We start from the raw sequence: 461,373 nt of genomic DNA on the forward strand, positions 1-461,373 counted from the left end.
ACCGTCACCCAGCTGTCGAAGACCGTCGAGGCGCTGCGTGAACAGCAGTGCTGGACCGAGCCGCGGGCCTGGGAGAGCATGCAGCGCGGCTGGCACGTGGTCGGGCTGGCGGTGCGCCCCGAGCATTCGATGCGCGGCCACACCGCGTTCCTGATCAGCGCCCGCCGGCTGGCGCCCGGCGCGGTCGCGCCGGTGCCACTGCGCAAGAAACGACTCACCTAGCGGTCGGGTCAGTCCTCGTCGGTGCTCTTCGCCAGCCCCCGCCGGGTGGACAGCAGGTCGAACTCCGGCCGCGCGGCGACCAGCCGCTCGGCCGTGTCGAGGACGTCGACCACGTGGGCCCGGTCCGCGGCGACCAGGGCGATGCCAATTCCGGCGCGCCGATGCAGATCCTGGGTGGCGGTCTCGGCGGCCGACACCCCGAACCGGCGGGTCAGCTCGGCGATGACCGGCCGGACCGCCGAACGTTTCTGCTTCAACGACCGCACATCGCCGAGCAGGATGTCGAACTCCATCCACCCGATCCACATGCTCACCTCGGCGGGTCGTCCACGCTGAGCAGCAGATCGGCGGTATCGCGGGTCAGCTGCCACGACGGCCCGGCAGGCGCGAACTCCAGCGGATAGCTGAACTCGCCGCGCTGCCGATCGGCGGGCCGGATCACCACGGTGGCGAGAACGTGCCCGGGCGCGGACTGCGACCACGCGAGGTCATGCGCCTCGAACGTCCATGGGTACGACCCGTTGTCGCGCAGCGCGACGACGAACCGGTCCAGCCCGGCCCCTTCGGCGGCGGTGCCCTGTTCGATCAGCGAGATTTTTTCCATGCCGGGCACCGCCGGGTCGGTGAGCCTGGCCATCACGTCGGTCAGCGCCGCGGCCGGGGGCAGCGGCGGACCGCCGGGGGAGTCCGGGATCGGTTCGGGGCGCGGCGTCGTCGTGGCAGACGGTGGCGGAGTGAACGGGGTGGCCGCCGGATGATCGGACTGACCGCACCCACTCACGCCGAACGCCGCCACAAGAGTGTGGCGGCGCTGCGGACGAAGAGGTGCGGGAGATCAACCCACCGCGGACATCAGGGCCATCGCCGACTGCTTCGACAGCTGCCAGCCGGTCGGGCTCGGGCCTGCGATGAAGGTCAGCGGCTGGGTCGCCACGGCGCCGCTCGCGGCTGCCGCGGTGACGTTGGCGGTCACCACCGGGCCGTTCTGGTCGATGTCGGCGACGGTGAAGTTCAGCGGGAAGTACCCCTGGGCCGCGGCGTTGGCGTAGCCGCTGTCGGCCACGCGGGCCTCGATCCGGCCCAGGCCACCCTGGATGAAGCTGGCCTTACCGCCCGCGAACGAGCCCGGTCCGGACAGCGCGCTCAGCGTCGATACGAGTGCGCCTTCGAGTTCGGGGCCGGTGCGGCCGGAACAGGAGCGTTGAGGACCGGTGACGCAGACGCGATTCCCGCGCCCGCTGCAATGGAGGTCACACCCGCAGCCGCAGCTCCGACGAATGCGGCGGCTGCTGCTCCAGCGGTCAAGCTGGTAACGAGGGATTTCAGGGTCACGGCGGTCCTTCCGTTCGGACGAACTGATCTACAGAGGCTAACAGGGTCGCTGGTGTGTCGAATTCCCAGAGCACACACAATGTCTGAATCGCCGGTAGCTTTGAAGTTGTTACCGCACCAACATCGGGTGTGCGAAAGGAGCTCAGCATGAGTGAGTCCGAGCGTCCAGAAGCCAGCGACGGCCCTGAAGCCTTTGGAACGTCCCCTGAAAGCCACCTGTCCAGCGAAGATGCGGCAGAACTCGAACAGCTGCGGCGCGAGGCCGCGCTCCTGCGCGACCAACTGGAGAACTCCGCCGGGTCCGGCGGCGCGCGTACGCGTGACGTCCACCAGCTCGAAGCGCGTATCGACTCGCTGGCCGCGCGTAACGCGAAACTGATGGACACCCTCAAAGAGGCGCGCCAGCAGTTGCTGGCGCTGCGCGAAGAGGTCGACCGGCTGGGCCAGCCGCCCAGCGGCTACGGCGTGCTGCTGGCCGTCCAGGAGGACGACACCGTCGACGTGTTCACCTCGGGCCGCAAGATGCGCCTGACCTGCTCCCCGAACATCGACACCAAGACCCTCAAGCAGGGCCAGACGGTGCGTCTCAACGAGGCGCTGACCGTGGTCGAGGCCGGTCACTTCGAGTCGGTCGGTGAGATCAGCACGCTGCGCGAGATCCTGGCCGACGGCCGGCGCGCCCTGGTGGTGGGCCACGCCGACGAGGAGCGCATCGTCTGGCTGGCCGAGCCGCTGGTCGCCGCGGAGAACCTGCCCGACGAGCAGGAGGACGACAGCGGCAACGACGATCGGCCTCGCCGGCTGCGTCCCGGCGACTCGCTGCTGGTCGACACCAAGGCCGGCTACGCGTTCGAGCGGGTGCCCAAGGCTGAGGTCGAGGACCTGGTGCTCGAAGAGGTCCCCGACGTCAGCTACAGCGACATCGGCGGTCTCGGCCGCCAGATCGAGCAGATCCGCGACGCGGTCGAGCTGCCGTTCCTGCACAAGGAGCTCTACCGCGAGTACTCGCTGCGCCCGCCGAAGGGGGTGCTGCTCTACGGGCCCCCAGGCTGCGGCAAGACGCTGATCGCCAAGGCGGTGGCCAACTCGCTGGCCAAGAAGATGGCCGAGGTCCGCGGCGACGACGCCCGCGAGGCCAAGAGCTACTTCCTCAACATCAAGGGCCCCGAGCTGCTGAACAAGTTCGTCGGTGAGACCGAGCGTCACATCCGGCTGATCTTCCAGCGCGCCCGGGAGAAGGCCTCCGAGGGCACCCCGGTGATCGTGTTCTTCGACGAGATGGACTCGATCTTCCGCACCCGCGGCACCGGCGTGAGCTCCGATGTCGAAACCACCGTGGTGCCGCAGCTTCTCAGTGAGATCGACGGTGTCGAAGGCCTGGAGAACGTCATCGTGATCGGCGCCTCCAACCGCGAGGACATGATCGACCCGGCGATCCTGCGGCCCGGCCGCCTGGACGTCAAGATCAAGATCGAGCGGCCGGACGCCGAGTCGGCGATGGACATCTTCAGCAAGTACCTGACCGAGGAACTGCCGGTGCACGCCGACGACCTCGCCGAGTTCAACGGCGACCGCGGGCTGACCATCAAGGCGATGATCGAGCGGGTCGTGGACCGGATGTACGCCGAGATCGACGAGAACCGGTTCCTGGAGGTCACCTACGCCAACGGTGACAAAGAGGTCATGTACTTCAAGGACTTCAACTCCGGTGCGATGATCCAGAACGTCGTCGACCGGGCCAAGAAGTACGCGATCAAGTCGGTGCTGGAGACCGGGCAGCGGGGTCTTCGGATCCAGCATCTGCTCGACTCGATCGTCGACGAGTTCGCCGAGAACGAGGACCTGCCCAACACGACCAACCCGGACGACTGGGCCAGGATCTCGGGCAAGAAGGGTGAGCGGATCGTCTACATCCGCACGCTGGTCACCGGCAAGAGTTCGTCGGCCAGCCGCGCGATCGACACCGAATCCAACCTGGGCCAGTACCTGTAACGTCGAACCCGGCTCGGCCGGGGCCGCACAGGCGTACCTTCGAAGAAGGTAGTGCTCAGCGACCCTGGAGAAGTGCCATGAAGAATCAGGCTGTGCGAGTCCTGGGGACGACGTCGCTGTTCGCCGCCGCCGCGATCGTGGCGGCGGCGCCGGCAGCCGCCGACCAGTGGGTGATGCCCGATGTAACGGGTCAGGTTCTGCAGGACGCCCGGAATGCGGTGCTGGCGGCCAGCGAAGGTGTCGTCGAGCCTGCGACCACCACCGCCGAGGGCCCGCCGTTCGAGCAGGAGAACCTGACCAACTGGGAGGTGTGCGCGCAGGCGCCGTCGGCCGGGACCATCATCCCCGACGACACCCCGCCGACGCTCATCGTGGCCCGGCCCGGCGAGTGCCCGTCAGGTGAGTAGCGAGTAGCTGTTGGCCAGATCGTCCTGCAGCACACTGGCTTTCCGAGTCGAGGTGTCCGCCCGCAGCGGCTGCTCCAGCGTCTGCGCTCGATAGCTCCAGCCGTCGGGCAGGTTCAGCCGGTCGCCGAGTGCGGTGAGGTCGTCCAAGTCAGGCCGGGGTCGACGGTCTGGCTGTAGGTCTGCATCACCCACCGGCGGCCGTCCGGGTCGACGAGTTCGAAAACCGTTGTGCCGGAGTCGTAGACGAACACCGCCTTCCGGTCCACCTCGTTGACCGAATAGGGGCCCGGATTCATCGATGACAGCGACACGGTGGCCTGCTGCAGCATTTCGATACCGCCGAAGGTCTCCCGCGGTGTCTCGGTGCCGCCGTCTTTCTCGATGCGGCTCATCAACCAGTAGCGGGGGCCGTTGAGCAGTGCGGCCGCGGCACCGTGTTCGGCGGCGATGGCCTGAGCGTCGAGCTTGGCCCACAGTTCGGCGGGGCAGTCGTTGAGCGGAAAGGTGTTGTACACGGTGGCTTCCGGACCGGTGGCGCCGATGCGCACCAGCAGGACCTCACCATAGCGTTCACCGAACACGGTGCTCATCGCTGAACCTCCAGATAGGCGTCACGGCCCGCCAAGCTTACTGCGACGTCGGCGATCAGCGGGTCGAAGAACCTCTGCCGGTACAGCGGGTCGACGCTGGTGCTGACGGTGAAGTACAGCCCGGACAGCACCGCCACGAACAGCGAGGTGTGTACCACCGTCTGCGGGACCGGGATGTGGATGCCGAACCACGTTCCCGCACAGGGCGGTACGCCCACCGCGCAGCTCTGCTCGCTCGCCCACAGCACCGTGACATCGTCGGGAATGGCGATCAGGCCGAGGGCGAGGAAGAACCCGAACAGTCCGGCGGTGAACAGCACCACCTGGATCGCCTGCGCGACAACCATCACCGCGACCACGTTCGCCTGTTCGGCCAGCGACAGCGGGGTGCGCGCGACGGGACCGGTAGGGGTGGCCGCCAACGGGGTGTCTGCCAGCAGCGCGGTGGAATCCTCGCGCTCGGACCGGTCCTGGCGCAGCGCCGCGACCTCGTCGCGGATCGTGGCCACCATGAACAGCAGCGCTACCAGGCTCAGGAAACCGATGGTCTGCCAAAGCCTTTCGCGCGACATGCGGGCAGACAGCTGCCACAGCTCGCCGGTGAAATACACCACGACGGTCAGCATCAGCAGCGGAAGAGCCCGGCTCATCAACGTTCCGAGCGCGCCGAGCTGAACCCACGCGAACCTGAACGCCCACAACGCGATCGAGCCGAAACCGAGATACGTCAACCACACCGCGATCAGCGAGATCACGATGAACACCGGCGTCTCGGCGGCGGCCGCGCCGGACCAGCCGCTGACCGTCAGCGGCATGATCACCACGAAGATCGTCATCACCAGCACGGCGGCCCACCGGCGCAGCACCTCGCCGACACGGGTACCGAGCCGATGCAGGAGCTCCAGCACGAACGGCGCCGCGATGAGCACCAGCGCGATCACCCCCAGCCGGGCCGCATAACCGTAGTCGGGGCTGTCGCCGGTCAGGTTCGCCAACAGCATCGTCAGCGCGGTCAGCGCGCCGACGGCGCTGACCATCGGCGCCGAGCGTTGCACCAGCTTGCGGGCGCGGACGCGGCGCGGCAGCACCAGGGCAGCCCCCGGTGCAGGAACCACTCGTGCACCTGCCGCATGTCGGCCACCTCAGCGGGCCGGGGTGGGCGGGCCCAGCGCGATGACCGTCAGCGCGGGACTCCTGGCCAGATCGGCGACGGTGTAGCGGTCGAGTTCGCGGTAGAAGGCCTCCTTGGCCTGGGCCAGTGCGTGGCGCAGCCGGCAGGCCGCGATCAGTGGGCAGGCCGTCAGCCCCTGGCAGTCGACGACCTCCCGGTCGCCTTCGAGTTCCCGCACCAGCCGGCCCACCGACGCGGTGCGGCCCGCATCGGTCAGCGACAGCCCGCCGATCCGGCCGCGGCGCTTCCACCAGCCCGAGTTCGACCAACCGGGACACGGCTTTGGCGATGTGGTTCTCCGACGCGCCCGCGTTCGCCGCGATCTGGCCGGTGGTGACCCGCCTGTCGGCGGACTCGCCGGCGGCCAGAAGCATCATCGCCCGCAGCCCCAGATCGGTGAACCTGGTCAGTTGCATGGGCGAAGAGTACTAATTCCGCCTTCGCGTTGCGTATTTTCGGGATCGGCGGTGACGGTCCGGTACCGGTCCCGGGCGACGAGCGTGAGCCGCAGATCGTCGATCAGCGGATCCACAAAGCGCTCCCGGTACTCCTTGTCGCCGACCGCGCGGGCGGCCAGGTACATGAACGTCAGCGCGATCAGGAACATCGTCACCTGGATCAGCGCGTCGGGCACCGGCAGCGTCATACCGAGGAACTGGCCGTCGGGGGAGCCGTGGTTCGTCAGCGCGGCGAGCAACTCCGGGCTGACCAGGATCAGCCCCAGCACGAAGAACAGCAGCCCGGTCACGATCGAGACCGTCATCACCTGCACGATCTGCGACATCGCCAGCACGAACCCGACGTTGAGGCGTTCGGGGCGGGACAGATCGACGCGGCGCGGGCGGTCCGGCATCGCCTCGAACGGCGTCCCGACCAGGCGGGCGGCGTCTTCGGGTTGCTTGGCGTCCGGCGCCAGGATCGGCCGCACCCGCGACATCGTGCTGGAGAGCAGGAATGTGCCTGCGATCAGCATCAGGAACAGCAGCGCGAACCACAACCGCGGCCTGCTCACGGTCGACGCCATCGTCCACACCGGTCCGTTGAAGAACACCAGCACCGTCAACAGCATCACCGGCAGCGCGCCGAGCAGGAGGTTGCCGATCGAGGCGAGGTTGGCCAGCGTCATCCGGACCGCCCAGCCCAGGATCGCGCCGGCTCCGGTCGCGGTGCAGACCACGATGACCGCGACGATCACGATCTCGGTGACGATGTCGACCCACACCCGGGGCTGGGACCGGCGTACACGCCGCCGAGGGTGGCGATGCCCAGCGACGCCCCGACACGATGGCACGGATCCGGATGTCGTCGGTGCGCGAGACCAGCCAGCCGACGACCGCCGCGGCGGGCAACACCAGCACGATCACCGCGAGGACGAACCATTCGGTCCGGTTCGGCGTGCCGTCGATATCGATCGTGTACTTGGTGACCCCGACGATGATCATCGAGAACGCCATCATCACCGCGAGCGCGGCCAGCGCGGGCGCCGAGCGGGTCCACACGCGCTGTACCAGCACCCCGGGCGCAGCACGGCGGGCAGCCCGCGCTGCAGGAACCAGCGCTCGGCGGCCAGGCGGGATGCGGACTGCGCGGACATAGCGGGTAGATCTCACCACGACGGACCGCGCAGGGCTCGTGACCTCGTCCGGCGCGGCGACCTCTAGGCTGGTCGCCATGCAACGGATCATCGGAACAGAGGTCGAATACGGCATCTCGTCGCCGTCTGACCCGACCGCGAATCCGATCCTCACCTCCACCCAGGCGGTGCTCGCCTATGCGGCCGCGGCCGGGATCCAGCGGGCCAAGCGGACCCGCTGGGATTACGAGGTGGAGTCGCCGCTGCGCGACGCCCGCGGATTCGATCTGAGCCGCTCGTCGGGACCGCCGCCGGTGGTCGACGCCGACGAGGTCGGCGCCGCCAACATGATCCTGACCAACGGCGCCCGGCTCTACGTCGACCATGCCCACCCCGAGTACTCGGCACCCGAATGCACCGACCCGATGGACGCGGTGATCTGGGACAAGGCCGGCGAGCGGGTGATGGAAGCCGCCGCCCGGCACGTCGCCAGCGTGCCAGGAGCCGCGAAACTGCAGCTGTACAAGAACAACGTCGACGGCAAGGGTGCGTCCTACGGGTCGCATGAGAACTACCTGATGAGCCGGCAGACGCCGTTCTCCGCGGTGATCGCGGGTCTGACCCGTTCCTGGTGTCGCGGCAGGTCGTGACCGGCTCGGGCCGTGTCGGGATCGGTCCCTCGGGGACGAGGCCGGCTTCCAGCTCTCGCAGCGCTCCGACTACATCGAGGTCGAGGTCGGGCTGGAGACCACGCTCAAGCGCGGCATCATCAACACCCGGGACGAACCGCACGCCGACGCGGACAAGTACCGCAGGCTGCACGTGATCATCGGCGATGCCAACCTGGCCGAGACGTCGACCTATCTGAAGCTCGGCGCCACCTCGCTGGTCCTCGACCTGATCGAGGAGGGTCCGCAGATCGGGCTGGAACTGACCGATCTGGCGCTCGCCCGGCCGGTGCACGCCGTGCACGTGGTCTCGCGGGATCCGTCGCTGCGCGCGACGGTGGCACTGGCCGACGGCCGCGAGATGACGGCGCTGGCGTTGCAGCGGATCTACCTGGACCGCGTCGCCAAACTCGTCGACGCCCGCGACCCGGATCCCCGGGCCTCGCATGTGCTCGAAACCTGGGCGCACGTCCTGGACCTGCTGGAACGCGATCCGATGGAGTGCGCCGACCTGCTCGATTGGCCGGCCAAACTGCGGCTGCTGGAGGGCTTCCGGCACCGGGAGAACCTGGGCTGGAACGCGCCGCGGCTGCACCTGGTCGACCTGCAGTATTCCGATGTCCGGCTCGACAAGGGCCTCTACAACCGGTTGGTGGCCCGCGGATCGATGAAGCGACTGGTCACCGAGCAGCAGGTGCTCGACGCCGTCGAGAACCCGCCCACCGACACCCGCGCCTACTTCCGCGGCGAGTGCCTGCGACGGTTCGGCGCCGACATCGCCGCGGCCAGCTGGGATTCGGTGATCTTCGATCTGGGCGGTGACTCGCTGGTGCGGATTCCGACCCTGGAGCCGCTGCGCGGGAGCAAAGCTCACGTCGGGGCCTGCTGGATTCTGTCGACAGCGCAGCCGAACTCGTCGAACAGCTGACGACCTGACCCAGCTATCCCCGGTAATCCGCGAACCGGACGGTAGGGTGGGGAGACCATACTTACCAGGAGGCAGCAATGGCTCAGGAGCAGACCAAGCGTGGCGGCGGGGGCGGGGAGGACGACGACCCCACCGGCAGCACGGCCGCCGGGCAGGAGCGCCGCGAGAAGCTGACGGAAGAAACCGACGACCTGCTGGACGAGATCGACGACGTCCTGGAGGAGAACGCCGAGGACTTCGTCCGTGCATACGTGCAGAAGGGTGGACAGTGACCTGGCCGGATCGAGATAAGTCCGCCTTCCCGTCCGCTTTACCCGGCGCCTTCAGCGCGTCCTCGGCCATGACGCATGGCGGGGTGAACTTGTCGTCGTTCTCCGATTTCCTGCGTCAGCAGGCGCCGCATCTACTGCCGGGTGCGGTGCAACCGACCGGCGCGCCCACCGACGTGGTGCCGCACGGCACCACGATCGTGGCGCTCAAGTTCCCCGGCGGAGTGGTGATGGCCGGTGACCGGCGCGCCACCCAGGGGCACATGATCGCCAGCCGTGACGTCCAGAAGGTGTACATCACCGACGATTACACGGTCACCGGCATTGCCGGCACTGCGGCGATCGCCGTCGAGTTCGCGCGCCTGTACGCCGTCGAACTCGAGCATTACGAGAAGCTCGAAGGTGTGGCGCTGACCTTCCCGGGCAAGGTGAACCGGCTGGCCACCATGGTGCGCGGCAATCTCGGTGCGGCCCTGCAGGGTTTCGTCGCGCTGCCGTTGCTCGCCGGATACGACCTCGACGACCCCAATCCCGAGGCCGCCGGGCGCATCGTGTCCTTCGACGCCGCGGGCGGGCACAACCTCGAAGAAGAGGGTTACCAGTCCGTCGGGTCCGGCTCGATCTTCGCGAAGTCGTCGATGAAGAAGCTGTATTCCCAGGTCACCGACGCCGACTCGGCGCTGCGGGTCGCGATCGAGGCGCTCTACGATGCGGCCGACGACGACTCGGCCACCGGCGGCCCGGATCTGGTGCGGGGCATCTTCCCGACTGCCGTCGTGATCACCGCCGACGGGGCGGTCGAGATCTCCGAGCAGCAGATCGCCGACACATGTCGTGAGATCATCCAGAGCCGTTCGCGGGCAGATACTTTCGGTCCTGACGCCAAGCCCGTTCGAGGTGACGAGCAGTGAGCTTCCCGTATTTCATCTCGCCCGAGCAGGCGATGCGCGAGCGTTCCGAGCTCGCCCGCAAGGGAATCGCGCGGCCGCAGCGTGATCGCGCTGGCCTACGCCGACGGTGTGCTGTTCGTCGCGGAGAACCCGTCGCGGTCGCTGCAGAAGGTCAGCGAACTCTACGACCGGGTCGGCTTCGCCGCCGTCGGCCGGTTCAACGAGTTCAACAACCTGCGCAGTGGCGGCATCCGGTTCGCCGACACCCAGGGCTACGCGTACTCGCGCCGCGACGTGACCGGGCGTCAGCTCGCCAACGTGTACGCCCAGACGCTGGGCACCATCTTCACCGAGCAGGCCAAACCTTACGAGGTCGAGCTCTGCGTGGCAGAGGTCGCCCACTACGGCGAGACGAAACCCCTGAGCTGTACCGGATCACCTACGACGGGTCGATCGCCGACGAGCCGCATTTCGTGGTGATGGGCGGCACCACCGAGCCGATCTCGGCGGCGCTCAACGAGTCCTACACCGAGAACGCCGATCTCGCCGATGCGGTGCGGATCGCCGTCGCCGCGCTCGGCGCAGGCGGCAACGGCGCCGAACCCCGGACCCTCAGCCCGGCGACGCTGGAAGTCGCGATCCTCGACGCCAACCGGCCGAGGCGCGCCTTCCGCCGGATCACCGGGTCCGCGCTGGAGGCGCTGCTACCGGAGCCGGACTCCGGCGCTGCGGCCGACGCAGACAAGGCCCACGCAGACAAGCCCGACGCCCCCGACAACTAGTCGGAACTCGGTCCCGCACGCACCCTGGCGCGTTCTCGAACGCCAGGGTGCGTTCTGCTTTTCCGGCAACCCTTGCGCAGTGGCCGCATTGGGTGAATGATTTGTTGCGTATGACGAATCACGTTGCGTAATACGCAACTCCCTGGGATACCTTCACAACACTCACTGTCGGAAGCTCACTGTCGGAAGCTCACTGTCGGAAGCCCCACTGTCGGAAGCGGTCAAGCCATGCCAAAAGTCGTGATCATCGGTGCGGGCATCGTCGGTACCTCACTCGCCGACGAACTGACCGCCCGCGGCTGGACCGATCTGACCGTCGTCGACCGCGGGCCCTGTTCGCCACCGGCGGCTCGACCTCGCATGCCCCCGGCCTGGTCTTCCAGACGAATCCGTCCAAGACGATGACCGCGTTCGCGCGGTACACGTCGAGAAGTTCCGGACGCTCGACCACCCTGAAGGCTGGGCGTTCAACCCGGTCGGCGGACTCGAAGTCGCCACCACACCGGAACGACTGGCCGACCTGCACCGCAAAGTCGGCTGGGCCCAGTCCTGGGGGATCGAGGGCCGACTGCTCACCCCGGCCGAATGCGTGCGCTTGCACCCCTGATCGACCGCGACCGCATCCTCGGCGGATTCCACACCCCCGATGACGGTCTGGCCAAGGCGCTGCGCGCCGCCGAGGCCCAGGCCCTGCGCGCCCGCGCCCGGGGAGCGACCTTCCGTCCCCACACCGAGGTGCTCGGAATCCTCGACGACGGCAGGCGGGTCACCGGGGTGCGCACCGCCGAGGGTGTCCTCGATGCGGACGTCGTGGTGTGTGCCGCCGGATTCTGGGGTGCGCACCTGGCCAGGCAGGTCGGGCTCACCCTTCCGCTGGTGCCCATGGCGCACCAGTACGCGCGCACCGGACAGATCTCCGCTCGTCGGACGCAACACCGAACTCGCCGAGGCCGGCCTGCCGATCCTGCGTCACCAGGACCAGGACCTGTACTTCCGGGAGCACGTCGACCGTCTCGGTATCGGCTCCTACAGCCATCGGCCGATGCCGGTCGACATGGACACCCTGTCCGCCGACACCGCGGGTGAGCCGATGCCGTCGATGCTGCCGTTCACCGAGGAGGACTTCGCACCCGCGTGGACGGCGGCCGCCGATCTGCTTCCGGCGCTGCATGATTCGAAGATCGAAGAGGCCTTCAACGGCATCTTCTCGTTCACCCCGACGGCTTCTCGATCATGGGTGAGCACCGCGAGCTCCCGGGGTTCTGGGTCGCCGAGGCGGTGTGGGTCACCCATTCGGCGGGGTGGCCAAGGCGACTGCCGAATGGATCGTCGACGGCACCCCGTCGATCGATACCCACGAGTGCGATCTGTATCGCTTCGAGGACGCGGCCCGCAGCCCGAAGTTCATCATGCAGACCAGCTCGCAGGCGTTCGTCGAGGTCTACGACATCGTCCACCCGCACCAGTACCGCAGCGCACTGCGCGGCCTGCGTACCAGCCCGTTCCATGCCCGGCACACCGAACTCGGCGCCTATTTCTATGAGGGCGGCGGCTGGGAACGGCCGGCCTGGTTCGAATCCAATGCCCAACTGGCGCAACGGCTTTTCGACGACGGACTGGCCGTACCCCACCGAGAAGGCTGGGCGGCGCGGTTCTGGTCGCCGATCTCTGTGGCCGAAGCGCACTGGACCCGCGAGCACGTGGCGATGTACGACATGACCCCGCTGACCCGCTACGAGGTGGCCGGACCGGGCGCCGCGGCCTTCCTGCAGGAGATGACCACCAACAACGTCGACAAGAGCGTCGGCTCGGTGACCTACACCCTGCTGCTCGACCACGACGGCGGAATCCGCAGCGATCTGACCGTGGCCCGGATGGCGCCGCAGACCTTCCAGGTCGGCGCGAACTCGCCGATGGACTTCGACTGGTTGTCCCGGCACAAGCCGGCCGACGTCACGCTGCGCGACATCACCGGCGGCACCTGCTGCGTCGGGGTGTGGGGGCCGTCGGCGCGTGACGTGGTCGCACCGCTGTGCCCCGACGATCTGTCCCACGAGGCTTCAAGTACTTCCGGGCGCTGCACACCCACCTCGACGCGATCCCGGTGACGATGATGCGGGTCTCCTATGTCGGCGAACTCGGCTGGGAGATCTACGCCAGCGCCGAATACGGCGCTGCGCTGTGGGATCTGCTGGCCGACGCCGGTGCCGCGCACGGGATCATCCCGGCGGGCCGGCTCGCGTTCAACAGCCTGCGTATCGAGAAGGGTTACCGCAGTTGGGGTACCGATATGACCACCGAACACCGGCCGGCCGCCGCGGGCCTGGAGTTCGCCGTCCGTCTCGACAAGACAGGCCGAGTTCGTCGGCAAGGCCGCGCTGCGTGACGCGCCGCCGCCGGCGTCGGTGTTGCGCAGCATCGTGTTCGACGATCCCGACGCCGCCGTCCTGGGCAAGGAACCTGTGTCGGTGGGGGAGCACTGCGTCGGATACGTGACCAGCGCCGGGTATTCGCCCACCCTCGGGCGCACCGTCGCCTACGCGTGGCTGCCCGCCGGCGTGCGGCCCGGTGACCCGGTCACCGTCGCGTACCGGGGGGCCACCCACACCGCGGCGGTGCACGCCGAACCCGTCGTGGACCCGGGCATGTCACGGATCAAGAGGTAGTCGATGAGCTACGACGTCATCGTCATCGGGCTCGGTGGGATGGGCAGCGCGGCCGCCTACCACCTGGCCGCGCGCGGACAACGGGTCCTCGGGTTGGAGAAGTTCACCCCGGCCCACGACAAGGGCTCCAGCCATGGCGGATCCCGGATCATCCGGCAGTCCTATTTCGAGGACCCCGCCTACGTGCCGCTGCTGCTGCGCTCCTACGAGCTGTGGGGGAAACTCGCCGCCGACAGCGGGCGCGACGTGTACCGGATGACCGGCGGCCTGTTCATCGGACCCCCGGACTGTCTGACCGTCGCGGGCAGTCTGCGCGCGGCCAGGGAATGGGATCTGCCGCACGAACTGCTCGACGCCGCCGAGATCCGTTCGCGCTACCCGAACTTCACGCCGAACTCCGGCGACGTCGCGCTGTTCGAGGCGAAGGCCGGTTTCGCCCGCCCGGAGCTGACCGTGCAAGCCCACCTCGACCTGGCCCAGAAGGCCGGAGTCACACTGCGGTTCGATGAACAGGTGCTGGACTGGTCGGAGACGGCCGACGGGGTCGCGGTGCGCACCGCGACCGGGACCTTCACCGCCGGGCAGGTGGTGATCTGCCCCGGAGCGTGGGCACCGCAACTGCTCGCGGAGTTCGGCATCCCGATCAGCGTCGAGCGCCAGGTGCTGTACTGGCTGGATCCCGTCGGCGGCACGGCGGCGTTCGCCGACCATCCGATCTTCATCGACGAGAACGCCTCCGGGATGCAGATCTACGGCTTCCCGGCCATCGACGGCCCGCGCGGCGGAGTCAAGGTCGCGTTCTTCCGCAAGGGCGTGCCGTGCACCCCGGAGACGATCGACCGCACGGTCGGCGATCACGAGATCCGCGAGATGCGGGACCGGGTCCGTGAACTGTTGCCCGCGCTCGACGGCCCGTGCGTGCATTCGGCGACGTGCATGTACGCCAACACCCCGGACCAGCACTTCGTGATCGCCCGGCACCCGGACAGCAGGCACGTGACGGTCGCGTGCGGATTCTCCGGGCACGGCTTCAAATTCGTACCCGTGGTCGGCGAGATCCTCGCCGACCTCGCCATCTCCGGTGCGACGGCGCACCCGATCTCGCTGTTCGACCCCCGCAGATTGGTGACGACCCGATGAGCGCACTGCTGGCCACCCTGCCCGGCCACTACTACACCAGCGGTGACCTCTTCGCCGCCGAGCAGGCGAACATCTTCGAGAGCAGATGGTTCTGCACGGTCCGCTCGGCGGACCTCGCCGAGCCGGGCCGGTTCAGGAAGGTTCAGGTCGGCCGCGAGAGCGTGCTGCTGGTGCGCGGACGCGACGGGCTGTTGCGGGCGTTCCTCAACGTGTGCCGACACCGCGGTGCCCAACTGTGTACCGAATCCGAGGGGCAGGTGAGACGGAGCCTGCGATGCCCGTACCACTCGTGGACCTACGGGCTGGACGGCCGGTTGATGGCCGCGCCCAACATCGGCACGCTGACCGACGACGCCGGATCGCCGATCGACCGGCAGCGCTACGGGCTGGTGCCGGTCGCGCTGACCGAATGGCTCGGCTACGCATGGGTGTGCCTGGCCGACGTCCCACCGCCGTTCGAGGACGTGGTGGCCGAGGCCACCGCCACGCTCGGCGATGCCGACGCGATCAACCGCTACGGCATCGGCGGGCTCGACGTCGGGCACCGCGTCGTCTACGAGGTCGCGGCCAACTGGAAACTGATCGTCGAGAACTTCATGGAGTGCTACCACTGCAGCTCCATCCACCCGGAACTGGTCGGCGTGCTGCCCGAGTTCACGAAAGGCGTGGCGGCGCAGGCCAATGTCGGACGCGGGGCCGAATTCGGTTCTCAGGTACAGGGTTTCACGGTGGACGGGGCGGCCGGCTTCGGGCGACTGCCCGGTCTGACCGAGGATCAGGATCGGCGGTACTACGCGATCACCGTCAAGCCGACGGTCTTCGTCAACCTGGTGCCCGACCATGTGATCTTCCACCGCATGTATCCGCTGGCCGCGGATCGCACCGTGGTGGAATGCGATTGGCTCTACCCCCGCGACGTGCTGAACTCCGGGCAGGACATGTCCCGCTCGGTCGAGTTGTTCCACCGGGTCAACGAACAGGATTTCGCCGCGTGCGAGCGCACCCAGCCGGCGATGTCCTCGCGTGCATACCGCAACGGCGGGGTACTCGTTCCGGCAGAACACCACCTCGCCGTGTTCCACGAATGGGTACTGTCGAGGCTGGCGGCTGCGGTGTAGGACGACGCGAGAGGGCCAGAGACATGGACGGCGAACCCGATCTGTGGATCGGCGGAACGTGGCGGCATGCCTCCGACGGCGGAACCCGCGACATCATCAATCCTGCCACCGGCGGCATCGCCGCGGTGGTCGACGAGGCCACCCCGGACGACGCGGGGACGGCGGTGGCCGCGGCCCGCGCCGCATTCGACGACGGCCCGTGGCGCGCCACCACGGCCGCCGAACGCGCCGCGCTGCTCGATCGCGTCGCGGATCTGCTTCAGCGCGACAAGGAGTCGCTGGCCCGGCTGGAAACCGTGGACACCGGCAAGACACTGGCCGAGAGCCGCATCGACATCGACGACGTGACGACGGTGTTCCGTTACTACGCCAAACTCGTCGGCGTCGAAGCCGACCGGGTGGTCGACGTCGGCGATCCCGCCGTGATCAGCCGTGTCGTGCGCGAGCCGATCGGGGTATGCGTGCTGATCGCCCCGTGGAACTACCCGCTGCTGCAGATGTCGTGGAAGGTCGCACCCGCGCTGGCCGCCGGATGCACGATGGTCGCCAAACCCAGCGAGGTCACCCCGCTGTCCACGATCGCGTTCGCCCGCCTGCTCGACGAGGCCGGCGTGCCTGCCGGTGTGGTCAACCTGATCCAGGGCAGTGGCGCGACGCTCGGGCCTGCGCTCACCGACAATCCCGACGTCGACTTCATCTCGTTCACCGGCGGTCTGGCCACCGGCCGCACCATCGCCAGGACCGCGGCCGAACACGTCACCAAGGTCGCGCTCGAACTCGGCGGCAAGAACCCGCACATCGTGTTCGCCGACATCAGGGACGGGGACGACGGCTCGAGTTGGGACGCCGCCGTCGACCACGTGCTGACCGGGGTGTTCCTGCACTCGGGCCAGGTCTGTTCGTCGGGCACCCGGCTGATCGTCGAGGAGTCCATCGCCGACGAGTTCGTCGCCGCGGTGGCCGCGCGGGCGGCCAGGATCACGATGGGCGACGGCCTGGACCCGGCCAGCGAAACCGGGCCGCTGGTCTCCGAGCAGCACCGCGACAAGGTGGAACAGTATGTGCAACTGGGGATCTCGGAGGGTGCGCAGCTTGTCACCGGAGGGGCCCGGCCCACCGATCCCGCGCTCGCCGACGGCTTCTTCTACCTCCCGACCGTCTTCGACCGCTGCGATCGCTCGATGCGCATCGTCACCGAGGAGACCTTCGGGCCGATCCTGACCGTCGAGCGGTTCGGCACCGAAGCCGAGGCGATCGCGCTCGGCAACGACACCGAATACGGTCTGGCCGCCGGGGTGCGCACCTCCGATGCGGCGCGCGGCGAACGTGTGGTGCGGGCGCTGCGGCACGGGACCGTATGGCTCAACGATTTCGGCTACTACACCGCCGCGGCGGAGTGGGGCGGATTCGGCAAGTCGGGCAACGGCCGCGAGCTCGGCCCCACCGGCCTGGCGGAATACCAAGAGCTCAAGCACATCTGGCACAACACCGCTCCCGGCGCCGCGGGCTGGTTTAAAAATTAGACCGTCCGGGAAAGGACAGGCCCGACATGGTGATCAGACAACCGCATGCCGACAGCGGCATGGAGGACTTCGGGTACAAGGAGTCGCTGGACCGCAGCATCGGGAAGTTCGCCAGCTTCGCGGCGGGCGTCAGCTACATCTCGATTCTGACCGGCACGTTCCAGCTCTTCTACTGGGGCTTCGGCACGGCCGGGCCGGCCTATCTGTGGTCGTGGCCGATCGTGTTCGTCGGGCAGATGGCCGTCGCGCTGTGCTTCATGGAGCTCGCCGCCAAGTATCCGGTGGCGGGGTCGGTGTACAACTGGAGCAAGAAGCTCGCCAGCCGACTGGTCGGGTGGACGTCGGGCTGGCTGATGCTCACCGCGTCGATCGTGACGATCTCCGCGGTCGCGCTGGCCTACCAACTCAACCTGCCGCGACTGTGGAGCGGCTTCCAGATCATCGGCGACGGGTCCGACGCCAGGTCGTATGCGGCCAACGCGGTGCTGCTCGGCACCGTCCTGATCGCGTTCACCACGCTGGTGAACGCGCTCGGAGTGCGCCTGATGTCGATGATCAACTCCAGCGGCGTGTTCATCGAGTTGATCGCCGCCGTGCTCATCGTGTTCCTGTTGGCGATCAACGTCCAGCACACGCCCGAGATCTTCTTCTCCACCAACGGATACGGTGAGGGCCAGAGCCTGGGCTTCCTCGGTGCGTTCCTGATCGCGTCGCTGGCCTCGGGATACGTGATGTACGGCTTCGACACCGCCAGCTCGCTGGGGGAGGAGACGGTCGAACCACGACGAACCGCACCCAAGGCGATCGCCCGTGCGATCCTCGCGTCGTTCGTGATCGGCGGCGGCATCCTGGTTTTCGCGGTGATGGCCGCGCCGAACCTTCAGGACCCGCAGCTCGGGGAGAGCAGCGGTGGCCTGCAGTACATCGTCGAGCAGGTGATGTGGGGACCGCTCGGCAAGATCTTCCTGGTCTGCATCGTCATCGCCGTGACGGTCTGCACGCTGGCGGTGCACACCGCGGCGATCCGCCTTACGTTCGCGATGGCGCGTGACAATGCGCTGCCGTTCGGCGAGAAGCTGGCCACCGTGAACCCGAAGACCCAGACGCCGATCGTGCCCGCCGTGACCATCGGGGTGATCGCGGTGGCCATCCTGGTGCTCAACGTCGGCAACGCGCAGATCTTCACCGTGTTGACCTCGATCGCGATCATCATGATCTACCTGGCCTACCTGATGGTGACCGGGCCGCTGCTGAAGAAGCGTCTCCAAGGGCAGTGGCCGCCAAAGGATCTCAAGGAGGGTGGCTACTTCACCATGGGTCGCTGGGGCCTACCGGTGAACATCGTCGCGGTGGTGTGGGGCGTCGGGATGGCGCTGAACCTGGCCTGGCCGCGCACCGAGGTGTACGGCGAGCCCTGGTACAACACCTGGGGTGCGTTCGTCTACATCGGGGTCATCCTCGGCTCCGGTCTGGTGTGGTACGCGGTGAAGGGCCGCCATCACATCGGGACCTTGAAATCGCATGCCGCGGAGTCGCTCGATGGGTGACTCGGGCACATTCGATTACGTGATCGCCGGGGGCGGCACCGCGGGGTGCGTGCTGGCGGCGCGGTTGTCCGAGGACCCCGACGTGACCGTGTGCCTGCTGGAGGCGGGACCGTCCGACGTCGACGACGACGCGATCCTGGTGTTGTCGGACTGGATGCGGCTGCTCGACTCCGGATACGACTGGGACTACCCGATCGAACCGCAGGAGCGCGGCAACTCGTTCATGCGCCACGCCAGAGCCAAGGTGCTGGGCGGGTGTTCGTCGCACAACTCGTGCATCGCGTTCCTCCCGCCTGCCGAAGCGCTCGACGAGTGGGCGGCGATGGGTGCGACCGGCTGGAGCGCCGCCGAGGTGCTTCCGCTGGCCCGCCGGCTGACCGAGACGGTGCTGCTGCGTGACGTTCCACCCGACGACCCTTGCGGCACAGCGGTTCTGGAGTCCGCCGCGCTGCTCGGCATCCCGACGGTCAAGTTCAACCGCGGTGAGACGGTTCGCAACGGAGCCGGCTGGTTCCAGATCAACGCCGGCGAGGACGGTATCCGCAATTCGACGTCGAAGGCGTTTCTGCACCCGATCCTCGGCACCCGCGGGAATCTCGAGGTCCGCACCGACTCATGGGTGTCGGAGATCCTGTTCGACGACGCGTCCCGTGCGACGGGAGTGCGCTATCAGCGCGCGGACCTGACCGGCTACGACACGGTGTCGGCGCGCCGCGAGGTGATCGTCACCGCCGGTGCGATCGACACCCCGAAGTTGTTGATGCTCTCCGGGATCGGACCCACCGCGCACCTGCGCGAGATCGGTGTCGACGTCCGCGTCGACTCGCCCGGGGTCGGCGCCAACCTCGACGACCACGTCGAGGGGCTGGTGTTCTGGGAAGCGGCCGAGCCGATGGTCACGAGCTCGACACAATGGTGGGAGATCGGACTGTTCACCACCGTCGACCCGGTGCCCGACGGGACCCCGGCCCAGCCGGACCTGATGATGCACTACGGCAGCGTGCCGTTCGACATGAACACGCTGCGGCACGGCTATCCGACCACCGACAACGGATTCTGCCTGACGCCCAACGTGACCCAGGGCCGGTCTCGGGGCACGGTGCGACTGCGCTCGCGCGATTTCCGCGACCGGGCCCGGGTGGATCCGCGGTATTTCACCGACCCCGACGGTTACGACGAGCGGATCATGCTGGCCGGTGTCCGGCTGGCCCGCCGGATCGCCGAGCAGGCGCCGCTGGCACCGTGGGTGGCCCGGGAACTGGCCCCCGGGCCGGCCGCGACGACCGACGACGAGCTGCTCGACTACATCCACCGGTGCCACAACACCGTGTACCACCCGGCCGGGACCGCCCGGATGGGAGCGGCAGGGATCCGATGGCGGTCCTCGACCCGCAGCTGAGGGTCAAGGGTGTGACGGGTCTGCGCGTCGTGGACGCATCGGCGATGCCGAAACTGCCTGCGGTCAATCCGAACATCACCGTGATGACGATGGCGGAGAAGTGTGCCGACCTCATCCGAACCGCCTGACGGCGCCGATCTCTTGCCTGACGGCCCCGATCTCTTGCCTGACGGCCGCGATCTGCCGGCCTTCCTGGCCGAACACACCCCGTTCCAGGGGGCGACGGACGACGAACTCGCGGCGCTGGCCGCCGGTGCCGTGCTCGAACGCTTCCCGGCCGCCGCGGTGGTCGCGGACTATTCGGCGCGGGTGCCCGACGAGGTGTGGATGGTGTGCGACGGCGGCGTCGCGTTGCGCTCGGTCGGCGACGGCTCCCTGATCGACGTCGTGACGCCGGGCGGCATCTTCGGCTACATGCCGCTGCTGGCTGGAGCCGGAATGGATTTCGAGGCCCGCACCACCGTGCCCAGCACCCTGGTCAAGTTGCCGGGTGCGCTGGTGCGGGCCCAGTTCGCCAAACCCGCGGGGCTGGCGTTCCTGGCGTCGGGATGGAATCTCGGCCGGGAGCGGCCGGCGATCGCGCCCGCCGTCGACAGCAGGCCGGTCGCCGGGCTCATCGGTGCCGACGCGCTGCTGGTCGCGCCGACCGATTCGGTACGCGACGTGGTCGTGCGGATGACCGAGCGCCACGTGTCCTGCGCGTTGATCCGGCTGCCCGGCGGCGGCCTCGGTATCTTCACCGACCGCGACCTGCGCACCCGGGTGGTCGCGGCCGGGCTGCCGGTCGACGTCGCCGTCGAGCGGGTGATGAGCGCCGGCGCGCACCGTCACCGCCGACCTGACCGCCGACAGCGTGCTGATGGAGATGCTCGAATGCGGTCTGCGGCACATGCCTGTGCTGACCGCGCGCGGCGAGGTGCTCGGCGTCCTCGAGGATGCCGACCTGCTGGCCGCCTCCGCGCGGCAGAGTTTCCAGCTGCGCCGCGCGATCGCGCAGCCGGTGACGCGGACCAGCTGCAGCAGGTCGGCGAGCGGGTCACCGCCACCGCGGTCGAACTGTTCGCCAACGGCACCAACGCCGCGGCGACCAGCGCGATCCTGTCGGTGGTCATCGACAGCCTGATCCGCCGCGCCCTCGAACTCGTACTCGCACGGCCCGAGAACTCCGGCGCGGACGGCTTCGCGTGGCTGACGCTGGGCAGCATCGCGCGGCGTGAGGCGATGCCGTCCTCGGACGTCGACAGCGCGCTGTCGTGGCGCGACGACCTGGCCGGGCAAGATGGGCGGCTGCGCTCCGTGGCCGCCGAGGTGCACCGGTTGCTCGACGGTTGCGGACTGCCGGCCGACAGCAACGGCGCCATCGCCGCCGAGCCGGCCTTCGCGCGGTCGCAGTCGCAGTGGTCACGCGCGGCGCACGCGTGGGTCGAAGATCCGCTGCGCAACCGCGGCCTGATCATGTCGTCACTGCTGTTGGATGCGCGGGTGGGGTGGGGTGACACCGCGCTGCACACCGCCGCGGAGGCCTTCCAGCGGATCCGCAGGCGGCACCCGGAGACGCTGCGACTGCAGCTGCTCGACGCGCTGGCGGGCAAGATCCGGACATGGTCGCTGCGGGATGTGTTGGCGCGCCGCGGCGGGACGTTCGACGTGAAGAATCACGCGCTGACCCCGATCGTGAACCTCGCCCGCTGGGGCGGACTTTCGGCCGGGATGACCTCGGCGAGCACCCCGGCGCGGCTGGCAGCCGCCGCGCAGGCCGGTGCGCTCACCGAGGCCGACAGCCGCACGCTGTGCGATGTGTTCGCGATGCTGCAGCGGCTGCGGATGACCCACCAGGTCGAACAGATCGCCGCCGGGCGCACCCCGGGCGACGTCGTCACGATGTCGGAACTGTCCCCGCTGCACCGCAGTCTGCTCGGCGATGGGGTGCGTGAGATCGCCGCGGTGCGCCGACGTGTCGTCAACCTCGGCCGCATCGGCGTATAAGGTGGCCCGGTAATGCCTGCGCACCTCGACACGTCCTCTGCGGACCAGCCCGCCGCGGTTCAATCGGTCGATCGCGCACTGCTGGTGCTCGAGATCGTCGCGCAACTCGGTCAGGCCGGTGTCACCGAGATCGCCGCCGAACTCGGGTGCACAAGTCGACCGTGTCGCGGTTGGTCGCGGTGCTGGAATCCCGCGGCTACGTCGAACAGGTCTCCGAGCGCGGCAAGTACCGGCTCGGGTTCGCGATCCCGCGGTTGGCGCACGTCGCCGGCGGGCAGAACGATCTGGTCAAACTCGGCCAGGCCGCATGCGACATGCTCAGCGTCTCGGTCGGCGAGACCGCCAATCTGGCTGTGCTGGACCAGGATCGAATCGTCAACATCGTCGAGGCCATCGGGCCCGCGGAGATCACGCTGCGCACCTGGGTGGGGCAGAGCTGTCCGGCGCATGCGACCTCCAGCGGCAAGGTGCTGCTCGCCGGGCTGGACCCCAACGACGTGCGGGCACGGCTGACGGCCCGCTGCCGTCGTTCACCGAGTCGACGATCACCGATATGGCCGGGCTGCAGAACCAGTTGGCCGCCGTGCGTGAACGTGGATGGGCCAGTGTCAGTGAAGAACTCGAAGTCGGGCTCAACGCGGTCGCCGCGCCGGTCCACGACCGGCACTCGCAAGTGGTTGCGGCGCTCAGTGTTTCCGGCCCGTCCTACCGGCTGTCGGTGGAGCGCTTCGACGAAGTCGCCGGCCAGATCGTCGAGGCGGCCGACCAGATCAGCACGCGGTTAGGCTGGCGCGGCCGCCACTGAGTCCCCGGTGATGACGGACAGGATCGTCCGCCACGAGTCCGACGGCCGGTTCAGCATGCCGGAGTGCGCATCCCAGCCGGCCACCGGTGTGCCGTCGTCGTAATCGCCTACGCGCAGCGGGATCACGTCGGCCATCTCGTCGGGTCGGCGCCGTGCGGCCCACCGGGGATGCCCTGCACCAGCTCGATGAAGTCGCCGGGCGCGGTCATCGAATAGCGTTCGACGAACGGGTTGCGGTTGTGCCAGTCCCCGGCGTCGTCCACCCCGACCCCGGCGCCCGCCGCGGCCAGGAACAGGGTGCGGTCCGAGGTCAGGCCGAGGGTCTCGGCGGTACCGACGATCGACCCGCCGTAGGAGTGCCCGATCACCGTCACCAGCGCCCCGTCGGGTGCCTGCCGGGCGACGTCCTCGCTGAACGCGACCAGGCGCGGCGCCATCTCCACCGCATAGCGCGGATCAGCTGCGTCCAGCACCGAGGCGACGTCGGGCACCTGCGGGAACGGGCCACCCAGATAGGTGATCATCGCGACCTGCCCGCCGGACCCGGCGACGAACCTTCGCGCGGTCGCGGTGTTCGCCGCCGAGCGCTCGATCGCGGTGTTCACGCCCGGCACCAGCACCGCGACGTTGCGCGCGGCGCCCAGATCGCCGTGCAGTTCCACCAGGGACGCGCGGGCGGGATCGAAAGCCAGGATCTGGCGGGAGATCCGCGCGCCGCCTGCCGGGTCGTCGACCTCGCCGAGCAGACCGCGATAGAACTCGATCCGGCGGGTGGACGGCTCGTCGGCACCGGACTCGGCGAGGATCGCCGCGGCGATGTTGGTCCGGTTGGCCGCGACCCGCATCGGCCATGGCACCCCGTCGGTGTTACCCACCTGCTGCGGGAACCGCGCGATCAACTCGCGGCGCTGCGCGTCGGTCATCGCGTCGATCTGGGCGGCGATACGGTCCTGGCCCATCGCGGGCCAGCCGGCCACCACGTCGCCGGCGCCGACCGGCCAGGCGCCCGCGGGCACCGTCGCCGCCGGAGGCGCGGGTTCGGGGCCGCGCAGCGCCGCCGCGAGATCGGCGGCGGCGTCGGCGTCGGCGGCATCGAGCCGGTGCAGCGCCCCGGTCAGCCGGGCCGTCAGCTCACCGGCCCGCATCCGCAGCAGGTCGGCGGCGACCGCGTCCGAACCGCCGGAGAGCAGCACCAGCAGCGGAGTCGGGCCGGCGCCGACGGCCACGGATCCGTCCTCGGACACCGCGAAGCCCTCCAGCGTCGCGGTATCCGCGAGATCCAGCACGGTGTCGCGCGCCGACCCGATCTGCGCGGCGCCGTCGCGGGCGGCCGCCGACGCCGTCACCATCCGCGCCGCCACCGTGTCCGCCTGCTCCTCCAGCTCCCGGGCACGAGCGCGGGCCGCGTCGGCAGCGTCGCCGATCCAGTGCTCGCGGCTGCGATCGGCCTCGCCGACCGCGTCGTCGACATGGGCGCACAGCCTGCGTGCCGCGTCGTCGCAATCCCTGGCCAGGGTCAGTAGCGCCTCCGGATTCCATTGCCGCGCCAGCGAACCGTCGGGCTCATCGCGGACCGAACCGGGCTACGTTGGCGGTATCGGTCTGCCGGAACGACTCGGCGTCGCACTGGCGGCGCCAGCCCAGTCGTTCAAGCCCGCGATCACCGCCGTGACCGCGTCCGCGAGCAGGCCGTCGACGTCGACGGCGGCCACCGCGGCGCCGGCCAGCGCCGCCGGGTCGAGGGCGGGCCGGCGTTCGCGCGCGACGTCGTCGGCAACGCGGCCGAAGCAGGTCGGCCGCGGCGATCAGCCGGTCCGGGTCGACATGTGCGATTTCCCCCATGGCTCATGCTGACACCGGCCGCAGGGGCTCGACCCCGGTTATCCACAGGGGCGCCCTCGTGATGAGTGTCCGGCCGACCTGTGAGGCAGACAACAAGTAGTCTCGATGAGGTGCAGCGACGAATCATGGGCATCGAGACCGAATTCGGGGTGACCTGCACGTTCCACGGCCACCGACGACTGAGTCCCGACGAGGTCGCCCGCTACCTTTTCCGCCGGGTGGTGTCGTGGGGACGTAGCAGCAACGTCTTCCTCCGCAACGGTGCGCGCCTGTATCTGGACGTGGGCAGCCACCCGGAGTATGCGACGGCCGAATGCGACAGCCTCACCCAACTGGTCACCCACGACCGCGCCGGTGAACGCGTCCTCGAAGATCTGCTCATCGACGCCGAGCAGCGCCTCGCCGACGAGGGCATCGGCGGCGACATCTACCTGTTCAAGAACAACACCGACTCGGCGGGCAACTCGTACGGCTGCCACGAGAACTACCTGATCGTGCGGGCCGGCGAGTTCTCCCGGATCTCCGATGTGCTGCTGCCGTTCCTGGTCACCCGCCAGCTGATCTGCGGTGCGGGCAAGGTGCTGCAGACGCCCAAGGCGGCGACCTACTGCCTGTCGCAGCGCGCCGAACACATCTGGGAGGGCGTCTCCTCGGCGACGACCCGGTCGCGCCCGATCATCAACACCCGCGACGAGCCGCACGCCGACGCCGAGAAGTACCGCCGGCTGCACGTGATCGTCGGCGACTCGAACATGAGCGAATCCACCACGATGCTCAAGGTCGGGTCGGCGTCGCTGGTGCTGGAGATGATCGAAGCCGGTGTCGCGTTCCGCGACTTCTCGCTGGACAACCCGATCCGCGCGATCCGCGAGGTCAGCCACGACCTGACCGGGCGGCGCCCGGTGCGGCTGGCGGGCGGGCGGCAGGCCAGCGCGCTCGACATCCAGCGCGAGTACTACGCCCGCGCGGTGGAGTACCTGCAGAGCCGCGAGCCCAACACCCAGATCGAGCAGGTCGTCGACCTGTGGGGCCGCCAGCTCGACGCGGTGGAGAGTCAGGACTTCGCGAAGGTCGACACCGAGATCGACTGGGTGATCAAGCGCAAGCTGTTCCAGCGCTATCAGGACCGCTACAACATGGAGCTGTCCGACCCGAAGATCAGCCAGCTCGACCTGGCCTACCACGACATCAAGCGCGGCCGCGGCGTGTTCGACCTGCTGCAGCGCAAGGGGCTGGCCGCCCGCATCACCACCGACGAGGAGATCGAGGCGGCGGTCAACACCCCGCCGCAGACCACCCGGGCGAAGCTGCGTGGCGAGTTCATCAGCGCAGCGCAGGAGGCGGGACGGGATTTCACCGTCGACTGGGTGCACCTCAAGCTCAACGACCAGGCTCAGCGCACCGTGCTGTGCAAGGACCCGTTCCGCTCGGTCGACGAGCGGGTGAAGCGGCTTCATCGCTGGGCGTCTATGTGAGCCGGGCGTCTATGTGAGCCGGTGCACGCTCACCGCGTAGTCACCACCGTCGTACGGGGCTCGGTCCCACGTCGACCAGCGGTCGGTGAGCGTCAAGCCCGCCGCGGCGGCGATCTCGTCGTAGCGCTGCAACGTCAGCCGTCCCGTCGCGAGCTGGAAGCCCGCGACCAGCAGACCGCCGGGCGCCAGCCGGCGCGCCAGCGCCGCGACCACCGCCGCCTCGGTGCCGCGGGCCAGGAAGATCATCACGTTGCCCGGCAGCGCGACCACGTCGAACGTCTCGTGCAGATGTCTGTCGGCGTCCACGAGGTCCGCCTCCACCCACCGCAGCGCCGGCGCCTTGGCCCGCGCGGCGTCCAGCATCCCCGGGTCGGCGTCGACACCGACGACCGAGTAGCCGCGTGCGGCGAGTTCGATTGCGACCCTTCCGGTTCCGCAGCCCGCGTCCAGGACGCGGGTGCCGCCGGTGCGGCGCAGCAGCTCCTCGATCAGGTCCGCCTCGCCGTGCACGTTCGCCCCGGACGCCGCCAGCTGCTGCCAGCGGGCGTCGTAATCGCGGCCGCGCGGCCGGTCGGACTGCTGCCATCGAGTGCCCATCGCCGTTGATTGTGCCCGGACGCGCACATCGCCTGTCGAGCGGGATGTGCCGCACCCTAAGCTCGTAGCCGTGGCGATCTCGAAAGTCGAACGCTTGATGAACCTGGTCATCGCGTTGCTGTCGACGCGGTCCTTCATCACCGCCGACCGCATCCGCGAAACCGTGTACGGCTATTCGGGTGAGGCCAGCGACGAAGCGTTCTCGCGGATGTTCGAGCGCGACAAGAACGAACTGCGCGACCTGGGCATCCCGCTGGAGACCGGCCGGGTGTCCCCGTCTGACCCGACCGAGGGCTACCGGATCAACCGCGATGCGTACGCGCTGCCCGCGGTGGAACTCACCCCGGACGAGGCCGCCGCGGTCGCCGTGGCCACCCAACTGTGGGAATCCCCGGAGCTGATCACCGCCACCCAGGGGGCGCTGCTGAAACTGCGCGCCGCGGGCGTCGACGTCGAGGCGCCCGACGGTGACGTGGCCATCACCTCCACCGGTGCGCTGCCCGGTCTGCGCGGCTCCGAGGAGGTGCTCGGAATCCTGTTGTCGGCCATCGACTCCGGCCGTGCGGTCACCTTCCCGTACCGTCCGTCGCGCAGCGAGCCGTATACGACGCGCACGCTGGAGCCGTGGGGTGTGGTCACCGACCGGGGCCGCTGGTATGTCGTCGGCCACGACCGCGACCGGGATGCGGTCCGGACCTTCCGGCTGTCCCGCATCGGCCCCGAGGTGCGGCCGACCGGGCCCGAGGGCGCGGTGCACAAACCCGAGGACGTCGACCTGCGCGGCATCGTCGCCAAGGTGGTCGGTGAGTGGCCGACGGCGGGCAGGCCACGGTGTGGGTGGCCGACGGGCGTGCCACCGCGCTGCGCCGCCGCGGCACGGTGGTCCGGCCCAGGACGATCGGGGGACGCGCGGGGGAGGAGATCACCATCGACATCGGCATGTTCGACCGGCTCGCCAGGGAGGTCGCCGGCTACGGCGCCGACGCGCTGGCGCTGGAACCGGCATCGCTGCGCGACGAAGTCATCGCGCGGCTGGAGGCGCATCTGCGACGCGCCTGGAGGCGCATCTGTGACCGCCATCAGTGCCCGGCTGGTGCGGCTGCTCAACATGGTGCCGTACTTCCAGGCCAACCCGAAGATCACCTACACCGAGGCCGCCTCCGATCTCGGGGTCAGCGTCAAACAGTTGCGCGACGATCTCAACCAGCTGTGGATGTGCGGGTTGCCCGGCTACGGACCCGGTGACCTGATCGACTTCGAGTTCTCCGGCGACACCATCGAGGTCACCTTCTCGGCCGGTATCGACCACCCGTTGCGGCTGACCTCGCCCGAGGCGACCGGTGTGCTGGTGGCGCTGCGCGCGCTGGTCGACGTGCCGGGGATGGTCGACCCGGAGGCCGCCCGCAGCGCGATCGCCAAGATCGAATCCGCGGCAGGGGCCGTCGGCCACGTCGAGGGCGCGGCCGTCGACGAGCCCGCACCGGTCGAGAGCGAGGCCGCCGCGGCGGTGCGCACCGCGGTGCGCGACGACCGGGCGCTGGCCATCGAGTACTACTCGGCGTCGCGCGACATGCTGTCGGGCCGGGTGGTCGACCCGATCCGGGTGGTGCTCGTCGCCGACCACAGCTATCTGGAGGCGTGGTGCCGGACCGCTGAAGCGGTGCGGCTGTTCCGGTTCGACCGCATCGTCGACGCGCGCGTGCTCGACGAACCGGCGGTGCCGCCGCCCCGGCGGTGCGGTCCGGTCCGGACACCTCGCTGTTCGACCCGGACACCGCCGATCCGTCGCTGCCGACGGCGACGCTGCTGATCGACCGTTCGGCGTCGTGGATGTTCGACTACTACCCGCTGCGGGTGCTCAAGGAGTTCCCCGACGGGTCCTGTGAAGCCTCGATGACGTACGCCTCCGAGCAGTGGATGACGCGGTTCGTACTGGGCTTCGGCGCCGCGGTCCGGGTACTGGCGCCCGCCGGGCTCGCCGAGCAGGTCCGGCAGTCCGCATCGGCCGCGCTCGCGGCGTATCGGGTCGGCATCGACTCCGCCGGCGAGTAAGCTGAGCGCCAGACGTCTGGAGGTAATCAAATTGGGTGGTCTACAACCCTGGCACTGGGTGATCGTGATTGCCGTGTTCGTCCTGCTGTTCGGCGCCAAGAAGCTCCCGGACGCGGCACGCTCACTGGGCAAGTCGATGCGCATCTTCAAGTCCGAGATCAAGGAGATGCAGTCGGATTCGAATCCGGCATCCCATTCGACCGCGCCGGAGCAGTCCGTGCAGCCGACGCAGATCACATCCGAGCGGGTCGCGGAGCCGTCGACGAACCCCAGCTCGGACAAACGCCCGGCCTGACCGGACAATTCGCAGGACGCGGCTACGGCCGCGTTCGTGATTTCGCGGCTGTGAGCAGCAATTAGGCCCCCTGTGCAGATACCCGGACTCTTCAAGAAGCTCGACCCCCGGCAGCGGCGGTCCCGGGTCAACCCCGACGGCACGATGTCGCTGGTCGACCATCTGACCGAACTGCGCAGCCGGCTGCTGATCTCGGTGGCCGCGGTGCTGCTGACCACCATCCTCGGATTCCTGTGGTACAGCCACGGCGTGCTCGGCCTGCCCAGCCTCGGTGACTGGCTGCGGGGTCCGTACTGTTCGCTGCCCGACTCGGCGCGCGCGACCATCGCACCCGACGGCGAATGCCGGCTGCTGGCCACCGCGCCGTTCGACCAGTTCATGCTGCGACTCAAGGTGGGCATGACCGCGGGCATCGTGCTGGCCTGCCCGGTGTGGCTCTATCAGATGTGGGCCTTCATCACCCCCGGGCTGTACGCCAAGGAGCGCCGGTTCGCGGTCGCGTTCGTCACGGTCGGTGCGGGTCTGTTCGTCGCGGGCGCCCTGCTGGCCTACATCGTGCTGGCCAAGGCGTTGGGGTTCCTGCTCACCGTCGGCAGCGACGTGCAGATCACGGCCCTGTCCGGCGACCAGTACTTCGGATTCCTGATCAACCTGCTGCTGGTGTTCGGGATCAGCTTCGAGTTCCCGCTGCTGATCATCATGCTGAACCTGGTCGGCGTGCTGACCTACGAGCGGCTGCGCGCGTGGCGGCGCGGCCTGATCATGGGTCTGTTCGTGTTCTGCGCGTTCGTCACCCCCGGCTCGGATCCGTTCTCGATGCTCGCGCTGGCGCTGGCGATGACGGCGCTGATGGAGGTCGCGATCCAGATCGCGCGGATCAGCGACAAGCGCAAGGCCCGCCGCGCCGCTCTCGACGACGTCCCCGACGACGAGGCCGCCCCGATCGGCACCGCCGAACCCGTCGAGGCGCCGACCGCGGTGCCCGCCCCGTCGCGACTTGTGATTGATGACGACGCGACCTGAGGTGTCCGACGGTTCGTCCGCGGACAGTCTCGCGGCGTTCACCGCGCTGTTGCCGTTCTCGCTGGACGACTTCCAGGTGCGCGCCTGTGAGGCGCTGGCCCAGGGGCACGGCGTGCTGGTCTGCGCACCCACCGGTGCGGGTAAGACGATCGTCGGCGAGTTCGCGGTGCATCTGGCCCTGGCCGCCGGGCGCAAATGCTTCTACACCACCCCGATCAAGGCGCTGAGCAATCAGAAACACAACGACCTGGTGGCCCGGTACGGGCCCGAACGCATCGGCCTGCTGACCGGTGACCAGTCGATCAACGGTGACGCCGATGTCGTGGTGATGACCACCGAGGTGCTCCGCAACATGCTCTACGCGGATTCGCCGGCCCTGCACGGCCTTTCCTACGTCGTGATGGACGAGGTGCACTTCCTCGCCGACCGGATGCGCGGTGCGGTGTGGGAGGAGGTGATCCTGCACCTGCCCGAGGAGGTGCGGCTGGTGAGCCTGTCGGCGACGGTCAGCAACGCCGAGGAGTTCGGCGGCTGGATCAAGGCGGTGCGCGGCGACACCACGGTGGTGGTCGACGAGCACCGGCCGGTGCCGTTGTGGCAGCACGTCCTGGTCGGCAAGCGACTGCTCGACCTGTTCGACTACCGCGCGTCCGGTCCGGCCGGACGCAACCTGCTCGTCGACCCGGAGCTGCTGCGCCACATCGCGCACCGCCGCGAGGCCGACCGGCTGCTGGACTGGCAGCCCCGCGGCCGCGGCAGACAGGGCCGCCCGCAGGGGGTGTACCGCACGCCCGGGCGGCCCGAGGTGATCACCGTGCTCGAGCAGGCGCGGCTGCTGCCCGCGATCACCTTCATCTTCTCCCGCGCGGGCTGCGACGCCGCGGTCAAGCAGTGCCTGCGGTCGTCGCTGCGGTTGACCACGCACGAGGAGCGGGCCCGCATCGCCGAGATCGTCGACCGCCGCACCGCCGACCTCAACGACACCGACCTGATCGTGCTCGACTTCCACGAGTGGCGCGAAGGGCTGCTGCGCGGCCTGGCCGCCCACCACGCGGGCATGCTCCCGACGTTCCGCCACACCGTCGAAGAGCTGTTCACCGCCGGTCTGGTGAAAGCCGTGTTCGCCACGGAGACGTTGGCGCTGGGCATCAACATGCCGGCCCGCACGGTGGTGCTGGAGCGGCTGGTGAAGTACAACGGCGAGCAGCACATGCCGTTGACGCCGGGGGAGTACACCCAGCTGACCGGCAGGGCCGGGCGGCGCGGCATCGACGTCGAGGGCCACGCCGTGGTGCTGTGGAACCCTGACGTCGACCCCGCCGAGGTCGCCGGGCTCGCGTCGACCCGGACGTTCCCGCTGCGCAGTTCGTTCACCCCGACCTACAACATGACGATCAACCTGGTCCACCAGATGGGTCCCGAGCAGGCGCACCGGCTGCTGGAGCGGTCGTTCGCGCAGTACCAGGCGGACCGTTCGGTGCTCGGCCTGGTGCGCGGGGTCGAGCGCGGGGAACGGATGCTCACCGAACTCGCCGCCGAGATGGGCGGCCGCGACGCGCCGATCCTGGATTACGTTCGTCTGCGCGGAAAGATCACCGAACGCGAACGCGCACAGTCGCGGGCGTCGCGGTTGCAGCGCAGGCAGGCCACCAACGACGCGCTGGCGGCGCTGCGCCGTGGCGACATCATCTCGATCTCGCACGGCAAGCACGGCGGGCTGGCCGTGGTGCTCGAACCCGCGCGCGACGACGACGATCCGCGGCCGCTGGTGCTCTCCGAACATCGGTGGGCCGGCCGGATCTCGTCGGCCGACTACGCAGGCGCGGCCGGTCCGCTCGGCAGGATGTCGCTGCCCAAGCACGTCGAGCTCCGTAACCCGCGGGCCCGGCGTGACCTGGCCTCCGCGCTGCGGTCGGCGGCCGGCAACCTCGACGTCCCGTCGGCCCGGCGGCGCAGCGGTCCGGCACCCGAGGGCGACATCGACCCCGAGCTCATCGCGCTGCGGAACCGGGTCAAGGCCCACTCGGCGCATTCGCTGCCCGACCGGGAGGAGCGGGCCCGGCTGGCGGAGCGCTATCTGCGGGTCGAGCGCGACAACGCGCAACTGCGCCAGAAGATCTCGGCGGCGACGAACTCGCTGGCGCAGACCTTCGACCGGATCGTGGTGCTGCTGACCGAGCGCGGATTCATCACGACCACCGATGACAGCCCCGCGGTCACCGACGACGGCCGGCTGCTGGCCCGCATCTACAGCGAGAGCGACCTGCTGGTCGCCGAATGTCTGCGCACCGGGGTGTGGGAGGGCCTGGACGCCGCCGAACTGGCGGCCGCGCTGTCCTCGGTGCTCTACGAGTCCCGCCGCGACGGTCCGGGTGCGCAGGACGGTTCGGACATCCCGACCGGACGGCTGCGCCGCGCCCTGAACCGCACCCGCGCGCTGTCGGGTGAGTTGCGCGCCGACGAGCACCGCCACCGGCTCCCGCCCAGCCGCGAACCCGACACCGGTTTCGTCGCCGCGATCCATCGGTGGGCCGCGACCGGGGACCTGGCCTCGGCGCTGGCCGCCGGGGACACCGGGGGAACCGGCGCGTCGATGTCGGCGGGTGATTTCGTGCGCTGGTGCAGGCAGGTGCTCGATCTCGCTGATCAGGTGCGCAACGCCGCGCCGACACCGGCTTTGCGGGCGACCGCGAAACGCGCTATCAACGACGTTCGGCGCGGCGTCGTAGCTGTTGATGCCGGGTAGTGTGTTGTCGCAGCAGGCCCCCGTCGCACCAGGCGCGCGGATGACCAAGGAGAGAAATGAGCGGACCGCAGGGATCTGACCCGACGCAGCCGTGGCCGGGTCAGCAGCCTGAGCAGGGCGACCAACCGGCCGGCGACGCGAATCAGGGCGCGGCGAATCAGGGTTGGCAGCCGCCCAGCACCGAGCAGCCGGCTTGGCAGCCGCCTGCCTACCAGCCGCAGCAGTATCCGCAGTATCAGCAGCCGACGCAGCCGCCGACCTATTCGCCGCAGCAGTACCCGGCGCCGGATCAGTACGGCCAGCAGCAGCCGACCGAATACAACCCGGCCGCGTATCCGCAGCCCGGTCAGTACAGCCAGCCCGGCGGTTACCCGCAGCAGCCCGGCCAGTACGGGCAGCCCGGCCAGTACGGACAGCCGGGGCAGTACGGACAGCCCGGACAGCCCGGTCAGTACGGCCAGTACCCGGGGGCGCCGGGGTATCCGGCGCCGGGCCAGGAGGGCGGGTCGAAGCGCTCGATGGCGGTCATCGGCGGTGTCGTCGGTGTGCTCGTCGCCATCGTGCTGGCAGCGGTGCTGGTGCTCGGTTTCTGGAAGCCGGGCTTCTTCGTGACCACCAAGCTCGACATCGACGCCGCCCAGACCGGTGTCCGTCAGATCCTCACCGACGAGACCAACGGTTACGGCGCCAAGAACGTCAACGACGTCAAGTGCAACGACGGGGTGAGCCCGACGGTCAAGAAGGGCGACAGCTTCAACTGCGAGGTCAGCATCGACGGCACGAAGCGCCAGGTGACGGTGACCTTCCAGGACGACAACGGCACCTACGAGGTGGGACGCCCGAAGTAGCGCCCCGGCGTCACCCGGGCAGCGCGTCCAGCGCTGCCTGGAGACGCCCGATCGACGACGACACGCCGTAGCGTTCCGCGAGTTCGACGACTTTGCGCGGGTCGCGGGCGGACAGGGGCAGCTTGTCGCCGTCGGTGGACCAGTCCACTTCAGCGTCGGTGGCCACCCGCACCACCGGCTCGGCCTTGCCGATGTAGTCGGCGGCGGCCAGCAGCTTGTTGCGGTGCGCCTTCGACAGTTTCGACGACGGGTCTTGGGCCGCAACGAGAATGCGGTCCAGGGAGCCGTGCTGGGCCAGCAGGGTCGCCGCGGTCTTCTCCCCGATGCCGGGGACCCCGGGCAGCCCGTCGGACGGGTCTCCGCGCAGCAGCGCCAGCTCGGCGTAGGCAGGCCCGGCGCGGTCGATCGGCACGCCGTAGGTCTCGGCGACCTCGTGCGGGCCGTACTTGACCGCCTTGGCCAGGCCGCGCCCCAGGTACAGCACCCGGACGGGGACCGGTTCGTCGCGAACCAGTTGCAGCAGGTCGCGGTCGCCGCTGACGACCACCACCGGATCTCGGCGTTCCCGCTCGGCGAGCGTGCCGAGCACGTCGTCGGCCTCGCACTGCGGCGCACCCGCGGTGGCGATCCCGAACGCGTCGAGGATCTCCATGATCATGTCGACCTGCGGGGTCAGCTCGTCGGGAACCTCCTCGACATCCGGTTCGCCGGAAGGGTTCTCCTCCAACACCCGATGCGCCTTGTAGGACGGGATCGCATCGACACGCCACTGCGGCCGCCAGTCGTCGTCACGGCACACCACGAGCCGGTGCGGGCGTTCCCGGGTGATCACGGTCGCGACGGCGTCGAGGAATCCGCGCAGCGCGTTGACGGGCCGCCCATCCGGCGCGGTGATCGAGGACGGGACACCGAAGAACGAACGGAACCACATGCTCGCGCCGTCGAGGAGCACCAGTGAGGGTTGGGTGGCCATGCGCGCCATCCTGCCAGGTCGCCTTTCCCCGCGAGCAGACACAAACTCGCACACTCTCGCGGCGTGTCATGCGAGTTTGTGTCTGCTCGCGGAGGAGTCCGGCCCGGCACTAGCCTGGACGGTATGACGGAAGCTCGTTTCGGGACCGCCGTGTACGCGAACCGACTGCGCGCCGCCGCGTCCGCCGCCGCGGATGCCGGGCTGGCCGGTCTGGTCATCACCCCCGGCTACGACCTGCGCTATCTGACCGGATCGCGGGCGCAGACCTTCGAGCGGCTCACCGCGCTGGTGCTGCCGGCCGTGGGGGACCCGACGATCGTGGTGCCCCGTCTGGAACTCGCCGCGCTGAAGGAGTCGGCCGTGGCCGAACTCGGTGTGGCGGTTCGTGATTGGGTCGACGGTGAGGACCCGTACCGGATGGTGGCCGAGACCCTCGGCGGGCACGGGCCACAGCAGGTTGCGGTGACGGATTCGATGACCGCGCTGCACCTGTTGCCGCTGGCCGAGGTGCTGGGCACGGTGCCGGTGCTGGCCACCGACGTGCTGCGCCGGCTGCGGATGATCAAGGATCCCGCCGAGATCGACGCGCTGCGCAAGGCGGGCGCCGCGATCGACCGGGTGCACGCGCGGGTCCCGGAGTTTCTCGTCCCCGGCCGCACCGAGGCCGACGTGGCTGCCGACATCGCCGAAGCGATTGTCGCGGAAGGACATTCAGAGGTCGCCTTCATCATCGTCGGATCGGGGCCGCACGGCGCCGACCCGCACCACGAGTGCTCCGACCGCGAGTTGCAGGCCGGTGACATCGTCGTGGTCGACATCGGCGGTCCCTACGATCCAGGCTACAACTCCGATTCGACACGCACCTACAGCCTCGGCGAGCCCGACCCTGAGGTCGCACGCCGGTACGCGGTGCTCCAGCGGGCCCAGCGCGCCGCGGTCGACGCGGTGCGTCCCGGGGTCACCGCCGAGCAGATCGACGCGGCCGCCCGCGATGTGCTCGCCGCCGAGGGCCTGGCGGATGCGTTCGTGCACCGCACCGGACACGGTATCGGGCTGTCCGTGCACGAGGAGCCCTACATCGTCGCCGGGAACACGCTGCCGTTGGCCGAGGGCATGGCCTTCTCGGTGGAGCCGGGGATCTACTTCCCGGGACAGTGGGGCGCGCGCATCGAGGACATCGTGGTGGTGACCGCCGACGGTGCCCTGTCGGTCAACAACCGGCCGCACGACCTGGTCGTGGTGCCGGTGCCCTGAGCCCGGTCAGGCCTCGCCGCGGTCGAGCAGCCGGGACGAGCCCAGCACCCGCTGAACCCGAACCTCGATCACGACGCGCTTCGGGTTCGGCCGCGGGGTGCGGTAGCGCTGCGCGTAGCGCCGTTCGGCGTCGCGGACCGCGTCGGGGTCGGAGTTCACGGTGGCTGCACCCTCCAACGACAGCCAGCGGGCGCCGTCGACCTGGCTGAGCACCGCGACGCCGCGTTGCTCGGCGTTGACGGCCTTCTGGGAGCCGCCGGTGGTGATGACCCGGGCGATGTGGGTGGCCGGGTCGAAGGTGAACCCGACGGCGACGACGTGCGGCGAGCCGTCCGCGCGCAGGGTGGTCAGCATCGCCAGATGGCGTTCGGTCAGGAACTCGAGCGCATCGTCGGTCAGTCGTGTCGTCGGCTTCGGCATCGGGGTCCACGCTAGCGCAGGAGATAATCGGCGCTGTGAGCGATACCGGCCTGGTCGTCGTGTTCGGCGGCCGCAGTGAGATCGGTGGGGAGCTGGCGCAGCGGCTGGCCCCCGGAGTGACGGTGGTGCTGGCCGCCCGCAGGTCCGCGGATCTGCAGGCGGAGATCGCCGCGGTGCGGCAGGCGGGGGCGACTGCGATGCACGCGGTCGAGTTCGACGCCGACGACCTGGCCGCACACGAGGCCGTCGTCGACGCGATCATCGCCGAGCACGGGCCGATCGGCACCGCGGTGCTGGCGTTCGGGATCCTCGGCGACCAGTCCCGCGCCGAGAAGGACGCCGCGCACGCCGCGTCCATCGCGCACACCGACTACGTCGCGCAGGTGAGCTTGTTGACGGTGCTCGCCGACCGGATGCGCACAGCGGGTTCGGGGACGCTGGTGGCGTTCTCGTCGATCGCCGGGTACCGGGTGCGCCGCGCCAACTACGTGTACGGTTCGGCCAAGGCGGGGCTGGACGGATTCTGCAACGGGCTTTCCGACGCGCTGCACGGCACCGGGGTGCGGCTGCTGCTGGTGCGGCCGGGATTCGTGATCGGAAGGATGACCGAGGGAATGTCGCCCGCGCCGTTGTCGAGCACGCCCGCGCAGGTCGCCGACGCGACGGTGAGGGCGCTGCGCAAGGGCCGGACCACGGTGTGGATCCCGGCGTCGCTGGCGGTGCTGGCTTGCGTGTTCCGGATGATGCCGAGGTGGATGTGGCGGAGGCTGCCGCGGTGATGAGCGCTTGCGCGAAGAACAAACAGCTGATGAGCGCTTGCGCGAAGAACAAAAAGCTACTGATGAGCGCTTGCGCGAAGAACAGACGGTCATGATCGTCGTCGTGGGTATCGGCGCCGACGGGATGTCGGGGCTTCCGGCCGCGTCGAAGGACGAGTTGGCCAGGGCGACAGTCGTCTACGGGTCGCGGCGGCAGCTCGAGCTGCTCGACGACAGCGTCACCGCGACACGTCGCGCGTGGCCGTCGCCGCTGCTGCCCGCCTTGCGCGCACTTGGTGACGACACCGACGGCGACGTCCACGTGGTCGCCAGCGGCGACCCGTTGCTGCACGGCATCGGCAGCACGTTGATCAGGATGTTCGGCGCCGACCGGGTCGCCGTGCTGCCGCACGTGTCGTCGGTGACGCTGGCGTGTTCGCGGGTCGGCTGGCCGGTTCAGGACACCGAGATCATCAGCCTGGTCACCAACGATGTGCACACCGCGGTGCGCCGCGGCGGTCAGGCCGTGGTGTTGTCGCGCGACGGTTCCAGCCCGGTGGCGCTGGCGCGGTTGCTGACCGCGACCGGCCGCGGCGACTCGGAGCTGACGATCCTCGAACAGCTCGGCGGCCCAAGGGAATTGCGGCGTTCGTCCACGGCGCGGGAATGGGCGGCCCGGCCACCCGGGGACGTCGACGACCTCAACGTGATGGCGGTGCGGTACCTGCCCGACGAGCGGCGTTACGGCGCGCTGCCCGACGACGCGTTCGCCCACGACGGACAGATCACCAAACAGGCGGTCCGGGCGGCCACCCTGGCGGCGCTGGGGCCGCGGCCCGGCGAACTGCTGTGGGACGTCGGGGCCGGATCCGGCAGTGTCGCGATCGAGTGGTGCCTGTCCGGGCCGGGTTGTCGCGCCGTGGCGTTCGAACGCGATGAGACCCGGCGGGCACGGATCACCGGAAACGCCGATACGTTCGGCGCGCGCGTCGACACGGCGGCGGGAGCGCCCGAGGCGTTCGCGTCGGTGCCTCCGCCGGATGCGGTGTTCGTCGGCGGCGGGGTCAGCAGCCCTGGCCTGATCGAGGCCTGCTGGGAACACCTCCGTGCTGGCGGCCGGATCGTGGTCAACGCTGTCACCGTCGAGTCCGAAGCCGTGCTGGCGCAGTGGTATTCACGACACGGCGGCGAGTTGCGGCGCTACCAGCACTACCGCGGGGACGCGGTCGGCTCGTTCACCGGATGGCGTCCGGCGATGCCGGTCACGCAGTGGTCGACGACGAAGCCTCATACGACCTGACCAGGTCGATCGCGCCGAGCTCGCGGATCGCGCGACAACCGCGGTGCAGCATGGTCAGGATCATCTCGTCGCCGCGTTCGGTCGACGCCGCGAACGCGAACCCCAGCGTGGTGATCAGCGGCGCCTGGAACACGCCGAGCCGATAGTCCTGCCAACAGGTTTCGACGTCGTACCCGGTGACGCCGTGCCCGACGAGTGCGGCGTGGTAGCGCTCGACGAGGTCGCGTTCGACGGTCGCGCGGTCCTCGGGAAGCAGGCTGGTCGCGGTGAAGTATGCCAGATCCCTTGTCGGCAAACCGATCCCGACGGTCTGCCAGTCGACGACGGTGACGCGGGTGCGGTCGGGGTCGTAGAGCAGGTTGTCGAGCCGGTAGTCGCCGTGCATCAGCGAGAATCGGTCCGGTTCGGCCATCAGCCACGGCGTGACCAGGCCCATCGAGGTCAGCAGCGTGTCGCGGTCCTCGTCGCTGACCGAGCCGCCGAGCTTGTCGAGCGTCATGTTCGCCGCCATCACCGCGACGTCCCCGAGGCCCTTCGAGGCGGCCTCGTCTCCCGGCTTGGGCATCACGATCGACGGCAGGTCGAAGAAGCGGCGGTCACCCCAGCTGGGGCCGTGCAGACCGGCCAGCGCCTCGACGGCCAGCGTGGCCTCCGCGGTGCTGCATCCGGCGATCTGGTCACCCTGTTCGGCCGGCGCCATGTCGGCCAGGATGAGCACGAAATCCGAACCGTCCGAGGAGATCTCGCTGTGGAAGCAGTCCGGGACGGGAACCGCGACATGGGTGGTGATCGACGAGTAGAAGTCGACCTCGGACAGGTAGCCCAGCGCGACCCGCTCACGCACCGCGTCGTCCTGGGCGGGCAACTTGACCGCGAACGTGGTGGGCCGATCCGCCGACGGTGACGGGTAGGCCGCGCTCACCCGGTACGTCGCGCCGGTCTGCCCGGTGCCGATCGCGGTCACGGTGACGTCGTCGACCTCGGTTCCGAGTGCCGAGCCCAGCCACTGTGGGGTGATGTCTTCCGGGGTGCGGGGGATGCTCACGGCGCCGTCCTTCGGGGTTTGATGCTCTTCGCGCAAGCGCTCATCGGTGGTTGTCCTCGTCGTTGAGGTAAATCGTGCGCAGCCATACGGATTCGGCCGCGGTCAGCAGGTCTTCGCGGCTGAGCCGGCCGCCGACGGTGTAGCGCTCCATCAGGCGGTCGTTGAACTCCAGCAGGATGCTGGCAAGGATCTCGGGTGCGGGCCCGCCCGGCGCGCGCCCGCCGTCGCGTTCGGCGGTGATCATCTGCGCGACGGTCGGGACGAAGGTCTCTCGGGCCTGATCCCACACGTCACGGATCGACGGGCTGGTCGCGCGTGCCTCGAGCATGGCCTGCAGCAGGTAGCGGTGCTCGTCGACGGTGTCGAGCAGGGCCTCGAGCATGCCGCGGATGCGCCGACGCGGGGGTCGGGTGGTGTCGGTGAGGATGTCGCCGGCCAGGAAGCCGTCGTCGTACATCGGCTCGAGCAGAGCGGCCACACCCGCGGCCTTGTTCTCGAAGTAGAAGTAGAACGCCGAGCGGGTCACCCCGGCGCGGCGGGTGACGTCGGCGATGTTGAGTGCGTCGAAACCCGATTCCCGCAGATGATGGTTCAGGGATTCCAGGATCGCGACGCGGCGCAGGTCGCTCTTCTGTGGTTGACGCCGGTCGGTCGGGGACCGCACCGGTAGTCCTCGCTGCACGCGCGGAGATTAACCTGCGGTTCTGACGACTGTCAATTATGTACGACGCTTGTCAACTCGGCGGATAGCGGCGCAGCGTGAACACCCGGTCCGCGCCGTCGGCGCTGCGGTGCCAGCGGGTCTGGGTGGAGCCGATGATCAGCAGACAGCGCATGTCGACGGCGGCCGGGTCCAGGTCGCCCAGCGCGGTCACCGTGACCGACTCGTGCGGACCGCCGACGTCGCGCCCGATCACCACCGGGGTGGCCGGATCGCGGTGCTCGAGGAGCAGATCGCGCATCGCGCCGACCTGCCAGGTGCGCGACTTCGACGCCGGGTTGTAGATCGCCAGCACCATGTCGGCCGCCGCGGCCGCCGACAGCCGGCGCACGATCACGTCCCAGGGCTTGAGCCGGTCCGACAGCGAGATCACCGCGTAGTCGTGCCCGAGCGGCGCACCGACCCGGCTCGCCACGGCCTGGGCGGCGGTCATCGCCGGGATCACCCGGACCTCGACGCCCGGCCACTGCTCGGCCTCTTCGAGCACCGCGGTCGCCATCGCGAACACCCCGGGGTCCCCGGAGGACACCACCGCGACCGCGCGGCCCTGCTGGGCGAGTTCGCACGCCAGCCGGGCCCGCGCGGGTTCGTCGGTGTTGTCGGAAGGATGTCTGCGCTGCCCGTCGCGCAGTCCGACCCGGTCCAGGTACGGCCCGTACCCGATCAGGTCGGTCGCCGCGGCGAGCTCGTGGCGGCTCTGCGAGGTCATCCACCCGGTGTCGCCGGGGCCGAGCCCGACGACCGCGACCGAGCCGGTGCCCGCGCGTCTGCGCCCGTCACCGGGGAGCATCGCGAGTGCGAAGTACGGCACCGATCCGTCGTCGACATCGGCGGCGGGCAGCACCCGCTGCCGTTCGGTGCTGGCGCGCTCGACGTAGAACGCGTCGTCGAGCCGGCCCGCCCCCGAAAGCGCTTGCCGGACAGCGGGGTAGGAGCGGCCGAGCTTGAGGATCACCGCGGCGTCGGTGTCGGCGAGGCGGCGTTGCAGCTCGGCCTGCGGCAGTGTGCCGGGCAGGATCGTCAGCACCTGGTCGCCCTGCACCAGCGGTGTCGACACCGCGGCCGACGCCGCGCTGACCGACGTCACCCCGGGCACGATGACCGCGTCGAATCGCTGCGTCAACCGCGTGTGCATGTGCATGTAGGAGCTGTAGAACAGCGGGTCACCCTCGGCGAGCAACGCGACGTCGCGCCCGGCGTCGAGGTGCGCGGCGATCCGGTCGGCGGACTCGCGGTAGAAGTCCTCCATCGCGCCGGCGTAGCCGCCCGGATGGTCGGACGTCTCGGTGGTCACCGGGTAGACGAGGTGCTCCTCGATCTGGCCGTCCCGCAGGTACGGCTCGGCGATACCGCGTGCGATGCTGCGGCCGTGGCGGGCGCTGTGGTAGGCGACCACATCGGCCGCACCGATCACCCGGGCCGCCTTGACGGTGACCAGTTCAGGGTCGCCGGGCCCGAGCCCGACACCCCAGAGTGTTCCCTGACGAGTGCTCATTCTTCCTCTGCCGCAATCGAGTTCACCGCGGCGGCGGCCATCGCGCTGCCGCCGCGCCTGCCCGTAACCACGAGGTAGGACATGCCTCGCGGACGGTCGATGAGTTCCTGTTTGGACTGCGCGGAGCCGACGAACCCGACCGGTCCGCCGAGCACCGCCGCCGGTGCGGCCAGCCCGTCGTCGACGAGCTCGAGCAGGCGGAACAGCGCGGTCGGCGCATTGCCGACCGCGAACACCGCGCCGGGGATGCGTTCGGCCCACAGGTCGACCGCGGCGGCCGACCGGGTGCTGCCCAGCTCGGCGGCGAGGTCGCGGGCACGCGGATCGGCCACCAGCGACACCACCTCGTTGTCGGCGGGCAGCCGCGACCGGGTGATGCCGGCGGCCACCATCGACGAGTCGCACAGGATCGGGGCGCCGGCCGCCAGCGCGGCATGCGTGCGTGCCACCACGTCGGGGGTGAAGGCGACGTGCTCGGCGACGTCGACCTGCCCGCAGGTGTGGATCAGCCGCACCACCACGCGGGCCACGTCCTCGGGGAACCGCGCCAGATCCGCCTCGGCACGGATGGTCGCGAACGACTGGCGATAGATCTCCGCGGCGTCGCGGATGTAGTCGAGCACCCGATCACCCTACGGGTGGGCTTTTCGGCTCCGGTAGCCGTCTCCGGTCGCCACCAGGACCTCGGCGTGTGCCGGACTGCCGCAGGCGCGTTCGCACCCGACGAAGTGCCGGTGCCCGGGACGGCGGGATCCACCGCGGCGGCGGCATCGGCCCGCACGTCGGCGGCCGACTGGGCGCAGCCCGGGCTGCCGGTGCACGCCGACACCGACAGCCACGGCGAGTTCTCGTCGAAGATCAGCCCGAGCGGGGCCAGCACCCGCAGCGCCACATCGGCGACCTCCTCCTCGAGGTCGAACAGCAGCATCGACCGCCACGGCGTCACCGCCATCGGCGCCTCGACCGCGGCGAGGTAACGCGCCACCTGGGCGTCGAGCACCCCCAGCGGCACCGCCGCGCCGAGCGCGATCCGGCCGTCATCCTGCTCGATCCAGCCGACCGGGGGCGGGTCACCGGCGGCCAGGCGGCCCCGGGCGGCGCCTCGGCGTCCAGGTCGCGCACCAGCAGCATCGGGTCGTCGAGTTCGCGGACCCGCCAGTGCTTTCCGCGCAGCTCGAGGAACCGCCGGGCCACGCCGAGAAGTTCGTCGACGGCGGCATCCAGCGGGATCCGCACACCGGTGTCGCGGCCGGCGAGAAGCAGTGCCGCGGTGGAGGTGTCGAGGGCGTGCACACCAGCGTCGGCGCCGAGACCGGAGATGTCGCCGCGGCCGTCGTCGATGCCGAACAGGAACCGGCCGGGCAGCGCGGCCAGGGCCGGATCGGCCTGCACGGCCGTGTCGAGCGCGGTGACCAGCCCGCGGACGTCGCACGCGCCGCCGGCACGTCCCGACAGCGGAGACGCGACGATGTTGCGGACCCGCTCGTGGGACGTCGACGGCAGCAACCCGGCGTCGGTCAGCAGCGCGGCGACCGCGGCGGGGTCACGCACCCCGCGGATCTGCAGGTTCGCCCGCGATGTCAGCTCGAGCGTCGAAGCGGCCAACTCGATGGCCGCCAGCGCGACGGTCTCCATCTGGGCTGCGGTGATCGCCCCGCCGGGCAACCGGATGCGGACCAGGTCCCCGTCGGCCGCGCGATGGGTCTGCAGCGCCCCCGGACATGCGTCCGTCTCACGCGCTCTGACCACGCGTCCACGGTACTCGCCGGCCCGACGGACCGTCAGCTCGCGAGGCTGGCCGGGGCCGCGGGCCGGACCGGGTCGACCACCGGCGAGTACGACGACGCGTCGCCGGCGATCACCCGGCTGGGCCGGCCTGCGACGTCGACGGGGATGTCGCCGGCCAGCGTGACCCGGCTCAGGCGGCGGAACTGGTCGTCGTAGTCGGACACCGCGTAGTGCTGGGTGGCCCGGTTGTCCCAGATGGCGAGGTCGCCCAGCTCCCAGTTCCACCGGATGGTGTTCTCCAGCTTGGTGATCCGGGCCTGCAGCAGGTTCAACAGCGTGGCGGACTCGGCGTGCCCGAGCCCGACGAAGTGCTTGACGAACAGGCCGACCAGCAGCACCTTGCGCCCCGTCTCCGGGTGCACCCGCACCACCGGGTGCTCGGTCTCGTAGTAGTCGGAGACGAACTCCTCGAGGTACTGGCGTTCGGTGTCGGCGAGCGGGCGCAGGCGCGCGTCGGCGTCGCCGGCGTAGTCGTACTGATTGGTGTGCACCGCCCACAGATTCTCGGCGAGCACGCGCAGCGGCTCCGGAAGCTGGTCGTAGGCGGCCTCGGTCGACGCCCACGCGGTGGTGCCGCCGTAGGGCGGCAGCGTGACCGCGCGCAACAACGACGCCTTCGGGATGCGGTCGACGAACGTCACATCGGTGTGCCAGGCGTTCGCCTTGTCGTAGCGCGAGTCGATCGGCAGCACCTTGGCCCCGCGGGAGGTCACCGTCGGGTGGGCGGTGGTCGGCGTACCCAGCGCGCGGGCCAGCTCCAGCTGCCCCTCGTCGTCCAGATCGTGCTGACCCCGGAAGAAGATCACCTTGTGCTCCAGCAGGGCGGCGTTGATCCGCGCCGCCGTGTCGGGGTCGACCCCGCGGGCGAGATCCACCCCGTCGATACGCGCCCCGATATGGGCGCCGAGCTTGACCACGTGCAGTGTTGACATCCGTTCTCCTCCGTAGATCCCGCTCGAATACCGTGCCTGGATCGGGGCCCGCGGACCATCCTTTGATTCAGCACGAATCGAATCGGACCCGTTTCGACCACTTCAAGATCGGGTACGTGCAGCCGTCATGACCGGGCTGTGGGATTACGTGTCCACGCACTACCCGCAGCTCGCGTTCGACTCCTATCAGCACGTCAGCGCGGTGGTGCAAAGCGTGCTGATCGCGACCGTGATCGGCGTGGCGATCGGGGTGCTGACCTACCGCAACGCGCTGGCGGCCAACATCGCTACCGCGACGTCCAGCGTGATCCTGACGGTGCCTGCGTTCGCGCTGCTGGGCCTGCTGATCCCGCTGTTCGGCCTGGGTGTGATCCCGAGCGTCGCGGCGCTGGTGCTCTATTCGCTGCTGCCGATCGTGCGCAACACCATCGTCGGGCTCAACGCGGTCGACCCGGCGCTGACCGATGCGGCACGCGGCATCGGGATGAGCCGCCTGCAGACGCTGGGCCGGGTCGAGCTGCGGCTGGTCTGGCCGGCCGTGCTGTCGGCGATGCGGCTGGCCACCCAGATGTCGATGGGCGTGCTCGCGATCGCGGCGTACGTCAAAGGCCCCGGCCTCGGAAACCTGATCTTCGCCGGGCTGGCCAGGGTGGGCAGCCCGACCGCGCTGCCGATGGCGTTGAGCGGAACGCTGCTCATCGTGATCCTGGCGCTCGTTCTCGACGCCGCCCTGGTTCTGCTCGGGCGGCTCACGACGTCGAAAGGCATTCGGTGACAGCACAATCCGCGCAATCCGGCACCCAATCAGGCCCGAGCGGGGCGCGCATCGAACTCGACCACGTGTCGAAGGTCTACCCGGGCGCCAAAACGCCTGCCGTCGAAGACGTCTCGCTGGAGATCCCGGCCGGGGAGATCGTGGTCCTGGTCGGGCCGTCCGGTTGCGGCAAGACCACCACGATGCGGATGATCAACCGGCTCAGCGAACCCACCTCGGGGCGGATCCTGATCGGCGACCGGGACGCGCTGGCGATCAAGCCCACCGAACTGCGGCGCTCGATCGGCTACGCGATCCAGCAGGCGGGTCTGTTCCCGCACATGACGATCCGCCAGAACGTCGGCCTGGTTCCCGGGCTGCTCGGCTGGGACCGCCGCCGGATCAACGACCGGGTCGACGAACTGCTCGACCTGGTCGGGCTCGAACCCGCCCAGTACGCCGACCGCTACCCGCGTCAGCTCTCCGGTGGACAGCAGCAGCGCGTCGGGGTGGCCCGGGCACTGGCGGCCGACCCGCCCGTGCTGTTGATGGACGAACCGTTCGGCGCCGTCGACCCGATCACCCGCAGCACCCTCCAGGACGAGCTGCTGCGGCTGCAGACCGAACTGCGCAAGACCATCGTGTTCGTCACCCACGACTTCGGCGAGGCCGTCAAACTCGGCGACCGCATCGCGGTGCTGGGCCAGCAGTCCAAGGTGCTGCAGTACGACACCCCGCAGAACATCCTGGCCAACCCCGCCGACGACACCGTCGCCGGCTTCGTCGGGTCGGGGGCCTCGCTGCAGCAACTGGGGCTGTTGCGGGTCAAGGACGTCGCGCTGGAACCTCGGCCGTCCGTGCACCGCGGCGACAGCGTCGAGGCGGTGCGCGCGGTGATCGCGGCCACCGAGCACGACTGGGCGGTGGTGCTCGACGACCGGCAACGGCCGGTCAACTGGGTGCGTGAGAGCCGGCTGCGGCACGCCGCCACCCTGGCCGACGCGGTCGAGAAGCTCGACGTGGTCAGCACCTACTCCACGCTGGAGGACGCCCTCGAGGCGATCCTGGCCGAACAACACGCCTCGGCCGTCGTCGCCGGCCCCGGCAACCGCTACGAGGGCGTGGTCACGCTCGACACCCTGATCGACACCATCACCAGCCTGCGCGCCAAGGCGGAGTCTTCCGCGGCGTCGGCGGCCGCCGGGGACGACCCGTCGTGACCTCGACAGTGACGGCGCCCGCCGACGCACCCGGCGCCCCGGCGGCCGCGCGGGGCGAGCGGCTGCGGCTGTTCGTGCAGCCGGTGCTGGTCCTGATCGTCGCGGCGGCCGTGGTGTTCTGGGCGTTCGACCGCGACCTGACCGCCACCCAGCAGGAGAACATCAACCCGGCCAATGTGGCGACGCTGATCTGGCAGCACCTGTTGATCACCGCCGCGGTGACCGCGATCGTGCTGCTGATCGGGATACCGCTCGGGGTGCTGGTCACCCGCCCCGGCGCAAAGATGTTGCGGCCGTTGTTCGTCGGGATCGCGAACGTCGGCCAGGCCGCACCCGCCATCGGCCTGCTCGTGCTGCTGTTCCTGGTGACCGCCAAGACCGGATTCTGGATCGGGGTACTGCCGATCGCGCTGTACTCGCTGCTCCCGGTGCTGTCGAGCACCATCCTGGGCATCGACCAGGTCGACCGGTCGCTGATCGACGCCGGACTGGGGCAGGGGATGTCGCGACGCTCGCTGCTGCTGCGGGTGGAACTGCCGCTGGCCGTGCCGTACATCCTTGCGGGACTGCGCACCTCGCTGGTGCTCGCGGTCGGTACCGCGACGCTGTCGTTCCTCGTCAATGCCGGCGGGCTGGGCATCCTGATCGACACCGGCTACAAGCTGCAGGACGACGTCACGCTGATCCTCGGCAGCGTGCTCGCGGTGTGCCTGGCGCTGCTGGTGGACTGGCTCGGCGGACTCGCCGAACACTTCATCAGCCCGAAGGGGTTGCGCTGATGAGGATGCGCACGGTGCTCGTCCTGGCGACCGCGATCGCGGTCGTGCTGTCCGGCTGTGGGCTCGGATCGGGCAGCACGGTGCCGCTGCGGGTCGGGCCCGGGACCATCCAGCCCACCCCCGGTCTTGAAGGCGTGCAGATCACCGTCGGGTCCAAGGAATACACCGAGCAGGTGATCATGGGCTACATCCTGGAGTTCACGCTGGCCGCCGCGGGCGCCGACGTCCGCGACCTGACCGGCATCGTCGGCTCCCGAAGTACAAGGGAGGCACAGCTTTCCGGGCAGGTCGACGTCGCCTACGAGTTCACCGGCAACGCGTGGATCAACTACCTCGGCCACGAGAAACCCATCCCGGACACCCGGGAACAGTACGAGGCTGTCCGCGACGAGGACCTCCGGCGCAACGACATGGTGTGGCTGGAACCCGGACCGATGGACGACACCTACGCGCTGGCCGCCAGCCCGCAGACCGTCGAGCGGACCGGCGTGCGGACCCTGTCGGACTACGCGGCGCTGGTGCTGCGCGATCCCGCCGCGGCGCGCACCTGCGTGGACACCGAATTCCGGGCCCGCCAGGACGGTTTCCCGGGGATGGCCGCCGCCTACGGTTTCGACCCGGCGCGGGCGCAGACCCCGATCCTGCAGGTCGGGATCATCTATCAGGCCACCGCCGACGGCACCGAATGCGACTTCGGCGAGGTGTTCACCACCGACGGCCGCATCGCCGCGCTGAACCTCGTGGTGCTGACCGACGACAAGCAGTTCTTCGCGCACTACAACCCGTCGGTGACGATGAAGCGCGAGTTCTTCGAGGCCCATCCCGAGATCGCCGAGGTGACCGCGCCTGTCACGGCGGCACTGACCAATGACGCGATCATGGCGATGAACAAGGCCGTCGACGTCGACGGCCTCGACCCCAGCGTCGTCGCCCGCGACTGGATGGTCGAGCAGGGCTTCATCACCGCCGAGTAGCTCCGGGATTCCGCTGTGCCGGCACCGTGTTCGTGACCTACGTCACTCGGCGCGACGAGTCGTCTCCTCGCGCACACAACCCGCAATTTACCCAGTACCGGCGGTACCGTCCGCGTAGTCATTCGAACACGTGAAAGGAACGCCGATGTTCGAACTCATCGTCTTCGCCGCCATCGTCGCCGCACTCGTCGCCGCGCTCGGTTTGCCCTACCGCCAGACCTGGTACAGCCGCTGGCACGGCTGAGCCGAGACCGCGCTCAGCGGCCCGACCCCGGTCCGGTACGAATGAGGGGTGACCGAACCCGCCGCCAGCCCGACCGTTCTGCTGCTCTCGACGTCGGACACCGACCTGATCACCGCCAGGGCCAGCGGAGCGGCCTACCGGTGGGCGAACCCGGCCCGGCTGGTCGACGGGGAACTCGACGAACTGCTGCGCGGCGCTGACATCGCGATCGTGCGCATCCTCGGCGGCTACCGCGCCTGGGAGGACGGTATCGACGCCGTGGTGGCCAGCGGGGTGCCGACCGTGGTGGTCAGCGGCGAGCAGACCCCCGACGCCGACCTGATGGCCCATTCGACGACGCCGGCCGGGGTCGCGGTGCAGACGCACATCTACCTCGCGCAGGGCGGTACCGAGAACCTGGCCAACCTGCACGCGTTCCTGTCGGACACGGTGCTGATGACCGGCTTCGGTTTCGCCGAACCCGTCACCACCCCGAACTGGGGTGTGCTGCAACGCCCCTCGGTAACCGCTGACGGACCGACGGTCGCGGTGCTGTACTACCGCGCCCAGCACCTGGCGGGCAACACCCGCTACATCGAGGCGCTCTGCGAGGCGATCGAACACGCCGGGGGAGTGGCACTTCCGGTGTTCTGCGCGTCGCTGCGCACCGCCGACGACGCGCTGATCGAGCTGCTCGGCACCGCCGACGCGCTGATCACCACGGTGCTCGCCGCAGGTGGCGCGACACCCGCCGCCGTCGGCGCGGGCGGTGCGGACGACACCTGGAACGTCGCTCACCTTGCCGCCCTTGACATCCCGATCCTGCAGGGATTGTGCCTGACCAGTTCGAAGGGGCAGTGGGACGCGAACGACGACGGGCTCTCGCCGCTCGACGTCGCGACCCAGGTCGCGGTGCCCGAGTTCGACGGCCGCATCATCACGGTCCCGTTCTCGTTCAAGGAGATCGACGACGAAGGGCTGATCTCCTACGTCCCCGATCCCGAACGGTGCGCACGGGTCGCGGGCCTGGCGGTCCGCCACGCCCGGCTGCGCTCGATCGCCCCGGCCGACAAACGCATCGCGGTGGTGTTCTCGGCGTATCCGACCAAGCACGCCCGCATCGGCAACGCGGTCGGCCTCGACACCCCGGCCAGCGCCATCCGGCTGCTGACCGCGATGCGCGACGCCGGCTACGACGTCGGTGAGGTTCCGGGTCTGGAAGCCCGCGATGGTGACGCGCTGATCCACGCCCTGATCGAGCGCGGTGGACAGGACGCCGACTGGCTCACCGAGGGGCAGCTGGCCGGAAACCCGATCCGGGTGTCCGCCAAGGACTATCGCGACTGGTTCGCGACGTTGCCCGCCGACCTGGCCGATGCGGTCACCGAGCACTGGGGCCCGCCGCCGGGCGAGTTGTTCGTCGACCGCAGCCGTGACCCCGACGGTGAGATCGTGATCGCGGCGATGCGATCGGGCAATGTGGTGCTGATGGTTCAGCCGCCGCGCGGCTTCGGCGAGAACCCGGTGGCGATCTATCACGATCCGGACCTGCCGCCGAGCCACCACTACCTGGCCGCCTACCGCTGGCTCGATCGCGGCTTCTCCAACGGCTTCGAAGCCGACGCGATCGTGCACCTGGGCAAGCACGGCAACCTGGAATGGCTGCCCGGCAAGACCCTGGGCATGTCCGCGGGCTGCGGCACCGACGCCGCCCTGGGCGATCAGCCGCTGATCTACCCGTTCCTGGTCAACGACCCCGGCGAGGGTACGCAGGCCAAACGCCGCGCCCATGCGACGCTGGTCGACCACCTGATCCCGCCGATGGCCCGCGCCGAAACCTACGGCGACATCGCGCGTCTGGAGCAACTGCTCGACGAGCACGCCAACATCTCCGCGCTCGACCCGGGCAAGCTGCCCGCGATCCGCCAGCAGATCTGGACGTTGATGCGCGCGGCGAAGATGGACCACGACCTCGGGCTGGAAGACCGCCCCGACGAGGACTCGTTCGACGACATGCTGCTGCACGTCGACGGCTGGCTGTGTGAGATCAAGGATGTGCAGATTCGCGACGGCCTGCACATCCTCGGTGAAACCCCAACTGGTGAGGCGCAAGTCGACCTGGTGCTGGCGATCCTGCGGGCGCGCCAGCTGTTCGGCGGCGAACAGACGGTGCCGGGCCTGCGCCAGGCGCTGGGCCTGACCGAGGACGGCAGCGACGAACGCGCCGCCGTCGACGCCGCCGAGGCCCGCGCCCGCGAACTCGTCGCGGCGCTGCAGGCCACCGGCTGGGACGCCGCGGCCGTCGACAGCCTCACCGAGGACCCCGACGTCGCGGCGATCCTGCGGTTCGCCGCCACCGAGGTGGTGCCGCGGCTGGCGGGCACCGCCGGTGAGGTCGAGCAGATCCTGCGCGCCCTCGACGGCCGGTTCATCGAGTCCGGGCCGTCCGGCTCACCGCTGCGCGGTCTGGTCAACGTGCTGCCCACCGGGCGCAATTTCTACTCCGTCGACCCGAAGGCGGTGCCGTCCCGGCTGGCATGGGAAACCGGTGTCGCGATGGCGGATTCGCTGCTGGAGCGCTACCGCACCGACTACGGCCGCTGGCCTGAGTCGGTCGGGCTGTCGGTGTGGGGCACCTCGGCGATGCGCACCGCGGGCGACGACATCGCCGAAGTCCTCGCGCTGCTCGGGGTCCGGCCGATCTGGGACGACGCATCACGGCGTGTCGTGGACCTGGAGGCGATCCCGCTCGCCGAGCTGGGCCGCCCCCGCATCGACGTCACCGTGCGCATCTCCGGGTTCTTCCGCGACGCGTTCCCGCACGTCGTCACGATGCTCGACGACGCGGTGCAGCTCGTCGCCGGCCTCGACGAGCCGGCCGAGGACAACTACGTGCGCGCGCACGCCGAGGTCGACCTGGCCGAGCACGGTGACCAGAGGCGCGCCACCACAAGGATTTTCGGCTCCAAGCCGGGAACCTACGGCGCCGGTCTGCTGCAGCTGATCGACAGCCGCAACTGGCGCGACGACGCCGACCTCGCGCAGGTGTACACCGCCTGGGGCGGCTTCGCCTATGGTCGCGGCCTCGACGGGGCGCCCGCCACCGACGACATGAACCGGGCCTACCGGCGAATCGCGGTGGCCGCCAAGAATACCGACACCCGCGAGCACGACATCGCCGATTCCGACGACTACTTCCAGTACCACGGCGGCATGGTCGCCACGGTGCGCGCGCTGACCGGTAAGGACCCGGCCGCCTACATCGGCGACAACACCAGGCCCGACGCGGTGCGCACCCGGACGCTGAACGAGGAGACCACCCGGGTGTTCCGCGCCCGCGTCGTCAACCCGCGCTGGATCAACGCGATGCGCAGGCACGGCTACAAGGGCGCGTTCGAGATGGCCGCGACCGTCGACTACCTGTTCGGCTACGACGCCACCGCCGGGGTGATGGCCGACTGGATGTACGAACAGCTCACCCAGAGCTACGTGCTCGACCCGGAGAACCGCAAGTTCATGAACGAGTCGAACCCGTGGGCGCTGCACGGGATGGCCGAACGGCTGCTGGAGGCCGCCGGCCGCGGCATGTGGGCCGCGCCGGAGCAGTCCACTCTCGACGGTCTTCGGCAGGTGCTGCTGGAAACCGAGGGCGACCTCGAGGGCTGACGTTCACTAGATTGGTCGGTATGCCTGTGACCTTCGCCGACGTCGCCAAGTCGGAATACATCCTGCTGACCACCTTCACCAAGGACGGCAGGCCGAAGCCGACAGCGATCTGGGCCGCCCCGGCCGGAGAGGCGCTGATCGCGATCACCCAGGAGTCGTCCTGGAAGGTCAAGCGCATCCGCAACACCCCTCGGGTGACGATCGCCGAGTGCGACCGCTCCGGCAAGCCGAAGAGCGAGGCCGTCGAGGCCACCGCGGTGATCCTGCCCAAGGCGATGAACGCCAAGACCTACGACGCCCTCGGCAAGCGCTACGGCCTGCTGGGCAAGACGTTCAACTTCTTCTCGAAGCTGCGCGGCGGGATGGAGAAGAACGTTTCGATCGAGATCAGACCGGTCAACTAGAAGGTTCATGGCGCACCCCGGGGACCGGCACCCGACGTTCACCGACGTCTACACCGCGAAATACCTGCTGCTGACCACCTTCACCAAGGACGGTAGAGCCAAGCCGACCCCGGTGTGGGGTGTCCCGCACGGCGACAAACTGCTGATCAGCACCGACGCCGGGTCCTGGAAGACCAAACGCATCCGCAACACCCCTCGGGTCACGATCTGCGAGTGCGGGGTGCTCGGCAAGCCGAAGGGTGAACCCGTCGAGGCGGTGGCGCGCAATCTCCCCGCCTCCGAGACCCGGCGGGTGTTCGACATGGTCACCCGGCGCTACTGGTGGCATGCGTGGTGGTGGGTGCCGCAGGCGCTCATCCGCGGCGGGGTCGACAAGGTGCACGCCGCGATCGAGGTCGAGGCCGCCTCGCAGTGAGCTGAACGCGCCCCCGGAACCGTCACCGCGTCCCATCCGTTGGCACACTATGGCGATGCGAGTGTTCCTTGTCTACGTGCTGGCCGAGCTGGCGGTGCTGGTCGCGCTGATCTCGACGATCGGCTTCGGCTGGACGATGCTGCTGGTCGCCGGCGCGTTCCTGCTGGGCCTGGCACTCGCCGGTTCGCAGCTGCGCCGCCATCTGCAGAAGCTGCGGTCCGGGCTGACGCTGGCCGACGCGCAGGGCGCCGTCACCGACAGCGTGCTCGTGGCACTCGGTACCGTGCTCGTCGTGATTCCCGGCCTGGCCAGTTCCGTCCTCGGTGCGCTGCTGCTGTTGCCGCCGACCCGCGCCGCCGCGCGGCCCGTCCTCACCGCGATGGCGGCCCGGCGCGCGCCGCTGATCGTCGGTGTCAGCACCGTCGGTTCGGCAGCCACCCGCCGGTCGGGCCGCGGCGAGTACGTCGACGGTGAGGTCATCGAGGTCATCGATGACGTCCCGGGCGACTTCCGAAGCGACGTCCCGCCCGCCGGACCCGCACTGCCGCGCTCGCCGGAGTGAGCACCACCCTTCTGCTCAACGGCCGCGTCCACAGCCCGGCGATGCCGGATGCGACGGCGATGGCCGTGCGCGACGGCGTCGTGGCCTGGCTGGGCAGCGACGACGTTGGCCGGGCACAGTTCCCCGACGCGACCGAAACCGACCTCGACGGTGCCTTCGTCGCCCCCGCCTTCGTCGACAGCCACGTCCACACCACGGCCACCGGCCTGGCCCTGACCGGACTCGGCCTGCGCGGCGCCACCTCGCTGCGGCACTGCCTGACGCTGCTGCGGGAGTTCGCCGCCGCGCATCCCGACGGGGTGATCTGGGGCCACGGCTGGGACGAGACGGCCTGGCCGGAGCGCAGCGCGCCCAGCACCGCCGATATCGACGCCGCGATCGGACCGCGGTCGGCCTACCTGTCCCGCGTCGACGTCCACTCCGCCGTCGCATCGACACCGCTGCGCCACGCCGCCGGCATCGCCGACGACCTGCCCCTGATCGCCGAGGCACACCACCGGGTGCGCCGCGTCGCTCGCGAGCAGCTGACCGCCGGCCAGCGCGCGCAGGCCCGCACCGCCGCGCTGGACGCCGCCGCGGCGTCCGGCATCGTCGCCGTGCACGAATGCGCGGGTCCGCAGATCGGCGGCCTGGACGACTGGCACGAACTGCGCACCCACGAGCACGGAGTCGAGGTCGTCGGCTACTGGGGCGAACACGTCGGCACCGCCGCCGAGGCCCGGGACCTGATCGCGCAGACCCAGGCCCGCGGACTGGCCGGCGACCTGTTCGTCGACGGCGCGCTCGGATCGCGCACCGCGTGGCTGCACGACCCCTACACCGACGCCGGACCGGAGTGCGCGGCCCCGCACGGCAACAGCTACCTCGACGTCGACGCGATCACCGCGCACCTGTGCGCCTGCACCGAGGCCGGGGTGACCGCGGGCTTCCACGTCATCGGCGACGCCGCGGTCGCCGCGGTGACGGCGGCCCTGCAGGCCACCGTGGACCGCTTCGGCGGGCCCGCGGTCGCGCGCTGCGGCCACCGGCTCGAACACCTGGAGATGGTCACCGAGGAGCAGGCCGCCAAGCTCGGCAGCTGGGGCGTGATCGCCAGCATGCAGCCGAATTTCGACGCGCTGTGGGGCGGGCCCACCGGCATGTACGCCGAGCGGCTCGGTGCCGATCGAGCCGCCGGGTTGAACCGGTTCGCGCTGTTAGCATCCCAAGGCGTGCCCCTAGCGTTCGGGTCCGACAGCCCGGTCACCGACATCAACCCGTGGGCGACGGTCCGCGCGGCGACCACCCACCACACCCCGGGCAGCGCGATCTCGGCGCGGGCGGCGTTCGCCGCGGCGACCAAGGGAGCGTGGCGGGCCGGCGGAGTCCGCGACGGCATCACCGGCACCCTGGTGCCGGGAGCGCCCGCGAGCTACGCGGTGTGGGAAGCCGACGCGTTCGACGTCAGCGCCCCCACCGATGCCGTGCAGCGCTGGTCCACCGATCCGCGGTCCCGGGTGCCGGTCCTGCCCAGCCTCACCGACGACCTCCCGCGGTGCAGGCAGACCGTGCACCGGGGCGAAGTCATCCATGGCTGAGACCGAGACGGCTGAGGCCGAGACGCCCTCGCGCATACGGCGTCTCGGGCAGGCGATCGTCGATCGCCTGCCCGTGTTGAGTGTCACCATCGTGGCGGGGCTGGCGCTGTGCGTCAGCTTCCCGCCGTTCGGCTGGTGGTATCTGGCGATCCTCGCGTTCGCGCTTCTCGGATGGGTGCTGACCCGCGAGCGCACCACCGCCGCAGGCGGCTTCGGCTACGGGTTCCTGTTCGGGCTCGCGTTCTACGTGCCACTGCTGCCCTGGATCAGCGGGCTGGTCGGGGCGCTGCCGTGGCTGGCGCTCAGCGCCGCGCAGGCGCTGTTCCCAGCGCTGTTCGGGCTGCTGGCCGTGGTCGTGCGGCGGCTGCCCGGCAGGCCGGTGTGGTTCGCGGCGTTGTGGGTGGCCCAGGAATGGCTGAAATCGAGCGTCCCGTTCGGCGGCTTCCCGTGGGGGGTGGTCGGGTTCTCCCAGAGCCACAGCCCGCTGCTGCCGCTGGCCCACGTCGGCGGCGCCCCGCTGGTCTCGTTCGCCGTGGTGCTGATCGGCTTCAGCCTGGCCGCGCTGGTGCTGGAGACGGCCTCGTGGTGGCGGCGCGATGCCACCGCCCGGGCCGCCGCGCCCCCGGCGGTCGTGCTGCCCGGCTTGTGCATCACGCTGGTGCTGATCGTGTCGACGCTGGCCTGGCCGCACGTGCGCAAGGCCGGCCTCGGCGCCGGAGACGAGCCCCCGGTCACGGTCGCCGCCGTGCAGGGCAACGTCCCGCGCCTCGGCCTGGACTTCAACGCCCAGCGCCGCGCGGTGCTCGACAACCACGTCCGCGAGACGCTGCGCCTGGCCGACGACGTCCGGGCCGGACGCGCCCCGCAACCGATGGTGGTGGTGTGGCCGGAGAATTCCTCCGACATCGATCCGATCGCGAACCCCGATGCCGCGCAGGAGATCTCCATGGCTGCCGCGGCGGTCAACGCGCCGATCCTGGTCGGGGGAGTCGTCGCCGCGCCCGGCTACAGCCGCACCAACCCGGTCTCGCATAACACCGTCATCGTGTGGAACCCGCAGGGCGGCCCGGCCGAGCGCCACGACAAACGCATCGTGCAGCCGTTCGGTGAATACCTGCCGTGGCGTGGCTTCTTCAGCAAGCTGTCGTCCTACGCCGACCGGGCGGGCTACTTCGTGCCCGGCGACGGTGACGGCGTGGTGGAGGCGGCGGGGATCCCGATCGGGATCACCACCTGCTGGGAGGTCATCTTCGACCGCGCCGCCCGCGACGCCGTCCGCAACGGCGCCCAGCTGCTGGCTGTGCCGAGCAACAACGCGACCTTCGACCAAGCGATGAGCGAACAGCAGCTGGCGTTCGGCAAGCTGCGCGCCGTCGAACACGACCGCTACGTCGTCGTCGCGGGCACCACCGGCATCAGCGCGGTGATCGCCCCCGACGGCCACGAGGTGGCCCGCACCGGCTGGTTCGAGCCGGCCTACCTCGATCAGCAGGTGCGGCTGAAGACGACCGTCACACCGGCCACCCGGTTCGGCCCGTACCTGCAGGCGTTGCTGGCGGCCATCGGCGTTTCGGCTGTTCTGGGGGCGATACTGCACAATGGATCATTCGTGCCCACCAGACTGAGAGGTCGGCGATCGACCAGCGACGAAGGAGCCACATGAGCGTCCCCGACGGCTCGAACGGTCAAGCCGAACCCGTCTGGCGTCCCAGCGCCCGGACCCTGGTCATCATCCCGACGTACAACGAGCGCGACAACCTGCTCTCGATCGTGTCCCGCGTCACCGACGCGACCCCCGACGTGCACGTGCTGATCGTCGACGACGGCAGCCCCGACGGCACCGGCGAGCTGGCCGACGAACTCGCGCTCGCCGACCCCGACCGTGTGCACGTCATGCACCGCACGTCCAAGGACGGGCTCGGCGCGGCCTACCTCGCCGGCTTCGCGTGGGGGCTGAGCCGCCAGTACACGGTGCTGGTCGAGATGGACGCCGACGGCAGTCACGCCCCGGAAGACCTGCACCGGTTGCTCGACGAGATCGACGCGGGCGCGGACGTGGTGATCGGGTCGCGGTATGTGCCCGGCGGAAACGTGCGTAACTGGCCGCGCCGGCGGCTGGTGCTGTCGCGGACCGCGAACGCGTACTCGCGGATCCTGCTCGGCGTCGACATCCACGACATCACCGCGGGATACCGCGCCTACCGGCGTGAGGTGCTGGAGAAGATCGAGCTCGGCGCCGTCGACTCGAAGGGTTACGGCTTCCAGGTGGATCTGACCTGGCGGTCCATCAATGCCGGCTTCACCGTGGTCGAGGTGCCGATCACGTTCACCGAACGTGAGCACGGTGTGTCCAAGATGGACGGGTCGACGATCCGCGAGGCGATCGTCAAGGTCGCGCAGTGGGGAATCCGGGCGCGCATCGACCGCGCCCGCGGCGCCGCGCGCTGAGGCGCGGCGCCAGGCACTATCCGCGGCGGCGCGCCTTCACGATCTCCATGCGCTCCTTGAGCAGCTCGTCGAGCTCTTCGATCGAACGACGCTCCAGCAGCATGTCCCAGTGCGTGCGCGGCGGCTTGACCTTCTTGGGCTCGGGGACGTCACCCTCGATCAGGGTGCCCTCGAGGCCGTTGCGGCACAGCCAGGTGCCGGGGATCTCGGCGTCGTCGGCGAACGGTACGTCGAACTCCTCACCGTTCTCGGTGCGGTAGCGGGCGACCTGACGCGGCGCCAGGTCGTGGTTGCGGTCCGTCTCGTAGCTCACTGCTCCGAGGCGGCTGCCCCTCAAGACACGATCAGCCATCGTCAACTCCTCTGCGAATGCTTTTGGTCCGGGATCGTCAACGTCAAACGTGTGCGAAGAGTTCCCGACTCGTCGGTTGATGATACCGGGATTACCCAACGCCCCCGTCTACAGTCACCCACGTGACCTCGCTGAGCCCCGCGACCGGGACCCGCCGGCGACCCCAGACGTGTCGCTGGTGCGGCCGCGAAGTGGCCGACGCCGGCATGGGCCGGCGCCGGCAGTACTGCAGGCAGTCGTGCCGGCAGCGCGCCTACGAACAACGGGCCCTCGTGAAGGGCACCTCGGTGCCCGAGGACGCCGTGGTGCTGTCCGCCGAGGAGGCCTCGGTGCTCGCCGACCGCGTCTACCAGGTCCGGTGTGCGGCCGAAGACATGGCGACAGCACTCGAGGAGGGGGCCGGCACGGCCGAACTGCGCGAGCTGTGCGACGCGGTGATGCAGGCCGCCCGCGCGGCCGACGGCTGGCGCTGATCAACCGCCCCCGAGGGCGTGATTGTCGGTACTGTTAGCGCGTGAGCAGCGCTGATTCCGCGCTTTCCTCGTCGCCACGGGTCTGGTGCTTCGACGACTACGTCCTCGATGCCGCCCGCTACGAACTGCGCTCCGGTGAGACGGTGATCAAGGTCGAACCCCAGGTGTTCGACGTGCTGACCCTCCTGGTGAGCAACCACGACCGCTTCGTCACCAAGGAAGAACTCTTCGACAGCGTCTGGGGTGGGCGTTTCGTCGGGGAGGCGGCGCTGACCAGCAGGATCAAGGCCGCGCGGCGCGCGCTGGGCGACGACGGCGAATCGCAGCGCTACATCCGCACCGTGCGCGGCCGCGGATACCAGTTCGTGGGCCGGGTGCGCGACGCGCAGACCGCCGGGACGCCGGAGGCCGAACCCGAGGCGCCGATCCCCGCGCAGCACATCGCGTTCACCCGCGCCGCCGACGGGGTGCGTCTGGCGTACGCAGTCTCCGGTGACGGGCCGCCGTTGGTGAAGGCCGCGAACTGGATGACGCACCTGAGCTACGACAGCGAGAGCCCGGTGTGGCGGCACGGCGTGCGCGAGATGTCGTTGCGGTACCGGTTCGTCCGCTACGACGAGCGCGGCTGCGGGCTGTCCGACTGGGACGTCGGCGCGTTCACGTTCGACGACTGGGTCACCGATCTGGAGACCGTCGTCGACGCCGTGGGATTGGACCGGTTCGCACTGCTGGGGGTGTCGCAGGGCGGTGCCGTCGCGGTCGCCTACGCGGCGCGCCACCCCGACCACGTCAGCCACCTGGTGCTGTGCGGCGCGTACGCCAGGGGTCGTGCCGTCAGAGCCCAGAACGAGGACGAAAAGCGCGCTGCGGCATTGGATCTCGAGCTCGCCCGGGTGGGCTGGGGCCGCGACGATCCCGCCTTCCGGCAGGTGTTCGCCGCGCAGTTCCGCCCGGACGGCACCCGCGAGGACTGGGCCGCGTTCGACCAGTTGCAGCGCCGCACCACCTCACCGGAGAACGCGGTGCACTTCCTCGAGGAGTTCGGTCGCATCGACGTGCGCGAACTGTGTGCGCAGGTGCGGTGCCCGACGCTGGTGCTGCACTCGCGCGACGACCGCCGGGTCCCGCTGCGCTACGGGGAGGAACTGGCGGCACTGATCCCGGACGCCCGCCTGGTCGCGCTGCCGAGCAACAACCATCTGCTCACCGCGACCGAGCCCGCCTGGCCGATGTTCTGCGACGAGGTGGCCGCATTCCTGCGCGGACCGTAGGGACGATCTCCACGCAATCTCCACACAATCTCCAAGTACGCCGTCGCGGCGAAGATCATGCTGGCCCCATGAGAAAAACCACCCGTTCCCTGCTCGCGGCGGTCGGTGCGACGATGGCGTTCGGGACGCTGTCCGGTTGCACCAGCACGTCGACGACGGACACCACCACACCCGCGCAGCCCGCGCCCGAGACCACCAGCGTCGTCGCATTTCCGGCCACCGCCCGCTACATGGCCGACATGGCCGCCCCCGACGGCAAGACCATGACGATCGGCGTCAGCGTCGACGGAGCCGAGGTCGCGGCCTACGCCTGCAACGGAATCGACGACGAGGCATGGTTCTTCGGCAACCAGACCGACGGGGCGATCGACCTGAAGTCCCGATTCCGCGACACGTTGGCCGCCGACTTCGACGGCACCGACCTCGTCGGCACCGTCAGGATGAACGACGTCGACTACACCTTCACCGCCGCGTCGGTCTCCGGCGTCGCCGGCATGTACACCGCCGAATCCGACGGTGTGCGGGCGTCTTGGGTGGTGCGGCCCGACGGCACCGCCACCGGGGTGCAGTTCAGCGGATTCGCCGAGGGCAACCGCGACTTCGACCCGTTCCACCTCGACGAGTTCAGCGATTTCGACGTGCGCAACAACGTCCGCAACAAGCGCAACCTCTCACCCGCGGGCCCGATCGAATTCCTGCCCGACGGCCGTCCCCAGGCGTCCATCAACGGCGTCAGCGTGACGCCCACCTTGGTCACCGGAACCTTCCGGCTCGGCTGAGGGTTCGATACGGAGACGCAAACGTGTCGCCCGACCCGGACTCTGTAATGCTTTCGGCGTGGACCAATGGTTCGAGCGCAGTCCGTTCATCGGGTTCATCCCGTGGATCATCTACTGGGTCGTCGCCGACGGGCCGAGCACCTGGATGTTCGGCGCGATCTGCGCGGTGCTCTCGACGCTGCTCCTCGGGGTGTCGGTCGGATTCGCCGGGCTACGGCTCCTCGACATCGTCACCGCGGTGTTCTTCACCGCGGTCACGGTGGCCGGGCTGTTCGTCGGCGCGCAGGATCTCGACTGGATGGACACCTACGCGACCACGCTGTCGAGCGGGGTGCTGGCCGTGATGGCGTTGGCGTCGCTGGGATTCGAACCGTTCACCGCGCAGTACGCACCTCCGAGCGCGGCGCGCCAGGATTGGGAGGAAACCGCGTTCCGGCGCACCAACCAGGTGCTGACGTTGATGTGGGCGCTGGTGTTCGCGCTCATCGCGGTCCTGGGCTACCTGGCGGTGATGGCTCCGGCCACCGTGCACGTGACCAAAGCGGTGATCCCGGTCGTCGTGATCGTCGGCGCCGTCGGTATGACCCTGACCTATCCGGACAAGGCCCGCGAGAAGGCCCGTCTCGGCGCGGAGTGACGCGCCTTCAGCAGCTGAACCGGGCCGCGGCCTCGGGTGGGGCGGCGGTCTCGGCCAGGCAGCCGTACGGCGCCACCCCGTCGGCGGCGATCCGCACCGCGCCGCGGTGTGCGTAGTTCACGCAGTACAGACCGGACACGTCGCTGCGGCATCGGGTGTCGCCGAACGTCAACGACTGCCCGGCCGGCAGTTCGGCTCCGGATCCGTTCAGGAACGGACCGGGGTCGCCGCGCAGCGCGCCGACCGTCAGATCGGTGCCGGAGAACTCGATCCAGCCCGGCTTCCACTGGCCTTCGGCCTGCGCCGGGCGCGGCGGAGGTGAGGTGAGATCGAGGAGGCACGTCAACGTGCCCGCGCCGGTGATGCACTGCGTGTAGCTGTGCGGCGTGCCGGACGCGGCGACGAAGGCGGTCTCCTCGCCGAGCCGGGTGGTCACCCCGTCGCGGAACGTGACGTGGAAGGACTCGGCGTCGGCCGGGGTGCCCGCCTCGATCCAGGCGATGACCTCGTCGATCGACGCGGTCGCCGCGGGCGCGCCGGACGGCGCGGCCGGACCCTGCGTCGAGGGCGAAACCGACGGCTGCGTCGACGGTGGAGGCGGCGGGGAGGAGGACGGCTGCGACGATTCGGCCTGGCCGCCCACCGATTGAGAGCAGGCAGCAACCAGGACGCTCACCGCGAGCAAGCCAGCGATACGCATTCGGCCAGGTTAGCCATCGGACACGGGTGGGATCGTCAGGCAGGCCGCGTGGGAGTTCGCTACGGTCGCAGAATGCACGAGCACACCGTCCGAGTGAAGATCGCCTCGGGCACCGTCGAGGGCTTCACCCGCGACGGCGTCAACCGCTGGCGATCCATCCCGTACGCGCGGCCGCCGGTCGGCCCGTTGCGCCTGCGTGCCCCCCAGCCGGTTCAGCCCTGGCCCGGGGTGCGGTATTGCCATGGCTACGGTGCCTGCTCGCCGCAGCAGCGGATGTACACGATCCTCGCCCCTGGCAAATACCAGCCGATGAGCGAGGACTGCCTGACCCTGAACGTGGTGGCCCCGGTGGGCGCCGAAACCCGTGGGGCCGGTGATCCGCTGCCGGTGATGGTGTTCATCCACGGCGGCGGATACCTGCTGGGTAGTTCGGCGACCCCGATCTACGACGGCGCTTCGCTGGCCCGCAAGGGTTGTGTGTACGTGTCGGTGAACTACCGGCTCGGTGCCCTCGGGTGCCTGGACCTGTCGTCGCTGTCCACCGAGGGGATCCGGATCGACGACAACCTGTTCCTGCGCGACCTGGTGATGGCGTTGCGCTGGGTGCGCGAGAACATCTCGGCGTTCGGCGGGGACGCGGACAACGTCACGATCTTCGGCGAGAGCGCGGGGGCCCACGCGGTCGCCACGCTGATGGCCACACCGGAGGCCAAAGGCCTTTTCGCGCAGGCGATCTCGCAGAGCCCGGCAGCCGGGATGATCAGCGACGTCGACACCGCCGCCGAGTATGCGACCCGGTTCGCCCGCCGGCTCGGCGCGAGCGGTTCCGACGCCGCGCAGGCGTTGATGGCGGCGCGGCCCGCCGAACTCGTCGACGCCCTCGATCAGGTGATCCTCGACGGGCAGCGGGACATGCTGGGCGCGTTCGCGATCGGGCCGACCTACGGCACCGAGTATCTGCCCCAGGATCCGATCGAGGCGATGCGCGAGGGTACGGCGCACCGGGTGCCGCTGATCGTCGGCACCAACGCCGACGAGGGCCGGCTGTTCACCCGCTTCCTCAAACTGCTGCCGACCAACCAGGCGGCCATCGAGAAGCTGCTCGCCGCCGTGGATCCGGAAGCACGCCAACAGATTCTGGCCGCCTACCCGGGCTATCCGGCCGCCGACGCGTGCGTGAGGTTCGGCGGGGACTTCATCTTCGGGTCGGCGGTGTGGCAGATGGCGCACGGGCATTCGGCGCATGCGCCGACGTACGTCTACCGCTACGACTACGCGACCGCCGCGCTGCGCCTGTCCGGCATGGGGGCGACCCACGCGACCGAGCTGCTCGCGGTGTTCGACGTCTACCGGTCGCGGTTCGGCAGGCTGCTGGCCGCGGGGCTGGACTCGCGCAGCGCCAAGAAGGTCACCGACGATGTGCAGGGGAGATGGCTGTCGTTCGCCGAGCGCGCGGTACCCGGCCCGGACTGGCCGCAGTACACCCGCGAGGAGCGGCCGGTTCTGGTGCTCGACCGGCGCCGCCGCGTCGAACTCGACCCGCACTCCGAGCGCCGCCGGGCCTGGGAGGGTTTCTTCCTGGCCCATCGCTGACGCGTTGGCCGAATCACCCCGCCGCGGGTCGGCTGATGTGGTTGCGTTGATCCGTGTCGTATCCGCTCGATCCGCTCGGCGCCGACGAGTTCACCGCGGTCGCCGAGACACTGCGCCGCGAGCACGGTGTCGCCCCGGCCTCCGGAACCGAACCTGGGTGGCGTTTCGCGTCCATCGAGTTGGTCGAGCCGTCCAAGGCCGAGCTCGCCGACTTCGATCAGGGTGGGCCGCGGCCGCCGCGCCGCGCACAGGCCCTGTGCCTCAACCGCTCCGCCAACGCCACCTACAAGGCCGTGGTGAACCTGACCGACGCGCGGGTCGAGGTGCTCGAGCACATCCCCGGGGTGCAGGCGAACTTCACCGTCGACGAGTTCGTGGAGTGCGATCAACTGCTGCGCACCCACCCCGACGTCGTCGCCGCCCTGCGCGGCCGCGGCATCACCGACATGGACCTGGTGTTCTTCGACACCTGGACCTACGGTGAGGCCGTCGCCCCGCCGGAGTTCCGGGACCGCCGCATCGGCTGGTCGGACAGCTGGGTCAAGGCCGCACCCGGGGCCAACCCGTACGCGCGGCTGATCAGCGGGCTGCACTGCGTGATCGACCTGAACACGATGGAACTGCTGCGGGTCGAGGACGACGGACCGTTCGCGGCGGGCCGGGAGGCGATGCCGGAGGTGATGGGGGAGTACGTGCCCGCGCACATCCCCGAGCGCATCCTCGGCCGCGGCCGCCGCGAACCGCTCAAGCCACTCCACATCACCCAGCCCGAGGGCCCGTCGTTCACCCTCGACGGCCGGCTCCTGAGCTGGCAGAACTGGTCGCTGCGTATCGGATTCAACCACCGCGAGGGCATGACCCTGCACACCGTGCGCTACCGCGACGGCGACCGGGACCGCTCGATCGCGCACCGCATGTCGTTCGCCGAGATGATCGTTCCCTACCGCGACCCGTCGCCGGATCACTACCGCCGCACCGCATTCGACATCGGCGAATGGGGACTGGGGTTCATGACGACCTCGCTGGAACTCGGCTGCGACTGCCTCGGCGAGATCCGCTACCTCGACGCGGTGCTGCACAACAGCAAGGGTGAGCCGTACACGATCACCAACGCGATCTGCATCCACGAGGAAGACAACGCCGTGCTGTGGAAGCACGTCGACCACGAGATCGGTGCCGAGGTGCGGCGCATGCGCCGGCTGACGATCTCGTTCCACGTCACGGTCGCCAACTACGAATACCTGGTCTATTGGCGGCTTTATCAGGACGGCAACATCGAATGCGAGGTGCGCGCGACCGGCATCATGGTCACCACGCCACTGCCCGCCGGCGCGCCGAACCCGAACGGCACCCTGGTCGACGAACGAACCTACGCGCCGTTCCACCAGCACTTCCTGGTCGCCCGTCTCGACATGGACATCGACGGTCCCGACAACACCGTGGTGATGTCGGAGTCGTTCGCCGAACCGGTCGGACCGGACAATCCGCACGGTCTGTCGCTGGTGGTGCACAACATTCCGCTGCGCACCGAGGGGGAGGCCAAGCAGGACGTCAGCTTCGCGACCCAGCGTGCGTGGAAGGTGGTCAACCCCAACGTCGTCACCGCCCTCGGGGCGCACCCGGCGTACAAACTGGTGCCCAGCGGCGCGATCCCGGCGATGTTCGAGCCGGGATCGCCGGTCCTGGAGCGCGCGGGCGTGATCGCCCATACCCTGTGGGTCACCCCGAACCGACCCGACGAACGTTGGCCCGCAGGCGAATTCGTCAATCAGTCGGCGCGCGACACCGGGCTGACGCGCTGGACCGCGGCGGATCGCCCGATCGAGAACACCGACGTGGTGCTGTGGTACGTGTTCGGCATCCACCACATCACCCGCGCCGAGGACTGGCCGGTGATGCCCGTCGACGTGGTGTCGTTCTGGCTCAAACCTTTCGGCTTCTTCGACCGCAATCCCGCGCTCGACGTCGTCGGCACCCCGCCGGACGCGTGCCACACCGACACCACCAGCGCCCCCCACTGAGACTCAGCACCGCGAGCGCGCGTGTCTGTCCGCCGGCGCGCCGCACTTTCTGGCATTCCGCGCGCGCTCGTCGCCGACGAAGTCAGTCGATGCGGAAGCGTTTGACGCGCGACGTCGCGCCGGACACCAGTGCGATCCGACTGCGCGGCACACCGAAATGATCGGCGAGAAGCTTGGTCACGGCCGCGGTGGCTTTGCCGTCGACAGCGCGCTCGCGGACATAGACGGTCAACTCGCCGTCGGCGCCGGCTTCCACCAGCGGGCCCTTGGCGCTACCGGGCTTCACACGCACGGTGATGAGTTCCGACATGGCTCGTCGAAACCGTCCGTGTCAGCGGGCGATGATGACGGAGCTGCCGTGGCCGAAGAGTCCTTGGTTGGCGGTGATGCCGACGGTGGCGCCCTCGACTTGGCGGCCGGTGGCTTGGCCTTTGAGTTGCCAGGTGAGTTCGCAGATTTGGGCGATGGCTTGGGCGGGGATGGCTTCGCCGAAGCTGGCGAGGCCGCCGGAGGGGTTGACGGGGATGCGGCCGCCGAGGGTGGTGGCTCCGGAGCGTAGGAGGTGTTCGGCCTCGCCGCGGGCGCAGAGGCCGAGGTGTTCGTACCAGTCGAGTTCTAGGGCGGTGGACAGGTCGTAGACCTCGGCCATCGACAGGTCTTCGGGGCCGATGCCGGCTTCGGTGTAGGCGGCGTCGAGGATTTGGTCTTTGAAGACGCGGTCGGGGCCGGGTACGACGGCGGTGGAGTCGGTGGCGATGTCGGGTAGTTCGGGGAGGTGTTGGGGGTATTGGGGTGATTGCAGGCTGATTGCGCGCACGCTGGGGACGCCGTGGACGGATCCGAGGTGTTTTTCGGTGAAGTCTTTGGAGGCGACGATGAGTGCGGCGGCGCCATCGCTGGTGGCGCAGATGTCGAGCAGGCGCAGGGGGTCGGAGACGACGGGGGAGGCCAGGACGTCGTCGATGGTGGCTTCTTTGCGGTAGCGGGCGTACGGGTTGTTGATGCCGTGGCGGGCGTTTTTGACTTTCACGGCGGCGAAGTCGTCGACGGTGGCGCCGTAGAGGTCCATGCGGCGGCGCGCGAGGAGGGCGAAGTAGACGGTGTTGGTGGCCCCGATGAGGTGGAAGCGTTGCCAGTCGGGGTCGTTGCGGCGTTCGCCGCCGACGGGGGCGAAGAAGCCTTTGGGGGTGGTGTCGGCGCCGATGACCAGGGCGACGTCGCACAGGCCGGCCAGGATTTGGGCGCGTGCGGATTGCAGGGCTTGGGAGCCGGAGGCGCAGGCGGCGTAACTGGAGGTGACGGGGATGCCGTTCCAGCCGAGTTTTTGGGCGAAGGTGGCTCCGGCGACGAAGCCGGGGTAGCCGTTGCGGATGGTGTCCGCACCGGCGACGAGTTGGATTTGTTGCCAGTCGAGGTTGGCCTCGGTCAGGGCGGCCCGGGCGGCCACGACGCCGTATTCGGTGAAGTCGCGGCCCCATTTGCCCCAGGGGTGCATGCCCGCGCCGAGGATGTAGACCGGGTCGGGGCTCATTGGGCGATCCTCCAGGCGTGGGTGGTGTGTTCGACACCGTTGTCGTCGGTGTAGAGGGTCATGGTGGTCAGTTCCATGGTCATGCCGATGGTCAGGTCGGCGGCCAGGGTGCCTTCGACGACCTTGCCCAGCACGATCAGGCCTTCGTCGGCCAGTTCCACGGCCGCGACGGCGAACGGTTCGAACGGGTCCGGGGACGGGTACGGCGGGGGTGGGGCGTAGCGGTTTTCGGTGTAGGACCACAGGGTGCCCTGCCGCGAGAGTGGCACCAACGCCAACTCGTCACTGGCACACCCGGGGTTGGGGCAGTTGTTCTCCCGTGGCGGGAACACAAACGTCCCACACCCGGTGCACTTACCACCGATCAAATGCGTCGCACCGGACTCATCAGTCGCAAACCACCCGTCGATCGCGGGCTGAACAGAAGCGGACACGCGGTCAGCGTACCGACTCCGCGGCCGAATACTGAAACGTGTTCCAGTTTTCTGCCGAGTGGCGATCGTCGGCGGGCACCTCGGCCCCCGCGAGAGTGCGATGAGAGCGCCGCCGCAGCGAGGAGCGCGATCTGTGCGCACTCTCGTCGCACGACGGCGCCGGTCTTCCCGCCTCGGATCAACTCTCGGCGGTTTCCCGCAGGATGCGGACGAGATCCTCGGGACAGTCCCGCATCAGGTTGTGCTTGCCGTCGAGCTCATGGCAGCACCACCCCGGATCGTCGCGGACCCGGTCGTATGACGGCTGCAACGGTGATTCGCCCGGCCAGTCGCGCGCATAGACGAACACCCGGCGCCGGAACCGGTTCAGGTCTCCGCGCAGCCGCACCGGCTGCAGCACCGACGCCAGCGGATGCGCGGTCGCGCGCGGGTCGAAGAACGGCAGCGGTGGGACGCCGAACCCGGACGCGTCGACTTTGACGTACCACTGACGTTCCTCGTCGTTGACGATGTCCCAGCAGGCCTCGCCGTCGCGGGGGACCACCGCGTCGAGGAACACCAGCGAGTCGACCCGGTCCGGGATGCGGTCGGCGACCCCCGCGATCACCATGCCGCCGTAGCTGTGTCCGACCAGGATCAGATCGTCGCCGGCGTCCTCGTCGTGGTCGACGGCGGCCAGCACATCGGTGATGTGGGTGTCGAGGTTGACGCCGCCCGGCAGCAGGTGGCCCCGCTCGGCCACCCCGGTCAGGGTCAGCGCGAGGACGTGGTGACCGACCTCGCGCAGCGAGGCTGACAGTTCGTCGAAACACCATGCCCCGTGACACATTCCCGGGATCAGAACCAACGTCGCCATGGGTTCAGCGTGTGCCGGGAGCCGGCATAAGTCCAATAGCGATTCATTCCTGATCCCATAATCGATGGTTATGGAGTTCCGTCAGCTGGAGTACTTCGTCGCGGTGGTCGAGGAGCGGGGCTTCACCAGGGCCGCGCACCGGGAGCGGGTGGCTCAGCCGGCGGTCAGCGCCCAGATCCGGCAGTTGGAACGTCGCGTCGGACAACCGTTGTTCATTCGCGGGACGCGGGAGGTCCGGCTGACGCAGGCCGGGGCGGCGTTGCTTCCGCACGCCCGGGCGGCCCTCGGTGCGGTGCGGGCGTGCCGGGCCGCGGTCGACGCCGTCGCCGGGGTGGTCCGCGGCACCGTCGCGATCGGCACGGTGACCCTGCATCCGGTCGACATCGCGGCGTTGATCGCCGCCTTCCACACCGACCATCCCGATGTCGAGATCACGTTGACCACCGACAGTTCCGACGTGCTGCTGACCAAGCTGGACGACGGCCGGCTCGACGTGGCCATGGTGTCGATCGGTGCCGTGGAGGATCCCACTGGACTGGACTACGCGGTGGTCACCGAGGAGACCTTCGAGGCGGCGGTCGCGCAGCGGCACCCGCTGGCGCGGCGCAAGACCCTGACGTTGGCGGCGTTGTGTGACCACCCGCTGATCTCGCTGCCGGTGGGTACCGGGATGCGTCATCGGCTCGACACCGCTTGCGCTGCAGCGGGACTGCGGCCAAGGATGTCGTTCGAGGCGACCAGCCCCGCAGAGCTCGCCGAGCTCGCCCGCCGCGGTCTCGGCGTCGCGGTACTGCCGGCGTCGATGGCGCGCAACACTCCGGGCCTGCACGCCCTGCGATTGACGCCCGAACTGCGCGGCAGGCTGGTGTGGGCCTGGCGCCGGGAACCCGCGAGCACGGCGGCGCGGCTGTTCCGCGAACAGGCAGCCCGGGTGGGCGCCCGCTGATCGCCAGAGGTGCGGGTAGCCCCGCCCCGGGTGTCACCCCGCTTGAATAGAGTGAACTCCGTGAGCCCTGCCAAGACTGCATCGGAGACCACGACCGGTAAACCGGAGGCGGGCGGCAAGCCCACCCTGATGCTGCTGGACGGCAACTCCCTGGCCTTTCGCGCCTTCTACGCGCTGCCCGCCGAGAACTTCAAGACCCAGGGCGGCCTGACCACCAACGCGGTCTACGGGTTCACCGCGATGCTGATCAACCTGCTCCGCGACGAGCAGCCCACCCACATCGCCGCGGCCTTCGACGTCTCCCGCCAGACGTTCCGCAAGGAGAAATACCCGGAGTACAAGGAGGGCCGGTCGGCGACTCCCGACGAGTTCCGCGGCCAGATCGACATCACCAAAGAGGTGCTCGGCGCGCTCGGTATCACGGTGCTCGCCGAAGCGGGCTTCGAAGCCGACGACATCATCGCGACGCTGGCCACCCAGGCCGAGGGCGAGGGCTACCGGGTGCTCGTCGTCACCGGCGACCGTGACTCGTTGCAGTTGGTCAGCGACGACGTGACGGTGCTCTACCCGCGCAAGGGCGTCAGCGAGCTGACCCGGTTCACCCCGGAGGCGGTGCAGGAGAAGTACGGGCTCAGCCCGACGCAGTACCCGGATTTTGCGGCGCTGCGCGGGGACCCCAGCGACAACCTGCCCGGCATCCCCGGGGTCGGGGAGAAGACCGCGACCAAGTGGATCGCCGAGTACGGGTCGCTGCAGGCGCTGGTCGACAACGTCGACAAGGTCAAGGGCAAGGTGGGCGATGCGCTGCGGGCGAACCTGTCCAGCGTGATCCTCAACCGCGAGCTCACCGACCTGGTCCGCGACGTCCCGCTGCCCCAGACCCCTGACACGCTGCGGATGCAGCCGTGGAACCGCGACCACATCCACCGGCTCTTCGATGATCTGGAGTTCCGGGTCCTGCGGGATCGCCTGTTCGACACCCTGGCGTCGGCGGACCCCGAGGTCGAGGAAGGGTTCGACGTCCGCGGCGGCGCGCTGGAGGCCGGGACGTTGGCCCCGTGGCTGGCCGAGAACAGCGACGGGCGCCGGTTCGGGCTGGCGGTGGTCGGCAACCACCTCGCGTTCGACAGTGACGCGACCGCACTGGCCATCGTCGCCTCGGGCGGCGACGGCCGCTACATCGACACCGCCGCCCTCGACCCCGAGGACGAGAAAGCACTGGCCTCCTGGCTGGCCGATCCGAGCGTGCCCAAGGCGCTGCACGAGGCCAAGCTCGCGATGCACGATCTGCAGGGTCGCGGCTGGACGCTGGCCGGCGTCACCTCCGACACCGCCCTGGCCGCCTACCTGGTGCGACCGGGGCAGCGCAGCTTCGCGCTCGACGACCTGTCGCTGCGATATCTGAAACGTGAATTGCGCGCGGACAACCCTGAGCAGCAACAGCTTTCGCTGCTCGACGACAGTGAGGGCGTCGACGATCAGGCCGTGCAGACCCTGCTGCTGCGCGCCAGCGCGGTCACCGACCTCGCCGACGCGCTCGACGAGGAGCTGGCCCGCATCGATTCCTCGGCGCTGCTGGGCGGTATGGAGCTGCCGGTGCAGCGGGTGCTGGCGGAGCTGGAAACGGCCGGCATCGCCGTCGACGTCGACAAGCTGTCGGAGCTGCAGAGCGAGTTCGCCGGCCGGATCCGCGACGCGGCCGAGGCGGCCTACGCGGTGATCGGCAAGCAGATCAACCTCGGCTCGCCCAAGCAGCTGCAGGTGGTCCTGTTCGACGAACTCGGCATGCCGAAGACCAAGAAGACCAAGACGGGCTACACCACCGACGCCGACGCGCTGCAGTCGCTGTTCGACAAGACCGGGCATCCGTTCCTGCAGCACCTGCTGGATCACCGCGACGTGACCCGGCTGAAGGTGACGGTCGACGGCCTGCTCAACGCGGTCGCCTCCGACGGGCGGATCCACACCACGTTCAACCAGACGATCGCCGCGACCGGGCGGCTCTCGTCGACCGAACCGAACCTGCAGAACATCCCGATCCGCACCGAGGCCGGCCGCCGGATCCGCGACGCGTTCGTGGTGGGAGATCGCTACGCCGAGCTGATGACCGCGGACTACAGCCAGATCGAGATGCGCATCATGGCGCACCTGTCGCAGGACGAGGGGCTCATCGAGGCGTTCAACACCGGCGAGGATCTGCACTCGTTCGTCGCGTCGCGCGCGTTCTCGGTGCCGATCGACGAGGTGACCCCAGAGTTGCGCCGCCGGGTCAAGGCGATGTCGTACGGGCTGGCCTACGGGCTGAGCGCCTACGGACTGTCCCAGCAGCTCAAGATCTCCACTGAAGAGGCCAAGGAGCAGATGGAGCAGTACTTCGCCCGGTTCGGCGGGGTGCGCGACTACCTGCGCGACGTGGTCGACCAGGCGCGCAAGGACGGCTACACCTCCACGGTGTTCGGTCGCCGCCGCTACCTGCCCGAGCTCGACAGCAGCAACCGGCAGGTCCGCGAGGCCGCCGAGCGGGCCGCGCTGAACGCGCCGATCCAGGGCAGCGCCGCCGACATCATCAAAGTCGCGATGATCAACGTCGACCAGGCCATCAAGGACGCCGGGCTGGAGTCCCGCACGCTGCTTCAGGTGCACGACGAACTGCTCTTCGAAGTCGCCGACGGCGAGCGCGAAACCCTCGACGCGCTGGTGCGCGAGCACATGGGCAATGCGTATGCGCTCGACGTGCCGCTGGAGGTCTCGGTCGGATACGGCCGCAGTTGGGACGCCGCGGCGCACTGACAGATCCGCCGCTCAGGTTGACGGCGCCGCCCGCCGCCGACGATTATGTAAGTCGTCATACTTAGTTCGCCGGGGAAAGGGCGCAGTCGTGGCCACTCATCCGTTCGACGAAGCACTCGAGCTCAGTCCTGGGGACGCCGGCACGCTGACCGGCAAGACGTCCCCGGACTGGGCCAACATGGTCGGGCCGTTCGGCGGGATGACGGCCGCGACGCTGCTTCGCGCCGTGGAGGTGCAGCCCGAGCGCCTCGGACACCCGGTCGCCCTGACGGTGAACTTCACCGCCCCGGTCGCCGACGGGGCGTTCGACGTCAGGGCGACGGCGGTGCGCACCAACCGCAGCAATCAGCACTGGTCCGTCGAGTTGTCCCAGGACGGCGAGATCAAGACCACCGCCACCGCGGTGTTCGGGCACCGGCGCGACACCTGGGCCGACATCGAACGGCAGCGGCCGCCGGCCCCGGGGCCCGAGGAGGTTCCCGCCGAAGGCCTGCCCGAGGCGATCGTGTGGGCGCGCAACTACGACATGCGTCACGTCGACGGGGCGCCGCCGCTGGACGGACAACCGCGGCCGTCGTCGGCCTCCACGCTTTGGGTGCGCGACAGTCGTGGCCGCGCAATGGATTACGCCGCCCTGACCGCGTTCAGCGACATCTTCTATCCCCGCGTGTACCGCCGCCTCGGCGCGCCGCTGCCCGCCGGGACGATCTCGATGACCGCGTACTTCCACGCCGACGCCCCCGAAATCGCGTCCGTCGGCGATGACTTCATCCTCGGCCGGGCCCAGGCCAACCGGTTCGCCGGCGGCTACTTCGACCAGTCCGCCGAGCTCTGGAGCCGCAGCGGCGACCTTCTGGCCACCACCCACCAGCTGGTCTACTTCAAAACCTGACGGTCCGGCGCGCCCGTCGCCGTGAAATGGCTGAGCCCGCGCAGCAGCCACGGTGTGTGCCGTGCCATCACGGCCACCGCCCGGTCGGTCCGGTGCATACCGGCGCCCGGCGCGGGAGTGGTCTGCGCGGCCAGCACGGCCTCTCGCGACGTCGACGTCCCGGTCCGGTCGACGGCCAGCAGCCGCCAGGTACCGGGGACGCCGCGCAGCGCCACGACGCCGCGGTCCTCGAAGCCGGTGCCCGAGCCGACCACCAGGTCGCGGACTGTGCTGGAGACGACGATGTCGCCGGCTCCGGCATGACCGAGGATCCGGGCCGCTATGTGGACGGCGATGCCGCCGATGTCGGCGTCGAGCAGTTCGCACTCGCCGGTGTGGATGCCCGCCCGCAGTTCGATGCCCAGCGCCTCGGCGTCGGCGAGCACGGCCTCGGCGCACCGGATCGCCTGCGTGGGCCCGTCGAACGTTGCGAGATGGCCGTCGCCGGTGCTCTTGACGACGGTTCCGCCGTGCCGGGTGGTCAGGTCGCCGGTGATCTCGTTGAACCGCTGCAACACCACCCGCCACTGCTGGTCCCCGCAGGCCGCCGCGCGTTCGGTGGACGCGATGATGTCGGTGAACAGCACTGTCCGCAGCGCCCGGTGCGCCTGCCTGGGAGTGTGATGGGTGCCGGTGACGAGGTTCTCCACCTCGGCCAGGATCCGGTTCGGTTCGGTGTGCCACGGTGCGTGGTCGGCGCCGCCCACCTCCAGATAGCGAGCGCCGGGGATGTGATCGGCGAGGTATCGTCCGCAGGGGACGGGGATGACCTTGTCGTCGCGGGAGTGGATCACCAGCGTCGGTATCGCGATGGTGGGCAGCACGGCGCGGATGTCGATGTGGAACAAGGACTCGATCGTCGCCCGGACCATGCCGGGGCTGGCGCTCATCCGCTCGAACATCGCGAGCTGACGCCGGCCGTGGATCGACGGAAAGCCGATGCCCGCCGCCATGCCGGTGCCCCAGTGATCGCGGACGGCGAGGCCCATCTGCAACAGCAGGGCGAGCTGATCGGTGGTGGGCAGGTAGCGGACGTCGGTCTCGTCGGCATCGGCGAGCAGACGCGCGTAGACCTCGCCGGGGTCGGAATCGAGGTCCTCCCAGTCCGCCGACATGAACGGGTATGACGCGTAGACCACCAGCGCGCGTGTCCGCTGGGGTCGCGTCGCCGCGAAAAGCATTGCCGCCGTGCCGCCTTCGCTCATACCGAAGATCACCGCGGTGGAGAAGCCGACGGCGTCCATGACGGCCTCGATCTCTTCGGCGCGCTGGTCGAGGGTGCGAATGCCGTGGATCGGGTCCGACAATCCGAGACCGGCCTTGTCGAAGATCACCACCCGGCAGAACGTCGCCAGATGATCGAAGAACGATTTGAACTCGGGCAGTGTCCAGAACAGTTCGATGTGACTCACGAACGGTCCGACGAAGACCATCTCGATGGGCCCGTCGCCGAACACCTGATACGCCAGGCTGAGATCCCCGCACGGCGCGTATGACGTCTCCGCCATCGCCTGAGCGTAACTGGCGGAGGTGCCGGTTATCTGTGGATCGGTGCCTGCGCGCGGTAGTAGGCCATCTGGTGCAGTGCGGGGGATTCGGCCCTGGCCGCGTAGACCGCATAGGTCTCCTCGTGCAGCAGCGCGGTCACCCGGGGGTCCCCGAATCCCCGGTCGATGCGGTCGCGGACGAACGCCAGCTCGGTGACCTGCTGGGCGAACCTCCGCACCGACGTCGCGGCGGGTTTACCGCCGAAGCGGGCCGCCTCGGCCACGGCCTGCTTGCGGGTTTTCATCGAGCCGAGCCACGTCGCCTCGTTGGGGCTGATCACCCCGGCGGCGACCATGCCCGGCAGTTTCTCGGCCACGATGCGCTGTTCGCGGCGCCGGCTGTGCACGGCCAGCGCGATGGTCAGCCCGAAGATCGGCACCATCCAGAACACGTAGGTGCCGAAGTAGGCGCCGGCCCCGAGCAGCGACGACCCGTTCCACATCGCGTGCAGCACCACCGCACCGGCGTAACCGAGCAGCACGCAGCCCGCCTTCGCGACCCCACTGCGCCGGTGCAGGGCGAACCACACTCCGAGCGCGAACATCGTGGTGAACAGCGAATGCGCGAACGGCCCCATCACCAGCCGCAGCGCGGCGGTGAACAGCGACTCCGCCAACGACTCGCCGTTGGCGATGTAGAGGATGTCCTCCAGCCAGGCGAATCCGGCACCGACCAGCCCGGCATAGACCAGGCAGTCGGTCAGCGAGTTCAGTTCCCTGCGGCGCGCCCCCGTCATCATCAACAGCAGGAACAGGCCCTTGGCCGCCTCCTCGGTCATCGGCGCCCCGACGACCAGGGTGAACGCGCTGGTCCCGGTGGCATCCGGGTCCACGCCGGGATTGAGCCAGGTGTCGAGGACGACCTGCAGGATCGCCGACACGACCACGGCGACCGACGTGCCCCAGATGAACGCGAAGATCAACAGCCGGGGCGGTTCGGGTTCCCAGCGGTCCAGCCACAGGTAGGCCAGCACCACGACGGCCATCGCGACGCTGGACAACACGAAACCGACGGCGGTGCCGACCGGGTTCGCCAGCGTCAGCACGATGACGATCAGGCCCGCCACCGTGCCCAGCGCGATGAGCACCCCCAGCGGCGCCCCGACCTTGCGGATCTGGCGCGTGAACGGCGCTCCATAGAGGTGCGGGGCAGGCGGGACCGGTTGCGCCGGACGGAACGACATCCTCGCAGGCTAAACCGCGGGGTCGGGTACGGTCGGGAAAGGCCGCCGACGGCGCCGGACTCATCCCTATGGAAACCACACGCGCAGACGCACACATCCAGTTCCTTGCGCGTCTGGGTGCCTCGATGGCGGCGGCCAACTATCCGGTCACGCTGATCCGGCAGATGCTGCAACGCGCATCGGCGGCGTACGGCATCACCACCGAATCCGTTGTGCTGCCCAACAACGTCCAGGTGATCGGTCCGGCCGGCCCCAACGGCACGACCATCAAATCGGCGGCCGTCGACACCGATTTGCGGTTCGACCAGACCTTCCCGCTGGCCCGTCTGGTCTCCGCGGCGCGCAGAGGCGCCGTCGAGCCGGCCGCCGGCGAGGCCGAACTGCGCCGGATCACGGCCGCCCCGCACCGGCTGCCCTCCTGGGTCAGCGTCATCGGCTACGGCATCCAGAGCGCCGGGCTGGCGCTGGTCCTCGAGCCGACACCGCTGAACCTGCTCGGAGCGACGGTGTTCGGACTTCTCGTCGGTGCCATCGCCACGGCGTCGCGGGGGCGGCCGCTGCTGGCCCAGCTCGTCCCGGTGATCAGCGCGTTCGCCGTGACTTCGCTGGCGATCCTGGCTGCGCACCGGCTCGGTCTCGACCACGTGGGCCTGCGGGCGCTGATCCCTCCGCTGGCGATGTTCCTGCCGGGGGTCGCGATGACCCTGGCCGTCGTCGAGCTCACCTCACGCGACATGATCTCCGGGACCAGTCGGCTGGTGGCGGGGTTCGCGCAACTCGCCCAACTGGCGTTCGGGATCTTCATCGCCGTCCAGATCCTGGGGGAGAGCGAATCTCAGCTGACCTCGATCGCCGTCAACAAACTGGGTCCCTGGGCGCCGTGGGTCGGGGTGGCGGTCTACACCCTCGGGATCATGCTGTTCCTCGGGCCGCCGGTGCGCTTCGTCCCGTGGCTGCTGATCGTCGTCTACGCCGCCTACGCCGCGCAGTTCTTCGGCGACCTGGCGTTCGGCAGCTACGTCAGCGGGGTCACCGGAGGGTTTGCGCTGACGCTGTGCGCGATGGCGATGGCCAGCCGCCCCGGCGCACCACCGGCGATCTCGCTGATCCTGCCCGGCTTCTGGTTGCTGGTGCCGGGCTCGATGGGGCTGATCGGCATCGCCGAACTCTTCGGCGCCGACGGCGATTCTGCGATCACCGTCACGTTCGTGTCGATGTTCTCGGTGGCGTTCGGCCTCCAGGCCGGACTGGTGGGCTGGCAGCTGGCGCGGCGGGTGCGCAGGCGCGGACGGGGCGGGTTTGGCCTGCGTGAGCATGTCGCGTAAGCTCGACAAGCACCTGTGTGTTCGATCTCAGGTGCCAAAAATCACAAAACTGTCCCTACGATAAAACCTGTCCGGAGCAACCCACCACATGCCAAGTCCCTCCGTCACGTCCCCGCAAGTTGCCGTCAACGACATCGGCTCCGCGGAAGACTTCCTCGCCGCCATCGACAAGACCATCAAGTACTTCAACGATGGCGACATCGTCGAAGGGACCATCGTCAAGGTGGACCGCGACGAAGTCCTGCTCGATATCGGCTACAAGACCGAAGGTGTCATCCCTTCGCGCGAACTCTCCATCAAGCACGACGTCGACCCCAATGAGGTCGTTTCCGTGGGCGATGAGGTCGAGGCCCTCGTTCTCACCAAAGAGGACAAAGAAGGCCGTCTGATCCTGTCCAAGAAGCGCGCTCAGTACGAGCGGGCCTGGGGCACCATCGAAGAGCTCAAGGAGAAGGACGAGGCCGTCAAGGGCACCGTCATCGAGGTCGTCAAGGGCGGCCTGATCCTCGACATCGGCCTGCGCGGCTTCCTGCCCGCATCGCTGGTCGAGATGCGTCGCGTCCGCGATCTGCAGCCGTACATCGGCAAGGAGATCGAGGCCAAGATCATCGAGCTCGACAAGAACCGCAACAACGTGGTGCTCTCGCGCCGCGCCTGGCTGGAGCAGACGCAGTCCGAGGTGCGCAGCGAGTTCCTCAACCAGCTCACCAAGGGCGCCATCCGCAAGGGTGTCGTGTCCTCGATCGTCAACTTCGGCGCCTTCGTCGATCTCGGCGGCGTCGACGGCCTGGTGCACGTCTCCGAGCTGTCGTGGAAGCACATCGACCACCCGTCCGAGGTCGTCCAGGTCGGCGACGAGGTCACCGTCGAGGTGCTCGACGTCGACATGGACCGCGAGCGGGTTTCGCTGTCGCTCAAGGCGACTCAGGAAGATCCGTGGCGCCACTTCGCGCGTACCCACGCGATCGGCCAGATCGTCCCGGGCAAGGTCACCAAGCTCGTCCCGTTCGGCGCGTTCGTGCGTGTCGAGGAGGGCATCGAGGGCCTGGTGCACATCTCGGAGCTGTCCGAGCGCCACGTCGAGGTCCCGGACCAGGTGGTCCAGGTCGGCGACGACGCGATGGTCAAGGTCATCGACATCGACCTGGAGCGTCGCCGGATCTCGCTGAGCCTCAAGCAGGCCAACGAGGACTACTCCGACGAGTTCGAGGCCTGGAAGTACGGCATGGCCGACAGCTACGACGACCAGGGCAACTACATCTTCCCCGAGGGCTTCGACGCCGAGACCAACGAATGGCTCGAAGGCTTCGAGAAGCAGCGTGACGAGTGGGAGGCGCGCTACGCCGAGGCCGAGCGCCGCCACAAGATGCACACTGCGCAGATGGAGAAGTTCGCCAAGGCTGAGGCCGAAGCGGTCGCCGAGGCCGCGACGCGGCCGACCAGCAGCAGCAGCTCGTCCCGCTCCGAGGAGTCGGCGGGCGGATCGCTGGCCAGCGATGCGCAGCTGGCTGCTCTGCGGGAGAAGCTCGCAGGCAACGCCTAAGCACGAATACCGATCGATGGCCCGGCTCGCAGAGCCGGGCCATCGTCGTTTTCCGGCGACATGTGCACGTATCGCTTTTTGACAATGATTTTCATTAAGCGGTTGGATCGTGGCCATGATGACCTCTCGCCTCCTCGCGCTGCTGTCCGTCGTCGCCTTCGGGGCCGGGTGCACCGCGGCGCCCGACAGTCCCGCCCCACCCGGCCCGAGTGCGCCGAGTGCGCCGAGTGCGCCGACCGAGGAATCGTCCGCGACGCCACGGCTGGCGCTCAGCTACGACGGGGGCGTCCTGGTCCTCGACGCCCGGACGTTGAACCAGGTCGCCGACATCCCGATCGACGGCTTCGTGCGGCTGAACAGCGCGGGCAACGGCCGCCACGTGCTGGTCTCGCAGGGCGACGGATTCGCGGTACTCGACATGGGCACCTGGACCGACACCCACGGTGACCACGGACACCACTACACCGCGGCGCCCGCGATGACCGAGATGCGGTTCGGCGGGCAGGAACCCGGGCACGTCGTCGCCCACGACGACCGGCTGACCCTGTTCAGCGACGGCACCGGGACGGTCGACGTCGTGGACCCGGGTGAGCTGCTCCACGGTCACGCGACAGCGGACACCGTGGTGACGACCGCGCCGCACCACGGTGTGGCGGTCGCGCGTGCCGACGGCAGCGTCGTCGTCAGCGTCGGCGACGAGCAGGGGCGCAGCGGCCTGGAGATCCTGGATGCGGCAGGGACGCGGATCGCCGTGAGCGACCGGTGCCCGAACCTGCACGGCGAAGCCGCCGCGTCCGGTGGCGCGCTGACGTTCGGCTGCGAGGACGGCGTGCTGATCGTGCGGGGCAACACCATCGAGAAGCTCACGAGCCCGGACCCGTACGGGCGGATCGGGAACCAGGCCGGCAGCGCGGCCTCCCCGGTCGTCCTCGGCGACTACAAGACCGACCCGGACGCGGAAATCGAACGGCCCCAGCGGATCACGCTGATCGACACGGCCACGGGCGCACTGCGGGTGGTCCCGCTGCAGGCGAGCTACAGCTTCCGCTCGCTGGACCGCGGACCCGGCGGCGAAGCCGTCGTCCTGGGCACCGACGGAGCCCTGCACGTGTTCGATCCCGTCAGCGCCCGGCGCATCGCGCACTATCCCGCCATCGGCGCGTGGACGGAACCACGGCAGTGGCAGGCGCCGATGCCGAATCTGCACGTGCAGGACGGCGTCGCCTACGTCAGCGACCCCGCCACGCAGCGTGTCGTGGCGATCGGTCTCGCCGACGGTGCGGTGGTCGCCGAGGCTACCGTCGGCCGGCCCACGATCGAGCTGACGGGCGTCGAAGGATGAGCGGCGGGCCTGACACACTGGTGCGGTGCTGCGCATTGGATTGACCGGAGGTATCGGGGCGGGCAAGTCGACGGTGTCGGCCACCTTCAGCGACCTGGGAGCCGTCGTCGTCGACGGCGACGTGATCGCCCGCGAGGTCGTCGAGCCCGGAACGCCGGGCCTGGCCAAGCTCGTCGATGCGTTCGGCGACGAGATCCTGCTCCCCGACGGCGCGCTGAACCGCCCGGCGCTGGCGGCGATCGCGTTCAGCGACGACGAGAAGCGGGCCACGTTGAACGGGATCGTGCATCCCCTTGTGGCGCACCGGCGTTCGGAGCTGATCGCTGCGGCCCACGATGACGCCGTGATCGTCGAGGACATCCCGCTGCTGGTGGAATCGCAGATGGCGCCGATGTTCCCGCTCGTGATCATCGTGCACGCGGACGCGGAGCTGCGGGTCCGGCGACTCATCGAATACCGCAACTTCTCCGAGGAGGACGCGCGGGCGCGCATCGCCGCGCAGGCCACCGAGGAGCAGCGGCGCGCGGTCGCCGATGTGTGGCTGGACAATTCCGGAAGCGCCGGCGAGCTCGTCGAGAAGGCCAGGGCGCTGTGGCACGAGCGGATCCAGCCGTTCGCGCACAACCTGAAAGCGGGACAGCCGGCCCCCGCGAAGCCGCACATCGTCCCCCCCGATCCGCAGTGGGCCGCGCAGGCGCAGCGCATCCTGGCCCGGCTGCGCACCGCGTGCGGTCACCGCGCGGTGCGCGTCGACCACATCGGCTCCACCGCGGTGCCGGACCTGGACGCCAAGGACGTCATCGACATCCAGGTCACCGTTGCGTCCCTGCAGGTCGCCGACGAACTGGCCGACGCGATGTCGGCCGCCGGATACGTCCAGGTACCGATCACCGCCGACGTCGCCAAACCGGACGCCCGCAGCACCGTCGCCGGGTTCGACCACGTCACCGATGATTCACACTGGCAGAAGCGGCTGTTCTGCTCGGCCGACCCGGGTCGGCCGACCAACGTGCACGTGCGGGTGGACGGCTGGCCGGGTCAGCAGTTCGCGCTGCTGTTCGTCGACTGGGTGACCGCCAACCCCGAGGTACGCGCCGAATATCTCGCCCTCAAGCGCCGGGTGTCGGCTCAGGAGCACGCGACGACGGGCGCCTATGCCGACGCCAAGGAACCGTGGTTCCTCGACGCCTATCGCAGGGCGTGGGAATGGGCCGACACCACGGGATGGCGTCCCGGCGGTCCGGCTCAGGCAGGTGGCGGAGCCGGCTGATCGGGCGGCCCCGCGTCCGGGGACGGCGCGGCGGGATCGCCGGCCACGGGCACCGCAATACCCGTCGGGCTGACCGGCGCCTCGCAGGTCAGCGCACCGTAGTCCGGATCGTCACGCTGGGGCAGCACCCGTGGTGCGATGAAGTCGTCGGCCTGGGCGACCAACTGGTCGTCGACCAGGATCTCGCAGTGCAGGTTGGCCGAGTACGGCCATTCGATCGACACCCGCATGTTCGCGACCTGGGACTCCGGGAGCACCGCCATCGCCTCGAAGACCCGGCCCGGCACCATCGTCGGATTCGCGGCCTGGATCTTGTCGCCCTCGGTCCGGTAGGTGATCGACGCGCCGCGGGAGACTCCGTCGACCCGGGCGCGGTAGGTGATGTTGCGCAGGATCTCGGGGGTCTGTGCCTCGATCTGGGGCTGCGGCTCGGGCTGCGCCGGCGCCGGGGCGGGGAAGGCCAGCACGCCCGCGGTCGCCAGGATGGCAGCTCCGGCCGCCGCGCGTGCGGCACGCATACGTCTCCTCGGACTCACAGCAGGAGTCTATTAGTCCCGCCACGTGAGGAACATGCCGTTCGCGCCAAGCCAACGATGCAGGTCGTAGTCGTGCCGGGCCAGCGCCTCGACCGTCGAGACGGCGACGCGGACGGCCCGCTCACCCGCCTCGGGTGACAACCTCCCGGCCGCGACCGCGGCGAGCAGTTCGTCGACGTCGACGATCCGCACGTCCCGCCCGGTGCGCAGCACCAGGTCCAGGTAGTGGTCCACGCCCACCCAACGGTCGCCGTCGCGGGTGTATTCGCCGACGTCGAGGTAGAAGTCCTGGTCCTTTTCGTGGCCCGGGTTGAAATGGAACACCGTCACCCGTAACCCCAACGACGGCAGCACCCACGACTCCAGGTAGTGGAACTGCGCGCGGCCGGGAGCCGGCCGCGCCATGTAGAGGCCCCAGGGCTGTTCGGTGTACGTCTCGACGTCGCGGACGATGCCCTTCGGGTCGGTGTTGGTGCGGGCCCGGACGTCGAACACCTCGCGCTTGGGGGCGTGCACCGTCACGGCCTCCACTTCCTCAGGCCGGCGAGCATCAGCACCAGGCTCAGCGGACGGAGTGCGATCCGCAGCGGTTCGGGCACGGCGTCACGGTAACCTGCCTGGTCGCCCCGGCGGGGAATGAACATGTCGGCGGGCGCGCTTAACCTGGGAACATGGCTTTCGCTACCGAACATCCTGTGCTCGCGCATTCGGAGTACCGCCCCGTCGACGAGGTGGTCCGCAGTGGCGCGCGCTTCGAGGTGGTCAGTGAGTACGAGCCCGCCGGTGACCAGCCCGCCGCCATCGACGAGCTGGAGCGCCGGATCCGCGCGGGCGAGAAGGATGTGGTGCTGCTTGGCGCGACCGGAACGGGCAAGTCGGCGACCACCGCGTGGCTGATCGAACGGCTGCAGCGGCCGACGCTGGTGATGGCGCCGAACAAGACCCTGGCCGCGCAGCTGGCGAACGAGCTGCGGGAGATGTTGCCCAACAACGCGGTCGAATACTTCGTCTCGTACTACGACTACTACCAACCCGAGGCGTACATCGCCCAGACCGACACCTACATCGAGAAGGACAGCTCGATCAACGACGACGTCGAGCGGCTCCGGCACTCGGCCACGTCGAATCTGCTGTCCCGGCGCGACGTGGTGGTGGTCGCATCCGTGTCGTGCATCTACGGCCTGGGCACGCCGCAGTCGTACATGGACCGCTCCGTCGAGCTGAAGGTCGGCGACGAGGTGCCCAGGGACTCGCTGCTGAGGCTGCTGGTCGACGTGCAGTACACCCGCAATGACATGTCCTTCACGCGCGGGACGTTCCGGGTGCGCGGCGACACGGTCGAGATCATCCCGTCGTACGAGGAGCTCGCGGTGCGCATCGAGTACTTCGGTGACGAGATCGAGGCCCTGTACTACATGCACCCGCTGACCGGCGACGTGATCCGGAAGGTGGACTCGCTGCGGGTCTTCCCGGCCACCCACTACGTCGCCGGACCGGAGCGCATGGCGCAGGCCATCTCCTCCATCGAGGCCGAACTCGAGGAGCGCCTCGCCGAACTGGAGGGTCAGGGCAAGCTGCTGGAGGCGCAGCGGCTGCGGATGCGCACCAACTACGACATCGAGATGATGCGCCAGGTCGGATTCTGCTCCGGCATCGAGAACTACTCGCGGCACATCGACGGACGGCCCGCGGGTTCGGCGCCCGCCACCCTGCTCGATTATTTCCCCGAGGACTTCCTGCTCGTCATCGACGAGTCGCACGTCACCGTGCCCCAGATCGGCGGCATGTACGAGGGCGACATGTCCCGCAAACGCAACCTGGTCGACTTCGGCTTCCGGCTGCCGTCCGCGGTCGACAACCGACCGCTGACGTGGGAGGAGTTCGCCGACCGGATCGGCCAGACGGTGTACCTGTCGGCGACGCCGGGCAACTTCGAGCTGGCCCAGACCGGCGGCGAGTTCGTCGAGCAGGTGATCCGCCCGACCGGCCTGGTGGATCCGCAGGTCATCGTCAAGCCGACGAAGGGCCAGATCGACGATCTGATCGCCGAGATCCGCAAACGCACCGAACGCGACGAGCGGGTGCTGGTGACGACGCTGACCAAGAAGATGGCCGAGGATCTCACCGATTACCTGCTCGAGATGGGCATCAGGGTCCGGTATCTGCACTCCGAGGTCGACACGCTGCGCCGCGTCGAGCTGCTGCGCCAGCTGCGGCTCGGTGAGTACGACGTGCTCGTCGGCATCAACCTGCTGCGTGAGGGTCTCGACCTTCCCGAGGTGTCGCTGGTCGCGATCCTCGACGCCGACAAGGAAGGGTTCCTGCGCTCGCCGCGCAGCCTGATCCAGACCATCGGCCGCGCGGCCCGCAACGTGTCCGGCGAGGTGCACATGTACGCCGACAAGATCACCGACTCGATGAAGCAGGCCATCGACGAGACCGAACGCCGGCGCGACAAGCAGATCGCCTACAACAAAGAACACGGCATCGACCCGCAACCGTTGCGCAAGAAGATCGCCGACATCCTCGACCAGGTGTACCGGGAGGCCGACGACACCGAAGCCGTCGAGGTCGGCGGGTCCGGGCGCAACGCGTCCCGGGGCCGGCGCGCCCAGGGCGAGCCGGGCCGCGCCGTCAGCGCCGGGGTGTTCGAGGGCCGCGACACGTCGAACATGCCGCGCGCTGAACTGGCCGACCTGATCAAGGATCTGACCGACCAGATGATGGCGGCCGCCCGCGATCTGCAGTTCGAGTTGGCCGCTCGCATCCGCGACGAGATCCAGGATCTGAAGAAGGAATTGCGCGGCATGGACGCCGCCGGTCTGAAATAGCTTGATCTCAACCGCCGTTGAGGTCCTACGGTCGACGCCGTGACCCACACCGGAACAAACAGCAGGACCGTCGCCTCGGGCGGTTGGCGGGAACTGCTCGGACCCAGGAACCTCGGTGCGTCGCTGGTGCTGGCCGGCGGTGTCGCGCTGTACGCGACCAACGAGTTCCTGACGATCAGCCTGATGCCCAGCGCCGTCGCCGACATCGGCGGTCAGCGCTTCTACGCGTGGGTGACGACGGTGTATCTGGTCGGCTCGGTGATGGCCGCGACCACCGTGCATGCGGTGCTGATGCGGCTCGGGCCGCGGCTGGCGTACCTGCTCGGCCTCACCGTGTTCGGACTGGGCAGCCTGGGGTGTGCGGTGGCGCCCAGCATGGAGGTGCTGCTGGTGGGTCGGACGGTGCAGGGCGCCGCGGGCGGCATGCTGGCCGGTCTGGGATACGCGGTGATCAATACGGCGCTGCCGAGCGTGCTGTGGACCAAGGCGTCGGCGCTGGTGTCGGCGATGTGGGGGGTGGGCACGCTGGTCGGCCCGGCCGCCGGTGGGCTGTTCGCCCAATACGGTTCGTGGCGTTGGGCTTTCGGAGTGCTGGTGGTGATGACCACGGCGATGTCGGTGCTCGTGCCGATCGCGCTCCCGGCCCGCGGTGACACCGGGGGAGCGGTGCCTACCGCCCGGGTGCGCATTCCGGTCTGGTCGCTGCTGCTGCTTGGCGCGGCGGCGCTGCTGGTCAGCATCGCCGGTATCCCGCGCGACCTTCGGGTCACCGCGGTGCTGGTCGCCGTCGGAGCCGGGCTTGTCGCGGTGTTCGTGGTCGTGGACCGGCGCATGAGTGCGTCGGTGCTGCCGCCGAGTGCGTTCGGTCCGGGTCCGCTGAAGTGGATCTACCTGACGCTGGGCGCGTTGATGGCCGCGACGATGGTGGACATGTACGTGCCGCTCTACGGCCAGCGGCTCGCCCACCTGACGCCGGTCGCGGCGGGGTTCCTCGGCGCCGGCCTGGCGATCGGCTGGACGGTGGGGGAGATCAGCAGCGCGTCGCTGAACCGGCCCCGGGTGATCGTGCGAACCGTGGCGGTGGCGCCGCTGGTGATGGCCACGGGGCTGGCCATCGGTGCGCTGACGTTGCACGAGGACGCGTCGGCCTTACGGGTGGCGGTGTGGGCGATCGGCCTGGTGATCACCGGAGCCGGAATCGGCATCGCGTGGCCGCATCTGTCGGCGTGGGCGATGAGCAAGGTGGACGATCCGGCGGAGGGCCCCGCGGCTGCCGCGGCGATCAACACGGTGCAGGTGATCTGCGCGGCCCTCGGTGCCGCGCTTGCCGGGGTCATCGTCAACGTCGCCGACCGCGGCGACGCCGGCGGGGCGCGGTGGCTGTTCGCCTGCTTTGCGGTGCTGGCCGCGCTGGCGGTGATCGCCTCCACCCGCAGCGGCCGGCCTGCGCCGGCCGGGTAACGATCACGCCGATCGGAAACCTGTTCGCGGCGTTGGGGACCTGGCAACCTCAGGTGCAGTGCGGGTGTGGCCGAGTGGCTAGGCACCGGCCTGCAAAGCCGTTTACGCGGGTTCGAATCCCGCCACTCGCTCGCACGACACCGGACGGTAAAGTGTGCCGGTGCCAACTGAAGTCCGGCCCCGCCGGTGACGAAACTCGAACGGCCGCGCGTCGTTTCAGGTGCGCGAGGGTTGCCGCGGTGACCTGGCTGCTGCTCGGTCTGGCGATCTGCAGTGAGGTCGCGGCGACGCTGTCGTTGAAGGGTTCGGCGACCGTTCCCGCGCTGTACGCCGTGGTGGTGTTCGGTTATCTCGCATCGTTCGTGCTGCTGGCGCTCGTGCTGCGCCGTGGCATGGCCCTCGGTGTGGCATACGGGATTTGGGGTGCCGCCGGGGTGGCGCTGACCGCGGTGCTGTCCGCGATCGTGTTCGGCGAGGCGCTGACCGCGGTGATGGTCCTCGGGCTGGCCTGCATCATCGGCGGCGTCGTCCTGGTGGAGAACGGCTCTCGCGTGGACCACGAATGATCGGCTACCTCCTCCTCGTCGCGGCCATCGTCAGCGAGGTCGCCGGAACCTTGGCGCTGAGGGTGGCCGCCCGCGGAGGCGTCTCCTTCTACGCCGTGGTCGTCGTCGGTTACATGCTGGCGTTCACCCTGTTGTGGGGCACGCTGCGACACGGAATTCCACTGGGCGTCGCGTACGGCATCTGGGCCGCCGCCGGAGTGGCCCTGACGGCGGTGATGTCGCGGGTGCTGTTCGGCGAGCCGCTGACCCGGACGATGCTGGGCGGAATCGCGTTGATCGCCGTCGGCGTGCTGCTCGTCGAACTCGGCGCCAACCATTGATTTGTGAAGGAGTCGGCGGATTATCCACATGCCGGCGGTGTCGGACACCGGCGATCCGACACGGATTCGCAACCGTTGGATCACCATTGGATCGCGGGACGGTTCAGATTTGCTGAAATTGTGACAGCGTTGTCAGGTGCTCGCACGCCAGGTTGCCCGTCTCCTCGGTGTAGCGGTGGTGACAGCGTGGGCCCTGTCGTTCGCCACCGTCCGTGCTCCCGTTGCTGAAGCCGCATCCTGCCCGGATGTCGAGGTGGTCTTCGCGCGGGGCACCGCCGACAAACCTGGCATCGGCTTCACCGGGCGGCAGTTCGTCACCGCGCTGAAGAAGCGCCTGCCCGGCAAGACGGTGTCGGTGTACGCCGTCAACTATCCGGCGAGCTGGAACTTCCCGAAGTCCACCAGTCAGGGCGCCGTCGACGCGAACAAGCACGTCCAGTACGTCGCCGCGATCTGCCCGAAGACGAAGATCGTGCTCGGCGGAATGTCCCAGGGCGCCGGGGTGATCGACCTGATCACGATCGGCAACCGGGTCATCTGGTTCTTCAAGCCCGCGCCGCTGCCGGACACCATGGTCAATCATGTTGCGGCGATTGCGGTGTTCGGCAATCCGTCGCGCGATGTGTCGACCCTGGGGCCGCTGACGAAGATCAGCCCGCTGTACGGTTCCAGGACCATCGACCTGTGTGCCCCGGGCGATCCGTACTGCTCGTCGGGTAACAACTTCTTCGCCCACTTCGCGTATCCGTGGAACGGCATGGTCAACGAGGCGGCGACGTATGTCGCCGGGCGGGTGCTCGGCACCCAGAGCTGACTGTAGACCTCCTCTGGGGCAACACTTCTCGGCGTCTCCGTCGAACCCACCCCGGGGATGCTCTGCCTGGCGATGATGCCGCGATTGGGGCGTCGCCTGCCATACCCGCCACAGATTCCTTGCTGCAGAACCTGTTTCCGCCGCGCCACCGGAGGAACCGCGGTCCGCCCCGCCGGTCGCCGGAGAGGCACCGGTCCTCGGACTCGCATCCGGCCGTCCGGGTCCGGTCGTGCCTGTCGCGGGGGTCACCGCCGATTCCCGCTGTCCCGTCCGGTGACGCGCCGGCCGGTGTGCCGTTGCCTGCCCGCGACCCTGCCGATGCCGACGATGGCCGCCACGCCCGACGAACACGCGGTTGCCGTCGCACGGCCGGAAGATCTCGGCGAGGCCATGTGATCCGTGGCTCGGCCGTCGCCAACGGCGAGCCAGTTTTCTTGCCGCAGCATCACTTTGCGCCGTCGTGTACCCGGCGTCACGTCCGTGCGATCGAGTGATCTTGATCGTGGTTCAGCACACGGATCCTGGGTAAAAGCCTTCGATGTGTGGTGAATCGCACCCATGTTCGGCGCTGAGCGGGTTACTGTCTCCGTTGGCGTTGCAACCGACACTGGGAGGATATTGATGACCGGCTATCAGACGGTGGTGGTTGGTACAGACGGATCTGATTCGTCGTTGCGTGCCGTGGACCGCGCCGGTCAGATCGCGGCAGGCGCGAACGCGAGGCTCGTCGTCGCGACGGCCTACTTCCCGCAGAACGAGGATGCGCGCGCGGCCGACGTCCTCAAGGACGAGGGCTACAAGATGTCCGGCAACGCGCCGATCTACGCGATCCTGCGTGAGGCGCGGGACCGGGCCAAGGCCGCCGGAGCCCAGAACATCGAGGAGAAGGCTGTTGTCGGGGCACCCGTCGACGCGCTAGTCGAACTGGCCGAAGAGGTCAAGGCGGACCTGCTCGTCGTCGGCAACGTCGGCTTGAGCACGATCGCCGGACGCCTGCTCGGATCGGTGCCCGCGAATGTGGCACGGCGGTCCAAGACCGACGTGCTCATCGTGCACACCTCCTGACAGGGCACAACACGCGAAAAACCCTGGGCCGGCCGCAGCCGACCCAGGGTTTTCGCATGTCAGCGCCCCTGTGTCAGGAGGCCCCGGATCAGGAGGCCCCGGATCAGGAAGCGGAGGCCTTCGCGATCGCGGTGATCGCGGCGTCCAGCGCGGCGTCGAACTCGTCGTCGCTCTGCTGGGCGGTCAGGCCCTCCGTCAGCGCCCGCGAGAAGCTGGCGATGACACCCTGGTTGGCGGCGAGCTTGTCGCACGCCTGCTCGCGGTTGTAGCCACCGGACAGCGCCACCACCCGCAGCACCTTCGGATGCTCGACGAGCTCGCGATAGTGGTTGTCGACGTCGGGCAGCGTGAGCTTGAGCATCACGGCCTGGTCGTCGGCGAGACCGTCCAGTTCCTTGAGGATCGCGGCCTTGAGCTGATCCTCGGCCTTGGCCTTCTCGGGGCTGTGGATGTCGACCTCGGGCTCGATGATCGGCACCAGGCCGGCGGCCAGGATCTGCTTGCCGACCTCGAACTGCTGGGCGACGACCTCGTCGAGACCGGCGCCGGGCAGCTTGACGACCGAGCGCATCTTGGTGCCGAACACACCCTTGTCCTTGGCGCGCGCCAGCAGATCGTCGAGGCCGGGAATCGGCTTCATGACCTGGGCGCCGTCCTTCTCCTCGGCAAGGCCCTTGTCCACCTTCAGGAACGGCACGATCTGCTTGACGTTCCACAGGTAGTCCGCGGTGTCGCGGCCCTCGATCTGGCGGTCCATCGTGTCCTCGAAGAGGATCGCCCCGAGGATGCGCTCGCCGTCGAAGCTCGGGCTGGTGATGATGCGAGTGCGCATCTGATGCACCATGTCGAACATCGCCGCGTCGTCGACTTCACCAGCGTCGCTGGAGTACGCGTCCTCGGCGATCCCGTAGAGCTTCAGCGCCTTGGGCGTGCTTCCCCCGCTCTGGTCCAGCGCGGCAATGAAGCCGGCGCCACTGCGCGCCTTGTTGTACTGATCGCTGCTCATGATCCCTTTCCTGATTTCTTTCGATTAACGGCGGGTCACCAACCGCGCTCGCGCCATTCGCCGAGATGCGGGCGTTCGGTCCCGAGCGTCGTATCGTCGCCGTGCCCTGGATACACGACGGTTGAATCGGAGAAGACGTCGAACACCCGGCTGGTCACGTCGCCGAGGAGTTGTTCGAAGTCTCCTTCCTTCCAGGTCTTGCCGACGCCGCCGGGAAACAGGCAGTCGCCGGTGAACAGGTGCACCCGGTCGTCGGTGGCCGGGCCGCGCAGCGCCAGGGCGACCGAGCCGGGGGTGTGGCCGCGCAGGTGGATCACGTCGAAGGTCAGCTCACCGATGGTGACCGTGTCACCGCCGGCCAGCAGCCGGTCCGGAGTCACGGGCAGTGCCCCGGCGTCGAGGCTGTGGGCGGCGGTCGGCGCGCCGGTCGAGGCGGCCACCTCCTGGAGCGCCAGCCAGTGGTCCTGGTGCTGGTGACTGGTCACGATCAGCGACAGCGTCGGCGCGTAACGCTCGATCAGCTCGAGCAGGAGCGCCGCATCGTTGGCGGCGTCGATGAGTAGCGTCTCGCCGGTCTGGGAACACGTGACGAGGTAGGCGTTGTTGTCCATCGGGCCCACCGACACCTTGACGATCGAGGCGCCGGGCAGCACCCGGCGGGCCGCTTTCCGCGGCTCGACGTGGCCGGTGTAGTTGTCGTCGGCGGTGGTCATGGTCACTCACGTTACTTCCCTGCTCGCGCGCGTCGGCGAGGCCTGGGAGAAACCTGTGGCCAATCTCGGGAGGGGACTTGTCGGTGGTCGGACCTAGCATGGGTCTGTACTGCGCCCACCGCACGGAATGTGGGCTGAGTTTGCAAACCAGAAAGGGCATCGGTGGCTGACCGCCTAGTTGTCAAAGGTGCCCGGGAGCACAATCTTCGTGGCGTCGACCTGGAACTGCCGCGTGACGCGATGATCGTGTTCACCGGGCTGTCGGGCTCCGGGAAATCGTCGCTGGCATTCGACACCATCTTCGCCGAGGGGCAGCGCCGCTACGTCGAGTCGCTGTCGGCGTACGCCCGGCAGTTCCTCGGCCAGATGGACAAACCCGACGTCGACTTCATCGAGGGCCTCTCGCCCGCGGTGTCGATCGACCAGAAGTCCACCAACCGCAACCCGCGCTCGACCGTCGGCACCATCACCGAGGTGTACGACTACCTGCGTCTGCTCTACGCGCGCGCGGGCACCCCACACTGCCCGGTGTGCGGTGAGCGCATCGCCCGGCAGACCCCGCAGCAGATCGTCGACCAGGTCCTCGCGATGGACGAGGGCCTGCGCTTCCAGGTCCTGGCCCCGGTCGTGCGCACCCGCAAGGGCGAGTTCGTCGACCTGTTCGACAAGCTGAACACCCAGGGCTACAGCCGGGTGCGGGTGGACGGAGTGGTGCATTCGCTGACCGATCCGCCGAAGCTGAAGAAGCAGGAGAAGCACGACATCGAGGTCGTCGTCGACCGGTTGACGGTCAAGGCGTCGTCCAAGCAGCGCCTCACCGACTCGATCGAGACCGCGCTGAACCTCGCCGACGGCATCGTGGTGCTGGAGTTCGTCGATCGTGAGGACGACCATCCGCACCGCGAGCAGCGCTTCTCCGAGAAGCTGGCCTGCCCCAACGGGCACCCGCTGGCCGTCGACGACCTGGAGCCGCGGTCGTTCTCGTTCAACTCGCCCTACGGCGCCTGCCCGGAATGCCTGGGTCTGGGCATCCGCAAGGAGGTCGATCCCGACCTGGTCGTCCCCGACCCCGACCTGACGCTGGCCGAGGGCGCCGTCGCGCCGTGGTCGATGGGAAACACCGCCGAATACTTCACCCGGATGCTGTCCGGTCTCGGCGATCAGCTCGGGTTCGACGTCAACACCCCGTGGAAGAAGCTGCCGGCGAAGGCCCGCAGGGCGATCCTGGAGGGCTGCGACGAGCAGGTGCACGTCCGGTACAAGAACCGGTACGGCCGCACCCGGTCCTACTACGCCGACTTCGAGGGCGTGATGGCGTTCCTGCAGCGCCGCATGGAGCAGACCGATTCCGAGCAGACCAAGGAACGCCTCGAAGGGTTCATGCGCGACGTGCCGTGCCCGGAGTGCGACGGCACCCGTCTGAAGCCGGAGATCCTCGCGGTGACGATGTCGGCGGGCAACTTCGGTGCGAAGTCGATCGCCGAGGTCGCCGAACTGTCCATCGCGCAGTGCGCCGAGTTCCTCAACGCGTTGACCCTGGGGACCCGCGAGGCCGCGATCGCCGGCCAGGTGCTCAAGGAGATCCAGTCGCGGCTGGGGTTCCTGCTCGACGTCGGGCTCGACTATCTGTCCCTGTCCCGCGCCGCGGGCACCCTCTCCGGCGGCGAGGCGCAACGCATCCGGCTCGCCACCCAGATCGGTTCGGGTCTGGTCGGTGTGCTCTACGTGCTCGACGAACCGTCCATCGGTCTGCACCAGCGCGACAACCGCCGCCTGATCGACACCCTGGTGCGGCTGCGCGACCTCGGCAACACGCTGATCGTCGTCGAGCACGACCTCGACACCATCGCCCACGCCGACTGGGTCGTCGACATCGGCCCGGCCGCGGGGGAGCACGGCGGCCAGATCGTGCACAGCGGCACCTACGTCGACCTGCTGAAGAACCCGGAGTCGATCACCGGCGCCTACCTGTCCGGCAAGGAGCAGATCGAGATCCCGGAGCTGCGCCGCGTCGTCGACAAGAAACGCCAGCTGACGGTCGTCGGTGCGCGCGAGCACAATCTGCGCGACATCGACGTGTCGTTCCCGCTCGGTGTGTTGACCTCGGTGACCGGGGTGTCCGGCTCGGGTAAGTCCACGCTGGTCAACGACATCCTGGCCACGGTGCTGGCCAACAAGCTCAACGGTGCGCGGCTGGTGCCGGGCCGGCACACCCGCATCAACGGGCTCGACCATCTCGACAAGCTCGTCCGTGTCGACCAGTCGCCGATCGGGCGCACCCCGCGCTCCAATCCCGCGACCTACACCGGGGTGTTCGACAAGATCCGGACGTTGTTCGCGGCCACCACCGAGGCCAAGGTCCGCGGATACCAGCCGGGCCGGTTCTCGTTCAACGTCAAGGGCGGCCGCTGCGAGGCGTGCTCCGGCGACGGCACCATCAAGATCGAGATGAACTTCCTGCCCGACGTGTACGTGCCGTGCGAGGTGTGCCACGGCGCCCGCTACAACCGCGAGACGCTCGAAGTGCACTACAAGGGCAAGACCATCGCCGAAGTGCTCGACATGTCGATCGAGGAGGCGGCCGAGTTCTTCGCGCCGATCAGCTCGATCCACCGCTACCTGAAGACCCTCGTCGACGTCGGTCTCGGGTACGTGCGGCTGGGGCAGCCCGCCCCGACGCTGTCCGGCGGTGAGGCCCAGCGCGTCAAGCTCGCCTCGGAACTGCAGAAGCGTTCCACCGGCCGGACGATCTACATCCTGGACGAGCCGACCACCGGTCTGCACTTCGAGGACATCCGCAAGCTGCTCACGGTGATCAACGGCCTTGTCGACAAAGGCAATTCGGTGATCGTCATCGAACACAACCTGGATGTCATCAAGACCTCGGACTGGATCATCGACATGGGTCCCGAGGGTGGGTCCGGCGGCGGAACCGTCGTCGCGACGGGCACGCCCGAAGACGTCGCGGCCAACCCGGACAGCTACACCGGCCACTTCCTGGCCGAGATCCTCGACGTCGACCGGCCCAAGCCCAAGCCCAAGGCGCGCAGCCGGCGCAAGGTCAGCGCCTGAGCGATGGCCGACCCCGTGACCGTGCGGGCCGCCACCCCGGACGACGCCGACGCGATCTGTGCGATCTACGCGCACTACGTGACGTCGGGCGTCGCGACGTTCGAGGTCGAACCGCCGACGCGCGACGAGATACTGCGGCGGATCGACGCCGTGACCGCGGCCGGATTGCCCTACCTGGTGGCCACCCTCGACGGTGCGGTGGCCGGCTACGCGTACTGCGCGCCGTGGAAGACCCGGCCGGCCTACCGGTTCACCGTGGAGGACTCGGTCTACGTCGCACCTGACGCCCTCGGCCGCGGTGTCGGCGGCGCGCTGCTCGACGGGCTGATCGCGTGGTGCGGCCAGGTCGGGGTGCGCCAGATGATCGCGGTGGTGGTCGACGCCGACGCCGACGGCTCGTTGACACTGCACCGGCGGCGCGGCTTCACCGACGCGGGCCGTCTGGTGCGGGTCGGCTTCAAGCACGACCGGTGGCTGGACACCATCCTGCTGCAGAAGAGTTTCGACTAGCACTTGCTCAGCGGTGACGGGAACCGCGGGCTGACCCGCACCCCGCCCAGCCACGCCGTGAGCTCCGCGGCGCGCGCCTTCAGCTCCCGCCCGGCCGCCCCGCCCACCTTCTCCAGCAGCAGCAACTCCACGTGCCCGTCGGCGTCCTGACGCCACGCCCCGACAACCCTGCCGTCCACCCACACGGTCGGGCCCGCATTGCCGTTGCGGTCGAACACCTGGGACCGGTGCGCACCCAGGTACCAGTCCCGGTCGAACCACCCCATCACGGTCACATCCAGACCGGGCAGCAGTGCGCACCACGGTTCGACGGCCGGTTCCGCGGTGTCGTCGCCGGGCAGGACGTACCCGGGGCTGCCGTCACGGCTGTCCGCCAACTCGACCTCGACCGCCCCGACCTCGGCGAGGGCCTGGCGCGCCCAGCCGAGGGTGGTCCCGAACCACCATTTGAGGTCGGTGACGGTCGCCGGACCGAACGCGTACAGCCACCGCCGGACCAACGCCGCGCGGGCGTCGTCCGGACCCGTCGGTTCGGTGCCGGGCAGCCACTGGTCGGCCGCCGCCCACAGCGGGCGCGATGCCGTCCATCCGCCGTCGTTGGGGCCGCGCACGATCCGGCCGCGCGCCGACAGCACGGTCAACACCCGGGGTGCGAGGTGGCCCTGCCCGCCGTAGGACTTGCCGGGGGCCGGATCGTAGGTCCCGGTCAGCTCCGGCAGCGCCTCCCGCAGGTCCCGCGCCGAGCACGGCCCGTGGTCGCGCAGGTGGCGCTCGACCGCAGCGCACGCGGTCTCCAGCCACACGTGCCCGTCGGCGGCGACCCCGGCCCGCGCCACGTCGGCGGCCAGCCTGCGCGTCTCGTTGGCCGCGACCCGGTCGGCGGCCGTGGACTGGATCGCGGCCAGGTCGTCGCGGTGCACCAGCCACAGCGTGCGCCGCATCGCGAGCTGCTTGACCACCGAACGCCGTTGGTAGAGTTCGGAGTTCAGATCGGCGGTGGTGAACCCGGGCAGCCGCGCCCACAGTGACAGGTACGGCGTCGACGGGTCGGTGGCGTGCAGCCCGACCAGTCCCGCCGTGACGGCACCGATCGACGCGGCGGGGTCCGCGCCGGGCGCCAGGTGGTGACGTCTGGCCAGCCGGGCACGCCGCTCGTCGGTGGAGAAGGACCGCACAGACCCCATGGACGCAGAACGTACCGGGTCACCCCGACAGCCCCGCCGAAGAGCGACTACTGACCGGTCTCGGGCTTCTGGGTCATCGACTCGCGGATCTGGGCCAGGCGTTCGGCGGCGGCGCGTTGTCGCGCGTCGTACTGCTCCTCGATCGTGCGGCCCTCGACGGTCTCGGCGTCGAGTTCGGCCGCACCGATCGAGGTCGTGTAGCGCGTCTCGATCTTCTCGCGCACCGAGTCGAACGTCGGGACGCCGTCGGCGGTGTACCCGGTGTCGACCGGCGCGGAGGGCTCGGCGGTGGGTTCGTCCGGCATGGCCCCACGTTACCCGCGCAGCGTCGGCGGGAAGCCGATCCGGGGAACGCCGGGGGTGCCGATCGAACCTGCGAGCCACGGCAACGCGGTCGCGAACGCGTTGGACGCGAACGGCCAGTCGTGGTTGCCGGGCTGGCGCACGACCGCACATCCGATCCCCGTGCGGGCACCCAGGCCGCACAGCTGGTCGGCGGCGCGGGCCTGATCGTTGGGTCCACGATCGCCTGCGGCCGTGTTGACCGCGAACCAGCCCGTCAGTCCCCAGTAGGGGCCGTGTGCGGTCATCACCGCGCTCGGATCGAACGCCACGTACGCCGCGCTGTTGCCGCCGAAAAGCCGCTGCACGGTTTCGTTCTGGTTGCCCGAATTGGGTGCGGCGTCACCGGCGATGTCGACGAACGCGCCGAACAGGTCTGGATGCATGACCCCGAGGTCGACGGCGCAGGTGCCACCCATCGACCAGCCCACCACACCCCAGCCCGCCGGGCGCGTGCTCACGCCGTAGTGCGATTCGATATACGGCACAACGTCTTTGACGAGATGATCGGCGGAGTTCCCGCGCGGGCCGTTCACGCACTCGGTGTCGTTGTTGAACGTGCCGCCCGGGTCGGCGAACACGAACACCGGTGCGTAGCCGCCGTGCGCGGCGGCGAAGTCGTCGAGGATCTTGATCGCCCCGCCCGCGCGCAGCCAGTCGGCGGGGGTGTTGAACTCGCCGCCGATCATCATCACCGCGGGCAGTGCCGGCGGCGGGTCGGCGGCGAACCAGGCCGGCGGCAGATACACGAACTCCTGCCGGTGTTTGAAACCCGATGCGGTGTCCGGGATGTCGACCGGGACCACACTGCCCTTGATCGGCACCGCGTGCCGCTTCTGCATCGACGCGACCGCGACCGGATCGGTCTGGTCGGGAACGGGTCCCGCGGTGAGCTGGTCCCAGGCCGTGGCGGCGGTGGGGAAGTAGCCCACCCACAGGTTCAGCGACAGCGCCGCGGCCAGCACGCACAACGGCACGGCCAGCATCGACACCGCCCGCAATCCCCACCGGGCGCCCCGCCAGCCGGACAACAGAATCCCGACGGCCAACCCCGACAACGCGATCCACAGCCACAGGGTGACCGGTGCCGGATTGCTGTCGTCGGCGATGCCCGCGGACTCGATGTAGGCGTAGACCGCCGCGGCCAGGCATGCCCCGATCAACGCCGACCAGGGCAGCCACACCCTGCGCCAGCGCCCTGCCCGCCGGCCCACCGCGAGCACCACGGCCAGCCCGGCGAGGACCTGCACGGTCATCGGCAGCCACCCGTGCATCAACGAGACATGCGTCACGGGGTCCAGACTGGATCGCCGACCTTGGTGCCGGCTGTGACATCGCTGCGAGGTGTTAGCGAGGCTTGGCCAGCGGGAACGGCAGCGTCTCGCGGATGCTGCGGCCGGTGATCAGCATGACCACACGGTCCACCCCCATGCCGAGCCCGCCCGTCGGCGGCATCGCGTACTCTATCGCCTGCAGGAAGTCCTCGTCGAGTTCCATCGCCTCCGGATCACCGCCCGCCGCCAGCAGCGACTGCGCCTGCAACCGGCGGCGCTGTTCCACCGGGTCGGTGAGTTCGCTGTACGCGGTGCCCAACTCGACACCCCACGCGACCAGGTCCCACCGTTCGGCGACGCCGGGGGTGCTGCGGTGCGGCCGGGTCAGCGGCGACACCGACGTCGGGAAGTCCTTGTAGAACGTCGGCTCGGTGGTCTGGTCCTCGACGAGGTGCTCGTACATCTCCAGCACCACCGCGCCGGCGTCCCAGTGCGTCAGGTACGGGATGCCGGCCTTGTCGCACAGCGTGCGCAGCGTGGCGAGGCCGGTGTCGACGTCGATGTGCTCGCCGAGCGCCTCGGACACCGCGCCGTGCACGGTCTTGACCGCCCACTGACCGGAGATGTCCACGGGTTCGAGGACCCCGTCCTCGCGGGGCCGCATGAACACGTGGGAGCCGTTGGCGGCCATCGCCGCGTTCTGGATCAGCTCCCGGCACCCGTCGATCCACACGTTGTAGTCCGCATGCGCCTGATACGCCTCCAGCAGCGTGAACTCCGGGTTGTGGCTGAAGTCGACCCCCTCGTTGCGGAACGCGCGGCCGAGCTCGAAGACGCGCTCGACGCCACCGACGCACAGCCGCTTCAGATACAGCTCCGGGGCGATGCGCAGGTACAGGTCGAGGTCGTAGGCGTTGATGTGGGTCAGGAACGGACGGGCGTTCGCCCCGCCGTGGATCTGCTGCAGGATCGGGGTCTCGACCTCCAGGAATCCCTTGGAGACAAGGGTTTCCCGGATCGCGTGCAGCACACCGCTGCGGGCCCGGATCAGGTCGCGGGCCTCGGTGTTGACCGCGAGGTCGACGTAGCGGGCGCGAACCCGCGCCTCCTGGTCGGTCAGGCCCTTCCATTTGTCGGGCAGCGGGCGCAGGCACTTGCCGATCAACCGCCACCGGGTCACCAGCACCGACCACTTCCCGGATCGGGTGCGGCCCATCGTGCCGGTCACCTCGATCAGATCGCCGAGGTCGATGCTCCGGGTGAAATCCGCGGTTGTCGCGTCGGTGAGTGTCGAATTGTCCAGGGCCAACTGGGTTTCCCCGGACCAGTCGCGCAGCTGCGCGAACAGCACCCCGCCGTAGTCACGCATCCGCAGCACCCGGCCCGCGACGGTGACCTCCGTGCCCTCGCCGGCGTCCAGCGCCTGCGCGACGGTGTGGCTCGGTGGGCTGCCCACCGGGTAGGCGTCCACACCTTCAGCCTGCAGGGCTTTGAGTTTCGCCATCCGGACCCGCACCTGCTCGGGCAGGCGGGGCGCCGGCCCGTCCCGAATGTCGTCGTCCTGGATGCCCATGCCGTCGGGTGCGGTGCCGTCACTGTGCAGCAGTCCCGTCTCGACCAGCGACCCCGGCGCGGCGATGTGATGCCCGGTGTGCGGCTGCTCGTGCCTGCGCGAGAACGGCAGTACCAGAAAGCCTTCGGCGATCACCGACGCGACACCGACGCGCGGCACCAATCGCGCGTCCTCGAAACATGCGTACCGCGGCACCCACTCCGGCTGGTACTTCATGTTCGAGCGGTACAGCGTCTCCAGCTGCCACCACCGCGAGAAGAACACCAGCAGCCAGCGCCACAGCCGCGCGACCGGACCGGCCCCGAGCTGGGCGCCCTGTTCGAACGCCGACCGGAACATCGCGAAGTTCAACGAGATCCGGGTGACGCCGATGTCCTCGGCGCGCAGGCACAACTCGCTGACCATCAGCTCGATGGTGCCGTTGGGGGACTGCGGGGAGCGGCGCATCAGGTCCAGCGACACCCCGGTGCTGCCCCACGGCACCAGCGACAGCATCGCCACGACGCGCTCGTCCTGCACCGCCTCGACCAGCAGGCAGTCGCCGTCGGCCGGATCGCCGAGCCTGCCCAGCGCCATCGAGAAGCCTCGTTCGTCCTCGGTGTCGCGCCAGGCGTCGGCGTTGGCGATCACCTCGGCCATCTCCTCGGCCGACAGTTCGCGGTGCCTGCGGAACCGCACCGTCACCCCGGACCGCCGCGCGCGGGTGACGGCCTGGCGCACCGCGCGCATGTCGGGCCCCGACAGCCGGAAGTTCTCCGGGTGCAGGATCGCCTCGTCGCCGAGTTGCAGCGCATGCAACCCGGCGTCGCGGAACGCCTCGGCGCCGCCCGCGCTGGCACCCATCACCCCCGGGGCCCAGCCGTAGGTCTCGCAGAGCTTGAGCCACGCGCCGATGGCCTGCGGCCAGGCCTTCGGGTCGCCGACCGGGTCACCGCTGGCCAGGCAGACGCCGACCTCGACCCGGTAGGTGATCGCGGCGCGGCCGTTCGGCGCGAACACCACGGACTTGTCGCGCCGGGTCGCGAAGTAGCCCAGCGAATCGTTCTTGCCGTAGACGTCCAGCAGCCCGCGGATGGCGGATTCGTCCTCGCCGGTCAACGCGTTGTCGGCGCGCTGGGACTGGAACAGCACCACCGCGGCGACCATCAGCGCCATCGCGCCGAACAGACCGAGCAGCGCGTTGACGAAGACGTGCGGGTGGCCGGAGAAGTTACTGGCGTCGGCGCCCGCGAACGCGCTGACGCGGTTCAGCGCGTACAGGAAGCGGTCCGACCGGGCCAGCGTGCCCGGGAACAGTTCGAGCAGACCCCAGCCGACCAGCGTTCCGACGGCCATGCCCGCGACCAGCGTCGCCGCGGCCTTGAGCAGTGCGCCGCGGCGCACCCGGGCCCAGAACTCCTTGCGGGCCAGCAGCAGGAACACGATCGCGGCCAGGTGGAACGCCAGGCCGACCAGCTCGCCGGCCTCGGCGCCCCAGCGTCCGTCGTCGCCGATCAGGCCCGCGACATTCCAGAACACCGCCGCGACCATGTAACCGGTCAGGATCCACCAGGCGATGCGTTTGCGTGCCGCCAGCGCAGCGGCCAGCAGCACCAGCACGAACGCCCACGCGAAGCTGGTGTCCGGGAAGTTGAAGATGTAGTCGTCGACGAATTCGCGCGGCACCCGGATGATCGACCGGACCAGTGGTGACACGCTCGCCAGCAGCGACAGCGTCGCGATGACGCCCACGATCCAGCCCGCAGCCGCGGGCACCCACCGATGGCTGGACTTCGGATCCGCCCTGACGAGGCTGGTGGGTGTCATAGCCGGGGAGGATATTCGCTCGACGACCCCGTCGCGGGGATGTTCGTGGCGTGGGGAGTGGCGTTACCAGACCGGGCCGGTGTATTTCTCTCCCGGGCCCTTCCCTGGCTCATCGGGTGCGGCGCTGGCCTCGCGGAACGCCAGCTGCAAGCTCTTGAGCCCGTCACGCACCGGCCCGGCGTGCGGGCCGAGGTACTCGACGGATGCGGTGACGAGCCCGGCCAGCGCGGTGATCAGCCGACGCGCCTCGTCGAGGTCCCGGCGCGGGCTCTCGTCCGGATCGGGGTCCGACAGGCCGAGCTTTTCGGCGGCCGCGCTCATCAGCATGACCGCGGAACGGGTGATGACTTCGACGGCCGGGATCTCGGCCAGCTCGCGCACGGCGGGATCCGCCGCTTCGGGGATGTCGGAACTATCGGTCATGCCTGCTAGACTTGCATGCGCGACCGTCCCGGCTTAAGCCAGGGACAGCAAGTGGAGTCCCAACTCCCACCGCCGGCCACGGGTTACCCGAAGGCTACGCGGTCCGGTCACAGACATCTGCGATGTCTGTCCTGGTCGGCTTGGGCCCTGCGTTGAGCAGGGCTTATCTGTTCCTTGAGGAACAGCGCCGGCGGATCGAGGGGCTCCTGAGGACAGCAGGAACTATCCAGGGAGGCCCCATCAGCACTGAGACCCGCGTCAACGAGCGTATCCGCGTACCTGAAGTCCGCCTGATCGGACCGGGCGGTGAACAGGTAGGCATCGTGCGCATCGAAGATGCACTCCGCGTCGCCGCGGATGCCGATCTCGACCTTGTCGAAGTAGCCCCGGATGCCAAGCCTCCGGTGTGCAAGATCATGGACTACGGCAAGTTCAAGTACGAGACGGCACAGAAGGCTCGCGAGTCTCGCAAGAACCAGCAGCAGACCGTCGTCAAGGAACAGAAGCTGCGTCCCAAGATCGATCCGCACGATTACGAGACCAAGAAGGGTCACGTCATCCGCTTCCTCGAAGCCGGATCCAAGGTCAAGGTGACGATCATGTTCCGCGGGCGCGAGCAGTCGCGACCCGAACTCGGGTTCCGCCTCCTGCAGCGCCTGGGCGCCGATGTCGCCGATTACGGCTTCGTCGAGACGTCCGCCAAGCAGGACGGCCGCAACATGACGATGGTGCTGGCACCGCATCGCGGCGCGAAGACTCGCGCCAAGGCGGCTCACGATGCAGACGCCCCGGCCCCGCGGGTGAACGCGCCGGCCGACGAAGCACCCACCGAAACACAGAACTGAGGACACCAATGCCCAAGGCGAAGACCCACAGCGGCGCGTCGAAGCGGTTCCGCACCACCGGGACCGGAAAGATCGTGCGCCAGAAGGCCAACCGCAGGCACCTGCTCGAGCACAAGCCCACCAAGCGCACCCGTCGCCTCGACGGCCGCACCGTGGTCGCCCCGAACGACGCGAAGCGCGTCGCGAAGATGCTCAACGGCTAGACCGCCAGAACTCGAACCTGACCCGACCGAGATAGGACTACCCCATGGCACGCGTGAAGCGCGCTCTGAATGCGCAGAAGAAGCGGCGCACAGTACTGAAGGCCTCGAAGGGCTACCGCGGGCAGCGGTCGCGCCTCTACCGCAAGGCCAAGGAGCAGCAGCTCCATTCGTTGACCTACGCCTACCGTGACCGCAAGGCACGCAAGGGCGACTTCCGCCGGCTGTGGATCACCCGTATCAACGCCGCCGCGCGCGCCAACGACATCACCTACAACCGGCTGATCCAGGGCCTGAAGGCCGCCGGTGTCGAGGTCGACCGCAAGAACCTCGCCGAGATCGCGGTCAGCGATGCCGCCGCGTTCACCGCGCTGGTCGAGGTCGCCAAGGCTGCGCTGCCGGAGGACGTGAACGCGCCGTCGGGCGAGGCTGCCTGACCCTCACCGAGCGTTCTGCCCGGGTGGCAGCTGCGGTCAAACTGCACCGCCACACCGGGCGCCGCCGCGCCGCACGCTTTCTCGCCGAAGGTCCCAACCTCGTCGAGGCAGCGTTGCGGCGCGGACGTGTTTGTGAGGTCTTCGCCACCGAGGCCGCGGCGGACAAGTTCGGTGCGCTGCTGTCCGGGACGCAGGTGGACCTGGTCACCGACAAAGCGGCAAAGGTGTTGTCCGACACCGTGACCCCGGTCGGCCTGGTCGCCGTGTGCGCGATGCCGGAGACCACCCTGGCCGATGTGCTGGCCACCGCACCGACGTTGGTGGCGGTGCCGGTGGGGATCTCCGAGCCCGGCAATGCGGGCACGTTGATCCGGGTCGCCGACGCGATGGGCGCCGACGCGGTGGTGCTCGCCGGTGACAGCGTGGATCCCTACAACGGCAAGTGTCTGCGCGCGTCGGCGGGCAGCATCTTCTCGATTCCGGTGGTCAGTCACCAGGATGCCGCGGGCGCTGTGGTGGCGCTCAAAGACGCCGGCCTGCAGGCGCTCGCGACGGTGCTCGGCGGCTCCGTGTCCCTCGACGACGTCGATCTGTCCGGCCCGACCGCGTGGTTGTTCGGTCCAGAGGCGCACGGCCTTCCCGACGACGTGGTCGCACTCGCGAGCGCCGGTGTGGAGATCCCGATGGCCGGCGGCGCGGAGAGCCTCAACGTCGCATCGGCCGCGGCGATCTGTCTGTACCAGAGCGCGGCCGCCCGCCGCCGTGCCCGTTAGGTCGACTTCAGCATCCGCTCCGACACCGCCAGCAGCAGTTTGCGCGGCGCGATCCGGTAGCCCGACGCCAGCAGTGCGTTGCGGAAGCCCGAGATCACGGTCGGGTCGGACTTGTCGAGTGCGGAGAACGCGTTGTCGACGACCTGCGCGGCACTCTGCCTGCCGTCGGTGAGGAACTGTTCGCCGGTGCGGTCGAAGAACTCGGTCTCCGTCGCTCCCGGGCACAACGCCAGGATCTTGACCCCGGTGCCGCGGCATTCCTGCCACAGCGCCTCGGTGTAGGACAGCACGAACGCCTTGGTGGCGCCGTAGACCGCCATGCCGGGAGTCGGCTGGAACGCCGCCGTCGACGCGACGTTGAGCACCACGCCCTGCCGGCGCTCTGCCATCGCGGGCAGGAACCGCGCGGTCAGGTCCACCAATGTGCCGCAGTTCAACTGGATCTGGGCGGCGTTGGGATCGGGTTCCTGGTCGACGAACTTGCCGTGCAACCCGATGCCCGCGTTGTTGATCAGCACGTCGATCGATCGGCCGAGCGTGCGCACCTGCGCCTCGACGTCGGCCCCCGAGCCCGGCACGGACAGGTCGGCGGTGACGATGTCGACGACGATGCCGGGATGCCGTGCGGTGAGGGTCTGCCGCAGCGCCTCCAGCTTCTCAGCGCGCCGCGCGACCAGGACCAGATGGGCGCCGCGGCGGGCGAGCTGCACGGCGAACTCCTCGCCGATGCCTCCGCTCGCGCCGGTGACCAGTGCGGTGGTGTTGCTGAACTCCATGGGTGCTCCTCGGTCGGGCCCCATCCAGGCTAGCGCTCGCCCGCGAGCTGCGCGCCGTCTCGCGAAACCGCCCTCACGGTAGTGATTCCAGCCCGGCCACTACCGTGGTGGCGGTCTCGCGAAACCGCGGGGTCAGCCGTTCAGCAGGCCCTTGGCGACGTGGGTGATCTGCACCTCGTTGCTTCCGGCGTAGATCATCAGCGACTTCGCATCGCGGGCCAGCTGCTCGACGCGGTATTCGGTCATGTAGCCGTTGCCGCCGAACAGCTGCACGGCATCCATCGCGACGTCGGTGGCGGCCTGCGAGCAGTACCACTTGATCGCCGACGCCTCGGCCAGCGAGATCGGCGAACCGCTCTGCGAAGACTCGATGACCCGGAACAGCATGTTGCGCACGTTCATCCGCGCGACTTCCATGTTGGCGAGCTTGAGTTGGATCAGCTGGAACTGACCGATCTCCTGGCCCCACAGCTTGCGGGTCTTGGCGTAGTCGACGCTCAGGCGCAGGCACTCCTCGATGACGCCGAGGGCCATCGCCGCCACACCGATCCGCTCGGCGGAGAAGCTGGACCGGGCGCTGTCGCGCCCGTCGCCGGCTTCATTGTTCTCGGTCTCGCCGAGCAGCCGGTCGCGGCCGAGCCGGACGTTGTTGAAGAACAGCTCGCCGGTGCGTGAGCTGTGAATTCCCATCTTGCGGAACGGCTTCGACTGCACAAAGCCCTCCATGCCCTTGTCGAGCACGAAGGTCAGGACCTTGCGGTCACGCTTGTCCGCGCCGTCACCCTCGTCGAGCTTCGCGTAGACGACGACGACGTCGGCGTCGGGTCCGTTGGTGATGAACGTCTTCTGGCCGTTGAGGATGTAGTCGTCCCCGTCGCGGACCACATAGGACTTCATGCCGCCGAAGGCATCCGAACCCGAATCGGGCTCGGTGATCGCCCACGCGCCGATCTTCTCGTAGGTGACCAGGCCGGGCAGCCAGCGCTCCTGCTGCGCGAGGGTGCCGCGGCTCTGGATGGTCGGCACGGTCAGGCCCAGGCTCACACCCATCCCGGTCACCAGGCCCATCGACACCCGGCACAGTTCACTGATCAGCACGAAACCCATTCCGGGGGAACCGCCCCCGAACATGCCGCCGCCCGCGCTCTTGGACGGCTTGTCGCCGCCCTCGCGCATCCGGGTCAGTCTCTTGTCGAGGGCCTCCTTGGCCATCGCGTCGATCCCGAACGTCGAGAACAACTTCCGGATGATCGGGTAGGGCTCCATGTCGCCGTCTTCGAGCTCGTCGAGGTGCGGGCGCACCTCTTTGTCGACGAACTCGCGAACGGCGTCGCGCACGGCAATGTCAACGTCTGACCAATCAAGCATGTGCCTAGGCTGCCTTACCGGTTCCGCGCGCCGGACGCCGCCCCGCCAAAGAGAACGTCGTGTGCACCAGCGAGCCGACCTTGTCGAGCAACGATTTGTGCGGCGGCAGGTAGTGCATCGGCATGTTCCGGCGGTCGCGTGGCGGCGCCATGAACGCCGGCGCCTCCACCAGCGGGGCGTCGGCGGGGATCTTGCCCTCGGCCCGGCGGTAGGCCGCCACGGCGCGGGGGTGCAGCCGGATCTCGTCCGGCACGGCGGCGAACGCCAGCTCGACGGCTTTGCCGAACAGCCGCAGCACGACCTCGTCGCCGGGCGTCCACCGCAGTCCGGCCCGCTCGCGCACCACCGGGTCGAACACGCCGGCGGCGATCCAGCGCTGGGCGCCGATCATCGGTTTGAACATCTGGTCCCACACCGGGGTCGGCATCAGCACGAACCACGGTTTCGGGATCCGCATCTCGAAGATGTCCAGCGTCGCGCGGTTGATCTCCAACTCCTCGCGGCACTTGCGATCCCAGTACTCGCAGAACGCCTCCCACGACTCGGGCACCGGTTTCATGCTCATCCCGTACATCCGGTACCACTGCACGTGCTCGTCGAACAGCTGATGTTTCTCGGCCTCGGTGAGACCGCCGCAGAAGTACTCGGCGGTCTTGATGATCAGCATGAAGAACGTCGCGTGCGCCCAGTAGAAGGTGTCGGGGTTCAGTGCGTGGTAGCGCCTGCCCTCGCCGTCCACGCCCTTGATGGTCTGGTGGTAGCCGCGGATCTGCGCCCCGGTCTCGGCGGCGCGGTCGCCGTCGTACACCACGCCCATGATCGGGTAGACCGACCGGGCGACCCGCTGCAGCGGTTCACGCAGCAGGATCGAGTGGTCCTCGACGCCGGCGCCCAGCTGCGGGTACATGTTCTGGATCGCGCCGATCCACACCCCGAGCATGCCGGTGCGGACGTCGCCGAAGTATTTCCATGTCAGGGAGTCGGGCCCGAGCGGGAAATCGTCGGGAACGACGGAGGATTCGGACGCGTCGGCGCCAGAACCGGCGCCCGGGGAAGTGTTTGCCATCGCCTTTGATCGCACCCTTCCCAAGATAAGCTTGACAACACTCGTTGTCTACGAAATCGGGTCGGCGCGGCCGGGCTGTTACGGAGATTCCACCGTGGTGCCATCCGTGCGTGACCTGGCTGTTTAACCCGGATTCGGCGCTCGTTTAGGCTTGACGCCGTGGAGGATGAGCCGCCGGGTGAGCCAGAGGGCGGGCGGCCTGGCGGGCCGCTGTCGTGGTTCAGGAGTGTCAACCACCACGACGGCGTGGTCTCGTTCCTCCGGCGCACCCGCCGCGCCCTGCCCGGTGACCCCGAATTCGGCGACCCGTTGTCGGTCGACGGGGTCGGCGGTCCCCGGGCCGCGGCCCGCGCCGCCGACCGGCTGCTGGAGCGCAACGCCGCGACCCGTGAGGTGAGCCTCGGAGCGCTGCAGGTGTGGCAGGCGCTGACCGAACGGGTCTCCGGCCGCCCGGCCAATGCCGAGGCCACCCTGGTGTTCACCGACCTGGTGGGTTTCTCGGCCTGGTCGCTCGACGCCGGCGACGACGCCACGCTGCGCCTGCTGCGCCGTGTCTCGCAGGTCGTCGAGCCGCCGCTTTTGGAAGCCGGCGGGCACATCGTCAAACGGATGGGGGACGGTCTGATGGCGGTCTTCACCGATCCGATCACCGCCGTGGCCGCGGCCGTCGAGGCCCGGCGCGCCGTGAAACTCGTTGACGTGGACGGCTACACACCCCGGATGCGGGTCGGCGTCCACACCGGACGTCCGCAACGGATCGGTTCGGACTGGCTCGGCATCGACGTCAACCTCGCGGCGCGGGTGATGGAGCGGGCCACCCGCGGCGAACTGGTGGTGTCGGAGGCGACGCTGGAACGGATTCCCGACGGGGAACTCGACGCACTCGGGGTGACGGCGAAGAAGCTGCGCCGGCAGGTGTTCGCGCCCAAACCCGACGGGGTGCCCGCCGACTTCACCATGTACCGGCTCAGGACGCGATACCAGCGGGCGGTCAGCGGGGACGACGGGGACCAGGTGTACTGACAGCCAGGCCGGTCACATCCAGACGGTGGCCTTCGCGTCCTCGCGGGGCTGCGCCAGCGGGTGATCGGGCCCCAGGAGATTCCCGGTGATCGTCGCGCAGAACCGGTACAGCGGCAGGTCGAAGATCCGGTTGCTCATCGGCTCTTCGATGAAGTGTCCCAACCGTTCTGCGGTGATGAACACCGCCATGATCACCAGCCCGATCGCGATGCTGCCGGGATGGTGGCTGGCGGCGTCGAGCCGGTTGAACGCCACGATCGCGAAAACCCACGCCAGCAGTCGGATGAAACCGTCGTAGTGGACCGGGATCGGCTGGTTGCGGATGCGTTCCAGCCCGCTCTGCGCAGTCACCACCGCGGTGTTGAGCGACATCAGCATCATCCGGCTCTGCGAGTCGATGTGCCCGTCGCGCGCGAGCAGCTGGACGTCGTGGGCCTGTCGGGTGAGGAGTTCGGTGGCGCTGATCTCGGCGGGATCCTCCGGGGTCAGATCGGTGACGCCGGCCGGGGGCCGCACCCCGCGCAGCTCGGCGGCCAGTTGCCAGGCGTGCCTGACCTGGCGCCGGCGCAGACGATCCAGGACCGGGGCCATCGCCGGTGAACCATCGTCGAGGCTGACGAGGTCGTTGTCGAGCGCCCGGTCGTTGATGATCACCCCGCCCCACAGCGTGCGCGCCTCCCACCATCGGCTGTAGGCGTTGCTGTTGCGGAAGCCGATGAAGATCGTCGCGCAGATGCCGAGCACGGACAGCACCGCGGTGGCGTTCTCGTCCTGCAGCGAGTCCGGGATGGGCGCCATCACCGCTGCCACGGTGACCATGACCAGCAGGTCGACACGCAGCGCCCAGATCACCCGCGCCGACACCTTGACCGGCCCGGCCGGGCCCACCGATCTGATCACCTGTCACCCGGCCGGACCGCGGAAACCCGCAGGCGGTGTCGACGGATGGAGAGCCGGATCACCATCGCGCGAGGGTATCGCCGACGAGTGCCAAATGCAGGCGAAGTGCGCCCGAACGCGTCCCCTAGGATGGCCGGGTGGCTGATCAGCCTGTGGACCTCTCAGACAACGCGCTGGCCGAAGCGGTCAGCGCAGCCCGGCGTGCGTTCGACGCGGCGTCCAGCCTCGACGAGCTCGCGAAAGCCAAGACCGAGCACCTCGGGGACCGGTCGCCGATCGCGCTCGCCCGGCAGGCGCTCGGCGCGCTGCCGAAGGCCGAGCGCGCCGATGCGGGCAAACGCGTCAACGTGGCGCGCACCGGTGCGCAGGCCGCGTACGACGAGCGTCTGGCGGCACTGCGCGCCGAGCGGGACGCCGCCGTGCTGGTCGCCGAGCGCATCGACGTCACGCTGCCGTCGACGCGGCAGCCGGTCGGCGCGCGGCACCCGATCACCATCCTGTCCGAGCGCATCGCCGACACGTTCGTCGCGATGGGCTGGGAGGTGGCCGAGGGGCCCGAGGTCGAGACCGAGCAGTTCAACTTCGACGCACTGAACTTCCCTCCCGACCATCCCGCGCGCAGCGAGCAGGACACGTTCCAGGTCGCGCCCGAGGGGTCGCGGCAGGTGCTGCGCACCCACACCTCGCCGGTGCAGATCCGGGCCCTGCTCGAACGTGACCTGCCCGTCTACATCGTGGCGATGGGGCGCACCTTCCGCACCGACGAGCTCGACTCCACCCACACCCCGGTGTTCCACCAGGTCGAAGGGCTCGCCGTGGACAAGGGGCTGACCATGGCCAATCTGCGCGGCACGCTGGACGCACTGGCGCGCTCGGAGTTCGGGCCGGAGGGGCGGACCCGGTTCCGGCCGCACTTCTTCCCGTTCACCGAACCGTCGGCCGAGGTCGACATCTGGTTCCCGGACAAGAAGGGCGGGCCCGGCTGGGTGGAATGGGGCGGTTGCGGCATGGTCAACCCGAATGTGTTGCGCGCGTGCGGTATCGACCCGGACGTGTATTCGGGCTTCGCGTTCGGCATGGGCCTGGAACGCACCCTGCAGTTCCGCAACGGCATCCCCGACATGCGCGACATGGTCGAGGGTGACGTCCGGTTCTCGTTGCCGTTCGGAGTGGGGGCCTGATGCGCGTTCCGTACAGCTGGCTGCGTGACACCGTCCAGGCCGGCGCGCCCGGCTGGGACGTCTCTGCCGAGGAGCTCGAGCAGGCGCTGATCCGCATCGGGCACGAGGTCGAGGAGATCATCCCGGTCGGCCCGGTCAGTGGTCCGCTGACCATCGGCCGCGTCGTCGAGATCGAGGAACTCACCGAGTTCAAGAAGCCGATCCGAGCGTGCAAGGTCGACGTCGGATCCGAGAACCTCGACGGGGCGCCGCGCGACATCGTCTGCGGGGCAACCAACTTCGCGGTCGGTGACCTGGTGGTCGTCGCGCTGCCCGGCACCGTGCTGCCCGGCGATTTCACCATCGCGACCCGCAAGACCTACGGGCGCACCTCCGACGGCATGATCTGCTCGGTGTCCGAACTCAACCTCGGCTCGGACCACTCCGGGATCCTGGTGCTGCCGCCGGGCACCGCCGAACCCGGAACTCCCGCGCACGGCGTACTGGGCCTCGACGACGTGGTGTTCCACCTCGCGATCACCCCCGACCGCGGCTACTGCCTGTCGGTGCGGGGGCTGGCACGCGAGATCTCCAACGCGTTCGACCTCGACTACGTCGACCCCGCCGACGTCACCCCGCTGCCCGCCACCGGCGAGGCGTTGCCGGTGACCATCGATCCGGGCACCGGTGTGCAGCGGTTCGGGCTGCGCCCCGTGACCGGCATCGACCCGAAGGCCGTGTCACCGTGGTGGTTGCAACGGCGCCTGGTGCTCAGCGGGATCCGGGCGATCTCGCCGGCGGTGGATGTGACGAACTACGTGATGCTCGAGCTCGGGCATCCGATGCACGCCCACGACCGCAGCCTGATCACCGGCGGATTCCGGGTCCGGTTCGCCGAGCCGGGGGAGACCGTCGTGACCCTCGACGACGTGGAACGCAAACTCGACCCGGTCGACGTGCTGATCGTCGACGACGTCGCCACCGCCGCGATCGGCGGCGTGATGGGCGCGGGCACCACCGAGGTCCGCGACAGCACCACCGACGTCATGCTGGAGGCGGCGGTCTGGGATCCGGCGGCGGTGTCGCGGACGCAGCGCCGCCTGCACCTGCACAGCGAGGCGGGCCGGCGCTACGAACGCACCGTCGATCCCGCGGTGTCGGTCGCCGCGCTCGATCGCTGCGCGACACTGCTGGCCGAGATCGCGGGCGGCACAGTCGAACCCACGCTGACCGACTGGCGCGGCGATCCGCCGCGCGACGACTGGTCACCGGCGCCGGTGAGTATGCCCGTCGACCTGCCCGACCGAACCGCGGGCGTCGAGTACGCGCCCGGCGCCGCGGTGAAGCGGCTGACGCAGATCGGCGCCCGTGTCGAGGTCGACGGCGACCGGCTGACCGCGACCCCGCCGAGCTGGCGCCCCGACATCCGCCAGCCCGCCGACCTCGTCGAAGAGGTGCTGCGCCTCGAGGGGCTCGACCTCATCCCGTCCGTGCTGCCGAGCGCGCCGGCGGGCAGAGGTCTCACACCGGACCAGAAGCGTCGTCGTGCGGTCGGAAAGTCCTTGGCGCTCAGCGGTTTCGTCGAGATCCTGCCGACCCCGTTCCTGCCCGCGGGCGTCTTCGACCAGTGGGGACTGGACGCCGACGATCCACGCCGCAACACCACCAAGGTGCTCAACCCGCTGGAATCCGACCGGCCCGGCCTGGCGACAACCCTGCTGCCGGGACTGCTGGAAGCGTTGCACCGCAACGTCTCCCGGGGTGCGGTGGACGTGGCGCTGTTCGCCATCGCCCAGGTGGTGGAGCCGACACCGGACACCCGCGCGGTCGAGCGGATCCCGAACGATCGCAGGCCCACCGACGAGGAGATCGCCACGCTGGACGCGTCGCTGCCACGTCAGCCCCGGCACGTCGCCGCGGTGCTGGCGGGTCTGCGCGAGGCTGCCGGACCGTGGGGTGCCGGGCGTGCCGTCGAGGCGGCTGACGCGTTCGAGGCCGTGCGGGTGATCGGTCGCGCCGCGGGCGTCGAGTTCACGCTGCGCTCCGCGCAGGTCCTGCCGTGGCATCCGGGACGGTGCGCGGAGGTGCTGCTCGGCGACGTCGTCGTCGGTCATGCGGGTCAGCTGCACCCGGCCGTGATCGAGCGGACCGGGCTGCCGAAGGGGACCTGCGCCCTCGAGATCGACCTCGACGCGGTGCCGATCACCGAAACCCTTCCCGCGCCCAAGGTCTCACCGTTCCCGGCGGTGTTCCAGGACGTCGCGCTCGTCGTCGCCGAGGACGTCGCCGCGCAGAGTGTCGTCGAGGCCGTGCGGGCCGGCGCGGGAGACCTGCTCGAAGACGTCCGGATCTTCGACGTCTACACCGGTCCGCAGATCGGCGAGGGACGGAAGTCGCTGGCGCTCGCGCTGCGGTTCCGCGCGGCCGACCGCACACTGACCGAGGAGGAGGCCAGCGCCGCCCGCGAGGCCGCGGTGGCTGTTGCCGGGGAGCGGGTCGGCGCGGTTCAGCGCTGAATTTGGTCGTCGCCTCCGCCTCGTTCGACGGGACCTCTGGCGCCTGTCAGTGGCCTGCATAATGAATTTGCATATCGATGCATAACCATTCATCATGGTAGTCATGACTTCTGTGGCTGTCGCCGGTGCCAGCGGATATGCAGGAGGCGAGATCCTTCGTCTGCTCCTCGGCCATCCCGCCTACGCCGACGGCAGGCTGACCATCGGTGCGCTGACCGCCGCCGCCAGCGCCGGGTCCCTGCTCGCCGAGCATCATCCGCATCTGCTGCCGCTCGCCGGCCGGACCTTGGAGCCGACCGAGCTCGACATTCTCGCCGGGCACGACGTGGTGTTCCTCGCGTTGCCGCACGGACATTCGGCAGCCCTGGCCGAGCAACTGGGCCCGGACACCCTGATCATCGACTGCGGTGCCGACTTCCGGCTCACCGATGCCGGCGACTGGGAGCGGTTCTACGGCTCCGAGCACGCCGGCAGCTGGCCCTACGGCCTGCCCGAACTCCCCGGGGGCCGGGACCGGCTGCGCGGGACCAGGCGGGTCGCGGTGCCCGGCTGCTATCCGACCGCCGCGCTGCTGGCGCTGTGGCCCGCCCTGGCCGCGGGTCTGGTCGAGCCCGCGGTCACCGTCGTCGCGGTCAGCGGCACCTCGGGCGCCGGCCGCTCCGCGAAGGTGGATCTGCTCGGCTCCGAGGTGATCGGTTCGGCGCGCGCCTACAACATCGGCGGCAAGCACCGGCACACGCCCGAGATCGCCCAGGGGCTGCGCGGCGTCTCCGGCGTCGACGTCACGGTGTCGTTCACCCCGGTGCTGATCCCGACGTCGCGCGGCATCCTCGCGACGTGCACCGCGCGCACCCAGGCCTCCGTCGACGAGCTGCGTGCCGCGTACGAGAAGGCCTACAGCGACGAGCCTTTCGTGTACCTGCTGCCCGACGGACAGCTGCCCAAGACCGGAGCGGTGACCGGCAGCAACGCCGCGCAGCTCGCCATCGCGGTCGACGAGGACGCTTCGACGTTCATCGCGATCGCCGCCATCGACAATCTCGTGAAGGGAACCGGAGGAGCGGCTGTGCAGTCGATGAACCTCGCCCTGGGCTGGCCCGAGGCCGAGGGCCTCTCGACGGTGGGGGTCGCGCCGTGACGCGGCTGCTGCGCACCCAGGGTGTCACCGCGCCCGCGGGTTTCCGGGCCACCGGCATCGCCGCGGGCATCAAGGCGTCCGGCAAGCTCGACCTGGCGCTGGTCTTCAACGAAGGGCCCGACCATGCGGCCGCGGGCGTGTTCACCCGCAACAAGATCAAGGCCGCCCCGGTGCTGTGGTCACAGCAGGTGCTCACCACCGGTCGGCTGCGCGCGGTGCTGCTGAACTCCGGCGGCGCCAACGCCTGCACCGGCCCCGGAGGATTCCAGGACACGCACGCCACCGCCGAGGCCGTCGCGTCCGCACTGTCCAACTGGGGCACCGAGACCGGGGCTGTCGAGGTCGCGGTGTGCTCGACCGGGCTCATCGGCGACCGGCTGCCGATGGACAAGGTGCTCGCCGGCGTCGAGGAGATCGTGCGCGAGATGGCCGGCGGGCTGAGCGGCGGGGAAGAGGCCGCCCGGGCCATCATGACCACCGACACCGTGCCCAAACAGGCCGCGCTCCACCACAGGGACCAATGGACCGTCGGCGGGATGGCCAAGGGCGCCGGCATGCTGGCGCCGTCGCTGGCGACGATGCTGTGCGTGATCACCACCGACGCCGTCGCGAGCCCGCAGGCGCTGCAGTCCGCGCTGAAGAACGCCGCCGCAAGGACTTTCGACCGGCTCGACATCGACGGCAGCTGCTCGACGAACGACACCGTGCTGCTGCTGTCCTCGGGGGCCAGTGAGGTCACCCCGAGCCAGGAGGCGCTCGACGACGCGGTGCTGCAGGTGTGCGAAGACCTGTGCGCGCAGCTGCAGGCCGACGCCGAGGGTGTCACCAAGCGGATCATCGTCACCGTCACCGGCGCCGAAAGCGAGGACGACGCGGTGACCGCGGCACGCGTGATCGCCCGCGACAGCCTGGTCAAGACCGCACTGTTCGGTTCCGACCCGAACTGGGGCCGGGTGCTCGCCGCGGTCGGGATGGCCCCGGTCAAGCTCGACGCCGGGCGGATCGCGGTGTCGTTCAACGGTTTCCCGGTGTGCGTGGACAGTACGGGGACGCCCGGCGCACGCGAGGTCGACCTGTCGGGTGAGGACATCGGCGTCGTGGTGGATCTCGGTGTCGGGTCCGCGTCGGCGTCGATCCGCACCACCGACCTGTCGCACGCCTACGTCGAAGAGAACTCGGCCTACAGCTCATGAGCCTGACGACACCCGAGAAGGCGCAGGTGCTCGCCGACGCGCTGCCATGGCTGACCGCGCTGAACGGCAAGATCGTCGTGGTCAAGTACGGCGGCAACGCGATGGTCGACGATCGGCTCAAGGCCGCGTTCGCCGCCGACATGGTGTTTCTGCGCAACTGCGGGATCCACCCGGTCGTGGTGCACGGCGGCGGGCCGCAGATCTCGGCCATGCTCAAGAAGCTGGGCATCCCAGGCGATTTCAAGGGCGGCTTCCGCGTCACCACCCCTGAGGTGCTCGACGTCGCGCGCATGGTGCTGTTCGGTCAGGTCGGCCGCGAGCTGGTCAATCTGATCAACGCGTACGGTCCCTACGCGGTGGGCATCACCGGCGAGGACGCCCATCTGTTCACCGCGGTGCGGCGCACCGTGCTGGTCGACGGTGTCGCCACCGACATCGGCCTGGTCGGCGATGTGGAGAAGGTCAACACCGGCGCCGTATTGGACCTGATCGCCGCGGGCCGGATCCCGGTGGTCTCGACGATCGCGCCCGACGCCTCGGGGCTGGTCTACAACATCAACGCCGACACCGCCGCCGCCGCGCTGGCCGAAGCCCTCGGGGCCGAGAAGCTGCTGATGCTCACCGATGTCGAAGGCCTCTACACGCGCTGGCCCGACCGCGATTCGCTGGTCAGCCAGATCAACTCCGATGCGCTGACCGAGCTGCTCCCGACGCTGGAAGAGGGCATGGTGCCCAAGATCGAGGCGTGCCTGCGCGCGATCAACGGCGGCGTGCCGAGCGCCCATGTGATCGACGGCCGGGTGGAGCACTGCGTGCTGGTCGAACTGTTCACCGATGAAGGCGCGGGGACGAAGGTGATGCGTTCGGCGACGAAGGAGCCGGACAAGGAGGCTGGAGCGTGAGCAACCTGCTGGACCGCTGGTCGGCGGTCATGATGGACAACTACGGCACCCCGCCGCTGGCGCTGGCCAGCGGGCACGGCGCGGTGGTGACCGACGTCGACGGTAAGAGCTACATCGACCTGCTCGGCGGCATCGCCGTCAACGTGCTCGGCCACGGCCATCCGGCGGTGATCGAGGCGGTCACCCGTCAGATGAGCACGCTGGGACACACCTCGAACCTGTACGCCACCGAACCGGGTGTCGCGCTCGCCGAAGCGCTGGTCGCCCAGCTCGGCGCGCCGGCCAAGGTGTTCTTCTGTAATTCCGGAACCGAGGCCAACGAGGTCGCCTTCAAGATCACCCGGCTCACCGGCAAGACGAAGATCATTGCGGCGCAAGGCGCTTTCCACGGCAGGACGATGGGATCGCTGGCGCTGACCGGCCAGCCGGCCAAGCAGGCGCCGTTCGAGCCGCTGCCCGGCTACGTCACGCACGTGCCGTACGGGGACGTCGACGCGTTGCGCGCCGTCGTCGATTCGGAGACCGCCGCGGTGTTCCTCGAGCCGATCATGGGGGAGGGCGGCGTGGTCGTGCCGCCGGCCGGCTATCTGGTGGCGGCCCGCGAGATCACCGCCGCGCACGGCGCGCTGCTCGTCCTCGACGAGGTGCAGACGGGGGTCGGGCGTACCGGGGCGTTCTTCGCCCACCAGCATGACGGCATCACCCCGGATGTCGTGACCATGGCCAAGGGCCTCGGCGGCGGTCTGCCGATCGGCGCGTGCCTGGCCGTCGGTGACACCGCGGCCCTGCTCACTCCCGGCCTGCACGGCAGCACCTTCGGCGGTAACCCGGTGTGCACCGCGGCCGCGCTCGCGGTGCTCAAGGTGCTCGCCGACGAAGGTCTCGTCGAGCGTGCCGACGTGCTCGGCAAGACCATCGCGCACGGCGTGGAGGAGCTGAACCATCCGCTGGTCGACCATGTCCGCGGTCGCGGCCTGCTGCGCGGGATCGTGCTGACGGCCGACGTGGCCAAAGCGGTCGAGGCCGGCGCGCGCGAAGCGGGTTTCCTCGTCAACGCCGCGGCGGGTGACGTGATCCGGCTGGCGCCGCCGCTGGTGATCACCGAGGCCGAGGTCGAATCGTTCCTGGCGGCCCTGCCGCGAATCCTCAACCAGGTGGAGAGTTCCCGATGATCCGGCATTTCCTTCGTGACGACGACTTCTCGCCCGACGAGCAGGCCGAGGTGCTCGCCCTGGCGGCGGAGCTGAAGAAGAACCCGGTCAGCCGGCGGCCCCTCGAAGGCCCGCGCGGCGTCGCGGTGATCTTCGAGAAGAACTCCACCCGCACCCGGTTCTCGTTCGAGATGGGGATCGCGCAGCTCGGTGGGCACGCCGTCGTCGTCGACGGCCGCAGCACCCAACTCGGCCGTGAGGAGACCCTCGAGGACACCGGTGCGGTGCTGTCGCGGTACGTCGACGCGATCGTGTGGCGCACGTTCGCGCAGGAGCGGCTCACCGCGATGGCCAGCGGCGCGACCGTGCCGATCATCAATGCGCTGTCCGACGAGTTCCATCCGTGCCAGGTGCTCGCCGATCTGCAGACCCTGGCCGAGCGCAAGGGCTCGCTGAAGGGCCTGCGGCTGTCGTACTTCGGCGACGGCGCCAACAACATGGCGCACTCGCTGATGCTGGGCGGGGTGACCGCGGGTATCGACGTGACGATCGCGGCGCCGCCCGGTTTCGCACCGCACCCGATGTTCGTCGCGGCCGCGGAGACCCGCGCGCACCAGACGGGCGCGAAGGTCACGCTGACCGACGATCCGATCGCCGCCGCATCCGGGGCCGACGTGCTGGTGACCGACACCTGGACGTCGATGGGCCAGGAGAACGACGGGCTCGACCGGGTCCGGCCGTTCCGGCCGTTCCAGCTCAACGCCGAACTGCTCGGCCACGCCGACTCCGAAGCCGTGGTGCTGCACTGCCTTCCGGCGCACCGCGGCCACGAGATCACCGACGACGTGATCGACGGACCGCAGAGCGCGGTGTGGGACGAGGCCGAGAACCGGCTGCACGCGCAGAAAGCGCTGATGGTGTGGCTGCTGGAGAGCTCCGGGGTCGGGCCGTGACAGCCGCCACCACCCGGGCGGGCAGGCAGGCCCGCATCGTCGCGCTGCTGTCGTCGAACTCGGTGCGCAGCCAGACCGAACTGGCCGCGCTGCTCGCCGACGAGGGGATCGACGTCACCCAGGCCACGCTGTCGCGCGACCTCGAAGAACTCGGCGCGGTGAAGCTGCGCGGCGCCGACGGCGGTGTCGGGGTCTACGTGGTGCCCGAGGACGGCAGCCCCGTCCGCGGCGTCGCCGGCGGTACCGAACGGGTCACCCGGTTACTCGGCGACCTGTTGGTGTCCACCGATGCCAGCGGCAACCTCGCGGTGCTGCGCACGCCTCCCGGCGCCGCGCACTACCTGGCCAGCGCGATCGACCGTGCGGTGCTGCCTTACGTGGTCGGCACGGTCGCCGGGGACGACACGATCCTCGTGATCGCCCGCGAGCCGATGACCGGCGCCGAACTGGCCGTCGCCATCGAGAACCTGTCCAAAACTTGATATTGCAGACCTGAACTAGCCCTTAGAAGAAGGAGTTTCGTTATGTCCGACCGCGTCATCCTGGCCTATTCCGGTGGCCTGGACACCTCGGTTGCGATCAGCTGGATCGCCAAGGAGACCGGTAAAGAGGTCGTCGCCGTCGCCATCGATCTCGGTCAGGGCGGCGAGGACATGGAGGTGGTGCGCCAGCGCGCCCTCGACTGCGGCGCCGTCGAGGCGGTCGTCGTCGACGCCCGCGACGAGTTCGCCGAGCAGTACTGCTTGCCGGCCATCCAGTCCAACGCGCTCTACATGGACCGCTACCCGCTGGTGTCGGCGCTGAGCCGGCCCTTGATCGTCAAGCACCTGGTGGAGGCCGCGCGCGAGCACGGCGGCGGCGTCGTCGCCCACGGCTGCACCGGCAAGGGCAACGACCAGGTTCGCTTCGAGGTCGGATTCGCGTCGCTGGCACCGGATCTCAAGGTGCTCGCCCCGGTGCGCGACTACGCGTGGACCCGTGAGAAGGCCATCGCGTTCGCCGAGGAGAACGCGATCCCGATCAACGTCACCAAGCGGTCGCCGTTCTCGATCGACCAGAACGTGTGGGGCCGTGCGGTGGAGACCGGCTTCCTGGAGCACCTGTGGAACGCCCCGACCAAGGACGTCTACGACTACACCGAGGACCCGACGGTCAACTGGAACAGCCCCGACGAGGTCATCATCGGCTTCGAGAAGGGTGTCCCGGTCTCGATCGACGGCAAGCCGGTCACCGTGCTGGAGGCCATCGAAGAGCTCAACGCGCGCGCTGGCGCCCAGGGCGTGGGCCGGCTCGACGTCGTCGAGGACCGGCTGGTGGGCATCAAGAGCCGCGAGATCTACGAGGCGCCGGGCGCGATGGTGCTGATCACCGCGCACACCGAGCTCGAGCACGTCACGCTGGAGCGTGAGCTCGGCCGGTTCAAGCGCACCACCGACCAGAAGTGGGGCGAGCTGGTGTACGACGGCCTCTGGTTCTCGCCGCTCAAGCGGGCGCTGGAGTCCTTCGTGGCGAACACCCAGGAGCACGTCAGCGGTGAGATCCGGCTGGTGCTGCACGGCGGGCACATCGCGGTCAACGGCAGGCGCAGCAGCGAGTCGCTGTACGACTTCAACCTCGCCACCTACGACGAGGGCGACAGCTTCGACCAGTCGTCGGCCAAGGGCTTCGTGCACGTGCACGGCCTGTCGTCGAGCCTGTCGGCGCGCCGGGACCTGGCGGGGAAGTAGCGCCGTGAGCACCAACGAGGGTTCGCTGTGGGGCGGCCGGTTCGCCGACGGGCCCGCGGACGCCCTTGCCGCACTGAGCAAGTCGACGCACTTCGACTGGGTGCTCGCGCCGTATGACGTGCAGGCGTCGAAAGCCCATGCCCGCGTGCTGTTCCGGGCGGGGCTGCTGACCGAGGAGCAGCGCGACGGACTGCTCGCCGGGCTGGACAGCCTCGGATCCGACGTCGCCGACGGCAGCTTCGGCCCGCTGGTCACCGACGAGGATGTGCACGGCGCGCTGGAGCGCGGCCTGATCGACCGGGTCGGTCCGGACCTGGGCGGCCGGTTGCGGGCCGGCCGGTCCCGTAACGACCAGGTGGCCACGCTGTTCCGGCTGTGGCTGCGTGACGCGGTGCGGCGGGTCGCCGACGGTGTCCTCGAGGTGGTGTCGGCGTTGGCGACCCAGGCCGCCGCGCACCCCACCGCGATCATGCCGGGCAAGACCCACCTGCAGTCGGCGCAGCCGGTGCTGCTGGCGCACCAGCTGCTGGCGCATGCGCACCCGCTGCTGCGCGACGTCGACCGGCTGGTCGACCTCGACAAGCGGACGGCGGTGTCGCCGTACGGATCCGGCGCGCTGGCCGGATCGTCGCTGGGGCTCGATCCCGACGCGATCGCCGAGGAGCTCGGCTTCACCGCCGCGGCGGACAACTCGATCGACGCCACCGCGTCCCGGGACTTCGCGGCCGAGGCCGCGTTTGTCCTCACGATGATCGGGGTCGACCTGTCTCGGCTGGCCGAGGACATCATCCTGTGGAGCACAACCGAATTCGGGTATGTCACGCTGCACGACGCGTGGTCGACGGGCAGTTCGATCATGCCGCAGAAGAAGAACCCCGACATCGCCGAGCTCGCGCGCGGCAAGGCAGGCCGCCTGATCGGTAACCTCACCGGTCTGCTGGCCACGCTCAAGGCGCAGCCGCTGGCCTACAACCGGGATCTGCAGGAGGACAAGGAACCCGTCTTCGACTCGGTCGCCCAGCTCGAGCTGGTGCTGCCCGCGATGGCGGGTCTGGTCGGCACGCTGCGCTTCGACGTCGACCGCATGGCCGAGCTGGCCCCGCTGGGATACACACTGGCCACCGACGTCGCCGAATGGCTGGTGCGCCGCGGGGTGCCGTTCCGCGTCGCGCACGAGGCCGCGGGTGCGGCGGTGCGCGCCGCCGAGGCGCGCGGCGTCGGCCTGGAGGACCTCGCCGATGCCGAACTGGCGGGTATCCACCCCGAGCTGACGGCCGAGGTGCGTGACGTGCTGACCATCGACGGCTCGGTGAACTCGCGCGATGCGCGCGGTGGTACCGCGCCCGTCCAGGTGGCCCGGCAACTCGGTGCCGTGCACGAGACCGCGGACGCCCTGAGGTCGCGGTTGCGCCGCTAGCATTCAGCGGTATGGACCCCCAGCCCGCCGCACCGGCGGTGTCCGCCGGCCGACGGTCGCGGGTGGGGCAGTGGCTGGCGAGCCGCAGGGTGAGCCAGTGGTCGAAAGCCGCGGTGGCCGCGTTCGTCGCATTCACGGCGTTGTTCGGCGGGCTGGACCGGGTGGACAACGGCGCGACACCGTTCGCGCCCGGTGAGGAGTTCAGCGACGGGCAGTACACCGTCACCGTCGATCGGGCGAGACTGCTCGAGACGATCCAGGGTGGGGGTCTGACCGTCGGTCCGGCCACCCCGGGACAGCTCTATCTGGGCGTGGTCGCGACGCTGCGCAACGACGGAACCATCCCCGGGCGGCTGCGCGACGAGCTGGATCTGCGCGGCGTGCCGGGGGAGAGGTTCTACGGCGTGTTCCGGTTCCGGGACGGCTCGCCGATCACCAACCTCGGTCCCGGCCTGACCGAGCAGGTGGTGTTCGCCTGGCAGGTCCCCGCCGACGCGCTGGCGCAGGGCAGCACCGTCACCGTCCGGGTGTGGAAGAAGAGCTTCAAGCAGCTGATGGTCACCTACGGCGGTAAGGAGTGGCTGGACAGTCTCACCGATTACGGGGTCACCGAGCTGGTGGTCGGGGCGCCGTCACCGTGAGGACATCACCGTGAGGACCCTGAACGCGAACGTCAAGGCGCTGCTGTCCACCCTCTGCGTCGTCGTGACCGTGGCCGCCGCGGCGCTGGTGTGGCACCACCTTCCGACGACGCTGGACATCTACGGCCCGTTCGAGGTCCGCGGCCGCGCGGGAGAACCGGTACAGGGCAGCGCGCTGCGCGCCACGGTCACCGCGGTGCGCATCGGGCCCCGGCTGGATTCCGTTCCGGCAGCAGGCATGTGGGTCGTCATCGACACCACCCTGGAGGCGGTGCGGGCCACCGAGCTGCCGCGCGCGGACCTGATCGTCGGACCGAACACGTACGCCAGATCCGATCAGTTCTCTCTGGACACGCTCGGCGAGGAGATCTCGCCGGGGATCGCCCAGCACGGCAGCTGGCTGTTCGAGGTCGACCCACCGCTCGTCGAGGCGGGGTCCTCGACGCCGCTGTTGCTCAGGGTGTGGGCAGGCAGCGACTACCTGGGATCCCGGTTGGTCATCGACATCCCGGCCGACGACCCGCTGATCACCCGCGCCGACGACGTCGGACTCGCCGAGCGCACGGAGAGCGGGCGGTGATGCGGATGCCGGCGCTGTGGCAGCGCAACGCGATCGGTGCCGTCGTCGTCGCATGCGCTCTCGGCGCCTACACCGCCATCGACTTTGGACCGGCCTGGTCGGCGTATCGCCACACGCAGACACCCCAGCTGGTCGTGCCCGCCGGTCAGAGCGGCGCCGCCGACGGGCAGACCTGGGAGATCGAATCCATCCGGCAGCTGAACCGCAGACCGTTGAACTTCGGGCCGCAGCTTCCCGACGGCACGGTGATCACGGTGATCGTCGTGGACTGGTCCGGCACGGCGCTGCCCGGACTGTGTACCGGGGTCCTCACCGACGGTGAACGTCGTTGGGATGCCGAAAGGCTCGGCGGATTCGCGCCGATCCCGCCGGACGGGATGAAGGCCCGATGCGATGCACCGGGACGCATTCAGTTCGCGTTCGTGCTGCCCGAGGATGCCGTACCCACCGCACTGGACGTCACCCACAACGACGCGATCACGGTGCGGATGCTGCTGTAGGTGCGCTCGGCCGCACGTTCTCCAGGCAGTAGGCGACGGTCGACGCGATCAGGCACACCCGGAGCGGCTCGACGATCAGGTGGGATATCAGGACCAGCACCGGTTGCGCGAAGTTCCAGAACGCCAGAGGGTTCGGGCCGAACAGTTCGGCCGCGCCCCGGAAGAGATATCCGGCCCGCATCTCGGGACGGTAGAAACTGCCCGCCATGTCCAGCCACGCCAGACCGAGATATCCGAGGACGTACAACGACAACGCCAGCACCCCGCCGTGCAGGATCAGTCGAGCGGCGTCGGTGATGGTCCGGTAGTTGCCCAGTTTCGACACGAACCAGTCCCGGGCGTCCGCGCGGTGCACCTCGGGCAGCCGCGACCACCGTTCCCGGACCCGCTTCTGCCGCCCGGCGGTGCGTTCGAAGACCCAGTCGGCGCGCTGGCCGGCCACGCGGCGCGCGGCTCCCCGCCAGTCCCGGGGCGCGGTGACCCCGTAGACGATCGCCGCGACCGCGAGCCACAGCAGCGGTATCGTCGCGCCGCCGAACACGGTGCGTACCGCCCACATCATGGCGTCCCAGACCGCGTCGAGCGGTCCCAGATACGAGAACAGGCCCGCACGGGTCTCGTTGAACCAGACCACGATCCGCCGCTCGGAGAGCCATCCGGTGGGATTGAGGAAGAACGTCAGGTCCTTGCTGGCGGCGAAGCTGACACCGAGGAACACCCACAGGGTGTCCACGTAGACCCGGACGCCGATCATCCATCCCGGCAGCCGGTCCTTGACCATACTCAGCACGTACCGCGCCACCAGCGCGGCCAGGATCAGCACCCAGGTCAGATTGCTGATCGGCAGCGTCTCCGGATGCAGTTCGGTCGGGGCCGGGGACGTCATCGCGTCGCCGATCCGGTAGTCGAGCGCGCGCGCCTCGAACGCGATCCAGTCCTCGGCGAACATCTTCCACGCGAGATAGATCGCGAAGAACGGCACGATGACGGTCGAGAACACGTCGATGCTCCGTGCGGAACGCGACGGCACCGCGGCCAGCGCCGGGATGGCCCGCCGCAGCACGAAGAACATCGCGACATACGAACCCAGGCGGGACAGGCCGGCCAGCGGCATGATCAGCGACGCCCACACGTCGTTGTCCCAGCCCGCCCACGCCGCCAGTTCGATGGCGCCGCGGCGGCCGAGCAGCCCGAGCAGATAACACGCGGCCAGCTGCGGCCAGTATCGAACGAACAGTACGAACGGCCGCAGCAGATAGGTCATCTAGCCCTCGAGTCTCTCCGAGAGCTCGATCCAGCGTGACTCCTGTTCGGCCACCTGGGTTTCGAGCTCACGCAGTTCTTCGGTGAGCTTACCCAGACCGACATGGTCCGACTGGTCGTGGCGCGCCATCTCGTCGTGCTTGGCGCTGATGCGGTCCGCGAGCTTGGCCAGCGACCGGTCGACCGACGAGATCTCCTTCTCGATGCTGCGCAGCTCGGCACCCGAGAGCTGCTCTGTGACAGCGGGTTTCGCTTGGGCCGCGGCGGGCTCGGGCCGGTCGGCGGTCAGCCGCAGATACTCGGGGATGCCGCCGGGCAGGTGGCGCAGCCGTCCGTCGAGGATCGCGTACTGCTGATCGGTGATGCGCTCGAGCAGGTAGCGGTCGTGGGAGACCACGATCAGGGTTCCGGGCCAGGAGTCCAGCAGATCCTCGGTCGCGGTGAGCATGTCGGTGTCGACGTCGTTGGTCGGCTCGTCGAGCACCAGCACGTTGGGCTCCGACAGCAGCACGAGCATCAACTGCAGCCGCCGCCGTTGCCCGCCGGACAGTTCACCGACCCGCGCCGACAGGTGCGCGCGCGGAAAGCCCAGGCGCTCCAGCAGTTGCGCGGGGGTGACGTCCTTGCCGTCGATCTGGTAGGTGGTCTGCAGCCGCCCGAGCACCTCGCGCACCATGTCACCGGCCAGCGCGTCGAGCTCGCGCGACTCCTGGTCCAGCACCGCCAGCTGCACGGTCTTACCGCGTTTGACCCGGCCGGCCGTCGGCGTCACGGTGCCCGCGATCAGGCCTAGCAGCGTCGACTTCCCGGCGCCGTTGGCGCCGAGGATGCCGGTGCGCTCACCGGGGGCGATACGCCATTCGATGTCGCGCAACACTTCCCGGCCGCCGGGGTAGGTCACCGACACGTCGAGCAGGTCGATGACGTCCTTGCCCAGGCGCGCCATCGCCGCACGGGACAGCTCGACGCTGTTGCGCAGCGGCGGGACATCGGAGATCAGCGCGTTGGCCGCGTCGATGCGGAACTTCGGTTTCGACGTCCGGGCCGGCGGTCCGCGACGCAGCCACGCGAGCTCTTTGCGCATCAGGTTCTGCCGTTTGGCCTCCACGGCCGCGGCCTGGCGGTCCCGCTCGACGCGCTGCAGCACGTACGCCGCGTAGCCGCCCTCGAACGGTTCGACGATGCTGCCCGGCACGCCGCTGCCGCCCGGATGAACCTCCCAGGTGGCCGTCGCGACCTCGTCGAGGAACCAGCGGTCGTGGGTGACCAGCAGCAGCCCGCCCGTTCCGCGCGCCCACCGCTGCTTGAGGTGTTCGGCGAGCCAGGTGATGCCCTGGATGTCGAGATGGTTGGTCGGCTCGTCGAGCGCGACGACGTCCCATTCGTCGATCAGCAACGCGGCCAGCTGTACCCGGCGGCGCTGCCCGCCCGACAGCGTGCCCACAGGTGCGTCGAACGGGATGTCGGCGACCAGACCGCCGATCACGTCGCGGATCCGGGCGTCGCCGGCCCATTCGTGCTCGGCGCGGCCACCCACCAGCGACCAGCCGACGGTGCGGTCGGGATCCAGGATGTCGGACTGGTCCAGCGCGCCGACCCGCACACCGCCGCGGCGGGTGACCCGTCCGCCGTGCGGTTCGATCTGGCCGGTCAACAACCCCAGCAGGGTGGACTTGCCGTCGCCGTTTCGACCCACGATGCCGATCCGGTCGCCGTCGCTGACGCCGACGGTCACCGAATCGAACACCACCCCGGTGGGGTACTCCAGGTGGAGGTTCTCGCCCCCGAGCAGGTGTGCCATCGATTTTCGAGACTAGTGGGCCCGCGGTCGATAGCAGAAACCGGCGGTCGGCCCTGTGCGATCATGACCAGGTCTCGATCGGTGGAGCGAACAGCAAAGTGGGGAGCGTGCAGTGGTGGACCTCTCGGCGATCACCAAGCCGGTAGGACGATTGGTCGCTACGGCCCAGAACGGTCTCGAGGTGCTGCGCTACGGCGGACTCGAAACCGGCGCCGTGCCGTCGCCGTTCCAGATCATCGAGAGCGTGCCGATGTACCGGCTGCGGCGCTACTTCCCGCCGGACTCGCGACCGGGCGCCACCAAGCCGGGACCGCCGGTGCTGATGGTGCACCCGATGATGATGTCGGCCGACATGTGGGACGTCACCCGCGAAGACGGCGCCGTCGGCATCCTGCACCGGGCCGGCGTGGACCCGTGGGTCATCGACTTCGGTTCGCCGGACAAGATCGAGGGCGGGATGCAGCGCACCCTCGCCGACCACATCGTGGGGCTGAGCGAGGCCATCGACACCGTCAAGACGGTGACGGGCCGCGACGTGCACCTCGCCGGCTACTCCCAGGGCGGGATGTTCGCCTACCAGACCGCGGCGTACCGCCGGTCCAAAGACCTCGCCAGCATCGTCGCGTTCGGTTCGCCGGTCGACACGCTGGCCGCGCTGCCGATGAACCTGCCGGCGAGCATCGCACCGGCGGCCGCGGACTTCATGGCCGACCACGTGTTCAGCCGGATCGACATTCCGGGCTGGTTGGCGCGCACCGGATTCCAGATGCTCGACCCGGTCAAGACGGCCCAGTCGCGCATCGACTTCCTGCGCCAGCTGCACGACCGGGAGGCATTGCTGCCGCGGGAGCAGCAGCGCCGGTTCCTCGCGTCCGACGGCTGGATCGCCTGGTCGGGCCCGGCGATCTCGGAGCTGCTCAAACAGTTCATCGCCCACAACCGGATGATGAGCGGCGGCTTCGCGATCCACGGTGACCTGGTCACGCTCTCCGACATCGACATCCCGGTTCTGGCTGTCATCGGTGAGGTCGACGACATCGGTCAGCCGGCGTCGGTGCGCGGCATCAAGAGGGCCGCACCGAAAGCGGACGTCTACGAATTCCTGATCCGCGCAGGGCATTTCGGTCTGGTCGTCGGATCCAAGGCCAGCACCCAGACCTGGCCCACCGTCGCCGACTGGGTGCGCTGGCTCGACAGCGGCGGCCCGATGCCCGAGGGTGTGTCGCCGATGCCGGTGCAGCCGTCCGCGCCGTCCGAGAGCGGCGTGACGCTCGCGTCGCGGCTGGCGCACAGCACCGCGGCGGCCACCGAGATGGCGCTGACCCTGGCTAAGTCGGCCGCCGACGCGCTGGTCGCGGCGAACCGGTCCGCCCGCACCCTGGCCGTCGAGACCGCACGCACGCTGCCACGGCTGGCCCGTCTGGGACAGGTCAACGACCACACCAGGATCTCGCTGGGCCGCATCATGACCGAGCAGGCTCGCGACATGCCGCACAACGAGGGACTGCTGTTCGACGGGCGGGTGCACACCATCGAGGCGGTCGACCGCCGCGTGAACAACGTGGTGCGCGGCCTGATCGAGGTCGGTGTCCGGCAGGGCGCGCGCGTCGGTGTGCTGATGGAGACCCGGCCCAGCGCGCTGGTCGCGATCGCGGCACTGTCCCGGCTCGGTGCCGTGGCGGTGCTGATGCCGCCCGACGCGGACCTGGCCGAGGCCGCGCGCCTGGGCGCGGTCACCGAGATCATCGCCGACCCCACCCACCTCGCCGCGGCCAGCGCACTGGACATGCGGGTGCTCGTGCTCGGTGGCGGCGAATCCCGCGACCTGGACGTGCCGGAGTCCGGTGCCCGCGCGCAGATCATCGACATGGAGAAGATCGACCCCGACCGCGTCGAACTGCCCGGCTGGTACCGGCCCAATCCCGGTCTGGCGCGGGACCTGGCGTTCATCGGGTTCAGCACGGTCAGCGGCGAACTCGTCGCCCGCCAGATCACCAACTACCGGTGGGCGCTGTCGGCGTTCGGCACCGCGTCGGCGGCCAACCTGAGCCGTAACGACACGGTCTACTGCCTGACGCCGCTGCATCACCAGTCCGGGCTGCTGGTCAGCCTCGGCGGCGCGGTCGTCGGCGGCTCCCGCATCGCGTTGTCGCGCGAACTGCGCCCCGACCGCTTCGTCCAGGAGATCCGTCAGTACGGCGTCACCGTCGTGTCCTATACGTGGGCGATGCTGCGCGAGGTCATCGACGATCCGGGCTTCTCGCTCAACGGCAACCATCCCATGCGGCTGTTCATCGGCGCCGGTATGCCCGCCGGGCTGTGGCAGCGCGTCGTGGACGTGTTCGCCCCGGCGAACGTCGTCGAGTTCTTCGCGACCACCGACGGCCAGGCCGTGCTCGCCAACGTCAAGGGCGCCAAGATCGGCAGCAAGGGCAGGCCGCTGCCCGGCGGCGGGGAGATCGCGCTGGCCGCCTACGACCCCGAGGACAACCTGATCCTCGAAGACAAGCAGGGGTTCGTCCGGCGCGCGGACGTCGGCGAGGTGGGTGTGCTGCTGGCTCACCCGCGCGGGCCGGTCGACCCGTTGGCGTCGGTGAAGCGGGGCGTGTTCGCGCCCGCGGACACCTGGGTGTCCACCGAGTACCTGTTCCGCCGCGACGAGGACGGCGACTACTGGCTGGTCGACAACCGCGCAGCGGTGATCCGCACCCCGCGGGGGGTGGTGTTCGCCGCGACGGTCAACGACGCCGTCGGCAGGCTGGACGCGGTCGACATGGCGGTCACCTATGAGGTGCAGAGCAACGGCAGGACGCTGGCCGTCACGGCGCTGGCGCTGCGACCCGGCGGAAGCGTCCCGTCGGCGGACCTGTCGGAGGCGCTGGCCGACCTTCCGGTCGGGTCACCGCCCGACATCGTGCACGTCGCCCCGGACATGACGCTGACCGCGACGTTCCGGCCGCTGGCCGGGCCGCTGCAGAAGAAGGGCCTGCCGAGAGCGTCGCGTAACGCCTGGTACCTGGACCCCGATACCCATCGGTACAAGCGGTTGACCGTTGCCGTGCGCAGCGAGCTCGCGGGCACTTCACAGTGATGCCGGGCCCGACGCGCACTGTTACGCTCGCCGGGTCGGCTGCCCCAACGCGCTGGAGGATTGAATGACTTCGCACAACAGCACCGACGGTGTGTCTCTGCCCCGCATCGCGGCGGGGGCAGTCCTCGGTGCCGCTCTGGCCTTCGGCACGGTCACCGGCATCGCGCCGCTCGCGGCCGCGCAGCCGACCACCAAGGCCGAGGTCCCGCCGCCCCCGCGGGTCAACCCCGACCAGGTGCTGATGGCGATCTCGCAGGAGTACCAGACCGGAGCCAGCGGCGGCCAGGTGTCGAAGCTGATCGAGCAGGTGATGACGCTGCGCAAGCGCGGCATCCGTCCGTCGGTCGCCAACACCCAGGCCTTGCTCGCCGGGCTCGACGCCCGCCCGAACCAGAAGCCGCTGATCGACGCGCTTCAGTCCACGCTGATCTACCAGCGCAAGGTGATGGCGCAGGGGGCGAACCAGATGCCGTCGGGCGGCGGTGCACCGCCGGTCGCCACGCCGGGCAGCCCCGGTGGCGGCATGGGTTCGCCGGCCTGGTCTCCCGGTAATCCGATGCAGCAGGGCGGCGAGACCATTTTCCCGATGCCCGGTCGCTGACCGATGGCGCTCGATGACACGTTGCTCGCCATCCTGGTCTGCCCGCAGGACCGCGGGCCACTGCTGGCGGTCGACGGATGCCTGTACAACCCGAGGCTGAAGCGGAAGTACCGCATCGACGACGGAATCCCGGTGCTGCTCATCGACGAGGCCGTCTCGGTCGACGATGACGAGCACCGGCGCCTTGTCGCCGCTGCCGAACAGTCGTAACCGGGCGGTTCCGCCTCTCGATGAGTTCCGCGGACCTGGAGATCGATCCGCTCAGTGCGGCGCGTCTGTTGCTCGGTGCCGAGTTGACCGGCCGCGGTGTGACAGCGACGGTCGTCGAGGTGGAGGCCTACGGCGGCCCCGCCGACGGTCCGTGGCCGGATGCGGCCGCCCACTCGTACCGGGGCCCCGGGCTGCGTAACTCGGTGATGTTCGGTCCGCCCGGTCGGCTCTACACCTATCGAAGCCACGGCATCCATGTGTGCGCGAACGTTGTATGTGCCTCCGACGGCGTCGCCGCAGCGGTCTTGCTCCGCGCGGCGGTCGTCGACACCGGCCTCGATGTGGCCTGGTCCCGACGGGGTGCGGCGGTGCGCGAATCCGGGTTGGCGCGCGGACCAGGCAATCTGTGCTCGGCGTTGGGCATCACCATGGACGACAACGGGACCGACCTGTTCGATCCGCGATCCCCGGTGCGGCTGAGGCTCGGCGAACTGCGGGTCGGGGACGCCGGCCCGCGGGTCGGGGTCAGCAAGGCGGCCGACCGGCCGTGGCGGATGTGGCTTCCCGGTCACCCCGAGGTGTCGGCGTATCGGCGCAGCCCGCGGGCACCGGCTCCGGGGGAGAGCGACTAGTACGGAAAGATCGGGGCCATGAGCACGCCGGACATCCTGGACGAGTTGGAATGGCGTGGACTGGTCGCCCAGTCCACCGACCGTGACGCGCTGGCCGAGGCGCTCGCCGCCGGCCCGATCACCGTCTACTCCGGTTTCGATCCGACCGCGCCGAGCCTGCACGCCGGGCATCTGATCCCGCTGCTGACCCTGCGCCGGTTCCAGCAGGCCGGGCACCGGCCGATCGTCCTCGCCGGCGGCGCCACCGGAATGATCGGTGACCCGCGCGATGTGGGGGAGCGCACCCTGAACACCGCCGACACTGTCGCCGACTGGGCCGGGCGCATCCGCGGTCAGCTCGAGCGCTTCGTGGAGTTCGACGAATCCCCAACCGGCGCCGTGATCGCCGACAACCTGTCGTGGACGGCTGAGCTGTCGGCCATCGAGTTCCTGCGTGACGTCGGTAAGTACTTCTCGGTGAATGTGATGTTGGACCGCGACACCGTCCGGCGCAGGCTGGAGGGGGACGGCATCTCCTACACCGAGTTCAGCTACATGCTGCTGCAGGCCAACGACTACGTGGAGTTGCATCAGCGGTACGGCTGCACGCTGCAGATCGGTGGCTCGGACCAGTGGGGCAACATCATCGCCGGGGTGCGATTGGTGCGCCAGAAAGCCGGCGCGCCGGTGCACGCGATGACGACACCGCTGGTCACCGACTCCGAGGGCAAGAAGTTCGGGAAGTCCACCGGCGGGGGCAGTCTGTGGCTCGACCCCGACATGACCAGCCCGTACGCCTGGTACCAGTACTTCATCAACACCGCGGACGCCGACGTGATCCCGTACCTGCGGTGGTTCACGTTCCTGACCGCCGACGAGTTGGCCGAACTGGAGCAGGCCACCGCGGAGCGTCCGCACGAACGCGCGGCGCAGCGCCGACTCGCGCGCGAGCTGACCAACCTGGTGCACGGCGAGGACGCGACCGCCGCGGTCGAGCACGCCAGCCAGGCGCTGTTCGGCCGGGCCGAGCTCGCCGATCTCGACGAGGCGACGTTGGCCGGCGCGGTCCGCGAGGCATCGGTCGCGCAGCTGGAACCCGGGGGTCCCGACTCGATTGTCGATCTCTTGGTCGCCACCGGACTGTCGGCGAGTAAGGGCGCCGCGCGGCGGACCGTCGCCGAAGGCGGGGCGTACGTCAACAACGTGAAGATCGACCGTGACGACTGGGTTCCGCAGGCGTCGGACTTCCTGCACGGCAAGTGGTTGGTGCTGCGTCGAGGTAAGCGGAATATCGCCGGGGTCGAGCGCGTTGGATGACGGCGGAGTCGCCAGCCTTCTGTGCCGGTTGAAAAACCGGCTCTACCAGGCGATTTGACTCTGAGTTATCCCTGACGTAACTTTACCGAGTCGCTGCGACACGGGCCAGAAACCCGGAGAGCGCGGCGGCCTCCAGAAGGTGATCCGCTTCGGTGGGTTCCTTCAACTGTCCGCACAGAGACCACGGCTTTTGGCCGGGGATTTGTTGCGCGGCCAGTGGGGCGTGTTGTTTGAGAACTCAATAGTGTGTTTGGTGGTTTTTGTTTGTTGTTTTTTGACTCACCTCTTTTTCCCGTTTAGGGGTGGGTTGTTTTTTGATGCCAGTTTGTTTGGTGTCTTTTGTTTGTGATCGGATTTTTCTGATTCGAATTCTGCCTGGCCTTTTTGGTTGGGAAGTTTTTGTTTGGAGAGTTTGATCCTGGCTCAGGACGAACGCTGGCGGCGTGCTTAACACATGCAAGTCGAACGGAAAGGCCCTTCGGGGTACTCGAGTGGCGAACGGGTGAGTAACACGTGGGTGATCTGCCCTGCACTTTGGGATAAGCCTGGGAAACTGGGTCTAATACCGAATAGGATCACTGGCTTCATGGTCGGTGGTGGAAAGCTTTTGCGGTGTGGGATGGGCCCGCGGCCTATCAGCTTGTTGGTGGGGTAATGGCCTACCAAGGCGACGACGGGTAGCCGGCCTGAGAGGGTGACCGGCCACACTGGGACTGAGATACGGCCCAGACTCCTACGGGAGGCAGCAGTGGGGAATATTGCACAATGGGCGCAAGCCTGATGCAGCGACGCCGCGTGAGGGATGACGGCCTTCGGGTTGTAAACCTCTTTCGCCAGGGACGAAGCGCAAGTGACGGTACCTGGAGAAGAAGGACCGGCCAACTACGTGCCAGCAGCCGCGGTAATACGTAGGGTCCGAGCGTTGTCCGGAATTACTGGGCGTAAAGAGCTCGTAGGTGGTTTGTCGCGTTGTTCGTGAAAACTCACAGCTTAACTGTGGGCGTGCGGGCGATACGGGCAGACTAGAGTACTGCAGGGGAGACTGGAATTCCTGGTGTAGCGGTGGAATGCGCAGATATCAGGAGGAACACCGGTGGCGAAGGCGGGTCTCTGGGCAGTAACTGACGCTGAGGAGCGAAAGCGTGGGGAGCGAACAGGATTAGATACCCTGGTAGTCCACGCCGTAAACGGTGGGTACTAGGTGTGGGTTTCCTTCCTTGGGATCCGTGCCGTAGCTAACGCATTAAGTACCCCGCCTGGGGAGTACGGCCGCAAGGCTAAAACTCAAAGGAATTGACGGGGGCCCGCACAAGCGGCGGAGCATGTGGATTAATTCGATGCAACGCGAAGAACCTTACCTGGGTTTGACATGCACAGGACGCCGGCAGAGATGTCGGTTCCCTTGTGGCCTGTGTGCAGGTGGTGCATGGCTGTCGTCAGCTCGTGTCGTGAGATGTTGGGTTAAGTCCCGCAACGAGCGCAACCCTTGTCTCATGTTGCCAGCACGTAATGGTGGGGACTCGTGAGAGACTGCCGGGGTCAACTCGGAGGAAGGTGGGGATGACGTCAAGTCATCATGCCCCTTATGTCCAGGGCTTCACACATGCTACAATGGCCGGTACAAAGGGCTGCGATGCCGTGAGGTGGAGCGAATCCTTTCAAAGCCGGTCTCAGTTCGGATCGGGGTCTGCAACTCGACCCCGTGAAGTCGGAGTCGCTAGTAATCGCAGATCAGCAACGCTGCGGTGAATACGTTCCCGGGCCTTGTACACACCGCCCGTCACGTCATGAAAGTCGGTAACACCCGAAGCCGGTGGCCTAACCCTTGTGGAGGGAGCCGTCGAAGGTGGGATCGGCGATTGGGACGAAGTCGTAACAAGGTAGCCGTACCGGAAGGTGCGGCTGGATCACCTCCTTTCTAAGGAGCACCACGAGAATCAGGCCCGCCCACATCGTGTGGGGGTTCGGTGATCTGATCGATTCGTTGGATGGCCTCGCACCTGTAGTGGGTGGGGGTCTGGTGCAACAACAAACGTTGAGCCGGCGTGGGAAAACCGTCGGTGAAGGAAATTGCCGGACACACTATTGGGCTTTGAGACAACAGGCCCTGCGACCCGTTGGGGTCGGCCATCGCCCGTTGGGGTGGTGGAGCGTGTTGTTGCCCTGCTTTGGTGGTGGGGTGTGGTGTTTGATTCGTGGATAGTGGTTGCGAGCATCGAAGGATGCGCCGGCTTTCGGGTTGGTGTGTCTTTCATGTAATGCAAATTTCTGATTGATCCCAGCCTTTCGGGGTTGGGTGACTCATTTTTTGGTTTTGTGTTGTAAGTGTTTAAGGGCGCATGGTGGATGCCTTGGCACTAGGAGCCGATGAAGGACGTGGGAGGCTGCGATATGCCTCGGGGAGCTGCCAACCGAGCGTTGATCCGAGGATGTCCGAATGGGGAAACCCGGCACGAGTGATGTCGTGTCACCCAGCGCTGAATATATAGGCGTTGGGGGGGAACGCGGGGAAGTGAAACATCTCAGTACCCGTAGGAAGAGAAAACAACAGTGATTCCGTGAGTAGTGGCGAGCGAAAGCGGAGGATGGCTAAACCGTGTGCATGTGATACCCGGCGGGGGTGTGTGCGTGTTGTGGGGCGTTCCTTCTTCTCCGCCGAGAGGAGCGAGAGTGATAAACCGTTGGGTTAGTTGAAGTGGCCTGGGATGGCCTGCCGTAGTGGGTGAGAGCCCCGTAGATGAAAACTCAATGGCTTTCGTGGAATGTTTTCCCCGAGTAGCAGCGGGCCCGTGGAATCTGCTGTGAATCTGCCGGGACCACCCGGTAAGCCTGAATACTTCCTAGTGACCGATAGCGGATTAGTACCGTGAGGGAATGGTGAAAAGTACCCCGGGAGGGGAGTGAAATAGTACCTGAAACCGTGCGCTTACAATCCGTCAGAGCCCTCCTTCGTGGTGGGGTGATGGCGTGCCTTTTGAAGAATGAGCCTGCGAGTCAGGGACATGTCGCGAGGTTAACCCGGGTGGGGTAGCCGTAGCGAAAGCGAGTCTGAATAGGGCGTATCCACACAGGAGTGTGTGGTGTAGTGGTGTGTTCTGGACCCGAAGCGGAGTGATCTACCCATGGCCAGGGTGAAGCGCGGGTAAGACCGCGTGGAGGCCCGAACCCACTTAGGTTGAAGACTGAGGGGATGAGTTGTGGGTAGGGGTGAAAGGCCAATCAAACTCCGTGATAGCTGGTTCTCCCCGAAATGCATTTAGGTGCAGCGTCGCAGTGTTCGTGTTGGAGGTAGAGCTACTGGATGGCCGATGGGCCCCACAGGGTTACTGACGTCAGCCAAACCCGAATGCCGACACGGTGTAATGCGGCAGTGAGACGGCGGGGGATAAGCTCCGTGCGTCGAGAGGGAAACAGCCCAGATCGCCGGCTAAGGCCCCTAAGCGTGTGCTAAGTGGAAAAGGATGTGCAGTCGCGAAGACAACCAGGAGGTTGGCTTAGAAGCAGCCACCCTTGAAAGAGTGCGTAATAGCTCACTGGTCAAGTGATTGTGCGCCGATAATGTAGCGGGGCTCAAGCACACCGCCGAAGCCGCGGCAGCTGACTTTTGTTGGCTGGGTAGGGGAGCGTCCTGCATCCGGTGAAGCAGCCGAGTAATCGAGTTGTGGAGGGTGTGGGAGTGAGAATGCAGGCATGAGTAGCGATAAGGCAAGTGAGAACCTTGCCCGCCGGAAGACCAAGGGTTCCTGGGCCAGGCCAGTCCGCCCAGGGTGAGTCGGGACCTAAGGCGAGGCCGACAGGCGTAGTCGATGGACAACGGGTTGATATTCCCGTACCCGTGTGTGAGCGTCCCTGATGAATCCATCTTGCTAACCGCCCAAAACCAGGGCCACTGATCCCTTCGGGGTGACGGGTTCTGGGGCTGCGCGGGACCCAGGTGGGTAGTAGTCAAGCGATGGGGTGACGCAGGAAGGTAGCCGTACCGGTCAGTGGTAATACCGGGGTAAACCTGTAGGGAGAAACCTAGGCAAATCCGGGTTTCATAGATCCTGAGAGGTGATGCATAGCCGATTGAGGCGAATTCGGTGATCCTATGCTGTCGAGAAAAGCCTCTAGCGAGCGCACACACGGCCCGTACCCCAAACCAACACAGGTGGTCAGGTAGAGAATACCGAGGCGTACGAGTGAACTATGGTTAAGGAACTCGGCAAAATGCCCCCGTAACTTCGGGAGAAGGGGGACCCACATACCGTCAACACCCTTGCGGTGGGCAGCGGGAGTGGGTGGCACAAACCAGTGAGAAGCGACTGTTTACTAAAAACACAGGTCCGTGCGAAGTCGCAAGACGATGTATACGGACTGACGCCTGCCCGGTGCTGGAAGGTTAAGAGGACCCGTTAACCCTTGGGTGAAGCGGAGAATTTAAGCCCCAGTAAACGGCGGTGGTAACTATAACCATCCTAAGGTAGCGAAATTCCTTGTCGGGTAAGTTCCGACCTGCACGAATGGCGTAACGACTTCTCAACTGTCTCAACCATAGACTCGGCGAAATTGCATTACGAGTAAAGATGCTCGTTACGCGCGGCAGGACGAAAAGACCCCGGGACCTTCACTACAACTTGGTATTGGTGCTCGATACGGTTTGTGTAGGATAGGTGGGAGACTGTGAAGCTGAAACGCCAGTTTTGGTGGAGTCGTTGTTGAAATACCACTCTGATCGTATTGGGCCTCTAACCTCGGACCGTCTATCCGGTCCAGGGACAGTGCCTGGTGGGTAGTTTAACTGGGGCGGTTGCCTCCTAAAATGTAACGGAGGCGCCCAAAGGTTCCCTCAACCTGGACGGCAATCAGGTGTTGAGTGTAAGTGCACAAGGGAGCTTGACTGCGAGACGGACATGTCAAGCAGGGACGAAAGTCGGGACTAGTGATCCGGCACCTCTGAGTGGAAGGGGTGTCGCTCAACGGATAAAAGGTACCCCGGGGATAACAGGCTGATCTTCCCAAGAGTCCATATCGACGGGATGGTTTGGCACCTCGATGTCGGCTCGTCGCATCCTGGGGCTGGAGCAGGTCCCAAGGGTTGGGCTGTTCGCCCATTAAAGCGGCACGCGAGCTGGGTTTAGAACGTCGTGAGACAGTTCGGTCTCTATCCGCCGCGCGCGTCAGAAGCTTGAGGAAATCTGTCCCTAGTACGAGAGGACCGGGACGGACGAACCTCTGGTCCACCAGTTGTTCCACCAGGAGCATTGCTGGATAGCCACGTTCGGACAGGATAACCGCTGAAAGCATCTAAGCGGGAAACCCCCTCCAAGACCAGGCTTCTCACCCATTAAGTGGGATAAGGCCCCCCGCAGACCACGGGATCGATAGACCAGACCTAGAAGACCAGCAATGGTCGCAGGGAACTGGCACTAACCGGCCGAAAACTTACAACAAACACAACAAAACCTCGCAACCACATCCACAGTCACACAGACTGCACCCCACCACCAAAAACAGGGGCTACAAAACTTCCCCCAACGGGGGATCACTGAAAAGTGAATAAAGTTACGGCGGCCATAGCGGCAGGGAAACGCCCGGTCCCATCCCGAACCCGGAAGCTAAGCCTACCAGCGCCGATGATACTGCCCACACGGGTGGAAAAGTAGGACACCGCCGAACACAAATTGGAATAACCCCCCACCTCGCGTGGGGGGTTATTTCCTATTTCGGCCCCTTTGCTTGCCATTTCGTCGTGATTGGTCGAAAAGCGTATTCGAATTCGGCATTCTGAATTCATTAATTATGAGTCGTCAGAGCTTGGCCGTATCCTTTCTTCGTGCAGAACAACCAGGGTGGCCGCGGCGAACGTCGGCCCGACCGCGCCTCCAACGGCGGCGGCGGTCAGCAGGGCCCGCGCGGTGGCAACCGTTCGGCCCCGCGCCGGTCCGGTCCCCAGCGCGCACGTCCGGTGCAGCCCCGCACCGACGGTGACGACTCACGCCACAGCGGTCCGCCGATCCCGCCCGAGATCGAGGCCAAGCAGCTCTCACCCGAGATCCGGGGTGAACTGACCACCCTCGATCGCGCGACCGCCGACGCGGTGGCCCGCCATCTCGTCGCCGCCGGCGAACTGCTCGAGGAAGACCCGCAGGCCGCTCTGGAGCATGCCCGCGCCGCTCGCGCCCGGTCCGGGCGCATCGCCGCGGTCCGTGAAGCCGTCGGGATCGCCGCCTATCAGTGCGGTGACTGGGCCCAGGCGCTCGCTGAGCTGCGCGCCGCGCGCCGAATGGGAAGTCGCTCACCGCTGTTGGCGCTGATCGCCGACTGCGAGCGCGGCGTCGGCCGTCCCGAGCGGGCGATCGAACTCGCCCGCAGTGAGGAAGCCGCGGCGCTGACCGGGGAGGATGCCGACGAATTACGCATCGTCGTTGCCGGTGCACGGTCCGATCTCGGCCAGCACGAGCAGGCACTTGCCGTGCTGTCGACTCCGACGCTCGATCCCACCCAGACCGGGCAGACCGCGGCACGGCTGTTCTACGTCTATGCCGATACGCTGCTCGCCCTCGACCGGCGCGACGAGGCGCTGCAATGGTTCCTGCATGCCGCCAAGGCCGATGTCGACGGTGTGACCGACGCCGAAGAGCGCATCACGGAGCTGTCCTGACGTGAGGACCCTTGCGCAGCAGCATGATTGCCTGCTGCTCGACCTCGACGGCACGGTGTTCCGCGGACACGAGCCGACCCCCGGGGCCGTGCAGACGCTGGCCGCGATCGACGCGCGAGTTCTCTACGTGACCAACAACGCGTCCCGCAGTGCCGGGCAGGTCGCCGACCATCTGCGCGAGCTGGGCTTCACCGCTACCTCGGCCGATGTGGTGACCAGCGCCCAGAGCGCGGCCCGGCTGCTCGCCGAACAGGTGCCGGGCGGAGCGAAAGTACTTGTGGTCGGCACAGACTCGCTGGCCGACGAGGTCCGCGCCGTCGGCCTGGCCCCGGTGCGGGAATGGTCCGAGGACCCGGTGGCCGTGGTGCAGGGGCACAACCCGGAGACCGGCTGGCAGAACCTCGCCGAGGCGGCGCTGGCCATCCGGGCCGGGGCACTGTGGATCGCCGCCAATGTCGACAAGACGCTGCCGTCGGAGCGCGGCCTGCTTCCCGGTAACGGGTCGATGGTGGCCGCGCTGCGCGTGGCCACCGAGACCGAACCGCAGGTCGCCGGCAAGCCCGCACCCGCGCTGATGGCCGATGCGCTCTCCCGGGGAGAGTTCGCCCACCCGCTGGTCGTCGGTGACCGCCTCGACACCGACATCGCCGGCGCCAACGCCGCGGCGCTGCCCAGCCTGATGGTGCTGTGCGGTGTGAACACCGCCGCCGACTTGATCTGGGCCGACGAGGACCAGCGGCCCGGGTTCCTGGCCGAGGATCTGCGTGCCCTGACCGGCGCGGCAGTAGACACCCTGCGGATCGCCGAGCATCCCGGCTGGCACGTCGAGGTCTCACCGGAGGCGGTCACGCTGTCGTCCACCGGCGATGATCCCGGCGACGCGCTGTCGCCCGTGCGCGCGATCGCCGCGGCCGTGTGGCGCGCCGGGACGTCCGGCCGCCGGCCCGTCACCGGTGCCGACAGCGCCGCGCGACAGGCCGTCGCACAGTGGTCTCTGGCGCCCGCCTCCATCGGCTAGCGTGAACCCCGACATGAGTAACGATCCCGACCAGATCCGCGCCCAGGTCGCCGAACTCCTCGGTGAGCATTCGGACCTGTCGGCAGCCGACCTGGACTCCGTCGCCGCGCGCCTGGACGAGGCGCACGATCTGCTGGTGCGCGCGCTGGAATCCGTCGAGAAGGGCTGACCCGCGTGACGCGGCGCGCACGTGTGGACGCCGAACTCGTCCGCCGGGGGCTGGCCCGGTCGCGGCAGCAGGCCGCCGAGCTGATCAACGCGGGCCGGGTCCGTGTCGACGGCATGCCGGCGACCAAACCCGCCACCGCGGTGACCGTCACCGCGAACCTGACCGTCGAGGGCGGCGACGAAGACTCCTGGGTGTCCCGGGGAGCCCACAAACTGATCGGCGCTCTCGACGCGTTCGGCGTCGACGTCGCGGGCCGGCGCTGTCTGGATGCGGGGGCCTCGACCGGCGGGTTCACGCAGGTGCTTCTGCACCGCGGCGCCCGTGAGGTCGTCGCCGTGGACGTCGGCTACGGCCAGCTCGCGTGGCCGGTGCGCACCGACCCCCGGGTGACGGTGATGGAACGTACCAACGTCCGCGACCTCACCGCCGACGCGATCGGCGGGCCCGTCGACCTCGTGGTGGCCGATCTGTCGTTCATCTCGCTGGCGACGGTGCTGCCCGCACTGACCGCGTGCTCGTCACCCGGCGCGGATATCGTTCCCATGGTGAAACCGCAGTTCGAGGTCGGCAAAGACCGGGTCGGCACCGGCGGCGTGGTGTCCGATCCGCTGCTGCGTGCCGACGCGGTGCTGTCGGTCGCCCGCCGCGCCGCCGAACTGAACTGGCACGCTGTGGCGGTGACCGCCAGCCCGCTGCCCGGACCCGCAGGCAATGTCGAGTACTTCCTCCGGTTGCGGGCCGACGCCGAACCCATGCCGGCCGACGCGCTCGACGCCGCCGTCCGGCAGGCCGTCGAAGAAGGGCCGCAATGAGCACCAATCCGTCGGAGCGCACCATCTTGCTGGTCGTGCACACCGGCCGTCCCGAGGCCACAGAGGTCGCGCGCCGTGTCGAGAAGGTGCTGGCCGACAACGGGATCGGTCTGCGGGCGCTGTCCGCGCAGGCGGTCGACCGCGGGCCGGTGCCGCTGTCCCCGGACGACATGCGGGCCCTCGGTGCCGGGATCGAAGTGGTCGATATCGACGAACGCGCCGCCGAGGGCTGCGAGCTGGTGCTCGTGCTGGGCGGCGACGGCACCTTCCTGCGGGCGGCCGAGCTGGCCCGCAACGCCGAGATCCCGGTGCTCGGGGTCAACCTGGGCAAGATCGGATTCCTCGCCGAGGCCGAAGCCGAGGCCATCGACACGGTGCTCGACCACATCATCCGGCGCGACTACCGGGTCGAGGAACGCATGACGCTCGACGTGTCGGTGCGCGCCGGCGGGGAAGTGCTCGACCGCGGCTGGGCGCTGAACGAGGCCAGCCTGGAGAAGGGGCCACGCCTGGGTGTGCTCGGTGTGGTCGTCGAGGTCGACGGCCGCCCGGTGTCGTCGTTCGGCTGCGACGGGGTGCTGGTCTCGACCCCGACAGGGTCGACCGCGTATGCGTTCTCCGCGGGCGGCCCGGTGCTCTGGCCCGATCTGGAGGCCATCATCGTGGTGCCCAACAACGCCCACGCGCTGTTCGCCCGGCCGATGGTCACCAGCCCTGACGCGGCGATCGCGATCGAGATCGAGGCGTCCGGCCACGACGCGCTGGTGTTCTGCGACGGCAGGCGGCAGATGATCCTGCCCGCCGGCGGCCGGCTCGAGGTGACCCGGTGCAGCACCCCGCTCAAGTGGGTGCGGCTGGACAGTGCGCCGTTCACCGACCGTCTGGTGCGCAAGTTCCGGTTGCCGGTCACGGGGTGGCGCGGACAGTAGTGCTAGCCGAAATCCGAATCGAGGCGCTGGGAGCCATCAGCGCGGCGACCGCAGAGTTCGACGGCGGTTTGACCGTGCTCACCGGTGAGACCGGCGCGGGCAAGACGATGGTCGTGACCGGCCTGCACCTGCTCGGCGGGGCGCGCGCCGACGCGACCAAGGTGCGGTCGGGGTCCGAACGCGCGGTGGTCGAGGGCCGGTTCACCACCACCGAGATCGGGGACGCGGTCAGCACAAGGGTGGACGAGATCCTCGACTCGTGCGGCGCCGACCGCGACGACGACGGCAGCGTCATCGCCGCCCGCTCGGTCAGCCGCGACGGGCCGTCGCGCGCCTACCTCGGTGGGCGCAGCGTGCCGGCCAAGTCGCTGAGCGGGTTCACCAACGAACTGCTCGCGCTGCACGGGCAGAACGACCAGCTGCGGCTGATGCGGCCCGACGAACAGCGCGCCGCACTGGACCGCTACGCCGACGTGTCCCGCCCGCTGCAGCGTTACCGCGCGGCACGCGATACCTGGCTGGAGGCGCGGCGCGATCTGGAGGACCGCCGACGTCGCGCCCGCGAACTCGCCCAGGAGGCCGACCGGCTGCAGTTCGCGCTGAACGAGATCGACGTGGTCGACCCGCAGCCGGGCGAGGATGAGGCCCTGGTTGCCGACATCCGGCGGCTCTCGGAGCTCGACGCGCTGCGGGAGGCGGTGCAGACCGCGCGCGCGGCGCTCTCCGGTGACGGAGACGACGCCGCGGCGGACGGTTTCTCCGCGGCCGCCGCGGTCGGACGGGCCCGCGCCGCGCTGGACGGCACCGACGACGCCCCGCTGCGGGCGCTCGGCGATCAGCTGGGGGCGGCGCTGACGGTCCTGGTCGACGTGTCCGGCGAACTCAGCCAGTACCTGGACGATTTGCCCAGCGATGCAAGCACTTTGGAGTCCAAGCTGGCGCGCCAGGCCGAGCTGCGGACGCTGACGCGTAAATACGCCCCGGACGTCGACGGCGTACTGGCCTGGGCGAAGGACGCCAGGGATCGGCTTTCGGCGCTCGACGTTTCCGAGGAGACGCTCTCGGAGCTGCAGCGCCAGGTCGACGAGCTGCAGGTGACGGTCGGGGCCGCCGCGCAGGACGTCACCAAGGCGCGCGCCAAGGCGGCCAAGGGGCTGTCCAAGGCGGTCACCGCGGAACTGGCCGGGCTGGCGATGTCGGGGGCGCAGTTCGCGATCTCGGTCTCCCCGTTGCTCGCCCGCGCCGACGACAGCGCCCCGCTGGTGCTGCCGTCGGGCGAGACGGTGCACGCGGGCCGGGACGGGGTCGACGCCGTCGAGTTCGGGTTCGCCGCCCATAACGGCTCCGACCTGCTGCCGCTGCACAAGAGCGCCTCCGGTGGCGAGCTGTCCCGGGTGATGCTGGCGCTGGAGGTGGTGCTCTCGGCATCGGCCGAGGGCACGACGATGGTGTTCGACGAGGTCGACGCCGGGGTCGGCGGTCGCGCCGCCGTGCAGATCGGCCGCAGGCTGGCGCGGTTGGCGCGCACCCACCAGGTCATCGTCGTCACCCACCTGCCGCAGGTCGCCGCATACGCCGATGTGCACCTGGTGGTCGAAGGGGTGTCGGGCGGCGAGGACGGTAAGAAGGCCGGCACGAAATCCAAGGGGGCGAAATCCAGCGGCGTGCGTCGCCTCGACGACGACGACCGGGTCGCCGAGCTGGCCCGCATGCTCGCCGGGCTGGGGGAGTCCGACAGCGGTCGGGCGCATGCCCGTGAGCTACTCGACGCCGCCCGCGCCGAACGCGCCGCCGTCGACTGATCAGCCGCACGCCAACTGTTCACCAAGACTGATGTTGCGACTCGTCGCTTGTTACTCATGTGACAGAAGCGAACTTCTGAGGCTGGTGTTACGGCGCGCCTCCGACGGATTTCGGCCGCCGCTGGCCAGAATCGGCCCATGAAGATGTCAGCGCTGCTGTCCCGTAATGCCAGCTCACGGCCAGGTATCACCGGCACCGCCCGAGTGGACCGCGACATCGATCGACTTCTGCGGCGCGTCACCCCCGGTGACATCGTCGTCCTCGACGCGCTCGATCTCGACCGCGTGACCGCCGACGCCCTCGTCGACGCCGGCGTCGCGGCCGTGGTGAACGCGTCACCGTCGATCTCCGGCCGGTACCCGAACCTCGGCCCCGAGGTGCTGGTCGCCAACGGCATCACCCTCGTCGACGACACCGGGCCCGAGGTGTTCAAGAAGGTCAAGGACGGTGCCCGGGTCCGGATCAACGAGGGCGGCGTGTACAACGGCGACCGCCGCCTGATCCTGGGCACCGAGCGCACCGACGCCGACATCCACGAGCTCATGCAGGAGGCCAAGGGCGGGCTGGTCGCGCACCTGGAGGCCTTCGCGGGCAACACAATCGAGTTCATCCGCAGCGAGAGCCCGCTGCTGATCGACGGCATCGGCATCCCCGACATCGACGTCGACATGAACCGGCGCCATGTGGTGATCGTGGCCGAGGAGGAGCACGCGGCCGCCGATCTGAAGGCCCTCAAGCCGTTCATCAAGGAGTACCAGCCGGTGCTGGTCGGCGTCGGCGCCGGCGCGGACACGCTGCGCAAGGCCGGGTACCGGCCCGCGCTGATCGTGGGCGACCCCGACAAGATCAGCACCGAGGTGCTGCGGTGCGGCGCCCAGGTGGTGCTGCCCGCCGACGCCGACGGGCACGCCGCCGGGCTGGAGCGGATCCAGGACCTCGGGGTCGGCGCGATGACGTTCCCGGCTGCCGGGTCGGCCGCCGATCTCGCTCTGCTGCTGTGCGACCACCACGGCGCGGCGCTGATCGTCACGGTCGGTCACGCCGCCAGCATCGAGGAGTTCTTCGATCGCAACCGGCAGCAGAGCAACCCGTCGACGTTCCTGACCCGGATGAAGGTGGGCGAGAAGCTGGTCGACGCCAAGGCGGTCGCGACGCTGTACCGCAGCCGGGTCTCCGGCGGTGCGATCGCGATGCTCGTGCTGGCGATGCTGATCGCGGTGATCGCCGCGCTGTGGGTGTCGCGCGCCGACGCGGCACTGCTGGAGTGGGTCTCGCAGTACTGGAACCAGTTCCTGCTGTGGGCCCAGGGCCTGGTGTCGTAGAGGGCTGACGTGATCTCACTGCGCACCCACGCCATCTCGCTCGCCGCGGTCTTCCTGGCGCTCGCCATCGGCGTGGCGCTGGGGTCGGGGCTGCTGTCCAACACGGTGCTGTCCGGCTTGCGTGACGACAAACAGGACATGCAGCAGCAGATCCACAGCTTGACCGACGAACGCAACGCGTTGAACGAGAAGCTCAGTGCAGCAGGGGATTTCGATGCGCAAATGGCGCCGCGCATTCTGCGTGACACCCTGGCGAACAAGTCGGTGGTGATCTTTCGCACCCCCGACGCCACCGACGGCGACGTCGACGGTCTGGTCCGGATGGTCGGTGCCGCGGGCGGGTCGGTCGCCGGCACCGTCGGGCTGACCCAGGAGTTCGTGGACGCGAACTCCGCCGAGAAACTGCTGTCGGTGGTCAACTCGCCGATCGTGCCCGCCGGCGCGCAGTTGAGCACGGCCACCGTCGACCAGGGCTCGCAGGCCGGTGACCTGCTCGGCATCACGCTGTTGGTGAACAAGGATCCGAAGGCGCCCCCGATCGACGACGGCCAGCGCGAGACCGTGCTGCGCGCGCTGCGCGACACCGGGTTCCTGACCTACGGCACCGAACGGGTCGGCGCGGCCAACACCGCGCTCGTGGTCACCGGCGGTCCGCTCGGCGAGGACGCCGGCAACCAGGGCGCCACGGTGGCGCGGTTCGCGTCCGGCCTGGCCAGGCACGGATCTGGCACCGTGCTCGTCGGCCGCGACGGCTCGGCCACCGGGACCGCCGCGATCGCGGTGACCCGCTCGGATGCCGCGCTGAAGAACGCGGTCAGCACCGTCGACGACGTCAACGCCGAATCGGGACGCATCACCGCCGTGCTGGCGCTCGGCGCGTTGATCAACGGCGCCCGGCCCGATCAGTTCGGCGTCGGCCCGGGAGCGACTTCGGTCACCGTCCCGCAATAGCCACCGGCGCGCCGGGAACAGTGAGCCGCTGTCGGTGTTAGGGTGAGATTCCGTGGGTCGGCAGGCCCCAACAGGGTCCTGAACTCGTTGAAGACCCGAACCGAACGAAGCCCTGCCCGGTCATCACGGAGGTAGTTCTTGCCAGCGTTACGCAAGCACCCGCAAACGGCCACCAAGCACATCTTTGTCACTGGTGGTGTCGTGTCGTCGCTCGGTAAGGGGCTCACGGCGTCCAGCCTCGGCCAGCTGCTGACCGCGCGGGGCCTGCAGGTCACCATGCAGAAGCTCGACCCGTACCTCAACGTCGACCCGGGCACGATGAACCCGTTCCAGCACGGGGAGGTCTTCGTCACCGAGGACGGGGCCGAGACCGACCTCGACGTCGGCCACTACGAGCGCTTCCTCGACCGGGACCTGTCCGGGTCGGCGAATGTGACCACCGGGCAGGTGTATTCGACGGTCATCGCCAAGGAGCGTCGCGGCGAGTACCTCGGCGACACGGTGCAGGTGATCCCGCACATCACCGACGAGATCAAGCGGCGGGTGCTGGAGATGGCCGCCCCCGACGCCGGCGGCAACCGGCCCGACGTGGTGATCACCGAGGTCGGCGGCACCGTCGGCGACATCGAATCGCTGCCGTTCCTGGAGGCGGCCCGCCAGGTCCGCCACGAGGTGGGTCGCGACAACTGCTTCTTCCTGCACTGCTCGCTGGTGCCCTACATGGCGCCCTCGGGTGAGCTCAAGACCAAGCCGACCCAGCACTCGGTCGCCGCGCTGCGCAGCATCGGTATCCAGCCCGACGCGCTGATCCTGCGCTGCGACCGCGACGTGCCCGAGCCGTTGAAGGTCAAGATCGCGCTGATGTGCGACGTCGACATCGACGGCGTCATCTCGACCCCGGACGCGCCGTCGATCTACGACATCCCCAAGGTGCTGCACCGCGAGGAGCTCGACGCGTATGTCGTGCGCCGGCTCAACCTGCCGTTCCGCGACGTCGACTGGACGCAGTGGAACGATCTGCTGCACCGCGTCCACGAGCCCCGCGAGACCGTCCGAATCGCGTTGGTGGGCAAGTACATCGACCTGTCCGACGCGTACCTGTCGGTCGCCGAGGCGTTGCGGGCCGGCGGGTTCGCCCACCACGCCAAGGTGGACATCCGCTGGATCCCGTCGGATGACTGCGAGACCGAGGCCGGCGCCGCCGCGGCGCTGGCCGACGTCGACGGGGTGCTGATCCCCGGCGGGTTCGGGATTCGCGGCATCGAGGGCAAGGTCGGTGCCATCCGGTATGCGCGCAGGCGCGGCCTGCCGGTGCTGGGGCTGTGCCTGGGCCTGCAGTGCATCGTGATCGAGGCCGCCCGCTCGGTCGGGCTGACCGAGGCGAACTCCGCGGAGTTCGATCCCGACACCCCCGACCCGGTGATCTCCACGATGGCCGATCAGCGCGATGCCGTCGCCGGTGAGGCCGACCTCGGCGGCACCATGCGCCTGGGCGCGTATCCCGCTGTGCTGGAAAAGGATTCGCTGGTCGCCAAGGCCTACGGGGCCACCCAGGTCTCGGAGCGGCACCGGCACCGCTACGAGGTGAACAACACCTACCGCGAGCGGATCGCCGAGAGCGGGCTGCGGTTCTCCGGCACCTCACCCGACGGGCACCTCGTCGAGTTCGTCGAGTATCCCGCCGACGTGCACCCGTTCCTCGTCGGCACCCAGGCCCACCCGGAGCTCAAGAGCAGGCCGACGCGCCCGCATCCGTTGTTCATCGCGTTCGTCGGCGCGGCCGTCGAGTACAACAACGGGGAACGGCTGCCCGTAGAACTTCCTGCGATTCCGGACTCCCAGGCCAACGGTGCCGAGCACGCACTCGAGGACGCCCCGGCCCGTGGCTGAGGACGACCCGGGCACCCACGAGTTCTCCACCGCACGTTCGGAAACCCTGCACGTCGGCAAGATCCTGGCGATGCGCGCCGACGAGGTGCGGATGCCCGGCGGGGGAACCGCCCGGCGCGAGGTGGTGGAGCACTTCGGCGCGGTGGCCGTGGTCGCACTCGACGAGGACGGTCGGGTGGTTCTGGTCTATCAGTACCGTCACGCGCTCGGCAGGCGGCTGTGGGAGCTGCCCGCCGGTCTGCTGGATTTCGGCGGCGAGGAGCCGCACGTGACCGCGGCCCGCGAACTCGTCGAGGAGGTCGGGCTGGCGGCCCGCGAGTGGCACACGCTGGTCGACATCGTGTCGGCGCCGGGCTTCTGCGACGAGAGCGTCCGGATCTTCCTGGCCACCGGCCTGAGCGATGTGGAGCGCCCCGAGGCCCACGACGAGGAGGCCGACCTGACCGTGACCCGGGTCGACCTCGCCGATGCGGTGGCCCGGGTGTACTCCGGGGACATCGTCAACTCCATCGCGGTGGCCGGCATCCTGGCCGCGCACGCGCTGCCGGACCCCTCGTCGTTGCGGCCGGTCGACGCGCCGTGGGTGGACCGGCCCTGGGCGTTCGCCCGCCGGATCGGGCGTACGTGAGCGAGACGGCGGCGATGGGCGTCGGAACCGCCCTCGACGATCAACTCCAGGGCTACCTCGATCACCTGGCGATCGAGCGTGGGGTCGCCGCCAACACGCTGAGCTCCTACCGACGCGATCTTCGCCGCTATGCCGAACACCTGCGGGCGCGGGAGATCGCCGACCTCGCCGATGTCGCCGAGACCGACGTCAGCGAGTTCCTGGTCGCGCTGCGCCAGGGCGACCCCGACAACGGTGTGGTGCCGCTGTCGGCGGTGTCGGCGGCGCGGGCGCTGATCGCGGTGCGGGGTCTGCACCGGTTCGCCGCATCCGAGGGTTTCGCCGCGATCGACGTGGCCCGCGACGTCAAACCGCCGACCCCGAGCAGGCGGCTGCCGAAGAGCCTGACCATCGACGAGGTGCTGGCGCTGCTGGAGGCCGCCGGCGGTGACAGCGACGCCGACTCCCCGCTGACATTGCGCAACCGGGCGCTGCTGGAACTGCTGTACTCGACCGGCGCCCGGATCTCCGAGGCGGTCGGGCTCGACGTCGACGACGTGGACACCGAGGCCCGGTCGGTGCTGCTGCGCGGTAAGGGTGGCAAGCAGCGGCTGATCCCGATCGGGCGCCCCGCGGTCAGCGCGCTGGACACCTACCTGGTGCGGGGGCGCCCCGACCTGGCCCGCCGCGGGCGCGGCACCCCGGCGATCTTCCTCAACGCCCGCGGTGGCCGGTTGTCGCGGCAGAGCGCGTGGCAGGTGTTGCAGGACGCCGCCGAACGCGCGGGCGTCACCGCGACGGTGTCCCCGCACGTGCTGCGGCACTCGTTCGCGACGCACCTGCTCGACGGCGGCGCGGACGTGCGGGTGGTGCAGGAGCTGCTCGGCCATGCCTCGGTGACGACCACGCAGATCTACACGATGGTCACCGTGAACGCCCTGCGCGAGGTGTGGGCCGGCGCCCATCCGCGGGCCCGCTAACCGACCAGATACTCCGATTCGAGCACCAGGTCGGGCAGCAGTGACTGGTATTCGACATGGGTCTTGTGCTCGACGGTGTCCCACCGCGTGCCCTGCTGTTCGCGCATGTGGCGCCGGTAGCCCGGTGCGCCCGGGATGCGCACGTTGTCGGCGACGACGATCGAGCCCCGGTGCAGCCAGCCGCGTTCCTCGATGGCGAGCAGATCCGACAGGTACGCGCTCTTGTCGTGGTCGATGAACAGCAGGTCGACGCTGCCCGCGGTGACGTCGTGCTCGCCGGCCAGCGCGTCGAGGGTGCGCCCGCCGTCCCCGATCGTGCCGACGACGCAGGTGACCCGGTCGGCGACTCCGGCGTGGGCCCAGATGCGGCGCGCGACCTCGGCGTTGGCCGCGGAAAACTCCACCGACAGCACCCGGGCCGACGGCGCCGCCCGCGCGATGCGCAGCGCGCTGTAGCCGCAGTAGGTGCCGAGCTCCACGGCCAGGGCGGGATGGGCGCGGCGCACCGCCGCGTCGAGCAGCGCGCCCTTCTCGACACCCACGTTGACGAGCATCGCCTCGCGGGTGGCGAAGGTGTCGATCGCGGCGAGCGCCGCATCCACGTCTCCGCGCGGTGCCGTGGCCTCGACGAAGTCCGCGCACGCGTTCTCGCGGCCGTCACCGATCTGGCCGGTACGCACGAACGACGGCATGCCGAGCGCCAGCCGGGCCCATCTCCGTAGACCGTTCATGGCGTGAGATTAGCGGCGATATCCGGCGTTGCGTGCGGGTCTGCCTCACCGATTGGTCTCTCCCCGTTAAACTTGCCCGGATGTCCGCCATGCCTGCAGGTTGCCTGACCAGCGAAGGTCTGGCATGACCGACCCGACAGGCGCTCCGGACCCCGAACCCACCCCCGGTCTGACCGGCCGGCTGCCACGCCAGATCCCTGAACCCACGCCCCGCACCTCGCACGGACCGGCGAAGGTCATCGCGATGTGCAACCAGAAGGGCGGCGTCGGAAAGACCACCTCGACGATCAACCTCGGCGCCAGCCTGGCCGAGTACGGCCGGCGCGTGCTGCTGGTCGACCTGGATCCGCAGGGCGCATTGTCGGCCGGGCTGGGCGTGCCGCACTACGAGCTCGAGCACACCGTGCACAACCTGCTGGTGGAGCCCCGGGTCTCGATCGACCAGGTGCTGATCAAGACCCGGGTGCCGGGGCTGGACCTGGTGCCCAGCAACATCGACCTGTCCGCCGCCGAGATCCAGCTCGTCAACGAGGTCGGCCGCGAGCAGACGCTCGCCCGGGCGCTGTATCCGGTGCTGGACCGCTACGACTACGTGCTGATCGACTGCCAGCCGTCGCTGGGCCTGCTCACCGTCAACGGGCTGGCCTGCAGCGACGGGGTGATCATCCCGACCGAGTGTGAGTTCTTCTCGCTGCGCGGGCTGGCGCTGCTCACCGACACCGTCGAGAAGGTGCACGACCGGCTGAACCCGAAGCTGGAGATCAGCGGCATCCTGATCACCCGCTACGACCCCCGCACGGTGAACTCGCGTGAGGTGATGGCCCGCGTCGTGGAACGCTTCGGGGACCTGGTGTTCGACACCGTGGTGACCCGCACCGTGCGGTTCCCCGAGACCAGCGTGGCCGGCGAACCGATCACCACGTGGGCGCCGAAATCTGCTGGCGCCGAGGCATATCGGGCGCTGGCGCGTGAGGTCATCTACCGGTTCGGCGCGTGAGCGAGACCACGACCGCGGATCAGCCCACCGACGCGTCGCCCCAGGCCGGGTTCAAGGTCCGGCTCAGCAACTTCGAGGGTCCGTTCGATCTGCTGCTGCAGCTGATCTTCGCGCACCGGCTCGACGTCACCGAGGTCGCGCTGCACCAGGTGACCGACGAGTTCATCGCATACACCAAGCAGATCGGGCCGCAGCTGGGCCTCGACGAGACCACCTCGTTCCTGGTCGTCGCCGCGACACTACTGGACCTGAAGGCCGCGCGGTTGCTGCCGGCGGGTGAAATCCACGACGAGGAGGATCTCGCGCTGCTGGAGGTCCGTGACCTGCTGTTCGCGCGGCTACTCCAGTACCGGGCGTTCAAGCACGTCGCCGAGATGTTCGCCGAGCTGGAAGCCGCGGCGATGCGCAGCTACCCGCGGGCGGTGTCCCTGGAGGATCGTTATTCCGAACTGCTTCCCGAGGTGATGCTCGGCGTCGACGCGGCCCGGTTCGCCGAGATCGCGGCCGCGGCGTTCACGCCGCGCCCGGTTCCGTCCGTGCGCCTCGACCACCTGCACCAGGTGTCGGTGTCGGTTCCCGAGCAGGCGGCCAAGCTGGTGTCGCTGCTGGAGCAGCGTGGCATCGGGGAGTGGGCGTCGTTCTCCGAGCTGGTCTCCGACTGCGAGGTGCCGATCGAGATCGTCGGGCGGTTCCTCGCGCTCCTCGAGCTCTACCGGGCGCGGGCGGTAACATTTGAGCAGCCCGAGGCGCTTGGCGTGCTCCAGATCGCGTGGACCGGAGAGCGGCCGACCAGCCAACAGTTGGCGACCGCGGACGCGGAATAGAAAAGATTATGACAGAAGAGATCTCGACGGACAGCCCCTCGGATGTGGAGATCGTCGACACCGACGGCCATGACCCGGCCGCGGATGACGGCGACGAACTCGACGACGCCGCGCCGGTCGAACTGGACAACGCCGAACTGGATTCCGTGCTCGAAGCGCTTCTGCTGGTGGTCGACACCCCGGTGACAATCGACACACTGGCCACCGTCACCGAGCAGCCCGCCGAACGCATCACCGACCGCCTGCGGCTGCTCGCCGACGGGTACGTCGCCCGCGACAGTGGCATCGACCTGCGCGAGGCCGGCGGTGGCTGGCGGATGTACACCAGGGCCCGCTATGCGCCGTATGTGGAGAAACTGCTGCTCGACGGAGCCCGCTCGAAGCTGACCCGCGCGGCGCTGGAGACCCTGGCGGTGGTCGCGTACCGGCAGCCCGTGACGCGGGCCCGGGTCAGCGCGGTGCGCGGGGTCAACGTCGATGCGGTGATGCGCACGCTGCTGGCGCGCGGGCTCATCACCGAGGCGGGCACCGATCCGGATTCGGGTGCGGTGACCTTCGCGACGACCGAATTGTTCCTCGAGCGGCTCGGGCTGACATCGCTGACCGATCTGCCCGACATCGCACCGCTGCTACCGGACGTCGACGTGATCGACGACATCAGCGAAAACCTCGGTGAGGAACCGCGATTCATGAAACTCAACGGCGCCCAGGCCCCCGAAGCCCCGGCCGCCATCGACGTCGACCAGGACTGAGGATGACAGACAACGACGGAGTACGCCTGCAAAAGGTGTTGTCCCAGGCCGGCATCGCGTCACGGCGCGTCGCTGAGAAGATGATCCGCGACGGCCGGGTGGAGGTCGACGACCAGATAGTCACCGAACTCGGCACCCGTGTCGACCCCGCCGAGCAGGTGATCCGCGTCGACGGCGCCAGGATCACCGTCGACGACGAGCGGGTGTACCTCGCGATCAACAAGCCGCGCGGCATGCACTCCACGATGTCGGACGACCGTGGCAGGCCGTGTGTCGGCGATCTGGTCGAACACCGGGTCCGTGGCACCAAGAAGCTGTTCCACGTCGGGCGACTCGACGCCGACACCGAGGGATTGCTGTTGCTGACCAACGACGGTGAGCTCGCGCACCGGCTGATGCACCCGTCCTACGAAGTGCCCAAGTCCTATGTCGCCACCGTGCTCGGATCGGTGCCGAAGGGGCTGGGCCGCAAGCTGCGCGACGGAGTCGTGCTCGACGACGGTCCGGTGCGGGTCGACGATTTCGCATTGGTGGACACGGTGCCCGGACGCACCCTGGTGCGGGTCACGCTGCACGAGGGCCGCAAGCACATCGTGCGCCGGGTGCTGGCCGAAGTCGGTTTCCCCGTGCAGGAACTCGTCCGCACCGACATCGGCTCGGTGACGCTGGGCGACCAGCGCCCGGGCAGCATCCGCGTGTTGACACAGAAGGAGATCGGCGAACTGTACAAGGCGGTGGGCCTGTGAGCCCCTCTGTGGTGATCGCGATCGACGGACCTGCTGGAACCGGAAAGTCCTCGGTGGCACGAGGTTTGGCCCGTGCGCTGAATGCCCGCTATCTGGACACCGGTGCGATGTACCGCATCGTGACCCTCGGTGTGCTGCGCGCCGGCATCGATCTGGCCGACACCACGGCGATCGCGGACGTCGCTCAACGAGTGGATCTGGCGGTCGGTTTCGATCCGGACGGGGACCGCTCGTATCTGGCCGGTGAGGACGTCTCGGCCGAGATCCGTGGCGATGCCGTCACCAAGGCCGTCTCGGCGGTGTCGGCGGTGCCGCAGGTCCGGGCTCGGCTGGTGGAGCTACAGCGTGAACTCGCTTCTGCGCCGGGCAGTGTCGTCGTCGAGGGGCGCGACATCGGCACCGTGGTGCTGCCGGCCGCGGACGTGAAGATCTTCCTGACCGCCTCGGCGGAGGTGCGTGCGCGGCGGCGCACCGACCAGAACATCGCCAACGGCAGGCCCGCCGACTACGACGCGGTGCTCGCCGACGTCAAACGCCGGGACCACCTGGACTCCACCAGGGCGGTGTCACCGCTGCGGGCGGCCGACGACGCGATCGTCGTCGACACCAGCGAGATGAATCAGGACGAGGTCGTGGCGTACCTGACCGAACTCGTCGCACAGAGAGCAGGAGTGTCCCGATGACCGAGGACGGCGCCGGCGACGGCGTGTGGTTCGACGAGGGCGACTGGGAGCTGGGCGCAGAAGAGGTGGCCGAGGCCATCGAGGAGGCCTCGGCGCCGCCGCCGGTGGTCGCCGTCGTGGGCCGGCCCAACGTCGGCAAATCCACTCTGGTGAACCGGATCCTGGGCCGGCGCGAAGCCGTCGTGCAGGACGTCCCCGGCGTCACTCGGGACCGGGTGTCCTATGACGCGTCCTGGGGCACCCAGCGATTCGTCGTGCAGGACACCGGCGGGTGGGAGCCCGACGCCAAGGGGCTGCAGCAGCTGGTGGCCGAGCAGGCGTCGGTCGCGATGCGCACCGCCGACGCGATCATCTTCGTCGTCGACGCCGTGGTCGGGGCCACCACCGCCGACGAGGCCGCGGCAAAACTGTTGCAGCGCTCCGGAAAACCGGTGTTCCTGGCCGCCAACAAGGTCGACAACGAGCGCGGCGAGGCCGACGCGGCCGCGCTGTGGTCGCTGGGGCTGGGGGAGCCGCATCCGATCAGCGCGATGCACGGCCGCGGCGTCGCCGACCTGCTCGACTCCGTTGTCGCGGAGCTGCCGTCGGTCTCCGAGGTTTCCGGAGCAGGAGGCGGCGGCCCGCGCCGGGTCGCGCTGGTGGGTAAGCCCAACGTCGGGAAATCGTCTCTGCTGAACCGGCTTTCGGGTGACGTCCGCTCGGTGGTGCACGATGTCGCGGGCACCACCGTCGACCCGGTCGACTCGCTGATCGAGATGGACGGCAAGCTCTGGCGTTTCGTCGACACCGCGGGCTTGCGCCGCAAGGTCGGGCAGGCCAGCGGCCACGAGTTCTACGCGTCGGTGCGCACCCACGGTGCGATCGACGCGGCCGAGGTCGCGATCGTGCTCGTCGACGCGTCCCAGCCGCTGACCGAACAGGACCAGCGGGTGCTGTCGATGGTGATCGAGGCGGGCCGGGCGCTGGTGCTGGCTTTCAACAAGTGGGACCTGGTCGACGAGGACCGCCGCTACCTGCTGGACCGCGAGATCGACCTGCAGCTGGCCCAGATCCAGTGGGCGCCGCGGGTGAACATCTCGGCCAAGACCGGCCGCGCCGTGCAGAAACTGGTGCCCGCGCTGGAGACGTCGTTGGCGTCCTGGGACAAGCGCATCACCACCGGGCAGCTGAACTCCTTCCTCAAGGAGGTCGTCGCCGCGACCCCGCCGCCGGTTCGTGGCGGCAAGCAGCCCCGCATCCTGTTCGCCACCCAGGCGGCGTCGCGTCCGCCGACGTTCGTGTTGTTCACCTCCGGCTTCCTGGAGGCCGGATACCGGCGCTTCCTGGAGCGCCGACTCCGCGAGACGTTCGGTTTCGAGGGCAGCCCGATCCGGATCAACGTGCGGGTGCGTGAGAAAAGGGGTTCGAAGTCGCGGCGGTGACTTCGCTAGGGTCGGTTGAGTGTCCGTACTCGACATGGTCCTCATCGCGCTCGCGGGTGTCGGGGCGGGAGCCATCAACGCCGTCGTCGGTTCCGGCACGCTGATCACGTTTCCCACCCTGGTGACGCTGGGTTTCCCGCCGGTCACGGCGACGATGTCGAACGCGGTGGGCCTGGTCGCCGGCGGGGTGTCGGGGACCTGGGGTTACCGCCGCGAGCTGCGCGGTCAGTGGCACCGGCTGCGCTGGCAGCTGCCGGCATCGTTCATCGGCGCCGCCGGCGGTGCGTGGCTGCTGCTGCACCTGCCGGAGAAGGTCTTCATCCAGGTGGTGCCCGGGCTGCTGATATTGGCCCTGGTGCTGGTGGTGCTCGGTCCGCGGATCCAGAACTGGGCCAAACAGCGCGCCGAAGCCGCGGGCCGGTCCGTCGACCACGTCTCGACGGCCCGGATGATCGCGCTGGTGGCCGGGACGTTCGCGGTCGGCGTCTACGGCGGCTATTTCACCGCGGCACAAGGCATTCTGCTGATCGCGGTGATGGGTGCGCTGCTGCCCGAGGACATGCAGCGGATGAACGCCGCGAAGAACCTGCTGTCGCTGATCGTGAACATCGTCGCGGCGCTCGCCTACACGGTGGTCGCGTTCGACCGGATCAGCTGGGCCGCGGCAGGGCTGATCGCGGTCGGGTCGCTCGCCGGCGGATTCCTCGGCGCGCACTACGGGCGTCGGCTCTCGCCGGCCGCGCTGCGCGCGGTGATCGTCGTGGTGGGGCTGATCGGGTTGTGGCGCCTGCTGGCGGTGTAGCTCAGAACGTGCGGCGGTGCGCCTCCTGCTCCAGCACGGCGTCGAGGTCGCCGAGCCGCTCCATCGAGGACACCGCGCGGCGGGTGCGCATGTTGGCCGCCAGCAGTTCGCGGTGGCGATGGGTGAACGCCCAGTAGCCGGCGGTGAACGGGCACGCGTCGTCGCCGAGGCGCTTCTTCGGGTCGTAGGCGCAGTCGCGGCAGAGGTCGCTCATCTTGTTGATGTAGGCGCCGCCGGAGGTGTACGGCTTGGTGGCCAGGCGCCCGCCGTCGGCGTGCTGGCTCATGCCGACGACGTTGGTCGGCATCACCCAGCGGAAGCCGTCGACGAACGCGGTGGCGAACCACTCGGTGAGGTCGTCGGGGCGGTAACCGCGCTGCAGCGCGTGGCTGCCGAGGATCATCAGGCGCTGGATGTGGTGCGTCCAGCCGCGGTCGCGGACGCCTGCGAGCGCGTCGTGCAGGCACCGTGCGGTGACGGCGTCGGCGTCGAGGTCAGCCCACCAATCAGGCAGCTCGGTGCGGGAGTTCAGTTCGTTGGCCTCGGTGTAGCCGGGTCCGAAGTGCCAGTACAGGTGCCACATGTATTCGCGCCAGCCCAGGATCTGGCGGATGAAACCCTCGACGGCCGCCAGCGGGGCCGCACCGTCGCGGTAGGCGCGCTCGGCTTTGTCCACGGCGTCCAGCGGGTGCAGCACACCGAGGTTCAGCGGCACGGACAGCAGCGAGTGCGACATGGCCCAGTCTTCGGCCAGGATCGCGTCCTCGTAGCGGCCGAAGTGGGGGAGGCGGTGCTCGATGAAGCGGGCGAGCGCGCGTTGCGCCTCGGCCGGGGTGACGGCGAACAGTCGCGGTCCGTCGGCGCCGACGGTGTCGAGGTCCATCGTGTCGAGGTCGCGGCGGACCTGCGCGTCGATAACGTCCTCGCGCGGTCGGTACGGGGCCGGTACGCCGAGGGTAGGCGCCTTGGGTGGCGGTTCGCGGTTGTCTTCGTCGTAGTTCCACCGGTTGCCGACGGGGTCGGCGCCGTTCATCAACACGTCGAAGCGGCGCCGCTGATCGCGGTAGAAGTCCTCCATCCGGAACCGGGTGCGCGCCCCGGCCCATTCGGCGAAGTCGTTGCGCAACAGCGCGAAGGTGGGTGTGGGCAGCACGTCGGCGACGAGGCCCTGCCGCATGAGCCGCTGCACGAACCGTTCGGCGGCGTGCGAGGTGGGCTGGTGCACCAGTACCGGCCGGCCGACGCGTCGCAGCCCCTCGGTGTAGGTGCCGGCCTGGATCAGGGTGGCCCGGTCGCCGAGGTCGCGTGCGGCGTGGCGCAGCGCGGACAGCACCAGGTGCAGTTTCTGCCGGTGATAACGGCGCTTGCGCAGCGCGGAGGCGGCCTCGATGAGCACGACCTCCCGGTGGGCGTGCTCGCCCCCGTACACGGCGGGGCCGAGCTGATCGGCGAACAGCCACAGCGGAGCGTCGTCGGTGGGCACGGTCTCGGGATGCCCGATCTGCGCGGCGGCACGCGGTTGGGATTCCGGTGTCACGCTGATGTAAGCTTTCGACCGCCTACCGGCGATCCCGGAAGGCACCGCGGGCTGTGGCGCAGCTTGGTAGCGCACTTGACTGGGGGTCAAGTGGTCGCAGGTTCAAATCCTGTCAGCCCGACGCAGGTCAAAGGCGGTTTCCGATCACCGGGAACCGCCTTTTTCATGCCCGTACCCAAACGCTATACCCAAACCAGGATCACAGGCCGAGCGCAGCGCCGAGGCCGTCGACCGCTGCCCGCGCAGTGTCGTCGGATGTGTGGCCATAGAGGTCGCCGGTGATCGCGATAGACGAGTGCCCGAGCAGGTCGGCCGCGGCCTTGATATGAACTCCCGACTCCAGCCACGCGACCGCTGCAGAGTGGCGCATCGTGTGCGCGCCGACGCCCTCGATGCCGGCCTTCTTGGCAGCCAGTTCGACCGTGCGCAACAGGTTGCGAGGATCCACCATCGTGCCGAACTCGGTCGCAAACACCACCCCGGTATCGGTCCACAGGTCGCCCGCCGCTAGGCGCTCCTCGAGCTGCTGAGTCCGCCACGCCTTGAGCGCGGCCACCACTCCGGAATGCAGCGGCACACGACGTCGCGACCGATCGGTTTTCGGCTCGGTCAGTACCAGGTCGCCGTCGACCCGGGACAGTGTGTGCCGGACCGTCAGTTCGCCCTTCTGCAAGTCCACGTCCGACCACAGCAGGCCGGCTACCTCGCCGCGGCGCAGACCGGTAGTCGCCATAACGAGCACTGCCACGTAGTAGCGCAGGTCGCGCGCCGCATCGAGCAAGCGCGCGACGTCGGCCGCCGATAAGTACTTCGCCTCTCGGTGCGCGACCGCGGGCCGCTTCACCTTGGCCGCGGGATTCGATGCGACCAGGCCGTCCCGGACCGCGACGTCGAGCGCCTGGCGCAGCACCGCGTACACCGCCCGCACCGTCGAATCCGAGAGCTCGTCGCCGCGCAGTTTCACAATCAGCGCCTCGATGTCGGACGGCTTCAGCCTGTCCAGCCGCTTGGCCCCGATCGTCGCGCCTTCGAGGTGCTTGCGGCTCAACGTGGCGTAGAGCGATTTCGTCGTAGCCTTGCGGTCCGAGGCCGCCAGGGACGTTTCCCGCCAACGCTCCAACCAGGAAGTCAGGGTGTCGGGCGCATCTTTGGCCGGCTGGCCGTCTTCGAGCCGCCGCCGGACCTTCTTCAGCTCTTTGCGGCACTCAGTCGCCGTCGTCGCGTAGACCGAAACGGATCGCCGTTTGTCGGTGGCTGGGTCTAGATAGGAGACGCGGCCCTCCCAGCGACCGTTCGCGCGCTGCCGCACGTTGCCCTCCCCGTTCGCGCGTTTCGTCATTTCGGACCCCCCAATTCGGAACCAATTTTTCTGGCCGTCTACGTGCCAACTACCCGCGCTGCGAATAGAGCTCGCGCACACAGTAAGTCGAGCCGTGTCTAACTGACTGTAACCGCGCCGCAGTTCAGGCGAACAACAACGAACGGAGACGACATGGCTCACAGCGATCTCACCCCCAAGGAACCGACCCGGCTTCTGCTGCCGTACACCGAGGCTCAAGTGATGCTCGGGAACATTGGGCGTACGACTCTTTGGGAGCTCGTACGGGCCGGCGAGCTCGTCCGGGTGAACATCGGGCGTCGCGGCTTCATCACTGCGGAATCCATTGCGGCGTATGTGGATCGACTCAGTGAGGCCGCGACGGCGTGACCAGTCACGCATGCCGTCACCAGTTGGATGGACGGACCGGCCTGCGTCGGTGAGACATGAACAAGTTCGCGTGGCTTAAAGCAGCGCTGTCGGACGCGGAGTTGACCGACAGAGAGCTCCGACTGGCCGTCCTCCTCGGCGTGACGTACACGCGCAGCGACGGCGTCGGCTGGGCGGTCGAACTCGACGAGATCGCCACACACCTGCGCGGAGGCATGTCCCGGCGGAGACTCATCGACGCGCTCGGACGGTTGGCGGACCGTGGCTATCTGGTGGAGACGGGGCGGTGGGGCGGTGGGCGCGGCCAGCGTGCGCGACGGTCGTTCAATCTCCGATTACCCCTGACGCCAACGTCGGGGGTATTGAATGAAACCCCGGACGCCAGCGGTACGGGTTTGAATGAAGAAACCCCTGACGCCAGCGTCCGAAACCCACGACGCCAGCGTCCGAAACCCCTGACGCCAGCGTCCAACAAAACACCCTCTGAACTGCGCGGAACACCCCCTACAGGGATTCCTACAGGGATTCCTACAGGGATTCCTACAGGGGGCGTCAGGCGCGGGCCGTACGGCCCACGGTGCGACGACCACCTCTTGAACCCCCACCCCCCGAAGTGCTCAGCATGCCGTGACGCCCGGCTGGCCGACGAGAGCCAGCAGCAAGTCGAGGCCGACCGAACCGAGCAAGAGCGCGAGGCGATCCGCAAAGCGATCAATGACTGCCCCGACTGCGACCAGTACGGCCGGGACTGGATCGACCCTCTCGTCGATTGCCCGAAGCATCCGAACTTCCGCAGGAAGAAGTCAGCGTGAGAAGCCGAGACCGCGTCATTGTGCGTGCCTACGTCGACACCGGGGCGCTCGACCGGCCCTGTCCGGGCTGCGGTGCCGACCCCGCTCAGTGGTGCCAGACACCAGACGGCCGAGATCGCCGCGTCCCATACGTCCAGCGAGTTACAACGACCGACACGAAAGAGGTTCGATGAACGACTACGACGAAGTCCCGGGCGCAGAGGCCGCCGGCCGAGCAATGTTGGCGCGCGAGTTCGCGTTCCGATGCGTCACCGCGCAGCACGACGAAACACAGCCGATCGCGTTCCGCCCAACGACGGTCGACGAACGCGACGCCATCCGGGACCAGGCCGTCACAGCGGTCTATCGCGACGCGCTGGCGGCCGGCCTCACGTTGGCTGACGTTGACGCCGCCGAGCTCGAAATACGGCGGATCTACCTAAACCGATCCGGCTGCGATTACCTCCTGGCAATCGCTCGCCAGCACCTCACGCTGCTGCAGCTCGACGAACCAGACGGCCCGGGGCAGGACGCCGAGGATCACCGGGCAGACGACGGAACGCCGCTGTGATCGCGGCCGTCAACGGCGTCATGCTCGCCGCCGACGACGCCGAAACGCTGCTCGGTGCACTGGATCTGCTCGAACGGCTGCTCGCTGAGCGCCGTTCGCGGCCCTCGGCGAAGCTCGTCCACACGACCGCGCAGCTGCGCAGAGCGACACGAAAGTGTGCCGCGCAGGCCGCAGCCGCCACAGCGGCAGGTAGTTCACCAGCAGACCAAACGAATCGCCGCCACGATGGCGGCTATGCGACCGTCACCAGCTCCGAAGCTGCGCGGATCCTCGGCGTCACCACGAACGCCGTTCGCGCGCTCGCGCGCCGCAACCCGCGGCGACTCGGCAGCCAGCGCGTCGGGAACCGCTGGGTGCACGACCTCGCCCGCGTCGAGCACCGCGCCGCACGCCGCAAGGGCCGCTGATGCCTGAACCCGACGTCGTGACGATCCCGAACGTCGACCTCGTCCGCGTCGGTGTCCACGAAATCAGCACCGGCACATGGCGCGTCACCCCGGAAGACCTCGCCGACGCTGTCGCCGCGCACCGAGCCGGCGCGATCCGCGACGCCGTGATCAAACTCGGCCACACCGGGATGGGTGACGCCGCACCGGCGCTCGGCCGCGTCAGCAACCTGCAGCTCGGCGAGAGCGGCAACGTCCTCATCGGCGACTTCCACGGCGTCCCGAAAGCCGTCGCGGCGGTAATCCGCCGCGCCTACCCACAGCGCAGCGTCGAAGGCTGGGTGAACTACACCGACCCCGTCAGCGGACGCGGGTTCCGCTTCGTGCTGACCGCCGTCGCGTTGCTCGGCGCGGAGCTCCCCGGCGTCGACGGCCTGGCCGACCTCGGCGACGTCGCCGCCCTCTACGGAGTCGCAGCTAGCCGCGTTGCCCTGCCGAGTGCGACCACGCCCAACGCCACCGAAGCACCCCGCACCGATACCCGTGCCCGCGCCGTCAAAGTCGCCGCCGCCCGCCGGCGACGAAGCAACCGAACGAACGGAGACTGACCATGCCCAACGCACTGCTGCCCGAACTGAATGGCCGCAAGCTCACCGTCGACGTCGCGCTGAAGACGCCCAGCGTCATCGCGGCGCGGATCGCCAAGCTCGCTGACACGGCCCTTCTGCTGCCACAGTTCACGCACCAGCTCGGCTCGCCCGTGCTCGGCGGCGGAATGCTGTTCTCGACAGTGACAGCGGCGAACTTCTACACCGCCGACGACGTCGAACAGCGCGCCCCGGGCGACCAGTACCGCACCACGGTCGGTGTAGACCCGGTGCCGGACCTGGCGAAGGTCGAGGACTGGGGTGGCAAGGTCCAGGTGCCCGACGAGTACATCATCCGCAACAACGTGTCCTACATGGACCAGCAGATCATCCAGCTCGCGAACACGATCGCCCGCAAGCTCGATCAACGCCTCATGGCCAAGATCGAGGCGGCCGCCGCGGGCGGCGTGATCACCGTCCCTGGACACGACTGGAGCGACCTGGTCACCGTGGGCCCGGAAGCCGAGCTGACGCCGTCTGGCGAACTGCCGACCGCTGACCTTGCCGACGCGCAGATGGTCGCCGACCTCGATGAACTCGGCGTCGTGCACGACCTGCTCATCGTCCACCCCGAACAGGCCCGAGCGCTCAAGGTTGCCTACGCCGACAAGCTCGACGCGATGCTCAAATCCGCTGGCGTAGAACTGTTCTCCAACCCGCGCGTCACCGCTGGCACCGCATGGGCAATCCAGAAGGGCGCTGTCGGCACCGTCGGATTCGAAATCGGCCTCACCGTCGACATCATCGACGACCGCCAAACCCGATCGAAGTGGGTCCAGGCCTACGTCGTCCCGGCCATCGCGATCGACAACATCCGGGCCGCCAAGAAACTGACCGGCCTCGCCGGATAGCCGACCCCGCACAGACACGGAAAGGAACCCGGAGATGGCTTTCACGCTCACCGACGTACAACAGGCCGCGCTGCTCGAGGCGCTCGGACTGCCCGCCGACACTACCGACCCCGAGCTCGTCGTCGACACCGTCACCGACCTCGTGGCACAGGCCGAGGCCCTCGACCCCGCCAAGCCGTCCACCGTTGCCGCAGCAGCCAAGAAGGCCGGCATGGAGCTGCTCGACAAGGACGCCGCCAACGCGCTGCGCCGAGACGCCGCAGAGGGCCGCAAGATGGCCGCCGCCGCGGCACAGGAACGCATCGCGGCGTCCGTCGATGACGCCATCCGCAAGGGCAAGATCACGCCGGGCCGGCGCAAGCACTGGGTCAATCTGATCAGCGCCGACCCCGAGATGGCCGACGTACTCGCCAAGGTGCCCGACGAGACCGCAGCCCCTATGTCCGAGACCGGGCACTCGATGAACCCTGAACCCGGATCGGATCTGGCCGAACCCGGCGAGTGGTTCTACTGAGACTCGCGACCCAATGCGGCGGGTCGCGACGGTAGCGCAGCGCACGTTTGGCCGGACACTTTCGTGCGCTGCGCCGCCCCCACATCCTCTGGAAGGCGCATCCACATGAAGACGCCCGCGACCGGACGTAGACGCACCACAACCCAGCGCGGCCTGGGCTACACACACCGCGAGCAGGTCGCACGCCTGCGTGCAGCACACGTCGACGGCACGCCGTGCTGGTGGTGCGGCCTACCCATGTACCGGGATCGCACGAAGAACCCCGACTACGACCCGCACGCGACGCGTCGCGATGGCAAGCCCGACACCCTCACGGGCGTCCTGGCCGGCGATCACACCAACCCGCGATCCGCCGGCGGTACGCAAGCCGACCGACTGCTGCACGGCCTGTGCAATACGCAGCGCGGAGACGGCCGCCGCGACCATGAACGCCCCGCGCTGCGGCAGCTGCCGCGTCAGCACCCGCTCGGCGATCTGCAGATGGGGTGGCCAGCAATATGACCCGGCTCGCCGCGGCGACACCCCCGGATTTTCTTGAGGGGGCGGGGTAGGTGACTCCCACGGCGGTGGTCACGAATTTTTTTGGGGGAGCCGGAATTTTCGCGTGTTGCCTGTCACCCGAGACTCGCGAAGCGGTCCAGAATGCCGGCGACGTGGTCGATGAGATCGCCGAGGCCCTCCATTCCGATCATGTCTCCGTCCTCAGTGGCGAATCCTGTTCGCAACTGAGGCGGAGGAGGGTCCGACATCTCAATGCCGTCAGCCCATGGAATCGGATCGCCGGAACTGTTCGCATCGCCTTCACGGTTTCGACGTAGCTCCACGTACGCGATGATCCACGTCGCCGCGACCGGCCCGCTGAGTCCCTGCGCGAGTGCCCTACCGCGCATCTCTTGAAGCGCTTCGGCGATGTGGAGCGTCGGAATTGGCCAGGTGGCAGCCAGGATCATGCTCATGTCGTCATCGAGCTCCGGTGACCGCGCAGAAACCGCGAATGCACCGGTTGCGAACAGACTGAGTCGGCGATGTTTGTCGCGGTTGATGAACGCCGCAAGGGTTGGGAGTGCTGCGCGGTGTTGCTCTGCCTGTGCAAAGGGCTGGGACGCGTGGAGTGCACTCGCGTGGTCGTTGGATGCGCCGGGGACCTTGCTCTGCAGTTGCTGTTCCCACCCGGCTGGATCGGTGACGATCGGGAAGTAGATGGTCCTATCACGCTTCTCGGACCTTTCGGCCGTTCCAGTTGCGTAGACCTGCCAGGCGATGTAATCCAACGCGCGCCGTAGTGCATCGAATATCTCACCGGCCAGGATGCTCAAGTTCGGTTTGGGCTCGCTGGTTATCACCACGTCGAACTCCCAACGCATCACTTCGGAGTTCCGTTGGCCCAGCAGGCTAATGCCACCAGACGCACTCCAATCGGCAAACGTCGATTTCAGTGTTTCGTGCTGGGCTCTGGCGCGGTTGATCCACTCGCGGGCATCGCCAAGGTTGAGCGCCATCGCGATCAATCCTCCTCATCTGTTGCCGAGCCCCCGTCGACGATTTCGACAAGTTCAACCAGATCATCGGACCTGATCGGCCGTTGGCTGACCCGAGGCCGCTTTCCGGGCAGTGGTGCCCAGTGGATAGTCGCGAGCCACGATCGGCTGGTGTCGGTGATCACGGGCGTGAGGTCGAGGATCCGACCCATGATGTTGTAGCTGCCTCGGCCTTCCGCGACCAGGCGGCCAACGTGTTGGCGCGTCAGCTCTGCGCCTTTCACTACCTCGGTCCGGATCCGAACCGAGCTTCCATGCTCACCAACGACTTCCACGTCCCGTTCGCGCGCCGGAGGCGCTTCCGGATTGGGTGGCAGTTCGTCCTTTTCGATCACGTCTTCTGCCGGCGCGTCGGCGGCCGGAGGTGTCGAAGGGTTAGTTTTCTCCCCCTTATTCTGACGGCGACGGCCGACCTTCGTGGCCTCCAGCTCGGCTCGGCCCTTGTTGCTCGCCACCTTGACTGTTGGACGGCGGGACAGCAGGGGGCGGGTCGGCGATAGCCGGCCTTCTCCGAGATCGACCAATTCGGCCAGCAATGTGTCGAGGGCATTCGATGTCTCGCTCATTTCTCGAATGAACTCGTCGAATCCTGCTTGAGTCGCCATAGCTGGGTTGTTGGCTAGCTTCCGGAGCTCTGAAAACCGGACGTAGGCGGTGAGCATTTTGTCCCGGCAGGGGCCGTCGACCACCGTCAGACGTCCGATAGAGAACTGCTCATCGAGAGCGAGAAGCCTTCGGAGGAAGGTGTTCAGGCTGGCCACGGCTGCGTCATCGGTGGTCTGCCTCCCGGTCAGACCCATGTGTTCGAGTGCATCAGACAGGCTGACTTTCATGTCGTTGGCCGCCGCGATGATCGCGCCGATCGCCTCCCGTTGCGGCGCGCGGTAGGCGTCGCGATTGCGTTTCCGCTCGGCAAGCGACGTCAGGATCCTTGCGGTCACAGCGCCAGCCAGCGCACCCCATATGCCGGCCGGAATCGTCCCGAGCCACTCGACGAATGGCGTCATAGGTCAAGACGATATCGGCACGCACTGCCAGTTGAGCTGACCTTAGCCCGAGTGTCGCAACTCAGAAAGCGCCCTCTGTCATGACGCAGGTTGCGCATCTGGCGAATGCACTCACCGCATAAACGATGCGTTCAGCGGTTGGATCTTGCGCACAGCGAATAGTTCGAAAATAGCTGTTTACCAATGGATTACCGCGATCTAATGTCTTAAGTATGACCGCTCAGCACATTGCCTCGGCGCGGGCCGCAGCAACCATGCATCCACCCGCGGATGCCTTTCGTGTATTCGATTGGGAACATCACGACGGACTCTCGACGCGCGAGTTCGTCGGCCGAACCCGCGAGGCGGCCGGGTTCCTCGTCACCGTCGAAGGTGTCCAGCGGTCCAACGACACCTGCCGGCGCTGGCTCACCATCGAGGCACCCAACCGCGGCGAGCTACTCGACCCCGAGATCGCGCGCCAGCTCACCGCCGCGATCAACGCCGCCGCCGACGAAATCGACGCGTTGAGATGACCAGCGGGCCCGTCCGATACACGCTGCCACCCGCGTGGGAGACCGCGATCCGCGGCTGGGTGGGCTGGCTCAAGCTCGGCGGAATGGCACCATCAACGGCCGCCCTCCGACGCGGCCACATCCGCGCCTTCGCACGCGTATCCGAGCTCAGCGCACCGAGCGATGTGACCGTTCCGCTCGTCGTCGCCTACTGCAGCGGCCGGTCCTGGTCCAACGACCACCGCAAGAGCGTCCGCGGCTCCCTCGTCAGCTTCTTCGACTGGTGCGTCGACAACGGCCTCGCAACCGCCAACCCCGCCGCCAGCCTGCCGAGAGTGCCCGGAGCCAAGCCGAGGCCACGACCGGCCACCGACGAGATATGGAACGACCTGCTGTCTTCCGCAGGCCCGCGCGAACGCATGATGGCGCGCCTGGCCGGTGAGGTCGGGATGCGGCGCGCTGAGGTCGCGGTGTGCCAGCGTGAAGACCTCGTGCGCGACACGGACGGGTGGTCGCTCATCGTGCACGGCAAAGGCGGAAAGCAGCGCGTGGTCCCCGTGACGGACAGCCTCGCGGAGGAGATCCGCGAGTTCTGTCCCCGCGGGTTCCTGTTCCCGTCGCGCGACCAGTGGGGCAACCTGCTTTCGCCGCACGTGTCGGCGGACTGCGTGGGCCGTCTCATCTCCGCTCTGATGCCGCCGGGCTGGTCGATGCACAAGCTGCGGCACCGCTTCGCCACCCGCGGACTGGCCGGCACCGGGAACTTGATCGCGGTCCGGGACGCCCTCGGCCACGCCAGCGTTGCCACGACGCAGATCTACACCGCAGTGGCACCCCGCGCTGTCCGAGCCGTTGTGGAGGCCCCCGCCGACGAACGGATCGCCCCACGACCACCGCACGGAGTGGGCAACGTCGTCAGCCTGGGCGACCGCAGGCGCGACGCAGGCTGAACGGCGGCGAAGTGTACGGCCGCGACCACCGCGGCACGGTCAAGTGGTCGCGCCGTACCCAAATCTGTACCCAAACCAGGTCGGAAATCCGCCTGAATCCGCTACTGTCCGCCAGCGTCCGTAGCTGTCGAATCATGCTGTCCCGCAGGGCAATAGTGAGCAGTCGCGAACATGTGCGAACATGCTTGCGATGCCTGGGGGTCAAGTGGTCGCAGGTTCAAATCCTGTCAGCCCGACGCGAGAACGAAGGCCAGGACCGGCGTAAGCCGGCCTGGCCTTCGTGTTGCGAGTGCGCACCATTCCCCGTCGCTTACTCACGTCGCGCTGTCCTGTAGGACGCGCACGACGTGGTGGAGGGGTTCGGGCACCGTGGAGACCGCGCCGACGTACGGGTGGGAGAGTTCGACGACGAGAAACAGTTGCGCGCCGACAAGGGTTCCGATGATGGCGACCATGGCGTAGTGGTTGGTGGCTTTCTCGACGCCGTAGATGATCGCGCAGCCCAGAAGCAGACCGCTGGTGACGAAGATGACCGCCCACAGCGACCAGGGTGGGCCGGTGTCCGTACGGGCCTGCAGAATGCGTTCGGCGCGATTCTTGCTGGCATCGTTCAGATTGCTGAACGACGATGCGAGAAGCGTCTTTTGGGCATCTGTGCTCGCTTGGACGTTTTCGTAGGCGGCGTAGAGGCGATCGAGGGCTCGGTCCGCCTCGGGAAAGGAGCGCCCGTCGTTGATTTCGTCCCATTCGGTGATAGCTGCCTGCTCGTATTCCAGCAGGGCTTGCCGAATCCGGTCCCTGTCGGGCTGGTCGAAGATATGGGAGTCCCTGGCCAGTTGAGCGGCAGCGGTGCCCTCCGTGCGCACGAGGTCATCGGCGTGGCTGATCTGTCCCCACATCGCCGAGACGACGAAGCCGATGAAGAACGCGAAAACGAAACCCACGACGCCGAAGGCGAACTTGATGACGTCGTTGTGTTCCTCGCCTCGCAGGTGGGGGAATCGACGACGCACGACGGTCTGGGCCAGGATCGCGATGCCCGCCGTGCAGGTGACGATGAGAAGCAGGAGTAGCCACGGCGGCACGTGCGAGACCAACCACTGACTCAAGTTTCCCCCTTCAGTTCAGCAGCGATCCGCCCGGCTGGGTGTGGCGCCGAAACATGACTGTAGGGGTGGGACGCCCAGGGTGGGGGTGATCCGGGATTCTGTCCCTGGCCGGCCTTACGACCGATTCGCGGGGTCTCGGTGCTGGGATAGCGCGTCGAGTTCGGCCGCGAGCGCCCGTACACGCTGCTCGATGTCGTCACGGATGGCGCGGACGGCGTCGATGCCCTGGCCCGCCGGGTCGGCGAGCTCCCATTTCTCGTAACGCTTTCCGGGAATGTACGGACATTCGTCGCCGCACCCCATGGAGATGACGACCTGGACGGCTTCGAGGTCGTCCAGGGTCCAGCGCCGGGGTTGTTCTCCGCTGATGTCGATACCCTTCTCGGCCATGGCTTCGACGGCGGCGGGGTTGACCTCGTCGGCTGGTTCAGAGCCCCCTGAGTAGACGGCGACGCCATCGCCCGAGAAGTGTTTGAGAAAGCCCATGGCCATCTGGGAACGCCCGGCGTTGTGGGTGCACAGGAACAGCACGGCTGGTCTTCCGTCAATCATCGGTGGGGACTTTCTGTCGGTGCGGTGGCGCTTGGGTCTCTGTACCTCTTGCGGAGCAGTAGGGACACATAGACGAGGCCGACGAGGACGGGCACCTCGATGAGCGGGCCGACGACACCGGCCAACGCTTGACCGGAGGTCGCGCCGTAGGTGGCGATGGCGACAGCGATGGCGAGTTCGAAATTGTTTCCCGCGGCGGTGAACGCCAGGGTGGTGGTGCGCTCATAGCCGAGCCCGAGCGCAGCCCCCAGCAGGTAGCCGCCGCCCCACATGATCGCGAAGTACGCCAGCAGGGGGATCGCGATGCGGATGACATCCATTGGGTTGGTGGTGATCTGAGCGCCTTGCAGTGCGAACAGGATCACGATGGTGAAGAGAAGGCCGTAGAGGGCCCAGGGCCCGACTTTGGGGAGGAAGTTCGTCTCGTACCAGTGCCTGCCCTTGGCTCGCTCACCGATCCGTCGAGACAGGTAGCCCGCAGCGAGTGGGATGCCCAGGAAGATCAGCACGGATTTGGCGATCTGCCACGGTGATGTGCTGATCGTGGTCTGTTCCAGACCGAGCCAACCCGGCAGCACCGAGAGGTAGAACCACCCCAGCACCGCGAACATCGCCACTTGAAAAACCGAGTTCAGCGCCACCAGCACGGCGGCTGCTTCGCGGTCGCCGCAGGCGAGGTCGTTCCAGACGATGACCATGGCGATACAGCGCGCCAGACCCACAATGATCAGCCCGGTGCGGTACTCGGGAAGGTCGGGTAGGAACAGCCACGCCAACGCGAACATCAGCGCCGGGCCCAGCACCCAGTTCAGCACCAGGGAACTGACAAGGAGTCTGCGGTCGCCGGTGACGGTGTCGAGGCGGTCGTAGCGGACCTTGGCCAGCACCGGATACATCATGACGAGCAGCCCGAGGGCGATCGGCACGGAGACGCCGTCGATCTGGACACTGTCAAGCCACGTATCCAGACCTGGCACCCACCTGCCGACGAGCAGGCCCACAACCATGGCAATGCCGATCCAGACCGGCAGTAGCCGGTCCAGAGTCGACATCTTGTCCACGACTGCGATCCGCGGCGTGGGCCCGCTGCTATGGGGTGTCGCCGCCATCAGCAGCAGGACTGCGCGGATTCGGTCCCGGCTGCCTCGGCAGCGGGACCGCCGCAGCACACACCCGACGCATCGGCGTTGCCGTCGTCGAGATGCTGCGGGCTGGTTCCGAATGTCTCTGAATCGGCGAGGACGGTGTAGACCTCCCACTTCTCCCCGGCGGGGCCGGTCACCCAGACCTTGTCCTGCGTGGCGAAGCAGCAGGTGGTGTTGATCTCCTCTTCGGTGAACAGGCCCTCGTCGGCGAGGCGCGCGATCTCAGCGTGAACGGTCTCGCTGGACTCGACCTCGACGCCAAGGTGGTTGATCGTTCCGCCCTTGCCGGGGTTCTCCAAGAGCACGAGCTTAAGCGGCGGCTCGGTGACCGCGAAGTTGGCGTAGCCCGGCTTCACTTTGGCGGGGGCGGTGTTGAACAGTTTCGAGTAGAACGTGATCGCCTCGTCGAGGTCGTCGACGTTGAGGGCGAGTTGCATGCGGGACATGGAAACCTCCACACCTGTGTGACATATATCGAAATACCGACGGAGGCCAGAATGCCACCTTTTTGATGAATGTCAATCTAGTGGCACACTGTGTTGGTGCCCAAAGCTCTGCCAACGATCGACATGTCGGCTCCGGTGTGCTGCGCCCCCGTGGCCTCGGGTCCGATGAGCGAGGACGACGCTCTGCAGGTGGCATTGCGGCTGAAGGCACTCGCGGACCCGGTGCGCGTCAGGATCATGTCGATGCTGTTCAGTTCCTCAGCGGGCGAGGAGAACAGCGGCGATCTGGCGGCGGCGCTGGAGTTGGCCGAGTCCACGATCAGTCACCATCTCGCCCAACTGAGGCGTGCAGGATTTGTCGTGTCAGATCGCCGAGGAATGAACGTCTTTCATCGGCCGGCCTCCGATGCGCTGGGCGCGCTGTGCGCCGTGCTCGACCCGAACTGCTGCCGCTGACTCATCCTCCAGCGGTGTCGGCCTGCACGAGTCTCGACGTGCCTGCGCAACAGTGATATTCGAAGCTCCCCGCCCGCGGTCGTGCCGCGTTGCCTTTCGGCTTCCGCCGACTGACGACGGGACATGGTCGAGGGCAAGGGGTGGTCGGCGGAGATGGCGCGATGATCGCCCCGCGTCGGGGGTGCTGATCGAGGAATCATGCGACGCACAATTGCTCGTTGTGGGCAGTCGCGGCCGGGGCGGGTTCGCCGGCATGCTCCTGGGTTCGGTCAGCCGGGCGGTCGCCCAGGATGCGCGGGTGCCGGTGATGGTGGCGCGTCCTTCCTGGCCACGACGATGGCGCTTGCGGCCGCATCTTCGTGACCGCTTTCGATGGGTCGGAGGCGCCGACCCAGGTCGCACGCCAGGGTGATGACGGCGCCGTGATCAGTGGGACCGAGGCGGCCCGGCAACGGGACCATCGGCCCTAGCGCGGCAGTTCTTGTCAGTCGTAGCGTCGAGATTCCTGAGAACACATCGGCGAGGAGGTTCACATGAATGCGCTTATTGCAGTCTCGGTGTTTGACGCCGCGGGAGTGACGACTGCTGACGGCGATCCGACAAGACCCCGCAGATGAGCAGCGAGCGAGCGCGATTCGGGATCGTCGTCGGTGTCGACGGGTCGCAGGAAGCGGTGGCGGCAGTCCGCTGGGCCGCGCGTGAGGCTCAACTGGCCGGCAAGCCGATCACTCTTCTGTTTGCGGTGCCGCAACCGATTGTCACGTGGCCACTGGCGCCGTCGGACGGTACGGTCGACGACGAACTTCGCTACGCCGAAACCGTGTTGAAGGAGGCGGGTGAACTGGTCGCCGAGGTAGCCGACGGCGATCCTCCCGCTATTCGTACCGAGATTGTTCGCTCCGGAGCCGTTGAGGCTCTCGTGGAGGCCTCGCGATCGGCGCACATGGTCGTCGTCGGCAGTCGTGGGACGGGAGCGGTGGGGCGGTTGCTGCTGGGCTCGGTGAGCTCCGGGATCCTGCACCACGGCTCCGGCCCAGTGGCCGTAGTTCACAACCAGAACGGAATTGCGCCCACGGCAACCGAACCGGTGTTGTTGGGAATCGACGGTCCGGCGTCGTACGCGGCCACCGCACTGGCTTTTGAGGAGGCGTCCCGGCGGGGAGTGAGTGTGCTGGCGGTCCACGTCATCAGCGACATCGGCGAAGCGCTCAGCCGGGGTGGCGAGTGGAGCAACGCCAGAAGGCACGGTGAGGAGTATCTTTCCCAGCGTCTGGCGCCCTGGAAGGAACGCTACCCGGAGGTGCCAGTTCATGCTGAGGTGGAGTTCGACCGACCCCTCCATCGTCTGGTGGAACGCTGCGGCGCAGCACAACTCGCCGTGGTGGGGAGTCACGGTCGCGGCGGTTTCGCCGACATGCTGCTCGGCTCCGTCAGTTCAGCGCTGGCGCAACTGGCTGATATCCCCGTCATCGTGGTCAGACCGCGCTGAGTCCCCGAGGGCGCACCGCCGCAACGCGGTGGGTCAAACGCCGACCTGATCTGCCGGCGGAGCCGCTTTCCGTGCCGCCGCCCGCGTCAGGTCGGCCACGGCATCCGCAATTCCGTCCGCCAGCTGGGCTACGTCCGGGAAGGCATCGAAATCGGTGGTGATGCCGAAGACGAGGTCGTCGCCATAGCTCAGGATCCCCACGGCGGCGCGAAGGCGTAACGCGACAGGAGGTATTGGAAGCATGCGCACGACGTCGTGACCCATAAGCCGCAGCCGATCTCGGGGCCCGGGAACATTCGTCGCCAACGCCACAACGCCACGCTGGGGTAGGGCCGTCACCGTTCTGATCACCCGGGAGGCCACTGCGAACGGCACCGATTTGACGATGCTGACCGCGGTACTGCCGGCGCTTCGTTGGCCACCCGCTTTCACCCGTGTCAGCGTGCGGTGCACCGCACGCAGTTGCTCCAACCGGTCGGATTCATCCACCGGTAGATAGGGCAAGATCACCGACACCTGATTGTCGGCACGGTTCATCGCATCTGCTGGGCGCACCGAGACCGGGACGAGCGTGCGCAGCGAGTGGTGCAGGGGTTCAGCGCCACGCCGTATCAGAGCCGCGCGGAAGCTGTCGGTAATCGCCGCTAGCGCTACATCATTGAGGGTGACATCGAAAGTTCGACATACCGTCAGCGCGTCGGCCAAGGACACCTGGACGGCGCTGTAGCGGCGCATCGAGGTGATCGAACCGTTGAACACGGAGTCGTCGCCGTGCCGGACGAGGCTGTCAAGGATTTCGATACCGCCGACCAGCGTTGTGGTCGCGGTGGAGGCCACTGCTGAGGCCGTGCTCCACGCGTCCTGCGCCCAGCGAATCGGGTTGAGCGACAGTCGTCGCGCGGTCTCTGGACGGGGCTGCTGCGCGGGCTGCGTGGCGCCGACATATGTGGTGTGCTCACCACCGTCACACAGCCCGGTCAGCATGTGCAATGCGGCGATGCCGTCGGCGATGCAGTGATGCACTTTCATCAGGATCGCCCATTGTCCGCGGGGTAGTCCTTCGATGACCCAGCACTGCCATAGTGGGCGTTCGCGGTCTAATCGGGACTCCATCGCTTCTGCGGTGAATCGGAAGAGCGCCTCGTCGTCGCCGGGGTGCGGTAACGCAGCTCGCCGAATGTGGTGGGCAAGATCCGGCGCGGGATCGGCCACCCACTGCGGAGCCGACAGGTCGAATGGCGCACGACGGACAACTTGGCTCAGCCGGGGGATGGCCGGAATGCGTGCAGCCAGCGCGGTGACGATCTCGTCCTGAGGCGGAACCGGGCCCTCCAGGACCGAAACCGCGCCGACCGCAAGACTGATATGCGGATCAGCGTCCTCGGCATCGAGGAATCCCGCATCAAAGGCCGACAAGCGCTCCACAGATCCACTATCTGCTCGATCAGAATCAATGCGCAGGGTCTGAGGCCATAAAGGGTGAGGACTTGCGGCCCTATTGTGCCGCGACCTGCTCCCGGGGATTGGCGACTGACGGCATGGGGGTCGGTTTGCGGATCATCCCCAGCTCGAGGTGATCGCGAGCGCGATGACACAGATCAGGACGACTGCCGTCGTCGCCCCGTAGGACACAATTCCTGTTGTACTCAAACGATATTGGACACCGAACTATCGCAGTCTCTTCGGTTCCGAACGACGGTCCCGCCCGGAGGTGAGACGACGTAGGCGTCGAGATTGTGATGGAGATGCCCGAGGAAAGCCGGCGGCATCACAAACGTGACTCCGGCTTGGTCCTGGTTGCAGCGGCAAGATTGCCCGATGCCGCGGATCTGACGAAACGGCTGAAGCTCCGCGCGCCCTACCTCCCGTGGATATCGGAAACCGCTGATGCCGGACCCCGTCGCTCACAACGCTTTGTTCGAGCGCGCCTGCACTGCCGGCGCTATCCAGTTGTACAGGTAGGCGCGCAGGTCGTTTCCTTCACGTGGGGGCCGGCCGGGGTCGATGATCAGGGACTGGAGTATTCGCAGCATGAACTCGACAAGTTCGGTCAAGGTCTTGTCGTCGATGCCATGGCCGTGCCAGTCCACGTTGAATCTGTTCAGGATGGACCGTCCGAAGGTGATGGCGACGTCGCCGGTGACACCGGCGGTGAATGCGCTGGCCTTCCCGGGTTGCATCACCATGCTGAGATAGCGGTCGTGTGAGAGTTGTTCGAGGGTGAAGGCGATGCCCTCGACCACGGCGTCGGTAGGTGTTGTGTACGCCTTGAGGTGTACCGCGAGGTTGTCGAGGAACGCTGACACCGCGGACATCGCGGTGGCGTGCAGCAGCGCCTCCACATTCGGGAAGTACCGGTAGAGGGTTGGCCGGGTGATGCCGAGGTCTTCGGCGACCCGCGAGATGCTGACTGTTCTGTCTTCGTCGATGACGCGTCGCGCGGCTGCCACGATGCGGGCGACGGCCTCGTCATCGTCGGCCGGTATGTCGCCGGCCCACCCATGTCTACGCACCAGAGCATCGTTGCATCTCGTCATCCGATTCTTGACTTTACAGTGACTGTCCACTGTATTGTCAGCCTCAGTCCGTGATCTCAAGTGGTGAGGAGCGTCCGAAGTGACCTCGACGATCGATCCCGTGGCGAGTGCCCAAGACGATGCGCTCACCCGTCGGGCGCTGCGCCTGGCTCTGGACAAGACCACCGATATGGCCGAGCGTGAACTGCGCGTCCCACTGCACTACTACCGCGACCCGAAGCTCACCGAGATCGAGGAGTCACAGATCCTGCGGCGCGTACCGCTGGCGGTAATTCCGTCCGCGCAGATCGCGAATGCCAACGACTACGTCGTGAGATCGGTGCTGGGCGACTCGCTGCTGATCACCCGTGACCGCGACGGCGCCAGTCACGTGCTGCTCAACTACTGCAGGCACCGGGGAGCCATGCCTGCCTGCGGAGCGGGCAACGCGTCACGCTTCACCTGCCCCTACCATGCGTGGACCTATCGCAACACCGGCGAGCTGCTGACCGTGCCGGGCAGTGGTGGTTTCGATTCGATGGACAAAACCGACTACGGGCTCGTCGAGCTGCCCTCTCAGGAGCGGCATGGATTCATTTGGGCTGTGCTCAGCGCCGACGCCTCGATCGACGTCGACGCACACCTCGGGGATATGGGATCCGAACTGGCGCAGTTCAACTACGCGTCGTATGGCTATCACACCGAGCGCGAATTCGAGTCAGACGTGTCCTGGAAGGGCGCTCTGGAGGCTTTCGCCGAGGCCTACCACTTCCCATTTGTGCACGGAGAGAGCGTGATCGGACAGAACACCCTGGCCAACACGTCGATATACGACGAATTCGGCAAGCATCACCGCATGGGGTTTCCGTTCAACTGGATCGTCAACCTCGACGCGGATCCGTCCGGGGCATGGGATCCCGCCGCAAACATGGGACTGATCTATTGGATCTACCCGAACCTGATCCTGGCCAACAGCCCGGTCGGTGTGGAAATCATCGACATCTTGCCGGCCGGCCAACCCACGCGGTGCACGGTCAGGCACAGTTGGATGGGTAAGGTTCCGGCGAGCACCGACGAGATGCGGGCGGCTTACGACCAGGTGTACGAGAGCGTCCACGCCGCGGTTCGCGATGAGGACTTCGCCATGCTGCCCCAATGCGGACAAGGCGTGCGGCACGGCCAACACGATCACATGGTCATCGGCCGCAACGAAATCGGCGTACAACACATGATCCGTGTCTTCGCCCAGGAACTCGGGATAGCGCTGCAATAGCGCATGTGCTCGGCGAGCGGTCCGAGTGCCGTGCGGCCACGGCGACGCTCGAGGCGGATCAAACGCCGATTCGCGTCAAAATGATTGAATGCGCGATTTTTTGTGGCAGGGTGAACTCTCGCGACGGGGATGGACGCATCGCTGGCCCCGCACATCCGCCGACTGTCCACCGTCGATACGGCACAGGGAGATTCGACATGGGATTGCTCAACGGGCGAGTGGCCGTGGTAACCGGAACCAGCAGGGGAGTGGGCGTCGGTATCGCTCGGGAACTGCTGTTGGAAGGCGCGACGGTCATCGGGTGCTCGCGCTCGGCACTGCCGGCATTACCGGCCGCTGACGGGATTGCCGGAGCGGCCGAGCGTTCGGCGCAGTGGGTCTGCGACCAAGGCGATCACGGCTCGATCGATCAGTTCGTCGGTCGGGTCGTCGACACCTACGGGCGGATCGACATCCTGGTCAACAATGCCGGGGGGACGGTCCCATCGCCCAGCGTCGAAAGTGTCCCCTCGCTGGTGTCACGGATTCAGGGGGCACCGACCAGCGACGACGACTACGAACGCAGCGTGCTGTTCCACGCCTTCGCAATCCAGATGAACCTCATCAGCCCACTGTGGTTCGCCATCCGCGTCTACCGGCAGATGAAGGAGCAGGAGGGCACCGGGTCGATCGTCAACATCTCCAGCGGCGCCGGTCATCCAGCGGGGTCGCCGACCCTGGTCTCCTACGGTGCCGCCAAATCCGGACTCAATCACCTGACGCGATCGCTCGCCCAAGAATGGGGGCCGAAGGTGCGAGTGAACTGCCTTGCGCTCGGCCCGACCATGACCGAGAACTTCCAGAGCTTCGTCCTGCCCGATGACGACAAATCGGGCAGGCAGTACTTCCAAAAGGTGCCTCTCCAGCGGGCCGGAGAGCCCCGTGAAGTCGGGCGGGCATGCGTGTTCCTCTGCAGTGGACAAGCTGACTTCGTCAACGGCACCACCATCGAGATCGATGGCGGCATGTTGCCCGGCGTGCTCTACGAAGCGGGATTGAAGACCATCACGGATCTTCTCTAGGAAGGCAGTGCCCATGAGCCTCCGGGTAATCCAAGTATCGACAGGTAACGTCGGTGTCCACGCGCTGCGCCAGATCATCGAGAGTCCACACCTGGATCTGGTCGGGCTGCACGCCAACAATCCCGCCAAGATCGGCCGCGACGCCGGCGAACTGTGCGGCCTCGGCGACACCGGCGTCGTCGCGACCGACGACATTGCGGAGCTGGTCGCGCTGAACGCGGACTGCGTCGTCTACACCTCTCAAGCGGAGACGCGGCCGCAGCACGCGTTGGCCGAACTCGTCGCGTTCTTGGAAGCGGGCACCAACGTCGTCGCCACCTCCATGGTCTGGTTCATCCACCCACCCCACGCCGACGCGTGGCTGCGCGAACCCCTGGAGGCGGCGTGCGCCGCCGGCGGTGCCTCGCTGTACATCAACGGCATCGACCCAGGATTCTCCGGCGATACGTTGCCGCTGGCGGCGTTGACGTTGTGCCAATCGGTCGAACGTGTCTGTGTGCAGGAGATCTTCGACTACGCCACGTACGACGATGCGGAATTCACCGGCATCAGTTTCGGTTTCGGGTTCGCGGCAGATGACGACCCGCCGATGATCCTGCTACCCGGTGTCTTGACGTCGATTTGGGGAGGACCGGTGAAACTCGTCGCCGATGCGCTGGGTGTCGAGCTCGACGAGATACGAGAAAGCCATGACACCTGGCTGGCGACCGAAGCGATCGACTGCGCGATGATGCGGGTCGAACCCGGACATGTCGCGGCCGTCCGATTCAGTGTGGAGGGCATCAAGGACGGGCGTTCGATCATCGCGATGGAACACGTGAACCGGCTGACCGCGGCTGCGGCGCCTGATTGGCCCTACCCGCCGGACGGCCGCCCCGGGGTGCACCGAGTCATCGTCACCGGACGGCCCGGGGTCGAGATGAACACCCACGTGGGACTCGGCGGCATCGACCTCAACGAGGGTGGCGTCATCGCGACGGCAGCACGAGTGGTCAACGCCATCCCTGCCGTGGTGGCCGCCCGGCCGGGCGTGCTCGAGCTGCGAGACCTGCCCGTCGCGCAGGCCCAGGGACTTCTGCGGTGAGCCACTACTTCTGATGCTGCTCGATGTAGCTGACGATGACGTCGACGAGCTCGCGGCGGTCCCGCGTCGTGTCGATCGGATCGCGAATCACCATCTGCGCCATCACCATTCCCCGCATGGCCGCCCACAGCAGGTTTCCGACGGCGCCGGCGTGTGAGGACCGCAGCCCGCGCCCGATCTGCCTGCCCAATCGGCTGAGCGCAGTGCCGAGTTCTGCCAGATGTCTGGTCGCATCGGGGCCGCGGCTCGCACGGGTGGCGATGAGGATCTCCAGCGCGGCCATCGATGTCGGTGTGGAGAAGGCCGCCCAGGCCGCCGTCACGATCTCGTCGGCCATTTTGCGCAGGTCTGCAGACTCCGCCGAGACCACCTTCGTCTGTAGTGACCTCAACAGGTGTGTGAAGCCCTCGTCGACCACAGCCATCATCAACGCCTCACGGTCGCCGAAGTGGTATTGAATACCGCCCCACGTCAATCCTGCCCTTTCGGCGATGTGGCGGGCACTGGCCGCTGCGTAGCCCTCCTCCACGATGCACCGCACCGTTTCGTCGATGACCAGTGCACGGGTGCGGTCAGCGCGCTCCTGACTGCCGGTAACCGGGCGCCGAGGGGCTCGGCGTGGAATCTCCATGCCCATAGGTGAACATACGAAGCGTCCGCGCGACACGAAGTACCCCACGGAATTCCTGCGCGGTGCCGTTGCGGACGGCTACTGCGCCAGATAGCCGCCGTCGACGGGAAGCACGGCGCCGGTGATGAAGGACGCGTCGTCGGAGGCGAGGAAGGCGATGGCGGCGGCGACCTCGGCCGGTTCACCCATGCGGCCCATCGGATGCTGGGCCTCGACCGCAGCCAGGTATTCGGCGCCGCCCGGCTCGTCTCGCATCTGCTCGACCCGCTCGGTGGTGATCGTCCCGGGGGCGACGGCGTTGACTCTGATGCCCCGGTCGGCCCATTCGACCGCCAGGTGCTTGGCCAACCCGGTGGCGACGAACTTGGCCGGCCCATAGGCCGCCTGCCGTTTCTGTCCGGCCACCCCCGAGATCGAGGACAGGCACACGATGGAGCCCCCGCCGGTCGCCAGCATCGCCTCGATCCCGAACTTGCACGACAGGAACATGCCTCGGCCGTCGATGGCCAAAACGTCGTCCCAGGCGGCGGCCGTCATCTCCTGCACATCACCGAGCGGGATGATGCCGGCGTTGGCGACCAGGACGTCGAGGCGGCCGAAGCGCTCGGTCGCCGCGGTGATCATCCGGCGCGCATCGTCCTCGACGGAAACGTCGCCGACGACCGTCTCGACCTCCGCGCCGGTCTGGCGCAGTTCCGCGGCGAACGCCAGCAGCGGCTCGCCCTGGATGTCGGTCACCGTCAGCCGTGCACCTTCACGCGCGAACAGCGAAGCGGTCGCCCGGCCGATGCCGAACGCGGCTCCGGTGATCACCGCGGATTTTCCGAGAAGTCGTCCTGCTTCGTGAGTCACGGCGCGCCGTTCTTGTCGTGGCGGTGTGTCGTGGACACCGCGTCTGGCACAGCGTTGCATGACAACCGAATGCGTGGGCGAAAATTCAGAGTGCGGGCGGTGCACGTTCGGCCGGCAACACCTACAGCGGGTTGCCGCGATCGTCGCAGGGAACCTGACCGCCGTCGTCGATGCGGGCCAGCGTGCGGGTCATCTCGGTCGGTTCGACGCTGCCGTGCTCACCTGAGTAGGGACGGTCGAGGAAGAAGACCACGAGCAGACCCGCGGAGATGAGGGCGGACACGCAGCCGATGGGCAGAGCCTGAATCTTGCGGCTCTCGCGTGAATCCGCCTGAACAACCATGTAGGTCAACGTCAGCGTGGCGCCCACCGCCAACGCGAACCACAACGGCGCGGGAAGCGTCGGAGTCGACTCGGACAGCCGCTCGCGCCGTCCGTCGCGGCGCTGCGCCTCTTGATCGAACCACTGTCCGTAGGCCGCCTCCTGGCGCCCATCCGACAGCGGCGCCGCCGCGAAGTCGTTGTGCAGCCTGTCCACCCACGACTCCGTCACATCGCTCGGGTGGCCGTCGCGCATGGCGGGCCATTCGTCCTGGATCACTGCTCTCGCGTAGCACACCAGATCGCCGCGCAGGCGTTCTCCGACCGGGTCGGGGAGGATGTTGGCGACGGACGCCAGTTCGGTGGTGGCCACCGCCTCGATGCTGGCGCCCTCGCGGGCGCGCTGAAAACTCTGCAGCGCGAACAGGATCACGAACGCGAGCATTACCGCGAACATCGTGCCGATCACCGTCAGCGAGCCCGCGCTGCGCGTCAGGTCGGTGAACCATCCACCTTCGGGTGCGCGTGTGCGCACATAGAGTTTCGCGGACACCGCGATCGCGACCACGGCGAGAACGATCAGAGGCATCAGCCAGACGGGCACGGCCACTGACTCTATGGGGGAGCGGCCCCGTTGCCGGCGTAGGCGCGCGGAAAGCCCGAGGCGACATCCGTGGTCAGTACGTTTGGCCGAATACGCGCGGCGGCCCCGCCGCCCAGCCCGGAGACCCGGTCCGCGCGAAGCGGATCCACGCACCATGCATGTCATCGGCCAGGTGCTGTGGAGGTGTGCCGGCACCCAGCAGCGCGTCCGGCCCACCGACCGCGGGCAGGCCCAAGCGGTCGAACACGAACGGCAACTCGACGGTGTGCGCGGCGCCGAGGCGCCCGCCGATCGCCGTGGAGCGCCACGCGAATTCGTACCGATAGGTGCTGCCGCCACAGTGAGCGTCGGCCAGCCGATTCGACCCCCGGACGAACAGCGCGTCACCGAGGAGCGCCGAGCGCACCTCACCCCAGTCGGCCGACGGCGCTTGCGCCCGGTATTCGCAGATCACGGCGGCTGGATCGTCGTGGGTCTGCGCGGCCAGCTCGAAGACGTCGTCCTCGGTCGATGTTTCGAGCGCACCGGTCGGCGCGAGATACAGGTTGCCCTCCTCGGTGTTGGTGCCGATCAGCAGCGGGATGTCGGCACCGTGTCCCGACGCGGCCGCGTCGGCGGGCTGGGTGTCGAGTACCAGGCTGAACGCGCTGAGCCCGACCAGCGGGTCGAACCGGTCCGATGTGCGTAGCGAGATGCCGGTCAGACCTGTTGCGGTCCGGGTCAACTCGCCGTCGGGGATCGAGGCCAACGCGGCGGCGGTCAGTTCGACGCCCAACAGCGCTGCGGCACGGTGGGCCACCCGGGCGGCCTGCTCGCGGGAGAAGGCGCCGAGTCCGTTCCCGCTCTGGACGATCGCCCGCGTGATCAGAGCCGAGGCGCCGGGCGTCGTCAGCGCCGCCGACACCAGCGTCGCCCCCGCCGACTGCCCGAACAGGGTGACATTTCCCGGATCTCCGCCGAAGGCGGCAATATTGGTCTGCACCCACTCCAGCGCCGCCAGCACGTCGAGTAGGCCGCGGTTGGGCGGCGCATCCGGCAGATCCAGGAACCCGGGGATGCCGAGACGATAGGTGACGGTCACCAGGATCACCCCGTCGCGCGCGAACGCCACCCCGTCGTACAGTGGTGCGCGCGGTGACCCCGACACGAAACCTCCGCCGTGCACGAAAACCATCACCGGGCATCGCGACGCGTCGGTTGGTGCCCACACATTCAGGGTCAGGTAGTCGGCGCCGCACGCCGCATCGCCGAAAGACGCTGCGTCACCGAAATACGCTGCCATGTTCAGGCTTCCGAATCCGGTGCGCGGGGCCTGCGGGGCGGCGGGCCCGAAATCGACGGCGTCGCGCACGCCTGGCCAGCTGTCGTGCGGTGCCGGCGCGGCGAAGCGGTTCGCGCCGGTGGGCGGCGCCGCGTACGGGATGCCCAGATACGCCCGGTATCCGGGATGCGCCCGGCCCCGCACCGCGCCGGTCGCGATCTGCACGCAGGGGTCAGACATCGGTGATCCGGTCGAACGGCGCCCACCGCGTGATCGTCAGGCGGCTCCCGTCGCGGCGGAGTTCCGCTGCGCCGTGACCGCCGAGGTGCGCCGGAAACACCAGCGTGTGGGTGTCGGCGGCATGATTAAGGACCCGCCGGCGGGTGGCGATCGCCTCGTCGGGTTCCACGCAGAAGCAGCTGTTCACATCGGGTTCGAGGAACTGCAGCGGCGTGTGCAGCATGTCGCCGACGAACAGGGCACGGTCGGTGCCCGAGCGCAGCGAGACCAGCGACGAGCCGGGCGTGTGACCCGGCGCCGGTTCCAGACGGATGTTCGCGTCGATCCAGAAACCGTCCTCCCACAACGTCACCAGCCCCGCGTCGTACACGGGAGCAACGCTGTCCTCGAAAACGTTCAGATGACCGCGCCCGCGGTAGGTGTTGCCGCTGTCGGGATGCCAGTACTCGAACTCGGGACGGGGGATCAGGTAGGTCGCGTTCGGGAAGGTCGGGATCCACCGGCGGTCGTGCAGCACGGTGTTCCAGCCGACGTGGTCGTTGTGCAGGTGGGTGTTGATCACGATGTCGACGTCCCCGGGGCGGATGCCGGCCGCCGCGAGGTTGCCGAGGAAGCCGGATTCGCGGTGGCTCCACAATGGGGCGTACGGACGCTCCTTGTGGTCACCGACGCCGGTGTCGACGAGGATGGTTCTGCCCTCGCTGCGCAGCACCCAGGTCTGGATGGCGCTGATGCACACGTCGGCGGTGGGATCCCAGAAGTCCGGGACAAGAAGGTCCCGGTTGTCGTCCCACGACGACTGAGCACTGTCCGGGAAGAATGTCGCCGGGGCCAACTCGACCGAGCCGTAGTACTCCGGTACGCGGGTGATCGTGACGTCACCCAACACGATGTCGTTCATGCGAACCAGCGTGCGGTGAAAGCAGTTCGGGTAACCAGCCCCGGCGGTGACTACCCCTGGCAGTGACAGGCAGGCGTATCGGCCGCGGGCGCATAGTGGAGTCATGACCGTCAACGGCCTGGCTGAGTTCCTGCGCACCCGGCGTGCCCAGCTGACCCCCGAAGACGTCGGGCTGACCCCGTTTCCCGAACGCCGCCGCGTCGCCGGTCTGCGGCGCGAGGAATTGGCGCAGCTTGCGGGCGTCAGCGTGTCCTACTACACCCGGCTGGAACAGGGGCAGGCCTTACATGCCTCGGAGGCGGTACTCGACGCGATCGCCACGGCGCTGCGCCTCGACGACCACGAACGCCGGCACCTGCACGCGCTGGCCGCAGTGCGGCCGCAGCGACCGCGGAAGCCACCGGTCGAACGGGTCGACGCGGCCACCCAGGACCTGCTCCGCACACTGACCGACGTTCCCGCCCTGGTGCTGGGCCGGCGCACCGACATCCTGGCCTGGAACGACCTCGGCCACGCGCTGCTGGCCGGGCACATCGACCGGCACGCCGTCGACCACCCCACTCAGCGACCGAACCTCGCGCGCCTGCTGTTCCTGGATTCGCACACTCGGGAGCTCTATGTGGACTGGCCGGCGAAGGCGCGCACGGTCGTCGGACACCTGCGCCACGTCGCCGGCCAGTTTCCCGACGACGCGCTGCTGGCCGCCCTCGTCGGTGAACTCTCGGTCAAGAGCAACGATTTCGCGGCCCTGTGGAGCGACCACCGGGTCAAGCCCTGTGAGGCCGGGTCGTACCGGATGCGCCATCCCACCGTGGGTCCGCTGACCGTCACCCAACAGAACCTGGTGATCGCGCGGTCCCCGGAGCAGTCGTTGTGTCTGGTGACCACGGCGGACGGGTCGAGTTCGGCCGACACGATCGCGCTGCTGCGCAACTCGCTCGGACAGCGCCGCGACTCAGCCCCCGCAGCGGTTGCGGAAGTCCACCATGGGCTGGCGGATCCCCTGTAATTCGGCACGAACCTGCGGATTCTGATCCATGAACGTCTGCAGTGCGGCGCGCCGGTCCTCCGGGGGCTGGCCCTTGAGGCTGGAGAAGAACTCGTTGACCTGCGGATGGGTGAACAGGTACGCCGACGTGGCCGCCATCACCCCGGTCATGGTTCCCGTGAGATCCGCCGAGGAGCAGTTCGGGGGTTCGGGCGGCGGTTGGGCCGCGGCCGGTGCGGCGGCGCCGAACACCGCGGCGCAGCCGATCACGGCGAGCACAGGCGCCAGATAACGGGGTGACATAGATATCTCCTTCGTGTTCATCGTCCGCCGCGGCCTCCACCGCCGCCGGGCCGGCCTCCGCCTCCACCGCCGCCGGGTCGTCCCGGGTTACCGAAGTCTGGGCGTCCGGGCCGTCCGAAGTCGGGAGGATTGGGTGGGCGGGGCCCCGGGTCGACGATGACGTCGAAGTCGGTTTCCCACCAGGCTTCGCAGTCGTAGTAGTTGACGTCGCACGGATACGGGGCGTACGGACCCGACCCGCTCGGTCCGTCCCCGGTGTTCGAGCCGCGTACGGTGCCCTGCGAGCAGATCGTCGTCCCACCCGCGCTCGTGCAGTCCGCCACGGCGGGCGGGGCTATGGCGATCCCGGTGGATATCGCCACCGGGGGCACGATCATCAATACCCACCGCATGTGTGACTCCTATGCGTTGGTTCGGAAGCAGCCACCGATCCGCGACTGCCTACCGGCACCGTAGGCACGCGGGAGGGTGGGCGGCGTCCCCCACATCGGGGGAAAACCGGCATGAACTCCCGTTTCCGGGTTTCCCCCGAAACGGGGGAGTCCGGCCGGAATCGACCGGCCTACGGTCATGAGCGTCAACCCTTCCGGAGGTCAGCATGGTTGCACGGGAAAACAATTGGTCACAACCGTCGGCCATGGCGATCCCGCCCGAGGGCTATTTCGAACTTGAGCGGGGGCGCTACGGCCCCACGTATCCACGCACCCCGGCCTGTCACGGCTTCTCTATCATCGCCAAGGTCAAAGAAGGCCGCGAAGATGCGGTGCGCGCCTACGGCAAACAGATCGAGGATGCCGTCGCCGGCAGCCCGGAGGTGCTGGCGCCGCTGCGCTTGCACTACCTGCGCTGGGTGCTCTTCGACGTCGGATCAGGTCTGCACTTCCAGTATCAGGGCATCTTCGACACTGATTTCGACAAGTACACCGAAGACGCCGTGCGCCTGTTCAGCGCCACCGGGATCACGACCGTGTTCACCAATCTCGAAGGCTTTCCCGAGGATTGGCAGACCAACCCGGAGGCGTTCATCACGTTCGTCCGCGACCACCAATACCCGAGCTTCCTCGAATACGGGGAGTACCCCTACGTGACCGCCGACGAGATCAAGAAGGCGTTGCGCTTGAAGTCTGCCTTCTCGACGATGCTCGATCAGATGCAGTGAGCACATTGGAACTGGACGACATCCAGCACATCCTGCTCACCCGGACACCGGCGATGACGGGACGCTACGAGTTCCTGACCTTCGATCACCCCGAGGGCGGGCGGGCATGGCTGACCGAACTTCTCGACGTCGTCCAATCCGCGGCCGACGTCACGGCGACCATGGACGATGCGAAACGATGGGTGACGCTGGCGTTCACCTGGAACGGATTGCGCGCCCTCGGCGTGCCCGAGTCTGCGCTGGCGACGTTCCCCGCCGCGTTCCGCGAGGGAATGGCCGCGCGTGCCGACATCCTCGGCGACACCGGCATCAACGCGCCGCAGCACTGGCTCGGCGGACTCGCCGGAGATGACCTGCACGCCATCGCGATCCTGTTCGCCCGCGACGACGACGAGCATGCCCGGTGCGTGGGCGCACACGACGATCTGGTGGCCCGCTGCGACGGTGTCCGCACGCTGTCGTACCTGGATCTGAACGCTCATCCGCCGTTCAACTACGCGCACGATCATTTCGGCTTCCGTGACCGGTTGTCCCAGCCCGTCATGAAGGGCTCGGGCGAAGAACCGACTCCGGGGTCCGGGCCGGCGTTGGAGCCCGGGGAATTCATCCTCGGTTACCCCGATGAAGACGGCCCCGTAGCCGGCCTTCCCGAACCGGTTGAACTGTCCCGCAACGGAAGCTACATGGCCTATCGACGGCTCGAAGAACACGTCGGCCTGTTTCGTGACTACCTGTCCGACAACGCGCAGACTCCTGAGGAGCAGGAGCTGCTGGCGGCAAAGTTCATGGGCCGCTGGCGTAGCGGTGCGCCGCTGGTACTCGCGCCCGAGCGCGACGACCCCGGGCTTGGTGCCGACCCGATGCGCAACAACGACTTCAACTACAAGGAGATGGATCCGTTCGGATATGCCTGCCCGCTGGGTTCTCACGCTCGCCGGCTCAATCCGCGCGACACCGCGCACTTCATGAACCGGCGCAGGATGATCCGCAGGGGCGCGACCTACGGGCCTGCGCTGCCCGACGGCGCACCCGAGGACGACATCGAACGCGGCATCGCGGCGTTCATCATCTGCGCGGACCTGGTGCGGCAGTTCGAGTTCGCGCAAAACGTCTGGATCAACGACAGGTCGTTCCACGAACTCGGCAACGAACGCGACCCGATCTGCGGCACGCAGGACGGAACGCTCGATTTCACCGTGCCGAAACGTCCCATCCGTAAGGTGCACAAAGGCATACCGGCATTCACCACGCTGCGCGGCGGCGCCTACTTCTTCCTGCCCGGCCTTGCCGCACTGCGCCATCTCGCCGCCCTCGGCACCCGGGAGTGATGATGGCGCTGCGTCCGGCCCGAACCTACAACCAGGACCATGTGGCACGGCCCCTGGACGGTCGACGGCGTGTCAGCATCTACTGGACCTGGAGTTATCCCTGGGAGGCGCAGCGTGATCCGGCCGCGATGAGCAACCGTTTCTCGACGATGACCGAAGTGCGTAACGTGGCCTACCCCAACTACGAGACACCCGAATTCGGTGCCGCGAACTTCCTTCAGGGCATCGCCGGAACGCTGGAGTTGTTCCACCGCTCGACCCTGGCCTTTCAGGATCTGGTCACAGAGCTCACCGAGCACCCGGTCGGTGTCTTCCAGCGGGTCGACCAGGCCGGCTACGCCCAACCCATCGACGAACGCATCCTGGCCGATACCGACACGCTGATGGTGTTTGGTCTGGACCACCTGAACTCCGAACTGGAGGCGACCCGGGGCGAAGTGGAGGCACTGCGGGAATGGTTGCGCCGCGAGGGCACATGCCTGCTGCTGGCCCCCCACCACGATGTCGGGTTCACCGACGACCTGAACCAACGGCAGATCGAGTACGAACACCACGGAGACCGGCTGGTGCCCCGCCAGCAACGGTTCAGCAGATACACCCGGTCCCTGATGCGCGCGCTCGGGGTGCCCGTGCACAACATCTGGGGTCTGCGGCCCGCGGTTGTCGACGGCACACGAGATCCGTTGGCGCTGAATGCCTATCGTGACTTCGACGAGAAGGGGCTTCTCGACGGTGTGCCCGCCCTGAGCTTCCACCAACACCTTCCGCACTATGAACTGACCGCCCCGGAGGGTGCCAATCTGCGCGTGCTGGCCCGCCAGCCGATCGACCCGTATCGACCTCACCCGTTCACCGACGCCGGTAACACCGCGTTCAACGCGGTCATCTGGATGCCTCCCGATGGGGACAGAGCCGGTGACATCGTGCTGCTGGACTCCACGCACTCGGCGCGTCGGCCGGCCTGCGCAACCTGTGGCGCAACCTCGCGACGATGGCCTACTGAGCGTCAATCCGGGATCAGTCCGACCCTTTTCGCCTCGGCCACTGCCTCGCTGCGAGACGTCACCCCGAGCTTGCGGTAGATCGACCCTGCCTGGGTCTTGACCGTCTCCCGTCCGATCACCAGATCCGCGGCGATCTGCTGCAAGGAGAGGTGCCTGGCGAGATAGGGCAGCAGGCGCAGTTCGGCCGCGGTCAACGGGCGTGCGCCCCCGGCGACCATGGCCTTGACCCGATCGACCCGCTGGATCAGTGCCACCGCGTCCGGCTCGCGGTGGCAGAGGCGCTCCGCCACCGGCAAGTGCCTGCGCAGCAGGTCGGCGTCCTGGAGGACTACTGCCGTCCACGCGAGCAGGCCGTGCCCCAGCAGCGCGGTGCGCGCTGCCAGATGGCCGAGGCGAGACAGCAGGGTCTCGGTGACTTCCGCCGATTGCCGGGCAGCGGTTTCGTCGCCGGTGCGGGCGGCCATCACCGCGCTCGTCGCGTACACGACGATCATCGGCACGACGTCGCACAGGTCGTACTTGTCGACCAGCATCCGGGCGGACTCGCTGCGTTCCACAGCCGATTCGTCGTCACCCGCTACCAGATCGAGCAACGAAAGGTGGGCCAGCGCCGCGGCGTGGAAGCCCGGCAGATCGTCGATGACGGCCAGCGCCGATTCCAAGAGGTTGCGTGCGTGCGACACCTGCCCGCGCATCGCCTCCGCCGCTCCCTTCATCACGGTGGCGGCTCCCCACCACGGGTTCACCAGCTGTCCACCCGCCGCGCGTACGACGTCCGCCTGGTGCGCCACGTCGATGACACCGCCGGCCCCGACCAGTGAATTGATCAGTGCCACAGCCACCTTCACCGATGGAGTGCCGTCGGACAGGACCCGTCCCTGGTCGGCGCGCACCGCGAGCATCAACGATCGCTGGATCAACTCGGCGTCGGCGGTCGTCACCCCCAACCACGCCCGCGCCACCGCGGCATCCGGATGTTCGGCGAATGTCCGGGGATCCAGCCTCGCCAGCCGTCTGGCCAACACCCCGGCGCGGCCGTCGAATCCGAGCCGGACCGCCTCGCGGCCCACCAACGCGGCCGCGCGGGCGCGGTCCCCGGCGTCCAGGGCTTGGACCAGTGCGCCGTCGATGTCACCGTCGCGCTCGAGGAGGTCGGCCGCGCGGGTGGCGAGTTCACGGAAGCGTGTCGGCGCCGTATCGCGCAGCCGGGCCCGCAGCACGTCACCGAAAAGATGGTGATACCGGTGCCACACCCTGTGGTGATCCAGCGCGATCAGGAACGGATTCCCCAGTCCGGACAGCACAGCCAGCATGTGGGCCGAATCGTCGCGTTCGAGGACGGCATCGAGCTGCTCGGCGGTGAAGCGTTCGAGCACCGCCGATTCCGTCAGGAACGTCGCGGTCGCGTCATCGAGGCGATCGATGACCTCTTCGACGACGTAATCGACCACCAGGTTGTCGCGGCGGACCAACCCCTCCAGCGAGGTGCCGTCCCGCAGCGCCATCGCCGTCAGGATCACCCCGGCAGGCCACCCTTCACACAGATCGATGACCCGCGCGACCACCGCCTCGTCGTGGACCCCACCGGCCATGTCGAGAGCCTGCGCGGCCTCGGCGGCGGAGAACCGCAGCACCTCCTGGTCGATCTGCACCGTGGTGTTCTGTAGCCGGCGGCGGCCGAGTCCCAGCGGCAGCATGAACCGGCCCACCAGAGCGGGGATCACGGTGGCGGGTAGTTCCTGCAGCAGCATCCGCAGTGTGGTCACCGCGGTGGGATCGCAGAGTTTGTGCACGTCGTCGAGGACGAGCACCATCGGTGCGGACTGTTCGAACAGGTCCACCACCGCGGGCAACAGCTGGTTCACCGGACTGCGGCCGGGCCCGCCCAGATAGCGCAGCAACTCAGGCGCGTCGCCCGAGGACCGGACCAGAGCAGTCGCGATGTGCAGCAGCAGGTGAGCGGGATCGTCGTCGAGGTGGTCGATCCGAGCCCAGACGAACGGTCGCCCGTCGGAGGTGTCCCACAGTGCGACGGTCGTGGTCTTGCCGTAGCCAGCCGCACCGCAGACCACCACGACGTCGCCGTCGGCAGCCGCCGCCATCCGCCGAAGGGCGTCAGGGCGGCCGACCACACGGTCGGCGATGCGTGGCCGGCCGACGGTCGCGGCCGGAACACGGGGTCGCCAGTCTCCCGCCACCACATCAAGAGCGTAAGCCGGTGAGTGAACGTCTGACATGCATTTTTTCGTTTTAGGGATAGATGTCTTCTGGCCGCATCTCACGTTCGGCGGCGCGGCGACGTCTTCCCGGTATGCACACGTTCACCGATTGCACCCGCCTGCTGCGCGGCATGTACGCCGCCGAACGCGAATACCTGGCCCTGGGTGGGTCTGACCATGGCGATTTCGCCGTTCTCGCAACGTATTTCGCCGAGGACGTGGTCCTGTGCCAGGCCGCGGCGCTTCCGTACGGCGGGGTGTGGCGCGGTCACGACGGGCTGCGGGCCTTCTTCGCGGCCATGGCCGCCACCTGGTCCGAGTTCCAGATGCTCGATCAGCAGTTCCTGGCCACCGCCGAGACCGCCGTGGTCCGGACCCGGGTCCGCGCCCGGGCGCGGACGAGTCGCCGCGAGGTGAGCTTCCCGATCCTGCAGACCCTGCGCATCGCCGACGGACGGATCTCCGAGGTGTGGCCGTTCTACTGGGACACCGCCGCGATCGTCGCCGCGATCGCCCCGACTCGGTGACCCCCCTGGGGGAGTACGGGCCGGCCTAAGTGGTGGGCAGGCGCACGACGTACCCGGCTTCGAGAGCAGCCCACAGCGCCCCGTCGGCGGCCATCGCCAGGCCACGGGGCTCGCTGCCGGCGGGCAGGTCGATCATCGTGACCTCGCCGTCGGCGCTGACACGGGCGAGCTGGTCGGATTCGCAGAGGCTGACCCAGACTCCGTCCGCCTGATCGGCTATCACCGCGTGCGGTTTGCCCGGTAGGTCGAGTTCCTGAATCGCCTCGTTGAGCGGAATGCGGCCCAGCTTGCCGGCTCGAGTCTCGGTGAACCACAGCGCATCGTCGTGCGTCGCGGTGATGCCGACGGGCCCCGCAGACGGGGTCGGGGTCTGCCGGACGCTCACCGTCCCAGCCATGTCGAGCCGTCCGATGGCGCTGCTTCGGTTGAGGGTGAACCACAGTGCGCCGTCGGGGCCCGCGGTGATCATCGTCGGGTCGCCACGGGGGACGGCCACCACGTCCACCTCATCGTCGGCACCGATTCGGCTCACCGTGCCCGATGCCGTCGTGGTGAACCACAGTGCACCCTCGGGTCCGACGCACAGTCCCGAGGGTGCGCTCCCGTCGGGCAGTTTGATCTCGCGCTGCGCGCCGTCCACGGCGATACGGCCGATCCGGTCGTCGCCGCTGCGGGTGAACCACAGGGCGCCGTCAGGCGCGGCGACGATGATCGCGGGCTTGCTGTGCGGGTGCACCGGAAAGACGTCCAATCCACCGTCCGGCGCGATGCGGGCGATCTCCCCGGACTGAACCAGCGTCACCCAGATGGCGCCGTCCGGGCCCGGAGCGAGCGCATACGGACCACCGGACACCGCGATATCGAGGACCCCACTCACGCCCCGACGGTACGTCACCCCCGATCCGGCACGGGCGGTGACCGGGCGCTCAGAGGCCGTTCGCAATACTTGCTGCGAAGCTCGCGTCCGTCTTGTCGGTGACGTTCTGGCCCGCGGTGATTCTGGGGTACCTCGACGGCCTCAGCGCGCTGACACACGTTGGGACGGTTTCGATCACGGCGTCGTAGTTGGGTTGGCAGAAGAACGGCAGCGACAGCCGGCGGCTCGCGGGGCCGGTGAGGGTGGGGTTCTGGACACGGTGGAGAGTCGAGATCCACTTGTCGTTGGTCCACCGCGCCATGAGGTCGCCGATGTTGACGACGAAGCTGTCGGGGATCGGCGCGATGGGAACCCAGTTGTCGTCGAGGCGCACCTCGAGACCACCTACCGCATCGCGTTGGTAGAGCAGGGTGAGACTGCCGTAGTCGGTGTGTTCGCCGATGCGAAGTTGGTCGGGTTCTGGCCGGCGGTCCAGCGGCGGGTAGTGATTGGCGAACAGATTGCTGATCGGCTTGTCGACTTTGTCGTCGAACCAGTGCTCATCGAGACCGAGCGCCAGCGCGAAGAGCCGCATCATGTCGAACGCCAGTGAGGCCATTTCGGCGTAGTAGTGCTCCCACACTTCGCGGAACCCGGGCAGGGATGGCCAGACGTTGTCGTGAAAGTGCCCGCACCGGCGTGCCTGGGTGAACCATGGGTCCCCGGCGGGAACGTCGGGCAGTCCGATGGAGAAGAATTCGACGAGGTCACCCGGCGTCATCTTCCCGCGGGTTCGTGCCAGCGCTCGTGATTTCGGCGGCATGTAACCCCGGCTGGTGCCGGGTTGAGCGCGAACCGTCATCTTCTGGTCCTCGTCGCTGTCGAAGAACTCCGCGGTGACGTCGTACATGTCGTCGAGTAGTCGGGCCGAGATCCCGTGGTTGACCACCGCGAGAAATCCGATGTGGGAGTTGGCATCATCGATCTGTCGGGCCAGTCGTAGGCGGTCCTCCTTGCTGCCGCGGGCCTGGCCGAGGTCGATGAGTGGGACGGAGTCGGGCATCAGTGTTTTCCTGCCTGAGAAGAGATGGGCCAACCTGGCCGCCGCTTGGGGCGGGGGGCGGCGTAGGTGTGAATCTTGCTGGTGGTGAGCGACATTGCGACGAGACTTTCGGCGAGTGCCACGGCCGCGGCGATGCCGTCGACGACGGGGACCCCGAGTTTGGCGGCGAGGCGCTTGCTCATCCCGGCCATGCCCGCACATCCGAGCACCAGAACTTCGGCGCCGGCATCGATTGCTCGACGCCCCGCTGAGTGCATGGCATCGAGAGCGGCCTCGGTGTCGCCGTCTAGGTCCAGCACGGCCAACTCCGCGGCCTCGATGGCGGCGCAGCGGTCCGCCAACCCGGCTACGGTCAGGCTGTCCCGAATCTGTGCACACGCCCGCCCGAGCGTGGTGACGACGCCGTAACGCGGTGCCAGGAGCATCGCGAATTGTGCTGCGGCTTCGGTGATGTCGACGACCGGGATGTCGAGTAACTCTCTGGCACCTTCACGGCCGTGTTCACCGAATCCGGCCATGACCACCGCGTCCACGTCGGGTGGCAGTTCGTGCAGGCGGTCGAGCACAGCGGCCGCGGTGATGAAGCTGTCGTAGTACCCCTCGGCGGATTCGGGGCCCCAGTGCGGGCGCCAGGCCTCGATGTGTGTACCGGGACGGGCAGCCGACTGGGCTTGGCGGCCGATGTCGGCGGTCATCGTTTCGCTGGTGTTGCAGTTCATGACCACGATGCGGGTCATGGTGCGACCGCCGTTGCGGCCTGACGGGTGGACCAGGTGATGGGGAGGTAGAACAGGGCGGCAAGAACGGCGCCGATCGCCCACGAGAAGGGGGCCCACGCACCGAAGGTGGGTACCAGAGCCAGGATTGCGGCGACCACCGTGGCCGGGACCAGCGCGATGAACGCTCGTGGATTGAATCCGCGGGTGAAGTAGTACTTGCCGTCGGGGTCCGCGCGGAAGAGGTGGTCGACGTCGACGTGACCGCGACGGATGACCCAGTAGTCCGACATCAGCACACCGAACAGTGGGCCGAGGAAGGCACCGAGGCCCCCGACGAAGTAGGCGATCGACTCGGGGTTGTTGTAGAGGTGCCACGGCAGGGGCAGCACAGACAGGACGGCGGCAATGAGCCCGCCGCGGAAGAAGTCGATGTGTTTGGGCGCGACGTTGGAGAAGTCGTAGGCACAGGAGATGAAGTCCGCCACGATGTTGATCCCGATCGTGGCGATGGTGAAGACCAGGGCGCCGAAAAGGATGACCGCGGTGCTGTCGGTCTTCTCGATGAGGGTCACCGGGTCGGTGATCGCCTCCCCGAACACCACGATGCTGGCGGACGTGACGGTGACGGCGACCAGCGCGAAGAGGATGAAGTTCACCGGCAGGCCATAGAAGTTCCCTCGGGTTATCGTCTTTTTGTCGGGGGCGAGTCGGCCGAAGTCGGCGAAGTTGACCAGGAACGTCGCAAAGAAGGACACGTTGAGCGCAATCGCGGCGAACATCTCGTAGGTGAGATCCCAGCCGTGTGCCTGGTTCGGGCTGAGGCTGAAGGACACGTCCCCTCCGGCTCTCATCACCATCCAGATGGTGAGCGCGAACATGACCAACCAGACCGCGGGGCCTGCCCAGTCTTGGAAGCGGCGGACGGCATCCATGCCGTGGCGCACGACGACAAGCTGGATCACCCACATGAGCGCAAAGCAGATCCAGCCGAGCGCATGCAGCCCGAGAAACGTGGGATGGGTCAAGGGTTCCGCAACGGAGTGGGCGATCCGCAGCGCCGCGATCTGCAAGCCCGTGGAGCCCAGGTAGGTCAGGATCCCGTAGTAGATGACCGCGATGCCGGCTCGGATGAGCGCAGGGACGTTGGCGCCCCAGACCCCGAAGCTCGAGCGGGCCAGGACCGGGAAGGGGACTCCGGTGCGCTGCCCGGCGATCCCGCTGAGGTTCATCAGTCCCCAGATGATCAAGACGCTGACCGTGAGCGCGATGAACACCTGACCGCCGTTGAGACCCATGAAGAACAACGACGCGGCGAATGTGTAGACCGTGATGCTGTGGATGTCCTGCATCCACATGGCGAAAAAGTTGTAGACGCCCCAGTTCCGCTTGACAGCGGGTGCGAGGTCCTCATTGTAGAGGCGCGTCGATCGCACTGGAGCAGTGTTGGTGGGCAAATCTGGATGATCTTGTAAAGGACTGATGGACATAGGATTTCACTTCCGGAAGACAGTTTGCACTGTGGAGCTGGCGAAGATGTCGGCATGACGGTGCGGCTCGAATACGGATGAACACGGCAGCGAGTCGACCGTCCGCGCGGCAGCAGAGAATCGTGAGCAGCGCGCAGAGGTGCAGCTGCGGGCCACCCGAAGCGATGGGTGTTCGCGCGGAGTGTCTGCCTAGTGGAGGCAGACGGGTGACGCGATTAGCGGTCTTCGCGCTCTTTCGACAAGGAGAGGAGGGCGAGCGGAACCCGATGGGACGCGATGGCTCGTAGGCACTCTTCGACCGTGAAGGTGACGCCCCACGCCACCATCGCGAATGAGATACCACGTACAACCATGTGGTGCGTCGCTCCTGTCTGGGGAATTCAAGCCTTCGAGCACAAGCCCTATGGGCGAAGCTAGCTCCTGTGTGCTACCGCTGCGTTACGCCGTGAAACGCCAGCGTGAATGGTCGTCGCGCCTCGTCCTCGTCATCACCGCCAAGGCCCTGCCAGCTGCACATACCCCCGTCGATGCGCCTGGCCGTCATCCTGGTGCTGCGGACGCGGTCATCCGGCGTGTTCTCCCAACCGGGCATCGACGATAATTCCCGGGTGAACCCTGAGACCTCCGGACCCGCCGGCACGGCCCGCTTCGGTCGCCTGGAGTGGCGGGACCTGACGCAGGCCGCGGTGTTCGCCGGTCTGCTCGCCGCCCTGGGCCTGCCGGGCACCCTGACCCTCGGGCCCACCGGGGTGCCGATCACCCTGCAGACCCTGGGTGTGATGCTCGCCGGATCGATCCTCGGCCCGCGCAAAGGACTGCTGGCCGTGGCGCTGTTCGCGGCCCTGGCCGTCGCCGGGTTACCGATCCTGGCCGGCGGCCGGACCGGACTGGTGTCGTTGTCGTCGCCGACCGCGGGCTTCTTCGTCGGCTGGTTACCCGCCGTCGTGGTGATCGGGGTCCTGACCGCGCTGATGATGCCGCGCTACCGGGTGGCGTGGGGCATCCTGATCAACGTCGTGGGCGGCATGGGTGTCATCTACCTGTGTGGCACGGTCGGGCTGATGCTGCGCACCGACCTGACCTGGTGGGCGGCGTTGTCCACCAACGGGATCTACATTCCCGGCGACATCGCCAAAGCCGTGGTGTGCGCCTACGTCGCCGCCCAGGTGCACCGTGCCCGGCCGGGCCTGATCACGCCGTGGCGGGCCCGCCGATCCGATGCCTGACGACCCGCCCGGCGCCCTCGTCGTCGACGGGGTGTCCCACGCATTCGGCGACCGCCGGGTGCTGCGCGACGTGTCGCTGACACTGACCGAGCGCCGGATCGCGATCGTCGGCGCCAACGGCAGCGGCAAGTCGACACTGGCGCGCATGTTCAACGGCCTGGTGATGCCCGACCGGGGTTCGGTGCGGGTGCACGGCCTGGACACCAAGCGGTCCACCCGGCAGGTGCGCCGCACGGTCGGGTTCGTGTTCACCGATCCGGACCGCCAGATCCTGATGCCCACCGTCGCCGAGGACGTGGAACTGTCGCTGTCGCGGCACCGGCTGGACCGCAGCGCGCGCGCCGAACGGGTGGCCGCGGTGCTCGACCGGTTCGGCCTCGCCGGGCATGCGGACCAGCCCGCACATCTGCTCTCCGGCGGCCAGAAGCAACTGCTCGCGCTGGCCACGGTCCTGGTCACCGAACCGTCGGTGGTGATCGCCGACGAACCGACCACGCTGCTCGACCTGCGCAATGCGCGGATGCTGCGCGGCGCGTTCGCCACGCTGGACACCCAACTCGTGCTGGTCACCCACGACCTGGAGCTGGCGGGCGACGCCGACCGGGTCGTCGTGCTCGACGACGGCCGGGTGGTGGCCGACGACGAGCCCGCCGCGGCGCTGGCGGTCTATCGGGAGTTGATGTCGTGACGGTGCTGGGGGACTACCGGCCCGGACGGTCCTGGCTGCACCGGATGCCCGCCGGGGTGAAGTTGGTCGGCCTCGGCGTGGTCATCGTCGCGATGACGGTGGCGGTCGACTCTCCGGTGCGGTTGGCCATGGCCGCCGCCGGGGTGGCCGCGGTGATCGTCTGTGCCCGGCTGCCGGTGGGCGCGCTGGCAGCCCAACTGCGGCCGGTGCTGTGGGTGGTCGCGGCGATCTTCGTGCTCCAGGTGCTGCTCACGGGCTGGCGCCGGGCCCTGGTGGTGTGTGGGGTGCTGCTGCTGGCCGTGTGCCTGGCCGCGATCGTGACGACGACGACGCGGACCACCGACATGCTGGACGCGGCGACGCGGGCGATGGCCCCGCTGGCGCGGTTCGGCTTCCCGGTCCGGCAGGTGGCGATCGCGCTGGCGCTGACGATCCGCTCGATCCCGCTGCTGGTGGACATCATTCGTCAGGTCGAGGAGGCCCGCCGGGCACGCGGGCTGCGGATGTCGCCGCGCATCGTGTTCGTCCCCGTGGTGGTGGCGGCGCTGCGCGCGGCCGACGACTTCAGTGAGGCGCTGATCGCCCGCGGGATCGATTGACCCCTCGATCACCGCGTTCGCCGCGTGCAGCGGTCGCCGGTCACGCACAATGTGGCGAGGCGCCCACCTGGAGCCGGCTGCGGACCACGGAAGGCGTCGATGATCGAGACAGCGGGAGCCGGAAGGCCGGCCCAGCGGGTACCGCCCGACACACTGCGCCGAGCCCTGCGCCTGGCCGGGATGCGGCCGTTGCCCCGCCCGCGCCGCCCTTCCCGTATCGATCTGCACGGCAAGCGGATTCTCATCACGGGCGCCTCGTCAGGGATCGGTGAGGCCGCCGCCTGCCGGCTCGCGGACCGGGGCGCCGTGGTGATCCTGGCGGCCCGCCGCGAAGACCTGCTGACCGGCGTCGCCGACCGGATCACCGCCCGTGGTGGTCAGGCCGTCGCGGTACCTACCGACCTCTCCGATTTGGAGGCCGTCGACGCACTCGTGCACAGCGCCGGCCGGGTGGATGTCCTCGTCAACAACGCCGGCCGATCGATCCGCCGTCCCCTGCTCGAATCCCTGGACCGCTGGCACGATGTCGAGCGCACCATCGCGCTGAACTATTACGCGCCGCTGCGGCTGATCCGCGGGATCGCGCCCGGCATGGTGGAGCGCGGCGACGGGCACATCATCAACATCTCCAGCTGGCGCGTGATGCCGGAGTCCTCACCGCTGTTCGGCGTCTACAACGCGTCCAAGGCCGCGCTCAGTGCGGTGAGCAGAGTGATCGACAACGAACTCGCCGACTCCGGTGTGCAATCGACGACGATCTACTACCCGTTGGTGGCGACTCCGATGATCGCGCCGACCCGCGCCTACGACGGTCTCGCCGCGTTGAGCGCCGACGAGGCGGCGGACTGGATCGTGACCGCCGCGCGGACCCGCCCGGTGCGGATCATGCCGCGCAAGATGATCCCGCTGCGTGCGCTCGACCTCATCTCGCCGCGGCTGCTCAACAGCGTGATGAAGCGCTCCACACCGCAGACCGGACGCGCACGCGCTGAATGCTGAGCGCGGCGGCTACCGCGACGAAAACCTGGTTCTCGGAGCGTTTCTCACCACTGCGGCGTTCTTCTGCGTGGCCATGGTCGGCACGCTGGCCAAGATCTCGGGCCAGTACACCTCCACCGGTGTGCTGCTGCTGTTCCAGAACGCGATCTGCCTGATGTTCATCGTGCCGGTCGCCGCGCGTGACGGGTGGGCGTCGGTGCGGACCGCGAAGTTCGGCTTGCACGCGCTGCGCGCGGCTACCGGGACGGGATGCTGGTATGCGCTGTTCTTCGCGATCACGCAGATACCGCTGGCCAATGCCACATTGCTGACCTACAGCGCTCCACTCTGGATGCCGCTGATCGCATGGGCGGTGACGCGCCAACACGTCCCGGTGCCGACCTGGATCGGTGCCGGCGTCGGCTTCGCCGGAATCATGCTGGTGCTCCAACCCCAGGGGCGCAGCTTCTCCGCGGGTGAGGCGTCCGCGCTCGCCGCCGCCGCCCTGCTGGCCATCGCCATGATGTCGGTGCGCTGGCTCGGCGCCACCGAACCCCCGCGGCGAATCCTGTTTTATTACTTCCTGTTGTCCACCGCGATGTCGGTGCCGATCGCGGTGGCCGACTGGGAGCCGGTGGCCCCGGCGGGGTGGCCGTGGCTCGTGGGTCTGGGCTTGGCCCAACTGATTTCCCAAGCGTTGATCGTCGCCGCCTACCGGCATGCGTCGGCGGAGAAGCTCGGCCCGTTCATCTACACCGTCATCGTGTTCACCGCTGTCATCGACTGGATCGTGTGGAATCACAGACCCACACTCGCGGCGTACCTGGGCATGGCCTTGGTCATCGGCGGCGGGCTCTTCGCCATGCGCGCCAAACGTGACACAATCAGCGCCGCAGGGCCTCCCCGGCGTGGCCCGTGATCGGCGGTTGCCCATGAGATTGTTGGTCGGTTATCTGGCCACACCCGGCGGCGCGGACGCGCTGGCGCTCGCCGTGCGGCTGGCCCGGACGCTCGACGCCGAGATCGACATCTGTCTGGTGTTGGCGCGGCACGGGCATCTCGGCAGCGTCGTCGCGACCGGCGGATACGACAAGCTCCTCAGCGAGCAGGCACAGGAGTGGCTGTCGGACGCGCTGGCCGCCGTGCCCGGGGACGTGATGGCCCGCACTCACGCCCATTTCCATGACTCGTTCGCCGCCGGGTTGATCGACGCGGCCGGCCAACTCGACGCGTCCGCGATCGTGGTCGGCGGTTCTGGCGGCGGTCTGGCGGCGAACTACACCCTCGGCGCGGTGGTCAACGAGCTTCTTAACTCGTCTCCGCTGCCGGTGGTGGTGGCTCCGCGCGGGGCCCGCGACTCGACGGTCGAGCGGGTCCGCGAGGTGACGTGCGCTCTCGGCGAACGTCCCGGCGCCGACCTGTTGCTGGACACCGCGTTCCGGTTCGCCAGGGCCGCGCAGACCCCGCTGCGGCTGGTGTCGCTGGTGGCGCTCGACCGGGACTCGGCGAGCGCGAGCGCCGGCCCCGGGCAGCACCCCGCGGTGGATCACGCCTTCCGCACGCTGGACGCCGCCAAGAAGTCGCTGCCCGCGGGATTCCCGGTGACCGCGACGGTGGTCGAAGGCGGCACCGTCGAGCAAGCCGTCCAGAGTCTGGCCTGGCACGACGGCGACCTGATCATGGTCGGTTCGAGCCGACTCGGCGCCCCGCGGCGGACCTTCCTGGGTTCGACGGCCGCGAAGATGCTGCGGGTGCTCGACGTCCCGATGGTGGTGGTGCCCAAGGCGGAGGTCGGTGCCACGCACTCCGGGTGGTGACCGCCGAGCCGTTACGGCTCGTCCACTAGGGCTCGTCCGCTATGGCTCGTCCACGATGAGGACCGGGGTGTCCTTGCGTAGCGTCTCACCGCGGAAGAACTCCGGTTGCCGGGCGCGCATGACCATCATGAACACGATGCCGAGCAGGATCAGCCCGAGGCCGAGGATCAGCACCAGACCCACGCCGCCGATGCTCGCGCCGCTGCCGTAGTCCGGGGACGCGCTGTCGCGCAGGGTCACCGCGAAGACGCCGAGCAGACCGAGGCCGCCGAGTAGTGGGAACAGCAGCTTGAACACGAATCCGCGTGCGCTGGAGAACAATTCGCGTCGGAAGTACCAGATGCAGGCGAACGCGGTCAGGCCGTAATAGAAGCAGATCATGATGCCCAGCGAGTAGATCGTGTCGGTGAGCACGTTCTCACTGGTCAGCGTCAGCACCGAGTAGAACAACGCCGAGCCGACCCCCGCGACGACCAGCGCGTAGGACGGCGTCATGAACCGGGGGTGGATCTTGGCGAACCGTGCCGGGAAGGCCTTGTAGGCGCCCATCGCCAGCATGGTCCGAGAGGTCGGCAGAAACGTGGTGATCAGGCTCGCGGCGCTGGACGCCACCACGGCGAGGAACAGGAACAGGTGCAGCGGGCCGCCCATCACCGGTTCCGCGAGCGCCCCGAAGACGTTCTCGGAGTTCTCCTCGTTACCGAGACCCAGGCCGTCGGTGCCGACGCCGGCATACATCTGGGTCGCGACGGCGACCAGCAGGTAGGTGAGCAGGATCGACACCACGCACAACAGCGCTGCACGGCCCGGCGTCTTGTCGGAGTCCTTGGACTCCTCGTTGACCGTCAGCGCGGTGTCCCAGCCCCAGAACGCGAAGATCGACCCGGACAGGCCCGCGATGAACATCGACATCGTCAGACCGGCCGGGCTGAACCAGTCCCAGCTGAACGACAAGCCGGTCTCCGACGAGCCGGATTTCGCGAACGCCATCCCCGCGAACACCAGCAGCACCACCATCTGGAAGCCGACCAGCACGTACTGGACCCGTTCGGTGGTGGTGATGCCCCGGTAGGACACCGCGGTGGCGATCGCCAGGAACGCCACACAGGTCACCACGTTGATCGCCTTGTTCTCCCACAGCGCGCCGACGGATTCGCTGCTGAACAGGTCGCCGATGAACTGGTAGAAGAACTGCACCGCGACACCGGCCAAATTGGACAACACGATGACCGTCGCGAGCACCGCCGCCCACCCGCCGAGCCATCCGATGTACGGCCCGAACGCCTTGGTGGTCCAGGTGAATGACGTCCCGCAGTCGGGGGCGACCTTGTTGAACTCGCGATACGCGTAGGCAGCGAAGAACATCGGCAGGAAGCCGGCGATGATCACCACCGGCATCTTCATGCCCGCCTCGGCGACGAGGATGCCGATGGTGGCCGTCAGCGCGTAGGCGGGGGCCACCGAGGACACCCCGAGAACCGTTCCGCCCAGCAGGCCGACGGCGTTGTGTGACAGTCCCTTGTCCTGGATGTCCGCTTCGGGGCGGTGCAGGGGGTCGTGGGCCTCGATCCGCATGATGACCTCACCAGGGTGAACAATGAATGGTGCTCAAGCTAAGCACGCACGCACCCGCGGGGGAGCGCTTTCATTCACAGGTTCGGCGCAGCAGCCCGAGCACGACCTCACGTGTCAGCGGCGCGAGCTCGAGGTCCCCGGGCCGGTCCGGATCGATCCACGCGATCTCGTCGATCTCGGCCCGCGCGGACGGTTCCGCGCGCAACGTCACGGCGAACAGTTCCGCGGACACCCGGTGCCCGGGTTCGTTGGCCGCCGCGGCGGTGTAGGTCCCGAGCGGGCTGATATCCGGTGGCGCCACGTGCACTCCGAGTTCCTCGGCGAGCTCGCGGCGCAGCGCCTCCGGAGCGGACTCGCCCGGGTCGAGTTTGCCGCCCGGCTGCATGAACGCCGCCGTCCCGCGCTTTCGGACCACGAGCGTCCGGCCGGCGGCGTCGACCACCACTGCGGCGACCACCCTGATCTGCGGGGGCGTGTCCTGTTGTGCGGCAAGGGCTTGCGCGATGGTCGCGGTGTCGGCGAGCGTGACCCCGATCAGGGTGAGGTCGGCGAGCCGCTCCGGGGTGGTCTGCGACGTCGCGTCGGTGGCCAGCACGGTCCGGTAGTCGAGCTCCGACGCGTCGAACAACGTGGCCCGCGGGCAGTTCGGCAGATTGCACCCCGCGACGACGACGGTGTTCACGCCCATTGTGCGTAACTGGGTGTCCAGCGCGGTCCGGAAAAACGCCGACCACCGCGGCTTGTAGACGACGTACTCGCCGGGACCGACGGTTTGGATCTCCCCGGCGAGCAGCGCCGTGCAGTCGAGCTCGACCGGCTGCGGCAGCAGGGGTTGCGCGATCTGCGCGCCGGCGGTCCCCGGAGCGGCGATGTGCGCACCGGCTTCGACCGCGGCGCGGCGTACGGCGTCGACGTCGGACCCGCCCGGCTCGTACAGCCGCACGACGTGGATGACCGGTCGCCCCGCGGCGCGAAACGCCGCCGCGAGGCGGGCCATCGCCGGCAGCCGTTCGGCGGTTCCACTCACCACCGACGATCCCGCGACGAAGTCGTGCTGGACGTCGATGAGCAGCAACGCCGAGTGCGGCCACTGCGGCGTCAGGTATCGGTCAGAATCCACCCGACGATTCTGGCACCAGCCCGGCGCGGGTCAGAAGATGAGGCCCTGGGCCTTCGATGTCGCGGCGGCGAAACGGTTTTGGACGTCCTCCCAGTTGACGACGTTCCAGAACGCCTTCACGTAGTCGGCTTTGACGTTCTTGTACTGCAGGTAGTAGGCGTGCTCCCACATGTCCACCTGCAACAGCGGGATGATCCCGAGCGGCACGTTGGCCTGCTGGTCGTAGAGCTGGAAGGTCAGCAGCCGGTCACCGAGGGTGTCGTAGCCCAGCACCGCCCAGCCGGAGCCCTGCAGGCCGTTGGCCGCGGCGGTGAACTGCGCGCGGAATTTGTCGAACGATCCGAACTGGTCGTCGATGGCCGCGGCGAGGTCTCCCGTCGGCTTGTCGCCGCCGTGGGGGGACAGGTTCTTCCACCAGATCGTGTGGTTGACGTGCCCGCCGAGGTGGAACGCGAGGTTCTTCTCGTGCAGGAAGATCGCGCCGTGATCGTCACCGGCGCGTGCCTCTTCGAGTTTGGCGATCGCGTCGTTGACGCCCTTGACGTAGGTGGCGTGGTGCTTGCTGTGGTGAATCTCGTTGATCTGTCCCGAAATATGCGGTTCGAGCGCGCCGTAGTCGTAGTCCAGATCCGGCAACGTGTACTCAGCCATCAGGTTCCTCTCTGTATTCACTCGGCCATCTGCGCCCACCATACCTGTCCAGCACAACACATATTCAGGTGTGTATGAGTGTGCGCGGGTGCCGAGGCTGTGGCAGTACCACGACAGGTCGGTGCGAAACACGGCCGCCGGAAACAGCCGTACCGCGGAGGACTACTTTGCGGTGTGGGCGGGAATCCCGGCACGCGATATGACCGGTGACGACGCAGTCGTGCAGGACTGCCCCAAGCGGATGACGTTCGGCCCGTGCGGTGGCGTCCATCCCGACGGCCGCTGCGAGATGCGGCCCGGCCCGTGCGCGTTCCCCGAGGTCGTGCTCTGGCCGTCGGGCTCGACACCTCTGGTGCCGGCACCGCAGTCGCCGGCGGCGCCGCTGATCCTGACCGACTTCAGCTGCGCGCCATACGATCCGGTGGACGTGGCGGCGACCGCGACGGCGTTGTCGGCGTCGTGCGATGCGGTCCTGGTCGGTGAGCACCAGAACCGTCCCGACTTCCCTCCGACACTGATGGGCCGCCTGCTGTTGGACGCGGGTGTCACCCCCTGGATCACGCTGTCGTGCCGCGACCGTAATCGGGTGGTGCTCGAACAGGAGCTGCGGGGACTGTCGCTGCTCGGGGTGCGTACGGTGCTGTGCGTCACCGGCGACGGACGCGGCTACGACGTGCACCCCGACATCACCCAGACCTTCGACCTCGACGGGCCGCGGCTGGTCGAACTGGCCACCTCGCTGGGGATGACCGCGGCCGTGCCGGAGACCCCGACGGCCCCACCCGTGGCGGGGCGCCCGCTGCGTCTGGTCCAGAAACAGCGGGCCGGCGCGCGCGTCGCCGTACTCAACCACGTCTGCACTCCGGAGCTGATCGCACGCTTCATGTCGGACGCCCGGGCAGCCGGACTGACCATCCCGGTGCTCGCGGCCGTCGCGGTGTTCACCGACGAGGTCTCGGCCGCCGTGCTGCAGGGCCTGCCCGGGCTGGCGCTCGATCCGGACGTGGTCGAGCGCGTGCTGGCCGCCCCGGACCCGGTCGAGGCCGGCATCGAGGCCGCGGTCGCAGAGGCCCGCGCGTTACTGGCCATCGACGGTGTCGACGGGGTCAACGTCTCCGGGTTGGCGTCGGCGGCGGGGACTCGCGCCGGCGCGCAGATCAAGGCCGAGGTCGGTGCGCGGATCCGCGCGGAAGGGTGGGGACGATGACCGAGGCGATGGACGCCGAATTCGACACGGTGGCCGAATGGACCGCGCAGGCGGCACGCCACCTCGGCCGCGATTACTACATCCCGGCCGGCTGCCGGGGCAGTGGCAACCCAGCTGCGCTGGACTGGCTGGTCGAGCGTCTCGAACTCGGCCCCGGCGACTCGCTGCTCGACTGCGGGGCCGGTGTCGGGGGACCGGCCGCCTACGCGGAGTCGAGGAGTCCGGTGTCGCCGGTGCTCGTCGAACCCCAGGCCGGCGCGTGCAGGGCGGCCCGCTCACTGTTCCCGTATCCCGTCTTTCAGGCCGTCGCCGATGCACTTCCGTTCTCCGACAACGCATTCGATGCGGCGTGGTGTCTCGGGGTGCTGTGCACGACTGCCGCGCAGCGCGAGGTGCTCACCGAATTGCGCCGGGTGGTGCGGGCACCGGGGCGCATCGGGCTGCTGGTGTTCGTCGCACAGGCCGAGCTGACCGAGGATCAGCAACCCGAGGGCAACAACTTCCCGACCGAGCGGTCCCTACAGCGCCTGCTCGATGAGGCCGGACTGCGCGTCGAGGACCGGCTGCGCACCGCCGATCTGCCGCCGATTCCCCAGGGCTGGCAGGACCGAGTCGCGGCGATCGACGCTGCGCTGGAGAGCAGGCACCGAGACGACGACGCGTGGAAGGTTTCCGAGGAGAATTCCGGGCAGATGGGCCGGCTGCTCGATGACGGACTGGTCTCCGGCGAGGTGCTCAGTCTGCGGCACGCTGACCAGGTGTCCTGACAACTAGGTGCCGGGCTCTCGGCCGGAATTTTTCCGCGAGTTGTTGCCCTGATGCACGGGGGACTCCCAGGTGTAGGGCTCCTCGGGGTGGCCGGACCCACCCAGGATGAACGTGCGGTCGCTGCGGTTGGATCGCGCGATCGTCGCCAACCAGGTTCCGACCGTGCTGAACCGGTTGCGCACGCCGGTGAGGAACGCGATGTGGACGAAGCCCCAGCCGAGCCAGCCGGGCATACCGGTCAACCTGATCGGGCCCGCCTGCAGCAATGCGTGCCCGCGGCTGATGTAGGCGGCCGAGCCCAGATCCCGGTAGCGGTAGTTCTTGCGGCGTTTGCCTTCCAGGTCCCGCCGGATGCATGCCGCGGCGTGCAGGCCGCCCTGCATGGCGTTCTCGGCGACCCCGGGCAGCCCGTCGCGTCCGGCCAGGTCTCCGATCACGAACACCTCCGGATGCCCCGGCACCGACAGGTCGGTCTCGACCGCGATGCGTCCGGAGCGGTCGGTCGAGGCGCCCAGCACCTCAGCGGTGTGGTTCGCGAACGGCACCGCTTCCACGCCTGCGGTCCACAGCACCGTCCGTGTCGCGTAATCGACTTCGGCGCCAGCACCTTTCGGCCGCACGGTGATTCCGTCGCGGCGCACATCGCTGACGTGCACACCGAAATGCAACTCGACACCGAGGTCGGTGAGTACCCGAGCGGCGCCCTCGGACAGCGCCGGTGCGAAGCTCTTCAGCACCCGGTCACCGCCGTCGAAGAGCAGCACCCTGGCGTCTTCGGGCTCGATGCTGTGGAACTCGTTGGCCAACGCCCGTGTCGCCAATTCCCGGATCTGCCCGGCGATCTCGACTCCGGTCGGCCCGCCGCCGGCCACCGCGAAGGTCAGCCACTGGTCACGTTCTGGCCCCGGGGGCAGGGTCTCGGCGATCTCGAACGCGGCGAAGACGCGGCGCCTGATGCTCAGCGCGTCGTCCAGGGTCTTCATCCCGGGCGCCCAGGCGGCGAACTCCTCCTTGCCGAAGTAGGACTGGCGCATGCCCGCGGCGAGGACGAGGTAGTCGTAGTCGACATCGAAGGTGGAGTCGTCGGGGCGGCGGGCCGTGACACGGCGCGCGTCGGCATCGAGACGGATCGCCTCACCGAGCAACGGCTTCACATTGTGGTGGTCTTGGAGCTCCTCGCGCAACGACCGGCTGATCTGGCCGATACTCAGCGTTCCCGTGGCGCACTGGTACAGCAGCGGCTGGAACACATGGCAGGCCGCCCTGTCGAGCAGCGTCACGTCGACTCCGACCCGGCCGAGGCGGCGAGCGCAGAACAGGCCGCCGAACCCTCCGCCGATGATCACTACTCTCGGGCGTTTCTCAGTCATCCCGGCCAGGATAGTTCCCGCGGCCCACCCTCCGATCGCGGCAGCGCTCAGAATCCCGCTTCGGCCGGACTCTGGAACTCGAAATATGCACAGGGACAGGGGATTCGGGCTTTTTCCTGGGAGATGGGGATTCGGCCGATTGCACGTCCCGGCACGGAATGCCATCATTTCGTTGTTGGTGCACACCCCTGCGGTTCCGGCCTGCCCCGCCAGACAGGCCGATCGCGATGGGAGGTATGCGTGACAATCGAAGACAGGCCCCGAGGCGCCCCGCCGGACCCCCGGCGGCAGACCTTGTTCGAGCGCACACAGCTCAACGACCTCGTGGTGCAGATCAACGAACTCCAGCGTCGCGCCGACGTGAACCCCGAGGACGCTCTGCTCGACATCATCGAAAACGGGGTCGCGTCGGTGCCGGGTGCCCGCTATGCCGGCGTCACGCTGATCGACAAGCACGCCGTGGTGACGACCGCGGCGGCGACCCACGAACACGTCCGACTGCTGGACCGGATCCAGGCCGAGACCCGCGAGGGGCCGTGTCTGGCGAGCGCGTGGTCCCACCACACCCTCCGCATCGACGATCTGTCCGCAGAGCGGCGGTGGCCGCGGTACTGCCGGTCCGCCGTCGAGCGCACGCCGGTGCGGTCGGTGCTGTCGATCCGGCTCTATCACGACGGTCCCAGCCTCGCCGCGCTGACCTTCTACTCAGACGAGGTCGAGGTGTTCGACGACGACTCGGTGGAACTGGCGCTGATCTTCGCAGCCCACACCGCCGCCGCGCTGACGCTGACCCAGCGCGAGGACCAGTTCCGCAGCGCCCTGGCCAGTCGCGACGTCATCGGCCAGGCCAAAGGGATGCTCATGGAGCGCTTCGGTATCGACGCCCATGCCGCGTTCGAACTGTTGCGCCGGATCTCCCAGGAGAAGAACGTGAAGCTGGTCGATATCGCCGAGAACCTGGTCGCCTCGCACCGGACGGCGGATTAGCCGGCCGACGCTCTCAAGGAGTCCTCGCCGAGCGGATCAACGACATGTCCGCCGGGCCGGCGTCGGCGGGCCACCACGGCGGCGCCGCGATCTCGCACGCATCGAGGTCGGTCTGACCGTGCACCTGGGTGACCGTGTCGACACAGTCGGCGACGGTCGCATGCTCGATCTCGGAGATCTGGTCGTGTGCGTTCGACGCGAACCAGGCGCCGAAGCCCACGATCGCCGCCGACGCGGCCACGCAGGCCGCCAGTGGCCAGTCCAGACGATCCCTCACGCCCATAGCGGCTGACGCTAGCGCAAATATCTGGGTTTTCGCTGAGTGAGTTATGAGAAGTCCCGGCTCGACACGGCACGGCAAACTCTGCCAATCGTGCCCAGCGAACACGCTCACGGCGTAATTTACGTCCGTAACAATCAGGTCACAGCCAGTCCGAGGGTGAGGGAATCTCATGGGTTACGCCGCCAACGTCGGTCGTGTCGGAGCGCTCGCGGTGACGCTGGGGGTGGGCTGGGCCGTCGCGTCGGCACCCGGCGTCGCGTACGCCGACACCTCGGATTCTTCGTCTTCTGGCGAGTCCTCATCGGTGAGCTCGTCGGCCCGCGAGTCGGCCAAGCCGGGCAGGGCGTCCCGTGCGGACTCCGACGGCACCGCGGACAGCTCCCCGTCGTCGGGTTCATCGGCGGCATCGGACTCCGGCGACGACGACGCCGCGTCGCGCGCGTCCAAGGCATCGCCGCGGGCGGCGGGCGCGGCGCGCGACGACGCAGAAGACGCAGAAGACGCAGAAGACCCAGCCGACGGAGACGAGTCGGAAGACACGGAAGACACAGAAGGCACAGAAGGCACGGAAGGCACGGAAGACACGGCCGACGCCGTCGCGGTGAGCTCGGTCGCCACCTCTGCGACGCCGTCGAAGCCGCCGGCCGACGCGCCCAGGACCAAACCCGCGCCGACCACACCCTCACCGACCACGACCTCGCCGGCACCCGAGCCGGCCGCCGCGGTACCGCAGTCGGTGGTGAAACCGACGCTGGTCAGCATCATCAGCGATGTGCTCGCCTCGATCCTGACGCCACCGGCGAAACCCGCCCCGGCGACGCCGCTGCAGGGAGCGACGATGCTCGCCTCGCTGGCGGCCGCCCGCGACGAACTGGAGCGCACGGCGGCACGTCGGTACGGCGCGTCGGTGGCGGAGGCCGTCGCACAACTCGTCGACGACACCCCCAACGTGCTGGTGATCGGCGTCGACGGCACCAACCTGAGCCGGGTGCTCGCCCATCCCGAGCTCACCCAGAACTTCTTCAAGCTGATCCAGGGCGGCACCACCGCCGCGTCCACCATCGTCGGGCACACCACGATCTCGAACCCGTCGTGGTCGTCGATCCTGACCGGCCTGTGGGGCGAGACGACAGGTGTCGTCAACAACGTCTTCACACCGTGGACCTACGAGAAGTGGCCGACGCTGTTCACCCAGCTCGAATCGCTCGACCCGTCCATCGTGACCACCTCGATCGCGAACTGGGACGTCATCTCGGCGATCGCCGCGACCGGCCTGGGCGTCGACAACCTCGTCAACGTCCCCGAGCAGGAGGACGATCCGCTGTGGTTCAAGGCCGACGACCTGGTCGGTGATTTCACCGAAGCCGCGATCGCCGACGCGAACGCCGCGGTCGCGAACCTGATCTTCAGCTACTTCGTCGGTGTCGACGAGGCCGGCCACGCGTTCGGCGGAGAGTCGCCGGAGTACCTGGAGGCGCTGGCCAACTTCGACCGCAATCTCGGCGAGATCATGGCCGCCGTCGACGCGTGGGAGGCCGCGACCGGTGAGCAGTGGACCATCCTGATGGTCACCGACCACGGCCACCAACCGCAGCTCGGGTTCGGCCACGGCTTCCAATCACCGGCCGAGACAACAACATTCGTCGTTGCCAACAATCCTGACCTGTTCCAGCAGGGCGGGGTGAACCTGAAGTACTCGATCGTCGACGTCACCGCCACGGTGCTCGACCTCTTCGGCTATCAACCCGGCGTGACCGAGGGCGTCTCGCTGCTCGACCTCGACGACAGCACCGTCACACCGGGCGACGACGACGCGTTGCTGCGCAAGGCGCTGCAGGACGCGATCGCGATGTACGGCTACCCCGACATCGCGACCAACCTCGCGCTCAGTGTGCGGACCATCGCCACGACCATCCCGTATTACGTCAACAACGTCTTCAACGGCATCCAGTCGGGTCTGCAGTCGCTGGCAGACGCGGACATCTTCCTGATCAGCCCGCTGGCCGCGCTGGCGATCATCCCGGTCCGCATCATTGGCGATCTCACCTACATCGCGGTGAACATCCCGGCCCAGATCATCGCGCGCCTCACCGGCGTCACCGGCGCGTCGATCTTCCCGTTGGTGCGGCCGCAGACGCCGGTCTTCCCGGTTCCCGAAGCCGGCGATCAGACCCCGACCCTGCTCGCGGCGGCGTGCACCGAGGGCCGCGTGACCAGCGCCGTGTTCTCCTGCGGGGCAGCCGCTCTCGCGTCCTGAGCGCTCAGCGCTTGAGCGAGGAGATGTAGTACGTCTCCTTGCCGGTCGGATATCCGCCGCCGTCGGTCGCGATGTGGACGTGGTCGAAATGGTTCAGGGTCTCGGAGCCGTAATCGGCCGTCCAGCTCGGCGCGCCGATGCCGGGGTAGAAGCCCTGGCGCCAGATCACGTGGATGACGCCCATCCGCTCGGCGTTCGCCAGTGCGTAGCCGGCGATCTGATTGCCCAGCGCGATCCCTTCCTCACTGTTGTGGTTCGGGATCATCACATCGATCGCCAGCCCGTTGGGATGCCACTTAAGCGCGTCCTGGCGGTAGCCGCCGATCGTCGTGATCTCCGGGAACATCACCGAGATCGCCCGGGCGACCCAGATCGTGTGCACCTGGAGTCCGCCCTCGGGAGCGATCCCCTTCGGCAGCGCGAAGTCGAAGACCCGGGCATCGACCGGCGCGCTGGCTGCGAGCAGTTCGGCCTCGGTGGGCACCGGCGCCGCCAGTATCGGGGGCTGCTGGTTCGGGGCCGAAGTCGGTGCGCCGGCCACGGACGTCTCGGGCTGCGGGGCGCGCGGCGGAGTGGTCTGCTGGGCGTAGACCATCGCCGCCGACAGCGCGACGGACGCGGCGATCGCCAGCCAGCGACCCCGGCCGTTGGCCAACAGATTCCTGCCCACGAAACAGCACCTTAATCTCCGCGCCGACCCGCAGACGGCAATTGGCGTCACCGCGTCGCAAACCGCGGTTTGGCGGCGGCGCGAATCGGGAAATCCCCGCCCTGTCCTGGTGCAGCCACAGAGAGGCGCTGGAGATGGAGAAAAGTGGGCAACTCGGCACCAGCCTGAAACCCCGGCATATCACCATGATCTCCATCGCCGGCATCATCGGCGCGGGCCTGTTCGTCGGGTCGGCCAACGCGATCGCCGAAGCCGGACCCGCGGTGATCCTGTCCTATCTGATGGCCGGCACGCTCGTGGTGTTGGTGATGAGAATGCTCGGCGAGATGGCCGTCGCCAATCCGGACACCGGGTCGTTCTCGGTATATGCCGACCGGGCGCTCGGCGGCTGGGCCGGCTTCTCGATCGGGTGGCTTTACTGGTGGTTCTGGGTGCTGGTGATCCCGGTGGAGGCCACCGCGGCTGCGGAGATCCTGTCGCATCTGGTCGGTGGCGCGCAGTGGTTCTGGGCGCTGGCGGTGACCCTGTTGCTGACCGTCACCAACCTGATCAGCGTCGGCAACTACGGCGAGTTCGAGTTCTGGTTCGCGTTGATCAAGGTCGTCGCGATCGTCGCGTTCATCGGTATCGGCGTCGCCGCGATCCTCGGGGTCATCCCCGATTCCCAGGTGAGCGGACTGCATCAACTGTGGGAGCCGGATGGCTTCATGCCCAACGGATTCGGGGCCGTCGTCGCCGCGATGCTGATCACGATGTTCTCGTTCATGGGCACCGAGATCGTCACCATCGCGGCCGCCGAGTCGCCCGACCCGGAGACCGGGATCTCGCGCGCGGTGAACTCGGTGATCTGGCGGATCTCGCTGTTCTACGTCGGGTCGATCTTCGTGATCGTGGCCCTGATGCCGTACGACCGGCTCGAGGACGGCTCCTACCAGTCCACGCTGCAGGCGATCGGTATTCCGGGATCGAAGCTGATCATGGACCTGGTCATCCTGACCGCGGTGGCGTCCTGCCTGAACTCGGCGCTCTACACCGCATCGCGGATGTTGTTCTCGCTGGCCGAACGCCGCGACGCGCCGCAGGCGGTGAAAAGGCTGACAGGCAACGGCGTTCCGTGGGTCGCGGTGCTCGCGTCCATGGTGGTCGGCTTCCTCGCGGTCCTCGGGAACTACCTGCTGCCGGACAAGATCTTCGGCTACCTGCTGGCGACCAGCGGTGCGGTGGCGTTGTTCGTCTATCTCGTGATCGCGGCCAGCCAGTTCGTCCTGGGCCGGTCGATGCGTGAGGCAGGGGAGAAGCCGTCGGTGCGGATGTGGCTGTTCCCGTACCTCACGGTGGCCGTGATCGCCGCGATCGTCGTCGTGCTGGTGCTGATGGCATTCGACCCCGACCAGCAGCAGGCCATCGCGCTGTCGGTGGTGTCGGCGGTGTTCATCGTCGGGACCGGGGTGGTCGTGCACCGCAGGCACGCCGCCAGGGAGGCCGACGATCTCCTCTCGCAGGCGTGAGATCCGCTGGCGTCAGGGGAGTTTGGCGACGGTCAGCAGTAGCGCCGCATCCGTCAGCGCGAGCAGAGAGTGCCGGGAGTCGGGGATCATGAGCAGGTCCCCGGTGCGCCCGTCCCACTGCTGATCTCCGGCGATCAGGCGGACCGAGCCCCTGAGGACGTAGAGCGTCGCCTCCCCGGGGTTCTCGTGCTCGCCGAGCTCGGAGCCGGCGACCATGCCGATCACCGTCTGGCGCAGCACCTTCTCGTGGCCGCCGACGACCGTGTCGGCGGCGTTACGGCCGGCCGCGGTCGCCTGATCGATTTGTTGACGCGCCAGCGCTTCGAGCGACACCTTCTGCATGACAGTCATTCCATGCCTGATGCCGCGCACCGTCAACCCAAGATCAGAAGGTCTGCACCTTCTGGACGCTGACGATGCCGCCGTGACCGGTCTTGTCGTTGGTGAACCGCATCCCCGACGGCGAGGACACGATCGTCCAGCCCATGGCCCGGTAGGTGCGATTGCCGAGCGTCACCGCCTCAGGCACGCCGAGATTGCCGTCCACCCAGGAGCCCGTGCCGTCGGCGTTGATCCGCACGCCGTGATACGGCCCGCTGCCGTCGACATGCTGGGCCCAGTTCATCCCGTCGGTCTCACAGCCCACATAGCCGGTGTCGACGAGGCACTGGGTCTCCCCGCCCGCGGTCTGCACCACCACGTAGCCGTACTCGTTCGGCGGGATCGTCTCGACGTCGGCCGAGCTCACCGCCGCGGGCAGGTCGCCCACGGGCTGTGCCAGCGCCGGCGATTCGTAGGCGGCCAGGGTGAAGCCGTATTCCTTGAGCGGTTCCAGATCCTCGGCCTCGCCCGACGGGGTCCAGATCGCCAGCGGGCGGTTGTCGACGACGGCGTGCGCGACGTAGGTGGACGGCTGCCACGACAGCATGGACTGCATGGACGGCTCGGAATCGAAATGGTCGAAGTTCACGACGCCGTCGCCGTCGTGGGGTACACACGTGCTGCCCGCGACGGTGTGGCGGGTGTCCGACGCGGTGGTGGAGTCGCCCCGGCACACCGCCGACTGCCATTGCTCGAGTGACCCCGTGACGGCGCCCGGCGTGGCCGCGGAGTTTGCCGAACCTTCTGTCGCGGGAGCCGATGAGCACGCGGTCGCAGCGGCGGCGAGCAGCAGCGCCGCGGCGGCGCACCGTACGGGGCGCAACGGCGCCGCCAGTGTCCGATGGGTGATCTCCATGCCTACCTTTCGCCGGCGACGTCGGGCGTTGCTCGGCAACCGCGAATGTACTGGCGGGATTTTCACCTGCGTCAATCACTTGCCAAGTCCTGACCCAACCGTGATCGCCGCGTGTCCTGACGACCGGCCTAGTGGGCCGACCCGGCGTAGTGGCACTTCGGTACGCTGCGCCTGAAGGGTGGCGCAGCTCTCACAAGAGCCGGCCGCCGTAATCGAGCGAACACACACGCGGGAGAGAGATACACATGAGCGCCGAGCAGCCGTCCATCATCTACACGTTGACCGACGAGGCGCCGCTGCTTGCGACCTACGCGTTCCTGCCTGTGGTCCGCACCTTCGCCTCCGCGGCGGGCATCGACGTCAAGTCCACCGACATCTCCGTCGCCGCGCGCATCCTGGCCGAATTCAGCGACCGCCTCCCCGACGACCAGAAGGTGCCCGACAACCTCGCCGAACTCGGCGAGCTGACCCAGCTGCCCGAGACCAACATCATCAAGCTGCCGAACATCAGCGCGTCGGTGCCGCAGCTGCTGGCCGCGATCAAGGAACTCCGGGCCAAGGGTTACGACCTGCCGGACTACCCGGGTGACCCGAAGACCGACGAAGAGCGCGAGATCCGCGCCCGCTACCAGAAGGTACTCGGCAGCGCCGTCAATCCGGTTCTGCGCCAGGGCAACTCGGACCGTCGCGCGCCCAAGGCGGTCAAGGAGTACGCCCGCAAGCATCCGCACAGCATGGGCGAGTGGTCGCAGGCCTCGCGCACCCACGTCGCGACGATGAAGACCGGCGACTTCTACCACGGCGAGAAGTCGATGACCCTGGACAAGGACCGCAAGGTCAAGATGGTGCTCACCACCAACGGTGGCGAGACGGTCGTGCTCAAGCCCGAGGTGGCGCTGGAGGCCGGCGACGTCATCGACAGCATGTACATGAGCAAGAAGGCGCTGATCGAGTTCTACGAGGAGCAGATCGAGGACGCCTACAAGACCGGCGTGATGTTCTCGCTGCACGTCAAGGCGACCATGATGAAGGTCAGCCACCCGATCGTGTTCGGCCACGCCGTCAAGGTGTTCTACAAGGACGCGTTCGAGAAGCACGGCAAGCTCTTCGATGAGCTCGGCGTCAACGTCAACAACGGCATGTCCGATCTGTACGACAAGATCGAGTCGCTGCCCGCGTCGCAGCGCGAGGAGATCATCGAGGACATCCACCGCTGCCACGAGCACCGGCCCGAGCTCGCGATGGTCGACTCGGCCCGCGGCATCACGAACTTCCACTCGCCGTCCGATGTGATCGTCGACGCGTCGATGCCGGCGATGATCCGGCTCGGCGGCAAGATGTACGGTGCCGACGGCCGCACCAAGGACACCAAGGCGGTCAACCCCGAGTCCACCTTCTCCCGGATCTACCAGGAGATGATCAACTTCTGTAAGACCCACGGCCAGTTCGACCCGACGACGATGGGCACCGTCCCCAACGTGGGTCTGATGGCGATGAAGGCCGAGGAGTACGGCAGCCACGACAAGACCTTCGAGATCCCCGAGGACGGCGTCGCCGACATCGTCGACATCGACACCGGCGAGGTACTGCTGAGCCAGAACGTCGAAGAGGGCGATATCTGGCGCATGCCCATCGTCAAGGACGCCGCGATTCGCGACTGGGTCAAGCTCGCCGTCACCCGGGCCCGCGCGTCCGGCATGCCCGCGGTGTTCTGGCTCGACACCGAGCGCCCGCACGAGGTGGAGCTGCGCAAGAAGGTCAAGGAGTACCTCAAGGACGAGGACACCGAAGGCCTGCAGATCCAGATCATGCCCCAGGTCTGGGCCATGCGGTACACGATCGAGCGGGTGATCCGCGGCGAGGACACCATCGCGGTGACCGGCAACATCCTGCGTGACTACCTGACCGACCTGTTCCCGATCCTCGAGCTCGGCACCAGCGCCAAGATGCTGTCGATCGTGCCGCTGATGGCCGGTGGCGGCATGTACGAGACCGGTGCCGGCGGCTCGGCGCCCAAGCACGTGAGCCAGCTGCTCGAGGAGAACCACCTGCGCTGGGATTCGCTCGGCGAGTTCCTGGCCCTCGGCGCGAGCTTCGAGGACATGGGCCGCAAGGCCGGCAACAAGAAAGCCGAGCTGCTGGGCAAGACCCTCGACTCGGCGATCGGCAAACTTCTCGACAACAACAAGAGCCCGTCGCGCAAGGCCGGTGAGCTCGACAACCGCGGCAGCCAGTTCTACCTGAGCATGTACTGGGCTCAGGAGCTGGCCCAGCAGACCGAGGACAGCGAGCTGGCCGACTACTTCAAGCCGTTGGCTCAGACGCTGGCCGACAACGAGTCGACCATCGTCGAGGAGCTCAATGCCGTGCAAGGCAAGCCGGCCGACATCGGTGGCTACTACTATCCAGATGCAGAGAAGACGACTGCGGTGATGCGGCCCAGCAAGACGTTCAACGAGGCACTCGAGGCAGCCCGTACCTAGGCAGCGTTTTCCGGCAAAGTGATCGATCGTGATCCGTGCGTAACATCTCGCGCGGACACGCCGATTACAAGCCATCATCCGGCTGTCGTCTGGGAGTTGTTATGCGCGTGGTAATGGGTCTGTCGTTAACCGCAGGCAGCGCCGTCTGGGTGCTCGTGGACACCTACGACGGCAGCATCATCGCCGATGAGGTCGTCGACCTCGACTCCGTCGGTGAGATCTCCCGCGCGGCGGCGCGCAGCGTGCAGGAGTACGCGCTGCAGAGCGAGCGGTTGATCGACGGGGTGCGGCTGGTGTGGACCGAGGACGCCCGCCACGAGGGCGTGCGGTTGCGGACCAAACTCCGGTTGTTCGGCTTCGAGTCCATCGAGACCGTCAGCGAGGAAGAGGCCCGGGAAGGCCGGAACCGGACCGCGCGGCACATCGCCCCGCACATGGTGCTGGCCTATGGCGCCGCCCGGGCGGATCTCGACGACCCCGCCGACAAGAGTGTGCTGCTGCGCCTTGCCGAAAAGGTGCCCAGCAGGAACGCCGAGTACGGCGCCGGCGCCCCGGTGATCGCCGAGCGGGTGGCCGCGGTGCGCGTCGCGGGCAGCGAGGCCGCGATGCGGACCTCCGACCGGGCCCGCCAGCTCATGTCGGCGCTGCCGGGCGGAGTGGGGGCCCGCGCCGCTGCGGCGGTCTTCGCCGTCGCGGTGACCGGTGTCGTCGGCTACGCGTTGTTCGGATACTCACCGAAGCACGACGTTCCGCAGCCGGCGGTCGCCGAGGCGGTGGCTCCGGCACCCGCCGCGATCCCGGAACCGGTGCTGCCCGCGCCGCTGCCCGCGGCTGTCGAGCCCGCCCCCGTCATGGTCGACGAGGTCGCGATCCCCGCGGCCGTACCCGAGACCGCGACGAGCCCGCAGTACAGCGCCGCGGTGCCCGAGACCGCCGTCGAAGCAGAGGTCTCCGACGAGACCAGCACCGAGACCTATGCCGCGGCGGTGCCGCAGACGACGTCCGACGTCCCCGCGGCGACGGTGTCGCCGGGACTGCGGACCCCCGAGCCGAGCACGGCCCAGACCGTGGGGGCCGCCGAGATCGGTCAGCAGCTGCCGGCACAGACCGGGGTGCCGCATCTGACGGGTCCCGGCCCGGCCGCCGGACCGGCCCAGCCGTACACGGCCCCGGCCCAGGCGTCGCCCGGGATGATCCCCCCGCCGGCGCCACCCGCGCCGGGTCCGCTGGGTGCGCTGTTCGGCGCGCTGCCCTGATCCGGTAGTACTACTCATGGCCGCGCTGCCGTAGACGCGCCATGCTGGGCAGATGACACCGCCCACGCGTGACCGCGCCGTCGACGTCATCCGCCTCGCCGCGCTCGTGGTGGTGATGTTCGGGCACTGCGCGCTGTTGCTGGCCACCGTCGACTCGGGCGGCGTCCGTATCGCCAACCTGATCGGTGCGGTTCCCGCAGTCGCGCCCGCCACCTGGCTCGCTCAAGTGATGCCTCTGTTCTTCCTCGCAGGCGGCGCGGCGGGCGCCTACGGCTACCGCGCCGGGACCGCCTGGGGCGCTTGGGTGTTCGCTCGCGCACAGCGCCTGTTCCGGCCGGTGTTCTGGTATCTGGCGGCCTGGACGGTGGGGCTCGCCGCAACGTGGGTGGTGCTGGGAGCGGACTCCGCGGTCGGCCTCGGCGCCGAGAGCGTGGCGCTGCTGTGGTTCCTCGGCGTCTACGTCGTGACTCTGGCGTTCGTCCCGGCGCTGGTGCGGCTGGGCAGCGGCCGCACCGTCGCCATGGTGCTCGCGGCACTGCTCACCGCCGCCGCGGCCACCGATGCGATGCGGCTCGGTACCGGCGAACTCGCCGCCGGCCTGCCCAACTTCCTGTTCGTGTGGCTGATCCCGATCGTCATCGGGGTCGGTTATGCGCGCGGGCTGATCCGCCCGGGGCGCGCCGCCGTCACCGCCGCCGCGGCGTTCGCGGCGGCGCTCGTGCTCGTCACCGCCGGACCGTACGAGGTGTCGCTGGTGGTGACCGGCGCCGAGCGCATCTCCAACGTCTCCCCGCCCACGCTGTTGCTGGCGCTGCACTGTGTGTGGATGTCGTGCGCGTTCGTCGCGCTCTCTGGGCCGATCGGGCGGTGGGCGCAGCGCACCCGGCTCTGGGGCGCCATCGCCGCCGGCAATGCCGGGGCGATGACGCTGTACCTGTGGCACATCGTCGCGATCGCGATCGCGGCGTTCGCGCTGAACGCGTTCGGTCTGGACGCCTACGACGTGCACGCCGGCGACTTCGTCGGGATGCTCGTGTTGCGCGCCGCGGTGTTCGCGGTGGTGATGCTGGTGCTGTTCCGGCTGCTCTCGCCGTTGGAGCGCAGGCCGCTGCCGTGGTGGGACACCACGGTCACCGCCACCGGACGACGTGCCACGACAGCGGGCGCGCTGGTGTGCGCGGCCGGTGTGGTGCTGGTCGTGATGGCGAAGTTCGGACTCGGCGACCCGGCAGGCTGGGCCGCGTGCGCGGCGTTCCTGACCGGCGCGGCCGCCGCGCGGCACTTCGCGGCCGCCCCGCTGCGAATCCGCACCGCAACAACGTTGAGTTCGTAACCACCCCTTGGTATTTCGCGCGCAGTCTCGGTGTGGCCGGCGCGATGAGAGGTCCGGCGTTTCGCGGATCGACATCCAGAAAGCGAAAACATCGCCACTCCGGTCAACTGATCTTGATGATTTCTTGATCCCATCCAGATTAGGGGCCAGTATCGAGGAGATGGCTGACGACCGCGACTACGCAAGCGTGCTCAGGTCGGCGGCGATGCGAGTCACCAGGCCCCGCATCGCCGTGCTGAGCGCCGTTGCACAGCACCCACACGCCGATACCGAGGTCATCATCCAGGCCGCCCGCGACCAGCTACCCGACATCTCCCGCCAGACGGTCTACGACGCGCTGAACGCCCTCACCGCAACGGGTTTGGTGCGCAGAATCCAGCCCGCCGGGTCGCTGGCGCGGTACGAGACCCGGGTGGGGGACAACCACCATCACATCGTGTGCCGCTCCTGCGGGGTGATTGCCGACGTCGACTGCGCAATCGGCGAGGCACCCTGCCTGACGGCATCCGACGATCTCGGGTTCGAGGTCGACGAGGCCGAGGTCATCTACTGGGGCCTGTGCCCGAAGTGTTCTACAGCCCAATATTCACCGATGAAATGAAAGATGAAGGGATACAACGTGTCTTCTGATACTTCTGATGCCCGGCCCCCGCACTCCGACGACAAGACCCGTAGCAACAGCGAGTCCGAGAACCCGGTGATCGATTCGCCCGAGCCCAAGGTGCACGCGCCGCTGACCAACAAGGACTGGTGGCCCGACCAGGTCGACGTCTCGGTGCTGCACAGGCAGAACGAGAAGGGCAATCCGCTCGGCCAGGACTTCGACTACGCGAGCGAGTTCGCCAAGCTCGACGTCGAGGCGTTCAAGGCCGACGTCATCGAGCTGATCAGAACCTCACAGGACTGGTGGCCCGCCGATTACGGCAACTACGCCGGCCTGTTCATCCGGATGAGCTGGCATGCCGCGGGCACCTACCGAATCTTCGACGGCCGCGGCGGCGCCGGGCAGGGCGCGCAGCGCTTCGCCCCGCTCAACAGCTGGCCGGACAACGCGAACCTGGACAAGGCCCGCCGCCTGTTGTGGCCGATCAAGCAGAAGTACGGCAACAAGATCTCCTGGGCCGACCTGATCGCTTATGCCGGCAACGCCGCGCTCGAGCAGTCCGGTTTCCAGACGGCCGGATTCGGCTTCGGTCGTGAGGACATCTGGGAGCCCGAGGAGATGCTGTGGGGCCAGGAGGACACCTGGCTGGGCACCGACAAGCGCTACGGCGGTACCAACGACAGCGACCGCCACCTCGCCGAACCGTTCGGTGCCACCACCATGGGCCTGATCTACGTCAATCCCGAGGGCCCCGAAGGCAAGCCGGATCCGCTGGCCGCCGCCCACGACATCCGGGAGACGTTCGGCCGGATGGCGATGAACGACGAGGAGACCGCCGCGCTGATCGTCGGTGGTCACACCCTGGGCAAGACCCATGGTGCCGCCGACGTCAACGTCGGCCCCGAGCCCGAAGGCGCCCCGATCGAGGATCAGGGCCTGGGCTGGAAATGCCCGTTCGGCACCGGCAATGCCAACGACACCGTCACCAGCGGTCTCGAGGTCATCTGGACCGGCACGAACTCGCAGTGGAGCAACGCGTTCCTGGAGAACCTGTACGGCAACGAATGGGAGCTGACCAAGAGCCCCGCGGGCGCCTGGCAGTTCGAGGCCAAGAACGCCGAGGCCACCATCCCGGATCCGTTCGGCGGTCCGCCGCGTAAGCCCACCATGCTGGTCACCGATGTGGCGATGCGCGAAGACCCGATCTACGGCCAGATCACGCGCCGCTGGCTCGAGCACCCCGAAGAGATGGACGCGGCCTTCGCCCGGGCCTGGTACAAGCTGATGCATCGCGACATGGGTCCGATCAGCCGCTACCTCGGCCCGTGGGTGGCCGAACCGCAGCTGTGGCAGGATCCGGTGCCCGCGGTCGACCACGCGCTGATCGACGAGTCCGACATCGCGGCCCTCAAGAGCCAGGTACTGCAGTCGGGGCTGTCGGTTCCGCAGCTGGTGAAGACCGCATGGGCCGCCGCGTCCAGCTTCCGCAGCACCGACAAGCGCGGCGGGGCCAACGGCGCCCGGCTTCGCCTTGAGCCGCAGCGCAATTGGGAGGCCAACGAGCCCGCAGAGCTGGACAAGGTGCTGCCGGTGCTGGAGAAGATCCAGCAGGACTTCAACAGCAGCGCCACCGGGGGAAAGAAGGTCTCGCTGGCCGACGTGATCGTGCTCGCCGGTTCCGCCGCGGTCGAGAAGGCCGCCAAGGACGGCGGATACGAGATCAACGTGCACTTCGCACCCGGTCGCACCGATGCCTCGCAGGAGGACACCGACGTGGAGTCGTTCGCGGTGCTCGAGCCCCGTGCCGACGGGTTCCGCAACTTCATCATGCCCGGGGAGAAGGAGAAGCCGGAGCAGCTGCTCGTCGACAAGGCCTACTTCCTCGACCTGACGGCACCGGAGATGACCGCGCTGCTCGGCGGTCTGCGCGTGATCGGCGCCAACCACGGCGGCACCAAGCACGGCGTCTTCACCCAGACGCCGGGTGCGCTGACCAACGACTTCTTCACCAACCTGCTCGACATGGGCACCAAGTGGAAGCCGTCGCAGCACACCGAGAACGTCTACGAGGGCCATGACCGCGCCAGCGGCGAGCTCAAGTGGACGGCCACCGCCAACGACCTCGTTTTCGGGTCGAACTCGGTGCTGCGCGGTATCGCCGAGGTCTATGCCCAGCAGGACAGCAAGGGCAAGTTCATCGAGGACTTCGTCGCCGCGTGGGTCAAGGTGATGAACAACGACCGGTTCGATCTGCTCCGCTGACGGACTAGAGCCGGTTCTCGGGACCGAGCAACGCCCACACCGTCTTACCGGACGCCGTCGGGATGACTCCCCACGCATGGCTGAGCGCCGTGACGATGGCGAGCCCGGAGACGGTGTGGGTGCCTGCGCCCGGATCCTCCCGACGCGTCGGGGTGGCCGGGTCGTCGTCGCTGACCGCGACCGCGACCCGGCCGTCCTGCGTTTCGAGGATCAGCGTGGGACAGCTGGTGGTGTGTTCGAGCACGTTCTCGACCAGCACGGTGGCCACGGTGCATACGCTGACCGCCAGCGAGGGGAAGCCCCAATCGGACACGCACCGGGTCACCGGCGCCCGGATGCCGCGCAGCGCCCCCGAGTCGGCGTCCACGGGAACGGTGGCTTGGCGTACCTGCGGCGGCGCGGGCGCCGCCCGCGCCGCGGAGTCGACGTCGGGAAGCAGCGGTACGTGGCGGGTGATCCCGCTGCGGGCGATCGCCGCCCGGCGCGCAGGGTCCGCGCACGCCAGCAGGATCGGGACACCGGGCCAGGTCCGCACATGCCAGCGTGCGCTAGCGAATACGGTCCATGCGCTGTCGGCCGGAACGGTGAGACGGTCGACAGCGGCCACCACCGCCCCTGACCCGCCGAGGGCCGCCTCGACGACGCCGTCGCGCACCTCGAGGTAGGTCGAGTCGTCCAGCGTGCCTGCGATCTGCAGCGCCGACACCCGCTCCGGCGCCGGGACCGCCGAGACCCGAACTCCATCGCGTCGCTTCATCGCAGGCACTGTTCCCGCCGACGGGCGCGGTCAACCGTCCGGCCGATATCAGTCCGCGGCACGAAGGACACCGGACAGCAGACGAAGACCTCGCCGGTGTCGCGTTTGAGCCGGCGGCCGGCGGGCCTTACCAATCGATTGACGGGGTAGACGAAAGGACCGCATGAAGATCGCAGTCGTAGGTGATCCGGCGCACCGCAGTTCGACCGACCGGGACGGTGGCGGACATTACGGCCTCGCCGAGCTGTCCGGCGCTCTCGTCCGGCGCGGCCACGAGGTCCGCGTCCATTCCGCGGCGGAGTCGATCCCTGTCGACATCCCGGATCTGCGGAACTCCACGGACCTGATGCCGGCGATCGGGGAGATCGCGCGGCACCTCGAGAACGTCTGGGGCCGAGACCGCCCCGACGTGGTGCACTGCCACGGGTGGGTGTACGGGATGGCTGCGCAACTGGCCGCCAAACGGTCTCCGCTGCCTACGGTGCAGACCTTCCACGAGCTGTCCACCACAGCGCGCCGGCACCGCGGTACCGGCGCGGCTTCGGAGACCGCCGTCAAGCTCGAGGCGCTGCTGGCGCGGAACGCGAGCGCGGTGACGGTCGCGTGCCACGACGACATGCACGAACTCATCCGGCTCGGCTGCGCGCGCACGAAGATCACGGTGCTCGCGCCCGGTGTCGAGGTCGACGACGTCATCGTCGAGGGGACCGGCCGCCCGGTGGACGGGCCGTGGAGCATCGTGGCGGTTGCGCGGGACTTCTCCACCGGACACGGACTGGGCGACGTGCTGAGGATGCTGCCGTCGCTTGGCGACACGCGGCTGGTCCTGGTCGCGACGGACGGCGACACCGGCGGGCAGGCCGCCGGCCTGCGTGCCATGGCCGACCAGCGCAGGATCGGCGAGCGCGTCGAGTTGATCTGCGGTGCGGACCACGCCGGCCTGGCCGCCCTGTTCCGCACGGCCGATCTGGTGGTCAGCCCGTCGCGCTACGAACCGAGCGCCGCGACCCTGCTGCACGCGATGGCTTGCGGCGCACCGATTGTCGCGGTCGCGCACGGCGGGGCCAACGACGCCGTCATCGACGATGTCACCGGCATCCTCGCGCCGCCGGGGGACCTGCCCGCGCTGAACCGCGCGCTGCGCTCGGCGCTGAGCCAGACCGTGTTGCGGCAGGGGATGGGTCTCGCGGGACGCTCCCGGGCACGGTCACGGTACAACTGGGGCGTCGTCGCCTCCGACGCCGAGGCCGCCTACACCGCGGCGGTCAGCCGGCATGCGGCAACGACCGCGCTGCCTATCTGAGCATCGGCGGATCGCCGGCGTGCCGCGGCTCGTCCGTCGGGCAGAGCTGCTCGCCGGTCGCGCGGAAGTACACCCGCCGCGCGATCTCGACGCAGTGGTCGGCGAACCGCTCGTAGAACCGTCCGACCAGCACCAGATCTGCCGCGACCCTCGCGCCGTGCTGCCAATGCGGCCCGATCAATTCGGCGAACAGTTCGCGGTGCAACTCGTTCATCCGCTCGTCCCCGTCGCAGACGCGGCGCGCCTGTTCGGGATCACCGCTTCTCACCGTCCCCCGCACCTGCTCGGCCAGTTCGGTTGCGGTATAAGCCATATCGGCGAACAGCGGATACACCTGCTCGGGAATGACCCGCTGGGGAAGTCTGCGGCGCGCCGTGCGCGCGATATGGGCCGCCAGCCCGCCCATCCGATCCGCGTCGGACGCGATGTACAGCGCCGAAACCACCGTGCGCAGATCACGGGCGACGGGAGCCTGCAGCGCCAGCAGCCCGTAGGTGCGTTCCTGTACCGCGTTGCCGAGCCTGGTCAGGCGCTTCATCTCGAACACCGCCCGGTCGGCGCTGGCCTCGTCACCATCGAGCAGGGCGGCCGAAGCGGTCTGGATGAGCTCGGCGGCACGTCCGCACATATCGGCGAGATCGACGGTGAGGGCGTCCAGGGACTCGTGAAACTCGTTGCGCATGCTCTCTCTACTGTTCGGAGAAACCGATGCGTACCCAGGCCATGGTTCGGCAAACCCGGGGTTCACGCAGGCAGCAGGTCGCCGGCCAAGCGGAGATCGGCCACCAGGGAGCGAAAGGATTCCTCCCGGGCGTCCGACGGGCCGCGCAGTACGGCCGACGGGTGGATGGTGGCGACCACCGCGGCGTCCCGCACCGTGGCCGGGATCCCGTCCAGCGCCGGCAGGCGCAGCGCCTCACCCCGGTGGGCGGTGACCCGGAAGTCGCTGCCCATCAACGCCTTTGCTGCGGTGGCGCCGAGCAGCACCACCACCTGGGGTTCGACCGCCTCCAGTTCGGCGAACAGCCACGGCCGGCAGGCCACCACCTCGGTCCGGCTCGGGGTCTTGTGGATCCGGCGCTTACCGCGTTCGGACGCGACGAACTTGAAATGCTTGACCGCGTTCGTCAAATACAGCGGGGCGCGCTCTAGGCCCGCCTCGTCGATCGCCTTGTCCAGCAGCCGGCCCGCCGGTCCGACGAACGGTTCACCCGCGAGGTCCTCCCGGTCGCCGGGCTGCTCACCGACCAGCATCATCCGGGCCGCCGCGGGCCCGCTGCCGAACACCGCCTGGGTGGCGTTCTCGTAGAGTCCGCAGCCGCGGCAGGTCTGCACGGCGGCGGCGAGCCTGGGCACGTCGTGCACCGGAGGGATGAATTCGGCGGCGGTCCGGGTCGTCATCCGGCACGGGTACCCGCTTCAGCGGCCCAGGGTTTGATGCGGGCTCTCCCCGTAGGTCTGCCGGTACAACACCGCGAACCGGCCCGTGTGCCCGAATCCCCACCTGGCGGCGGTCGCGGTGACCGTCGCCTCCGAGCGGTGTGCGGTCAGCAGCTCCTGACGCGCCGCGGCCAGCCGGAGCTGCCGCACATAGGCCGTCGGCGTCACGTCCAGGTAGCGCCGGAACAGGTACTGCACCGTGCGCGGGGTGGTGAACGCCGCGCCGGCGAGCTCCGTCAGCGTGACGCGGCGCCCAAGGTTGGCATCGATGTAGGCCAGCGCGGCCAGCAGGGACTTGGGGAAGGACCCGGCGCGGTCGGCGCCGTCGCCCGGCATCGCCGGGAATCCCGTCAGCGCGGTGGCGCGCAGCAGTCCGGTCAGTGCGTCGGTTAGCGAGTCCGCCGCGGAGGGGTGATCGGCGGACGCGTCGAGGTCGACCATCTCGCTGACGTAGCTCACGGTGCGCCGGACCACGTCGGCCGACGCCGCGGTGAGGGGGAGCAGCCATGCCGGCGGGGACGGCGGCGGCGGCAGCGCGGTGCGCAGGTGCACCACCGTCATCCGTGCGTCGACGGTGCGCAACGAGACCGGCCGAGCCCCCGGGGTCAGCAGCCGCACATCTCCACCCGCGGCCGTCGGCGTCTCGGCCTGTTCTCCGAAGCGGACCTCGCCCTCCTGCACCCACAGCAGGGTGTCATCGCGGATCTCGTCCACGCTCAGCGTCGCAACGCCCGGATGCTCGATCCGGTCGAGATGGAAGCCGGGTGCCGAACGCCGGACATGCCGGTAGACGCTGTCCGGATCGTCAGCAGTGAACTCGAACCGCGCCGGCCGGCGCGGGTGATCGGCGGTCAACGAGCTAGACGCGGGTCCAGGTCCCGACGTCGAACACGGGCAGCCCGGCGGGCTCCGCGTCCGACGGCAGAATGCTCAACTCCACCAGCGCCTTTCGTGTGCCGACACCCCATGTCTGGCAGATGGTGTCATATTCGGCATCTCCGCACAGCGCGGCAAACGAAAGACCGACGATCAGGCTATCCGGAAAACGAAGACCCGGCTAGCCCTTCCTGTTGCGCCGGCCCTTCTTCACCTCTGCGCGCACCGGCGGCACTTCGGAGGACATCACGAGTTCTGCCCGGTCCCACACCCGATGCAGCCCGAGTGCGGCCAGCAGCTCCGCTCCGAAGCTGTTGCTGACATCGTCGGCGGTGAGCACGCCGGGATCCGACAGGCTGATTCCGGCCGCCTCGAGCGCGGCGGCGCCGCTGCCCCACGCGCCCAGAGCCTTGCAGTGCCGGAGCATCTCGTGCAGCAGGACGACCATCTTGATGTCATTGCGCTGCAACGCGCCGTCGGCGACGACCACCGCGTCGAACTCGATCGAGCGGGCCGTGTCGAAGGTGCGTTCCACGATGACCGAGCGGCGACCCGATTTCAGCGTGCCGCCGACCGGCGCGGTCACCATCGGCACCACACCGGCCTTGTCGAGTGCCTTGATCAGCTTGGTCACGCCCGCCAGATCGGAGTCCTGGTCGGCGATGATCGCGACCTTGCGGCCCGCGACCGGGCCGGGCGTCGTGACCACCTGAGACAGCGCGGGGGACAGCGTGACCTCCTCGGGCGGAGAGCCTTGCGGCGCAGGCAGTCCGAGCCCTTCGGCGACCCGCGTGCACAGGTCGGTGTCGACGTTGGCGAGCACCTCCAGCTCGCGTTCCTTGATCGCCTGCTCGTAGCACTTGCCGAGTTCGAACGTGAACGCCTCGACGATGTGGTCCTGTTCGACCTTGGTCAGCGACCGGTAGAACATCGCGGCCTGGCTGAAGTGGTCGTCGAACGACACCGGCGCGACCCGGCCGACCCGGCCCTCGACCGGACGCGGCGTCTGCACGTAGCCGCCCTCGTCGGCGTCGGCGACCAGCGGTTCACCGCCGTCGATGCTGTTGGGCAGGTACGGCGCCTGCCCGGTGTGGACCGCGGTCTGGTGCATGCCGTCGCGCAGCATGTCGTTGACCGGGCAGCGCGGCCGGTTGATCGGCAGCTGCGTGAAGTTCGGCCCACCGAGCCGGGTCAACTGCGTGTCCAGGTACGAGAACAGCCTGGCCTGCATCAGCGGGTCGTTGGTCACCTCGATGCCGGGTACCAGGTTGCCGGTGTGGAACGCGACCTGCTCGGTCTCGGCGAAGTAGTTCGTCGGATTGCGGTTCAGGGTGAGCTTGCCGATCAGCTGCACCGGCACCAGTTCTTCGGGCACGATCTTGGTGGGGTCCAGCAGGTCGATGCCTTCGAAGGTCTCGGTGCCGTCGTCGGGCATCACCTGCACGCCGAGCTCGTACTCCAGCGGCGCGCCGGCCTCGATGCCGTCGGCCATGTCGCGGCGGTGGAAGTCCGGGTCGAACCCTGCGGCGAGCTGCGCCTCCTCCCACACCAGCGAGTGCACGCCGGCCACCGGCTTCCAGTGGAACTTCGCCAGGCTGGTCTCACCCTTCTTGTTGACCAGCCGGAAGGTGTGGACGCCGAACCCCTCCATGGTGCGGTAGGAGCGGGGGATGCCGCGGTCGCTCATGTTCCACAACACGTGGTGGGTGGCCTCGGTGTGCAGCGACACGAAATCCCAGAACGTGTCGTGCGCGGACTGCGCCTGCGGGATCTCCCGGTCCGGATGCGGTTTGCCTGCGTGGATCACGTCGGGGAACTTGATGCCGTCCTGGATGAAGAACACCGGGATGTTGTTGCCGACGAGGTCGAAGACACCCTCCTCGGTGTAGAACTTGACCGCGAATCCGCGGGTGTCGCGGACGGTGTCGGCTGAACCGCGGGAGCCGAGCACGGTCGAGAACCGGCAGAAGACGTCGGTCTGCTGACCCTTCTTGGCCAGGAACCCCGCCTTGGTGACGGAGGCCGCATTGCCGTAGGCCTCGAACACGCCGTGGGCTGCCGCACCGCGGGCATGCACCACCCGCTCGGGGATGCGTTCGTGGTCGAAGTGGGTGATCTTCTCGCGCAGATGGAAGTCCTCCATCAGCGTCGGGCCGCGGCCGCCCGCCTTGAGTGAATGATCGGTGTCGGGCAACCGGACACCCTGAGCCGAGGTCAGGTAACGACCGGACTGCGACCGCGGATCCTGTTGCTCCTGAGTATCTTTGGGCGCGCCGGTCGGGCTGACTTTGGCGGGAGCGGACTGGTCACGCTTACGCGCAGGGGGCATTACGAACCTCCGTGGTGGGCTGTACGAGCTCACCCGCAATACCCTGCGCACACGTCCTCAAACTCATCCTCGGACGCTCGCTAGGAGCGGGTGAAGAACTCGGCCGCCTTGGTCTTGACCGTCTGGTACATCAGATGACGGGCATTCGGATCGCCTTTGGCGACCGCGCGAGTCATGTTCAGCACCTGGTCCAGCGTGACGTGCGGCGGTATCGGCGGTACCTCCGGATCGCACCGCACGTCCAGCAGTGTCGGGCCGGGCGTGGACAGCGCCCACTCCCACGCGTTGCCCAGTTCGTCGTCGGCGGCCACGGTCATCGCGTCGATTCCCATCGCCCGCGCCACCTCGGCGTAGCTCACCGCGGGCAGGCTCTGTGACTCCTCGAACTTCGGCGCCCCGCCCATCGCCCGCAGTTCCCAGGTGACCTGGTTCAGGTCGCCGTTGCCGAACACGCACACCACGAACGGCAGCTCGTCCCACTCCGTGCGGTAGCGGTGGATGGTGAGCAGTTCGGCCAGCCCGTTCATCTGCATCGCGCCGTCGCCGACGAACGCGACGACCGGCCGGTCCGGGTGTCCGAACTTCGCGCCGAGCGCGTACGGCACCGCGCAGCCCATCGTGGCCAGCGTCCCGGACACCGACCCTCGGACCCCCTCGGTGAACTTCAGGCAGCGTGCGTACCACGTCGTCGACGACCCGGAATCGGCGGTCACGATCGCGTTGGCGGGCAGTCGTTTCGACAGCTCCCACGCCACCCGCATCGGGTTGACGGGATCTGCCGGGACGGTGCTCTGTTCCTCCAGCACCGACCACCAGCGACGCACGTTCGTCTCCACGGTGTCCCGCCACGCCGTGTCGATCCGGCGGCGCAGGTGCGGAAGCATCGCGGTCAGGGTCGCCTTCGCGTCGGCGACGATGTTCAGCTCGGTCGGGTACCGCATCCCGATCGACGCGCCGTCGTCGTCGATCTGCACCGCGCGGGCCTGACCGAACTGCGGAAGGAACTGTGTATAAGGAAAATTCGACCCGACGATGAGCAGCGTGTCGCAGTCGCGCATCAACTCGTAGCTCGGCCGGGTGCCGAGCAACCCGATGGCCCCGGTCACGAACGGCAGATCGTCGGCCAGAACATCCTTGCCCAGCAACGCTTTCGCGACCCCCGCGCCGGTGAGCTCGGCGACCCGGGCGATCTCCTCGTGCGCCCCGCGCGCACCCTGGCCGATCAGGATCGCGACCCGCTGCCCGTCGTTGAGGATCTCGGCGGCCTGACGCGCCTGCGCCTCGGTCGGCGTGATCACCCCGACCACGTCGCCGGGGTCGCTGGACGGCACATGCTTGAACTGGTGCTCCGGCGGGGTGTACTCCTGCTCCTGCACATCCGACGGCACGATGACCACCGTCGGCGCGCGCCGGGTCCGCGCGGTGCGGATCGCGCGGTCCAGCGCGGCGGGCAGCTGCTCGGAGGCGTTGACCTCCACCACGTAACCGGCCGCGACGTCGGCGAAGGCCGCCTGCAGATCGACCTCCTGCTGGTAGCTGCCGCCCATCGCGGTGCGCGCGGTCTGCCCGATGATCGCCACCACCGGCACGTGGTCGAGCTTCGCGTCGTAGAGGCCGTTGAGCAGGTGCACCGCACCCGGGCCCGAGGTCGCCATGCACACGCCGACCTCGCCGGAGAACTTCGCGTAGCCGACCGCGGCGAACGCCGCCATCTCCTCATGGCGGGTCTGCACGAACATCGGGTCGTTGTCGGCCCGGCCGAGCGCGGAGATCAGGCCGTTGATCCCGTCTCCCGGGTAGCCGAAGATGTGGGTCACGTTCCACTGGCGCAGGCGGTCCAGGATGAAGTCGGCGACATCGGTGCTCATGAGCACCGCGGCTACCCCGGAGTCGCTCCGTCAAACTGTCCGCCCGATTGGGTAGGGTTCCGCGGGTGATCACGTCTGGCCCGGTCAAACCTGTTGCAGTTAAATCCGTAACCGCCCGTCTCGCTGAGGAACTGGCCGTCGCAGAAGGCCAGGTCACGGCCGCTGTGCGACTCCTCGACGATGGGGCGACGGTGCCGTTCATCGCCCGCTACCGCAAAGAGGTGACCGGCAGCCTCGACGACGGCCAGCTGCGCCTGCTCGAGGAGCGGCTCGGTTACCTGCGCGAGCTCGACGACCGCCGCAACGCGGTGCTGGCCTCGATCAAGGAACAGGGCAAACTCACCCCCGAACTGACCGGCGCGCTGCTGGCCGCGGACACCAAGGCCAAGGTCGAGGACATCTACCTGCCGTACAAGCCCAAGCGCCGCACCAAGGCGCAGATCGCGCGCGAAGCGGGCCTGGAACCGCTGGCCGAGCAGCTGCTGGCCGACCCGGGCCGGGCGCCGGACGAACTGGCGGCCGGGTACGTCACCGATGAGGTCGCCGACACCGCCGCAGCGCTCGACGGGGCCCGCCACATCATCGTCGAGCGCGCGGCCGAGGACGCCGAGCTCGTCGGCGCGCTGCGCGAGCGGTTCTGGGACAACGCGGCCGTGCGGACCCGGCCGGCCTCGGATGCCGCCGCGGCCTCGGAGAAGGGCCAGAAGTTCCGCGACTACTTCGACCACAGCGAGGCGCTGACCGAGATGCCGTCGCACCGGGTGCTCGCGGTGCTGCGCGGCGAGAAGGAGGGTGTGCTCTCGCTGGCGCTGGACGGGGGAGACGACGACGCGTACCAGGCGATGATCGCCTCGGCGCTCGGAGTCGATCTCACCGCGAAGGCTCCTGCGACGCCGTGGCTGGCCTCCACCGTCGGGTTCGCCTGGCGGACCCGGCTGTCGGTGTCGGCGTCCGTGGACGCCCGGGTGCGGTTGCGGATGCGCGCCGAGGAGGACGCCGTCACGGTGTTCGCCAAGAACCTCAAGGATCTGCTGCTGGCCGCCCCGGCGGGCAACCGGACCACGTTGGGTCTGGACCCGGGGTTCCGCACCGGCGTCAAGGTCGCCGTCGTCGACGGCACCGGCAAGGTCCTCGACACGTGCGCGATCTTCCCGCACCAGCCGCAGAACCAGTGGGACACCGCCAAGGCGACGCTGGCCGCGCTGGTCGCCCGTCACGGCGTGGAGCTGATCGCCGTCGGCAACGGCACCGCATCACGCGAAACCGACGCGCTGGCAGGTGAACTCATCGCCGACATCCGCAAGGCGGGCGCACCGGCGCCGGCCAAGGCGATGGTCAGCGAGGCCGGTGCATCGGTATACTCGGCGTCGGCCTACGCCGCGCGGGAGCTGCCCGACCTCGACGTCACGCTGCGCGGCGCGGTGTCCATCGCGCGCCGGCTGCAGGATCCGCTCGCCGAACTGGTCAAAATCGAGCCGAAGTCCATCGGCGTCGGCCAGTACCAGCACGACGTCACGCCGGGAATCCTGGCCAAGAGCCTCGGCGCGGTCGTCGAGGACGCGGTGAACGCCGTCGGCGTCGACCTGAACACCGCGTCGGTGCCGCTGCTGTCGCGGGTCTCCGGGATCACCGAGTCGCTGGCCGAGGCGATCGTCGCGCACCGCGACAAGGCGGGCCGGTTCCAGAACAGGAGCAGCCTGCTCGAGGTTCCGAGGTTGGGGCCCAAGGCTTTCGAGCAGTGTGCCGGCTTCCTGCGGATCCGTGACGGGGACGACCCGCTCGACGCGTCCGGTGTGCACCCCGAGGCGTACCCGGTGGTCCGGCGCATTCTGGACCGGACCAACCTGACGCTGGGCGAGATCATCGGCGACGCCCGGGCGCTGCGCACCCTCAAGCCGGCCGAATTCGCCGACGACCGGTTCGGCATCCCGACCGTGACCGACATCCTCGGCGAACTGGAGAAGCCCGGCCGCGACCCGCGGCCGGCGTTCACCACCGCGACCTTCGCCGCAGGGGTGGAGAAGGTGTCCGACCTCAAGCCCGGCATGGTGCTCGAGGGGGTCGTCACCAACGTCGCCGCGTTCGGGGCATTCGTCGACGTCGGCGTGCACCAGGACGGTCTGGTGCACGTCTCGGCGATGGCCGACCGCTACGTCTCGGATCCGCACGAGGTGGTGAAGTCAGGACAGGTGGTCCGGGTGAAGGTGGTCGACGTCGACGTCGAACGTCAACGCATCGGCCTGAGCCTGCGCCTCGGCGACGAGACGAAGCCCGACCGCGGACCCCGCAAGACCGACAAGCCGCGCGGCCCGCAGCGGAAACCGCAGCGCACCAACGACTCCCGGGGCCGCGACATCAACCGGGCGGGCGGCTCGATGGCGCAGGCGCTGCGCGACGCGGGCTTCGGGCGATGACGACGGCAGCGCGGCGCGCGACGGTGCTCACCGCCGTCTGCGCCGCCGCGCTGCTGACCGGATGTACCCGGCACGTCGACAATCCGCAGGCCCGTCCCGCGGCCTTGGCCGCCCCGATCACCGAGATCCAGGTGGTGGATCTGCTCAGCCCGAAGGTGCTCGGTGAGGACGGCAACCTGTTCGTCGTCGCCGACCCGGAACGCTGCGCCGGGCTGGCCCGCGAGGTGGACCCGCCGCTGATCGAGGCGGGCGGGCCGCTGGCCACCGACGGCGGCCACTGGATCACCGAGGACGGCCAGTTCTACATCGAGGAGATGGTCGCGGTGTACCGCTCCGATTTCGACGCGGCCGCCGCGGTGCAGTCGGCGCGTCGCCTTGTCGACGAGTGCAGCGGTGAGCGGCTGTCGGTCACCACGATGCGCGACCGTGTGTACGACTTCACCGTGCAACCCGCCGCCGGCGACGGCCCCGACGGCAGTGCGCTGTGGGGGTTGCGGGCCGCGGACTGGAACTGCGACAACCTGTTCGTGGCCGCCCACAACGCGGCCGTCGAGATCACGACGTGCGGAACCTCGCCCGGCTATGACGTGGCGAGCCTGGCCGAGGACGCCCTGGAGCGGATCAACCGGCTCGCCAACACCACCGCATAGCCGCCGCCGTCAGCGCAGTTCGTCCTCGGCCGAGGCCAGCGCCGCGAACTCCTCGTCGGGGGAGTTCGCCACCAGGTGATGCCGGCTGTAGAGGCCGAAGTAGGCCATGAACGCCGCGAACACCAGCAGGCAGCCCAGCGCCGCGACGTAGTCGACCAGGAACGTCGCGATGACCGCGATCGCGGCGATCACCAGCGCGAAGCCGGTGGTGGCGATGCCACCGGGGGTGCGGTATGGGCGGTGCATCTCGGGGGCGCGCAGCCGCAGCACGATGTGGCTGACCATCATCAGCACGTAGCTGACCGCGGCGCCGAACACCGCCATGTTCAACAGCAGGTCACCCTTGCCGATCAGCGACAGCAGGAAACCGATGACGCCCGGCACGATCAGCGCCAGCGTCGGCGCCTTGCGCCGGTTGGTCACCGACAGCACCTTGGGCAGATAGCCGGCTCGCGACAGCGCGAACAACTGGCGTGAGTACGCGTAGATGATGGAGAAGAAGCTCGCGATCAGTCCGGCCAGCCCGATGTAGTTGACCACCTTGGCCCAGCTGCTGTCGCCGAGCGCCTCGACCAGCGGATTGCCGGACTCCGACATCGCCGACGCGCCGCCCGCACCCGTGGTCAGCACCAGCACCGTCACGCAGGTGACCAGCAACACCGCCATGCCGGCGATGATGCCCTTGGGCATGTTGCGTTCCGGCTCCTCGGCCTCCTCGGCGGCCAACGGCACACCCTCGATGGCGAGGAAGAACCAGATCGCGAACGGGATCGCGGCCCAGATGCCCAACAGCCCGAACGGCAGCAGCGACGACGCACCGGCGGCGTCGGTGACGGCGATGTCGGTGAGGTTCGCGGCGTCGAACCGGGGGATGGCCGCGACGGCGAACACGACGATGCCGATGAGCGCGATCACCGTGATCACGAACATCACCTTCAGCGCCTCGCCGACGCCGGACAGGTGGATGCCGATGAAGATTGCGTAGGCCACCAGGTACACCCACCAGCCGTCGGTGATCCCGAAGAGATTCAGCGACTCGACGTAGGCGCCGATGAACGTCGCGATCGCGGCTGGTGCGATGGCGTACTCGATCAGGATGGCGGTCCCGGTCGCGAACCCGCCCCATGGGCCGAGGGCGCGCCGCGCGAACGTGTAGCCGCCGCCGGCCGCGGGCAGCGCCGACGACATCTCGGCCATCCCCAGCACCATGGCCAGGTACATCGCGGCGATGATGACCGCGGCGATGGCCAGGCCACCGAACCCGCCCTGTCCCAACCCGAAGTTCCAGCCCGAGTAGTCCCCGGACACGACGTAGCTGACCCCGAGCCCGGCGAGCAGGATCCAGCCCGCGCTACCGCTCTTCAGCTGACGTTTCTGCAGGTAAGCCTCGGATTCCCGATGTTCCTCGACGCCCCTCATGCTGCCGCCCCATTCCCTCCGGTGTGACCCGGCTCACTGCCAGAGGCTGATTGTATGCACGGCTCTGCACAAGCATTGCCGATCAACGCGATACAGCCCCCGGCAAATCCATCCCGGTGATTACGCTGCACGGCGTCGCGCACGCCGAGCGAGAACCCGACCACGGCGTTACGCTTCCGCCGAACAACGGGGGCGGTGTCCACAGCCGTACACACGCACCCCAGCGGTAACAACTACCCGCATCTGTCCGATACATCACACAACTACCGGGGAGCGGGAAGGGAGACGGCGTGGGTGTCGTGCTGGGTTTGTCGCTGACCTCGGAGGATGTCGCCTGGGTGCTGGTCGACGAGGCCGGCGCCGTTCTCGACCACGATGTGATCGAGGTGCACGCCGACGATCAGATCGCGGGCGCTGCCGCCCGCGGCGCACATGCCATCGCCACCAACGCCGGCGTCGACGTCGACCGGGTCCGACTCACCTGGAGCAAAGACGCCGCCGGCGACGGCCCGCGACTGCAGAACCGTTTGCGTGGCCTGGGTTTCGAGGCCGAGGCAGTTCCGTACGCCGACGCCGTCGCCGTGATGGTGCGCCCGGACACCGAGGCCGGTGTCGCGCTCGCATACGGCGCCGCGTCCGCCGTCACCACCACGACCACCACCGTGCGCGCCACGGGCAGGCGCCGCATGACGCGTGCCCGGATCGCGGTCGCGGTGCTCGGCGCTGCTGCCGCCGCCGCGGCAGCCGGCCTGTTGCTCACCTCGGGCTCGGTGCCGGCGATCGAGCAGACCGCGGCCGACGTGACCCCGGCCGTCGAGGCGGGTTGGGTTTCGGTGCCGGTCTCCAGCGGCGGAGCGGCCGGCGTCGTCCGCAAGGTCGTCCCGGCACAAGCCTCATCACCACAAGTGACGGCCGAACCGGTGCGCCGGGTGTACGCCGTCGCGCCTGCGGCAGTGCCCTCGGCCGCGCCCGCGGCAGTGCCCTCGGCCGCGCCCGCGGCAGTGCCCGCGGCAGTTCCGCATCTCCCCGAAGGCGTTCCGCACCACATGGCCGCGCCTGCCGCCCCAGCCGTGCCTGTTGTGACCGTGCCTGTCGAGACCGTGCCGGAGGCCGTCACCGACACCGCCGCGACCGGACAGGCCCACCTGCCCGACGCCGCCGCGACCGCGGGCCCCGGCGAGGTCGCGCCGCTGCTGCCCGACACCGACATGACAGTTCCGGTGAATCTGTTCAGTGCGCTGCCCTGACGGGCTAACGTCGAGGCCGTGACGGCGGTCGAGAAGGCGCATTCGCTGCGCGACGTGGTTCGTGACCATGCAGCCGAATCCGAACAACTGCGAACCCTGGCGCCGGCTGTCGTCGACGCGATGTGGAGCAGCGGGCTGATGTCGGCGTTCAATCCGCGCGAGGCAGGCGGCTCCGAGCCGTCGTTCGCCGAGATGATCGAGACCTGGATCGAAATGGCCTGGCAGGACGGGTCGTTCGGCTGGGTCGGGATCGCGAACTTCCCGTCGGCGTTCGCCGCGGCGACCTACCTGCCCGACGACGGGTTCGCCGAGGTGTTCACCGCCAACGACCACCGCGTCACGATGGGCGGCCAGTTCTTCCCCAACGGCCAGGGCGTCGCCGTCGACGGCGGTTACCGGCTGACCGGGGCGTGGAGTTTCGGATCGGGCACCGGCCACGCCGAATACGTCGCCGCCGGGTTCATGCCGATGGTCGACGGTGAGATCCGGTGGGTCGCCGAGGGGATCCCGGATATGCAGATCGCGATCGTGCCGCGGTCGGAGGTGTCGTTCAAAGACGGCTGGCACGTCCAGGGGCTGCGCGGCACCGGCTCCTACGACTACGCGATCGACGACGTGTTCGTCCCGCACGGGCGCACGTTCGCGCTGTTCACCCGTGAGCCGAGGCGGGGGAGTTCGGCCGCGGGCCGGATGGGCATGATGCCGGTGACCGCCGCGGGCCACGCCGCATGGGCGCTCGGGGTGGCCAAGAGCATGCTCGACGATGTCGCCGAACTGGCCGAGACGAAATTCCGGATGAGCGATATGGCCGCGCTCGCCAGCCGGCCGACTTTCCAGAAGGACCTGGCGCACCACGTCGCCGCATGGCGAGCGGCGCGACTGCTGGTACTCGACGCGTTCGGCACCGCCGAGGCCGCCGTCGCCGCCGGCGCGGACCTGACGCCGACGCAGCGGGCCGATATGCGGGTGGCGGCGGTCTTCGCCACCGACACCGCCCGCGCCTGCGCCGAATGGGCGCATCTGGCCGCGGGCACCACGTCGATCCGCGAGGGCAGCCGCCTCGAGCGCGCGTTCCGCGACGTCTACACCGGCACCCAGCACGCCTTCATCAGCGAGAAGGTCGCCATGGACGCCGCCCAGGTGTGGCTCGGCATCGTCGAGGACCACTTCGGGCTCTGACGTTCACGCGACGATCTCGCGCAGGTAGCGGCGGCTCGCCAGCAGGTAGCACCCGATCGCGACCAGATGCATCACCGGCACCACGTACAGCAGCGCCCGGCCCAGCGACATGGTGCCGAGATCGTCCTTGAGGGCATCGCTGATCAGCCCTGCGACGAACGGGCCCGCCGAACCGAGGATCGCACTGAAGAACAGGAAGATCGCCGACGCGGTGGCGCGCTGTTCGGCGGGCACCAGGCGCTGGATCGCCGCGATCGACGGTGCCATGTAGGCCGTGCCGACCACGTAACTCAGCGCGATGAACAGCACCGCCAGCCCGGGGCTGCCGACGATGAAGCCGAGGGTGGAGAACGGGATCAGCACGGCGGTCATCACCGCGACCAGCCACAGCAGCCAGCGCGGGTCGACCCGGGACAGCCGGTCGGCGACCCTGCCGACGACCAGCAGGCCGAGGATTCCGGTCAGGCCGCTGGCGATGCCGTACTGCAGACCGACGTCGCCGAGGGACATGCCCCGAGCGCGCATCAGGAACGCGGGCGCGAACGTCGTCACCGCGTAGCCGGCGATCGAGATCGACGCCGCCCCCGCGACGATCATCAGATAGCTTGGCTTGCGCAGGATGTCCCACCAGTTCGCCGGGACCTGCTGTGTGACAACCGGTTCGGCGGTCGGCGGCTGCCTGCGGCCGACGACGGCGAGCACCACCGGGACGAACAGCACGCTCAGTGCGCCCATCACCACGAACGCGGTGCGCCAGCCCAGCGCCTGGGCGAGCAGGCCGCCTCCGATCAGGCTGGCCGCGCTGGCCAGCGGGATCGCCAGCGTGATGACGGCCAGCGGCGCCGCGCGCCGTTCCGGGGGGAAGTTACGCGCGACGTAGGCATGCGCGGCCGGAGTCGACCCTGCCTCGCCGACCGCCACGCCGACGCGGGTGAGCGCGAGCTGGAACCCGGACTGCACGGCGCCGCCGAGCATGGTCATCACGCCCCACAGCGACAGGCAACCCGAGATCACCAGCCCGTACGCGCCGCGGTCCGAGACGCGTGCGATCGGGATGCCGATCAGCGCGTAGACGGCCAGGAAACCGAACCCGTTGATCAGCCCGATCGCGGTGTCGGACAGGGCGAGATCCTCGCGGATCGGTTCGGCGAGGACCGCGGGCAGGAACCGGTCGGCGTAGTTCAGCGTGCCGACGACCGCGAGCGTGCCGACGGCCGCCCAGGCCCGTCTGGGGCTGTGGGTCTGGCTGGTGGCCTCCGCCGCCGACGGTGCCGACATTCAGTTCTCCTCGCTGCCGATCCGTTACAGACAGCTCCCAGAATGTCATGCACCGGGCGTGCGGGGGTGGCAAATCCGAGCGGCGCGTGGGCGACGAGTCCGGGCCCGGGTTGGCCATCGGGCGCGCTGGTTATATATGCTAATTACTCTGCTCGCGATCGATGTGGGAGTTCATGCATGGGCTCGTTCAAGACCCTGATCAAGACCGCGCTGCCCGCGGCCGTATTGGTGGGCGGGTTGGCGATCGGGGCGGTGGGTTCTGTTGCCGCTCCGGCCTTCGCGCAACCCGCCCCACCGCCCGCGCCGGTCGGTGAGGTACCGCCCGCATGGGCCCCGCCGAAGCCCTCCGAGTTCTGGAACGGGCATCCGGTCGTGTGGTTCTCGGGATGGGGCGGCCGCTGGGGCGTCTGGATCAACGGCTCCTTCATCTCGCTGACGTCGAATCCCGTCACGGGCGGCGGTTAATCCGGTGATGAAGACCAAAAAGCTGTCTAGCTGCGCTATACACTCACTGCGGGTACTGCCCGCGCCATCGCGGATCGATCGAACGACAACACAGGAGCAACGATGACCGGACTGAAGAGCCGCATCGCGCGGATGGGTCTAGGTCTCATCGGCGCCGCGGCGATGTGCGTCGGTACCGCCGGGCCGGCGCTCGCCGACTCCACCGACGATTATCCGATCCCGCGCCGCATCATCCACACCCAGTGCGACGTCGAGCAGTACATGGCCGCTGTGCGCGACACCAACCCGGTGTACTTCGAGCGCTACATGATCGACCGCAGCAACCGGCCGCTCGATGTGCAGCAGGCCGCGTTCGACCGCATCCACTGGTTCTTCTCGCTGGACCCGGTCGGGCGCCGTCAGTACTCGGAGAACACCGCGACCAACATCTACTACGAGCAGGTCGCGACCCGCTGGGGCAACTGGGCCAAGCTGTTCTTCAACAACAAGGGCGTCGTCGCGCATGCCACCGATGTCTGCATGAACTACCCCCGCGGCGACATGTCCGTGTGGAACTGGGCGGGTCGGTAGTACAGAGTTTCCACGGTTCGGCGGCGCTACGGCGCCGCCGAACTTTTTTGTGCCGCAGTCGCTTCGGTGAGCGCGCGTGAAATGCCACCGCGAGCGGCGTGTCCCTGTGCAGACACGCGCGCTCGCGGTGGGGAGGTGGGGCGTACTAGGCCGGGGCTTCGGCGGCTCCGGCCGCCTGGCCGAGGATCGGCAGCCGGTCCGGGCAGTAGGTCCGCAGCGCCGCGGCGAGGAACTTGTAGGCCTGATCGGTCGACGAGTCGGTCTGCAGCTGGTCGTGCACGAACTTCGCCGACGCGAACACGTCGGGGTCGACGTTGGTCCGTAGCCGCTTACACGCGATCTTGCCGATCCAGGCGTTGTAGTCCTTCTGACCGTAGATCCCGTATGTGTTCAGCTCGTTGGCGAACGCGGTATCGGGATCGGCCGCGGCGGGTGCCGCGGTTCCCAGTGCTCCCAGCGTCACAGCCGCCGCAGCGACACCGACCATGAGGCGCCTCATGCCCTCACTCCTTCCGACGGATCCGATTGCAGCCCGCCGGGTCTCGGCCAGGGTGCGGGAACAGGACGGGTGCGAACCCGTTGCGGCCACCAGAACCACGGGCCCAGCAGCGCGGCGATGGACGGGGTCATGAACGCTCGGATCACCAGGGTGTCGAACAACAGACCCAGACCGATCGTCGTACCGACCTGTCCGATGACGGTCAATTCGCTGACCGACATTGACATCATCGTAAGCGCGAAGACCAAACCTGCGGCCGTTACGACGGAACCGCTTCCGCCCATCGCGCGGATGATGCCTGTGCCGATGCCGGCGTGGATCTCCTCCTTGAGCCGGGAGACCAGCAACAGGTTGTAGTCGGCGCCCACCGCGAGCAGGATGATCACCGCCATCGCGAGCACCATCCAGTGCAGGGGCTGGCCCAGGATGTGCTGCCAGAACAACACCGACAGCCCGAACGACGCGGCCAGAGACAGCACCACCGTGCCGACGATCACCGCTGCGGCGACCACCGCGCGGGTCAGGATCAGCATGATGATGAAGATCAGGCCCAGCGCCGAGATCCCGGCGATCAGCAGGTCGTAATTGTTGCCGTCCTGCATGTCCTTGAACACCGATGCGGTGCCGCCGAGGTAGATCTTCGACCCCTCCAGCGGAGTGCCCTTGACCGCCTCCTTGGCCGCGGTCTTGATCTTGTCGATCTTGGCCACGCCCTCGGGGCTCAGCGGATCACCCTCGTGGGAGATGATGAAGCGCACCGCGTGCCCGTCGGGGGACAGGAACTGCTCCAGACCGCGCTGGAAGTCGGCATTCTCGAAGATCTCCGGCGGTAGATAGAACGAGTCGTCGTTCATCGAGTTGTCGAAGGCCTCGCCCATGGCATCGGCATCCTCCGACATCGCCGCCATCTGATCCTGCTGACCCTTCTGCGACTGATACATCGTCAGCATCATGGTCCGCATCGTCTTCATGGTCTGGATCATCTCGGGCATCAGCGCGACCATCTGGGGCATCAATGCGTCCAGACGCTTCATGTCCGGGATGATCTCCTTGAAGTCATCGGTCATGATGTTGATGCCGTCGAGGGTGTCGAACACCGACCGCAGCGCCCAGCACACCGGGATGTTGTAGCAGTGCGGTTCCCAGTAGAAGTAGTTGCGGATCGGGCGGAAGAAGTCGTCGAAGTTCGCGATGCTGTCGCGCAGGTCCTCGATGTCGACGACCATGCCCTCCATCTTGGTGACCATGCTGTGGGTGATGTCGGCCATCTGCTCGGTCAGGCTCGACATCTTCTCCATCGTCTTGATGGTGTTGGCCATCTCGTCGGCCTGGACCAGCATGTCGGCCATCCGGTCCTGCATGTACTTCTCGTTGAGCCGCTGGGTGGTGCCCTGCATGCTCATCTGGAACGGGATGGAGGTGTGCTTGATCGGCTTGCCGTCGGGCCGGGTGATGGCCTGCACCCGGGCGATGCCCTCGACCCGGAAGATCGCCTTGGCGATCTTGTCGATGACGAGGAAGTCGGCCGAGTTGCGCAGGTCATGATCGCTTTCGATCATCAGCAACTCGGGGTTCATCCGGGCCTGGTCGAAGTGGCGATCGGCGACGGCGTACCCCTGGTTGGCCGGCAGGTCGGCGGGCAGGTACTCACGGTCGTTGTAGTTGGTCTTGTAGCCGGGCAGGGCCAGCAGACCGATCAGCGTGATCGCCATCGTCGCGACCAGGATCGGGCCGGGCCACCGCACGATCGCGGCGCCGATCTTGCGCCAGCCGCGGATGCGCATCGCGCGCTTGGGCTCGAGGAGTTTGCCGAAGCGGGTCGCGACGCTGATGATCGCGACCATCAGCACCACGCCGGCCATCACGACCACGAACATGCCGATCGCCAGCGGGACACCCATGGTCTGGAAGTACGGCAGCCGGGTGAAGCTCAGGCAGAACGTCGCGCCGGCGATGGTCAGACCGGACCCCAACACCACGTGCGCGGTGCCGTGGAACATCGTGTAGTAGGCGGACTCCTTGTCCTCGCCCTGCGTTCTGGCCTCCTGATATCGGCCTATCAGGAAGATCGCATAGTCCGTCGCCGCGGCGATGGCCAGCGTCACCAGCAGGTTGGTGGCGAAGGTGGAGAGGCCGATGATCTCGTGATAGCCGAGGAACGCGACGATGCCGCGCGCGGTGGCCAGCGAGAGCACCACCATCACCAACGTGATCAGCACCGTGACGATCGACCGGTACACCAGCAGCAGCATCACGATGATCACCGTGAACGTCGCCAACTCGATCACGCGCATGCTGCGGTCGCCGGCGATGTGCTGGTCGGCGGCCAGCGCGGCGGGGCCGGTGACGAAGGCCTTCACCCCCGGCGGCGGCTCCAGGCTGTTGACGATGGCCTGGACGGCCTTGACTGACTCGTTGGCCAGTGCCTCGCCCTGGTTGCCGGAGAGCTTGACCTGGACGTAGGCGGACAGCCCGTCGTTGCTCTGGGAGCCGGACGCGGTGAGGGGGTCGCTCCAGAAGTCCTGCACCGACTGCACGTGTTCGGTGTCGGCCTCCAGCCGGTCGACCAGTTCGTCATACCAGGCGTGCTCGGCGTCGCCGAGGGGTTTCTCGCCCTCGAAGACGATCATCACGGAGCTGTCGGAATCGCCTTCCTCGAACAGCTCGCCGACCTTCTTCATCGAGATCATCGACGGCGCGTCGTTGGGGCTCATCGACACGGCCTGCATCTCGCCGACCGTCTCGAGCTGCGGCACGGTGACGTTGACGACGACGATCAGCGCGATCCAGCCGAGGATGATCGGCAGCGCGAACAGCCGGATCATCCTGGGGATGAACGGGCGGTGCTGTTGCCGTGCGGTCGGGAACTCGTCGGTGCGGGCGTCGGAAGCGGGTGCGCTCATGCGGATTTCACAAAGCAGAAGGTCTGGGCATTCAGGCCGTCGGTCGTTCGCTCGTCCTTCAGTTCGTCATCGACGTAGATGCGGCACGTGATCGAGCTGCTGTCACCCTGGGCGACGATGTTCGGCGCCGCCGACGGCTCGGTGGTCTCCAGCGTCAGCGACCAGGGCAGTGTGGCGCCGTCGACCCGCTGCGGCTTCGCGTCGAGGTCGAGGTAGTTCACGTCCGCGTAGCTCCCGTTGCCGATGATCTCGTAGCGAACAACCTTGGGATCGAACGGTTCCGGCAGGTCGGCGAAGTTCCGCGGCGTCTCGATGATGCCCTCGGCGCCGAAGAACGTCCGGATGCGGGACACGGTCAGGCCTGCGACCACGACGACGACGATGATGAGCAGCGGAAGCCACACCTTTTTACCTATGGCGATCACGACAGCTGACCCCGCGTGGTGGCGCGCATTTGACCCCTGGAAATCGTTTCGAATGTTCTGCTGATCGTAACTTAGCCAATATAAGTTCCCACCGGCGCTCAGATTAACTCAAGGCAATGTGTTGCTGCTAACTCATATTTCGCCGCTGCGATCCAGGTCACAAAATAACGCCAAGGCTGATTCTCGGGCGGTTTTCTTGACCCGTCGCGAACCCCGCTGCTAGACATAGCCACAGCTGCGTGCTGAGCGATCGCACAGTCATTTGAGGAGCGTGTCCGCGTGACGGTGGCCGAGCTTTACTACGACCCATACGACCTGGCGATCGTCGCCGACCCGTATCCGACCTACGCCCGGCTGCGGGATGAGGCGCCGCTCTATTACAACGAACGCTACGACTTCTGGGCGTTGTCGCGGCACACCGACGTCGAGAGCGCACTGCTGAACTGGTCGACGTTCTCGAACCGGCGCAGTGACATCCTCGAGCTGGTCAAATCCGACTTCGACATGCCCAAGGGCGTGATGATGTTCGAGGACCCGCCCGAACACACCCTGCTGCGCGGGCTGATGTCGCGGGTGTTCACCCCGCGGCGGATGGCCGAGATCGAAGACCAGATTCGGCAGTACTGCGTGAACTGCCTCGACCCGCTGGTCGGCAGCGACGGCTTCGACGTGATCGCCGAACTCGCCGCGATGATGCCGATGCGCGTGATCGGCATGCTCCTCGGGATCCCGGAGTCAGAACAGGTGTCCGTGCGCGATGCCAACGACGCGAACCTGCGCACCAAGCCCGGCGCACCGATGAAGGTCGCCGATCCCGACCGGATCGCCGACGGCCGCATCTACGCCGACTATGTCGAGTGGCGGGCGGCCAACCCGTCCGACGACCTGATGACCGCCCTGCTCAACGTCGAGTTCACCGATGAGACGGGCGTGCACCGCAAGCTCAGCCGCAAAGAGGTGCTGCACTATACCCAGGTGGTTGCCGGTGCGGGCAACGAGACGACGGGCCGGCTCATCGGGTGGCTGGCCAAGGTGCTCGCCGAACATCCCGAGCAGCGGCGTCAGATCGTCGAGGACCGCACGCTACTGGGCAGGACGGTCGACGAGACCCTTCGGTTCGAACCCACCGGCCCGCACGTCGCGCGTTACCTCGCGACCGATTTCGAGTATGCGGGCACCACGGTGCCCGCGGGCAGCGCGATCCTGCTGCTGTTCGGTGCCGCCAACCGTGACGAGCGGCGCTATCAGAACCCGGACACGTTCGACATCCACCGCGACAACATCAGCCACCTCACGTTCGGCAAGGGGCTGCACTACTGTCTCGGCGCGAACCTGGCCCGGCTGGAGGGCCGCGTCGCGCTCGACGAACTGCTCAACCGGTGGCCCGAATGGGACATCGACTACGACACCGCCCGGTTGGCGCCCACCTCGACCGTGCGTGGTTGGGAGCACCTACGCATGGTCGTCGGCTGATTCACCGCCGTCAGGAGCCGTGTCGAGCACGCTGACCGCGATGCCGTACGGCAGGAACCGCACCCGCCGCGACGGATCGGTGTTGTCCTTGTTCGCCCGCAACGCGTCGAGTTCGGTCGGGTAGACCTGCTCGATATGGGCGCCGCCGTCGTCGTCGACGGTGTAGATCGCCCATACGCCGTCGCCGGTCTCCCCGGTGGTCTCCGGTCGCGACCGCGGCCTGCCGCCGCGGGCGAACTCGTCGAACAGCACCGACCAGCCGGCCTTCTCGCCGGGCGTGTTCACGAAACGGCCGAGGCCGTCGAGCGCCTCACGCAATCCCTCGCCCGCCTCGCGGACCACACGATCGAAATCCTCCGGGTCGAATCCGAACGGCCCGCTGTTTCTGCTCATGAGACCAGTGTGCCCGCGACGGCAGGTCTGGTCGACTGCCGCTCGCCGAGGTGGTAGGCAACCATATGCCCTTCACACGAGCCGATGTGCTGACCGCGGCGCAGCGGTCGCTCGCCGCCGCGGGATCCCACGACCGTGCCGGCTGGGTCGGCCTGTTCACCGCCGACGGCAGGGTCGAGGATCCGGTGGGCTCCGCACCGCACCACGGCCGGGTCGCGATCGGGCGGTTCTACGACACGTTCATCGGGCCGCGGACGATCACCGCGCACGTGGACGGGGACATCGTCGTGGGTGGGGTGATGAGTGGCAACACCGGCGGCACCGTGATCCGCGACGTCGAGCTGGAGATCGAGATGGCCGACGCGCTGACCATGCGGGTACCCACCTACATCCGCTACGACCTGCGCACCGACGGCGACCAGCTGAGGATCAGCGCGCTGTCGGCGTTCTGGGAGCTACCCGCGATGGCCGGACAGTTCGCCACCGGCGGGCTGGCCGCGGTGCCCGCAGGGATCTCGCTGGGCCGGGCGATGTTCGGCAACCAGGGGCTGCGCGGCAGCCTCGGTTTCCTCACCGGTTTCCGCGGGCCCGGACGCAGCGGTAAGGACGTCTTCACGCGATTCCTCGACGGCGCGTGCGCCGGCGACGAGGTCGGCATGCGGCGGCTGCTGTCCGACAGCTCCGTCACCCTCGGCGACAGCGATCCGATCACCACGTCGGATCTGCTCAAACACGTCTCGGGCGGGGTCTGGGACAAACTCATCGCGTCGGGCCGCTACGTCGCGGCGCGGGTTCTGCGCGACGGGCAGCGCCTGGTGCTGATCGGTGAGATAGCGGCAGGACCCGGGGACGATCGCGTCAGGATCAGCCAGGTCCGGATGTTCGCGGAGGTCGCGCCCGGCGCATCAGACGTGAGAACGTAGCAGCACCATGTCCGTGCCCCCGCAAGATCCGGTCCCCGCCGACTACATGACCTACGAGGAGTTCGGCAGGCGATTCTTCGAGATCGCCGTCTCGGAGGACCGTGTCGCCGCCGCGATCGGCGCGATCGCCGGTGACGAGTTCGAGATGGGTCCGATGGCGCAGGGGCCCGGCCGGATTGCCAAGGTCACCGCCAGGGTGCGCATCCAGCAGCCCCGGGTCAGCCGCGAACTCGGCGAGCTCATCACGTTCGCGATCAAGATCCCGCTGGAGATCGACATGGTTGTCGACCTGCGGATCGACAAACCGAAGTTCATGGTCTTCGGCGAGATCTCGTTGCGGGCCACCGCCAAGGCCGCCGCGCCGCTGCTGCTGATCCTCGACGTGGAGAAACCGCGGGCCGCCGACATCGCGATCCACGTGACGTCGAAGACGCTGCGCGCGGAGGTGGTGCGGATCATCGGCGGCATCGACGCCGAGGTGAAGCGGTTCATCGCGCTGCACGTGGCCGGCGAGATCGACAGCCCGGACTCCCAGAAAGCCAAGGTCATCAACGTCGCCGACACCATCGACGAGGCCTGGACCGGTATCTGACCGGCCGTCAGAGCACCTCACCCAGGTCGGCGCGCCACTGCGGCAGGGTGCCCGAGACCCGCACGATCCCGGGTGCGAACGCGACCCCGGTCAGCTGCAGACCGCCGGCCATCTCGGGCAGCCGCACCGGATATGCCGGGGTGCGGGTGGGCAGGCGCCAGCGCCTGGCGCCGATCCCGATCCGGCGTGCGGTCAGCCACAGCGCCGCATCGTCGAGCCGCGCCTCGACCTCCACGTAGCCGAGCCGCGGTCGACGGGTCAGGCCCACCCGCGCCACCCCGTCGGCGCCGATCGCGCCCGCGAGCCGCGGTGCGGAGGCACGGAGCAGATCGGCCAGGGTCGGCGCCGGTACGTCCAGCGTCACGTCCACTGGACCGGCGACCACCGCCAACGGCGCACCGGGCTTCATCCTCATGTTCTGCAGCCGGACCGTGGCACGATCGAAATGACTTGTCCGCCAATTGATGTCCTCAGCAGTGGCGGTGATGTCGGTGAGCTGGTCGGCGGCGTCGAGCGCGGTGACGGTCATGGTGAGATCGGCGTCGTCGACGCGGAGGGTGAGCCGGCGCCCGACCGCGAACCTGCGCACCGTCATGAACAGCGGCCGGTATGCCGCCGCCGACCACAGCGAGGTGAGCAACCGCCGGGGACTGGTCATCGTGGCGCCATACTATCGTCGGACGCGTGCCCAAGCTCAGCGCCGGATTGCTGCTCTACCGGGAGACCGGCGGTGGCCTCGAAGTGCTCATCGGCCATCCCGGCGGGCCGTTCTGGGCGCGCAAAGACGAAGGCGCATGGTCGATTCCGAAGGGCGAGTACGCCGACGGGGAGGACCCGTGGCTCGCGGCGCAGCGCGAGTTCACCGAGGAGATCGGCAAGCCGCCCCCGCCGGGGCCGCGCATCGACCTCGCCCCGGTGCGCCAGCCCGGCGGCAAGGTGGTCACCGCATTCGCGGTGCGTGGCGACCTCGATCTCGACGGCGCCGTCAGCAACACGTTCACCATGGAATGGCCGCGCGGTTCCGGCAAGGTCAAGGAGTTCCCGGAGATCGACCGGGTGGGTTGGTTCGACGTGGCGACGGCGCGCGAGAAGCTGCTGAAGGGCCAGCGCCCGATTCTCGATGCTCTGGAGCAGGCGCTCGCAACCGGCGCACCGGACGGGTCTCGATCGCGTTGATCGTCAGCGCGCGGCCGTGGAACCGCCAGCCGCGAGGGGTGCGCAGGTATTCGTCGTCGTACCGCAGGTGCCACACCGTATCGGTGATCGCGCCCGCGGCGTCGGCGGTCCAATGGTGCGCGACGCAGGTGATGCGCCCGAGCGCGTAGTCGCGGTCCGTGCCGGGCGCGTACACCTCGCCGACGATCGCGTGTTCGGTGCGGGTCACCGCGCCCAGTGCCGAGAGCGCGGCCCGGACACCGTCGCGGCCGTGGAAGCGCCGCGTCGGCTCCAACGTGTGTGGTGGCTCCGGAACCCTGAATTCCGCGGTGCCGGTGAACAGTTCGAGGACGTCGGTGAACCGGCGGTCGTCGACGGCCGATGCGTACAAATGGACCAGGTCACCGACCGCGAGACGGTCCGCCACGTCGAGGGTCATGGCAGCGCGACGTCCTGGCGGGAGCCGAGCAGTCGCATGGGCGAATCGTACGGCGTACTACAGATCCAGCGTCAGATCAGAGCCGTCGGCGGCACGCGACACGCACGTCAGCATCATTCCCGCGGCCCGTTCCGGATCGGTGAGCAGCGTGTCGCGGTGATCGACCGCACCGGAGAGCACGCGGGTGCGGCACGTGCCGCAGAAGCCCTGCTGACAGGAGTACGGCGTGTGCACCCCGGCGCGGCGCAACCCGGCCAGCAACGTCTCGTCGGCGCCGACCGCAACCGTCTGCCCGGTGGACGCGACGGTCACCGGAAACTCCCGGCCGTCGACCACCGGCGGCGCGGCGAACCGCTCGAAATGCAGTTCGACGTCGCCGCGCCCGACCAGCGCGGTGCGGATCGCGCTGAGCATCGGGGCGGGTCCGCACGCGTAGACCGCGGTGCCCTCGGGACAGTCGCCGAGCAGTTCGGCCGCCGACGGCAGGCCGTGCCGGTCATCCGTCCGAATCTCGACCGCCGCACCGTAGGTGGCGACCTCGTCGACGAACGGCAGCGAGTCCAGCGAGCGTCCGGTGTAGAGCATGGACCAATCGACGCCGATCCGGCGGGCCATCGCGAGCATCGGCAACACCGGAGTGATACCGATGCCTCCGGCGATGAAGCGGAATTGCCTTGCAGGAGAACCATATCCGGGCACCGTCAGCGGGAATGCGTTACGCGGGCCGTGGGTGTGCACCGTCGTCCCTTCCCGCAGCGCGTCGTGCACCTCGGCCGAACCGCCGCCCCCGTCGGGAATCCGCCGTACGGCGATGCGGTACTCGTCGGTGCGGGCAGGGTCGCCGCAGAGCGAGTACTGCCGGATCCGCCCGCTGGGCAGGTGGATGTCCAGGTGTGCGCCCGGATACCAGCGCGGCAGTCGTTCGCCGGTCAGCGTCAGTTCGACGACGTCTTGGTCTCGGGCGACGACGCGGCGCGCGGCGACCGTCAGCGGGATCGTGTCGGTGGTCGCACGCGGTGGGCGGATGCGCCGTACCGCTGCCGACGCCGCGAACAGGCCGCTCAGCGTGGCGTCGGCGAGGCTCAGCGTCAGGTCGTGGCGGGTGCGCCCGGACGCGCTCGGAGGTGTCTGCCGGTAGCGCGTGAAGACGCCCATCACAGGTGCGCGGCGCGGGCCGCGGGCGAGGCCGCCAGGTAGGCGACGGCCTGCGCCGTCGACCCGAGATCCTCGGGGGAGTACTTCGGACGGAAATAGCCGAGGGTGCTCGATCCGAACAGGTTCCGATAGTGCGGCAGCAGGCCGAGTTTGGAGTCGCGCATCCGCATCCGGTTGAACTGCCACCAGGTGGCGTCGACCGAGGGATCCTTGCGGACCAGGTACCACGCGGCGCGCTGGAAGAACACGAACAGCATCGACGCCGCGATCGTCATCGCGCGGATCCGTGCGGGGTAGCTGTCGTGGAAGTAGACGGCGACGTCGTGGGCGACGCTGCGGTGTTCGACCTCCTCGCTGCCATGCCAGCGGAACAGGTCGACCAGCGTCGGATCGGCATCGAAGTCGTCCCACGCGCAGTTGAGCGCGAAGTCGCCCATCACGGCGGTGTAGTGCTCGATCGCGGCGATCAGCCACAGCCGATCGCAGAGGTGGCTCAGTCGGCGGGATTCGTCGGCCGAATCATCCAGCGGCGCCAGCGTTTTGGTGAACAGGTGCTCGATCTGGGCGAGGATCGGGGTCGGGTCGACGCCGTGGCCGACCATGAAGTCGTGCAGGACGTGATCGTGCACGTCGGCGTGGGTGGCCTCCTGGCCGATGAAGCCCCGGATGTCGTCGGCGAGCTTCGGGTCCTTGACCAGCGGCAGCGCCTCGTTGAACGTCTGCACGAACCAGCGTTCGCCGGCGGGCAGCACGATGTTGAGGACACTGACGACATGTGACGCGACGGGGTGGCCGGGGATCCAGTGCAGCGGGATGTCGGCGACATCGAACTGCACCTTGCGGGCCTGGATCTGGACAGGACCGGGATCGATCTCGGCGGTGAAACGGCGCGGTCGCAACATCTGCTGCTCCTGTTCGTCGTGAACTTGGGGTGAGTTTACGACGATTTAGTGGGAACGCAGGTACCGGATATGTCGCGGGGTGTCAGCGCGGCGAGGTGTTCGCGATGATCGGCGGGACACCACCCGGCGGCACGCTCTGCACCATTCCCGGAGGCGCCGTACCCGCGCCCGGTGCGCCGGCGATGGGAACCAGCGGGGTCGGGGTGACGGTCGTGACGCCGTTGGCGCCGACGGTCGGACCGCCGGTCGGGCCCATGGCCTTGATCTGGTCGGCGGCGGCCTGGGTGCAGTCGAGCATCAGGAGCATGCGGCCGCCGCTGGTCACCTTCTGCGAACCGACGAGGCAGGACGATTGGGGCAGCACGCTGCCCGTCGAGCCGCCGAAGTACGCCTTGATGCCCTGGCTCTTCAGGATCGCCAATGCGCGGCCGTACTGCTCGCCGACGACGTTCGAGGGATGTGCGGAGGTGCCCGCCTGCGGTTGCGACATGGCGGCACCCGCACCGAGCAGCGCGACTGTTCCGGCGGCGAGGCAACCGCCGCTGAGCATGACGAGCTTGTTCACGAACACTCCCTCGGTTGGTATGCGGTGCGAACATATCGCAGCAGTGACGAATGTGAAACCGCTGCAGCGGGCCCCGGCGTTACAGGTGTGCTCGTCAGATACGAGAAGAGGGGCGCCCGGTGGACGCCCCTCTCGCTCTTGCTCGCTGGTCAACGGACTTTGACGTAGTAGATGTGTCCGGTGACGGTGTTTTGGTAGAGCCGGTCGTTGAAGTTGTCCTGGACGGTGCCGCGGATGGCGGGTCCTCGGTTGACGCCGACGATGTTGGCGTCTTCCAGGGGTGTGTCGGAGAGTTTCTGCACGATGACGCGGTTGCCCTGGGCTTCGAGTTGGCTGATGGTGGATTGGGCGTCGCCGGTGCCTGATGGGGCGGCCAGCGCGGGGGCGGATAGGCCCAGGAACGCGGCGGACAGGGCGGCGGCGGTGGTGGCGGCGATGCTGAACTTCGTCATTTCTTCTTCCCTCTTTCAGGTCGGTCCCGACCTTGCGATCTTGATGTGTCTGACCTGTTAAACCCGCAGGTCAGCCGGATAATTCCGGTGGCAGGAATTGATCGGCGGGTGGCAGAATCCGATGCTGTGGGGGGCCGGGTTGTCCCCAGATCCGCGTTGGTCCCCAGCTGCGGTCTGCGCACTCCGAAATGTCATCCCGCGCCGGTAATATCGCACACATGTTCGAAGTGTCGGTGGCCGAGCCCGAGAGTCTTGCCGGGCTCTCGGATGCCGACCTGATCGACGCCGCCCGGGCAGCGAGCCGGGCCGAGAATGCGGTGTGCGCACGCAAGTTGGCGGTGATGGCCGAACTGTTCGGCCGCCGGGTCGACCTCGCCCCGGAGGAGCGGCTGTACTGGTGGGTGGATCCGGAGGCCGCGGTGACCGCCGAGATCGCCGCGGCGTATCGGATCACCCAAGGGTTGGCGCTGCACCAGACCTACCGGGCCGTGGTGTTACGGGATCGGCTGCCGCGGGTGGGGGCGTTGTTTTTGGCCGGGACGATCGGGGAGATGCTGGTGCGCGCGATCATCACCCGCACCGACCTGATCACCGATGCGGCGCTGATCGCCGCCGTCGACGCCGAACTCGCCGCCACTGTGACTGGGTGGGGGCCGTTGTCGGTGAAAGCCACCCAAGCCAAGATCGACGAGATCGTCGAACGCCACGACCCGGACGCGGTGCGCCAGTCTCGGGATGCCGAGATCGGGCCGGCCCTGGAATTCGGTGCCCCCACCGACGCGCCGGGGTTCACCACGATCTGGTCGCGGGTGTTCGACGGGGACGCCGCCGCGGGCTGGCGCACCTTGACCGCGATGGCCTACAGCGTCTGTGATGCCGATCCGCGCACCCTCGACCAGCGCCGCAAGGACGCCTGGGCCGCGCTGTTGCACGGCATCACCAGCCTGGCCTGTCGCTGCGGCAACACCGACTGCGAGGCCGCCGTCAACCCCCGGCCCGTCCCCGAAGTCATCGTCTACGCCCTCACCGACCACACCACCACAAACACCCAACAACCCGTACCTCAAGGTGACCGGTCGGCCGCCGAACTGCGCCACGACACCGTCGAGACCGAGATCGACGCGCCCGCCGAGGAGGTCACCCCGGTCGAGGTGTCACGGGAGAGCGAGGACCGCGACACCTCGGCTGACGACCGTCCCGACAGCGACGCCGCGCCCACCCAGCCCAAGCCGCGCCGCAGCGCCCCCCCGTCCTGCTCCCGGGCCGGTCGGGCTATGTCTTCGGGTCCGGGTTCCTGCCCGCCCCGTTCTTCGACACCATGCTCAACAGCGCCAAGATCCGCGAAATCATCCACCCCGGAGCGGCTGGGCCGGAGCCGCGCTACACCCCCTCAGCCGCGCTCGCCGCGTTCGTCCGCTGCCGCGATCTGACGTGTCGCTTCCCCGGCTGCGACAAACCGGCCACCACCGCCGACATCGACCACACCGTCCCCCACCCGGTCGGACCCACCCACCCCTCAAACCTCAAAACACTGTGCCGTTTCCACCACTTACTCAAAACGTTCTGGACCGGACCCGGCGGCTGGAAAGACCGCCAACACCCCGACGGCACCATCGTGTGGACCTCACCAACCGGACACACCTACACCACCCACCCCGGCAGCCGCCTGCTGTTCCCCGCCCTGTGCACACCCACCGGCACCCTCTGGACCGGCGACCCACCCCACGTGCCGATGAGCGACAACCGCGCGGCGATGATGCCGCGCCGCACCCGCACGCGCGCACAAAGCCGCACCGCCTACATCACCCGCGAACGCCAACACAACGCCGACCACCACGGCGACACACCCCGCGGCAACGACCCACCACCCTTCTGACGGGCGGTCAGGGCGACGGCGTCACCGCGGCACGCATCGCCTCGCACAGCGCTGCGGCGCGGGGGTTCTCGAAGACGTCTTCGAGCAGTATCTGATTGCCATCCGGACCGCCAAGGGGCACACGCCAATTCGGATACTCATCAGTGGTCCCCGGCTGATTCTGGGTCCGCACCTCACCGACCGCGTCAGCCAGCGACAGTGACAGCAGCCGCGACGGCGTCAGCCCCAGATAGCGGTGCAGCGCCAGCACCACGTGATCGACGTCGTCGTCCCCGTCGGCCAGCAGCCCCACCCGCCGCAGTTCCGCCATCCACGCCTGCTGATGCTCGCGGTCGCCCGCCAACTCCTCCTCCGCCGGCCGCGTCAACAGCCCGAGTTCGTCGCGCAGCCGGACATGCTCACCCGCCAGATAGCCGGCCGTCGGCGGCAGATCGTGCGTCGTCACCGCCGACAGGCACGCCTCCCGCCACCGATCCGCCGGCAGCGGATCCCGCCCGTTCTGCGTCTCGAACCACAGGATCGACGTACCGAGCAGCCCGCGGTCGCGCAGGTGATCCCGCACCCACGGCTCCACCGTGCCCAGATCCTCGCCCACCACCACCGCGCCGGCCCGGTACGCCTCCAGCGCGACGATCCCGATCATCGCTTCGTGGTCGTATCGCACGTAGGTGCCCTCCAGCGGCAACGCGCCCTTCGGGATCCACCACAGCCGGAACAACCCGATGATGTGGTCGATCCGCACCCCGCCGGCGTGCCGCAGCACCGCGGCCAACAACGCCCGGAACGGCTCATATGCCGCCTCCGCCAACCGATCCGGCCGCCACGGGGGCTGCGACCAATCCTGCCCGAGCTGATTGAACTCATCCGGCGGCGCACCTGCGGTCACCCCGAGCGCCAGGACGTCCTGCAACGCCCACGCATCGGCGCCGTCCGGGTCCACCCCGACCGCGAGGTCGTGCATGATCCCGAGCTCCATCCCGGCCCGCACCGCAGCGTCCTGCGCCGCCGACAGCTGCTCGTCGAGCAGCCACTGCAGCCACCGGTGGAAGTCGACCTCGCGGGGATGCTTGGCGACGAAGGCCGCCACCGCCTCGCCACGCGGGTGCTGGAACTTCGCCGGCCACTGATGCCAGTCCGAACCATGCCGCTCGGCCAGCGCACACCACGTCGCGAAGTCGTCCAGGCTGCTGCCCTGACGCTCCAGGAACGCCTGATAGGCGATCTCGCGGCCCGCAGAGCGGGGCACCTGATACAGCGCCTCCAGCGCCGCCCGTTTGGCCTTCCACGCGCGGTCCCGGTCGATGCGGCCGGCCCGGTCCGCCCGAGCCTGCACCTGCTCCTGCGCCCTGCGGATCCGGCCGCGATGCCGCACGTCGGTGAACTCGGGCACCGCCTCGACCCGCAGGTACAGCGGATTGACGAACCGGCGCGACGTCGGCAGGTACGGCGAGGGCTCCATCGGTGCCACCGGTGACGCCGCATGCATCGGGTTCACCAGGACGAACCCGGCGTCGTGACGGGCCGCCGACCACACCGCGAGATCGGCAAGGTCGATCAGATCCCCTGTGCCCCAGGACCGCCGGGACCGCACACTGTACAGCTGAGTGGCCAGCCCCCAGGTGCGTGCGGCCGGCGAGTGCGGCAGCGACGCGGGGGAGACGATCACCGTCGTGCTGACCTCCGACGAACCGGTCTGCAGATACAGCCGGTGATAGCCGATCGGCAGATCCGCGGGCAGCTCGAACGACGCCTCGCCAACCACGCGGTCACCGAGATCGTAAGGCGGCCGGTTGTTTTCGACCTGGCGTAATCCGGTCCGGACGCTGCCGTCCTCAAGGTGCAGCCAGACCGGTGCGGGGTCACCGTGGGTGACGTGCACCCAGAACGTCGTCGCCGCACCCGCGCGGCCGACGACCGTCGGGGGCAGTGGCCGGCTCCAATGGGCGCGTTCGAGATCGGCGAGTGCGTCGGCCCGGTCGCCTTCGGTGGTCGCGGCGACCCCGAGGGCGTCGAGCACCCCGATCAACGTCGACGACGGCACCGGCACGTGCCTTCCCGTCCAGTCCACGTAGTCGGTCGCCACACCGTGCCGCTGTGCGAGCTCGATCAGCGATGCGGGCAGCCCGGAGTCCTCGGGGTACGCAACCATGGGGGCAATCTTGCCCGGTCGACGCGCATCGCGTGCGGGGGCACCGCTTCGGTAGGGTCGTTCATCATGGCGTCCGAACCGCTCGTCGGCGGCGACGCGCGACTCAGGCGGGCCCGGATCGCAGCTGCCACGCTGTTTCTCACCAACGGTGCCCTGTTCGCGAACCTGTTGCCGCGCTTCCCCGAGATCAAGACCGAACTGGCGATGTCCAACGCGGTCTACGGCGCCGCCGTGGCGTCGTTCTCCGCGGGTGCGCTGATCGCCGGCCCGACCGCGGCCATGTTGATCCGCCGCTTTCAGTCCGCGCGCGTCGTCGTCGCCACCACCATCGCGCTGGGATCGTTCATCCTGCTCGCCGGCGTGGCCCCGACGCCACTGGTATTCGCCGGCGCGCTGCTGCTCGCCGGTGCGAGTGATTCCATCGCCGACGTCGCACAGAACGTCAACGGGCTTCGCCTGCAACGCGTTTACGGCCGCTCGATCATCAACTCGCTGCACGCCATCTGGGCCGTCGGCGCCGTCATCGGCGGTCTGATGGGTGCCGGCGCCATCGCGGCGCACATCCCGCGGCCGCTGCACCTCGGAATCGCCGCGGCGCTGTTCTGCGGCATCGTGTGCGTGGCCTACCGATTTCTGCTGCGCGGCCCCGACCACGACGACCACCCGTCCGCCCGGCCCGGCGCCGGCGTCAAGGCGGGCCCGAGGACGTATCTGGCGCTGCTCGCGCTGGTCGGCCTCGCGGTGGCCGGGGCGACGGTGGAGGATGCCGGAAGTTCCTGGGCCACCTTGTATATGCGCGACAACCTCGGCGCACCCGGTGCCGTCGCGGTGTTCGGTTACGTCTCGCTGGTCGGCTTCCTATGCCTCGGCAGGCTCCTCGGTGACCGGCTGGTGGACCGCTTCGGCGACCGCGCCGTGGCCCGCGCCGGCGGGTTGATCACCGCCGCCGGGATGGGCCTGGCGCTCGCGTTCCCGACCGTGCCCGGCAGCATCATCGGTTTCGCCGCAGCCGGTTTCGGGGTGGCCACCGTGATCCCGGCCGCGATGCGCACCGCCGACGAGCTGCCCGGCCTGCGTCCCGGCACCGGTCTGACCATGCTGACCTGGCTGATGCGCTTCGGATTCCTCGGCGCCCCGCTGATCGTCGGCGTGGTCTCCGACGCCTACGGGCTGCGGATCGGGCTGCTCAGCGTGCCGGCCGCGGGCGTGGCGATCATCCTGCTCGCCGGAGCGCTGCGCTCCCGCCGCGGGACCTAGGCCGGATGGCCGGCCGTCCGCGCCTCGAACAGCTCGTCGACCGCGTCGACCACCTGATCGAGCTGTTCGGGAGAATGCCGGCCCAGCCCGCACTCGGTGGACAGTCCGAACCCGTCGAGGAACTTCGCCGCCAGCGCCGCCCGGTACTTCGCCCCGGCCGCGCCGTCCTCTGCGTGCACCAGCCCGAGATAGAACTCGGTGCCCGGCTCGATCGCCAGGTTGGCCAGCGGCTGCCAGTGCGCCAGCTTGTTCCACGTCGTCACGGTCGCGGCCTGGATCGCATCGATGCGCCGCGGCACGTGCCGCGACAGCCCGTTGGACACCGCGACGATCGTCGACGCGTCCCGCGGATAGACGTGCCGGCCACCGCGCGCGGCGGCCAGTTCGTCGGGCGGGTCACCCATGAACGGTGACGCGCCGAACTTGGAATCGCCGTAGCAGAGGTGAAACGCCAGTTCGACGTCGTCGTGCACCCAGGACGCGGCCCGGGCCGTGGCCGCGTAGATGTCCTCGACGTCGCGGTACGGGTTCGGGAACCAGCCCTCCACGGTGGCGTCCTCGACGGGCAGATCCCACTGGATCACCAGATCCTCATGCGGGATCGCGGCCTGGATCGCCTCAATACTGTCGCGCAGCGGCTTCTCGTAGGCCCGTGCCACCTCGACCTGCGAATCGAACTCGACGAAGAAGTTCACCGCGTTGAACGGGGTCGGGATGGACACCAGGAACTTCGACTCCGGTGCCAGCTCGCCGCGGGCCCGGGCGGCGCGGAACAGCTGGTAGGACTCCGCCGCGTGATCCTGGTAGGTCAGCCGCGGGAACTCGATGTCGGCGGCACGGGTGCCCGGCCGCAGCCGGGCCAGCCGGCGCCCCTGTACCTCGGTGACCTCAAGTGTCGGGTTGTCCAGGAACGCGGCGGTCTGGGTCAGCACCCAGTTCGCGCGGTCGCCCGGCTCGCCGTCGGGCACCCGCGTCACCGCGGGCTGCAACCGGGCGCCGACGAGATGCAGCGCCTCCTCGACGCTCGGGGCGTTGATGCTGCCGGTGAGATAGAAGCTCTTGCGGTACCCCATCACAGCACCAGCCCGAGCCGGGGCGGACGAATGCCGCGCAGGGTGTGATTACCGAGGTGGACGTACTTCCACCGGGCCGGGTCGTGCAGCGAGTGCACCCGCACGTTGCGCCAGTGCCGGTCCAGGTTGACCTCGCCGTCGGTGCCGGAGGTGCCGGTGAGCTCGAAAATGGCACCCGCGATCTCGACCGCGTCCTGCTGCGCGAGCGCCTTGGCCGCGGCGACGGTCAGCGACGCCTGGGCGGCGTAGGCCTCGTCGACCAGCGCGGTGCCGCGTGCCAGCAGCGCCTCCAGCGCGTAGAGCCGCGCCGTCAGCTCTCCGAAGCGGCGCACCACGTGCGGTTCCTCGTCGGCGTGCTCGATGCCCGCGTCGAGGGCCTCCTTCCAGGGCCGCGACCGGGTCCGGACGAACTCGGCGCCGTCCTCCAGCGCGGCCCGTGCGATGCCGATGTCGATCGCGGCGTGCAGGGCCTGGTCGAACGCGCCGAGCACCGAGGGCGGCGCATCGGCGGGATCGGGCGGCGGACCCTCGTCGATCACCAGCTCCGGATCGACGGCGACGTCCTCCAGTCGCACCTGGCCGCTGGCGGTGCCGCGCTGCCCGAACGCCGACCACTGCTCCAGGTCCAGCGTCACGCCGGGCTGGTCGGGCCGGATGAACACCGTCGCGGTGTCACCGTCGGCGCGGCCGTCGATCCGGGCCGCCACCGCGATCCACGTCGCGCCGAGCGTGCCGGTGGCGTAGTACTTGGTGCCGTTGAGCACCCAGTGCCCGTCCTGTTCGCGCACGATGGTGCGACGGTCCAGGGCGTGTTGGGTGCCGCGCTCGGCGGTCGCGTTGCCAAGCTGGGCGCCGGCCAGCAGATCAGCGTAGATCCGCGGTGCCGGGTCGAGCTGTCCGAGGCCCGAAATCGCCTGTGCGATCACGTAATGCGACAGCAGCAGCTGGCCCACCGCGCCGTCGGCGCGCGACAGCCGGCGCAGCACCTCGACGACGGTGGACGCCGGCAGCGCGGGCCCGCCGTGTTCGGCCGGTACCGAGATGCCGAGCAGGCCGGATTCGGCGACCAGTCGCAGCTGCGGCAGCAGCACGGTTCCGGCACGTTCACGTTCGGCGCTGCCGGAGGCGATCGCCGCGGCCACCCGGTCGGCGGCGGCCAGCGCCTCGTCGGAGGTGCGCAGCAGTGGGGGAGGCGTATTGAGACCGGGATCGGCGCCGTTGCGGTCGGTGATGTCGAGTGCCATGAGCGCAACGTACGGACGCGTTCGGGCCCTGCAGATATTTGTGAGCAGCGAGAATGAATCTGCGCAGGCCGCTGGTACACTGGCGTACCGATCGACCGAAGGAGCTCGGCATGACCGCGGAGGCGACCCCTCGACCTTCAGCAGGCGACCGGCCCGTGGTGGACACGACGAGTGGACCCGTCCGCGGCGTCGATGACGGAATCGTCAAGTCCTGGAAGGCGATTCCTTACGCGGCTGCCCCCGTCGGGGAGCTGCGCTGGAGGGCCCCCGAACCGCCCCAGGCGTGGAAGGAACCGTTCGACGCCGGCCGGGTCGGACCCGTGTGCCCGCAACCGACCGACCCGAAGATCCCTCTCGACCTCGGCGCCCCGCAGGGCGAGGACTTCCTGTCCCTCAACGTCTGGGCGCCGTCGGGCACCGAACCCGGCGACGGCAAACCCGTGATGGTGTGGGTGCACGGCGGTGCCTACGTCCTGGGTTCGGCGAGCCAGCCGCTGTATCACGGCCGGGCGCTGGCCACCTTCGGCGACGTCGTGGTCGTCACGGTGAACTACCGCCTCGGCGCCTTCGGATTCCTCGAGGTCGGCGCCTTCGACGACTCCGGACGCTTCGCGTCCAACCGAGGCCTGCGCGACGTGCTGGCCGCACTGGCCTGGGTGCGCGACAACATCGCGGCGTTCGGCGGCGATCCCGGCCGGGTCACCCTGTTCGGCGAGTCGGCCGGCGGCGGCATCGTGACCTCGCTGCTGGCCAGCCCCGACGCGGCCGGGTTGTTCCACGCCGCGATCGCGCAGAGCGCCCCGGCGACGTCCATCTATGACGTCGGACGGGGCCGCAGGGTCGCCCAGCTATTTCTCGACGTCCTCGGCGTCAGCCGCGACGAGCTCAGCCGGCTGGCCGACGCACCGACCACCAGCCTGGTGGAGGCGACGCGAACGGTGTTCAACGAGGTGCCGGTGCGCACACCGGGCACCCTGGCCTTCGCGCCGACCGTCGACGGCGACCTCGTGCCGGACTACCCGGTCAACCTGGCCCGCAACGGCAAGACGCATCCGGTACCGCTGATCATCGGCACCAACAAGAACGAGGCGGCGCTGTTCCGCTACATGAAATCGCCGCTGATGCCGATCGCGCCCGAGTCGATCAGGGCGATGTTCGCCGAGATCACGGCCGAGCAGCCCGGCCTGCAGTTGCCCAGCGAGGACCACCTGCGGGGCACCTACCGCGGGCGCGGCAAGAGCGCGGGCCTCGGGCTGACCAGCGATCTCGGCTTCCGCATGCCCTCGATCTGGTTCGCCGACGGCCACCGTGCACTGGCGCCGGTCTACCTGTACCGGTTCGACTTCGCGACGCCGCTGCTGCGCCTGGTGCGCCTGCACGGCGCGCACGCCACCGAACTGCCGTTCGTCTGGGGCAACCTGGGCTCCGGGCGCAAGGACCCGACGTTCGCGCTCGGCGGCCGCACGGTGGGAACCGCTGTGTCCCAGCGGATGCGCAGCCGCTGGACGAACTTCGCGGCCCACGGCGAGCCGTCGGCGCCCGGCGGCCCCGCCTGGCGGCCCTACGCGGGCGACCGCGCCACCCTGGTCATCGACAAACACGATTCCGTGGTCGCCGACCTCGACGCACCCGTGCGACGCGCGTGGGGCGACGACGTCCTGAGCTTCCTGTAAGCGCCCGTACACTCACCTCGGAGGTGCTCACCGTGGAGTTCCTGGAATTCCTTCCGCCGCAGATGCGCGAACCCGTGCTCTTCGCGATCCCGTTCTTCCTGCTGCTGCTGACCATCGAATGGGCCGCGGCGCGCAAGCTCGAACATGCCATCCAGGACGACGGCACGCCCGGCGCCGGCGCGTACCACACCCGCGACGCGTGGGCGAGCCTGTCGATGGGCCTGGTCTCCACGGTGACGATGAGCGTCTGGAAGTTCTTCGCGCTGTTGGGTTATGCCGCGATCTACGCCTACCTCGCGCCGTGGCAGCTGTCGCCGTCGAAGTGGTACACCTGGGTGATCGCGATCGTCGGGGTGGACCTGCTCTTCTACTGGTACCACCGGATGGCGCACCGCGTCCGACTGGTCTGGGCCACCCACCAGGCGCACCACTCCAGCAGGTACTTCAACTTCGCGACCGCGCTGCGGCAGAAGTGGAACAACAGCGGCGAGATCCTGATGTGGATTCCGTTGCCGCTGTTGGGTGTTCCGCCGTGGATGGTGTTCGTCGCGTTCTCGTTCAGCCTGATCTGCCAGTTCTGGATCCACACCGAACACATCACCAAGCTGTGGCGGCCCATCGAATTCGTGTTCAACACACCGTCACACCACCGCGTGCACCACGGCATGGACCAGCTCTACCTGGACAAGAACTACGGCGGGATCCTGATCATCTGGGACCGGCTGTTCGGCACGTTCCAGCCCGAGGTGTTCCGGCCCCACTACGGGCTGACCAAACCGGTCGACACCTTCAACCCGTGGAAGCTGGAGACCCACGAGTACGTCGCGATCGGCCGCGACGTCCGTGCCGCCCGGGGACTGCGCGCCAAACTGGGCTACATCTTCGGTCCGCCGGGATGGCAACCCGCCCACGAGAAGACGCCGACGCATGCCACGACGTAAGGTGCGCTCGGTGGAGACCGTTTTCGATGCCCCCGTCGACGACACGCTGATCGACCGCTCGCTCGCCGACACCGCCCTCGGGTCGATGTGGCTGGACATCCCGCGACCGGAGTTCGGCACCCCGACCGGACCGGTGACCTGCGACCTGCTGGTCGTCGGCGGCGGCTACACCGGTCTGTGGAGCGCACTGCACGCCGCGCGGCGCCATCCGGACCGCCGCGTCGTGCTCATCGAGGCAGACCGGGTCGGGTGGGCCGCCTCGGGACGCAACGGCGGATTCGTCGAAGCCAGCCTGACGCACGGCTACGAGAACGGAAAGTCGCGCTGGCCCAACGAGATCGACACGCTCGAGGCGATGGGCCTGGAGAACCTCGACGGTATGCAGGCCGAGATCGCCGAACTCGGGCTCGACGTGCAGTGGGAGCGCACCGGCATGCTCGCCGTGGCGACCGAACCGCATCAGGTCGAGTGGCTGCGCGACGCGGCCGCCGACGGGCAGGGCAAGTTCCTGGACCAGTCCCAGGTCCGCGCCGAGGTGGACTCACCCACCTACCGCGCCGGCCTGTTCAGCCCCGACACCTGCGCGATCGTGAACCCGGCGCGGCTCGCGCTCGAGCTTGCGCGGGCCTGCCGCGAGGCCGGGGTGGAGATCTACGAGCACACGACCGCGACCCGCATCGAATCCGGCGGCGCCGCGCTGCGGGTGCACACCGACGGGCGGCCCATCACCTGCCGCCAGGTCGTGCTGGCCACCAACGTTTTTCCGAGCCTGCTGCGGCGCAACCGGCTCTACACCGTCCCGGTCTATGACTACGTGCTGGCCACCGAACCGCTGTCCGACGAGCAACTGGGCCGCATCGGCTGGCGTGGGCGCCAAGGCGTCGGCGACTCCGCCAACCAGTTCCACTACTACCGCCTGTCGGCCGACAACCGGATCGTCTGGGGCGGCTACGACGCGGTCTATCACTTCGGCAGGCGCGTCGACGCCGCGTATGAGAACCGCACCGAGACCTACCGCAGGCTCGCCGCGCATTTCTTCCTGACCTTCCCGCAACTCGACGACGTCCGGTTCACCCACCGGTGGGCCGGTGCGATCGACACCAACACCCGGTTCTGTGCGCACTGGGGGCTGGCCCGCGAGGGCCGGGTCGCCTACGTCAACGGCTTCACCGGGCTCGGTGTCGGCGCGGCGCGGTTCGCCGCGGACGTGTGCCTGGACCTGCTGGGCGGCACGCCGACGCCGCGCACGCAGCTGGAGATGGTGCGCCGCAAGCCTTTACCGTTCCCGCCCGAGCCGCTGGCCAGCGTCGGCATCCAGGCCACCCGGTGGTCGCTGGACCGGGCCGACCATTCGGCGGGGCATCGCAACCTGCTGCTGCGCGCCCTCGACGCGGCCGGTCTGGGATTCGACTCCTGATCCGTCCGGTCGTGTAACGCCCCGTTATGTAACCGCGATGAGCCAGTTACACCGACCGCGTCAGCGGGTATCGGTGAAACATCATCAAGGGTCGGAGGGGCTGTGTCTGTTCGGTCGTCGTTGCTGACCCTGGTTGCGCTGGTGTTCGGCGTCGCGCTCGCGACCCCGGTGGCGCAGGCGCAGCCGGGAGTCGTGGTCTCGCCCGGTATGGAGATCCACCAGGACACCGTGCTGTGCACGCTCGGCTACGTCGACCCGGGCACCCGGCTGGCCTACACCGCGGGCCACTGCCGCTCCTCGGGGACCGTCTCGGACAAGTTCGGCACCCCGATCGGCACCCAGGGATCCTTCCGGGACAACACCCCCAACGGCATGACCGTGGACACCAATCACCAGATCACGGACTGGGAAGTCATCCACCTCGCCAACAACGTGGTGATCAACAATGTGCTGCCCAGCGGCAAGGTCCTGGTCACCGATCCCGCGGTGCTGCCGGTCAAGGGGATGCCGGTGTGCCACTTCGGCGTCGTGACCGGCGAGAGCTGCGGCACCATCGAATCGGTCAACAACGGCTGGTTCACCATGGCCAACGGCGTGGTCAGCCGCAAGGGCGACTCCGGCGGCCCGGTCTACACCTCGCTGCCCGACGGACGCACCGTGCTGATCGGACTGTTCAACAGCACCTGGGGCACGTTCCCTGCGGCGATCTCGTGGCAGGTCGCCAGCGAGCAGGCCCACGCCGACACGATCCAGGCCGCCTCGGCTGTCGTGAGCACGCCTTAGAGCGTTAGAGCGTGTCTCCCAGAGCGATCACCGAGGGTTGATCCGACACCGAGGGCGGTTGAAGGAGCGGTCGGCGATGCGATCGATCCGTTCAGGCGTAGTTCGTTTTCTTGATCAACAGCCACACCAGATACGTTCCGCCGATGCCCCAGGTGATCACGCCGACGGGCAGTTGACCGGGTAGCAGGTGCTGGGCCGCGGCATCGGACGAGGCAAGAATTGCTGCCCCCATCGCCGCCGACGGGGCCAGGCGCAGGCCCCCGCCGCGGGTGACCTGGGCGGCCAGTTGCGGTGCGGCCAGTGCCACGAAACTGATCGGTCCGGTGAACGCGGTTGCCATGGCCACGCATCCGACGCCGACGGCCAGCATCAACACCCGCGTGGCCTCCGTGCGCAGCCCGAGCCCGGCGGCGACGTCATCGCCCAGCTGGGCGACCGGCATCCGCCGGGCGATCACGGTCAGCGGAACCACTAGTAGGGCGGTTCCGGCGAGGACCACCAGAACCTGATTGTTGGTGACATTGGCCAGGGTGCCCGCACCCCACGCCGCAGCGGATATGGCGACCTGCAGGTTGGCCTTGAGGATCATCCAGGTGTTGACGGCCTCGATCATGATGGCGACCGCGACGCCCACGATGATCAGCCGGAAACCGGCGATACCGCGTTTGAACGCAAGCAGATACACGATGGCGGCGGTCGCGAAGCCGCCGGCGACCGCGCCGAGGGCGAGGAGCGCACTCGAGTGCGCGCCGACGAAAAGAATCACCACGAGCGCGCCGAAGTAGCAGCCCGAATTGAAGCCGATGACATCAGGGCTTCCCAACGCATTCTTGGTGAGCGACTGGAAGATGGCACCCGAGATGCCCAGCAGCGCACCGAGTATCAGCGCCATCAACACCCGCGGTGCGCGCCACTCACGGACCACCACGATGTCGAACGGTGCGCCTCTGCCGAACACCGCGCGCAGCACGTCCCACGGCGCGATGTCATAGTCACCGGCACCGAGGCTGAAGATCGACACCACTACTGCCGCGAGAATCAGCACAGCGGTGGTCACCACGGAGATGACGTCGACGCGCAGACTTCGCCATATCAGCGTGGGGCGCCCGAAATCGACGCGATCGGTCCTCGTCGTCACGGTTGGATCGCCGTCTTGCGCCGGACCAACCAGATCAGCGCGGGTGCCCCCAGAAACGCACTGACAATGCCGACGGGCAGTTCGGCCGGGCGCAACGCAATCCGGCCCAGAATGTCGGCGGCGAGCACCAGCGCGGGTGCCGCGATCCCCGAGATGAGCAGGATCCACCGTTGGTTGGCGCCGACCAGCCACCGAGCGATGTGCGGGATCATCAGGCCAACGAAGACGATCGGGCCGGCCGCGGCGGCTGCCGCACCGCACAGCAGAGTGATGGCGATGAGGCCCAGGGTGCGTGTGCGCACCAGCTGGGTGCCGAGTGCGCGCGCCATCTCGTCACCGAGGGCGATCGCGTCCAGCCCGCGGGCGACCGATGCCGTGATCGCCAGTCCGGCCAGGACGAACGGCAGCACGGCGGTGGTGACATCCCAGCCGCGTCCGGCGATCGACCCGGCATCCCAGGCCCGCATCTGGTCGAATGCCGACGGATTCAACAGCGTCAGCGCCAACGTGAATGCGGTGAAGACCGCGCCGATGGCAATGCCGGACAACGTCAGCCGGAGGGGTGTCGCGCCCCAGCGTCCCGATCGGCCGAGGGTGTAGACCATCGCCATGGCCACCGCCGATCCGACGAGCGCGAACCACAGGTATTGGTGAATGGACCGCAGCCCGAACACTCCGACGGCCAGTGCCACGCTGAACATCGCGCCGGGGGTGATGCCCAGCACGACGGGATCGGCCAGCGGGTTGCGGGTGACGGCCTGGATCATCGCGCCGCCGACGCCGATCGCCACGCCGACCACGAGCCCCAACACCGTTCGGGGAATGCGGGCCGCGCGGACCACGACTTCGTCGTCGGATCCCTGATAGTCGAACAATGCCCGCAGGACCGTCGAGATCGGGATGTCACGGGTGCCGACGGCGGCACTGGCGACGCAGACGAGCAGCAGGACGAGACAGAAAATGGCCAGCCAGGCCAGGCGAGTTCTCGCGCCCGTGACGCGCGAGCCCCTCGCGACGTCCGGTGGCGACTGCACGGCTTCAGCACTCATCGGCAGCACTCATCTCTGCGGGACGGCCCGTCATGTCCGGTCATCCAGCGGATGGTCGAGTTCATCGCGGCCCAGCCGGGCGGCAAGATGCGCGATGACCGCGAATACCACCGGTGCGACGCCCGCGACGATGAAGACGCCCGTCGTCCCGACCAGATGCGCGGCGGGGACCGCCAGCGCCAGCGACGCCGGCATCATCACCAGGCTCACGAAGAAGTCCAGACTGGAGGCGCGGCCGAGCATGTCGGCAGGCACCCTCCGCTGCAGCAGTGTTCCCCAGATGACCTGCCCCGCCTCGGACGTCGCGCCGACGACGACCATCACCGCGGCGATCATCCAGATCGCGTCGGTGTAGCCGATCAGGGCCAGCGGCAGCGCGCCAAATCCCCACAGCGCCAGCATGACGGTGATGTAGCGGCCCGGCAGCGAACGCGAGGCCACCAGCAGCGCGCCCGCCGCTCCGGCCAACCCGAAGACGGCCAGCACGGTCGCGTGGTGCCCAGGGGCGCCGCCGATATCGCGGATCACGAAGGGCAACAGCACCTCGACGGGGCCGACGACGACGAGCACATTGCCCACCGCGAACAACAGGGTCGCGAAGAACCACTTGGTGCGATACATGTACCGCAGTCCGGCCAGCAGGTCGCCCAGCGCCGATCCCGGTTCGTCGACCTCGCGCTCGGATGCGACGGCCGAAGGCGACCTGATGAATCCGAGGATGATCGCGGCGAGCACGAACATTGCGCCCTGGGTCAGGATCGCCCACCCCGGCGACCACAGTTGCACCAGGAGCGCACCGGTCGCCGGGCCGAGGGCGAATTGCAGGCCTGGGCGCAGGACCCCCTCAATCCCGTTGGCGGCCAGCAGTTCCTCCGGCGCCAGGATTGTCGGCAGCACGGCGGTGTAGGCGGGGATGAAGAACCCTTCGGCGATGCCGAACGCGAAGCCGGTGAGCGCCAGATGCCAGGTCTGCACCTGTTCGCCGACAGCAAGGACCCCCACGATGATCAGCAGCGCCGCCTGAACCCACAGTGAGGCACGCATGACGACGAGTTTGGGTAGCCGGTCGGCCGCCACGCCCGCGGGCAGCACACTGACCAGCAAGCCCGCGCTGAACATCGTCATCACGATCGCGGCCTGGCCGGCACCGCCTCCCATCGCGATGACCTGCCACACCAAGGCGACCGACCAGAGTCCGTTGCCCAGCAGGGTGGTCGACAACCCGAGCGTGAGCAGCCGGTAGTCGCGGTTGCGCAGCGGCCGGAGTGCGCGGGGCAGGTACGAAATCTGCGCGTCGCGGTTGTCGGGCACCCGGACAGGCTAATGGTCGGGCACGTCTGTGCGGGTGCGCCCGGCATCTCTTGAACCCGCCCATTGTGTGAGGTTAGGCTCACCGAATTCATTCATCGGAGGGAACCTTTGTGATGACCATGGCGGCAACCTTGCCCGAGCGACAGACCAGCGCGGGCCGGCGTGGTGGCAAGGGTGCTCGCGGTCGGATGGCGATGCTCTTCGTGACGCTGTGCGCACTGGTGGGGGCCGGTTGCTCGAGCGGCCAAACCGACACGGCCTCCACCTCGGCTCAGCAGTCGGGGGCCTACCCGGTCACCATCGATCATCGCTACGGGAGCACCACCCTCGAGGCTGAGCCCAGCCGGGTCGTGGTGATCGGCCTGCAGGAGCAGGACACTCTGATCGCGCTCGGAACCGTGCCGGTTGCTGTGATGACCTGGGACGGATACTTCAACTCCGGTGTGCTCGGCCCGTGGTCGAAGAAGCTGCTCGGGGATCAGCCGGCCCCCGCCGAACTGTCCTTCGCCGCTGACGGCGCGCCGCCATACGAGGAGATCGCGAATCTCACCCCGGATCTGATCGTCGGCCTGTACTCCGACCTGACCGACACGCAGTACGCGCGTCTGTCGCAGATCGCGCCGACATTGGCGCAGCCGAAAGACACCAATGATTACGCCGCGACCTGGGAGCAGATCACCCCGATCCTCGCTCGCGCCCTCGATGAAAAGGCCAAGGGCGACCAGCTGTTGGCCCAGACCCGCGAGAAGATCGCCGAAACCAAATCCACCTACCCGCAATTCGAGGGCAAGACCGGACTGTCGGTCTATCGCAACGAGGACGGTTACAGTGTCTCCGCGGCGAACGACCCGCGCGGTCAGTTCCTGCAGATGCTCGGCTTCACACAGTCCGCGGCGATCAAGGATGCGCTCGGTGAGAACTTCGACGCCACCATCAGTTTCGAACGTGCCGACCTGATCGACGCCGATGTTCTGGTCTGGGAGCCCAAGGACGTCGCGGCGCTGAAGGCTGAACTGGCCGCCGACCCGATCTTCTCCAGGCTGCGCGTCGCGCGTGAGGACCGATCGGTGTTCATCCAGGGTGGATCCGATGCCAGCTGCGCCTACTACTTCGCCTCCGTGCTGTCGATTCCTTACCTGCTGGACAGGTTGGCTCCGCAGATCGCCGTGGCCATCGACGGGAACCCGAACACCGTCCCGGCGATCGTCACATGAGCTAGCTGTCAACACACCTCACCCGAGCACCTCGAAGACCGGGATCGTCGGCGCGACGGCACGCATCTCGTCGCGGCCGGACTGCGGCGTCAGCCCGCCGATGTGGCCCTTCACCTGCCAGAACCACCGGTCCAGATACGGTTTGAGCACGTCCGGCTTCGCGTCGTCGGACAGTTCGACGACGCGATGGTTTCGCGCCCGCCGCCGGGCACCGATCTCGACCTCGCCGGCCGCCCGCGCGTTGCGCGCCCACTGCGTGTTGCCGCGGGGTGAGACCAGGTAGCGGTGGCCGTCGAGGGTCAGCAGGTTCACCACCACCGAGCGCGGCTTGCCCGACGTGCGGCCGCGCACGCGCACCGCGGTGGTGCCCTGGATGCTGATCCCCAGTTCGGCGAGGTGCCGCAGTGCGCTGTTGAACAGGCGTGCCCCCGCACTCGGGACGTCGTAGCGCTCGGTCACGATGGATCCTTCCGTCAATAAACGAGAGCAGTGCTCTCTTAATTCAGGGTGCCACCGCCGGGCGTGGAAAACAAGAGCAGTGATCTCGCTTTGTGTCACACTCGGCCGATGGGCAAGAGGCAGGAGGCGCGGGAACGCGTGGAACGCGAGATCGTCGAGATCGGCCGTCGTCATCTCGTCACCACCGGAGCCGCCGGGTTGTCGTTGCGGGCGATCGCGCGCGAACTCGGCGTGGTGTCCTCGGCGGTCTACCGCTACGTGGCCAGTCGCGACGATCTGCTGACCCTGCTGCTCGTCGACGCCTATACCGAACTCGCCGACGCGGTCGAGGCTGCCAGGGCCGGGGTGGCGGGGGACTGGCGGGCGGAACTGGGCGCGATGGCCCGCGCCGCGCGGTCGTGGGCGGTGCGGCAACCGGCGGGCTGGTCGCTGCTGTACGGCAGTCCCGTGCCCGGCTACCACGCACCGCGCGAGCGCACGGTCCTTCCCGGTACCCGGGTCGTGGCCGCGCTGTTCGCCGTCGTCGCCGACGGCGTCGCCGCCGGTGACATCCCGGTCGGGAAAGATCAAGCACCACAACCGCTCTCGACAGATCTCGACGGGCTGCGGGCCGAGTTCGAGGTCGCTGTCGACGATGCGACACTCGCGAAATGCCTGACGCTGTGGGCCGCGCTGATCGGCGCGATCAGCCTGGAGGTATTCGGCCAGTACGGCCCGGACACGTTCACCGACACCGCGCAGGCGTTCGACGCCCAGATCGCGCTGCTGACCGAGATGCTGACCCGATAGCTGAACTAGAACACGTTCTAGCTTGTCGGGCCCGGTGGCGATATTCTCGTCAGCGATGCATGACCAGACACCTGTCCAGGTCGCGTGGGTGACGCGCGACCTCGACGCCACCGAAGCCGCGCTGACGGCGTTGACGGGCGCCAAGACGTGGGTGCGGATGCCCGGCGTCCACTTCGGCCCCCAGGCGTGTACCTACCGCGGCGGACCGGCCGACTTCGTCGCCGACATCTCGCTGAGCTACGCCGGCGACACCCAGCTCGAACTCATCGCCCCGGTCAGCGGCCCCAGCATCTACACCGAGTTCCTCGACCGAGCGGGCCCAGGCCTGCACCATGTGTGCCAGGCATTCCCGGACGTCGACGGGTTCGAGGCCGCCGTCGACGCCGCCGCACGAGCCGGCAGCCCGACGGTGATGGCGGGCACGATGCCCGGCGGCATGCGGTTCGCCTACGTGTCGGCCGAACACGCCGGCGTGCCGTACCTCGAGTACGCGTACCTGCCACCAGAGATCCACGCATTTTTCGACCACATCAAACAGGAGCAGAAGTGACCTTGCAGCACATCCCGGACACGGTGAGCGTCGACGACGTCGAGTCCTGGTCCGAGGAGACCGACGTCCTGGTCATCGGGTTCGGTATCGCCGGCGGCAGCGCCGCGGTCAGCGCGGCCGCCGCCGGCGCGCGGGTGCTGGTGCTGGAGAAGGCCGCCGCAGCGGGCGGCACCACCGCGATGGCCGGTGGGCACTTCTATCTCGGCGGGGGTACCGCGGTGCAGCAGGCCACCGGCCACGACGATTCGCCCGAGGAGATGTACAAGTACCTGGTCACGCAGTCGCGCAACCCCGAGCACGACAAGATCCGGGCCTACTGCGAGGGCAGCGTCGAGCACTTCGATTGGCTTGAGGCACTGGGCTTTCAGTTCGAGCGCAGCTACTACCCGGGCAAGGTCGTCGTCCCGCCGGGCACCGAGGGCCTGTCCTACACCGGCAACGAGAAGGTGTGGCCGTTCTGCGAACAGGCCAAGCCGGCGCCGCGCGGCCACTCCGTGCCGGTGCCCGGCGAGCTCGGCGGTGCGGCGATGGTGATCGACCTGCTGGTCAAGCGCGCCGACGAACTCGGCGTGCAGATCCGCTACGAGACGGGCGCGACGGCGCTGATCACCGACGCCGACGGCGCCGTCGTCGGGGTGCGCTGGAAGCGCTTCGCCGAAACCGGTGACATCAAGGCGACGTCGGTGATCATCGCCGCCGGCGGGTTCGCGATGAACCCCGAGATGGTCGCCGAGTACACCCCCGCGCTCGGACAGGAGCGCAAGACCAAGCACCACGGCAACGTCGCGCCGTACATCCTCGGCAATCCCAACGACGACGGTCTCGGCATCAAGCTCGGCGTATCCGCCGGCGGTGCCACCGACAACCTCGATCAGCTGTTCATCACCGCGGCCGCCTATCCGCCCGAGATCCTGCTGACCGGCGTCATCGTGAACAAGGACGGCGAGCGGTTCGTCGCCGAGGACTCCTACCATTCGCGCACCTCGGCGTTCGTGCTCGAACAACCCGATCAGACGGCCTACCTGATCGTCGACGAAGACCACATGCAGATGCCCGAGATGCCGCTGATCAAATTCCTCGACGGCTACGAGACCATCGCAGAACTCGAGACCGAACTCGGCATCCCGGCGGGCCGGGTCGCCGCGACCCTGGAGCGCTACAACGCCAACGCCGCCGCCGGTGAGGACCCCGACTTCCACAAGCAGCCGGAATACCTTGCGCCGCAAGATAAAGGCCCGTGGGCGGTGTTCGATCTGTCGCTCGGGCGCGCGATGTACTCCGGGTTCACCATGGGCGGCCTGACCGTGTCGATCGACGGCGAGGTGCTGCGTGAGGACCGCAGCGTGGTCCCGGGCCTCTACGCCGCGGGGGCCTGTGCATGCAACATCGCCCAGGACGGCAAGGGTTACGCGAGCGGCACTCAGCTCGGCGAAGGGTCGTTCTTCGGTAGGCGCGCGGGAGAGCACGCCGCGCGGCGGGCCTAGCTGTCGGGCTCGTCGTCGGGTTCGGCGCCGACCTCGCCGAGATACCAGCGGCCGTTGCCGAGGAGCTGGAGCTCCTTGGTGTGGTGCTGCTCGACGGTGGTCCGGTGGCTGACGCTGACCAGGATGGTGTCCGGCAGCCGGTCGCGCACCAGCTGGTAGAGCGTCTGCTCGACGCCCTCGTCCAGCGCGGACGTCGACTCGTCCAGGAACACCGCCTTCGGCTTGGTCAGCAGCACCCGCGCGAACGCGATGCGCTGCTGCTCACCCGGCGAGAGCACCTTCGCCCAGTCCTGCACCTCGTTGAGCCGGTCGGTGCAGTTCGGCAGCGACACGTCGTCAAGGATGCGGCGCAGGTCGTCGTCGGACACCTCGTGGGCGTCGAGCGGGTACGCGACGACGGTGCGCAGGTCACCGAGCGGTACGTAGGGCAGCTGGGACAGGAACATCGTCTCGTTGGGTCCACCCGGCCGGCGCAGCGTTCCGGTGGTGAACGGCCACAGCTGTGCCAGGCTGCGCAGCAGCGAGGTCTTGCCCGCCCCCGACTTGCCGGTGATCACCAGCGCGTCGCCGGGCTCCAGCGCGAGGTCGAGGGTGTCGATCAGGCGCTTCGCGTCCGGGGTGCGGACCTCGACCTTGCGTAGTTCGACGGTGCCGGTGGGGGAGTCCTCGGTGTCCAGGGTGGCCAGCGCGCGGCCCTCCTCGTTGGCGATGACGAGCCCGTGCAGACGGATGATCGCCGCACGGTAGGCCGCGAAGTAGTCGTAGGCGTTACGGAAGAACGACAGCCCGGTCTGGATGCTGCCGAACGCCGACGCCGACTGCGTCATCGCACCCAGCGGCAGCTCGCCGCTGAAGAACCGCGGGAACTGCAGCAGATAGGGCGGCAGCACGATGATCTGGCTCATGGTCAGGTTCCAGCCGTTGAACCCGATGGTGCGGCCGATGTAGCGCTTGTAGTTCGCGACCACCGGTTCGAAGCGGTTCCGCAGCACAGCGCGCTCGGCCTTCTCGCCACGGTAGAACGCGACGGCCTCGGCCGCGTCGCGCAGCCGCACCAGTGCGTAACGGAACGCAGCGTTGAACTTCTCGTTGTTGAACGACAATCCGATGATCGGGCGGCCGATCCAGAACGCGATGATCGTCGCCAACAACACGTAGACCAGCACCAAGAAGAACAGCGCCTTCGGGACCGCCACCTCCACGATCGGCAGCGTCAGCGTGCTCGACAGGTCCCACAGGATCGTCGCGAACGCGATCATCGACGTGATCGACGAGATGGCGCCGAACAGCAGGGTGCTCGCCGTGCCGTAGCTCGGGGTGTTGGTGAACGGGCCGACGCCGGTGGTGAACACGTCGATGTCGGCCTGGATGCGCTGATCGGGGTTGTCGATGGTGTCGTCGATGAACCGGGACCGGTAGTAGGCCTTGCCGTCGAGCCAGTCACCGGTGAGCTCGTCGGTCAGCCACGCGCGCCACGCGAGCATGAACCGCTGCGCCAGGAACAGGTCCAGCATCAACCGCGACACGTGGATCGTCGCCAGGATCGCGAAGATCAGCATCGACATGTAGAAGCCGTCGCGACCGGAGTTCCTGATCTCGTCGCTGCCGGCCTGGATGCCACCGGCGACCACCTGGAAGCTGGTCATCATGTCGTTGCCCTGATAGCTCAGCAACACGTCCAGCCGGACGCCCGCGACCACCGACAGCAGCAGTGCCCCGAGCCAGATCCAGACCTTGATGCTGTGCGCACCGGTGTAATAGCCCCCGGTGATCCGCCAGAACTGGCGCCCCCACACGGTGAACCGGCCGATCAGGGTCAAGATGACCAGGGTCGCCGCCGCCGCGATCACCCAGGCCTTGGCGATCCACCACAGCGAAGTCCACAGCTCGCTGCCCCAATCCAGCGTCGGGGTGAACGTTTCCATGCGGGCAACGTACCGCGACAACCTGGCGGCGGCGTGTTGGCGTGGCTAGGCAGGCGCTTCGAGTCGCTCCAGCCGCCACTGGCCGTCGCCGGTCAGCTCCAGCCTGCTGGTGTGGAACGGCTGCACCGACGACCGGTGGCTGACGCTGACCACGATGGTGTCCGGGAGTTCGGTGCGCAGCCGGTCGTAGAGCATCTGCTCGAGCCCTTCGTCCATCGCCGACGTCGACTCGTCGAGGAACACCGTCCGCGGTCTGGTCAGCAGCACCCGGGCGAACGCGATCCGCTGCTGTTCACCGACCGAGAGCATCTTCGCCCAGTCCTGGTCGTCGTTGAGCCGGATGGCCAGCTGCGACAGCGCGACGTCGATCAGCGCCCGCTGGATCTGTGCGTCGTCGTAGGTGCCCGCCGGCGCGGGGTAGCTCACCACGGTTCGCAGGTCCCCGACCGGGAAGTACGGCAGCTGCGGGACGAACATCGCGCCGTCGCGCCCGTCGGGCAGGCAGACCCGTCCCGACGCGTACGGCCACATCCCCGCCAGGCTCTGCATCAACACCGTCTTGCCGATCCCCGAGGCGCCTGTGATCACCAGGCCCTCACCGGTTTCCAGACGCAGATCCAGCCCGCGCAGCAGCGCCGATCCGTCGGGCCGGCGTACCTCGACCCCGACCAGGTCGAGCGCGCCGCCGGGGGACCGCTCGGCGGCGATCGCGGTGAACGCCCCCGCCCTGGTGTTCTGTTCGGCCAGCCCGTCGAGCCGGATGATCGCCGCCCGGTAGCTCGCGAACTGGTCGTAGGCATTGCGGAAGAACGACAGCGAGTCGTGGATCGCGCCGAACGCGTTCGACGACTGCCACACGTCACCGAACGTGATCCGCTGCGCGAACAGACCCTGCGCCTGCACCAGCCACGGCAGCGGGTTGATGGTCTGGCTGACCGACACGTTCCAGCCGAAGTACAGCAGCATCCGGTGCAGCCAGCGCCGGTAGTTGGCCATCACCGAATCCAGCCGGTTCTTGAGCACCGACCCCTCGGCCGGCTCACCGCGGTACAGACCGATCGCCGCGCCCGCGTCGCGCACCCGCACCAGCACGTAGCGGAACCCGGCGTTGCGCAGTTCGTTGAGATAGCTGAGCCGGATCAGCGGCCTGCCGATCACGAACGCGACGATCGTGGCGACCAGCACGTAGACCACCACGATCCAGAACAGCGCCCGCGGCAGCGTCAGCCCGCCGATCGTGACCGGCTCCGAGAGCCGCCACAGGATCGGGCCGAACGCCAGCACCGACAGCACCGCCTCGACCGCACCGAACAGCAGCGTGTTGCCCGAGTTGTAGATCGGGTTGTTCGGCGTCCCGCCCACGCCGGTGGTGAACACGTCGACGTCCTGCTGGATCCGCTGATCCGGGTTGTCGATCGGCCGGCCCGAGAACTGGGCGCGGTAGTAGGACAGATCTCCGAGCCAGTCGTCGATGAACCGGCGGCTCAGCCACACCCGCCAGCGCATCACGAAGCGCTGCGTCAGGTACATGTCCAGCATCAGCCGCGCCACGAAAAAGACCGCGAGCACCGCGAACACCCGCATCGAGGCCCAGAAGCCCGCCACGCCGCTGGACATCCCGCCCTGGAAGGCCACCTGCAACGACGTGAACAGATCGTTGACGTAATAGGTCAGCAGCACGTTGATGCGCACCGACAGGATCACCGACAACAGCAGCAGCGCGAGCATCACCCACACGACCAGGCTCTGCCTGCCGCGGAAGTAGCCGCCGGTGACCCGCCAGAACTGGCGGCCCCATTCGGTGAAGCGGGCCAGCGCGACCAGCACCAGCATCAGGCACAACGCCGTCAGGGCGAACGTCGTCGCCGCCCACTGTGCGGAGTTGAGAAACTCGCGACCCCAGTCGAGGGTCGGCTGGAACGTCTGGCTTTCGACCGTGTCCACAGCCGGGCGACCTCCCCTCCGCGCACGATCCGGCCTGCGGCGAAGCTACCGCACCGGCCGCGTACGGTGATCGTGTGGCTCGAACCTCTGCAAAGACACCCAAGACCGGGCGCCTGTCCGGGCGGTTCTGGAAGCTGCTCGGCGCCAGCACCGACAAGGACCAGTCGCGCTCGATGGAGCTTGTCACCGCATCGGCCGACTTCGGCTCCAAGGCAAGCGACCTCGACGACGAACAGTTGAGCAAAGCCGCGAAGCTCCTCGAGCTCGCCGACCTCGCCGACTCGTCCGACATCCCGCAGTTCCTGGCTATCGCGCGCGAGGCGGCCAAACGAGCGACCGGTCTCGCCCCGTTCGACGTGCAGTTGCTCGGCGCGCTGCGGATGCTGGCCGGCGATGTCGTCGAGATGGCCACCGGTGAGGGCAAGACGCTCTCGGGCGCGATCGCGGCCGCGGGCTACGCGCTGGCCGGCCGGCACGTACACGTCATCACCATCAACGACTACCTGGCCCGCCGCGACGCGGAGTGGATGGGTCCGCTGATCGAGGCGATGGGTCTGACCGTCGGCTGGATCACCGCCGACTCCACCGCGGCCGAGCGCCGCGCCGCCTACCAGTGCGACGTGACGTACGCGTCGGTCAACGAGATCGGCTTCGACGTGCTGCGCGATCAGCTGGTCACCGACGTCGAGGACCTGGTGTCGCCGAACCCGGACGTCGCGCTGATCGACGAGGCCGACTCGGTGCTCGTCGACGAGGCGCTGGTCCCGCTGGTGCTGGCGGGCACCAGCCACCGCGAAACCCCGCGGCTGGAGCTGATCCGGCTGGTCGGCGAGCTCAATGCGGAGACCGACTTCGATACCGACAACGACAGCCGCAACGTGCACCTGACCGAAGCGGGCGCCCGCAAGGTCGAGGCCGCGCTCGGCGGCATCGACCTGTACTCCGAAGAGCACGTCGCGACCACGCTGACCGAGATCAACGTCGCCCTGCACGCGCACGTGCTGCTGCAGCGCGACGTGCACTACATCGTCCGCGACGACGCGGTGCACCTGATCAACTCCTCCCGCGGCCGCATCGCCACACTGCAGCGCTGGCCCGACGGCCTGCAGGCCGCCGTCGAGGCCAAGGAGGGCATCGAGACCACCGAGACCGGCGAGGTGCTCGACACCATCACCGTGCAGGCGTTGATCAACCGCTACCCGCGGGTGTGCGGGATGACCGGCACCGCGCTGGCCGCCGGCGAGCAGCTGCGCCAGTTCTACAAGCTCGGCGTGTCGCCGATCCCGCCGAACAAGCCGAACATCCGCAAGGACGAGACCGACCGCGTCTACGTGACCGCCGCCGCGAAGAACGACGCGATCCTGGAGCACATCATCGAGGTGCACAAGACCGGTCAGCCGGTGCTCGTCGGCACCCGCGACGTCGCCGAATCCGAGGAGATCCACGAGCGGCTGGTCAAACGCGGCGTCCCGGCGGTGGTGCTGAACGCGAAGAACGACGCCGAGGAGGCGACCGTGATCGCCGAGGCGGGCAAGCTCGGCTCGGTGACGGTGTCGACCCAGATGGCCGGCCGCGGCACCGACATCCGGCTGGGCGGCTCGGAGGTCAGCGACGATGCCGCTGAGAAAGAGCAGGTCGCCGAACTCGGCGGCTTGCACGTGATCGGCACCGGGCGGCACAACACCGAGCGGCTGGACAACCAGCTGCGTGGCCGCGCCGGCCGCCAGGGCGATCCGGGCAGCTCGGTGTTCTTCTCCAGCTGGGAGGACGACGTCGTCGTCGCCCACCTCGAGGACGACAAGCTGCCGCTGGACTGCGACGAGGACGGCCGCGTGCTCAGCCCGAAGGCGGCGTCGCTGCTCGAACACGCCCAGCGCGTCGCCGAGGGCCGGCTGCTCGACGTGCACGCCAACACCTGGCGCTACAACCAGCTGATCGCCCAGCAGCGCGCGATCCTGGTCGAGCGCCGGGACAAGCTGCTGCGCACCGACACCGCGCGCGAGGAACTCGCCGAGCGCTGCCCGGACCGCTACGCCGAGGTCAGTGAGCGGCTCGGGGAGGACGCGGAGCAGAGGCTGGAGAAGATCTGCCGGCTGATCATGCTGTACCACCTCGACCGGGCCTGGGCCGATCATCTCGCGTTCCTGTCCGACATCCGCGAGAGCATCCACCTGCGGGCGCTGGGTCGGCAGAACCCGCTCGACGAGTTCCACCGGATGGCGGTCGACGCGTTCGCGTCGTTGGCCGCCGACGCCATCGAGGCCGCGCAGCAGACGTTCGAGACCGCGCCGTCGATCGAGGACGAGCCGGGTGTCGACCTGTCCAAGCTGGCCCGCCCGACGTCGACCTGGACGTACATGGTGCACGACAACCCGCTGTCGGACGACAGCTTGTCCGCACTGAGCCTGCCCGGGGTGTTCCGCTAGGTTTGGCGCATGCCACGCGACCGTGTGCTGACCGTGCCCAACGCGCTGTCGGCGATCCGGCTCGTACTGGTTCCCGTCTTCCTGTACCTGCTGCTGGTCGCCGACGCGACCGGGTGGGCCGTCGCGGTGCTGATGTTCAGCGGCGCGTCCGACTGGGCCGACGGCAAGATCGCCCGGCTGTTCGCGAACCAGTCGTCGCGGCTGGGGGAGCTGCTCGACCCCGCCGTCGACCGCATCTACATGGTCACCGTGCCGATCAGCATGGCGCTGGCAGGCATCATCGGGTGGTGGGTGGTGATCCTGCTGCTCGCCCGTGACGGTGTGCTGGCCGCGACGCTGCCGTTGCTGCGCAGCCGCGGCCTGGCCGCGCTTCCGGTCACCTACATCGGCAAGGCCGCGACGTTCGCGCTGATGTCCGGCCTGCCGCTGGTGCTGCTCGGGCAGTTCGACGGTCAGTGGGCTCGGGTGGTGCTCGCGATCGGCTGGGGTTTCCTGATCTGGGGCATGGCGATGTACCTGTGGTCCGGGGTCCTGTACCTGGTGCAGGTCGCCATGGTGATGCGGAAGCTGCCGAGCCGGTCATGAGCACACTGGGCGGATACGACTCCTCGGTCGGGCGCGCGGCGCACCAGGTCGATGCGCCGACCCGGATTCCGGTGCCCTCGCTGCTGCGCTCGCTGCTGACCGACCATCTCGATCCCGGGTACGCGGCGGCCGCACAGGCGGGCAAGCGCAGCCGCGCGTCGTCGGTGCTGTGGCAGGTGCTCGCCGCGGTCGTGGTCGCGACGGTGTTCGCGCTGGCGTGGGCGCAGGCCCGCGACACCGCGCCCGGCGTCCGCGAATCGCAGCGGGTGCTGGCCGCCAGCGTGCACGCGGCCCAAGCCGAGACCGACGAGGCCGCCGCGCAGCGGGCCACGCTGTCGGCCGAGGTCGACTCCGCGCGGCGCAGCCGACTCGCCGGCGACACCGAGGGCAGGCAGTTGCTGGCCCAACTGGACGACGCGAACTACGCGGCCGCCGCCACACCCGTCATCGGCCCCGGCCTGACCGTCACCGTCACCGATCCGGGGATGACGCGGGATCTGACCGATGTGTCCAAGCAGCGCGTCGAAGGCAGCAGACAGGTGATCCTGGACCGCGACCTGCAGCTCGTCGTCAACGCGCTGTGGGCGGGCGGCGCCGAGGCCATCTCGGTCGGCGGTGTGCGGATCGGCCCGAACGTGACGATCCGGCAGGCCGGCGGCGGGATCCTGGTCGACAACCAGCCGGTATCGAGCCCGTATGTCATCCTCGCGGTGGGCCCGCCGAACTCCATGGCCGACGACTTCAACCGCAGTGCCGGGCTGCAGCGGCTGCGGCTGCTGGAGACGTCCTACGGTGTGGGCGTCAATGTCTCCTCCGGCGACGGCCTGGTGCTTCCCGCCGGATCCGTCCGAGAAATCAACTTCGCCAGACAGATTGGGCCCTAGTGATCGGCACGAGCTCTTGATCGGAATCGTCGCGCTCGCCATCGGCATCGTGATCGGGGTGGTGTTCCATCCCGACGTACCCGAGTTCGTCCAGCCCTACCTGCCGATCGCGGTCGTCGCGGCGCTCGACGCGGTCTTCGGCGGGTTGCGGGCATATCTGGAGGACATCTTCGACTCCAAGGTGTTCGTGGTGTCGTTCGTGTTCAACGTCCTGGTCGCCGCGCTGATCGTGTACGTCGGCGACCAGCTCGGGGTGGGCACCCAGCTGTCGACGGCGATCATCGTGGTGCTCGGCATCCGCATCTTCGGCAACGCCGCCGCGCTGCGCCGCAGGTTGTTCGGAGCCTGACATGAGCGAGCAGCACGGCCGCCACGAACTGCCCGCCGACGCGGCGCCGGCCACCCCGCGGCGCACCCGATCGCAGCGGGTGTTCGGGGTGCTTGCGGTGCTGCTGTGCCTGCTGCTGGGCATCGCGCTGGCAACCCAGTTGCGGCAGGCCGACTCCGGCGACTCGCTCGACAATGCCCGGCCCGCCGACCTGCTGATCCTGCTGGACTCGCTGCAACAGCGCGAGGCCGCGCTCAACACCGAGGTCGCCGATCTGCAGCGCACGCTGAACCAGCTGGAGGCCAGCGGTAGCAGCGACCAGGCCGCGATCGAGAACGCCAGGGCGCGGCTGGCGGCGCTGTCGATCCTGATCGGCAGCGTCGCCGCGACAGGACCCGGTGTGACGCTGACCGTCGCCGACCCCGCGCAGGGGGTGGGCCCGGAGCCGATGCTCGATGTGATCAACGAGCTGCGCGCCGCGGGCGCCGAGGCGATGGAGATCCGCGGCCGCCGCGGCGGAAGCGACGTGTCGGTGCGGGTCGGGGTGGACACCTGGATCACCGGCGGGCCCGGCGCGCTGGTGGTCGACGACACCACCATGGGGCCGGTCTATTCGGTTCTGGCCATTGGTGATCCGCCGACGCTGGCCGCGGCGATGAACATCCCCGGTGGCGCGATGGACAGCATCGAACGCGTCGGCGGCACGATGGTGGTAGAACAATCCGACCGGGTCGACGTCACCGCCTTGCGGCAACCGAAACCGCGCCAATACGCTCAGCCCGTCAAGTGACCATGACCGCACACCCATCACCGCACACCTAGGAGCGCCGTGAGCGAGATCCCCGCCGACCTGTCCTTCACCACCGAACACGAGTGGGTGCAGCGGACCGGCGACAGCACGGTCCGGGTCGGCATCACCGACTACGCGCAGTCCGCGCTCGGTGACGTGGTGTTCGTCCAGCTTCCCGAGGTCGGCTCGGACGTGACGTCGGGGGAGTCGTTCGGCGAGGTGGAATCGACCAAGTCGGTGTCGGACCTGTATGCCCCGCTGACCGCGAAAGTCGTTGCCGTCAACGGTGATCTGGAGGGCGACCCACAGCTGGTGAACTCCGACCCGTACGGCGCGGGATGGTTGGTCGAGTTGGAGGCCGATGCCGGTGCGCTGCAGGAGGCGCTGTCGGGGCTGCTCGACGCCGAAGGCTACCGCGCGCACGTCGACGACTGATCGAGTTGTTAGGGTCGTTGCGACAGACCGGGACGCAACGAGTGGATCCGGCAGTGGTGGATACAACGTGGTCGGATGCGCGGTACGGTCGACACCAGCGGCGTGACGGCTGGCGCCCGGCCGCTTATCGCCACAGCAGCCAGTGAGGAGCAGCGGGTGACGGACAAGGACTTCAACTCTGGGGCCGACTCTGACGAAGTCACTGTGGAGACCACATCGGTGTTCCGCGCCGACTTCCTCAACGAGCTCGACGCTCCACCCGCAGCGGGTGGCGAGAGCGCGGTCTCGGGGGTGGAAGGACTTCCTGTCGGGTCGGCGCTGTTGGTGGTCAAGCGTGGCCCCAACGCCGGATCGCGGTTCCTGCTCGACCAGCCGACCACGTCGGCCGGTCGCCATCCCGACAGCGACATCTTCCTCGACGACGTCACCGTGAGCCGGCGGCACGCGGAGTTCCGGCTGGAGAGCGGCGAGTTCCAGGTCGTCGACGTCGGCAGCCTCAACGGCACCTACGTCAACCGTGAGCCGGTCGACTCGGCGGTGCTCGCCAACGGCGACGAAGTGCAGATCGGCAAGTTCCGCCTGGTGTTCCTGACCGGGCCGAAGGGCGACGACAGCGCCGCCGGCTGACCGGCACCCCGACCCCGACCCGACGAACCGCCCGGACGCCAGATGACACAACCCGACACCCCCGCCGTGAACGGGATGTCGATCGGGGTTGTCCTGGATCTGCTGCGCGACGAGTTCCCGGACGTCACGATCTCCAAGATCCGCTTCCTGGAGGCCGAGGGTCTGGTGACTCCCGAGCGCACCGCATCGGGTTACCGCCGTTTCACCGCGTACGACTGCGCCCGGCTGAGATTCATCCTGACCGCGCAGCGCGACAACTACCTGCCGCTGAAGGTCATCAAGGCGCAGCTCGACGCGCTGCCGGACGGCGAGCTGCCGCAGACCGTGTCGCCGTACGGCACGCCGCGGTTGGTGCCCGTCGGAGAGCAGGCGCCGACGTCGGGCGCCGCACCCGCGGCGCCCACCCCGGTCCGGTTGAGCCGTGGTGATCTGCTCGAACGCTCCGGCGTCTCCGACGAACTGCTGACCTCTCTGGTCAAGGCGGGCGTGATCACGCCGATCTTCAAAGGCGCCGGGACGGCGTTCTTCGACGAGCATTCGGTCGTGATCGCCCAGTGCGCCCGCGCGCTGGCCGACTACGGCGTGGAACCGCGGCACCTGCGCGCGTTCCGTTCCGCGGCCGACCGGCAGTCGGATCTGATCGCCCAGATCGCCGGGCCGGTGGGCAAGGGCGGAAAGGCCGGTGCCCGAGACCGCGCCGACGATCTGGCTCGGGAGGTCGCCGCGCTGGCGATCACGTTGCACACGTCGTTGATCAAGTCGGCTGTACGCGACGTTCTCGACCGCTGAGGACTAGACTCGCGCTGACGGATTCGTCGGCGTGCGGAGGGTAGGCACATGGGTGAGGTTCGTGTGATCGGCATTCGCGTTGAGCCGCCCCAGAACCAGCCTGTCTTGTTGTTGCGGGAGTCCAATGGGGACCGGTATCTGCCGATCTGGATCGGGCAGTCGGAAGCCGCGGCGATCGCGCTGGAGCAGCAGGGCGTCGAGCCGTTGCGGCCGATGACCCACGATCTGTTCCGCGATGTCATTGCCGCCCTTGGTCATTCACTCAAAGAGGTGCGCATCGTCGACCTGCAGGAGGGCACGTTCTACGCCGACCTGGTCTTCGACCGCGACATCAAGGTCTCGGCCCGGCCCTCGGATTCGGTCGCGATCGCGCTGCGGGTCGGGGTGCCGATCTACGTCGAGGAAGCGGTGATGGCCGAGGCCGGGCTGCTGATCCCGGACGAGAGCGACGAGGAGTCCACCGGCGCGGTGCGCGAGGACGAGGTCGAGAAGTTCAAGGAGTTCCTCGACAGCGTGTCCCCGGACGACTTCAAGGCGACCTGACCAGCTTGGTCACGGATGCGTCTCGTCAGCGTCGACACGCGCGTCGGGTTTTCTCAAACATCGAATCCGACCCCCATACTTGGTCCCGACGGGCAGTCACGAGAGGCCCTCAAGCGTATGCTCGAACCAGGTTCGAGCAGGGTGTAGCCAGCGGTTGAGCGCGCCCACGCAGGTCAAGGACGCGGGTTCGATCGGCGAGAGGATTCGACAAGTGGGCGACACGCCACGCCAGGAGCAACTGGATCTGACCTCAGACTCGGGTGCGGGCTCCGGCGAGAGTCAACCCCGGGCGGTCAGTGAACCAGTGCAGGGCGGCCTGTTCCCCGACGACTCGGTTCCCGACGAACTCGTCGGCTACCGCGGTCCGAGTGCCTGCCAGATCGCCGGCATCACCTACCGCCAGCTCGACTACTGGGCTCGCACCTCACTGGTGGTGCCCTCCATCCGCGGCGCCGCCGGATCCGGCAGCCAGCGCCTCTACTCGTTCAAGGACATCCTCGTCCTCAAGATCGTCAAGCGCCTTCTCGACACCGGCATCTCCCTGCACAACATCCGCGTCGCCGTCGATCACCTGCGCCAGCGCGGCGTCCAGGATCTGGCCAACATCACGCTGTTCTCCGACGGCACCACCGTGTACGAGTGCACGTCCGCCGAAGAGGTCGTCGACCTGCTGCAGGGCGGTCAGGGCGTGTTCGGGATCGCGGTGTCCGGTGCGATGCGGGAACTGACCGGCGCGATCGCCGACTTCCCGGGTGAGCGCGCCGACGGCGGCGAGTCGATCTCGGCGCCGGAGGACGAACTGGCGTCGCGGCGCAAGCACCGGGACCGCAAGATCGGCTGAGCCGATGGCCCGGGGGTAGAATCGCTTCCGCATCGCCCTTGCGCGGGAGAGCTCCGCGGCTGCCAGCCGCGGACGCCGAAGGAGCAACACCTCTCCGTCAACCTCTCAGGCACCCAGGACCGCGCCGGGCCCCGATGCCTCTGGAAAGCGGTGCCCATCGGCACCCGCCCATGGGGAAAGGCGCTCTCGCCGACACGGCGGGAGCGGCCGAATCTCTCAGGCAGCCCGATCCGGGTCGACGACAGAGGGGGAGGAGCCGCCGCTTTTCGTGCGCCCCCGGGAGATGTCGTCACGTGTCTGATCAGTCTCAGGCCCCGTCCGTTCCGCAGTTCGTCGACCGCCACATCGGGCCGGATCAGGCCGCCGTCGACACGCTGCTGAACACCATCGGGGTGAGCTCGCTCGACGAACTGGCCGCCAAGGCCCTGCCTGCGGGCATCCTGGACCCGCTCTCCGCCGACGGCGTCGCCCCCGGACTTGAGCACCTTCCGCCCGCCGCCTCCGAACATGAGGCGCTCGCCGAGCTGCGCGCGCTGGCCGACTCCAACACCGTCGCGGTGTCGATGATCGGCCAGGGTTACTACGACACGCTGACCCCGCCGGTGCTGCGCCGCAACATCCTGGAGAACCCGGCCTGGTACACCGCCTACACGCCGTACCAGCCCGAGATCAGCCAGGGCCGGCTCGAGGCGCTGCTGAACTTCCAGACCATGGTGACCGACCTGACCGGTCTCGAGGTCGCCAACGCGTCGATGCTCGACGAGGGCACCGCCGCCGCCGAGGCGATGACGTTGATGCACCGCGCGGTGCGCGGCCCGGCCAACAAGCTCGCTGTGGACGTCGACGTCTACCCGCAGACCGCCGCGATCCTCGCCACCCGCGCCGAACCGCTCGGTATCGAGATCGTCACCGCCGATCTGCGCGACGGGCTGCCCGACGGGGACTTCTTCGGTGTGATCGTCCAGTCGCCCGGCGCGAGCGGACGGATCACCGACTGGTCCGCGCTGGTTGGACAGGCCCACGAGCGCGGCGCACTGGTGGCCGTCGGCGCCGACCTGCTCGCGGCCACGCTGATCACCCCGCCCGGTGAGATCGACGCGGACGTCGCGTTCGGCACGACGCAGCGCTTCGGCGTCCCGATGGGCTTCGGCGGCCCGCACGCCGGTTACCTCGCGGTGCATTCCAAGCACGCACGGCAACTGCCGGGCCGGCTGGTCGGGGTGTCCAAGGACGCTGACGGATCGCCCGCCTACCGGCTGGCGCTGCAGACCCGTGAGCAGCACATCCGCCGCGACAAGGCGACCAGCAACATCTGCACCGCGCAGGTGCTGCTTGCGGTGATGGCGGCGATGTACGCCGGCTACCACGGCCCCGACGGGCTGCGCGCGATCGCGCAGCGCGTGCACGGCAAGGCCCGCGCGGTCGCCGCCGGACTGGCCGGCGCAGGCGTCGAGGTGGTGCACGACCGCTTCTTCGACACGGTGCTGGCCCGGGTGCCCGGCCGCGCCGAACAGGTGCGCGCCGCCGCCAAGGAACGCGGCATCAACGTCTGGGTCGCCGACGCCGACCATGTTTCGGTCGCGTGCGACGAGGCCACCACCGACGCGATCGTCGCCGACGTGCTCGCCGCGTTCGGTGCGACGCCCGCGTCCGGCGACTTCGCCGGCCCGGCCATCCAGAACCGCACCTCGGAGTTCCTGACCCACCCGGCGTTCTCCAAGTACCGCACCGAGACGTCGATGATGCGCTACCTGCGCGCGCTCGCCGACAAGGACATCGCGCTGGACCGCAGCATGATCCCGCTGGGCTCCTGCACGATGAAGCTCAACGCGGCCGCCGAGATGGAGGCCATCACCTGGAGCGAGTTCGCCCGTCAGCACCCATTCGCGCCCGCGTCGGATACGCCGGGGCTGCGCCGGCTCATCGCCGACCTGCAGTCCTGGCTGACCGGGATCACCGGCTACGACGAGATCTCGCTGCAACCCAATGCCGGCTCGCAGGGCGAGTACGCCGGACTGCTGGCGATCCAGGCCTACCACAACGAGCGCGGAGACACCGGCCGCACCGTGTGCCTGATCCCGTCGAGTGCGCACGGCACCAATGCGGCGTCGGCGGCGATGGTCGGGATGAAGGTCGTCGTCGTCGCGTGCCGGGCCAACGGCGACGTGGATCTCGACGACCTGCGCGCCAAGATCGCCGAGCACGCCGACCGGCTCTCGGCGCTGATGATCACCTACCCGTCGACGCACGGTGTCTACGAGCACGACGTCGCCGAGATCTGTGCGGCGGTACACGACGCCGGCGGCCAGGTCTACGTCGACGGCGCCAACCTCAACGCTCTGGTCGGACTCGCCCGGCCGGGCCGGTTCGGCGGTGACGTCAGCCACCTGAACCTGCACAAGACATTCTGCATCCCGCACGGCGGCGGCGGTCCCGGCGTCGGCCCGGTCGCCGTGCGCGCGCACCTGGCGCCGTACCTGCCCGGCCATCCGCTGGCCGGTGAGCTCTCGGATCGCCACACGGTGTCCGCAGCGCCGTATGGGTCGGCGTCGATCCTGCCGATCACCTGGGCCTACATCCGGATGATGGGCGCCGCCGGGCTGCGGTCGGCGACGTTGGTCGCGATCGCGTCGGCCAACTACATCGCGCGCCGACTCGACGAGTACTACCCGGTGCTCTACACCGGCGAGAACGGCATGGTCGCCCACGAGTGCATCCTCGATCTGCGCGGCATCACCAAGGCCACCGGCGTCACGGTCGACGATGTCGCCAAGCGGCTCGCCGACTACGGCTTCCACGCCCCGACGATGAGCTTCCCGGTCGCCGGGACGCTGATGGTGGAGCCGACCGAGAGCGAGTCGCTGGCCGAGGTGGACGCGTTCTGCGACGCGATGATCGCGATCCGCGCCGAGATCGACAAGGTCGGATCGGGGGAGTGGCCGGTGGACGACAACCCTCTGCACGGCGCCCCGCACACGGCCGAGTCCCTGCTCACCGACGAGTGGGCCCACCCGTACTCGCGCGAGCAGGCGGCGTACCCGCTCGGCAAAGGCTTCCGGCCGAAGGTGTGGCCTCCGGTGCGGCGGATCGACGGCGCGTACGGCGACCGCAACCTGGTGTGCTCGTGTCCGCCCGTGGAGGCCTTCGCCTGACCGGGCGATAGGGTGACACGCATGCAGCCGAAGCTGTTCATCTTTCCGCACGCCGGTGGAACCCCGCAGTACTACCTGCCGTTCGCGAAGACGTTCGACACCGACATCAAGCGCACGGCGGTGCAGTACCCGCGCCAGGGCGGTAAGCAGGATTTCACCGCGTTCACGAGCCTGCCCGCGGTCGCCGACGAGATCATCAAGATGGTGTCGCCCGAGAAGGACCATGGCGGGCCGGTGGTGTTCTTCGGGCACAGCATGGGTGGGCTGCTGGCGTTCGAGGTGGCCCGCCGGTTCGAGGACGCCGGACGTCCGATCGCGGCGCTGTTCGTCTCGGCGGTCGCCGCCCCGGGGCTCGTCGGCTACGACGACATCCCTGATACGGACGAGGGATTGCTCGCCGCGGTCACGACGATCACCGGCGCCGATCCCGAGTTCATGAAGAACCCGGAGTTCGCTGCGGCGATTCTGCCGACGCTGCGCGGACTGAAGGCGATCGCCAACTACCGCTGCCCGGCCGAGGTGAAACTGTCCTGCCCGATCCACGCCTACTACGGGGACGACGACGAGATCGCCACGGCTGAGAAAGTTTTGCCGTGGGCGGAACGGACCACGGCCGAATTCACCGTCCGCGACTTCAAGGGGCATCACTTCTACCTCAACGACCATCTGTCCGAGGTGGTCCCCGACATCGAGGAGAAGGTCTGGGCGCGCCTGCGCGGATAGCCCTCCCGGCTGTGGGATTCGCCACACTGACGTGGCCCCCAGCTACCTCGCGAGCACACCACCGCACCGCACCGCGCCGCGGTGCGGCGATCGAGCGATACCGCACCCGACCTGCTCCTTACCGGCGAGTCAGGTCTCTAATTGACCCAGGCGTGGATTCCTGGCAAACCCTTTACGGACGCGTCAAGGCGAACGGAGCACTGTGTTCGCCGGTTTTCGTCGCGAACTCGCTCATGAGGCGGGCGCTGTGTTGAGCAACGTAAAACGGACTAACTATGTGGGCCGTTCCGTTTTCTGGCAAAACGCCGCGCAGCCGCCGAGTAACGGTTTGGACACACTCGCCGATACACTTTCGGCGAAACCAGCCGCGAGCGGCTCGCTTCCCTCTGGCAAGCAACTCGTGGTTCAATCCATCGTTGGATTGCACGACATAGTTGGCGGGCCGGTGTTAGCCTTCGGGCGAGCGGGGGAATGTGCGGCCCTAGAGCTGTGAACTGGTTTGCCATCCACGGCAATGAAGCCGGGACACAGAAGATAGTGAAAGGACGACGTCGCCATGCCGTTGCTTGAGTCGACCATTCCTGGCCTGCTTGCCGATCGTGCACGCACGCAGCCCGACGATATTGCTTATACGTTCATCGATTACGACGTCGACCCCGCGGGTTACGCGGAGACGCTGACCTGGGCCCAGGTGCACCACCGGGTTCAGATCGTCGCCGAAGAGTTGCTGCGTCACGGCAACAAGGGCGACCGGGCCGCGATCCTGGCCCCCCAGGGACTCGAATACATCATCGCCTTCTACGGCGCGATGGCGGCCGGCTTCATCGCCGTGCCCCTGCCCGTACCCGCGATGGGACAGCTCGACGAGCGGGTCAACGGCGCGCTGCGTGATTGCCAGCCTGTCGCCGTGCTGACCACCTCGGCGGTGGTCAACGACATCATGACCTACGTCGGAAACCTGCGCGGCGGCGTCTCGCCGGCCGTCATCGAGGTGGACGCGCTCGACTTCGACGCGCCGCAGACCCCGCAGATCAACGTCGGGCCGCTGCCCAAGACCGCTTACCTTCAGTACACCTCGGGCTCCACGCGCGCCCCGGCCGGCGTGATCATGACGCACAAGAACGTCATCGCGAACCTGGACCAGATCTTCACCGATTACATGTCCCACCGCGGCGGCGTGCCGCCGCAGGACACGACCATGGTGTCGTGGCTGCCCTTCTACCACGACATGGGCCTGATCCAGGGCGTCTTCGCGACGCTGCTGTGCCCGCCGGACCCGGACGCCCCGGACGCCAAGTGGGGCAGGCCCGCCGTGCTGATGAGCCCGGTCGCGTTCCTGCAGAAGCCCGCCCGCTGGATCCAGCAGCTCGCGCTGAACACCCACTCGTGGTCGGCGGCGCCGAACTTCGCGTTCGAGCTGTCGGTGCGCCGGACCTCCGATGCCGACATGGAGGGCCTCGACCTCGCTGACGTGCTGGGCATCATCAGCGGCAGCGAGCGCATCCACTCCGCGACCATCCGCCGCTTCAACGAGCGCTTCGGTCAGTTCAACCTGCCCGACAGCACCGTCCGGCCGTCCTACGGACTGGCCGAGGCCACCCTGTACGTGATCTCGGCGCCGACCGGGCACAAGCCGGCGACCGTGCGCTTCGACTACGAGAAGCTGTCGGCCGGCCACGCCGAGCGCTGCGGCACCGAATCGGGCACCGAGCTGGTCAGCTACGGCGCACCGCGGTCGTCGACCGTGCGCATCGTCGATCCGGAGACCCGGATGGAGGCCCCCGACGGAAAGATCGGCGAGATCTGGGTGCACGGCGACCAGGTGGCCATGGGCTACTGGCGCAACCCGCAGCTGACCGAGCGCACCTTCGGCGGCGAGATCGCCGACCCGACCCCGGGCACCCCGACCGGCAACTGGCTGCGCACCGGCGACCTCGGTGTGATGTCCGAGGGTGAGATGTTCATCATCGGCCGCATCAAGGACCTGCTGATCGTCGACGGCCGCAACCATTACCCGGACGACATCGAGGCCACCATCCAGGAGATCACCGGCGGCCGGGTCGCGGCCGTGTCGGTCCTCGACGACACCAGCGAGCAGCTGGTCGCCATCGTCGAGATGAAGAAGAAGGGCGCGTCCGAGGCCGAGGCCCTGGACAAGTTGCGCGCCGTCAAGCGTGAGGTCGCCTCGGCGATCAAGCGCTCGCACAGCCTGCGTGTCGCCGACCTGGTGCTCGTGGCACCCGGTTCCATCCCGATCACCACCAGCGGCAAGATCCGGCGCTCGGCCTGTGCGGACCGGTACCGCCTCGACGAGTTCAGCCGCCTGGACGTCACCACATGACCTCTGCGTTCGACGAGGACGCCATTCGGAACTGGTTGGTCGACTATCTGGTCACCAACATCGGATGTAGTCCTGACGAGATCGATCTCGATGCCCCACTGAACGATCTCGCCGTCGGATCCAGCGACGCCGTCGTGCTCACCGGTGAGCTCTCGGAGTTGCTGGGCCGAACCGTGTCTCCGGTCGAGTTCTGGCAGTACCCGACGATCAACGCGCTGGCCCGGTTCCTGACCGGCGGTGAGGTCGAGGCCGTCGCGGAGGTGTCGCCCACCCGGCGTGTCTCCGACGACGCGATCGCCGTCATCGGGCTCGGTGTGCGCTATCCCGGCGGCGGCGACGACATCCATGGCGCCGACGACCTGTGGGAGTTCCTGGTCGACGGCCGCTCCGCGGTCAGCCAGGTGCCACCCACCCGGTGGTCCTGGTACGACGACGGCTCCCCGGAGGGCGCCGCCGCGCTGGCGGGCACGACGCGCTGGGGTTCGTACCTGTCCGGCATCGACGAGTTCGACGCGGACTATTTCGAGATCTCGCCGAGCGAGGCCGACAAGATGGACCCCCAGCAGCGGCTGCTGCTGGAGGTCACCCACGAGGCGCTCGAGCACGCCGGGATCCGGCCGGAGTCGCTGCGCCACACCCAGACCGGCGTATTCGTCGGCGCATGCCTCGGCGAGTACGGCGTGATGGCGTCCAAGGAACTGGGCGAGGTCAACGCGTACTCCGGCACCGGCGGAGCGCTGAGCATCATCGCCAACCGGGTGTCCTACTACTACGACCTGCGCGGTCCGTCGGTCACCGTCGACACCGCGTGCTCGTCGTCGCTGGTCGCGATCCACCTCGCCTGCCAGAGCCTGCGCACCGGGGATTCCGACGTCGCGCTGGCCGGCGGCGTCAACGTGATCCTCTCGCCCGCGGTCACGCGCAGCTTCGATCAGGCCCAGGCGATGTCGCAGTCCGGCCGCTGCCACGCCTTCGACGCCCGCGCCGACGGCTTCGTGCGCGGCGAGGGCTGCGGTGTCGCGGTGCTCAAGCGCCTGTCGGACGCCCAGCGCGACGGCGACCGGGTGCTGGCCGTGGTCCGCGGGTCCGCGGTCAACCAGGACGGCCGGTCCAACGGGCTGATGGCGCCGAACCCCGCCGCGCAGATGGCGGTGCTGCGGTCGGCCTATGCGTCGGCCGGTGTGGAGACCCGCGAGGTGGACTACATCGAGGCGCATGGCACCGGGACGCTGCTCGGCGACCCGATCGAGGCGCGCGCGCTCGGCAGTGTGCTGGGCCGCGGCCGGTCCGCCGATGCGCCGCTGCTGATCGGCGCGATCAAGTCGAACCTCGGTCACACCGAGGCCGCCGCCGGGATCGCAGGCTTCGCCAAGACCGTGCTCGCGTTGCAGCACGGCCGCATCCCGGCCAACCTGGACTACCAGAAGCCCAATCCGCACATCCCGTTCGACAACCTGCGGTTGAAGGTCGTCGACGAGATCACCGAGTGGGCGCCCGAGGGTCGTCCGCGGGTGGCAGGCGTGTCGTCGTTCGGCTTCGGCGGCACCAACGCCCACGTGGTGCTAGAGCAGGCGCCCGAGCAGGTCGAGTCGGACGTCTCCGCCGCCGAGATCGCCGCACCCGCGGTGACGACGCTGGTGGTCTCCGGTAAGTCGGCACAGCGCGTGGCGACCACCGCCGGAGCGCTCGCCGAGTGGATGGCCGGTGCGGGCGCCAACGTCCCGTTGCACCAGATCGCGCACTCCCTGAACCACCACCGCGCCCAGCACAGCAAGTTCGCGACGGTGTGCAGCCGCGACCGGGCCGGTGCGCTGGCCGGGCTGCAGGCGCTGGCCGCCGGCCGCACGGCACCCGGGGTGGTGACCCCGCATCAGGGTGCGTGCCGTCCCGGGACGGTGTTCGTGTACTCCGGGCAGGGTTCGCAGTGGACGGGCATGGGTCGCCGGCTGCTCGCCGACGAACCCGCGTTCGCCGCGGCGATCGCCGAGCTGGAACCGGTGTTCGTCGAACAGGTCGGCTTCTCGCTGCAGCAGATCATCGCCGGCGGCCAGACCGTCACCGGCATCGACCGCATCCAGCCCGTACTGGTCGGCATGCAGCTGGCATTGACCGAGCTGTGGCGCTCCTACGGGGTGCATCCCGACGCCGTGATCGGGCATTCGATGGGTGAGGTCGCCGCCTCGGTGGTGGCCGGCGCGCTGTCGGTCGCCGACGGGCTGAAGGTCATCGCGACCCGCTCCAAGCTGATGTCGCGGCTGTCCGGGCAGGGCGCGATGGCGCTCATCGAGCTCGACCCCGACGCCGCCACCGAGCTGATCGCCGACTATCCGGACGTCACGCTCGCGGTGTACGCCTCACCGCGCCAGACCGTGATCGCCGGCCCGCCCGATCAGGTGGACGCCGTCATCGCCGCGGTGTCGGCGCAGGACCGGCTGGCCCGCCGCATCGAGGTCGACGTGGCCTCGCACCATCCGACCATCGACCCGATCCTGCCCGAGCTGCGCGAGGCGCTGCGGGGGCTGCGGCCGATGGCGCCGAACATCCCGATCGTGATCACCACCCGCGAACACGACGGCCCGGAGCCGGTGTTCGACGCCGACTACTGGGTCGACAACCTGCGCAACCCGGTGCGGTTCGAGCAGGCCGTCACTGCCGCGGGCGCCGAGCTGGGCACTTTCGTCGAGGTCAGCCCGCACCCGCTGCTGACCTACGGCATCAGCGACACGCTGGGCACCACGCATCACCACGCCGTGCCGACACTGCTGCGTGAGACCGACGGCAAGGGCGACGAAGCCGCTGACGAGACTTTGTCGTTCCACACGAACCTGAACAGCACGTTCACCAGCAAGCCGCCGGTCGCCGAGCACGGACCCGAACCGCATGTGTCGTTGCCCGCCACCCCGTGGCACCACACCAAGCACTGGGTCGCGCCCGCGAAGTCGGACCGGCGCGGGCCGTCGGCGCCGCAGCCGGGCACCCTGCTCGGGGACCTGACCTCGGTGGCCACCAGTCCACCGACGCACCTGTGGCAGGCCCGGCTGGTGCGCGAGGCGAAGCCGTACCCCGGTTTCCACCGCATCCAGGGTGTCGAGGTGGTGCCGATGTCGGTGCTGCTGCACACGCTGATCGAGGCCGCGTCCGAGGCGAGCGCGACGGCCGGTGCGACCGCGCTGTCCGACATCCGCTTCGACCGTCCCGTCGTCGTGGACCAGTCGCAGGTGATCCAGGTGGTCGCCCACGGTGACTCGGTCACGATGGCGTCCGCGCCAGACGCCGACGCCGCGGCGAACCGCTGGGTGCGCCACGCCGCCGGGCGGATCGCGGTGACCCGGCCCGTTGTCGACGTCACCGACGTGGACATCACCGGTGCCACCGACTACGACCGGGCGACCGTCGAAGCGCTCCAGTCCAAGTGGGGCGTCGAAGGCCAGCCCTTCCCGTGGAGCATCGAGAGCTGCCGCGCCACCCGCGACGGCGTGGTCGCCACGGTCCGCTGGCAGGACGGGTCCGCGGTCGCGCTGCTCGACGCCGCGGTGCAGGTCGCGCGCCTCGCCGACATCGAGGACGACCGTCTGCTCGTCCCGGCCGCCGTGGACGGCCTGTCCGTGGCCGGTGAGTTCACCGTGTCGACCGGAAGCGCGTCGACCGGAACCGTGACAGTGCGACGCCGCCAGGACGGCGGCTCGACGTCCGGGGACCTGGTGCTCGACGTGTCGGTCACCGTGCCCGGCGACAGCACCCGGGTCGACATCGCCGGGCTGCGCTACGTCGACGTCCAGGCCGGACCGTCCGAGTCCGCACCCGCGGACCCGCGATCGGTCGCCCACCAGCTCGACTGGCAGCCGTGGACCGCGCCGTCGACCACCGCCACGGGCACCACGGTCGCGGTGCTCGGCAGCGGGCCCACCGCGACCGCGCTGCGCGACGCGCTGCCGGCCCACGGATTCACCGCGGCCGACGAGGCGAGCGCGCAGACCGTGGTGTACGTGCCCGACGCCGATCCGGCCGACGAGAACGACCTCGCCGCCGCGGCCCGCTACTCCGGCGAGGTGGCCGCGCTGGTCACCCGGCTGGCCGGCCGCACCGACGAGCACCGGCTGTGGATCGTCACCGAAGGGGTGCGTGACGCCGAGACCGACGAGTCGCTGCGGCAGAGCTGCCTGTGGGGTATCGCCGGCGTCGTCGGCGCCGAACAACCCCAGCTGTGGGGCGGTCTGGTCGACATCACCGCGGGCGAGCCGCTCGACGCGGTCGTGAGCGCGCTCGCGACGGTTCTGCCGACCGCGGCCAAGTCGGTGCTGTCGCTGCGCGGCGGCGAGTTCTTCGCCCCGGAGCTGGCCCCGATCACGGCCGACCCGGTGCGGGAGCCGTTGCGCTGCCGTCCCGACGGTGCCTACCTGATCACCGGCGGCCTCGGTGCGCTCGGCCTGGTCACCGCAGACTGGCTCGCCGACCGCGGCGCCCGGCGCGTCATCCTGGCCGGCCGCACGGCGCTGCCGCCGCGGCGACAGTGGGACGCCGACGATCTCGACGCCGACACGCGGCGCAAGATCGCCGCCGTGCGCGCGCTGGAGAGTCGCGGCGTCGCCGTCGAACTCGCGCCGCTGGACATCGGATCGCGCGACGCCGTCGAGGCGTGGCTGGCGCGGCGCGACGAACAGGGCGCGCCGCCGGTGCGCGGTGTCGTGCACGGTGCCGGGCTGACCGACAGCCAGCTGCTCACCGATATCGACGACGAGCGGTTGCGCCGCACCCTGTGGCCGAAGGTCGCGGGCGCGCAGGTGCTGCACGAGGTGTTCCCGGTCGACGCCGTCGACTTCTTCTATCTGACCGCGTCGGCGGGCACGGTGTTCGGCGTCCCCGGACAGGGCGCGTACGCCGCGGGCAACGCGTACCTCGACGGGCTGGCCCGCGCGCGGGCCCGGCAGGGTGGCGTGACCGCGAGCCTGGACTGGGTCGCCTGGCGCGGACTGGGATTCGGCTCCGACGCTCAGGTCGTCATCGACGAGCTGGAAAGGCAGGGCTCGCGCCCGGTCGCCCCGGCCGAGGCGTTCGCCGCGTGGGAGTACGCGAGCCGGTTCGACATCGCCCACGTGGTGATGGCACCAACGCCAGCCGGCGGGGACAGCGGGGAGTCCGAGGACAGCGAGGCCCGCACGCCGGAGCGGAACTGGTCGCAGATGTCGGCCGAGGACGTGCTGGCCGAGCTCGAGGACGGCCTGCGCGCCATCCTGGCCACCGAGCTGAGGATCTCCGACGACGAGGTGGACTCCGACCGGCCGCTGGCCGAGATGGGCCTGAACTCGGTGATGGCGATGTCGATCCGCCGCGAGGTGGAACGGCTGGCCGGTATCGAACTGTCGGCGACGATGCTGTGGAACTACCCGACCATCGGTGCGCTGGCCGCTTACCTGGCTGAGAAGGTGGCGCCGCAGGCACAGGCGGGTGGAGACACCGGTGACGACGCGGGCGATGGGGACGATTCCGGCGGCAGCCTGCTCGATTCGCTGTTCGACAGCGTCGAGAACTGAAATTTCTCAAATCGGGCTCTCAGGAGAGACCATGTCGGGGGCGTCGCGTTTGGGTTGAGTAGTGGACATGAAGGTGGGAGTGGGATGTTGGGAGCGATTCTGTGATGGCCGACTCGGTGACACTGTCTGAAGCATCCATCCCGGCGATACTCGCCGAACGCGCGCGGACGCAACCGGATGACATCGCCTACACGTTCGTCGACTACGAGGCCGATCCGTCCGGCCCCACGGAGAGCCTGACCTGGGCCGAGGTGCACGAGCGGGTGCAGATCGTCGCCGAGAAGCTCGCCACACTGGGCTCGCCGGGTGACCGCGCCGTGATCCTGGCGCCGCAGAGCCTGGAGTACATCGTCGGCTTCCTCGGGGCCATCGCCGCCGGCTTCGTCGCGGTGCCGCTGTCGATGCCGCAGACCCGCCACCACGACGAGCGGGTGACCGGCGCGATGGCCGATTCGACACCGGTGGTCGTGCTGACCACGTCCGCGGTCGTCGACGACGTCCGCAAGTACGGGCAGGCCGACCCGAAGCAGCGGCCGCCGAAGTTCCTCGAGGTCGACACCCTGGATTTCGACTCGCCGCCCAAGACCACGGCGCCGGCGTCGCTGCCCAAGACCGCCTACCTGCAGTACACCTCGGGTTCGACCCGGCGTCCCGCCGGTGTGGTGGTGACCCACAAGAACGTCGCGACCAACCTCGAGCAGCTGCTCACCGACTACTACGAGAGCTACCCCGACGGTCCGCCTGCGGACACCACGATCGTGTCGTGGCTGCCCTTCTATCACGACATGGGACTGATCGTCGGGGTGTTCATCCCGATGACGCTGGGCCGTCCCGCGGTGCTGATGAGTCCGGTCGCCTTCATGATGAAGCCGGCCCGCTGGATGCAGCAGCTGGGCTCGCATCCGAGTGCGTTCACCGCCGCCCCGAACTTCGCGTTCGAGCTCGCCGTCAAGCGCACCACCGACGAGGACCTCGCGGGCAAGGACCTCAGCACCGTCGTGGTGATGATCAACGGCGCCGAACGGGTGCACGGCAGCACCGTGCGCCGCTTCAACGAGCGCTTCGCCGCGTTCGGCCTCCCCGCCGCCGCGATGCGGCCGTCGTACGGCCTGGCCGAGGCCACCGTGTACGTCGCGGCCTCGGCGGGCGGGCGCCCGCCGACGTCGGCGCGCTTCGACACCGAGAAGCTGGCCGCCGGCCACGCCGAGCCCTCCGCCGATGACGGCGGCACCGAGCTGATCGGCTGCGGTGCGCCGCGCTCGACGACCGCGCGGGTGGTCGACCCGGACACCGCCGTCGAGAACCCGGCGGGCAAGATCGGCGAGATCTGGCTGCACGGCGAGCACGTCGCGGCGGGCTACTGGCACAACCCGCAGCTGTCGGAGTTGTTCGCCGCGCAGCTCTCCGAACCCACCGCGGGCACCCCGAAGGGGCCGTGGCTGCGCACCGGCGACCTCGGGGTGATGTTCGACGACGAGCTCTACATCATCGGCCGGATCAAGGACCTGCTGATCGTCGACGGGCGCAACCACTATCCCGACGACATCGAGGCCACCGTCGCCGAGTACACCGGCGGCCGGGTCGCCGCGGTGTCAGTGCCCGACGAGGCCACCGAGCGGCTGGTCGTGATCGCCGAGCTGAAGAAGCAGATCGAGCAGTCCACGCTGGACGCGCTCAAGCAGCAGGTCACCGCCGCGATCTCGCAGACGCACAGTGTGCGGCTGTCCGACTTCGTGCTGGTGCCGCCCGGCTCGCTGCCGCTGACCACCAGCGGCAAGGTGCGCCGCGCGTCCAGCGTCGAGCTGTACCGCAACGACAAGTTCAGCCGACTGGACGCCAATACATGACCTCAGCCCTCGACGAGGCTGCTGTTCGTCGGTGGTTGGTCGACTATCTGGTCACGAACAACGGTTGCAGTCCCGCAGACATCGAGCGCGGCGCGTCGATGCACGACCTCGGCGTGGGGTCGCGTGACGCCGTCGTGCTCACCGGCGTGCTGTCGGAGTTCCTCGGCAGGCCGGTGTCGCCGGTGGACTTCTGGCAGTACCCGACCGTGGACTCGCTGGCGAAGTTCCTGACCGGCGGCGAGGTCGAACCCGTCGACGTCGGTGGCGCCGCCGGCGAGCTGGCCCGGCCCGCCGGGATGGACGAGCCGATCGCGGTGATCGGGCTGGGTTGCCGGTTCCCGGGCGGACCGGATCTCGACGGCAACATCGAAGGGCCCGACGCGTACTGGGACTTCCTGACCGAGGGCCGCTCCTCGGTGCGTGAAGTGCCCGAGGACCGCTGGACCTGGCTCGACGACGGCACCCCCGAAGGGTCCGCGGCGCTGGCCGCGACCACGAAATGGGGCTCGTATCTGCGCGACCTCGACGCGTTCGACGCCGAGTTCTTCGAGATCATCCCGCGCGAGGCCGCCCGGATGGACCCCCAGCAGCGGCTGCTGCTCGAGGTCACCCACGAGGCGCTCGAACACGCCGGGATTCCGGCGGACTCCCTGGCCGAGACCCGTACCGGTGTGTTCGCCGGGGCGGGCGCCGGCGACTACGGGCAGATGGGCGCGACCGATCTCGGCGGCATCGACGCCTGGTACGGCACCGGCAGTTCGATCAGCATCATCGCCAACCGGGTGTCCTACTACTTCGACCTGCGCGGCCCGTCGGTCACCGTCGACACCGCGTGCTCGTCGTCGCTGGTCGCGATCCATCTGGCCGTCCAGAGCCTGCGCACCGGCGACTCGGACCTGGCGTTGGCCGCCGGGGTGAATCTGCTGCTGTCGCCGGCGGGCACCCGAAGCCTGGACCAGGCCGAGGCGATGTCGCCGACGGGGCAGTGCCACGCGTTCGACGCCGCCGCCGACGGCTTCGTGCGCGGCGAGGGCTGCGGCGTCGCGGTGCTCAAGCGGCTGTCGGACGCGCTGCGTGACGGCGACCGGGTGCTCGCGGTGATCCGCGGGTCCGCGGTGAACCAGGACGGCCGGTCCAACGGGCTGATGGCGCCGAACCCGTCGGCGCAGATCGCGGTGCTGCGTGCCGCGTACGCCGCCGCCGGGGTGAACCCGCGCGAGGTCGACTACGTCGAGGCACACGGCACGGGCACCCTGCTCGGCGATCCGATCGAGGCGCGCGCGCTGGGCACCGTGCTCGGCAAGGGTCGCGCGGCTGATTCTCCGCTGCTGGTCGGCGCCGTGAAGACCAACCTGGGCCACCTGGAGGCCGCCGCGGGTATCGCCGGGTTCGCCAAGGCGGTGCTGGCGTTGCAGCATCACCGGATCCCGGGCAACCGCGGCTACCAGAGCCCGAACCCGCACATCCCGTTCGACAAACTGCGCCTGCGGGTGGTCGACGAGCACACCGACTGGGCCCCGGCGGGCAGGCCGCGGCGTGCCGGGATCTCGTCGTTCGGGTTCGGCGGCACCAACGCCCACGTGGTCATCGAGCAGGCCCCGGTGCTACCGCCCGCCCAGGACGAGGATCCGGACCCCGCGGTGACGACGCTGGTGGTGTCGGGCAAGTCGGCCGAGCGCATCGCCGCGCAGGCCGCGTCGCTGGCCACCTGGATGGCCGGCTCCGACCTGTCGCCGGCCCAGATCGCCCACACCCTGAACCACCACCGTGCCCAGCACGCGAAGTTCGCGACCGTCGTGGCGCGCGACAAGGCCGCCGCGATCGCCGGGCTGACCGCGCTGGCCGCCGGCCAGTCCGCGCCGGGCGTGGTGCCCGCAGCGGCGGGCACACCGAAGCCGGGCACCGTGTTCGTGTACTCGGGACAGGGCTCGCAGTGGCCCGGGATGGCCCGCCGGCTGCTCACCGACGAACCCGCGTTCGCCCGGGCGATCGACGAGATCGAGCCGTTGTTCGCCGAGCACGTGGGCTTCTCGTTGCGCGACATCCTCGCCGACGGCGCGCAGCTGCACGGTGACGCGCAGGTGCAGCCGGTGCTGATGGGGCTGCAGCTGGCGCTGACCGAGCTGTGGCGCTCGCACGGGGTGCATCCCGACGCGGTGATCGGGCACTCGATGGGCGAGGTCACCGCGGCCGTGGTGGCCGGTGCGCTCAGCGTGGCCGACGGGCTGAAGGTGATCGCGGCGCGTTCGTCGATCATGTCGCGGCTGGCCGGTCAGGGTGCGGTCGCCCTGCTGCACGTCGAGGCCGACGAGTGCGAGGGGTTGATCGCCGGGCAGCCGAGCGTCGAGATCGCCGGCTACCTGTCGCCGCGCCAGACCGTGATCGCGGGGCTGCCCGACGAGGTCGACGCCGTGATCGCGACCGTCACGTCGCTGAACACGTTCGCCCGCCGGGTGAACATGGTGGTGGCATCGCACACCGCGCTGATGGAGCCGGTGCTCGGCGACATCAGGGACGCGCTGGCCGGGATCGAACCCAACGTGCCGACGCTGCCGTTCCTGTCCACCGTCGCCGAACCGCATCCGATGCCGGTGCTCGACGCCGACTACTGGGTGGCCAACGTGCGCCGCCCGGTCCGGTTCAGCCAGGCCGTCACCGCCGCGGCGGCCGAGCACGGCACCTTCGTCGAGATCACCCCGCACGCGATCCTCGGGCAGGCGATCCGCGACATCCTCGACGATGCACCCGAATACCGCGTGCTGGGCACCCTGGCCCGCGACACCGACGACACGGTTGCGTTCCACGCGAGCCTGAACGCGACCCACACCTCGCGGCCACCGCACACCCCGCACGGGCCGGAACCGCACGCCGTGCTGCCGATCACGCCGTGGCACCACACCCGGCACTGGGTCGAGGTCCGCCCGCCGCGCCGCGGCGGGGGAGCGCGTCCCGGCGCGCTGCCGCCCGGCAGCCAAGTGCCGCCGCAGTGGTTCTGCGACCTCACCTGGCCGGCCAAACCCCTTGCCGGGCAGGCGGATTCGTCGGACGCCGCGCGATGGCTGGTGGTCGGCGACGACGAGCTGGCAGCCGAGATGAGCGCGCTGGGCGCGCCGGTCACCACCGGCGGGCCGGACGATCTCGGCGACGCGACACATGTGCTCTACGCACCTGCGGTCAGCGACGACCTCGGCTACGAACTGTTCGAGACCGGCCGCGCGCTCGCGACCACCGCGGCCAAGGCCGCCACCGGATCCGGGACGGCGCCGCGGCTGTACCTGTTGACCCGCAACGCCCAGCCGGTCGAGGTCGGCGACCGCGCGGATGCCGCGCAGGCCGTGCTGTGGGGCCTGGGCCGCACGCTGGCGCTGGAGCACCCCGAGATCTGGGGGGCGGTCATCGACACCGACGCCTCGGTGCCCGCGGTCGTCGCGGCACGCTGGGTGCTCGCCGAAGCCCACACCGGTGACGGCGAGGACCAGGTCGTCTACCGCGCGGGCGCGCGCCGGGTGGCCCGGCTGGTGCATGCGCTGCCGCCCGCGCCCACGGGGGCGACGACGCTCGATCCCGACGGCTCGCACCTGGTCGTCGGCGCCACCGGCAACATCGGCCCCGGGCTGATCGAGCAGCTCGCCGCAATGGGCGCCAAGACCGTCGTCGCGGTGTCCCGCAACCCCGGCGACCGCCTCGCCGAGCTGACGGCGCGGCTGGCCGCGACCGGCACGAAGGTGGTGACCGCCGCCGCCGACGCCGCCGACGAGGCGTCGCTGCGCACCGTGTTCGACCGCTTCGGCGCCGATCTGCCCCCGCTGAAGGGCGTGTATCTGGCGGCGATGAGCGGTGGACCGGTCACGCTGGACGAGATGACCCACGACGACGTCGTCGCGATGTTCCGGCCCAAGCTGGACGCGGCCGCGGTCGCCCACCGGCTGTCGCTGCGGCACCCGGTCGAGCAGTTCGTGCTGTTCTCGTCGATCTCCGGGGTGCTCGGGTCGCGCTGGCTCGCGCACTACGCCGCGACCACCACCTTCCTCGACACCTTCGCGTTCGCGCGCCGCGCCGCCGGCCTGCCCGCGGTGGCGATCGACTGGGGGCTGTGGAAGTCGCTGGCCGACGTGCAGACCGGGTTCGAGGCCCAGGCCACCCAGGAGTCGGGACTGACCCCGATGGACGACGACGTCGCGATCACCGCGCTGCGCTCGTTCATCGGCCCGCAAGCCCCGGCCCGCGCCACCGTGGTCGCGGCGGACTGGCAGCGACTGGCCGCGGCATATCACACCCGCGCGCAGCTGCACATCCTCGACGACCTGCTCGCCGGCGAAGATCCCGCACCGACGTTGACCGGTGACACGAAGTTTCGCCAGGAGCTGAAGGAGACCGAGCCGGCCCGCCGCGTGGAACTGCTCACCGAATTCGTGATCTCGCAGGTCGCGGCCGCGATGGGGCTGAAGTCGGCGCACACCCTCGACCCGACGGTCGGATTCTTCCAGTTCGGAATGGATTCGCTGATGAGCGTAACGTTGCAGCGCTCGCTGAGCGAAAGCCTCGGGGAGGCGCTGCCCGCATCGGTCGTGTTCGACTATCCGACCGTGGAAGCGCTCACCGATTATCTGGCGTCGGTGCTGCCTGAGATAATCGAGACCGCCGGGACCCAGGGTGGGGAAGTCATCAGCGACGCGGCTGGTGACGTGTACGACGACCTCGCCGAAGACGAGCTGCTGGCGAGACTGTCGGAAAGATTGAGTTGACTGAGATGACTGCTGCGTCAGGTACCCCCGCATCGCCGGATCGCCGGGCGATCATCACCGAGGCGCTCCGCAAGATCGACGACCTGACGGCTCGCCTCGCGGCCGCCGAGAAGGCCGAGACCGAACCGATCGCGGTGGTCGGCATCGGCTGCCGGCTGCCGGCGGGCGTCGAGGACCCAGACGCGTTCTGGCGGTTCCTGTCCGACGGCGGCAACGGCGTCATCCGGGTGCCCGCCGACCGGTGGGACGCCGACGAGTACTACTCGCCCGACTACTCGGTGCCCGGCACCATCTGCAACCGCGAGGGCGGCTTCCTGACGTCGTGGCAGCCCGACGAATTCGACGCCGAGTTCTTCTCGATCGCGCCCCGTGAGGCGGCCGCGATGGACCCGCAGCAGCGGCTTCTGCTCGAGGTCGCCTGGGAGGCGCTGGAGAACGCCGGGATCAACCCGCGCACCCTGCGTGGTTCGGCGACCGGTGTGTTCATCGGCCTGACGACCAACGACTACTACCACTCGGTCGTCGGCAAGCTGCGGCCCGAGGACATCGATCCGTACATCCCGTTCGGCAACGCGCCGAACTTCGCCGCAGGCCGGCTGTCCTACTTCCTGGGTGTACGCGGCCCGGCGGTCGTCAGCGACACCGCGTGCTCGTCGTCGCTGGTGTCGATCCATCTGGCCTGTCAGAGCCTGCGCCGCGGCGAGAGCGACCACGCGCTGGCCGCCGGCGTGAACCTGATCCTGTCGCCGGAGAACAACATCGCCTGCTCGCGCTGGGGCATGCTGGCCCCGGACGGCCTGTGCAAGACCTTCGACGCCGACGCCAACGGCTACGTCCGCAGCGAGGGCGCCGGCGTGGTCGTGCTCAAGCGGCTCTCCGATGCGCTGCGCGACGGTGACCGGGTGCTCGCCGTGGTCCGCGGTTCGGCGGTCAACCAGGACGGCGCCAGCAGCGGGCAGACGGTGCCCAACGGCCCGGCTCAGCAGGAGCTGATGCGCAAGGCGTTGCAGACGGCCCGGCTGGAGCCGTCGGACATCGACTACATCGAGGCGCACGGCACCGGCACGTCGCTGGGCGACCCGATCGAACTCGATGCGCTCTCGGCCGTGTACGGCGACCGCAAGGATTCCGCACCGCTGGTGCTCGGTTCGGTGAAGACCAACCTCGGCCACCTGGAGTCCGCCGCCGGCGTCACCGGGTTCATCAAGACCGTGCTGTCGGTGCACCACGGTGAGATCCCGCGCCAGCTGCACTTCAAGAAGCTGACCCCGCAGGCGGGTGAAGGCGCGTCGAAGTTCCGCATCGCCACCGAGCATCTGGACTGGCCGGCCCTGAAGCGTCCGCGCCGGGCCGCGGTGTCCTCGTTCGGTGTCAGCGGCACCAACGCGCACATCGTGATCGAGCAGGCGCCTGCGGTGCAGGTGGCTGAACCTCTGGAAAGCTCGGTGCCGCAACCGGTTCCGCCGGTCAGCACGCTGGTGGTCAGCGGTAAGACCCCGGCGCGCATCGCATCGCTGGCCGGCCGGCTCGCCGACTGGCTGCAGAGCCCGGAGGCCGCCGGGGTCGGCTTGGCCGACGTCGCCGACACGCTCAACCATCGCCGCGCCCAGCACACCCGGTTCGCGACCGTCGTCGCCGCGGACCGCGACCAGGCCGTCGCCGGGCTGCGCGCGCTCGCCGGCGGGTACCCGGCCCCGGGCGTGGTCGGCCCGAACGATCCGGCGCTGGGCGCGGGCACGGTGTTCCTCTACTCCGGACAGGGCTCGCAGTGGGCCGGCATGGGTAAGCGGCTGCTCGCCGACGAACCCGCTTTCGCCGCCGCCGTCGACGAGCTCGAACCCGACTTCCTCGCTCAGGTGGGCTTCTCCCTGCGCGACGTGCTGACCTCCGGGGAGACGGTGGTCGGCATCGACCGGATCCAGCCGGTGCTGGTCGGTGTGCAGCTCGCACTGACCGCGCTGTGGCGGTCCTACGGAGTCACCCCCGATGCGGTGATCGGCCATTCGATGGGTGAGGTCACCGCCGCGGTGGTGTCCGGCGCGCTGAGCACCGCCGACGGGCTGAAGGTGATCGCGACCCGGTCGCGGCTGATGAAGCGGCTGTCCGGGCAGGGCGCGATGGCGCTGCTCGAGCTCGACGCCGACGCCGCCGACAAGCTGATCGCCGGCTACGACGGACTGACCGTGGCGGTGTACGCGTCGGCGCACCAGACGGTGATCGCGGGCCCGCCCGACCAGGTGGACGCCGCGATCGCGGTCGTCGACGCCCAGGACAGGCTGGCCCGGCGCGTCGACGTCGACGTCGCGTCGCACCACCCGATCGTCGACCCGATCCTGGCGGATCTGCGGTCCGAGCTGGCGGGCCTGACGCCGCGCACCCCGACCACGCCGATCATCGTGACCACCGACGGCCGCCCGACCGACGGCTCGTGTGTCTTCGACGCCGACCACTGGGTCGCCAACCTGCGCAACCCGGTGCGGTTCGCCCGTGCGGTCGCGACCGCCGGCCAGGACAACTCGATCTTCGTCGAGGTCAGCCCGCACCCGCTGCTGGCCTACGCGATCAAGGACACCCTCGAGGACAAGCCGCACCGCAACCTGCCGACGCTGCAGCGCGATGCCAACGACACCGTCACGTTCCACACCAACTTGAACGCGACGCACACGGCCCGCCCGCCGAAGACGCCGCAGCGCGGCGCGCGAGTGGCGCTGCCGACGACACCGTGGCATCACGCCCACCACTGGATCCAGCACACCGTGCAGCCGGACGCCGCGCGGCCGGGCGGAACCGATGTGCCGGTCGCCGAGGGCGAGAAGCACGAGTGGTTCCACCAGCTGAGCTGGCCGGTGCGGGAGCTGCCGCAGGGCGGCACCGACGTGCCGTGGCTGGTGTTCGCCGACGACGCCGCCGGCCTGGCCGAGCTGCTCGGACCCGGGTCGCGGGTGCTGCCGCTGTCGGTACTCGACGACGGCGGTGAGATCGGCGCGGCCCTGTCCGGAGTTCAGCACGTCGCCTACGTGCCTGCCACCGAGGCCGCGCGCTTCGACGCCGCACCGAGCTACCGGACGTTCGGTCAGCTGCGCCGCCTCGTCGTCGCGCTGGCCGGGACCGCGGAGGCACCTCGACTGTTCATCGTCACGCGCAACGCCCAACCGGTCGCCGACGGTGACCGCGCCAACCCCGCGCATGCGGTGCTGTGGGGGCAGGGCCGCACGCTGGCGCTGGAGCATCCCGAGTTCTGGGGCGCTCTGGTCGACGTCGACGAGAGTCTGCCCGCCGAACTGCTCGCGCAGTACCTGCGTGCCGAGGCCGCCGCGCTCGACGCCCCCGGACGTGACGACCAGGCCGTCTACCGCGCCGGGGAGCGCCGGGTCCCGCGGCTGGAGCCGCGCCCGCTGCCCGCGGTGCCGCTGACGCGGCTGGAGAACGGAACCAGCCACCTGGTGATCGGTGCGACCGGCAACGTCGGCCCGTACCTGATCCGCCAGCTCGCCGAGATGGGCGCCTCGACCGTCGTCGCGGCGTCCCGGCGCGGCGGGGGACTGGCCGACCTGGCCGCGGAGCTCGCCGAACGCGGCACCACGTTGGTCGAGGTCGCCGCCGACGCGGCCGACGAGGCATCGATGGCCGCGGTGTTCGCCCGCTTCGGCGCCGATCTGCCGCCGCTGGAAGGCATCTACCTGGCGTCGCTGGCCGGCGGTGAGGCGCTGCTCGCGGACATGACCGACGACGACCTGAGCCCGATGTTCCGGTCCAAGGTCGACGCCGCGGCGGTGCTGCACAAGCTGTCGCTACGCACCCCGGTGCGCCGGTTCGTGCTGTTCTCGTCGATCACCGGGCTGCTCGGTTCGCGCGCGGTGGCGCACTACACCGCGGCCAATGCGTTCGCCGATGCGTTCGCCTATGCGCGGCGCGCACTCGGGCTGCCCGCGACGGTCGTCGACTGGGGCCTGTGGAAGTCGTGGGCCGATGCACAGCCGCAGATGAAGGCGGCCGGGCTGGAACCGATGCCCAACGACGTCGCGATCAGGATGCTGCCCGCGGTGCTCAGCCCGGACGCCGCCCTGCAGACCGTGGTGGCCGGCGCCGACTGGGGCCGGCTGGCTGAGGCGTACCGGATGCGTGCCGCGGTCAAGGTGCTCGACCATCTGGTCGGGGCGCCGGGGGACACCGCCGACCTGGACGCCGTCGCGGCCCCGTCGTGGGGCACCGTCCTCGGCGACGAGGCCGACGGCTCCGGGCACGACCGCCTGTGGCGGGCCCGGCTGGTTCCCGGCGAGCGGTCCTACCCGGTCGCGCACCGGGTCCGCGGAGTCGAGGTCGTCCCGGTCTCGGTGGTGCTGCAGACGCTTTCGGCTGCGGCGAGCCGACTGGACACGGACGGTTCGACCGCTGCGGTGGGTGACGTGCGGTTCGAGTACCCGATCGTCGCCGACCAGCCGAAGGTCGTCCACGTGACGTTCGACAAGGGGACGGCCGGCGGCGTGCTGACGGTGTGGTCCAGCGCGGCCCCCGACACCGCCGAGCAGCGTTGGACGCGGCACGCCAGTGCCCGGCTGGCCGAGGTTCCCGCCGGGGCCGTCACCGGCGATCAGACGGTCAGCGGCAAGGAGTTCGACGGTCCGGCGATCGCGCAGATGCAGCGCGCGTGGGGCGTCGAAGGTCAGCCGTTCGACTGGACCGTCGCCCACTGTGCGGCCACGGTCGCCGGTGCCCGGGCCGACGTCACGCTGCCGGAGTCGACCCAATCGCCCGCCGCAGCGCTGGTCGACGCGGCCGTGCACGTCGCGCGTCTGGCCGACGCCGACAATGCGCAACTGCTGCTGCCCGCGGGCGCCGAGACCCTCTCGGTCGCCGGTCAGGTCGGCACCACCGCCGTGGTCGAGGCGTTCGCCCGCCGGGAGGGCGGTCCTGCCCTCGTGGTCGACGTCCTGGTCAAGGGCGCCGACGGCAGCACCTGGGTCGACATCCGCGGGCTCACCTACGCGCCCGTCGAGTCGGCGCCCGCCCCGGTCGCCGACGAGAACGGCGCCGTGGCAACCGAGTTCATCGACTGGACCACGATGAACCGCCGGCAGACCGTCGCGGAGCTGCGCACCCGGCTGCGCGCGATCCTGGCGCGCGAGCTCGGGATGCCCGACGATGCCGTCGACGTCGAGATGGCGTTCCCCGAACTGGGGCTGGACTCGATGATGGCGATGAACCTGCTGCGCGACGCCAAGCAGTTGGTCCGTATCGACCTGTCCGCGACCATGTTGTGGAACCACCCGTCCATCGCGCAGCTGTCGGACTTCGTCGCCGACCTGCTGGCACCTGCGCAACAGGCCGCCGAGGAAGCCGAACCGGAGGTTCCCGAGGGTTCCGAAGACGACGAGTCCGACTCGTTCGGCTTGCTGGACGAGCTGTTCGACAGCATCGAATCTGATTCCGTCGAGTCGGCGAGCGCCGGCAGTGAGGGCGCCAACTGATGAAAACCACGTTCGACCGGATCTCGGCGATGTCGGGTGAGCAGCGCGACAAGCTCACCGAGCAGTTCGAGAAGGCCTCCCGCGTCGCCGCCGCCGAGCCGATCGCCGTCGTCGGCATGGGTTGCCGGTTCCCCGGCGGGGCCACCGATCCGGACAAGTACTGGAAGCTGCTGGAATCCGGCACCAACGCGGTCACCGAGGTGCCCGCCGACCGCTGGGACGGCGACGCCTACTACGACCCCGACCCGATGGCGCCGGGCCGGATGCCGTCGAAGTGGGGCGCCTACATCGACGACATGCAGGGGTTCGACGCCGAGTTCTTCGGCATCACACCGCGCGAGGCCGCCGCGATGGACCCGCAGCAGCGGGTGGTCCTCGAGGTCGCCTATGAGGCGCTGGAGAACGCCGGACTGGCACCCGAGGCCGTCGGCGAGGTCCGCGGCGCGGTGATGCTCGGCGTCTACTACAACGAGTATCAGAGTTCCTCGGCCGGCAACCCGGACACCATCGACGCATACTCGGCGACCGGCAACGCCCACAGCGTCACCGTCGGCCGCATCGCGTACCTGCTGGGCCTGAAGGGCCCCGCGGTCGCCGTCGACACCGCGTGCTCGTCGTCGCTGGTGGCGATCCACCTGGCCTGCCAGAGCCTGCGGATGCGGGAGAGCGACCTGGCGCTGGCCGGCGGCGTCAGCCTGTCGCTGCGCCCGGAAACCCAACTCGCGCTGGGTAAGTGGGGCATGCTCTCACCGCACGGCAAGTGCTACGCGTTCGACTCGCGGGCCAACGGATTCGTCCGAGGCGAGGGCGCGGGTGTCGTCGTGCTCAAGCGGCTCACCGACGCGGTGCGCGACGGTGACCGGGTCCTCGGCGTGGTGCGCGGCTCCGCGCTGAACCAGGACGGCCGCTCCAACGGCCTGACCGCGCCCAACGCGCCGGCTCAGCGAGAGGTGATCACCCGGGCCCTGCGCTCGGCAGACGTCGCCGCGGGCACCGTGAACTACGTCGAAACCCACGGCACCGGAACATCTCTGGGTGATCCGATCGAGTTCGACGCACTGGCCGCCGTGTACGGCAAGGGGGACACCCCGTGCGCGCTCGGTGCGGTCAAGACCAACATGGGTCACCTGGAGGCGGCCGCGGGTATCGCCGGCTTCATCAAGGCGGTGCTGACGCTGCAGCGCGGCGCCATCGCGCCGAACCTGCACTTCGACAAGTGGAACCCGCAGATCAGCCCTGCGGGGACAAGGCTTTTCGTGCCGACGGAGAAGGCGGACTGGCCCAAGGTCGACCATCCGCGCCGCGCCGCGGTGTCGTCGTTCGGCATGGGTGGCACCAACGCCCACATCGTGCTGGAGCAGGGCCCCGAACCGGTCGCCGCGCCCGTGGATCCGGCCCCGAAGGTCGCCACACTGGTGGTGTCCGGCAAGACCCCGCAACGGCTCGCCGCCGCCGCTGCATCGCTGGCCGACTGGCTCGAAACCGACGGTGCCGCAGCGTCGTTGGCTGATGTCGCGTACACCGTGAACCACCACCGCAGCAGGTACCAGACCGTCGCGACGGTGTGTGCGCGCACCCACGCCGAAGCGGTGACCGGGCTGCGTGCGCTGGCCGCCGGACAGTCCGCGCCCGGCGTCCTCGGCGCCCGTGACGCGCGCACCGGCGCAGGCAAGGGCACCGTGTTCCTGTACTCCGGACAGGGTGCGCAGTGGGCGGGCATGGGCAAGGCCCTGCTCGTCGAGGAGCCCGCGTTCGCCGCGGCGGTCGACGAGCTCGAACCGGCGTTCGTCGACAAGGTCGGCTTCTCGCTGCGCCAGACGCTGGAGGCCGGCGAACCGGTCACCGGCATCGACCGCATCCAGCCGGTGCTCGTCGGCATGCAGTTGGCGTTGACGCAGCTGTGGCGCTCGTACGGGGTGGAACCCGACGCGGTGATCGGGCACTCGATGGGCGAGGCGACCGCGGCCGTGGTCGCCGGCGTGCTGACCCCGGCCGAGGGCTTCGACATCATCGCGACCCGTACCCGGCTGATGAAGCGGCTGTCCGGGCAGGGCGCGATGGCGCTTCTCGAACTCGACGCGCAGGCCACCGAGGCGCTGCTCGCCGACCGCCCCGACCTGACGATCGCGGTGTACGCATCGCCGAAGCAGTCGGTGATCGCGGGCCCGCCCGAGCAGGTCGACGAGGTCGTCGCGCTGGTCGACGCGCAGGGCAAGCTGGCCCGCCGCGTCGAGGTGGACGTCGCGTCGCACCATCCGACGATCGACCCGGTGCTCGACGAACTGCGCGACGCGTTGGCCTACCTGAGCCCGGCGGCCCCGAAGATCCCGCTGGTGTCGACGGTCGCCTACACGGGTTCGTCGCCGCTGTACACCGCCGACTACTGGGCGGCCAACCTGCGCAACCCGGTGCGGTTCAGCCAGGCCGTGCACGAGGCGAGCGCCGACCACAGCAACTTCATCGAGATCAGCCCGCATCCGCTGCTGACGCACGCGATCACCGACACCCTTGACGCGCAGGGCATCAGCCGCAAGTTCCACGTCGGCTCCACCGTGAACCGGGACCACCCGGAGACGCTGGCGTTCCACGCGCAACTGTCGGCGGTGCGCCCGCCCGCGGTCAAGGCACCGGAGGGTGCCACCGGGCGTCTCGTGGATGTGCCGGCCACCGCATGGCAGCACACCGCGTACTGGATGGCCGACCGCTCCGGCGGTCAGCAGTTCGCCGGCACGCACCCGCTGCTTGGGCTGCACGTCGAGCTGCCGTCGGGTGCCGGTCACGTCTGGCAGTCCGACGTCGGGCTGGAGGCCCACCCGTGGCTGGCCGACCACATCGTGCACGGTCTGCCGGTGATGCCGGGCGCCGGTTTCGCCGAGATCGCGCTCGCCGCGGCCCAGGAGGCCCTCGGTCTGCCCGCCACCGGTGTCGAGGTGTCCGTCGAGGTCGAGCAGATGCTGCCGCTGGATCCGTACACGAAGCTGACCACTCAGGTCAGCACCGGTCAGGACGGGGTGTCGACGGTCGAGATCCACTCCCGCTCGGAGGCGGGCACCTGGACCCGGCACGCCGCGGGAACGGTCAAGGCCGCCGCACCGGCGAGCCCCGCCAAACCGGCTCCGCTGACGGACGCGACGCCGGTCTCACCGGCGGACTTCTACACCGCGCTGCGCCGCACCGGAGCCCACCACGCGCAGGCGTTCGCGGCATTGACCCGCATCGCACGCGCAGGCGGCGCGGCCGACACCGAGATCGTGCTGCCCGACGAGGCGACGCCGCACCGCGGCATCACGCTGCACCCGGTCCTGCTCGACGCCGCGCTGCAGGGCCTCGCGGCCGCGCTCGGCGATGACTCGCTGAACGACTCCAATGACGTCACCTACCTGCCCGTCGGGTTCGGATCGGTGCGGGTGTTCGGTGAGCTGGGACGGCGCGCCAAGTGCCGCGCCGAGATCGTCAGCGTCGCCTCCGGGGTCGACGGACAGGGCAGCGGCGACGCCGTCGGCCGGGTCACCCTGACCGACGACACCGGCACCGTGCTGGCCCAGGTCGACAACGTCGCACTGAAGCGCATCCAGCGCCGCACCGTGCCGCTTCCGTTGTCGCAGAAGATCTTCGACAGCCGCTGGGTCGAGTCGCCGGTCGCCGCGGGCGGCGCGGCGCCCGGCAGCTGGCTGGTGCTCGCCGACGGCGACGCCGCACTCGGTGAGGCCGCACGGTTCGCCGACGGATTCGGTGACGTCCAGCACCGCGTCATCGCCGCGCCGCTGGCCGACGAGTCGGCCGCGCGCGACGCGCTGGCGTCGGCGACCTCGGACGCGGCGCTGCCGCCTGCCGGGGTCGTGGTGCTGGTCGACGTGCCCGCCTTCGACGGAACCGACGCCGACGCCCGGCTGCGCGCCGCCCAGGACGCGGTGTGGGAGATCGCCGCGACGGTCCGCTCGATCGTCGGGAGCTGGCACGGCAAACCGCCGCGCCTGTGGGTGGTCAGCCGCGGCGGCCTCACCGTGACCGACGGCGACGGGGGCGGCAACCCGGGCGTCGGCACGCTGAAGGCCCTGATCCGCGTCCTGGCCTACGAGCACCCGGATCTGCGCGCGACCCTGCTCGACGTCGGCGCCGACGGCGACACCGCCGCGATCCTGGCGGGTGAGATCGCCGCCGACGGCGCGGACGACGTGATCGCGTGGCGCGACGGAACGCGGCGGGTGGAGCGGCTGGCGCGGGCCGCGCTGCCTGCGACCCCGGGCAAGCTCGAGGTCCGCGGCGACGGCTCCTACATCGTGACCGGCGCCCTCGGCGGCGTCGGCCTGGCCGTGGTCCGCTGGCTGGTCGACAACGGTGCGGGCCGGCTGGTGCTCAACGGCCGCAGCGGACCGTCCGAGGCCGCCCAGGCCGTGCTCGACGAACTGTCGGCGCGCGCCGAGATCTCCGTCGTCACCGGTGACATCGCGACCCCCGGCACCGCGGCGCGGCTGGTGTCCGCCGCCGAGGAGACCGGGAAGCCGCTGCGCGGTGTGCTGCACTCGGCCGCCGTGCTCGACGACGAACTCGTCGTCGGGCTGACGCGGGAGAGCATGGACAAGATCTGGGCGCCCAAGGCGGCCGGCGCGTGGCGTCTGCACGAGGCCACCGCCGACAAGGCCCTCGACTGGTGGGTCGGGTTCTCGTCGGTCGCGTCGCTGCTCGGTTCGCCGGGCCAGGCCGCCTACGCGTGCGCCAATGCGTGGCTGGATGCGCTGGTGGCGTGGCGGCGTGCGGCGGGTCTGCCCGCGACGACGGTGAACTGGGGTCAGTGGGCCGAGGTCGGCCTGGCCAGCTCGCTGAAGTTCTCGGTGCTCGACCCGATCACCCCCGACGAGGGGGTGGAGGCGCTCGGCGGCGTGCTGGCCGCCGGGTTGTCCCAGGTCGGCATCGCCCGGCTGAGGCTCGACCGGGCCGCCGCGGCGTTCCCCGAGATCCGGCAGATCGGCTTCTTCGCCGACCTGGTCTCCGAGCTCGACGTCGACGACAGCGACGACGACTGGGAGGGCGCCGACGCGCTCAAGACCCTGTCCGCCGCCGAGGTCAACCGGGTGGTGGTGGCGCGGCTGCGCCGCCGGATCGCCGGTGTGATGGGCTATTCGACCGAAAGCGCCGTCGACACCGCCAAGCCGCTGACCGAGATGGGACTCGACTCGCTGATGGCGGTGCGGATGCGTAACACCATTCGCGGCGACTTCGGGGTGGAGCCCCCGGTCGCGCTGCTGCTGCAGGGTGCCACCCTCGACGATGTGGCGCTCGACCTGATCCGTCAGCTCGGCCTGGCCGAGGAGGACGGATCGGAACGGCCGAACGCTCTGCGCGAGCGGGCACAGCAGCGTGCCGCCGCGCGTCAACGTGCCGCATCGCGGCGAAAGGTAGGACCACGATCGTGACAGCGGGACACGAGCCAGAACTGCCCGACAACGCCATCGCCGTCATCGGCATGGCCGGACGGTTCCCCGGCGCGGCATCGGTGTCGGAGTTCTGGCGCAACCTGCGCGGCGGCGTCGAGTCGATCGTCGACCTGTCCGAGAGTGAGCTGCTGGCTGCCGGGGTCACCGAGCAGGCGCTGGCCAACCGGGCCTACATCCGGCGCGCCGCGCTGATGTCGGGCATCGAGGAGTTCGACGCCGACTTCTTCGGGTTCACCCCGCAGGCGGCCAAGGGCCTCGACCCGCAGCACCGGCTGTTCCTTCAGACCGCGTTCCATGCGTTCGAGGACGCCGGCTACGACCCGAAGGATCTCGAGGCGACCGTCGGCGTGTTCGGCACCAGCTCCACCAGCGGCTACCTGCTGCACAACCTGATGTCGAACTACGACCCGATGATGGTGATCGGCCAGGGCGCCAGCTTCGACATGGTCAGCCTGTCGCTGTCCAACGACAAGGACCACCTGGCCACCCGGGTGGCGCACAGCTTCGACCTGCGCGGCCCGGCGCTGTCGGTCTCGACGGCGTGCTCGTCGTCGCTGGTCGCGGTGCACCTGGCCTGCCAGTCGATCCTCAACGGCGAGTGCGACATCGCGCTGGCCGGCGGCTCGTCGATCCGGATCCCGAACAAGGTCGGCTACTGGTACGCGCAGGGTTCGATGGTGTCGCCGACGGGGCAGTGCCGTCCGTTCGACGTCCGCTCCGACGGCACCGTGTTCGGCAGCGGCGTCGGCGTTCTGGTGCTCAAGGCACTGCAGGACGCCGTCGACGACGGCGACCGCATCCACGCCGTGATCCGCGGGTCGGCGCTGAACAACGACGGCGCGACGAAGATGACCTACGCCGCGCCGAACGCGCTGGGCCAGGCCGAGGTCATCGCCGAGGCGCACGCGATCGCCGGTGTTGACGCATCGACGGTCACCTACGTCGAAACCCACGGCACCGGAACCCCACTCGGCGACCCGATCGAGATCGAGGGGCTGCGCCAGGCGTTCGAGCTCTCCGAGGAGACCCGCAGCGGCCCCTGCTATCTCGGCTCGGTGAAATCCAACATCGGCCACCTGGAGACCGCCGCGGGCATCGCCGGCCTGATCAAGGCCATCCTGTGCCTGGAGCACAAGGCGATCCCGGCGACGCTGCACTACACCAGCCCCAACCCCGAACTGCACCTGGACCGCGGACCGTTCCGGATCCGCAGCCAGGACGGGCCGTGGGAGGCCGACGGCATCCGCCGCGCCGGGGTCAGCTCGTTCGGCGTGGGCGGCACGAACGCCCACATCGTGCTGGAGGAGGCGCCGTACCAACCCGCACCGACGCCCTCCCGGGCGCGGCCGTCGGTGCTGGTGCTCTCGGCGAGAACCCAGGAGGCGCTGGAGGATTCGCGTGCCGCGCTGGCCGGTGAGCTCGCCGACAGCGCCGAGATCAGCCTGCCCGATGCGGCCTACACGCTGACCCGGCGCCGCAAGGAACCGGTTCGGATGGCCGCCGTCGTGCGCGACCAGGCGAACGCCGCGACCGTGCTGTCGGCGACCGAGACCGACAACGTGTTCATCGGCGCGGCCGTGCCCGACGGCGAACGCTCCGAGGACCGGGTCGCGTTCCTGTTCCCCGGTCAGGGCGCCCAGCACGTCGGGATGGCCCGCGGACTGCACGACAACGAGCCGGTGTTCGCCCGCCACTTCGACGAGTGCGCGAGCGCCTTCAGCGACCACATGGGTTACGACCTGCGCGCCGAGATCTTCGACGGCGTCGGCCGCAACCTGGAGCACACCGACCGCGCCCAGCCCGCGCTGTTCACCGTCGAATACGCGCTGGCCAAGCTGATCCAGTCCTACGGTGTGGAGCCGGCGATCATGGCCGGGCACAGCATCGGGGAGTACCCGGCCGCCACCCTGGCCGGCGTGTTCGACCTGGACACCGCCGTGAAGGTGGTCAGCCAACGCGCGAAGCTGATGCATGCGGCGCCGCGCGGTGTGATGGTCGCGGTGCCGCTGAGTCCCGAGGCCGTCGCCGAGCACCTGACCCCCGACGTCGACATCGCGACGATCAACGATCCCGGCAGCTGTGTGGTCGCGGGCAGCGAGGAGGCGATCCGCGCGTTCCAGGCCGGCCTGGCCGAGAAAGGTATAGCGGCCCGCCGGGTGCGCACCTCACACGCCTTCCACTCCCGGCTGATGGACCCGGTGGTCGCCGAGTTCACCGCGTTCCTGTCCGGGGTCACGCTGCGCGAACCGCAGATCCCGCTGCTGTCCAACGTCACCGGAACCGTCATGTCGGCCTCGGAGGCGACCAACCCGGCGACGTGGGCACGCCAGATCCGCGCCACGGTGCGCTTCGCCGACGAACTCGACGCGCTGCTGGCCACCCCCGACCGGGTGCTGGTGGAGGTCGGTCCCGGCGGCACGCTGACCTCGTCGGCGGGCAGGCATCCGCGGTGGTCGGAGCGGCACCGCGCGGTGCGGCTGATGCGGCATCAGGCGCAGAACCGCAGCGACGACGACACCTTCCACCTCGCGCTCGGTCAGCTGTGGGCCGCCGATGTGGACGTCGACTGGGATCAGGGGGATCGCTCCGCCGCCGACCAGCATGCGTTGGTCACGCTGCCCGGCTACCCGTTCGCCAAGCAGCGGCACTGGGTCGAATACAACCCCGGCTCCGCGTGGGTCGCGGGCAGCGCGGGCGCGACCGGGCAGCCGGCCGCCACGGCGGCCGGCTCGGCGCCGGCCCAGGCGGGCGGCACCTCCACCGTCGAGGCGTCGCTGCAGCGCATCTGGGCACAGTGCCTCGGCGTGGCCGACATCGACCGCCACGCGAACTTCTTCGAGATCGGCGGCGACTCGCTGGTCGCGATCAGCGTCGCGATGACCGCGGGCCACGCCGGCCTGGACCTGACGCCGCAGGATCTCTACGAGAACCAGACCGTGGCGTCGCTGGCGAAGGTGCTGACCGCTCGCTACGCCGAGGGCGGCTTGGCCCGGCAGAACATCGACGAGTCGGCCAACCCGCCGGTGCCGCCGAACGTCGCGTACTTCCTGGAGCACGGGCTGCGCGACGTCGGTCGGTGGCGGATCCCGGTCATCCTCGGTCTGCGTGCCGACGTCGGCGAAGAGGACGTCCGCGCGGTGCTCACCGCCGTCACCGCGGCGCACGACGTGCTGCGGGTGCGTCTGGTGGAGCGCTCGGGCACCTGGGATCAGACCATCGCCGAACCCGGCGAATTCACCGAACTGGTCACCCGGGCCCTGCCCGACGGTGTGGCGTCCGGCAGCCCGCAGGAACGCGAACTGGTGCTGGGTTACCTCGACGAGCAGGTGCGCGAGCACCAGGTGGTGGTTCCGCTGACCGCGACGCTCATCCGCAGCGGCTCGGGCGGCCCCTCGTACCTGGCGCTGAGCCTGCACGGAATCGCCGGCGACGTGGCAGGCGATTCGGCGTCGCGCGATGTGTTGCTCACCGACCTGTTCACCGCGTTCAACCAGCGGATGGCCGGGGAGGAGATCACGCTGGCGCCGGTGCCCGCGTCGTGGCGGGAATGGTCGCACCGCTGTGCGGCGCTGGCCAGTCACCCGGCGGTGCTCGACAGCCGTGACCACTGGCTGCAGACCGCGAACCGGTCCACGCTGCGGGTCGCGGGCCCCGAACCCGCCGAACGCCCCGGCGCCGCGGACCTGGTGCGGTTGTCGACAGCGCTGTCGGCCGACGAGACCGGTGAGGTCGACGACGTCCGGCGCCGTCTCGGCCTGTCGGTCGAGGAGGTGCTGCTGGCCGCGCTGGGCCGTGCCGTGGCGGCGACGGTCGGGGAGGGCGCGGTGGCCGTCGACCTCGGTGGGCGCGGACGCTCGGTGCTCAAACCGGACGTCGACCTGCAGCGCACGGTCGGCTCGTTCACCGCGCTGCATCCGGTGGTGCTCACCGCGTCCCGAGACGGTGCCGCGATGACCGCGCTGCACGAGGTGCGAGACGGCCTCGACGCGGTGCCGCACTACGGCATCGGGTACGGGCTGCTGCGCTACCTGTACGCGCCGACCGCGCGGCTGCTCGGTGCCGGCCGCCCCGCCGACATCCTGTTCTCGCACGTCGGGACCATTCCCGAGGTGCCGGCCGAGCAGCCCGACGATGCGCCGGTGCGATTCGACGCGGACACCGCGATGCCGATCCGCGACACTCTGCCGGGTCTGGGGCACGCGCTGGAGCTGCGGGTCTACCGCACCGCGGGCGTACTGCATGTGGACTGGTGGTACGACAACCGCCGTCTCGGACCGACCGATGTGGAATCCTTTGCCCGACAGTATTCGGCGGCGATCCTGGATATCACCAGAGAGGCGCTCGCCGAACAGGACAGCGACGCGGCCGGCGATGAGCTGGCCCTGGTCGACCTGTCCTAGGGGGTAGAGGGGAACTCATGTCCAGCACCGACAAAGCGGTCGTCGTGTCGGGGATCAAGAAATCCTTCGGTACGGTGACCGCCCTGCGCGATGTCAGCTTCGAGGTGGAACGCGGCGAGGTCCTGGGCCTGCTCGGACCCAACGGCGCGGGCAAGACGACGACGGTCAACATCCTGTCGACGCTGATCAAACCGGACGCCGGACGCGCGCTGATCGCCGGCCACGACGTGGTCAGCGACCCGGCGGGGGTGCGCCGCGCGCTGATGCTGACCGGCCAGCACGCCGCGCTCGACGACCTGCTGACCGGCCGCGAGAACCTGCTGATGTTCGGCAGACTGCAGGGCCTCAAGAAGAAGGTCGCCAAACAGCGCGCCCAGGAACTGCTCGAGCAGTTCGACCTGGTGCATGCGGGGGACCGTCCGGTGGGCAACTACTCCGGCGGTATGAAGCGCCGCATCGACATCGCGTGCGGGCTGGTGGTGCGCCCGGAGGTGGTTTTCCTCGACGAGCCGACCACCGGGCTGGACCCGCGCAGCAGGCAGGCGATCTGGGAGCTGGTCACCGATTTCAAGGAAGCCGGCATCGCCACGCTGCTGACCACCCAGTACCTCGAAGAGGCGGATCTGCTCAGCGACCGCATCATCGTGATCGACAAGGGCACGGTGATCGCCGAGGGCACCGCCGATCAGCTCAAGGAACGCACCGGCGGCACCTACTGCGAGATCGTGCCGCGCCAGCTCGGTCAGCTGCGTGAGGTCGCGCGGGTGCTCGGCCCGCTGCTGCCGGACGCGCACCGCGACGCGATCACCGACTCGTCGGACCGCATCTCGATGCCGGCCCCCGACGGCCCGAACACGCTGATGCAGGCACTTCACCTGCTCAGTGAGGCGCACATCGAGCTCAGTGACATCGCGCTGCGCAGGCCGTCGCTGGACGAGGTGTTCCTGGCGCTGACCGGCGATCACCCGGCCCCGAAAGAGGAGTCCCCGGGCTCGCGCGTGGCCGCGGACGCGTACGCGTGACCGATCAGCTCGCGGCCCCGGCACCGTCTCGTTCGGTGGCCATCCCGCACGCCGCCCGCCCGCCGGTGTCGACCATCCAGCAGTGGTGGGTGCTGACGCTCCGGATGATCATCCCGACGCTGCGCAACGGCGAGCTCGCGACCCAGATCGTCGGCTCCGTCGTGTTCACGATCGGTTACTACCTGCCGCTCAAACAGATGATGGGCGCGGTGCAGCCGCTGAGCAGCTACGCGCAGTACCTGACCCCGTTGATCGTGTTGCAGGCGGTCTGGTTCGCCGCGATCTCGGCGGCGTTCCGCTCGGCGACGGACTCCGTCGACGGGATCAACCGGCGGTTCCGCGCGATGCCGGTCCCGGCCGTGATGCCGCTGGCGTCCCGGATGACGGCCAGCATGTACCGCTGCTGCATCGCGCTTGCGGTCTCGATCGGGTGCGGCCACGTCATCGGTTTCCGGTTCGACAACGGGGTGGTCGGCATCCTGGGCTTCGTCGGGCTGGCCCTGTTGATCGGCGCGGCGCTGGCCATCATCGGCGACCTGATCGGCGTCGCGACGCAGAACCCGGAGGCCACGGCCCCGATGATGCTGATCCCGCAGCTGACGCTCGGGCTCGCGTCGGTCGGTCTGCAGCCGGCCGAGCGATTCCCCGACTGGATCCAGGGCTTCGTCCGCAACCAGCCGCTGTCGCAGTGGGTGTACGGCCTGCAGGCGTTCGCCGGTGACAGCACCGGGAACGCGCCGGAGGCCACCTGGTCGGTGCTCGGGCCCGCGTTGGCGTGGGCGGTGGTGTGCATCGTGATCGCGCTCGCGCTGCACATCTGGGTGACCAGGAGGCGTAACTCGTGACCGTGGAGTCCTCGCCGGTGTCGCCGTATCGCGGCGGCGGCAAACATCGCCGCGCTGACGTGTGGGAGAACTCCCCGCGGCAGCTGGTGCCCCAGGTCGCGGTGCTGACCGCGCGCATCCTGCGGCGGTGGAGCCGCGACCCGGCCACGCTGGTGCAGTCGATGGTGATGCCCGCGGTCTTCCTGATCGCGCTCGACATCGTGCTCGGCGACGTGATCGAGCAGGTGACCGGGCACAGCGGACTGTACGGCCAGGTGCCGTTGGTGGCCCTGGTCGGCGGTATGACCGGCTCGATCATCGGCGCGGTCGGCATCATGCGCGAACGTGAGGCCGGACTGCTGTCGCGGCTGTGGGTGGTGCCGGTGCACCGCGCGGCCGGGCTGCTGGCCCGCCTACTCGCCGACTTCGTCCGGATCGTCGTCATCACGCTGGTGGTGATGTGCGTGGGGCTGGCGCTGGGGTTCCGGTTCGAGCAGGGACCGCTGGGGGCGATCGCGTGGGTGTTCATGCCCGCGCTGTTCGGTGTGACGCTGTCGGCGGCGGTGCTGACCCTCGCATTGTTCTCGTCGAGCACGATCGCGCCCCAGGCCACCGAGATCCTGATCGCGATCCTGATGTTCTTCTCGATCGGGTTCGTCCCGCTCGACCAATACCCGGAATGGCTGCAGCCCTTCGTCGAGCACCAGCCCGTCAGCACTACGATCGAGGCGATGAAGGGCTTGTCCCTTGAAGGTCCGATCGCCGAACCCGTGTTGTTCTCGGTGCTGTGGGCGGCGGGCATCGCTGCCGTGTGCGCCGTACCCCTGGCGATCGGATACCGCAGGGCCAGCAAGCGCGGCTGATCAACCAGGGAGTCTCAACGCATGTTTCCGTCCTCGGGCATCCGCAAGCTCGCGCGCAGCGAGGAGATGTTCGCCGAAACGCAGAACTTCGTCGGGCTCGCCGCCCACGTGCACGGCACCATCGACGTCGACGCACTGTCCGAGGCGTTCGACGCGCTGGTGCAGGCCCACCCGGTGCTCAACGGTCACCTGGAGCAGGATCCGGACGGTAAGTGGGAGATCGTGCTCGACGACCTGATGCATCAGGGACTTGAGGTCGTGGAGTTGACCGGCGACGCCGAGGCGCCGCCGCTGCTGTTCGACCAGACCGCGGCGCTGACACATCTGCGGCTGACCCGCCGCGATGACGAGACCCATCTGACGCTCTACATCCACCACAGCCTCGCCGACGGGCACCACCAGTTCAGCCTCGTCGAGGAGCTGTTCTCGACCTACACCGATCTCGTCACGACGGGTACCGCGCGTCCGGTGCAGCCGGCCCCGGTGCCGGTGTCGCTGGAGCAGATCCTGTCCGACCGCGCGGTGGAGAAGAAGCCGCGCTCGGGGCTGGAGCGGCTGCTCGCGGCGATGTTCGCCTACGACGTGCCGCCGTCGCGCCGCGCCCCGGCCGAGTCGAATCCGGTGTTCCCGCAACGGGTGCCGATGGAGTTCTGCAAGCTCTCCGAGGAGCAGACCGAGAACATCATCGCGTTCTGCCGGGCCAACAAGCTGGGGCTCAACAGCCTGCTGTCCGGGGCCATCCTGATGGCGGAGTGGCAGTTGCGGCAGACCCCGAACATCCCGGTGCCGTACGTGTATCCGGTCGACCTGCGTTATCTGCTGTCGCCGCCGGTGTCGGCGACCGAGGCCACCAACCCCGTCGGTATCGCGACCTATCTGGCCGAGATCTCAGCCGACACCGACGTCGTCGATCTGGCCCGCGACATCAACGACACGTTCAAGAAGGACATCGCCGAGGGAGTGATCCAGCAGAGCTTCCTGCACTTCAGCCCGCAGTACGTGGGGAACCCGCCGGGGCTGCCGGACGTGGTGATGTTCACCGACAACGGGATCGTGCCGCCGATGCGGATGCCCCCGGAGATGGAGCTGGCCGCCAGCCACGGCGAGCTGTACTTCGCCGTCGGCGCCGGTATCGAGATCTACACCAGCAAGATCTTCGCCGGCCGGCTGATGATCGAGTACCACTCACACGGACCGGAGCCCGAGAAATCCGTCCAGGCGATCGAGACGCTGCTGGAGGGTATCGCAGCCCGGCAGGCCGCTGTTCGTGTCAGCTGACGGGCCCGAACCCGTAGCGGTGGTACTGCAGCGCGTTGCGCACCGGGGGCAGCACCCGCACCGCGCGGCCCAGTGCTCGCCACGGCTTGGTCACCCGCGACGCCGTACCCGCGTCGAACAGCGTCGCCGAGGCCAGCAGCCGGGTGCCGGGCACCTTGGACAGGATGTCGTCGGGGCTGTTGACCGCCCAGTACAGCTTGGAGCCGGTCTTGCGGACCAGCGTCTGGGTCTTCTGGGAGCGGATGCCGACCCAGTTGTAGAAATCGATCTGCAGTTCGCCGGTGCCGAACCGCTCGACCACCCGGCGCAGCAACGCCACGCCCTCGTCCTCGGTCAGGTACATGCTGATGCCCTCGGCGAGGAACAGCACGGGCTTCCCGGTCGGAATCTGGTCCAGCCAGGACAGCTCGGTGGCCGGGGTGGGCAGCAAATGATAGTTCGGCCGCGACGGGTAGACCTGCTCACGCAGTTCGATGACCCCGGGGAAGTCGACGTCGTACCACTGCACGTCGGGGCCGGGGTCGACCCGGAACACCCGGGGGTCGAGCCCGCAGCCCAGGTGGATGACGGTGCAGGCGCCGTGCGCGGCGATGAACTGCTTGGCCCAGATGTCGTACTGTGCGGTACGGACAGTGACCAGCGGTGCCCATTTACCGCTGACGCCGAGGTCGTCCCAGTCGTAGTCGATGCGCTCGATCGCCTCTTTGGCAAACTGGTCACCGAGCACGGGACGCGGGAAGTCGGCGTCCAGCGCTTTCAGATAGAGGGTCGTCAGCATCGTCTGGGCGGGCCCGGTCAGATCGATGGAAACCTTGTCGGTCATGCCAGAGAGGCTATGCGGAAACGCTGCCAGGCAACAATTGGCCTCATCCAGGAAGGAGCGGACGTGAATTCAGCTTGCGCGAGCAGGAGGCAACGATGAGCGCGAAGGTGCTGTTGGTGTACTACTCCTACACCGGCCAGACCCAGAAGGTTCTCGACGCCGCCGCCGACGTGCTGCGCGAGCGCGGCTGCGAGGTGACGCTCGCGCCGATCGAGTTCGTCGACCCGCAGTACTCCGAGCCGTTCACCCGGTTCCCGATGCGCCGGGTGTGGCCGGACATGTTCAGCGTGTTCAAGGCGCAGGGCCGCGGTGAGACAGGGGAGATCCGCACCCCCGACGCGGTGCGTGCCGGCGACTACGACCTGGTGCTGTTCGGCTCACCGACGTGGTGGGACACCGTCAGCATGCCGTTGCGCTCCTTCCTGGTATCGAAGGAGGCCGGGCCGCTGCTCGACGGCACGCCGTACGCGGTGGTCGCGGTGTGCCGCCGCCTCTGGCGGGGGAACCTGGAGGCGGTGCGCGAACTTGCCGACAAGCAGGGCGGCAGGTTCGTCGACAGCATCCACTTCGAATACCCGGGCGGTCAGCTGCCCTCGCTGCTGTCGCTGGCCAGCTATCTGGGGTCGGGGGAGTACCGGGACCGCTACCTCGGCGTGAAGATCCCGCCCACGAACATCAGTGCCGCACAGGTGGACCAGGCCCGGGCCTTCGCGGGCCGGCTCGCCGACCGGTTGTTCGACGGGAAGTGAGGACGCGCCTCCGTGCCGAGACCCTTTGACGTGCACGCCGACTCGCCCGCCGGTGTCGAACAGATCCTCGCCGCGTTCGGCGACGAGGGCTACTGGCATGACCGGATCGCCGAGTTCGGCGGCGGTGCGACCACATTGGACACCCTGGAGGTCGACGCGGACGGCGGCGTGGTGGTCTCCACCACCCAGGATCTGCGCAATGATCTGCTGCCCGGCCCGCTGACCAAGGTGTTCCGCGGCAGCCTGACGCTCGTGCGGTCGGAGACCTGGCGGCGCAGCGGTGACGGCGAGGTCGCCGGCACGGTGACCATCGACGCGTCCGGAGTGCCGGGCGACGGCGTCGGCAACGCGGTGCTGCAGCCGCGGCCCGACGGATCCCGGCTGACGTTCACCGGCACGATCGAGGTCAAGATCCCGCTGGTCGGTGGCAAGGTCGAAAAGGCGATCTGCGATCAGATCGTCGCCGAGATCCCGCAACTGACACGCTTCACCTCGGATTGGATTGCAACCCATGGCTGAACCCGTTCCGTCCACCTCGGAAGCACTTGCGCGCCTTGAGATGCCGCTGGTCGACGCGATGATGACCCAGCGCGCGGTGCGCCGGGTGTATCCCGATCCGATCGACGACGAGATCATCAAGAAGTGCCTGGAGGTGGCGCTGCACGCGCCGACCGGCGCCAACGGCCAGAACTGGGAATTCATCGTCATCAAGGACTACGAGACGAAGAAGAAGCTCGCCAAGCGCTACCGCCAAGCGTGGAACCTGTACTACCACACGGTGATCCGGCGGGTGTCGAAGAAAGATCCGTCGATGGCCAAGACCGCCAAGGCCGTGCAGTGGCAGGTCGACCACTTCACCGAGGTTCCGGTGCTGATCGTGGCGTGCCTGAAGCTGGGCGCCAAGGACGGCCGCATCCCGTTCGTGCCGATGCCGCACGCGGCGCTGTCGGGCTTCTTCGGTTCGATCTATCCGAGCGTGCAGAATCTGCTGCTGGCCGCGCGCGCGATGGGGCTGGGCGCGTCGCTGATCACGCTTCCGCTGTGGAGCGTGACCTCCACGCGCAGGACCCTCGGGTTACCGATGTCGGTCACCCCGTGCTGCGTGGTTCCGCTGGGCTGGCCGCGGGGCCGCTACGGCCCGACCACCCGCAGGCCGGTCACCGAGGTGATGCATCTGAACACCTACGGCAACCGGCCCTGGATGGGCACCGGCTAGCTTTCGCCGCTGCCGGATTTCGCGCTGCCGGCAGAGGTCTTGTCGCTGTCAGAGTCTCTGGTGTCAGAGTCCTTGGTGTCGGAGTTCTTGTCGTCGCCCTTGGTATCGGACTCGATGTCCGACGTGGCGTCGTCGGTGGCCGAACCCTTCCGCGACTCGCTGCTCGGCTTGCGGTGCTTACCGCCCGCCGATGTCGACGGGGCCTCGTCATCGGCACCGGATTCGGCGTGCACGGCGTCTGAGTCATCCACGGGCTCAGCGTCGTTGGCGAGCGCGAACTTCCGTTTCAGCGCCTCGGTCGCGTTGTCGACCACCGACGTGGACGTGGATTCGGCCGACTCGGTCTCGGCGGTCAGCGAAACGAGGTCGTCGTCGGCGGGGACGGTCGCGGTGGAGACCAGCGTCAGTTCCGGTTCGCTCGCCTCGGCGGGGGAGTCGGTCTCGTCCGGAACTTCGGTGACCTGCTCCTGGGCGGGCGGGCGCAGGAAGTACTTGACGAACCGCTCGATCTCGCGCACCGCGAGCCAGTCCGGGACGTGGCCGGTGATCTGCAGTGCCGCACCGAGATTCGCGAACGCGGTGACAGCCTCCCACAGCGTGGTGGTCTTGACGCCGCTGGGTTCGGCGGTCAGCGAGTCCCACACCGACCGGATGGGCTCGGCAGGGTCGAGCTTGACCGTCTGCCGCGACCACGGTGTCTCGACACCGTTGACCGGGGTCCGCACCTCCGGGAAGGTATAGCCCTCCTCGCTGTAGAAGGCGCTCATCGGCACCTTGAACATCTTGCCGAGCATGCCCGGCAGATCGGGGCAGTCGAAGTTGCAGCCCTCGTGCATCGGCAGATTCGCCGTCGCCCACCAGTTCAGGTGCCTGCCCCACGGCTCGGAGAACGCCGGGAACGGGATCAGGACGTTGATCAGCTCCATCAGCATCGCCGGGTTGGCCTCGTCCCAGCCCCACTGGTTGTTGGGCTGGTTCTCGTTCCAACTGCCGCTGACAGCCAGCGCGGTGGCCAGCCGGTCCACGGCGGCGACCATGTTGGCGGGCGCGCTGAGGGCCTGCTGCACCATGTTGACCGGGATGTAGGCCACCGACGAGGCGGACAGGTTGACGTCGGATTCGACGGCGCGCGCCACCGGCTCCGACGGAGTTACCGGAGTCACGGCGATGACGCTGGCTCCCACCAACGCCACGCCTGTCGTCACGACCGGTTTGACGGCTACTCGCATGACACCCCAACTTCTCCCCGACAGATCAGTGATGGTCGACTGACCATACCTCCGGATATCCGGCCCGACCCCACCCTTCGGCAAACAACCGCGATTCGCCGCCGAGGCGGCGGCCGCCGGGCATGCCACCGCTTACTGGGAACTGCCTGTGAACAGTACGCGTGAATTCGCCGAGTCGGGGGCCGCATCTCCTGCAGCCGAGTTTTATTAACGCAGGTGCGAAATATGTTGTCAGGGCCCTGCATCCGCGCGCCACCGGCGAGAATCGGCGTGAACTTACCTGCCCCGCGATCGCCGGGGCGTCGTCCGCGGTCACCGTCCGCGACCGGCCGACACCGTCAGGGCCGGTTCATGTCCGGCAAACACACACGGGGGAGCGGTGCCCTCAGAGCTTGCGGAGGCCGCGCAGCACCTTGGTGTACGGGAGGGTGGCGGCCGCGCCCTTGCGCACCTTCGGGTTGAGCTGGCTGCCGTTGATCACGAGCAGATACCGCAGACCGTGGTCACGCCACTCGGCGACCTGGTCGAGCACCTCGTCGGCGGTGCCCTGGAAGCAGATCTCCTTCATCAGTGAGGCCGGCACGCTGGAGGTGTAGGCCAGCGCGGATTCCGCGTCGATCATCTGAGGAACCAGATCCTGCACACCGGAGAAGTCCGCGCCGAGTGGATGTTCGACGCCGTGGCGCGCCCACGCCTCGGCCGGTGCGGCCAGCGCGACCGATTTGACGATCACCGAGTCCAGGGCTTCGTCGACGTCGTCGCGCGTGCGGCCGGTCACGACCGTCCGGTTGACCGCGGGCACGATCGCCATCGGATCGCGGCCGTTGTCCGAGGCCGCGGTGCGCACCGCGTCGAGCGCCTTCGCGTAGTCGGCCGGACGGGAGATCACGAACGGCACCCAGCCGTCGGCGTACCGCCCGGTCGCCCGCAGCATCCGGGGCCCGTGCGCGGCGACCCAGATCTCCGGCCACCGACCCTTGTACGGCGGCAGATCGAATACGGCGTGACGCAGGGGGAAGTAGTCCGACTCCCGGGTCACCGGCGCACCGCCGGATTCCCACAGTGCGCGGATGGTCGCCAGCGCCTCGACGAACCTGGCGACCGGTTTGGTCCACTCCACGCCGTAGGGTTCGTTGCCCTCGCGCTCGCCGACGCCGATTCCGAGGATGGCCCGGCCGCGCGTGAGCAGGTGCAGCGTCGCGGCGGCCTGGGCCGTCACCGCCGGGTGCCTGCGGCTGGCATCGGTCACACCGACTCCGAAACGCAAGCGCCGCATGCGGTTGCGGGCCGACAGATGACCCAGCATGGTCCAGGGTTCCAGGATCGCGTCGACCTTCGGCACGAGCTTGGCGGCCAGGCCGAGGTGTTCGGGGGTCGCCAGCGAGCGAGGCACCAGCGAGTTGATGTGATCGCCCACCCAGAACGAGTCGGCTCCGGTCGCGGCGGCTGTGGTCATCGCGGCCGACGGCAGCAGTGTCGGGGAGATCCGGGTGTTCACGATGCCGTCGAGCAGTCCGAAACGGAACTGGGAGCCGGCAGATCGCGGTCGGGACGTCATGGTTAGCGACCGTACTACCGCCGCGCGACCGCGCTTCGTCGCGCGGGCCGGTGGTAGGTTGCGGGAAGTCCGACTCCCGTCCCCGATCGAAGAGGTCTGTACTCACCCATGGCATCTGTGCGCCTCGAGGTGATCGACAGGGGAAGCACCACCGACGCCCACCCGGTACCGCTGTTGTTCGTGCACGGCGCGTGGCACGCGGCGTGGTGCTGGGAGGAGAATTTTCTGGGTTTCTTCGCCGACCGCGGCTACCGCGCGCTGGCGCTGAGCTTCCGCGGCCACGGCGGCAGCCCGACCGACAAACCGCTGAGGTCGCTGTCCATCGCCGACTACGTCGACGACGTCGCCGCGGTGGCCGCCGATCTCCCGTCCGCGCCGGTGGTGGTCGGGCACTCGATGGGCGGCTTCGTGGTGCAGAAGTATCTGGAGGGTCGCGACGCCCCCGCCGCGGTGCTGATGGCGTCCGCACCGCCGCGCGGTTACCTGGCCTCCGGCCTGCGCTGGTTCCGCAGGCATCCGTGGCAGTTCCTGAAATCGTCGGCCTCCGGCGAGTCGCTCGCCTACGTCAGCTCCGTGGCGGCCACGAGGGAACGCTTCTTCAGCGCGCACACGCCGGACGCGATCGTCGCCGCCTGCGCCGCACGCCTGCAAGAGGAGAGTGCGCGTTCGGGCCGCGACGGGGTCACCGCCCTGCCGCGGCCGAGCCGAGTGCGGACCCCGATCCTGGTCCTGGGCGCGCTGGAGGACCGGATGGCGGTGACGCCGGACGAAGTGCGCGCCACCGCTCGGGCCTATCGCACCGAACCGAAGATCTTCCCCGGCATGGGCCACAACATGATGCTCGAACCCGGCTGGGAGGCCGTCGCAACACACATCGATTCCTGGCTCGCGGACCGCAGTCTGTGACCGCGCCGTGATGTCGGTGCGACTTCTGTGACTCAGCCGGAGTCCCCACCGCGAGCTAATTGACGCGGCTAGCAAAACCGGGTGTAACGCTTTCCCGATCTTGAGCGATGTTGCTGGAAGGTGCGCGAGCCGTCTCGTGCGCCCAGTCGTGGCCCCACAGGTTACGGCGTGGTAACCATGCCTGCGGATTGATTTGCTACAAATTAACCAGAAGCCCCTTCGGGCAGTCATAACCGCACTGTATGGTCCATTTACAATTCAATAGCGCAATTGCCGAGGCCTGTTGACGCTCCGCTGGAAACGTTCCATGCCAGCGTCTTTGCCGGGTTTCCGGACCCGGGGAAGTTCGCCTCCGAGGCGTCGGCAACGGTTTTCTCTCCACGTTTATAGAGTGGCCGTAAATTCTCTCCAGCAATTCCTTGCGCGCTCAGGTATGTGATAATCTCCGCACACCTTTGCCGTGATCGGATTGTCATCACATTGCAACGACCTGGAAGGTTGGGACATGCATTCAGCGCTTCGCCCGTACGTGACGACGGGCCTTGCCATTGTCGGGTCGAGCGTGATCGCGCTCACCCCCGTCGCGCCTCCGGCCCCGATGGCCGGCGCGGCTGTCGCCACCAAGCAGGTCAGTGAGCAGGTCACCCTCTCGGCCCGGGTCGTCACGATCAACCCGACGCCCGACGCGCTCAACATGGGCGAGCAGCTGCAGGGCACCATCTGCGGCGGCAGCGGCGGAACCCCGTGCTACGCCCTCGAGTACGCGCCGATCTGGACCGGTCCCGGCTACTTCGGTCTCGGCGTGGAGGCGCTGCGCCGGGAGCTGGCCGGAAACCCCGGCGAAGAGACCACCATCTTCGGCTTCAGCGAGGGGGCCGTCGTGGCCTCGCAGTGGCTGGAGAAGCACCTCGAGGATCCCGAGGCCTACCCGGCGCCGGAGAACCTCACGTTCATCGTCATCGGCAACCCGGGCCGTAAGTACGGCGGTTCGGGCACCGTGTGGGGACAGAAGTGGCCCACCAGCCCGTACCGCGTGATCGACGTCGCCCAGCAGTACGACCCGACCGTCGACATGCCCACCAACACCTTCAACGTGCTGGCCACGCTGAACGCCACGATGGGCTTCTTCACCAACCACCTCGGCAAGGGCTACTCCGACGTCGACATCGACGACCCGGCCAACAGCAAGTGGACCGAGGACGGCATCGAGTACGTCTTCGTCCCCGCCAAGACCCTCCCGCTGGTCGAGCCGCTGCGCTGGCTCGGACTCAACGATCTGGCCGACGAGCTGACCGGGCCGCTGCAGTACCTCATCGAGCAGGGGTACAACCGCGACGACCGTGTCACGACTCCGCCGTTGGGCCGCGACAAGAGCATCTTCTACGCGCCCATCAACCTGCTGGAAACCGTCGCGAACATGCCGTACTACGCAGTGGCGGGCACCAATCGCTTCGCCAACGCGATGCGCGCCAGTGGTAGTTGGTGGGTCTACACGCCCACCAACGTGCTGGGCTGGGATCCCGCGAACCCGGAGATGACCCGGGCGTTCGTCGACTTCCTCGTCGCGATCCCGTCGATCTCGACCCCGCTCGGCGAGACCGCCGACTGGTGGGCGCGCGCCAACCTCCCGATGAACGCCGGCTGCACCGGGTTCCCGCCGTGCGACGACCCGCAGGCCATCCTCGACCAGATGTTCAAGGTCCAGCTGTGGGACTTCTACGCGCCGGGCGGCTTCACCTTCACCAGCCCGATCACCCCCGAGTACAACCCCGTCAGCGACGTCGAAGCGTACTGGGGCCAGGAGCTCGGCCTGACCGGCGACCGGGTCGAGTGGTACGGCGAGACGGTCAACCCCGAGCCGTTCGGCGAGTCCAAGGGATTCTGGGACCACCTGATCTCGCGTCCGGAGGGCATCAAGACCCCCACCCTGCAGGACCAGCTCGAGGCCTTCAAGAATCTGGCCGACGGCCTGAACACCACCTGGAATCCGTTCGTGCCCAAGAGCTACGTCTGGAATCCGAAGATGACGCCGTTCGCCTACCTGGCGCGGCCGCTGGCCCCGCTGCTGTGCCCGCAGTGCAACAAGGTCGACCCGTTCATGCCCGCCGACTGGAAGGTCGGCAGGGACATCTACCCGGGCGCTTACATCCCGCCGTCGGTCAAGGACCTGTATGACGCCGAGACCGGTAAATACATCGGTCCCGACGTCCCGGGTGTCACCGACGTCGAGGACCCGGAGTGGGAGAAGAAGGCCGGACTGGACGTCCTGCGCGGCACCCAGGCCACCGAGGACTCCGCAGAAGCCGACGACACCACCTCAGGCGACGAAGCCGAAGACTCGACCGAGGACAACACCTCACTGTTCAGCCCGCTGTCCGCCAAGGCAGCTGTCGACAGCGACGCGGCGACCACCGGCAACGAAGCCGGCGAAGAGCAGACCGGCGAAGAGCAGACGGCGACGAAGCCGAACGTCATCGAGGCGGCGGTCAAGGACTTGATCGACAAGTTCGACAAGACCCCCGCCGAGGCTCCGGCGGACGGTACCGCCGAGACCCCCGCGGCCGGCGACGACACCACCGGCAGCGACGACAGCACCGGCACCGACGATGAGGCGGCCACCAAGCCGGCCAAGTCCGGCAAGCCCTCGAAGTCTTCGCGGCAGAGCACGGAGTCCGCGAGCGACAAGGCCGACAAGGCCGACAAGGCCGACGCCACGTCTGATTCCAAGACCGACGCCAAGACCGACGCGAAGTCTGAGTCCAAGACCGAGTCCAAGTCTGAGTCCACGAGCTCCGCGAAGGACAGCAACAAGTCCGCATCGGGCGTCGGGGCTGGTAGCAAGGGCAGCGGCGGAGGCTCGGGCAGCGGCGGCAGCGACGACTGAGAAGGGCCCACTGAGAAGGCCGTAGTATCGCCACGTGAGTACGGAGCAGTTTGACGCCATCATCGTCGGTGCAGGGTTCGGCGGGATGGGCGCCGCTATCCAACTCAATCGGTTGGGTTATCAGAAGATCGCCATCCTCGATCGCGAGGACGATCTCGGGGGTACGTGGCACGTCAACCGTTATCCAGGACTGACGGTTGACGTCCCGTCCACCACGTATTCGTACTGGTTTGAACCGAATCCGTACTGGTCGCGCCTGTATGCCCCCGGTTCGGAGCTGAAGACCTACGCCGACCACGTCGCGGACAAGTACGACCTGCGCCGGTACATGCGGTTCAACACCACCGTCGAAGGTGCGCGGTGGGACGAGGAGACCCGGCACTGGCTGGTGTCACTGGTCACCGGTGAGACGCTGCGCACCCAGTTCCTGATCCTGGCCACCGGATACCTGTGTCAGCCGAAGAAGCCGGACATCCCAGGCATCGAGGATTTCGCGGGCACGGTGCTGCACGCGCAGGACTGGGACTACAACTACTCGCTGAAGGGGCGTAACGCCGCGATCATCGGTACCGGTTCCACCGGCGTGCAGCTGATCCCCAAGCTCGCCGAGGATGTCTCGGAGCTGACGGTCTATCAGCGCACCCCGATCTGGGTGATGCCGAAGCTGGACTTCCCGTTCGGGCCCGCCGCCCAGCGGCTGTTCGCGAAATTCCCTGCCACCCAACAGTTCCTGCGGATGTCCAGCGACGCGTTCATGGACGTCATGGTGACGATCGCGATGTGGAAGTTCCGCCAGTTCCGTCCGGTCAACACCGCCGCGGCCAAGATCGGTGCGCTGCACCGGTTCCTGGCGATCCGGGACAGGCGTCTGCGTCGGCAGCTCACACCGGGCTACGACTTCGGCTGCAAGCGCCCGACGCTGTCGAACACGTACTACCGCACGTTCAACAAGCCGCACGTGCACCTGGAAACCGCAGGCATCGAACGCATCGAACCCGACGGCATCGTCGCCAAAGACGGCACCAAGCGCGTCATCGACACCTTGGTGCTGGCCACCGGTTTCGACGTGTGGGAGTCCAACCTGCCGGCCATCCCGGTGATCGGGCGCGAGGGCCGTGATCTCGGTAAGTGGTGGCGGGAGAACAAGTTCCAGGCCTACGAAGGTCTGACCGTGCCACTGTTCCCGAACCTGATCACCCAGGCCAGCCCGTACGCGTGGGTCGGGATGTCGTGGTTCGACACCGTCGAATACCAGATGAGGCACATGAACCGCCTCTTCGGGGAGCTTCAACGCCGCGGTGCCGACACCTTCGAGGTGACCGAGGAGGCCAACGCCGCGTTCCTGCAGAAGATGGAGACACTGCTGGACGATTCGGTGTTCCGGCTGGGTAACTGCGCGAACTCCCGCTCGTACTGGTTCAACAGTTCGGGTGAGGCGCCGCTGTTCCGTCCGCAGTCGATCCGGCAGGCGGTCAAGGAGCAGGCGACGTTCCCGCTCAGCGATTACGCCATCGCCTGACCGGTAGACATCTCGACAACAACACCGAACACCAAGGGGTGACGACATGGCAACCGCCACAACCGATCCCGTGCGGCTGCCGCCGGGCCCGCGGATACCGAAGCTGATTCAGGGCGGCGCTGTGCTGGCCTTCCGGTACGGCTCGGTCGCCGCGCTGGGGAGGCGTTACGGACCGACGTTCACGCTGCAGCTGCCGGTCTTCGGCGAGACCGTGGTGATCAGCGACCCCGTGCTGGTCAAGGACCTGTTCAGCACCAGCCGCGAGTTGGTCGGGCGTCCGCAGAACAACCTGGGTGGCGACGTCCTCGGCCCCGGGTCCATCTTCAACCTCGAAGGTGACGAGCTGCTGGCCCGCCGCCGGTTGCTGCTCCCGCCGTTCAACGGCAAGAACATGCGCGCGTACGAGGACATCACCGAACAAGAGGTGATCCGCGAGATGCAGTCGTGGCCCGAAGGCGTCGAGTTCGAGACGCTCGAGCCGATGATGCGGATCACGCTCAACACCATCCTGCGTGCGGTCTTCGGCGCCAAGGGGGACGAGCTCGACGAGCTGCGGGTGGTGATCCCGGCCGCGGTCGAATTCGGTTCCAAGATCGCGCTGCTGCCGTCGGTGGTGCGCAAGGACTTCGGCGCGTGGAGCCCCGGTGGGAAGTTCTCCCGGTACCGCCGCCGGATGGACGAGATCTGCAAGCAGCTGATCGACGATGCGCGGTCGGACCCGGACTTCGCCGAGCGCGGCGACGTGCTGTCGCTGCTGTTGCAGGCCCGGTACGACAACGGAGAGCCGATCCCGGATCCGTTCATCATCGACGAGCTGCTGACGATGCTGGTGGCCGGGCACGAGACCACCTCGACGCAGTTGGCGTGGACGATCGAGCGCATTCGCAGACATCCGGACCTGTTGGAGCGGCTGTCGGCGGAGGTCGACGAGGGCGGTAAGGAGCTGATGACGGCGACCATCGCCGAATCGCAGCGCACCCGTCCGGTGCTGACCGCCGCCCTGCGCCGCGCACGGACACGGATCCGCTTGGGGGAGTGGGTGATTCCCGAAGGGGACACCATCATGGCCAGCACCCAGCTCGCGATGGACGCCGAGCAGAGCTTCCCGGACCCGGAGCGCTTCGACCCGGACCGCTTCATCGGCAACCCGCCCAACCCGTTCGCATGGATTCCGTTCGGCGGCGGCATGATGCGCTGTATCGGTGCGTCGTTCGCGACCATGGAGATGGAGGTCGTGCTGCGCACGATGCTGCGGGAGTTCCGGCTCGAGCCCACGACCGAGCCGGACGAGAAACCCCACAGCCGAGGCGTGACGGTGACCCCGGGCCGCGGTGGCCGCGCCGTCGTACGCCGGCGCGCCAGAACCGCTCCCGCGGACACAGTGTCGGCGGGCGAATCGTCGCGTTAGAAGCGGTACTGCAGCACGCGTGCCTTGCGGGCGATGGGCGGCACCCGGCGCGAGAGCTTGCTCGCCAACCGCAGCCCGGCCGGGAACAGCGCCGTCTCGGGGCGGTGCATGGCGCTGGACTCGTCGATCAGCCGCAGGCGGGGATTCCAGCTCTGCGGCTGTCGGGCGTCCTTGAAGCCCGGAAAGTTCCACTGGCGGTGCGGTGAACTCGCGTTTCGTGAAGTGGTGACCCGCCCGATGAACTGGTTGGCCTTGCCGACCGGCCCGTAGTCGTTGAACGCGACCACACCAAACGCGAAATGGTCGGTGATCCGGGTGAGGATGCCGATGACCGCGTCCTCGTCGAGGAACGCGAACAGGCCGTCGGCGAACACGAACGCGGGCCGCTCGGCCGGGATATCGGCCGTCCAGTCCGGGCGCAACACACTGGCCGCGATGGACCGGGCGCACTCGTGGGACGGCACCACGGCGGCGCGCAGTGCGACGACCGCGGGCAGGTCGACGCTGAACCAGTCGACCGACGTCGGCGGATCCACCCGGAACACCGCACTGCTCAGCCCCGCGCCGAGGTCGACGACCACCGCATCGGGGTGGGCCGAGACGAACGCGCGGATCCGCTCGTCGAGCATCTTGGCGCGCAGCGCGACCAACGCCACCACGCTGGGTGTGGCGCCCAGCGTGGTGAAGTCATGGTCGATCTGGCGCACGGTCGCGTCGGCGAGCGGATCGCCCAGGATCGGACGCGCCGCCCGGGAATCGAGAGCACGGCAGTACTCGGTGAGCAGTGCGGTCTGTTCGATCGGGGCGAGGCCGCTGACGTCCATGGGACCACCCAAGCACATCAGCCCTGGCTGCGGAAAACGCAGCCGCAAGCGACTATTCGTCGCCTCCGGTGCTGCTGTCGCCGGTGTCGACAGGTTTCGCGGAGGTGGCGTCGGCGTCGGCGTCTGACTCTGTGGCGGTGTCGGTGTCAGTTCCGGTGTCGGTGGCGGTGTCGGCCTCGTCCGCCACGTCGGCGTCCTCAGCGGCCTCGTCCTCGTCGATCACCACATCATCGCCGTCGATCACGTCGTCGACCACCACATCATCGCTGTCGACCAGACCGTCGCTGTCGACCACATCTTCGGTAACCACATCCACGACCTCGTCGTCGGCCTCCACCGCGGCGGGCTCGAGTGCTCGGACGCTCTTGCCGCGGACGGGTTCGGTGCGGGCGGCGGTCGACTGCACCAGCGTGGCCTCAGCGCGTGCCGAGTCCTGCTGCGGCCCCTCCGGTTCGGGGTCCGGGGCGGCCGGAAGCCCCGGCTGTGCCGGCAGATACGAGCGATCGTAGGCGCGGTCGACGATCTCCTTGAGTGACGGGTTGAGCATGTCGGCGACGAAACCGAGCCCGAACCAGCGCAGCGGCTGCAGCAGCGGCAGGGTTTTGGTCGGAACGAAGACGTAGGTGATGTCTCCCTCGGTCCACACATAGTTGGCCGGGTCGTAGATGTCGACGGGTTCGTAGTCCTGATGGGTGAGGAAGAAGGCGGCCGTCGAGTTCAGCATCGCCAGCAGATTCGTCGTATCGTCCGGGAAGTCCGAGGCCATATCGTATTCCTGGGACACGTCGATGATGCGATAGCCGAGGTCGGGGAAGACATCGCTGCCCCGGAGCTTGTCTGACCCGTTGTACTTGCGGGCGGGGTTCCCCATCAGGACGAAGCTGAGGTTCTCCGGCCCCGGGACGCCCTCCGTCGCGCCGTGCTCACGCATCCACGCCGCGGCGACCCGGGCGCCCTGGCTGTAGGCGAACACGATCTGTTTGCCGTCGGTGCCGTCACGCAGCACCGTGTCGAGCACCGCGACCGCGGACGGTGTGGAGGCGCGCGAATACACCACGTTCTTGCAGGTGCGAGGCGACTCGCACATCACGCCCTGCAGATCGTCGTCGTTGCCGCCGGGGAGCAGGCTCAGCGTCAGGACGCGGGTCGGTTCGGTGGGGAAGTACTCGTATGTGGCCGAATGTTCTTGCGTCGCTGCTGCCGACGCATCAGCCATACCGACCGGAAGTGCGACCAGCGGAACGGCCAGCGCGGCGGCAATCCCCGATGCGCTGCGGCGCCGCTTGCGTGTCCCGGCTCGATGTCGAGTTCCCATACATCCCCCTCATAAGCCCCGCAGCATTTGCTGACCACATCAGGGTACGCGTCTTCCCCCCGCCGTCACACTCCAAACATCGACCCTTTTCCGATTTGTGATTACGGAATATTCACAAACTCGGCAGGCTGTGCGAAGGCTGTGAACTTCACCCGCCACTTGGTTAGCTATGTTTGCCACGCGGCGACGCTGGGCGGCAGCCGCCTACCGGAGTCGGTCCGCGACGAAGTTGGCCGCTTCGTCGACCATCCCGTTCTTGATGTACGAGAAGTGCGCCGGGAAATTGAGGCCGGACGAGCAGAACGGGTCGTCGAGGCCGCACAGGTCGATCGTCCTGGGCCCGTACACGCCGCTGACCGCGGGCAGCGGACCCCCACCGGCGATGTTGCGCAACGGATTTCCGAACACCGCGACCGCCGCGATCCGATCGGCCAGATGGGCCGGCAGCGGGGTGGGGGTGAACCGGCCGAGCGGCTTGGGGTCGACGGTGATCAGATCGATCACTCCCGCCCCCTGGGAGTTCCCGCCGAGTACCAGTTTGGTGTCAGGGCAGTTGTCGGCCATCCACTGCACCCGGCCGGTCGCATCCGCGGCGCCCAACGGTGCCGACACGTCGAAGTCGAAACTCGCCGGATAGTTGACGCCGTACGCGCCGACCGTGCGTCCCGGCAGTTTGCCGCGCAACGAGTCGACGAACGCATTGCCCAGCCAGCCGAGTCCCGCGGGCGCCCCGGTGCCGCGGGCGAAGATCACCTCGACGTCAGGGCAGGGCTGTGCGGCCGCCGTGGGTATCCCGATCACCGCCTGCAGGCTTGCCACCATCGCCAGCACCGCCGCTCCGGACATCCACCTCAACCGCATGAATCCATGCTGACACATTGCTGTGAGTGGATCGCCGAAACCATTGTTGAGCTGGGGTTTTCAGGCGAACGTATAGTCGGTCAGCGGAAAGCTGTCGTTCTCCCGGTTGGTCTGGTTCGTCGAGGCGGGCCGCACCAGGGTCTCACCGCTGGGGCTGAAGTAGTACGACCGCGACCCCGCGCAGTCGCCGAGCCCGAACACCGTTTTGCCCAGCAGCTTCGACATCCGCTCCCGGAACTCGGCGTTGGCCTCGGGGGTCACCTCGAAGGTCGTCGCGTTGCGTCGCTTCAACTCCCCGAACAACCGGTCCATATGGCGCATCTGGTACTCCACGGTGGCGAAGTACGACAGGCCGCTGGAGGCATAGGGTCCGGCCAGGCTCAGGAAGTTCGGGAACGCGGGAATCGAGACGCCCTGGTAGGCCTGGAAGCCGTTGTCGCGCCACCACTTCCCGAGATTGCGGGCGTCGCGGCCGATCACCTCGATCGCGGGGATGTTCGCCTCCCACAGATCGAACCCGGTGCACAGCACCAGAGTGTCGATCTGGGTCTTCGTGCCGTCGCACGCGACGATGCCGTCCGGTTCGACGTGGTCGATGCCCGACGCCTGAAGATGCACGTGCGGCTTGGTGAACGCGCGGTAGTAGGAATTCGAGTAGGTCGGGCGCTTACATCCGAACTCGTAATGCGGCGTGAGCTTGGCGCGCAGTTCCTTGTCCCGGATCGAGACGAACCGCAGCGCGCGCGACGTCAGGTCGGCGACGGTGTTGAGCTGCCGGAAGTATTTGAAGTTCAGCACCGACAGGATCATCATCGTCTCCAGGCCCACATCGCTGCCGGCGCGGAATGCGCGCTGCAGCAGCGGAACCCGGGCGAACACCCGGCGCAGCCATGGCGGGATCGGGAAATCGACCTTCGGCACCACGTGGATCGGCGTGCGCTGGTACACCGTGAGCTCGGCGGCATCCTTCATCAGCTGGGGGATCAGCTGCACCGCGGTGGCCCCGGTCCCGATCAGGCCGATGCGGTCACCGGCGGGCGAATAGCTGTCGTCCCAGTCCATGCTGTGCACGATCCGGCCGGCGAAATCTTCGATACCGGGGATGTCGGGCTTGCGCGGCTGCGACAGATACCCGGTCGCGGTGATCAGGAATCGGGAGGTCAGAGTCTCCCCGCCGGCCAGCGCGACCTGCCAGGTCTCGGTGTCGTCGTCCCACCGCGCGCCGTCGACGGCGCAGTTGAACCGCATGTGTCTGCGGACGTCGTATTTGTCGGCGACGTGGTCGGCGTACTTCTTCAGTTCGGTCCCGGGCGCATACAGCCGTGACCAGTGCGGATTCGGTTCGAACCAGTACGAATAGGTGGGGGACGGAATGTCTACCGCCAGGCCCGGGTAGTGGTTGACGTGCCACGTCCCACCCAGATCATCCTCCCGATCAACGATGAGGATGTTCTCGTAACCCATCTTCTTCAACTGGATCGCGGCCCCCATTCCGCCAAACCCAGCTCCGACGACGATGACGTCGTACTGCGGATCAAACATGTGTCAACGCTACCTCACAGCAAATCAATCATCAGCCAACGAAGCCGGGGCTGCGTCGGCTAAAATGTCACGTTTCCGTCAATATCATCGGACACACCACGAAGCCCCGGCGTGATGCCGGGGCTCCGGGCGGGCGTCCTTCGTCAGGGACCTCGAGTCCGGGGAGGTTACTCCGAGGAGCCGGAGTCAGACGACCCAGATCCTTGCGACGACGATCCTGCTGACGAGTCGGTGTCCGCCGAGCTCGTCGAGCCCTTGGCGCCGTCGTCGTCGCCGTCCTTCTTGCCGGACTTCCCGGCCTTGCGCACCGTGTCGGCCTTGTCGGCCTTGGCCGTGTCCGTGTCCGCGTCGGCCTTGGCCGTGTCCTTCGCCGCGTCGGCATCGGAATCGGAATCGTCGTCGCTCACCGCAGGCTTGGCGCTGGTGCGCTTCTTCGGCGCATCGGCGGTGTCGGTGTCGGTCTCGGCGCTGGCCTTCTCGGCCGTCGCGGCGTCGTCCTCGTCGGCGACCGACTCCTGCACGACCGCGGGGGCGGCCAGCGCGGCTGCGCTCGAAGCCCCGGCAGTGGTGGTGCGGTTGTCGTTGCGGCTGTAGCCCTTGTCGATCATGGCCTTCAACTCGGCCTCACGGGGAGCCAGGAACGGCAGCAGCTGAACCAGTGGCAGCTTCTTCGTCGGCACCAGATAGGTGGTCGTGGTGCCGCCGAGATCGTTGGTCACCCGGGTGATGTTCTCCTCGGGCGTCACCGCCTCGTAGTCCTGCAACATCATCGGCACGTGCACGAAGATGCCGCCGGCGACGGCGTTGGCCAGTGCCAGGAAGTTCCACCACCGGTCCGGCAGGTCTGCGGCGCCGTCGTACTCGCCGGTGACGACGTCGATGTCGTAGATGGTCTGCGGCGCGGGCAGATAGGTGTAGTCGTAGCGCGGGTTGTACTGCGAGTCCTTGAGGAGCTTCTGCCGGCTCGAATCGGCGACCAGGATGAATTTGACCTCGTCCTTGTCCGGAGCGTCGGGATCGTTGATCAGGGTCCGCATCCAGTCGTTGACGACCAGGGAGCCGGCCGAGAAGCCGACGACCGTCACCACGTCGCCCGGCCTGTTGGCGGCGAGCATCGCGGCGTCGAAATGCGCGTCGAGACTGATGATTCCGGCAGTGATCGACTGGCCGAGGGTCATATCGTTGCGGCCGGTGTACGGCCCGGCCTGGGCCGGCCACTCCACGCCGTCGAGCACGTCGTTCTCGCGGGCGAGCTTGCCGCCGAGCAGTGGTGAGATGACGATCTCGTGCATGTCGGGCGTACCGAGCCCGCCGACGGCGACCGCTGTGTTGACGGCCTGCGCGCCGGTCGCGGCGGACAGTGCCACCGTCGCCGAAGCAAAGACCGCACCGCAGGCGACTCCCGCTTTTCGAAAGCTTCTGCGCATTCTGATCTCCCCGATTGGTAGCAGTGAAGCGATGCGCCATCTCCGGCGCGAGATGAGCATATTGCTCGCCCATCGGCGTCCGCACAGCAAAACCGAGAATTTTTAATAAGTGCATTAATAGCAAAACTCATTCGAATTGCTATCTAGTAGTTCGTCCGTCGATCTGCGTATCGCCGGACGACTTTCCGCGGGCCCGAGCCGGCGCGTGATTTGCGGCTTATCCAGGTGTTTACGCCGGTCTTCAGTCAGTGGTACCGCGCTTGGCGGACAACACGGCCGCACAATATTCGCCGCAGCAATTAGTTTGCCTACTGGTTCTCTGCTAATAAAAGTTCCTGGTCTGGACCATCGCGCTCAGCACATATCTCCTCCCGGGGAACGGGGCAATGGGCTTTCGGGCGTCGATACCGCTCCGTGGCTAGCGCGTGATTGGTCGCCGTGGCGCGTGTGCGGGCCCGGCCCGGCCGCAGGCGTCGCCCGTGTGGCAAACAAATCTGACACACCGTGACAAGATCGGCCGCGACAAGCCCTGCACGCCGGGTGCGCGCGAGTCGCCGGCGCCGGCTGAACTGCTGCGCCCCAACGGAATTCAGGTGCCACGGAGCGGTCGCCCGGATCGACCCGACACGGGCACACGGCGGCCCGTTATCGTTACCCGAATGGCATCCACAGACACGTCGCAGCTGTCAGGAAAGGTCGCCTTCGTCACCGGTGGCGCATCGGGGATAGGGGCGGCACTGGCCACGCGGCTCGCCGCGGCGGGAAGCCTAGTGTGGATCGCCGACCGTCAGGCCGGCCCCGCCGAGGAGCTGGCGCAACAGCTACGCGCCACCGGTGCGGTCGCTCACGCCGTCGGTCTCGACGTTCGCGATCCCGGCGCCGTCGAGAACGCGATCGCCACGACCGTCGATACCTCGGGCCGAATCGACTATCTGTTCAACAATGCCGGAATCGGCATCGGCGGCGAGGTCGACACCCTGACCCTGCAGGACTGGGACGACATCATCGACGTGAACCTGCGCGGTGTCATCCACGGTGTCCAGGCCGCGTACCCGCGGATGATCCGCCAGGGGAGCGGCCACATCATCAACACCGCGTCCATGGCGGGGCTGATCACCACCGCGGCGCAGGGCGGTTACACGGCGACCAAACACGCCGTCGTCGCACTGTCGAAGACGATGCGCGTCGAGGGCGCGACCCACGGGGTGCGCGTCTCGGTGCTGTGCCCGGGCGTGGTGCGCACGCCGATCCTCACCGGTGGTGAGTACGGCCGGAACAAGAGCGTCAGCCGCGAGGATCAGCTCAAGCTGGGGGAGAAGCTGCGCCCGATGGATCCCGAGGTGTTCGCCGAGAAGGCGCTGCGGGGCGTGCTGCGCAACGAGGCGATCATCGTGGTGCCCCGTTGGTGGAAGGCGTTGTGGTATCTGGAGCGGCTCTCCCCGGGTCTCTCGATGCGCACCGCCGCCGTGGCCCTGCAACGGACCCGCGAGGTCCAGTCAGCCGAACCGCTTCAGTAGCCTGCGCTCCTTGCGCGGGCTCAACGCGGCCTTGCGTACATCGCCGTCGTAGTGGGCGACGACCCGCGGGTCCATCACCCGGCGCCACAGCGGCGGAACCATCGCCAGCATCACCATCGTCGCGTACCCGGAGGGCAGCTGCGGCGCCTCGTCGGCATGGCAGAGCGCCTGGAACCGGCGGTGCGGATTGGCGTGGTGGTCGGAATGGCGCTGCAGGTGGAACAGGAACACGTTGGAGATCACCGAGTTGCTGTTCCAGCTGTGTGCGGGCCGAACCTGCTCGTAGTGGCCGTCGCGACGCTTCTGGCGCCGAAGTCCGTAGTGCTCAAGGTAATTGATCGACTCCAGCAGGCAGATGCCGACGATCGCCTGGCCGACCAGCCAGAACAGTACGTGCAGCCCGAACACGGCGACCAGCACCGAGAACAGGACGGCCGTCAGCAGCCAGGAGTTCAGGACGTCGTTATGCAGGCTCCAGGTCGACTTGCCGCGCCGGTTCAGCCGTTTGCGTTCCAGCCGCCACGCCGAGCGCAGACCGCCCCATACGGAGCGGAACACGAACGTATAGAGACTTTCGCCCAGCCGCGCCGACGCCGGGTCTTCCGGGGTGGCCACCCGGGAGTGGTGGCCGCGGTTGTGCTCGACGTAGAAATGGCCGTATCCGGTCTGGGCCAGCGCCACCTTGCTCAGCCGGCGTTCCGCCCGGGCACGCTGATGGCCGAGTTCATGCGCCGTGTTGATCGCGACACCGGCGATACCGCCGACGGTGAGCATCAGCCCGACCTTGTCGAGTTCGGTCATCGGGATTCCGGCCCGCCCGCTCCACAACCAGCAGGCCAGCACCAGCGACAGATACTGCGCGGGCAGGTAGGCGTAGGTGGCCCAGCGGTAGTAGGGGTCGTTCTCCAGGATCGCGACCGCACTCTCGGGCGGGTTGTCGGAATCAGGGCCGACGAGGTAGTCCGACACCGGGATCACGATGAACATCAGCAGCGGCCCGGACCACCAGAACAGCCCGGACCCGCTCAGCGAGACCGCCACCGCCGATAACGGGATCAGCGACGGGATCACCAGCGCGAGCAACCAGAGGTACCGCTTCCGGTCCCGCCACGACGGGATGGCCGCAGCCGACCGACCGGTGCCCCGCAACGTGCGCTGCATAGTCGGCATCTGTCGACCTGTCCCCCTCGTAGCCGGACGGTATCCCGATCATCGCAACTCCAAGCGACAATAGGGTAACGCTGTCATACCATTGCCGCTCTGGTCCGTCCACCGCGTCAGCGAACGTGTTTGCGCACCCGTCGTTTCCCTTGGCAGGGCCGCGCAGTTGCTGGGCGCCTGCTCAGGCCGGTGAGGTCAGGCTCAGTGCGGTCCTGGGCGGTATCGGGTCCAGCAAAGTACGGATCTCGTAGCTCGGGCCCGCCGATCAGCGGCTCGGTCGGGGCGGTCTCAGGACAGCATCCGCGAGATCGCGGCGGCGAGTTCCGGGGTCGCGGAGTTCGCCAGGTTCTGATAGCTGCCGCCGGTGATCTCGGCGACGGATTCCCAGGTGGCCCGGTCGGAGTCGTCGCCGAAGTCGATGACGTTGACCGCGACCGGACGATCCTGCCTGAACGCGCCACGGATGTAGTCCTGCAGGCCCGATGCGCTCAGTGAGCGGTCGGTGTGCGGGCCGGTGGTGATCACGAGGACGGAGTTCTTCTGTCCGTCGCGGTACCGCGTCGTCGCGTCGCCGTAGACCAGGCGCAGCGTCGTGAACGACACCGCGCCGCCGTTGGAAGGCTGCTGGTCGTCGAGCGCAGCGGTCAACGCATCGGAGCGGACAGTCCCGTCCACCTGGTCGGACAGCGGGCCCGCGGGCACCTCGGAGCGGCCTGCGACGCCGTCGAACGTCCACAGCCCGATCCCGGAGTCCGGCGGCAGCGCACCGATGCGCGCCTTGAGTGCGTTCACGACGTTGGCCAGTCGGGTCGTGCCGCCCTCGTCGGCCGGCATCGACTGGTCGAGCATCACGGTGACGGTCGGGCTCTCGACAGGAGAGGCCAGGGTCTCGGCGATGGTGGTCCGCACCGCGTTGTCACCGATGGCCAGCGGCGCGCCGAGCGGGGCGAAGTCGACCACGTCGCCGCCGGGTGGTTCGGTGCCCTCGGCGCGGAACCCGGCCTTGGCCAGTTCGGCGAGCTGCTCGGGTTTACGCATGAACCGCGCGAACTCGCTGGCGGCGGTCACCTGCTGTTGGGACAGCCAGTCGCCCGACAGCAGCACGGTCGGGAAATCGGCGACCGCCGCGGGCCCGGGCGGCAGCCACGCCGCAAGCTTGTCCGGGGCATCCGACAGCGACGATGCGCGCTGGAACAACTGCTGTTCGGTGGTCGCGACCGAGTGCACCGGCGCCGTCGCCGGGTCGGGGGCGTCGACGAGCGCATCCAGGGCGGTGCCCGCGTTACGGTCCGCGAGTTCGGGGGCGCGCGACATCAGGGTGCTGACCGCGCCGAGGCCGGCGCTGGCGGGTTGTCCGGACGGCGCGGCCGCGGCGGCGATGGCCTCGGCGGCCAGGTATGACGCGTCGCTGTCCGCGCCGAGAGGCAGGGCCAGCCGCAGCCCGCCCCAGCCCCGCAACCCGAGACCGTCCAGTGCGGCCGGGCCGGTCTGCAGATCGGGCAGGGTGCCCCAGTTCTGGTCCTTCAGCGCGTCTTTGAGCCTCGGGTTCACCGCGAGGACGACGGGCGAGCTGACCAGGGAGCGGCTGTCGCTGATGGTCTCGGGGCCGACCGCGCTCTCCAGGCGGGCTTCGGCCGCCGAACTCCCCGGGATCCACAGTGCGGGTCGCTCACCGAGGTCTGCGGGCCATTCCTGGCGGAAACCGTTGATCACCTGATCGGAGTCGGCGGCGGTGACACCGACCTTCACGCAGCGGTCACCGACAGGATCGGCGGTCTCGTTGTAGCGCTCGGCGAGGGCGGCGACGGGTTCGGCGATGGCGGGGTCCGCGACGACGGCGACGGCGACCTCGCCCTCGACGCACCGCGCGGCGGCCACGTCGGAGCGGCTGGAGAGCGCGTCACCGACGAAGCGCCACAGGATCACAGCGGCGACGACGACCACGACCGAGACCAGCGCGACGATGACCCCGACGCTGACCTTACGGGGCCCCTGCGTCACCGCGCGGTGGCTGCCGGTCCACTCGCCGTTCTCCCAGCCGCCGCTGCGCTGGGTGGGCGGTGCCGAATCGGCGGCGGGCAGCCGGGTGGTGAGCTCGTCGCCGTCGGAATCACTTCCGCCGGCACCGCTTTCGTCGTCAGTGGGCTCGCCGGGGGGCTCGGGGCGCCAGCGGCCTGACTCGTCGTCGGGATCCGGGAGGCTGTGTTTTCCCATGCCTTCCTAAGCCTGACCCGCCGATGCCTTGAACTCCCGACGCCTGCGATGCAGGATCGGCTCGGTATAGCCGTTGGGCTGGGCGGCGCCGTCGAGGATCAGTTCCTGGGCCGCCTGGAACGCGATGCTGCCCTCGGGGTCCGAAGCCATCGGCCGGAAGTCGGGGTCGCTGGCGTTCTGCTCGTCGACGACGGCGGCCATCCGGCGCAGGCTGGCCTTGACGTCCTCTTCGGTGATGACGCCGTGCCGCAGCCAGTTGGCCAGCAGCTGGCTCGAGATCCGCAGTGTCGCACGGTCTTCCATCAACGCCACGTTGTGGATGTCGGGCACCTTGGAGCAGCCCACGCCGGCGTCGATCCAGCGAACCACGTAGCCGAGGATCGACTGACAGTTGTTGTCGACCTCTTCGCGGATCTCCTCGGGAGCCCAGGCCAGTTCCTTGGCCAGCGGCAGGGTGAGCAGCTGTTCGAGGGAGGAGCGCCGCTTGCCGGCGAGTTCGGACTGCACCGCGAACACGTCGACCTGGTGGTAGTGCATCGCGTGCAGCGTCGCCGCGGTCGGGGAGGGCACCCACGCGGTGGTGGCGCCGGCCTTGGGCTGGCCGATCTTCTGCTCGACCATGTCGGCCATCAGGTCGGTCATCGCCCACATGCCCTTGCCGATCTGGGCTTTGCCGGACAGTCCGGTCTCCAGGCCGATGTCGACGTTCTGGTTCTCGTACGCGGTGATCCAGTCCGTGGACTTCATCGCACCCTTGCGGATCATCGGGCCCGCCTCCATCGACGTGTGGATCTCGTCGCCGGTGCGGTCCAGGAAGCCGGTGTTGATGAACACGACACGGTCGGCGGCCGCCTTGATGCAGGCCTTGAGGTTGACGGTGGTGCGTCGCTCCTCGTCCATGATGCCGACCTTGATGGTGTTCTGCGGCAGGCCGAGGACGTCCTCGACGCGGCTGAACAGCTCACAGGTGAACGCCACCTCGTCGGGTCCGTGCATCTTGGGCTTCACGATGTAGATCGATCCGGTCCGGCTGTTGAGCAGCGGGCCGTTCTTGGTGTCGCCGTCGCCGTCGGATCGCATTCCGTGGATCCCGATGAGGCTGGTGAACAGCGCGTCCTGGATGCCTTCGAAGACCTCGGGGCCGTCGGCACCGTTGTCGTCGAACACGATCGCGTCGTTGGTCATCAGGTGCCCGACGTTGCGGACGAACAGCAGGCTGCGCCCGGGCAGCGTGACCTCGCCCTCGCCGTCGGGCGAGGTGAACGTGCGGTCCTCGGTGAGCACCCGGGTGAAGGTCTTGTCGCCCTTGGTGACCTCCTCGGCGAGGTCGCCTCGGTTGAGCCCCAACCAGTTTCGGTACCCCAGCACCTTGTCGTCGGCGTCGACGGCGGCCACGGAGTCCTCGAAGTCCATGATCGTGGTGACCGCCGACTCCAGCACGACGTCCTTGATGCCGGCCCTGTCGGTGGATCCGATCGGCGATTCCGCATCGACCAGGATCTCGATGTGTAGACCGTTGTTGACCAGCAGCACCGAAGACGGGGCGGCCGGGTCGCCGAGGTAGCCGACGAACTGTTCACCTGACGCGAGACCGACGGCGCCGCCGTCGTCGAGCGTGGCACTGACGCTGCCGTCCTCGATCTTCAGCCCGGTGATGTCCGACCAGGAGCCCTGGGCGAGCGGGACGGCACCGTCGAGGAATTTACGGGCGTACGCGATGACCTTGTCCCCGCGCAGCTTGTTGTAAGAGCTTCCCGCCTCGGCGCCGCCCTCGTCGGAGATCACGTCGGTGCCGTACAGCGCGTCGTACAGCGAGCCCCAGCGGGCGTTCGCAGCGTTCAGCGCGAACCGGGCGTTGAGCACGGGCACCACCAGCTGCGGACCGGCTGTGGTGGCGATCTCGGCGTCGACGCCGGAGGTGGTGATGGTGAAATCACCGGGTTCGGGTTCCAGATATCCGATGTCGGAGAGGAACTGCTTGTAGTCCTCGGGCTCGAAGCCGCCGATCACCCGGGCGCGGTGCCACTTGTCGATCTGCGCCTGCAGGCTGTCGCGCCGGGCCAGCAGATCCTGGTTGCGCGGCGTCAGGTCGGCGATCACCTTGTCGACGCCGGACCAGAACGTGTCGGGATCGATGTCGGTGCCCGGCAGTGCCTCATTGTTGATGAAGTCGTACAGCACGGGAGCGACGCGCAGGTTGCCCACCGTCACGCGATCAGTCATTTTTCCTCCCTCATCCGCACGTGCTCTTGCGCCGTGCCGGTACCTTCGTTACGCCGTCAGCTGTCCAGCTTACCCACCGGTAACAGCCCTATTCGCCGGTGGCGCTGTCCCGCAGTGCTTCGCATCGCCGGATGAGCCGGGCACGAAGCGGCGCCGCGCGTTCGCTGATCCGTTCCTGGGCGCGGGCATAGTCGCCCCTGCCTGCCGGGGTTTCCACCGCGATCGGCTCGAATCCGTAGTCCCGCAGGTCATATGGGCTCGCGCGCATATCGAGCACACGTGCCTCCAGTGCGAGCTCGAAGCAGTCGAGCACCAGTTCGGACTCGATCAGCGGGCCCAGTTTGAAGGCCCATTTGTAGAGGTCCATCCCGGCGTGCACGCAGCCGGGTTGCTCGGTGGCGACCTGGTCCTGACGGGTCAGGTGCTGCGCGTTGCGGCCGGCCGCCGCCGGGGTGAAGAACCGGAACGCGTCGAAGTGACTGCACCGCAACGGCATTGACTCGACAACCGCGTCGGTGCCCGCCGTGCCGAGGCGCAGCGGAACCTGGGAGTGGCGGACCGTGGGGGACCGGTAGACCATCGCCCACTCGTGCAGGCCGAAACAGTTGAAGCGCGCGGGCCGGGATGCGGTCGCGGTGAGCAGCTCGGCGATGAACGTCACAGTCCCCGCGCGGGCCAGCAGGTGGTCAGGGCCGACGGTGACGCCGTCGCCGGCCCGGACATACCCGGTGCGGCGCAGGTAGCCCTGGGAATCTGGCCCGTCGAGCACGGCGCCGTAACCGGGATGCCAGACCCTGAGCTGGCGGGGCCGCAGGTTGTAGTAGGTGAACAGGAAGTCGAACACCGGATGGGATTCGCCGGTTCGGCGTCGGCTCAGGTGGGGCTCGAGGAGGGCATCGGCGCGACGCCGGTGGGTTTCGGCGCGGGAGCGCCAATCGGGCACGGCGGCGAGCCGCCAATCAGACACGATGCGTGCCGTCGCGGACCGTCCCGACCAGGTCCTCGACAAGATCTTCGAGCGCGATCATCGCGGTCGCGGTGCCGTCGGCCGCGGTGACCAGCGCCAGGTGGCTGTTGGTGCGGCGCATCCGGGTCAGCCCGTCGGGCAGCGGCAGTGACGCCGGGACCCGGGGCAGCGGCCGCACCATCGAGGAGTCGATCACGGTCGTGCTGTCGAGGTCGCTGTTGACCAGCGGCAGCACATCCTTGATGTGCAGGTATCCGATGAAGGCGCCGGAGGTGTCGGCGACCGGGAAGCGGGAGTAGCCCGTCTCGCGCAGCGCTTCCTCCAGCGCGCCGACGGTCGGGCCCATCCCCTCGGCCGCCGCCGGGACCGCGCGGATCTGGTGCAGCGGCATCGCGACGTCGTTGACGACGCGGTTGCGGATCTGCAGCGCCCGCGTGAGCCGGGTGTGTTCCTCGGGGTCGAGCAGACCCTCGGACAGCGATTCGGCGATCATCTCCGACAGTTCGACCGTCGAGACGGCGACGTCGAGTTCGTCCTTGGGTTCGACCCCGAACGTGCGCAGCGTGGTGTTGGCGCACCAGTTGTAGAACGCGATGAACGGGCGGGCGATCCGGATGTAGACCAGATAGACCGGGATCAACAGCATCGCGGTGGATTCCGGGCCCGCGATCGCGATGTTCTTCGGCACCATCTCGCCGAGCAGCACGTGCAGCGTGACGACGACGGACAGTGCGACCAGGAACGACACCGTGTGCAGTACGGCGTCGGGGATCCCGACCAGGTCGAACGGCTTCTCCAGCAGATGCGCGACGGCGGGTTCGGCGACGCGGCCGAGCAGAATCGAGCAGATCGTGATGCCGAGCTGCGACCCCGCCAGCATCAGCGACAGGTGTTCGCCGGCTCTGATGACGGTGACGGCGCTCCTCTTGCCCTGCTCGGCGAGGGCTTCGAGGCGGTCGCGGCGCGCGGAGATCAACGCGAACTCCGAGGCCACGAAGAACGCGTTGGCGGCCAGCAGCACAAAGGTCAGCAGCACCCCGAAGATGTCACCCATGCTCGGCTCCCTTGCGGCCGATCTCGGTCAGCCGGAGCACGTCGATGCGCCGGCCGTCCATCTTGACCACGGTCGCCAGCCAGCGCACCGGGTCCTCGATCGGCCCGTCGGGGTCGAACGCGGTCAGCTCCACGGTTTCGCCTTCGACGGGGATGTGGCCGAGTTTCTCCAGCACCAGCCCTCCGATGGTCTCGTAGTCACCATCCGGGGCGCGGAACGCGGTGCCCTCGGCGACCTCGTCGATCCGCAGCAGTCCCGAGACCTGCCAGCCCTGTCCCGCCGCGACCACGTCGGGCGGTTCGACGTCGTGCTCGTCGCGCACGTCGCCGACGATCTCCTCGATCAGGTCCTCGACGGTCACCATCCCGGCGGTGCCGCCGTACTCGTCGACGACCAGCGCGGTCTGCAGGCCGTTGGCGCGGACCTCGGTCATCACCGCGTCGCCGTCGAGGGTGGACGGCACCTTGGTGACCGGCTGGACGAGTTCGGCCAGCCGGGTCGTCGCGCGGACCGCGGCGGGCACCGCGAACACCTGCTTGACGTGCACCATGCCGATGGTCTCGTCCAGGTCGCCGCGGATCACCGGGAAGCGGGAGTGGCCGGTCTTGAACGCGGCCTCGCTGAGGTCGAGCACCGTCGCGTCGGCGTCGAGGGTGTCGATCTTGGAGCGCGGGGTCATCAGTTCCTCGGCGGTGCGGTCGCCGAACTGCAGGGAACGGTCCACCAGGACCGCGGTGACCGGGTCCAGCGATCCGCTCTCGGCCGACGAGCGCACCAGCGACACCAGCTCCTGCGGCGAACGCGCCGAGCGCAGCTCTTCGGCGGGCTCGATCCCGAGGCGACGCAGGATCCAGTTCGCCGTCCCGTTGGTGAGCCGGATCAGCGGCTTGAACATGAACGAGAACATCAGCTGCAGCGGTGCCGACCACCGCGCGGTCGGGACCGCGCGGGCCACGGCGAGGTTCTTGGGCACCAGTTCGCCGAAGATCATCGAGATCGACGTCGCGATCAGGATGGCCAGCGCCAACGCCAGTCCCGAGGCGAACCGCTCCGGTATGTGCAAGGCGGTCAAGCCGGGGTGGATGAGCCGGGCGACGACGGGCTCGGCCAGGAAACCGGTGGCCAGCGTGGTGATGGAGATGCCGACCTGCGCGCCGGACAGCTGCGTCGACAGCGACCGGTGGGCCTTCTGGACGAGCCGGTCGCGGCGGTCACCGGAGCGGACATTGGCCTCGACGGTGCTGCGTTCGAGTGCGGTCAGCGAGAACTCGGCGGCGACGAAAACCGCGGTGCCTGCGGTGAGCAGGATGAACGCCAACAACGCGAGCAGAGACATCGCCGTGTTCATCGGGATGCTCCGGGGGAGCCGGGTCGGGGGCCCGGCCATCTAGAGGACGGCTCGGCCTCGCAGGGCTCGTGGTCAGACCGTCGGACGGCTGTGGCCGACTTGGATGGGTCTCCATCCAGTGCCTGCGGCACCTGGTCCCTTTCGTCGCGATAACAGCTGGTCGACCACACATGCTAGCGGAATCCGCACCGGCCTCGCCTCGGCCTCATCGCTTCCCGGCCGGATTCGGCGTCAGTGGTAGCTTCAACCCCAACATAGGAAAGGCGAGCCTAATGTCGAAGTCGTTGACCCGGTTGGCCGCGATGTTCACCGCGGTGGCCGCGGCCGTCGCGCTGAGCGCGTGCGGATCCGAGCAGCAGTCCGATGAGAACAAGATCGTCGTGTATTCGGGTCGCAGCGAGGAGCTGGTCAAGCCGCTGATCGAGCAGTTCTCCACCGACACCGGCATCAAGGTCGAGGCGCGCTACGCCGGTTCGGGCGAGATGGCCGCGCAGCTGATCACCGAGGGGGACAAGTCCCCGGCCGATGTGTTCCTGTCCCAGGACGCCGGCGCACTGGGCGCGGTGGCCAAGGCGGGTCTGCTGGCTCCGATCGACGCCGAGACGCTCGCCGCGGTGCCGGCCCAGTACTCGGCGGCCGACGGCACGTGGGTCGGGGTGTCGGGCCGCGCCCGCGTCCTCGTCTACAACCCGACGCTGGCGCCGAATCCGCCGGACACCATCGACGGACTGCTGGCTCCGGAGTGGAAGGGCAAGATCGGCTTCGCCCCGAGCAACGCATCCTGGCAGGCGTTCGTCACCGGGCTGCGGGTGCTGCGCGGTGACGACGGTGCCGAGCAGTGGCTGCGCGCGTTCAAGGCGCAGGATCCGCAGGCCTTCGAGAACAACGTCGCCGTGCGCGACGCCGTGGACTCCGGCCAGGTCGCCCTGGGCCTGGTCAACCACTATTACCTCTACGAACTCATCCACGCCAAGGGCGCCGACGCCGTCGTCGCGCAGAACAAGTTCATGGCGCCCGGCGACCCCGGCGGCCTGGTCAACGTCGCCGGCGTGGGTGTGCTGAAGTCCGCCCCGAATCCCGAAGGCGCCCAGGCGTTCGCCGCCTATCTGGTCGGGGAGTCCGCGCAGAAGTACTTCGCGACCGAGACCGCCGAGTATCCGCTCGCGGCAGGTGTCGCCCCGTCGGCCGAGATGCCTCCGCTGGCCGACCTGCAGCCCCCGGCGGTCGACCTGTCCGACCTCGACGACCTCGAGGCCACCCAGGAGCTGCTGGTCAAGACCGGCCTCCTGACCAACTGAGCGGGGTGAGCGGCCCCGCGGCGCAGACCCGAGCCCGCCCGCCGGCCCTGCTGTTGCTGCCGGCCGTGCTCGTCGCGGCCTGCACGCTGGTGCCGCTGGTCTACCTGGTCGAGCGCGCCCTGGAGCGCGGCTGGGCGTTCGTCGTCGACGAACTCTTCCAGCCGCGCACCGCCGCGCTGATCTTTCGGTCGCTGATGCTGGTCGGTGTCGTCACCGCGGCGTGCGTCGTGCTCGGCGTCGGGCTCGCCGTCCTCGTGACCCGCACCGATCTGCGCGGCAGGCGCGTCCTGGCGGTCGCGTCGGCGCTGCCGCTGGCCATGCCGAGTTACCTGCTCGCCTATCTGTGGGTGTCGGCGTTTCCTCAGATCGCCGGTTTCTGGGGGTCCGCGCTGGTCTTGACGCTGGTGAGTTATCCGCTCGTGCTGCTGACCACGACGGCGGCGCTGGCGCGGGTCGATCCCGCTCAGGAAGAGGTGGCCCGCTCCCTGGGCCTCGGCGGGTGGGCGGTGCTGTTCCGGGTGACGCTGCGCCAGTCGCGGGCCGCGATCGCCGCCGGCGCACTGCTGGTCGCGTTGTATGTGCTCAGCGATTTCGGCGCGGTCGCGGCGATGCGCTTCGAGGCGTTCACCTGGGTGATCTACGGGGCCTACCGCTCGGGGTTCAACCCGTCCCGGGCCGCGGTGCTGTCGCTGGTGCTGATGGTGTTCGCGATCGCGCTCGTCGTCGCCGAGCACCGGGCCCGCGGCCTGGCGTCCGCGTCGCGCATCGGGGGCGGCACCCCGCGGCCCGCCCCGCTGAACCGGCTCGGCCAGTGGCGGTGGGCCGCGCTGGCCGTGCCCGCGGCGGTGCTGGCCGCCGCCGTCGTCGTGCCGGGGGTCGAGCTCGCCGGCTGGCTGCTCACCGCGGGGCCGCGCTGGGACTTCGGCGAATGGGTCGCGGCGCTGGGCTCGACGGTGTGGCTGTCGGTGGTCGCCGCGGCGGCCGCGACGGCCGCGGCGCTGCCGCTCGGGGTGCTCGCGGCGCGCCACCGCGACCGCGCGACCCGCGCCCTCGAAGGTGCCAGCTACGTCGCGCACGGGCTGCCCGCGATCGTCATCGCGATCTCGATGGTGTCGCTCGGGGTGCTGCTGCTGCGGCCGATCTACCAGCGTGAGCCGCTGCTGATCCTGGCCTACACGGTGCTGTTCGTGCCGATGGCGATCGGCTCCATCCGCGCCGCGGTGGAATCCGCGCCGATCCGGCTCGAAGAGGTCGCCCGCTCGCTGGGCCGGTCACCGCTGAGGGCCTTCGGCGGCGTGACCGCCCGGGTGGCGCTGCCCGGCATCGCCGCGGGTGCGGCGCTGGTGCTGCTGACCTGTATGAAGGAGTTGCCGGTGACGCTGCTGCTGCATCCGACGGGTACGGACACCCTGGCCACCCGGCTGTGGGGGTACAGCTCGGTCAGCGACTACGCGGCGGCGGCCCCGTATGCGGCGGCACTGCTGCTGTTCGCCACCGCCCCGACCGCGATACTGAGCGTGTGGAGTACGAACACCGTTGCGGTGCACAGTGACTGAGTCGATCGCGGCGGCTGTTTCGGCCACCGGCATCCGCAAGGCGTTCGGAGCCAAGACGGTTCTGCGCGGCGTCGACCTGGACATGGCGCCTGGTTCGATCACCGCGATCCTCGGCCCGTCGGGCTGCGGCAAGACCACGCTGCTGCGCATCCTGGCCGGGTTCGAGGACCCGGACTCCGGCACCGTGCGCATCGCCGGCGACACGGTCGCCGGGGCAGGCGTGAGCGTGCCCGTACACCGCCGCCGGGTCGGGCTGATGCCGCAGGAAGGTGCGCTGTTCCCGCACCTGAGCGTCGGGGAGAACGTCGCGTTCGGGCTGAACCGGGCAGACCGCAGGCGCGCGGACGCCGAGGTGGCGCACTGGCTGGGGGTGGTCGGCCTCGACGGACTGGCCGACGCGCGCCCCCACGAGATCTCCGGAGGCCAGCAGCAGCGGGTCGCCCTGGCCAGGGCGCTGGCCGCCCGGCCACGGGTGCTGCTGCTGGACGAGCCGTTCGCGGCGCTCGACTCGGGATTGCGCACCCGGGTGCGCGAGGACATCGCGGCGATCCTTCGTGACGCGGGGACCACCGCGATCCTGGTCACCCACGATCAGGCCGAGGCGCTGTCGCTGGCCGACTCCGTCGCGCTGCTGCTCGGCGGCGCCGTCGCCCAGCAGGACACCCCCGCGCGGCTCTACGGTCTGCCCGCGACGCTGACCAACGCCCGATTCCTCGGCAGCACGGTCGAGATCGACGCGACGGCCGACGCCGGTCGGGTGCGGACCGCGCTCGGGACGTTCGCGGCGAAACTGCCGGTGCCCGACGGGCCCGCGGTGGCCGTGCTGCGACCGGAGCAGATGCACCTCGGCGCGGACGGTTCCGGCACCGCGGCGCGGGTGACGGCGCAGCGGTTCTACGGCGCCGACACCGTCGTGCATCTCGAACTAAGCGACGGCACCGCGTTGCGGATGCGCAGCACCGGCCTGCCGGGGCTCGGCGCCGGCTCGTCGGTCACCGTGCAGGTCGTCGGGGACGTGCTGGCCTACCCGTCACCAACCGGTGGGCAGCGGATGTCCCTCGGCGAAGCCGGCGGCTGACTGCACCCCGAGCACCACCTTCTCGTGCAGCTCGGGCAGGGTCGCCGCACCGACGTAGGTGCAGGTGCTGCGGACCCCTGAGGTGATGTGGTCGAGGAGATCCTCCACGCCGCCGCGCGACGGGTCCAGCGCCATCCGCGACGTCGAGATGCCTTCCTCGAACAGGCCTTTGCGGGCGCGGTCGAACGCGCTGTCGGCCGCGGTGCGGGCAGCGACCGCGCGCTTGGAGGCCATCCCGTAGCTCTCCTTGTAGGGCTGGTCGTCGCGGTCGTGCAACAGGTCCCCGGGGGATTCGTAGGTGCCGGCGAACCAGGATCCGATCATCACGTTCGACGCGCCTGCGGCCAGCGCCAGCGCCACGTCCCGCGGATGCCGTACCCCGCCGTCGGCCCACACGTGTGCACCGAGTTCCTTTGCCGCGGCGGCACATTCGACGACCGCGGAGAACTGCGGGCGGCCGACGCCGGTCATCATCCTGGTGGTGCACATCGCGCCGGGACCGACCCCGACCTTCACGATGGTGGCGCCGGCGTTGATCAGGTCGCGGGTGCCCTCGGCCGACACCACGTTGCCGGCGGCCAGCGGTACGCCGAGGCCGGCCTCGGCGACCGCCTCGATCGCGTCGAGCATCTTCTGCTGATGGCCGTGTGCGGTGTCGATCACCAGCAGGTCGGCGCCCACGTCGACGAGGTCGCGCGCCTTGGCGGCCACGTCCCCGTTGATGCCGACCGCCGCGGCGATCCGCAGCCGGCCGTTCGCATCCACCGCGGGGGTGTAGATGCCGGCGCGGACGGCGCCGGTGCGCGTCAGTACGCCCGCGAGGGTGCCGTCGGCCTCGGTCAGCACCGCGACGTGGATGTGGGCGTGCTCGAGCAGGTCGAAAACCTTGCGGGGATCGGTGCCCACCGGCGCGGTGACGAAGTCGCCGATCGCGACGTCGCGCACCCGGGTGAACCGGTCCACGCCGCGGCACGCGGCCTCGGTGACCAGCCCGACCGGCCGGTGGTCGCCGTCGACCACCACGGCGGCACCGTGCGCCCGCTTGTGGATCAGCGCCGCCGCATCGGACACCGAGTCGTCGGGGGACAGCGTGACCGGGGTGTCGACGACGGTGTCGCGGCTCTTGACGAAGTCGACGGTGTGCCGGACCGCCGACAGGGGCAGGTCCTGCGGCAGCACGACGATTCCGCCGCGCCGGGCCACGGTCTCGGCCATCCGGCGACCCGCGACCGCGGTCATGTTCGCGACGACCACCGGGATCGTGGTGCCGGAGCCGTCAACGGAAGACAGGTCCACATCGAAGCGCGACGGCACCTCGGAATGCCCCGGCACGATGAACACATCGTTGTAGGTCAGGTCGTACGGCGGCCGGTGGCCATCGAGAAACTTCACGCGGCCGAGTCTAGTGGCGCGCGTTTCCCCCGCGAGCAGACGCGAACTCGCACGACACACCCGCGACACGCCGGAGGTTGTGTCTGCTCGCGGGCAGAAGTCAGGCCTCGATCTCGCTGCGGTCGCCGCTCCACAGCGTGTGGAAGCGCTTCTCACGGTCGGTGTCGATGCGCCCATAGGTGTGGGCGCCGAAGAAGTCGCGCAGTCCCTGGGTCAGTGCCGCGGGCAGCCGTTCGGTGCGCAGTCCGTCGTAGTACGACAGCGCCGAGCTGAAGCCCGGGATCGGGATGCCCAGCTCGGTGGCCTTGACCACGACGCGTCGCCAGCTGTCGATCGCGTTCTCGATCGCATCGCGGAAGTAAGGGTCGACGATGAGCGTCGGCAGGTCCGGGTCGTTGTCGAACGCGTCGGTGATCCGGTTCAGGAACTTCGCCCGGATGATGCAGCCGCCGCGCCAGATCCTGGCCATGTCACCTGGCGAGATGTTCCAGTCGTACTCGGCCGAGCCGGCCTGGATCTGATTGAAGCCCTGGGCGTAGGCGATGATCTTCGACGCGTACAGCGCCTGACGGATGTCCTCGGTGAATTGCGCCGCGTCGCCCGGTTTGTCGCCGAGGTCTCCGGACGCCAGGCCGGTGGTGGCCTTGCGTTGGGCCACCGAACCCGACAGCGCGCGGGCGAACACGGCCTCGGCGATGCCGGTGACCGGCACGCCGAGGTCGAGTGCGGACTTCACCGTCCAACGGCCGGTGCCCTTCTGTTCGGCCTCGTCGAGGATCACGTCGACCAGCGGCTTACCGGTCTTGGCGTCGGTCTGGCGCAGCACCTGCGCGGTGATCTCGACCAGGAAGCTGTCCAGGTCGCCCTTGTTCCACTCGTCGAAGACGTCGGCGATCTCGGGCGCCGTCTTGCCGAGGCCGTCGCGCAACAGCTGATAGGCCTCGCCGATGAGCTGCATGTCGGAGTATTCGATGCCGTTGTGCACCATCTTGACGAAGTGGCCCGCGCCGTCGGGGCCGATGTGGGTGCAGCACGGCACGCCGTCGACGTGGGCGGAGATCTCCTCGAGCAATGGTCCGAGCGACTCGTAGGATTCGGCGGGCCCGCCCGGCATGATCGACGGGCCGTTGAGCGCGCCCTCCTCGCCGCCGGAGATCCCGGCGCCGACGAAATGCAGTCCGCGCTCGCGGATCGCCTTCTCCCGGCGGATGGTGTCGGTGAACAGGGCGTTGCCGCCGTCGATGATGATGTCGCCTTCTTCCATCGCGTCGGCGAGCTCGTTGATCACGGCGTCGGTGGGCTCGCCGGCCTTGACCATGATCAGCACCCGGCGCGGCTTCTCCAGCGCGTCGAGGAATTCGGCGATGGTCTCACTGCGCACGAACTTGCCCTCGGAGCCGTGCTCGGCGAGCAACGCGTCGGTCTTGGCGACCGTCCGGTTGTGCAGCGCGACGGTGTAGCCGTGCCGGGCGAAGTTGCGGGCGATGTTGGACCCCATGACGGCGAGGCCGGTCACGCCGATCTGGGCGGTACCCGTGGTTTCGGACGAGCTCATAGACAAAACCCTTTCGATCTTCGTGTGCGGCACAGCTTCTGGCAGGTACTACGCAAAGAAAACCCCGGGCCCGTCCAGGCCTACGCGAGGAACAGTCGGTGCAGCTCGTTGAGCCACGGCAGCGCGAACGCGACCGTCGGAACCACCAGCACGGCGGCCGCAGCAGCATATGCGCCCGCCGCCAGTATCCGGCTGTTGGGCTCGCCGCCCAGCCGGCGCACCCGCACCACGGTCGTCGGGCCGCCCGCGGCCAGCGCACCGCGCGGCGCCCGCCCCGACGCGCACGCGACGAGGGCACGGGCGAGCGGCGTGGGCCCTTCGGCGCGCACCGCGGCGTCGTCGGCGAGCAGTTCGATCAGCAGCCGGACCGCGTTGAGCGCGTGTGCGCTGCGCACGAACCGGGGGAAGGCCGCATGCACGGCGGTGAACATCTCCAGCACCAGGTCGTGGCGGGCCCGCAGGTGGGCGTTCTCGTGCTCCAGGATCGCCGAGACCTCGTTCGCAGACAGCGTGTTCAGCGCACCCTCGCTGACGACGACCCGACTGCGCACCCCGGGCAGGCAGTAGGCGAGTGGTTCGGCGACGTCGAGGATCCGCAGTCCGCCGCGGGACCGTGGCCGGCGGCGATGACTGCCGACGAGGTCGACCACCATCCGGTGGTGGGCGCGACGGCGCCTGGTGGCGATCGCCACCCTGAGCACCGACACGATCAGCCGGGCACCGATGACCAGGGTGAGGACGAAGACGACGACGTAGGCCGTCCACAGCGGCCAGCCCAGCATCGCGATCGAGCTGGCGAAGGTGGCGGTGGGCCGGCCGTCGGCGCCGGGCTCGAACAGGCGCGACGCGATCGCGATGCCGGCCGAGAACGCCGACAACACCGCTGCCAGCGCGATCGCCTGCCATAGCACGATGGCGGCGCGGGGTGCGCGCAGCGGCCACGTGGCTCGCGCCAGCATCGCAGGCACCGGCCCCGAGAGGAGCAATGCGACGATCGCGAAGGCCAGCGCGGACACGCTTTAAGTGTCCCTCAGGCGGTACCGAAATCGCCAGCGGGTCGAGGTGACCGATGTTTGTCTTCCAACTCGGCGAGAGCGCGGCGCAGTGCCGCGGCCTCGTCAGCGCCCACCCGCTCGACGAAATGCACGAGCGCGGCCTCTCGGCTGCCGGAATCGGCGGCCTGATCCAGCGCGTCGACCATCAGGCCGGCGACCAGTTCGTCGCGGCCGTGGGTGGGTGCATAGCGGTGGGCGCGGTCGTCGCGGTGCTGCACGACGAGGTTCTTCTTCGCAAGCCGTTGCAGCACCGTCATGATCGTGGTGTAGGCGAGGTCGCGGCGCGCAGACAGGGCCTCATGGACCTGACGCACGGTCTGAGGCTCACCCGAGGACCACAGGTGGTCCATCACGGAGCGCTCGAGCTCGCCGAGTCGAGTCAGCTTGGCCATCTTCCGTTCATCTCCTGCCGACGGTAGGTCAAAGCGTACTACGGGATTACTACCGCGTGTCGTATGAGATTTCGTCGCTGGTCGGTGCGTCGAAACCCGCTTCTCCGAGATGCCAACGTCAGCACCGGTGTGAGTGCGTCCGCTTGGTCTTGTGAGTCCAGTCACAGCCTCTAGCCCGTTCATTGGCCATGACTATAGTAAGGCTAACCTAATTCGGTAAGAGCTACCCAGATCGCGAGGTGCCCATGACGGTTGTCGTCGAGGATCCGCTCATCGCCAGTATGTCGATCGTGCGCGTGCTGCCCATCCACGAATCGAGCCGCCGGCTACGCGAGCTGTACCGCGAATGTCCGCGGGTCTACGGGGTGGCAGTGATGGGTGACCTGTCGCGGCGGCGCTGGTGGCCACTGGAGGAGATCCTCACGACCGACCGGCTGCAGCAGATGTTTGACGCGGGGATCGCCGAGACCGAGAGCCGCGCCGCGGTGGCCCAGCAGTTGGCCGCGACCTTCGCCCATGTCGTGGTCGGGCGCGTGACGCCGTTGTTGGCACTGGAGGGGCGGGCCTGGGATACCGGTCTGGAGAACCTGTGGGTGCATGTCGACTCCGAAGGTGCGATCGACTGGGTCGGGGTGGTGGACCCGACGCTGCGCGCGCTGCCCGACGATCCGTACGTCGCCGAGTGCCGGGTTTCCGGGGGTGGGGGTCGGCACGGCATCGTCGCGCTGCCCAGCGAGGCGGCGTTGACGACCTGGGTCGCCCATCGCAGCCACCGCGCGCTGGGGCCGCTGTTCGCCAAGCTCGCCACGGTCAGTGACGGGGCGATGTCGGTGGCGGCGATGTGGCACATCGTCGGCGGGGCGGTCGTCAACGCGGCCACCCAGGTGCCGTTGCTCGCCCACGCCAGCGAAGTCGTCAGCATGCGCCGCGGCCAGGCGGTGCTGGACGCTTTCGTCGGCTTCGGGCTGCCGGTGCGCGGCGTATCCCGGATGAGTTCCACGAAGGTCTTGATTAATTAGGCAAGCCTTGCCTATCCTATTGGAGTCGGGGTTGATCCGAAGTTTCGGAACCAACGGACCGCGCCGGAGTCCTGAGGGCTGCAGAGACCCCCGGTCCGACCGATGGAAGGGCCCCACGCCGCGTGCGTGGGGCCCTTCTTCTTTTTGGTGAAAAGGCGGGCGCATTTCGGGACCGGCGCCTGGGCGTGTAGAACTCCAGTCGTGAGCGAAGTTCCTGAGGGCCTCGGCGACGGATTCGACAGACAACTCGGGTTGACGTACCTGGAGATGACGCCCGACGGTGGGCGCGCCGAGCTCGAGATCACCGAAAAACTGTTGCAGCCGTGGGGGATCGTGCACGGCGGCGTGTACTGCGCGGTGATCGAGAGCATGGCCAGTGTGTCCGGGCACGTGTGGCTGTCCCGCAACGGCGGCGGCACGGTGGTCGGGGTGAACAACAACACCGACTTCCTGCGCGCGATCGGGTCCGGGACCGTCACCGCGACCTCCGTTCCGATCCACCGCGGCCGGCGCCAGCAGCTGTGGTTGATCACGATCACCGATGAGGCCGGCAAGACGGTGGCGAGGGGACAGGTGCGCCTGCAGAACATGCCCGACGCATAGCTGCCAGGCTGCTGAGTTCGGGCCGGTCTGGCAGGATCGCCCACTATGCGTTTGACACCGCATGAACAGGAACGCCTGCTCCTGTCCTATGCCGCCGAGCTCGCCCGCCGCCGCCAGGCCCGCGGGCTCAAGCTCAACCATCCCGAAGCGGTCGCGATCATCACCGACCACATCCTCGAAGGCGCCCGCGACGGCCGCACCGTCGCGGAGTTGATGGTCAGTGGGCGCGAGGTTCTCGGCCGCGACGACGTCATGGAGGGCGTGCCCGAGATGCTGCATGACGTCCAGGTCGAGGCCACCTTCCCCGACGGCACCAAGCTCGTCACCGTCCACCACCCCATCCCATGAGGGCAGACCGTTGATACCTGGCGAGATCGTCTTCGGCGACGGCGACATCGAGATCAACCCCGGCGCGCAGCGGCTCGAGCTGGAGATCGTCAACACCGGCGACCGTCCGGTACAGGTCGGCAGCCACGTGCACGTGGCGCAGGCCAACAGCGCGCTGCAGTTCGATCGGGCGGCGGCCTACGGCTACCGGTTCGACATCGCCGCGGGCACCGCGATCCGGTTCGAACCCGGTGTGGCGCAGAACGTTGCGCTGGTGCCTTTGCGCGGCACCCGTGAGGTGCACGGCCTGAGTCTCGATCCGCCCGGCAGATTGGACGAACGGAAATGACGCAGCTGCCCCGGACCCACTACGCGGCGCTGTTCGGCCCGACGACCGGCGACCGCATCCGGCTGGCCGACACCGACCTGTTCATCGAGATCACCGAGGACCGCAGCGGCGGACCCGGGTTGGCCGGCGACGAAGCGGTCTTCGGCGGCGGCAAGGTGCTGCGCGAATCGATGGGTCAGTCGCGCGCGACCCGCGCCGACGGCGCCCCCGACACCGTCATCACCGGCGCGGTGATCCTCGACCATTGGGGAATCATCAAGGCCGACATCGGTATTCGCGACGGTCGCATCGTCGGGATCGGTAAGGCCGGCAACCCCGACATCATGTCCGGTGTGCACCCCGACCTGGTGGTGGGCCCGTCGACGGAGATCATCGCCGGCAACGGGCGAATCGTCACCGCGGGTGCGATCGACTGCCACGTGCACCTGATCTGCCCGCAGATCATGGAGGAGGCCCTCGGCGGCGGCATCACCACGATCGTCGCCGGCGGTACCGGCCCGGCGGAGGGCAGCAAGGCTACGACCGTGACCCCCGGCGCCTGGCATCTGGCCCGCATGTTGGAGGCGCTCGACACCTGGCCGATGAACGTCGCGCTGCTGGGCAAGGGCAACACGGTCAGCAGCGAGGCGATGTGGGAGCAGTTGCGCGGCGGCGCAGCGGGTTTCAAGCTGCACGAGGACTGGGGGACAACCCCGGCCGCGATCGACGCCTGCCTGACGGTGTCGGAGGCCGCCGGCGTGCAGGTCAACATCCACACCGACACGCTCAACGAGGCCGGCTTCGTCGAGGACACCCTCGCCGCGATCAAGGGCCGCTCGATCCACGCGTATCACACCGAGGGCGCGGGCGGCGGACACGCACCCGACATCATCACTGTCGCAAGCCATCCCAACGTGCTGCCGAGTTCCACCAACCCGACACGGCCGCATACGGTCAACACCCTCGACGAGCACCTCGACATGTTGATGGTGTGCCACCATCTCAACCCCCGCGTACCGGAGGATCTCGCGTTCGCCGAGAGCCGGATCCGGCCGTCCACGATCGCCGCCGAGGACCTTCTGCACGACATCGGCGCGATCTCGATGATCGGCAGCGACGCACAGGCGATGGGCCGCATCGGCGAGGTGGTGATGCGGACCTGGCAGACCGCGCACGTGATGAAGCGCCGCCGCGGATTCCTGCCGGGGGACACCCGCGCCGACAACACCCGCGCCCAGCGCTACGTCGCGAAGTACACGATCTGCCCGGCCGTCGCCCACGGCCTCGACCGCGAGATCGGGTCGGTCGAGGTCGGCAAGCTCGCTGACCTCGTGCTGTGGGAGCCGGCGTTCTTCGGGGTGCGCCCGCATGTCGTCGTCAAGGGCGGCATGATCGCGTGGGCCGCGATGGGCGACGCGAACGCGTCGATCCCGACTCCTCAGCCGGTGCTGCCGCGTCCGATGTTCGGGGCCGCGCCCGCCGCGGCGGCGAGCACGTCCGTGCATTTCGTTGCGCCGCAGGCGATCGAGGACGGGTTGGCCGATCGAATCGCGGTCAACCGCAAGCTGGTCGCGGTCGGTAACGTGCGCGGCGTCGGTAAGGCGCAGATGCCGCTCAACGACGCGACGCCGGACATCCAGGTGGATCCGGACACCTTCACCGTGCGCATCGACGGCGAGGTGTGGCAGGAGCAGCCCGCCGCCGAACTGCCGATGGCGCAGCGATACTTCCTGTTCTAGCCGAAACCCGTTCACCGATGCCGCACCTCACCACCCTGCTGACCCTGTCGGATTCCCGGCTCCCGACCGGCGGCCACGTGCACTCCGGTGGGGTCGAGGAAGCGGTCAGCAGTGGGCTGGTGGTCGACCTGGAGACGCTGCGCGCCTTCCTGTGCCGACGGATCCGCACCGCCGGGTTGGTCACCGCGTCGCTGGCCGCGGCCGTACACCGCGGCACGCTGTCCGCGGCCGCCGGGCAGGACGGTGACCTGGAGACCGATGCGCGCACACCGGCTCCGGCTGCCCGCGAGGCGTCTCGCGCGCAGGGCCGCGGTCTGGTGCGGCTGGCCCGGCGCGTGTGGCCGGACCGCGACTGGGCCGCTTTGGGGGCGACCCCGCACCTCGCGGTCGCGGCAGGCGCGGTCGGGCGGGCCGGCGGACTGGAACCCGAGCACACCGCGGTCTCGCTGGTGTACACCACGATGACGGGCTCGGCGACCGCCGCGCAGCGACTGCTGGCGCTCGACCCCGGTGACGTGGCGGCCGTGACGTTCGAGTTGGCGGGGTTGTGCGAGCAGACCGCGTCCGACGCCGCGAAGGGTGTCGCCGACTTGTCCGATCCACTGCTCGATGTGCTCGCGCAGCGCCACGCCGACCGCGAACGACCTCTGTTCGCTTCCTAGAGAGGGCAATTCATGCCACCGCATTTCCTGGACGGGCAACCGCACGGCCACGCCGATCGGCCCCGTCGCGTTCGCAAGCCGGACGAGCCGTTGCGTATCGGTGTCGGCGGACCCGTCGGCTCCGGCAAGACCGCTCTGGTCGCCGCGCTGTGTCGGCAGCTGCGCGAAGAACTCTCGCTGGCGGTGCTGACCAACGACATCTACACCACCGAGGACGCGGACTTCCTGCGCCGCAACGCCGTGCTGCCCGACGACCGTATCGCCGCCGTGCAGACAGGTGGGTGTCCGCACACCGCGATCCGCGACGACATCACCGCGAACCTGGATGCGATCGACGATCTGATCGCCGCGCACTCGGGCCTGGAGTTGATCCTCGTCGAGTCCGGTGGGGACAACCTGACGGCGACGTTCTCGTCGGGACTGGTGGACGTGCAGATCTTCGTGATCGACGTCGCCGGCGGCGACAAGGTGCCGCGCAAGGGCGGACCCGGCGTCACATTCTCGGACCTGCTGGTGATCAACAAGACCGACCTGGCTCCGCTGGTGGGTGCTGATCTGGACGTGATGCGCCGCGACGCCGCCGCGGTGCGCGGTGACCGGCCGTTCGAGCTGATCTCGCTCACCGTCGATCCTGCCGCGACGCCGGTCCTGGGCTGGGTGCGCGACCAGCTCAGCGCCGCGCAGACCGTGTGATGCGCTCCGAGGTCGTCATCGTCGCCACCGCGGGCCGCTCGCCGCGTATCGAGTGCAGCGGAGGGATCGCCGCCCGCGCCACCCGAGTCGACACCGTGCACCTGGTGTCATCGGTCGCGACGCCGCTGGGTGGCGACACGATCTCGATTCGGGTCGTCGTGGAACCGGGCGCGCGGCTGCGGGTGCGCAGCGTTGCCGCGACGCTGGCGCTGCCGGGTCGGGCCACCGCGGAATCGCACGCCGACTGGGTGCTGGAGGTGGCCGGTGAACTCGATCTCGACCCGGAGCCGACGATCGTCGCGGCCGCGTCCCGGCATTTCGCGGCGACCCGCGTTAGGCTCGGGGCCGACGGCGCACTGCGGCTGCGCGAGCGAGTCCAGATCGGCAGAACCGGTGAGACGCAGGGCTTCTGGTCGGGCTCACTGCACGCCGATGTCGACGGCGCGCCGCTGCTGCGTCACCGCGTCGAGCTGGGGGAGGGTACACCGGGCGACGACGCGATCGCCGCGCCGCGCGCATGCGTCAGCGAACTGACCTATCCGCGAACCGATCCCGCGCCGCTCGGCACGCCGCTGATGCTGGCAGGCGGTGGCAGCCTGTCGACCTGGCAGGGCGACAGGCTCTGACCGCGACAGCTAGCTGTATTGACCACGGACGTTAGGTACGGCGTGGCGTGGTGACATGAAGAAGACCTCCGAGTGAAGTGCGAGCTGTCTAGGAACGCCATTCACTTCGGAGGTCTTCGTGTCCCACCGTAATGCCCCCTTGTCAGAAACCGGCCGTCTGCGCCTTGCCCGTTGTGTTGTCGAGGACGGCTGGACGCTGCGGCGGGCCGCTGAGCGCTTTCACGTCGCGGTCACCACTGCCCAACGGTGGGCCAACCGGTATCGCGAACTGGGACCGACCGGCATGGCCGATCGCAGCTCACGGCCGCACCGCAGCCCGCACCGGACGCCGACCCGAACCGAGCGACGGATCATCAAAGTCCGGGTCACGCGCAGGTGGGGCCCAGCCCGCATCGGTTACCTGCTGGGTATTCATCCCTCAACGGTGCACCGGGTGCTGGCCCGTTACGGTGTGGCCAGGCTGCGCTGGCTGGACCGCTCAACTGGCCAAGTCGTGCGTCGTATCGAAACGGCTTCAGTCGGCGAACTGGTCCACGTTGATGTCAAGAAAGTCGGCAAAGTGCCTGACGGCGGTGGCTGGCGGATGCAGGGACGCAGCATCGGTAACCGCAACTCCCAGTCCAGCAGGCAACCGGGACAGCACCGCAATCGCCGGCTCGTGCGCGGCTATCACTTCCTGCACACCGCCATCGACGGCCATTCTCGGCTTGCCTACAGTGAACTGCTCACCGACGAACGCAAAGAGACCGCAGCCGCGTTCTGGAACCGCGCCAATGCCTGGTTCGCCGAACGGGGCATCATAGTTCGAAAAGTGTTGACCGACAACGGTTCCTGCTATCGCTCTCATGCCTTCCGTGACGCGCTCGGCAACATCGAGCACCGCCGAACGCGTCCCTACCGGCCACAAACCAATGGCAAGGTCGAACGCTTCCACCGCACTCTGGCCGACGAATGGGCCTATGCCCGGCTCTACACCAGCGACGCCGAACGCTGCGACGAGTACTCCCGATGGCTCCACCACTACAATTACCACCGCGGCCACACCGCACTCGGCGGCCAACCACCCGCCGCCCGCGTCCCTAACCTCTCAGGTCAATACAGCTAGCTCGCGGCTTTCTCCGATTCCTGGACCGAGGCCGCGATCTCCTCGAGCTCCTCGATACGTATTCGCGCGTAGGCCTGCTGTTCGGTGATGGTCAGCTGACCGCGCTTGGTCGACAGGAACGTGACCGTCCACGACAGCAGCGTGACGATCTTGGTCTTGAAGCCGACCAGATACACCAGGTGCAGCACCAGCCACGACAGCCATGCGATGAACCCGCCGAACTCCAGCGGCCCGATCTTGGCGACGGCGCTGAACCGCGACACCGTGGCCATCGAGCCCTTGTCGAAGTACTTGAACGGTTCCCGCTCCTCGGGGTCGGCGCCCTTGAGACCGGCAGCGATCGCCTTCGCGGCATAGCGGCCGCCCTGGATCGCACCTTGTGCCATCCCTGGCACACCTTCGACGGCCGCCATGTCACCGACCACGAAGACGTTGGGATGACCCGGGATCGACAGATCGGGAAGGACTTTCACGCGTCCGGCACGGTCGAGTTCGACGCCGGACTGGTCGGCGAGGTCGCGGCCGAGCGGGCTGGCCGAAACGCCGGCCGACCACACCTTGCATGCGGCTTCGATACGCCGCATGGTGCCGTCGGGGTCCTTGACCGTGATGCCGTTGCGGTCGACGTCGGTGACCATGGCGTTGAGCTGGATCTCCACGCCCATCTTCTCCAGCCGGTCCTGCGCCTTCTTGCCGAGCTTCTCACCCATCGGCGGCAGCACCGCGGGCGCGGCGTCGAGCAGGATCACCCGTGCCTTCGTCGAATCGATATGGCGGAACGCACCTTTGAGGGTGTGGTCGGCCAATTCGGCGATCTGCCCGGCCATTTCGACACCGGTCGGCCCCGCGCCGACGACGACGAAGGTGAGCAGCTTCTCCCGGCGGGCCGGGTCGCTGGACCGCTCCGCCTGTTCGAAGGCGCCCAGGATCCGGCCGCGCAGCTCGAGGGCGTCGTCGATGGACTTCATGCCGGGAGCCCATTCGGCGAAGTGGTCGTTGCCGAAGTACGACTGGCCCGCGCCGGCGGCCACGATCAGGCTGTCGAACGGGGTGATGTAGGTGTGGCCCAGCAGCTCCGAGCGAACCGTCTTGGTCTCCAGGTCGATCCGCGTCACGTCGCCGAGGAGAACCTGCGCGTTCTTCTGCTTGCGCAGGATCACCCGGGTCGCCGGCGCGATCTCGCCCTCCGAGATGATGCCGGTCGCGACCTGGTACAGCAACGGCTGAAACAGGTGGTGGGTGGTGCGCGCGATCATCTTGATGTCGACGTCGGCGTGCTTCAGCGCCTTGGCGGCGGTCAATCCACCGAAACCCGATCCGATGATGACCACCTTGTGGCGATCGCTTGGAGTGGCTCCCGGATGGCTCATTGCAACTCCTTGTCGAGGTCCTGGGGAACAGACCTACTTCGGGGTGTTTCTTACCCACTCAGGACAACGAAAATCCTAGTCGCTGCGCTTCCTGTCGGTGCGGTGACGTCCCGCACCACCGCCGAAATCCCCATCCGTTTCCGACGTCACGCGGTGACCAGCGGTTTCAGCGCCTCTCCGAGTGCGGTGATCTGACCGGGCTGATAACCGAGGGCCTGGGTCGGCACAAACACGATGACGCCACCGACGCCGGCGTCGAGCACCTTGGCCTTGATCTGCTCGGCGACCTGCTCGGGGCTGCCCGCGACCATTCGCTGCCGGAAATCCTCGGGGATCGCATCCGCGGTCACCCCGTCGCCGACGAGGGCACCTACCAGCATGCTGGTCTCCAGGGTCGACGGATCACGGTCGACCTTCTCGCAGGCCTGCCTGACCACGTCCATCTTGCGGGGCAGCTCGTCGAAGCCGGCGATGACATTGAGGTGGTCGAAGTGCCGCGCGGCCAGCGGGATGGTCTTCTTCTCGCCGCTGCCGCCGATCATCAACGGAATATGTTCGCGGAAGCGGGGATTGGCCATCGCTTCCTGCACGCGGTAGTAGCGCCCGGTGAACGTCGGCTTCTCGCCCTCGATCATCGGGATGATGATCTGCAGTGCCTCGTCGAGCTTGTTGAAGCGGTCGGTGAAGGTGCCGAACTCGTAACCGAGTTGGTCGTGCTCGAGTTCGAACCAGCCGGTGCCGATGCCCAGGATCGCGCGGCCGGCGCTGATGACGTCGAGCGTGGTGATGTTCTTGGCCAGCAGAGTGGGATTCCGGTAGGTGTTCCCGGTGACCAGGGTGCCCAGTTGCACGTTGTCGGTGGCGGTGGCCAATGCGCCGAGCGCGGTGTAGGCCTCCAGCATCGGCTCGTCGGGCGTGCCGATGCCGGGCAGTTGGTAGAAGTGGTCCATCAGGAACACCGCGTCGAAGCCCGAGGTGTCGGCTTCTTGGGCCTGTTTGACGACGGTGGGGAAGAGGTCGGCGACCCCGGTGCCGTAGGAGAAGTTGTTGATCTGGAGTCCGAGTCGAATGCTCACATCTTCGACCCTAGGCAGGCCGGGCCCGACGCCGTCGGGCGTTTCACTCGGCGCGAAGCGCGGAATAAATCCCCGCTAGCCGAAGTTCGCCAACGCTCCGTGGCTGACGTGCAACGTCTGGCCGGTGATGTGCCGGGCCGCCGGGGTGGTCAGGAACAGCGACAGCCGCGAGATCTCGGCGCTGACCGGCGACGGAGTGCTGGACAGCCCCTCGTAGCCGCGCTCGAAGCCACGGCCCACCGCGACCGCGTTGATGGTGATCCCACGGATGCCGAAGTGGTTGGCCTGACCGGCGGTCCAGTCCGACACAGCTGCCTTGACCGCCGATGCGGCCCCGCCCTCGGTCGGCGGTTCGGGGATCACCGTGATGATGGAGCCGCCCGAGCGCATGTGGTCGCCGAGTACCTGGACCGTCAGCACCGGCGACACCAGGCCGGCGTCGAACAGCGCACGCCACTCGGCGGCATGGTCGTCGAGCGTGTAGGTGCGGGGGTCGCCGCCGGTCCATGCCGGCGCCGGCACGTTGACGATGGTGTCGAGGTGGGCGGGCACCTGGCCGTGCAGTGCCGCGACCGAAGCCGCATCGGCGCTGTCGAACACGAACACATCGGTGTCGAGTTCCTTGGCGAGGATCTCGAGCTCGTCACGCCTGCGGCCGCTGACGTACACCTTGTGCCCGGCGTCGTGGAAGCTCTGTGCGATCGTGCGTCCCAGATCGGTGTCGCATCCTGTGACAAGCACGTCCATTCCGAGCCCTCCTGTTGCGTTCGACGCTGAACCAGCGAGTGCCGATGATGTTACTGGACAGTAGCTAGATCAGAAACCCGGCTCGCCGCGACCGCGTAACGGTGGTGCGGCGGAGGCCGAATAACGGGCAGGACGTCACAATCGGATCACCGCGACCAACTCACCCCCGCGCGGCGCGCGGGCGGTGAGCCATGTCAGCAAATCGAATAACCATCAATGATCATTGGTTATTCACCTCATGGCAATGTAACGATTCGGCACAATTTGACCACCCCGCACTTGCGTCACGGCTGCAACACGGTAGTTTCTTCCCCATGGATCAGCCGGATGTGTCTTCTCGCCGCCGCAACGGCGCGCCGACGTCGTTTCGACGTTCAGTTCTGACGGGAGCCACGACCGCCGCACTGGCGGCGGCGTTGACGCTGCCCGCAGTCGCGCACGCTCAGCCAGCACCGACGCCGACCCCGGCGCCCGCCCCGCCGGCGGTCGAGACACCGCAGGCTCCGCCGCCCGTCGATCCGAATGCCCCCGCGCCGGCTCCGGCGCCGACTGACCCGAACGCACCGGCGCCCGCGCCCGCGGACCCGAACGCGCCGGCGCCCGCCCCCGCAGACCCCAACGCGCCGGCGCCCGCGGACCCGAACGCGGACCCCAACGCTCCTGCCGCGCCTGCGCCGGAGCCCGGTCGCGTCGACAATGCCGCCGGCGGGTTCAGCTATGTGGTCCCCGCCGGGTGGAAGGTCTCGGACGCCACGCAGTTGTCTTACGGCCAGGCGCTGCTGTCGAAGCTTCCGCCGGAGGGATCGCCGCCGGACGCGCAGCCGCCGAACGACACGAGCGTGCTGCTCGGCCGGCTCGACCTGAAACTCTTCGCCGGTGCGGAGAGCGACAACACCAAGGCCGCGCAGCGGCTCGCCTCCGACATGGGCGAGTTCTTCATGCCGTTCCCCGGCACGCGGATCAACCAGCAGGTCGTTCCGCTGGAGAACAACGGTGTCGCGTCGTACTACGAGGTGAAGTTCACCGACACGAACAAGCCCAACGGCCAGATCTGGGCCGGTGTGGTCGGCACGCCGGTGGCTCCCGGAACGCCGCGGGGCCAGCGCACCCCGGAGCGGTGGTTCGTGGTGTGGCTCGGTACGGCTACCAACCCGGTGCCGCAGGCCGAGGCCGTGACGCTGGCCAACTCCATCCGGCCGTGGGCCCCGCCGCCTCCGCCGGCCCCGGCGGATCCGAATGCGCCGCTGCCGCCGGCCGACCCGAACGCTCCGCCGGCGGACCCGAATGCTCCGGCGCCGCGGCCCGCCGTGGGTGTCCCGGTCCCGGTCGACCCGAACACCGCTCCGGGGATGTTGCCTCCCGCGTGATCGTGTCCGATTCGGCGACCGTTGGTAGGACCGAATCGTTATCGACAAGCGGTATACCTGCACCATGGGCCCGGATGCGACCGCACCTGGGCTGGGCTGGCGACAGGTAGGAGACCGAGATGGACGCGCAGATAGACGTGGTTGCGGCGAGTGAGATCCTGGCCCGGTCGACGACGCTGACCAGCGTCGGCTGGATCGGCTACATCATCATCGGCGCGATCGCGGGCTGGATCGCCGGCAAGATCGTCAAGGGGTCGGGCTCCGGGATCCTGATGAACATCGTCATCGGCATCGTCGGTGCGCTGATCGGTGGTTTCCTGCTGAGCTTCTTCGTCGACACCGCGGGCGGCGGCTGGTGGTTCACGCTGTTCACCGCGATTCTCGGCTCGGTGATCCTGCTCTGGATCGTCGGTAAGGTGCAGGCGAGATCCTGAGCCCCGCGATGCGGGCGTGGCAGGTCCGCAGGCCCGGGCCGGTCGCGACGGCGCCGCTGGTGCAGGTCACGGCGCCGGTGCCGGAACCCGGGCCGGGGGAATTGCTGGTCGCGGTGCAGGCGTGCGGTGTGTGCCGCACCGATCTGCACGTCGCCGAGGGTGATCTGCCGGTGCACCGGCGCGATGTGGTCCCCGGGCACGAAGTCGTCGGGGAGGTCGTGCGCGTCGGCGACGGGGTGGACGCCTTCACCGCCGGTGACCGGGTCGGTATCGCGTGGCTGCGGCACACCTGCGGCGTTTGCCGGTACTGCGCGCGCGGCCAGGAGAACCTCTGCCCGGAGTCCCGCTACACCGGATGGGACTCCGACGGCGGCTACGCCGAATTCGCGACGGTTCCCGCAGCGTTCGCGCTGCCGCTGCCGAGCGGGTACACCGACGCCGAACTCGCGCCTCTGTTGTGCGCCGGAATCATCGGATACCGGGCCCTGATGCGTGCCGACGTGCCGCCCGGCGGCCGGCTCGGGATCTACGGTTTCGGTGGTAGCGCCCACCTGACCGCACAGGTGGCGCTGGCCTCAGGTGCCGAGGTGCACGTGATGACGCGCGGCGAACGGGCTCGCGAGCTCGCGCTGTCGTTGGGTGCCGCCTCGGCGCAGGGCGCCGCCGACCCGCCGCCGGTACCGCTGGATTCGGCCATCCTGTTCGCGCCCGTCGGCGACCTGGTCCTGCCTGCCCTGGAGGCGCTGGACCGCGGCGGCACCCTCGCGGTGGCCGGAATCCATCTCAGCGACATCCCGGTGCTGAACTATCAACGCCATCTGTTCCAGGAACGGCAGCTTCGTTCGGTCACGTCGAACACGCGCGCCGACGCACATGCTTTCCTGCGCTTCGCGGGCGAGAGCCGCCTGCAGGTCACCACGGCGCCCTATCCACTCGACCGCGCCGACGACGCGTTGCGCGACCTCAGCGCCGGACGCATCTCCGGTGCCGGGGTGCTGATCGTCTGAGCCACAGCATCGACTGAGTCACAGCGCCGCCAGCGCCGCGCCCAACCGGCCCGCCAGATCGCCGCGACCGCCCCGGTAGAGCGGCCCGGAGCCGTCGGCCAGGACGAGGCGCAGTCGCGCGACGCCTCGATCGCCGACCGGATGCGGGGCCAGCAGCCGGCCGACGATCCGCTCGATCAAGCCTTCGGCCGCGACGACGTTCGCGACGTGGACCGGGATCCGCGATGCCGAGGTGCCTTCGCGTGCATCGTGTACACAGCGGCGCAGGGCGCGGGCGATCGCGGTCCGCTCGGCCGCAGAGGTGAGCCGGGCTCGGTGGGCTGACAGTGGGCTCCCCGGCGCGGGTGCGACGCCCACCGAGAGTTGCCGGTCGTAGACCCCGGGGCGCAGCCGGGCGTCGAGACGGGCGAACAGCATCCTCATCTCCATTCAATGACTGCCGAACACGCTATAGCGGTCACGCATGACCAGTCAATGCCGTTTGATGGTCATCAGTGCTAGCCTGGGCGTGTGGCGCCGCACTGGCCAGGCGACGACGAGGGCAAGCCCGCCCCCGGGTCGCTACGGTGTGTCCAGGAGCTGGTCAACACCGTCGAACGGCCCGATGGCGCCGACCGCCTCGCCGACCCCGCCGACGCGCGCCCGTGGCTGCTCGGCCACGGACTGCTCGGTGCGTCCGCAGACCTGACGCCGTCCGATCTGACCCTGGTGGCCCAAGCCCGGGAGGCGCTGCGGGCGATGCTGGTGCACAACGGCGGTGGATCCGTTCCGGCGCCTGGGACGCTCGCGCCGCTGGTCCGTATCGCCGCGGCGGCGAGGATCCGACCCACGGTCTCCGCGGACGGATCGGTGGGGATGACCGTTGACGGTGACGACGTCGTGAGCCGGCTCGCCGGCCTGCTGATCACCGTGCGTGACGCCCAGCGTGACGGCACGTGGTCACGGCTCAAGGCGTGCCGCAGCGACGAATGCCGGTGGGCGTTCTACGACACGTCCCGCAATCGCGGCGGCGCCTGGTGCGATATGGGGGCGTGCGGCAACAAGGTCAAGAACCGGGAGTTCCGGGCGCGTAAGCGGGCGGCGAAAACCGTCAGGACAGATGCCAGACCAGCGCGGCCGCCAGCGCACCGAGCCCGTTGAGCGACCAGTGCAACGCGATCGGGGCGATCAGGCTGCCGCTGCGGCGGCGCAGCCAGGAGAACACGAACCCGGCCGCCGCGGTCGCGATCACCGCGCCGACCACGCCGGCCACCATGCCGAACACCCCGCCGCCCAGGATCTTGGTGAAGCCGACATTGCTGGCCGTCAGCCCCAGCGAGGTCGCGATGTGCCACATACCGAACAGCAGCGATCCCGCTGCCGCGACGCCGCGCCAGCCCCACGCCCGGTCCAATGCGCCGTGCAGCACCCCGCGGAACGCGAGCTCCTCGGGGATCACGGTCTGCAGCGGGATGATGATCATCGACGCGACCAGCGCGCCGGACAGCGTCGCGTAGTTGTTGTTCAGGAACATCGGCCGCGTCCACGGCAGCAGCGCGCCGACCGCGATGACGGTGCCCACCAACGCGACCGCGCCCAGCGCGTAACCGGCGCCCGACTTCCAGTGCTCCCGGCCCAGTCCGAGCTCGGACCAGCCGAGACCGCGTGAGCGCACCAGGAACACCAGCCCGACCGCGGCGGCCGGGATCACGGCGACGTTGGCCCACGGCGTGGTGAAGTGCGCGAGCAGATTCGACAGCGCGAGGACCACGACGACGATCGCGATGTCCACATAGATCCGGAAGTGGTGCAACGCGGACAGCTGGGCCAGCACGGGATGCGGTTCCACGGCGGCGGAGGCGACGTCAGACATTTCCGCACCAGCGTACCCGGACTATTCGTTGTCACCGCCGGTCGCGGACGCGCCGTCAGCGCTCGCGGTGCCGAAACCGGACTCGCGCGCGGCCGGCCACACCCAGTCCTTCACCTCGGGGATGTCGTCTCCGTGGGCACGCGTGTACTCACGCGCGGCGATCCGTTTGTCGGCCATCTGCTGGCGCAGCGTCGCGCATCGGGATCCGAGCGTCGGCACCCGATCGATCACATCCATGACCAGGTGGTAGCGGTCGAGGTCGTTGAGCATCACCATGTCGAACGGTGTCGTGGTGGTGCCTTCCTCCTTGTAGCCGCGCACATGCAGATTGTCGTGTCCGGCCCGGCGGTAGGTCAGCCGGTGGATCAGCCAGGGGTAGCCGTGGTAGGCGAACACGATCGGCCGGTCGGTGGTGAAGATCATGTCGAAGTCGCGGTCGGACAGACCGTGCGGATGCTCGGTCGCGTCCTGCAACCGCATCAGGTCGACCACATTGACGAACCGGACCTTCAGGTCGGGCAGATGCTGCCGCAGGATGTCGGCGGCCGCCAGTGCCTCCAGTGTCGGGATGTCGCCGGCCGACGCGAGCACCACGTCGGGGTCGGTGCCGACGACCTCAGAACCCGCCCACTCCCAGATGCCGAGCCCGCGGGTGCAGTGCGCGACCGCCTGCTCCATGGTCAGGAACTGCGGTGACGGCTGTTTGCCCGCCACGACGACGTTGACGTACTGGCGCGACCGCAGGCAGTGGTCGTAGGTGGACAGCAGCGTGTTCGCGTCCGGCGGCAGGTAGACCCGCACCACCTTGGCGCTCTTGTTGACGACGTGGTCGATGAAACCGGGGTCCTGATGGGAGAAGCCGTTGTGGTCCTGGCGCCAGACGTGACTGGACAGCAGGTAGTTCAGGCTCGCGATGGGCCGTCGCCACGGGATCTCGTCGGTGACCTTGAGCCACTTCGCGTGCTGGTTGAACATCGAATCGATGATGTGGATGAACGCCTCGTAGCAGTTGAACAGGCCGTGCCTGCCGGTCAGCAGGTAGCCCTCCAGCCAGCCCTGACACTGGTGCTCCGAGAGCATCTCCACGACCCGACCGACCCGGGCAAGGTGCTCGTCGACCTCCGGCCCGACGAACTCGGCGTCCCACTGTTTGTCGGTGGCCTCGTAGACGGCCTGGAGCCGGTTCGACGCGGTCTCATCCGGCCCGAAGATGCGGAAGTTGTCCGGATTGAGCCTGATCACCTCGGTCAGCCACTGCCCGAGCACGCGGGTGGCCTCGGCGACGCTGGCGCCGGGGGCAGGCACGTCGACGCCGAACGTCCGGAAGTCCGGCAGCCGCAGGTCTTTGAGCAGCAGGCCGCCGTTGGCGTGCGGGTTGTCGCTCATCCGCAGCGTCCCGGGCGGGGCGAGCTCGGCGATGTCGCGCAGCAGTGCGCCGTCTTCGTCGAACAGTTCGTCGGGGCGGTAGGAGGTCAGCCAGTCGGCGAGCACGCCGAGGTGCTCGGCGGTGTCGCGGGCATTCGACAGCGGCACCTGGTGTGCCCGCCATGAACCGGTCGTCTTCTTGCCGTCGATGTAGGCGGGCCCGGTCCAGCCCTTCGGGGTGCGGAACACGATCATCGGCCAGGCGGGCCGCGATTCGTCGCCGTCGGTGGCGCGGGCCTTGATCGCCGCGATCTCGTCCAGCACGTCGTCGAGCAGCGCCGCGAAGCGGCGGTGCGCGTCAGCGTGATCGGACGCCGAGGCGTCGTCGGGGACCTCGAAGAAGTGCGGATTGTGCCCGTATCCGACCATCAGGCTGCGGAGTTCGTCGGTGGGGATGCGGGCCAGCACCGTCGGGTTGGCGATCTTGTAGCCGTTGAGGTGCAGGATCGGCAGCACCACGCCGTCCTTGGCCGGGTTGACGAGCTTGTTGGAGTGCCAGCTGGTGGCCAGTGGCCCGGTCTCGGCCTCGCCGTCGCCGACGACGGCCGCGACGAGCAGATCCGGGTTGTCGAACGCGGCGCCGTACGCATGCGACAGCGCATAGCCGAGTTCGCCGCCCTCGTGGATCGAGCCGGGTGTCTCGGGGGCGACGTGCGACGGGATGCCCCCGGGGAAGGAGAACTGCCGGAACAGCCGGCGCAGACCCTCGGTGTCCTGGGTGATGTCGGAGTAGATCTCGCTGTACGTGCCGTCCAGATACGCGTTGGCCACCAGACCCGGTCCGCCGTGCCCGGGGCCGGTCACGTAGATCGTCGACTGCTCGCGCTCCTTGATGGCGCGGTTGAGGTGGGCGTAGAGGAAGTTCAGACCGGGCGTGGTGCCCCAGTGGCCCAGCAGTCGGGGTTTGACGTCATCACGGGTCAGCGGGGTCCGCAGCAGGGGGTTGTCCAGTAGATAGATCTGGCCCACCGACAGGTAGTTGGCGGCGCGCCACCACCGGTCCACGCGGTCGAGCTCCGCGTCGCTGAGCGGATTGCGTTGCGTGGTCGCGGTCGTGGTCGTGGTCGTCATCTCTCCATCCAACTCCGCTTGTGGGTGCGGTCAACCCGTACCCGCAAGCCGGCAGGTTAATCTTCGGTGCGTCCCCAGGCGGTCGATGTCCGAGAACGCCCGTTACGCGATGAGCCGGCCCGCCGCACCGGTGTGGCCGAATCGGCCAGGGACGCAATGCCTCCCGTCGACAAGGCCACGCCCGCCGTGATGGTTTTCCGGTGAGATCTGCCGCACAGTCCTAAGGGCGGACGTCGACCAGGTCGATCGGCTGATCGCCGACGGCATATTGTTCGCCTACCAGAAGAACGTCTAGGAGGCCCCTCCCGTCATGCCCATCGACCCCAGGACCCCGGTACTCGTCGGCTACGGCCAGGTGAACCAGCACACCGAGGATGCGACGGTGGAGCCTGTCGACCTGATGGTGGCCGCGGCCCGCGAGGCGGCCGACCCCAGGGTGCTGGAGGCGGTCGACGCCGTGCGCATCGTCAACCTGCTGTCGTGGCGCTACCGCGATCCCGGGCTGCTGCTCGCCCAGCGCATCGGCGCCGAGAAAGCCGAGACCCGCTACACCGGGATCGGCGGCAACGTGCCCCAGACCCTGGTGAACCTGGCCTGCCTGGACATTCAGCAGGGCAAGCACGACGTCGTGCTGATCGCCGGCGGCGAGACCTGGCGGTCGCGGACCCGGGTCCGCGCGGCGGGCAACAAGATGCAGGGGACACGCCAGGACGAGTCGGTGCCGATGGCGCCGGGTTCCGACGAGAACCTCCCGATGGCCGGACCCGGTGACGCCAAGATCGGGCTGGACCGTCCCGCCTACGTGTATCCGATGTTCGAGCAGGCCGTGCGCATCGCCAACGGCGAGACCTTCGACGAGCACCGCCGCCGCATCGGTGCGCTGTGGGCGCAGTTCTCCGCGGTCGCCGCGACCAACCCGCATGCGTGGAGCCACGACGCGCTGACCGCCGAGGAGATATTCCAGCCGTCGCCGAAGAACCGGATGATCAGCTGGCCCTACACCAAGCTGATGAACTCCAACAACATGGTCGACCAGGGTGCGGTGCTGATCCTGACCTCGGTGGAGAAAGCCCAGTACCTCCAGATTCCCTCGGAGCGTTGGGTTTTCCCGTACGCCGGCGCCGATTCGCACGATACCTACGCGATCGGCGAGCGGGCCGAGTTCCACACCAGCCCGGCCATCCGCATCGCGGGCAAGCGGGCCCTGGAGCTGGCCGGCGCGGGCGTCGACGACATGGACCTGATCGACGTGTACTCGTGCTTCCCATCGGCCGTGCAGGTCGCGGCCAGGGAACTTGGTCTACCCGTCGGCGACGCGGACCGGCCGCTGACCGTGACCGGCGGGCTGACCTTCGCGGGCGGGCCGTGGAACAACTACGTGACCCATTCGATCGCGACGATGGCCGAGCAGCTGGTCGCCCAGCCCGGCAAGCGTGGCTTCATCACCGCCAACGGCGGCTACCTGACCAAGCACAGTTTCGGCGTGTACGGCACCGAGCCCCCGGCCCACGAGTTCCGTTGGGAAGACGTGCAATCCGAGGTCGATGCAGAACCCACCCGGGCCGAGCTGGTGGACTGGAGCGGCGACGGCAGGGTGGAGACGTGGACGACGCCGTTCGACCGCGACGGCAAACCCGAGAAGGCGTTCCTGGCGGTGCGCACCCCCGACGACGCCCGCGTCCTCGCGGTGATCACCGACCCGGCCCAGGCGCAGACCACGGTGACCGACGACATCGCCGGGGCGACCGTGCGCGTGAACGCCGACGGCACCGCGTCGCTGGCGTAGCTAGAGCAGCCCGAGCGCGACCACGGCGTCGCGCTCGGCGCGCAGCTCGTCGACGGAGGCGTCGACGCGCGCCCGCGAGAACGGATTGATGTCCAGCCCGTCGACGATCTGCCAGCGCCCGTCGACCGAGCGACACGGGAACGAGCACACCAGCCCCTCATCGACGCCGTAGACGCCGGGGGAGGGCAACGCCACTGAGGTCCAGTCACCGGCGGGGGTGCCGTGCACCCAGTCGTCGATGTGGTCGATGGCGCCGTTGGCTGCCGACGCCGCCGAGCTGGCTCCGCGTGCTTCGATGATCGCGGTTCCGCGGCGGGCCACCGTGGGGATGAAATCGTCGGTGAGCCAACGGGTGTCGGCTGCGTAGTCCGCGCCGGCGCGACCGCCCACGGTCGAGTGGAAGATGTCGGGATACTGGGTCGGCGAGTGGTTGCCCCAGATCGTCATCCTGGTGATCTCGGTGACCGGCACCTTCGCGTGCCGGGCCATCGCCGCCACGGCACGGTTGTGGTCGAGTCGGGTCAGCGCGGTGAACCGTTCGGCGGGAATGTCAGGCGCGTGGGCGGCGGCCACGAGGGCGTTGGTGTTCGCCGGGTTTCCGACCACGAGCACCCGGACGTCGGGCGCCGCGCCCGCGTTGAGCGCGCGGCCGGCCGCCGCGAAGATCTGTGCGTTGGCACCGAGTAGGTCGGCACGTTCCATGCCTTTGGTGCGCGGCTTCGCGCCGATCAGCAGCGCCACCTCGACACCGTCTAAGGCCCGGACCGGATCGTCGTAGATCTCGGTACCCGCCAGCAGCGGGAAGGCGCCGTCGTCGAGTTCCATCACCACACCCTCGGCGGCGCGCACCGCGTCGGGAAGCTCCAGCAGGCGCAACATGACCGGGGTGTCACGGCCGAGCATGGCTCCGGCGGCGATGCGGAACAGCGCCGCGTATCCGATGTGGCCGGCGGCGCCGGTGACGACGACGGTGACTGGCGGCTGGTCGGTCGGCATGGTGTCGACCCTACTCAGGGGGCGTCGGCGGGCACATCGGTGTAGACGGGCGCGTAGCTGTCGGCGGAGAACGTGAAGCCCTTGCCGCTGGACTCGGACAGGCACGAGATCCCGCTCGCCTCTTGGATATTGCAGCGGAAGCCGGCGGCCGCGAGGATCCGGTTGAACGGCAGTACGCGCGCGGGTCCGGGCTCCAGCGCGAAGCCCGGCGGCGCGGGTGCGGCGAACCGCGGGCCGGCGGCACGGTCGAGGGCGATCGCGGTCGGCGCGGTCGGCTCACCGTCGGGCCCCGGCACCTCGTCGGGCGCCCCGTCGATCCCGAGGGACGACGGACGCGCGTTCTGGCACCCGGCGCGGACCCGTGGCACGATCGCGCACTCCCACCGTCCGCTCGGCGAGGTGAAGTAGTAGCCGGTCTGCCCGTCGACGTCGGCGGCGAAGTCGAACGCGTTGGCCAGGTGGGCGTTGGTGGCGCGGGTGGTGGCCGGCGCAGCGGTCGCGGTGTTCGTCGCCGGCGGCGCCGCGTCCTCGGTGTTGACTACGGTCGGTCCGGCACACCCCGCGCCGAGCACGGCTGTCCCGGCGAGTGCCATGCGGATCACGTATCGCATAGCCCATTGGACCATCCGCCGGTTACGTCGCGATCGTGTCTCGCAGCTCGTCGTCGAGTGACACCCGGACCAAAGCGGCCGCGAGCCGGGCACATTCACCCCGGCCGAGACTGGCCAGCTCGTCGGGGTCGCCCGGCAGGCCCAGGTCTTTCGCCGCGGCGGTGGCCCGAGTGTCGAAGTACGGCCGCACCCAGGTCCAGACGTCCTGCACCTCGCGCAGGAAGATGGAGGCGCCGGTGTCGCCGATGCCGGTGAACTCCTTCAGCAGCCGTTTGGCCGCGTCGCGGTCCTGCTCGCAGCGGGCGGCCAGCTCGCGCAGATCGCCGTGGTAGTCGTCGCGGACCGCGGACGCGATATCGACCAGCCGGGTCGCCGAGCTTTCGTCGTAACGGGCGTATCCGGCGCGGCCGAACGCGTCGATCATGGTCCGGCGGTCCGCGTCGAGCACCGCGGCGGGGGTGCGCAGCTTCTGGCCGAACAGCTCTCTGGCCGCCCGGGTCGCGACGGTCGCGTCGATCGGCTTGCTGGCCAGCATGCACAGCACCAGCAGTTCGAACAGCGGCATCGGTGTGTCCGCGAGCGTGATACCGGCTTCCTCGGCGTAGGTGGTGCCCGCCTCCTCGAGCAGCCTGCGTGTCGTGTCGTCGTGGCTCATGCCGGACGGCTACCCGGTGCGGCGGTATCGAATCCGCTACTTGGCGGGCAGGCTCTTGGCGCGGTCGACGCCGCGGGCCACCCACGCCGACAGCTGCCGGGTCGTCGCGACCCCGTCGGCGTGCACGCGCAACCAGCCGCGCATCTCGCGTCCTGACATCACCATCGGCTCGACGTGGCGGCGGGACACCAGCGCGTCGGTCTGTTCGGGTGGGACCCGGATCATCAGACCCCCCTGTGAACTGACCACGACCGCCATGTTGCCGTCGATCAGGAAGGCCAGCCCGCCGAACATCTTCTTCTCGTCGACTCCGCGTTCGGACGCGATCAGTTCGCGGACACGGTCGGCGAGGCCGGTGTCGTAGGCCATGGGGTGACGCTAACCGACACCGCGAAAGCGCGTGTCTGTACGGTGACACGCGGTCATCTGCGTACAAACACGCGCTTTCGTCAGCAGCTTCCCGAGCGGCCTTACGCGGCGACCTGCTCCGCCTGGCCGGCAGGCACCAGCGCCTGCGCGACGATGTCGGCGACGTCGGTCATCGGCCGCACGTCGAGTGCCTCCAGCACGTCGGCGGGCACGTCGTCGAGATCCGCCTCGTTGCGCTGAGGGATGAACACGCATCCCAACCCGGCGCGCTGGGCGGCGAGCAGCTTCTGCTTCACCCCGCCGATCGGCAGCACCCGGCCGTTGAGCGTGACCTCACCGGTCATCCCGACGTCGGCGCGCACCTGGCGCCCGGTGGCCATCGAGACCAGCGCGGTCACCATCGTCACGCCTGCCGACGGCCCGTCTTTGGGCACCGCACCGGCGGGGACGTGGATGTGGATGCGACGGTCCAGGGCCTTCGGGTCGACGCCGAGTTTGGCCGCGTGGGAGCGGACGTAGGACAGCGCGATCTGCGCGGACTCCTTCATCACGTCGCCCAGTTGGCCGGTCAGCTGCAGTCCCGGCTCTCCATCGGTCGCGCCGGCCTCGATGTAGAGGACGTCACCACCCATACCGGTCACCGCCAGACCCGTGGCGACCCCGGGCACCGCGGTGCGCTCGGCCGACTCCGGGGTGAAGCGCGGACGCCCCAGGTACGCGACGAGATCGGCCTCGTCGATGACGATCGGTCCAGACCCGGCGGCGAGCTTCGTCGTCGCCTTGCGCATCGCCTTGGCCAGCAGCCGTTCGAACTGCCGCACCCCGGGCTCGCGGGTGTAGTCCGCGGCGATCTTGCGCAGCGCCGCGTCGGTGACGGTGACCTCGTCGTCGGTCAGCGCCGCACGATCGCGCTGGCGCGGCAGCAGGAAGTCGCGGGCGATCGCCAGCTTGTCGTCGGCGGTGTAACCGTCGAGCTCGACCAGCTCCATCCGGTCCAGCAGTGCCGTCGGGATGTTCTCGATGACGTTGGCCGTCGCGAGGAACACCACGTCGGACAGGTCCAGGTCCAGATCCAGGTAGTGGTCGCGGAACGTGTGGTTCTGCGCCGGATCCAGCACCTCCAGCAGCGCGGCCGCCGGGTCACCGCGGTAGTCGGAGCCGACCTTGTCGATCTCGTCTAGCAGCACAACGGGATTCATCGATCCCGCCTCGCCGATGGCCCGCACGATGCGGCCAGGCAGTGCGCCGACGTACGTGCGCCGGTGCCCCCGGATCTCCGCCTCGTCGCGCACGCCGCCGAGGGCGACGCGGACGAACTTGCGGCCAAGTGCGCGCGCGACGGACTCGCCGAGCGAGGTCTTGCCGACCCCGGGCGGGCCGGCGAGCACCATGACCGCGCCGGAACCGCGACCGCCGACGACGGACATGCCGCGCTGGGTGCGACGGGCACGCACGGCGAGGTACTCGACGATGCGGTCCTTGACGTCCTCGAGGCCGTGATGGTCGGCGTCGAGGATCTCCCGGGCGGACTTCAGATCCGTCGAATCCTCGGTGGTCACGTTCCACGGCAGGTCCAGCACGGTGTCGAGCCAGGTGCGGATCCAGCCGCCCTCCGGGCTCTGCTCACTGGACCGCTCCAGCTTGCCGACTTCACGCAGGGCCGCCTCGCGCACCTTCTCGGGCAGATCGGCGGCCTCGACGCGGGCCCGGTAGTCGTCGGTCGACTCGTCACCGTTCTCGTCGAGCTCACCGAGCTCCTTGCGGATCGCCGCGAGTTGCTGGCGCAGCAGGAATTCCTTCTGCTGCTTCTCCATGCCGGTTCGGACGTCCTCGGCGATCTTGTCGTTGACCTCGGTCTCGGCCAGATGGTCACCGGTCCAGCCGATGAGCAGCCGCAGCCGCTCGTCGACGTTCTCGGTCTCCAGCAGCTGACGCTTCTGCACGTCGCTGAGGTAGGACGCGTAGCCGGCGGTGTCGGCCAGCGCGGAAGGGTCGGTGATCTTGTTGACCACGTCGACGATCTGCCATGCCTCGCGGCGCTGCAGCATCGCCAGCAACAGCTTCTTGTATTCGGCGGCAAGCGTTTTGGTCTCGTCGGTGGTCGCGGGTTCGGCGACTTCCTCGACGAGCACCCACAGCGCGGTGCCGGGGCCGCTGGCGCCGGATCCGATGTGGGCGCGTTTCTCGCCGCGCACCACCGCGACCGCACCGCCGCCGGGCAGACGCCCGACCTGCACGACCGATGCCAGCACACCGTAGGTGGGGTAGCGGTCGTCGAGGCGCGGCGCGATCAGCAGCTTGCCGGACTCACTGGCCTGCGCGGCGTCGACCGCGGCGCGGGCGGCGTCATCCAGTTCGATCGGGACGACCATCCCGGGCAGAACGATCGGTTCGGCGACGAAGTGCACGGGGACTTGCAAAGCTTCAGGCATCAATCCTCCTGGGGTACGTTCAACCCAAAGTTGAACCTGCTCGACTCAACCTTGTGGCGCTCACCTTTTGTTCCCCGGGCATTTCGCCCGCAGCGGAATAGCGGGCGGCGGGCAATGGTCGTAGCCCGTATGACCGAGCACGAGGACGGCATCACCGGAAAGGTCGTCGCGATCACCGGCGCGAGCAGCGGGATCGGGGCGGCGACGGCCCGCCGGCTGGCGGCGCGCGGCGCGCGGCTCGTGCTCGGAGCGCGCCGGGTGGATCGGCTGGATGCGCTCGCCGACGAGTTGCGCGCGGCCGGGGCGCAGGTCGTCGTCACCGCGACCGACGTCACCCGGGCCGCGGACCTGGACGCGCTCGTCGCCGCCGCCGTCGCCGAGTACGGGCGCCTCGACGTCCTGGTCGGCAATGCCGGGATCGCGGCGACCGGCCCGATCGCCGACGGCGACGTCGCGGACTGGATGGCGATGGTCGACGTCAACCTGCGTGGCGTTCTGCACGGGTTCGCCTCGGCGACACCGGTTTTCCGGCGTCAGGGGCGCGGCCATTTCGTGACCACGGTGTCGACGTCGGGGCTGAAGATCGTGCCGGGCCAGGGGGTGTACGCCGCGACGAAGAACGCGGTCCGCACGGTGATGGAGGCGCTGCGGCAGGAGTCGACCGACGGCGTCATCCGCACGACGTCGATCTCTCCGGGTTTTGTGAACACCGAGCTCGACGCGTCTGTCACCGATCCCGAATTGCGCAGGCGGGTCCGGGCCGACATGGACGCGTTCGGCCTGGACCCGGACGCGGTGGCCCGCGCCGTCGCGTTCGTCATCGAGCAGCCCGACGGCGTGGAGATCGGCGATCTGACGATCCGCCCGACCGTCCAGGGCTGAGTTTTCGCCGAACTGGGATTCCTGGTCGTGATTTCGGGTCAAACCACAACCGGGAACCTCAGTTCGGCGAAACCGGGGGGGTGCCCGCCCGCACACAGCAGAGAGCCTGCCGCTCGGGGGAAACGGCAGGCTCTCTGGGTGTGGGGTGGGTGCTAGGCCGTGGCCTGAGCCCCCAGAACCCGCTGGATGTCCGGTTTCATCTGCTGCAGCTGCTGTCCCCAGTAGCCCCAGCTGTGGGTGCCCGCCGGCGGGAAGTTGAACACGCCGTTGGTGCCACCGGCCGCGATGTAGTTGTCGCGGAACGCGATGTTGGTGCGCAGCGTGAACCCTTCGAGGAACTGCGCGGCCATCAGGTTCTGGCCCGGGGTTCCGGTGTCCAGGTCAGACGGGGTGCCGGTGCCGCAGTACACCCAGATGCGGGTGTTGTTGGCGACCAGCTGGTTGATGTTGACCATCGGGTCGTTGCGCTTCCACGCCGGATCCGAGGACGGACCCCACATGCTCTCGGCGTTGAAGCCGCCCGCGTCGTTCATCGCCAGCCCGATCAGCATCGGCCACCAGCCCTCGGACGGGTTCAGGAAGCCCGACAGCGAGCCCGCGTAGATGAACTGCTGCGGATGGTGGATCGCGTAGGTCAGTGCGGCGCTACCGGCCATCGACAGACCCACGACCGCATTGCCGGTCCGGGACACGCCGCGGTTGGCCTCCAGCCATGCGGGCAGCTCCTGGGTCAGGAACGTCTCCCACTTGTAGGTGTAGTTCTGCCCGTTGCCGCGTGAGGGCTGGTACCAGTCGCTGTAGAAGCTCGACTGGCCGCCGACGGGCATGATCGTCGACAGACCGGACTGGTAGAACCACTCGAACGCCGGGGTGTTGATGTCCCAGCCGTTGTAGTCCTCCTGCGCCCGCAAACCGTCGAGCAGGTAGACCGCGTTCGGCCCGCCGCCCTGGAACTGGATACGGATGTCGCGGTTCATCGACGGGGAGAAGATGTCCAAATATTCGACGGGAAGGCCGGGTCGGGAGAACGCCCCCGCCGTCGCCGAGTTGCCGGCAACGCCGATCAACCCGGGCAGTGCAACGGCGGCCAGCGCGGCAATCGCCACTCGGCGCATCGTGGCCCGTGCGGAACCCCGCCACTTCTCTGTGAACCTCATAACGGCAACCAACCCACCTTTCTCGTCAAGTCTCGCGCATGCGTGCAATGTGCCGTCGCTGTGCAATGCCCATGAAACACGTTGGGGCTGCGTGGTTACCGCCGCGACACGGCGCTCGGACATCGCGGTTGGCTAACGAAAAGGACTCAGGCCGGATTCGCCGGACATGCGGCGCCGGAGTGCCTTCAGTCGTCGACGGCCGCCATCAGGCGGCGCTCGCTCGCGCGCCGCTCGGCGATCACAGCGCCGAGCACCTGCAACAGAATGGGCTTTCGCCGGACCAGACGCTCGATCTCGTCGCGCGCGATCTCCAGCACGGTGAGCTCTCCGACCGCGTGGGCGGTGGCCAGCACCGGCTCGCGGGTGAGCGCGGTCTGTCCCAGGAAGTCGCCCCGCTCGAGGGTGCGGGCTGGGATCACCGCTCCGTCGCGGTCGGTCACCGTGAGGCTGACCCGCCCCGAGACGACGAACCTCATGCCGAACGGGACCTGCCCGGGCCGCTGCAGAAGTTCCCCGTCGCCATAGCGCACCAATCGCATCACCGCCGCGATGTCGTGCTGTTCCGCCTCGGTGAGCCGCAGCGTCGAGGCCACCGCGCGCATCGCCGAGGTGACCCGTTCCGGTGTGCCGAAGTCGTCGGCGACACCGTCCAGGCGCAAGCCTTCGCGCCGCGCCGCGTACCAGACCCAGCGCCGGAACGTGCTCCGCACCGCCTCGTCCAGGGCGGGGGTGTACAGCGGGATCGACGTCTCGTACTCGGCGCCGCCGAGATAGAGCGTGGTGATCCGGCCGTCGGTACGAACGTCCGGCAGCATCGCGGCGACGGCCGAGAGCATTGCGCACACGTCGTCCGGCGGGTCGCCGGCGTCGAAGTTCGTCACGAGCGTGAGCCGGTGCTCACCCGGCGGGCGGCTGTAGTTGGTGAACGACGCACCGGCGAGTTCGGCATTCGGCATCACCAGAAGGTTGCCGCCGGTGTCGATATGGGTTGCGCGCCAATTGACCTCGACCACTTGCCCGTACGCGGCCGGCCGGCCCGCCGCGGTCGGCACGGTGATCCAGTCGCCGAGCCGGAACGGTTGCTCGAACAGCAGCAGCAGACCCGAGATGATCTGGCCGACCGAGTTCTGAAGTGCCAGGCCGAGAACGATCGAGGTGACGCCCAGCGCGGCGAACAGGCCGCCCACGTTGGCGCCCCAGATGTTGGCCATGATCACGGTGACGCCGACCGCGATCACCGCGAACCGCGCGACGTCGAGGAAGATCGACGGCATTCGCCTGCGCCAGCTGTCTTCCGGCGCCCCTTGGATCAGCGTGGCGTTGAAACCCGACAGCATCAACACCAGCAGGACGATCCCGAAGAGGGTGGCGACCACGCGCACCGAGGTGGCCTCGTCGGAGATCTCCATGGCCTGCACCAGGAGCAGCAGCAGGGCGCCCAGCGGCAGGATGTAGTTGCGCAGCAGTATCACCGGGCGGGCCAGCGCACTGCCGCGTCGTCGCAGCGCGTTGTGCACCTCGGTGAGCAGGACCAGGAGCACCGGGAAGCCGACGGCGACCACGATGGCCCAGACCAACCACGTCGAGTTCAGCACGCTAATCACTGTGGGTGCCCCCGCAGCCGCCAGACCGGTTCGGTTCCGTGCTCGCCGGCCGACTCACCGGCAGCGACGAACTCCAGCGTGTCGTGCATGACGTCGTACACCCGGGCGGTGACATAGATTCCGGCCTGCGGGTTACCTCGCTGCACCCGGAAGGCCAGGTCGACCGTCGCGCCCCACACGTCGTAGGTCAGGGTGGAGCGCCCGACCAGTCCGCTCGACACCGCGCCGTTGTCGATCCCCGCTCGGAGCCGCAGGTCGTACCCGGATTCGGCGGCGTAGCGGTCGACGATGCGGTCCATCTCGATCGCGAAGTCGACGGTGCGCCGAACGTTGTCCAATCGGGGGGTGTTCAGCCCGCAGGCTGCGACATACGCGTCGTGCAGGGTGCGCACGTGTTCGACACCGAGGCTCTCGGCGGCGGCGTCGAACTGCCGGGTCAGGCTGTTGATGACGACCAGCAGCTCCTCGGAGGTCAGCCGGTGCGACAGGTCGTCGAGGCCCAGCACGTCGGCGAACAGCACGGTGACGTTGTTGTGGTCCTGGGCGATGGTTTCCTCTCCGTCGAGGTAGCGCCGCATCACCGGCTCGGGCATCAGGGACAGCATCAGCCGTTCGTTCTCGGCGCGCTGTTCCTCGAGTAACTTCTCCTTGATCGCCAGGTTCTGGCTCATGTCGTTGAATGTCGTTGTCAGATCACCGAATTCGTCGCGCGACCATACCGGGATGTTGACCTCGTAGTCGCCGGCGCCGATCTGCTGGGCGCCGGCCTGCAACCGTCGTATCGGGCGCACGAAAAGCCGGGCCAGCAGCATCGCCGCCAGGCACACCGCGAAGATGATGAGCACCGTCGACAAGACCAGTGTTCGGGTGAACTGGGACACCGGGGCGAAGGCCTCGTCGGTGTCGATCTTGGCGACGATCACCCAGTGCAGGCCCGGTAGATCCACGGGTGAGTAGGACTGCAGCGCCTGGTGGCCCAGATAGTCGTCCTCGATGAGCGCCCCGGTGTTGCCGCGTTGTGCCTCTTCGACGGACTCGGTGTTCACCGGTTGCACCAAGGTGGTGCCACGACGATCGATGGACTCCTCGGCGATCTCGGGCGGGGTGCCGCCGTCGACGACATCGGAGACGAACGCCTCCCGGTTCTCACGAAACAGTCGCGAGTCCGAGCGCATCAGGTCGTCGGGCCCGACCAGAATCGTCTCGCCGGTCTTACCCATCCCGGTGTCGCGCCACTGGCCCTTGGCCGTCATCAGGTCGTTGATCCGCGATATCGGGAACTGGACCGCCATCACGCCGGCGATCTGGTCCTGCGATCCGACGGGGGACAGGAACCACGCGGTCGGTTCTTCCGCGGGCAGATACCAGCCGAAGTCGGTGACACCGACGTAGTCGATCGAGTTGGACGCCAGCGCCTTCTCGTAGGCCTCGGTGAGTTGGCCTTCGCGGTAGGGCCCGGTGAGGATGTTGGTACCCAGGTCGGGTCCCTTGTACGCCGAGTAGACGACGTTGCCGTCGGTGTCGAGCAGCAGTAGGTCTTCGAATTCGAAACGGTGCACGATTTCGCGGAAGAACTCGTTGAAGCGGGCATTGGCCGCCGACCACCTGCTGCCGTCGCGCGCATCGTCGAACTCGATCGCCCGCTCCCAGTTCTCGAACGGGGCCGAGTACAGCGCCTGCAGGTACCGCTGCGGGTTCGATTTGGGCAGCAGGGCCCGGACGTCGACGCGGTTGCCGCCGTCGTCGAGCGTCATGTCCGCGAACATGCGGTCGTAATACCGGCGCAGCGACGCCGCCTGCCCGATGTTGATGGTCGCCGCGTCCAGTTCGGCGAAGCCTGCGGTGAACGCTGCGATCGCCTCCGCCGCTGTGTTGCCCCGGGAGTAGATCGCCAGAGAGTTCTTCAGGTCCGAGAACTGTGTCTCCAATTGGCGTGACTGTGACTCGCGGATCTCGGTGAGGCGGTCGAACACCGAGGCGCGCAGCGACGACCGGCCGGACTGGTAGCCGATCGCGCCGACCACGGCCGCCGACAGGATGCTGGTCAGAAGGAGCATCAGCAGCAGCTTGGACTGGATGCTCATCCTGGACAGCACGCCGTGGCGCCCGCGTCTCTTCCTCAGTTTCTCGGGTGCACGCACGGTCCTCGGGAAAAATGTCATTCAGATCACACATTCCCTGCCAGGGCTGGGGGTAAACGGAGCCGTGTCCGCCGATGACCCGTACGACCTCGCGCGTTTCGTCCAGGCGCAGCAGGGCAGCTATGCGGGTGCGTTGGACGAACTGCGGGCCGGCGCCAAACGCGGCCACTGGATTTGGTTCGTGTTCCCCCAATTGCGCGGGCTGGGGCGCAGCGCGACCGCCGAGAAGTACGGCATCCGCTCGCTGGAGGAGGCCCGCGCCTACCTGGCGCACCCGGTCCTCGGGCCGCGGTTACGCGAGTGTGCGTCGGTGCTGGCCACCCATGCCGGGCGGTCGGCGACCGACATCCTCGGCTATCCCGACGACCTGAAGGTGCGATCGTCGATGACGCTGTTCAGCCGGGCGGCCGACGGGGACGACCGAGCACCGTTGCGCGCCGTCCTCGACGCGTTCTACGACGGCCGCGACGATCCCGTGACCCTCGAGCTGCTCACCGCGGATTCAGGATGAGCCAGCCGTGGGCGGGCACCACGACGTCGGGAACGACCTCGGCCGGCGGCGCCCCCGATCCGGCGACGATCTCGGCGTGCCCGATTCCGAGTCCGGTCAGCGTCAACGGCAGCGGTTCGTCATCGACGTTGAGAGCCACGACGAGGGCGTCATCGTCGTTGCGGGTGATGTAGACGTAGCCGCCGTTGGTCACCGACAGCGGTGTGGTGCGCGCGAAGCGCAGCCACGGATGCCTGCGGCGCAACCCGATCAGATGCTGATGGGTGCGGTACAGCTGGTGGCCGTGCTCGCCCACACCGTCGAAGGGCGAGGTGAATTCGGGCCGCACCGCGTCGTCGCCGCCGAACCGTTCCTCTTTCACCCCGCGGTAGGCGACTTCGTCACCGGCGTACACGCTCGGGGTGCCGCCGGTGGTGAGCAGGACGACCAGGGCGTGCTCGACGTGGACGGGGTTCTCCAACTGGCTGGCGATCCGGGTGACGTCGTGGTTGCCGATGAACGTCAGTGGCACAAAGGTGTCGAGGAATTCGTTGTGCCGGGTCAGTGCCCAGTCGAGTTCGTGGAAGTTGACGTCGTTGATGCTGCTCCAGATCGCCTTCCACAGTTCGTATTGCGTGACGGAGTCGAAGCCGGAGTCGCGTACGCGGGCCGCGTAGTCGCCGTGGATCACCTCGCCGACGAACCACGCCTCCGGATGGCTCTCCCGGACCCGGGGCAGTACCTGCGCCCAGAACGCGTCGGGTACGGCGTAGGCGGCGTCGAGACGCCAGCCGTCGGCGCCGCGGTCCAGCCAGTGCCGCATCACGTCGACGGTGTAGTCGATGACCTCGGAATTGCGGTGGTTCAACGCGATCAGGCCGCCGTGACCTTCGAAGGTCACGAACTCGCCGCCGCGTGTGCGGAACCACGAGGTGTCCCCGCCTTCGACGGCGTCCCGGTATCGCGGGAAGTCGGTGCCGACGTGGTTGAACACGCCGTCGAGCAGAATCCTCAGGCCGCGCCTGCGCGCCTCGGCGACCAGGTGGTCGAAATCGCCGTCATCGCCGAGCCGGGGGTCGATGCGGTAGTGGTCGGTGGTGTCGTAGCCGTGGGTCGAGGACGCGAAGACGGGACCGAGCGCCAGTCCCGACGTGCCGAGTTCCAGCGCGTAGTCGAGCCAGTCGACGAGGCGCCGCAACCTGTGCTCGTCAGGACCCGGAGCCGGATCGGCAGGGTGGGCGCCGACGAACCCGAGCGGGTACACCTGCCACCAGATCGCGTGCTCTACCCACGCCGGCTCGGTCATATCGGCTCCTCGCGCAAGCGCTCGTCGGTCATATCGCTCGAAAAGCCCTCTCGTACAACGCCTTCATCTCCTCCGTCAGCTCCGCCGCCGGGCCGTCGACCGCGACTCCGGGGGCGACCGCCGTGATGGGCAGCCCGGCCACCGGCGGCGGCGGGGCATTCCACTCGGCCAGCCACCGGGTCAGCTGCGCCGACGACGCGGCGTACACCACGCGCCCGAGACCTACCCACGCATGCGCGGCCGCACACATCGGGCAATGTTCCCCGCTGGTGTACACGGTGGCCCGGGCCCGCTCGGCGGGACTCAGGTGCTCGACGGCCCATTTCGCGATCGCGTATTCCGGGTGCCGGGTCGCATCACCGTCCTTGACGCGGTTGTGGTCCTCGAAACGGGTCACCCCGTCGCCGTCGAGCAGCAGCGAGCCGAAGGGCTCGTCGCCGCCGTCGAGCGCCTCACTGGCGAGCTCGACGCATCGCCGCAGGTGACGCAGGTCCTCGTCGGTGACTGCCACAGCCGGATTCTACGCAGCGCGGCGCATGGGGTGGGCCGCGCATCGGGCGCGCATAGGGTAGGAAAGGGACGTGACCGCCTTCGGTTGGCACTGCAACGAGATCGAGGCCCAGGCCGACCTGTTCGCCGGCCACCTCGAGGGCTCGGATCTGTCGGCGCCCGTTCCGTCGTGTCCCGGTTGGTCGGTGGCGCAGCTGACCCGCCACGTCGAGGCCGGCTTGCGTTGGGCGCACGAGATCGTCTCGACCAGCGCGGCAGCACCTCCACCCGAGACCGCGCTGCGGCAGCTCGCGGCGGTGTCCGACGACGACGGCGCCGCACTGGGGGCGGTACTGCGTTCGGCGGCGTCGGATCTCGCGCGCGTGCTGCGTCGTGCGGGACCGGACGCGCAGATGTGGTGCCCGGTTCCCGGGGGCGGCAGCGCGTTCTACGCGCGCCGGTTCGCGCACGAGGCGGCGGTGCACCGCGCCGACGCCGCGCTGGCACTGGGCCACCAGTTCGTGGTCCCCACCTTCGTCGCGATCGACGGTGTCGAGGAGTGGCTCGAACTCGGTTGCCTGCCCTTCCATTTCGAGGTCCATCCGTGGATGCGTGACCTGCTCGGGCCCGGTCGGACGATCGGGCTGCACACGACCGACACCGACGACCACTGGATTCTCGACTTCACCGGGGATGTGCTGGCCTGGCGCCGCGGGGCCGAGCAGGCCGCCGCCGATCTGCGCGGGCCCGCCGCTGATCTGCTCCTGGTGCTCTACCGCCGCAAGCCGGTGAGCACCGTGGCGGTCCGCGGCGACGCGGGGCTGGTCGACTTCTGGTTGGACAGGGTCGGATTCGCCTGACCTGTCAATCGCAGCAGGATCTCGCGGCGACATCCAGCCGGCATGCGCAGGAGGCCGCGATCGGCACGTCGGCGCGGGCGGCGGCGAGCTCGAGCTGTTTGCCGATGATCACGGCTTCGGCGTCGCGGCCCAGCCGGGTCAGGCACTCGTGGTAGCCGTGCAGGCTCCACACGTTGCCCGGGTGCTGGCACGGCCTGCTCAGCGTCGGGTCCAGCCCCAGATCGGCGGCGTACACCGCGGCGGCGTCCTCGACCCGGCCCTGCTCCAGCAGCAGCGCGCCGAGCGCGTGCCGGGTGGGCTGCATCCATCCCCAGGGTTCGTCGTACGGGAGCGAGTCGTCGAGCTCGACCGCCCGCCGCAGATGTGCGAACGCTTCGTCGAATTTCCCGGCTCGGTAGTCGATCTCACCGTCCAGCATGGCTGAGGCCACCGCCAGGATGTCGCGGCTGGTGTTGTTGAACAGATACCGGCTTTCCGGGATCCGGGCGTAGGCGGCGGCGAACGAGTCGCGTTCGGCGCATGCCTGGTCGAGGTTGCCGCTCGCCGCGTGCGCGACACCGCGTCCGTAGTGGATGGTCGCCGTGGTCGTGCAGTACAGCGACGTGTCCTCGGGCAGCGGGGCGGCGATCAGTTCCTCCCACCGTCCGAACCGCACCAGTACGTGGACGCGCAGCGGGACGAACGCTTCCAGCCAGTCCGCCATGGGAGGTGACTCGATGGCGAGCAGTTGCGGTGTCAGTTGTTCGGCGAGCTCGTCGGCGGCCCGCAGCGCGATCGACGAATTCCCTTCGAACATCGCCGAATACACCACGAAGTGTAGGTTGTGCGCCCGGTAGAGCGAATAGAAGTTCAGCGGTCCTCGCGTTTCGACGAAGCGGTGGTCCACCTGCACCGCGGCCAGGTTGGCGACCACAGAATCCCGGTAATTGCCGCACAGCACGTCGATGTGGCTGGGCATGTGCTGGAGGTGGCCGGCGTCGGGGACCAGGCCGCGCAGGAGGTCCGCCGCGGGCAGGGCGGCCTGCGGTGTGGTCGACATTTCCATCGTGTGGATGTAGAGGTGCAGGATTCCCGGATGCCTGCGGCCGGCCTCGGTGGCGAGGGCGTCCTCGAGGAGGCGTCTGGCCTCCACGACACGGGAACCGGGCGCGGGCTCACCGGTTCGGCTGTCCCACAACGCCCATGCGGTGACGTTGAGCAGCGCGTCGGCCGCCAGTGCCGCGACGTCGACGTCGTCGGGGTGGTCGGCGGCCAGCGCGGCCATCGCATCCGCGTAGGCGGTGTGGCCGGCGGTCAACGTGTCTGCGTCGGCCGGATCGCCGGTGGGGAAGCGGGCCGTGAGCGCGTCGATCAGGCGCCGTTCGAGCACCGAGGCCCGCCCTTTGGCCGCGAGCCGGAGTTCTGTGCGTGCCCGCGCCAGCGACGCCGCGAGGTCGACGGGGTCGAACGCCTCCCAGCCCTTGTTGTAGTTCGGCCCGACCGCGTAGGCGATGCCCCAGCGGGCGAACGCGAAGTCCGGGTCGAGTTCCAGCGCGCGTTCGAAGCAGTGGATGGCTTCCTCGTGGTTGAACGCGTACGACCAGACCATGCCGCGGTCGAACCAGATCTGCGCGTTCTCGGATGTGGTGTCAGTCCGGCGATGATACGAGCCGAGGTCGTAGTACGGTTCGGCCTCGTTCGGCACGCTCGACGCGGCGGTCATATACCGCACGATAATTCACCCTGGCTGCGGTCGCGCAGATTGCGAGGAAAGCCCCTGCCGCGGCCCACGCCGCCAGCGTCAACAGTGGTGCCACGGCACCGTGTCCGTCGAAATAGGTGATACTGCGCAGCAACTCGACCCCGGATCCCTGCGGGACCACATCGGTGAACGTGGAATAGAACCCCGACAGCAGCGGGCGTCCCACCGGACCCGCCGCCGCGGCGTTACCGATCACGACGAGGAACAGCCCCAGCGCCACCGACGGCACCGCCCCGAACGCGGTCGCGACCCCGGTGATGGCGCCGCCGACGGCGATCGCGTAGAGCCACAGCACGCCGAAGACCTGCCACGGGTGCGCGGTCAGCGCGTCCAGCCCAGGGCCGACATAGAGGGTCACCAGTCCGGCCAGTACCGCCGAGAACACCGACAGCGACACGGTGCGTAGCGCGAGCATCACCGGCGTGCGGACCGTACCCATCAACCGTCCGAGCAGCGCCGCACCCAGCGACGCGCCGATCGAGAGGAAGATGACCGCGTAGAACTCGACGGTTCCGGACGGGTCGCCGGCCGAGGTCGGCGCGACGTCCTCGACGACTGCGGCGAGACCGGTCTGCTCGGCAGCCTGTCGGCCGACCGATTCGGCGGCGACCGCGACGCTGTGGCCGCCACCACCCGCGACGAAGATCGTCATCCTGCCCTCGGGGTCCACGGCGAATGCGGTGTCGGCTTTGCGCTCGAGGACCTGCGCCCTCGCGTCGGCGGCGTCGCCGAACTCGTTGACCGTCAACACATCCTGTTGGCGCAGCGCGTCGACGAAGGTCGCCGGCCCGGACGCCGCCACCGTCATGTGATGCAGCGTCGGTTTGGCGAATGCGCCGGAATAGCTCGCCACCATCGCGAGCACGAAGACGGTCAGGCCGGCCAGGGCCAGCACCGTGGTGCGGATCGCGGCGCGATCGCGGATCGGGGGGAGTTCCGGTGAGTGGTGTCTACCCACGGTCGGGTCCTTTCTGGATCGACGCAGTGCCCAGCAGTGCATCGACGGTGTCGAGTGCCGCGCGCACCCGGGCGTGCAGATCGGGGGCGTCCGGGTCTTCCATCCAGGACCTCAGGACCTCCACGAACCCGCCCACCAGGAAGCGGGTGACCGCGTCGGCTGGAACAGGGGAGACCGCGTCGAGCACGGCGAGGCCCTGTTCGGCGATCTGGCGGCAGGGTGTGACCAGTGCGTCGCGGTAGGTGACGAGCACATGTTGGTGGACGGTGCTCGATACGGCGTTGCGGCACAACGGCGAATGCTGCGCGGCGAACCCGAACAACTCAAGAATCCGTGCGCGCGCGTCGGTGCCGTCGTAGATGGGCATGGCGGAATCGAAGGCGTGGCTGAATGCGGCGGCCACCACATCGTCGCGGTCGCGGAAATGGCGGTAGAAGACCTGACGGCTGACCTGGGCGTGCGCGGTCAGATCGCCGACCGAGATCGCGTCCACCGGATGCTCGTGGGCGAGCGCGAACGCCGCATCCCGGAGCCGGGTATGGACCCGCTCCGCACGTGGATCGGCACTGCGGCTGCGTAAGCGCATGACGTGAGGTTAGAAGACTTTGTTTACAGTTGTCCATGAAATGTTAGGTCGACTAAGTCACCTTGTGGGCGTCCGTGTGATCGGCCATACCCACGTCATCGGGGGCCACGAACCACTCCCGCAGGAAGTCCGTCAACGCGGCGATGTCGCCGGCATCTCCGCGTGCCGCCAGATAGCCGTCCGGCCGAACCAGTAGCCACCCGTCGTCGCGGCCCGGCCGCACCGTCACCACCCCGTACCACCGACGGGTCGCGTCGCGGGCCGTCGCGTCATCGGTGAACAACGTCAGCGCGCCCAGGTCGAGTTCGTCGTACAGCCCGTCCGCGTCGGGCACCCGGTCACCCGCCCCGAACGGCCCGCCCCGGTAATCCGCCGAGAGTTGCCCGAACATCGCCGCGGCCGCCTCCTGCACCCGCGATCGCCCAAGGGCTCTCGGCGCCATACGGATTCGCACCTCGTGTACGACACGATTGGTCGAGTTGAAGACGCGCGTACCGATCTCGGTGAACCCGATCACCTTCCGGATCACCGGCAGTCGCTCTGAGGAATACGTCTCCAGCACTGCGGGTTTCGCGCGGCCGTCGAGCACCATCGCCAACTTCCAGGACAGGTTGATCATGTCCTGCACCCCGAGGTTCATACCCTGCCCGCCCGCCGGACTGTGCACATGAGCCGCATCTCCGCCGAAGAACACCCGACCCTTCCGCAGTGTCTTCATGTGCCTGCTGTTGATCCGGAATCGTGAGCTCCAGTTCATCGAGTGCAACCGCGCCGGCACGTGCACCACCCGGTCGAACAGCACCTGAATGTGTGCGAGCCCGACCTCACCCGCATCGGTGGCGATCCCGCCGGGATCGGTCGCCATCAGCCGGAACCGGCCGCCGCCCATCGGGAACACCGCGAAGAATCCGTTGGCGGCAAGGAAGATCGACACCTCGTCGGACGGTAGATCGCCGTCGATGTGCAGGTCGGCCAGCACGTAGTTGTGGGGGAGTGTGCGCCCGGCGAACCCGAGTCCCAGGGCTCTGCGGATCGTGCTGTGCGGGCCGTCGGCCGCGATGACGTACGAAGCGCGCACCGTCTCGTCGGTGCCGCTGCTGCGCATCGTGACGTCGACGCCCTCGGCCGACTCGCGCACCGCGGTGACCGTCACGCCACGCTCCACCTTGATGCCTTGCCGGGCAAGCTGCTCGATCAGCAGTCGTTCGGTCTCCGATTGCGCAAGCATCAGGATGAAGTTGAATTCGCTGGGCATTCGGTGCAACTCGATCGAGGCGAGACGGCAACCCGACGCATACAGCGTGGCGCTTCCGGCCCGGTTGCCCAGCGGCAGCATCCGGTCGCCGACACCGCGTACACGCAGCAGTTCCAGCGTGCGCGCCTGCACGGCCAGTGCGCGTGACTCCGGTGATGGTCGCTCCGCGCGGTCGACGATGCGGACGGCGACGCCCAGCCGGGACAGCTCGAGCGCCGCGGTCAGGCCGGTGGGTCCGGCCCCTGCGATCAGAACGGCGGTGGATGCCGACGGCGGCTGACCGGACATGGTGAACTCCTTCGCGCTAAGTCGACTCTGCACTAAGTCAACGGATGTTGACTTATACGATAGGCCGGTGGGGGCATAAGTCAACACCTGGTGACTTATGCTCTGCACATGACGAGACCGCGCAATGCCGAGGCCACCCGGGCGGGCATCCTGACAGCCGCGCGCGCGCGATTCGGGGCCGACGGCTACGACCGGACCACGCTGCGGGCCATCGCCGCCGACGTCGGCGTGGACCCAGCCCTGGTGATCCGGTATTTCGGCAACAAGCAGCAACTCTTCGCGGCGGCAGCGGAGTTCGAGCTCCACCTGCCCGACCTCACCGAGCTGACCCCGGATGAGATGGCCGACGCGCTGCTGGAGCGGTTCTTCGCGGTCTGGGAGCGCGACTCCACCTTCATCGCTCTCCTGCGCGCGGCGATGACGAGCGACGCGGCGGCCGAGACCATGCGTCAGGTGTTCGCCACCCAGGTGGCGCCGACCATGTCCAAGGTCGTCACCGACAATCCGGGTCCGCGTGCCGCGCTGATCGGCTCTCTCGTGATCGGGATGGCGACCACCCGCTACGTGATCAAGGCGCCCGCGGTCGCCGCACTCGGCCACGACGAACTCATCCGGTGGGCGCGCCCCCTCATCCGCGATCTGCTCGTCGGGCCACCCCCGCGGTGACACCCGGATTGACACGTGTTCTAGTCGAGGGGTGCTGGACTACACCCACGTGGACGGATTGAGCGCAGCCGACATCGCCCGGTTGCGTGCTGTGTACGAACCCCTCACCCAGTCAGTGCGCGAACTCATCGACGCGACGATCCGCACCGAGGTGGACGCCGACGCCGTCGCAGCCGCCAAGGCCGAGATCGACTCCGCCACCGCGCGGTTGCGGGCTGTGCAGTGCGAAGGCTCGTTCGGGGTCCAGACCGGGGCGGACGGCCAGTCGATGCCGTGGGGCAACGCGGTGATCGGCGTGCGCAATCCGAGCGCGCCGCCGCTGGTCATCCACAAGGACGGCGACGGCGGGGCCCGCAGCGACTTCTACCTCGGAGCGGCCTTCGAGGGTCCGCCGGGGCATGTGCACGGCGGGGTCTCGGCCAAGATCCTCGACCACATCCTCGGCGACGCGGCGAGCAAGCCGGGCGCGCACCGCCTGACCGGCACCATCACGGTGCGTTACCGGCGCCTGACGCCGCTGGGGCGGCTGCATTCCGAAGCGCGGGTGACTCACACCGACGGGTTCAAGACCTACGCGGTCGGGCACATCGCCGACGCCACCGGAATCACCGTGGAGGCCGAGGCGGTGTTCATCGAGCCGCGCTGGGCGCGGGGATGACCTCGATCGCGTTCAGATAGCGCGCGATCGCGCTGGCCTCGGCGACGAGCACGCGTGATGAACCGTCGTCGGCGCCGTACCTCGAAGCGGCCTCCCGCAGCCGCTGCGCCGCGGCCTCCAGTTCGGCGGAGTCGACCGTCCACGGCGACGCCGCCGTCGGCGGGTCCCCGCACAGCGCCTCCACATACTCGTCCACCGTGACCGCGAACTGACGGTCCTCGATCGTCGGCTGACCCTGTGGCAGGTTCGCCTCCAGCGTGGCGCACGACGCCGTCAGCGAGTTCACCGCGGTGCGGTAGGAGCGCAGCCAGTGCCGCAACTCGGGCGCCTCCATCCGCATCGCGCCCGATGTCGCCTCGAACGCCGCCCTGGCCCGGTACGCCCGCTGCCATGCGGCGCTCAGCGCGTCGGCAGGATGTTCCATCGCGTGCACGTAGCCCTTGATCACCGTTGCGGCGTAGTCGATCTCGGTCTTGAGCAGCTCGCCGGCACGTTGCGCCAGCCGCGTCAGCTGATCGTCGGGTAGCACGACGTGCGAGACGACGGCCAGACCGCCGCCGATGAGCGTGGCCAGCACGGGGTCGGTCATCGAGGGCGGTGCGCCGTCGCGGCTCACTTCGAGCAGGAACATCGCGGCCGCGGCCACCGCGGACGACATCGCGATGAACCCCAGCCCGGACACGAGGTAGGCGGACGCGATCCCGACCACCGCGAAGACCGCCGACACCCATGTGGGCGGGTCGAGAAGGATCAGCACGGTGGAGGCGGCGACGATGCCGACGAGGCTGCCCGCCAACCGGCCGACACAGCGGGTGTAGGTGTGGGCGGTCTCCGGTCGCAACACCAGCAGCACGGTCAGCAAAATCCAGTATCCGTACGGCACATGGGCCAGGTGCTCGATCGCGCAGCCGGCGACGATCGCCGCGGCGAGCCGGACCGAGTGGCGCAACACCGGGGAGCGTCGCCGCAGATGCCCACGTACGGTCTCGATCGCCGCGCGCACCGACGACGGCAGTTCTGACCGGCGCAACCGGACCGCGTCGGGGGTGGACGGAACGAAGTCGCCGAGACGCATCGCCACCACTTCGTGCAACAGGGCCGAGAGCCGCTGGACCGGGCCGGATTCCGGACCCTCGACGTCGGCGACCACGGAGTCGAACCGGGTGATCGCCACGTCGGTGCGGACGCGCCCAGAACGGCTGGTGTCCGCCACCGCCATCATCGTGTCGGCGGCCTCTTCCAGAACCCGGTCCAGTGCGTCGGACCGGGATCCGGAAGCGATGTCGGTCAACGTCGCGGCGATGCGTTCCGGCAGTGCGTACCAGCCGCGGTAATCGGCAGGCCGACGCGATGTCGGGCGCGTCGTTCTGGTGAATGCTTCGCGAAGCGCGACCAGCGGTTCGGTGTCGACGCGCCAGCCGTCCCGGTCCTCGACGAGGCGGCGCGTGTCGGTGGCCAGCGACCGGTACGCGGTGACCACCGCATCGCGCTGATCCCGCCATCTCTGCGGCGGCCAGATCGCGATCACCGCGGCCTGGGTCAGTGCGCCGGCAACGGCGAGGGCGGCGGTCCACGGTGCGGCAGTCAGCGCGGGCGAGGCCACCTGCGCGCCGACCAGCAACGCGCCGGACGCGGCGCCGAGCAGTCCGGTGTTGGGTCCGTTCGCCCACAGCATTGCCGCGCCGGCGCACCACGCCGCCGCCACGACGACGAAAAGCACAGGGACCGAGGCGGTCAGCGCACCGAGCAGTACCGCGCCACCGGCGAGCGCCGAGGCCAGATACACCAGCGGCACGCGGGACCGAGGGCTGTCCTGAAACGCGCAAGCACCGGCGATCGCGGCGGCTCCGCCCGCGGTGGTGGCCGAACCCGGTGGACCCCACTGCATCGCGATCGCAGTGATCGCCGCCACCGCAACCAGACTGCGCAAGGCCGCAGCGAGATCCGGCAGCGCCGGACGCACCGCGAGACCCTTGATCACTCGTCCATTCTGACCCGGCTATGTTCGCCGGGTGGAGAAAGTGATGATCACCCTGCGTGGCGCGCCCGGCGACGAGGCCTGGTGCACCCGGCTGCGCACCGACGTCGCCCGGCAACTGCTGGCCACCGGTGCGCCCGGGCTGACCGTCAACGTGCGCGACGCGGCGGTGACCGATTCGCTGATGACGTTGACGACCCTCGAACCGCCGGTGATCGCACTGGTCAGCATGTGGACGCCGCAATACTACGGTGAGCAGATCCGCACCGCGACAACGGTATTGGCGGAGCTGTGCGACCAGGCCGCGGCGTACCTGGTCACCGAGTCGGTGCCGCTGCCCGGTCCGCGGACCGACCCGGGCGTGCGGACGCCGGGGCTGGCCAACGTCGCGTTGCTGCGCAGACCGGGCGGACTCGACGAGCGCACATGGTTGCACCGTTGGCATCACGACCACACCCAGGTCGCGATCGACACCCAGGCGACGTTCGGGTATGTCCAGAACACGGTGGTGCGCGCGCTGACCGACGACGCCGCGCCGGTCGACGCGATCGTCGAGGAGCTGTTCCCGATCGAGGCCACCGCCGACCTGCACGCGTTCTTCGGTGCCGCCGACGACGCCGATCTGAGTGATCGGATGTCCAGGATGGTGGCCAGTACGACGGCGTTCGGGGCCAACGAAAACGTCGACACCGTGCCGACGAGCCGCTACGTGCTGCGCGACCCGTTCCCGGCTTCGCCCGATGCGACGGCCGGCCGCGATAGCCTGCAGCCGTGACTTTGCAGATCAGCGACGAGAACCGGGTCCGCACGCTGGTGTTCGACCGGCCCGAGGCGCTCAACGCGTTCAACCAGGAGCTCTATCTCGCCACCGCGACGGCGCTGCGTGACGCCGCCGAGGACCCCGAGGTCGCCGTGGTGCTGCTGACCGGGGCAGGGCGCGCGTTCAGCGCGGGCAACGACCTCAAGGAGATGCAGGCCGGTATCGCCGACGGGTCGCTGACCTCCGAGGGCAGCCACTTCACCACGATGATCGACGCCCTCATCGAGTTGCCCAAGCCGTTGATCTGTGCGGTCAACGGGGTCGGGCTCGGTATCGGCACCACGATCCTGGGCTACGCCGATCTGGTCTTCATGTCCTCGACTGCGCGGTTGAAGTGCCCGTTCACCAGCCTCGGGGTGGCACCCGAAGCCGCATCGTCGTATCTGCTGCCGCAGCTGATCGGACGGCAGAATGCCGCCTGGCTGCTGTTGTCGTCGGAATGGGTGGACGCCGAGGAGGCCAAACGGATGGGCATCGCCTGGAAGGTGTGCGAGCCCGACGACCTGCTGCCCGAGGCGCGCAGGCACGCCGAAATCCTTGCGTCCCGCTCGATTCCGAGCCTGGTCGCGGTCAAGAAGACGATGGTGGCGCCCTACCGAGATGAGATCGCCGCGGCCACCGCGCGGGAGAACGCGCACTTCCAGGAACTTCTCGGTGGAGCCGCCAATGCTGCCGCGCTGGCCGAGTTCACCGGCAAGGGCTGATTCAGCCCACGCTCTCGCGCTTGCAGTCGACGGCTTGGAAGTGTGCCTCGATGATCGTCCTGAGGGTTCGCCGGCATCTGCCGCAGTCGCCGCCCGCGCCGCAGGCCTCCGCGATCTCTTTCGAGGTCCGTGCACCGTTGGCCACCACTTCGTGGACCACATGGCTGGTGGTCCCGGTGCAGAGGCAGACGAACATGCGCGGCTATCCCTGTCCGCCGACGCTCATCAGGTGGGCGAACCGGCCGACGAAGCGGGTCGGATAAGGGCCCATGCCCGCATTGGCCATCCATTCGGCGGCCGCATCGGGATGCTCGATCCACTGCCTGGCGCTGGCCTCGTCGGCGATCTCCTGCAGGATCAGCACCTCGTGGCCGTCGTCGAGGGCGCGGTAGACCCAGATCTTGCGGACCCCGCCGCGGCGGAACCGGTCGAGTCCGTCGTGCACCTTGTCCATCAACGTCGGGACGTCGTCGACCGAGGACATCACGCCGACCACCACGCGGCCCACGTGTCCTTCTGAGCCGTCACCGAGCAGGTCGATCTTCTCGACGACCTCCCCGCCGAATACCGGCGGGATATCGTCTGCGCCGGAAATGTTGAACCATTCGAAGATCGCCGGCGATCTCAGTACCTCTCGAATGGAGCGCGCGTGGTGAATTCCGATGGTGGCGAGTACACGGCGCGGTTCCCAAATGGATTCGTACAACACGACGTGATGGGCACCGATCGAGGCGAGGCCGTCGCGGTGCTTTTCGAGCCATTTCCACATCACGTCGACATCGTCGACCTTGAAATCACAGGCAAGAATGAATGAGTGCAAGTCGTACTCACCCATTGGTTACCCTTACCTATAGTCCGGCAAAAAACGTTAGCGCAGTCTAACCTTACTTAGCGTAGGCAGTCCAGACTTCCGCGCTGATCTGCGACTGGAGTCGCCGGACGATCCGGCGAACCACCCGGACGGGGCGAAAAGACCGGGTTTTGTGCCTCGTTCCCGGCGCCCCTTTGGACTAGATTGAAATGTGCTCGCACTCAGCCCGTGCAGATAGCGCACGCCCTCGGCCCACGATGTTCTTAGGAGCAGATGATGCAAGGCGATCCCGAAGTTCTGAAATTGCTCAACGAGCAATTGACGAGCGAACTGACGGCGATCAACCAATATTTCCTCCATTCGAAGATGCAGGACAATTGGGGCTTCACCGAATTGGCCGAACACACCCGCAAAGAATCGTTCGAAGAAATGGTTCACGCGGAGGAGATCACCAACCGGATCCTGATCCTCGACGGTCTGCCGAATTACCAGCGGCTGTTCTCGCTGCGCGTCGGGCAGACCGTGCGCGAGCAGTTCGAGGCCGACCTGGAGATCGAGAAGGAGGTCGTCGCGCGCCTGAAGCCGGGCATCATCATGTGCCGCGACAAGGGTGACGCGACCTCGGCCACGCTGTTCGAGAAGATCCTCGCCGACGAGGAATTGCACATCGACTACCTCGAGACACAGTTGGAGTTGATGAACAAGCTCGGCGAGGAGCTGTATCTGGCCCAGTGCGTGTCGCGGCCGCCGCAGTAACCGATTAGAGACGCCGCGCGCGGGAAATCCTGCCCCGGCGCGCCACGACCACGGCGCGCCGGAAGGGTAGGTATGACGGCGTCTCCGGCACCATCACGGACAGCCACTCCGAGCGGAGTGGCTGCCGATACGGACCGCGACGAAGGTCCGGTCGAGCCGGTTCCGGTGAGCACCCGACGCCGCAACGTCATCTTCGTCGCGGTGGTGCTCGGCATGTTGTTGGCGGCGCTGGACCAGACCATCGTCGCGACCGCGCTGCCGACCGTGGTCGCCGATCTGGGCGGGGCAGGGCACCAGTCCTGGGTGGTCACCAGCTATCTGCTGGCGTCGACGGTCTCGACCGCGATCGTCGGCAAGCTCGGAGACCTGTTCGGCCGCAAGGTGATCTTCGCCGCGGCGGTGGTGTTCTTCCTGATCGGCTCTGTGCTGTGCGGGATCTCGTCGTCGATGGACATGCTCGTCGCATCTCGCGCGCTGCAGGGCATCGGCGGCGGTGCGCTGATGGTGACCGCCACGGCACTGATCGGCGAGGTGATCCCGCTGCGTGACCGCGGCCGCTACCAGGGTGCGCTCGGAGCGGTGTTCGGTGTCACGACGGTGATCGGACCACTGCTCGGCGGCTATTTCACCGACCACCTGACCTGGCGGTGGGCGTTCTGGATCAACGTCCCCATCGGCATCGTGGTGCTGGTCGTCGCGCTGGCCACCATCCCGGCGCTGGGTGCGCGGTCGCGTCCGGTGATCGATTACGCGGGCATCGTGCTCATCGGCCTCGGCGCGTCCGGGCTGACTCTGGCGACCAGTTGGGGTGGCAGCACCTACCCGTGGGCGTCACCGATGATCATCGGACTGTTTCTCGGATCGATCGTCGCCGTGGCGGCGTTCGTGTGGGTCGAACTGCGCGCCGAGGAGCCGGTGCTGCCGATCCGGCTGTTCTCGAGCCCGGTGTTCACCGTGTGCTGCGTGCTGTCGTTCATCGTCGGCTTCGCGATGCTCGGCGCGCTGACCTTCCTGCCCACGTTCATGCAGTTCGTCGACGGCGTGTCGGCGACGGAGTCGGGGATACGTACCCTGCCGATGGTCGCCGGGCTGCTGCTCACGTCGACCGGAAGCGGGGCGCTCGTCAGCCGCACCGGTCGTTACAAGATCTTCCCGGTCCTCGGCACGGCGGTGATGGTGCTGGGCTTCGTGCTGCTGTCGCAGATGGACGCCACCACGCCGGTCTGGCAGCAGAGTGTGTACCTGTTCGTGCTCGGCACGGGCATCGGTATGTGCATGCAGGTTCTCGTGCTGATCGTGCAGAGCACCGCGAATTTCTCCGATCTCGGCGTCGCGACCTCGGGCATCACGTTCTTCCGGACCATCGGAAGTTCCTTCGGTGCGGCCATCTTCGGATCGTTGTTCGCGAACTTCCTCAACGCCAGGGTGCCGACTGCGCTCGCCGAGAGCGGAGCGCCACCCGCCGCCGCCGAGTCGCCGCGACTGCTGCACGAGCTGCCCGATGCGGTGGCCGCCCCGATCGTCGGGGCGTACGCCGACTCGCTGGGGATGGTGTTCCTGTGCGCGGCGCCGGTGGCCGTGGTCGGCTTCCTGGTCGCGCTGACGCTGAAGCAGGTCCCGTTGCGCGAGATGGAGACCACGGCGGCGCTCGACATGGGCGAGGGCTTCGGCATGCCGTCGGGCGACACCTCCGAACGGATGCTCGAGATGGCGGTCGGCAGGCTCGTCCGGCACTCGCCCGAGATCAAACTGCGCAGCATCGCCGGCACCCACGGCTGCGACCCCGACGTCGCGGTGCTGTGGGCGCTGGTCCAGATCTACCGGCAGAGCCAGGTTTTCGGCTCCGCCCGGCTATCCGAGATGGGCGAGCGGCTGCGCGTCCCGCCCGAGGTGCTCGAGCCCGTGTTCGACCGCCTCACCGAGCGCGGCTACGCGCTGCGGACCGGCGATCAGCTGTGGCTGACGCAGTCCGGCGCGCAGCAGGTGTCCGCGGCCACCGCGGCGCTGGTGAGCCGCATCGTGGCGAAGCTGGAGATCTCGCCGACGTTCGAGGGCCGGCCGGACCGCGACGAGGTGGAGGCCGCGCTGGAACGGATCGCGCAGCGGCTGCTGGTGCAGCGGGACTGGGATGACGAGCCCGACAATCTCGCCACGGCGGGAAAGTGAAACAGGTTACAGTTCTCCGATGAGCCGAATCGGAGACTTCGCCGACGACGACGTGACCGGCTTCGCGGTGAGGTCACCTGAGCTGGGGAGCGCGATGGCCCAGTTCTCGAACGCCGTCTACACGAAAAGCCGGCTGCCGATGAGAACCCGGGAAGCCGCCCGCATCGTGATCGCGTACGCCAACGAATGCGTGGTGTGCCAGAACACCCGTGACGGCGAAGGCGCGGAGAACGGGCTCACCGAGGAGTTCTACGACTACGCCACCCAGTGGCGGACCTGGCCGGGCTACAGCGACGAGGAGCGCATCGCGATGGAGTTCGCGCACCGCTTCGCCACCGACCACACCGGGTTACGCGACGACGAGGACTTCTGGGAGCGCGCCAGGGCGCACTTCTCCGACGACTTGCTGACCGACCTGGCGATCTCCTGTGCGATGTGGGTCGGGATGGGCCGGATGTTGCGCACGCTCGACATCGGGCAGAGCTGCAAGATCACCCTGTAGGGGTCCGCGCCGCGTTGCAGAATGGCGGGTATGGCCGCCAAACCGCTCGCCGCCGCCGCCATCGCCCAGCTGGAGGCCGACGGGGTCGCGACCCTGATCGGCACCGTGGTGAATCCGGCCGGACTGACCCTGGCGAAAACCGTTCCGCTGCGCCGGATGGGCGCGTTCGCCGAACCCGGTCTGGGCGCGAGTCCGGTCTGGCATGTGTTCACCATCGACCACACCGGGATCGTGTTCAGCGAGTCCACCGGGGTGGTCGGGGACCAGCGGGTGCGCATCGACCTGGGCGCACTGCGCATCCTCGGTGACGGATTCGCGTGGGCCCCGGCATCGTTCTTCGCCCAGGACGGGCAGCCCGACCCGTACTGTCCGCGCGGGACACTCCAGAAGGTGCAGGACAGATTGGCCGACGCCGGCATCAGGGCGCTGGTGGGTCATGAGATCGAGTTCGTGCTGGTCGGTCCCGACGGGGCGCAACTCCCCGCCCATCTGTGGGCGCAGTACGGGCTGGCCGGGGTGCTGGAGCACGAAGGTTTCGTCCGGGACGTGACCGCCGCGGCGAACGCGTCCGGTGTCGCGATGGAGCAGTTCCACCCCGAGTACGGGGCCAACCAGTTCGAGATCTCACTGGCCCCGCAGCCGCCCGTCGCGGCGGCGGACTCCGTCACCCTGATGCGGATCATCATCGGCCGGGTGGCCCGTGCGCACGGCATGCGCGTCAGCCTGTCCCCGGTGCCGTTCGCCGGCGGCGTCGGATCCGGTGCCCACCAGCACTTCTCGCTACTGCGTGACGACGTTCCGGTGTTCTCCGGTGGTGAAGGGCCCGCCGGGATGACCTCGGAAGGGGCGGGTGCGGTCGCCGGGGTGTTGTCCGGTCTGCCCGACGCCCAGGGTGTGCTCGGCGGCTCGATCCTGTCGGGGTTGCGGATGCAGCCGGGGACCTGGGCCGGGGCCTACGCGTGCTGGGGCACCGAGAACCGGGAGGCCGCGGTGCGTTATCTACGTAGCGGGGACGCCAATCCGTACGGCGCCAACGTCGAGGTGAAGGTCATCGACCCGTCCGCCAACCCGTATCTGGCATCCGCGGCGATCCTCGGACTGGCTCTCGACGGCATCGACAACAGGCGCAGGCTGCCCGCCGAGGTCGGGGTCGACCCGTCGAGTCTGTCGGAGGCCGAGCGTGTCGAGGCCGGGATCACGGTGCTGCGCACCGATCTGCCTGCCATCCTGGACACTCTCGACGATTCGGCGAAGATGCGCGGCATCCTCGGCGACGCGGTGGTCAACGCGGTGGTCGCCGTGCGCAGGTACGAGCAGGAGAACTTCGCGGGCCTGACGTCCCATGAACTCGCCGACAAGTTCCGTCTCGCCTGGAGTGTCTGAGTGACCGCTCGGCCATCTCGGCGCGGATCCGCGCTGCGCGAGCATGTCGCGGCGGTGCCGCTGATCGACCACCATGTCCACGGCTGCTGGCTGGACCCCGTCGGCAGGTCGCGGTTCGAGAACGCGCTCAACGAGGCCAACACCGAACCGTTGGCCGCGTTCGGCTCGGCCTTCGACACCCAGCTCGGGTTCGCGGTACGCGCGCACTGCGCCCCGACGCTGGGGCTGGCACGCCACGCCGACGCCGACGCCTATTGGGCGAAGCGCTGCTCGATCCCCGAGGACCTGCTGGCACACCGGTTTCTCGCCGGCGCGCAGGTGTCGGACTGGCTCATCGACACCGGATTCGCCTGCGAGGTGGCCGATCTCGAGGAGTTCGCCGGCCTGGGCGCGGGTCGGGTGCACGAAGTGGTCCGGCTGGAGACGGTGGCCGAACAGGCCGCCGCCGCTTCGGGAGACTACGCGGACGCATTCGACGATCTGCTGTGGCGACAGGCCCGCACCGCGGTGGGGGTCAAGTCGATCCTGGCCTACCGCGGCGGCTTCGTCGGTGACCTGTCCGAGCCGTCGGCCGCCGAGGTCGCCGACGCGGCTGCCCGCTGGCGCGACGCGGGCGGGGACCGGTTGACCGACCGGGTGCTGCTGCGGTTCGGGTTGCACCGCGCGCTGCGGCTCGGCAAGCCGCTGCAGTTCCACGTCGGGTTCGGCGACCGCGATTGTGACCTGGACACCGCCAACCCACTGCATCTGCTGGACTTCCTGCGGGTCAGCGGAGACACCCCGGTGATGCTGTTGCACTGTTATCCGTACGAACGCGAGGCCGGATACCTGGCCCAGGCGTTCAACAACGTCTACCTCGACGGCGGGCTGTCCATCAACTACCTCGGCGTCCGTGCCGAGGCGTTCATCGGCCGCCTGCTGGAGATGGCGCCGTTCCGCAAGATCCTGTACTCGTCGGACGGCTTCGGCCCGCCCGAGCTGCATTTTCTCGGATCGCGGCTGTGGCGCAACGGAATCGGCCGGGTCGTGCAACGCTTCGTCGACGCCGACGAGTGGAGCGAGGCCGACGGTATCCGGGTGATCGACCTGATCGCGCATCGCAACGCCCGGCGCGTCTACCGGTTGGACTGACGCCAGGGGGTTGACAACATACAACCAATCGGTTGTATGTTTATGGGGTGATCGTGCGGAGCGAGGACAGCGTCGACGCGCTGTTCCACGCGCTCGCCGACCGCACCCGCCGCGACATCCTGCGCCGGGTGATGGCCGGGGAGCACTCGGTTTCCGCGCTCGCGTCCAACTACGACATGAGTTTCGCCGCCGTGCAGAAGCATGTCGCCGTGCTGGACAGAGCCGGTCTGATCACCAAGCGGCGCAACGGCCGTGAGCAACTGGCCCGAGGCGAGGTCGCCGCGGTGCGGTCGGTGGCGTCACTGCTCGAAGAACTCGAGCAGATCTGGCGTGGCCGGGTCGCGCGCATCGACGAACTCATCGCTGCCGATCCGCAACCACCCAGAACCGACGAGGAGTGACCATGCCCGTTACCGACGTCCAGCACGATCTCGAGAACCGGACCCTGACCATCGTCGCCGACTTCGCGGCGCCCGTGCGGCGGGTCTGGCAGATCTACGCCGACCCGCGTCAGCTGGAGAAGATCTGGGGCCCACCGGAATATCCGGCGACCGTGGTGGATCACGACCTGCGCCCGGGTGGCCGGGTGACGTATTACATGACCGGGCCCGAGGGCGACAAGCACGCCGGCTACTGGGAGATCACCGCGGTCGACGAACCGAACGGTTTCTCGTTCGACGACGGGTTCGCCGACCAGGACTTCAACCCGAACCCGGACCTGCCGGTGTCGAAGAACGTGTTCACGTTCGCCGCGCACGACGGCGGTACCCGGGCCACCTTCCTGAGCACCTACGCGTCGGTGGAAGCGCTGCAGCAGGTCCTGGACATGGGCGTGATCGAGGGTGCATCGGCGGCGATCAACCAGATCGACGGTTTTCTCGCCGGCTGACGGCGGGTCAGCGCACCCCGCGCAGCAGCCGCCCTGGCCGGGCCCCGGTGTCGACGCCGTAGCGGCGCGTCACCACGCCACTGACCACGGTCGCGTCATATCCGGAGGCGCCCTGGATCAGCCGGCGGCCACCCGCGGGCAGGTCGTAGACCATCCGTGGCACGTCCAGGCGCACCGCGTCCATGTCGATGACGTTGATGTCGGCCTTCTTACCCTCGGCGATCACCCCGCGGTCGGAGAGGCCGAAAAGCGTTGCCGTGTCCAGTGTCTGCTTGCGAACCACGTACTCCAGGGAGAACTTGGGCCCACGGTGGCGGTCCCTGGCCCAGTGCGTCAACAGGAAGGTGGGGTAAGAGGCGTCACAGATCAGACCGCAGTGCGCACCGCCGTCGGAAAGCCCCGACACCGCCGCGGGACTCTGCATCATCTCGTAGATCGCACTGTGATCACCCTCGGCGTAGTTGAAGAACGGCAACATCAGCATGGCGCCGGCGTCGGCTTCCAGCATCAGGTCGTACATCGTCTCCAGCGGATTCTGGCCGCGGGCCGCGGCGATGGCGGCCACCGTCTTGTCCGGCGTCGGTTCGTAGTCCGGAGGGTCGCCGATGGCGTAGATGCGGTCGGTGCTGAACTGCGCCAGCGCGAACAAGCCGTCGAGCAGGGCACCGGGCGTCGGAGGCAGATCCTCCTCGGCGAGGATCGCCGCCTTGACCGCGGGATCAGCCAACCGGGCCGCGAGTTCGTCCCGGGTCGATCCGGCCGACACTGCACGGAACGTCGGCCGATGGGTGAAGGCGTGATAGCCGGGGAAGCCCAGCAACATGCCGAACGGGCGGGCCGCGAACTGTGCGTAGAGCTCGATGCCGTTCTCATGCGCCTTCTCGGCCCGGTCGAGTTGCCGGCGCCACAGGTCCGGTGCATGCGAAGCCTGGATCAGCGTGAATGACACCGGTCGGCTGATGTCGTCGGAAAGCTTTGCCATCCACTCCATTTCACGCATGCAGGCATCTGCCGGGCTCTCGCCCGCGGTACCCTGTGGAGCCACCTCGAAGACCGCCTGACCGCCGGCGGCCATCGCGCGACCAAGCCCGAAGAGTTCGGCCTCGGCGGCATAGGTGCCCGGTACCGCCTGGCCGTCGATGGCGCGGTGCGCCTCGGTGCGCGAGGTGGAGAAGCCCAGCGCGCCGGCCTCGACGGCCTCCTGGACGATGCGGGCCATCGCGGCGATGTCGTCGGCTGTGGCCTCCTCGTTGTTGGCGCCACGCTCGCCCATCGCGTAACCGCGGACCGCCCCGTGGGCGATCTGCGTCCCGTAGTCGACGGCCAGATTCCGCTTCTCGATCGCGTCGAGGTACTCCGGGAAGCTCTCCCACTGCCAGGTGATGCCCTCGGCCAGTGCGGAACCCGGGATGTCCTCGACTCCCTCCATCAGCTCGATGAGCCACTGCTCGCGACCCGGCCGCACGGGTGCGAAGCCGACGCCGCAGTTGCCGCTGACCACGGTGGTGACCCCGTGCATGCTCGACGGTTCCAGCGTCTCGTCCCAGCTGACCTGACCGTCGTAATGGGTGTGGACGTCGACGAAGCCGGGTGCGACGATGCGGCCGGAAGCGTCGATCTCGTGGGCCGCCGCGGTGTCCAGGCCTCCGGTGTCCCCGTCGCGGCGGCGCACCTCGACGATGCGGCCGTCCTTGACACCGATGTCGGCGCGGAAGCGGTCGGCGCCGGTGCCGTCGACGACGGTGCCGCCGGTGATCTTGAGGTCCAGCATGTGGTCTCTCCTCAAACCAGTCCGGTCGCGTCGAACACCCACGACATGTCTGCCTCGGCGAAATCCGCCAACCAGCTGGGCGGGGCGTGGTCGGCCAGCGCCGACATGTCCCAGTAGTCCTTCCAGAGCGTGATCACACCGTTCTGGACGCGGTGCACCGTGACGAACTGCAGGACCGCGGATTCGCCGGTGGCCCAATGCCATTCCTCGTGGTGTTCGTACATCACGTCGACGCCGTTGCTGACCATCAGGCCGGGGAAGTTCTGGTAGGAAGCCAGCGGCGCGATACCGATCTTGAGACGTTTGACGATGTCCTCGGGGCCGCGGGCGGCGGCGGCGGGCCCGACCGGCATGTCCAGGTAGATGCAGTCCGGTGCGAGGAAGCCTTTGAGCGCATCCCAGTCCCGCGCCGACAGTGCCGCCCACATCCCGTAGACGGTCTGCTCGACCTCGGAGGTTCGATCGGTGATCTGGTCAACCGGCATGGGCGAGTGTCCTTTCGGTGGCCGACAGCGCGGGCGCCCGGTGCGCCGCGCGCAGGAACCGGCCGGTGCGTTCGGCGCCGACGACTGCGGTGGGCTTTCCGTCGAGGAACACGGCGCGGCCGCCGACGAACACGGCGGTCACGGTGTCGTCATTGCGGTTCACCATCCGTGACAGGCCGCCGTACTGGTCGACGGCCTCCTCGGCGTAGTCGTCCAGGCTCGCGTCCAGCCGCTCCGGATCGACGATCACCACGTCGGCGCGATCCCCGAGTCGTAGGTGCCCGGCATCGAGGCGGTACCAGTCGGCCAGCTCACCGGTGAGCCGGTGCACGGCCTGCTCCACCGTCATGAACGGTCGCCCGTTCTGTGCCGCGTCGCGGACGTGACGCAGCAGTCGAAGGCCCATGTTGTAGAACGCCATGTTGCGCAGGTGTGCACCGGCATCGGAGAAGCCCATCTGGATTCCGGTGTCGGCGGCCAGCTTCTTGAGCACCTCCGGGCGGTGGTTGGAAATCGTGGTGCGCCAACGCAATTGAGCACCATGCTCCAGCACCAGATCGAGGAACGCATCCACCGGATGCAGCCCGCCGCGGTCACGCCCGACCTGCCCGAACGATTTCCCGATCACCGACGCGTCGGGGCAGGCCACGATCTCGGCGTCGAAGAAGTCGCGATGCCAGACCCGCATCCCGAATTTCGCGTCGTAGTCCTTGCGGAACGCCCGGCGGTACGCCTCGTCGCGCAGCAGTGCATTGCGCTCGACTTCGTCCTTCAGATGCAGCGCCGCGGCGCCGGACCCGAACTCCTCGAAGATGACCAGGTCGATGCCGTCGGCGTAGACCTCGAACGGAACCGGCAGGTGCTGCCAGCGGAAGTCGCCGCCCAACCGGTTCGCCAGGCGCGCCAGCGGCCCAAGGATCTTGACCGCGAACGGGTTGGACTTCACGTCTGCCGCCGACAGCAGGCTGGTCTTGAGCGGGTTGCGGACGATACCCAGCGAGCCGAACACCTGCGAGCCGATGTTGAGCGGATTCTCGATGTCGGGACCGGACTGCAGGATCCGCCCGGCGCGGCGCAGCAACGACTTGAGCCGGCGCAGTTCGCGCGCTTTGGCATAGGTGGACGGCAACGTGCGGGACCGGCACACCTCGCCGTCGAGCTTGTCGAAGAGCAATTGCTGTGACGACATCCCGACGAAGCCGGCGCGTAGCGCCTCGGTCAGCATCTGCTCCATACGCCGCAGTTCGGCCTCGGTGGGCCGCACGTCGTCACGGGTGGCGCGGTCCAGGCCCATCGTGGCGGCGCGCATATCGGAGTGACCGAGGAACGCGGCGACATTGGGTCCCAGCGGCCTGGCCTCCAGCGCGGCGATGTATCCCTCGCCGTCGGTCCAGGTCTTGTGCCGGTCCACCGCGGCGATGACGTGGTCGCGGGGGATGGCCTCGACCCTGCCGAAGATGTCGCCGGCGTCCTCGGCGCCGACGTACACCGTGGACAGCGAGCACGATCCCAGCATCACGGTGGTGACGCCGTGCCGCAGGGATTCCGACAGCGAGGGCCCGCCGAGGACCTCGACGTCGTAGTGGGTGTGGATGTCGAGCATGCCGGGCAGCACCCACTTACCCGCGGCGTCGATGACCTGCGGGCATCCGGTCTCGTCGAGGTCGCCGTCGGTGATCGCCGCGACGTGGCCGTCGCGGATGCCGAGGGTCCGCACCGCCGACGGCGCCCCGGTTCCGTCGAACCATCGTCCGCCGCGAATGATCGTGTCGTAGCTCACACCCGTGCTCACGCGCTCATTCGAACAGCGCGCGACGGCGGTGTCAACGAAATCGGTGAACAGATTTTCGTGTCTGTCTACTTTGGGCCGCGCGTTCGGACGCGAGCGCACAATGAGCCCTGTGACGCCGCTGCAGCGCTACATCGCAGAAGAGATCGCCACTGACCACCTCGACGGGCTGTTGTCGCGCCGTGAGGCGCTGCGCAGGCTCGCCCTGCTCGGCGTCGGCACCGCGGCCGCGACGGCGCTGATCACCGCGTGCGGGGAGAACAAGCAGGCCCAGGCGAAGTCCACACCGTCCGATGCCTCACCCTCCGACGTGCCGTCCCCGCCGGCCGACGCGCCGGCGCCGGGGATGGACGGTGCGTTGCCGACGGAGCCGGTGACGTGGGCCGGACCGGCGGGGGAGTTGCAGGGCGCCTGGGCGCCGGCGGACCGGTCGCGCGGCGGGGTCCTGGTGATCCACGAGAACAAGGGGCTCAACGACTGGGTCCGCTCGGTCGCGGGTCGGCTCGCGGGCGCGGGCTGTTCCAGCCTGGCCATCGATCTGCTCTCCGAGCGCGGCGGCACCGCGACCTTCGCCGACCCGGCCGAGGCCACCGCGGCGCTGGGCGCCCGCGCGCCCGAGGCCATGGTCGCCGACCTGAAATCCGGGATCGCGGAGCTGGCGCGCCGTACCCCGGGGCAGAAGATCGCCGCCATCGGGTTCTGCATGGGCGGCGGGCTGGTGTGGCGACTGCTCGCGGCGGGGACCCCGGAGCTGGCCGCAGCGCTGCCGTTCTACGGGCCCACCCCCGACGACCCGGATTTCGCCGGGTCGAGGGACGTCGCGGTGCTGGGTTTCTACGGTGAGCGGGACCAGCGGGTCAACGCCACCGAACCGGTCGCTGCGGCGGCGCTGGAAAGGGCCGGGCTGGTACACGAACTCGTCACCGAGCCCGGTGCCGACCACGCGTTCTTCAACGACACCGGCGACCGCTACGACCCGGCGGCGGCCGCGGACGCCTGGTCGCGAACCCTGAACTGGTTGGCTGCCCACGTCGGGTAGATCCGTGAAATACCATCCTGGGATGCTCCGGACATCCGCCGCACTGGCCGTCACCGCCACCATGCTCGGCTTCGGCGCACCCGCGGCGGGCGCGCAGCCGCAACCCGAGGCGTGCACGTACCGGCTGAGCGCACCCACCGTGGTGAACGTCTCGGGCACCGACATGGTCACCGCGACGGTCGGCGTCGGCGCATGCGATGGCGCGGTGACCTTCCAGACCACGGCCTGCATCGCGATGGAGGGCACCGACGGTCCCGGACAGTGCGCGCAGGGCAGGGGGATCCTGCCCGCGCAGGTGTTCTTCCAGCCATACCGGCCCGGGGCGACCTACACCGCGACCGGCAGCGGATGCGCGACCAAGGGCAATCCGCCGCAGAAATACTGCGTAACGACCGGGCCCGCCACCACGACGCTGTGACGACGGTTTAGCCGATCACCGGCTCGGGCATCCGTCCGATCGACGGAGCCGTCAACCATGGCCGCTCCGATAGCGAAGGAGTTCGGCATGGATACCAACGTCGTCGTGATCATCGTGGCCGTCGTCGTCGCACTCATCGTGCTCGGCGCGGTCGTGTTCATGGCCCGCAAGAACCGCAACCGTCGTCGCGCCGAGGAAGCCGACCGGATTCGCCAGGAAGTCCACGAAGACAGCAAGCGCGTCGAACGCCAGGCCACCCTGGTCGAGGAAGCCGAGGCCAAAGCCCGTGCGGCACAGGCTGAAGCGGAGGCCAAGGCCGCCGAGGCCGCCCGCCTCGCCGACACCGCGTCCACCCGGCGCGAGGCGCTGTCGCACTCACAGGAGCACATCGACGCCCGCCGCGAGCACGCCGACAAGATCGACCCGCGTAAGGATGCCGGCCGCGACGACAACGGCCAGAAGGACGGCCTGAACGTCGACGAGCCGGGCCGGCACACGCTGCGCGACGGCCGGGCCGACACGATGCGCCCGGACGTCAGGACCCAGTAGCGGATCCGGCGGCCGGTGGCGTCCATGCCACCGGCAGCCGTTTGATCCCGTGGATGAACGCCGAATGGAGCCGGTCGGGCTCGTCGACGGCCTGGATGTCGGGGATCAACCGGTGCAGTTCCTCGAACGCCACCGTGATCTCGCGGCGTGCCAGATTGGCCCCGAGGCAGAAGTGCGCGCCTCCGCCGCCGAAACCGACATGCGGGTTGGGATGGCGTCCGACGTCGAACATCCACGGGTCGTCGAACTTCGACTCGTCCCGGTTGGCCGAGCCGTACCACAGCGTCACCTTGTCTCCGGCGGCGATGCTCGCGCCGTTGAGCACGATGTCTCGGGTCGCGGTGCGGCGCATGTAGGCGACCGGGGAGGCCCAGCGCACGATCTCCTCGACGGCGGTCGGCGCCATCGCCGCGTAGTCCGCCCACCAGCGCCGTCGTTGCTCGGGATAGCGGCTCAGCGCCAGCACCCCGTGGCTGATGGCGTTGCGGGTGGTCTCGTTCCCCGCCACCACGAGCAGGATGAAGAACGACGCCACCTCTGCGGAGGTCAGCCGCTCCCCGTCCAATTCGGCGAGCACCAGCGCCGTGGTCAGATCGTCGCCCGGACTGCGGCGGCGTTCGTCGGCGAGCCCGCTCGCGTAAGCACCGATGTTCATTGCGACAGAGACGAACTCGTCGAAGTCGGTGGCGATGTCGGGATCGCCGAACCCGAGGATCACATTGGTCCAGTGAAAGATCTGCTGGTGGTCCTGCTCCGGGATGCCCATCATGTCGCAGATGATCTGCAGCGGGAGCGGCCCCGCCAGCGCGGTGACGACGTCGGCGTGACCGTCCGGGTGGGCGGCGACCATGTCGGTCACCAGCCGCCTGGCCCGCTGGCGCACCGACTCCTCGATCAGCGCCAGCACCCGAGGAGTGAACGCGCTGCGCACGATGTTGCGCAGCCGGGTGTGTCGAGGGTCGTCCATCGCGATCATCGACCCGAAATACTCGGCGAGTTCCGGGGTTTGGTCACCGACGGTGATGCCCAGCGCGGAACTGAAGATCTCCGGATGCCTGCTGGCGTAGAACACGTCGTCGTACCGGGTCAGCGCCCAGTGCCCGGCAACGTCGGAATCCTGGTCGACCACGTAGGAGTCGTGGAAGCTGATCGGCGCTTCGCGTCGCAACGTCGCGAACGCCCCGTCGCGGACGTCGTCGTCGAGTCCCCAGAAATCCCAGGAACCCAGCGCGATGTCGGCCAGCGGCACGTCCGGCGGCGCAATCCCGTTGGGGCGGACCAGCGCCGGTTCAAGGCTCATACAGTCCAAGCGTAGCCTCAGGGCCCCGCCTCGTGACCCTTTCGACCGTGAGTCCGGCGGCGCTCCTTCATCCGCGCCTCGTGCACGTGCCGTTCGCCGGCGAGCAGTTCGTCGCGGACCCTCTGCTCGTGCTCCCGGAACACCGACCAGTACGTGTCATCGAACTCCTCGACCACCTGGAACGTCCAGCGGCCGTAGAGCACGTTGCGGCCCACGAGATCGGTCTCCAGCCGCTCGGCGATCGCATCGTTGCCGTTGTCGCGCAGCTGATCGCAGGCTTCCCCGGCCAGCAGATCCGCGCGCCCCATCAACTGGTGGAACGCGTACAGATGCCCCCTCGCGCGCTCCACGAACTCCAGTGCCTCGGTCAGCTTGCCCACGGCGTCGGCCGTCGCGTCATCCGCTTCGCTCACCGCTGCGAGATACCCCCGTCAGAGCAGGTCAATCACCCATCGCATAGACGTGTCCTGGACTCAACTCGGTGGTGACGGCAGTGGCCAGAACGGTTCCCGGATCGGCGCCGTCGACCGGGATGTCGGTGTTGACGAACAGCACCAGCGAGGTCTGCTCCTCGGGCAGGAACACCGAGACGGTCTGGTAGCCGGGCAGGCTGCCGTTGTGTCCGATCCAACCACCGAGGTTGAACACGCCGAGGCCGTATCCGGTGGGGGCGGGATCGCCGAACCTGTCGACGGTCTGCAGGCGCTGCTGCTGCATCTCCCGGGTCAGCAGTGCGCCGTTGGCCAGGGCCGGCGCCCAGATCTGCATGTCTTGCAGGGTCGAGATCATCGCGCCGGCCGCCCACGCCCAGGACGGGTTCCAGTCTGTCGCGGTGGTCTCGCCGCCGTCGAGGGACTGCCGGGTATAGCCCGCTGCGTGGGGCTTCGGGAACTCACTGTCCGAGGGCAGGGTGGTGTCGGACATGCCGAGGGGCCCGCTGACGTGATCGCGCAGATGATCGGCCAGCGAGCGGCCGGTGACGGACTCGACCACCAGTCCGAGCAACAGGGTGTTGGTGTTCGAGTATTCGAACCCGTCGCCGGGGGTGAACGACGCCGGCTGGGAGAACGCGAAGTCGAGCAACTCCTGCGGGGTGAAGCGTCGCTGCGGGTCGCTGTACAGGTCGCGGACGAACTCCGGGTGGTTCGTATAGTTCGCCAGCCCGCTCTGCATCCGCGCCAGCTCACGCAGGGTGATCTCGTCGCCACGCGGCACGCCGGAGACGAACCGGGAGATCGGGTCGTCGAGACCGAGCCTGCCCTGGTCGGCCAGGCGCAGCACCGCGGTAACGGTGAAAGTCTTTGTCTGGCTCCCGATCCGGGTGAACACGTCGACTTTCATCGGGGCGCGCGTCTTCTTGTCGGCGACACCGAACGCGCGCACGTAATCGCCCTGCGGTCCCCGGATACCGATCACGGCACCTGGGATCGACGCGTCGATCATCGCCTGCTCGATGGCGCGGTCCAGGCGGTCGGTCAGCTCCGCCGGCAGCGTCGCGGCAGGCGCGGCGCTGCTGGTGGCCTCACCGTGGTGAGTGGACAGAGCCTCGGCATCGTCTGCGCCCGCCCCGCATCCCGAGGCCGCCAGCACCGTCCCCATCACCACGGCCAGCACCAGCGGCTGCAGACGAAGGCTCACGCATCGACAGTATGCGTCGCGCGCCCGGCGATGAAAGCGTCAGCGGTCGAACAGTCGGCGGTCGAACGTCAGCGGTCGAATTCCGTGTCGTCCTCGGGGACGGGGATCGCCTGCTCGATCAGGTCGGCCTCGCTGGCCTGCCAGTCGCGGTCGACGTCGATGCGCGGCGACGCACCGTCCCAAACCTCATCGTCGGTGTCGTCGATCGGTGTGCGCTGTTCGGCGACGTCGGCTTCCGGCACGTCGTCGAAGGGGTTTCGATCGGGCGTTCCATCGGGTTTGGTCATCGGCAACCTCCGGGCCAGTGTCGTTGAGGTGGTCGTTCGAGTGTGTGTCGTTCGAGTGTGTGTCGTTCCAGTCCTAACCGACGGGCACTGCACTTCCACGATAGGCGCGGTGGCCGGGCAGCCGGTTACCGGTTGTGAACGGCCCATACCCTGTGGCCGGATACATGGCGGAGGTGGCGCCGTGGGGTGTGTGCTGCTGATTCACGGGTTGTTGCACGTCTCGGGTAGGCTTCGGCTACTGCGTGAACAGCGGGAACCGCCCCGATCGGGGTTGGGCCGCGCCCCTCGACCAGCATCCAGAACCTGAAGGCCAATTACCTTGCCCGATACACCGAACGGCTCTGCGGATCTGCAGCCTCACTTCGAGGACGTCCAGTCGCATTACGACTTGTCAGACGACTTCTACCGGTTGTTCCTCGACCGCACGCAAACCTACAGCTGCGCGTATTTCGAACGCGAGGACATGACGCTGGAGGAAGCGCAGCTCGCCAAGATCGACCTGTCGCTGGGCAAACTCGGCCTGGAACCGGGGATGACGCTGCTCGACATCGGCTGCGGCTGGGGTGCGACATTGCTGCGTGCCATCGAGAAGTATGACGTCAACGTCATCGGCCTGACGCTGAGCCGCAATCAGCAGGCGCACGTCCAGAAGGCGCTGGACAGCAGTGACAGCCCCCGAAGCAAGCGGGTGCTGCTGCAGGGCTGGGAGCAATTCGACGAGCCCGTCGACCGGATCGTGTCGATCGGCGCGTTCGAGCACTTCGGCCGCGACCGCTACGACGAGTTCTTCAAGCGTGCCTACGCGGTGCTGCCCGAGGACGGCAGGATGCTGCTGCACACGATCATCAAGCCCACCGACGAGGAGTTCGCCGCGCGGGGGCTGAAGCTGACGATGACCATCGTGCGGTTCTCGAAGTTCATCATGGACGAGATCTTCCCGGGCGGTGACCTGCCCAAGCCCACCACGGTCGCCGAGCACGCGACCAAGGCCGGGTTCGAGGTCACCCGCGAGCAGCGCCTGCGCGAGCACTACGCCAAGACGCTCGACATCTGGGCCGACGCGCTGCGCAGCCGCGAGGCCGAAGCCGTGGAAATCCAGTCCCGCGAGGTCTACGACCGGTACATGAAGTACCTGACCGGATGCGCCGATCTGTTCCGCGACGGCTACACCGACATCTGCCAGTTCACTCTGCAGAAGTGACGCCCCGGTCCCGGTAGGACCGGGCCGGCTGGCCCACCGCGCCGTCGGCGGCGTCGCGGCGCCGGGCGGCCATTCCCGCGAGTGCCTCGAACACCACCCGGTGCGCGGCGTTGACCGTCAGCTCCGCGTGGTCGTAGGCGGGGGCGACCTCGACGACGTCCACACCGGCGACGTCGTGCTCGTAGCAGAGTTGGCGCACCATCCGCAACAGGTCGGCGCTGGTGATTCCGCCGGGCTCGGGGGTTCCCGTGCCGGGCGCGTGCGCGGGGTCGAGCACGTCGATGTCCACCGACACGTACAGCTTGTCGGCTTTGGCCAGCGCTTCGCCGACGGCGTCGGCCATCACCGCTTTGAAGCCGCGCTCCCAGATTTCCTGCATGGTGTGCCAGGTCATCTTCTGCTCTTGCATCCACTCGAACGTGTCCTGCGGCGGCCAGTAGCCGCGCAGACCCACCTGGACGAAGTGCGATCCCGGCACCGCGCCGGATTCGATGAGCCTGCGCATCGGGGTGCCGTGGCTGGCGAGGTTGCCCTCGATCTCGTCGGCGGTGTCGGCGTGGGCGTCGAAGTGCACGATGCCGACGTTGCCGTAGCCGTGCACGTCGGCGACGGCGGTGGCGGCCGGCCACGTGATGGAGTGGTCGCCTCCGAGGATCACCGGCACGATCCCGCGTGAGGCGACCGCGTGCACCCGTTCGCGAATGTTGTTGTGCGACAACTCGGTCTGACCGTGCGGGCAGTACGCGTCGCCGAAGTCGACGACCTCCAGCCAGTCGAAGATCTCCAGCCCCAGGTCCATGTGATAGGTCCCCGGCTCGTATGCGGTGGCGCGGATCGCACGGGGCCCGAACCGAGCGCCGGGCCGGTTGGTCGTGGCGATGTCGAACGGTGCCCCGACGATCGCGGCGTCGGGCTTCCACGAGTCGAGCTGTTCCACCTCGGTCAGGAACGGACGATGACCGAACGAGGCCACACCGGCGTACGCGAGATCCAGCTGTTCGGCCATTCCCGGCGGTAGTTCCCGGCGGTGTCCGTGATCCTGCCCGTGCCTGCTGCCCATGGCACGACCGTACCGCTCAGCCGCCCGGGGAACGGGTCAATGCGGCACGCAGTGCGTCCGGCACCGGTCGCTTGGTCCAGTCCCGGGTCGACACCACGACGTAGACGTTGTGTCCGCGCACCGCAACGCGTTCGGGCTCGGATGCGGTGGCGGCGAGCACGCTGAACTCGACGGTGAAGCTCGTCGACCCGACCCGGCGGCAGCCCGCGGTCACCCGGACGGCGTCGCGCCAGCGCACCGAGGACGCGTAGTCGATCTCGCTGTGCACGACCTGGAAGTCGTACCCGCCGGCCATCAGCTCCGGATACGCCACCCCGAGGTTGTCGAGCAGGCCGGTGCACGCTTCGTCGAACCAGGTCAGGTAATGCCCGTTGAAGACCACGCCCTGCTGGTCGACCTCGGCGTAGCGGGGCACGATCGGCAGGGAGAACGTGGCCGGGATCTCGCTCACCCGAACACCTTAGAAGAAGCCCCGTGCCGCAGACTCGAGCCATGAAGCTGGTGACGATCGAAGACGTCAGGGCTGCGGCGGAGCGCATCCGCCCGCACGTGGTACGCACCCCGCTGGTGTCGGCGGGCTGGGGTGACCCCGAACGGCCGCTGTGGATCAAACCCGAGAGCCTGCAGCCGATCGGCGCGTTCAAGGTCCGTGGGGCGTTCAACGCGGTCGGGGCGGTGAAGGACCGCGCGACCGACGTGGTCGCGTATTCCAGCGGCAACCACGCGCAGGCGGTGGCGTACGCCGCGGCGGCGTTCGGGCTGCGAGCCCACATCGTGATGCCGAAGGAGACGCCGAACATCAAGATCCAGGCGACCCGAGACCTCGGCGCGCGGGTGGTGCTCTCGGAGGCGGGCCAACGGGAGACGGTGGCCGCGGAGGTCCTCGCCGAGACCGCCGGCGCGATGATCCCGCCGTTCGACCATCCTGACGTGATCGCCGGGCAGGGCACGATCGGTATCGAGATCGCCGAGGACCTGCCGTCGGTGCGCACGGTGCTGATCCCGGTCAGCGGCGGGGGGCTGGCCTCGGGTATCGGCACCGCGATCCGCGCGCTGTGCCCGCAGGCGACGATCTTCGGGGTGGAGCCCGAGTTGGCCGCCGATACCGCCGCGGGTCTGAGTGCGGGCCACCGCGTCGACTGGTCCATCGAGGACCGCAACCGCACCATCGCCGACGGTCTTCGCTCCCAGCCGTCGGAGCTGACGTTCGCTCACCTCCAGCGGGTGCTCGACGGGATGATCACCGTCTCGGAGGACGAGATACGTTCGGCGGTCCGCGAATTGGCATACCGGGGCCGGCTCGTCGCCGAGCCCAGCGGGGCGGTGGCGCTGGCCGGCTACCGGCGTGGCGGCACACCGCCGGGGGAGACCGTGGTGATTCTGTCCGGCGGCAACATCGAACCGCAGATGCTGCGCCGGATCCTGGCCGAACCGGCTCCCGGCTGATTTGACAGGTGTGCAATCCCGCCTGGCCGGCGGTAGGGTCACCCGGGGTTTTTGAAGGAGTTCTCGTGAACGCTGTGCTCGGGTTGTCGGTGACGCCCTCGGGCGTCGGTGTCGTCCTGGTCGAGGGCAGCGACGACGATCGGGTCACGCTCGACGGCGAACGCTTCGAGATCCGAAGGCGCGGTCAGGGCGACGCGTTGACGACGTCCGAGAAGGCCGCGGCCGCGGTGCTGCGCAGCGAGGCGATCGCCGCCGACCTGGGCCGGCGCGTGCACTCCATCGGGGTGACCTGGAGTGACGACGCGGACGCCGAAGCCGCGTTGCTCCTGGATTCGCTGAACGAATCCGGTTTCGGCAACGTCGTGCCGGTGCGGCTGTCGGAGGCCACCGACGCGCTGGCACGCCGCATCGCGCACGTGTTGGGCTATGCGACCACCGCGGTGTGCGTGATCGAGCCCGAGCAGCTCATCGCATTGGTGGTCTCCGCCGGTGAGGACGCCGACGATGCCGTGCAGACCGCGGTCAACCACAACGTGGTGACCGAGGAAGACCTCGTCGGCTGGCTCAGCGCCGTGTTCGCCCGCGCCGACTGGGAACCGGAGGCGCTGGTGCTCGTCGGCTCCGCCGAGGACCTCGACGATCTGCTGCCACTACTCGAAGACGCGCTCGGGGTGCCGGTGTTCTCGCCGGACCAGGCGCAGCTGGCGCTGGCCCGTGGCGCCGCCCTGGCCTGCGCGCAGCCGGGGGAGCTCACCGACTGCTCCGACAGCGCACCGGGTGCGGCGAAAGGCCCGGTGGCGCGACGTTGTGCGCAGTTCGGGCCGGCCGCGTTGCTGATCGCCGGTGTCGTCACCTTCGTCGTGTCGGCATCGGCGGCTCTTGCTTTGCAGCTGGCTCCCGAGCCAGCGGTAGCGCCCACCCGTCCGGTCGTCGAGGTTCCGGCCTCGGTGGCCCCGGCCCCGGTGTGGACACCCACGCCGGTGTCGCCGCCGGCGCCGATCCCCGCGGTCGAGACCGGGCCCGAGGAAGCGATCCCGGCCGAGGAGGTACCCACGGTGGAGGTGCCCCCTGTGGACGTGCCGCCGGTGGTCGTGCCCAGCGCGGAGGCTCCCGCTCTGGAGGAGGCGCCGCCCGAGCCGTTGCCGCCGGTCGACGCCGTCCCGGCACCCGCGATGGTGCCGCCCGTGCCCGAGGAGCGCCCCGGCATCCTGCAGCGGATCCGGGACCGGATCGGCAACCGTGGCGACGCGCCGGAGCAGGCCCCGCCGGCGCCCGCGCCGCCGCTGCCCTAGGCGCATAGGCTCGCTGGAGTGAGCGTGCGGATCGTGCTGCGCGCGGCGATCGTCGCGTGCGTGGTGGCGGCACTGGTGCTCGTCGAGGTGACGTCGAGCAGAGGTGTCGGGTGGCGCCTGATCACGTTCACCTATCAGGCGAACCTGCTCGCCGCGGCCTACTTCGGGTGGACGCTGGTGTCCCCGAGGGCCGACGCGCGTGTCGCCTGGCGCGGTGCCGTGGTGCTCTACCTCGTCCTGGCGGGCGTCGTGTGGAACCTGTTGCTGACAGAGCACAGCATGGGCTACACCCCGGCGAACTTCCTGCTGCACGTGGCGGTGCCGGTCCTCGCGCTGGCGGACTGGCTGCTCGTCGGTCGCGACGGCGCGGCACTGCGCTGGTGGCAGCCGCTTGTGTGGCTGACTTACCCGGCTGGATACCTGCTGTTGGCTCTGCTCGTGCTGAACGACCTGGGCCGGCGCGCCCCGTACTACTTCCCCGATCCCGGCAGCGTCGGCGCCGGAGTCGTCGCGCTGAACGTCGGCGCGCTGGCTGCCGGCGTCCTCGCGTCGGGTTACGTCCTGCTGGCGCTGCACCGCGGCGCCCGGGTCCTGCGGACTCACCCGGGATGAAACGTCGCGGGTCCGGGCACCGATAGTCAATAGGAGAATCCGCGGCTTTGCCGCGACGTGAAGCAGCAGCGTCGCAGGGGGCGGATCCGACAACCTAGGATGGCAGCATGCTGAGGCAGCGTCGGCAGCAAACCCGATCACCGCGCAGGATCTTCCCGCGCCTGGCGGCCGCGGCGGGCAGTGCGATGCTGCTGACCGGGCTGGCCGTCACCGGTCCGCTCACGACGGCCACGGCCGCGGTCGACACCACCGTCGCCGGGGTGTCACCCGAGCCCGGCCAGACCGTCGGGGTCGCACACCCGGTGACGGTCACGTTCGCCGAACCCGTGCGGGATCGGGCGTCGGCGCAGCAATCTATCGAGGTACGTCCCGCAGGCACGACCGAACCCGCGGACGGCTCGTTCAACTGGCTCGACGATCGCCGGCTGCAGTGGGAGCCGGCGGAGTTCTATCCCGCCCACACCCCGATCGCGGTGTCGGTCGGCGGGTTCTCGACCAGCTTCCAGACCGGGTCCTCGGTGGTCGGTGTCGCCGATCTGAGTTCGTACACGTTCACCGTCAGCATCGACGGGGAGGTCGCGCGGCAGATGCCCGCGTCGATGGGCAAACCCAAGTTCCCGACCCCGATCGGCCGCTTCACCGCACTGTCGAAGGAACGCAACGTCACGTTCGACTCCCGCACCATCGGCATCCCGCTGGACGACCCGGAGGGCTACCTGATCAAGGGGGAGTACGGCGTCCGGGTCACCTGGGGAGGTGTCTACGTCCACTCGGCGCCGTGGTCGGTCGGCTCGCAGGGCTATGCGAACGTCAGCCACGGCTGCATCAATCTCAGCCCCGACAACGCCGCGTGGTACTACGACACGGTCTCGGTGGGCGACCCGATCGTCGTGCAGGCCTGACCGGTCAGGCCTGCTGGGTCTGCCTGGTGCGGGCCCCGACGTAGTCGGCCAGGGTGCCGGCGGCATCGGCCGGGACGAATCCGGTCGCTTCGAGCTTCGACAGGTCCAGCACACTGTTCGCCGGGCGTGGAGCGACCGGCGCGGTCGCGGCCGCGAAGTAGGTGTCCGTGGATACCGGGTGGACGCGCTGGGGATCGTGGCCGGCCAGCGCGAACGTCTGCCGTGCGACGTCGGCCCACGAACCCACTGACCCCGACCCGGACACGTTGTAGGTGCCGTACGCGGCTTTGGTCTGCAGGAGATGGCGAATCGCACGGGCCAGCTCCGAGGTGAATGTCAGACGCCCATGCTGGTCGTCGACGACCGACGGGTCCACTCCGCGCTCGGCCAGCGACAGCATGGTCTGCACGAAATTGCGGCCGTCGCCGACCACCCATGACGTCCGCACGATGTAGTGCCGGGGCACCGTCGACACGATCTGGTCGCCCGCGGCCTTGGTCTGTCCGTAGACACCGAGCGGCACCATCGGATCGTCTTCGCGGTAGGGCCGCGCCGCGGTGCCGTCGAAGACGTAGTCGCTGGACACGTGCACCAGGGTGATGCCGTGAGCGGCGGCGATCCGCGCCAGTTCGGCGACGCCGGCGACGTTGACACTCCACGCCGCGGCCCGTCCCTCGGCGGTTTCGGCGGTGTCCACCGCGGTGTAGGCCGCCGCGTTGACGATGGTGTCGTAGTCGCGCCAGCGGCGCAGCGCCGGCAGGTCACCGCAAGCCAGGTCGAACTCGGCGCGGGTGGCGAACTCGACGTGCGCCGCGCCGGCGAACTCGGCGCGCAGGGCCCGGCCGAGTTGTCCGTCGGCGCCGAGGACCAGCGTCTTGGGCGCCGGGACCGGTTGCACCTCCGACAGCGGCGGCTGGGCGCGGTCCTTCTCCGACATCTCCGCGCGGTCCAGCGGGATCGGCCAGTCGATGCCGAGGGCGGCGTCGGCCGGATTCAGCGACGGATAGCTGGCATCCGGCGAATAGTGGTCGTTGACCAGGTACACATAGACCGTCTCGGGTTCCAGCGTCTGGAAGCCGTTGCCGACACCGCGCGGCACGAACACCGCGCGTGACGGATCGATCTCGGCGCTGAACACCGTGCCGAAAGTCGGGCCCGAGCGCAGGTCGACCCACGTGCCGAAGATCCGGCCCGAACCGACCGAGATGAACTTGTCCCAGGGTTCGGCATGGATCCCGCGGGTGGTCCCGGCGGCCTGATTGAACGAGATGTTGTTCTGCACCGGGCCGAAGTCCGGCAGCCCGGCGGCCACCATCTTCGCGCGCTGCCAGTTCTCCTTGAACCAACCGCGATTGTCGCCGTGCACGGGCAGTTCCCAGAGGGTGAGCCCGGGGATCGGCGTGTCGATCGCGCGCAGCGTCTTACCGTACTCCGTCAAAACTGTTCCGCCCCTGTGTTATTGGCCGATTCGGGCGTAGAACGCCTCGGTCGCTTCCTTGGCGGGCGCCCACCAGTCCTCGTGGGTGCGGTACCAGTCGATGGTCGCCGCGAGGCCCTGTTCGAAATCACGGTACCTGGGCTGCCAGCCCAGTTCGTCGCGCAGCTTGGTCGGGTCGATCGCGTAGCGCAGGTCATGTCCGACCCGGTCGGGGACCCGGTCATAGGCGTCGTGATCCTGGCCCATCAGCTTCAGGATCAACTCGACCACCGTCTTGTTGTCCTTCTCGCCGTTGGCGCCGATCAGGTAGGTCTCGCCGATGCGGCCCTTCTCCAGGATCAACAGCACTGCCGACGAGTGGTCGTCGGCGTGGATCCAGTCACGCACATTGCGGCCCTCACCGTAAAGGCGGGGGCGCATACCCCACAGGATGTTGGTGATCTGGCGCGGGATGAACTTCTCGACGTGTTGGTAGGGCCCGTAGTTGTTGGAGCAGTTCGAGATCGTCGCGGCGACCCCGAAGGACCGGGTCCAGGCCCGGACCAGAAGATCACTGCCGGCCTTGGTCGACGAGTACGGCGAGGACGGGTTGTACGGGCTGGCCTCGGTGAACCTCGCCGGGTCGTCCAGGTCGAGATCGCCGTACACCTCGTCGGTGGAGATGTGGTGCATCCTCTTGCCGTGCCTGCGGACAGCTTCCAACAACGTGAAGGTGCCGATCACGTTGGAGTGCAGGAACGGTTCCGGGCGGTCCAGCGAGTTGTCGTTGTGGGACTCCGCGGCATAGTGCACGACTGCGTCGGCGGCTCCCACCAGGTCGTCGACCAGCTCGGCGTCGGCTACGTCGCCGTGCACGAAATCGACCCGGTGCTCGGGCAGTCCGTTCAGCGAGGCGCGGTTACCCGCGTAGGTGAGTTTGTCCAGCACGGTGACGTGATGGTCGGTGTTCGCGATGACGTGGTGCACGAAATTGGATCCGATGAAACCGGCACCACCGGTGACGAGAAGTCGCGCCACTAAATACCCCTGTCGAGAAGATCGAGAAGGTACTTACCGTAGCCCGATTTCACCAATCCGGTGGCCAGGTCGCACAGCTCGTCGTCGCTGAGAAAGCCCTGCCGCCAGGCGATCTCCTCGGGCACCCCGATCTTCAAGCCGGTGCGCCGCTCCATCGTGCGCACGAAGTCGGCCGCATCGGTCATCTGGTCGAAGGTGCCGGTGTCCAGCCAGGCGGTCCCGCGCGGCAGCACCTGCACCCGCAATCGTCCCTGTTCCAGGTAGGCGCGGTTGACGTCGGTGATCTCGTACTCGCCACGGTCACTGGGCTTGAGGTGCCTGGCGATCTCGACGACGTCGTTGTCGTAGAAGTACAGCCCCGGAACCGCGTAATTGCTCTTGGGTCGTTTCGGCTTCTCCTCCAGCGACACCACCACGCCGGCCGAGTCGAACTCGACGACGCCGTAGGCCGACGGCTCGGCGACCCAGTACGCGAAGATGGTTCCGCCGTCGAGGTCGGAGAAGTCCCGCAACTGAGTGCCCAGCCCCGGCCCGTACAGCAGGTTGTCACCCAGGACGAGCGCGACCTTGTCGTCGCCGATGAAATCCTCACCGATGGTGAACGCCTGCGCGAGCCCGTCGGGTGACGGCTGCTGGGCGAAGGTGATGGAGACTCCGAAGCGCGAACCGTCACCGAGCAGACGCTCGAAACTGTGGGCGTCGTGCGGGGTGGTGATCACCAGGATGTCGCGGATGCCGGCCAGCATCAGCGTCGACAGCGGGTAGTACACCATCGGCTTGTCGTAGACCGGGATCAGCTGTTTGGACACCCCGTAGGTGATCGGATGCAGTCGCGAGCCGGACCCACCCGCGAGGATGATCCCTTTCACAGCGCCGTCGCACTTCCCATGTCAGGCCGCGTGCTTGGGTCCGGCGCGGTGCTTGCCGCCACCCTTGCGGTGCTTGCCGCTGCTGGAACCGGCGTCGCTGTCGGAGCCGGAACCGGAACTCGCCGTCGATCCCGAATCGTCGGACTTGTCGCCGTCGGCGGAGGATCCGGGCGAGCCCGACCCGGAAGGCCCGGCGGGTTCGGCTTCGACGTCCTCGCTCGCGGGAGTTTCTGTGGCGTCGTCGATTTCGAGATCGTCCTCGACCGCGGCCTCGGTGAGGGTTTCGTCCACGACCGTGTCCTCGGTGAGGGTTTCGTCCACGATCGTGTCGTCAGCGGCCGGGTCGGCTACGACGGCGTCGTCAGCGGGCGGGTCGGCTACGACGGCGTCGTCAGCGGCCGGGTCGTCAGCGACGGTGCCTTCCCCGTCGCCGGCGTCTTCCGATTCAGGGGCGGCGGTCGTGCCGGACTGCGCGGCGGCCGAGGAGACGTTCTCGATGGCGGCCGCGATCGAGGCGGGCAGCCCGACGAACAACTGGTAGATCGGGCCGCCGTTGTGGCCGTTCTCCTTCTTCGACAGCAAGCCGGGCAGCGCAGCGGCGGGGCCGTCGCCGTCGGGGTCGTAACCGTGCAGGAATGCGTTGATCACGTTGCGCGGCAATGCCGACAACGCCGAGAATGCCGTCGTCAGGTCACCGGCGGCCGCAGCGGACATCGCGTTGGTCAGGGCGTACGAGGCCATCTGGGTAGCGGCGGTACCGGGCGCGGAGCTGTCGTTGATCGCCGATCCGATGGCTCGACCGACGGCGAAAGCGTTCTCCAGAAGCGCGATGTCGAGTGAGATCGGTCCCGGGCCGGCCGACACGCTGGCGTCGTTGCTCAGCACTCCCAAGGCAATGCTGAGCAAGGCCTGCGGGATCACGCGGACGGTATTGCCGTTGCCGAGGATGTTCAGCGCGGTCGAGAAGATGCCCGCCATCTCGACATTGCTGGTTCCGAACAGGTTCACGGCGCCGCCGAACACGCCCTGGGCCGAGGTGGTGCCGTTACCGAACAGGTTCAGCGCCACCGTGCCGAGCAGGCCCGCGATCGTGACCTGGGCACCGCTGCCCCAGGGCGAGGCGCCCAGCGCAAGGTTGAGGCCGCCGACGATCTGCGTGCTTCCCGGTCCCAGCTGGATACCGACGTTGCCGAACCCCGAGGCGCCGACATTGTGGGCGCCGCTGCCCGAATAACCGAGGAGGAGGTTCCCGCCGCCGAGCGCCGAGGCGGTGCCCGAACCGATGTGGGCCAGGATGTTGAAACCACCGATGATGCTGGTGGACTGAGCATCTCCGTTCGAGATGCCCACGGCGAGGTTGGGTCCGCCGACCACCGTCGTGGCCCCTCGGCCCAGCTGCGACAGGAACGAGAACAGCGAGTACGACGCGATGGCACTGGCACCCTCGCCGAGAGCGGTGACCGCCGTGCCCAGGGTCCAGTTCGTGGTCGCGCTGGCGTTGGTGCCCAGTGCGACCGCCCCGCCGAGGAATCCCAGCCGGGCATCGGCGGTCGCGCCGTCGCCGATCGCGATCGCGAAACTCAGCGGGTTGCTGGTGCAGCCGTTACCGTTGCCGATCCCGAAGATGGAGAAGCAGGAGGCATCGGCGGTCGGAGCGCCGACCAGTGTCGAGGACGCGAGTGCTCCCGTGACGAACGTTGTGGCCAGCAGGCCGCCCTTAACCCGTACCGAATCCATCGACATCCTGTTCTCGCATCCCCACCGACGCCGCATGTTACGCGCCGTTTGCGCACCGGTCGGGGTTTCTGGCAAAAATTAACGGCGGCGTTCACCATACGTTGTGGGCGGTCCGGTTCCGGCCGCACGGGGTGTTGCGCGGACCGCTCGTCGCGGTCAAGATACGACGTGCCCGGATCCGCTCTTGACGGATCTCGTCACAGGAGGGGTGTTTGCCTTGAGGTCTATACAGTGGGTTCGGCGGGGGATGGCGGGGATCGCGGTGGTCGGGGGCGCGGCGGCGATCGGCTTGGCGGCCGTACCCGGTATCGCCGCGGCGGATCCGCTTTCCGAGGCGTTGGCGACGACGAGCTGCAATTACGCGCAAGTGACCGCGGCGATGAACGCCCAGACACCCGAGCTGGCCGCGCAGTTGTCGATGCGTCCGGACATGCAGGCGAACCTGCAGTCGTTCCTGGCGATGCCGGTCGAGCAACGGCGCGCCGAGATCGCCAAACAGCAAGCCGCCAATCCGCAACTTCAGCAGATGCTCACCGCGCTGCTCGGCCCCCAGGTGAGCCAGGTTGCCGGCTCCTGTATGAATTACTGACTCCGACGACTTCCGCACCGGCCCCGACGCGGCCGGTGCGTTTTCTGCTCTGATGTGGGTTCACCGTCCGGCGCGATGCCGGAGGGAAGTTTGCCGTGCGCGCAGCCGAAATGTGTCGTCCCTTTAATGCGGATTGCCCGCCACGCCGGACACCATTGCTGATTTGTCCCTACGTCGTCCAAAACCTACCCCACCGTAAATTAAACCGTTAGAGTCCCTGCCGTGCGAGGAGCGATGACTGAGTCCCATCATGTAAACGGCGCCTCGACGGGATTGCTCGATCGTTCTGACGTGTTCGAGGCACTTGCCGAGATCCGCCGGCCGGTCGCCGTCGTGGCGTCCCCGGACGGGCCACGGCCCGTCCTTCTCGACGGCTCCGGAGCGCTCACGCCGGAGCTGATGCGGCAAAGTCTGCTGGCGATCCTTCCCGCGCTCTTTCCGGAGTGGCTGGGCGACCGCAGTTTCACCGCGGCCCACGGCGTGCGGTTTCCGTACGTCATCGGGGAGATGGCGCGTGGCATCGCGACACCACGGATGACCATCGAAGGTGTGCGCGCGGGGGTGATGGCGTTCTACGGCAGCGCCGGACTCGACCTGAACACCATTGAAGCGGGCGTGCGCGAGATCCAGGACGCCGTCGGACCCGACAGCCTCGGGTGGGGCGCCAACCTGATCCACAACGTCCAGAGCGACGGTGTCGAGATGGCCACCGTCGACCTGCTCCACCGGCTCGGGGTGCGATACGTGTCGGCCTCGGCGTTTATGCAACTGACCCCCGCTGTCGTGCTCTATGCCGCGAAAGGCCTGCGCCGCGGCGCGGATGGGCGCGTCGTCCGTGCCGGGCACATCTTCGCCAAGGTTTCCCGCGACGAGGTTGCGCGCCAATTTCTTTCTCCGGCACCCGAACCGATGCTGCGTGCGCTGGTGGCCGCCGGCAGGCTCACCGCCGACGAAGCCGGTCTGGCCGCGAGCATCCCGATCGCCGAGGACATCACGGCCGAAGCCGACTCGGGCGGGCACACCGACAACCGGGCCTTGACGGTGTTGCTGCCGCGCCTGATCGAACTGCGCGACGAGATCGCCGCCGCCCACGGCTACCCGGTGCTACCGCGGGTGGGTGCTGCCGGCGGGCTCGGCACACCGTCGGCCGTGGCGGCCGCATTCGCCGCGGGAGCCGCGTATGTGCTGACCGGTTCGGTCAACCAGTCGGCCGTCGAGAGTGGGCTGTCGCCGGATGCGCGGGCACTACTCGCCGTGGCGCAGGCCACCGATGTGGCGATGGCGCCCGCGGCGGACATGTTCGAGATGGGTGTCACGGTGCAGGTCCTCAAGCGCGGCACCATGTTCGCCCAGCGCGCGCAGCGACTGGGCGAGTTCTACCGCAAATACCCCTCGTTGGAGGCGGCGCCCGCGGAGGAGGTCAAGAATCTGGAGAAGGCGGTCCTCGGCCTCGGTGTGGACGAGATCTGGGCGGAGACCGAGTCGTTCTTCGCGATGCGTGATCCGCAGCAGATCGAGCGCGCGCGAGTCGACGCCAAACATCGTATGGCGCTGGTGTTTCGCTGGTACCTGTTCAACGGTGCGCAGTGGGCCCGCGAGGGGAACGCCGCGCGCCGTGCGGATTACCAGATCTGGTGCGGCCCGGCGATGGGGGGCTTCAACGAATGGGTCCGGGGCAGTTTCCTCGAACCCGTCGAGTCGCGTACGGTCCGCCAGATCGCGATGAATCTGCTCGAGGGCGCGGCCGCCGTGACGCGCGCCGGGCAACTCCGTGCTGCCGGCGTGGCAATGCCGCCGTCGGCCTTCGATTTCCGTCCACGACCCCTCGGATGACTCCCGCCCACACGCAGATAGATAAAGGCGCAATGACCGAAGACAAGCAGCCCCCCGGCATCTCTGCCATCCCCGTCGCCGTGGTCGCGGCCACCGCGATCTATCCGGGAGAGCCCGGCCTGGAGGGTTTCTGGCGCACCATCACCGGTGGCCGGGACGCCATCAGTGAGGTGCCGCCGTCACACTGGCTGATCGAGGACTACTACGACCCTGATCCGAAGGTGCCGGACAGGACCTATTGCAAGCGTGGCGGGTTCATCGATCCGGTGCTGTTCGACCCGATCCGCTTCGGGCTACCTCCCAACGCGCTGTCCGCGACCGATTCGGCACAACTGCTCGCCCTGATCGCGGCCAGAAAGACCCTCGACGAGGCGATGCGCGCCGACGTCTTGACCGACCTCGACCGGGTGGACATCGTGCTCGGCGTCGCATCCACGACCGAACTCGTCGTGCAGATGGGTTCGCGCATGCAGCGCCCGATCTGGCGCAAGGCGTTGCTGGAGAACGGACTTGCCGAAGACGAAGCCGACGAGATCTGCCAGGACATCGCCGATCATTACCCGGCCTGGATCGAGAGCACGTTCCCCGGCCTGCTCGGCAACGTGGTCGCTGGGCGCGTCGCCAACCGGCTGGATCTGGGTGGCTGCAACTTCGTCGTCGACGCCGCGTGCGCGAGCTCGCTGTCGGCGTTGCAGAGCGCGTTGCACCGGCTGTATCTGCACGAGTCCGACCTGGTGTTGACCGGCGGTGTGGACGCGCTCAACGACGTGATGATGTACATGTGCTTCTCCAAGACGCCCGCGTTCTCCCAGTCGGGGGACTGCAGGCCGTTCTCGGACGCCGCGGACGGCACGATCATCGGCGAGGGTGTGGGCATGGTGGCCCTCAAGCGGCTCGCTGACGCCGAACGCGACGGCAACCAGATTCTCGCCGTGATCCGCGGGCTCGGTTCGTCGTCGGACGGACGCGCCTCGAGCGTGTACGCACCGCGCTCGGAAGGACAGGCGAAGGCGCTGCGCCGGGCATACGAGCATGCCGGCTACTCGCCGGACACCGTCGAACTCGTCGAGGCGCACGGCACCGCGACGAAGGCAGGTGACGTCGCCGAGTTCGCCGGTCTCAAGTCGGTGTTCACCGGGGAGTCGGCGCGGACCGCGCTGGGTTCGGTGAAGTCCCAGATCGGTCACACCAAGGCCGCTGCCGGCGCCGCCGGTCTGATCAAGGCCGTTCTCGCACTGCAGCATTCGACGCTTCCCGGCACGATCAAGGTGGATCGCCCGAACCCCGCGCTGGGGCTGGACGAGACCCCGTTCTACGTCAACGCGCAGACGCGACCGTGGGTCCGCACGGGGGAGCAGCCGCGGCGCGCCGCGGTCAGCTCGTTCGGGTTCGGCGGAAGCAACTTCCATGTCACGCTGGAGGAGTACCGCGGCGAGCACCGTGCCAAGCGGCTCCGGACGCTTCCGACCGAGCTGGTGGTGCTCAGCGCCGACAACGACGCAGACCTGCAGAAGCGGGCCGGCGACATCGTCGCCGCGGCGCGATCGGGGGAGTCGCTGGCCCGCATCGCCTTCGAGGCGGCCCAGGATTTCGACGCGTCCCGTCCCGCGCGCGCCGGACTCGTGGCGGCCGACACCGGGGCGCTGGAGACACTGGCGGAGAAGCTGCGCACGGCGCTGGCCGACGGTTCCGCCGCGACGCTGAAGGATCCGAACATCGCGGTGGGCTTCGGCTCCGCGCGCCCGGGAAAGACCGCATTCCTGTTCCCCGGTCAGGGCAGCCAGTACGTCGGAATGGGCGCGGACCTGGCCATGGAATTCCCCGACGCCATCTCCGTATGGGACGGCCTCGACGGTGATCTCGCGGATCTGCACCGGATCGTGTTCCCCGAGCCCGCCTTCGACACCGCGGCCGCGGACGCGCAGAAGACCGAACTCACCGCGATGCACAACGCCCAGCCGGCGATCGCGGCGGCCAGCCTTGCCCAGCTGGCCCTGCTCGATGTCCTCGGCGTCACCGCCGACGCAGCTGCCGGGCACAGCTTCGGTGAGGTCACCGCGCTTGCCGCGGCCGGCGTCATCCCGGTTGAGCGGCTGGTCGAGACCGCGCGTATGCGCGGTGTCCTGATGGCCGAGGCCGGCCAGGGCAAGGACGGCGCGATGCTGGCGATCGTCGCCGGCGCCGACGAGGTGAACGCGCTGCTGAAATCGCGTCCCGGATCGGTCGGCCCGCTGGTCATCGCCAACGACAACGCGCCGACGCAGGTCGTGGTGGCCGGGCACGCCGCCGACATCGAGTGGGCCGAGACCGCGGCGAAGGCCGCCGGTTACTCATCGCGGCGGCTTCCGGTCGCGTCGGCGTTCCACTCCGAGATCGTCGCGTCGAGTTCGGCACCGCTGGGCGAGTACCTCAACACGCTCAAGCTCGGCGACCCCGCGTTCCCGGTCTATGCGAACACGACCGCGCAACCGTACGGCCAGCAGGTGGCCAAGCAACTCGCCGACCAGGTCCGCCAGCCGGTGAAGTTCCGGGACATGATCGAGACGATGGCGCGCGACGGCGTCACGCGGTTCATCGAGGTCGGTCCCGGTCGCGTGCTGACCGGGCTTGTCGACCAGATCCTGGACACAACACCGCATCTCGCGGTCACTCTGGACGGCGCGAAGTCCGACGGCCTGCGTGGCTGGCACCGGGGCCTGGCGGCCCTGGCCGCCGACGGAGTGCAACTCGACCTCGTGTCGCTGTTCGACCACTTCGACGAGCCCGCCAAGCACGAGCCTGCGCCCAAGCACGCCGTCCTGGTCGGCGGAGCGAATCTCGGCAAGCCCTACCCGCCGGTGGACGGAGCGGTTCAGATCACCCCGAAGCGCACGCGTCCCAGCGTGACCAGTGCACCGTCCCAGTCCGACCCCGCTGGAGAAGGATCTCGAATGACCCCCGCAGTGCAGCGCATGGAAGCTCCTTCGGCGCACACCGTCGCCGCCGCGATGCCGGCCGCCCCGGCTCCGGCCGCGGTGACCCCGGCCCCAGCCGTGGCCGTGCACCAGACACTTGCTCCCGCACCGGAAGTGCATGTTCCCGCACCGAGCGTGTCCGCACCGCTGTCAACCGATGCCTGGAGCATCGTCGACCGGATCCAGAGGGAAACCGCCGAGCAGCACCAGCGCTACCTCGACGTGATGACCCAGAGCCATCAGGCGTTCCTGGACGTCGCCACCCAGATGATGTCCGGGATCGTCGGCGGGCCTGCCGCGGCTCCGCAGAACGGGTCGCGGGTTGCGCTCAAAGAGGTGGTGCCGGCACCTGCGCCGGCGCCGGTGACCAACGGTGTCGTTCCCGCCACCAACGGCGCTGCTCCGGTGGCCAACGGTGTCGTCCCGGCCACCAATGGTGTTGCGCCGGCCGGCAACGGCGCCGTGCCCGTGACCAACGGGGCGACCGCTCTTCTGACGCCCGAAGTCGCTGCGCCGGTGACGCCGGCACCCGCGCCGGTCATCCCCGCTGCGGCTGCTGCGCCGGTGGTGCCGACCGGTGATGTGGTGTTGGCGATCGTGTCGGAGAAGACGGGTTATCCGGCGGATATGTTGTCGCTGGAGATGGAGATGGAGGCCGAGCTCGGCATCGATTCCATCAAGCAGGTGGAGATTTTGGCTGCGTTGCAGGCGAAATATCCTGGTGCTCCGGATATTCCGGCGTCTGAGCTGGCGGGTCTGCGGACTCTTCAGGATGTCGTCGATACGGTGGCGGGTTTCGCCGGTAGTGCGCCGGCCGCTGCTGCTGTGCCGGTTGCGGTGGCTGCGCCGGCTGTGCCGACCGGTGATGTGGTGTTGGCGATCGTGTCGGAGAAGACGGGTTATCCGGCGGATATGTTGTCGCTGGAGATGGAGATGGAGGCCGAGCTCGGCATCGATTCCATCAAGCAGGTGGAGATTTTGGCTGCGTTGCAGGCGAAATATCCTGGTGCTCCGGATATTCCGGCGTCTGAGCTGGCGGGTCTGCGGACTCTTCAGGATGTCGTCGATACGGTGGCGGGTTTCGCCGGTAGTGCGCCGGCCGCTGCTGCTGTGCCGGTTGCGGTGGCTGCGCCGGCTGTGCCGACCGGTGATGTGGTGTTGGCGATCGTGTCGGAGAAGACGGGTTATCCGGCGGATATGTTGTCGCTGGAGATGGAGATGGAGGCCGAGCTCGGCATCGATTCCATCAAGCAGGTGGAGATTTTGGCTGCGTTGCAGGCGAAATATCCTGGTGCTCCTGATATTCCGGCTTCTGAGCTGGCGGGTCTGCGCACTCTTCAGGACGTCGTCGACACGGTGGCTGGTTTCGCCGGTAGTGCGCCGGCCGCTGTGGCTGCGCCGGTTGCGGTGGCTGCGCCGGTGGTGCCGACCGGTGATGTGGTGTTGGCGATCGTGTCGGAGAAGACGGGTTATCCGGCGGATATGTTGTCGCTGGAGATGGAGATGGAGGCCGAGCTCGGCATCGATTCCATCAAGCAGGTGGAGATTTTGGCTGCGTTGCAGGCGAAGTACCCTGGTGCTCCGGATATTCCGGCGTCTGAGCTGGCGGGTCTACGCACCCTCCAGGACGTCGTCGACACCGTCGGTGGCTTCGCCGGTGCAACCTCCGGCGAGACCACGTCGGCCGAACCGCACGGGCCGGCCGACGAGCCCGACACCGCCGGGGCGCCGTCGGGCGGTCTGTCGTGCACCGAAGCGCCCCTGCGGGAAGTGCCGCCCGGGGGTTTCGCGATGGCGGGTCTGCGTGACGGCGAGGTCTTCGTCACCCGCGAGGATCCGCAGTTCGCCGACGAACTCGAAAGCACGCTGGTCGAACACGGCATCAAGGCCAGGTCCGTCGACGAGGTTCCCGAGCAGGCGAGCGCGGTGATCAGCCTTGCCGCACTGGGCTCGGCGCCCACACCGCAGGACTGTGTCGACATGCATGTACGTGCGTTCCACGCCGCGCGCAGCGTCGCGCGCAGCGACGCGGAATCTCGCCTGTTCGTCACCGTGCAGTCGACCGGCGGCACGTTCGCCGGATCATCCACGCCGACCGGTGTGGCGAGCCTGGTGAAAACCGCCGCGTGGGAGTGGCCGAACGCGTCGGTGCGTGCCATCGACATCGAGGCACTCGACGCGCGGCGACTGGTCGCTGAGCTGCTCGAAGGCGGCAGCGGTATCGAGGTCGCGTTGCGGGCGGACGGCTCCCGTCTGGTCGCCGTCGACGATGTCGCGTCGTCGGTCGGCTCCGGAGAGACGATCGAGGTGCCCGAGGGCGGTGTCGTGCTGGTGACCGGCGGTGCCCGGGGCGTGACGGCCTCGTCCGCGCTGGCGCTGGCCAAGCAACACGGGCTGAGGCTGGCTCTTCTCGGTCGCACCCCGTTGCGGGAAGCCGCCGCCGACGAGCCGACCGGGACCACCGCCACCGAGATCGCCACCGCGCTCGCGGCGGCGGCGCGTGCGCGCGGCGAGCAATTGAGCCTGCCGCAGGCGCGCGCCCAGGCCGAGGCGCTGCTGGCAGAGCGGGAGGTTCGCCAGACGCTCACCACGGCGGAGCGGCAGGGCACCCCGGCGCGCTACTTCTCGGCCAGCATCACCGATCGGGCCGCGCTCGACGGTGTACTCGACGAGGTGCGCAGGAACCTGGGTCCGATCGTCGGAGTGGTGCACGGCGCCGGCGTACTGGCCGACAAACGCATCGAAGACCTCGACGACGAAGGTTTCGTCAAGGTGTTCAGCACGAAGCTGATCGGTGCCGAGGCTCTCCTGGACGCCACCGAATCCGATGATCTGCGGTTCATCTCACTGTTCTCGTCCATTGCGGCGCGGGCGGGAAACCCCGGTCAGGCGGCATACGCGGCGGCCAACGCGGCGCTCGAGTCCATCGCCGCCCGCGAGTCCGCGCGCCGCGGCGACGCATGTGTGGTGCGTGCATTTGGGTGGGGCCCGTGGGACGGCGGCATGGTCGACGAGACCCTGAAGAGCCGTTTCCTCGACTCCGGAGTGAACGTCATCCCGATCGACGAGGGGGCACGGTTCTTCGCCGACACCGCGCTGCGGCGGGCTCCGGCCACCGCGGTCGTGGTCGCCGCCCCGGCGCAGCCCCGGCTGCGTCCCGCCCACCTGGAGTGGGATGTGTCGACCGCGACCCTGCCGATGCTGGAGGACCACCAGGTCCGGGGACAGATCGTGGTGCCCGTGGTGATCGTGCTCGATGCGATGCTGCGCGCGGCGCGAGGACTGGTCGCCGACACCGGGCTGGTCGTCCGCGACTTCCAGGTGCTGTCCGGTGTGACGTTCGCAGCCGCCGAACACCAGGATCTGGCCATCGACTTCGAACCGTCCGGGGCCAGCTACACCGTTACGGTGCACGACTGTGAGGGCAGGGCCCGCTATCGTGCCGTGCTCGAGCCGGACACCGGTGCGCCAGCTCTGTCCGTACCTCGGATCGACGGCGGCAGTTGGCCGTTCGGCGTCGCCGACGCGTACGGCGGCCCGCTGTTCCACGGTCCCCGGTTCGGGGTCATCGAATCCCTCGACGGGTTCGGTGAGGCGGGCGGAGCCGCCCGCCTCAAGAGTCGCGCGGATCTGGGGTGGCCTCAGGACAACTGGGCCATCGACGCGGCCGCCGTCGACGGAGGGCTGCAACTCGGGATCCTGTGGGCCAACGCCCACGGCCGCCCGCTCGTGCTGCCCGTCCGCATCGCGCGGGTCGTGCTGCACCAGTCATTCGCCGACGCCGGGAACCTGCGGTGCAGGCTGGCGGCCCACCCGGTCAACGACAAGCGCGTCGACTTCGACATCACGCTCGAAACCGCGGACGGCGCACCGGTTGCGACGCTCGAGGGTGTGGAGTTTTATGTCGCAGGCACCGGGTCGTGAGCGGGTTCGACCCAGTCGCCATCGTCGGTCGCAGTTGCGTACTGCCCGGTGCGAGCACGCCTGAGGCGCTGTTCGACGCGACCCTGGCGGGCCGCTGTCTTCTCACACCGACCCCGCGTGACCATTGGCGCGGCGTGGACCCCGCGGCGCTGCTGGCCGGCGACGAGCCGGGGCTGCGGGTGTCCTCGGCGACCGGCGGCTACGTCGAGACGTCCTTCGACCTGGCTCACTTCGCTTCGCAGATCGACGATTTCGAGCGTCTCGACCCGCTCGTATGGTGGCTGGCGCACTGCGCGCAGCAGGCGCTCGGCGGACCTGTCGCGGCGCCTCGCACCGGGCTGATCATCGGCAACCTGTCCTATCCGAGCACGATGAACTCCGCGTTCGTCGAGAGCGTGTGGACCGGCGACGGTGACGTCGATCCGCGCAACAGGTTCTGCTCGGGGCTGCCGGTGCACCTGGTCGCCGGGGCGATGGGCATGGCGGGGCCGGCGTACGCCCTCGACGCGGCGTGCGCGTCATCGCTGTACGCGATCAAGCTGGCTTGCGACGCATTGCACGACGGCACCGCCGACGTGATGGTCGCCGGCGGGGTCAACGGCTCCGACGACCTGTTCCTGCACCTCGGTTTCACCGCGCTGCAGGCGCTGAGCGTGACGGGCCGGTCCCGGCCGTTCCACGCCGACGCCGACGGACTGGTGCCGTCGGCGGGCGCCGCACTCGTCGCGTTGAAACGCCTCGAGGACGCCGAACGCTGCGGCGACCGGATCCTCGGTGTCATCACGGGTGTCGGGCTGTCCAACGACGGCAGACAGAGTGGATTCCTCGCCCCCGCGGTCGCCGGTCAGACCAGGGCGATGCTCGCGGCCCTGGAGCAGGCCGGTGTCACACCCGGGGACATCGACTACCTCGACTGCCACGCCACGGGCACGCCGCTCGGCGACGCGACGGAGTTGCGCAGCATCGCCGCCGCTTACGGTGACGTGCCGCTGAAACTCGGTGCGCTCAAAGGCAACCTCGGCCACACCATCACGGTGTCCGGCGCGGCCAGCCTGGTGAACGTGCTCTCGGCGATGCAGGCCTCGGTGATCCCGCCTGCGCTGTGCGACAAGCCGATCGAGACACTGGCAGACAGCCCGTTCACGCTGCCGACCACCCCGACGCCCTGGGAGGGCGCGGTCAAGCGGGCCGCGGTCAGCAACTTCGGGTTCGGCGGGAACAACGCGCACCTGATCGTCGAGAGCTACTCCGGTCCAACAACCCGTCGCCGGTCGAACCGGCCCGCGCTCCCGCACGACGACATCGTGATCTGCGGGATGGGTGTGGTGACCGGCGACGCGTCCGACGCCGAGAGCTTCCGGCGCCGCGCGTTGGGCCCGCAGACCGAGGCATCGCCGTTGCAGACGGTGGAAGTCGGCCTGCGCGGCCTCGGATTTCCTCCCAAGGAGCTCCAGGGCAGCCTCACCCAGCAGACGGCGATGCTCGCCGCTGCGGCCGAGGCACTCGGAGGTGTCAGCACCGACCCGGAACGCACCGGCGTCATCGTCGGTATGGGCTGCGACGCGACGATCGCGCGGCAGCGGTTGCGCGTGCGCAACATGGCCGACGACGCGTGGTTGGCCGCGAACCGGGAATCGGCGCCCCAATTGACCGCCGACGGCGTGATCGGGACCATGCCGAACATCCCGGCCAACCGGATCCATGCCCAGCGTGACTTCCGGGGCTTCGGGTTCACGGTCTCGGGCGAGGAACTGTCCGGCCTCGACGCGATCCGTATCGCGGTCCGGGCGCTGCGCCACCGTGAACTCGACACCGTGGTCGCCGGCGCGGTCGACATGTGCTGTGAACCCGCACATGCGCGCGCCGCCGATGCGCTCAGCCCCGATCCGGGTACCGCCCACGGCGACGCCGCGGTGGCGTTCGTGCTCAAGCGCCGATCCGACGCCGAGGCAGCCGGTGAGGAGATCATCGCGATCGTCGACGTAGACGGTGGCAACGACGAGACCCGCACCGCGGAACCGAATTTCGCGACACAGCGGTTCGGCCGGACGCACGCCGCAGCCGCCGCCGCGGAGGTGGCCGCCCGCGCCGCCGCGGTGCGCACCCGCGTCCGCGTCGACCAGAACGGGGCACAACCCGCCCCCGGCGGCATACACAGCGCCGCACGCCTGAACTCGATCGGCGGCAGGACCGACGCGGTCACCGTGTCCGCGGCCGACGGACCTCCGGTCCCGCTGGCGGTCGGTGCGGTGCCGGTCTCCGAGCGCTATGCCGGCGAAAGCCGGGACGACCTGCTCAGCCGGATGCGTCGCGGGGAACCGGGAGGCAGCGGTCCGGTGCGCTGCGCGGTGGTCGGTGACAGCCAGGCCACTGTGGACAATCTGCGCGAGGCAGCCCTGCAGCGGCTGAGCCGCGGCGAGGTTCCGGTGCTTCCCGGTGTGTCGTTCGCCGACGCACCGGTGACGGGCGAGCTCGCGTTCACATTCACCGGGGCTGCGGCCGCCTACCCCGGTGCCGGCCGCGAACTGCTGCTGGCGTGGCCGGAACTCGGCGATGCACTCGCCGAACGCTTCTCGGGCGTCGGGGAACTCGCCCGCGCGCTGTACGGCGCTGGTATCACGACGTTGTCCCCGCGGACCCAGCTGACGGGCTGCGCTCTGGTGTGCCAGGCGCAGGCCGAGTTCTCCCGCAACGTGCTCGGACTCGAGCCCGCCGCGGCCATCGGGCTGTCGTCGGGGGAGACGAACTCACTACTGGCGTTCGGTATCTGGCAGGACCTGGAGCCGATGCTCGACGAGATCGAGGCGTCGGGGATGTACGGCGACGAGCTGACCGGCGCGTGCAAGGTGGCGGCGCAGGCATGGGGGCTCGACGATCCGTCCGCCCCGTGGGAGAACTGGCGGATCACCGCGCCGCGGGCCGCGGTGGAACGGGCACTGGAGTCCGAGCCGCTTGCGTACATGACGATCGTCCAGGCCCCCGACGACTGCGTGATCGGCGGGGACCCCGCCGCGTGCCGCAGGATCATCGACGCCATCGACGGCGCGCGGGCGATGCCGCTGGGCCTGGACATGGTGATCCACTGCGAGGCGGTCGGACCGTTCGCCGAGACGTGGCGCGCCATCCACACCCGCGAGACCCACCCGGCTCCCGACGTGCGGTTCTACACCAACGCCGTGAACCGGGCCTACACCCCGACCCGGGAAGCCGCCGCCGAAGCGATCACGCGACAAGCGTTGGAGCCCATCGATTTCCCGGCCACCGTGCTCCAGGCGTGGGAAGACGGTGTGCGGGTGTTCGTCGAACACGGCCCGCGGGCGATCCTGACCGGCGCGATCCCGAAGATCCTCGGGGACCGCCCGCACGTCGCGGTCGCGCTCGACCCGCAGGAACGGCGAGGCCTGCGCGCGCTCGGCGAAACGGTGTCCAAGCTGTGGGTGCACGGCCTGCCGGTGCAGGTCGACGCCTTCGATGAGCGCATGCGGACGCTTCGCGAGCAGAACGCCCCCGCGCCGGCGACCAACGCCCGCGCACTGACACTCGCCGCGCACTGGCCCGACATCGTCGATGTCGCCGAGGCCGGGCCGGCGCCGGAGACCGTGTCCGCCGTGACACCGGAACCACCCCAGGAGAGGAACCCGGAATTGGATTCCGCCCATCTGCAGCCCATGCCCGCGGCGCCCACCGGCCTGCAACCGCTCGTCTTCGCCGACGCGGGGGCCGCGTCATCACCGGAGGCGGCGCCCATCCGTGCCACGGTGATCACCGCGCCACCGGCCGCGCCCGCTGCCGCGGCACCCGCGCCCGCCGCGGCGGTCAGTGACCGCACGACGGCCGCGTTGAATCTCGTCGCGTCGGTCAGCGAGACCCACACCGCGTTCGTCGAGCGCCAGGCGCAGGCGCACGCGTCGTTCCTTCAGGCGCGCGGCGCGTTCCTGGCCGCCGTCACCGGCGGTGCGCTGCCCGCGGGCACCGCTCCGGTCGCGGTCGCGCAGGCTCCGGTTGCCTCGGCTCCGGTCGTTGCGCCTGCGGTGATCCCGGCACCGAAGCCACGTCACGCCGAGGTGGTCAGCGCTCCGACCACACTGCGGGCTGCCCCGCCACCGCCACCGCCACCGACACCGCCGCCCGCGGCCCGGCCCGCGCCACGGCCGGAACCGGTCGCCAGGGAACCACTGTGGAACCGCGCCCAGCTCGAAACGCTTGCCGGCGGCAACATCTCGGAGGTCCTCGGACCGATCTTCGCCGAACTGGACCAGTACGAGCGGCTGGTGCGGATGCCGGAACCGCCGCTGCTGCTGGCCGACCGCGTGATGAGCATCGACGGTGAGCCGGCCACGATGGGGACGGGCCGCATCGTCACCGAAACCGACGTCGACCCCGACGCGTGGTACATGCACAACGGCCGGATGTCGCCCGGGGTGGTCATCGAGTCCGGCCAGGCCGACCTGCTGCTCGCGTCCTGGCTGGGTGCGGACTTCAGTAACCGCAGCCAGCGCGTGTACCGCCTGCTCGGATGTGACCTGACGTTCATGGGCGGTCTACCGCAGGGCGGCGAGACGTTGCACTACGACATCCACATCGACGGGCACGCGAAAACCGGTGACACCCGGCTGTTCTTCTTCCATTACGACTGCTACATCGGCGACCGGCTGGCGATCTCGGTGCGCAACGGCCAGGCCGGGTTCTTCTCCGACGAGGAACTCGCCAACTCCGATGGCGTGCTGTGGGACGCCGCAGACGACGCCCCGCGGGAAGGTGCCCGTCGCGACGACCCGCCGCAGGTGACGCGGAAACGGTCCTTCGACCGCACCGACATCGAGGCGTTCACGAACGGGAACTCGTTCGCCTGCTTCGGTGCCGGCTTCGAGATGGCCGCCGCGCACTCCCGCACCCCGTCGCTGCCGAAGGGCAAGCTGCGGTTGTTCGACGAGGTCGCCGAGTTCGACCCGGACGGCGGGCCGTGGGGCAGAGGGTATCTGCGCGCGAGGGCCTCGGTACCCACGGACGCGTGGTTCTACGACGGCCATTTCAAGAACGACCCGTGCATGCCGGGCACCCTGATGGCCGATGCGGCAACCCAGGCGCTGTCGTTCGCGATGGCCGCCTACGGGTTCACCATCGACCGCGACGGGTGGCGGTTCGAACCGGTGCCCGACGAGATGGCGCGCTTCGTGTGCCGCGGCCAGGTCACCCCCGACGCCGACCACGTCCTCGACTACGAGGTGTTCGTCGAGGAGATCATCGACGGGCCGACTCCGACGATCTTCGCGTCGCTGCTGTGCAGTAGTGACGGGTTCAAGGTGTTCCATTGCCGCCGGTTCGGGATGCGTCTGGTCCCGGACTGGCCGATGCCCCCGGGTGCACCGGGTCCGGTCCGGATCCTGGAGGGCACCAAGGACGTCCGCGGTGACCAGGGGGCGCTACTGGCGTGCGGGCGCGGTATGCCCTCGGATGCGTTCGGCGCGCTCTATGCCCCGTTCGACGGTGCGCGCCGCGCGCCACGTCTGCCGGACGAGCCGTACCACTTCATGTCGCGCGTGCTCAGCGTCAGCAGTCCGCCCGGAGTTCCGACCAAGGACGGAGTCGTCGTCGCGGAGTACGACGTGCCCGCCGACGAGTGGTATTTCGAGGCCGGCCGCTCTGATGCCGTGCCGCTGTCTGTGCTGATCGAGATCCTGCTGCAGCCGTGCGGCTGGTTGTCGTCGTACAACGGCTTCGCGGCGAACCGTCCCGACGATGTGGTGTTCCGCAACCTCGACGGCGGAGACGTCGTGCTGCACCGGCCCGCGCGGGTCGGCACGCTGCGCGTCACCTCCCGATTGGAGCGCTTCGCCGAGGGCGGCGGCTCGACGATCGTGTTCTTCGAGGTCGTGTGTACCCAGGCCGACGACATCGTGATGACGATGAAGACGGCGTTCGGGTTCTTCAGCCCCGAGGCGCTCAAGAACCAGGTCGGCTTGCGCGTCGAACCCGGTGTGCTGGAAGCACTCTCGGAGCCGGCGCCGGTGGCGCTGTCTTACCGTGACGCTCAGCTCGACGGCGCACCGTGGCTGGCCCAGGATCGCCTTCAGGTGATCGACCGGGTGAACTTCTGGCCCGGCGGTGGTCAGGCCGGCCTGGGCAGGTGCGTCGCCGAATTCGACGTCCGTCCCGAGGCGTGGTTCTTCAAGGCCCACTTCTTCCAGGACCCGGTGCAGCCCGGATCGCTCGGGCTGGAGGCCATGCAGCAGGCGGCCCGCGCGGCGGTCCGGCTGTCCGGTCTCGCCGACGGCGCCACGGCGTTCGAACCGGTGGCCTCGGGACAGTCGTTCAGCTGGAAGTTCCGCGGACAGGTCATCCCGACCAACGGCCGCACCCGCTCGGAGATCGAAATCCAGTCGGTGACAAAGGAAGATGACTCGGTGCTGGTGGTGTTCAACGGCCGGTTCTGGGTGGACGACCTGTGCATCTACGAGACCATCGGGATGGGCGTGCGGGCGCGGTAAAGCCCGCACTCACCGCCGCGAAAAGCCCGGCCCCTTGGTGGGGGCCGGGCTTTTTCGTGTGGGTTGAGTTCTCGAAAGTGGTTGCCGACGTGGGTCTGTTATGGATCCGTCAGGGCCGCAGCCGTGGCAGTGTGGCCACTCCGCCCGTCGAGATCGGCATGGTCACGGCATCGTCGAAGTCGTCGACCCTCGGATCAGCGCTGGGCCGGTGGTCTGCCGGAGCGGCCGGAGCAGGCGTGCGCTGTTCGATGAGCGTCGTCGACCTGACGGGACGGTCGGCCACCGACGACGACAGCTCCCTGGCGGGGCGGGGACGGACCACCATCGGCCACCAGAACCAGCGGCCGATCAGCGCCGCGATGGCCGGGGTGAGGAATGCGCGCACGATCAAGGTGTCGAACAGCAGACCGATCCCGATGGTCGTGCCCACCTGGCCGATCACCTTCAGATCACTGAAGGCCATGGCCGCCATGGTGAAAGCGAAGACCAGTCCGGCATTGGTGACGACCTTGCCGGTGCCGCCCATCGCGCGGATGATCCCGGTGTTGATGCCGGCGCCCAACTCCTCTTTCATCCGCGATACCAGCAACAGGTTGTAATCCGATCCGACGCCCAGCAACACGATCACCGCCATCGGCAGCACCATCCAGTGCAACTCCATGCCGAGGATGTACTGCCAGATCAGCACCGCCAACCCGAAAGAGGCGCCGAGCGACAGCGCCACCGTGCCGACGATCACCAATGCGGCGACCAGGCCACGCGTGATCAGCAGCATGATCAGGAAGATCAGGCAGAGCGCGCTCACCGCGGCGATCAGCAGGTCGTACTTGGAGCCTTCCTGAAAGTCCTTGAAGGTCGACGCGCTGCCGCCGATGTAGATGTGCGCGCCTCGTAGCGGAGTCGTCTTGAGCGCTTCCTGGGCCGCGGCGCGGATCCGGTCGATGCTGCCGATGCCCTCCGGGGACCCGGGATCGACCTTGTGCGAGATGATGAATCGGGCGGCCTTGCCGTCGGGGGACAGGAACGAACTCATCGCCCGCTGGAAGTCCGGGTTCTGGAAGACCTCCTCCGGGAGGTAGAACGAGTCGTCGTTGTTGGCAGCGTCGAACGCCTGGCCCATCGCGGTGACATCCGCGGCGGATTCGTCCATCACGCTGAACGTGCCCTGCATGGTGCTGTGCATGGTCTGCAGCATGCTGCGCATCGACTCCATGATCTGGATGGTCCGCGGCATCTGCGCGAGCAGTTCGGGGAGCAACCTGACGAATTCGTCGAGATCGTTCTCAAGTTCGTGCAGTTTGCCTGCGAGCTTGTCGACGCCGTCGAGCGCGTCGAAGACGCTGCGGACCGAGAAGCACAGCGGGATGTTGTAGCAGTGCGGTTCCCAGTACAGGTAGTTACGGATCGGCCGGAAGAAGTCGTCGAAATTGGCGATGTTGTCGCGCATCTCGTCCATGACGACGATCAGCTCTTTGGTCACCTCGACCGATTTGATCGTGGTGTCGGTGATCTCGCCTTGAAGCTGGTACATCCGCTTCGCCAGCTCGATCTGCCGCCCGATCATGTCGGCTTGTGTGCCCATATCGGCGACGCGGTCCTGCATGTGCCGCATCATCTGCTGCTGGCCGGCGTTCTGCATGCTGATCAGGAACGGGATCGACGTCCGTTCGATCGGGGTACCTTCCGGCCGGGTGATGCTCTGGACCCGCGACACGCCGGGAACCTGGAAGATGGCCCGGGCGAGCTTGTGCAGCACGATGAAGTCCGCGGGATTGCGCATGTCGTGGTCGGACTCGATGATCAGGATGTCGGGCATCATGCGAGCCTGGGAGAAGTGCCGATCCGCGGCGGCGTAGCCGATGTTGGCCGGGACGTCGTCGGGGATGTAGCGGCGGTCGTCGTAGCTCGTCCGGTAGCCGGGCAGTGCCACGAGACCGATCAGCGTGACCGCGATGGTGGCGATGAGGATCGGACCGGGCCAGCGGACGATCGCGGTGCCGACCCGCCGCCAGCGGCGGGTGGCCAATACGCGGGTGGGATCGAACAGCGCGGCGCGCCCGCCGATGGCCAGCACCGCGGGGACCAGGGTCAGCGCCACGGCGACGGCGACCAGCATGCCGACCGCGCAGGGCAGGCCGACGGTCTGGAAGATCGGCATCCGGGTGAAGCTCAGGCACAGCAGCGCACCGGAGATCGTCAAACCCGATCCCAGCACCACCGGCGCGACGCTGCGGTAGGTGGTGTAGAACGCGGTTTCGCGATCCTCGCCTGCGTTGCGCGCCTCCTGGTACCGGCCGAAGAAGAAGATCCCGTAGTCGGTCCCGGCGGCCATCGCGAGCGCGACCAACATGTTGATCGCGAATGTCGACAGCAGGAAGAACTCGTTGTCACCGAGGAAGGCCACGATGCCGCGGGCGGCGAACAACTCGATGCCCACCGTGATCAGCAACGCGATGACCGTGACCACCGACCGGTAGACGATCATCAGCATCACGAAGATGATCAGCGCGCCGATCAGCGTCAGCTTCAGGATGGAACTCTCGCCGCTGTGTTGCATGTCCGCCAGCAGCGCCGCCGCGCCGGTGACGTACACCGAGACTCCGGCAGGGGGCGGCGAACGGTCGACGATCTCCCGGACCGCCGCGACGGATTCGATACCGGCGGACGAACCCTGGTCGCCGACCAGATTGAGTTGCACGTAGACGGCCTTGCCGTCCGGGCTCTGCGCTCCCGCGGCCGTGAGGCGGTCTCCCCACAAGTCCTGCACGTTCTCGATGTGCGCGGGATCCTTCTCCAGTTCGGCGACCAGACCCTCGTAGTACCGGCGCGCATCGTCGCCGAGCGGCTCCTGACCTTCGAGCACGATCATCGCGGTGCTGTCGGAACTGGACTCCTGGAACAGCCGGCCCATCTGCGACATCGCCTGGACCGACGGGGCGTCCTTGGAACTCATCGGCACCGATTGCTCGCGCCCCACGGTCTCCAGGGACGGCACCGCAAAGGTGACCAGGAGCGTCAGCCCCACCCACCCCAGGACGATCAGCGGCGCGAGCCCGCGGATGGCCCGCGCCACCAGCGGTCGTCCCCGGTGCAGTTGATGGTTGCTCACGGCGCACTCACCACGTGTGAGGGTTGTTCGAGTCGCGTCACTTCAGCTGCTGGCCCTGGCTCTGCAACAGGGCGCGCACCAGCGGACGTGGACCGGTCGGCGGCAGGAATGCGCTCGCCGGCCGCGTACGCACCGGCTGCGGCCACCAGAACCAGCGGCCCAGCAGCGCCGCGATGGCCGGTGTCATGAATGCGCGCACGATCAGCGTGTCGAACAGCAGTCCGAGCGCGATCGTCGTACCGACCTGACCGATGCTGCGCAGGTCGCTGACGACCATCGAACCCATGGTGGCGGCGAACACCAGACCGGCGGTCGTGACGACCTTGCCGGTGCCGCCCATCGCGCGGATGATCGCGGTGTTGATGCCGGCGCCGAGCTCGTCTTTGATCCGGGCGACCAGCAACAGGTTGTAGTCGGATCCGACCGCCAGCAACGTGATGACCGTCATCACCAGCACGGCCCAGTGGATCTGGATGCCGAGCACGTACTGCCACACGAAGACCGACACACCGAAAGCCGCACCCAGCGACACCACCACGGTGCCGACGATGACCAGCGCCGCGACAAGGCTTCTCGTCATGATCAGCATCACGATGAAGATCAGGCAGATGGCGGCGACCACCGCGATCAGCAGATCGTACCGGGATCCCACCACCAGGTCTTTGGTGATCGCGGCGGTGCCGGTCAGGTAGATCTTCGACCCCTCCAGTGGGGTGCCTTTCAACGCTTCCTCTGCCGCGCTCTTGATATCGGCGACGCGTGAAATACCTTCGGGGGAGGCAGGGTCGCCCTGCTGCAGGATCAGCATCCGGACCGCTTTACCGTCCGGTGACAAGAAGATGTCCATGACCCGCTGAAAGTCCTTGTTCTCGAAGACTTCCGGCGGAATGAAGAATGTGTCGTCGTTCTGGGCGGCGTCGAATGCCTTACCCATCGCGGTCGGGTTCTCCCCGGCGCTGCTGTCCATCTGGCTGAAGATGCCCGACATGGTGCTGTGCATGCTCAGCATCATCGTGCGCATGCTCGACATGATCGCGATCATCTCGGGGAACTGCGCGACGATCTGGGGCAGCAGCACGGTCAGCTGATCGAGGTTGTCGACCATGTTGTCGAGCTTTTCGGACACCTGGTCGACGCCGTCGATCACGTCGAACACACTTCGGATCGAGAAGCACAGCGGGATGTTGTAGCAGTGCTGTTCCCAGTACAGGTAGTTGCGGATCGGCCGCCACATGTCTTCGAAATTCGCGATGTTGTCCCGCAATTCGGCGGTGATGTCTTGAACCTCGTGTGTCGTGCCGACCATGTTGTTGGTCGTCGCGACCATCTGCTGCATCAGGCCGTACATGTTCTGCATGATCCCGATCATCTCGGCGAGCATGCTCGCTTGCTGGAGAAGATCGTCCATCCGCGTCTTCTGGAACTGCATGTACTGCTGTTGGCCGGCCTGCTGCATGCTCAGCATGTACGGAATGGTCGCGCGGGCCATCGGAATTCCCTCGGGCCGGGTGACCGCCTGGACGTTCGAGATGCCGGGGACCGCGAGAATCGCCTTCGCGAGTTTATTCAGCACCAGGAAGTCGGCTGGGTTGCGCAGATCATGGTCGCTCTCGATCATCAGGACTTCGGGCGACATCATCGCCGACTCGGGGAAGTGCCGCTTCGCGGCCGCCATTCCCTCGTTCGCCGGAATGTTCTCGGGCAGATACTTCTGGTCGTTGTAGCTGGGTTTGAAGCCAGGCAACGCCAGCAGTCCGAGCAGCGTGACGGCCATCGTCGCGACGAGAATCGGTGCGGGCCAACGCACGATGGCAGTACCCAGCCGCCGCCACCCGCGCACCTGCAGGTTGCGCTTCGGGTCGAACAGGCCGAAGCGGCTTCCGACCACCAGTACCGCCGGGAACAGCGTCAGTGCCACCGCGACCGCGACCAGCACCCCGATCGCGGTCGGCAGGGCCAGCGCGTTGAACAACGGCAAGCGCGTGAAACTCAGGCAGTAGAGAGCGCCGGCGATGGTCAGCCCGGAAGCCAGCACCACCTTCGCCACCCCGGCGTAGGTCGTGAAGTATGCCGTGATCCGGTCTTCACCCGCCTGGCGCGCCTCCTGGTACCGGCCGATGAAGAAGATCCCGTAATCGGTCCCCGCGGCGATACACAAGGCCACAAGGAGATTCACGCCGAAGGTGGTCAGTCCGAGAAGGTCGTTGTGGCCGAGGAACGCGACGATCCCGCGAGCGGCCTGCAGCTGGATTCCGACGACCACGAGCAGCGCGATCACCGTGACGACCGACCGGTAGACCAGCAGCAACATCACGAAGATGACCGCGACGCTGACCAGGGTGACCAGGATGACCGTCCGGTTGCCACTCTCTCCGACATCCGTGGCGATGGCGGCCGGACCCGTGACGTAAGCCTGCACGTCCGGAGGTGCCGGGGTGTTCTCGACGATGTGGCGCACAGCGGCCACCGACGACGACACCGAAGCCTCACCGGCCTCACCTGTCAGCGTCACCTGGACGTAAGCCGCCTTGCCGTCCGCACTCTGCGCCGCGCCTCTGGTGAGCGGGTCACCCCAGAAGTCCTGGATGGCGAGCACGTGCTTCGGGTCGTCCCGAAGCTGGCGGATCATCTCGTCGTAGTAGCGGTGTGCCTCGTCGCCGAGCGGCTGCTGGCCTTCCAGCACGATCATCACGACGCCGCCGCCACCGTCGGTCGAATCGAACGCGTCGCTGATCCGCTCGGATGCCTGCAGCGCCGGCGCGTCGACGGGGTTCAGCGAGACCGAATGCTGCTGTTCGACCGCTTCCAGTGACGGAACGGCGATGCTCAGCGCCGCGACGATCCCCAGCCACACCAGGATGATCGGGACCGCCATACGCTGAATCGTGCGCGCCACCAGCGGACGGCCGTCCTGCAGTTGATGGTTGCTCATGCGGCCTTCAACATGCATGCGGCGAAGGTGCTGGCTTCGTGCGTCTCGTACTTCTCGGACTTCACGACGTCGTCCACCAGGATCCGGCACCCCAGACTGTCGCTGTCACCCTGAGCCGCAACGCTTCCCACTCCTGCTGCACCGGTGATCGGGAACTCCAGTGTCCAGGGCAACGGCACCGCCTCGAGGAATTGCGGATCGCCGTTGCCGTTGAAGAAGCTGATCTGGGCGATGGTTCCCGGCGGGCCGAAAACCTCGTACTTCATGATCTTGGGATCGACCGGTCGGCTCTCCTCGGTGGCGGTGTCGCCGTAGGTCAGCGAATCGTCAGAACCGAAGATGCCGTGCAGGCGCGACACGGTGAAACCTCCGGCGGCGATCACGATCAGGACGACGAGCGGAATCCACAACCGGCGCAGCAGCGTGAACATGGCGGAAGCCGGTCCGCGCCTCGACCTGCGGGCCTCACGCGGTGCGGCGGCGGACAACTGGTCGGTCGGGTGGTCTGGGCGATCCTCGACGGCGACGTCGGACGGCGCTGGCTCCACCCCTGATTCGACGGCTCGACCGTCTACGTCGGGCAAGCTGCCGTCGACCACAGAACCCACCTTCCACCTTTCTGCCGGTTTCATCGTCATGGCGGGGCCAGACGGTCGGAGTCGCGCGCCGTGGCCGTGTGCCGCGGCGTCACGCGATTCGGCGTCGGGCACGCCACAGCAACTGCAAGCATTTGACGCCAGAGTCAATCACGGTTGCAGCCACCGTAGGCGGGTTTTTCGCAAACGCGCAAGTGCCTCGCCGAGCGAGTGGTCGCAGGTTTCGCCGCCGATCTGCGGTCCGGGTCGCTCCAGCTTCGGGACGGAACTATCTTGTCGGCACAACCTGCGACTTTGCCGGACGTCGGCGGGTGATGGGCCGGTGCCGGGCGCCGGGTGGGGACCGCTGCGGGGAGGCGCCCGTCCTGCAACAGGGACTGGTCGGCTCACCCCGAACCCATCGCTGGCAATCCCCGGCTGCTCTGCCTGGTCAGCGCGAGCCGCGCGGGGGACGGCACCCGGCACGGAGGGAATGTAAATATTCGGGCGCGTCATTTTCCGCCGCGCGGCCGGGGCCCCGACTGCTACAGTCTGGCGCTACGGCGGCACTCCACGACGCAGAGCGGGGCACCTATCGATGCCGGCTGAAACGCCCGCGCTGCAGGCAACAGGGAAGAGATTCCCGGCTTGGCTGCGGTCTCGACAATTCCTGGGACCGGTCGTCGCGATCGGCGGCGTGCAGTTGGTCGCGGCGATGGACGGACCGATCGCGGTCTTCGCGCTTCCCAGGATTCAGGAAGAACTCGGGCTCACCGATGCCACGCGGGCATGGGTGGTCTCGGCCTATCTCCTGACCTTCGGCGGGCTGATCCTGCTCGGAGGTCGGCTCGGTGACACATTCGGCCGCAAGCGCGTCTTCCTGGTCGGAGTCGCGCTGTTCGCGTTCGCCTCTGTGCTCTGCGGTATCGCATGGAACGGCGAGTCCCTGGTCGTCGCCCGGCTGTTGCACGGCGTGGCCGCGGCCATCGTGACCCCGACCTGTACCGCGTTGCTGGCCACGACATTTCCGAAGGGGCCGGCCCGCAACGCCGCCATCGCGGTCTTCGGCGCACTGGCCAGCCTCGGCGCGGTACTGGGCCTGGTGGTGGGCGGTGTTCTCACCGAAGCGTCCTGGCGGTTCGCTTTCCTGGTCAACGTACCGATCGGCATTCTGGTCATCGTCGTGGCCCGGCGCATGCTCACCGAGTCGGTCAAGGAGCCGATGAAACTCGACGTGGCCGGCGCGGTGCTGGCCACCGTGACGATCATCGCCGGGGTCTTCGGTCTGTCGACGGGGCCGGAGATGGGCTGGCTGTCACCGATCACCGTGACGCTGGGCTTGTCGGCGCTGGTCGGGTTGGTCGCGTTCGTCGTCGTGGAACGGGCGGCGGTCAACCCCATCGTGCCGTTCAGCCTGTTCCGCGACCGGGACCGCCTTGCCTGCTTCGTCGCGGTGTTCCTCAGTACCGGCGTGAGCTTCACCCTCACCGTGGTCGTCGCCTTCTACGTGCAGAACGTCATGGGTCACAGCCCCGCCCAGGCCGGGGTCGGGTTCATCCCGATGGCCATCGCGATGGCCATCGGGACGGGGGTGTCGTCTCGGCTGGTGATGAGCTTCGCGCCACGGGTCGTGGTCATCGGCGGCTGTGTTCTCGTGCTGGGCGCGTTGGCGTTCGGGGGTCTGACATTGCACAGCGCGTCGCTGTACTTTCCGGGTCTGGTGGTGCCGATCGTCGTGGGGGCGTTCGGGATAGGACTGATCAATGTGCCGCTGGGTCTGTCGTTGGTGGCCAGTGTCGGTCCCGACCGCATCGGCCCGACCGCCGCGATCATCGTGATGATCCAGAGTGTCGGTGGTCCCGCGGTGCTGGTCGCGATCCAGGCTGTCATCACGCTGCGCACGCTCCGGATGGGCGGTACCACCGGGCCCGTCACCGGGATGACCGATGTGCAGCTCGGTGTCCTCGACAACGCCTACACCCACGGCGTGCTGTGGTTGGGCGCGGTTGCGGTGCTGCTGGCCCTGGTGGCGCTGCTGATCCGCTACAGCGCACAGGACGTCGCGCACGCACGGCAGGTCCAGCAGGTCTTTCCGGATGAGGACGCTGAACTCGACAAGGACAAGGGCAAGGACAAGGACCAGGAACTGGCCCACTGACTTTCGGCTATTCGAGCACGCCGGTCAGGCCGAAATCGGCCGCCACCTCCGCGACCATCTCGCGCAGGTCGGCCTTGTCGTCCACCGATCCCGGGCGGAACGCGCACACGTAGATGGTGACCAGGTTCATCTCGGCGGCCGTGCCGTAGTAGACGTGCACCTGGCTGCCGATGCGCTCCAGCCAGCGCCCGGTCAGGTGCTGGCTCGCTCCGCGCGCGAATGCCGCATCGCACAACGTCCCGTCCGGCCGGATCGCCGCGGGGCCGGTGTCGCCGAGGTTCGAGCAGACGGCGGGTTGGTCGGGGTCGTTGCGCGCGTAGTCGGCGAGCTGGCGCCACATCCGTTGCGGCGTGTACGGCGTCAGCGGTACCAGATCCGCGGCGGGGTCGTGGGTCTCCTGCGCCGCCTTCAGTGCGTCCTTGATTCCGGCACGCACGCCGTGCAGATCCGTCGTGATCCCGTTCGGATCGACGTGTACGCGGACGAAGGAGACCGCGATCGCCCGGGCATCGTCGCCGGAGGTGCGGTCGTTGACGGTGAGCAGCACCGGGATCGCGCCGGCGCTGCCGTGGGTGCGCCCCATGCGCTCGTCCAGTCGCGCCGTGAACGCCGCCGCGAGGGTGCTGTGGGTGCCGCCGAGTGCGGCGGCCTTGGCGTTCCACTCGTCCTGCTTGAAGCGGATCCAGATGCTGGGCGCGACGACCGGCTGCTCCGTCCCGACGGCCGGCCCGGCGGGCGGCTCTGCCGCCGCACGCCGATCGTCCTCCTCCCGGCGTCGGCGGGCCTCGGTGATCGCCGCCGTGAACGCCCGTACCACGGACGGGAACTCCTGTGCGGTCTCCCGGAGGTCCTGAAGCACGGCCTGCCCGCGGGTCCGGGAACGCGGCGGCGGATAGCCCAGGTTGCGTGGCATGTCGAGGATCGCCTCGGTGACGGCGACGGCACCGCCGATTCCGTCGATCACGTAGTGGGACAGCACCAGGCTCACCGCGGTCGATCCGTCGGTGAGGGGTTGCACGTCGATCCGCCAGCCCGGCCCGGCCTCGGGATCGATCGTGAGCTGCGTGCATTCGTCGAACCAGTCGCTGAGTTCGCTGCGGGGCCGGGCGCCGGCGGCGATGTCGATCGGGGTCGGGCCGGGCGCGCGAACCCAGCGGTGCCGTCCGAACGGCAGCGGGGAGCGCTCGATGAGCCGGCCGAGCAGGCCGTCGGCGAGGTTGCGCTGGAACCGGGTCAGCCCGTCGTGGTCGACCGGACGCTCGTACACCCAGCCGACCTGCATGACCTCCTTCTGGCCGGCAGCCCGATGCCCTTCGTAGAAAGCTTGATCCAGCAGCGCGAGCCGGTTGTCGGTGAGTGTGCCGCCGGCAGATGAGCCGCCGTCGACGGATGACCGCACGGAGTGATTCCGGACTGCCACTGATTAGCCTCCGATGACCATGAGCTCCGCCCGCGGCGCTGCCCGGCCGCCGGGAGCGACGTCGCACAGCCCGCGCGGTGCGCTCGGAACGTTTGTCAGGGTGAGCGTAGCGGACCCGACCGTGCACTCTCAGCGAAAATTTGCTTTACCGTCAACCGGCCTGTCCGAAGGTGTCGCGCCCGCCCGCCGCGGGTTCTGGCGATTTCCTTGCCGAAGGGGTTGAGGTGTCCCTATCCTGTCGCCGTGAACTGGAGCCACCCCGACACGTCGCGAGACGATCTCATTTCGACGCCCAGGACGGTCGCGGTACGGCTCGGCGCGCGGTGCGTCCGCCAGTCCGTCGACGCGCGTAGCTAACACATGCACGAAGAGCGCTCGGGCGCACCACAAGTCGGAACGGACCGCCCCGTCGCCCTGTTCGTCCTCGGGTTCGGGCGGTCGGGGACCTCTGCTCTGGCGCGGGTTCTGTCGCTGTGCGGGGCAACGCTGCCCCCGAAACTGCTCGGGGCGACCAAGGACAACCCTCGCGGCTTCTGGGAGCCGCGCGCCGCGATTCATCTCAACGAGACGATCCTGCGCAGTCGCGGGAGTTCGGCCTACGACCTCGCCCTGCGCCCCGAGCAAAGTCGATCGTCGACCGCCGCGGACGAGGCGTCGATCGCCAGGATCCGCTCCTACTTCCACGCCCTGCCTCCGGCGCGGCTGGTGGTCATCAAGGAACCGAAGATCACCGCGTTGATCGAATTATGGTTCGAGGGCGCCCGGCGGGCGGGATTCGACGTCGCGGCCGTGGTGGCGATGCGCCATCCCGCGGAGGCCTCCGCGTCGATCGAGGAGCGCGCGAACCGGCAGAACTACGTCAGGTCCTCGCTGGAACTCGGCAGCGCCTGGTGGCTCAAATACACGTTGCTCGCCGAACGGGACACCCGCGATGTGCCGCGTGTGATCGTGGAGTTCGCGAACCTGCTCGAGGACTGGCGTCGTGAGGTGAAGCGGATCGGGACCGCGCTCGGTGTGGACCTCGACAGCCCCGACGAGGCCGCGATCGACGGGTTCCTGTCACCGGGGCTGCGCCATCACCGGCACACCGGACCCATCACCGAGCCGTTCGGCACCGACTGGGTCACCACGGTCTACCGCCAGCTCGCCGCGGCGGGTCGCGACGAACCCTGGGAGCAAAGCGTTCTCGACCGCGTCTTCGATGAGTACGAGACGACCGAGCGCGGGTTCCGCACCGCGGTGGACGACTCGCGGCGTTATCTGAACCTGAACCGCCTGATGCCCCCGCCGTTGGTTCGGGTCGCCCTGGAGGTGCTCGCGCTGGCACACCGGCGCCGGGGTACCTGGGCATAGGACGTGGGACGCGGTGTGATCGGGGGAGTCGCCCGATGAGGGTGGTGCTGGCGTTCTACGGCACCCGCGGCGATGTCGAGCCGGGCATCGCGCTCGGCCGTGAGCTTGCGCGCCGGAATCACCACGTGTGTATGGCCGTGCCGCCGGACCTGCTCGGGTTCGCCGAGTCCGCGGGCCTGGAGGCGGTCGCCTACGGACCGGACAACCAGGCCTGGCTGGAGTCGACTCGCAATTTCTGGGCTCGGTTCTTCCGCAACTTCTGGCGCCTCCCCGAGCTCAAGAAGCTGCTCGCGGAATCCCGTGAACCCGGCACCCGCGCGTGGGCGGAGATGAGCACGACGCTGGCCGCGCTGACCGACGAAGCGGACCTCCTCGTCACCGGCGTCAGCTATCAAGAACTGGCATGCAATGTCGCCGAGTTCCGGGCGATCCCGCTGGCGACGGTGCTGTGGTTCCCGATCCGGGTCAACGGGCACGTCGTGTCGGCAGTGCCCGCCCCACTGGTGCGGGCCGCGATGAGAATCTACGACTGGCTGGTGTGGCGTGGGGTCAAGAACGTCGAGGATGCGCAGCGTCGTGAACTCGGACTTCCGCCGTCGCCCGGCCCCGCGCCGCAGCGTATCGCCGATCGGCGCGGACTGGAGATCCAGGCCTACGACGACATCTGCTTTCCCGGGTTGGCCACCGAATGGGCGGGGATGCGCGACCTGAGGCCGTTCGTCGGAACCCTGACGCTGGAGTCGCCGACCGCCGCCGACGACGATGTCATGGCGTGGATCGCTGCCGGCACTCCACCGATCTTCTTCGGGTTCGGCAGCATCCCGGTGGAGTCCCCGGCCGAGACCGTCGAGATGATCGCGTCGGCCTGCGCGCAACTGGGCGAGCGGGCACTGATCGGCGCCGGCTGGAGCGATTTCGCCGACGTTCCCGGCTACGAACATGTCAAGATCGTCGGGTCGGTGAACTTCGCCACCGTGTTCCCGGTCTGCCGTGCCGTGGTCCATCACGGCGGTGCGGGCACGACAGCGGCCAGCCTGCGCGCCGGCGTCCCGACGCTGATCTTGTGGATGGCCGATGTCCAGGTTGTATGGGGGGCTGCCGTCAAACGGCTCAAAGTCGGTGCGTCCCGGCGCTTTTCGAGTGCCACGGAGAAGACCCTGGTGGCGGACCTGCGCACCATCCTGGGCCCGGAGTACCAGGTCCGCGCCCGTGAGATCGCGAACCGCATGAACACACCCGCCGACAGCGCGGCCGCGGCCGCCGACGAGGTCGAGAAGTACGTCCTCGGGTGGATGAGCGCTGACGGCCGAGGAGAGTAACGCCACATCTATGTCGCATGCGTCAATTTACGGTTCGAACGCCCTCGAACCCGCCTATCATCGGCTCTCGTGATCGAGCTAGACGGTGTGGCGAAGACCTTCGGCGCGTCCATCCATGCGTTGCGGGACGTCAGCTTCGCCGTCCCGACCGGCACGGTCTGCGCGGTACTCGGTCACAACGGGGCGGGCAAGACGACCACGATCAAGATCCTGTCGACGTTGTTGAGGCCGACGTCGGGCCGCGCCGTGGTCGCCGGATACGACGTGGTCCGTCAGCCGGGCCAGGTGCGTGAGAGCATCGGCACCACCGGCCAGATGGCGGCACTCGACTGGCAGCTGACCGGGCGGGAGAACCTCGTCCTGTTCGGGCGACTGCGGGGCCTGCGGCGAAAGGCCGCGCGGCGCAGGGCTGACGAGCTGATCGATCAGTTCGACATGGCGCACGCCGCCGACCGTCGGGTGATCAACTATTCCGTGGGCATGCAGCGCCGCATCGACATCGCCGCCGCGCTCGTCATTCCGCCGAAGGTGCTCTATCTCGACGAACCGACCACCGGCCTGGATCCACGCAGCCGGCGTGCGGTGTGGGACCTGGTGTCCGCGTTGAAGACTCAGGGTGTCACGGTGCTGCTCACCACTCAGTATCTGGAAGAGGCGGACCTGCTCAGCGACTCTGTGGTCGTGATCGACCACGGACAGGTCATCGCCACCGGCACCGCCGAAGATCTCAAACACCGCGTGGGTCACAGCTATTGCACGGTCAGCCCGGTGGATCCGGCCGACCTGGCCAGGATCTCCGATGCCGTCGCCGACCTGGACGGTCCCGAGGTCGACGTCGAGGCGAACACGGTGTCGGTGCTGGCGCCAGACGGTGTGGCGACACTCGGTGAGGTGTTCCGCCGCCTCGATCGACTCGGCGTGGAATTGGCCGACATCTCGCTGCGCCGGCCGTCCCTGGATGAGGCGTTCCTGCATCTGACCGACGACGCACTGCCCAGCGGCGCCGGCGCCCACCACGGCGCCCTGCCGAGTGACAGCGCCATCGCGTGACAGCCCTGGGTGCGCTGACCGAACGCATGGTGCGCGGTCAATGGCGAGACGATCTTCCGTTCGCGATCGCGGCTCCCGTCGGGTTTTTCGTCGTGTTCCACTTCGCGCTGCGTCATGTGATCGACACCGGTGAGACCAGCTACGCCCAGTACCTGCTGCCGGTGACGATCGTCCAGGTCCTCATGCTGAGCGCGCTGGTCACCGTCGACCGCGCGGCGGTGGACCAGCAGTCGGAGTTCGGTGTCCGCCTGCGCACGCTGCCCATCTCGACGGCGGCGCCACTGGTTGCGCGGATGGTGTACTGCCTTTTCCTCGGCTCGATCGTGCTGACCGTCGCGATCTCGGCCGGGTATCTGTTCGGATTCCGGATCTTCGGTGGGATCGGGCACACGGTCGCGTTCGTCGTGCTGGTCCTGGCGTTCACACTGGCGTTGTCGCTGGGCGCTGATGCCGTGGGCGCCGGGTTGGCCAGATCGGAGATCGGCAGAAGCGGCACATCCAGCCAGATCCTTCTGGTCCCGCAATTGCTGTTGATCATGCTGTCCACGGGTATGGCGCCGCTCGAGTCCTTCCCCGACTGGCTGCACCCGTTCGTGCACTACCAGCCGGTCTCGCAGGTGACCGACACGCTGCGCGGCTTCGCCGGCGGCCAGGTCGTCGCCGACAATCTTCGGATCAGCACGGCCTGGTGCGTGGGACTGCTGCTGGTGTTCGGCGCCCTCGCGGTGCGCGTTCAGAGGCGGCAGCGATGACGGCGCAGATGACCCGGCGCGGCTCACTGCTGACGGAGAGCGCTCTGTTCGCCGGAAGGTTGTTCATCCACTGGAGGCGGCAGCCGACCGTCCCGGTCCAGGCGCTACTGTTCCCGACCTTCCTGTTGATCACGTATTACCTGCTGGTCGGCGAGTCGGTCATGAACGTCACAGGCGTCGACAGCCTTTACGGGCTGGTGCCCACGTGCGCCGTCGCCGGTGCGATGTTCGGCGCGCTGGCGGCCAGCCTCAGTGTCCGGATCGAACGCGAGTACGGATTGCTCAGCCGCCTCTGGACCTTGCCGGTGCACCGGTACAGCGCGCTCGGGGGTCGGCTCCTGGCGGAAGCCGCGCGCACGCTGGTGGCCTCCGCTCTGATCACCGTTGTCGGAGTCGGTCTGGGCCTGAGGTTCAAGGGCGGCTGGCTCGATCTGATGGTGTACCTGCTGATCCCGGTGGTCGTCGGCGTCATCTTCGCGGCTGCGCTGATCGCGGTCGCGGTACGCACGACCAACGGTGCTGTGCTGATGTGGTTGGTGATCCCGGCGATCAGCGCGGTCTTCGCCAGCTCGGGTTCGCCTCCGCCGGAACTGCTTCCGTCGGCGGTGCAGCCCGTGATCGAGTTCCAGCCGATGGCGGCGACGATCGGTGCGATGCGGGCCCTGGCGCAGGGGGAGTCCGCGCTGGGGCCGCTCACGGTTGCGTCCTTGTGGGCTATCGCGTTGACCGCGGTGATCCTGCCGCTGGCCGCGCGCGGTTACCGCGCCGCGGCGGAGCGCTGACCTCGACGGCCGAACAGCACATATCTAACCTTTCCGTTAATTTACTGGAAAAATTTCTGCAGCGTCACTAGCTGTGCTAATAGTCGAAATAGGCCCGATGTGCGGTTTGCCGATACGCAAGGTGTGCAACATTTTCGTGAAAAGTTCGAACCCCGTAGTTCAAGGGTGTCTAGACTCTGCGCGGAGGGGGAGTAGGTACACGAGATTGGGCAGCTTCTTGACTGTGACCGACAACGGCGTTCAGCCGCTTTATCTAGATCTATTGCGGCGCAACCTCACCCGCTACGGGATGCGAGAGCGCGTCCCGTCGAAGTGGCCGCTGCGACGTAAAGTTCTGTACAAGGCCGTCAACACGCTCAGCCCGCTGCGTCTGGGACTGAGCCCGTTCACGGAGAACAAGCGCGAACTCGGCCTGGACTGGCCCGCCGAGGCCGAGACCATGATCGGCATGAAGCGTCTGACCAATCTGCAGGAATGTGTCGAGACGGTGCTCAAAGAGGATGTGCCGGGCGACCTGATCGAATGCGGCGTATGGCGCGGCGGCGCGTGCATCCTGATGCGTGGAGTGCTGGCGGCCTACGGGGATGACACGCGGCGCGTCTGGCTGGCCGATTCCTTCCAGGGCGTTCCTCGATCGGATCCGGACAACTACAAGGCGGACAAGGGAATCCGAGCCGACTTCGCCGCGGGCATCCTCGGGGTGTCCGAGGACGAGGTGAAGGCGAACTTCGAGCGCTACGGCCTGCTCGACGATCAGGTCCGCTTCCTGCCCGGCTGGTTCAAGGACACCCTCGCCGACGCGCCGATCGAAAAGATCTCGGTGCTGCGCCTCGACGGGGATCTGTACGAGTCGACGATCCAGGCGCTCGACGCCCTCTATCCGAGGCTGTCGCCCGGCGGCTTCTGCATCGTCGACGACTACCGCGCCGTGAAGGCGTGCGAGCTGGCGGTCACCGACTACCGCACCAAGCACGGAATCACCGCCGAGATCGTCGACATCGACGGCACGGGCGTGTTTTGGCGCAAGTGACCACCGTCGTCCCGGTCGGTCGCGCTGGTGTCTGAGCGCGCCCCGGGGTTGCGGATCGGGATCCTGGGCGCGGCCAACATCGCTCCTCAGGCGCTCATCGTCCCGGCCCGGGACAACGCCGACGTGGTCGTGGCGGCAATCGCTGCGCGGGACGCCACCCGCGCGCAAGCCTTCGCCGTCAAGCACGGTGTCGCACGTGTGCATCGCAGCTACGAAGAACTGATCGCCGACCCGGATATCGATGCCGTCTACAACCCGTTACCGAACGGTCTGCACGGCCGGTGGACTCGGCACGCGATCACCGCGGGCAAGCATGTGCTGTGTGAAAAGCCGTTTGCGGCAAACGCTGACGAGGCACGCGAGATCGGGGATCTGGCGGCGCGGTCGGGTCTGGTCGTCATGGAAGCGTTCCATCACCGCTATCACCCGTTGATGCTGCGTGCCGAGGAGATCATCGCTTCGGGCGAACTCGGCACCCTGCGGCAGGTGGAAGCGGCGTTCTGCTTTCCGTTGCCGA

The 461,373-nt window shown here is 68.6% G+C and carries 378 protein-coding genes, 2 tRNA genes, 3 rRNA genes, 19 pseudogenes and 2 riboswitches (2 of these 404 running past the window's edge); of the genes and pseudogenes, 244 read left to right on the forward strand and 158 right to left on the reverse strand.

What is annotated here, in order from left to right:
• Positions 1 to 222 carry the 3' portion of a tRNA (adenine-N1)-methyltransferase gene (locus tag NTM_RS18625; RefSeq protein WP_083144478.1) on the forward strand. It extends 606 nt beyond the left edge of the window, so 222 of the gene's 828 nt are visible here — the last part of the coding sequence; its start codon lies off the left edge, out of view; its stop codon occupies positions 220 to 222.
• An 8-nt stretch (positions 223 to 230) separates the two neighbouring features.
• Here the strand turns inward: NTM_RS18625 and NTM_RS18630 are convergent, their stop codons facing one another.
• From NTM_RS18630 to NTM_RS18640, 3 genes and pseudogenes are all read right to left on the reverse strand, one after another.
• Positions 231 to 530 (reverse strand): DUF503 domain-containing protein, encoded by a 300-nt coding sequence (locus tag NTM_RS18630; protein WP_083144477.1) that lies wholly within the window; start codon positions 528 to 530, stop codon positions 231 to 233.
• A gap of 2 nt (positions 531 to 532) precedes the next feature.
• Complete coding sequence (lppK, locus tag NTM_RS18635; RefSeq protein WP_163767099.1) at positions 533 to 1,003, reverse strand: lipoprotein LppK; 471 nt, start codon at positions 1,001 to 1,003, stop codon at positions 533 to 535.
• 54 nt (positions 1,004 to 1,057) lie between these two features.
• Positions 1,058 to 1,554 (reverse strand): annotated as a pseudogene (locus NTM_RS18640) (MTB12 family secreted protein).
• 147 nt (positions 1,555 to 1,701) lie between these two features.
• Here NTM_RS18640 and arc point away from each other — a divergent pair.
• Together arc and NTM_RS18650 are read left to right on the forward strand one after the other, a co-directional pair.
• The gene (arc, locus tag NTM_RS18645; RefSeq protein ID WP_163767100.1) at positions 1,702 to 3,546 is read left to right on the forward strand and encodes a proteasome ATPase; all 1,845 of its coding nucleotides are present in this window, start codon (positions 1,702 to 1,704) and stop codon (positions 3,544 to 3,546) included.
• 77 nt (positions 3,547 to 3,623) lie between these two features.
• On the forward strand, positions 3,624 to 3,953 hold the full coding sequence (locus tag NTM_RS18650; RefSeq protein ID WP_163767101.1) for a PASTA domain-containing protein: 330 nt from the start codon (positions 3,624 to 3,626) through the stop codon (positions 3,951 to 3,953).
• Here the strand turns inward: NTM_RS18650 and NTM_RS18655 are convergent.
• From NTM_RS18655 to NTM_RS18670, 4 pseudogenes are all read right to left on the reverse strand, one after another.
• Positions 3,942 to 4,543: pseudogene (locus tag NTM_RS18655) on the reverse strand (hypothetical protein). The gene NTM_RS18650 and the pseudogene NTM_RS18655 overlap by 12 nt on opposite strands.
• A pseudogene (locus NTM_RS18660) lies at positions 4,540 to 5,675 on the reverse strand (hypothetical protein). The pseudogenes NTM_RS18655 and NTM_RS18660 overlap by 4 nt, the downstream one beginning before the upstream one ends.
• Before the next feature lie 10 nt (positions 5,676 to 5,685).
• Positions 5,686 to 6,130 (reverse strand): annotated as a pseudogene (locus NTM_RS18665) (RrF2 family transcriptional regulator).
• A pseudogene (locus NTM_RS18670) lies at positions 6,121 to 7,308 on the reverse strand (hypothetical protein). Before NTM_RS18670 ends, NTM_RS18665 begins: the two co-directional pseudogenes overlap by 10 nt.
• 77 nt (positions 7,309 to 7,385) lie before the next feature.
• On the opposite strand from NTM_RS18670, the pseudogene dop reads away from it, so the two are divergent.
• From dop to NTM_RS18730, 12 genes and pseudogenes are all read left to right on the forward strand, one after another.
• Positions 7,386 to 8,891 (forward strand): annotated as a pseudogene (gene dop, locus NTM_RS18675) (depupylase/deamidase Dop).
• Positions 8,892 to 8,960: 69 nt separating this feature from the next.
• Positions 8,961 to 9,155: a ubiquitin-like protein Pup gene (locus tag NTM_RS18680; protein WP_011893953.1), complete on the forward strand. Its 195-nt coding sequence runs from the start codon at positions 8,961 to 8,963 to the stop codon at positions 9,153 to 9,155.
• The gene (prcB, locus tag NTM_RS18685) at positions 9,152 to 10,063 is read left to right on the forward strand and encodes a proteasome subunit beta (protein ID WP_104864902.1); all 912 of its coding nucleotides are present in this window, start codon (positions 9,152 to 9,154) and stop codon (positions 10,061 to 10,063) included. Before NTM_RS18680 ends, prcB begins: the two co-directional genes overlap by 4 nt.
• A pseudogene (gene prcA / locus NTM_RS18690) lies at positions 10,060 to 10,824 on the forward strand (proteasome subunit alpha). Before prcB ends, prcA begins: the two are co-directional and overlap by 4 nt.
• A 228-nt stretch (positions 10,825 to 11,052) precedes the next feature.
• Positions 11,053 to 13,490, forward strand: a pseudogene (locus NTM_RS18695) (GcvT family protein).
• 3 nt (positions 13,491 to 13,493) lie between these two features.
• Positions 13,494 to 14,630, forward strand: coding sequence for an N-methyl-L-tryptophan oxidase (gene solA, locus NTM_RS18700; protein WP_083144467.1), 1,137 nt, complete (start codon positions 13,494 to 13,496; stop codon positions 14,628 to 14,630).
• Positions 14,627 to 15,748 carry an aromatic ring-hydroxylating oxygenase subunit alpha gene (locus tag NTM_RS18705; RefSeq protein ID WP_083144466.1) on the forward strand — a complete coding sequence of 374 codons (1,122 nt, stop codon included), beginning with the start codon at positions 14,627 to 14,629 and terminating at the stop codon, positions 15,746 to 15,748. The genes solA and NTM_RS18705 overlap by 4 nt, the downstream gene beginning before the upstream one ends.
• Before the next feature lie 23 nt (positions 15,749 to 15,771).
• Complete coding sequence (locus NTM_RS18710) at positions 15,772 to 17,271, forward strand: aldehyde dehydrogenase family protein (RefSeq protein WP_083144465.1); 1,500 nt, start codon at positions 15,772 to 15,774, stop codon at positions 17,269 to 17,271.
• Positions 17,272 to 17,297: 26 nt separating this feature from the next.
• Positions 17,298 to 18,818, forward strand: a complete 1,521-nt coding sequence (locus NTM_RS18715; RefSeq protein WP_083144464.1) for an APC family permease — start codon at positions 17,298 to 17,300, stop codon at positions 18,816 to 18,818.
• Positions 18,811 to 20,345, forward strand: a pseudogene (locus NTM_RS18720) (GMC family oxidoreductase). Before NTM_RS18715 ends, NTM_RS18720 begins: the two are co-directional and overlap by 8 nt.
• Positions 20,346 to 20,379: 34 nt before the next feature.
• A pseudogene (locus NTM_RS18725) lies at positions 20,380 to 22,203 on the forward strand (putative nucleotidyltransferase substrate binding domain-containing protein).
• A gap of 12 nt (positions 22,204 to 22,215) precedes the next feature.
• Positions 22,216 to 23,008: pseudogene (locus NTM_RS18730) on the forward strand (IclR family transcriptional regulator).
• A gap of 122 nt (positions 23,009 to 23,130) precedes the next feature.
• On the opposite strand, the gene NTM_RS18735 reads toward NTM_RS18730, so the two are convergent.
• Positions 23,131 to 24,357 carry an alpha/beta hydrolase gene (locus NTM_RS18735; RefSeq protein WP_337781396.1) on the reverse strand — a complete coding sequence of 409 codons (1,227 nt, stop codon included), beginning with the start codon at positions 24,355 to 24,357 and terminating at the stop codon, positions 23,131 to 23,133.
• Between NTM_RS18735 and NTM_RS29060 the strand changes: the two genes are divergently transcribed.
• Entirely contained in the window at positions 24,296 to 24,862 is a 567-nt protein-coding gene (locus tag NTM_RS29060; RefSeq protein ID WP_337781397.1) for a hypothetical protein, read from the forward strand. The two genes, NTM_RS18735 and NTM_RS29060, sit on opposite strands and share 62 nt — an antisense overlap.
• A 98-nt stretch (positions 24,863 to 24,960) precedes the next feature.
• Positions 24,961 to 26,325 carry a Pup--protein ligase gene (gene pafA, locus NTM_RS18740; protein WP_179963959.1) on the forward strand — a complete coding sequence of 455 codons (1,365 nt, stop codon included), beginning with the start codon at positions 24,961 to 24,963 and terminating at the stop codon, positions 26,323 to 26,325.
• 9 nt (positions 26,326 to 26,334) lie between these two features.
• Here pafA and NTM_RS18745 read toward each other — a convergent pair whose 3' ends face one another.
• Positions 26,335 to 26,922 (reverse strand): class I SAM-dependent methyltransferase, encoded by a 588-nt coding sequence (locus NTM_RS18745; protein WP_163767102.1) that lies wholly within the window; start codon positions 26,920 to 26,922, stop codon positions 26,335 to 26,337.
• Between the two features lie 70 nt (positions 26,923 to 26,992).
• Here NTM_RS18745 and NTM_RS18750 point away from each other — a divergent pair.
• From NTM_RS18750 to NTM_RS18775, 6 genes and pseudogenes are all read left to right on the forward strand, one after another.
• Positions 26,993 to 27,966 (forward strand): annotated as a pseudogene (locus tag NTM_RS18750) (helix-turn-helix transcriptional regulator); the annotation flags it as partial.
• A 25-nt stretch (positions 27,967 to 27,991) separates the two neighbouring features.
• Positions 27,992 to 28,974: pseudogene (locus tag NTM_RS18755) on the forward strand (helix-turn-helix transcriptional regulator).
• A 31-nt stretch (positions 28,975 to 29,005) separates the two neighbouring features.
• Entirely contained in the window at positions 29,006 to 29,269 is a 264-nt protein-coding gene (gene tatA / locus NTM_RS18760) for a Sec-independent protein translocase subunit TatA (RefSeq protein ID WP_104864918.1), read from the forward strand.
• A gap of 72 nt (positions 29,270 to 29,341) precedes the next feature.
• Entirely contained in the window at positions 29,342 to 30,292 is a 951-nt protein-coding gene (tatC, locus tag NTM_RS18765; protein WP_083144454.1) for a twin-arginine translocase subunit TatC, read from the forward strand.
• Positions 30,276 to 33,038, forward strand: coding sequence for a DEAD/DEAH box helicase (locus tag NTM_RS18770; RefSeq protein WP_083144453.1), 2,763 nt, complete (start codon positions 30,276 to 30,278; stop codon positions 33,036 to 33,038). The genes tatC and NTM_RS18770 overlap by 17 nt, the downstream gene beginning before the upstream one ends.
• Positions 33,039 to 33,094: 56 nt before the next feature.
• A complete protein-coding gene (locus tag NTM_RS18775; RefSeq protein WP_083144452.1) occupies positions 33,095 to 33,886 on the forward strand; it encodes a DUF4333 domain-containing protein in 792 nt (263 codons plus the stop codon).
• 10 nt (positions 33,887 to 33,896) lie between these two features.
• Here the strand turns inward: NTM_RS18775 and NTM_RS18780 are convergent, their stop codons facing one another.
• A complete protein-coding gene (locus NTM_RS18780) occupies positions 33,897 to 34,868 on the reverse strand; it encodes a 5'-3' exonuclease (RefSeq protein ID WP_083144451.1) in 972 nt (323 codons plus the stop codon).
• Between the two features lie 114 nt (positions 34,869 to 34,982).
• Between NTM_RS18780 and NTM_RS18785 the strand changes: the two genes are divergently transcribed.
• On the forward strand, positions 34,983 to 36,113 hold the full coding sequence (locus tag NTM_RS18785; protein ID WP_083144450.1) for a M24 family metallopeptidase: 1,131 nt from the start codon (positions 34,983 to 34,985) through the stop codon (positions 36,111 to 36,113).
• Positions 36,114 to 36,119: 6 nt separating this feature from the next.
• Here the strand turns inward: NTM_RS18785 and NTM_RS18790 are convergent, their stop codons facing one another.
• Positions 36,120 to 36,533, reverse strand: a complete 414-nt coding sequence (locus NTM_RS18790) for a F420-dependent biliverdin reductase (protein ID WP_083144449.1) — start codon at positions 36,531 to 36,533, stop codon at positions 36,120 to 36,122.
• 35 nt (positions 36,534 to 36,568) lie between these two features.
• Here NTM_RS18790 and dprE2 point away from each other — a divergent pair, with 35 nt between their 5' ends.
• Together dprE2 and cbiE are read left to right on the forward strand one after the other, a co-directional pair.
• Entirely contained in the window at positions 36,569 to 37,312 is a 744-nt protein-coding gene (dprE2, locus tag NTM_RS18795) for a decaprenylphospho-beta-D-erythro-pentofuranosid-2-ulose 2-reductase (protein WP_083144448.1), read from the forward strand.
• 91 nt (positions 37,313 to 37,403) lie between these two features.
• Positions 37,404 to 38,591 (forward strand): precorrin-6y C5,15-methyltransferase (decarboxylating) subunit CbiE, encoded by a 1,188-nt coding sequence (cbiE, locus tag NTM_RS18800; protein WP_083144526.1) that lies wholly within the window; start codon positions 37,404 to 37,406, stop codon positions 38,589 to 38,591.
• Here cbiE and NTM_RS18805 read toward each other — a convergent pair.
• The 6 genes and pseudogenes from NTM_RS18805 to NTM_RS18830 all read right to left on the reverse strand — a co-directional run bounded on the left by NTM_RS18805 (position 38,554) and on the right by NTM_RS18830 (position 44,572).
• Entirely contained in the window at positions 38,554 to 39,636 is a 1,083-nt protein-coding gene (locus NTM_RS18805; protein WP_083144525.1) for a phosphotransferase family protein, read from the reverse strand. The two genes, cbiE and NTM_RS18805, sit on opposite strands and share 38 nt — an antisense overlap.
• Positions 39,637 to 39,676: 40 nt before the next feature.
• Positions 39,677 to 40,300 (reverse strand): TetR/AcrR family transcriptional regulator, encoded by a 624-nt coding sequence (locus NTM_RS18810; protein ID WP_083144447.1) that lies wholly within the window; start codon positions 40,298 to 40,300, stop codon positions 39,677 to 39,679.
• Positions 40,301 to 40,370: 70 nt separating this feature from the next.
• Positions 40,371 to 41,852: a precorrin-2 C(20)-methyltransferase gene (locus NTM_RS18815; RefSeq protein WP_083144446.1), complete on the reverse strand. Its 1,482-nt coding sequence runs from the start codon at positions 41,850 to 41,852 to the stop codon at positions 40,371 to 40,373.
• Positions 41,849 to 42,475, reverse strand: a complete 627-nt coding sequence (locus NTM_RS18820; protein ID WP_083144445.1) for a precorrin-8X methylmutase — start codon at positions 42,473 to 42,475, stop codon at positions 41,849 to 41,851. Before NTM_RS18820 ends, NTM_RS18815 begins: the two co-directional genes overlap by 4 nt.
• A 9-nt stretch (positions 42,476 to 42,484) precedes the next feature.
• A pseudogene (cobG, locus tag NTM_RS18825) lies at positions 42,485 to 43,601 on the reverse strand (precorrin-3B synthase).
• Positions 43,602 to 43,633: 32 nt separating this feature from the next.
• The gene (locus NTM_RS18830) at positions 43,634 to 44,572 is read right to left on the reverse strand and encodes a TauD/TfdA dioxygenase family protein (RefSeq protein ID WP_083144443.1); all 939 of its coding nucleotides are present in this window, start codon (positions 44,570 to 44,572) and stop codon (positions 43,634 to 43,636) included.
• Positions 44,573 to 44,699: 127 nt separating this feature from the next.
• On the opposite strand from NTM_RS18830, the gene NTM_RS18835 reads away from it, so the two are divergent.
• From NTM_RS18835 to NTM_RS18885, 11 genes are all read left to right on the forward strand, one after another.
• Positions 44,700 to 45,347, forward strand: a complete 648-nt coding sequence (locus NTM_RS18835) for an ABC transporter permease (RefSeq protein WP_083144442.1) — start codon at positions 44,700 to 44,702, stop codon at positions 45,345 to 45,347.
• Positions 45,344 to 46,546, forward strand: coding sequence for an ABC transporter ATP-binding protein (locus NTM_RS18840; RefSeq protein WP_083144441.1), 1,203 nt, complete (start codon positions 45,344 to 45,346; stop codon positions 46,544 to 46,546). Before NTM_RS18835 ends, NTM_RS18840 begins: the two co-directional genes overlap by 4 nt.
• On the forward strand, positions 46,543 to 47,325 hold the full coding sequence (locus NTM_RS18845) for an ABC transporter permease (RefSeq protein WP_179963960.1): 783 nt from the start codon (positions 46,543 to 46,545) through the stop codon (positions 47,323 to 47,325). Before NTM_RS18840 ends, NTM_RS18845 begins: the two co-directional genes overlap by 4 nt.
• On the forward strand, positions 47,325 to 48,299 hold the full coding sequence (locus NTM_RS18850) for a glycine betaine ABC transporter substrate-binding protein (RefSeq protein WP_083144439.1): 975 nt from the start codon (positions 47,325 to 47,327) through the stop codon (positions 48,297 to 48,299). The genes NTM_RS18845 and NTM_RS18850 overlap by 1 nt, the downstream gene beginning before the upstream one ends.
• Before the next feature lie 292 nt (positions 48,300 to 48,591).
• On the forward strand, positions 48,592 to 52,188 hold the full coding sequence (gene cobN, locus NTM_RS18855) for a cobaltochelatase subunit CobN (RefSeq protein WP_083144438.1): 3,597 nt from the start codon (positions 48,592 to 48,594) through the stop codon (positions 52,186 to 52,188).
• Positions 52,189 to 52,208: 20 nt separating this feature from the next.
• Positions 52,209 to 52,592: a PPOX class F420-dependent oxidoreductase gene (locus NTM_RS18860; protein WP_083144437.1), complete on the forward strand. Its 384-nt coding sequence runs from the start codon at positions 52,209 to 52,211 to the stop codon at positions 52,590 to 52,592.
• Between the two features lie 7 nt (positions 52,593 to 52,599).
• The gene (locus NTM_RS18865) at positions 52,600 to 53,007 is read left to right on the forward strand and encodes a PPOX class F420-dependent oxidoreductase (protein ID WP_083144436.1); all 408 of its coding nucleotides are present in this window, start codon (positions 52,600 to 52,602) and stop codon (positions 53,005 to 53,007) included.
• A 49-nt stretch (positions 53,008 to 53,056) separates the two neighbouring features.
• Positions 53,057 to 53,569: an FxsA family protein gene (locus tag NTM_RS18870; protein ID WP_083144435.1), complete on the forward strand. Its 513-nt coding sequence runs from the start codon at positions 53,057 to 53,059 to the stop codon at positions 53,567 to 53,569.
• A gap of 41 nt (positions 53,570 to 53,610) precedes the next feature.
• Entirely contained in the window at positions 53,611 to 55,146 is a 1,536-nt protein-coding gene (locus NTM_RS18875) for an amidohydrolase (RefSeq protein ID WP_083144524.1), read from the forward strand.
• Positions 55,139 to 56,809, forward strand: coding sequence for an apolipoprotein N-acyltransferase (lnt, locus tag NTM_RS18880; protein WP_083144434.1), 1,671 nt, complete (start codon positions 55,139 to 55,141; stop codon positions 56,807 to 56,809). The genes NTM_RS18875 and lnt overlap by 8 nt, the downstream gene beginning before the upstream one ends.
• Positions 56,806 to 57,594 (forward strand): polyprenol monophosphomannose synthase, encoded by a 789-nt coding sequence (locus tag NTM_RS18885; RefSeq protein WP_083144433.1) that lies wholly within the window; start codon positions 56,806 to 56,808, stop codon positions 57,592 to 57,594. The genes lnt and NTM_RS18885 overlap by 4 nt, the downstream gene beginning before the upstream one ends.
• Before the next feature lie 16 nt (positions 57,595 to 57,610).
• On the opposite strand, the gene NTM_RS18890 is transcribed toward NTM_RS18885, so the two are convergent.
• Positions 57,611 to 57,946: an RNA polymerase-binding protein RbpA gene (locus NTM_RS18890; RefSeq protein WP_083144432.1), complete on the reverse strand. Its 336-nt coding sequence runs from the start codon at positions 57,944 to 57,946 to the stop codon at positions 57,611 to 57,613.
• Positions 57,947 to 58,068: 122 nt separating this feature from the next.
• Between NTM_RS18890 and NTM_RS18895 the strand changes: the two genes are divergently transcribed.
• From NTM_RS18895 to NTM_RS18910, 4 genes are all read left to right on the forward strand, one after another.
• Positions 58,069 to 58,419 carry a hypothetical protein gene (locus NTM_RS18895; protein ID WP_083144431.1) on the forward strand — a complete coding sequence of 117 codons (351 nt, stop codon included), beginning with the start codon at positions 58,069 to 58,071 and terminating at the stop codon, positions 58,417 to 58,419.
• A 41-nt stretch (positions 58,420 to 58,460) separates the two neighbouring features.
• Entirely contained in the window at positions 58,461 to 59,690 is a 1,230-nt protein-coding gene (locus NTM_RS18900; RefSeq protein ID WP_083144430.1) for an alpha/beta hydrolase, read from the forward strand.
• Positions 59,691 to 59,758: 68 nt separating this feature from the next.
• Positions 59,759 to 60,469 carry a hypothetical protein gene (locus NTM_RS18905; protein WP_083144429.1) on the forward strand — a complete coding sequence of 237 codons (711 nt, stop codon included), beginning with the start codon at positions 59,759 to 59,761 and terminating at the stop codon, positions 60,467 to 60,469.
• Positions 60,470 to 60,527: 58 nt separating this feature from the next.
• A complete protein-coding gene (locus tag NTM_RS18910; protein WP_179963961.1) occupies positions 60,528 to 61,106 on the forward strand; it encodes a DUF3159 domain-containing protein in 579 nt (192 codons plus the stop codon).
• Between the two features lie 7 nt (positions 61,107 to 61,113).
• Here the strand turns inward: NTM_RS18910 and NTM_RS18915 are convergent, their stop codons facing one another.
• Positions 61,114 to 61,806: a hypothetical protein gene (locus NTM_RS18915; RefSeq protein ID WP_083144427.1), complete on the reverse strand. Its 693-nt coding sequence runs from the start codon at positions 61,804 to 61,806 to the stop codon at positions 61,114 to 61,116.
• A gap of 72 nt (positions 61,807 to 61,878) precedes the next feature.
• On the opposite strand from NTM_RS18915, the gene NTM_RS18920 reads away from it, so the two are divergent.
• Both NTM_RS18920 and NTM_RS18925 read left to right on the forward strand, forming a co-directional pair.
• Entirely contained in the window at positions 61,879 to 63,399 is a 1,521-nt protein-coding gene (locus NTM_RS18920) for a carboxylesterase/lipase family protein (RefSeq protein WP_083144426.1), read from the forward strand.
• Between the two features lie 53 nt (positions 63,400 to 63,452).
• Positions 63,453 to 65,420, forward strand: coding sequence for a primary-amine oxidase (locus NTM_RS18925; protein WP_163767103.1), 1,968 nt, complete (start codon positions 63,453 to 63,455; stop codon positions 65,418 to 65,420).
• A gap of 82 nt (positions 65,421 to 65,502) precedes the next feature.
• Here NTM_RS18925 and NTM_RS18930 read toward each other — a convergent pair whose 3' ends face one another.
• From NTM_RS18930 to NTM_RS18945, 4 genes are all read right to left on the reverse strand, one after another.
• Positions 65,503 to 65,730: a DUF167 domain-containing protein gene (locus NTM_RS18930; RefSeq protein WP_163767104.1), complete on the reverse strand. Its 228-nt coding sequence runs from the start codon at positions 65,728 to 65,730 to the stop codon at positions 65,503 to 65,505.
• Between the two features lie 21 nt (positions 65,731 to 65,751).
• Positions 65,752 to 66,951, reverse strand: a complete 1,200-nt coding sequence (locus NTM_RS18935) for a lipid-transfer protein (RefSeq protein WP_163767105.1) — start codon at positions 66,949 to 66,951, stop codon at positions 65,752 to 65,754.
• Complete coding sequence (locus NTM_RS18940; RefSeq protein ID WP_163767106.1) at positions 66,948 to 67,385, reverse strand: Zn-ribbon domain-containing OB-fold protein; 438 nt, start codon at positions 67,383 to 67,385, stop codon at positions 66,948 to 66,950. The genes NTM_RS18935 and NTM_RS18940 overlap by 4 nt, the downstream gene beginning before the upstream one ends.
• Positions 67,386 to 67,563: 178 nt before the next feature.
• Positions 67,564 to 68,241: an alpha/beta fold hydrolase gene (locus NTM_RS18945; protein WP_163767107.1), complete on the reverse strand. Its 678-nt coding sequence runs from the start codon at positions 68,239 to 68,241 to the stop codon at positions 67,564 to 67,566.
• 70 nt (positions 68,242 to 68,311) lie between these two features.
• Here NTM_RS18945 and NTM_RS18950 point away from each other — a divergent pair, with 70 nt between their 5' ends.
• The 3 genes from NTM_RS18950 (at position 68,312) to NTM_RS18960 (ending at position 72,869) form a co-directional block, all read left to right on the forward strand.
• Positions 68,312 to 69,187, forward strand: coding sequence for a LysR family transcriptional regulator (locus NTM_RS18950; protein ID WP_163767108.1), 876 nt, complete (start codon positions 68,312 to 68,314; stop codon positions 69,185 to 69,187).
• 60 nt (positions 69,188 to 69,247) lie between these two features.
• Positions 69,248 to 71,977 (forward strand): DNA polymerase I, encoded by a 2,730-nt coding sequence (polA, locus tag NTM_RS18955; RefSeq protein ID WP_083146548.1) that lies wholly within the window; start codon positions 69,248 to 69,250, stop codon positions 71,975 to 71,977.
• Positions 71,978 to 72,065: 88 nt separating this feature from the next.
• Positions 72,066 to 72,869, forward strand: a complete 804-nt coding sequence (locus tag NTM_RS18960) for an acyl-CoA thioesterase (RefSeq protein WP_110782005.1) — start codon at positions 72,066 to 72,068, stop codon at positions 72,867 to 72,869.
• On the opposite strand, the gene NTM_RS18965 is transcribed toward NTM_RS18960, so the two are convergent.
• Positions 72,854 to 74,416 carry an adenylate/guanylate cyclase domain-containing protein gene (locus NTM_RS18965; protein ID WP_083146538.1) on the reverse strand — a complete coding sequence of 521 codons (1,563 nt, stop codon included), beginning with the start codon at positions 74,414 to 74,416 and terminating at the stop codon, positions 72,854 to 72,856. The genes NTM_RS18960 and NTM_RS18965 overlap by 16 nt on opposite strands.
• A 29-nt stretch (positions 74,417 to 74,445) precedes the next feature.
• Positions 74,446 to 75,639, reverse strand: coding sequence for a PrsW family intramembrane metalloprotease (locus NTM_RS18970; RefSeq protein WP_083146537.1), 1,194 nt, complete (start codon positions 75,637 to 75,639; stop codon positions 74,446 to 74,448).
• Between the two features lie 68 nt (positions 75,640 to 75,707).
• Between NTM_RS18970 and NTM_RS18975 the strand changes: the two genes are divergently transcribed.
• The 4 genes from NTM_RS18975 to coaE all read left to right on the forward strand — a co-directional run bounded on the left by NTM_RS18975 (position 75,708) and on the right by coaE (position 81,119).
• Entirely contained in the window at positions 75,708 to 76,964 is a 1,257-nt protein-coding gene (locus tag NTM_RS18975; protein ID WP_083146536.1) for a threonine/serine exporter family protein, read from the forward strand.
• Between the two features lie 88 nt (positions 76,965 to 77,052).
• Positions 77,053 to 78,507 carry a 30S ribosomal protein S1 gene (gene rpsA, locus NTM_RS18980; protein WP_083146535.1) on the forward strand — a complete coding sequence of 485 codons (1,455 nt, stop codon included), beginning with the start codon at positions 77,053 to 77,055 and terminating at the stop codon, positions 78,505 to 78,507.
• Positions 78,508 to 78,622: 115 nt separating this feature from the next.
• The gene (gene aztD / locus NTM_RS18985) at positions 78,623 to 79,849 is read left to right on the forward strand and encodes a zinc metallochaperone AztD (protein ID WP_083146534.1); all 1,227 of its coding nucleotides are present in this window, start codon (positions 78,623 to 78,625) and stop codon (positions 79,847 to 79,849) included.
• Positions 79,850 to 79,874: 25 nt separating this feature from the next.
• Positions 79,875 to 81,119: a dephospho-CoA kinase gene (coaE, locus tag NTM_RS18990; RefSeq protein ID WP_083146533.1), complete on the forward strand. Its 1,245-nt coding sequence runs from the start codon at positions 79,875 to 79,877 to the stop codon at positions 81,117 to 81,119.
• Here coaE and NTM_RS18995 read toward each other — a convergent pair.
• Together NTM_RS18995 and NTM_RS19000 are read right to left on the reverse strand one after the other, a co-directional pair.
• A complete protein-coding gene (locus tag NTM_RS18995; RefSeq protein ID WP_083146532.1) occupies positions 81,095 to 81,637 on the reverse strand; it encodes a hypothetical protein in 543 nt (180 codons plus the stop codon). The genes coaE and NTM_RS18995 overlap by 25 nt on opposite strands.
• A gap of 30 nt (positions 81,638 to 81,667) precedes the next feature.
• Entirely contained in the window at positions 81,668 to 82,171 is a 504-nt protein-coding gene (locus NTM_RS19000) for a ribonuclease FAU-1 family protein (protein ID WP_083146547.1), read from the reverse strand.
• A 155-nt stretch (positions 82,172 to 82,326) separates the two neighbouring features.
• Between NTM_RS19000 and uvrB the strand changes: the two genes are divergently transcribed.
• From uvrB to NTM_RS19035, 7 genes are all read left to right on the forward strand, one after another.
• Complete coding sequence (uvrB, locus tag NTM_RS19005; RefSeq protein WP_083146531.1) at positions 82,327 to 84,486, forward strand: excinuclease ABC subunit UvrB; 2,160 nt, start codon at positions 82,327 to 82,329, stop codon at positions 84,484 to 84,486.
• A gap of 39 nt (positions 84,487 to 84,525) precedes the next feature.
• Positions 84,526 to 85,947 carry an MFS transporter gene (locus NTM_RS19010; RefSeq protein WP_083146530.1) on the forward strand — a complete coding sequence of 474 codons (1,422 nt, stop codon included), beginning with the start codon at positions 84,526 to 84,528 and terminating at the stop codon, positions 85,945 to 85,947.
• 60 nt (positions 85,948 to 86,007) lie between these two features.
• Positions 86,008 to 86,078, forward strand: a tRNA-Cys gene (locus NTM_RS19015).
• A gap of 108 nt (positions 86,079 to 86,186) precedes the next feature.
• Complete coding sequence (locus tag NTM_RS19020) at positions 86,187 to 86,513, forward strand: DMT family transporter (RefSeq protein WP_083146529.1); 327 nt, start codon at positions 86,187 to 86,189, stop codon at positions 86,511 to 86,513.
• Positions 86,510 to 86,833, forward strand: coding sequence for a DMT family transporter (locus tag NTM_RS19025; protein ID WP_083146528.1), 324 nt, complete (start codon positions 86,510 to 86,512; stop codon positions 86,831 to 86,833). The genes NTM_RS19020 and NTM_RS19025 overlap by 4 nt, the downstream gene beginning before the upstream one ends.
• 175 nt (positions 86,834 to 87,008) lie before the next feature.
• Positions 87,009 to 87,647 (forward strand): cutinase family protein, encoded by a 639-nt coding sequence (locus NTM_RS19030; protein ID WP_232079764.1) that lies wholly within the window; start codon positions 87,009 to 87,011, stop codon positions 87,645 to 87,647.
• Between the two features lie 621 nt (positions 87,648 to 88,268).
• Positions 88,269 to 88,712: a universal stress protein gene (locus NTM_RS19035; protein WP_083146526.1), complete on the forward strand. Its 444-nt coding sequence runs from the start codon at positions 88,269 to 88,271 to the stop codon at positions 88,710 to 88,712.
• Positions 88,713 to 88,815: 103 nt separating this feature from the next.
• On the opposite strand, the gene NTM_RS19040 is transcribed toward NTM_RS19035, so the two are convergent.
• Positions 88,816 to 89,718 carry a fructose bisphosphate aldolase gene (locus tag NTM_RS19040; protein WP_083146525.1) on the reverse strand — a complete coding sequence of 301 codons (903 nt, stop codon included), beginning with the start codon at positions 89,716 to 89,718 and terminating at the stop codon, positions 88,816 to 88,818.
• A gap of 35 nt (positions 89,719 to 89,753) precedes the next feature.
• Complete coding sequence (locus NTM_RS19045; RefSeq protein ID WP_083146524.1) at positions 89,754 to 90,431, reverse strand: MBL fold metallo-hydrolase; 678 nt, start codon at positions 90,429 to 90,431, stop codon at positions 89,754 to 89,756.
• Positions 90,432 to 90,593: 162 nt separating this feature from the next.
• Here NTM_RS19045 and uvrA point away from each other — a divergent pair, with 162 nt between their 5' ends.
• Together uvrA and NTM_RS19055 are read left to right on the forward strand one after the other, a co-directional pair.
• Positions 90,594 to 93,503, forward strand: coding sequence for an excinuclease ABC subunit UvrA (gene uvrA / locus NTM_RS19050; protein ID WP_083146523.1), 2,910 nt, complete (start codon positions 90,594 to 90,596; stop codon positions 93,501 to 93,503).
• A gap of 3 nt (positions 93,504 to 93,506) precedes the next feature.
• Complete coding sequence (locus tag NTM_RS19055) at positions 93,507 to 94,013, forward strand: GNAT family N-acetyltransferase (RefSeq protein ID WP_083146522.1); 507 nt, start codon at positions 93,507 to 93,509, stop codon at positions 94,011 to 94,013.
• On the opposite strand, the gene NTM_RS19060 is transcribed toward NTM_RS19055, so the two are convergent.
• The 5 genes from NTM_RS19060 to NTM_RS19080 all read right to left on the reverse strand — a co-directional run bounded on the left by NTM_RS19060 (position 94,010) and on the right by NTM_RS19080 (position 100,615).
• Complete coding sequence (locus tag NTM_RS19060; protein ID WP_083146521.1) at positions 94,010 to 95,188, reverse strand: winged helix DNA-binding domain-containing protein; 1,179 nt, start codon at positions 95,186 to 95,188, stop codon at positions 94,010 to 94,012. The genes NTM_RS19055 and NTM_RS19060 overlap by 4 nt on opposite strands.
• 56 nt (positions 95,189 to 95,244) lie before the next feature.
• Positions 95,245 to 95,502 (reverse strand): hypothetical protein, encoded by a 258-nt coding sequence (locus tag NTM_RS19065; RefSeq protein ID WP_083146520.1) that lies wholly within the window; start codon positions 95,500 to 95,502, stop codon positions 95,245 to 95,247.
• A gap of 9 nt (positions 95,503 to 95,511) precedes the next feature.
• A complete protein-coding gene (locus tag NTM_RS19070; protein WP_083146546.1) occupies positions 95,512 to 96,813 on the reverse strand; it encodes an alpha/beta hydrolase in 1,302 nt (433 codons plus the stop codon).
• A 73-nt stretch (positions 96,814 to 96,886) separates the two neighbouring features.
• Positions 96,887 to 100,192 (reverse strand): bifunctional lysylphosphatidylglycerol synthetase/lysine--tRNA ligase LysX, encoded by a 3,306-nt coding sequence (lysX, locus tag NTM_RS19075; protein ID WP_083146519.1) that lies wholly within the window; start codon positions 100,190 to 100,192, stop codon positions 96,887 to 96,889.
• Positions 100,193 to 100,255: 63 nt separating this feature from the next.
• On the reverse strand, positions 100,256 to 100,615 hold the full coding sequence (locus NTM_RS19080; protein WP_083146518.1) for a DUF1844 domain-containing protein: 360 nt from the start codon (positions 100,613 to 100,615) through the stop codon (positions 100,256 to 100,258).
• Between the two features lie 239 nt (positions 100,616 to 100,854).
• Here NTM_RS19080 and infC point away from each other — a divergent pair, with 239 nt between their 5' ends.
• Genes infC through NTM_RS19100 form a run of 4 tightly spaced genes read left to right on the forward strand, consistent with a single transcriptional unit; the run spans position 100,855 to position 102,870 of the window.
• On the forward strand, positions 100,855 to 101,460 hold the full coding sequence (gene infC / locus NTM_RS19085; protein WP_232079953.1) for a translation initiation factor IF-3: 606 nt from the start codon (positions 100,855 to 100,857) through the stop codon (positions 101,458 to 101,460).
• Positions 101,461 to 101,468: 8 nt separating this feature from the next.
• Complete coding sequence (rpmI, locus tag NTM_RS19090) at positions 101,469 to 101,663, forward strand: 50S ribosomal protein L35 (RefSeq protein ID WP_083146517.1); 195 nt, start codon at positions 101,469 to 101,471, stop codon at positions 101,661 to 101,663.
• A gap of 44 nt (positions 101,664 to 101,707) precedes the next feature.
• Positions 101,708 to 102,097, forward strand: a complete 390-nt coding sequence (rplT, locus tag NTM_RS19095; RefSeq protein WP_083146516.1) for a 50S ribosomal protein L20 — start codon at positions 101,708 to 101,710, stop codon at positions 102,095 to 102,097.
• Positions 102,098 to 102,120: 23 nt separating this feature from the next.
• Positions 102,121 to 102,870 carry a TrmH family RNA methyltransferase gene (locus NTM_RS19100; protein WP_083146515.1) on the forward strand — a complete coding sequence of 250 codons (750 nt, stop codon included), beginning with the start codon at positions 102,121 to 102,123 and terminating at the stop codon, positions 102,868 to 102,870.
• On the opposite strand, the gene NTM_RS19105 is transcribed toward NTM_RS19100, so the two are convergent.
• From NTM_RS19105 to NTM_RS19115, 3 genes are all read right to left on the reverse strand, one after another.
• Positions 102,867 to 103,646, reverse strand: a complete 780-nt coding sequence (locus tag NTM_RS19105; RefSeq protein WP_083146514.1) for an SDR family NAD(P)-dependent oxidoreductase — start codon at positions 103,644 to 103,646, stop codon at positions 102,867 to 102,869. The two genes, NTM_RS19100 and NTM_RS19105, sit on opposite strands and share 4 nt — an antisense overlap.
• Positions 103,647 to 103,778: 132 nt before the next feature.
• Positions 103,779 to 105,014 carry an acyl-CoA dehydrogenase family protein gene (locus NTM_RS19110; protein ID WP_083146513.1) on the reverse strand — a complete coding sequence of 412 codons (1,236 nt, stop codon included), beginning with the start codon at positions 105,012 to 105,014 and terminating at the stop codon, positions 103,779 to 103,781.
• 4 nt (positions 105,015 to 105,018) lie between these two features.
• Complete coding sequence (locus tag NTM_RS19115) at positions 105,019 to 106,080, reverse strand: oxygenase MpaB family protein (RefSeq protein WP_083146512.1); 1,062 nt, start codon at positions 106,078 to 106,080, stop codon at positions 105,019 to 105,021.
• 159 nt (positions 106,081 to 106,239) lie between these two features.
• Here NTM_RS19115 and NTM_RS19120 point away from each other — a divergent pair, with 159 nt between their 5' ends.
• Positions 106,240 to 107,103 carry an adenylate/guanylate cyclase domain-containing protein gene (locus tag NTM_RS19120; protein ID WP_083146511.1) on the forward strand — a complete coding sequence of 288 codons (864 nt, stop codon included), beginning with the start codon at positions 106,240 to 106,242 and terminating at the stop codon, positions 107,101 to 107,103.
• Positions 107,104 to 107,115: 12 nt separating this feature from the next.
• On the opposite strand, the gene NTM_RS19125 is transcribed toward NTM_RS19120, so the two are convergent.
• On the reverse strand, positions 107,116 to 108,003 hold the full coding sequence (locus NTM_RS19125; RefSeq protein WP_083146510.1) for a bestrophin family protein: 888 nt from the start codon (positions 108,001 to 108,003) through the stop codon (positions 107,116 to 107,118).
• A 137-nt stretch (positions 108,004 to 108,140) separates the two neighbouring features.
• Here NTM_RS19125 and pheS point away from each other — a divergent pair, with 137 nt between their 5' ends.
• The 13 genes from pheS (at position 108,141) to NTM_RS19190 (ending at position 121,881) form a co-directional block, all read left to right on the forward strand.
• The gene (gene pheS / locus NTM_RS19130; RefSeq protein WP_083146509.1) at positions 108,141 to 109,184 is read left to right on the forward strand and encodes a phenylalanine--tRNA ligase subunit alpha; all 1,044 of its coding nucleotides are present in this window, start codon (positions 108,141 to 108,143) and stop codon (positions 109,182 to 109,184) included.
• Entirely contained in the window at positions 109,184 to 111,679 is a 2,496-nt protein-coding gene (gene pheT, locus NTM_RS19135) for a phenylalanine--tRNA ligase subunit beta (RefSeq protein WP_083146508.1), read from the forward strand. Before pheS ends, pheT begins: the two co-directional genes overlap by 1 nt.
• Positions 111,680 to 111,782: 103 nt before the next feature.
• Complete coding sequence (argC, locus tag NTM_RS19140) at positions 111,783 to 112,817, forward strand: N-acetyl-gamma-glutamyl-phosphate reductase (RefSeq protein ID WP_083146507.1); 1,035 nt, start codon at positions 111,783 to 111,785, stop codon at positions 112,815 to 112,817.
• Complete coding sequence (gene argJ, locus NTM_RS19145) at positions 112,814 to 114,010, forward strand: bifunctional glutamate N-acetyltransferase/amino-acid acetyltransferase ArgJ (RefSeq protein ID WP_083146506.1); 1,197 nt, start codon at positions 112,814 to 112,816, stop codon at positions 114,008 to 114,010. Before argC ends, argJ begins: the two co-directional genes overlap by 4 nt.
• On the forward strand, positions 114,007 to 114,912 hold the full coding sequence (gene argB, locus NTM_RS19150; RefSeq protein ID WP_083146505.1) for an acetylglutamate kinase: 906 nt from the start codon (positions 114,007 to 114,009) through the stop codon (positions 114,910 to 114,912). The genes argJ and argB overlap by 4 nt, the downstream gene beginning before the upstream one ends.
• Positions 114,909 to 116,084, forward strand: a complete 1,176-nt coding sequence (locus NTM_RS19155; RefSeq protein WP_083146504.1) for an acetylornithine transaminase — start codon at positions 114,909 to 114,911, stop codon at positions 116,082 to 116,084. The genes argB and NTM_RS19155 overlap by 4 nt, the downstream gene beginning before the upstream one ends.
• Positions 116,081 to 117,016 (forward strand): ornithine carbamoyltransferase, encoded by a 936-nt coding sequence (gene argF, locus NTM_RS19160; RefSeq protein ID WP_083146503.1) that lies wholly within the window; start codon positions 116,081 to 116,083, stop codon positions 117,014 to 117,016. The genes NTM_RS19155 and argF overlap by 4 nt, the downstream gene beginning before the upstream one ends.
• The gene (locus NTM_RS19165; RefSeq protein ID WP_083146502.1) at positions 117,013 to 117,498 is read left to right on the forward strand and encodes an arginine repressor; all 486 of its coding nucleotides are present in this window, start codon (positions 117,013 to 117,015) and stop codon (positions 117,496 to 117,498) included. The genes argF and NTM_RS19165 overlap by 4 nt, the downstream gene beginning before the upstream one ends.
• A gap of 42 nt (positions 117,499 to 117,540) precedes the next feature.
• The gene (locus NTM_RS19170; RefSeq protein ID WP_083146501.1) at positions 117,541 to 118,743 is read left to right on the forward strand and encodes an argininosuccinate synthase; all 1,203 of its coding nucleotides are present in this window, start codon (positions 117,541 to 117,543) and stop codon (positions 118,741 to 118,743) included.
• A gap of 4 nt (positions 118,744 to 118,747) precedes the next feature.
• Positions 118,748 to 120,160: an argininosuccinate lyase gene (gene argH, locus NTM_RS19175; RefSeq protein ID WP_083146500.1), complete on the forward strand. Its 1,413-nt coding sequence runs from the start codon at positions 118,748 to 118,750 to the stop codon at positions 120,158 to 120,160.
• 11 nt (positions 120,161 to 120,171) lie between these two features.
• A complete protein-coding gene (locus NTM_RS19180; protein ID WP_083146499.1) occupies positions 120,172 to 120,801 on the forward strand; it encodes a hypothetical protein in 630 nt (209 codons plus the stop codon).
• Between the two features lie 10 nt (positions 120,802 to 120,811).
• A complete protein-coding gene (locus NTM_RS19185; RefSeq protein ID WP_083146498.1) occupies positions 120,812 to 121,381 on the forward strand; it encodes a hypothetical protein in 570 nt (189 codons plus the stop codon).
• 5 nt (positions 121,382 to 121,386) lie between these two features.
• The gene (locus tag NTM_RS19190) at positions 121,387 to 121,881 is read left to right on the forward strand and encodes a hypothetical protein (RefSeq protein ID WP_083146544.1); all 495 of its coding nucleotides are present in this window, start codon (positions 121,387 to 121,389) and stop codon (positions 121,879 to 121,881) included.
• On the opposite strand, the gene NTM_RS19195 is transcribed toward NTM_RS19190, so the two are convergent.
• Complete coding sequence (locus NTM_RS19195) at positions 121,859 to 123,145, reverse strand: hypothetical protein (RefSeq protein WP_083146497.1); 1,287 nt, start codon at positions 123,143 to 123,145, stop codon at positions 121,859 to 121,861. The two genes, NTM_RS19190 and NTM_RS19195, sit on opposite strands and share 23 nt — an antisense overlap.
• Positions 123,146 to 124,945 carry an ABC-F family ATP-binding cassette domain-containing protein gene (locus tag NTM_RS19200; protein WP_083146496.1) on the reverse strand — a complete coding sequence of 600 codons (1,800 nt, stop codon included), beginning with the start codon at positions 124,943 to 124,945 and terminating at the stop codon, positions 123,146 to 123,148. It lies immediately after the preceding gene.
• A 112-nt stretch (positions 124,946 to 125,057) separates the two neighbouring features.
• Here NTM_RS19200 and NTM_RS19205 point away from each other — a divergent pair, with 112 nt between their 5' ends.
• The 19 genes from NTM_RS19205 (at position 125,058) to xerD (ending at position 147,899) form a co-directional block, all read left to right on the forward strand.
• Positions 125,058 to 128,036 (forward strand): acyl-CoA synthetase, encoded by a 2,979-nt coding sequence (locus NTM_RS19205; RefSeq protein WP_179963962.1) that lies wholly within the window; start codon positions 125,058 to 125,060, stop codon positions 128,034 to 128,036.
• A 64-nt stretch (positions 128,037 to 128,100) separates the two neighbouring features.
• Positions 128,101 to 128,637 (forward strand): hypothetical protein, encoded by a 537-nt coding sequence (locus NTM_RS19210; RefSeq protein ID WP_083146495.1) that lies wholly within the window; start codon positions 128,101 to 128,103, stop codon positions 128,635 to 128,637.
• Positions 128,638 to 128,640: 3 nt separating this feature from the next.
• Positions 128,641 to 128,847 carry a Trm112 family protein gene (locus tag NTM_RS19215; RefSeq protein ID WP_083146494.1) on the forward strand — a complete coding sequence of 69 codons (207 nt, stop codon included), beginning with the start codon at positions 128,641 to 128,643 and terminating at the stop codon, positions 128,845 to 128,847.
• 20 nt (positions 128,848 to 128,867) lie between these two features.
• Entirely contained in the window at positions 128,868 to 129,479 is a 612-nt protein-coding gene (locus NTM_RS19220) for a DNA-3-methyladenine glycosylase (RefSeq protein ID WP_083146493.1), read from the forward strand.
• A gap of 18 nt (positions 129,480 to 129,497) precedes the next feature.
• The gene (gene tyrS, locus NTM_RS19225; protein WP_163767110.1) at positions 129,498 to 130,775 is read left to right on the forward strand and encodes a tyrosine--tRNA ligase; all 1,278 of its coding nucleotides are present in this window, start codon (positions 129,498 to 129,500) and stop codon (positions 130,773 to 130,775) included.
• A gap of 400 nt (positions 130,776 to 131,175) precedes the next feature.
• Positions 131,176 to 132,693 (forward strand): 16S ribosomal RNA (locus NTM_RS19230).
• A gap of 401 nt (positions 132,694 to 133,094) precedes the next feature.
• Positions 133,095 to 136,207: ribosomal RNA gene (locus tag NTM_RS19235) — 23S ribosomal RNA — on the forward strand.
• Positions 136,208 to 136,320: 113 nt separating this feature from the next.
• Positions 136,321 to 136,433: ribosomal RNA gene (gene rrf, locus NTM_RS19240) — 5S ribosomal RNA — on the forward strand.
• The 16S, 23S and 5S rRNA genes sit together here, the layout of an rRNA operon.
• Before the next feature lie 157 nt (positions 136,434 to 136,590).
• Positions 136,591 to 137,418 (forward strand): tetratricopeptide repeat protein, encoded by an 828-nt coding sequence (locus tag NTM_RS19245; protein WP_163767112.1) that lies wholly within the window; start codon positions 136,591 to 136,593, stop codon positions 137,416 to 137,418.
• A gap of 1 nt (position 137,419) precedes the next feature.
• A complete protein-coding gene (locus tag NTM_RS19250) occupies positions 137,420 to 138,436 on the forward strand; it encodes an HAD-IIA family hydrolase (RefSeq protein WP_163767114.1) in 1,017 nt (338 codons plus the stop codon).
• A 13-nt stretch (positions 138,437 to 138,449) separates the two neighbouring features.
• Positions 138,450 to 138,605 carry a hypothetical protein gene (locus NTM_RS28575; protein ID WP_165761615.1) on the forward strand — a complete coding sequence of 52 codons (156 nt, stop codon included), beginning with the start codon at positions 138,450 to 138,452 and terminating at the stop codon, positions 138,603 to 138,605.
• A gap of 5 nt (positions 138,606 to 138,610) precedes the next feature.
• Positions 138,611 to 139,417 (forward strand): TlyA family RNA methyltransferase, encoded by an 807-nt coding sequence (locus NTM_RS19255; protein ID WP_163767116.1) that lies wholly within the window; start codon positions 138,611 to 138,613, stop codon positions 139,415 to 139,417.
• The gene (locus NTM_RS19260) at positions 139,414 to 140,346 is read left to right on the forward strand and encodes an NAD kinase (protein ID WP_163767118.1); all 933 of its coding nucleotides are present in this window, start codon (positions 139,414 to 139,416) and stop codon (positions 140,344 to 140,346) included. Before NTM_RS19255 ends, NTM_RS19260 begins: the two co-directional genes overlap by 4 nt.
• Positions 140,346 to 142,148, forward strand: coding sequence for a DNA repair protein RecN (gene recN, locus NTM_RS19265; RefSeq protein WP_163767121.1), 1,803 nt, complete (start codon positions 140,346 to 140,348; stop codon positions 142,146 to 142,148). The genes NTM_RS19260 and recN overlap by 1 nt, the downstream gene beginning before the upstream one ends.
• Before the next feature lie 138 nt (positions 142,149 to 142,286).
• The gene (gene steA, locus NTM_RS19270; RefSeq protein WP_104865667.1) at positions 142,287 to 143,471 is read left to right on the forward strand and encodes a putative cytokinetic ring protein SteA; all 1,185 of its coding nucleotides are present in this window, start codon (positions 142,287 to 142,289) and stop codon (positions 143,469 to 143,471) included.
• A gap of 9 nt (positions 143,472 to 143,480) precedes the next feature.
• Entirely contained in the window at positions 143,481 to 144,422 is a 942-nt protein-coding gene (locus NTM_RS19275; protein ID WP_104865666.1) for a copper transporter, read from the forward strand.
• 138 nt (positions 144,423 to 144,560) lie between these two features.
• On the forward strand, positions 144,561 to 146,312 hold the full coding sequence (gene pyrG / locus NTM_RS19280) for a CTP synthase (RefSeq protein WP_163767123.1): 1,752 nt from the start codon (positions 144,561 to 144,563) through the stop codon (positions 146,310 to 146,312).
• The gene (locus NTM_RS19285; protein WP_163767125.1) at positions 146,305 to 146,940 is read left to right on the forward strand and encodes an NUDIX domain-containing protein; all 636 of its coding nucleotides are present in this window, start codon (positions 146,305 to 146,307) and stop codon (positions 146,938 to 146,940) included. Before pyrG ends, NTM_RS19285 begins: the two co-directional genes overlap by 8 nt.
• Positions 146,941 to 146,954: 14 nt before the next feature.
• Complete coding sequence (gene xerD, locus NTM_RS19290; protein ID WP_163769554.1) at positions 146,955 to 147,899, forward strand: site-specific tyrosine recombinase XerD; 945 nt, start codon at positions 146,955 to 146,957, stop codon at positions 147,897 to 147,899.
• Here the strand turns inward: xerD and NTM_RS19295 are convergent.
• Complete coding sequence (locus NTM_RS19295; RefSeq protein WP_163767126.1) at positions 147,896 to 148,630, reverse strand: O-methyltransferase; 735 nt, start codon at positions 148,628 to 148,630, stop codon at positions 147,896 to 147,898. The genes xerD and NTM_RS19295 overlap by 4 nt on opposite strands.
• 124 nt (positions 148,631 to 148,754) lie before the next feature.
• Between NTM_RS19295 and NTM_RS19300 the strand changes: the two genes are divergently transcribed.
• Genes NTM_RS19300 through NTM_RS19330 form a run of 7 tightly spaced genes read left to right on the forward strand, consistent with a single transcriptional unit; the run spans position 148,755 to position 154,855 of the window.
• Positions 148,755 to 149,627, forward strand: a complete 873-nt coding sequence (locus tag NTM_RS19300; RefSeq protein ID WP_104865662.1) for a ParA family protein — start codon at positions 148,755 to 148,757, stop codon at positions 149,625 to 149,627.
• Positions 149,624 to 150,451, forward strand: a complete 828-nt coding sequence (locus tag NTM_RS19305) for a segregation/condensation protein A (RefSeq protein WP_104865661.1) — start codon at positions 149,624 to 149,626, stop codon at positions 150,449 to 150,451. Before NTM_RS19300 ends, NTM_RS19305 begins: the two co-directional genes overlap by 4 nt.
• Positions 150,452 to 150,459: 8 nt before the next feature.
• A complete protein-coding gene (gene scpB / locus NTM_RS19310; protein WP_163767128.1) occupies positions 150,460 to 151,203 on the forward strand; it encodes an SMC-Scp complex subunit ScpB in 744 nt (247 codons plus the stop codon).
• 2 nt (positions 151,204 to 151,205) lie between these two features.
• A complete protein-coding gene (locus NTM_RS19315; RefSeq protein WP_163767130.1) occupies positions 151,206 to 151,949 on the forward strand; it encodes a pseudouridine synthase in 744 nt (247 codons plus the stop codon).
• A complete protein-coding gene (gene cmk / locus NTM_RS19320) occupies positions 151,946 to 152,632 on the forward strand; it encodes a (d)CMP kinase (RefSeq protein ID WP_163767132.1) in 687 nt (228 codons plus the stop codon). Before NTM_RS19315 ends, cmk begins: the two co-directional genes overlap by 4 nt.
• Positions 152,629 to 154,053, forward strand: a complete 1,425-nt coding sequence (gene der / locus NTM_RS19325) for a ribosome biogenesis GTPase Der (protein ID WP_163767134.1) — start codon at positions 152,629 to 152,631, stop codon at positions 154,051 to 154,053. The genes cmk and der overlap by 4 nt, the downstream gene beginning before the upstream one ends.
• Before the next feature lie 34 nt (positions 154,054 to 154,087).
• A complete protein-coding gene (locus NTM_RS19330) occupies positions 154,088 to 154,855 on the forward strand; it encodes a sulfite exporter TauE/SafE family protein (protein WP_170312022.1) in 768 nt (255 codons plus the stop codon).
• Position 154,856: 1 nt separating this feature from the next.
• On the opposite strand, the gene NTM_RS19335 is transcribed toward NTM_RS19330, so the two are convergent.
• Positions 154,857 to 156,338: a cryptochrome/photolyase family protein gene (locus NTM_RS19335; protein ID WP_179964075.1), complete on the reverse strand. Its 1,482-nt coding sequence runs from the start codon at positions 156,336 to 156,338 to the stop codon at positions 154,857 to 154,859.
• Between the two features lie 101 nt (positions 156,339 to 156,439).
• Here NTM_RS19335 and NTM_RS19340 point away from each other — a divergent pair.
• A tRNA-Pro gene (locus NTM_RS19340) sits at positions 156,440 to 156,513 on the forward strand.
• A gap of 78 nt (positions 156,514 to 156,591) precedes the next feature.
• On the opposite strand, the gene NTM_RS19345 is transcribed toward NTM_RS19340, so the two are convergent.
• A complete protein-coding gene (locus tag NTM_RS19345) occupies positions 156,592 to 157,731 on the reverse strand; it encodes a tyrosine-type recombinase/integrase (protein ID WP_163767138.1) in 1,140 nt (379 codons plus the stop codon).
• A 153-nt stretch (positions 157,732 to 157,884) separates the two neighbouring features.
• Between NTM_RS19345 and NTM_RS19350 the strand changes: the two genes are divergently transcribed.
• The 8 genes from NTM_RS19350 (at position 157,885) to NTM_RS19385 (ending at position 162,361) form a co-directional block, all read left to right on the forward strand.
• Positions 157,885 to 158,100 (forward strand): helix-turn-helix domain-containing protein, encoded by a 216-nt coding sequence (locus NTM_RS19350; protein ID WP_197746386.1) that lies wholly within the window; start codon positions 157,885 to 157,887, stop codon positions 158,098 to 158,100.
• Between the two features lie 56 nt (positions 158,101 to 158,156).
• A complete protein-coding gene (locus tag NTM_RS19355; protein WP_163767141.1) occupies positions 158,157 to 158,912 on the forward strand; it encodes a hypothetical protein in 756 nt (251 codons plus the stop codon).
• A gap of 169 nt (positions 158,913 to 159,081) precedes the next feature.
• Positions 159,082 to 159,462 (forward strand): hypothetical protein, encoded by a 381-nt coding sequence (locus NTM_RS19360; protein WP_163767143.1) that lies wholly within the window; start codon positions 159,082 to 159,084, stop codon positions 159,460 to 159,462.
• Positions 159,459 to 159,869 (forward strand): hypothetical protein, encoded by a 411-nt coding sequence (locus NTM_RS19365; protein ID WP_163767145.1) that lies wholly within the window; start codon positions 159,459 to 159,461, stop codon positions 159,867 to 159,869. The genes NTM_RS19360 and NTM_RS19365 overlap by 4 nt, the downstream gene beginning before the upstream one ends.
• Complete coding sequence (locus NTM_RS19370; protein ID WP_163767148.1) at positions 159,869 to 160,456, forward strand: hypothetical protein; 588 nt, start codon at positions 159,869 to 159,871, stop codon at positions 160,454 to 160,456. Before NTM_RS19365 ends, NTM_RS19370 begins: the two co-directional genes overlap by 1 nt.
• Before the next feature lie 2 nt (positions 160,457 to 160,458).
• Positions 160,459 to 161,346 carry a major capsid protein gene (locus NTM_RS19375; protein ID WP_163767150.1) on the forward strand — a complete coding sequence of 296 codons (888 nt, stop codon included), beginning with the start codon at positions 160,459 to 160,461 and terminating at the stop codon, positions 161,344 to 161,346.
• A gap of 34 nt (positions 161,347 to 161,380) precedes the next feature.
• Complete coding sequence (locus NTM_RS19380) at positions 161,381 to 161,860, forward strand: phage protease (protein ID WP_163767153.1); 480 nt, start codon at positions 161,381 to 161,383, stop codon at positions 161,858 to 161,860.
• Between the two features lie 105 nt (positions 161,861 to 161,965).
• Positions 161,966 to 162,361 carry a hypothetical protein gene (locus NTM_RS19385; RefSeq protein ID WP_163767155.1) on the forward strand — a complete coding sequence of 132 codons (396 nt, stop codon included), beginning with the start codon at positions 161,966 to 161,968 and terminating at the stop codon, positions 162,359 to 162,361.
• A 113-nt stretch (positions 162,362 to 162,474) separates the two neighbouring features.
• Here NTM_RS19385 and NTM_RS19390 read toward each other — a convergent pair whose 3' ends face one another.
• Both NTM_RS19390 and NTM_RS19395 read right to left on the reverse strand, forming a co-directional pair.
• Positions 162,475 to 163,359 carry a hypothetical protein gene (locus NTM_RS19390; protein ID WP_163767157.1) on the reverse strand — a complete coding sequence of 295 codons (885 nt, stop codon included), beginning with the start codon at positions 163,357 to 163,359 and terminating at the stop codon, positions 162,475 to 162,477.
• A 5-nt stretch (positions 163,360 to 163,364) separates the two neighbouring features.
• Positions 163,365 to 164,405, reverse strand: a complete 1,041-nt coding sequence (locus NTM_RS19395) for a hypothetical protein (protein WP_163767159.1) — start codon at positions 164,403 to 164,405, stop codon at positions 163,365 to 163,367.
• Between the two features lie 212 nt (positions 164,406 to 164,617).
• On the opposite strand from NTM_RS19395, the gene NTM_RS19400 reads away from it, so the two are divergent.
• Positions 164,618 to 164,920 carry a hypothetical protein gene (locus NTM_RS19400; protein WP_163767161.1) on the forward strand — a complete coding sequence of 101 codons (303 nt, stop codon included), beginning with the start codon at positions 164,618 to 164,620 and terminating at the stop codon, positions 164,918 to 164,920.
• Complete coding sequence (locus NTM_RS19405; RefSeq protein WP_170311985.1) at positions 164,917 to 165,849, forward strand: tyrosine-type recombinase/integrase; 933 nt, start codon at positions 164,917 to 164,919, stop codon at positions 165,847 to 165,849. Before NTM_RS19400 ends, NTM_RS19405 begins: the two co-directional genes overlap by 4 nt.
• A gap of 314 nt (positions 165,850 to 166,163) precedes the next feature.
• Here NTM_RS19405 and NTM_RS19410 read toward each other — a convergent pair whose 3' ends face one another.
• The 4 genes from NTM_RS19410 to NTM_RS19425 form a co-directional block, all read right to left on the reverse strand.
• The gene (locus NTM_RS19410) at positions 166,164 to 166,958 is read right to left on the reverse strand and encodes a bestrophin-like domain (RefSeq protein ID WP_163767163.1); all 795 of its coding nucleotides are present in this window, start codon (positions 166,956 to 166,958) and stop codon (positions 166,164 to 166,166) included.
• Positions 166,959 to 167,072: 114 nt separating this feature from the next.
• Complete coding sequence (locus NTM_RS19415) at positions 167,073 to 167,489, reverse strand: arsenate reductase ArsC (protein ID WP_435405101.1); 417 nt, start codon at positions 167,487 to 167,489, stop codon at positions 167,073 to 167,075.
• 17 nt (positions 167,490 to 167,506) lie between these two features.
• On the reverse strand, positions 167,507 to 168,619 hold the full coding sequence (arsB, locus tag NTM_RS19420) for an ACR3 family arsenite efflux transporter (protein ID WP_163767168.1): 1,113 nt from the start codon (positions 168,617 to 168,619) through the stop codon (positions 167,507 to 167,509).
• Positions 168,619 to 169,101 (reverse strand): ArsI/CadI family heavy metal resistance metalloenzyme, encoded by a 483-nt coding sequence (locus tag NTM_RS19425; protein WP_104865652.1) that lies wholly within the window; start codon positions 169,099 to 169,101, stop codon positions 168,619 to 168,621. Before NTM_RS19425 ends, arsB begins: the two co-directional genes overlap by 1 nt.
• Before the next feature lie 96 nt (positions 169,102 to 169,197).
• On the opposite strand from NTM_RS19425, the gene NTM_RS19430 reads away from it, so the two are divergent.
• The 3 genes and pseudogenes from NTM_RS19430 (at position 169,198) to NTM_RS19440 (ending at position 171,046) form a co-directional block, all read left to right on the forward strand.
• Complete coding sequence (locus NTM_RS19430) at positions 169,198 to 169,557, forward strand: Rv2640c family ArsR-like transcriptional regulator (RefSeq protein WP_104865682.1); 360 nt, start codon at positions 169,198 to 169,200, stop codon at positions 169,555 to 169,557.
• A gap of 184 nt (positions 169,558 to 169,741) precedes the next feature.
• A pseudogene (locus NTM_RS28860) lies at positions 169,742 to 169,876 on the forward strand (universal stress protein); the annotation flags it as partial.
• Positions 169,877 to 170,170: 294 nt separating this feature from the next.
• Positions 170,171 to 171,046, forward strand: a complete 876-nt coding sequence (locus tag NTM_RS19440; protein ID WP_104865651.1) for a universal stress protein — start codon at positions 170,171 to 170,173, stop codon at positions 171,044 to 171,046.
• 33 nt (positions 171,047 to 171,079) lie between these two features.
• Here the strand turns inward: NTM_RS19440 and NTM_RS19445 are convergent, their stop codons facing one another.
• Positions 171,080 to 172,471: a wax ester/triacylglycerol synthase family O-acyltransferase gene (locus NTM_RS19445; protein WP_163767170.1), complete on the reverse strand. Its 1,392-nt coding sequence runs from the start codon at positions 172,469 to 172,471 to the stop codon at positions 171,080 to 171,082.
• Between the two features lie 479 nt (positions 172,472 to 172,950).
• A complete protein-coding gene (locus NTM_RS19450) occupies positions 172,951 to 173,559 on the reverse strand; it encodes a TetR/AcrR family transcriptional regulator (RefSeq protein WP_104865649.1) in 609 nt (202 codons plus the stop codon).
• A gap of 103 nt (positions 173,560 to 173,662) precedes the next feature.
• Here NTM_RS19450 and NTM_RS19455 point away from each other — a divergent pair, with 103 nt between their 5' ends.
• The 3 genes from NTM_RS19455 to NTM_RS19465 all read left to right on the forward strand — a co-directional run bounded on the left by NTM_RS19455 (position 173,663) and on the right by NTM_RS19465 (position 176,980).
• Positions 173,663 to 174,835, forward strand: a complete 1,173-nt coding sequence (locus NTM_RS19455) for an aromatic ring-hydroxylating oxygenase subunit alpha (RefSeq protein WP_232079765.1) — start codon at positions 173,663 to 173,665, stop codon at positions 174,833 to 174,835.
• A 197-nt stretch (positions 174,836 to 175,032) separates the two neighbouring features.
• Entirely contained in the window at positions 175,033 to 175,896 is an 864-nt protein-coding gene (locus NTM_RS19460; protein ID WP_104865648.1) for an SDR family NAD(P)-dependent oxidoreductase, read from the forward strand.
• Between the two features lie 13 nt (positions 175,897 to 175,909).
• Positions 175,910 to 176,980, forward strand: a complete 1,071-nt coding sequence (locus NTM_RS19465; protein ID WP_104865680.1) for an NAD(P)H-dependent amine dehydrogenase family protein — start codon at positions 175,910 to 175,912, stop codon at positions 176,978 to 176,980.
• 4 nt (positions 176,981 to 176,984) lie between these two features.
• Here the strand turns inward: NTM_RS19465 and NTM_RS19470 are convergent, their stop codons facing one another.
• The 5 genes from NTM_RS19470 to NTM_RS19490 form a co-directional block, all read right to left on the reverse strand.
• Positions 176,985 to 177,611, reverse strand: a complete 627-nt coding sequence (locus NTM_RS19470; RefSeq protein WP_163767172.1) for a TetR/AcrR family transcriptional regulator — start codon at positions 177,609 to 177,611, stop codon at positions 176,985 to 176,987.
• A gap of 78 nt (positions 177,612 to 177,689) precedes the next feature.
• Positions 177,690 to 178,463 carry an SDR family NAD(P)-dependent oxidoreductase gene (locus NTM_RS19475; protein ID WP_163767174.1) on the reverse strand — a complete coding sequence of 258 codons (774 nt, stop codon included), beginning with the start codon at positions 178,461 to 178,463 and terminating at the stop codon, positions 177,690 to 177,692.
• Between the two features lie 121 nt (positions 178,464 to 178,584).
• Positions 178,585 to 179,388: a bestrophin-like domain gene (locus tag NTM_RS19480; protein WP_104865678.1), complete on the reverse strand. Its 804-nt coding sequence runs from the start codon at positions 179,386 to 179,388 to the stop codon at positions 178,585 to 178,587.
• A gap of 73 nt (positions 179,389 to 179,461) precedes the next feature.
• Positions 179,462 to 180,889, reverse strand: coding sequence for a carboxylesterase/lipase family protein (locus NTM_RS19485; RefSeq protein WP_104865646.1), 1,428 nt, complete (start codon positions 180,887 to 180,889; stop codon positions 179,462 to 179,464).
• A complete protein-coding gene (locus NTM_RS19490) occupies positions 180,882 to 181,790 on the reverse strand; it encodes an MBL fold metallo-hydrolase (RefSeq protein WP_104865645.1) in 909 nt (302 codons plus the stop codon). The genes NTM_RS19485 and NTM_RS19490 overlap by 8 nt, the downstream gene beginning before the upstream one ends.
• Positions 181,791 to 181,893: 103 nt before the next feature.
• On the opposite strand from NTM_RS19490, the gene NTM_RS19495 reads away from it, so the two are divergent.
• A complete protein-coding gene (locus NTM_RS19495) occupies positions 181,894 to 182,799 on the forward strand; it encodes a helix-turn-helix transcriptional regulator (protein WP_163767176.1) in 906 nt (301 codons plus the stop codon).
• On the opposite strand, the gene NTM_RS19500 is transcribed toward NTM_RS19495, so the two are convergent.
• Entirely contained in the window at positions 182,746 to 183,081 is a 336-nt protein-coding gene (locus NTM_RS19500) for a heme-binding protein (protein ID WP_163767178.1), read from the reverse strand. The genes NTM_RS19495 and NTM_RS19500 overlap by 54 nt on opposite strands.
• A 17-nt stretch (positions 183,082 to 183,098) precedes the next feature.
• Entirely contained in the window at positions 183,099 to 183,473 is a 375-nt protein-coding gene (locus NTM_RS19505; RefSeq protein ID WP_179963964.1) for a hypothetical protein, read from the reverse strand.
• A gap of 206 nt (positions 183,474 to 183,679) precedes the next feature.
• On the opposite strand from NTM_RS19505, the gene NTM_RS19510 reads away from it, so the two are divergent.
• The 3 genes and pseudogenes from NTM_RS19510 (at position 183,680) to NTM_RS19520 (ending at position 186,571) form a co-directional block, all read left to right on the forward strand.
• Entirely contained in the window at positions 183,680 to 184,240 is a 561-nt protein-coding gene (locus tag NTM_RS19510) for a hypothetical protein (RefSeq protein WP_163767180.1), read from the forward strand.
• 53 nt (positions 184,241 to 184,293) lie between these two features.
• Positions 184,294 to 185,568, forward strand: coding sequence for a Dyp-type peroxidase (locus NTM_RS19515; protein WP_163769557.1), 1,275 nt, complete (start codon positions 184,294 to 184,296; stop codon positions 185,566 to 185,568).
• Between the two features lie 2 nt (positions 185,569 to 185,570).
• Positions 185,571 to 186,571, forward strand: a pseudogene (locus NTM_RS19520) (hypothetical protein).
• Between the two features lie 3 nt (positions 186,572 to 186,574).
• Here the strand turns inward: NTM_RS19520 and NTM_RS19525 are convergent.
• Entirely contained in the window at positions 186,575 to 188,773 is a 2,199-nt protein-coding gene (locus NTM_RS19525) for a LuxR family transcriptional regulator (protein ID WP_163767182.1), read from the reverse strand.
• A gap of 59 nt (positions 188,774 to 188,832) precedes the next feature.
• Between NTM_RS19525 and NTM_RS19530 the strand changes: the two genes are divergently transcribed.
• A complete protein-coding gene (locus NTM_RS19530; RefSeq protein ID WP_232079767.1) occupies positions 188,833 to 189,318 on the forward strand; it encodes a nuclear transport factor 2 family protein in 486 nt (161 codons plus the stop codon).
• A gap of 25 nt (positions 189,319 to 189,343) precedes the next feature.
• Here the strand turns inward: NTM_RS19530 and NTM_RS19535 are convergent, their stop codons facing one another.
• The 4 genes from NTM_RS19535 to NTM_RS19550 are packed head-to-tail and all read right to left on the reverse strand — an operon-like array spanning position 189,344 to position 193,443.
• Entirely contained in the window at positions 189,344 to 190,195 is an 852-nt protein-coding gene (locus NTM_RS19535) for a Vgb family protein (RefSeq protein WP_163767184.1), read from the reverse strand.
• Between the two features lie 49 nt (positions 190,196 to 190,244).
• Positions 190,245 to 191,237, reverse strand: coding sequence for an isopenicillin N synthase family dioxygenase (locus NTM_RS19540; RefSeq protein WP_163767186.1), 993 nt, complete (start codon positions 191,235 to 191,237; stop codon positions 190,245 to 190,247).
• Positions 191,237 to 191,974, reverse strand: coding sequence for an aspartate/glutamate racemase family protein (locus tag NTM_RS19545; RefSeq protein WP_163767188.1), 738 nt, complete (start codon positions 191,972 to 191,974; stop codon positions 191,237 to 191,239). The genes NTM_RS19540 and NTM_RS19545 overlap by 1 nt, the downstream gene beginning before the upstream one ends.
• Positions 191,971 to 193,443 carry an NCS1 family nucleobase:cation symporter-1 gene (locus NTM_RS19550; protein ID WP_163767189.1) on the reverse strand — a complete coding sequence of 491 codons (1,473 nt, stop codon included), beginning with the start codon at positions 193,441 to 193,443 and terminating at the stop codon, positions 191,971 to 191,973. Before NTM_RS19550 ends, NTM_RS19545 begins: the two co-directional genes overlap by 4 nt.
• Before the next feature lie 608 nt (positions 193,444 to 194,051).
• Here NTM_RS19550 and NTM_RS19555 point away from each other — a divergent pair.
• The 6 genes from NTM_RS19555 (at position 194,052) to NTM_RS19580 (ending at position 198,751) form a co-directional block, all read left to right on the forward strand.
• Positions 194,052 to 194,669 (forward strand): biotin transporter BioY, encoded by a 618-nt coding sequence (locus NTM_RS19555; RefSeq protein WP_232079956.1) that lies wholly within the window; start codon positions 194,052 to 194,054, stop codon positions 194,667 to 194,669.
• Entirely contained in the window at positions 194,662 to 195,357 is a 696-nt protein-coding gene (locus NTM_RS19560; protein ID WP_104865631.1) for an energy-coupling factor ABC transporter ATP-binding protein, read from the forward strand. Before NTM_RS19555 ends, NTM_RS19560 begins: the two co-directional genes overlap by 8 nt.
• Positions 195,354 to 195,956 carry an energy-coupling factor transporter transmembrane component T family protein gene (locus NTM_RS19565; protein ID WP_104865630.1) on the forward strand — a complete coding sequence of 201 codons (603 nt, stop codon included), beginning with the start codon at positions 195,354 to 195,356 and terminating at the stop codon, positions 195,954 to 195,956. Before NTM_RS19560 ends, NTM_RS19565 begins: the two co-directional genes overlap by 4 nt.
• Before the next feature lie 99 nt (positions 195,957 to 196,055).
• Positions 196,056 to 196,955 carry an SDR family oxidoreductase gene (locus tag NTM_RS19570; protein WP_163767191.1) on the forward strand — a complete coding sequence of 300 codons (900 nt, stop codon included), beginning with the start codon at positions 196,056 to 196,058 and terminating at the stop codon, positions 196,953 to 196,955.
• 73 nt (positions 196,956 to 197,028) lie between these two features.
• Positions 197,029 to 197,853, forward strand: coding sequence for a DMT family transporter (locus NTM_RS19575; protein WP_163769559.1), 825 nt, complete (start codon positions 197,029 to 197,031; stop codon positions 197,851 to 197,853).
• A 13-nt stretch (positions 197,854 to 197,866) separates the two neighbouring features.
• Entirely contained in the window at positions 197,867 to 198,751 is an 885-nt protein-coding gene (locus tag NTM_RS19580) for a universal stress protein (protein ID WP_163767193.1), read from the forward strand.
• A 39-nt stretch (positions 198,752 to 198,790) separates the two neighbouring features.
• Here NTM_RS19580 and NTM_RS19585 read toward each other — a convergent pair whose 3' ends face one another.
• The 4 genes and pseudogenes from NTM_RS19585 to NTM_RS19595 form a co-directional block, all read right to left on the reverse strand.
• Positions 198,791 to 200,326 carry an APC family permease gene (locus NTM_RS19585; protein WP_104865627.1) on the reverse strand — a complete coding sequence of 512 codons (1,536 nt, stop codon included), beginning with the start codon at positions 200,324 to 200,326 and terminating at the stop codon, positions 198,791 to 198,793.
• Positions 200,327 to 200,396: 70 nt separating this feature from the next.
• The gene (locus tag NTM_RS28670) at positions 200,397 to 200,783 is read right to left on the reverse strand and encodes an NUDIX hydrolase (RefSeq protein ID WP_197746383.1); all 387 of its coding nucleotides are present in this window, start codon (positions 200,781 to 200,783) and stop codon (positions 200,397 to 200,399) included.
• Positions 200,784 to 200,807: 24 nt separating this feature from the next.
• Positions 200,808 to 201,446, reverse strand: a pseudogene (locus tag NTM_RS19590) (cysteine hydrolase family protein); the annotation flags it as partial.
• A 30-nt stretch (positions 201,447 to 201,476) separates the two neighbouring features.
• Positions 201,477 to 202,097 carry a superoxide dismutase gene (locus NTM_RS19595; protein WP_163767195.1) on the reverse strand — a complete coding sequence of 207 codons (621 nt, stop codon included), beginning with the start codon at positions 202,095 to 202,097 and terminating at the stop codon, positions 201,477 to 201,479.
• Positions 202,098 to 202,296: 199 nt separating this feature from the next.
• On the opposite strand from NTM_RS19595, the gene NTM_RS19600 reads away from it, so the two are divergent.
• Positions 202,297 to 203,304: a methylenetetrahydrofolate reductase C-terminal domain-containing protein gene (locus tag NTM_RS19600; RefSeq protein ID WP_163769560.1), complete on the forward strand. Its 1,008-nt coding sequence runs from the start codon at positions 202,297 to 202,299 to the stop codon at positions 203,302 to 203,304.
• The gene (locus NTM_RS19605) at positions 203,301 to 204,071 is read left to right on the forward strand and encodes a class I SAM-dependent methyltransferase (RefSeq protein ID WP_104865625.1); all 771 of its coding nucleotides are present in this window, start codon (positions 203,301 to 203,303) and stop codon (positions 204,069 to 204,071) included. The genes NTM_RS19600 and NTM_RS19605 overlap by 4 nt, the downstream gene beginning before the upstream one ends.
• Positions 204,072 to 204,074: 3 nt before the next feature.
• On the opposite strand, the gene NTM_RS19610 is transcribed toward NTM_RS19605, so the two are convergent.
• Positions 204,075 to 205,442 (reverse strand): NAD(P)/FAD-dependent oxidoreductase, encoded by a 1,368-nt coding sequence (locus NTM_RS19610; protein ID WP_163767197.1) that lies wholly within the window; start codon positions 205,440 to 205,442, stop codon positions 204,075 to 204,077.
• A gap of 246 nt (positions 205,443 to 205,688) precedes the next feature.
• Here NTM_RS19610 and NTM_RS19615 point away from each other — a divergent pair, with 246 nt between their 5' ends.
• Complete coding sequence (locus NTM_RS19615; protein ID WP_435405129.1) at positions 205,689 to 206,429, forward strand: GAF and ANTAR domain-containing protein; 741 nt, start codon at positions 205,689 to 205,691, stop codon at positions 206,427 to 206,429.
• Positions 206,430 to 206,442: 13 nt separating this feature from the next.
• On the opposite strand, the gene NTM_RS19620 is transcribed toward NTM_RS19615, so the two are convergent.
• Positions 206,443 to 206,712: a hypothetical protein gene (locus tag NTM_RS19620; protein ID WP_142407191.1), complete on the reverse strand. Its 270-nt coding sequence runs from the start codon at positions 206,710 to 206,712 to the stop codon at positions 206,443 to 206,445.
• A 174-nt stretch (positions 206,713 to 206,886) separates the two neighbouring features.
• The gene (locus NTM_RS28865; protein WP_232079770.1) at positions 206,887 to 207,159 is read right to left on the reverse strand and encodes a hypothetical protein; all 273 of its coding nucleotides are present in this window, start codon (positions 207,157 to 207,159) and stop codon (positions 206,887 to 206,889) included.
• Between the two features lie 154 nt (positions 207,160 to 207,313).
• Here NTM_RS28865 and NTM_RS19625 point away from each other — a divergent pair, with 154 nt between their 5' ends.
• A complete protein-coding gene (locus NTM_RS19625; RefSeq protein WP_232079771.1) occupies positions 207,314 to 208,969 on the forward strand; it encodes an alkaline phosphatase family protein in 1,656 nt (551 codons plus the stop codon).
• A gap of 4 nt (positions 208,970 to 208,973) precedes the next feature.
• On the opposite strand, the gene NTM_RS19630 is transcribed toward NTM_RS19625, so the two are convergent.
• Positions 208,974 to 209,639, reverse strand: coding sequence for a VldE C-terminal domain-containing protein (locus tag NTM_RS19630; protein ID WP_163767201.1), 666 nt, complete (start codon positions 209,637 to 209,639; stop codon positions 208,974 to 208,976).
• A gap of 134 nt (positions 209,640 to 209,773) precedes the next feature.
• Here NTM_RS19630 and NTM_RS19635 point away from each other — a divergent pair, with 134 nt between their 5' ends.
• Positions 209,774 to 211,147 (forward strand): amino acid permease, encoded by a 1,374-nt coding sequence (locus NTM_RS19635; RefSeq protein ID WP_163767203.1) that lies wholly within the window; start codon positions 209,774 to 209,776, stop codon positions 211,145 to 211,147.
• Positions 211,148 to 211,159: 12 nt separating this feature from the next.
• Here the strand turns inward: NTM_RS19635 and NTM_RS19640 are convergent, their stop codons facing one another.
• Entirely contained in the window at positions 211,160 to 211,489 is a 330-nt protein-coding gene (locus tag NTM_RS19640) for a cupin domain-containing protein (protein ID WP_163767205.1), read from the reverse strand.
• A 43-nt stretch (positions 211,490 to 211,532) separates the two neighbouring features.
• Positions 211,533 to 212,384 carry a hypothetical protein gene (locus NTM_RS19645; protein ID WP_163767207.1) on the reverse strand — a complete coding sequence of 284 codons (852 nt, stop codon included), beginning with the start codon at positions 212,382 to 212,384 and terminating at the stop codon, positions 211,533 to 211,535.
• 245 nt (positions 212,385 to 212,629) lie between these two features.
• Here NTM_RS19645 and NTM_RS19650 point away from each other — a divergent pair, with 245 nt between their 5' ends.
• The 5 genes from NTM_RS19650 to katG all read left to right on the forward strand — a co-directional run bounded on the left by NTM_RS19650 (position 212,630) and on the right by katG (position 220,322).
• The gene (locus NTM_RS19650) at positions 212,630 to 214,867 is read left to right on the forward strand and encodes an NADP-dependent isocitrate dehydrogenase (RefSeq protein WP_163767208.1); all 2,238 of its coding nucleotides are present in this window, start codon (positions 212,630 to 212,632) and stop codon (positions 214,865 to 214,867) included.
• 113 nt (positions 214,868 to 214,980) lie between these two features.
• Positions 214,981 to 216,123 carry a DUF7159 family protein gene (locus tag NTM_RS19655; RefSeq protein WP_232079772.1) on the forward strand — a complete coding sequence of 381 codons (1,143 nt, stop codon included), beginning with the start codon at positions 214,981 to 214,983 and terminating at the stop codon, positions 216,121 to 216,123.
• 52 nt (positions 216,124 to 216,175) lie between these two features.
• Positions 216,176 to 217,456, forward strand: coding sequence for an acyltransferase family protein (locus NTM_RS19660; protein ID WP_163767212.1), 1,281 nt, complete (start codon positions 216,176 to 216,178; stop codon positions 217,454 to 217,456).
• 160 nt (positions 217,457 to 217,616) lie between these two features.
• On the forward strand, positions 217,617 to 218,057 hold the full coding sequence (locus NTM_RS19665; protein WP_163767214.1) for a Fur family transcriptional regulator: 441 nt from the start codon (positions 217,617 to 217,619) through the stop codon (positions 218,055 to 218,057).
• Positions 218,058 to 218,075: 18 nt separating this feature from the next.
• Complete coding sequence (gene katG, locus NTM_RS19670) at positions 218,076 to 220,322, forward strand: catalase/peroxidase HPI (RefSeq protein WP_163767216.1); 2,247 nt, start codon at positions 218,076 to 218,078, stop codon at positions 220,320 to 220,322.
• Positions 220,323 to 220,326: 4 nt separating this feature from the next.
• Here katG and NTM_RS19675 read toward each other — a convergent pair whose 3' ends face one another.
• On the reverse strand, positions 220,327 to 221,079 hold the full coding sequence (locus NTM_RS19675) for an ATP-binding protein (protein WP_104865613.1): 753 nt from the start codon (positions 221,077 to 221,079) through the stop codon (positions 220,327 to 220,329).
• Positions 221,080 to 221,242: 163 nt separating this feature from the next.
• On the opposite strand from NTM_RS19675, the gene NTM_RS19680 reads away from it, so the two are divergent.
• Positions 221,243 to 222,382, forward strand: coding sequence for a glycosyltransferase (locus tag NTM_RS19680; RefSeq protein ID WP_104865612.1), 1,140 nt, complete (start codon positions 221,243 to 221,245; stop codon positions 222,380 to 222,382).
• Here the strand turns inward: NTM_RS19680 and phoU are convergent.
• The 5 genes from phoU to NTM_RS19705 form a co-directional block, all read right to left on the reverse strand.
• Positions 222,375 to 223,064, reverse strand: coding sequence for a phosphate signaling complex protein PhoU (gene phoU / locus NTM_RS19685; protein WP_163767218.1), 690 nt, complete (start codon positions 223,062 to 223,064; stop codon positions 222,375 to 222,377). The two genes, NTM_RS19680 and phoU, sit on opposite strands and share 8 nt — an antisense overlap.
• A 62-nt stretch (positions 223,065 to 223,126) precedes the next feature.
• A complete protein-coding gene (locus NTM_RS19690; RefSeq protein WP_163767220.1) occupies positions 223,127 to 223,783 on the reverse strand; it encodes a UdgX family uracil-DNA binding protein in 657 nt (218 codons plus the stop codon).
• Between the two features lie 18 nt (positions 223,784 to 223,801).
• Positions 223,802 to 224,677, reverse strand: coding sequence for a helix-turn-helix transcriptional regulator (locus tag NTM_RS19695; protein ID WP_163767222.1), 876 nt, complete (start codon positions 224,675 to 224,677; stop codon positions 223,802 to 223,804).
• 202 nt (positions 224,678 to 224,879) lie between these two features.
• Positions 224,880 to 227,027 (reverse strand): catalase, encoded by a 2,148-nt coding sequence (locus tag NTM_RS19700; protein ID WP_163767225.1) that lies wholly within the window; start codon positions 227,025 to 227,027, stop codon positions 224,880 to 224,882.
• Between the two features lie 80 nt (positions 227,028 to 227,107).
• Complete coding sequence (locus NTM_RS19705; RefSeq protein ID WP_163767227.1) at positions 227,108 to 228,895, reverse strand: thiamine pyrophosphate-requiring protein; 1,788 nt, start codon at positions 228,893 to 228,895, stop codon at positions 227,108 to 227,110.
• Between the two features lie 65 nt (positions 228,896 to 228,960).
• On the opposite strand from NTM_RS19705, the gene NTM_RS19710 reads away from it, so the two are divergent.
• Both NTM_RS19710 and NTM_RS19715 read left to right on the forward strand, forming a co-directional pair.
• A complete protein-coding gene (locus NTM_RS19710) occupies positions 228,961 to 231,309 on the forward strand; it encodes a Tex family protein (protein ID WP_163767229.1) in 2,349 nt (782 codons plus the stop codon).
• A complete protein-coding gene (locus NTM_RS19715; RefSeq protein ID WP_163767231.1) occupies positions 231,306 to 231,959 on the forward strand; it encodes a sensor domain-containing protein in 654 nt (217 codons plus the stop codon). The genes NTM_RS19710 and NTM_RS19715 overlap by 4 nt, the downstream gene beginning before the upstream one ends.
• Before the next feature lie 9 nt (positions 231,960 to 231,968).
• On the opposite strand, the gene eat is transcribed toward NTM_RS19715, so the two are convergent.
• Entirely contained in the window at positions 231,969 to 233,378 is a 1,410-nt protein-coding gene (gene eat, locus NTM_RS19720; protein ID WP_163767234.1) for an ethanolamine permease, read from the reverse strand.
• A 290-nt stretch (positions 233,379 to 233,668) separates the two neighbouring features.
• Between eat and NTM_RS19725 the strand changes: the two genes are divergently transcribed.
• Together NTM_RS19725 and NTM_RS19730 are read left to right on the forward strand one after the other, a co-directional pair.
• On the forward strand, positions 233,669 to 234,625 hold the full coding sequence (locus NTM_RS19725) for a DUF7159 family protein (protein WP_163767235.1): 957 nt from the start codon (positions 233,669 to 233,671) through the stop codon (positions 234,623 to 234,625).
• An 18-nt stretch (positions 234,626 to 234,643) separates the two neighbouring features.
• Positions 234,644 to 235,804 (forward strand): acyl-CoA dehydrogenase family protein, encoded by a 1,161-nt coding sequence (locus NTM_RS19730; RefSeq protein ID WP_163767236.1) that lies wholly within the window; start codon positions 234,644 to 234,646, stop codon positions 235,802 to 235,804.
• 3 nt (positions 235,805 to 235,807) lie between these two features.
• On the opposite strand, the gene NTM_RS19735 is transcribed toward NTM_RS19730, so the two are convergent.
• Positions 235,808 to 237,082 carry a spinster family MFS transporter gene (locus NTM_RS19735; RefSeq protein ID WP_163767238.1) on the reverse strand — a complete coding sequence of 425 codons (1,275 nt, stop codon included), beginning with the start codon at positions 237,080 to 237,082 and terminating at the stop codon, positions 235,808 to 235,810.
• Between the two features lie 177 nt (positions 237,083 to 237,259).
• Here NTM_RS19735 and NTM_RS19740 point away from each other — a divergent pair, with 177 nt between their 5' ends.
• Positions 237,260 to 237,547, forward strand: a complete 288-nt coding sequence (locus NTM_RS19740) for a hypothetical protein (RefSeq protein WP_163767240.1) — start codon at positions 237,260 to 237,262, stop codon at positions 237,545 to 237,547.
• A 102-nt stretch (positions 237,548 to 237,649) separates the two neighbouring features.
• Positions 237,650 to 238,117 carry a DUF5078 domain-containing protein gene (locus NTM_RS19745; protein ID WP_083145039.1) on the forward strand — a complete coding sequence of 156 codons (468 nt, stop codon included), beginning with the start codon at positions 237,650 to 237,652 and terminating at the stop codon, positions 238,115 to 238,117.
• 145 nt (positions 238,118 to 238,262) lie between these two features.
• On the opposite strand, the gene NTM_RS19750 is transcribed toward NTM_RS19745, so the two are convergent.
• From NTM_RS19750 to NTM_RS19760, 3 genes are read right to left on the reverse strand one after another with little or no spacing between them, the layout of a single operon-like run.
• Positions 238,263 to 238,616, reverse strand: coding sequence for a DUF732 domain-containing protein (locus NTM_RS19750; RefSeq protein ID WP_104865599.1), 354 nt, complete (start codon positions 238,614 to 238,616; stop codon positions 238,263 to 238,265).
• Positions 238,613 to 241,519: an MMPL/RND family transporter gene (locus NTM_RS19755; RefSeq protein WP_163767243.1), complete on the reverse strand. Its 2,907-nt coding sequence runs from the start codon at positions 241,517 to 241,519 to the stop codon at positions 238,613 to 238,615. Before NTM_RS19755 ends, NTM_RS19750 begins: the two co-directional genes overlap by 4 nt.
• Complete coding sequence (locus NTM_RS19760) at positions 241,516 to 241,944, reverse strand: MmpS family transport accessory protein (protein ID WP_163767245.1); 429 nt, start codon at positions 241,942 to 241,944, stop codon at positions 241,516 to 241,518. Before NTM_RS19760 ends, NTM_RS19755 begins: the two co-directional genes overlap by 4 nt.
• A 279-nt stretch (positions 241,945 to 242,223) precedes the next feature.
• Here NTM_RS19760 and NTM_RS19765 point away from each other — a divergent pair, with 279 nt between their 5' ends.
• Positions 242,224 to 243,417 (forward strand): cytochrome P450, encoded by a 1,194-nt coding sequence (locus NTM_RS19765; RefSeq protein WP_163767246.1) that lies wholly within the window; start codon positions 242,224 to 242,226, stop codon positions 243,415 to 243,417.
• Here NTM_RS19765 and NTM_RS19770 read toward each other — a convergent pair.
• Positions 243,397 to 243,810 carry an Rv0313 family protein gene (locus NTM_RS19770; protein WP_163767249.1) on the reverse strand — a complete coding sequence of 138 codons (414 nt, stop codon included), beginning with the start codon at positions 243,808 to 243,810 and terminating at the stop codon, positions 243,397 to 243,399. The two genes, NTM_RS19765 and NTM_RS19770, sit on opposite strands and share 21 nt — an antisense overlap.
• Before the next feature lie 65 nt (positions 243,811 to 243,875).
• Here NTM_RS19770 and NTM_RS19775 point away from each other — a divergent pair, with 65 nt between their 5' ends.
• Together NTM_RS19775 and NTM_RS19780 are read left to right on the forward strand one after the other, a co-directional pair.
• Positions 243,876 to 244,733 (forward strand): nuclear transport factor 2 family protein, encoded by an 858-nt coding sequence (locus NTM_RS19775; RefSeq protein ID WP_163767250.1) that lies wholly within the window; start codon positions 243,876 to 243,878, stop codon positions 244,731 to 244,733.
• Between the two features lie 7 nt (positions 244,734 to 244,740).
• Positions 244,741 to 245,325 (forward strand): hypothetical protein, encoded by a 585-nt coding sequence (locus NTM_RS19780; protein WP_104865594.1) that lies wholly within the window; start codon positions 244,741 to 244,743, stop codon positions 245,323 to 245,325.
• A gap of 7 nt (positions 245,326 to 245,332) precedes the next feature.
• Here the strand turns inward: NTM_RS19780 and NTM_RS19785 are convergent, their stop codons facing one another.
• Complete coding sequence (locus tag NTM_RS19785; RefSeq protein ID WP_163767252.1) at positions 245,333 to 245,983, reverse strand: hypothetical protein; 651 nt, start codon at positions 245,981 to 245,983, stop codon at positions 245,333 to 245,335.
• A 26-nt stretch (positions 245,984 to 246,009) separates the two neighbouring features.
• On the opposite strand from NTM_RS19785, the gene NTM_RS19790 reads away from it, so the two are divergent.
• The gene (locus NTM_RS19790) at positions 246,010 to 246,501 is read left to right on the forward strand and encodes an NUDIX hydrolase (RefSeq protein ID WP_163767254.1); all 492 of its coding nucleotides are present in this window, start codon (positions 246,010 to 246,012) and stop codon (positions 246,499 to 246,501) included.
• A gap of 22 nt (positions 246,502 to 246,523) precedes the next feature.
• Here the strand turns inward: NTM_RS19790 and NTM_RS19795 are convergent.
• The 5 genes and pseudogenes from NTM_RS19795 to NTM_RS19815 all read right to left on the reverse strand — a co-directional run.
• Positions 246,524 to 246,919, reverse strand: a pseudogene (locus NTM_RS19795) (nuclear transport factor 2 family protein); the annotation flags it as partial.
• Between the two features lie 57 nt (positions 246,920 to 246,976).
• Positions 246,977 to 248,074, reverse strand: a complete 1,098-nt coding sequence (locus tag NTM_RS19800; protein WP_163767256.1) for a PDR/VanB family oxidoreductase — start codon at positions 248,072 to 248,074, stop codon at positions 246,977 to 246,979.
• On the reverse strand, positions 248,074 to 248,976 hold the full coding sequence (locus NTM_RS19805; RefSeq protein WP_163767257.1) for a metal-dependent hydrolase: 903 nt from the start codon (positions 248,974 to 248,976) through the stop codon (positions 248,074 to 248,076). The genes NTM_RS19800 and NTM_RS19805 overlap by 1 nt, the downstream gene beginning before the upstream one ends.
• 82 nt (positions 248,977 to 249,058) lie before the next feature.
• Positions 249,059 to 249,541 (reverse strand): hypothetical protein, encoded by a 483-nt coding sequence (locus NTM_RS19810; RefSeq protein WP_104865673.1) that lies wholly within the window; start codon positions 249,539 to 249,541, stop codon positions 249,059 to 249,061.
• Positions 249,542 to 249,690: 149 nt separating this feature from the next.
• Complete coding sequence (locus NTM_RS19815; RefSeq protein ID WP_163765212.1) at positions 249,691 to 249,993, reverse strand: hypothetical protein; 303 nt, start codon at positions 249,991 to 249,993, stop codon at positions 249,691 to 249,693.
• A 218-nt stretch (positions 249,994 to 250,211) separates the two neighbouring features.
• Here NTM_RS19815 and NTM_RS19820 point away from each other — a divergent pair.
• Positions 250,212 to 251,869: pseudogene (locus tag NTM_RS19820) on the forward strand (HNH endonuclease signature motif containing protein).
• A 7-nt stretch (positions 251,870 to 251,876) separates the two neighbouring features.
• Here NTM_RS19820 and malQ read toward each other — a convergent pair.
• Positions 251,877 to 254,018, reverse strand: coding sequence for a 4-alpha-glucanotransferase (gene malQ, locus NTM_RS19825; RefSeq protein WP_163767259.1), 2,142 nt, complete (start codon positions 254,016 to 254,018; stop codon positions 251,877 to 251,879).
• 66 nt (positions 254,019 to 254,084) lie between these two features.
• Here malQ and NTM_RS19830 point away from each other — a divergent pair, with 66 nt between their 5' ends.
• The gene (locus tag NTM_RS19830; RefSeq protein ID WP_163767261.1) at positions 254,085 to 255,275 is read left to right on the forward strand and encodes an MFS transporter; all 1,191 of its coding nucleotides are present in this window, start codon (positions 254,085 to 254,087) and stop codon (positions 255,273 to 255,275) included.
• Here the strand turns inward: NTM_RS19830 and NTM_RS19835 are convergent.
• Together NTM_RS19835 and NTM_RS19840 are read right to left on the reverse strand one after the other, a co-directional pair.
• Entirely contained in the window at positions 255,272 to 256,348 is a 1,077-nt protein-coding gene (locus tag NTM_RS19835) for a hypothetical protein (RefSeq protein ID WP_163767263.1), read from the reverse strand. The two genes, NTM_RS19830 and NTM_RS19835, sit on opposite strands and share 4 nt — an antisense overlap.
• Positions 256,348 to 257,592 carry an acyl-CoA dehydrogenase family protein gene (locus NTM_RS19840; RefSeq protein ID WP_163767265.1) on the reverse strand — a complete coding sequence of 415 codons (1,245 nt, stop codon included), beginning with the start codon at positions 257,590 to 257,592 and terminating at the stop codon, positions 256,348 to 256,350. Before NTM_RS19840 ends, NTM_RS19835 begins: the two co-directional genes overlap by 1 nt.
• A gap of 110 nt (positions 257,593 to 257,702) precedes the next feature.
• Between NTM_RS19840 and NTM_RS19845 the strand changes: the two genes are divergently transcribed.
• The 4 genes from NTM_RS19845 to NTM_RS19860 all read left to right on the forward strand — a co-directional run bounded on the left by NTM_RS19845 (position 257,703) and on the right by NTM_RS19860 (position 262,406).
• Complete coding sequence (locus NTM_RS19845; RefSeq protein ID WP_163767267.1) at positions 257,703 to 259,265, forward strand: carboxylesterase/lipase family protein; 1,563 nt, start codon at positions 257,703 to 257,705, stop codon at positions 259,263 to 259,265.
• A gap of 62 nt (positions 259,266 to 259,327) precedes the next feature.
• Positions 259,328 to 260,206 carry a sterol desaturase family protein gene (locus NTM_RS19850; protein ID WP_170312024.1) on the forward strand — a complete coding sequence of 293 codons (879 nt, stop codon included), beginning with the start codon at positions 259,328 to 259,330 and terminating at the stop codon, positions 260,204 to 260,206.
• A gap of 10 nt (positions 260,207 to 260,216) precedes the next feature.
• Positions 260,217 to 261,623 carry an NAD(P)/FAD-dependent oxidoreductase gene (locus NTM_RS19855; RefSeq protein ID WP_163767271.1) on the forward strand — a complete coding sequence of 469 codons (1,407 nt, stop codon included), beginning with the start codon at positions 260,217 to 260,219 and terminating at the stop codon, positions 261,621 to 261,623.
• A gap of 102 nt (positions 261,624 to 261,725) precedes the next feature.
• Positions 261,726 to 262,406 carry an Rv1815 family serine proteinase gene (locus NTM_RS19860; protein WP_104861277.1) on the forward strand — a complete coding sequence of 227 codons (681 nt, stop codon included), beginning with the start codon at positions 261,726 to 261,728 and terminating at the stop codon, positions 262,404 to 262,406.
• 91 nt (positions 262,407 to 262,497) lie between these two features.
• Here NTM_RS19860 and NTM_RS19865 read toward each other — a convergent pair whose 3' ends face one another.
• From NTM_RS19865 to NTM_RS19875, 3 genes are read right to left on the reverse strand one after another with little or no spacing between them, the layout of a single operon-like run.
• Positions 262,498 to 263,544 carry a FecCD family ABC transporter permease gene (locus NTM_RS19865; RefSeq protein WP_104861276.1) on the reverse strand — a complete coding sequence of 349 codons (1,047 nt, stop codon included), beginning with the start codon at positions 263,542 to 263,544 and terminating at the stop codon, positions 262,498 to 262,500.
• Positions 263,541 to 264,593, reverse strand: coding sequence for an iron chelate uptake ABC transporter family permease subunit (locus NTM_RS19870; protein WP_104861549.1), 1,053 nt, complete (start codon positions 264,591 to 264,593; stop codon positions 263,541 to 263,543). Before NTM_RS19870 ends, NTM_RS19865 begins: the two co-directional genes overlap by 4 nt.
• Positions 264,594 to 264,623: 30 nt before the next feature.
• Positions 264,624 to 265,850 carry an MFS transporter gene (locus NTM_RS19875; protein ID WP_163769561.1) on the reverse strand — a complete coding sequence of 409 codons (1,227 nt, stop codon included), beginning with the start codon at positions 265,848 to 265,850 and terminating at the stop codon, positions 264,624 to 264,626.
• A 242-nt stretch (positions 265,851 to 266,092) separates the two neighbouring features.
• On the opposite strand from NTM_RS19875, the gene NTM_RS19880 reads away from it, so the two are divergent.
• Entirely contained in the window at positions 266,093 to 267,118 is a 1,026-nt protein-coding gene (locus NTM_RS19880) for an iron-siderophore ABC transporter substrate-binding protein (RefSeq protein WP_163767273.1), read from the forward strand.
• An 18-nt stretch (positions 267,119 to 267,136) separates the two neighbouring features.
• Here the strand turns inward: NTM_RS19880 and NTM_RS19885 are convergent, their stop codons facing one another.
• The gene (locus tag NTM_RS19885; protein ID WP_104861548.1) at positions 267,137 to 267,577 is read right to left on the reverse strand and encodes a nitroreductase/quinone reductase family protein; all 441 of its coding nucleotides are present in this window, start codon (positions 267,575 to 267,577) and stop codon (positions 267,137 to 267,139) included.
• Positions 267,578 to 267,685: 108 nt separating this feature from the next.
• Here NTM_RS19885 and NTM_RS19890 point away from each other — a divergent pair, with 108 nt between their 5' ends.
• From NTM_RS19890 to NTM_RS19900, 3 genes are read left to right on the forward strand one after another with little or no spacing between them, the layout of a single operon-like run.
• Complete coding sequence (locus NTM_RS19890; protein ID WP_163767275.1) at positions 267,686 to 268,366, forward strand: TetR/AcrR family transcriptional regulator; 681 nt, start codon at positions 267,686 to 267,688, stop codon at positions 268,364 to 268,366.
• A 55-nt stretch (positions 268,367 to 268,421) separates the two neighbouring features.
• Complete coding sequence (locus NTM_RS19895) at positions 268,422 to 268,916, forward strand: VOC family protein (protein ID WP_104861272.1); 495 nt, start codon at positions 268,422 to 268,424, stop codon at positions 268,914 to 268,916.
• Complete coding sequence (locus NTM_RS19900; protein WP_179963965.1) at positions 268,913 to 270,400, forward strand: FAD-binding protein; 1,488 nt, start codon at positions 268,913 to 268,915, stop codon at positions 270,398 to 270,400. The genes NTM_RS19895 and NTM_RS19900 overlap by 4 nt, the downstream gene beginning before the upstream one ends.
• Here NTM_RS19900 and NTM_RS19905 read toward each other — a convergent pair.
• On the reverse strand, positions 270,397 to 272,325 hold the full coding sequence (locus NTM_RS19905; RefSeq protein WP_163767277.1) for an ABC transporter ATP-binding protein/permease: 1,929 nt from the start codon (positions 272,323 to 272,325) through the stop codon (positions 270,397 to 270,399). The genes NTM_RS19900 and NTM_RS19905 overlap by 4 nt on opposite strands.
• Positions 272,326 to 272,370: 45 nt before the next feature.
• Entirely contained in the window at positions 272,371 to 274,269 is a 1,899-nt protein-coding gene (locus NTM_RS19910; RefSeq protein ID WP_163767279.1) for an ABC transporter ATP-binding protein/permease, read from the reverse strand.
• Positions 274,270 to 274,343: 74 nt separating this feature from the next.
• Here NTM_RS19910 and secA2 point away from each other — a divergent pair, with 74 nt between their 5' ends.
• The 23 genes from secA2 to NTM_RS20025 all read left to right on the forward strand — a co-directional run bounded on the left by secA2 (position 274,344) and on the right by NTM_RS20025 (position 320,146).
• The gene (secA2, locus tag NTM_RS19915) at positions 274,344 to 276,695 is read left to right on the forward strand and encodes an accessory Sec system translocase SecA2 (RefSeq protein ID WP_104861269.1); all 2,352 of its coding nucleotides are present in this window, start codon (positions 274,344 to 274,346) and stop codon (positions 276,693 to 276,695) included.
• 9 nt (positions 276,696 to 276,704) lie between these two features.
• Positions 276,705 to 277,280 carry a CDP-alcohol phosphatidyltransferase family protein gene (locus NTM_RS19920; protein WP_104861268.1) on the forward strand — a complete coding sequence of 192 codons (576 nt, stop codon included), beginning with the start codon at positions 276,705 to 276,707 and terminating at the stop codon, positions 277,278 to 277,280.
• Positions 277,277 to 278,164, forward strand: a complete 888-nt coding sequence (locus tag NTM_RS19925; RefSeq protein WP_104861267.1) for a DUF881 domain-containing protein — start codon at positions 277,277 to 277,279, stop codon at positions 278,162 to 278,164. The genes NTM_RS19920 and NTM_RS19925 overlap by 4 nt, the downstream gene beginning before the upstream one ends.
• Positions 278,165 to 278,180: 16 nt before the next feature.
• Positions 278,181 to 278,513, forward strand: a complete 333-nt coding sequence (locus NTM_RS19930) for a small basic family protein (protein WP_104861266.1) — start codon at positions 278,181 to 278,183, stop codon at positions 278,511 to 278,513.
• Position 278,514: 1 nt separating this feature from the next.
• Positions 278,515 to 279,282, forward strand: coding sequence for a DUF881 domain-containing protein (locus tag NTM_RS19935; protein WP_104861265.1), 768 nt, complete (start codon positions 278,515 to 278,517; stop codon positions 279,280 to 279,282).
• A gap of 39 nt (positions 279,283 to 279,321) precedes the next feature.
• Positions 279,322 to 279,717 (forward strand): glycine cleavage system protein GcvH, encoded by a 396-nt coding sequence (gene gcvH / locus NTM_RS19940; RefSeq protein WP_104861264.1) that lies wholly within the window; start codon positions 279,322 to 279,324, stop codon positions 279,715 to 279,717.
• A gap of 156 nt (positions 279,718 to 279,873) precedes the next feature.
• Positions 279,874 to 280,344, forward strand: coding sequence for a glycogen accumulation regulator GarA (gene garA / locus NTM_RS19945; RefSeq protein ID WP_104861263.1), 471 nt, complete (start codon positions 279,874 to 279,876; stop codon positions 280,342 to 280,344).
• Positions 280,345 to 280,386: 42 nt separating this feature from the next.
• Positions 280,387 to 281,133 carry a transcriptional regulator FtsR gene (ftsR, locus tag NTM_RS19950; protein ID WP_104861262.1) on the forward strand — a complete coding sequence of 249 codons (747 nt, stop codon included), beginning with the start codon at positions 280,387 to 280,389 and terminating at the stop codon, positions 281,131 to 281,133.
• A gap of 48 nt (positions 281,134 to 281,181) precedes the next feature.
• Positions 281,182 to 281,676 (forward strand): bifunctional nuclease family protein, encoded by a 495-nt coding sequence (locus tag NTM_RS19955; protein ID WP_083143773.1) that lies wholly within the window; start codon positions 281,182 to 281,184, stop codon positions 281,674 to 281,676.
• 211 nt (positions 281,677 to 281,887) lie between these two features.
• Entirely contained in the window at positions 281,888 to 282,517 is a 630-nt protein-coding gene (locus NTM_RS19960) for a MerR family transcriptional regulator (RefSeq protein ID WP_083143774.1), read from the forward strand.
• A gap of 33 nt (positions 282,518 to 282,550) precedes the next feature.
• Positions 282,551 to 282,645: riboswitch (glycine riboswitch) on the forward strand.
• A 2-nt stretch (positions 282,646 to 282,647) separates the two neighbouring features.
• Positions 282,648 to 282,772: riboswitch (glycine riboswitch) on the forward strand.
• A gap of 38 nt (positions 282,773 to 282,810) precedes the next feature.
• A complete protein-coding gene (gcvP, locus tag NTM_RS19965) occupies positions 282,811 to 285,669 on the forward strand; it encodes an aminomethyl-transferring glycine dehydrogenase (protein ID WP_163767281.1) in 2,859 nt (952 codons plus the stop codon).
• 21 nt (positions 285,670 to 285,690) lie between these two features.
• The gene (locus NTM_RS19970; RefSeq protein WP_104861260.1) at positions 285,691 to 286,392 is read left to right on the forward strand and encodes a thioesterase II family protein; all 702 of its coding nucleotides are present in this window, start codon (positions 285,691 to 285,693) and stop codon (positions 286,390 to 286,392) included.
• 556 nt (positions 286,393 to 286,948) lie between these two features.
• Positions 286,949 to 288,733 (forward strand): AMP-binding protein, encoded by a 1,785-nt coding sequence (locus NTM_RS19975; RefSeq protein ID WP_104861259.1) that lies wholly within the window; start codon positions 286,949 to 286,951, stop codon positions 288,731 to 288,733.
• Positions 288,730 to 294,264 (forward strand): type I polyketide synthase, encoded by a 5,535-nt coding sequence (locus tag NTM_RS19980; protein WP_163767283.1) that lies wholly within the window; start codon positions 288,730 to 288,732, stop codon positions 294,262 to 294,264. The genes NTM_RS19975 and NTM_RS19980 overlap by 4 nt, the downstream gene beginning before the upstream one ends.
• Positions 294,265 to 294,380: 116 nt before the next feature.
• Positions 294,381 to 296,111, forward strand: a complete 1,731-nt coding sequence (locus NTM_RS19985) for an AMP-binding protein (RefSeq protein ID WP_179963966.1) — start codon at positions 294,381 to 294,383, stop codon at positions 296,109 to 296,111.
• A complete protein-coding gene (locus NTM_RS19990) occupies positions 296,108 to 300,856 on the forward strand; it encodes a type I polyketide synthase (RefSeq protein WP_163767287.1) in 4,749 nt (1,582 codons plus the stop codon). The genes NTM_RS19985 and NTM_RS19990 overlap by 4 nt, the downstream gene beginning before the upstream one ends.
• 5 nt (positions 300,857 to 300,861) lie before the next feature.
• The gene (locus tag NTM_RS19995; RefSeq protein WP_163767289.1) at positions 300,862 to 306,324 is read left to right on the forward strand and encodes a type I polyketide synthase; all 5,463 of its coding nucleotides are present in this window, start codon (positions 300,862 to 300,864) and stop codon (positions 306,322 to 306,324) included.
• Complete coding sequence (locus NTM_RS20000) at positions 306,324 to 311,738, forward strand: type I polyketide synthase (protein ID WP_163767291.1); 5,415 nt, start codon at positions 306,324 to 306,326, stop codon at positions 311,736 to 311,738. The genes NTM_RS19995 and NTM_RS20000 overlap by 1 nt, the downstream gene beginning before the upstream one ends.
• Positions 311,735 to 316,159: a type I polyketide synthase gene (locus NTM_RS20005; protein WP_272955237.1), complete on the forward strand. Its 4,425-nt coding sequence runs from the start codon at positions 311,735 to 311,737 to the stop codon at positions 316,157 to 316,159. Before NTM_RS20000 ends, NTM_RS20005 begins: the two co-directional genes overlap by 4 nt.
• Before the next feature lie 17 nt (positions 316,160 to 316,176).
• Positions 316,177 to 317,181: an efflux ABC transporter ATPase subunit, DrrA-related gene (locus NTM_RS20010; RefSeq protein WP_104861253.1), complete on the forward strand. Its 1,005-nt coding sequence runs from the start codon at positions 316,177 to 316,179 to the stop codon at positions 317,179 to 317,181.
• On the forward strand, positions 317,178 to 318,026 hold the full coding sequence (locus NTM_RS20015; RefSeq protein WP_163767293.1) for an ABC transporter permease: 849 nt from the start codon (positions 317,178 to 317,180) through the stop codon (positions 318,024 to 318,026). The genes NTM_RS20010 and NTM_RS20015 overlap by 4 nt, the downstream gene beginning before the upstream one ends.
• A complete protein-coding gene (locus tag NTM_RS20020; protein ID WP_163767295.1) occupies positions 318,023 to 318,868 on the forward strand; it encodes an ABC transporter permease in 846 nt (281 codons plus the stop codon). The genes NTM_RS20015 and NTM_RS20020 overlap by 4 nt, the downstream gene beginning before the upstream one ends.
• Before the next feature lie 21 nt (positions 318,869 to 318,889).
• Positions 318,890 to 320,146 (forward strand): phthiocerol/phthiodiolone dimycocerosyl transferase, encoded by a 1,257-nt coding sequence (locus NTM_RS20025; RefSeq protein WP_163767297.1) that lies wholly within the window; start codon positions 318,890 to 318,892, stop codon positions 320,144 to 320,146.
• On the opposite strand, the gene NTM_RS20030 is transcribed toward NTM_RS20025, so the two are convergent.
• A complete protein-coding gene (locus NTM_RS20030; RefSeq protein WP_104861249.1) occupies positions 320,139 to 320,969 on the reverse strand; it encodes a class I SAM-dependent methyltransferase in 831 nt (276 codons plus the stop codon). The two genes, NTM_RS20025 and NTM_RS20030, sit on opposite strands and share 8 nt — an antisense overlap.
• 95 nt (positions 320,970 to 321,064) lie before the next feature.
• Between NTM_RS20030 and NTM_RS20035 the strand changes: the two genes are divergently transcribed.
• The 3 genes from NTM_RS20035 to NTM_RS20045 are packed head-to-tail and all read left to right on the forward strand — an operon-like array spanning position 321,065 to position 322,934.
• Positions 321,065 to 321,718, forward strand: a complete 654-nt coding sequence (locus NTM_RS20035) for a flavodoxin family protein (protein WP_163767299.1) — start codon at positions 321,065 to 321,067, stop codon at positions 321,716 to 321,718.
• Between the two features lie 12 nt (positions 321,719 to 321,730).
• Complete coding sequence (locus tag NTM_RS20040; RefSeq protein WP_163767301.1) at positions 321,731 to 322,237, forward strand: DUF2505 domain-containing protein; 507 nt, start codon at positions 321,731 to 321,733, stop codon at positions 322,235 to 322,237.
• On the forward strand, positions 322,230 to 322,934 hold the full coding sequence (locus NTM_RS20045) for a nitroreductase family protein (RefSeq protein ID WP_163767304.1): 705 nt from the start codon (positions 322,230 to 322,232) through the stop codon (positions 322,932 to 322,934). Before NTM_RS20040 ends, NTM_RS20045 begins: the two co-directional genes overlap by 8 nt.
• Here the strand turns inward: NTM_RS20045 and NTM_RS20050 are convergent.
• Together NTM_RS20050 and NTM_RS20055 are read right to left on the reverse strand one after the other, a co-directional pair.
• Positions 322,931 to 324,163 (reverse strand): hypothetical protein, encoded by a 1,233-nt coding sequence (locus NTM_RS20050; protein ID WP_232079773.1) that lies wholly within the window; start codon positions 324,161 to 324,163, stop codon positions 322,931 to 322,933. The two genes, NTM_RS20045 and NTM_RS20050, sit on opposite strands and share 4 nt — an antisense overlap.
• A gap of 385 nt (positions 324,164 to 324,548) precedes the next feature.
• On the reverse strand, positions 324,549 to 325,721 hold the full coding sequence (locus NTM_RS20055) for an LLM class flavin-dependent oxidoreductase (RefSeq protein ID WP_104861246.1): 1,173 nt from the start codon (positions 325,719 to 325,721) through the stop codon (positions 324,549 to 324,551).
• 108 nt (positions 325,722 to 325,829) lie between these two features.
• Between NTM_RS20055 and NTM_RS20060 the strand changes: the two genes are divergently transcribed.
• The 4 genes from NTM_RS20060 (at position 325,830) to NTM_RS20075 (ending at position 332,438) form a co-directional block, all read left to right on the forward strand.
• Positions 325,830 to 326,627, forward strand: coding sequence for an alpha/beta hydrolase (locus NTM_RS20060; RefSeq protein WP_163767306.1), 798 nt, complete (start codon positions 325,830 to 325,832; stop codon positions 326,625 to 326,627).
• Positions 326,628 to 327,132: 505 nt separating this feature from the next.
• Positions 327,133 to 329,511, forward strand: coding sequence for a PE-PPE domain-containing protein (locus NTM_RS20065; RefSeq protein WP_163767307.1), 2,379 nt, complete (start codon positions 327,133 to 327,135; stop codon positions 329,509 to 329,511).
• A gap of 34 nt (positions 329,512 to 329,545) precedes the next feature.
• A complete protein-coding gene (locus tag NTM_RS20070; RefSeq protein ID WP_104861243.1) occupies positions 329,546 to 331,030 on the forward strand; it encodes a flavin-containing monooxygenase in 1,485 nt (494 codons plus the stop codon).
• Between the two features lie 46 nt (positions 331,031 to 331,076).
• A complete protein-coding gene (locus NTM_RS20075; RefSeq protein WP_163767309.1) occupies positions 331,077 to 332,438 on the forward strand; it encodes a cytochrome P450 in 1,362 nt (453 codons plus the stop codon).
• Here the strand turns inward: NTM_RS20075 and NTM_RS20080 are convergent.
• The 5 genes from NTM_RS20080 to NTM_RS20100 all read right to left on the reverse strand — a co-directional run bounded on the left by NTM_RS20080 (position 332,435) and on the right by NTM_RS20100 (position 338,347).
• The gene (locus NTM_RS20080) at positions 332,435 to 333,262 is read right to left on the reverse strand and encodes a class I SAM-dependent methyltransferase (protein WP_232079774.1); all 828 of its coding nucleotides are present in this window, start codon (positions 333,260 to 333,262) and stop codon (positions 332,435 to 332,437) included. The two genes, NTM_RS20075 and NTM_RS20080, sit on opposite strands and share 4 nt — an antisense overlap.
• 52 nt (positions 333,263 to 333,314) lie before the next feature.
• Positions 333,315 to 334,577 (reverse strand): PE-PPE domain-containing protein, encoded by a 1,263-nt coding sequence (locus NTM_RS20085; RefSeq protein ID WP_163767313.1) that lies wholly within the window; start codon positions 334,575 to 334,577, stop codon positions 333,315 to 333,317.
• Between the two features lie 204 nt (positions 334,578 to 334,781).
• Positions 334,782 to 335,438 (reverse strand): cutinase family protein, encoded by a 657-nt coding sequence (locus NTM_RS20090; protein WP_163767315.1) that lies wholly within the window; start codon positions 335,436 to 335,438, stop codon positions 334,782 to 334,784.
• Between the two features lie 60 nt (positions 335,439 to 335,498).
• Positions 335,499 to 336,980, reverse strand: coding sequence for a flavin-containing monooxygenase (locus tag NTM_RS20095; RefSeq protein WP_163767317.1), 1,482 nt, complete (start codon positions 336,978 to 336,980; stop codon positions 335,499 to 335,501).
• Between the two features lie 167 nt (positions 336,981 to 337,147).
• Complete coding sequence (locus NTM_RS20100; protein ID WP_337781399.1) at positions 337,148 to 338,347, reverse strand: PE-PPE domain-containing protein; 1,200 nt, start codon at positions 338,345 to 338,347, stop codon at positions 337,148 to 337,150.
• Positions 338,348 to 339,066: 719 nt separating this feature from the next.
• Here NTM_RS20100 and NTM_RS20105 point away from each other — a divergent pair.
• Complete coding sequence (locus NTM_RS20105; RefSeq protein ID WP_163767322.1) at positions 339,067 to 339,924, forward strand: SDR family NAD(P)-dependent oxidoreductase; 858 nt, start codon at positions 339,067 to 339,069, stop codon at positions 339,922 to 339,924.
• On the opposite strand, the gene NTM_RS20110 is transcribed toward NTM_RS20105, so the two are convergent.
• From NTM_RS20110 to NTM_RS20135, 6 genes are all read right to left on the reverse strand, one after another.
• Positions 339,904 to 341,094, reverse strand: coding sequence for an alkane 1-monooxygenase (locus tag NTM_RS20110; RefSeq protein WP_163767324.1), 1,191 nt, complete (start codon positions 341,092 to 341,094; stop codon positions 339,904 to 339,906). The two genes, NTM_RS20105 and NTM_RS20110, sit on opposite strands and share 21 nt — an antisense overlap.
• A gap of 279 nt (positions 341,095 to 341,373) precedes the next feature.
• A complete protein-coding gene (locus NTM_RS20115) occupies positions 341,374 to 343,299 on the reverse strand; it encodes a substrate-binding domain-containing protein (RefSeq protein ID WP_163767327.1) in 1,926 nt (641 codons plus the stop codon).
• Between the two features lie 6 nt (positions 343,300 to 343,305).
• Complete coding sequence (locus NTM_RS20120) at positions 343,306 to 345,522, reverse strand: malate synthase G (RefSeq protein WP_163767328.1); 2,217 nt, start codon at positions 345,520 to 345,522, stop codon at positions 343,306 to 343,308.
• 88 nt (positions 345,523 to 345,610) lie between these two features.
• The gene (locus NTM_RS20125; RefSeq protein ID WP_163767331.1) at positions 345,611 to 346,489 is read right to left on the reverse strand and encodes a 3-methyladenine DNA glycosylase; all 879 of its coding nucleotides are present in this window, start codon (positions 346,487 to 346,489) and stop codon (positions 345,611 to 345,613) included.
• The gene (locus NTM_RS20130; RefSeq protein ID WP_104861231.1) at positions 346,482 to 347,543 is read right to left on the reverse strand and encodes a hemolysin family protein; all 1,062 of its coding nucleotides are present in this window, start codon (positions 347,541 to 347,543) and stop codon (positions 346,482 to 346,484) included. The genes NTM_RS20125 and NTM_RS20130 overlap by 8 nt, the downstream gene beginning before the upstream one ends.
• Entirely contained in the window at positions 347,536 to 348,891 is a 1,356-nt protein-coding gene (locus NTM_RS20135) for a hemolysin family protein (RefSeq protein ID WP_163767333.1), read from the reverse strand. Before NTM_RS20135 ends, NTM_RS20130 begins: the two co-directional genes overlap by 8 nt.
• Before the next feature lie 272 nt (positions 348,892 to 349,163).
• On the opposite strand from NTM_RS20135, the gene NTM_RS20140 reads away from it, so the two are divergent.
• Genes NTM_RS20140 through NTM_RS20150 form a run of 3 tightly spaced genes read left to right on the forward strand, consistent with a single transcriptional unit; the run spans position 349,164 to position 352,823 of the window.
• Positions 349,164 to 350,189 (forward strand): iron ABC transporter substrate-binding protein, encoded by a 1,026-nt coding sequence (locus NTM_RS20140; protein WP_104861229.1) that lies wholly within the window; start codon positions 349,164 to 349,166, stop codon positions 350,187 to 350,189.
• Between the two features lie 5 nt (positions 350,190 to 350,194).
• Complete coding sequence (locus NTM_RS20145) at positions 350,195 to 351,745, forward strand: ABC transporter permease (protein WP_163767336.1); 1,551 nt, start codon at positions 350,195 to 350,197, stop codon at positions 351,743 to 351,745.
• On the forward strand, positions 351,738 to 352,823 hold the full coding sequence (locus NTM_RS20150; RefSeq protein ID WP_163767338.1) for an ABC transporter ATP-binding protein: 1,086 nt from the start codon (positions 351,738 to 351,740) through the stop codon (positions 352,821 to 352,823). The genes NTM_RS20145 and NTM_RS20150 overlap by 8 nt, the downstream gene beginning before the upstream one ends.
• On the opposite strand, the gene NTM_RS20155 is transcribed toward NTM_RS20150, so the two are convergent.
• From NTM_RS20155 to NTM_RS20170, 4 genes are all read right to left on the reverse strand, one after another.
• The gene (locus NTM_RS20155; RefSeq protein WP_163767340.1) at positions 352,776 to 354,215 is read right to left on the reverse strand and encodes a GuaB1 family IMP dehydrogenase-related protein; all 1,440 of its coding nucleotides are present in this window, start codon (positions 354,213 to 354,215) and stop codon (positions 352,776 to 352,778) included. The two genes, NTM_RS20150 and NTM_RS20155, sit on opposite strands and share 48 nt — an antisense overlap.
• A 100-nt stretch (positions 354,216 to 354,315) precedes the next feature.
• Positions 354,316 to 355,770 carry an NADP-dependent phosphogluconate dehydrogenase gene (gene gnd, locus NTM_RS20160; RefSeq protein WP_163767342.1) on the reverse strand — a complete coding sequence of 485 codons (1,455 nt, stop codon included), beginning with the start codon at positions 355,768 to 355,770 and terminating at the stop codon, positions 354,316 to 354,318.
• An 80-nt stretch (positions 355,771 to 355,850) separates the two neighbouring features.
• Positions 355,851 to 356,786: a M56 family metallopeptidase gene (locus NTM_RS20165; RefSeq protein WP_163767344.1), complete on the reverse strand. Its 936-nt coding sequence runs from the start codon at positions 356,784 to 356,786 to the stop codon at positions 355,851 to 355,853.
• A gap of 14 nt (positions 356,787 to 356,800) precedes the next feature.
• Positions 356,801 to 357,217, reverse strand: coding sequence for a BlaI/MecI/CopY family transcriptional regulator (locus NTM_RS20170; RefSeq protein ID WP_104861224.1), 417 nt, complete (start codon positions 357,215 to 357,217; stop codon positions 356,801 to 356,803).
• A 245-nt stretch (positions 357,218 to 357,462) separates the two neighbouring features.
• On the opposite strand from NTM_RS20170, the gene NTM_RS20175 reads away from it, so the two are divergent.
• From NTM_RS20175 to NTM_RS20215, 9 genes are all read left to right on the forward strand, one after another.
• Entirely contained in the window at positions 357,463 to 358,236 is a 774-nt protein-coding gene (locus NTM_RS20175; RefSeq protein ID WP_163767346.1) for an iron reductase, read from the forward strand.
• Between the two features lie 201 nt (positions 358,237 to 358,437).
• A complete protein-coding gene (locus NTM_RS20180) occupies positions 358,438 to 358,839 on the forward strand; it encodes a PaaI family thioesterase (RefSeq protein WP_163767348.1) in 402 nt (133 codons plus the stop codon).
• A gap of 45 nt (positions 358,840 to 358,884) precedes the next feature.
• Positions 358,885 to 359,187 carry an urease subunit gamma gene (locus NTM_RS20185; protein ID WP_104861221.1) on the forward strand — a complete coding sequence of 101 codons (303 nt, stop codon included), beginning with the start codon at positions 358,885 to 358,887 and terminating at the stop codon, positions 359,185 to 359,187.
• 10 nt (positions 359,188 to 359,197) lie between these two features.
• On the forward strand, positions 359,198 to 359,515 hold the full coding sequence (locus NTM_RS20190; RefSeq protein WP_163767350.1) for an urease subunit beta: 318 nt from the start codon (positions 359,198 to 359,200) through the stop codon (positions 359,513 to 359,515).
• The gene (locus tag NTM_RS20195; protein ID WP_163767352.1) at positions 359,512 to 361,233 is read left to right on the forward strand and encodes an urease subunit alpha; all 1,722 of its coding nucleotides are present in this window, start codon (positions 359,512 to 359,514) and stop codon (positions 361,231 to 361,233) included. Before NTM_RS20190 ends, NTM_RS20195 begins: the two co-directional genes overlap by 4 nt.
• A gap of 17 nt (positions 361,234 to 361,250) precedes the next feature.
• Positions 361,251 to 361,895: an urease accessory protein UreF gene (locus tag NTM_RS20200; protein WP_104861218.1), complete on the forward strand. Its 645-nt coding sequence runs from the start codon at positions 361,251 to 361,253 to the stop codon at positions 361,893 to 361,895.
• A 12-nt stretch (positions 361,896 to 361,907) separates the two neighbouring features.
• Positions 361,908 to 362,588: an urease accessory protein UreG gene (gene ureG, locus NTM_RS20205; RefSeq protein ID WP_104861217.1), complete on the forward strand. Its 681-nt coding sequence runs from the start codon at positions 361,908 to 361,910 to the stop codon at positions 362,586 to 362,588.
• Positions 362,588 to 363,214, forward strand: coding sequence for an urease accessory protein UreD (locus NTM_RS20210; RefSeq protein WP_104861216.1), 627 nt, complete (start codon positions 362,588 to 362,590; stop codon positions 363,212 to 363,214). Before ureG ends, NTM_RS20210 begins: the two co-directional genes overlap by 1 nt.
• A 118-nt stretch (positions 363,215 to 363,332) precedes the next feature.
• Positions 363,333 to 364,319, forward strand: coding sequence for an IS481 family transposase (locus NTM_RS20215; RefSeq protein ID WP_163767354.1), 987 nt, complete (start codon positions 363,333 to 363,335; stop codon positions 364,317 to 364,319).
• Here NTM_RS20215 and NTM_RS20220 read toward each other — a convergent pair.
• From NTM_RS20220 to NTM_RS20230, 3 genes are all read right to left on the reverse strand, one after another.
• Positions 364,316 to 365,689 (reverse strand): type II NADH:quinone oxidoreductase Ndh, encoded by a 1,374-nt coding sequence (locus NTM_RS20220; RefSeq protein WP_104861215.1) that lies wholly within the window; start codon positions 365,687 to 365,689, stop codon positions 364,316 to 364,318. The genes NTM_RS20215 and NTM_RS20220 overlap by 4 nt on opposite strands.
• 146 nt (positions 365,690 to 365,835) lie before the next feature.
• Positions 365,836 to 366,765: an LLM class F420-dependent oxidoreductase gene (locus tag NTM_RS20225; RefSeq protein WP_163767355.1), complete on the reverse strand. Its 930-nt coding sequence runs from the start codon at positions 366,763 to 366,765 to the stop codon at positions 365,836 to 365,838.
• A gap of 75 nt (positions 366,766 to 366,840) precedes the next feature.
• On the reverse strand, positions 366,841 to 367,512 hold the full coding sequence (locus NTM_RS20230) for an SDR family oxidoreductase (protein WP_163767357.1): 672 nt from the start codon (positions 367,510 to 367,512) through the stop codon (positions 366,841 to 366,843).
• A gap of 314 nt (positions 367,513 to 367,826) precedes the next feature.
• On the opposite strand from NTM_RS20230, the gene NTM_RS20235 reads away from it, so the two are divergent.
• The 3 genes from NTM_RS20235 to NTM_RS20245 all read left to right on the forward strand — a co-directional run bounded on the left by NTM_RS20235 (position 367,827) and on the right by NTM_RS20245 (position 370,320).
• Positions 367,827 to 368,879 carry an APA family fibronectin-binding glycoprotein gene (locus NTM_RS20235; protein ID WP_163767360.1) on the forward strand — a complete coding sequence of 351 codons (1,053 nt, stop codon included), beginning with the start codon at positions 367,827 to 367,829 and terminating at the stop codon, positions 368,877 to 368,879.
• 131 nt (positions 368,880 to 369,010) lie between these two features.
• The gene (locus NTM_RS20240) at positions 369,011 to 369,313 is read left to right on the forward strand and encodes a GlsB/YeaQ/YmgE family stress response membrane protein (RefSeq protein WP_104861543.1); all 303 of its coding nucleotides are present in this window, start codon (positions 369,011 to 369,013) and stop codon (positions 369,311 to 369,313) included.
• Positions 369,314 to 369,321: 8 nt separating this feature from the next.
• Positions 369,322 to 370,320, forward strand: a complete 999-nt coding sequence (locus NTM_RS20245; RefSeq protein WP_163767361.1) for a zinc-binding alcohol dehydrogenase family protein — start codon at positions 369,322 to 369,324, stop codon at positions 370,318 to 370,320.
• Positions 370,321 to 370,338: 18 nt separating this feature from the next.
• Here NTM_RS20245 and NTM_RS20250 read toward each other — a convergent pair whose 3' ends face one another.
• On the reverse strand, positions 370,339 to 370,737 hold the full coding sequence (locus NTM_RS20250) for a hypothetical protein (protein ID WP_232079775.1): 399 nt from the start codon (positions 370,735 to 370,737) through the stop codon (positions 370,339 to 370,341).
• Positions 370,738 to 370,830: 93 nt separating this feature from the next.
• On the opposite strand from NTM_RS20250, the gene NTM_RS20255 reads away from it, so the two are divergent.
• Positions 370,831 to 371,460 (forward strand): CGNR zinc finger domain-containing protein, encoded by a 630-nt coding sequence (locus NTM_RS20255; protein ID WP_163767365.1) that lies wholly within the window; start codon positions 370,831 to 370,833, stop codon positions 371,458 to 371,460.
• Here NTM_RS20255 and NTM_RS20260 read toward each other — a convergent pair.
• Complete coding sequence (locus NTM_RS20260) at positions 371,411 to 372,172, reverse strand: CPBP family intramembrane glutamic endopeptidase (RefSeq protein WP_163767367.1); 762 nt, start codon at positions 372,170 to 372,172, stop codon at positions 371,411 to 371,413. The genes NTM_RS20255 and NTM_RS20260 overlap by 50 nt on opposite strands.
• A gap of 21 nt (positions 372,173 to 372,193) precedes the next feature.
• Positions 372,194 to 374,668 (reverse strand): phosphoketolase family protein, encoded by a 2,475-nt coding sequence (locus NTM_RS20265; protein WP_163767369.1) that lies wholly within the window; start codon positions 374,666 to 374,668, stop codon positions 372,194 to 372,196.
• A 310-nt stretch (positions 374,669 to 374,978) separates the two neighbouring features.
• On the opposite strand from NTM_RS20265, the gene NTM_RS20270 reads away from it, so the two are divergent.
• Entirely contained in the window at positions 374,979 to 376,454 is a 1,476-nt protein-coding gene (locus tag NTM_RS20270; protein WP_163767370.1) for an acetyl-CoA acetyltransferase, read from the forward strand.
• Here NTM_RS20270 and NTM_RS20275 read toward each other — a convergent pair whose 3' ends face one another.
• From NTM_RS20275 to lon, 5 genes are all read right to left on the reverse strand, one after another.
• Entirely contained in the window at positions 376,455 to 377,450 is a 996-nt protein-coding gene (locus tag NTM_RS20275) for a malate dehydrogenase (protein ID WP_163767373.1), read from the reverse strand. It lies immediately after the preceding gene.
• 14 nt (positions 377,451 to 377,464) lie between these two features.
• Positions 377,465 to 378,043, reverse strand: a complete 579-nt coding sequence (locus tag NTM_RS20280; RefSeq protein ID WP_232079776.1) for a hypothetical protein — start codon at positions 378,041 to 378,043, stop codon at positions 377,465 to 377,467.
• Between the two features lie 40 nt (positions 378,044 to 378,083).
• Positions 378,084 to 378,716: an endonuclease gene (locus NTM_RS20285; protein WP_163767377.1), complete on the reverse strand. Its 633-nt coding sequence runs from the start codon at positions 378,714 to 378,716 to the stop codon at positions 378,084 to 378,086.
• A gap of 36 nt (positions 378,717 to 378,752) precedes the next feature.
• Entirely contained in the window at positions 378,753 to 379,085 is a 333-nt protein-coding gene (locus tag NTM_RS20290; RefSeq protein ID WP_104861202.1) for a TfoX/Sxy family protein, read from the reverse strand.
• 101 nt (positions 379,086 to 379,186) lie between these two features.
• Complete coding sequence (lon, locus tag NTM_RS20295) at positions 379,187 to 381,517, reverse strand: endopeptidase La (RefSeq protein WP_163767379.1); 2,331 nt, start codon at positions 381,515 to 381,517, stop codon at positions 379,187 to 379,189.
• 129 nt (positions 381,518 to 381,646) lie between these two features.
• Here lon and NTM_RS20300 point away from each other — a divergent pair, with 129 nt between their 5' ends.
• The gene (locus tag NTM_RS20300) at positions 381,647 to 382,399 is read left to right on the forward strand and encodes an SDR family oxidoreductase (RefSeq protein ID WP_104861200.1); all 753 of its coding nucleotides are present in this window, start codon (positions 381,647 to 381,649) and stop codon (positions 382,397 to 382,399) included.
• A gap of 152 nt (positions 382,400 to 382,551) precedes the next feature.
• Here the strand turns inward: NTM_RS20300 and NTM_RS20305 are convergent, their stop codons facing one another.
• The 3 genes from NTM_RS20305 to NTM_RS20315 all read right to left on the reverse strand — a co-directional run bounded on the left by NTM_RS20305 (position 382,552) and on the right by NTM_RS20315 (position 387,244).
• Entirely contained in the window at positions 382,552 to 383,556 is a 1,005-nt protein-coding gene (locus NTM_RS20305; RefSeq protein ID WP_083143840.1) for an esterase family protein, read from the reverse strand.
• Positions 383,557 to 383,741: 185 nt separating this feature from the next.
• Positions 383,742 to 385,160 (reverse strand): mechanosensitive ion channel domain-containing protein, encoded by a 1,419-nt coding sequence (locus tag NTM_RS20310; protein WP_163767381.1) that lies wholly within the window; start codon positions 385,158 to 385,160, stop codon positions 383,742 to 383,744.
• Positions 385,157 to 387,244 carry an adenylate/guanylate cyclase domain-containing protein gene (locus NTM_RS20315; protein ID WP_163767383.1) on the reverse strand — a complete coding sequence of 696 codons (2,088 nt, stop codon included), beginning with the start codon at positions 387,242 to 387,244 and terminating at the stop codon, positions 385,157 to 385,159. The genes NTM_RS20310 and NTM_RS20315 overlap by 4 nt, the downstream gene beginning before the upstream one ends.
• Before the next feature lie 121 nt (positions 387,245 to 387,365).
• Between NTM_RS20315 and NTM_RS20320 the strand changes: the two genes are divergently transcribed.
• Positions 387,366 to 387,812, forward strand: coding sequence for a DUF1810 domain-containing protein (locus tag NTM_RS20320; RefSeq protein WP_232079777.1), 447 nt, complete (start codon positions 387,366 to 387,368; stop codon positions 387,810 to 387,812).
• On the opposite strand, the gene NTM_RS20325 is transcribed toward NTM_RS20320, so the two are convergent.
• Together NTM_RS20325 and NTM_RS20330 are read right to left on the reverse strand one after the other, a co-directional pair.
• A complete protein-coding gene (locus NTM_RS20325) occupies positions 387,793 to 389,097 on the reverse strand; it encodes an alpha-amylase family protein (protein ID WP_163767385.1) in 1,305 nt (434 codons plus the stop codon). The genes NTM_RS20320 and NTM_RS20325 overlap by 20 nt on opposite strands.
• A gap of 28 nt (positions 389,098 to 389,125) precedes the next feature.
• A complete protein-coding gene (locus NTM_RS20330; protein ID WP_104861194.1) occupies positions 389,126 to 389,608 on the reverse strand; it encodes a nucleoside deaminase in 483 nt (160 codons plus the stop codon).
• 70 nt (positions 389,609 to 389,678) lie between these two features.
• On the opposite strand from NTM_RS20330, the gene NTM_RS20335 reads away from it, so the two are divergent.
• Positions 389,679 to 390,446 (forward strand): maleylpyruvate isomerase family mycothiol-dependent enzyme, encoded by a 768-nt coding sequence (locus tag NTM_RS20335; protein WP_104861193.1) that lies wholly within the window; start codon positions 389,679 to 389,681, stop codon positions 390,444 to 390,446.
• Positions 390,447 to 390,450: 4 nt separating this feature from the next.
• On the opposite strand, the gene NTM_RS20340 is transcribed toward NTM_RS20335, so the two are convergent.
• The 4 genes from NTM_RS20340 to NTM_RS20355 are packed head-to-tail and all read right to left on the reverse strand — an operon-like array spanning position 390,451 to position 395,274.
• Positions 390,451 to 392,148 carry a tetratricopeptide repeat protein gene (locus tag NTM_RS20340; RefSeq protein ID WP_163767387.1) on the reverse strand — a complete coding sequence of 566 codons (1,698 nt, stop codon included), beginning with the start codon at positions 392,146 to 392,148 and terminating at the stop codon, positions 390,451 to 390,453.
• Positions 392,075 to 393,145, reverse strand: a complete 1,071-nt coding sequence (locus NTM_RS20345; protein ID WP_163767389.1) for a hypothetical protein — start codon at positions 393,143 to 393,145, stop codon at positions 392,075 to 392,077. Before NTM_RS20345 ends, NTM_RS20340 begins: the two co-directional genes overlap by 74 nt.
• Positions 393,138 to 393,731: a TetR/AcrR family transcriptional regulator gene (locus NTM_RS20350; protein ID WP_163767391.1), complete on the reverse strand. Its 594-nt coding sequence runs from the start codon at positions 393,729 to 393,731 to the stop codon at positions 393,138 to 393,140. Before NTM_RS20350 ends, NTM_RS20345 begins: the two co-directional genes overlap by 8 nt.
• Positions 393,732 to 393,783: 52 nt before the next feature.
• Positions 393,784 to 395,274, reverse strand: a complete 1,491-nt coding sequence (locus NTM_RS20355) for an FAD-dependent monooxygenase (protein WP_163767392.1) — start codon at positions 395,272 to 395,274, stop codon at positions 393,784 to 393,786.
• A 108-nt stretch (positions 395,275 to 395,382) separates the two neighbouring features.
• Here NTM_RS20355 and NTM_RS20360 point away from each other — a divergent pair, with 108 nt between their 5' ends.
• Together NTM_RS20360 and NTM_RS20365 are read left to right on the forward strand one after the other, a co-directional pair.
• Positions 395,383 to 395,940: a TetR/AcrR family transcriptional regulator gene (locus NTM_RS20360; protein WP_435405102.1), complete on the forward strand. Its 558-nt coding sequence runs from the start codon at positions 395,383 to 395,385 to the stop codon at positions 395,938 to 395,940.
• A gap of 31 nt (positions 395,941 to 395,971) precedes the next feature.
• Positions 395,972 to 396,598, forward strand: coding sequence for a PaaI family thioesterase (locus tag NTM_RS20365; RefSeq protein ID WP_083143851.1), 627 nt, complete (start codon positions 395,972 to 395,974; stop codon positions 396,596 to 396,598).
• Here NTM_RS20365 and NTM_RS20370 read toward each other — a convergent pair.
• A complete protein-coding gene (locus NTM_RS20370) occupies positions 396,570 to 398,579 on the reverse strand; it encodes an FUSC family protein (protein ID WP_163767394.1) in 2,010 nt (669 codons plus the stop codon). The genes NTM_RS20365 and NTM_RS20370 overlap by 29 nt on opposite strands.
• Before the next feature lie 31 nt (positions 398,580 to 398,610).
• On the opposite strand from NTM_RS20370, the gene NTM_RS20375 reads away from it, so the two are divergent.
• Entirely contained in the window at positions 398,611 to 399,351 is a 741-nt protein-coding gene (locus tag NTM_RS20375) for an EthD domain-containing protein (protein ID WP_165761587.1), read from the forward strand.
• Positions 399,348 to 400,100 (forward strand): enoyl-CoA hydratase/isomerase family protein, encoded by a 753-nt coding sequence (locus NTM_RS20380; RefSeq protein ID WP_104861185.1) that lies wholly within the window; start codon positions 399,348 to 399,350, stop codon positions 400,098 to 400,100. The genes NTM_RS20375 and NTM_RS20380 overlap by 4 nt, the downstream gene beginning before the upstream one ends.
• 1 nt (position 400,101) lies before the next feature.
• On the opposite strand, the gene NTM_RS20385 is transcribed toward NTM_RS20380, so the two are convergent.
• Both NTM_RS20385 and NTM_RS20390 read right to left on the reverse strand, forming a co-directional pair.
• On the reverse strand, positions 400,102 to 400,296 hold the full coding sequence (locus tag NTM_RS20385) for a (2Fe-2S)-binding protein (RefSeq protein WP_083143854.1): 195 nt from the start codon (positions 400,294 to 400,296) through the stop codon (positions 400,102 to 400,104).
• Between the two features lie 6 nt (positions 400,297 to 400,302).
• Positions 400,303 to 400,935 carry a fatty-acid--CoA ligase gene (locus NTM_RS20390; RefSeq protein ID WP_104861184.1) on the reverse strand — a complete coding sequence of 211 codons (633 nt, stop codon included), beginning with the start codon at positions 400,933 to 400,935 and terminating at the stop codon, positions 400,303 to 400,305.
• A 252-nt stretch (positions 400,936 to 401,187) separates the two neighbouring features.
• Between NTM_RS20390 and bfr the strand changes: the two genes are divergently transcribed.
• The 7 genes from bfr to NTM_RS20425 all read left to right on the forward strand — a co-directional run bounded on the left by bfr (position 401,188) and on the right by NTM_RS20425 (position 407,738).
• The gene (bfr, locus tag NTM_RS20395; RefSeq protein ID WP_083143885.1) at positions 401,188 to 401,667 is read left to right on the forward strand and encodes a bacterioferritin; all 480 of its coding nucleotides are present in this window, start codon (positions 401,188 to 401,190) and stop codon (positions 401,665 to 401,667) included.
• 72 nt (positions 401,668 to 401,739) lie between these two features.
• Positions 401,740 to 403,833: an MDR family MFS transporter gene (locus NTM_RS20400; RefSeq protein ID WP_163767396.1), complete on the forward strand. Its 2,094-nt coding sequence runs from the start codon at positions 401,740 to 401,742 to the stop codon at positions 403,831 to 403,833.
• A 19-nt stretch (positions 403,834 to 403,852) separates the two neighbouring features.
• Positions 403,853 to 404,335, forward strand: a complete 483-nt coding sequence (locus NTM_RS20405) for a carboxymuconolactone decarboxylase family protein (protein ID WP_083143857.1) — start codon at positions 403,853 to 403,855, stop codon at positions 404,333 to 404,335.
• A gap of 21 nt (positions 404,336 to 404,356) precedes the next feature.
• Positions 404,357 to 405,718 carry a type I glutamate--ammonia ligase gene (locus NTM_RS20410; protein WP_163767398.1) on the forward strand — a complete coding sequence of 454 codons (1,362 nt, stop codon included), beginning with the start codon at positions 404,357 to 404,359 and terminating at the stop codon, positions 405,716 to 405,718.
• The gene (locus tag NTM_RS20415; RefSeq protein WP_232079778.1) at positions 405,719 to 406,849 is read left to right on the forward strand and encodes an amidohydrolase family protein; all 1,131 of its coding nucleotides are present in this window, start codon (positions 405,719 to 405,721) and stop codon (positions 406,847 to 406,849) included.
• A gap of 47 nt (positions 406,850 to 406,896) precedes the next feature.
• Positions 406,897 to 407,250: an ArsR/SmtB family transcription factor gene (locus NTM_RS20420; protein ID WP_163767400.1), complete on the forward strand. Its 354-nt coding sequence runs from the start codon at positions 406,897 to 406,899 to the stop codon at positions 407,248 to 407,250.
• A gap of 2 nt (positions 407,251 to 407,252) precedes the next feature.
• The gene (locus tag NTM_RS20425) at positions 407,253 to 407,738 is read left to right on the forward strand and encodes an SRPBCC family protein (RefSeq protein ID WP_104861180.1); all 486 of its coding nucleotides are present in this window, start codon (positions 407,253 to 407,255) and stop codon (positions 407,736 to 407,738) included.
• 7 nt (positions 407,739 to 407,745) lie between these two features.
• Here the strand turns inward: NTM_RS20425 and NTM_RS20430 are convergent, their stop codons facing one another.
• Genes NTM_RS20430 through NTM_RS20440 form a run of 3 tightly spaced genes read right to left on the reverse strand, consistent with a single transcriptional unit; the run spans position 407,746 to position 411,774 of the window.
• Positions 407,746 to 409,509: an N-acyl-D-amino-acid deacylase family protein gene (locus NTM_RS20430; RefSeq protein WP_163767403.1), complete on the reverse strand. Its 1,764-nt coding sequence runs from the start codon at positions 409,507 to 409,509 to the stop codon at positions 407,746 to 407,748.
• 11 nt (positions 409,510 to 409,520) lie between these two features.
• Entirely contained in the window at positions 409,521 to 409,994 is a 474-nt protein-coding gene (locus NTM_RS20435; protein ID WP_083143863.1) for a nuclear transport factor 2 family protein, read from the reverse strand.
• Positions 409,984 to 411,774 (reverse strand): N-acyl-D-amino-acid deacylase family protein, encoded by a 1,791-nt coding sequence (locus NTM_RS20440; RefSeq protein WP_083143886.1) that lies wholly within the window; start codon positions 411,772 to 411,774, stop codon positions 409,984 to 409,986. Before NTM_RS20440 ends, NTM_RS20435 begins: the two co-directional genes overlap by 11 nt.
• A 121-nt stretch (positions 411,775 to 411,895) precedes the next feature.
• Here NTM_RS20440 and NTM_RS20445 point away from each other — a divergent pair, with 121 nt between their 5' ends.
• From NTM_RS20445 to NTM_RS20455, 3 genes are read left to right on the forward strand one after another with little or no spacing between them, the layout of a single operon-like run.
• Positions 411,896 to 412,822: a dienelactone hydrolase family protein gene (locus NTM_RS20445; protein WP_163767404.1), complete on the forward strand. Its 927-nt coding sequence runs from the start codon at positions 411,896 to 411,898 to the stop codon at positions 412,820 to 412,822.
• Between the two features lie 22 nt (positions 412,823 to 412,844).
• Positions 412,845 to 413,240 carry a hypothetical protein gene (locus tag NTM_RS20450; RefSeq protein ID WP_163767406.1) on the forward strand — a complete coding sequence of 132 codons (396 nt, stop codon included), beginning with the start codon at positions 412,845 to 412,847 and terminating at the stop codon, positions 413,238 to 413,240.
• 57 nt (positions 413,241 to 413,297) lie between these two features.
• Positions 413,298 to 413,789 carry a hypothetical protein gene (locus tag NTM_RS20455; protein ID WP_232079779.1) on the forward strand — a complete coding sequence of 164 codons (492 nt, stop codon included), beginning with the start codon at positions 413,298 to 413,300 and terminating at the stop codon, positions 413,787 to 413,789.
• Here the strand turns inward: NTM_RS20455 and NTM_RS20460 are convergent.
• The 4 genes from NTM_RS20460 to NTM_RS20475 form a co-directional block, all read right to left on the reverse strand.
• Complete coding sequence (locus tag NTM_RS20460) at positions 413,776 to 415,089, reverse strand: cytochrome P450 (RefSeq protein WP_163767408.1); 1,314 nt, start codon at positions 415,087 to 415,089, stop codon at positions 413,776 to 413,778. The genes NTM_RS20455 and NTM_RS20460 overlap by 14 nt on opposite strands.
• Positions 415,090 to 415,106: 17 nt before the next feature.
• On the reverse strand, positions 415,107 to 415,502 hold the full coding sequence (locus NTM_RS20465) for a hypothetical protein (RefSeq protein WP_163767410.1): 396 nt from the start codon (positions 415,500 to 415,502) through the stop codon (positions 415,107 to 415,109).
• A gap of 28 nt (positions 415,503 to 415,530) precedes the next feature.
• On the reverse strand, positions 415,531 to 416,688 hold the full coding sequence (locus NTM_RS20470; protein ID WP_163769566.1) for a serine hydrolase domain-containing protein: 1,158 nt from the start codon (positions 416,686 to 416,688) through the stop codon (positions 415,531 to 415,533).
• Positions 416,689 to 416,795: 107 nt separating this feature from the next.
• Positions 416,796 to 417,014, reverse strand: a complete 219-nt coding sequence (locus NTM_RS20475) for an Rv3202a family protein (protein WP_163767412.1) — start codon at positions 417,012 to 417,014, stop codon at positions 416,796 to 416,798.
• A 319-nt stretch (positions 417,015 to 417,333) separates the two neighbouring features.
• On the opposite strand from NTM_RS20475, the gene NTM_RS20480 reads away from it, so the two are divergent.
• Positions 417,334 to 418,215, forward strand: a complete 882-nt coding sequence (locus tag NTM_RS20480) for a cyclopropane mycolic acid synthase family methyltransferase (protein ID WP_104861174.1) — start codon at positions 417,334 to 417,336, stop codon at positions 418,213 to 418,215.
• Here the strand turns inward: NTM_RS20480 and speB are convergent.
• Together speB and NTM_RS20490 are read right to left on the reverse strand one after the other, a co-directional pair.
• Positions 418,199 to 419,221 carry an agmatinase gene (gene speB / locus NTM_RS20485; protein ID WP_163769567.1) on the reverse strand — a complete coding sequence of 341 codons (1,023 nt, stop codon included), beginning with the start codon at positions 419,219 to 419,221 and terminating at the stop codon, positions 418,199 to 418,201. The genes NTM_RS20480 and speB overlap by 17 nt on opposite strands.
• Before the next feature lie 70 nt (positions 419,222 to 419,291).
• Entirely contained in the window at positions 419,292 to 419,726 is a 435-nt protein-coding gene (locus NTM_RS20490) for an acyl-CoA thioesterase (protein ID WP_232079781.1), read from the reverse strand.
• 41 nt (positions 419,727 to 419,767) lie between these two features.
• Here NTM_RS20490 and NTM_RS20495 point away from each other — a divergent pair, with 41 nt between their 5' ends.
• The 4 genes from NTM_RS20495 to NTM_RS20510 all read left to right on the forward strand — a co-directional run bounded on the left by NTM_RS20495 (position 419,768) and on the right by NTM_RS20510 (position 423,527).
• Positions 419,768 to 420,721 carry a threonine ammonia-lyase gene (locus NTM_RS20495; protein ID WP_163767414.1) on the forward strand — a complete coding sequence of 318 codons (954 nt, stop codon included), beginning with the start codon at positions 419,768 to 419,770 and terminating at the stop codon, positions 420,719 to 420,721.
• Between the two features lie 65 nt (positions 420,722 to 420,786).
• The gene (locus NTM_RS20500) at positions 420,787 to 422,013 is read left to right on the forward strand and encodes a DUF7159 family protein (RefSeq protein ID WP_163767416.1); all 1,227 of its coding nucleotides are present in this window, start codon (positions 420,787 to 420,789) and stop codon (positions 422,011 to 422,013) included.
• An 18-nt stretch (positions 422,014 to 422,031) separates the two neighbouring features.
• On the forward strand, positions 422,032 to 422,625 hold the full coding sequence (locus NTM_RS20505; protein ID WP_163767418.1) for a Pr6Pr family membrane protein: 594 nt from the start codon (positions 422,032 to 422,034) through the stop codon (positions 422,623 to 422,625).
• Positions 422,626 to 422,732: 107 nt separating this feature from the next.
• Entirely contained in the window at positions 422,733 to 423,527 is a 795-nt protein-coding gene (locus NTM_RS20510) for a L,D-transpeptidase (RefSeq protein WP_163767420.1), read from the forward strand.
• Between the two features lie 4 nt (positions 423,528 to 423,531).
• Here NTM_RS20510 and rfbD read toward each other — a convergent pair whose 3' ends face one another.
• From rfbD to NTM_RS20530, 4 genes are read right to left on the reverse strand one after another with little or no spacing between them, the layout of a single operon-like run.
• Complete coding sequence (rfbD, locus tag NTM_RS20515) at positions 423,532 to 424,965, reverse strand: dTDP-4-dehydrorhamnose reductase (RefSeq protein WP_104861168.1); 1,434 nt, start codon at positions 424,963 to 424,965, stop codon at positions 423,532 to 423,534.
• Between the two features lie 18 nt (positions 424,966 to 424,983).
• On the reverse strand, positions 424,984 to 425,982 hold the full coding sequence (rfbB, locus tag NTM_RS20520) for a dTDP-glucose 4,6-dehydratase (protein WP_163767422.1): 999 nt from the start codon (positions 425,980 to 425,982) through the stop codon (positions 424,984 to 424,986).
• Positions 425,982 to 426,851 carry a glucose-1-phosphate thymidylyltransferase RfbA gene (gene rfbA / locus NTM_RS20525; RefSeq protein WP_104861166.1) on the reverse strand — a complete coding sequence of 290 codons (870 nt, stop codon included), beginning with the start codon at positions 426,849 to 426,851 and terminating at the stop codon, positions 425,982 to 425,984. Before rfbA ends, rfbB begins: the two co-directional genes overlap by 1 nt.
• Positions 426,852 to 426,872: 21 nt before the next feature.
• Entirely contained in the window at positions 426,873 to 428,588 is a 1,716-nt protein-coding gene (locus NTM_RS20530) for a hypothetical protein (protein ID WP_163767424.1), read from the reverse strand.
• 217 nt (positions 428,589 to 428,805) lie between these two features.
• Between NTM_RS20530 and NTM_RS20535 the strand changes: the two genes are divergently transcribed.
• The 4 genes from NTM_RS20535 to NTM_RS20550 all read left to right on the forward strand — a co-directional run bounded on the left by NTM_RS20535 (position 428,806) and on the right by NTM_RS20550 (position 444,376).
• Positions 428,806 to 429,177 (forward strand): hemophore-related protein, encoded by a 372-nt coding sequence (locus NTM_RS20535; protein ID WP_163767426.1) that lies wholly within the window; start codon positions 428,806 to 428,808, stop codon positions 429,175 to 429,177.
• A 234-nt stretch (positions 429,178 to 429,411) separates the two neighbouring features.
• Entirely contained in the window at positions 429,412 to 431,010 is a 1,599-nt protein-coding gene (locus NTM_RS20540; protein WP_163767428.1) for a PfaD family polyunsaturated fatty acid/polyketide biosynthesis protein, read from the forward strand.
• Positions 431,011 to 431,042: 32 nt separating this feature from the next.
• Positions 431,043 to 437,888 (forward strand): type I polyketide synthase, encoded by a 6,846-nt coding sequence (locus NTM_RS20545; protein WP_163767430.1) that lies wholly within the window; start codon positions 431,043 to 431,045, stop codon positions 437,886 to 437,888.
• A complete protein-coding gene (locus NTM_RS20550; protein ID WP_163767432.1) occupies positions 437,885 to 444,376 on the forward strand; it encodes a beta-ketoacyl synthase N-terminal-like domain-containing protein in 6,492 nt (2,163 codons plus the stop codon). The genes NTM_RS20545 and NTM_RS20550 overlap by 4 nt, the downstream gene beginning before the upstream one ends.
• A 109-nt stretch (positions 444,377 to 444,485) precedes the next feature.
• On the opposite strand, the gene NTM_RS20555 is transcribed toward NTM_RS20550, so the two are convergent.
• The 3 genes from NTM_RS20555 to NTM_RS20565 are packed head-to-tail and all read right to left on the reverse strand — an operon-like array spanning position 444,486 to position 450,836.
• Complete coding sequence (locus NTM_RS20555) at positions 444,486 to 447,485, reverse strand: MMPL/RND family transporter (protein ID WP_163767434.1); 3,000 nt, start codon at positions 447,483 to 447,485, stop codon at positions 444,486 to 444,488.
• A gap of 37 nt (positions 447,486 to 447,522) precedes the next feature.
• Positions 447,523 to 450,417, reverse strand: coding sequence for an MMPL/RND family transporter (locus tag NTM_RS20560; RefSeq protein ID WP_104861159.1), 2,895 nt, complete (start codon positions 450,415 to 450,417; stop codon positions 447,523 to 447,525).
• Entirely contained in the window at positions 450,414 to 450,836 is a 423-nt protein-coding gene (locus NTM_RS20565) for an MmpS family transport accessory protein (protein ID WP_163769569.1), read from the reverse strand. The genes NTM_RS20560 and NTM_RS20565 overlap by 4 nt, the downstream gene beginning before the upstream one ends.
• Positions 450,837 to 451,590: 754 nt before the next feature.
• Between NTM_RS20565 and NTM_RS20570 the strand changes: the two genes are divergently transcribed.
• Positions 451,591 to 453,150, forward strand: coding sequence for an MFS transporter (locus tag NTM_RS20570; protein ID WP_163767436.1), 1,560 nt, complete (start codon positions 451,591 to 451,593; stop codon positions 453,148 to 453,150).
• A 7-nt stretch (positions 453,151 to 453,157) separates the two neighbouring features.
• Here the strand turns inward: NTM_RS20570 and NTM_RS20575 are convergent, their stop codons facing one another.
• The gene (locus NTM_RS20575) at positions 453,158 to 454,549 is read right to left on the reverse strand and encodes a hypothetical protein (RefSeq protein WP_232079782.1); all 1,392 of its coding nucleotides are present in this window, start codon (positions 454,547 to 454,549) and stop codon (positions 453,158 to 453,160) included.
• A gap of 381 nt (positions 454,550 to 454,930) precedes the next feature.
• Between NTM_RS20575 and NTM_RS20580 the strand changes: the two genes are divergently transcribed.
• The 7 genes from NTM_RS20580 to NTM_RS20605 all read left to right on the forward strand — a co-directional run.
• Complete coding sequence (locus NTM_RS20580) at positions 454,931 to 455,923, forward strand: sulfotransferase family protein (RefSeq protein ID WP_104861156.1); 993 nt, start codon at positions 454,931 to 454,933, stop codon at positions 455,921 to 455,923.
• Between the two features lie 35 nt (positions 455,924 to 455,958).
• Positions 455,959 to 457,242 carry a glycosyltransferase gene (locus NTM_RS20585; protein ID WP_163767438.1) on the forward strand — a complete coding sequence of 428 codons (1,284 nt, stop codon included), beginning with the start codon at positions 455,959 to 455,961 and terminating at the stop codon, positions 457,240 to 457,242.
• Between the two features lie 69 nt (positions 457,243 to 457,311).
• The gene (locus NTM_RS20590; protein WP_163767440.1) at positions 457,312 to 458,292 is read left to right on the forward strand and encodes an efflux ABC transporter ATPase subunit, DrrA-related; all 981 of its coding nucleotides are present in this window, start codon (positions 457,312 to 457,314) and stop codon (positions 458,290 to 458,292) included.
• On the forward strand, positions 458,289 to 459,044 hold the full coding sequence (locus tag NTM_RS28585) for an ABC transporter permease (protein ID WP_170311987.1): 756 nt from the start codon (positions 458,289 to 458,291) through the stop codon (positions 459,042 to 459,044). The genes NTM_RS20590 and NTM_RS28585 overlap by 4 nt, the downstream gene beginning before the upstream one ends.
• Positions 459,041 to 459,826: an ABC-2 transporter permease gene (locus NTM_RS28590; protein ID WP_170311988.1), complete on the forward strand. Its 786-nt coding sequence runs from the start codon at positions 459,041 to 459,043 to the stop codon at positions 459,824 to 459,826. The genes NTM_RS28585 and NTM_RS28590 overlap by 4 nt, the downstream gene beginning before the upstream one ends.
• 217 nt (positions 459,827 to 460,043) lie before the next feature.
• On the forward strand, positions 460,044 to 460,856 hold the full coding sequence (locus NTM_RS20600) for a TylF/MycF family methyltransferase (protein ID WP_104861153.1): 813 nt from the start codon (positions 460,044 to 460,046) through the stop codon (positions 460,854 to 460,856).
• Between the two features lie 27 nt (positions 460,857 to 460,883).
• Positions 460,884 to 461,373, forward strand: the 5' portion of a protein-coding gene (locus tag NTM_RS20605) for a Gfo/Idh/MocA family protein (RefSeq protein WP_163767442.1). 509 nt of this gene lie beyond the right edge of the window; the window shows 490 of its 999 coding nt (coding positions 1–490); its start codon is at positions 460,884 to 460,886; its stop codon lies off the right edge, out of view.

Origin of the sequence: Mycolicibacterium parafortuitum (assembly GCF_010725485.1) — a bacterium.
GTDB lineage: Bacteria > Actinomycetota > Actinomycetes > Mycobacteriales > Mycobacteriaceae > Mycobacterium.

Excerpts from the sequence above, each read along its gene's own strand:
- NTM_RS18630 (WP_083144477.1), bottom strand. The coding sequence starts at position 530 with ATGTGGATCGGGTGGATGGAGTTCGACATCCTGCTCGGCGATGTGCGG.
- arc (WP_163767100.1), top strand. The coding sequence starts at position 1,702 with ATGAGTGAGTCCGAGCGTCCAGAAGCCAGCGACGGCCCTGAAGCCTTT.
- NTM_RS18650 (WP_163767101.1), top strand. The coding sequence starts at position 3,624 with ATGAAGAATCAGGCTGTGCGAGTCCTGGGGACGACGTCGCTGTTCGCC.
- NTM_RS18680 (WP_011893953.1), top strand. The coding sequence starts at position 8,961 with ATGGCTCAGGAGCAGACCAAGCGTGGCGGCGGGGGCGGGGAGGACGAC.
- solA (WP_083144467.1), top strand. The coding sequence starts at position 13,494 with ATGAGCTACGACGTCATCGTCATCGGGCTCGGTGGGATGGGCAGCGCG.
- NTM_RS18705 (WP_083144466.1), top strand. The coding sequence starts at position 14,627 with ATGAGCGCACTGCTGGCCACCCTGCCCGGCCACTACTACACCAGCGGT.
- NTM_RS18710 (WP_083144465.1), top strand. The coding sequence starts at position 15,772 with ATGGACGGCGAACCCGATCTGTGGATCGGCGGAACGTGGCGGCATGCC.
- NTM_RS18715 (WP_083144464.1), top strand. The coding sequence starts at position 17,298 with ATGGTGATCAGACAACCGCATGCCGACAGCGGCATGGAGGACTTCGGG.
- NTM_RS18735 (WP_337781396.1), bottom strand. The coding sequence starts at position 24,357 with ATGGTGACGGCGTCGGCGGCCGCCCGCGACGGCGCCGCGCAGATCGGG.
- NTM_RS18745 (WP_163767102.1), bottom strand. The coding sequence starts at position 26,922 with ATGGGCACTCGATGGCAGCAGTCCGACCGGCCGCGCGGCCGCGATTAC.
- NTM_RS18770 (WP_083144453.1), top strand. The coding sequence starts at position 30,276 with ATGACGACGCGACCTGAGGTGTCCGACGGTTCGTCCGCGGACAGTCTC.
- NTM_RS18775 (WP_083144452.1), top strand. The coding sequence starts at position 33,095 with ATGAGCGGACCGCAGGGATCTGACCCGACGCAGCCGTGGCCGGGTCAG.
- NTM_RS18780 (WP_083144451.1), bottom strand. The coding sequence starts at position 34,868 with ATGGCGCGCATGGCCACCCAACCCTCACTGGTGCTCCTCGACGGCGCG.
- NTM_RS18785 (WP_083144450.1), top strand. The coding sequence starts at position 34,983 with ATGACGGAAGCTCGTTTCGGGACCGCCGTGTACGCGAACCGACTGCGC.
- NTM_RS18790 (WP_083144449.1), bottom strand. The coding sequence starts at position 36,533 with ATGCCGAAGCCGACGACACGACTGACCGACGATGCGCTCGAGTTCCTG.
- cbiE (WP_083144526.1), top strand. The coding sequence starts at position 37,404 with ATGATCGTCGTCGTGGGTATCGGCGCCGACGGGATGTCGGGGCTTCCG.
- NTM_RS18815 (WP_083144446.1), bottom strand. The coding sequence starts at position 41,852 with ATGAGCACTCGTCAGGGAACACTCTGGGGTGTCGGGCTCGGGCCCGGC.
- NTM_RS18830 (WP_083144443.1), bottom strand. The coding sequence starts at position 44,572 with ATGTCAACACTGCACGTGGTCAAGCTCGGCGCCCATATCGGGGCGCGT.
- NTM_RS18835 (WP_083144442.1), top strand. The coding sequence starts at position 44,700 with ATGACCGGGCTGTGGGATTACGTGTCCACGCACTACCCGCAGCTCGCG.
- NTM_RS18850 (WP_083144439.1), top strand. The coding sequence starts at position 47,325 with ATGAGGATGCGCACGGTGCTCGTCCTGGCGACCGCGATCGCGGTCGTG.
- NTM_RS18860 (WP_083144437.1), top strand. The coding sequence starts at position 52,209 with ATGCCTGTGACCTTCGCCGACGTCGCCAAGTCGGAATACATCCTGCTG.
- NTM_RS18865 (WP_083144436.1), top strand. The coding sequence starts at position 52,600 with ATGGCGCACCCCGGGGACCGGCACCCGACGTTCACCGACGTCTACACC.
- NTM_RS18870 (WP_083144435.1), top strand. The coding sequence starts at position 53,057 with ATGGCGATGCGAGTGTTCCTTGTCTACGTGCTGGCCGAGCTGGCGGTG.
- NTM_RS18875 (WP_083144524.1), top strand. The coding sequence starts at position 53,611 with ATGCCGGATGCGACGGCGATGGCCGTGCGCGACGGCGTCGTGGCCTGG.
- lnt (WP_083144434.1), top strand. The coding sequence starts at position 55,139 with ATGGCTGAGACCGAGACGGCTGAGGCCGAGACGCCCTCGCGCATACGG.
- NTM_RS18885 (WP_083144433.1), top strand. The coding sequence starts at position 56,806 with ATGAGCGTCCCCGACGGCTCGAACGGTCAAGCCGAACCCGTCTGGCGT.
- NTM_RS18890 (WP_083144432.1), bottom strand. The coding sequence starts at position 57,946 with ATGGCTGATCGTGTCTTGAGGGGCAGCCGCCTCGGAGCAGTGAGCTAC.
- NTM_RS18905 (WP_083144429.1), top strand. The coding sequence starts at position 59,759 with ATGAGAAAAACCACCCGTTCCCTGCTCGCGGCGGTCGGTGCGACGATG.
- NTM_RS18915 (WP_083144427.1), bottom strand. The coding sequence starts at position 61,806 with ATGCGTATCGCTGGCTTGCTCGCGGTGAGCGTCCTGGTTGCTGCCTGC.
- NTM_RS18920 (WP_083144426.1), top strand. The coding sequence starts at position 61,879 with ATGCACGAGCACACCGTCCGAGTGAAGATCGCCTCGGGCACCGTCGAG.
- NTM_RS18930 (WP_163767104.1), bottom strand. The coding sequence starts at position 65,730 with ATGTCGGAACTCATCACCGTGCGTGTGAAGCCCGGTAGCGCCAAGGGC.
- NTM_RS18935 (WP_163767105.1), bottom strand. The coding sequence starts at position 66,951 with ATGAGCCCCGACCCGGTCTACATCCTCGGCGCGGGCATGCACCCCTGG.
- NTM_RS18945 (WP_163767107.1), bottom strand. The coding sequence starts at position 68,241 with ATGGCGACGTTGGTTCTGATCCCGGGAATGTGTCACGGGGCATGGTGT.
- NTM_RS18950 (WP_163767108.1), top strand. The coding sequence starts at position 68,312 with ATGGAGTTCCGTCAGCTGGAGTACTTCGTCGCGGTGGTCGAGGAGCGG.
- NTM_RS18965 (WP_083146538.1), bottom strand. The coding sequence starts at position 74,416 with ATGGCGGAGACGTCATACGCGCCGTGCGGGGATCTCAGCCTGGCGTAT.
- NTM_RS18970 (WP_083146537.1), bottom strand. The coding sequence starts at position 75,639 with ATGTCGTTCCGTCCGGCGCAACCGGTCCCGCCTGCCCCGCACCTCTAT.
- NTM_RS18975 (WP_083146536.1), top strand. The coding sequence starts at position 75,708 with ATGGAAACCACACGCGCAGACGCACACATCCAGTTCCTTGCGCGTCTG.
- rpsA (WP_083146535.1), top strand. The coding sequence starts at position 77,053 with ATGCCAAGTCCCTCCGTCACGTCCCCGCAAGTTGCCGTCAACGACATC.
- aztD (WP_083146534.1), top strand. The coding sequence starts at position 78,623 with ATGATGACCTCTCGCCTCCTCGCGCTGCTGTCCGTCGTCGCCTTCGGG.
- NTM_RS18995 (WP_083146532.1), bottom strand. The coding sequence starts at position 81,637 with ATGCGTGCCGCACGCGCGGCGGCCGGAGCTGCCATCCTGGCGACCGCG.
- uvrB (WP_083146531.1), top strand. The coding sequence starts at position 82,327 with ATGGCTTTCGCTACCGAACATCCTGTGCTCGCGCATTCGGAGTACCGC.
- NTM_RS19025 (WP_083146528.1), top strand. The coding sequence starts at position 86,510 with ATGATCGGCTACCTCCTCCTCGTCGCGGCCATCGTCAGCGAGGTCGCC.
- NTM_RS19035 (WP_083146526.1), top strand. The coding sequence starts at position 88,269 with ATGACCGGCTATCAGACGGTGGTGGTTGGTACAGACGGATCTGATTCG.
- NTM_RS19040 (WP_083146525.1), bottom strand. The coding sequence starts at position 89,718 with ATGAGCAGCGATCAGTACAACAAGGCGCGCAGTGGCGCCGGCTTCATT.
- NTM_RS19045 (WP_083146524.1), bottom strand. The coding sequence starts at position 90,431 with ATGACCACCGCCGACGACAACTACACCGGCCACGTCGAGCCGCGGAAA.
- NTM_RS19055 (WP_083146522.1), top strand. The coding sequence starts at position 93,507 with ATGGCCGACCCCGTGACCGTGCGGGCCGCCACCCCGGACGACGCCGAC.
- NTM_RS19065 (WP_083146520.1), bottom strand. The coding sequence starts at position 95,502 with ATGCCGGACGAACCCACCGCCGAGCCCTCCGCGCCGGTCGACACCGGG.
- NTM_RS19070 (WP_083146546.1), bottom strand. The coding sequence starts at position 96,813 with ATGCACGGGTGGCTGCCGATGACCGTGCAGGTCCTCGCCGGGCTGGCC.
- lysX (WP_083146519.1), bottom strand. The coding sequence starts at position 100,192 with ATGACACCCACCAGCCTCGTCAGGGCGGATCCGAAGTCCAGCCATCGG.
- NTM_RS19080 (WP_083146518.1), bottom strand. The coding sequence starts at position 100,615 with ATGACCGATAGTTCCGACATCCCCGAAGCGGCGGATCCCGCCGTGCGC.
- rpmI (WP_083146517.1), top strand. The coding sequence starts at position 101,469 with ATGCCCAAGGCGAAGACCCACAGCGGCGCGTCGAAGCGGTTCCGCACC.
- rplT (WP_083146516.1), top strand. The coding sequence starts at position 101,708 with ATGGCACGCGTGAAGCGCGCTCTGAATGCGCAGAAGAAGCGGCGCACA.
- NTM_RS19105 (WP_083146514.1), bottom strand. The coding sequence starts at position 103,646 with ATGGAGTTCAGCAACACCACCGCACTGGTCACCGGCGCGAGCGGAGGC.
- NTM_RS19110 (WP_083146513.1), bottom strand. The coding sequence starts at position 105,014 with ATGCTTGATTGGTCAGACGTTGACATTGCCGTGCGCGACGCCGTTCGC.
- NTM_RS19115 (WP_083146512.1), bottom strand. The coding sequence starts at position 106,080 with ATGGCAAACACTTCCCCGGGCGCCGGTTCTGGCGCCGACGCGTCCGAA.
- pheT (WP_083146508.1), top strand. The coding sequence starts at position 109,184 with ATGCGCGTTCCGTACAGCTGGCTGCGTGACACCGTCCAGGCCGGCGCG.
- argC (WP_083146507.1), top strand. The coding sequence starts at position 111,783 with ATGACTTCTGTGGCTGTCGCCGGTGCCAGCGGATATGCAGGAGGCGAG.
- argB (WP_083146505.1), top strand. The coding sequence starts at position 114,007 with ATGAGCCTGACGACACCCGAGAAGGCGCAGGTGCTCGCCGACGCGCTG.
- argF (WP_083146503.1), top strand. The coding sequence starts at position 116,081 with ATGATCCGGCATTTCCTTCGTGACGACGACTTCTCGCCCGACGAGCAG.
- NTM_RS19170 (WP_083146501.1), top strand. The coding sequence starts at position 117,541 with ATGTCCGACCGCGTCATCCTGGCCTATTCCGGTGGCCTGGACACCTCG.
- NTM_RS19180 (WP_083146499.1), top strand. The coding sequence starts at position 120,172 with ATGGACCCCCAGCCCGCCGCACCGGCGGTGTCCGCCGGCCGACGGTCG.
- NTM_RS19190 (WP_083146544.1), top strand. The coding sequence starts at position 121,387 with ATGCCGGCGCTGTGGCAGCGCAACGCGATCGGTGCCGTCGTCGTCGCA.
- NTM_RS19195 (WP_083146497.1), bottom strand. The coding sequence starts at position 123,145 with ATGACCTATCTGCTGCGGCCGTTCGTACTGTTCGTTCGATACTGGCCG.
- NTM_RS19200 (WP_083146496.1), bottom strand. The coding sequence starts at position 124,945 with ATGGCACACCTGCTCGGGGGCGAGAACCTCCACCTGGAGTACCCCACC.
- NTM_RS19210 (WP_083146495.1), top strand. The coding sequence starts at position 128,101 with ATGACTTCGCACAACAGCACCGACGGTGTGTCTCTGCCCCGCATCGCG.
- NTM_RS19215 (WP_083146494.1), top strand. The coding sequence starts at position 128,641 with ATGGCGCTCGATGACACGTTGCTCGCCATCCTGGTCTGCCCGCAGGAC.
- NTM_RS19220 (WP_083146493.1), top strand. The coding sequence starts at position 128,868 with ATGAGTTCCGCGGACCTGGAGATCGATCCGCTCAGTGCGGCGCGTCTG.
- tyrS (WP_163767110.1), top strand. The coding sequence starts at position 129,498 with ATGAGCACGCCGGACATCCTGGACGAGTTGGAATGGCGTGGACTGGTC.
- NTM_RS28575 (WP_165761615.1), top strand. The coding sequence starts at position 138,450 with ATGAGTAACGATCCCGACCAGATCCGCGCCCAGGTCGCCGAACTCCTC.
- NTM_RS19260 (WP_163767118.1), top strand. The coding sequence starts at position 139,414 with ATGAGCACCAATCCGTCGGAGCGCACCATCTTGCTGGTCGTGCACACC.
- steA (WP_104865667.1), top strand. The coding sequence starts at position 142,287 with ATGAAGATGTCAGCGCTGCTGTCCCGTAATGCCAGCTCACGGCCAGGT.
- xerD (WP_163769554.1), top strand. The coding sequence starts at position 146,955 with ATGGGCGTCGGAACCGCCCTCGACGATCAACTCCAGGGCTACCTCGAT.
- NTM_RS19295 (WP_163767126.1), bottom strand. The coding sequence starts at position 148,630 with ATGAACGGTCTACGGAGATGGGCCCGGCTGGCGCTCGGCATGCCGTCG.
- NTM_RS19300 (WP_104865662.1), top strand. The coding sequence starts at position 148,755 with ATGACCGACCCGACAGGCGCTCCGGACCCCGAACCCACCCCCGGTCTG.
- scpB (WP_163767128.1), top strand. The coding sequence starts at position 150,460 with ATGACAGAAGAGATCTCGACGGACAGCCCCTCGGATGTGGAGATCGTC.
- NTM_RS19315 (WP_163767130.1), top strand. The coding sequence starts at position 151,206 with ATGACAGACAACGACGGAGTACGCCTGCAAAAGGTGTTGTCCCAGGCC.
- der (WP_163767134.1), top strand. The coding sequence starts at position 152,629 with ATGACCGAGGACGGCGCCGGCGACGGCGTGTGGTTCGACGAGGGCGAC.
- NTM_RS19330 (WP_170312022.1), top strand. The coding sequence starts at position 154,088 with ATGGTCCTCATCGCGCTCGCGGGTGTCGGGGCGGGAGCCATCAACGCC.
- NTM_RS19345 (WP_163767138.1), bottom strand. The coding sequence starts at position 157,731 with ATGACGAAACGCGCGAACGGGGAGGGCAACGTGCGGCAGCGCGCGAAC.
- NTM_RS19350 (WP_197746386.1), top strand. The coding sequence starts at position 157,885 with ATGGCTCACAGCGATCTCACCCCCAAGGAACCGACCCGGCTTCTGCTG.
- NTM_RS19355 (WP_163767141.1), top strand. The coding sequence starts at position 158,157 with ATGAACAAGTTCGCGTGGCTTAAAGCAGCGCTGTCGGACGCGGAGTTG.
- NTM_RS19360 (WP_163767143.1), top strand. The coding sequence starts at position 159,082 with ATGAACGACTACGACGAAGTCCCGGGCGCAGAGGCCGCCGGCCGAGCA.
- NTM_RS19370 (WP_163767148.1), top strand. The coding sequence starts at position 159,869 with ATGCCTGAACCCGACGTCGTGACGATCCCGAACGTCGACCTCGTCCGC.
- NTM_RS19375 (WP_163767150.1), top strand. The coding sequence starts at position 160,459 with ATGCCCAACGCACTGCTGCCCGAACTGAATGGCCGCAAGCTCACCGTC.
- NTM_RS19380 (WP_163767153.1), top strand. The coding sequence starts at position 161,381 with ATGGCTTTCACGCTCACCGACGTACAACAGGCCGCGCTGCTCGAGGCG.
- NTM_RS19385 (WP_163767155.1), top strand. The coding sequence starts at position 161,966 with ATGAAGACGCCCGCGACCGGACGTAGACGCACCACAACCCAGCGCGGC.
- NTM_RS19390 (WP_163767157.1), bottom strand. The coding sequence starts at position 163,359 with ATGGCGCTCAACCTTGGCGATGCCCGCGAGTGGATCAACCGCGCCAGA.
- NTM_RS19395 (WP_163767159.1), bottom strand. The coding sequence starts at position 164,405 with ATGACGCCATTCGTCGAGTGGCTCGGGACGATTCCGGCCGGCATATGG.
- NTM_RS19400 (WP_163767161.1), top strand. The coding sequence starts at position 164,618 with ATGACCGCTCAGCACATTGCCTCGGCGCGGGCCGCAGCAACCATGCAT.
- NTM_RS19405 (WP_170311985.1), top strand. The coding sequence starts at position 164,917 with ATGACCAGCGGGCCCGTCCGATACACGCTGCCACCCGCGTGGGAGACC.
- arsB (WP_163767168.1), bottom strand. The coding sequence starts at position 168,619 with ATGGCGGCGACACCCCATAGCAGCGGGCCCACGCCGCGGATCGCAGTC.
- NTM_RS19425 (WP_104865652.1), bottom strand. The coding sequence starts at position 169,101 with ATGTCCCGCATGCAACTCGCCCTCAACGTCGACGACCTCGACGAGGCG.
- NTM_RS19440 (WP_104865651.1), top strand. The coding sequence starts at position 170,171 with ATGAGCAGCGAGCGAGCGCGATTCGGGATCGTCGTCGGTGTCGACGGG.
- NTM_RS19460 (WP_104865648.1), top strand. The coding sequence starts at position 175,033 with ATGGGATTGCTCAACGGGCGAGTGGCCGTGGTAACCGGAACCAGCAGG.
- NTM_RS19465 (WP_104865680.1), top strand. The coding sequence starts at position 175,910 with ATGAGCCTCCGGGTAATCCAAGTATCGACAGGTAACGTCGGTGTCCAC.
- NTM_RS19470 (WP_163767172.1), bottom strand. The coding sequence starts at position 177,611 with ATGGAGATTCCACGCCGAGCCCCTCGGCGCCCGGTTACCGGCAGTCAG.
- NTM_RS19485 (WP_104865646.1), bottom strand. The coding sequence starts at position 180,889 with ATGTCTGACCCCTGCGTGCAGATCGCGACCGGCGCGGTGCGGGGCCGG.
- NTM_RS19490 (WP_104865645.1), bottom strand. The coding sequence starts at position 181,790 with ATGAACGACATCGTGTTGGGTGACGTCACGATCACCCGCGTACCGGAG.
- NTM_RS19495 (WP_163767176.1), top strand. The coding sequence starts at position 181,894 with ATGACCGTCAACGGCCTGGCTGAGTTCCTGCGCACCCGGCGTGCCCAG.
- NTM_RS19500 (WP_163767178.1), bottom strand. The coding sequence starts at position 183,081 with ATGTCACCCCGTTATCTGGCGCCTGTGCTCGCCGTGATCGGCTGCGCC.
- NTM_RS19505 (WP_179963964.1), bottom strand. The coding sequence starts at position 183,473 with ATGCGGTGGGTATTGATGATCGTGCCCCCGGTGGCGATATCCACCGGG.
- NTM_RS19510 (WP_163767180.1), top strand. The coding sequence starts at position 183,680 with ATGGTTGCACGGGAAAACAATTGGTCACAACCGTCGGCCATGGCGATC.
- NTM_RS19515 (WP_163769557.1), top strand. The coding sequence starts at position 184,294 with ATGACGGGACGCTACGAGTTCCTGACCTTCGATCACCCCGAGGGCGGG.
- NTM_RS19530 (WP_232079767.1), top strand. The coding sequence starts at position 188,833 with ATGTCTTCTGGCCGCATCTCACGTTCGGCGGCGCGGCGACGTCTTCCC.
- NTM_RS19540 (WP_163767186.1), bottom strand. The coding sequence starts at position 191,237 with ATGCCCGACTCCGTCCCACTCATCGACCTCGGCCAGGCCCGCGGCAGC.
- NTM_RS19545 (WP_163767188.1), bottom strand. The coding sequence starts at position 191,974 with ATGACCCGCATCGTGGTCATGAACTGCAACACCAGCGAAACGATGACC.
- NTM_RS19550 (WP_163767189.1), bottom strand. The coding sequence starts at position 193,443 with ATGTCCATCAGTCCTTTACAAGATCATCCAGATTTGCCCACCAACACT.
- NTM_RS19560 (WP_104865631.1), top strand. The coding sequence starts at position 194,662 with ATGCCTGACGACCCGCCCGGCGCCCTCGTCGTCGACGGGGTGTCCCAC.
- NTM_RS19570 (WP_163767191.1), top strand. The coding sequence starts at position 196,056 with ATGATCGAGACAGCGGGAGCCGGAAGGCCGGCCCAGCGGGTACCGCCC.
- NTM_RS19575 (WP_163769559.1), top strand. The coding sequence starts at position 197,029 with ATGGTCGGCACGCTGGCCAAGATCTCGGGCCAGTACACCTCCACCGGT.
- NTM_RS19580 (WP_163767193.1), top strand. The coding sequence starts at position 197,867 with ATGAGATTGTTGGTCGGTTATCTGGCCACACCCGGCGGCGCGGACGCG.
- NTM_RS19585 (WP_104865627.1), bottom strand. The coding sequence starts at position 200,326 with ATGCGGATCGAGGCCCACGACCCCCTGCACCGCCCCGAAGCGGACATC.
- NTM_RS19595 (WP_163767195.1), bottom strand. The coding sequence starts at position 202,097 with ATGGCTGAGTACACGTTGCCGGATCTGGACTACGACTACGGCGCGCTC.
- NTM_RS19600 (WP_163769560.1), top strand. The coding sequence starts at position 202,297 with ATGACCGGTGACGACGCAGTCGTGCAGGACTGCCCCAAGCGGATGACG.
- NTM_RS19605 (WP_104865625.1), top strand. The coding sequence starts at position 203,301 with ATGACCGAGGCGATGGACGCCGAATTCGACACGGTGGCCGAATGGACC.
- NTM_RS19610 (WP_163767197.1), bottom strand. The coding sequence starts at position 205,442 with ATGACTGAGAAACGCCCGAGAGTAGTGATCATCGGCGGAGGGTTCGGC.
- NTM_RS19620 (WP_142407191.1), bottom strand. The coding sequence starts at position 206,712 with ATGGGCGTGAGGGATCGTCTGGACTGGCCACTGGCGGCCTGCGTGGCC.
- NTM_RS19635 (WP_163767203.1), top strand. The coding sequence starts at position 209,774 with ATGGAGAAAAGTGGGCAACTCGGCACCAGCCTGAAACCCCGGCATATC.
- NTM_RS19640 (WP_163767205.1), bottom strand. The coding sequence starts at position 211,489 with ATGCAGAAGGTGTCGCTCGAAGCGCTGGCGCGTCAACAAATCGATCAG.
- NTM_RS19645 (WP_163767207.1), bottom strand. The coding sequence starts at position 212,384 with ATGGAGATCACCCATCGGACACTGGCGGCGCCGTTGCGCCCCGTACGG.
- NTM_RS19650 (WP_163767208.1), top strand. The coding sequence starts at position 212,630 with ATGAGCGCCGAGCAGCCGTCCATCATCTACACGTTGACCGACGAGGCG.
- NTM_RS19655 (WP_232079772.1), top strand. The coding sequence starts at position 214,981 with ATGGGTCTGTCGTTAACCGCAGGCAGCGCCGTCTGGGTGCTCGTGGAC.
- NTM_RS19660 (WP_163767212.1), top strand. The coding sequence starts at position 216,176 with ATGACACCGCCCACGCGTGACCGCGCCGTCGACGTCATCCGCCTCGCC.
- NTM_RS19665 (WP_163767214.1), top strand. The coding sequence starts at position 217,617 with ATGGCTGACGACCGCGACTACGCAAGCGTGCTCAGGTCGGCGGCGATG.
- NTM_RS19675 (WP_104865613.1), bottom strand. The coding sequence starts at position 221,079 with ATGAAGCGACGCGATGGAGTTCGGGTCTCGGCGGTCCCGGCGCCGGAG.
- NTM_RS19680 (WP_104865612.1), top strand. The coding sequence starts at position 221,243 with ATGAAGATCGCAGTCGTAGGTGATCCGGCGCACCGCAGTTCGACCGAC.
- phoU (WP_163767218.1), bottom strand. The coding sequence starts at position 223,064 with ATGCGCAACGAGTTTCACGAGTCCCTGGACGCCCTCACCGTCGATCTC.
- NTM_RS19690 (WP_163767220.1), bottom strand. The coding sequence starts at position 223,783 with ATGACGACCCGGACCGCCGCCGAATTCATCCCTCCGGTGCACGACGTG.
- NTM_RS19700 (WP_163767225.1), bottom strand. The coding sequence starts at position 227,027 with ATGCCCCCTGCGCGTAAGCGTGACCAGTCCGCTCCCGCCAAAGTCAGC.
- NTM_RS19705 (WP_163767227.1), bottom strand. The coding sequence starts at position 228,895 with ATGAGCACCGATGTCGCCGACTTCATCCTGGACCGCCTGCGCCAGTGG.
- NTM_RS19715 (WP_163767231.1), top strand. The coding sequence starts at position 231,306 with ATGACGACGGCAGCGCGGCGCGCGACGGTGCTCACCGCCGTCTGCGCC.
- eat (WP_163767234.1), bottom strand. The coding sequence starts at position 233,378 with ATGAGGGGCGTCGAGGAACATCGGGAATCCGAGGCTTACCTGCAGAAA.
- NTM_RS19735 (WP_163767238.1), bottom strand. The coding sequence starts at position 237,082 with ATGTCGGCACCGTCGGCGGCGGAGGCCACCAGCCAGACCCACAGCCCC.
- NTM_RS19740 (WP_163767240.1), top strand. The coding sequence starts at position 237,260 with ATGGGCTCGTTCAAGACCCTGATCAAGACCGCGCTGCCCGCGGCCGTA.
- NTM_RS19745 (WP_083145039.1), top strand. The coding sequence starts at position 237,650 with ATGACCGGACTGAAGAGCCGCATCGCGCGGATGGGTCTAGGTCTCATC.
- NTM_RS19750 (WP_104865599.1), bottom strand. The coding sequence starts at position 238,616 with ATGAGGCGCCTCATGGTCGGTGTCGCTGCGGCGGCTGTGACGCTGGGA.
- NTM_RS19755 (WP_163767243.1), bottom strand. The coding sequence starts at position 241,519 with ATGAGCGCACCCGCTTCCGACGCCCGCACCGACGAGTTCCCGACCGCA.
- NTM_RS19770 (WP_163767249.1), bottom strand. The coding sequence starts at position 243,810 with ATGAGCAGAAACAGCGGGCCGTTCGGATTCGACCCGGAGGATTTCGAT.
- NTM_RS19775 (WP_163767250.1), top strand. The coding sequence starts at position 243,876 with ATGCCCTTCACACGAGCCGATGTGCTGACCGCGGCGCAGCGGTCGCTC.
- NTM_RS19780 (WP_104865594.1), top strand. The coding sequence starts at position 244,741 with ATGTCCGTGCCCCCGCAAGATCCGGTCCCCGCCGACTACATGACCTAC.
- NTM_RS19785 (WP_163767252.1), bottom strand. The coding sequence starts at position 245,983 with ATGACCAGTCCCCGGCGGTTGCTCACCTCGCTGTGGTCGGCGGCGGCA.
- NTM_RS19800 (WP_163767256.1), bottom strand. The coding sequence starts at position 248,074 with ATGGGCGTCTTCACGCGCTACCGGCAGACACCTCCGAGCGCGTCCGGG.
- NTM_RS19805 (WP_163767257.1), bottom strand. The coding sequence starts at position 248,976 with ATGTTGCGACCGCGCCGTTTCACCGCCGAGATCGATCCCGGTCCTGTC.
- NTM_RS19815 (WP_163765212.1), bottom strand. The coding sequence starts at position 249,993 with ATGACGAAGTTCAGCATCGCCGCCACCACCGCCGCCGCCCTGTCCGCC.
- malQ (WP_163767259.1), bottom strand. The coding sequence starts at position 254,018 with ATGGTTGCGTACCCCGAGGACTCCGGGCTGCCCGCATCGCTGATCGAG.
- NTM_RS19830 (WP_163767261.1), top strand. The coding sequence starts at position 254,085 with ATGGCGTCCGAACCGCTCGTCGGCGGCGACGCGCGACTCAGGCGGGCC.
- NTM_RS19835 (WP_163767263.1), bottom strand. The coding sequence starts at position 256,348 with ATGGGGTACCGCAAGAGCTTCTATCTCACCGGCAGCATCAACGCCCCG.
- NTM_RS19840 (WP_163767265.1), bottom strand. The coding sequence starts at position 257,592 with ATGGCACTCGACATCACCGACCGCAACGGCGCCGATCCCGGTCTCAAT.
- NTM_RS19845 (WP_163767267.1), top strand. The coding sequence starts at position 257,703 with ATGACCGCGGAGGCGACCCCTCGACCTTCAGCAGGCGACCGGCCCGTG.
- NTM_RS19850 (WP_170312024.1), top strand. The coding sequence starts at position 259,328 with ATGCGCGAACCCGTGCTCTTCGCGATCCCGTTCTTCCTGCTGCTGCTG.
- NTM_RS19870 (WP_104861549.1), bottom strand. The coding sequence starts at position 264,593 with ATGAGTGCTGAAGCCGTGCAGTCGCCACCGGACGTCGCGAGGGGCTCG.
- NTM_RS19880 (WP_163767273.1), top strand. The coding sequence starts at position 266,093 with ATGGCGATGCTCTTCGTGACGCTGTGCGCACTGGTGGGGGCCGGTTGC.
- NTM_RS19890 (WP_163767275.1), top strand. The coding sequence starts at position 267,686 with ATGGGCAAGAGGCAGGAGGCGCGGGAACGCGTGGAACGCGAGATCGTC.
- NTM_RS19895 (WP_104861272.1), top strand. The coding sequence starts at position 268,422 with ATGCATGACCAGACACCTGTCCAGGTCGCGTGGGTGACGCGCGACCTC.
- NTM_RS19905 (WP_163767277.1), bottom strand. The coding sequence starts at position 272,325 with ATGGAAACGTTCACCCCGACGCTGGATTGGGGCAGCGAGCTGTGGACT.
- NTM_RS19920 (WP_104861268.1), top strand. The coding sequence starts at position 276,705 with ATGCCACGCGACCGTGTGCTGACCGTGCCCAACGCGCTGTCGGCGATC.
- NTM_RS19925 (WP_104861267.1), top strand. The coding sequence starts at position 277,277 with ATGAGCACACTGGGCGGATACGACTCCTCGGTCGGGCGCGCGGCGCAC.
- NTM_RS19935 (WP_104861265.1), top strand. The coding sequence starts at position 278,515 with ATGAGCGAGCAGCACGGCCGCCACGAACTGCCCGCCGACGCGGCGCCG.
- ftsR (WP_104861262.1), top strand. The coding sequence starts at position 280,387 with ATGACACAACCCGACACCCCCGCCGTGAACGGGATGTCGATCGGGGTT.
- NTM_RS19955 (WP_083143773.1), top strand. The coding sequence starts at position 281,182 with ATGGGTGAGGTTCGTGTGATCGGCATTCGCGTTGAGCCGCCCCAGAAC.
- NTM_RS19970 (WP_104861260.1), top strand. The coding sequence starts at position 285,691 with ATGCAGCCGAAGCTGTTCATCTTTCCGCACGCCGGTGGAACCCCGCAG.
- NTM_RS19975 (WP_104861259.1), top strand. The coding sequence starts at position 286,949 with ATGCCGTTGCTTGAGTCGACCATTCCTGGCCTGCTTGCCGATCGTGCA.
- NTM_RS19980 (WP_163767283.1), top strand. The coding sequence starts at position 288,730 with ATGACCTCTGCGTTCGACGAGGACGCCATTCGGAACTGGTTGGTCGAC.
- NTM_RS19990 (WP_163767287.1), top strand. The coding sequence starts at position 296,108 with ATGACCTCAGCCCTCGACGAGGCTGCTGTTCGTCGGTGGTTGGTCGAC.
- NTM_RS19995 (WP_163767289.1), top strand. The coding sequence starts at position 300,862 with ATGACTGCTGCGTCAGGTACCCCCGCATCGCCGGATCGCCGGGCGATC.
- NTM_RS20000 (WP_163767291.1), top strand. The coding sequence starts at position 306,324 with ATGAAAACCACGTTCGACCGGATCTCGGCGATGTCGGGTGAGCAGCGC.
- NTM_RS20010 (WP_104861253.1), top strand. The coding sequence starts at position 316,177 with ATGTCCAGCACCGACAAAGCGGTCGTCGTGTCGGGGATCAAGAAATCC.
- NTM_RS20025 (WP_163767297.1), top strand. The coding sequence starts at position 318,890 with ATGTTTCCGTCCTCGGGCATCCGCAAGCTCGCGCGCAGCGAGGAGATG.
- NTM_RS20030 (WP_104861249.1), bottom strand. The coding sequence starts at position 320,969 with ATGACCGACAAGGTTTCCATCGATCTGACCGGGCCCGCCCAGACGATG.
- NTM_RS20035 (WP_163767299.1), top strand. The coding sequence starts at position 321,065 with ATGAGCGCGAAGGTGCTGTTGGTGTACTACTCCTACACCGGCCAGACC.
- NTM_RS20045 (WP_163767304.1), top strand. The coding sequence starts at position 322,230 with ATGGCTGAACCCGTTCCGTCCACCTCGGAAGCACTTGCGCGCCTTGAG.
- NTM_RS20050 (WP_232079773.1), bottom strand. The coding sequence starts at position 324,163 with ATGCGAGTAGCCGTCAAACCGGTCGTGACGACAGGCGTGGCGTTGGTG.
- NTM_RS20055 (WP_104861246.1), bottom strand. The coding sequence starts at position 325,721 with ATGACGTCCCGACCGCGATCTGCCGGCTCCCAGTTCCGTTTCGGACTG.
- NTM_RS20060 (WP_163767306.1), top strand. The coding sequence starts at position 325,830 with ATGGCATCTGTGCGCCTCGAGGTGATCGACAGGGGAAGCACCACCGAC.
- NTM_RS20065 (WP_163767307.1), top strand. The coding sequence starts at position 327,133 with ATGCATTCAGCGCTTCGCCCGTACGTGACGACGGGCCTTGCCATTGTC.
- NTM_RS20075 (WP_163767309.1), top strand. The coding sequence starts at position 331,077 with ATGGCAACCGCCACAACCGATCCCGTGCGGCTGCCGCCGGGCCCGCGG.
- NTM_RS20080 (WP_232079774.1), bottom strand. The coding sequence starts at position 333,262 with ATGGACGTCAGCGGCCTCGCCCCGATCGAACAGACCGCACTGCTCACC.
- NTM_RS20085 (WP_163767313.1), bottom strand. The coding sequence starts at position 334,577 with ATGGGAACTCGACATCGAGCCGGGACACGCAAGCGGCGCCGCAGCGCA.
- NTM_RS20090 (WP_163767315.1), bottom strand. The coding sequence starts at position 335,438 with ATGCGGTTGAGGTGGATGTCCGGAGCGGCGGTGCTGGCGATGGTGGCA.
- NTM_RS20095 (WP_163767317.1), bottom strand. The coding sequence starts at position 336,980 with ATGTTTGATCCGCAGTACGACGTCATCGTCGTCGGAGCTGGGTTTGGC.
- NTM_RS20105 (WP_163767322.1), top strand. The coding sequence starts at position 339,067 with ATGGCATCCACAGACACGTCGCAGCTGTCAGGAAAGGTCGCCTTCGTC.
- NTM_RS20110 (WP_163767324.1), bottom strand. The coding sequence starts at position 341,094 with ATGCCGACTATGCAGCGCACGTTGCGGGGCACCGGTCGGTCGGCTGCG.
- NTM_RS20115 (WP_163767327.1), bottom strand. The coding sequence starts at position 343,299 with ATGGGAAAACACAGCCTCCCGGATCCCGACGACGAGTCAGGCCGCTGG.
- NTM_RS20120 (WP_163767328.1), bottom strand. The coding sequence starts at position 345,522 with ATGACTGATCGCGTGACGGTGGGCAACCTGCGCGTCGCTCCCGTGCTG.
- NTM_RS20130 (WP_104861231.1), bottom strand. The coding sequence starts at position 347,543 with ATGGGTGACATCTTCGGGGTGCTGCTGACCTTTGTGCTGCTGGCCGCC.
- NTM_RS20135 (WP_163767333.1), bottom strand. The coding sequence starts at position 348,891 with ATGAACACGGCGATGTCTCTGCTCGCGTTGTTGGCGTTCATCCTGCTC.
- NTM_RS20140 (WP_104861229.1), top strand. The coding sequence starts at position 349,164 with ATGTCGAAGTCGTTGACCCGGTTGGCCGCGATGTTCACCGCGGTGGCC.
- gnd (WP_163767342.1), bottom strand. The coding sequence starts at position 355,770 with ATGAGCTCGTCCGAAACCACGGGTACCGCCCAGATCGGCGTGACCGGC.
- NTM_RS20170 (WP_104861224.1), bottom strand. The coding sequence starts at position 357,217 with ATGGCCAAGCTGACTCGACTCGGCGAGCTCGAGCGCTCCGTGATGGAC.
- NTM_RS20175 (WP_163767346.1), top strand. The coding sequence starts at position 357,463 with ATGACGGTTGTCGTCGAGGATCCGCTCATCGCCAGTATGTCGATCGTG.
- NTM_RS20185 (WP_104861221.1), top strand. The coding sequence starts at position 358,885 with ATGCGTTTGACACCGCATGAACAGGAACGCCTGCTCCTGTCCTATGCC.
- NTM_RS20195 (WP_163767352.1), top strand. The coding sequence starts at position 359,512 with ATGACGCAGCTGCCCCGGACCCACTACGCGGCGCTGTTCGGCCCGACG.
- NTM_RS20200 (WP_104861218.1), top strand. The coding sequence starts at position 361,251 with ATGCCGCACCTCACCACCCTGCTGACCCTGTCGGATTCCCGGCTCCCG.
- ureG (WP_104861217.1), top strand. The coding sequence starts at position 361,908 with ATGCCACCGCATTTCCTGGACGGGCAACCGCACGGCCACGCCGATCGG.
- NTM_RS20210 (WP_104861216.1), top strand. The coding sequence starts at position 362,588 with ATGCGCTCCGAGGTCGTCATCGTCGCCACCGCGGGCCGCTCGCCGCGT.
- NTM_RS20220 (WP_104861215.1), bottom strand. The coding sequence starts at position 365,689 with ATGAGCCATCCGGGAGCCACTCCAAGCGATCGCCACAAGGTGGTCATC.
- NTM_RS20230 (WP_163767357.1), bottom strand. The coding sequence starts at position 367,512 with ATGGACGTGCTTGTCACAGGATGCGACACCGATCTGGGACGCACGATC.
- NTM_RS20235 (WP_163767360.1), top strand. The coding sequence starts at position 367,827 with ATGGATCAGCCGGATGTGTCTTCTCGCCGCCGCAACGGCGCGCCGACG.
- NTM_RS20245 (WP_163767361.1), top strand. The coding sequence starts at position 369,322 with ATGCGGGCGTGGCAGGTCCGCAGGCCCGGGCCGGTCGCGACGGCGCCG.
- NTM_RS20250 (WP_232079775.1), bottom strand. The coding sequence starts at position 370,737 with ATGCTGTTCGCCCGTCTCGACGCCCGGCTGCGCCCCGGGGTCTACGAC.
- NTM_RS20260 (WP_163767367.1), bottom strand. The coding sequence starts at position 372,172 with ATGTCTGACGTCGCCTCCGCCGCCGTGGAACCGCATCCCGTGCTGGCC.
- NTM_RS20265 (WP_163767369.1), bottom strand. The coding sequence starts at position 374,668 with ATGACGACCACGACCACGACCGCGACCACGCAACGCAATCCGCTCAGC.
- NTM_RS20270 (WP_163767370.1), top strand. The coding sequence starts at position 374,979 with ATGCCCATCGACCCCAGGACCCCGGTACTCGTCGGCTACGGCCAGGTG.
- NTM_RS20275 (WP_163767373.1), bottom strand. The coding sequence starts at position 377,450 with ATGCCGACCGACCAGCCGCCAGTCACCGTCGTCGTCACCGGCGCCGCC.
- NTM_RS20280 (WP_232079776.1), bottom strand. The coding sequence starts at position 378,043 with ATGGCACTCGCCGGGACAGCCGTGCTCGGCGCGGGGTGTGCCGGACCG.
- NTM_RS20285 (WP_163767377.1), bottom strand. The coding sequence starts at position 378,716 with ATGAGCCACGACGACACGACACGCAGGCTGCTCGAGGAGGCGGGCACC.
- NTM_RS20290 (WP_104861202.1), bottom strand. The coding sequence starts at position 379,085 with ATGGCCTACGACACCGGCCTCGCCGACCGTGTCCGCGAACTGATCGCG.
- lon (WP_163767379.1), bottom strand. The coding sequence starts at position 381,517 with ATGCCTGAAGCTTTGCAAGTCCCCGTGCACTTCGTCGCCGAACCGATC.
- NTM_RS20300 (WP_104861200.1), top strand. The coding sequence starts at position 381,647 with ATGACCGAGCACGAGGACGGCATCACCGGAAAGGTCGTCGCGATCACC.
- NTM_RS20305 (WP_083143840.1), bottom strand. The coding sequence starts at position 383,556 with ATGAGGTTCACAGAGAAGTGGCGGGGTTCCGCACGGGCCACGATGCGC.
- NTM_RS20315 (WP_163767383.1), bottom strand. The coding sequence starts at position 387,244 with ATGAGCATCCAGTCCAAGCTGCTGCTGATGCTCCTTCTGACCAGCATC.
- NTM_RS20325 (WP_163767385.1), bottom strand. The coding sequence starts at position 389,097 with ATGACCGAGCCGGCGTGGGTAGAGCACGCGATCTGGTGGCAGGTGTAC.
- NTM_RS20340 (WP_163767387.1), bottom strand. The coding sequence starts at position 392,148 with ATGACCGCCGCGTCGAGCGTGCCGAACGAGGCCGAACCGTACTACGAC.
- NTM_RS20350 (WP_163767391.1), bottom strand. The coding sequence starts at position 393,731 with ATGCGCTTACGCAGCCGCAGTGCCGATCCACGTGCGGAGCGGGTCCAT.
- NTM_RS20355 (WP_163767392.1), bottom strand. The coding sequence starts at position 395,274 with ATGTCCGGTCAGCCGCCGTCGGCATCCACCGCCGTTCTGATCGCAGGG.
- NTM_RS20360 (WP_435405102.1), top strand. The coding sequence starts at position 395,383 with ATGACGAGACCGCGCAATGCCGAGGCCACCCGGGCGGGCATCCTGACA.
- NTM_RS20385 (WP_083143854.1), bottom strand. The coding sequence starts at position 400,296 with ATGTTCGTCTGCCTCTGCACCGGGACCACCAGCCATGTGGTCCACGAA.
- NTM_RS20390 (WP_104861184.1), bottom strand. The coding sequence starts at position 400,935 with ATGGGTGAGTACGACTTGCACTCATTCATTCTTGCCTGTGATTTCAAG.
- bfr (WP_083143885.1), top strand. The coding sequence starts at position 401,188 with ATGCAAGGCGATCCCGAAGTTCTGAAATTGCTCAACGAGCAATTGACG.
- NTM_RS20400 (WP_163767396.1), top strand. The coding sequence starts at position 401,740 with ATGACGGCGTCTCCGGCACCATCACGGACAGCCACTCCGAGCGGAGTG.
- NTM_RS20405 (WP_083143857.1), top strand. The coding sequence starts at position 403,853 with ATGAGCCGAATCGGAGACTTCGCCGACGACGACGTGACCGGCTTCGCG.
- NTM_RS20410 (WP_163767398.1), top strand. The coding sequence starts at position 404,357 with ATGGCGGGTATGGCCGCCAAACCGCTCGCCGCCGCCGCCATCGCCCAG.
- NTM_RS20425 (WP_104861180.1), top strand. The coding sequence starts at position 407,253 with ATGCCCGTTACCGACGTCCAGCACGATCTCGAGAACCGGACCCTGACC.
- NTM_RS20430 (WP_163767403.1), bottom strand. The coding sequence starts at position 409,509 with ATGCTGGACCTCAAGATCACCGGCGGCACCGTCGTCGACGGCACCGGC.
- NTM_RS20435 (WP_083143863.1), bottom strand. The coding sequence starts at position 409,994 with ATGCCGGTTGACCAGATCACCGATCGAACCTCCGAGGTCGAGCAGACC.
- NTM_RS20450 (WP_163767406.1), top strand. The coding sequence starts at position 412,845 with ATGCTCCGGACATCCGCCGCACTGGCCGTCACCGCCACCATGCTCGGC.
- NTM_RS20455 (WP_232079779.1), top strand. The coding sequence starts at position 413,298 with ATGGCCGCTCCGATAGCGAAGGAGTTCGGCATGGATACCAACGTCGTC.
- NTM_RS20460 (WP_163767408.1), bottom strand. The coding sequence starts at position 415,089 with ATGAGCCTTGAACCGGCGCTGGTCCGCCCCAACGGGATTGCGCCGCCG.
- NTM_RS20470 (WP_163769566.1), bottom strand. The coding sequence starts at position 416,688 with ATGGGGACGGTGCTGGCGGCCTCGGGATGCGGGGCGGGCGCAGACGAT.
- NTM_RS20475 (WP_163767412.1), bottom strand. The coding sequence starts at position 417,014 with ATGACCAAACCCGATGGAACGCCCGATCGAAACCCCTTCGACGACGTG.
- speB (WP_163769567.1), bottom strand. The coding sequence starts at position 419,221 with ATGGCCGAACAGCTGGATCTCGCGTACGCCGGTGTGGCCTCGTTCGGT.
- NTM_RS20495 (WP_163767414.1), top strand. The coding sequence starts at position 419,768 with ATGAAGCTGGTGACGATCGAAGACGTCAGGGCTGCGGCGGAGCGCATC.
- NTM_RS20510 (WP_163767420.1), top strand. The coding sequence starts at position 422,733 with ATGCTGAGGCAGCGTCGGCAGCAAACCCGATCACCGCGCAGGATCTTC.
- NTM_RS20530 (WP_163767424.1), bottom strand. The coding sequence starts at position 428,588 with ATGGATTCGGTACGGGTTAAGGGCGGCCTGCTGGCCACAACGTTCGTC.
- NTM_RS20540 (WP_163767428.1), top strand. The coding sequence starts at position 429,412 with ATGACTGAGTCCCATCATGTAAACGGCGCCTCGACGGGATTGCTCGAT.
- NTM_RS20545 (WP_163767430.1), top strand. The coding sequence starts at position 431,043 with ATGACCGAAGACAAGCAGCCCCCCGGCATCTCTGCCATCCCCGTCGCC.
- NTM_RS20560 (WP_104861159.1), bottom strand. The coding sequence starts at position 450,417 with ATGAGCAACCATCAACTGCAGGACGGCCGTCCGCTGGTGGCGCGCACG.
- NTM_RS20570 (WP_163767436.1), top strand. The coding sequence starts at position 451,591 with ATGCCGGCTGAAACGCCCGCGCTGCAGGCAACAGGGAAGAGATTCCCG.
- NTM_RS20580 (WP_104861156.1), top strand. The coding sequence starts at position 454,931 with ATGCACGAAGAGCGCTCGGGCGCACCACAAGTCGGAACGGACCGCCCC.
- NTM_RS20585 (WP_163767438.1), top strand. The coding sequence starts at position 455,959 with ATGAGGGTGGTGCTGGCGTTCTACGGCACCCGCGGCGATGTCGAGCCG.
- NTM_RS28590 (WP_170311988.1), top strand. The coding sequence starts at position 459,041 with ATGACGGCGCAGATGACCCGGCGCGGCTCACTGCTGACGGAGAGCGCT.